Origin of the sequence: Streptomyces sp. NPDC053076, assembly GCF_044546845.1 — a bacterium.
GTDB lineage: Bacteria > Actinomycetota > Actinomycetes > Streptomycetales > Streptomycetaceae > Streptomyces.
In genome coordinates this window covers 1,074,720-1,403,565 of sequence record NZ_JBITZL010000002.1, presented here as the reverse complement: position 1 = coordinate 1,403,565, position 328,846 = coordinate 1,074,720, and the positions used below count along the sequence as shown (strand labels likewise).

At 71.8% G+C, this 328,846-nt stretch carries 294 protein-coding genes, 1 tRNA gene, 6 pseudogenes and 1 riboswitch; of the genes and pseudogenes, 133 read left to right on the top strand and 168 right to left on the bottom strand.

What is annotated here, in order from left to right; genetic code table 11:
* Positions 1-462: 462 nt before the first annotated feature.
* Positions 463-1,113: a DNA-3-methyladenine glycosylase gene (locus ACIGYR_RS13580; RefSeq protein WP_391839680.1), complete on the bottom strand. Its 651-nt coding sequence runs from the start codon at positions 1,111-1,113 to the stop codon at positions 463-465.
* 100 nt (positions 1,114-1,213) lie between these two features.
* Between ACIGYR_RS13580 and ACIGYR_RS13575 the strand changes: the two genes are divergently transcribed.
* The 3 genes from ACIGYR_RS13575 (at position 1,214) to ACIGYR_RS13565 (ending at position 3,256) form a co-directional block, all read left to right on the top strand.
* Positions 1,214-1,996, top strand: a complete 783-nt coding sequence (locus ACIGYR_RS13575; protein WP_391839678.1) for a sporulation protein — start codon at positions 1,214-1,216, stop codon at positions 1,994-1,996.
* Between the two features lie 45 nt (positions 1,997-2,041).
* Positions 2,042-2,581 carry a YbhB/YbcL family Raf kinase inhibitor-like protein gene (locus tag ACIGYR_RS13570; protein ID WP_391839677.1) on the top strand — a complete coding sequence of 180 codons (540 nt, stop codon included), beginning with the start codon at positions 2,042-2,044 and terminating at the stop codon, positions 2,579-2,581.
* Positions 2,582-2,749: 168 nt separating this feature from the next.
* On the top strand, positions 2,750-3,256 hold the full coding sequence (locus tag ACIGYR_RS13565) for an HNH endonuclease (protein WP_391839675.1): 507 nt from the start codon (positions 2,750-2,752) through the stop codon (positions 3,254-3,256).
* Positions 3,257-3,368: 112 nt separating this feature from the next.
* On the opposite strand, the gene ACIGYR_RS13560 is transcribed toward ACIGYR_RS13565, so the two are convergent.
* The 3 genes from ACIGYR_RS13560 to ACIGYR_RS13550 form a co-directional block, all read right to left on the bottom strand.
* Positions 3,369-4,334, bottom strand: a complete 966-nt coding sequence (locus tag ACIGYR_RS13560; RefSeq protein ID WP_399594999.1) for an SPFH domain-containing protein — start codon at positions 4,332-4,334, stop codon at positions 3,369-3,371.
* A 121-nt stretch (positions 4,335-4,455) separates the two neighbouring features.
* Complete coding sequence (locus ACIGYR_RS13555; RefSeq protein ID WP_391839672.1) at positions 4,456-4,887, bottom strand: NfeD family protein; 432 nt, start codon at positions 4,885-4,887, stop codon at positions 4,456-4,458.
* Positions 4,888-4,947: 60 nt separating this feature from the next.
* The gene (locus ACIGYR_RS13550; RefSeq protein WP_391839670.1) at positions 4,948-5,745 is read right to left on the bottom strand and encodes an ABC transporter ATP-binding protein; all 798 of its coding nucleotides are present in this window, start codon (positions 5,743-5,745) and stop codon (positions 4,948-4,950) included.
* A 151-nt stretch (positions 5,746-5,896) separates the two neighbouring features.
* On the opposite strand from ACIGYR_RS13550, the gene ACIGYR_RS13545 reads away from it, so the two are divergent.
* Positions 5,897-6,685, top strand: coding sequence for a hypothetical protein (locus ACIGYR_RS13545; RefSeq protein ID WP_391839668.1), 789 nt, complete (start codon positions 5,897-5,899; stop codon positions 6,683-6,685).
* A gap of 345 nt (positions 6,686-7,030) precedes the next feature.
* Here the strand turns inward: ACIGYR_RS13545 and ACIGYR_RS13540 are convergent, their stop codons facing one another.
* The 3 genes from ACIGYR_RS13540 to ACIGYR_RS13530 form a co-directional block, all read right to left on the bottom strand.
* Entirely contained in the window at positions 7,031-7,276 is a 246-nt protein-coding gene (locus ACIGYR_RS13540) for a chaplin (protein ID WP_399595003.1), read from the bottom strand.
* A 169-nt stretch (positions 7,277-7,445) separates the two neighbouring features.
* A complete protein-coding gene (locus ACIGYR_RS13535; RefSeq protein ID WP_391839664.1) occupies positions 7,446-8,087 on the bottom strand; it encodes a response regulator in 642 nt (213 codons plus the stop codon).
* Complete coding sequence (locus tag ACIGYR_RS13530) at positions 8,080-9,246, bottom strand: GAF domain-containing sensor histidine kinase (RefSeq protein ID WP_399595005.1); 1,167 nt, start codon at positions 9,244-9,246, stop codon at positions 8,080-8,082. Before ACIGYR_RS13530 ends, ACIGYR_RS13535 begins: the two co-directional genes overlap by 8 nt.
* Before the next feature lie 135 nt (positions 9,247-9,381).
* Here ACIGYR_RS13530 and ACIGYR_RS13525 point away from each other — a divergent pair.
* From ACIGYR_RS13525 to ACIGYR_RS13515, 3 genes and pseudogenes are all read left to right on the top strand, one after another.
* Positions 9,382-9,483, top strand: a pseudogene (locus tag ACIGYR_RS13525) (short-chain dehydrogenase); the annotation flags it as partial.
* A 45-nt stretch (positions 9,484-9,528) separates the two neighbouring features.
* Positions 9,529-9,843 (top strand): annotated as a pseudogene (locus tag ACIGYR_RS13520) (S-adenosylmethionine:tRNA ribosyltransferase-isomerase); the annotation flags it as partial.
* Between the two features lie 298 nt (positions 9,844-10,141).
* On the top strand, positions 10,142-10,876 hold the full coding sequence (locus ACIGYR_RS13515) for a transglycosylase SLT domain-containing protein (protein WP_399595008.1): 735 nt from the start codon (positions 10,142-10,144) through the stop codon (positions 10,874-10,876).
* 90 nt (positions 10,877-10,966) lie between these two features.
* On the opposite strand, the gene ACIGYR_RS13510 is transcribed toward ACIGYR_RS13515, so the two are convergent.
* Complete coding sequence (locus ACIGYR_RS13510; RefSeq protein ID WP_399595010.1) at positions 10,967-13,561, bottom strand: FHA domain-containing protein; 2,595 nt, start codon at positions 13,559-13,561, stop codon at positions 10,967-10,969.
* A gap of 253 nt (positions 13,562-13,814) precedes the next feature.
* On the opposite strand from ACIGYR_RS13510, the gene ACIGYR_RS13505 reads away from it, so the two are divergent.
* Positions 13,815-15,794 (top strand): streptophobe family protein, encoded by a 1,980-nt coding sequence (locus ACIGYR_RS13505; RefSeq protein WP_399595013.1) that lies wholly within the window; start codon positions 13,815-13,817, stop codon positions 15,792-15,794.
* Positions 15,795-16,270: 476 nt separating this feature from the next.
* Complete coding sequence (gene serB / locus ACIGYR_RS13500; protein ID WP_399595016.1) at positions 16,271-17,494, top strand: phosphoserine phosphatase SerB; 1,224 nt, start codon at positions 16,271-16,273, stop codon at positions 17,492-17,494.
* A 93-nt stretch (positions 17,495-17,587) separates the two neighbouring features.
* Here serB and ACIGYR_RS13495 read toward each other — a convergent pair whose 3' ends face one another.
* The 4 genes from ACIGYR_RS13495 to ACIGYR_RS13480 form a co-directional block, all read right to left on the bottom strand.
* The gene (locus ACIGYR_RS13495) at positions 17,588-18,106 is read right to left on the bottom strand and encodes a SixA phosphatase family protein (protein ID WP_399595020.1); all 519 of its coding nucleotides are present in this window, start codon (positions 18,104-18,106) and stop codon (positions 17,588-17,590) included.
* Positions 18,107-18,184: 78 nt separating this feature from the next.
* Positions 18,185-18,391, bottom strand: a complete 207-nt coding sequence (locus tag ACIGYR_RS13490) for a hypothetical protein (RefSeq protein WP_391839651.1) — start codon at positions 18,389-18,391, stop codon at positions 18,185-18,187.
* A gap of 170 nt (positions 18,392-18,561) precedes the next feature.
* Positions 18,562-18,681 (bottom strand): SGM_5486 family transporter-associated protein, encoded by a 120-nt coding sequence (locus ACIGYR_RS13485; protein ID WP_272921377.1) that lies wholly within the window; start codon positions 18,679-18,681, stop codon positions 18,562-18,564.
* Between the two features lie 56 nt (positions 18,682-18,737).
* Positions 18,738-20,042, bottom strand: a complete 1,305-nt coding sequence (locus ACIGYR_RS13480) for a CynX/NimT family MFS transporter (protein ID WP_399596487.1) — start codon at positions 20,040-20,042, stop codon at positions 18,738-18,740.
* 124 nt (positions 20,043-20,166) lie between these two features.
* Between ACIGYR_RS13480 and ACIGYR_RS13475 the strand changes: the two genes are divergently transcribed.
* Entirely contained in the window at positions 20,167-20,859 is a 693-nt protein-coding gene (locus tag ACIGYR_RS13475; RefSeq protein ID WP_391839649.1) for a FadR/GntR family transcriptional regulator, read from the top strand.
* On the opposite strand, the gene ACIGYR_RS13470 is transcribed toward ACIGYR_RS13475, so the two are convergent.
* The 3 genes from ACIGYR_RS13470 to fabG all read right to left on the bottom strand — a co-directional run bounded on the left by ACIGYR_RS13470 (position 20,837) and on the right by fabG (position 22,918).
* Complete coding sequence (locus ACIGYR_RS13470; protein WP_391839647.1) at positions 20,837-21,190, bottom strand: hypothetical protein; 354 nt, start codon at positions 21,188-21,190, stop codon at positions 20,837-20,839. The two genes, ACIGYR_RS13475 and ACIGYR_RS13470, sit on opposite strands and share 23 nt — an antisense overlap.
* Before the next feature lie 250 nt (positions 21,191-21,440).
* The gene (gene fabI, locus ACIGYR_RS13465) at positions 21,441-22,208 is read right to left on the bottom strand and encodes an enoyl-ACP reductase FabI (protein WP_391839645.1); all 768 of its coding nucleotides are present in this window, start codon (positions 22,206-22,208) and stop codon (positions 21,441-21,443) included.
* A gap of 5 nt (positions 22,209-22,213) precedes the next feature.
* Positions 22,214-22,918, bottom strand: coding sequence for a 3-oxoacyl-[acyl-carrier-protein] reductase (fabG, locus tag ACIGYR_RS13460; protein ID WP_391839644.1), 705 nt, complete (start codon positions 22,916-22,918; stop codon positions 22,214-22,216).
* A gap of 248 nt (positions 22,919-23,166) precedes the next feature.
* On the opposite strand from fabG, the gene ACIGYR_RS13455 reads away from it, so the two are divergent.
* Genes ACIGYR_RS13455 through tyrS form a run of 3 tightly spaced genes read left to right on the top strand, consistent with a single transcriptional unit; the run spans position 23,167 to position 27,405 of the window.
* A complete protein-coding gene (locus ACIGYR_RS13455) occupies positions 23,167-24,690 on the top strand; it encodes a TldD/PmbA family protein (RefSeq protein WP_399595026.1) in 1,524 nt (507 codons plus the stop codon).
* Positions 24,687-26,081, top strand: coding sequence for a metallopeptidase TldD-related protein (locus ACIGYR_RS13450; RefSeq protein ID WP_391839640.1), 1,395 nt, complete (start codon positions 24,687-24,689; stop codon positions 26,079-26,081). The genes ACIGYR_RS13455 and ACIGYR_RS13450 overlap by 4 nt, the downstream gene beginning before the upstream one ends.
* A 55-nt stretch (positions 26,082-26,136) precedes the next feature.
* Complete coding sequence (tyrS, locus tag ACIGYR_RS13445) at positions 26,137-27,405, top strand: tyrosine--tRNA ligase (protein ID WP_399595030.1); 1,269 nt, start codon at positions 26,137-26,139, stop codon at positions 27,403-27,405.
* A gap of 263 nt (positions 27,406-27,668) precedes the next feature.
* Here the strand turns inward: tyrS and ACIGYR_RS13440 are convergent, their stop codons facing one another.
* A complete protein-coding gene (locus tag ACIGYR_RS13440) occupies positions 27,669-27,950 on the bottom strand; it encodes a GlsB/YeaQ/YmgE family stress response membrane protein (protein WP_391839636.1) in 282 nt (93 codons plus the stop codon).
* A 244-nt stretch (positions 27,951-28,194) separates the two neighbouring features.
* Here ACIGYR_RS13440 and ACIGYR_RS13435 point away from each other — a divergent pair, with 244 nt between their 5' ends.
* On the top strand, positions 28,195-28,608 hold the full coding sequence (locus ACIGYR_RS13435; RefSeq protein WP_399595033.1) for a DUF3099 domain-containing protein: 414 nt from the start codon (positions 28,195-28,197) through the stop codon (positions 28,606-28,608).
* Between the two features lie 225 nt (positions 28,609-28,833).
* Positions 28,834-29,052 (top strand): hypothetical protein, encoded by a 219-nt coding sequence (locus ACIGYR_RS13430; protein WP_399595036.1) that lies wholly within the window; start codon positions 28,834-28,836, stop codon positions 29,050-29,052.
* A 12-nt stretch (positions 29,053-29,064) separates the two neighbouring features.
* Here the strand turns inward: ACIGYR_RS13430 and moaA are convergent, their stop codons facing one another.
* The 3 genes from moaA to ACIGYR_RS13415 form a co-directional block, all read right to left on the bottom strand.
* Positions 29,065-30,054, bottom strand: a complete 990-nt coding sequence (moaA, locus tag ACIGYR_RS13425; RefSeq protein ID WP_399595038.1) for a GTP 3',8-cyclase MoaA — start codon at positions 30,052-30,054, stop codon at positions 29,065-29,067.
* Positions 30,055-30,225: 171 nt separating this feature from the next.
* Positions 30,226-31,851, bottom strand: a complete 1,626-nt coding sequence (locus ACIGYR_RS13420; RefSeq protein ID WP_399595041.1) for a cation acetate symporter — start codon at positions 31,849-31,851, stop codon at positions 30,226-30,228.
* Complete coding sequence (locus ACIGYR_RS13415) at positions 31,848-32,204, bottom strand: DUF485 domain-containing protein (protein ID WP_391839627.1); 357 nt, start codon at positions 32,202-32,204, stop codon at positions 31,848-31,850. The genes ACIGYR_RS13420 and ACIGYR_RS13415 overlap by 4 nt, the downstream gene beginning before the upstream one ends.
* Before the next feature lie 285 nt (positions 32,205-32,489).
* On the opposite strand from ACIGYR_RS13415, the gene ACIGYR_RS13410 reads away from it, so the two are divergent.
* Together ACIGYR_RS13410 and ACIGYR_RS13405 are read left to right on the top strand one after the other, a co-directional pair.
* The gene (locus ACIGYR_RS13410; protein ID WP_399595045.1) at positions 32,490-34,025 is read left to right on the top strand and encodes a S8 family peptidase; all 1,536 of its coding nucleotides are present in this window, start codon (positions 32,490-32,492) and stop codon (positions 34,023-34,025) included.
* A 62-nt stretch (positions 34,026-34,087) separates the two neighbouring features.
* On the top strand, positions 34,088-35,467 hold the full coding sequence (locus ACIGYR_RS13405) for a CoA transferase (RefSeq protein ID WP_399595047.1): 1,380 nt from the start codon (positions 34,088-34,090) through the stop codon (positions 35,465-35,467).
* An 8-nt stretch (positions 35,468-35,475) separates the two neighbouring features.
* On the opposite strand, the gene ACIGYR_RS13400 is transcribed toward ACIGYR_RS13405, so the two are convergent.
* The 6 genes from ACIGYR_RS13400 to ACIGYR_RS13375 all read right to left on the bottom strand — a co-directional run bounded on the left by ACIGYR_RS13400 (position 35,476) and on the right by ACIGYR_RS13375 (position 41,682).
* Positions 35,476-36,531 carry a zinc-dependent alcohol dehydrogenase family protein gene (locus ACIGYR_RS13400; RefSeq protein WP_391839622.1) on the bottom strand — a complete coding sequence of 352 codons (1,056 nt, stop codon included), beginning with the start codon at positions 36,529-36,531 and terminating at the stop codon, positions 35,476-35,478.
* 120 nt (positions 36,532-36,651) lie between these two features.
* Positions 36,652-37,362 (bottom strand): VIT family protein, encoded by a 711-nt coding sequence (locus tag ACIGYR_RS13395; RefSeq protein ID WP_391839620.1) that lies wholly within the window; start codon positions 37,360-37,362, stop codon positions 36,652-36,654.
* Positions 37,363-37,441: 79 nt separating this feature from the next.
* Entirely contained in the window at positions 37,442-38,668 is a 1,227-nt protein-coding gene (locus tag ACIGYR_RS13390) for an amidohydrolase family protein (RefSeq protein WP_399595050.1), read from the bottom strand.
* A complete protein-coding gene (locus ACIGYR_RS13385; RefSeq protein WP_399596489.1) occupies positions 38,665-39,975 on the bottom strand; it encodes an amidohydrolase family protein in 1,311 nt (436 codons plus the stop codon). The genes ACIGYR_RS13390 and ACIGYR_RS13385 overlap by 4 nt, the downstream gene beginning before the upstream one ends.
* Positions 39,976-40,000: 25 nt before the next feature.
* A complete protein-coding gene (locus ACIGYR_RS13380; RefSeq protein WP_399595052.1) occupies positions 40,001-40,885 on the bottom strand; it encodes an SDR family NAD(P)-dependent oxidoreductase in 885 nt (294 codons plus the stop codon).
* Positions 40,885-41,682: an acetoacetate decarboxylase family protein gene (locus tag ACIGYR_RS13375; protein WP_399595055.1), complete on the bottom strand. Its 798-nt coding sequence runs from the start codon at positions 41,680-41,682 to the stop codon at positions 40,885-40,887. The genes ACIGYR_RS13380 and ACIGYR_RS13375 overlap by 1 nt, the downstream gene beginning before the upstream one ends.
* Positions 41,683-41,784: 102 nt before the next feature.
* Between ACIGYR_RS13375 and ACIGYR_RS13370 the strand changes: the two genes are divergently transcribed.
* The 6 genes from ACIGYR_RS13370 to ACIGYR_RS13345 all read left to right on the top strand — a co-directional run bounded on the left by ACIGYR_RS13370 (position 41,785) and on the right by ACIGYR_RS13345 (position 47,324).
* Positions 41,785-42,510, top strand: coding sequence for a TetR/AcrR family transcriptional regulator (locus ACIGYR_RS13370; RefSeq protein ID WP_399595058.1), 726 nt, complete (start codon positions 41,785-41,787; stop codon positions 42,508-42,510).
* Positions 42,511-42,550: 40 nt separating this feature from the next.
* Complete coding sequence (locus ACIGYR_RS13365) at positions 42,551-43,534, top strand: DEDDh family exonuclease (protein WP_391839611.1); 984 nt, start codon at positions 42,551-42,553, stop codon at positions 43,532-43,534.
* Positions 43,535-43,613: 79 nt separating this feature from the next.
* On the top strand, positions 43,614-43,847 hold the full coding sequence (locus tag ACIGYR_RS13360; RefSeq protein WP_391839609.1) for a hypothetical protein: 234 nt from the start codon (positions 43,614-43,616) through the stop codon (positions 43,845-43,847).
* Positions 43,848-43,863: 16 nt separating this feature from the next.
* On the top strand, positions 43,864-44,694 hold the full coding sequence (locus ACIGYR_RS13355; RefSeq protein WP_399595062.1) for an SURF1 family protein: 831 nt from the start codon (positions 43,864-43,866) through the stop codon (positions 44,692-44,694).
* Positions 44,695-44,778: 84 nt separating this feature from the next.
* Positions 44,779-46,563, top strand: a complete 1,785-nt coding sequence (locus ACIGYR_RS13350) for a glycoside hydrolase family 15 protein (protein ID WP_399595066.1) — start codon at positions 44,779-44,781, stop codon at positions 46,561-46,563.
* A gap of 5 nt (positions 46,564-46,568) precedes the next feature.
* Positions 46,569-47,324 carry an SDR family oxidoreductase gene (locus ACIGYR_RS13345; RefSeq protein ID WP_399595069.1) on the top strand — a complete coding sequence of 252 codons (756 nt, stop codon included), beginning with the start codon at positions 46,569-46,571 and terminating at the stop codon, positions 47,322-47,324.
* 395 nt (positions 47,325-47,719) lie between these two features.
* On the opposite strand, the gene ACIGYR_RS13340 is transcribed toward ACIGYR_RS13345, so the two are convergent.
* From ACIGYR_RS13340 to ACIGYR_RS13325, 4 genes are all read right to left on the bottom strand, one after another.
* Positions 47,720-48,523 carry an enoyl-CoA hydratase/isomerase family protein gene (locus ACIGYR_RS13340; RefSeq protein ID WP_399595072.1) on the bottom strand — a complete coding sequence of 268 codons (804 nt, stop codon included), beginning with the start codon at positions 48,521-48,523 and terminating at the stop codon, positions 47,720-47,722.
* A gap of 127 nt (positions 48,524-48,650) precedes the next feature.
* A complete protein-coding gene (locus ACIGYR_RS13335) occupies positions 48,651-48,872 on the bottom strand; it encodes a helix-turn-helix domain-containing protein (RefSeq protein WP_004002281.1) in 222 nt (73 codons plus the stop codon).
* Between the two features lie 336 nt (positions 48,873-49,208).
* On the bottom strand, positions 49,209-50,807 hold the full coding sequence (locus ACIGYR_RS13330; protein WP_399595076.1) for an ABC-F family ATP-binding cassette domain-containing protein: 1,599 nt from the start codon (positions 50,805-50,807) through the stop codon (positions 49,209-49,211).
* A 92-nt stretch (positions 50,808-50,899) separates the two neighbouring features.
* Positions 50,900-51,964, bottom strand: coding sequence for a hypothetical protein (locus ACIGYR_RS13325; RefSeq protein ID WP_399595079.1), 1,065 nt, complete (start codon positions 51,962-51,964; stop codon positions 50,900-50,902).
* Positions 51,965-52,165: 201 nt separating this feature from the next.
* On the opposite strand from ACIGYR_RS13325, the gene ACIGYR_RS13320 reads away from it, so the two are divergent.
* Both ACIGYR_RS13320 and ACIGYR_RS13315 read left to right on the top strand, forming a co-directional pair.
* Positions 52,166-53,056: a neutral zinc metallopeptidase gene (locus ACIGYR_RS13320; protein WP_399595082.1), complete on the top strand. Its 891-nt coding sequence runs from the start codon at positions 52,166-52,168 to the stop codon at positions 53,054-53,056.
* Positions 53,057-53,124: 68 nt separating this feature from the next.
* Positions 53,125-53,538 (top strand): VOC family protein, encoded by a 414-nt coding sequence (locus ACIGYR_RS13315; protein WP_391839593.1) that lies wholly within the window; start codon positions 53,125-53,127, stop codon positions 53,536-53,538.
* A gap of 16 nt (positions 53,539-53,554) precedes the next feature.
* Here ACIGYR_RS13315 and ACIGYR_RS13310 read toward each other — a convergent pair whose 3' ends face one another.
* From ACIGYR_RS13310 to ACIGYR_RS13300, 3 genes are all read right to left on the bottom strand, one after another.
* A complete protein-coding gene (locus tag ACIGYR_RS13310; protein WP_399595086.1) occupies positions 53,555-54,973 on the bottom strand; it encodes a hypothetical protein in 1,419 nt (472 codons plus the stop codon).
* 173 nt (positions 54,974-55,146) lie between these two features.
* Entirely contained in the window at positions 55,147-56,274 is a 1,128-nt protein-coding gene (locus ACIGYR_RS13305; RefSeq protein WP_399595088.1) for an alpha/beta hydrolase, read from the bottom strand.
* A 475-nt stretch (positions 56,275-56,749) separates the two neighbouring features.
* Positions 56,750-57,499 carry a class II aldolase/adducin family protein gene (locus ACIGYR_RS13300; protein ID WP_399595089.1) on the bottom strand — a complete coding sequence of 250 codons (750 nt, stop codon included), beginning with the start codon at positions 57,497-57,499 and terminating at the stop codon, positions 56,750-56,752.
* 217 nt (positions 57,500-57,716) lie between these two features.
* Between ACIGYR_RS13300 and ACIGYR_RS13295 the strand changes: the two genes are divergently transcribed.
* From ACIGYR_RS13295 to cobI, 10 genes are all read left to right on the top strand, one after another.
* Positions 57,717-58,610: a GH25 family lysozyme gene (locus tag ACIGYR_RS13295; RefSeq protein WP_399595093.1), complete on the top strand. Its 894-nt coding sequence runs from the start codon at positions 57,717-57,719 to the stop codon at positions 58,608-58,610.
* A gap of 143 nt (positions 58,611-58,753) precedes the next feature.
* Positions 58,754-59,998 carry an anion permease gene (locus tag ACIGYR_RS13290; protein WP_399595095.1) on the top strand — a complete coding sequence of 415 codons (1,245 nt, stop codon included), beginning with the start codon at positions 58,754-58,756 and terminating at the stop codon, positions 59,996-59,998.
* Between the two features lie 34 nt (positions 59,999-60,032).
* Positions 60,033-60,260: a hypothetical protein gene (locus ACIGYR_RS13285; protein WP_391839583.1), complete on the top strand. Its 228-nt coding sequence runs from the start codon at positions 60,033-60,035 to the stop codon at positions 60,258-60,260.
* A 259-nt stretch (positions 60,261-60,519) separates the two neighbouring features.
* Positions 60,520-60,662: riboswitch (cobalamin riboswitch) on the top strand.
* Between the two features lie 99 nt (positions 60,663-60,761).
* Positions 60,762-61,706 carry a cobalamin biosynthesis protein gene (locus ACIGYR_RS13280; RefSeq protein ID WP_391839581.1) on the top strand — a complete coding sequence of 315 codons (945 nt, stop codon included), beginning with the start codon at positions 60,762-60,764 and terminating at the stop codon, positions 61,704-61,706.
* On the top strand, positions 61,703-63,211 hold the full coding sequence (locus ACIGYR_RS13275) for a cobyric acid synthase (protein WP_399595098.1): 1,509 nt from the start codon (positions 61,703-61,705) through the stop codon (positions 63,209-63,211). Before ACIGYR_RS13280 ends, ACIGYR_RS13275 begins: the two co-directional genes overlap by 4 nt.
* The gene (cobN, locus tag ACIGYR_RS13270; RefSeq protein WP_399595101.1) at positions 63,208-66,858 is read left to right on the top strand and encodes a cobaltochelatase subunit CobN; all 3,651 of its coding nucleotides are present in this window, start codon (positions 63,208-63,210) and stop codon (positions 66,856-66,858) included. Before ACIGYR_RS13275 ends, cobN begins: the two co-directional genes overlap by 4 nt.
* Positions 66,855-68,849, top strand: a complete 1,995-nt coding sequence (locus ACIGYR_RS13265) for a putative cobaltochelatase (protein WP_399595103.1) — start codon at positions 66,855-66,857, stop codon at positions 68,847-68,849. Before cobN ends, ACIGYR_RS13265 begins: the two co-directional genes overlap by 4 nt.
* Positions 68,849-69,448 carry a cob(I)yrinic acid a,c-diamide adenosyltransferase gene (gene cobO, locus ACIGYR_RS13260; RefSeq protein ID WP_391839574.1) on the top strand — a complete coding sequence of 200 codons (600 nt, stop codon included), beginning with the start codon at positions 68,849-68,851 and terminating at the stop codon, positions 69,446-69,448. The genes ACIGYR_RS13265 and cobO overlap by 1 nt, the downstream gene beginning before the upstream one ends.
* 2 nt (positions 69,449-69,450) lie before the next feature.
* Positions 69,451-70,914 (top strand): cobyrinate a,c-diamide synthase, encoded by a 1,464-nt coding sequence (locus ACIGYR_RS13255; RefSeq protein ID WP_399595105.1) that lies wholly within the window; start codon positions 69,451-69,453, stop codon positions 70,912-70,914.
* Entirely contained in the window at positions 70,911-71,642 is a 732-nt protein-coding gene (gene cobI, locus ACIGYR_RS13250; RefSeq protein ID WP_399595108.1) for a precorrin-2 C(20)-methyltransferase, read from the top strand. The genes ACIGYR_RS13255 and cobI overlap by 4 nt, the downstream gene beginning before the upstream one ends.
* A gap of 14 nt (positions 71,643-71,656) precedes the next feature.
* Here cobI and ACIGYR_RS13245 read toward each other — a convergent pair whose 3' ends face one another.
* Positions 71,657-72,388, bottom strand: a complete 732-nt coding sequence (locus ACIGYR_RS13245) for a ZIP family metal transporter (protein WP_391839568.1) — start codon at positions 72,386-72,388, stop codon at positions 71,657-71,659.
* A gap of 89 nt (positions 72,389-72,477) precedes the next feature.
* On the opposite strand from ACIGYR_RS13245, the gene cobM reads away from it, so the two are divergent.
* The 6 genes from cobM to cobC are packed head-to-tail and all read left to right on the top strand — an operon-like array spanning position 72,478 to position 78,849.
* Positions 72,478-73,296 carry a precorrin-4 C(11)-methyltransferase gene (gene cobM / locus ACIGYR_RS13240; protein WP_399595111.1) on the top strand — a complete coding sequence of 273 codons (819 nt, stop codon included), beginning with the start codon at positions 72,478-72,480 and terminating at the stop codon, positions 73,294-73,296.
* Entirely contained in the window at positions 73,293-74,528 is a 1,236-nt protein-coding gene (gene cbiE, locus ACIGYR_RS13235; RefSeq protein ID WP_399595114.1) for a precorrin-6y C5,15-methyltransferase (decarboxylating) subunit CbiE, read from the top strand. Before cobM ends, cbiE begins: the two co-directional genes overlap by 4 nt.
* Complete coding sequence (gene cobJ, locus ACIGYR_RS13230; RefSeq protein WP_399595117.1) at positions 74,525-76,252, top strand: precorrin-3B C(17)-methyltransferase; 1,728 nt, start codon at positions 74,525-74,527, stop codon at positions 76,250-76,252. Before cbiE ends, cobJ begins: the two co-directional genes overlap by 4 nt.
* A complete protein-coding gene (locus ACIGYR_RS13225) occupies positions 76,249-76,836 on the top strand; it encodes a precorrin-8X methylmutase (protein WP_391839561.1) in 588 nt (195 codons plus the stop codon). The genes cobJ and ACIGYR_RS13225 overlap by 4 nt, the downstream gene beginning before the upstream one ends.
* Positions 76,833-77,765 carry a sirohydrochlorin chelatase gene (locus ACIGYR_RS13220; RefSeq protein ID WP_391839559.1) on the top strand — a complete coding sequence of 311 codons (933 nt, stop codon included), beginning with the start codon at positions 76,833-76,835 and terminating at the stop codon, positions 77,763-77,765. The genes ACIGYR_RS13225 and ACIGYR_RS13220 overlap by 4 nt, the downstream gene beginning before the upstream one ends.
* Complete coding sequence (gene cobC / locus ACIGYR_RS13215) at positions 77,755-78,849, top strand: Rv2231c family pyridoxal phosphate-dependent protein CobC (protein ID WP_399595120.1); 1,095 nt, start codon at positions 77,755-77,757, stop codon at positions 78,847-78,849. The genes ACIGYR_RS13220 and cobC overlap by 11 nt, the downstream gene beginning before the upstream one ends.
* Positions 78,850-78,970: 121 nt before the next feature.
* Here the strand turns inward: cobC and ACIGYR_RS13210 are convergent, their stop codons facing one another.
* The 5 genes from ACIGYR_RS13210 to ACIGYR_RS13190 form a co-directional block, all read right to left on the bottom strand.
* Positions 78,971-79,879 (bottom strand): SCO1860 family LAETG-anchored protein, encoded by a 909-nt coding sequence (locus ACIGYR_RS13210; protein WP_399595122.1) that lies wholly within the window; start codon positions 79,877-79,879, stop codon positions 78,971-78,973.
* A 134-nt stretch (positions 79,880-80,013) separates the two neighbouring features.
* Positions 80,014-81,105, bottom strand: a complete 1,092-nt coding sequence (locus tag ACIGYR_RS13205; protein ID WP_399595123.1) for an amidohydrolase family protein — start codon at positions 81,103-81,105, stop codon at positions 80,014-80,016.
* Positions 81,106-81,123: 18 nt separating this feature from the next.
* Positions 81,124-81,918, bottom strand: coding sequence for an amino acid ABC transporter ATP-binding protein (locus ACIGYR_RS13200; RefSeq protein ID WP_399595125.1), 795 nt, complete (start codon positions 81,916-81,918; stop codon positions 81,124-81,126).
* Positions 81,915-82,748, bottom strand: coding sequence for an amino acid ABC transporter permease (locus ACIGYR_RS13195; protein WP_399595128.1), 834 nt, complete (start codon positions 82,746-82,748; stop codon positions 81,915-81,917). Before ACIGYR_RS13195 ends, ACIGYR_RS13200 begins: the two co-directional genes overlap by 4 nt.
* Positions 82,745-83,593, bottom strand: coding sequence for a transporter substrate-binding domain-containing protein (locus tag ACIGYR_RS13190; protein WP_399595131.1), 849 nt, complete (start codon positions 83,591-83,593; stop codon positions 82,745-82,747). Before ACIGYR_RS13190 ends, ACIGYR_RS13195 begins: the two co-directional genes overlap by 4 nt.
* Before the next feature lie 147 nt (positions 83,594-83,740).
* Here ACIGYR_RS13190 and ACIGYR_RS13185 point away from each other — a divergent pair, with 147 nt between their 5' ends.
* The 5 genes from ACIGYR_RS13185 (at position 83,741) to thpD (ending at position 88,311) form a co-directional block, all read left to right on the top strand.
* Positions 83,741-84,841, top strand: coding sequence for a pyridoxal-phosphate-dependent aminotransferase family protein (locus ACIGYR_RS13185; RefSeq protein WP_399595133.1), 1,101 nt, complete (start codon positions 83,741-83,743; stop codon positions 84,839-84,841).
* Between the two features lie 324 nt (positions 84,842-85,165).
* Positions 85,166-85,684: a diaminobutyrate acetyltransferase gene (gene ectA / locus ACIGYR_RS13180; protein WP_391839543.1), complete on the top strand. Its 519-nt coding sequence runs from the start codon at positions 85,166-85,168 to the stop codon at positions 85,682-85,684.
* Positions 85,685-85,697: 13 nt separating this feature from the next.
* Positions 85,698-86,969: a diaminobutyrate--2-oxoglutarate transaminase gene (gene ectB, locus ACIGYR_RS13175; RefSeq protein WP_399595135.1), complete on the top strand. Its 1,272-nt coding sequence runs from the start codon at positions 85,698-85,700 to the stop codon at positions 86,967-86,969.
* Between the two features lie 34 nt (positions 86,970-87,003).
* Positions 87,004-87,408, top strand: coding sequence for an ectoine synthase (locus tag ACIGYR_RS13170; protein ID WP_399595138.1), 405 nt, complete (start codon positions 87,004-87,006; stop codon positions 87,406-87,408).
* Positions 87,409-87,423: 15 nt separating this feature from the next.
* Positions 87,424-88,311 carry an ectoine hydroxylase gene (gene thpD, locus ACIGYR_RS13165; protein ID WP_399595140.1) on the top strand — a complete coding sequence of 296 codons (888 nt, stop codon included), beginning with the start codon at positions 87,424-87,426 and terminating at the stop codon, positions 88,309-88,311.
* 98 nt (positions 88,312-88,409) lie between these two features.
* Here the strand turns inward: thpD and ACIGYR_RS13160 are convergent, their stop codons facing one another.
* The 5 genes from ACIGYR_RS13160 to ACIGYR_RS13140 form a co-directional block, all read right to left on the bottom strand.
* Positions 88,410-89,468, bottom strand: a complete 1,059-nt coding sequence (locus ACIGYR_RS13160; protein WP_399595143.1) for an aminotransferase class V-fold PLP-dependent enzyme — start codon at positions 89,466-89,468, stop codon at positions 88,410-88,412.
* Positions 89,469-89,563: 95 nt separating this feature from the next.
* The gene (locus ACIGYR_RS13155; protein ID WP_399595145.1) at positions 89,564-90,283 is read right to left on the bottom strand and encodes a DsbA family oxidoreductase; all 720 of its coding nucleotides are present in this window, start codon (positions 90,281-90,283) and stop codon (positions 89,564-89,566) included.
* A 75-nt stretch (positions 90,284-90,358) separates the two neighbouring features.
* Positions 90,359-90,865, bottom strand: a complete 507-nt coding sequence (locus tag ACIGYR_RS13150) for a GNAT family N-acetyltransferase (protein ID WP_399595147.1) — start codon at positions 90,863-90,865, stop codon at positions 90,359-90,361.
* Between the two features lie 121 nt (positions 90,866-90,986).
* Positions 90,987-91,595, bottom strand: coding sequence for a DUF1349 domain-containing protein (locus tag ACIGYR_RS13145; RefSeq protein ID WP_399595149.1), 609 nt, complete (start codon positions 91,593-91,595; stop codon positions 90,987-90,989).
* A 35-nt stretch (positions 91,596-91,630) separates the two neighbouring features.
* Complete coding sequence (locus tag ACIGYR_RS13140) at positions 91,631-93,160, bottom strand: aldehyde dehydrogenase (NADP(+)) (protein WP_399595150.1); 1,530 nt, start codon at positions 93,158-93,160, stop codon at positions 91,631-91,633.
* Positions 93,161-93,312: 152 nt separating this feature from the next.
* On the opposite strand from ACIGYR_RS13140, the gene ACIGYR_RS13135 reads away from it, so the two are divergent.
* The 3 genes from ACIGYR_RS13135 (at position 93,313) to ACIGYR_RS13125 (ending at position 96,286) form a co-directional block, all read left to right on the top strand.
* Positions 93,313-94,086, top strand: a complete 774-nt coding sequence (locus ACIGYR_RS13135; protein ID WP_391839526.1) for an IclR family transcriptional regulator — start codon at positions 93,313-93,315, stop codon at positions 94,084-94,086.
* Positions 94,087-94,111: 25 nt separating this feature from the next.
* Positions 94,112-94,597 (top strand): GNAT family N-acetyltransferase, encoded by a 486-nt coding sequence (locus ACIGYR_RS13130; RefSeq protein WP_399595153.1) that lies wholly within the window; start codon positions 94,112-94,114, stop codon positions 94,595-94,597.
* Between the two features lie 234 nt (positions 94,598-94,831).
* Positions 94,832-96,286, top strand: a complete 1,455-nt coding sequence (locus ACIGYR_RS13125) for a peptidoglycan D,D-transpeptidase FtsI family protein (RefSeq protein ID WP_399595157.1) — start codon at positions 94,832-94,834, stop codon at positions 96,284-96,286.
* A gap of 118 nt (positions 96,287-96,404) precedes the next feature.
* On the opposite strand, the gene ACIGYR_RS13120 is transcribed toward ACIGYR_RS13125, so the two are convergent.
* From ACIGYR_RS13120 to ACIGYR_RS13085, 8 genes are all read right to left on the bottom strand, one after another.
* Positions 96,405-97,202: an HAD family acid phosphatase gene (locus ACIGYR_RS13120; protein WP_399595160.1), complete on the bottom strand. Its 798-nt coding sequence runs from the start codon at positions 97,200-97,202 to the stop codon at positions 96,405-96,407.
* 137 nt (positions 97,203-97,339) lie between these two features.
* Positions 97,340-99,070 carry an L-arabinonate dehydratase gene (araD, locus tag ACIGYR_RS13115; RefSeq protein WP_399595162.1) on the bottom strand — a complete coding sequence of 577 codons (1,731 nt, stop codon included), beginning with the start codon at positions 99,068-99,070 and terminating at the stop codon, positions 97,340-97,342.
* Positions 99,058-99,969, bottom strand: coding sequence for a dihydrodipicolinate synthase family protein (locus ACIGYR_RS13110; protein ID WP_399595164.1), 912 nt, complete (start codon positions 99,967-99,969; stop codon positions 99,058-99,060). The genes araD and ACIGYR_RS13110 overlap by 13 nt, the downstream gene beginning before the upstream one ends.
* Positions 99,966-100,622 (bottom strand): GntR family transcriptional regulator, encoded by a 657-nt coding sequence (locus tag ACIGYR_RS13105; RefSeq protein ID WP_399595166.1) that lies wholly within the window; start codon positions 100,620-100,622, stop codon positions 99,966-99,968. Before ACIGYR_RS13105 ends, ACIGYR_RS13110 begins: the two co-directional genes overlap by 4 nt.
* Positions 100,623-100,770: 148 nt before the next feature.
* A complete protein-coding gene (locus ACIGYR_RS13100; protein ID WP_399595168.1) occupies positions 100,771-101,532 on the bottom strand; it encodes an MBL fold metallo-hydrolase in 762 nt (253 codons plus the stop codon).
* 75 nt (positions 101,533-101,607) lie between these two features.
* Positions 101,608-101,862, bottom strand: coding sequence for a hypothetical protein (locus tag ACIGYR_RS13095; RefSeq protein WP_391839510.1), 255 nt, complete (start codon positions 101,860-101,862; stop codon positions 101,608-101,610).
* A gap of 15 nt (positions 101,863-101,877) precedes the next feature.
* On the bottom strand, positions 101,878-102,183 hold the full coding sequence (locus tag ACIGYR_RS13090) for a hypothetical protein (RefSeq protein WP_391839509.1): 306 nt from the start codon (positions 102,181-102,183) through the stop codon (positions 101,878-101,880).
* Between the two features lie 316 nt (positions 102,184-102,499).
* Positions 102,500-103,081 (bottom strand): TIGR03086 family metal-binding protein, encoded by a 582-nt coding sequence (locus ACIGYR_RS13085; protein WP_391839507.1) that lies wholly within the window; start codon positions 103,079-103,081, stop codon positions 102,500-102,502.
* A gap of 621 nt (positions 103,082-103,702) precedes the next feature.
* Between ACIGYR_RS13085 and ACIGYR_RS13080 the strand changes: the two genes are divergently transcribed.
* Entirely contained in the window at positions 103,703-104,935 is a 1,233-nt protein-coding gene (locus ACIGYR_RS13080) for an MFS transporter (RefSeq protein ID WP_399595172.1), read from the top strand.
* Here the strand turns inward: ACIGYR_RS13080 and ACIGYR_RS13075 are convergent.
* Together ACIGYR_RS13075 and ACIGYR_RS13070 are read right to left on the bottom strand one after the other, a co-directional pair.
* The gene (locus ACIGYR_RS13075) at positions 104,872-106,035 is read right to left on the bottom strand and encodes a hypothetical protein (protein WP_399595173.1); all 1,164 of its coding nucleotides are present in this window, start codon (positions 106,033-106,035) and stop codon (positions 104,872-104,874) included. The two genes, ACIGYR_RS13080 and ACIGYR_RS13075, sit on opposite strands and share 64 nt — an antisense overlap.
* 183 nt (positions 106,036-106,218) lie before the next feature.
* Positions 106,219-107,160: a 5-dehydro-4-deoxyglucarate dehydratase gene (locus ACIGYR_RS13070; protein WP_399595176.1), complete on the bottom strand. Its 942-nt coding sequence runs from the start codon at positions 107,158-107,160 to the stop codon at positions 106,219-106,221.
* A gap of 232 nt (positions 107,161-107,392) precedes the next feature.
* Between ACIGYR_RS13070 and ACIGYR_RS13065 the strand changes: the two genes are divergently transcribed.
* The 7 genes from ACIGYR_RS13065 to ACIGYR_RS13035 all read left to right on the top strand — a co-directional run bounded on the left by ACIGYR_RS13065 (position 107,393) and on the right by ACIGYR_RS13035 (position 114,928).
* Positions 107,393-108,202 carry an NAD-dependent epimerase/dehydratase family protein gene (locus tag ACIGYR_RS13065; RefSeq protein ID WP_399595179.1) on the top strand — a complete coding sequence of 270 codons (810 nt, stop codon included), beginning with the start codon at positions 107,393-107,395 and terminating at the stop codon, positions 108,200-108,202.
* Between the two features lie 231 nt (positions 108,203-108,433).
* Positions 108,434-109,246 (top strand): DeoR/GlpR family DNA-binding transcription regulator, encoded by an 813-nt coding sequence (locus tag ACIGYR_RS13060; protein ID WP_399595182.1) that lies wholly within the window; start codon positions 108,434-108,436, stop codon positions 109,244-109,246.
* Between the two features lie 112 nt (positions 109,247-109,358).
* Complete coding sequence (locus ACIGYR_RS13055) at positions 109,359-110,729, top strand: ABC transporter substrate-binding protein (protein ID WP_399595185.1); 1,371 nt, start codon at positions 109,359-109,361, stop codon at positions 110,727-110,729.
* Positions 110,726-111,661 (top strand): carbohydrate ABC transporter permease, encoded by a 936-nt coding sequence (locus ACIGYR_RS13050; protein WP_399595188.1) that lies wholly within the window; start codon positions 110,726-110,728, stop codon positions 111,659-111,661. Before ACIGYR_RS13055 ends, ACIGYR_RS13050 begins: the two co-directional genes overlap by 4 nt.
* Complete coding sequence (locus tag ACIGYR_RS13045) at positions 111,658-112,503, top strand: carbohydrate ABC transporter permease (protein ID WP_399595192.1); 846 nt, start codon at positions 111,658-111,660, stop codon at positions 112,501-112,503. The genes ACIGYR_RS13050 and ACIGYR_RS13045 overlap by 4 nt, the downstream gene beginning before the upstream one ends.
* Complete coding sequence (locus ACIGYR_RS13040) at positions 112,500-113,489, top strand: zinc-dependent alcohol dehydrogenase family protein (protein WP_391839492.1); 990 nt, start codon at positions 112,500-112,502, stop codon at positions 113,487-113,489. The genes ACIGYR_RS13045 and ACIGYR_RS13040 overlap by 4 nt, the downstream gene beginning before the upstream one ends.
* A 236-nt stretch (positions 113,490-113,725) precedes the next feature.
* A complete protein-coding gene (locus tag ACIGYR_RS13035) occupies positions 113,726-114,928 on the top strand; it encodes a TerD family protein (RefSeq protein WP_399595194.1) in 1,203 nt (400 codons plus the stop codon).
* Positions 114,929-115,364: 436 nt separating this feature from the next.
* Here the strand turns inward: ACIGYR_RS13035 and ACIGYR_RS13030 are convergent, their stop codons facing one another.
* The 3 genes from ACIGYR_RS13030 to ACIGYR_RS13020 all read right to left on the bottom strand — a co-directional run bounded on the left by ACIGYR_RS13030 (position 115,365) and on the right by ACIGYR_RS13020 (position 119,490).
* Complete coding sequence (locus ACIGYR_RS13030; RefSeq protein WP_399595197.1) at positions 115,365-115,934, bottom strand: TetR/AcrR family transcriptional regulator; 570 nt, start codon at positions 115,932-115,934, stop codon at positions 115,365-115,367.
* Positions 115,935-116,420: 486 nt separating this feature from the next.
* Entirely contained in the window at positions 116,421-117,878 is a 1,458-nt protein-coding gene (locus tag ACIGYR_RS13025; RefSeq protein WP_391839487.1) for an alkaline phosphatase PhoX, read from the bottom strand.
* A 184-nt stretch (positions 117,879-118,062) separates the two neighbouring features.
* A complete protein-coding gene (locus tag ACIGYR_RS13020; RefSeq protein ID WP_399595202.1) occupies positions 118,063-119,490 on the bottom strand; it encodes a hypothetical protein in 1,428 nt (475 codons plus the stop codon).
* Between the two features lie 267 nt (positions 119,491-119,757).
* On the opposite strand from ACIGYR_RS13020, the gene ACIGYR_RS13015 reads away from it, so the two are divergent.
* A complete protein-coding gene (locus ACIGYR_RS13015) occupies positions 119,758-121,584 on the top strand; it encodes an endonuclease/exonuclease/phosphatase family protein (protein WP_399595204.1) in 1,827 nt (608 codons plus the stop codon).
* A 54-nt stretch (positions 121,585-121,638) separates the two neighbouring features.
* On the opposite strand, the gene ACIGYR_RS13010 is transcribed toward ACIGYR_RS13015, so the two are convergent.
* Genes ACIGYR_RS13010 through ACIGYR_RS12995 form a run of 4 tightly spaced genes read right to left on the bottom strand, consistent with a single transcriptional unit; the run spans position 121,639 to position 123,540 of the window.
* Complete coding sequence (locus ACIGYR_RS13010) at positions 121,639-122,238, bottom strand: DUF3618 domain-containing protein (protein WP_391839481.1); 600 nt, start codon at positions 122,236-122,238, stop codon at positions 121,639-121,641.
* Positions 122,235-122,654 carry a phage holin family protein gene (locus ACIGYR_RS13005; protein WP_391839479.1) on the bottom strand — a complete coding sequence of 140 codons (420 nt, stop codon included), beginning with the start codon at positions 122,652-122,654 and terminating at the stop codon, positions 122,235-122,237. Before ACIGYR_RS13005 ends, ACIGYR_RS13010 begins: the two co-directional genes overlap by 4 nt.
* Before the next feature lie 53 nt (positions 122,655-122,707).
* Positions 122,708-123,403, bottom strand: a complete 696-nt coding sequence (locus ACIGYR_RS13000; protein ID WP_399595208.1) for a hypothetical protein — start codon at positions 123,401-123,403, stop codon at positions 122,708-122,710.
* A complete protein-coding gene (locus ACIGYR_RS12995) occupies positions 123,400-123,540 on the bottom strand; it encodes a hypothetical protein (protein ID WP_399595211.1) in 141 nt (46 codons plus the stop codon). Before ACIGYR_RS12995 ends, ACIGYR_RS13000 begins: the two co-directional genes overlap by 4 nt.
* A gap of 167 nt (positions 123,541-123,707) precedes the next feature.
* Between ACIGYR_RS12995 and dapA the strand changes: the two genes are divergently transcribed.
* Positions 123,708-124,670 carry a 4-hydroxy-tetrahydrodipicolinate synthase gene (gene dapA / locus ACIGYR_RS12990; protein WP_399595214.1) on the top strand — a complete coding sequence of 321 codons (963 nt, stop codon included), beginning with the start codon at positions 123,708-123,710 and terminating at the stop codon, positions 124,668-124,670.
* Between the two features lie 123 nt (positions 124,671-124,793).
* Here the strand turns inward: dapA and dapD are convergent, their stop codons facing one another.
* The 11 genes from dapD to ACIGYR_RS12935 all read right to left on the bottom strand — a co-directional run bounded on the left by dapD (position 124,794) and on the right by ACIGYR_RS12935 (position 133,361).
* On the bottom strand, positions 124,794-125,780 hold the full coding sequence (dapD, locus tag ACIGYR_RS12985) for a 2,3,4,5-tetrahydropyridine-2,6-dicarboxylate N-succinyltransferase (RefSeq protein ID WP_391839471.1): 987 nt from the start codon (positions 125,778-125,780) through the stop codon (positions 124,794-124,796).
* A gap of 63 nt (positions 125,781-125,843) precedes the next feature.
* On the bottom strand, positions 125,844-126,377 hold the full coding sequence (locus tag ACIGYR_RS12980) for a TetR/AcrR family transcriptional regulator (RefSeq protein ID WP_399595218.1): 534 nt from the start codon (positions 126,375-126,377) through the stop codon (positions 125,844-125,846).
* On the bottom strand, positions 126,377-126,700 hold the full coding sequence (locus ACIGYR_RS12975) for a DMT family transporter (RefSeq protein ID WP_399595220.1): 324 nt from the start codon (positions 126,698-126,700) through the stop codon (positions 126,377-126,379). The genes ACIGYR_RS12980 and ACIGYR_RS12975 overlap by 1 nt, the downstream gene beginning before the upstream one ends.
* A gap of 114 nt (positions 126,701-126,814) precedes the next feature.
* Positions 126,815-127,147 carry a metal-sulfur cluster assembly factor gene (locus tag ACIGYR_RS12970; RefSeq protein ID WP_350957500.1) on the bottom strand — a complete coding sequence of 111 codons (333 nt, stop codon included), beginning with the start codon at positions 127,145-127,147 and terminating at the stop codon, positions 126,815-126,817.
* Entirely contained in the window at positions 127,144-127,611 is a 468-nt protein-coding gene (gene sufU / locus ACIGYR_RS12965; protein WP_391839465.1) for a Fe-S cluster assembly sulfur transfer protein SufU, read from the bottom strand. The genes ACIGYR_RS12970 and sufU overlap by 4 nt, the downstream gene beginning before the upstream one ends.
* A 16-nt stretch (positions 127,612-127,627) precedes the next feature.
* Positions 127,628-128,884 (bottom strand): cysteine desulfurase, encoded by a 1,257-nt coding sequence (locus ACIGYR_RS12960; protein ID WP_391839463.1) that lies wholly within the window; start codon positions 128,882-128,884, stop codon positions 127,628-127,630.
* Complete coding sequence (gene sufC / locus ACIGYR_RS12955) at positions 128,881-129,645, bottom strand: Fe-S cluster assembly ATPase SufC (protein ID WP_391839461.1); 765 nt, start codon at positions 129,643-129,645, stop codon at positions 128,881-128,883. Before sufC ends, ACIGYR_RS12960 begins: the two co-directional genes overlap by 4 nt.
* Positions 129,646-129,652: 7 nt before the next feature.
* The gene (locus tag ACIGYR_RS12950; RefSeq protein ID WP_399595226.1) at positions 129,653-129,973 is read right to left on the bottom strand and encodes a bifunctional 3-phenylpropionate/cinnamic acid dioxygenase ferredoxin subunit; all 321 of its coding nucleotides are present in this window, start codon (positions 129,971-129,973) and stop codon (positions 129,653-129,655) included.
* On the bottom strand, positions 129,970-131,154 hold the full coding sequence (gene sufD, locus ACIGYR_RS12945) for a Fe-S cluster assembly protein SufD (protein ID WP_391839457.1): 1,185 nt from the start codon (positions 131,152-131,154) through the stop codon (positions 129,970-129,972). The genes ACIGYR_RS12950 and sufD overlap by 4 nt, the downstream gene beginning before the upstream one ends.
* A 54-nt stretch (positions 131,155-131,208) precedes the next feature.
* Positions 131,209-132,630 carry a Fe-S cluster assembly protein SufB gene (gene sufB / locus ACIGYR_RS12940; protein ID WP_225828092.1) on the bottom strand — a complete coding sequence of 474 codons (1,422 nt, stop codon included), beginning with the start codon at positions 132,628-132,630 and terminating at the stop codon, positions 131,209-131,211.
* On the bottom strand, positions 132,627-133,361 hold the full coding sequence (locus ACIGYR_RS12935) for a helix-turn-helix transcriptional regulator (RefSeq protein ID WP_399595230.1): 735 nt from the start codon (positions 133,359-133,361) through the stop codon (positions 132,627-132,629). The genes sufB and ACIGYR_RS12935 overlap by 4 nt, the downstream gene beginning before the upstream one ends.
* A gap of 183 nt (positions 133,362-133,544) precedes the next feature.
* Between ACIGYR_RS12935 and ACIGYR_RS12930 the strand changes: the two genes are divergently transcribed.
* From ACIGYR_RS12930 to ACIGYR_RS12915, 4 genes are all read left to right on the top strand, one after another.
* On the top strand, positions 133,545-134,381 hold the full coding sequence (locus ACIGYR_RS12930) for an aminoglycoside N(3)-acetyltransferase (protein WP_399595232.1): 837 nt from the start codon (positions 133,545-133,547) through the stop codon (positions 134,379-134,381).
* Between the two features lie 11 nt (positions 134,382-134,392).
* Positions 134,393-135,370: an ABC transporter ATP-binding protein gene (locus ACIGYR_RS12925; protein ID WP_391839452.1), complete on the top strand. Its 978-nt coding sequence runs from the start codon at positions 134,393-134,395 to the stop codon at positions 135,368-135,370.
* 88 nt (positions 135,371-135,458) lie between these two features.
* The gene (locus tag ACIGYR_RS12920) at positions 135,459-136,229 is read left to right on the top strand and encodes an ABC transporter permease (RefSeq protein WP_391839450.1); all 771 of its coding nucleotides are present in this window, start codon (positions 135,459-135,461) and stop codon (positions 136,227-136,229) included.
* Between the two features lie 278 nt (positions 136,230-136,507).
* The gene (locus ACIGYR_RS12915) at positions 136,508-137,518 is read left to right on the top strand and encodes a heme A synthase (protein ID WP_399595236.1); all 1,011 of its coding nucleotides are present in this window, start codon (positions 136,508-136,510) and stop codon (positions 137,516-137,518) included.
* A 2-nt stretch (positions 137,519-137,520) separates the two neighbouring features.
* Here the strand turns inward: ACIGYR_RS12915 and ACIGYR_RS12910 are convergent, their stop codons facing one another.
* The 4 genes from ACIGYR_RS12910 to ACIGYR_RS12895 form a co-directional block, all read right to left on the bottom strand.
* Positions 137,521-138,258: a nucleotidyltransferase gene (locus ACIGYR_RS12910; protein ID WP_399595238.1), complete on the bottom strand. Its 738-nt coding sequence runs from the start codon at positions 138,256-138,258 to the stop codon at positions 137,521-137,523.
* A gap of 18 nt (positions 138,259-138,276) precedes the next feature.
* Positions 138,277-139,383 carry an amidohydrolase family protein gene (locus ACIGYR_RS12905; RefSeq protein WP_399595240.1) on the bottom strand — a complete coding sequence of 369 codons (1,107 nt, stop codon included), beginning with the start codon at positions 139,381-139,383 and terminating at the stop codon, positions 138,277-138,279.
* Positions 139,384-139,604: 221 nt separating this feature from the next.
* Positions 139,605-139,925, bottom strand: a complete 321-nt coding sequence (locus ACIGYR_RS12900; protein WP_391839442.1) for a hypothetical protein — start codon at positions 139,923-139,925, stop codon at positions 139,605-139,607.
* Positions 139,926-139,994: 69 nt separating this feature from the next.
* The gene (locus tag ACIGYR_RS12895; protein ID WP_391839736.1) at positions 139,995-140,981 is read right to left on the bottom strand and encodes a heme o synthase; all 987 of its coding nucleotides are present in this window, start codon (positions 140,979-140,981) and stop codon (positions 139,995-139,997) included.
* A gap of 414 nt (positions 140,982-141,395) precedes the next feature.
* Here ACIGYR_RS12895 and tkt point away from each other — a divergent pair, with 414 nt between their 5' ends.
* From tkt to pgl, 5 genes are read left to right on the top strand one after another with little or no spacing between them, the layout of a single operon-like run.
* Positions 141,396-143,483, top strand: a complete 2,088-nt coding sequence (gene tkt / locus ACIGYR_RS12890) for a transketolase (RefSeq protein WP_399595243.1) — start codon at positions 141,396-141,398, stop codon at positions 143,481-143,483.
* Positions 143,484-143,516: 33 nt separating this feature from the next.
* Positions 143,517-144,635 carry a transaldolase gene (tal, locus tag ACIGYR_RS12885; protein ID WP_391839438.1) on the top strand — a complete coding sequence of 373 codons (1,119 nt, stop codon included), beginning with the start codon at positions 143,517-143,519 and terminating at the stop codon, positions 144,633-144,635.
* A gap of 1 nt (position 144,636) precedes the next feature.
* Positions 144,637-146,175 (top strand): glucose-6-phosphate dehydrogenase, encoded by a 1,539-nt coding sequence (gene zwf / locus ACIGYR_RS12880; protein ID WP_391839436.1) that lies wholly within the window; start codon positions 144,637-144,639, stop codon positions 146,173-146,175.
* Entirely contained in the window at positions 146,172-147,296 is a 1,125-nt protein-coding gene (opcA, locus tag ACIGYR_RS12875; RefSeq protein ID WP_399595246.1) for a glucose-6-phosphate dehydrogenase assembly protein OpcA, read from the top strand. The genes zwf and opcA overlap by 4 nt, the downstream gene beginning before the upstream one ends.
* Positions 147,293-148,075, top strand: coding sequence for a 6-phosphogluconolactonase (pgl, locus tag ACIGYR_RS12870; protein WP_399595248.1), 783 nt, complete (start codon positions 147,293-147,295; stop codon positions 148,073-148,075). The genes opcA and pgl overlap by 4 nt, the downstream gene beginning before the upstream one ends.
* Before the next feature lie 50 nt (positions 148,076-148,125).
* Here the strand turns inward: pgl and ACIGYR_RS12865 are convergent, their stop codons facing one another.
* From ACIGYR_RS12865 to ACIGYR_RS12845, 5 genes are all read right to left on the bottom strand, one after another.
* The gene (locus tag ACIGYR_RS12865; RefSeq protein WP_399595250.1) at positions 148,126-148,965 is read right to left on the bottom strand and encodes a carbohydrate ABC transporter permease; all 840 of its coding nucleotides are present in this window, start codon (positions 148,963-148,965) and stop codon (positions 148,126-148,128) included.
* Entirely contained in the window at positions 148,962-150,314 is a 1,353-nt protein-coding gene (locus ACIGYR_RS12860; protein ID WP_399595252.1) for an ABC transporter permease subunit, read from the bottom strand. Before ACIGYR_RS12860 ends, ACIGYR_RS12865 begins: the two co-directional genes overlap by 4 nt.
* Before the next feature lie 11 nt (positions 150,315-150,325).
* Positions 150,326-151,651, bottom strand: a complete 1,326-nt coding sequence (locus ACIGYR_RS12855; protein ID WP_399595254.1) for an ABC transporter substrate-binding protein — start codon at positions 151,649-151,651, stop codon at positions 150,326-150,328.
* Positions 151,652-151,682: 31 nt separating this feature from the next.
* The gene (locus tag ACIGYR_RS12850) at positions 151,683-153,332 is read right to left on the bottom strand and encodes a glycoside hydrolase family 13 protein (RefSeq protein ID WP_391839425.1); all 1,650 of its coding nucleotides are present in this window, start codon (positions 153,330-153,332) and stop codon (positions 151,683-151,685) included.
* 127 nt (positions 153,333-153,459) lie between these two features.
* Positions 153,460-154,731, bottom strand: coding sequence for an ABC transporter substrate-binding protein (locus ACIGYR_RS12845; RefSeq protein WP_399595256.1), 1,272 nt, complete (start codon positions 154,729-154,731; stop codon positions 153,460-153,462).
* Between the two features lie 123 nt (positions 154,732-154,854).
* On the opposite strand from ACIGYR_RS12845, the gene ACIGYR_RS12840 reads away from it, so the two are divergent.
* The 3 genes from ACIGYR_RS12840 to ACIGYR_RS12830 are packed head-to-tail and all read left to right on the top strand — an operon-like array spanning position 154,855 to position 158,509.
* The gene (locus tag ACIGYR_RS12840) at positions 154,855-155,361 is read left to right on the top strand and encodes a PadR family transcriptional regulator (protein WP_391839422.1); all 507 of its coding nucleotides are present in this window, start codon (positions 154,855-154,857) and stop codon (positions 155,359-155,361) included.
* A complete protein-coding gene (locus ACIGYR_RS12835; RefSeq protein WP_399595258.1) occupies positions 155,358-156,203 on the top strand; it encodes an ABC transporter ATP-binding protein in 846 nt (281 codons plus the stop codon). The genes ACIGYR_RS12840 and ACIGYR_RS12835 overlap by 4 nt, the downstream gene beginning before the upstream one ends.
* Before the next feature lie 20 nt (positions 156,204-156,223).
* Positions 156,224-158,509: an FtsX-like permease family protein gene (locus ACIGYR_RS12830; protein ID WP_399596490.1), complete on the top strand. Its 2,286-nt coding sequence runs from the start codon at positions 156,224-156,226 to the stop codon at positions 158,507-158,509.
* 7 nt (positions 158,510-158,516) lie between these two features.
* Here ACIGYR_RS12830 and ACIGYR_RS12825 read toward each other — a convergent pair whose 3' ends face one another.
* From ACIGYR_RS12825 to uvrC, 12 genes and pseudogenes are all read right to left on the bottom strand, one after another.
* Positions 158,517-158,660 carry a hypothetical protein gene (locus ACIGYR_RS12825; protein WP_399595260.1) on the bottom strand — a complete coding sequence of 48 codons (144 nt, stop codon included), beginning with the start codon at positions 158,658-158,660 and terminating at the stop codon, positions 158,517-158,519.
* A 102-nt stretch (positions 158,661-158,762) separates the two neighbouring features.
* Positions 158,763-159,446 (bottom strand): annotated as a pseudogene (locus ACIGYR_RS12820) (glucose-6-phosphate isomerase); the annotation flags it as partial.
* 230 nt (positions 159,447-159,676) lie between these two features.
* A complete protein-coding gene (locus tag ACIGYR_RS12815; RefSeq protein ID WP_003976875.1) occupies positions 159,677-160,012 on the bottom strand; it encodes an RNA polymerase-binding protein RbpA in 336 nt (111 codons plus the stop codon).
* Between the two features lie 235 nt (positions 160,013-160,247).
* Positions 160,248-160,484 (bottom strand): preprotein translocase subunit SecG, encoded by a 237-nt coding sequence (gene secG / locus ACIGYR_RS12810; RefSeq protein ID WP_391839416.1) that lies wholly within the window; start codon positions 160,482-160,484, stop codon positions 160,248-160,250.
* Positions 160,485-160,592: 108 nt separating this feature from the next.
* Positions 160,593-161,348 carry a triose-phosphate isomerase gene (gene tpiA / locus ACIGYR_RS12805; RefSeq protein WP_399596491.1) on the bottom strand — a complete coding sequence of 252 codons (756 nt, stop codon included), beginning with the start codon at positions 161,346-161,348 and terminating at the stop codon, positions 160,593-160,595.
* A 39-nt stretch (positions 161,349-161,387) separates the two neighbouring features.
* On the bottom strand, positions 161,388-162,599 hold the full coding sequence (locus tag ACIGYR_RS12800) for a phosphoglycerate kinase (RefSeq protein WP_399595263.1): 1,212 nt from the start codon (positions 162,597-162,599) through the stop codon (positions 161,388-161,390).
* 137 nt (positions 162,600-162,736) lie between these two features.
* The gene (gene gap / locus ACIGYR_RS12795; protein WP_391839412.1) at positions 162,737-163,747 is read right to left on the bottom strand and encodes a type I glyceraldehyde-3-phosphate dehydrogenase; all 1,011 of its coding nucleotides are present in this window, start codon (positions 163,745-163,747) and stop codon (positions 162,737-162,739) included.
* 298 nt (positions 163,748-164,045) lie between these two features.
* A complete protein-coding gene (locus ACIGYR_RS12790; protein WP_399595265.1) occupies positions 164,046-167,000 on the bottom strand; it encodes a M14 family zinc carboxypeptidase in 2,955 nt (984 codons plus the stop codon).
* Positions 167,001-167,152: 152 nt separating this feature from the next.
* Positions 167,153-168,142 (bottom strand): DNA-binding protein WhiA, encoded by a 990-nt coding sequence (gene whiA, locus ACIGYR_RS12785; protein ID WP_356692047.1) that lies wholly within the window; start codon positions 168,140-168,142, stop codon positions 167,153-167,155.
* Positions 168,133-169,200, bottom strand: a complete 1,068-nt coding sequence (gene yvcK, locus ACIGYR_RS12780; protein ID WP_399595268.1) for a uridine diphosphate-N-acetylglucosamine-binding protein YvcK — start codon at positions 169,198-169,200, stop codon at positions 168,133-168,135. The genes whiA and yvcK overlap by 10 nt, the downstream gene beginning before the upstream one ends.
* A complete protein-coding gene (gene rapZ / locus ACIGYR_RS12775; protein ID WP_391839406.1) occupies positions 169,197-170,219 on the bottom strand; it encodes an RNase adapter RapZ in 1,023 nt (340 codons plus the stop codon). The genes yvcK and rapZ overlap by 4 nt, the downstream gene beginning before the upstream one ends.
* A complete protein-coding gene (uvrC, locus tag ACIGYR_RS12770) occupies positions 170,216-172,363 on the bottom strand; it encodes an excinuclease ABC subunit UvrC (protein ID WP_399595270.1) in 2,148 nt (715 codons plus the stop codon). Before uvrC ends, rapZ begins: the two co-directional genes overlap by 4 nt.
* Positions 172,364-172,871: 508 nt before the next feature.
* On the opposite strand from uvrC, the gene ACIGYR_RS12765 reads away from it, so the two are divergent.
* The gene (locus ACIGYR_RS12765; protein ID WP_399595272.1) at positions 172,872-173,819 is read left to right on the top strand and encodes a hypothetical protein; all 948 of its coding nucleotides are present in this window, start codon (positions 172,872-172,874) and stop codon (positions 173,817-173,819) included.
* Positions 173,820-173,877: 58 nt separating this feature from the next.
* Here ACIGYR_RS12765 and ACIGYR_RS12760 read toward each other — a convergent pair whose 3' ends face one another.
* Positions 173,878-174,303 carry a Rieske (2Fe-2S) protein gene (locus ACIGYR_RS12760; protein ID WP_399595273.1) on the bottom strand — a complete coding sequence of 142 codons (426 nt, stop codon included), beginning with the start codon at positions 174,301-174,303 and terminating at the stop codon, positions 173,878-173,880.
* 541 nt (positions 174,304-174,844) lie between these two features.
* Between ACIGYR_RS12760 and ACIGYR_RS12755 the strand changes: the two genes are divergently transcribed.
* Both ACIGYR_RS12755 and ACIGYR_RS12750 read left to right on the top strand, forming a co-directional pair.
* On the top strand, positions 174,845-175,972 hold the full coding sequence (locus ACIGYR_RS12755; RefSeq protein WP_399595275.1) for a LacI family DNA-binding transcriptional regulator: 1,128 nt from the start codon (positions 174,845-174,847) through the stop codon (positions 175,970-175,972).
* Positions 175,969-176,889, top strand: a complete 921-nt coding sequence (locus ACIGYR_RS12750; RefSeq protein ID WP_399595276.1) for a carbohydrate kinase — start codon at positions 175,969-175,971, stop codon at positions 176,887-176,889. Before ACIGYR_RS12755 ends, ACIGYR_RS12750 begins: the two co-directional genes overlap by 4 nt.
* Before the next feature lie 276 nt (positions 176,890-177,165).
* Here ACIGYR_RS12750 and uvrA read toward each other — a convergent pair whose 3' ends face one another.
* The gene (gene uvrA / locus ACIGYR_RS12745) at positions 177,166-180,195 is read right to left on the bottom strand and encodes an excinuclease ABC subunit UvrA (RefSeq protein ID WP_391839395.1); all 3,030 of its coding nucleotides are present in this window, start codon (positions 180,193-180,195) and stop codon (positions 177,166-177,168) included.
* 223 nt (positions 180,196-180,418) lie between these two features.
* On the opposite strand from uvrA, the gene ACIGYR_RS12740 reads away from it, so the two are divergent.
* From ACIGYR_RS12740 to ACIGYR_RS12720, 5 genes are all read left to right on the top strand, one after another.
* On the top strand, positions 180,419-181,105 hold the full coding sequence (locus ACIGYR_RS12740) for a maleylpyruvate isomerase family mycothiol-dependent enzyme (protein WP_391839393.1): 687 nt from the start codon (positions 180,419-180,421) through the stop codon (positions 181,103-181,105).
* Positions 181,106-181,173: 68 nt separating this feature from the next.
* The gene (locus ACIGYR_RS12735; protein ID WP_391839392.1) at positions 181,174-181,830 is read left to right on the top strand and encodes an MBL fold metallo-hydrolase; all 657 of its coding nucleotides are present in this window, start codon (positions 181,174-181,176) and stop codon (positions 181,828-181,830) included.
* Between the two features lie 476 nt (positions 181,831-182,306).
* Entirely contained in the window at positions 182,307-183,191 is an 885-nt protein-coding gene (locus ACIGYR_RS12730) for an ABC transporter substrate-binding protein (RefSeq protein WP_399595279.1), read from the top strand.
* Complete coding sequence (locus tag ACIGYR_RS12725) at positions 183,188-184,108, top strand: amino acid ABC transporter permease (protein WP_399595281.1); 921 nt, start codon at positions 183,188-183,190, stop codon at positions 184,106-184,108. Before ACIGYR_RS12730 ends, ACIGYR_RS12725 begins: the two co-directional genes overlap by 4 nt.
* Before the next feature lie 19 nt (positions 184,109-184,127).
* Entirely contained in the window at positions 184,128-184,904 is a 777-nt protein-coding gene (locus ACIGYR_RS12720) for an amino acid ABC transporter ATP-binding protein (protein WP_399595283.1), read from the top strand.
* A 13-nt stretch (positions 184,905-184,917) separates the two neighbouring features.
* Here ACIGYR_RS12720 and aroQ read toward each other — a convergent pair whose 3' ends face one another.
* A complete protein-coding gene (gene aroQ, locus ACIGYR_RS12715) occupies positions 184,918-185,391 on the bottom strand; it encodes a type II 3-dehydroquinate dehydratase (protein ID WP_399595285.1) in 474 nt (157 codons plus the stop codon).
* A 210-nt stretch (positions 185,392-185,601) separates the two neighbouring features.
* Between aroQ and ACIGYR_RS12710 the strand changes: the two genes are divergently transcribed.
* The gene (locus ACIGYR_RS12710; RefSeq protein ID WP_399595288.1) at positions 185,602-186,873 is read left to right on the top strand and encodes an MFS transporter; all 1,272 of its coding nucleotides are present in this window, start codon (positions 185,602-185,604) and stop codon (positions 186,871-186,873) included.
* A gap of 27 nt (positions 186,874-186,900) precedes the next feature.
* Here ACIGYR_RS12710 and ACIGYR_RS12705 read toward each other — a convergent pair whose 3' ends face one another.
* The 6 genes from ACIGYR_RS12705 to ACIGYR_RS12680 form a co-directional block, all read right to left on the bottom strand.
* The gene (locus ACIGYR_RS12705; protein ID WP_399595290.1) at positions 186,901-188,001 is read right to left on the bottom strand and encodes a calcium:proton antiporter; all 1,101 of its coding nucleotides are present in this window, start codon (positions 187,999-188,001) and stop codon (positions 186,901-186,903) included.
* A 162-nt stretch (positions 188,002-188,163) separates the two neighbouring features.
* Positions 188,164-189,159, bottom strand: coding sequence for a TerC/Alx family metal homeostasis membrane protein (locus ACIGYR_RS12700; protein ID WP_391839378.1), 996 nt, complete (start codon positions 189,157-189,159; stop codon positions 188,164-188,166).
* Positions 189,160-189,388: 229 nt separating this feature from the next.
* Positions 189,389-191,287, bottom strand: coding sequence for a TerD family protein (locus ACIGYR_RS12695; RefSeq protein WP_399595293.1), 1,899 nt, complete (start codon positions 191,285-191,287; stop codon positions 189,389-189,391).
* A gap of 63 nt (positions 191,288-191,350) precedes the next feature.
* A complete protein-coding gene (locus ACIGYR_RS12690) occupies positions 191,351-191,929 on the bottom strand; it encodes a TerD family protein (protein ID WP_399595295.1) in 579 nt (192 codons plus the stop codon).
* A 173-nt stretch (positions 191,930-192,102) separates the two neighbouring features.
* Positions 192,103-194,250 carry an excinuclease ABC subunit UvrB gene (uvrB, locus tag ACIGYR_RS12685; RefSeq protein WP_399595297.1) on the bottom strand — a complete coding sequence of 716 codons (2,148 nt, stop codon included), beginning with the start codon at positions 194,248-194,250 and terminating at the stop codon, positions 192,103-192,105.
* A gap of 40 nt (positions 194,251-194,290) precedes the next feature.
* A complete protein-coding gene (locus ACIGYR_RS12680; protein ID WP_391839371.1) occupies positions 194,291-195,175 on the bottom strand; it encodes an MHYT domain-containing protein in 885 nt (294 codons plus the stop codon).
* A gap of 288 nt (positions 195,176-195,463) precedes the next feature.
* Here ACIGYR_RS12680 and ACIGYR_RS12675 point away from each other — a divergent pair, with 288 nt between their 5' ends.
* On the top strand, positions 195,464-196,336 hold the full coding sequence (locus tag ACIGYR_RS12675) for a glycerophosphodiester phosphodiesterase (RefSeq protein WP_399595300.1): 873 nt from the start codon (positions 195,464-195,466) through the stop codon (positions 196,334-196,336).
* A gap of 41 nt (positions 196,337-196,377) precedes the next feature.
* A complete protein-coding gene (locus ACIGYR_RS12670) occupies positions 196,378-196,932 on the top strand; it encodes a methylated-DNA--[protein]-cysteine S-methyltransferase (protein ID WP_399595302.1) in 555 nt (184 codons plus the stop codon).
* Positions 196,933-197,007: 75 nt separating this feature from the next.
* Here ACIGYR_RS12670 and ACIGYR_RS12665 read toward each other — a convergent pair whose 3' ends face one another.
* Complete coding sequence (locus ACIGYR_RS12665) at positions 197,008-197,439, bottom strand: VOC family protein (protein ID WP_399595304.1); 432 nt, start codon at positions 197,437-197,439, stop codon at positions 197,008-197,010.
* Between the two features lie 99 nt (positions 197,440-197,538).
* Between ACIGYR_RS12665 and ACIGYR_RS12660 the strand changes: the two genes are divergently transcribed.
* Together ACIGYR_RS12660 and ACIGYR_RS12655 are read left to right on the top strand one after the other, a co-directional pair.
* On the top strand, positions 197,539-198,447 hold the full coding sequence (locus ACIGYR_RS12660) for a pseudouridine-5'-phosphate glycosidase (protein ID WP_399595306.1): 909 nt from the start codon (positions 197,539-197,541) through the stop codon (positions 198,445-198,447).
* Positions 198,432-199,367, top strand: coding sequence for a carbohydrate kinase family protein (locus ACIGYR_RS12655; RefSeq protein WP_391839364.1), 936 nt, complete (start codon positions 198,432-198,434; stop codon positions 199,365-199,367). The genes ACIGYR_RS12660 and ACIGYR_RS12655 overlap by 16 nt, the downstream gene beginning before the upstream one ends.
* Before the next feature lie 130 nt (positions 199,368-199,497).
* Here ACIGYR_RS12655 and ACIGYR_RS12650 read toward each other — a convergent pair.
* Positions 199,498-199,946: pseudogene (locus tag ACIGYR_RS12650) on the bottom strand (class I SAM-dependent methyltransferase); the annotation flags it as partial.
* Between the two features lie 176 nt (positions 199,947-200,122).
* Between ACIGYR_RS12650 and ACIGYR_RS12645 the strand changes: the two are divergent.
* Positions 200,123-201,250, top strand: coding sequence for a magnesium and cobalt transport protein CorA (locus ACIGYR_RS12645; RefSeq protein ID WP_391839363.1), 1,128 nt, complete (start codon positions 200,123-200,125; stop codon positions 201,248-201,250).
* Between the two features lie 181 nt (positions 201,251-201,431).
* Here the strand turns inward: ACIGYR_RS12645 and ACIGYR_RS12640 are convergent, their stop codons facing one another.
* A complete protein-coding gene (locus ACIGYR_RS12640) occupies positions 201,432-201,845 on the bottom strand; it encodes a PPOX class F420-dependent oxidoreductase (protein ID WP_399595309.1) in 414 nt (137 codons plus the stop codon).
* A gap of 83 nt (positions 201,846-201,928) precedes the next feature.
* The gene (locus ACIGYR_RS12635) at positions 201,929-202,561 is read right to left on the bottom strand and encodes a uridine kinase (RefSeq protein ID WP_399595311.1); all 633 of its coding nucleotides are present in this window, start codon (positions 202,559-202,561) and stop codon (positions 201,929-201,931) included.
* Between the two features lie 248 nt (positions 202,562-202,809).
* Here ACIGYR_RS12635 and ACIGYR_RS12630 point away from each other — a divergent pair, with 248 nt between their 5' ends.
* The 3 genes from ACIGYR_RS12630 to ACIGYR_RS12620 all read left to right on the top strand — a co-directional run bounded on the left by ACIGYR_RS12630 (position 202,810) and on the right by ACIGYR_RS12620 (position 206,137).
* A complete protein-coding gene (locus tag ACIGYR_RS12630) occupies positions 202,810-203,505 on the top strand; it encodes a DUF2293 domain-containing protein (protein WP_399595313.1) in 696 nt (231 codons plus the stop codon).
* A gap of 420 nt (positions 203,506-203,925) precedes the next feature.
* On the top strand, positions 203,926-204,405 hold the full coding sequence (locus tag ACIGYR_RS12625; protein WP_399596492.1) for a DUF1772 domain-containing protein: 480 nt from the start codon (positions 203,926-203,928) through the stop codon (positions 204,403-204,405).
* Positions 204,406-204,649: 244 nt separating this feature from the next.
* Positions 204,650-206,137 (top strand): glutamate synthase subunit beta, encoded by a 1,488-nt coding sequence (locus ACIGYR_RS12620; RefSeq protein WP_399595315.1) that lies wholly within the window; start codon positions 204,650-204,652, stop codon positions 206,135-206,137.
* A gap of 54 nt (positions 206,138-206,191) precedes the next feature.
* Here ACIGYR_RS12620 and ACIGYR_RS12615 read toward each other — a convergent pair whose 3' ends face one another.
* Entirely contained in the window at positions 206,192-206,713 is a 522-nt protein-coding gene (locus ACIGYR_RS12615; RefSeq protein WP_399595317.1) for a carboxymuconolactone decarboxylase family protein, read from the bottom strand.
* A gap of 47 nt (positions 206,714-206,760) precedes the next feature.
* On the opposite strand from ACIGYR_RS12615, the gene ACIGYR_RS12610 reads away from it, so the two are divergent.
* Complete coding sequence (locus ACIGYR_RS12610; protein ID WP_399595319.1) at positions 206,761-208,233, top strand: PLP-dependent aminotransferase family protein; 1,473 nt, start codon at positions 206,761-206,763, stop codon at positions 208,231-208,233.
* Between the two features lie 195 nt (positions 208,234-208,428).
* Here the strand turns inward: ACIGYR_RS12610 and ACIGYR_RS12605 are convergent, their stop codons facing one another.
* Positions 208,429-208,683: a DUF397 domain-containing protein gene (locus tag ACIGYR_RS12605; protein WP_222996518.1), complete on the bottom strand. Its 255-nt coding sequence runs from the start codon at positions 208,681-208,683 to the stop codon at positions 208,429-208,431.
* On the bottom strand, positions 208,684-209,544 hold the full coding sequence (locus ACIGYR_RS12600) for a helix-turn-helix transcriptional regulator (protein ID WP_399595322.1): 861 nt from the start codon (positions 209,542-209,544) through the stop codon (positions 208,684-208,686).
* A 189-nt stretch (positions 209,545-209,733) separates the two neighbouring features.
* Between ACIGYR_RS12600 and ACIGYR_RS12595 the strand changes: the two genes are divergently transcribed.
* From ACIGYR_RS12595 to ACIGYR_RS12585, 3 genes are all read left to right on the top strand, one after another.
* Positions 209,734-210,513: an ATP-binding protein gene (locus tag ACIGYR_RS12595; RefSeq protein ID WP_399595324.1), complete on the top strand. Its 780-nt coding sequence runs from the start codon at positions 209,734-209,736 to the stop codon at positions 210,511-210,513.
* A 224-nt stretch (positions 210,514-210,737) separates the two neighbouring features.
* On the top strand, positions 210,738-211,172 hold the full coding sequence (locus ACIGYR_RS12590; RefSeq protein ID WP_399596494.1) for a hypothetical protein: 435 nt from the start codon (positions 210,738-210,740) through the stop codon (positions 211,170-211,172).
* Positions 211,173-211,508: 336 nt separating this feature from the next.
* On the top strand, positions 211,509-213,455 hold the full coding sequence (locus tag ACIGYR_RS12585; protein WP_399596495.1) for an ABC transporter ATP-binding protein: 1,947 nt from the start codon (positions 211,509-211,511) through the stop codon (positions 213,453-213,455).
* Positions 213,456-213,566: 111 nt separating this feature from the next.
* Here the strand turns inward: ACIGYR_RS12585 and ACIGYR_RS12580 are convergent, their stop codons facing one another.
* The 5 genes from ACIGYR_RS12580 to ACIGYR_RS12560 all read right to left on the bottom strand — a co-directional run bounded on the left by ACIGYR_RS12580 (position 213,567) and on the right by ACIGYR_RS12560 (position 219,623).
* Positions 213,567-213,743: a hypothetical protein gene (locus ACIGYR_RS12580; RefSeq protein ID WP_391839350.1), complete on the bottom strand. Its 177-nt coding sequence runs from the start codon at positions 213,741-213,743 to the stop codon at positions 213,567-213,569.
* A 153-nt stretch (positions 213,744-213,896) separates the two neighbouring features.
* A complete protein-coding gene (locus ACIGYR_RS12575) occupies positions 213,897-214,541 on the bottom strand; it encodes a DUF899 domain-containing protein (RefSeq protein ID WP_399595326.1) in 645 nt (214 codons plus the stop codon).
* 331 nt (positions 214,542-214,872) lie between these two features.
* Complete coding sequence (locus tag ACIGYR_RS12570) at positions 214,873-216,252, bottom strand: amidohydrolase (protein WP_399595328.1); 1,380 nt, start codon at positions 216,250-216,252, stop codon at positions 214,873-214,875.
* Between the two features lie 282 nt (positions 216,253-216,534).
* The gene (locus tag ACIGYR_RS12565; RefSeq protein ID WP_399595330.1) at positions 216,535-218,424 is read right to left on the bottom strand and encodes an FUSC family protein; all 1,890 of its coding nucleotides are present in this window, start codon (positions 218,422-218,424) and stop codon (positions 216,535-216,537) included.
* A gap of 410 nt (positions 218,425-218,834) precedes the next feature.
* Complete coding sequence (locus ACIGYR_RS12560) at positions 218,835-219,623, bottom strand: nucleotidyltransferase domain-containing protein (RefSeq protein WP_391839344.1); 789 nt, start codon at positions 219,621-219,623, stop codon at positions 218,835-218,837.
* Positions 219,624-219,872: 249 nt separating this feature from the next.
* Between ACIGYR_RS12560 and ACIGYR_RS12555 the strand changes: the two genes are divergently transcribed.
* The 3 genes and pseudogenes from ACIGYR_RS12555 to ACIGYR_RS12545 form a co-directional block, all read left to right on the top strand.
* On the top strand, positions 219,873-220,292 hold the full coding sequence (locus ACIGYR_RS12555; RefSeq protein WP_391839342.1) for a RidA family protein: 420 nt from the start codon (positions 219,873-219,875) through the stop codon (positions 220,290-220,292).
* A complete protein-coding gene (locus ACIGYR_RS12550) occupies positions 220,289-220,831 on the top strand; it encodes a GNAT family N-acetyltransferase (protein WP_399595332.1) in 543 nt (180 codons plus the stop codon). Before ACIGYR_RS12555 ends, ACIGYR_RS12550 begins: the two co-directional genes overlap by 4 nt.
* A gap of 136 nt (positions 220,832-220,967) precedes the next feature.
* Positions 220,968-221,393: pseudogene (locus ACIGYR_RS12545) on the top strand (FCD domain-containing protein); the annotation flags it as partial.
* A gap of 12 nt (positions 221,394-221,405) precedes the next feature.
* Here the strand turns inward: ACIGYR_RS12545 and ACIGYR_RS12540 are convergent.
* Complete coding sequence (locus ACIGYR_RS12540; protein WP_399595334.1) at positions 221,406-222,101, bottom strand: uracil-DNA glycosylase; 696 nt, start codon at positions 222,099-222,101, stop codon at positions 221,406-221,408.
* Between the two features lie 424 nt (positions 222,102-222,525).
* On the opposite strand from ACIGYR_RS12540, the gene ACIGYR_RS12535 reads away from it, so the two are divergent.
* Complete coding sequence (locus tag ACIGYR_RS12535; protein WP_399595336.1) at positions 222,526-223,254, top strand: RNA-binding S4 domain-containing protein; 729 nt, start codon at positions 222,526-222,528, stop codon at positions 223,252-223,254.
* 418 nt (positions 223,255-223,672) lie between these two features.
* Here ACIGYR_RS12535 and ACIGYR_RS12530 read toward each other — a convergent pair whose 3' ends face one another.
* A complete protein-coding gene (locus tag ACIGYR_RS12530) occupies positions 223,673-225,637 on the bottom strand; it encodes a HelD family protein (protein WP_399595338.1) in 1,965 nt (654 codons plus the stop codon).
* A 781-nt stretch (positions 225,638-226,418) separates the two neighbouring features.
* Between ACIGYR_RS12530 and ACIGYR_RS12525 the strand changes: the two genes are divergently transcribed.
* A complete protein-coding gene (locus ACIGYR_RS12525; protein ID WP_391839334.1) occupies positions 226,419-226,760 on the top strand; it encodes a DUF6343 family protein in 342 nt (113 codons plus the stop codon).
* 88 nt (positions 226,761-226,848) lie between these two features.
* Here ACIGYR_RS12525 and ACIGYR_RS12520 read toward each other — a convergent pair whose 3' ends face one another.
* The 3 genes from ACIGYR_RS12520 to ACIGYR_RS12510 form a co-directional block, all read right to left on the bottom strand.
* Positions 226,849-227,229, bottom strand: a complete 381-nt coding sequence (locus tag ACIGYR_RS12520; RefSeq protein WP_391839332.1) for a tetratricopeptide repeat protein — start codon at positions 227,227-227,229, stop codon at positions 226,849-226,851.
* 49 nt (positions 227,230-227,278) lie between these two features.
* Positions 227,279-227,896, bottom strand: coding sequence for a dephospho-CoA kinase (gene coaE / locus ACIGYR_RS12515; protein WP_399595341.1), 618 nt, complete (start codon positions 227,894-227,896; stop codon positions 227,279-227,281).
* 238 nt (positions 227,897-228,134) lie between these two features.
* On the bottom strand, positions 228,135-229,073 hold the full coding sequence (locus ACIGYR_RS12510; RefSeq protein ID WP_399595343.1) for a PAC2 family protein: 939 nt from the start codon (positions 229,071-229,073) through the stop codon (positions 228,135-228,137).
* An 81-nt stretch (positions 229,074-229,154) separates the two neighbouring features.
* Here ACIGYR_RS12510 and ACIGYR_RS12505 point away from each other — a divergent pair.
* A pseudogene (locus tag ACIGYR_RS12505) lies at positions 229,155-229,331 on the top strand (sheath polysaccharide-degrading enzyme); the annotation flags it as partial.
* 247 nt (positions 229,332-229,578) lie between these two features.
* Here ACIGYR_RS12505 and rpsA read toward each other — a convergent pair.
* A complete protein-coding gene (rpsA, locus tag ACIGYR_RS12500) occupies positions 229,579-231,072 on the bottom strand; it encodes a 30S ribosomal protein S1 (RefSeq protein WP_399595345.1) in 1,494 nt (497 codons plus the stop codon).
* A 314-nt stretch (positions 231,073-231,386) separates the two neighbouring features.
* Here rpsA and ACIGYR_RS12495 point away from each other — a divergent pair, with 314 nt between their 5' ends.
* The gene (locus tag ACIGYR_RS12495; protein WP_399595347.1) at positions 231,387-232,283 is read left to right on the top strand and encodes a class I SAM-dependent methyltransferase; all 897 of its coding nucleotides are present in this window, start codon (positions 231,387-231,389) and stop codon (positions 232,281-232,283) included.
* 282 nt (positions 232,284-232,565) lie between these two features.
* Entirely contained in the window at positions 232,566-235,298 is a 2,733-nt protein-coding gene (locus tag ACIGYR_RS12490) for an ATP-dependent RNA helicase (protein WP_399595349.1), read from the top strand.
* On the opposite strand, the gene ACIGYR_RS12485 is transcribed toward ACIGYR_RS12490, so the two are convergent.
* From ACIGYR_RS12485 to ACIGYR_RS12475, 3 genes are all read right to left on the bottom strand, one after another.
* Positions 235,288-236,280 carry a DUF3068 domain-containing protein gene (locus ACIGYR_RS12485; protein ID WP_399595352.1) on the bottom strand — a complete coding sequence of 331 codons (993 nt, stop codon included), beginning with the start codon at positions 236,278-236,280 and terminating at the stop codon, positions 235,288-235,290. The genes ACIGYR_RS12490 and ACIGYR_RS12485 overlap by 11 nt on opposite strands.
* A gap of 28 nt (positions 236,281-236,308) precedes the next feature.
* Positions 236,309-236,443: an SPW_0924 family protein gene (locus ACIGYR_RS12480; RefSeq protein WP_399595354.1), complete on the bottom strand. Its 135-nt coding sequence runs from the start codon at positions 236,441-236,443 to the stop codon at positions 236,309-236,311.
* 293 nt (positions 236,444-236,736) lie between these two features.
* Positions 236,737-238,521, bottom strand: a complete 1,785-nt coding sequence (locus ACIGYR_RS12475; RefSeq protein ID WP_399595356.1) for a lytic transglycosylase domain-containing protein — start codon at positions 238,519-238,521, stop codon at positions 236,737-236,739.
* Positions 238,522-238,839: 318 nt separating this feature from the next.
* Between ACIGYR_RS12475 and ACIGYR_RS12470 the strand changes: the two genes are divergently transcribed.
* Positions 238,840-239,709: a DUF4184 family protein gene (locus ACIGYR_RS12470; protein WP_399595358.1), complete on the top strand. Its 870-nt coding sequence runs from the start codon at positions 238,840-238,842 to the stop codon at positions 239,707-239,709.
* Here the strand turns inward: ACIGYR_RS12470 and ACIGYR_RS12465 are convergent.
* Both ACIGYR_RS12465 and polA read right to left on the bottom strand, forming a co-directional pair.
* A complete protein-coding gene (locus tag ACIGYR_RS12465; protein WP_399595360.1) occupies positions 239,618-240,028 on the bottom strand; it encodes a hypothetical protein in 411 nt (136 codons plus the stop codon). The genes ACIGYR_RS12470 and ACIGYR_RS12465 overlap by 92 nt on opposite strands.
* A gap of 207 nt (positions 240,029-240,235) precedes the next feature.
* A complete protein-coding gene (gene polA / locus ACIGYR_RS12460) occupies positions 240,236-242,962 on the bottom strand; it encodes a DNA polymerase I (RefSeq protein WP_399595362.1) in 2,727 nt (908 codons plus the stop codon).
* Positions 242,963-243,170: 208 nt separating this feature from the next.
* On the opposite strand from polA, the gene ACIGYR_RS12455 reads away from it, so the two are divergent.
* The 9 genes from ACIGYR_RS12455 to ACIGYR_RS12415 all read left to right on the top strand — a co-directional run bounded on the left by ACIGYR_RS12455 (position 243,171) and on the right by ACIGYR_RS12415 (position 253,310).
* On the top strand, positions 243,171-245,474 hold the full coding sequence (locus ACIGYR_RS12455; protein ID WP_399595364.1) for an FdhF/YdeP family oxidoreductase: 2,304 nt from the start codon (positions 243,171-243,173) through the stop codon (positions 245,472-245,474).
* A 48-nt stretch (positions 245,475-245,522) separates the two neighbouring features.
* Positions 245,523-246,011 carry a PaaI family thioesterase gene (locus tag ACIGYR_RS12450; protein ID WP_391839310.1) on the top strand — a complete coding sequence of 163 codons (489 nt, stop codon included), beginning with the start codon at positions 245,523-245,525 and terminating at the stop codon, positions 246,009-246,011.
* Positions 246,012-246,156: 145 nt separating this feature from the next.
* Positions 246,157-246,654: a hypothetical protein gene (locus tag ACIGYR_RS12445; RefSeq protein ID WP_399595367.1), complete on the top strand. Its 498-nt coding sequence runs from the start codon at positions 246,157-246,159 to the stop codon at positions 246,652-246,654.
* Positions 246,651-247,286 carry a Tat pathway signal sequence domain protein gene (locus ACIGYR_RS12440; RefSeq protein WP_399595368.1) on the top strand — a complete coding sequence of 212 codons (636 nt, stop codon included), beginning with the start codon at positions 246,651-246,653 and terminating at the stop codon, positions 247,284-247,286. The genes ACIGYR_RS12445 and ACIGYR_RS12440 overlap by 4 nt, the downstream gene beginning before the upstream one ends.
* 288 nt (positions 247,287-247,574) lie before the next feature.
* Positions 247,575-248,807 (top strand): branched-chain amino acid ABC transporter substrate-binding protein, encoded by a 1,233-nt coding sequence (locus tag ACIGYR_RS12435; RefSeq protein WP_391839305.1) that lies wholly within the window; start codon positions 247,575-247,577, stop codon positions 248,805-248,807.
* Between the two features lie 111 nt (positions 248,808-248,918).
* Positions 248,919-249,848 carry a branched-chain amino acid ABC transporter permease gene (locus ACIGYR_RS12430; RefSeq protein WP_391839303.1) on the top strand — a complete coding sequence of 310 codons (930 nt, stop codon included), beginning with the start codon at positions 248,919-248,921 and terminating at the stop codon, positions 249,846-249,848.
* Positions 249,849-249,853: 5 nt separating this feature from the next.
* Positions 249,854-251,680, top strand: coding sequence for a branched-chain amino acid ABC transporter permease (locus ACIGYR_RS12425; protein WP_391839301.1), 1,827 nt, complete (start codon positions 249,854-249,856; stop codon positions 251,678-251,680).
* A 5-nt stretch (positions 251,681-251,685) separates the two neighbouring features.
* On the top strand, positions 251,686-252,597 hold the full coding sequence (locus ACIGYR_RS12420; protein WP_399595372.1) for an ABC transporter ATP-binding protein: 912 nt from the start codon (positions 251,686-251,688) through the stop codon (positions 252,595-252,597).
* The gene (locus ACIGYR_RS12415; protein WP_399595374.1) at positions 252,594-253,310 is read left to right on the top strand and encodes an ABC transporter ATP-binding protein; all 717 of its coding nucleotides are present in this window, start codon (positions 252,594-252,596) and stop codon (positions 253,308-253,310) included. The genes ACIGYR_RS12420 and ACIGYR_RS12415 overlap by 4 nt, the downstream gene beginning before the upstream one ends.
* 123 nt (positions 253,311-253,433) lie before the next feature.
* On the opposite strand, the gene ACIGYR_RS12410 is transcribed toward ACIGYR_RS12415, so the two are convergent.
* Positions 253,434-254,093, bottom strand: coding sequence for an ANTAR domain-containing response regulator (locus tag ACIGYR_RS12410; RefSeq protein WP_391839297.1), 660 nt, complete (start codon positions 254,091-254,093; stop codon positions 253,434-253,436).
* A 104-nt stretch (positions 254,094-254,197) separates the two neighbouring features.
* On the opposite strand from ACIGYR_RS12410, the gene ACIGYR_RS12405 reads away from it, so the two are divergent.
* Positions 254,198-254,271, top strand: a tRNA-Leu gene (locus ACIGYR_RS12405).
* 208 nt (positions 254,272-254,479) lie between these two features.
* Here the strand turns inward: ACIGYR_RS12405 and pyk are convergent.
* Positions 254,480-255,916 (bottom strand): pyruvate kinase, encoded by a 1,437-nt coding sequence (gene pyk, locus ACIGYR_RS12400; protein ID WP_399595377.1) that lies wholly within the window; start codon positions 255,914-255,916, stop codon positions 254,480-254,482.
* 217 nt (positions 255,917-256,133) lie between these two features.
* Here pyk and ACIGYR_RS12395 point away from each other — a divergent pair, with 217 nt between their 5' ends.
* Positions 256,134-257,939, top strand: coding sequence for a bifunctional metallophosphatase/5'-nucleotidase (locus ACIGYR_RS12395; protein WP_399595379.1), 1,806 nt, complete (start codon positions 256,134-256,136; stop codon positions 257,937-257,939).
* Positions 257,940-258,088: 149 nt separating this feature from the next.
* Here the strand turns inward: ACIGYR_RS12395 and ACIGYR_RS12390 are convergent, their stop codons facing one another.
* From ACIGYR_RS12390 to ACIGYR_RS12370, 5 genes are all read right to left on the bottom strand, one after another.
* Complete coding sequence (locus ACIGYR_RS12390) at positions 258,089-259,501, bottom strand: lysine N(6)-hydroxylase/L-ornithine N(5)-oxygenase family protein (RefSeq protein WP_399595381.1); 1,413 nt, start codon at positions 259,499-259,501, stop codon at positions 258,089-258,091.
* Positions 259,498-260,874 carry a pyridoxal phosphate-dependent decarboxylase family protein gene (locus ACIGYR_RS12385; RefSeq protein WP_399595383.1) on the bottom strand — a complete coding sequence of 459 codons (1,377 nt, stop codon included), beginning with the start codon at positions 260,872-260,874 and terminating at the stop codon, positions 259,498-259,500. The genes ACIGYR_RS12390 and ACIGYR_RS12385 overlap by 4 nt, the downstream gene beginning before the upstream one ends.
* Before the next feature lie 624 nt (positions 260,875-261,498).
* Complete coding sequence (gene pepN, locus ACIGYR_RS12380; RefSeq protein ID WP_399595385.1) at positions 261,499-263,988, bottom strand: aminopeptidase N; 2,490 nt, start codon at positions 263,986-263,988, stop codon at positions 261,499-261,501.
* Positions 263,989-264,240: 252 nt separating this feature from the next.
* Entirely contained in the window at positions 264,241-264,591 is a 351-nt protein-coding gene (locus ACIGYR_RS12375; RefSeq protein ID WP_391839287.1) for a chorismate mutase, read from the bottom strand.
* A 34-nt stretch (positions 264,592-264,625) separates the two neighbouring features.
* The gene (locus ACIGYR_RS12370) at positions 264,626-265,516 is read right to left on the bottom strand and encodes a helix-turn-helix domain-containing protein (RefSeq protein WP_399595388.1); all 891 of its coding nucleotides are present in this window, start codon (positions 265,514-265,516) and stop codon (positions 264,626-264,628) included.
* Positions 265,517-265,676: 160 nt separating this feature from the next.
* Here ACIGYR_RS12370 and ACIGYR_RS12365 point away from each other — a divergent pair, with 160 nt between their 5' ends.
* The gene (locus ACIGYR_RS12365) at positions 265,677-267,431 is read left to right on the top strand and encodes a beta-galactosidase family protein (protein WP_399595390.1); all 1,755 of its coding nucleotides are present in this window, start codon (positions 265,677-265,679) and stop codon (positions 267,429-267,431) included.
* Positions 267,432-267,509: 78 nt separating this feature from the next.
* Complete coding sequence (locus tag ACIGYR_RS12360; protein WP_399595392.1) at positions 267,510-268,391, top strand: hypothetical protein; 882 nt, start codon at positions 267,510-267,512, stop codon at positions 268,389-268,391.
* An 83-nt stretch (positions 268,392-268,474) separates the two neighbouring features.
* On the opposite strand, the gene ACIGYR_RS12355 is transcribed toward ACIGYR_RS12360, so the two are convergent.
* From ACIGYR_RS12355 to ACIGYR_RS12335, 5 genes are all read right to left on the bottom strand, one after another.
* Complete coding sequence (locus ACIGYR_RS12355; RefSeq protein WP_391839280.1) at positions 268,475-269,086, bottom strand: TetR/AcrR family transcriptional regulator; 612 nt, start codon at positions 269,084-269,086, stop codon at positions 268,475-268,477.
* Positions 269,059-269,826, bottom strand: coding sequence for a VWA domain-containing protein (locus ACIGYR_RS12350; protein WP_399595395.1), 768 nt, complete (start codon positions 269,824-269,826; stop codon positions 269,059-269,061). The genes ACIGYR_RS12355 and ACIGYR_RS12350 overlap by 28 nt, the downstream gene beginning before the upstream one ends.
* Positions 269,827-269,998: 172 nt before the next feature.
* Positions 269,999-271,462 (bottom strand): glutamate synthase subunit beta, encoded by a 1,464-nt coding sequence (locus tag ACIGYR_RS12345; RefSeq protein ID WP_391839277.1) that lies wholly within the window; start codon positions 271,460-271,462, stop codon positions 269,999-270,001.
* Positions 271,455-275,966: a glutamate synthase large subunit gene (gene gltB / locus ACIGYR_RS12340; RefSeq protein ID WP_399595398.1), complete on the bottom strand. Its 4,512-nt coding sequence runs from the start codon at positions 275,964-275,966 to the stop codon at positions 271,455-271,457. The genes ACIGYR_RS12345 and gltB overlap by 8 nt, the downstream gene beginning before the upstream one ends.
* 547 nt (positions 275,967-276,513) lie before the next feature.
* Positions 276,514-277,245 carry a VIT1/CCC1 transporter family protein gene (locus tag ACIGYR_RS12335; protein ID WP_391839275.1) on the bottom strand — a complete coding sequence of 244 codons (732 nt, stop codon included), beginning with the start codon at positions 277,243-277,245 and terminating at the stop codon, positions 276,514-276,516.
* A 263-nt stretch (positions 277,246-277,508) separates the two neighbouring features.
* Here ACIGYR_RS12335 and ACIGYR_RS12330 point away from each other — a divergent pair, with 263 nt between their 5' ends.
* Genes ACIGYR_RS12330 through ACIGYR_RS12300 form a run of 7 tightly spaced genes read left to right on the top strand, consistent with a single transcriptional unit; the run spans position 277,509 to position 285,962 of the window.
* On the top strand, positions 277,509-279,314 hold the full coding sequence (locus ACIGYR_RS12330; protein WP_399595401.1) for an ADP-ribosylglycohydrolase family protein: 1,806 nt from the start codon (positions 277,509-277,511) through the stop codon (positions 279,312-279,314).
* Complete coding sequence (locus ACIGYR_RS12325) at positions 279,311-280,429, top strand: ADP-ribosylglycohydrolase family protein (protein WP_391839272.1); 1,119 nt, start codon at positions 279,311-279,313, stop codon at positions 280,427-280,429. The genes ACIGYR_RS12330 and ACIGYR_RS12325 overlap by 4 nt, the downstream gene beginning before the upstream one ends.
* A gap of 8 nt (positions 280,430-280,437) precedes the next feature.
* Positions 280,438-281,622, top strand: coding sequence for an ADP-ribosylglycohydrolase family protein (locus tag ACIGYR_RS12320; protein ID WP_399595402.1), 1,185 nt, complete (start codon positions 280,438-280,440; stop codon positions 281,620-281,622).
* On the top strand, positions 281,610-283,061 hold the full coding sequence (locus ACIGYR_RS12315; protein WP_399595404.1) for an ADP-ribosylglycohydrolase family protein: 1,452 nt from the start codon (positions 281,610-281,612) through the stop codon (positions 283,059-283,061). The genes ACIGYR_RS12320 and ACIGYR_RS12315 overlap by 13 nt, the downstream gene beginning before the upstream one ends.
* The gene (gene rbsK, locus ACIGYR_RS12310; RefSeq protein WP_399595405.1) at positions 283,058-283,951 is read left to right on the top strand and encodes a ribokinase; all 894 of its coding nucleotides are present in this window, start codon (positions 283,058-283,060) and stop codon (positions 283,949-283,951) included. The genes ACIGYR_RS12315 and rbsK overlap by 4 nt, the downstream gene beginning before the upstream one ends.
* Positions 283,948-285,153, top strand: a complete 1,206-nt coding sequence (locus ACIGYR_RS12305; RefSeq protein ID WP_399595407.1) for a CaiB/BaiF CoA transferase family protein — start codon at positions 283,948-283,950, stop codon at positions 285,151-285,153. Before rbsK ends, ACIGYR_RS12305 begins: the two co-directional genes overlap by 4 nt.
* Positions 285,150-285,962, top strand: coding sequence for an HpcH/HpaI aldolase/citrate lyase family protein (locus ACIGYR_RS12300; RefSeq protein ID WP_391839263.1), 813 nt, complete (start codon positions 285,150-285,152; stop codon positions 285,960-285,962). Before ACIGYR_RS12305 ends, ACIGYR_RS12300 begins: the two co-directional genes overlap by 4 nt.
* Before the next feature lie 247 nt (positions 285,963-286,209).
* Here the strand turns inward: ACIGYR_RS12300 and lgt are convergent, their stop codons facing one another.
* The 11 genes from lgt to hisI form a co-directional block, all read right to left on the bottom strand.
* The gene (gene lgt, locus ACIGYR_RS12295; RefSeq protein WP_399595409.1) at positions 286,210-287,235 is read right to left on the bottom strand and encodes a prolipoprotein diacylglyceryl transferase; all 1,026 of its coding nucleotides are present in this window, start codon (positions 287,233-287,235) and stop codon (positions 286,210-286,212) included.
* 84 nt (positions 287,236-287,319) lie between these two features.
* The gene (locus ACIGYR_RS12290; RefSeq protein WP_399595411.1) at positions 287,320-288,096 is read right to left on the bottom strand and encodes a DsbA family protein; all 777 of its coding nucleotides are present in this window, start codon (positions 288,094-288,096) and stop codon (positions 287,320-287,322) included.
* Between the two features lie 97 nt (positions 288,097-288,193).
* The gene (trpA, locus tag ACIGYR_RS12285) at positions 288,194-289,012 is read right to left on the bottom strand and encodes a tryptophan synthase subunit alpha (protein WP_391839258.1); all 819 of its coding nucleotides are present in this window, start codon (positions 289,010-289,012) and stop codon (positions 288,194-288,196) included.
* A complete protein-coding gene (gene trpB, locus ACIGYR_RS12280) occupies positions 289,009-290,292 on the bottom strand; it encodes a tryptophan synthase subunit beta (RefSeq protein WP_391839256.1) in 1,284 nt (427 codons plus the stop codon). Before trpB ends, trpA begins: the two co-directional genes overlap by 4 nt.
* A gap of 69 nt (positions 290,293-290,361) precedes the next feature.
* Entirely contained in the window at positions 290,362-290,565 is a 204-nt protein-coding gene (gene trpM, locus ACIGYR_RS12275; RefSeq protein WP_391839254.1) for a tryptophan biosynthesis modulator TrpM, read from the bottom strand.
* A gap of 22 nt (positions 290,566-290,587) precedes the next feature.
* On the bottom strand, positions 290,588-291,397 hold the full coding sequence (gene trpC / locus ACIGYR_RS12270) for an indole-3-glycerol phosphate synthase TrpC (protein ID WP_399595414.1): 810 nt from the start codon (positions 291,395-291,397) through the stop codon (positions 290,588-290,590).
* 134 nt (positions 291,398-291,531) lie between these two features.
* Positions 291,532-291,999, bottom strand: coding sequence for a DUF2752 domain-containing protein (locus ACIGYR_RS12265; RefSeq protein ID WP_399595415.1), 468 nt, complete (start codon positions 291,997-291,999; stop codon positions 291,532-291,534).
* A gap of 154 nt (positions 292,000-292,153) precedes the next feature.
* Positions 292,154-292,411, bottom strand: a complete 258-nt coding sequence (locus ACIGYR_RS12260) for an HGxxPAAW family protein (RefSeq protein WP_399595416.1) — start codon at positions 292,409-292,411, stop codon at positions 292,154-292,156.
* 298 nt (positions 292,412-292,709) lie between these two features.
* Complete coding sequence (locus ACIGYR_RS12255; protein WP_391839248.1) at positions 292,710-293,348, bottom strand: TIGR02234 family membrane protein; 639 nt, start codon at positions 293,346-293,348, stop codon at positions 292,710-292,712.
* A gap of 61 nt (positions 293,349-293,409) precedes the next feature.
* Positions 293,410-294,888 carry an anthranilate synthase component I gene (locus tag ACIGYR_RS12250; RefSeq protein ID WP_399595417.1) on the bottom strand — a complete coding sequence of 493 codons (1,479 nt, stop codon included), beginning with the start codon at positions 294,886-294,888 and terminating at the stop codon, positions 293,410-293,412.
* Positions 294,889-294,899: 11 nt separating this feature from the next.
* Entirely contained in the window at positions 294,900-295,301 is a 402-nt protein-coding gene (gene hisI / locus ACIGYR_RS12245; RefSeq protein WP_391839245.1) for a phosphoribosyl-AMP cyclohydrolase, read from the bottom strand.
* 83 nt (positions 295,302-295,384) lie between these two features.
* Here hisI and ACIGYR_RS12240 point away from each other — a divergent pair, with 83 nt between their 5' ends.
* Positions 295,385-296,020 carry a TIGR03085 family metal-binding protein gene (locus tag ACIGYR_RS12240; protein WP_391839243.1) on the top strand — a complete coding sequence of 212 codons (636 nt, stop codon included), beginning with the start codon at positions 295,385-295,387 and terminating at the stop codon, positions 296,018-296,020.
* Between the two features lie 12 nt (positions 296,021-296,032).
* Complete coding sequence (locus ACIGYR_RS12235) at positions 296,033-296,431, top strand: VOC family protein (RefSeq protein WP_399595419.1); 399 nt, start codon at positions 296,033-296,035, stop codon at positions 296,429-296,431.
* Between the two features lie 7 nt (positions 296,432-296,438).
* Here ACIGYR_RS12235 and ACIGYR_RS12230 read toward each other — a convergent pair whose 3' ends face one another.
* The 10 genes from ACIGYR_RS12230 to hisD form a co-directional block, all read right to left on the bottom strand.
* Positions 296,439-297,665 carry an MFS transporter gene (locus tag ACIGYR_RS12230; protein ID WP_399595422.1) on the bottom strand — a complete coding sequence of 409 codons (1,227 nt, stop codon included), beginning with the start codon at positions 297,663-297,665 and terminating at the stop codon, positions 296,439-296,441.
* Positions 297,666-297,680: 15 nt separating this feature from the next.
* Entirely contained in the window at positions 297,681-298,268 is a 588-nt protein-coding gene (locus tag ACIGYR_RS12225) for an ArsR/SmtB family transcription factor (RefSeq protein ID WP_399595424.1), read from the bottom strand.
* 110 nt (positions 298,269-298,378) lie between these two features.
* Entirely contained in the window at positions 298,379-299,134 is a 756-nt protein-coding gene (gene hisF / locus ACIGYR_RS12220; protein ID WP_399595426.1) for an imidazole glycerol phosphate synthase subunit HisF, read from the bottom strand.
* The gene (locus tag ACIGYR_RS12215; protein WP_399595428.1) at positions 299,131-299,526 is read right to left on the bottom strand and encodes a RidA family protein; all 396 of its coding nucleotides are present in this window, start codon (positions 299,524-299,526) and stop codon (positions 299,131-299,133) included. Before ACIGYR_RS12215 ends, hisF begins: the two co-directional genes overlap by 4 nt.
* Entirely contained in the window at positions 299,523-300,248 is a 726-nt protein-coding gene (gene priA / locus ACIGYR_RS12210) for a bifunctional 1-(5-phosphoribosyl)-5-((5-phosphoribosylamino)methylideneamino)imidazole-4-carboxamide isomerase/phosphoribosylanthranilate isomerase PriA (protein WP_391839233.1), read from the bottom strand. Before priA ends, ACIGYR_RS12215 begins: the two co-directional genes overlap by 4 nt.
* 3 nt (positions 300,249-300,251) lie before the next feature.
* A complete protein-coding gene (hisH, locus tag ACIGYR_RS12205) occupies positions 300,252-300,893 on the bottom strand; it encodes an imidazole glycerol phosphate synthase subunit HisH (protein WP_391839231.1) in 642 nt (213 codons plus the stop codon).
* Entirely contained in the window at positions 300,893-301,057 is a 165-nt protein-coding gene (locus ACIGYR_RS12200; protein ID WP_391839230.1) for a hypothetical protein, read from the bottom strand. Before ACIGYR_RS12200 ends, hisH begins: the two co-directional genes overlap by 1 nt.
* Before the next feature lie 3 nt (positions 301,058-301,060).
* Positions 301,061-301,654: an imidazoleglycerol-phosphate dehydratase HisB gene (gene hisB, locus ACIGYR_RS12195; RefSeq protein ID WP_019328035.1), complete on the bottom strand. Its 594-nt coding sequence runs from the start codon at positions 301,652-301,654 to the stop codon at positions 301,061-301,063.
* Positions 301,651-302,757 (bottom strand): histidinol-phosphate transaminase, encoded by a 1,107-nt coding sequence (locus ACIGYR_RS12190; RefSeq protein WP_391839228.1) that lies wholly within the window; start codon positions 302,755-302,757, stop codon positions 301,651-301,653. The genes hisB and ACIGYR_RS12190 overlap by 4 nt, the downstream gene beginning before the upstream one ends.
* Positions 302,754-304,079: a histidinol dehydrogenase gene (hisD, locus tag ACIGYR_RS12185; RefSeq protein ID WP_399595431.1), complete on the bottom strand. Its 1,326-nt coding sequence runs from the start codon at positions 304,077-304,079 to the stop codon at positions 302,754-302,756. Before hisD ends, ACIGYR_RS12190 begins: the two co-directional genes overlap by 4 nt.
* A 211-nt stretch (positions 304,080-304,290) precedes the next feature.
* On the opposite strand from hisD, the gene ACIGYR_RS12180 reads away from it, so the two are divergent.
* The 4 genes from ACIGYR_RS12180 to ybaK all read left to right on the top strand — a co-directional run bounded on the left by ACIGYR_RS12180 (position 304,291) and on the right by ybaK (position 308,442).
* On the top strand, positions 304,291-305,868 hold the full coding sequence (locus ACIGYR_RS12180; protein ID WP_391839225.1) for an oxidoreductase: 1,578 nt from the start codon (positions 304,291-304,293) through the stop codon (positions 305,866-305,868).
* A 226-nt stretch (positions 305,869-306,094) separates the two neighbouring features.
* Positions 306,095-307,147: a hypothetical protein gene (locus ACIGYR_RS12175; protein ID WP_399595433.1), complete on the top strand. Its 1,053-nt coding sequence runs from the start codon at positions 306,095-306,097 to the stop codon at positions 307,145-307,147.
* Positions 307,148-307,158: 11 nt separating this feature from the next.
* Complete coding sequence (locus tag ACIGYR_RS12170; RefSeq protein WP_399595434.1) at positions 307,159-307,899, top strand: LON peptidase substrate-binding domain-containing protein; 741 nt, start codon at positions 307,159-307,161, stop codon at positions 307,897-307,899.
* Positions 307,900-307,938: 39 nt separating this feature from the next.
* A complete protein-coding gene (ybaK, locus tag ACIGYR_RS12165) occupies positions 307,939-308,442 on the top strand; it encodes a Cys-tRNA(Pro) deacylase (RefSeq protein ID WP_391839221.1) in 504 nt (167 codons plus the stop codon).
* A gap of 172 nt (positions 308,443-308,614) precedes the next feature.
* Here ybaK and ACIGYR_RS12160 read toward each other — a convergent pair whose 3' ends face one another.
* From ACIGYR_RS12160 to ACIGYR_RS12145, 4 genes are all read right to left on the bottom strand, one after another.
* Entirely contained in the window at positions 308,615-309,256 is a 642-nt protein-coding gene (locus tag ACIGYR_RS12160) for an AAA family ATPase (protein ID WP_399595437.1), read from the bottom strand.
* Between the two features lie 34 nt (positions 309,257-309,290).
* A complete protein-coding gene (locus tag ACIGYR_RS12155) occupies positions 309,291-310,112 on the bottom strand; it encodes an ABC transporter permease (protein ID WP_399595439.1) in 822 nt (273 codons plus the stop codon).
* A 64-nt stretch (positions 310,113-310,176) separates the two neighbouring features.
* A complete protein-coding gene (locus ACIGYR_RS12150) occupies positions 310,177-311,187 on the bottom strand; it encodes an ABC transporter ATP-binding protein (protein WP_391839215.1) in 1,011 nt (336 codons plus the stop codon).
* Between the two features lie 63 nt (positions 311,188-311,250).
* Positions 311,251-312,474, bottom strand: coding sequence for an NYN domain-containing protein (locus ACIGYR_RS12145; protein WP_399595441.1), 1,224 nt, complete (start codon positions 312,472-312,474; stop codon positions 311,251-311,253).
* Between the two features lie 225 nt (positions 312,475-312,699).
* On the opposite strand from ACIGYR_RS12145, the gene ACIGYR_RS12140 reads away from it, so the two are divergent.
* A complete protein-coding gene (locus tag ACIGYR_RS12140) occupies positions 312,700-312,870 on the top strand; it encodes a hypothetical protein (RefSeq protein ID WP_391839212.1) in 171 nt (56 codons plus the stop codon).
* 71 nt (positions 312,871-312,941) lie between these two features.
* Here ACIGYR_RS12140 and dnaE read toward each other — a convergent pair whose 3' ends face one another.
* Complete coding sequence (gene dnaE / locus ACIGYR_RS12135) at positions 312,942-316,481, bottom strand: DNA polymerase III subunit alpha (RefSeq protein WP_391839210.1); 3,540 nt, start codon at positions 316,479-316,481, stop codon at positions 312,942-312,944.
* Between the two features lie 226 nt (positions 316,482-316,707).
* Between dnaE and ACIGYR_RS12130 the strand changes: the two genes are divergently transcribed.
* From ACIGYR_RS12130 to ACIGYR_RS12115, 4 genes are all read left to right on the top strand, one after another.
* Positions 316,708-318,033 (top strand): DUF2252 domain-containing protein, encoded by a 1,326-nt coding sequence (locus tag ACIGYR_RS12130; RefSeq protein ID WP_391839208.1) that lies wholly within the window; start codon positions 316,708-316,710, stop codon positions 318,031-318,033.
* Between the two features lie 68 nt (positions 318,034-318,101).
* Complete coding sequence (locus tag ACIGYR_RS12125) at positions 318,102-318,788, top strand: hypothetical protein (RefSeq protein ID WP_399595444.1); 687 nt, start codon at positions 318,102-318,104, stop codon at positions 318,786-318,788.
* Positions 318,789-318,913: 125 nt separating this feature from the next.
* Complete coding sequence (locus tag ACIGYR_RS12120; protein WP_399595446.1) at positions 318,914-319,726, top strand: DsbA family protein; 813 nt, start codon at positions 318,914-318,916, stop codon at positions 319,724-319,726.
* A gap of 80 nt (positions 319,727-319,806) precedes the next feature.
* Positions 319,807-321,477: an alkaline phosphatase D family protein gene (locus ACIGYR_RS12115; RefSeq protein WP_391839203.1), complete on the top strand. Its 1,671-nt coding sequence runs from the start codon at positions 319,807-319,809 to the stop codon at positions 321,475-321,477.
* Positions 321,478-321,558: 81 nt separating this feature from the next.
* Here ACIGYR_RS12115 and ACIGYR_RS12110 read toward each other — a convergent pair whose 3' ends face one another.
* Positions 321,559-322,128 (bottom strand): dienelactone hydrolase family protein, encoded by a 570-nt coding sequence (locus ACIGYR_RS12110; protein ID WP_399595447.1) that lies wholly within the window; start codon positions 322,126-322,128, stop codon positions 321,559-321,561.
* Between the two features lie 107 nt (positions 322,129-322,235).
* Here ACIGYR_RS12110 and ACIGYR_RS12105 point away from each other — a divergent pair, with 107 nt between their 5' ends.
* Positions 322,236-323,342, top strand: coding sequence for a mechanosensitive ion channel family protein (locus tag ACIGYR_RS12105; protein ID WP_399595448.1), 1,107 nt, complete (start codon positions 322,236-322,238; stop codon positions 323,340-323,342).
* 109 nt (positions 323,343-323,451) lie between these two features.
* On the opposite strand, the gene ACIGYR_RS12100 is transcribed toward ACIGYR_RS12105, so the two are convergent.
* From ACIGYR_RS12100 to ACIGYR_RS12080, 5 genes are all read right to left on the bottom strand, one after another.
* Positions 323,452-325,038, bottom strand: coding sequence for a Na+/H+ antiporter (locus tag ACIGYR_RS12100; protein WP_399595450.1), 1,587 nt, complete (start codon positions 325,036-325,038; stop codon positions 323,452-323,454).
* A 131-nt stretch (positions 325,039-325,169) separates the two neighbouring features.
* Positions 325,170-325,637 (bottom strand): GNAT family N-acetyltransferase, encoded by a 468-nt coding sequence (locus tag ACIGYR_RS12095; protein ID WP_399595451.1) that lies wholly within the window; start codon positions 325,635-325,637, stop codon positions 325,170-325,172.
* Positions 325,634-326,578: an RluA family pseudouridine synthase gene (locus ACIGYR_RS12090; protein ID WP_391839194.1), complete on the bottom strand. Its 945-nt coding sequence runs from the start codon at positions 326,576-326,578 to the stop codon at positions 325,634-325,636. Before ACIGYR_RS12090 ends, ACIGYR_RS12095 begins: the two co-directional genes overlap by 4 nt.
* Before the next feature lie 62 nt (positions 326,579-326,640).
* A complete protein-coding gene (gene lspA / locus ACIGYR_RS12085) occupies positions 326,641-327,285 on the bottom strand; it encodes a signal peptidase II (RefSeq protein ID WP_399595453.1) in 645 nt (214 codons plus the stop codon).
* Between the two features lie 67 nt (positions 327,286-327,352).
* Positions 327,353-328,270, bottom strand: coding sequence for a TraR/DksA C4-type zinc finger protein (locus ACIGYR_RS12080; protein WP_399595455.1), 918 nt, complete (start codon positions 328,268-328,270; stop codon positions 327,353-327,355).
* Positions 328,271-328,846: the final 576 nt, after the last annotated feature.

The following is a 328,846-nucleotide window of genomic DNA, read 5'->3' as shown; positions in this document are numbered from 1 at the left end:
TCTGGCGTTGATTTTTGGCACGCTGTTGAGTTCTCAAGGAACGGTCGCTTCCTTTGTACTCACCCTCTCAGGCTTTCCTCCGGGCTTCCCTTCGGTGTTTCCGACTCTATCAGATCTTTTCTCGATCCGATTTCCTCGGCGCTTTCCAGGTTCCCGCTCTCGCGTTTCCCTTTCCGGCGGTCCCGACTTTATCAGATCCTTTCGGCGTCCGATTCCCTGTCGGCGGGATTGTCTCGGGGCTTTCGGCTTTCGCCGTCCGCCCTTTCGACGTCCACTACGTTAGCCGATTCCCTCTGCGACTCATAATCGAGTCCCGCGAGTTCGAATTCGGGCACGCGGACGCGCCAGAAACGACCCCGTCGAGGGGTTGGGGCTAGGTGGTGGGTTGGCCGCTCCGGCTGCAGGCGATCGCCGTACCCGGTTCAGCGGCTCCGGATACATTACGCACCTTGGCGGACCGAGTCAACTTTGGCGGCGCCTCGGCACATGAGCCCGATAGGGGCTGACCGTCGGGTCGTTGGCGACCCAGTACCGCCACGGGTGGAGGTCGCCGCTCCCGCCCTCGCCGGCGACACCGGTGCGAGGACCGCTGTGTACCTGGTCGGAGGGGACCGGCGTGCCCGCCAGCATCCTCAGTGGCGTCTCTTCGGACGTGCACGCGTCCGTGCCGTCCAACGCCCGGTCGACCTCCAGCGCCGTGGCCAGCCGGGCCGGCCCCTTGGCCAGTTCCTTGTCGTTCCGGGCCGAAACCCGTCGCTTGCGGGCCAGCTCGGCGCCCTCCACCACCTCCCCCGCGCGCAGGAGGACGGCGCTCGCCCGGCCCTCGGGTCCGCAGACCAGATTCATGCAGTGCCACATGCCGTAGGTGAAGTAGACGTACACGTGTCCGGGCGGACCGAACATCACCGCGTTGCGCGCGGTGCGGCCCCGGTAGGCGTGCGAACCCGGATCGTTGGGGCCGTCGTACGCCTCGACCTCCGTGAGGCGGAGGGCGATCGGGCCGTCCGGTGTCGACCGGACCAGGACGCGGCCGAGGAGGTCCGGCGCGACCTCCAGGACCGGGCGGTCGAAGAAGCTGCGGGGCAGTGGCGTACGGTCCGGGGGCGCGATCATGCCCTCCGAGGGTAGTCCAGACGAGGCGCCGCGCCGGCGGAACCGGTGGCGGGCGGATCGCGTTTGTACGGGTCGAGGGTTCATTCGTAAAGGGAGTGCCATGGCGTTCAAGAAGCTGCTCGCGAGCCTGGGTGCCGGCGGGGCATCGGTCGAGACGGTGCTGACCGAGGTCAACGTCGTCCCGGGCGGTGTCGTCCAGGGTGAGGTGCGGATCCAGGGCGGGTCCGTGAACCAGACCATCGAGGGCTTGTCCGTCGGTCTGCAGGCCAAGGTCGAGGTGGAGAGCGGCGACCAGGAGTACAAGCAGGACATCGAGTTCACCAAGGTCCGGCTCGGCGGTGCCTTCGAGCTCCAGGCGGGTGCCGTGCACGCGGTGCCGTTCGGGCTGGAGATCCCCTGGGAGACGCCGGTCACCATGATCGACGGTCAGGCGCTGCGGGGCATGAACATCGGTGTGACCACCGAGCTGGCGATCGCGCGGGCCGTGGACTCCGGCGACCTGGACCCGATCAACGTCCACCCGCTGCCTGCGCAGAAGGCGATCCTGGACGGCTTCATCCAGCTGGGCTTCCGCTTCAAGAACGCGGACATGGAGCGCGGCCACATCCGGGGTACGCGGCAGAAGCTGCCGTTCTACCAGGAGATCGAGTTCTTCCCGCCGTCGCAGTACAGGGGTCTGAACCAGGTCGAGCTGAGCTTCGTGGCCGACGAGCACGCGATGGACGTCGTGCTGGAGATGGACAAGAAGCCGGGTCTGTTCAGCGAGGGGTCGGACACCTACCGCTCCTTCCAGGTGGGTCTGAACGACTGGCAGGGGACCGACTGGGCGGCTTACCTCAACCAGTGGCTGTCCGAGGTCGGCAGCAAGCGCAACTGGTTCTAGGCTCGGGAACTGCTGGTTCCAGATCATCGATCAGGAGGTACCGAGGTGACCGAGCTCAAGCGGCGGCCGCTCCCCCACGATTTCCATCCGCCCGTGCCGTCGTTCACGGTGACGAGCGAGGACGTCGAGGAGGGTGCGACGCTCAGGAGCGCCCAGGTCCAGGCGGAGGGCAACACCTCGCCGCAGCTGCGCTGGGAGGGCTTCCCCGCGGAGACCAAGAGCTTCGCCGTGACCTGCTACGACCCTGACGCGCCGACCGGCAGCGGGTTCTGGCACTGGGTCCTGTTCGATATCCCGGCCTCCGTGACGGAGCTGCCGGCGGGTGCGGGCGGCGGCAAGTTCGAGGGGCTGCCCGCGGGCGCCGTGCACGTGCGCAACGACTACGGGTCGAAGGACTTCGGCGGTGCCGCGCCGCCGCCCGGGGACGGCCCGCACCGGTACGTCTTCACGGTGTACGCCGTGGACCAGGAGAAGCTTGGTCCGGACGCGGACGTCTCTCCGGCCGTCGTCGGTTTCAACCTGCGGTTCCACACCATCGCCCGCGCTCAGCTGATCGGTGAGTACGAGAACCCCGCGCAGGGCTGACCGCACCGCCCTGATTCAGCCGAGCGTTCATTGAACGTTTGCCCGCCTCCGGTCTTGGAAGTGATCGGAGGCGGGCATTTTTTATTGCGTTGTCCATCTCGGCGCGCCCGTCCAGAGTTGATCCGAGCCCGCCGGGGGGTGGGCAGGTGCACACGGGAGGTGGGCTGGATGCGTGACACGTTGGTCCTGAACGCGAGTTTCGAACCGCTGTCCACGGTGACTCTGAACCGAGCTGTGGTCCTGGTGCTGCAGGACAAGGCCGTGGTCGAGCAGGCCCATCCCGAGCTGCGTATGCGCGGTGCCGATGTGGACATACCCGCGCCCCGGGTGATCAGGCTGTGCCGGTATGTCCGGGTGCCGTTCCGAAGACAAGCCCCGTGGTCGCGGCGGGGGGTGCTGGTCCGGGACCGGCACCGGTGCGCGTACTGCGGGCGCAGGGCCACGACCGTGGACCATGTGGTGCCGCGGTCGCACGGCGGCCAGGACACGTGGCTGAACACGGTGGCCGCGTGTGCGGAGGACAACCACCGGAAGGCCGACCGGACACCGGAGGAGGCGGGGATGGCACTGCTGCGCGCGCCGTTCGAACCGTCGCCGGCCGACGCGATGTTGCTCGCCCTGGGCCAGGAGGACTTCGCGGCTCTGCCTGACTGGCTGGCCCGGGACGCTGCCTGACCGTCGCCGTAGGGCCTCTGTCAGTACGCCGGGCGCGGGTGGTGTGTGGTTGATCGCGCAGTTCCCCGCACCCCTTTCGGGGCGCGGCGGAACCCGGTGTCGGGAAGAACCCTCAGTCGATCGACGGCTTCTCCCGGCGTTCCGGGGCGGAGCCCCCGTCGCCCGACGAGCCGTTGTTGCCGTTGTTGCCCGAACCACCGCCCAGACCACCGAAGTTGCCCATCGCGCCGGACAGGCCCTTGAGGGCGTCGCCGATTTCGCTGGGGACGATCCAGAGCTTGTTGGCGTCGCCCTCGGCGATCTTGGGGAGCATCTGGAGGTACTGGTAGGAGAGCAGCTTCTGGTCCGGGTCGCCGGCGTGGATGGCCTCGAAGACCGTGCGCACGGCCTGGGCCTCGCCCTCGGCGCGCAGGGCGGCTGCCTTGGCCTCACCTTCGGCGCGCAGGATCTGGGACTGCTTCTCGCCCTCGGCGCGCAGGATCTCGGACTGCCGGACGCCTTCGGCCTGGAGGATCGCGGCGCGCTTGTCACGGTCGGCGCGCATCTGCTTCTCCATCGAGTCCTGGATGGAGGTGGGCGGCTCGATGGCCTTCAGTTCGACGCGGTTGACGCGGATGCCCCACTTGCCGGTGGCCTCGTCCAGGACCCCGCGCAGGGCCGCGTTGATCTCCTCGCGGGAGGTCAGCGTCCGTTCGAGGTCCATGCCGCCGATGATGTTGCGCAGGGTGGTGACCGTCAGCTGCTCGATCGCCTGGATGTAGCTGGCGACCTCGTAGGTGGCGGCCCGGGCGTCGGTGACCTGGTAGTAGATGACCGTGTCGATGTTCACGACCAGGTTGTCCTGGGTGATCACCGGCTGCGGCGGGAACGGGACGACCTGTTCGCGCAGGTCGATGCGGTTGCGGATGGTGTCGATGAACGGAACCACGATGTTCAGGCCCGCGTTCAGGGTCCGCGTGTAGCGGCCGAAGCGCTCGACGATGGCAGCGCTGGCCTGTGGGATGACTTGGATCGTCTTGATCAGGGCGATGAAGACCAACACCACCAGGATGATCAGGACGATGATGACCGGTTCCATCGTCGTTCCCCGTACCCTTCTCCGCCTCGGCGCCTTCGGCAGATCTCATGACTGTTGAAGATCTTGCTGGTCGAGTCTGACAGACCGTCGCAACTCGTGGGGCCTTCTCGGCGAGTTGTCCTCAGAGGACGATCGCGGTGGCCCCTTCGATGTCCACGACGTCCACCTCCTGGCCGACTTCGTAGGCGCGGCCGGTGTCGAGGGCGCGGGCCGACCAGACCTCTCCGGCGAGCTTGATGCGGCCCCCGGAGGCGTCGACCCGTTCCAGTACGACGGCCTGTCTGCCTTTCAACGCCTCGACTCCGGTGGCGAATCGGGGGCGTTGCCTGCCGTGTCGGGCGGCGATGGGCCGGACGACGGCGATGAGGGCGACGGAGACGACGACGAACGAGAGGACCTGGATCACCGCGTCGAAGCCGAGGGCGGACACGACCGCCGCCGCCACGGCGCCCACCGCGAGCATGCCGAACTCCGGCATCGCGGTGACCACGAGCGGGATTCCGAGCGCCGCCGCGCCGACGAGCCACCACACCCATGCGTCGATGTCGTTCACATGGTCATGGTAGGACCGCGGTCGGGCGGCGGACAGGGCGCGAAAGGGAGAGCGACGGGGTCAGGCGAGGGGCAGACCCTGGGCGGTCCAGCGGTCGCCGACCTGCTCCACGACGAGCGGGAGGCCGAAGCAGAGGGAGAGGTTGCGGGAGCTGAGTTCCAGCTCGATGGGGCCGGCGGCCAGGACCTTGCCCTGCCGGATCATGAGGACGTGGGTGAAGCCGGGGGCGATCTCCTCGACGTGGTGCGTCACCATGATCATCGACGGGGCGATGGGGTCGCGGGCGAGCCGGCCGAGGCGGCGGACCAGGTCCTCGCGGCCACCGAGGTCGAGGCCGGCGGCGGGCTCGTCCAGCAGGAGCAGCTCGGGGTCGGTCATCAGGGCGCGGGCGATCAGGGTGCGCTTGCGCTCGCCCTCGGAGAGGGTGCCGAACTTCCGGTCGAGGTAGTCGCTCATCCCGAGACGGTCGAGGAAGGCGCGGGCGCGCTGCTCGTCGACGTCCTCGTACTCCTCCTGCCAGCCGGCGGTCATGCCGTAGGCGGCGGTGAGGACCGTCTGCAGGACCGTCTGGCGCTTGGGGAGCTTCTCGGCCAGGGCGATACCGGCCATGCCGATGCGGGGGCGCAGCTCGAAGACGTCGGTACCGGGCTTGCCGAGGGTCTCGCCGAGGATGGTGGCGGTGCCCGTGCTGGGGTAGAGGTAGCTGGAAGCGACGTTGAGGAGGGTGGTCTTGCCGGCGCCGTTGGGGCCGAGGATGACCCAGCGCTCGCCCTCCTTCACCGACCAGGAGACCTGGTCCACCAGAGCCCGGCCCTCGCGGACCACGGATACGTCCTGAAGCTCCAGAACATCGCTCATGAGCGCGTTGTCTCCCCTTGCAGTGTGGCCGGTCTCGGCTGTCGCGTACGCCTGTGGCTCGGGTCCGCCGCGCCGGTGGGCGCAGCCCTTATGAAATCTACGCCACGAGCGCCCCGCTCCATTCCATCGGTCCGGTCCGTAGGGTGTGGGCATGCTCTCGGAACCGCGTTCAGGACGCCTCGCCGCTTGGGGAAATGCCCTTTTGGCCGGACTTGTCTCTCCGGATGACGCTGTGTTCGCCGTCGTGGGCGAGGACGCGGTGCACCGCGTGGAGGGGCTGCCCGGAGAGCCCGCGCCGGTCGGGCTGACGCTCGCGCTGGGGAGGCTGCGCACGCTGGGGGTGACCGGGCTGCGGGTGGCGCTGCCCGCCCCGGGGCATCCGCTGGGGCTGAGCGGTCCGCCGGAGTTCAACGCGCGGGCGCTGGAGGCCGAGGAGGCGGCGATCTGTCACGGCGCCGCGTTCGGGCTGGTGCCCCAGGTGTACGAGGCCGGGCCCGCGGGTGATGTGCATGTCGAGGTGGTCTGGCACGCACTGCCGGTGCGGGAGGCTTCGCCGGCCGACGTTCCCTCGCTGGGGGAGGCCGAGCGGGAACTGGCGGAGGCGCTGCGGGAGGCGACCGAGGTGCTGTCGAAGCTGGACGTCGCCGGCTCGGGGCCGGTGGCGGAGGCGGCGATCGGCGCGTACCGGGCGCGGGCCGAGCGGGGGCAGGAGCTGCTGGCACCGGGGTATCCGCCGCGCGCGGTGCGGGTGTTGGAGCTTGCGCAGCGGGTGGGGCTGCTGGTGTCGCTGGCGCACGACCACGGGCACGGGGGCGCGGTGAGCGCCTCGGAGATGGCGGCGCGGGGGGCCGCGCTGCGGCCGGTGGAGCGGACGGCGCGGCGGGCGCAGGTGGCGGCGTACAACGCGTTCGTGGAGGAGCGGGAGCGGGGGGCACGGTAGGCCCCTCGGGACCCGGCGTCGGTACGGACGGCCTGCCTTTGGATGCCGGGGATGCTCCCCCCGGGCCGCTGTCGCCCGGGCCCCTTGTACCGGCCGGACGCCAGCCGTCGTACCGGCCGGGCGTCAGTCGTTGACGCTGGTGTTGCCGAAGGCGGGGTGGTTCATGGGACGGGTTCCTCCTGCGTGTGCGGGTCCGACCCGGCCGTGGGTCGTGCGCTGATCAGTGCGGGAGGCCCTGGCGGGGGACGGACACCGTGGCCCCGGCGCCCGTCCGGGCCAGTCGGAGGACAAGCTGACAGGCCCCCCGGGTGCACTCGGGGGGCCTGAGGCCGTCGCGGCCGGACCTCAGTGGTTGAGGCCGAGGTTGCCGAAGGCCGGGTTCAGGACGCCGATGACGCTCACGCTGTTGCCGACGGCGTTCACCGGGACGTGCACCGGGGCCTGGACGAGATTGCCCGAGCCGACACCCGGGGAGCCGTGGGCCGCGCCGATGGCGTCGGCTCCGCCGTGGGCGGAGGCCATGCCCGCACCGGCTGCCACCAGTCCACCGGCCACCATCGTCACGGCCGCTGCCTTCTTCAGACTCTTCACTGTCAACCCCTCCTGGACGTTCAGCGCGGCGATCGCCGCAGCACGCCCTGGAGAACGGCGGAGATCACCGAAGGGTGCGCCATCCGGGTGACATTCCCCCTACGGTATGAATCTCGGCCTGGACCGTGACCCTCCGTGTTGTCGTGCGTGAAGCGTTGGTCAGGGCGTTTCAGCCGGTCACTCCGTGGCGTACGGCCCACAGCGCGGCCTGGGTGCGGTCGGCGAGGTCGAGTTTCATCAGGATGTTGGAGACGTGCGTCTTGACGGTCTTCTCGGACAGGACCAGGGCGCGGGCTATTTCCCGGTTGGAGCGGCCGTCCGCGATCAGACCGAGCACCTCGCGCTCCCGCTCGGTGAGCGAACTTCCCCTGCCCTGACCGCTGTTGGCCTCCTCCTGGGAGAGCAGGGCGTCGGCGACCTCCGGCTGGAGCAGGATGTGCCCGGCGTGCACGGAACGGATGGCGCCGGCGAGGGCGTCGGGGTCCACGTCCTTGTAGACGTACCCGGCGGCGCCGGCGCGCAGGGCCGGGACGACCGTGCGCTGCTCGGTGAAGCTCGTGACGATCAGCACGCGCGCGGGGTTGCCGAGTTCGCGCAGTCTGCGCAGCGCGCCGATGCCGTCCAGGCCCGGCATCTTGATGTCCATGAGGACGATGTCGGGCCGCAGTTCCTCGGCACGGTCGACTCCCTCGGCGCCGTCGGCGGCCTCGCCGACGACCTCTATGTCGTCCTGCACCTCCAGGAAGGTGCGCAGGCCCCGGCGGACGACCTGGTGGTCGTCGACCAGCAGCACCTTGATCGGTTCAGCCACCGGGAACCTCCATCTCGATCGTGGTGCCCTTGCCGGGCGCCGATTCCACGGTCAGGGAGCCGCCGACCCCGCCGGCCCGGTCCCGCATCGACACCAGGCCGAGGTGGCGTCCGGCGCGGCGGACCGTCGTGGGGTCGAAGCCGTTGCCGTCGTCGGTGACACGCAGGACGGCGCCGCTGCCGCGCCGCTCCACGCTGACGTCGACGCGGGCGGCCCCGGAGTGGCGCAGGGCGTTGTGCAGGGCCTCCTGGGCGACCCTGAGCAGGGCCTCCTCCTGGGACGCGGGCAGGGCGCGGAAGCCGTTGCTCCGGAAGGTCACACGGGCGGTGTGGGCGCGGTCGAGGACCTGCGTCTGCGTGCGCAGGGTGGCGAGCAGGCCGTCCTCGTCCAGCGCGGCGGGCCGCAACTCCACGACAGCGGCGCGCAGTTCGTCGACGGCCTCGGCGGCGAGGGAGGCCACCTGGTGCAGCTCGCCCTTGGCGCGGGCGGGGTCGCGGTCCACCAGCGCGGCTGCCGCCTGGGCGGTCAGGCGCAGGGAGAACAGCTTCTGGCTGACCGCGTCGTGCAGTTCGTGGGCGAGACGGGAGCGTTCCTCGGCGATGGTCAGCTCGCGGCTGCGCTCGTAGAGGCGGGCGTTGGTGAGGGCGATGGCGGCGTGCTGGGCGAGGATGGCGAGCAGTTCCTCGTCCTCCTCGGTGAAGCCGCAGTTGCCCTCCGGCTTCGGGCACGAGGGGCCTTGCCCCGGTCGCAGCTTGTTGGCGAGGAAGAGGGCGCCGATGACCTCGTCGCCGTCGCGGATGGGCAGGCCCAGGAAGTCGGCCAGGTCGGGGTGGGCGGACGGCCAGCCCTCGAAGCGGGGGTCCTTGCGCACGTCGGCGAGGCGCTCGGGCTTCGCCTCGTGCAGCATCGCGGCGAGGATGCCGTGCTGGCGCGGGAGCGGGCCGATGGCACGCCACTGCTCGTCGCTGACACCGTCCACGACGAACTGGGCGAAGCCGCCGTGGTCGTCGGGGACGCCGAGGGCGGCGTACTGCGCGTCGAGCAGCTCGCGGGCGGAGGCGACGATCGTCTTGAGGACGTCGCGCACCTCCAGATGCCTGCTCATGGCCAGCAGCGCGGAGCTCACCGCGGCGAGGCCGGACCGGGGGCCTTGACTCATGTCCTCACGGTACCGGCGGGGTGTGACAGGCGGATCGGCCTCATGACGGCGGGGCCCGGTCCGCTGGACGTAGGACCGGCGGCGTAGGCCCCCGGCCGGGACGTGCGGCGTACGCCGAAGGGCCCCGGCGCCCTGCGGCCGGCGCCCGACGCTGTCGTACCGGCGTTCCCGCGGCTGCTGGACGAGCGGCCGGCGAGTGGGCGGTACACGGCGCCGTCCCTGATGGAGGGGCGGTGAGGACCGTCATGAGGGTCCCCGCGGGGCTGGAGGGGTCTGCCGACTCGGGTGATCGCGGTCGGGACGACGGCCGTGCGGGCCGCGGGGCCGGACGGGGTGGTGCGCGCGGCGCAGGGGTGGACGGATCTGGTGGTCACTCCCGAAGGCGGGGTGCGGGTGGTGGACGGACTGCTGACGGGGCTGCACGAGCCGGAGGCGTCGCATCTGCTGATGCTGGAGGCGGTGGCCGGCCGGGCGGCGGTCGACCGTGCCTACGAGGAGGCGCTGCGCGAGCTCTACCTGTGGCACGAGTTCGGCGACGCCCATCTCCTCCTCCCGGAGGAGGCTCACACAAAGCATTGCGATGGCAACGCACGGTGAGATGGCATGGCGCCCCGTGTGAGCCCGCGCATAGGGCCCACATCACGTACGAAAGGGCATAGGAGATAGAGCCATCCACATGAACGGGACAGACGGTCCCGTCTGTCCTATTTTGCCCTTCCCTGATCCACTACCCGGGATCGTACGTCACACCTTTGCCTGGGCATTTTGCGCCCGCTAAGAATTGCTCCCGTCGCTCAGCGCCGCGGATTTCCGCCGCGGCGTTCGTGCGGGAGGAGCCGATTCCTCCGGCGGACGCGGGAGCGACCTCCGCGCTATTCGAAGAGGTCCATCAGGCATGCCCAAGAACTTCCTCAACCGTGCTCATAGTCGTCCGCTGACCAAGCACCACAAGATCGCCGTCGCCGGCGTCGCCGCACTCGGCACCGCCGCCCTGGCCTTCTCCGCCGCCCCCAGCAACGCCGACACCGTCACCACCGGTGCCCCGGCCACGACCACCGCCGTGACCACGCAGGTCGCCTCCAGCACGGTCCTGAAGAACGTCAAGGGCACGGTCACCGACCAGCTCGCCGGCAAGAACGTCAAGCTCGACACCTTCGCGGCGCAGAAGAAGGCCGCCGACGCCGCCGCCGCCAAGAAGGCCGCCGAGGCCGCCGCCGCCAAGAAGGCCGCGCAGCAGCGCGCCGCCCAGCAGGCCGCCACCCGCTCCACGCAGCGCCTGGAGATCCAGCCGGTCGCCGCGAAGACGTACGCCAACAACCTCGACGGCTGGATCCGGCAGGCCCTGGCCATCATGAAGTCCAAGGGCATCCCGGGCAGCTACAACGGCCTGCACAAGAACATCATGCGCGAGTCCTCCGGCAACCCCATGGCCATCAACAACTGGGACGTCAACGCCATCAACGGCATCCCGTCCAAGGGCCTGCTCCAGGTCATCCCGCCGACCTTCAGCGCGTACCACGTCCCCGGCACGTCCTGGAACATCTACGACCCGGTCGCCAACATCACCGCCGCCGCCAACTACGCGGCCGACAAGTACGGCTCGATCGACAACGTCAACAGCGCGTACTGAGGTCCGGCGCGGGACCTCGACGACGCGACGACGTGACGCCGAAGGGCGGCACCCCGGGACCGGGGTGCCGCCCTTCGGCGTCGGGCGCGGTCACTTGCGCATGACCTCCGGCTCGTGGCGGCGCAGGAAGCGCGCCACGAAGAAGCCGCAGATCACACCGAGCGCGATCAGCGCGACCATGTCCAGGCACCAGGCCGAGGCCGCGTGGTCCCACAGCGGGTCCGTGCTGGTCGGGTCGTCGGTGTTAGGGGCGATGTTGTTGAAGTCCAGCGTGGCGCCGGCCGCGGCCACCGCCCAGCGCGACGGCATCAGGTACGAGAACTCGTTGACGCCGAGCGTGCCGTGCAGGGTGAAGAGGCAGCCGGTGAAGACGACCTGGATGATCGCGAACATCACGAGCAGCGGCATGGTCTTCTCGGCGGTCTTCACCAGCGAGGAGATCACCAGGCCGAACATCATCGAGGTGAAGCCGAGCGCCATGATCGGCAGGCACAGCTCGAACAGCGTCGAGCCGCCGAGGACGAGCCCCTCCTTCGGGATCTCCCGGCTGGCGAAACCGATGACACCGACCATCAGGCCCTGGAGCACCGTGACGGCACCGAGTACGACCACCTTCGACATCAGGTACGCCGAGCGGGACAGGCCGGTCGCGCGCTCCCGCTCGTAGATCACCCGCTCCTTGATCAGCTCACGGACCGAGTTCGCCGCGCCCGCGAAGCACGCGCCGACGGCGAGGATCAGCAGCACGGTGGTGGCGGTGCCGTTCGGCACGTGCGTGTGGGTCTTCGGGTTGATCGTCTCGTTGACCAGCAGACCGTGGCTGTGGTCGATCAGCAGGCTGACCGCGCCGAGGACCGCGGGCAGGATCACCGTCAGCGCCAGGAAGCCCTTGTCGGAGACGATGACCGACACATAGCGCCGGACCAGGGTCATCAGCTGCGAGCCCCAGCCCTGCGGCTTGGGCGGCTTCACCGCCTGCGGCACCGGCACGGGTACGGACTGCGGGGCGATCGCGTCGATCTCGGCGGCGTACATCTGGTAGTGCTGCGAGCCCTTCCAGCGGCCCGCCCAGTCGTAGTCGCGGTAGTTCTCGAAGGCGGAGAAGACGTCGGCCCAACTGTCGTAGCCGAAGAAGTTCAGCGCCTCCTCCGGCGGGCCGAAGTAGGCGACCGCGCCGCCCGGCGCCATGACCAACAGCTTGTCGCACAGCGCCAGCTCGGCCACCGAGTGGGTGACGACGAGGACCGTGCGGCCGTCGTCGGCGAGCCCGCGCAGCAGCTGCATGACGTCACGGTCCATGCCCGGGTCGAGACCCGAGGTCGGCTCGTCCAGGAAGATCAGCGAGGGCTTGGTGAGCAGCTCCAGTGCCACCGACACACGCTTGCGCTGGCCACCCGAGAGTGAGGTGACCTTCTTGTCCTTGTGGATGTCGAGCTTCAGCTCGCGCAGCACCTCGTCGATGCGGGCGTCGCGCTCCTGGCCCGTGGTGTCGGCCGGGAAGCGCAGCTTGGCCGCGTACTTCAGGGCCTTCTTGACGGTCAGCTCCTTGTGCAGGATGTCGTCCTGCGGGACCAGACCGATGCGCTGGCGCAGCTCGGCGAACTGCTTGTACAGGTTCCGGTTGTCGTAGAGCACCTCGCCCTGGTTGGCGGGCCGGTAGCCGGTCAGCGCCTTGAGCAGGGTCGACTTGCCGGAACCGGACGGGCCGATCACGGCGATCAACGACTTCTCGGGGACGCCGAAGGAGACGTCCTTGAGGATCTGCTTGCCGCCGTCGACCGTGACGGTCAGGTGGCGGGCCGAGAACGACACCTCACCGGTGTCGACGAACTCCTCGAGACGGTCGCCGACGATGCGGAACGTGGAGTGACCGACGCCGACGATGTCGCTCGGGCCGAGCAGCGCCGAGCCGCCCTTCGCGATCGGCTGGCCGTTGACGTACGTGCCGTTGTGCGAGCCGAGGTCGCGGATCTCGAAGCGGCCGTCGGGCGTGGCGTGGAACTCGGCGTGGTTCCGGGAGACCTGGAGGTCGGAGACGACCAGGTCGTTCTCCAGGGCACGGCCGATGCGCATGACGCGGCCGAGCGCGAACTGGTGGAACGTGGTCGGGCTGCGGTCGCCGTGGACCGGCGGCGCCCCCGCGCCACCACCGGGCATCTTCTGCGCGTACTGGTCGGCGGGGCCGGCCTGCTGCTGCGGGAACGCGGGCGGCTGCTGCCAGCCCGCCTGGGCCGCCTGCTGATGCGCCGGCGCCTGGTGGGGCACGGCCTGCTGCGGGACCACCTGCTGCTGTGCGGGTGCTTGCTGGGCGCCCTGCTGGACCCAGCCGGGCGCACCGGCGCCCTGGGCCGCGTACGGCGCCGACTGCTGGTCCGGGCCGCCGACCGGTGCCGCGGCCCCCGACAGATTCAGCCGCGGTCCGTCGGTCGCGTTGCCGAGGTACAGCGCCGAGCCGGGGCCGATCTCCATATGCTGGACCCGCCGGCCCTGCACGAACGTGCCGTTGGTGCTGCCGTGGTCCTCGACGACCCAACTGCGGCCGTTGAAACTGACCGTGGCGTGTCGCCAGGAGACCCTGGCGTCGTCGAAGACGATGTCACCCTGCGGATCGCGTCCGAGGGTATATGGCCTGGACGGGTCGAGCGTCCAGGTCCGTCCGTTTGATTCCAGTACGAGTTCCGGCACTCCATGCCCCACTGAGTTGTCCCCCGAGTTGTCCCCATCGCAGGGAGTCTAGGGATGTCGAACATCGTGGGGAACTATTTCAGGCTCCGCCCCCTGACCGAAACCCGGGCCTTGCCAGACACTGCCGCGCGCGCTTCAACTCGCCCCGTTGACGGGGTTGAAACCGGGCCGGAAAGTGGTAATCACCGCGAGGGGGACAAGCGCGGCCATCGGCGCCGCGGCGTGGATCGGGGGCTCTGCGATGAGTGCTGTCATGGGCGTCGAGACCGCGCGGCACCGTGCGCGGCTGCCCTGGGGGAACATCCTGCTGTCCGCGATCGCCGCCGTGAGCTGGGCGTTGACCGGCATGGCGGGCACGGCCGCGCTCGGTCTGCATCTGCTCCAGGCGGATTCCGCCGGATCGCTCGGCCCCATGACGGCGGCCGTGGTGGCTCTCGGGGCGGGTGGTTCGGTCTCTCCGGCAGGCGATGTGTCCGCTTCCGGACTGAACGGCGCCGAGGCCCACACCGCCGTCGAGATCACGCCACTCGGAGTGAGCCTGGTCGGGGCCCTGCTCCTGTCATGGTTCTTCCTGCGGTCCCTGCGGGCGGCGGGAGTTGTGATGCCGCCGGCCGAACTCCTCGCGCGCGCGGGCTCGGTGGCCGTGCTCTTCGTGACGATGCTCGGCGGTCTCGCCTGGGCCGGCCACGACGTCATCACCATCGACGGCGGCTCGCTCGGCCTGGACAGCCTGCCGGGCGGGGACGGCGAGCGAGGCGGCGGGCTGAGCGTTCCGGGGCTCGGCGACGTGAGCGGACTGCTGCCGGACCGGATCGGCGACCTGATCGACGCCAAGGCGGCCGTGGGCTTCACCGTGGACACCTCGGCCACGCTCCTCGGCGGCCTCGGCTGGTGCGCCGGCGTCCTGCTGATCGCGCTGCTCGCCGCCCGCCGCGCTCCCCTGCCGCCCGGCTGGGGGGCCGTGCACCGGGTGGTCCGCCCGGCGGTCTCGGCGCTCGTCACCGTCCTGCTGGTGGCCGTGGCGGCGGGGCTCGCGGCGGCGGCGTACGCGGCACTCGGTGACGACCATCCGCGGCGGATCGCCGGCGCGGCGCTGCTCGGCGCGCCGAACGGGGTCTGGCTCGGCGTGCCCCTCGGGCTGTTCGTCCCCTGGGACGGCAGCGCCACCGGCGTCCTGGGTGCCCTGCTTCCGCACCCGCTGGACCAGCTCCTCGACGGGCGGTCCGATCAGCCCGTGACGGTGGACCGGCTGGCCGGGCTGGACGGGCGGGTGTGGCTGCTGGCGGTGGCCGCGGCGCTGATGATCTTGCTGGCCGGGGTGCTGACGGCGGCCCGCACCCCGGTGCTACGGCCCGCCGACAGCGCCCTCGGCTTCGCCGGCCGGTGCGCGCTGCGGCTGGGTGTCGCCACCGCGCTCGTCCTCCCGCTCCTCGCCCGGCTGACGGACGTGTCCGTGGACGCCGCCCTGTCCGTCCTCGGCTTCGACGCGTTCGGCGCGGGCCTCGACCTGCACGGCCGCCTCGGCCTGGCCCTGCTCCTCGGCGCCGCCTGGGGCACGGGCGCCGGCGCGGCGGGCGCCCTGCTGGCCTGGACGAGCGGGGCGGCGGGAACGAGAGCGGCACGCGCGGCGGTGGTGGGCGCGACGGCGGGTGCGGCGACGGGTGGCACGGCAGCGGGTGCCGCGGCAACCGGCACGGGGGCAGTGGGCACGGCGACGGGTGGCACCGCGACGGGTGGCGGGCAGCACGACGCCGGGTACGGCGGTACCGGGGACGGCGATGCAGGGTATGCCGGTGACGGGCACGGGCACTCCGGGCACTCCGGGAACGGAGTTACCGGGTACGGCGGTGACGGGGATGCCGGGCACTTCGGGGACGGCGATGCCGGGTATGGCGGTGGCGGGTACGGCGGTCACAGGTACGGCGGTGGCAGCGACGCCGGGCACTGCGGGTACGGCCCCGCGGCCGGGCCGTACGTGCCGGGCAGGCCGTACCGGGCCCCGAACCCCGGCACCAACCCGTACCTGCGGATGCCGGAGGAGCCGCGGGACTTCTGGCCGCCCGCCGCCGGACAGGACGTGTACGACGCCCCCACCATCGCCGGACCTCTGGGGCCTCCTCCCCCGCCACCGCGGAAGCGACTGCCGCCGCGGCCGGGTGAGCGCCCGCCGGGGACCGCGGACGACGGACCGCCTCCCCCGCCACCGCCCGGGGAGCCCAAGCGGCGCGACTGAGCGGCGCGACTGAGCGGCGCGGGACCGGGCGGGGCCGGGCGGACACCGGGACCGTGCGGGCCCCACGGTGGACGACCGTCTTCGGCGTCGCAACGAGAGCCACCGGGACGGGCGACCTGGCCGCCGCGGGAGGAGAACCCGCGTGGACAGGACCCCGCACGCGTCGGTGGCCTGCGGGGATCGCCGACGTCGGTGTGCGCGGATCGCCGACGTCGGCCTGCGGGGGTCGCCGACGTCGGTGTGCGCGGATCGCCGAGGTCGGCCTGCTTGGACCGCCCTTGTCGGCCCGCCATGGATCGCCGACGTCGGCCTGTCGTGGCACGCTCGTGGGGGAGCCGGGGCGTGTCCGCCGCACGCGCGCGGCGCCGCTTCCCGGTGGCAAGATCCCTGACACCGGCCCGCCACCCATTGTTCCGTGTCCGTCAGGCGGACCTCGGCGGCGAGCGGCACTGGGTGCCGGATACGGTGGTGACACCATGAGCGCTTCGCAGACCTCCGACGCACAGACCTCCGAGGCCCCCACCCTCCTCGTCAAGATCTTCGGCAAGGACCAGCCGGGCATCACGGCGGGCCTCTTCGACACCCTCGCCGCCTACCTCGTCGACGTGGTCGACATCGAGCAGGTCGTCACCCGGGGCCGCCTGGTGCTGTGCGTGCTGGTGACCCAGCCGCCGGCCGGCCTGGAGGGTGACCTGCGGGCCACCGTGCACAGCTGGGCCGAGTCGATGAGGATGCAGGCGGAGATCATCTCGGGGCACGGCGACAACCGTCCCCGCGGCCTCGGGCGCTCCCTGGTGACCGTCCTGGGTCATCCGCTCACCGCCGAGTCGACGGCCGCGATCGCCGCCCGGATCGCGAAGGCCGGCGGCAACATCGACCGTATCTTCCGGCTGGCCAAGTATCCGGTGACCGCGGTGGAGTTCGCGGTGTCCGGCGTGGAGACCGAGCCGCTGCGCACGGCCCTGGCCTCCGACGCCGCGGCACTGGGTGTCGACATCGCGGTGGTCTCGGCGGGTCTGCACCGGCGCGCCCAGCGGCTGGTGGTCATGGACGTGGACTCGACCCTGATCCAGGACGAGGTCATCGAGCTGTTCGCCGCGCACGCCGGCTGTGAGGACCAGGTCGCCGAGGTGACGGCGGCGGCGATGCGCGGGGAGCTGGACTTCGAGCAGTCCCTGCACGCGCGTGTGGCGCTGCTGAAGGGGCTGGACGCGTCGGTGGTGGACAAGGTGCGGGAGCAGGTCCGGCTGACGCCGGGCGCGCGCACCCTGATCCGCACCCTGAAGCGGCTCGGCTACCAGGTGGGCGTCGTCTCCGGTGGCTTCACGCAGGTCACCGACGATCTGCAGGAGCGGCTGGGCCTGGACTTCGCGCAGGCCAACACGCTGGAGACCGTCGACGGCAAGCTGACCGGCCGGGTCACCGGCGAGATCGTGGACCGGGCGGGCAAGGCGCGGCTGCTGCGCCGCTTCGCCGCGGAGGCCGGGGTGCCGCTGTCGCAGACGGTGGCGATCGGTGACGGCGCCAACGACCTGGACATGCTGAACGCGGCGGGTCTGGGCGTGGCCTTCAACGCCAAGCCGGTGGTGCGGGAGGCGGCGCACACAGCGGTGAACTTCCCCTTCCTCGACACCGTCCTGTACCTGCTCGGCGTCACCCGCGAAGAGGTCGAGGCCGCCGACACGCACGACGAGGGCTGAGCGGGGCCGGCCGGCGCCGGTCACCGGGAGGGCCCGGCACCCTGTGGTGTGTGCCGGGCCCTGCGCAGTCCGGCGTGCCGGGCCGGCATCGGGTCACTCGGAGGGGGCCCAGTAGTCCGTGAGCGTGGCCACGCCGGGCTCGACGCCCTTCCACGGGCCGTCGTAGGACAGCAGGACGAAACCGGCGGCGGGGAAGCCGCGGCGGTTCATCCGTTCCCGGGCGTCACCCTCGGCCGAGCCGGCGAGAATGTCCGCCAGGCCGTGCACGCCGGGGTTGTGGCCGATCATGATCACGCTTCGCACGTCGTCGGGAAGCTCGTTGAGCACGGCGATCAACTCACCGGGCGAGGCCTCGTAGACCCGCTCCTCGTAGACGGTTCTCGGCCGGTGCGCCAGCTCGTGGACGGCGAGCTTCCAGGTCTCGCGCGTGCGGGTCGCCGTGGAGCACAGGGCCAGGTCGAAGGCGATGCCGGTGTCGGCCAGCTTGCGTCCGGCGACTGCGGCGTCCGTGCGGCCCCGCTCGGCGAGCGGGCGCTCGTGGTCGGCGACCTGGGGCCAGTCGGCTTTCGCATGCCGGAAGAGGACGATCCTGCGGGGTTCTGCGACGCTCATGTGACCCAGCTTCGCATGAAACAGGCCACCCGGCGCAGGGAGTTGACATGCGGATTCACCGTGCGAGGAGGCTTGCCGTCAGCGCGTGAGGAGCTGCTGCGCGTGCTCCAGGAGACGAGCGATCGCCGGGTCGTCGCTCGCCGCGTGGGCGTCCGACGGGTTCAGTATGAGCGCGAGCAGCACGAGGAACCCGAGGGCGGGCAGGGCGAGCGCCCACCAGGGCAGCCGGATGTCGACGCCGCCCGTGGTCGCCGGGTGGGGGCGGGGGTGGGTGCGGGCCGGCATGATCGCCTCCGTGGGTCCTCGAGCGGGTCCGTGACCGCGTGGTGCGGTCACCTCTCGAAGCTACGGAATCCGGGGTCGCCAACCCATCCGGTGTTCCACCCAGTTGACCCTGACCCTGGCCCCCTAGGGGATGGGGGGCCAGCCCCACCGTCCGCCGGGAGAGGCCGCCGTCAGGGGGAGGCGATGGTCGCCACGACGGCGATGATCACGAAGATGGCGAGGAACGAGCCGAAGACGAGCAGCAGCTTCTTCTGGCCGTTCTTCGGGTTCGGGTCGAGCACAGGCTGCATGCGCCCAGTCTCGCACCCCGCCACCCGTCCGGGGGTGCCGGGGCAGCCGGGGCCGGTCAGCGTGTCGTCTCGCCCTCGATCGTGCGGTCACGGCTCGTCTCGTCCTCGATCGTGCGGTCACGGCCCGCCAGCACCCCCACCACCATCTGCGGCACCATCAGTGCCGCCATGAGAGCGATCGGCAGCCCCCAGCCGCCGCTCTGCTGGTAGAGCACGCCGACCAGCAACGGGCCGGGGATGGAGATCAGGTAGCCGGTGCTCTGGGCGAAAGCGGACAGCTGGGCCACGCCCGCACCGCTGCGGGCCCGCATACCGACCATCGTCAGGGCGAGCGGGAAGGCGCAGTTGGAGACGCCGAGCAGCAGGGCCCAGACCCAGGCGCCGCCGGCCGGGGCGAAGTACAGCCCGGCGTATCCGGTGAGGCCGCAGGCGCCCAGGACCAGCACGATCGGACCCTGGTGGGGCAGCCGCGTGGCGACCCGCGGGATCACGAAGGCGAGCGGCACGCCCATCACCATGGTGACGGCGAGCAGCACACCCGCGGTGCCCGCCGGGACGCCGGCGTCCCGGAAGATCTGCGGCATCCAGCCCATGGTGATGTAGGCGGCCGTGGCCTGGAGGCCGAAGAAGACGGCGAGCGCCCAGGCGGTGCGGCTGCGGGAGATGCGCAGCGGGACGTGCTGTTCCGTCGTCCCGCGCGCGGGCTCCTGCGACTGCGCGGCGGGCCTGTCGCGTTCCCGGACCAGCGGCAGCCAGGGCAGCACGGCGGCGGCGGCGACGGCCGCCCACACGGCGAGGCCGGACTGCCAGTCGCCGCCCATGGCGTCGGTCAGGGGGACGCTCACCGCGGCGGCGAGGGAGGTGCCGAGAGCGAGGGCCATCGAGTACAGGCCGGTCATGGAACCGACCCGGTCGGGGAACCAGCGCTTGACGATGACCGGCATCAGGACGTTGCTGACGGCGATGCCCATCAGGGCGAGCGCGCTGGCGGCCAGGAATCCGGCCGTGTTGCCGACGTAGGGCCGTATGAGCAGGCCGGCGGTGATGGCGGCCATGCCCGCGCACACCACTGCGGCCGGTCCGAAGCGGCGGGCCAGGCGGGGCGCGGTGACCCCGAAGACGGCGAAGCAGAGCGGGGGCACGGAGGTGAGCAGGCCGGCCACGCTGCCGCTCATGCCGAGCCCGTCGCGGACCTCCTCCAGGAGGGCGCCGAGGCTCGTGATGGCCGGACGGAGGTTCAGCGCGGACAGCACGATGCCGACGACGACCAGCCGGGTCGCCCACGCGCGCGTGCGGCCCGCTCCGGGGGTCGTCTCGAGTGTGCTCGTCTCGGTGGTCCTGCCGCGGTCGGTCGGTGACATCGCCGTACGGGTCTCCACTGTCCGGGTTTCCTCACTAGCCATGAGACACATCATAGAATCATGGGATGATTGCCTGTCCATCCTCGGTGCCTCCGCGCCCGGGTTTCTCGTGCGAAGGTGGGCCATGCCTTTGAGCCACCCGCGCCGTTCGGCGCTGTCCGAGCAGGTCATCGCCGCACTGCGCAACCAGATCACCTCCGGCGAGTGGCCGGTCGGCTCACGCATCCCGACCGAGCCGGAACTGGTCGAGCAGCTCGGTGTCGCCCGCAACACGATCCGCGAGGCCGTCCGCGCGCTCGCCCACAACGGTCTGCTGGACATCCGCCAGGGCTCGGGCACCTACGTCGTGGCCACGAGCGAGCTGGCGGGCGTGATGCACCGCCGCTTCGCCGGTGCCGACCCGCGGCACATCGCCGAGCTGCGCTCCACGCTGGAGTCGGCCGCGGCGAAGCTGGCGGCCGAGCGGCGCACCGAGAAGGACCTCAAGCAGCTGGACGCCCTGCTGGCCCGGCGCGAGGAGGCTTGGGAGACCGGCGAGGCGGAGCCCTTCGTGACGGCCGACGCCACCTTCCACCTGGCCGTGGTGGCCGCGTCCCACAACGACGTGATGACGGCGATGTACGCCGACCTGGGCGAGGTGCTGCGGGACTGGCTGCGCGCGGACGTCGGGGCGGAGCTGACACCGGAGACGCACATGGACCACACGCGCCTGGTGGACGCGATCCGCGCGGGGGACGCGGAGGCGGCGGCGATGGAGGCCGCGAGCTATCCGTTCCTGTGCGACCCGGGCCGGTTCAGCGCGCCTTCTGGTGGCTGACCCAGACCGAGCGGATCTCCTTCCAGCACCGGCCGGTGAGCCGTACGGTCATCGCGGGACCGGCGTCCACCGGAGCGCTGTCGGTGTCGACGTCCCACCAGCGGGCGCACTCGATGTGCAGACGCACCCGGTCGATGTCCACGTAGGGGTTGTGGCAATAGGCCACCACATGGGAGCCGTGCACGGTCGTACGGCACGAGGCGCCGAACCGGCTCGGCGCGGGCGGCTTGCCGTGCCCCACGCGCGCGTGGGGCAACGCGTCGTACGGCAGCGACAGGACGAGGGCCAGCGCCACGGTCACCGGGGCCAGGCTGCGGCGGGGCAGGCGCACAAGGGGACCTCCTCGGCCGGGCTGCGGAGGGACGTGCGAGGGAAGGCTTAATCCCTTAATCCAGGGTGCGCCGCCGGCGCGGCGACGGCCCGGCCGGTGAGCCGAACGGGTGACGTGACCGACGTGGTCCCATGGCGGCACCGGTGACCGGAAGGGTGCGTGGCCGGCCGGTGGAGGCCGGTGGCCCGACGGGTGACGCCCCGCTCCCCGCTCGTGGCGGGAAACGGGGCGTCGGTGAGCCTCGCGGGGGTCAGGCGCCGATGGCGTGCAGACCGCCGTCGACGTGGATGATCTCGCCCGTGGTCTTCGGGAACCAGTCGCTCAGCAGGGCGACGACACCGCGGCCGGCCGGCTCCGGGTCCTTCAGGTCCCACTCCAGCGGGGAGCGGGAGTCCCACACGGAGGCCAGGTCCGCGAAGCCCGGGATGGACTTGGCGGCCATGGAGCCGATCGGGCCCGCCGAGATGAGGTTGCAGCGGATGTTCTGCTTGCCCAGGTCGCGCGCCATGTAGCGGCTGGTGGCCTCCAGCGCGGCCTTGGCCGGGCCCATCCAGTCGTACTGCGGCCAGGCGTACTGGGCGTCGAACGTGAGGCCGACGACCGAGCCGCCGTTCTGCATCAGCGGCAGGCAGGCCATGGTCAGCGACTTCAGCGAGAACGCCGAGACGTGCATGGCGGTGGCCACCGACTCGAACGGCGTGTTCAGGAAGTTGCCGCCGAGCGCGTCCTGCGGGGCGAAGCCGATGGAGTGGACGATGCCGTCCAGGCCGCCCAGCTCCTCGCCGACGACGTCGGCCAGGCGCGCGAGGTGCTCGTCGTTGGTGACGTCCAGCTCGATGACCTTGGTCGGCTTCGGCAGCTTCTTGGCGATGCGCTCGGTCAGCGTGGGCCGCGGGAACGCGGTGAGGATGATCTCGGCGCCCTGCTCCTGGGCGAGCCTGGCGACGTGGAAGGCGATGGAGGACTCCATCAGCACACCGGTGACCAGGATGCGCTTGCCCTCGAGAATTCCGCTCATGGTGATCAGTGACCCATTCCCAGTCCGCCGTCAACAGGGATGACGGCTCCAGTGATGTACGAGGCGTCGTCCGAGGCGAGGAACCGCACCGTCGCGGCGATCTCCTCCGGCTGTGCATAACGGCCGAGCGGCACCTGAGACACGATCTTCTCGCGCTGCTCGTCGGTGAGCGCCTTGGTCATGTCGGTGTCGACGAAGCCGGGCGCGACGACGTTGAAGGTGAGGTTGCGCGACCCCAGCTCCCGGGCGAGGGAACGCGCGAAGCCGACCAGGGCGGCCTTGGAGGCGGCGTAGTTCGCCTGTCCGGCCGAGCCCAGCAGGCCGACCACGGACGAGATCAGGACGACGCGGCCCTTCTTCGCCCGCAGCATGCCGCGGTTGGCGCGCTTGACGACGCGGAAGGTGCCCGTGAGGTTGGTGTCGATGACCGAGGTGAAGTCCTCCTCGGACATGCGCATCAGGAGCTGGTCCTTGGTGACGCCGGCGTTGGCGATCAGAACCTCGACCGGGCCGTGCTGGTCCTCGATCTCCTTGTAGGCCTGCTCCACCTGCTCCGGGTCGGTGATGTCGCACTTGACCGCCAGGAAGCCGGCCGGCGGCTCACCCGAGCGGTACGTGATCGCGACCTTGTCGCCGGCGTCGGCGAAAGCGCGGGCGATGGCGAGGCCGATGCCCCGGTTGCCTCCGGTGACGAGAACCGAGCGGCTCAACGGATCACCCTTTCCATAGCGGTCTGATGCGGTCCTGCAACCCGCCCGAACACGTGGATGACAGGCGGCTTCACCGAAAACCTATCGGTAGCGCCATGCGCCCAGAGAAGCGGGCACCGACAGTGGCTCGGGGGTGTCACTGTCGGATCCCTACAGAATGAGCCCGTCCGGTACCCAAACCTGTGGTCCGCCGGCCTGCTCCCGCGACATGATCGGACCCGACAGGCCACGACAGCAGGGAGACCTCCGTGCCTCATTCCATCGACGAAGCCTTCACTGCGCTTCCGCTACGGGCCCTCGCCGACGCCGCGCTGGCACGCGCGCGTGCGCTGGGGGCCGAGCACGCGGACTTCCGGTTCGAACGGGTGCGCAGCGCGTCCTGGCGGCTGCGGGACGCCAAGCCCGCCGGATCCTCGGACACCACCGACCTCGGTTACGCGGTCCGCGTCGTGCACGGCGGTACGTGGGGCTTCGCCTCCGGGGTGGATCTGACCATGGACGCCGCCGCCCGGGTCGCCTCCCAGGCGGTGGCCATGGCCAAGCTGTCCGCCCAGGTGATCAGCGCGGCCGGCTCCGACGAACTGGTGGAGCTGGCGGACGAGCCGGTGCACACCGACAAGACGTGGATCTCCTCGTACGAGATCGACCCGTTCTCGGTGCCGGACGAGGAGAAGGCCGCCCTGCTCGCGGACTGGAGCGCGCGGCTGCTGGCCGCGAACGGCGTCAACCATGTCGACGCCTCGCTGCTCACCGTGCACGAGAACAAGTTCTACGCGGACACCGCCGGGACGGTGACGACCCAGCAGCGGGTCCGGCTGCATCCGCAGCTGACCGCCGTCTCGGTCGACGAGTCGAGCGGCGAGTTCGACTCCATGCGCACCATCGCTCCGCCGGCGGGGCGCGGCTGGGAGTACCTGACGGGTACCGGCTGGGACTGGGACGGCGAGCTGGAGCGGATCCCGGAGCTGCTCGCCGAGAAGATGCGGGCGCCGAGCGTGGAGCCGGGCCTGTACGACCTGGTGGTCGATCCGTCCAATCTGTGGCTGACCATCCACGAGTCCATCGGCCACGCCACCGAGCTGGACCGCGCCCTCGGCTACGAGGCCGCCTACGCCGGCACCTCCTTCGCCACCTTCGACCAGCTCGGCAAGCTGAGGTACGGCTCGGAGCTGATGAACGTCACCGGTGACCGTACCGCCGAGCACGGGCTCGCGACCATCGGCTACGACGACGAGGGCGTCGAGGCGCAATCCTGGGACCTGGTGAGGGACGGCACGCTGGTCGGCTACCAGCTGGACCGGCGCATCGCTCGGCTGACCGGCTTCGACCGGTCCAACGGGTGCGCGTACGCCGACTCCCCCGCCCATGTGCCGGTGCAGCGCATGGCCAACGTCTCGCTCCAGCCGGATCCGGCCGGGCTGTCCACCGAGGACCTGATCGGCGGGGTCGACCGGGGCATCTACGTCGTCGGCGACCGGTCCTGGTCGATCGACATGCAGCGCTACAACTTCCAGTTCACCGGCCAGCGCTTCTTCAAGATCGAGAACGGGCGGATCACGGGGCAGCTGAAGGACGTCGCCTACCAGGCCACGACCACGGACTTCTGGGGGTCGATGGCCGCCGTCGGCGGGCCGCAGACCTACGTCCTCGGCGGTGCCTTCAACTGCGGCAAGGCCCAGCCGGGCCAGGTGGCCGCCGTGTCCCACGGGTGCCCGTCCGCCCTCTTCAAGGGCGTCAACATCCTCAACACCACCCAGGAGGCCGGCCGATGAGCGCCCGCACCCACAAGCCGCACGAGGTCGTCGAGCAGGCCCTGGCGCTGTCCCGCACCGACGGCTGTGTCGTCATCGCCGACGAGCACTCCACGGCCAACCTGCGCTGGGCGGGCAACGCGCTCACCACCAACGGTGTGACGCGGGGCCGTACGCTCACCGTGATCGCGACCGTGGACGGTAAGCAGGGCACCGCCTCCGGTGTCGTGTCCCGGTCCGCGGTGACCTCGCAGGAGCTGGAGCCGCTGGTGCGGGCCGCGGAGGCCGCCGCGCGCGGTGCCGGGCCGGCCGAGGACGCGCAGCCGCTGGTCAGCGGGGTACCGCAGGCCCAGGACTTCACGGACGCGCCCGCCGAGACCTCCTCGGCCGTGTTCGCCGACTTCGCCCCGGCGCTCGGCGACGCCTTCGCGCGCGCGCGTGCGGGCGGCCGGGAGCTGTACGGCTTCGCCAACCACGAGCTGGTGTCGACGTACGTGGGGACGTCCACCGGGCTGCGCCTGCGGCACGACCAGCCCACCGGCACGCTGGAGCTGAACGCCAAGTCGCCGGACCGTACGCGCTCGGCGTGGGCCGGCCGGTCCACCCGGGACTTCAAGGACGTCGACCCGGGCGCGCTGGACGCCGAGCTGGCCGTACGGCTCGGCTGGGCGGAGCGGCGCGTCGAGCTGCCCGCGGGCCGGTACGAGACGCTGCTGCCGCCCACCGCCGTGGCGGATCTGCTGATCTACCAGCTGTGGTCGGCCTCGGGCCGGGACGCGGCCGAGGGGCGGACGGTGTTCTCCAAGCCCGGCGGCGGCACGCGGGTCGGCGAGAAGCTCTCCGAGCTGCCGCTGACCCTGCGCAGCGACCCGAACGAGCCGGGGCTGGAGTGCCCGCCCTTCGTGGTCGCCCACTCCTCCGGCGGCGACCAGTCGGTGTTCGACAACGGGCTGCCGACGCACGCCACCGAGTGGATGGGTGAGGGTGTGCTGAAGCACCTGACGACCACGCGGCACAGCGCGGGCCTCACCGGGCTGCCGGTCGCCCCGGTGCTCGGGAACCTCATCCTGGACGGTGGTGGTGACCGTTCCCTGGAGGAGATGGTCGCGGACACCGAGCGCGGGCTGCTGCTGACCTGCCTGTGGTACATCCGCGAGGTCGATCCGGCGACGCTGCTGCTCACCGGCCTGACCCGGGACGGCGTCTACCTCGTGGAGAACGGGGAGGTGACCGGGCAGGTGAACAACTTCCGGTTCAACGAGTCGCCGGTGGGCCTGCTGGGCCGGGCCACGGAGGCCGGGCGGACGGAGAAGACGCTGCCGCGGGAGTGGAGCGACTGGTTCACCCGGGCCGCGATGCCCGCGCTGCGGATCCCCGATTTCAATATGAGCTCTGTCAGTCAGGGCGTATAACCTCGTAGTCGGCTGTCACCCGACCGCCGAGGATCATCGAGGAGACACGAGAACCGTGACGGACATCGTCGACGAGCTGAAGTGGCGTGGGCTCATCGCCCTCTCCACGGACGAGGACGCACTGCGCAAGGCGTTCGCGGACGGCCCCGTCACGTTCTATTGCGGCTTCGACCCGACCGCGCCCAGTCTGCACCTCGGCAACCTCGTGCAGATCCTGACCATGCGCCGGATCCAGCAGGCGGGCAACCGCCCGCTGGGCCTGGTCGGCGGCGCCACGGGACTGATCGGCGACCCGAAGCCGACCGCGGAGCGCACGCTGAACTCCCCCGAGGTCGTCGCCGGCTGGGTCGAGCGGCTGCGCGCGCAGATCGAGCCGCTGCTCGACTTCGAGGGCCCGAACGCGGCGATCATGGTCAACAACCTGGACTGGACCCAGGGCATGTCGGCCATCGAGTTCCTCCGGGACATCGGCAAGTACTTCCGGGTCAACAAGATGATCGCCAAGGAGGCCGTCGCCCGGCGTCTCAACTCCGACGCGGGCATCAGCTACACCGAGTTCAGCTACCAGATCCTGCAGGGCATGGACTTCCTGGAGCTGTACCGGCGCTACGGCTGCACGCTGCAGACCGGTGGCAGCGACCAGTGGGGCAACCTCACGTCGGGCACGGACCTGATCCACCGGGCCGAGCCGGACGCCGTGGTGCACGCGCTGGGCACCCCGCTGATCACCAAGGCGGACGGGACCAAGTTCGGCAAGACCGAGTCCGGCACGGTGTGGCTGGACCCCGAGATGACCACGCCGTACGCGTTCTACCAGTTCTGGGTCAACGCGGACGACCGGGACGTCTCCAAGTTCCTGCGCATCTTCAGCTTCCGCTCCCGCGAGGAGATCGAGGAGCTGGAGCGGCAGACGGAGGAGCGTCCGCAGGCCCGGGCGGCGCAGCGGGCGCTCGCCGAGGAGCTGACGACCCTGGTGCACGGCGCCGACCAGACGGCCGCGGTGATCGCCGCGTCCAAGGCGCTGTTCGGCCAGGGCGAGCTTGCGGAGCTGGACGAGAGGACGCTGGCCGCGGCGCTGTCCGAGGTACCGCACATCCGGGTCGCCGAGCCGGCCCCGGTGGTCGACCTGCTCGCCGAGGCCGGCCTGGTGGCCAGCAAGTCCGCCGCCCGGCGGACGGTGAAGGAGGGCGGGGCGTACGTGAACAACGTGAAGGTCGCCGCGGAGGACGCGGTGCCCTCGCGGGAAGACCTGATTCACGGGCGCTGGCTGGTGCTGCGGCGTGGCAAGAGGAACCTGGCCTCCGTGGAGGTCACGGGCGCCTGACCGGCTCAGGGAGTCCGGCGTCCGAGCGCCGTGGGCGACGCACGACGCCGACGGCCGCGGTGCCGGGGGGGGCCGGCCGTCTGCGTCCGAGCGCCGCGGACGACGCTGACGGCCGCGGTGCCCGGGGGTCCGGCCCGGGCGGGGCGTGGGTGAGCTCGGCGGCTGCGGCTTCGTCGCGGCTGGTCGCACAGTTCCCCGCGCCCCCTTCAGGGCGCGGGCCGGGTCGGTTCCACGGCGTCCGGCTCCAGGGCGTCGGACAGCGCTCAGGCCCGCTGGTACTTCCTCTTGCCCAGCGTCGCCATGTACAGGGCGTCCACGGCCGCTACGATGATGATCGCGGCCACCAGCTGGAAGATGTGCCTGCTCCAGTCGATCCCCCGGGTCGCCTCCACGCCGACCGCACGGGCCACCGCGTTGCCCACGATGGCGCCCAGCATGCCGCAGATGGTGGTCAGCCACAGCGGGCTGTGCTGCTTGCCCGGAATGATCGCCTTGGCGATGAGGCCCAGCACGAATCCCACGATGATCGCCCACAACCAGCCCATGGCTGCCTCCTCGTACGGCTCGACGTGAGCATTACGGCCAGTGTGGTGGGGTCCGCCGTACGGCGCATGTCGGGTTCCCCCGTACGCGCGCCACGGCGGGAGGCGTCGCCGCAGGCCGAGCGCGACCCGGTCTCGAAGGCGGCGGGCGCGCGGCGTACCGTGGAGATGTCCTGGCCGGTTTTCCGCCGGGTGGGGACAAGGATGCGGGCCGGGGCGAGTCCGTGCGGGCGAATGGTGGGTTGTGATGCGGAAACAGCACGGCGGCAGCGGCCAGGTGTTCCGGATCACCGGTGCCCGGACCGGCCTCGCCGAGGACGTCCGGGGCCGGCAACGGCGGTATGTGATCTCGATGTCGGTCCGCACCGTGTCGGTGATCCTCGCGGCTTCGCTGTGGAACGTCGAGCGGCACGTCGCCATCGTCGCGCTCGTGTTCGGTGCGCTGCTCCCCTATGTCGCCGTCGTGATCGCCAATGCGGGCCGCGAGAGGCCGCCGTCGCTTCCCTCGACGTTCGTCGTCGCGCCGGCGCGTCCGATGATCGCGCCGCCGCGGACCGACGACGAACAGGCGGAACAAGCTGAACCGGCACGGGAATCCGTCCCGGAGGACGTGCCGACGAGCGAGGCCGGAGTGCGCGGTGAGCGCCCCGACCCGGTGTGAGCACGACGGACGGGTCGGAAGCGGAACGCGACCCCCCGTCAAGCTCAAGAAAAGCTCAGATCAATCCTGCTGTTCCGGTGCCGGGCGGTGGGGTACCCGTGACATACTGCGTACGCGCTCCGCATCCCCCGTCGGAGCGACGGACCGACGCCGGGCAGCTCCCCCCGTGGCTGCCCGGCGTCGCCTTGTCTGCGCCCATTCGTGAGACGACCTCGAGACGAAGCCGTGAGTGACGAGACCCCGATCTGCTCCGCCAAGGGCTGCCATGCCGACGCCGTCTGGGTGCTGGCGTGGAACAACCCCAAGATCCATACGCCGGAGCGGCGCAAGACGTGGCTCGCCTGCGACGAGCACCGCGAGCATCTGTCGCAGTTCCTCGGCGTCCGGGGGTTACTGAAGGACGTCGTGAAGTTCGGCGACTGGCGGGCGGCGGAAGAGGGGTAGCGGCCGGCCGGGCTAGCCGCCGATCGCCGACATCGGGCGATCCGGCTGGACGAACGAGGGGTCGTCCAGGCCCGCGCCCGCCTTCTTGCCCCACATCGCCAGCCGCCAGATGCGGGCGATCTCCTCGTCCGGCGCCCCGGACCGCAGGGCGGCGCGCAGGTCGGTCTCCTCGGTGGCGAACAGACAGCTGCGTACCTGACCGTCGGCGGTGAGACGGGTGCGGTCGCAGGCCGCGCAGAACGGGCGGGTGACCGAGGCGATCACACCGACCCGGTGCGGGCCGCCGTCGACCAGCCAGCGCTCCGCCGGTGCCGAGCCGCGCGCGTCGGCGCCCTCGGCGGTGAGTTGGAAGCGGGTGCGCAGGGAGGCGAGGATGTCCCCGGCGGTGACCATGCCCTCGCGCTTCCAGCCGTGCTGGGCGTCCAGGGGCATCTGCTCGATGAAGCGCAGCTCGTATTCGTGCTCCACCGCCCAGGCGAGCAGGTCTGGGGCCTCGTCCTCGTTCAGGCCCGGCATCAGGACCGAGTTGACCTTGACGGGGGTCAGTCCGGCTTCGCGGGCGGCTGTCAGGCCCTCCAGCACGTCCTTGTGGCGGTCGCGGCGGGTGAGTGTCTTGAAGACGTCCGGGCGGAGGGTGTCCAGGGAGACGTTGACCCGGTCCAGGCCCGCCGCCTTCAGGGCCGTCGCGGTGCGCTTGAGGCCGATCCCATTGGTGGTGAGGGACATCTGGGGGCGCGGGGCGAGGGCCGCGACGCGCTCGACGATGCCGACCAGGCCCGGGCGGAGCAGGGGCTCGCCGCCGGTGAAGCGGACCTCCTCGATACCGAGCGTCCGAACCGCGATGTCGATCAGGCGGACGATCTCGTCGTCCGTCAGCAGGTCCGGCTTGGCCAGCCATTGCAGGCCCTCCTCGGGCATGCAGTACGTGCAGCGCAGATTGCACCGGTCGGTGAGCGAGACCCTCAGGTCGGTGGCCACTCGGCCGTAGGTGTCGATGAGCACGTGGGCCCCCTTCCCTCTACCGGTCATCACGTTCGGTCAGATGTGCGTGCTGCTTCATCTGCGAGCCTACGTGACCGCGCCGACATAGACAGCGGCCTGATCCCACGAGGTACGACGCGGCCGCGTCGTAGGACCGTACAGTCCTGCCCGACGCGGCCGTCCGTACGAATCTCAGTGCGCTCCGGTGCCGGTCAGGGACCGCACCTCCAGTTCCGCGTACTTTCCGGCGTCCGGGACCTCCTTCGACAGCAGGGTGCCCACGACACCGAGCAGGAATCCCACGGGGATGGAGATGATCCCGGGGTTCTCCAGCGGGAACCAGTGGAAGTCGACGTCGGGGAACATCGAGGTCGGCTTGCCGGAGACCACCGGGGAGAACAGCACCAGGCCGACCGCGGTGATCAGGCCGCCGTAGATCGACCACAGGGCGCCCGCGGTGGTGAACCGCTTCCAGAACAGGCTGTAGAGGATGGTCGGCAGGTTGGCGGAGGCGGCGACCGCGAAGGCGAGGGCCACCAGACCGGCCACGTTCAGGTCGCGGGCCAGGGCGCCGAGCACGATCGAGACCGCACCGATGCCGACGGTCGCCCAGCGGGCCGCACCCAGCTCCTGCTTCTCGGTGGCCCGGCCCTTCCTGATGACGTTCGCGTAGATGTCGTGCGCGAACGAGGACGACGAGGCGAGGGTGAGACCGGCGACGACCGCGAGGATCGTGGCGAAGGCGACCGCGGAGATGGTGGCCAGCAGGACGGCTCCCCAGTTGGAGTCGACGCCGCCCAGATGCAGCGCGAGGAGCGGTGCCGCCGTGTTGCCCGCCTTGTTGGAGGCGATGATCTCGTCCGGTTTGATCAGTGCGGCGGCACCGAAGCCGAGGGCGAGGGTCATCAGGTAGAAGGCGCCGATCAGGCCGATCGCCCAGATCACGGACTTACGGGCGGCCTTGGCGGTGGGCACCGTGTAGAAGCGGATCAGGATGTGGGGCAGACCGGCGGTGCCCAGGACCAGGGCGATGCCGAGCGAGAGGAAGTCCAGCTTGCTGGTGCCCGAGGCCCCGTACTTCAGTCCGGGCTCCAGGAACGCGCTGCCCTTGCCGCTGTTGTCGGCGGCCTTGCCGAGCAGGTCCGAGATGTTGAAGTCGAACTTGAGCAGCACCAGGAAGGTCAGCAGCAGGGCGCCGATGATCAGCAGCACCGCCTTGACCATCTGCACCCAGGTGGTGCCCTTCATGCCGCCGATGGTGACGTACACGATCATCAGCACGCCGACCAGCGCGACGATGCCGATCTTGCCGCCGTCGCTGGTGATGCCGAGGAGCAGGGAGACGAGGACGCCTGCGCCGGCCATCTGGGCCAGCAGGTAGAAGATCGAGACCACGATGGTGGAGGTGCCGGCGGCCGTGCGAACGGGTCGCTGGCGCATCCGGTAGGCCAGCACGTCGCCCATCGTGTAGCGGCCGGAGTTGCGCAGCGGCTCGGCGACCAGGAGCAGGGCGACGAGCCAGGCGACGAGGAAGCCGATGGAGTACAGGAAGCCGTCGTAGCCGAAGAGGGCGATGGCACCGGCGATGCCGAGGAAGGACGCGGCGGACATGTAGTCGCCGGAGACGGCGAGGCCGTTCTGGAAGCCGGTGAACTGCCGTCCGCCGGCGTAGAAGTCGGCGGCGTCCTTGGTCTGCCGGCCCGCCCAGACGGTGATGACGAGGGTCGCGACGACGAACACCGCGAACAGGGTGATGATCAGCGTCCGGTGCTCGCTCGCCTCGCCGGCGGCCAGCAGGGTGTGCTGTGCGGGGCTCATGCTCCGCCCTCCATCCGGGACTTGATCGCCTCGGCCTTGGGGTCGAGCTCGGCGGCGGCGTGCCGCGCGTACCACCAGGCGATGAGGAACGTGGTGAGGAACTGGGCAAGGCCCAGGACGAGTGCGACGTTGACGTTGCCGACCACCTTGGTGCCCATGAAGCCGCCCGCGTAGTTGGACAGCAGGACGTAGAGCAGGTACCAGGCGATGAAGGCGATGGTCAGCGGGAAGGCGAAGGAGCGGTGGGCGCGGCGCAGTTCACCGAACTCCGCGCTCTGCTGCACCTCGGTGAACTCCTCGGTGGAGGGAAGGCGGGCTGGGGATTTCGCGGGCGGCGGTGTCTCGGTTGCCACGGAGTCTCCTCGCGTCACGGACATGCGCTTTCTGACCTCACAGGGACGGGGATCACATTACAGCGAGTCACCGATCGTCTCTCTGCTGTGATTCCGGCGGGGGCCACGTTCCTGAGAGGGCCCCCGTCCACGGTCACGGCGCCACGCGTGGAGCGGTTCAACTCCGCCTGACTCTTTCGGAGATCAGCCTCGGGAGATAGCTTCGCCCTGCACCACCCGTCATGTACCTGCCCGAGCACCACCTGTGCCTCGGGCGGTTCCGTATCCGGATGATGTGGAGATCCCATGGCTCATCTGCGCTCCAGACGCCGACTCGCGCTCGCCGTGCCGGTCGCGCTGTCGCTGACCGCCACACTCGGTTTCCTTCCGTCGGCGGCCTCGGCGGCGACCCCGGCGGCCACGGCGGACACGGCGGCGCGGGCGGCGGACGGCCCCGGCCTCGCGTACGTGGTCAACACCAGGACGGACCCGCGCACGATCGAGTCGGTGCAGCGGGCGATCGCGGACAACGGCGGTAGCGTCGTGGCGAGTTACGACCGGATCGGGGTGATCGTCGTCCACTCCGCGAACCCCGGCTTCGGCGCGCGGATGCGTGCGGTACGCGGCGTGCAGTCGGCGGGCGCCACGCGCACCGCTCCGCTGACGGCGGCGGGCACGACGGACGCGGGTGCGGTGCAGGTCCTGTCGAAGGCGGAGGCCGCGAAGGTCGCCCGGGGGGCGACGGCGGGCCAGGAGCCGCTGGAGGCCGACCAGTGGGATCTGCGGGCGATCGGTGCCGACAAGGCCGCGGCGATCGACCCGGGCAGCCGAAGCGTCACCGTCGGCGTCATCGACACGGGCGTGGACGACACCCACCCGGACATCGCCCCGAACTTCTCGGCGTCGCAGTCCGCGAGCTGCGTGAGCGGCAAGGCGGACACGACGTACGGCGCGTGGCGGCCGGCGGACGCCGACCACTACCACGGCACCCATGTGGCGGGCGAGATAGCCGCGGCCCGCAACGGCATAGGTGTGGCGGGTGTGGCGCCGGGCGTCAAGGTCGCGAGCATCACCGTGGCCCAGCCGGACTCGACCTCGCTGTTCTACCCGGAAAGCGTGGTCTGTGCCTTCGTGTTCGCCGCCGACCACGGCATCGAGATCACCAACAACAGCTACTACGTTGATCCGTGGCTGTACAACTGCATGGACGACCCCGATCAACGCGCCATCGTCGACGCGGTCAACAGGGCCCAGCTGTACGCCCAGCACAAGGGCACGCTCAACGTCGCCTCGGCGGGCAACTCCAACGACGACCTGGACGCCGACGCGCTCACGGACGACTCCAGCCCCGACGACTCGACGCCCGGGACCCGCACGGTCGACCCGCACGAGTGCTTCGACGTGCCGACCCAGCTGCCGGGCGTGGTCACCGTGAGCGCGGTGGGCGTGCAGGGCGCCAAGGCGTACTACTCCAGCTACGGCCGGGGCGTGGTCGACGTGGCGGGGCCGGGCGGCGACAGGTTCCAGATCCCGGACACGCCGTCGAAGAACGGCCGCATCCTGTCGACGCTGCCGAACGACCAGTACGGCTTCCTGCAGGGCACCTCGATGGCCTCTCCGCACGTCGCGGCGGTGGCCGCGCTGCTGAAGTCGGCCCACCGGCACGCCACTCCGGCCCAGCTCCAGGCGCTGCTGAAGGCGGAGGCGGACAACCCGGGCTGCCCGGCCGAGCCGTACGACGGTGACGGCGACGGGGTGGTGGACGCGACCTGCGTCGGCGGCAAGCGGGTCAACGGCTTCTACGGTTTCGGTGTCGTCAACGCCCTGCGCGCGGTCAAGTAGCGGGTCGACGCTTCACTATGCAGTATTGAACATTGATTGAATCAATACTGCATAGTGAAGTAATGACTTCGATCAATGATGCCTGGCGGGCCGTGGGCGGGGAGCCCGGTCTGCTGTCGCGTGTGTCGGCCGTCGTACGCCGGGACGCTCTCGACGCGCGGCTGCCGGTACGGGACCTGGCACGCGCGTGTGTGGGGGCGTGCGCGCTGGCAGCCGCCGAGCTGGGGGCACGGCGGGCCGGGCTCGCCGAAGCGCCGGCGGTCACCGTGGACGACGGCGCGGTGGCCGCGGCCTTCCGCAGCGAGCGGCTCCTCCAGGTCGACGGCCGGGCGCCGGACGTCTTCGCGCCGCTGTCACGGTTCTGGCGCACGGCCGACGGCTGGGTGCGCACCCATGCCAACTACCCGCACCACCGGGCCCGCCTGCTGGGAGCGGTGGGTCTGCCGCAGGACGCCTCGGTGGAGCAGGTCGCCGACCGGCTCGCCGAACACTCCGCCCTGGAGACCGAGGAGACCGTGTACAGCGCCGGCGGCCTCGCCGTGGCCCTGCGCACACCCGAGGAGTGGCAGGCGCACGAGCAGGCGGCCGAGGTGGCGGCGCGCCCGCTGGTCGAGCGGGAGCGGCTGGACGCGGCACCCGCGCGCGTGCTCCCTCCGCTCGATCCGGGTGCCGCGGTCCTGCTGCCCGCCGCCGGGCTGCGCGTGCTGGACCTGACCCGGGTCCTGGCGGGCCCCGTCGCCACCCGCACCCTCGCCCTGCTGGGCGCGGACGTGCTGCGGGTGGACGCGCCGGGGCTGCCGGAACTGCCGGACCAGCACGCCGACACGGGCTTCGGCAAGCGGTCCGCCACGCTCGACCTGGGCGCCGACCCGGATGCCTTCGAGGAGCTGCTGAGCACGGCCGACGTCGTGGTGAACGGGTACCGGCCGGGCGCCCTCGACCGGTTCGGGCTCTCCCCCAAGGCGCTGGCCGCACGGCGCCCCGGCCTGGTCGTGGCGCAGGTGTCGGCGTGGGGCGCGTACGGGCCGTGGGGCGGGCGGCGCGGCTTCGACAGCCTGGTGCAGGCCGCCACCGGCATCGCGGTGACCGAGGGCGCGGCCGGGGAGCCGGGCGCGCTGCCCGCGCAGGCCCTGGACCACGGCACCGGCTATCTGCTGGCGGCGGCCGTGCTGCGGGCGCTGACCGAGCAGTCGTCCGAGGGCGGGAGCCGGCTGGTCCGGCTGGCGCTGGCCCGGACCGCCCGCTGGCTGACGGCCGGTATCGTCCCCTCGGCCGCGGCCGAGGGGGCGCCGTACCCGGGTCCGGACGTCTGGCTGGCCGAGACGGACGGTCCCCTCGGCCGCCTGCGGCACGCCCGCCCGGCCGTGTCCTTCGGCGGCGGCCCCACCGGCTGGGAGCGGCCTCCGGTGCCGTGGGGCTCGGACCCGGCGACATGGCGGTGACGGCCGGTTCAGCCGTTGCCGCCGTTGGTCACCAGCACCTTGAGCGCCGTGCGCTCGTCCATGGCCCGGTAGCCGGCCGGGACGCCCTCGATGTCGACGGTCATGTCGAACACCGAAGAGGGGTCGATCGTGCCGTCGAGGACGTCGGGCAGCAGCTCGGGGATGTAGGCGCGAACCGGCGCGACGCCGCCGCGCAGGGCGATGTTGCGGTCGAACATGACGCCGAGGTCCAGGCCGGTGCCGCTGCCGTGGGGGACGCCCACGAAGCCGATGGCGCCGCCGTCGCGGGTGATGTTGACGGCCGTCCGCATGGACTGCTCGGTGCCGACCGCCTCCACGACGGCGTGCGCACCCTGCCCGCGGGTCAGTTCGCGGACGGCCTCGACGGCCGCCTCCCCGCGCTCTGCGACGACGTCGGTGGCACCGAACCGGCGCGCGATGTCGGTACGCACCTCGTGCCGGCCCAGCGCGATGATCCGCTCGGCGCCGAGCCGCTTGGCGGCCAGGACCGCGCACAGGCCGACCGCGCCGTCACCGACGACCGCGACCGTGGCGCCGGGCCGGGCACCCGCGCCGAGGGCGGCGTGATGGCCGGTGCCGAGGACGTCGGACAGGGTCAGCAGGGCGGACAGCAGGCGGTCGTCGGAGGCCGCGTCCTTGGGCAGCCGCACCAGGGTGCCGTCGGCGAACGGCACGCGGACGGCCTCACCCTGGCCGCCGTCGTAGCCGACGGAGCCCCAGAAGCCGCCGTGCTCGCAGGACGTGTTCAGGCCCTCGCGGCAGTAGTCGCAGACACCGTCGGACCACATGAAGGGCGCGACCACCAGGTCGCCGCGCCGGACGCTGCTCACCTCGGAGCCGGTCTCCTCCACGACGCCGAGGAATTCGTGCCCGATGCGCTGCCCCGGCTGCCGGGCCGCCTCACCACGGTAGGCCCACAGGTCGCTGCCGCAGATGCAGGCCCGCAGGACCCGCACGACGGCATCGGTGGGCAACTGCACCACGGGCTCGGGTACGTCCTCCACGCGCATGTCGTACGGGGCGTGGATGGTGGTGGCGCGCATGGCGGGAGTCCTTCTCGTGCGGGGTTGTGCGAGGTCGTGCGGTGCGCTCAGGGGTGTCGAGCGCACTTCACGGTACGCCGCGGCCGTCGCGGTCCCCGCGGCCAGGGGGCCACGTGGCGGTCACACCCCGGCCGCCCCCAGCAGGCTTCCCGCCCCGTAGGTGACCGCCATCGCCAGCGCCCCGCCCGCCACATTGCGCAGTACGGCCCGCTTCGGGTCCGCCGCGCCGAGGCGGGCGCTGGTCCAGCCGGTGACGACGAGGGCGGCGAGGACCGAGACGACGGTGACGGGCACGCGCAGGCCGGCCGGCGGGAGGACGACGGCCAGCAGGGGAAGCAGCGCGCCCGCGGTGAAGGCCAGGAAGCTCGCCCAGGCCGCGTGCCAGGGGTTGGTCAACTCGTCCGGGTCGATGCCCAGCTCCACGCGCGCGTGGGCCCTCAGCGCGTCCCGCGCGGTGAGCTGTTCGGCGGCCTCGCGGGCCACCTCGGGAGACAGGCCGCGCGCCGCCAGCAGTTCGGCCAGCTCCCGTAGTTCGGCCTCCGGCTGCTCGCGCAGTTCCCGTCTCTCCACGGCCAGCGCCGCCCGCTCGGAGTCGCGCTGGGTGGAGACGGAGACGTATTCGCCGGCCGCCATGGACATCGATCCGGCGAGCAGTCCGGCCAGGCCCGCGGTGAGCAGGGCGGCCCGGCTCCCGGTCGCGCCGGCCACGCCGACGACCAGTCCCGCGGTGGAGACGATGCCGTCGTTCGCGCCCAGCACGGCCGCCCGGAGCCAGTTGAGCCGGGAGCCGAGCGCGCCGCCGTGGGGCTCGTCGTGGGTGGGTTCCGTCACAGCAGGGAGGATCCCACCCCGGCGGCCGCCCCCGCCGCATGGACACCGGGGCCGGGTGTCACCACATCCGGACCGGCTGTCACCACACCCGGACCGACGCTCCCCGCGCGAACACCGGGCTGGTCGCGTCGGCGGGTGGTTCCGTCAAGGGCTCGGCGATCTCCGCCACCGTGGGCCCGACCTTCGCCGCGACGGTGTCCAGGAGGGCGAGGTCGAAGCCGTAGACCCGGGCGGCGTTGCCCCCGACCATGGCGGCGACCTCCTCGCGCGGGACGCCCGCGTAGGCGAACCTGAGGGCCTCGCGGGTGTAGGGGTGGGTGCCCTCGTCGTGCGGGTAGTCGCTCCCCCACATGATCTTGTCGACGCCGATGCGGTCCCGCAGCGGCACCTCGTGGGGGCGCATGAAGCTGGCGCCGACGTAGCAGTTGTCCCGCCAGACGCGGGAGGGTGCCTCGCCCATGCCCTCGGCCAGGCCGGCGCCGAACTTCGCTTCCGCGGTGTCGCCCCGCGCGGCCGTGGCGACCAGACGGCCGTGGTAGTAGTCCAGCATGTCCAGGACCCCGGGGATCCAGCCGGAGCCCTGCTCGGTCAGGACCAGCCTCAGGTCCGGATGGCGGCGGAAGGCACCGCCGAAGACCAGGTGCCACAGGGCCCGGTGGGAGAACCAGGTCGTCTCCACCATGAACACCGCGCGGGCGGCGGGTTCCTCGCCGAGCGGCGGGGACGCCGAGCCGGCGTGGTGGTTGACGGGGAGGCCGAGTTCCGCGCAGGCGGCCCAGATCGGGTCGTACGTCCGCGAGTACAGCTCCGGCAGGCCGGAGCCGGGCGGGGTGCCGGGCAGCATCAGGCCGCCCCGCAGGCCGGCCGCGGCGGCCCACCGGATCTCCTTGACGGCCTCCTCGACGTCCCCGAGGAGGATCTGGAAGACGCCGGCCCGGCGGCCCGGAGCGGCCGCGCAGAAGTCCGCGAGCCAGCGGTTGTGGGCGCGCAGGCCCGCCCAGCGCCGCTCGAAGTCCTCGGCGTTCGGCGGCGGGGCCATGAGCGAGCCGGACGGGAAGAACGGCGGGATGGTGTTCGGGAAGATCACCTCACCGACGATTCCGTCCGCCTCCGTCTCCGCCAGGCGCCGCTCGGAGTTCCAGTTCCGGTCGGCGGCGTCGGCGAGGAGGTCCTCGTAGGGGTTGACGTAGGTGGCGGCCCAGACGTCGAAGTCGTCGTGGTGGCGCTCGGCCAGGTACGGCTTGTAGTCGAGCAGGTCGGCACCGGCGTGGCAGTCGGCCGAGATCACCGTGTAGCGGTCCGTCATCGGGTCACCTCCGGGAGGGTGACGTCCCGGTCGGGTCCCACGAGCGGGAAGTCGCCGCCCGTCAGCCAGTGCCGGCCGCTCTCGCGCGAGCGTGCCCAGGACGCCTCCACGGCCGCCTGGTCGGCGCTCTGGCCGAGGTCGGCGGGGGTGGGGCCGATGCGGCGGGCCAGGGGGCTCAGCTTCTCGGCGTCGAAGCCGAAGACGTCGGCCGCGGCGAGGCCCAGCATGCGGCGGGTCTCGGCGACCGGGATGTCGTGGAAGGTACGGCGCAGCCAGGCGCGCGTGTCGGGCCAGGTGCCCTCGGGGTGCGGGAAGTCGCTGCCCCACAGGATGTTGTCGACGCCGATCTCGTAGCGCTGGGCCAGTTCCCGTCGCTTGGTGTTGGTGGCGCAGACGAAGATCTGCCGGTCCAGGTACTCGTGCGGCGGGCGCTTGAGCTCCTCGAACGGGGAGAGCTTCTTGCCGCCGTGGGCGCCGAGGTAGAGGCGGTCCATGAACCACAGCAGGTTCGGCAGCCACCAGCAGCCCGACTCGGCGATGCCGAAACGCAGGCCCGGGTGACGTTCGAAGACGCCGGACCAGAGCAGGAACCACAGCGGGCGGGCCGGCCACCAGGTGACCTCGGAGACGTAGATGCCGAGGTGGTCGCCGTACTCGTGGCGCGGGGCGGCGCCGGAGTGGGTGAGCACCGGCATGCCGCACTCGGCCGCCGCCGCCCACACCGGGTCGTAGCGGCGGTCGTGGTACGGCTCCTGCCCGGCCCACATCGCCGGGATCATCAGGGCGCCGAGGCCGGACTCCTTCGCCCGGCGGATCTCGGCGACGACCCGGCCGACGGGGGCCGTCACGGGCAGCAGGGCGACTCCGCAGTGCCGTTCGGGACGCTCGGACACGAACTCCGCCAGCCAGCGGTTGTGCGCCTGCGCGCCCGCCATCCCCAGTTCGGGGTCCTGGTCGCCGGACAGGCCGAGGCCCACGCCGAAGGGGGCGGCGGTCCGGCTGTCCACGGCGTCGGCGTCCGGGAAGACGACCTCGGCGGCCACCCCGTCGCCGTCCAGCTCCTTCAGGCGCCGCGCGGTGTCCCAGCCGCCGCGCAGGCCCTCCTCGTTCTCGCGGAACCACCGGTCGGCGAACGCCTCGTTGCGGATGCCGAGCCGGGTCATCTCCTCGCGGCGCCGGTCGCGGCCCGCGAGGAATTCGTCGAAGTCCCGGTGGAAACGGGACTCCAGGTAGGGCCGGTACCGCTCGGTGGGCAGGCCGGCATGGCAGTCGGAGGAGATGATCAGGTACGGGTCCTGGCCGGACACGACGTCGGTCACGGCAGCCTCCCGGTCAGTCGAGTACGAAGCGTTCGAGGTACGACGGGTTGGCGCGCTCCAGCATCGACCTGGACCGCGCGCGGATCTGCGCGTCACTGTGCTCGCTCGCCGGCAGCAGCCAGAAGCGGTCCTCCCGGATGCCGTCCACGACGAGGTCGGCGACGTCCTCGACGGGTGTGAAGCGGACTTCCTGGCCGGCCGCGCGCATCGCGGCCTCCCACTGGTCGAGGCTGCGGTAGGGGGTCCTGCGCGGGCGTTGCTTGGCGTAGCGGGCGGGGCGGTTGCGGTGCGACTCCCACAGGCCGGTGCGCAGCATGTGCGGGCCCGGGAAGAGGACGGAGGCGCCCACGCGCGCGTGTTCCGCCTTGAGGTGGGCGTAGAGGGACTCGGTCAGGGTGACGACGGCCGCCTTGGTGACCGCGTACACGGAGGCGGTCGGGAGCGGTGCGACACCGCCGTCGGTGGAGGATGTATTGACCACGTGACCGGGTTGACCCGACTGGATCATCCTGGGCACGAACGCCTGGACGCCGTGGAAGACGCCCCACACGTTGACGGCGAGGGCCCACTTCCAGTCGTTCGGGTCGTGTTCCCACATACGGCCCTCGGCGCCGGAGCCGACGCCCGCGTTGTTGCACAGGACGTGCACGGCGCCGTAGGTGTCGTACGCCGCCTCGGCCAGTGCCATGACCTGGTCGCGCTCGCCGACGTCGACCACGCGCGCGTGGACGTCGGCGCCCTCGGCGCGCAGGCCGGACGCGGCCTTGTCCAGAGCGGTCTCCTCGACGTCCGCGAGGACGACCTTCAGGCCGTCGGCCGCGAACCGCCGGGCCATGGCCAGCCCGATCCCGCTCGCCGCTCCGGTGACGACGGCGACCTGTCCGGCCCGCAGTTCCATCACGCACTCCCCTCGGGCGGCCCGTCATGGACCTGGAGCGGGTCGTCGTAGCGCTGGTGGACGTAGGGCAGCAGTGCCTGCGCGTCGACCCGTTCGGCCACCCGGCCGCTCTGGTCGCTGGTCTTCTCGCCCATGGTGATCTCCAGGAGGCGCAGCACCGGGAGGTCGGCGACGGGGTCGTACAGGGACTCGCGGAGCACCACGTCCCCGGTGACCCGTTCCAGCCGGCGCACCTTCTCGTTCCGCACGCAGTGCACGAGCACGGGATCGCCGTCGAAGCCGGAACCGTCCACCGCGGGCAGGAACTTGAAGTAGAAGTCGGTCCTGCGCGCGGGCGCGGGCGCGGGCAGCGGACCGCTCACCGCTCCGCGGACCTCCACGAAGGCGATGCCGTGCCGCGCCATCGACGCCCGTACGACGAGGCCGTCGCGCTCTACGGTGACCTCCCCGAGCTTCTTGGGCTCCCCGAAGACCTCACGGCCGCCGGTGAGGGCGCGCTCGTGGGTCATCGGCATCACGAGCGGGTACCAGCCGTCGACCTCGCCGTGGGCTGCGGCGACCGCGAGGGAGCCCGCGCCGAGTGGATATCCGGACAGGTCGACCCTGCTGACGGTGGCCCGCACCAGGGGCCGTCCGGTGGGCTTCAGCGGGGGCGGCAGCACCGCCGCGACCGCGTCCGGGTCGGTCTCCCAGACGGCCACCACACCGGTGGACCAGATGGCGGGGAGCCGTGCGCTCGCGGTGCGCGTGGCGGTGATCTCCCGCTCGGTCCGTGCGCCGTACCGTACGCGTGCCATGGCCGCACCACCCCTTCTCCTGACGGTCCGTCACCTGTAACACAGTTACAGCAGACCGGTCGCCGGGTAAATACGCGTGCACGGAACGGAGTCGGGAGGATCATGGCGAGCGGGGCGAGGAGCGCGCTGACCCGGGAGGCGGTGCTGGAGGCCGCGGCGGCGCTGGTGCGGCGGCGCGGCCCGGACGCGCTGACGATGCGCGGCCTCGCCGCCGAGCTGGACACGGCGGTGACGTCGATCTACTGGCACGTCGGAGGCCGCGAGGCGCTGCTCGACGCGCTCGTGGAACGGACCGTGGCCGGCCTCGGCGAGATCCGCCCGGCCGGTCGCACCCCGGAGCAGCGCGTGCTGTCGGTCGCGCGCGCCCTGCGGCGCGAGCTGCGCGACCATCCGCATCTGGTGGCCCTGGTGCACGAGCGCGGTCTGACCGAGCGGATGTTCCTGCCCGCCCAGCGGGTCCTGGTGCGCGAGGCGCACGCGGCGGGGCTGCGCGGGGCCCGGGCCGCCGAGTTCGTCCGGGCCGTGCAGTTCCAGGTCGTCGGGCATGTGCTGGTCGAGCGCAACCGCGAACGGGCCCCGGCGCAGCGCCCCGGCGAGCAGGAACTGTGGCGCGCCGGGAGCGCCGGGGACGATCGCGCCCTGGCCCGGGCGCTGTCCCGCCCGGTCGACACGGAACGGCTGTTCGTGACGGCCGTACGAGCGCTGGTGCGGTCCCTGCTGGCGTCGCACGCAGAAGGACAGGCGCGCCCACCCCGTCTTGTGCGCGTACGCGCAGTTGCGCGGTGCCCGAGCAGAGGGACGAGCCCGCGTCGCCCGGACGGGACCTGAGAGACCGCGCTGTCAGTCGTGGCCCGTATCCTCAGTGACCATGCTCGAAGACCGTGCGACCGCAGTGTCCTCCCCCACCCAGTGGCCGGCCGTGTATCCGAAGGGATACGCGGTCGTTGACGTGGAGACCACCGGCCTGGCCCGGGACGACCGGATCATCTCCGCGGCCGTCTACCGGCTGGACGCGCGCGGCGAGGTCGAGGACCACTGGTACACGCTGGTCAACCCGGAGCGCGATCCGGGTCCGGTGTGGATACACGGTCTGACGAGCGAGGTACTCGACGGCGCACCGTTGTTCGGGGACGTGGCCGAGGAGTTCGCGGCCCGCCTGGACGGCCGGGTGCTCGTCGCGCACAACGCCGTCTTCGACTGGCAGATGATCGCGCGGGAGTACGCGCGCGTGCGGCGCGAGGCGCCGGTGCGGCAGCGGCTGTGCACCATCGCCCTGTCGAAGGAGCTGGGGCTGCCGCTGCCCAACTTCAAGCTGGAGTCCCTGGCGGCGCACTTCGGGGTCGTACAGCAGCGGGCCCACCACGCGCTGGACGACGCGCGCGTGCTGGCGGAGGCGTTCCGGCCCAGTCTGCGGGCCGCGGCGGCGGGCGGCGTCCGACTGCCCCTGCTGGAGTGCCGCCCGCTGACGGAGTGGTCGGACCGGCCGGTGCCCCGGCAGTCGACGGGCGGCTACGACGGCTACCGGTCAGGCGGTTGGCGCCCCTCCCGCAAAAGACCCGCATGCCCCCATCCCAACCCTGGTCGCTACGAATACGGCAAACGACTCAAACAGGGCATGCGGGTGGCCTTCTCGGGTGACACGTCGACCGAGCGCGATCTGCTGGAGGACCGCGCCGTTCAGGCCGGGCTGCACGTCGCCACCAGCATCTCCCGGCTGACCAGCCTGCTGGTGACCAACGACCCCGAGTCGGGCACGTCGAAGACGGTCAAGGCCCGGCAGTTCGGCACGCCGATCGTGGACGAGGCCGCGTTCGGGCAGCTGCTCGGGGATGTCGAGCCCGCCGACGAGTGAGCGTACGAATGAGTGATTGACCCACGACTCACCCGGCGCCCGCTCGCCGTGGCCTCTCCGACGACCCACCCTGTGGCGCATGGCGAAATGTGAAGTCTGCGGCAACGACTACGGGATGTCCTTCGAGGTCCACGCGCAGGGCGCGGTCCATGTGTTCGACTGCTTCTCCTGTGCGATCCACCGTATGGCCCCCATCTGCGAGCACTGCCGAGTGCAGATCATCGGCCAGGGGGTGGAGGCCGACGGCAAGTGGTACTGCGGGGCCCACTGCGCCCGCGCCGAAGGCAAGACGGGCATCATCGACCGGGTGTGACCCGGTACCCGCCTGAATGCACCCCACGGCTCGGAGGTACCGTCGTGGGGTGCACCGCTACCGCTTCCTGTTGTCCCGCCAGTGGGTGATCCTCACACTCGTCGCGATCGCGCTGATCCCGACGATGATCAGGCTGGGCTTCTGGCAGCAGCACCGGTACGAGGAGCGCACCGCCCGCAACGACCTGGTCTCCGCCGCGCTGCACGCCGAGCCGGTCCCGGTCGAGCGGCTGACCTCCCCCGGTCACACCGTGACCCGCACCGAGAAGTACCGCGCGGTCACCGCGACCGGCACCTTCGACACCGCGAAGGAGGTCGTGGTCCGCCGCCGCACCAGCTCCGACGGCGAGGTCGGTTTCCACGTCCTGACCCCCTTCGTCCTCACGGACGGCAAGGTGCTGCTGGTCAACCGCGGCTGGATCCCCGCGAACGGCGCGCAGACCGCCTTCCCCGAGATCCCCGCGCCGCCGGCCGGCCGGACCACCGTCACCGGGCGGCTGATGGCCGACGAGACGACCGCGGCGAGCGGCATCAAGAACGTCAAGGGCCTCCCCGACCGGCAGATCATGCTGATCAACAGCGCGGAGGAGGCGCGGCGGCTGGGCGCGCGGGTGCTCGGCGGTTACATCCAGCAGACCGCGCCCACACCCAAGGGCGGCTCCCCGGAGCAGATCTCCGACCCGGGCAGCGAGGACGCCCCGCTGAACTACGCGTACATGATCCAGTGGTGGCTGTTCGCGGCGGCCGTTCCGGTCGGCTGGTGGTCCCTGGTCCGCCGGGAGATCCGGGACCGGGAGGAGGCCGCGGCGGCGCCGCAGCCGGAGGAGAGCGAGCCGGCCGCGGTCTGAGCGCGCTGCCCTCCCCCCGCGCACGGATCACTCCCCCGGCGGCCCACCTGATTGGCCCCCTGGTCCGGCGGGAAACCGCATTCCGTGAACGCGCGCATCGACGACTACGCCCTCATCGGGGACCAACAGACCGCGGGCCTGGTCGGCAAGGACGGCTCGATCGACTGGCTGTGCCTGCCGCGTTTCGACTCCGGTGCCTGCTTCGCGCGACTGCTGGGCGACGAGGACCACGGCCACTGGCGGATCGCGCCGAAAGGCGCCGACACCTGCACACGCCGCGCCTACCGGTCCGACACCCTCGTCCTCGACACCGAGTGGGAGACCGCCGACGGCGCGGTGCGGGTCACCGACCTGATGCCGCAGCGCGACCGTGCTCCCGACGTGGTGCGGATCGTGGAAGGCGTCAGCGGCCGGGTCACCGTCCGCAGCACCCTGCGCCTCCGCTTCGACTACGGCTCGGTCACCCCGTGGGTGCGCCGTTCGGACGGCCACCGGGTGGCCGTCGCGGGGCCGGACTCCGCCTGGCTGCGCGCCGAGCCGGTCGTGCACACCTGGGGCGAGGACTACGGCACCCACTCGGAGTTCACCGTCACCGAGGGCGACCGGGTCGCGTTCGTACTCACCTGGCATCCCTCGCACGAGAAGCGCCCGCCGCTCACGGACCCGTACGAGGCACTGGAGAGCAGCGTGAACGACTGGCGCCGCTGGGCCCGCCGGTGCCGGTACGACGGCCCGTACCGGGACGAGGTCGTCCGCTCCCTCATCACCCTCAAGGCCCTCACCTACGCCCCGACCGGCGGGATCGTCGCCGCGGCGACCACCTCGCTGCCCGAGAAGCCGGGCGGTGTGCGCAACTGGGACTACCGGTACTGCTGGCTGCGCGACTCCACCCTCACCCTCGGCGCGCTGCTCACCGCGGGCTACCACAAGGAGGCCGAGTCCTGGCGGAACTGGCTGCTGCGCGCGGTCGCCGGCAACCCGGCCGACCTCCAGATCATGTACGGCGTCGCGGGCGAGCGGCGGCTGCCGGAGGCGGAACTGCCGTGGCTGCCCGGCTTCGTCGGTTCCACCCCCGTACGCATCGGCAACAGCGCCGTCGACCAGCTCCAGCTGGACGTGTACGGCGAGGTGATGGACTCGCTGTCGCTGGCCCGCACGTCGGGCGTGCCGACCCGGCCGCACATGTGGGCGATGCAGCGCTCGCTGATGACGTTCCTGGAATCGGCGTGGCGGCAGCCGGACGAGGGCCTGTGGGAGGTGCGCGGCGGCCGGCGCCAGTTCGTGCACTCCAAGGTGATGGTGTGGGTGGCCGCCGACCGGGCCGTACGGACGCTGGAGCGGCACAAGGAGCTGGACGGCGATCTGGAGGGCTGGCGCCGACTGCGCGACGAGGTCCACCGGGAGGTCTGCGAGAAGGGGTACGACGCCGAGCGCAACACCTTCACCCAGTACTACGGCTCCCGCGAACTCGACGCGGCGCTGCTGCTGATCCCGCGCGTCGGGTTCCTGCCGCCGGACGACCCGCGGGTGATCGGCACGGTCGACGCGATCCGCGACGACCTGGGGCACGACGGTTACCTGCGCCGCTACGACACCGAGGACTCGTTGGTCGACGGGTTGCCGTGCGGTGAGGGCGCCTTCCTGGCGTGCTCCTTCTGGCTGGCCGACGCCCTGTATCTGACCGGTCGGACGAAGGAGGCCCGCGAGCTGTTCGACCGGCTGGTGGGCCTGTGCAACGACGTGGGCCTGCTGGCTGAGGAGTACGACCCCCTGGACGGTTGTCAGCTCGGCAACTTCCCGCAGGCGTTCAGTCATGTCGGCCTGGTGAACACCGCCCTGACGCTGTACGGGGACCACGAGGCAGGATAGGGGCCATGGATCTTGGACTGAAGGACCGGGTGTACGTCGTCACCGGGGCGACCCGGGGACTGGGCAACGCCACCGCGCGGGAACTCGTCGCCGACGGGGCGAAGGTGGTCATCACCGGCCGGGACGAGAAGCGGGTCGCCGACGCCGCCGCCGAACTGGGCCCGAACGCGGTGGGCATGGCCGTGGACAACGCCGACGCCGGGGCCGCCGAGCGGGTGATCGCGGCTGCCCGTGAGCACTTCGGCGGCTTCCACGGGGTGCTGGTGAGCGTGGGCGGGCCGCCGCCCGGGTTCGTCGCGGACAACACCGACGAGCAGTGGCGGGCCGCGTTCGAGTCCGTCTTCCTCGGCGCGGTGCGGTTCGCCCGGGCGGCGGCGGCCGAACTGGAGGAGGGCGGTGTCATCGGCTTCGTGCTGTCCGGGTCGGTGTACGAGCCGATTCCGGGGCTGACCGTGTCCAACGGACTGCGGCCGGGGCTGGCGGGGTTCGCCAAGTCGATCGCCGACGAGCTGGGGCCGCGCGGGATCCGGGTGGTGGGGCTGCTGCCGGGACGGATCGCCACCGACCGCATGCGCGAGCTGGACGCGCTGTCCGCCGACCCCGAGGCCACCCGGGCCGCCAACGAGTCACGGATTCCGCTGCGGAGGTATGGGAAGCCGGAGGAGTTCGGGCGGGTCGCGGCGTTCGTGCTGTCGCCGGCGGCGTCGTACATGACGGGAGTCATGGTGCCGGTGGACGGGGGGACACGGCACGGGTTCTGACGGCCGGTTTTCGGGTGCGGGGGTCCGTCGGCCGGTCGCGCAGTTCCCCGCGCCCCTGAGGGGGCGGGGTCCTGACGGCCGGCTTTCAGGTGCGGCGGTACCGGGGGGCTTCGCGCAGTTCCCCGCGCCCCTGACGGGGCGAGGGCCTGACGGCCGGCTTTCAGGTGCGGCGGTACCGGGGGCTACGCGCAGTTCCCCGCGCCCCTGACGGGGCGAGGTCCTGACGGCCGGCCTTCGGGTGCGGCGGTACCGGGGGCTACGCGCAGTTCCCCGCGCCCCTGACGGGGCGAGGTCCTGACGGCCGGCCTTCGGGTGCGGCGGTACCGGGCTTCGCGCAGTTCCCCGCGCCCCTGACGGGGCGGGGGGCCGTTGGTCGTCCGGGTGTGGGGCGGGGGTTACTCGCCGAGGCCGGCCAGGTCCCGCAGTCGCCGGGCCTGGGCAGCCCGCTCCGCGGCACGCTGCTCCTCGTAGGAACGGTCGGCCGCACCCCGCAGCAACCCCTTGGTCTCCACCACGGCGTCCCGCGGCGCGGCCAGCATCGCGGCAGCCAAGTCACGCGCCGCCGCGTCGAGTTCCGACGCGGGCACCGCGAGGTTGGCCAGCCCGCTCGACACCGCCTCCGCGGCCCCGACGAACCGCCCGGTCACGCAGATCTCCAGCGCGCGGGCGTACCCGACGAGCCCGACCAGCGGGTGAGTGCCGGTCAGGTCGGGGACGAGACCCAGGCTGGTCTCGCGCATGGCGAACTGCACGTCGTCGGCGACGACCCGCAGATCACAGCCGAGCGCGAGCTGGAAGCCGGCCCCGATGGCATGCCCCTGTACCGCGGCGATGGACACGATGTCGGTCCGCCGCCACCAGGTGAACGCCTCCTGGTATTCGGCGATGGTCGCGTCGAGCCCGGCGTCGTCACGGCGCGCGAGTTCGATGAAGGTCGGCTCGCCCGGGACCCCCTCCGGGGTGAACATCTGACGGTCCAGCCCGGCGGAGAAGGACTTGCCCTCGCCGCGCAGCACTACGACGCGAACGGAGCCCGGCAGCAGCCGCCCGGCCTCGCCGAGCGCCCGCCACAGAGCGGGGCTCTGCGCGTTGCGCTTGACCGGGTTGGTCAGCGTCACCGTGGCGAGCGCGTCGTCGACGGTGAGCCGTACGCCGTCCTTGTCGAGTACAGGAGCGAGGTCCTGGTCGGGCGAAGCCATGGGGCGCCTCCGATGGGTGCGGTCATCACGCAGTGCCGTACGGCATGCTAAGTGACTGCACAGTAACCACCCGGCCGATCAGACTGCCGACCGGGTGGCCACCATCGAAGCCGATGGCCGCCCGGAGTCAGGACGAAGCGGCCTTCTTGCCCCGGGTCGCTCCGCCACGCCCACGTAGCGTGACGCCCGACTCGCTGAGCATCCGGTGCACGAAGCCATACGAGCGGCCGGTCTCCTCGGCCAGCGCCCGGATGCTCGCACCGGAGTCGTACTTCTTCTTCAGGTCTGCCGCGAGCTTGTCGCGCGCGGCGCCGGTCACCCGGCTGCCCTTCTTCAGAGTCTCGGCCACCCGTGCCTCCTCATGGGAAGTGCGCTCTGGTCTCCTCATGATCACCCCTCCCGGGCGGGATGGCCACCCATTCGGCAAGGTCGGTGGGACATCGTTGTGACGACAGGAGTCGGTCCCCACAAGCGGAATGGGAGATTCCAGCGGATGAGATCCATGGGTCCGTACGGGTGGTTTCGCTAAAGTCCCAGGTCAGAGACGCAAAGCGGCCGATCCCTTGGCTGCGAAGGGATCGGCCGGAAAATCCGTGTAGGACACACCTCGATACGAGGAGATCTCACACAGATGATGGATCACGGATCGGCCGAATGATCCATACTCAGTGGATCAGGCATTCGATCACGCCAGGGCGACGAGATCCGCGTAGTCGGAGCCCCACAGGTCCTCGACGCCGTCCGGGAGCAGGATGATCCGCTCCGGCTGGAGCGCCTCGACGGCGCCCTCGTCGTGGGTGACCAGGACGACCGCGCCCTTGTAGGTGCGCAGGGCGCCGAGGATCTCCTCACGGCTGGCCGGGTCGAGGTTGTTCGTCGGCTCGTCCAGCAGCAGCACGTTCGCCGAGGAGACGACCAGCGTGGCCAGGGCGAGACGGGTCTTCTCGCCGCCGGAGAGGACACCGGCGGGCTTGTCGACGTCGTCACCGGAGAACAGGAACGAGCCGAGCACCTTGCGGACCTCGACCAAATCCATGTCGGGGGCGGCCGAGCGCATGTTCTCCAGGACCGTGCGGCCGGGGTCCAGGGTCTCGTGCTCCTGGGCGTAGTAGCCGAGCTTGAGGCCGTGGCCGGGGACGACCTCGCCGGTGTCGGGCTGCTCCACCCCGCCGAGCAGTCGCAGCAGGGTGGTCTTGCCGGCGCCGTTGAGACCGAGGATGACGACCCTCGAACCCTTGTCGATGGCCAGGTCGACGTCCGTGAAGATCTCCAGCGAGCCGTACGACTTCGACAGGCCCTCGGCCATCAGCGGAGTCTTGCCGCAGGGCGCGGGGTCCGGGAAGCGGAGCTTGGCGACCTTGTCGGACTGGCGGACCGCCTCCAGGCCGGAGAGCAGCTTGTCGGCGCGGCGGGCCATGTTCTGCGCGGCGACCGTCTTGGTGGCCTTGGCGCGCATCTTGTCCGCCTGCGAGTGCAGGGCGGCGGCCTTCTTCTCGGCGTTGGCGCGCTCGCGCTTGCGGCGCTTCTCGTCGGCCTCGCGCTGCTGCTGGTAGAGCTTCCAGCCCATGTTGTAGACATCGATCTGGGAGCGGTTGGCGTCCAGGTAGAACACCTTGTTGACGACCGTCTCGACCAGGTCGACGTCGTGGGAGATCACGATGAAGCCGCCGCGGTAGGTCTTCAGGTAGTCCCGCAGCCAGACGATCGAGTCCGCGTCCAGGTGGTTGGTGGGCTCGTCGAGCAGCAGGGTGTCGGCGTCCGAGAACAGGATCCGGGCCAGCTCGATACGGCGGCGCTGACCGCCGGAGAGCGTGTGCAGCGGCTGGCCGAGCACCCGGTCGGGCAGGTTCAGGGCGGCGGCGATGGTGGCGGCCTCGGCCTCGGCGGCGTACCCGCCCTTGGTGAGGAACTCGGTCTCCTGGCGCTCGTACTGCCTGAGGGCCTTCTCACGGGTGGCGCCCGAGCCGTTGGCGATGCGCTGCTCGTTCTCGCGCATCTTGCGCATCAGCACGTCCAGGCCGCGCGCGGACAGGACGCGGTCGCGGGCCAGCACGTCGAGGTCGCCGGTGCGGGGGTCCTGCGGGAGGTAGCCGACCTCGCCGGAGCGGGTGATCGTGCCGCCGGCGGGCATGCCCTCACCGGCCAGGCACTTGGTGAGGGTGGTCTTGCCGGCGCCGTTGCGGCCGACGAGACCGATGCGGTCGCCCTTGGCGACACGGAAGGTGGCGTTCTCGATGAGGACGCGCGCACCGGCGCGCAGCTCGATACCGGAGGCGGAGATCACGGACAGACTCCAGGGCAGACAGGGATTGGCGGGTGGGCGGCTGAGGACGTTCCCGCCGTCTAATGCGCGAGGAGAATGGCCATGGGGCAATTCTAACGGGGCCGGGCAAGCGGTTTTTCTGCGTCCAGGTGCCCCGGGCGTGGAGCGGGGACATCGTTGCCCAGCGGGGTGCGGTCGGGCGCGATCCGGCCCAGGTCGTCCAGGGCCACGAGCTGGCCGGTCCAGGCGGCGTCCGCGCACGGCTGGGCGAGGAGCAGCGCGGCGCCCCGCCGTACGGCGCCCTCGGGCCGGAAGGCGCAGCCCGCGCGGGCGGGCAGAACCCAGCGCAGGTCGCCGTCGGCGGTGCGGTACGCGGTGACACGGCGCGGGGTGACGACCGCGAGGATGCCCCGGCCGAGGGGGCGCAGGACGCCGGTGCCGCCCTGGGCACGGAGCCACTCGGCCGCGTCGGGCAGGGCCCGGTGCCAGCGCACGGAACGGCCGTCGGTGTCGGTGAGCAGCCCGTCGTCCCAGAGCGTGATGGCCGCCCCGCGCGCGGGCAGCACGGCGACGGGCCGCTGCCCCACGCGCGCGTACCGCCACCGCGGCGCACCGGTACGGCGGTCGTAACCGACCACGGCGGCCCCCCGCGCCCGCGCCGCCCACTCCCCGTGCCCAGTGGGCAGGAGCCGGTCCCCGTAGGGAGCGGGCCGCAGCTGACGCGCCGCACCGAGCAGCCCGGCGGTCACGGCGACGAGCAGGAGCCCGACGACGACACGGCGGGTGGCGACGACGAGGACACCGGTGGCCGGCGCGCACGGGCCCGGCGCGGGCTCCGGGGCGGGGATGGCGGGCGCCGGGCCGGTCGGAGCGGGCGTCGGGGCGAGGGCGGCGGGAGCGGGAGCGGCCGGGGCGGGCGTCGCGGCGCGGGCGGCGGGCGCCGGGCCGGCCGGAACGGGCTCCGCGGCTCGGGCGGCGGGAGCGGGAGCGGCCGGGGCGGGCGTCGCGGCGCGGGTGGCGGGCGCCGGGCCGGCCGGAACGGGCTCCGCGGCTCGGGCGGCGGGAGCGGGAGCGGCCGGGGCGGGCGTCGCGGCGCGGGCGGCGGGCGCCGGGCCGGCCGGAGTGGGCGTCGGGGACGGGGCGGGGTGGGGGGTGGGGCCGTGGGGTGGAAGTGCCACCTTGCCCCCTTCGGTCTCCACCGTCCCGGAATAGGGGCCGAGCGTAGTCACCGGTCGCGGGGTCGGCCGGGTGGCTGGGCGGGTGGGGGTGGGATGTCCCCCGTTCGGCGGTTTGACCGGCGGTGGAGCGCGGTGGAGCGGGTAAGGGTGAGGGCAGGGTTGGACGGTGCGCGCGGCAGCGCGGTCGGAAGGCGGTGGCGCGTGCAGTTCGACGACGACGCGAATCTGGACACTTCCGAGGTGCAGGATGTGCGCGGCAGCCGCGTCCCCGGCGGCAGGGCGACCATCGGGGGCGGCATCGTCGGCCTCATCGCCCTGCTGCTGGGGCTCTTCTTCGGCGTCGGGCCGGATCAGCTGGGGCTGTCCTCCGGCGGTGACCCGGCCGCGCCCACCTCCTCCTCGCTCGCCCAGGTCCAGCAGACCTGCCGCACCGGCCGGGACGCGAACACCAGATACGACTGCCGGGCGGTGGCCGTGGTGAACAGCGTGCAGGACTACTGGACCCAGGAGTTCCAGCGGCGGGGGCGGACGTACAGCCCCTCCTCGACGGTGCTCTTCAGCGACCGGATCGGTACGGCGTGCGGCACGGCGACCTCGGCGGTCGGGCCCTTCTACTGTCCCGGGGACCGCAAGGTCTATCTGGACCTGGGCTTCTTCGACGAGCTGCGGACGAAGTTCGGCGCCGGCGGCGGCCCCTTCGCCCAGGCGTACGTGATCGCGCACGAGTACGGGCACCACGTGCAGGACCTGCTCGGCGTACTGGGCCGGTCCCAGGACGGGATGACCGGCGCGAACAGCGGCTCCGTGCGCACCGAGTTGCAGGCGGACTGCTACGCGGGTGTGTGGGCGCGCCATGCGACGACCACGCCCGACGAGTCGACCGGGCGCCCGCTGATCACCAGCCTGACGGCCGCCGACATCAGAGACGGCCTGGACGCCGCCGCGGCCGTGGGCGACGACCGGATCCAGGAGCGGTTCCAGGGCCGGGTGACACCGGAGACCTGGACGCACGGGTCGGCGCTACAGCGGCAGCAGTGGTTCCAGCAGGGGTACCGCACCGGTGACATGGCGCGGTGCGACACGTTCCGCTGACGCGTTGTCAGTGGCGCCTGCGAGACTCCAGGAGCATGGGGGAACCGACGCACGAAGGAGTGATCGGCATGGCAGGCACGGGCGGCGCGCGGCCGAGCGTCTATCCCACGCTGCTGTACGCGGACGCGAAGGCGGCGATCAGGCAGCTCACCGAGGCCCTCGGCTTCACCGAGCTGTCGGTGTACGAGACGGAGGACGGCATGGTGATGCACGCCGAGCTGGTCCAGGGCGGCGGTGCGGTGATGATCGGCTCCAAGGGTCGCGGCGGCCGCTTCGACGCGCTGATGAAGGACGCGGGACCCGCCGGGGTGTACGTCGTGGTGGACGACGTGGACGCCCACCACCAGCGGGCCCTGGAGCACGGCGTGGAGATCCTGATGCCCCCGACGGACCAGGACTACGGCTCGCGGGACTACCTGGCCCGGGACTCCGAGGGCAACATCTGGAGCTTCGGGACGTACGCCCCGGAGATCGGGGCCTGAGCCGCCCCGTCTCCGCTCATCCGCCGGTGTGCACCTGGAACGCGGCCCGGCGCACGGCCTTGGCCAGGGCCGGGTCGGGATGGGCGGCGGCGAGCGCGACCAGGACCTGCACGGTGCGCGGGTGGCCGACGGCGCGGACCTCGTCGAGCAGCTGGGGCACCGTGGGCTGCACCGCGGACTCCAGGTGCCGGACCAGCATCGGCGCCTCACCGTGGTCGGCGACGGCGGCGGCGGTGTCCACCCACAGCCAGGTGGCCTCCTCCCGGGTGAGCACCTCGTGGGCGTCCTCCGGGTCGACGCCGTCGTGCTCCGCGAGCCACAGCAGGGCGTACGGCCGGAGAGCCGGCTCGTCCACCACGGCCCGTACGTCGGGCTCGGCGGGGGCGCCGACGACCCGCAGCGCCTCGAAGGCGAGGCCGCGCAGCAGGGCGTCGTCGCCGCGGGCGGCGTCGACCAGCTGGGTGACGGCGCTGCCGACGGGACGGGCGGCGAGCCAGGCGCGGTACTCGGCGCGGGCCGCGTTGGGGCGGAGCTGGGCACAGCCCCGGAGCATGTCCTCGGCGGACTGCTCGATGTTGCCGGCGGGGCTCTGCGCGGCCACGCAGATCTGCTCCAGCTTGACCCAGACCGCCCAGCTGCCGAGCGGGGTCAGCGTGGCCTGGCCGCCTCCGTAGGTGAGGGCGCCGACGGAGGCGAGGGCTCGCAGCGCCCAGTCGAGCAGGGGGGCCAGGAGGGCGTCGGTGGCGGGCGCGGGGTCCGCCGGTGCCGGGGATCCGGCCGGCTGGCCGGTGCCGGGCTCGTAGGCGACCTCGCAGCGTTCGGTGCGCAGCTCGGTGACCCGCTGCTGGAGCAGGTCGAGCAGCTGCTCGACCGGGACGGGGCCGGCGGACAGCTGGAGGAAGGAGAGCAGCTGCGGCATGGCCGAGACGACCTCGGCGACCGCGGCCGGCTCGTGGCCGTCCGGTTCGGGGCAGGCGAGCGACCAGGCGTCGAAGAGGGCGACCCAGCCGCGCAGTACGGCGCTGTCGTCCCGGTTCCAGGCGCGCAGGCGCCAGCCGGGGCGCGCGCTGTCGCCGTGCACCTCGACGAGTCCGGCGAGGCGGGCGGTGTCCCAGTCGGCGCGGATCTGAGCGGCACTCAGGCCGAGGTCGGCGGCGGCGCGTTCGGTGGTGGCGTCGGAGAGGGTCGCCTTGCCGTCGGCGGTGGCACCGTCGCGGCCGGGACCGAGGGCCGCGTCGGCCCAGCGGGCGACGCGGGCCGCGCCGGCCAGACCGGTGCGGGCCATTCCGGCCAGTTCGGCGGGGGCGGGCGTGCCCTCCGGCGGCCGGGGTGCGGGGCGGCCTGGGCGCCGCTGGTTCACAGCTCTGGGGGCGGCGGCCAGGGGTCGCGGTCGGACGAGTCGGAGCCTGGAGTCGCGCGGGATACGGGACGTCACGGGTGCAGTCTTCCGGTTGACGGTCCGAAAACCCAAACGGAATGTCACGGCGGGCGACGGGGCTGGCCAACGCACGGGGTGCCGGAAGGGCGGCGTAGACGTGATCAGGCCAGCCGTACGGCCTTAAACGGAATGTCAGGCACCGGCGCCGGCCGGGTCTCGGCGCCAGGGCGTCACATCAGTGGCGTCAGGAACCGGCGCAGCCGTTCCTCGCACTCCTCCGGGTCCGCGTTCCACATCGCCGCGTGCGGGGCGTGCGGGACGGTGTGCAGGGCGACGAGGTCGGCGCGGCGCCGGGCCAGCCGGCGGGAGAACTCCCAGGGTGCGACCTGGTCGTCCGGGCCGTGGACGATCAGGGTGGGAACCCGGAGCAGGGCGGGGTCGGCGCTCTCGGCGACCCGGTCGGCGTGCAGTCCGGCCCGGCCCTGCGCGGCCCGCACGGCGAGCGGCAACAGCGGCTGCGGGGTGTGGCGGGCCCGGGCGAGGGCGCGCAGCGTGGCCTCCCAGCTGAGCACCGGTGAGTCGAGGACGAGCCCGGCGATGCGGTCGCGGACCGCGGAGTGCTCGGCGGCGCGCAGGGCCATGGTGGCGCCGGTGGACCAGCCGAGGAGGACGACCCGGCGGGCGCCGTAGCGGAGCGCGTAGCGGATCGCCGCCTCGACGTCGCGCCACTCGGTCTCGCCGAGGTGGTTCAGTCCGTCCGGCGGGCGGGGGGCGCCGAGGTCGCCGCGGTAGGCGAGGGCGAGGACGGGCAGCCGGCGGCCGTGCAGGAAGCCCATGACGTTCAGGGCCTGTTCCCGGGTGGTGCCCAGGCCGTGCACGGCGATCACCCAGGTGTCCCGGTGGCCGGGCACGAACCAGGCGGGCAGGGCGCCGAGTTCCCCGGGCACGTCGACGTCGGCGTGGTCCAGGCCGAGGGCGGTGGCGGGATTGCCGACGTACAGGTTGGGGGTGAGCCACACCGCGTCGCCGGCCTCGAGGGTGCCGTGGGTGACGCGCTCCAGGCGCCGTACGACGGCGTCGGCGGTGTGCGCGGCCGCTTCCAGGACGGGGCCGACGACCGCGTGGGAGCCGTCGCCGGCGAGGCCGTAGGTGCCGGGGCGCAGGGCGGCCAGGTGACGGGTGAGCGTGATCTGCCCGGCGGCCGTGCCGTGCACGGTGAGGCGGGGCTCGGTGGGCAGGGGACGGCCCGCGGGCGCCTTCAGCGCGGCGTCGCTGGCGAGCCGGCCGAGGGCCACGGAAGCCGTGCCGGCGGCCAGGACCGCGGTGAGTGCGGTGGCGGTCGCTTTCACGGTACGCACGGCTCCAGTGTCATGGGCGTTGACGCCACCGGCCAGCGGAAGGGCGGGGCGGGGTGAGGGGCGTCGGGATGCGGGCGGGCCCGGCACCGCCGGGAAGGCGCGTGATGACTGAGCGCCGCCGCGGCGGACCCCCGTGACCGAACCCGCGAGACGGGGGCCGAGCCCGGAGAGCGAAGCAGCAAGCCGCCGGCGGAGCGCTGCGACCGGCGCCGGAACACGGCGGCCGGAACCAGCGAGCGGAACCGGAACACGGCGGCCGGAACCGGCCGGCGGAACCCGGAGACGACGGCCGGAACCGGCGAGGGGAACCTGCAGACGGCGGCCGGAACCGGCCAGCGGAACCTGCAGACGGCGGGCGAGACCTGCGAGGGGGGTCCGCAGACGGCGGGTCAAGGCGTGCGGGGACGCGGTGGAGCGCAGCGAGCGGCGGGAGCGGAGCAAGGGTTCGGGGGGCGGGGCATTGCTCGGCAAGGGGTCACCTCCGTTGGCCGTACCCCTTCAAGCGTTCCCCGACCTCCGCCAGTTGTGCCTCGGTCAGCAGGGTCGGTGTCAGACCCGGCACCGAGGACGCCGTCAGCCACAGGCGGCACATCCACTCCAGCTGGGCGGTGCGGTCGTACGCCTGGTCGAGGGTGGCGCCGTAGGTGACCGTGCCGTGGTTCTGCAACAGGCAGCCGGTGCGGCCGGCGAGGGCACCGAGCATGTTCGCGGCCAGTTCGTCGGTGCCGTAGGTGGCGTAGGGGGCGACCCGGACGGGGCCGCCCAGAGCGGCGGCCATGTAATGGACGAGCGGCAGCTCGGGCACGAGCGTGGAGACCGCCGTCGCGTGCACGGCGTGGGTGTGGACGACGGCGCGGGCGTCGGTGCTGCGGTAGACCGCGAGGTGCATGGGCAGCTCGCTGGTCGGCACGAGCGTGCCGAGCACCTGGCGTCCGCCGAGGTCGACGCCGGTGAGGTCGGCGGGGGTGAGCCGGTCGTAGGGCACGCCCGAGGGAGTGACCAGCACGAGGTCGCCGATGCGGGCGGAGACGTTGCCGGAGGTGCCGACCACCAGCCCTTCGGTGACGGTCCGGCGCGCCGTGTCGATCAGGTGCGTCCAGAGCCGTGCCACGTCCTGCCGCCCGTCCTGCTGCGCGTCCCGTGGCCCGTCCTGCTGCGCGTCCCGCGGCCCGTCCTGCCGCGCGTCCTGTCGCCCGTCTGCCGTATTCCGCCGCGGTTCAGCCATGCGGTGATCCTGCCAGCCGGACGTGCGAGGCGCGGGTGAGAGGGCCGGTTCGGTCCGGAAACCGTACGACCGAACGGGCGGATTTCACAGTGAAACGCCTGAATTCATCACATATTGCGTGATCGACGGGCCTTCAATGAGCCCTCTTGCCCACTGGACGACCGCCGCCGCCCGCCGGCGCGGGAGCGCCTGTCGTTTGCCACCCCCGGGGGAGCCCATGGCTCGTCAACACACCTCTGTCCGTCACCGCGCCGGTGTCCTCGCGACAGCCACGGCGGTGGCGCTCGCCCTCACGGGCACCGCGACCGCGTCGGCCGGACCGCCGGTGGCGGGCGGACCGCCGGTGTCCGCGGGGTCGCTGCGGCCGGCCGGCTTCCTGCTGCCGGCCGGCCCGGTGAGGCCGGCCGACCCGGTGGGGCCGATCGGATCACTGATGGCGGCCGGGTCGCCGGCGTTCGCCTCGGGCCGGGCCAACGCGCCCAAGGGGCATGACGTGTCGTCCCACCAGAAGCGCGTCGACTGGCCGGCCGCCCGGGCGAAGGGCGCACGGTTCGTCTACATCAAGGCGACCGAGTCCACGAACTACCGCAACCCGTATTTCTCCGGGCAGTACACCGGCGCCCGCAAGGCCGGCCTGCTCCGGGGCGCGTACCACTTCGCCCTGCCGGACCGGTCCTCCGGCGCCAAGCAGGCCGCGTACTTCGTGCGGCACGGCGGCGACTGGCGGGCGGACGGCTGGACGCTGCCGCCCACGCTCGACATCGAGTACAACCCGTACAGCACGAAGCACAAGTGCTACCGGCTGAGCAAGGCGCGCATGGTGAGCTGGATCCGGTCGTTCAGCGACGAGATCAAGCGGGAGACCGGCCGCCCTCCGGTGATCTACACGACGACCCAGTGGTGGAAGCTGTGCACCGGCAACAGCCGTGCGTTCTCGAAGAGTCACGCTCTGTGGATCGCCCGGCACGGCACCTCGCGGCCGGGGACACTGCCGGGCGGCTGGCGGTACTGGACGTTCTGGCAGTACGGCACCAGGGGCGCGCTGCCGGGTGACCAGAATCTCTTCAACGGGTCCATGAGCCGGCTGCGGATCTTCGCGCGGGGCCGGTAGCCAAGGGACGCCTGGGGCGCCGAAGCGAAGCGGAACCCACAACCCGCGCGAGAGACACCATGACGCCCGCCCCAGTTCATCTTCCGTTCACCCAGGTTGCCTACGTTCATCCAGCCAACGACCTCGAACGATTGCCTGGGTAAATGGAAAGCTTCTCGCTGATCCTCGCGATTGTGGTCATAACCGCTCTCGCGTTCGATTTCACGAACGGTTTCCACGACACCGCGAATGCGATGGCCACCACCATCTCCACAGGCGCCCTGAAGCCCAAGATCGCGGTGGCCTTGTCGGCCGCCCTCAATCTTGTGGGCGCCTTCCTCTCCGTGGAGGTCGCGAACACGATCTCCAAGGGTCTCGTCGACGAGACCGGCATCCGTCCCGAGGTCATCTTCGCCGCCCTGGTCGGCGCGATCCTCTGGAACCTGCTGACCTGGCTGGTGGGCCTTCCCTCCAGCTCCTCGCACGCCCTGATGGGCGGCCTGGTCGGCGCCACCGTCGCCTCCGCCGGCTTCGGCGCCGTCCACGGTGACGTCCTGGTCACCAAGGTGCTGCTCCCGGCGGTCGCCGCGCCGATCGTGGCGGGCGTCGCCTCGATGCTGGCCACCCGCTTCTCCTACGGCATCGGCGGCAAGGCCGAGGGCGAGGCCACCCGCAAGGGCTACCGCGCCGGCCAGATCGCCTCCGCCGGCCTGGTCTCCCTCGCCCACGGCACCAACGACGCCCAGAAGACGATGGGCATCATCACCCTCGCCCTGATCGCGGGCGGCTCCATCGCCCCCGGTTCCAACCCTCCCACCTGGGTGATCCTCTCGGCCGGTCTGGCCATCGCGCTCGGCACCTACATCGGCGGCTGGCGCATCATCCGCACCATGGGCAAGGGCCTGACCGACCTGGAGCCGCGTCAGGGCTTCGCCGCCCAGACCAGCGCCGCGACCGCCATCCTGGCCTCCTCCCACCTCGGCTTCTCCCTCTCCACCACCCATGTCGTCTCCGGCTCGGTGATGGGCGCGGGCCTCGGCCGCAAGGGCGGTGTGGTCCGCTGGTCCACCGCGACCCGCATGATCGCCGCCTGGGTGCTCACCCTCCCGGCCGCCGCGCTGGTCGGCGCGGGCGCCGAGTCCGTCACCGACCTCGGTGACTGGGGGACCGCCGCCGTCGCCGCCTTCCTGGTCGCCTCGAGCTTCGCCATCTGGAAGTTCTCCCGCCGCGAGGTCGTCGACCACACCGACGTCGTCGCCGAGAGCGCGGAGCCGGCCGGTGTGGTCACCACCGCCATCGCCGCCGTGACCCCGCCGCCCGCGGGCCTGGTCACCGAGGGCCTGACGGCCACGATCCCCGCCCCGGCCGCCGAGCCGGCCCCCGCCACCCCGCCGGCCGCCACGGTCTGACCCCGGGCACCCGGTTACTGAAGGAAGCAACCCCATGAAGATCGACTGGGCGGCCATCGGCTCCGTCTTCGGCGTCAGCCTCGTTTTCACGGTGGGCCTGGTGGCCCTGTTCACCCTCGGCATCAACGGCCTGGCCCGGCGCGAGAAGGCCACGGCCCAGGGCGGCTCCGCCGGTCTCGCCGTCACCGGCGCCTACGTCTGCTTCGCGGCCTGCGCGGCGGCGGTGGCGTACGGCATCTACCTGATCGTGGCCAAAGCCTGAGCCACACCGTGCGGCCCGAGCCGCGCCGCGTGGCCTGACCCGCACGCGTGGCCCGAGTCGCACCGCATGGCCCGAGCCGCACCGCGTGGCCTGACCCGCACCGTGTGGCTCGGGCCGGCCCACGCCATGGCGGCGTTCCGGCCAAGCACCTCAGAGGCTCCCCTCCGGCCGCTCCGGAGGGGAGCCTCTGGCGTGCCCTCACGTCCCGTGATGTGGGGATCGGCACACTCTCCCCGCGCAGGTCAACGGCAAGTTGACGGCCGTTCCGGGCGCGTGGTGGACTGCCCAGGCCATGTACGGCGGCAAGAGAGGAAGCCGGTGCGAATCCGGCGCGGTCCCGCCACTGTCACCGGGGAAGAACCCCCCGGGAGCCAGGAACTCTCACCGCCGATTCACGTCGAACCAGGGCGCGGACACCCTGAGTGAGGACACAGATCGCCATGCTCGGCTGCCGAAGGACCAGTACCAGGACCGCTCCTGTGCCCACGGCCGGCTGAGCCGATGGGTGCCGATCGCACATACGCGTACGGCGCCGCCGCCGGCGTCCTCGGTGACCTGCTCCTCGGCGATCCGCGCCGCGGGCATCCGGTCGCCGCTTTCGGCCGGGCGGCCGGAGCCGTGGAAGGCGCCTTGTGGCGCGACCACCGCGGATGGGGCGCCCTGCACACCACCGTGTGCGCCGGTGGCGCCGTCGCTCTGGGCTCGCTCGCCGCACGCGCCGCACGCCCTTCCCGTACCGCCGCCGTCGCGCTGACCGCCGCCGCCACCTGGGCCGTCGTCGGCGGCACCTCGCTGGCCCGGGAGGCCCGCGCCGTCGGGCGTGCCCTGGAGGCCGGCGACATCGAGGCGGCCCGGGCCCGGCTGCCCCACCTGTGCGGCCGGGACCCGCAGGCGCTGGACGCCGACGGGATCGCCCGGGCGGTGGTCGAGTCGGTCGCCGAGAACACCTCCGACGCCGTGGTCGGCGCCCTCGTCTGGGGTGCCGTGGCCGGCGTGCCGGGACTCCTGGGATTCCGGGCGGTCAACACCCTGGACGCCATGGTGGGTCACAAGTCACCCCGCCACCGGCGCTACGGCTGGGCCTCCGCCCGTCTCGACGACGTCGCCGGCTGGCCGGGGGCCCGGCTGACCGCCGTACTCGCCGCCGCGGCCGGACCCGATCCCCGCGGCGCCCTGCGTGCCTGGAAGGCCGACGCGCACCGGCACCCGAGCCCCAACGCCGGGCCGGTGGAGGCGTCGTTCGCCGGTGCCCTCGGCGTCCGGCTGGGCGGGACGCTCTCCTACGCCGGCCGGGTCGAACACCGCCCCGTGCTCAACGGCGCCACCGGACGGCCGGTCCGGGTCACCGACATCGGCCGGGCCGTCCGGCTCTCCCGCCGTGTCGGACTGCTCGCGCTCGGCGTCACGGTCGCCGCGCGCACACTCCTGAAGGGACACGGGAAGTGAACGGTGGTCTCCTCGTCGCCGGCACCACCTCCGACGCAGGCAAGAGCGTCGTGACGGCCGGCATCTGCCGCTGGCTGGTACGCCAGGGCGTCAAGGTCGCGCCGTTCAAGGCGCAGAACATGTCCCTCAACTCGTTCGTCACCCGGGAGGGCGCGGAGATCGGCCGGGCCCAGGCCATGCAGGCCCAGGCGTGCCGGGTCGAGCCGACCGCGCTGATGAACCCGGTACTGCTCAAACCCGGTGGCGAGCAGAGCAGCCAAGTGGTGCTGATGGGCAGGCCGGTGGGCGAGATGAGCGCACGCGGCTACCACGGGGGCCGTCAACAGCGGCTGCTCGGCACGGTGCTGGACTGCCTGGCCGAGTTGCGGGGCACGTATGACGCGGTGATCTGTGAGGGGGCGGGAAGTCCCGCCGAGATCAACCTGCGGCGGACCGACATCGTCAACATGGGCATCGCCCGCAATGCGCGGCTGCCCGTGCTCGTCGTCGGCGACATCGACCGCGGGGGCGTCTTCGCCTCCTTCTTCGGGACGCTCGCCCTGCTCTCGCCCGAGGACCAGGACCTGGTCGCCGGGTTCCTGGTGAACAAGTTCCGCGGGGACGTCTCCCTGCTGGAGCCCGGTCTGGACATGCTGCACGGGCTCACCGGGCGGCAGACGTACGGCGTCCTGCCGTTCCGGCACGGCCTCGGCATCGACGAGGAGGACGGACTGCGGGTGTCGTTGCGGGGCACCGTACGCGAGTCAACCGTCGCTCCCCCGGTCGGCGAGGACGTGCTGCGGGTCGCCGTGTGCGCGATCCCGCTCATGTCCAACTTCACGGACGTGGACGCGCTGGCCGCCGAACCGGGGGTCGTGGTGCGGTTCGTGGACCGCCCGGAGGAACTGGCCGACGCCGACCTCGTGGTGGTCCCCGGCACGCGCGGGACCGTACGGGCGCTTCAGTGGCTGCGGGAGCGGGGGCTCGCGGACGCACTCGTGCGCCGGGCCGCCGAGGGACGCCCCCTCCTCGGCGTCTGCGGCGGCTTCCAGATCCTCGGCGAGCGCATCGAGGACGAGGTCGAGTCCCGCGCCGGGGAGGTCGCCGGGCTCGGGCTGCTCCCCGTGCGGGTACGGTTCGCCCGCGAGAAGACGTTGACCAGGCCGGCCGGGGAAGCCCTGGGCGAACCGGTCGAGGGGTACGAGATCCACCACGGCGTCGCCGAGGTCACCGGTGGGGAAGCCTTCCTGGACGGCTGCCGGGTCGGCCAGACCTGGGGCACCCACTGGCACGGTTCGCTGGAGTCGGACGGCTTCCGGCGGGCCTTCCTGCGCGAGGTGGCCACCGCCACCGGCCGCCGCTTCGTCCCCGCGCCGGACACCTGCTTCGCCGCGCTGCGCGAGGAACAGCTCGACCGGCTGGGCGACCTGATCGAACAGCACGCGGACACGGACGCGCTCTGGCGGCTCATCGAGTCGGGCGCGCCACAAGGACTGCCTTTCATTCCACCGGGAGCGCCCGCATGAGCACAGTGTTGTTGTTGTCGACCGCCGACACGGACCTGCTGGCGGCCCGGGCCGCCGGCGCCGGTTACCGCATCGGCAACCCCACCCGGGTCGACGTCGGCGAGGAGCTGCCGGGCCTGATCGAGGGCGCGGACCTCGCCGTCGTACGGCTGCTGGGCGGCAAGCGGGCATGGGAGGACGGGCTGGCCGCGCTGCGGGCGTCCGGCATCCCGACCGTGCTGCTGGGCGGCGAGGCCGTACCGGACGCGGAGCTGATGGCCGAGTCGTCGGTGCCCGCCGGTGTGGTCGCCGAGGCACTGAAGTACCTGGTGGAGGGCGGCCCCGCGAACCTGCTGGAGCTGTCCCGGTTCCTGTCGGACACCGTGCTGCTGACCGGTGAGGGCTTCGAGGAACCGCGCCGGATGCCGGAGTTCGGCGTGCACGGCGGGTACGAGGTCCGGGAGGGCCGGCCGACCGTGGGCGTGCTCTTCTACCGGGCGCACGAGCTGAGCGGCAACACCGCCTTCGTGGACACCTTGTGCGAGGCGATCGAGGCGCGCGGGGCCAACGCCCTGCCCGTCTACTGCGGTTCGCTGCGCGGCGCGGACGCCGGGCTGTACGAACTGCTGGGCCGGGCCGACGCACTGGTGGCCACCGTGCTCGCGGCCGGCGGCACGCACGCTTCCCATGCCTCGGCGGGCGGCGACGAGGAGTCCTGGGACATCGGTGCGCTGGCCGACCTGAACGTCCCCGTGCTCCAGGGCCTCTGCCTCACCTCCTCCCGTCAGGCGTGGGCGGAGTCGGACGCGGCCCTCTCCCCCATGGACGCGGCGATGCAGGTCGCGATCCCGGAGTTCGACGGCCGGCTCATCACCGTCCCGTTCTCCTTCAAGGAGCAGGGCCCCGACGACGTACCGGTGTACGTCGCCGACCCCGAGCGGGCCGCTCGCGTCGCCGGGATCGCCCTCCGGCACGCCCGGCTGAAGCACAAGGCGAACGCCGAGAAGAAGGTCGCGCTCGTCTTCACCGCGTACCCGACCAAGCACTCCCGCGTCGGCAACGCGGTCGGCCTGGACACGCCCGCGTCGGCGGTACGGGTGCTGGACGCGCTCCGGGACGCCGGGTACGGGGTCACCGGACACCCCTCCGAGGGCGACGAGTTGATCCACCGGCTCATCGAGGCCGGCGGACACGACGTGGAGTGGCTGACCGAGGAGCAGCTGGCCGCGGCTCCCGCGCGGGTGCCGCTGGCCGACTACCGGGCCTGGTTCGACAGGCTCGACCCGGAGCTGCGGGACGCGATGACCGAGGCGTGGGGCGAGCCGCCGGGCGGCCTCTACGTGGACGGCGACGACATCGTGCTGGCCTGCCTGCGGTTCGGGAACGTCGTCGTGATGATCCAGCCGCCGCGCGGCTTCGGCGAGAACCCGATCGCGATCTACCACGACCCCGACATGCCGCCGTCGCATCACTACATGGCGGCCTACCGCTGGCTGGAGAACAGCTTCGGCGCCGACGCGATCGTGCACATGGGCAAGCACGGCACGATGGAGTGGCTGCCGGGGAAGGGCCTGGGTCTGGGCGCCGGCTGCGCTCCGGACGCCGTCCTCGGTGAGCTGCCCCTCGTCTACCCGTTCATCGTCAACGACCCCGGCGAGGGCACCCAGGCCAAGCGGCGCGGGCACGCCACGGTCGTCGACCACCTGGTGCCGCCGATGGCCCGCGCGGACACCTATGGCGACCTGGCGAAGCTGGAGCAGCTGCTGGACGAGTACGCGCTCGTCTCCGACCTGGACCCGACGAAGGCCCCGGCCGTCCGCGCCCAGATCTGGACGCTGGTCAAGGCGGCCGAGCTGCACCACGACCTGCACGTGGACGAGCAGCCGGACGACGGTGAGTTCGACGAGTTCGTCATGCACATCGACGGCTATCTGTGCGAGATCAAGGACGTGCAGATCCGGGACGGCCTGCACATCCTCGGCGGCGGTCCGGTCGGTGAGCCGCGCGTGAACCTCGTGCTGGCCGTGCTGCGCGCCTCACAGGTGTGGGGCGGCCAGGCGAACGCGCTGCCCGGCCTGCGGGCCTCGCTGGCCGCCCACTTCGGGCTGAGCGAGAAGGAGCTGCTGTCCGAGCCCGGCGCCCCGGTGAAGGTGCCGGTCGAGCTGACAGACCTGGTCGAGGGCCCGTCCCGGACCGCCGCCGACACGATCGACCTGCTGGAGCAGCTGTGCCGGCGGATCGCGGAGGGCATGGAGGCGCGGGCGTGGGACCGCGCGGTCGTCCGCCCGGTCCTGCGGGGCGTGCTCGGCCTCGAACTGCCCGAGGCGGTGGCCGTGGTGGAGTTCGCGTGCGACGAGGTCGTCCCCCGTCTGGCGCGGACCACCGACGAGATCGGGCACATCCTGCGGGCGCTGAGCGGCGGGTACGTCCCGGCCGGTCCCTCGGGCTCGCCGACCCGCGGTCTGGTGAACGTGCTGCCGACGGGCCGTAACTTCTACTCGGTCGACCCCAAGGCGATTCCGTCCCGCCTGAGCTGGGAGGTCGGCCAGTCGCTCGCGGACTCCCTGGTCGCGCGCTATCTCCAGGACACCGGCGCGTACCCGAAGTCGGTGGGCCTCACGGTGTGGGGCACGTCCGCGATGCGTACCCAGGGAGACGACATCGCCGAGATCCTGGCGCTGCTGGGCTGCCGCCCGGTGTGGGACGACGCCTCGCGCCGGGTGACCGGCTTCGAGGTGATCCCGCCGGCGGAGCTGGGGCGCCCGCGCATCGACGTCACCGTCCGTATCTCCGGCTTCTTCCGGGACGCGTTCCCGCATGTGGTCGGGCTGATCGACGACGCGGTGCGGACGGTGGCGGAGCTGGACGAGCCGGCCGAGTCCAACTACGTGCGGGCGCACGTGGACGAGGACACCGCCGAACACGGCGACCGGCGCCGGGCGACGGCCCGTGTCTTCGGCTCGAAACCGGGCGCGTACGGCGCCGGTCTGCTGCCCCTGATCGACGCCCGCAACTGGCGCTCGGACGCCGACCTCGCCGAGGTGTACGCCGTCTGGGGCGGCTACGCGTACGGGCGCGGGCTCGACGGGCGGGCGGCGCGCGGCGACATGGAGACCGCGTTCAAGCGGATCGCCGTCGCGGCGAAGAACGTCGACACCCGCGAGCACGACCTGGTCGACGCCGACGACTACTTCCAGTACCACGGCGGCATGGTCGCCATGGTGCGGCATCTGACGGGCGCCAACCCCGAGGCGTACGTGGGCGACAGCGCCGTACCGGACCAGGTGAAGACCCGCACGCTGGGCGAGGAGACGCACCGGGTGTTCCGGGCGCGGGTGGTCAACCCGCGCTGGATGGCGGCGATGCGCAGGCACGGCTACAAGGGCGCCTTCGAGATGGCGGCGACCGTGGACTACCTGTTCGGGTACGACGCGACGGCCGGCGTGGTCGACGACTGGATGTACGAGAAGCTCAGCTCCGAGTACGTCTTCGACCCGGAGAACCGGGACTTCATGAAGAAGTCCAACCCGTGGGCGCTCCGCGGGGTCACCGAGCGGCTGCTGGAGGCGGCGGACCGCGGGCTGTGGGCGGAGCCGGACGCGGACACGCTGGAGCGGCTGCGCGCCACGTACCTGGAGCTGGAAGGCGACTTGGAGGGCGACCAGTGACCACCCCGTTCCCCTTCACGGCCGTCGTCGGCCAGGACGATCTGCGGCTCGCGCTGCTGCTGAACGCCGTGTCGCCGGCGGTCGGCGGTGTGCTGGTGCGCGGCGAGAAGGGCACCGCGAAGTCCACGGCGGTGCGGGCGCTGTCGGCGCTGCTGCCGCAGGTGGCCGTCGTGCCCGGGTGCCGGTTCTCGTGCGATCCGGCGGCCCCCGATCCCGCGTGCCCGGACGGGCCGCACGAGGCCGGCGAGGGCAGCGAGCGGCCCGCGCGGATGGTCGAGCTGCCCGTCGGCGCCTCCGAGGACCGGCTCGTCGGCGCCCTGGACATCGAGCGGGCGCTCGCCGAGGGCGTGAAGGCGTTCGAGCCGGGCCTGCTGGCCGACGCGCACCGCGGCATCCTGTACGTCGACGAGGTCAACCTCCTCCACGACCACCTGGTGGACCTGCTGCTGGACGCCGCGGCGATGGGTGCCTCGTACGTCGAGCGCGAGGGCGTGTCCGTGCGGCACGCGGCACGCTTCCTGCTCGTGGGCACCATGAACCCCGAAGAGGGCGAGCTGCGCCCGCAGCTGCTGGACCGGTTCGGACTGACCGTGGAGGTGGCCGCCTCCCGCGAGCCCGACCAGCGCGTGGAGGTCGTCAAGCGGCGCCTGGCCTACGACGCCGACCCGGCCGGCTTCGCGGCGCGCTGGGCCGAGGAGGAGACCGCCGTGCGGCAACGCGTCATCGCGGCGCGGGATCTGCTGCCGCAGGTGCGGCTGGGTGACGGTGCGCTGCGGCAGATCGCGGCGACCTGTGCGGCCTTCGAGGTGGACGGCATGCGCGCCGACATCGTGATGGCGCGGACCGCCACCGCGCTGGCCGCGTGGGCCGGGCGGACCGATGTGCTCGCGGAGGACGTGCGGCAGGCGGCCCTGCTGGCGCTGCCGCACCGGCGCCGCCGCAACCCGTTCGACGCGCCGGGGCTGGACGAGGACAAGCTGGACGAGACGCTGGAGGAGTACTCCGGCGAAGGCGACGACGACCCCGATCCCGACGGCCCCGGTGGCGGCGGTGGGCAGCCGGCGCCGGACAGCGGTCCGCAGGATGACGGGGCCGGCGCCGCGCGGCCCGAGGCCGGTGAGGGCGGGCAGCCGCAGGCGTCCGGCGCGCAGGAGCAGTCGGCCGTACGGGCCGCCGAGCCGTTCCGGGCCAAGATGCTGAGTGTGCCCGGGATCGGCGAGGGTGCCACCGGACGGCGCTCGCGGGCGCGGACCGAGCACGGGCGGACGACCGGGGCGCGGCGGCCCCGGGGCGCGCTGACCAAGCTGCACCTGGCCGCCACGGTGCAGGCCGCGGCCCCGCACCAGCGGGCGCGCGGGCGGTCCGGGCCGGGGCTGGTGATCCGCCGGGACGATCTGCGGCAGGCGACCAGGGAGGGGCGCGAGGGCAACCTCGTGCTGTTCGTGGTGGACGCCTCGGGGTCGATGGCGGCGCGGCAGCGGATGAGCGCCGTCAAGGGGGCCGTGCTGTCGCTGCTGCTCGACGCCTACCAGCGGCGGGACAAGGTCGGTCTGGTGACCTTCCGGGGTTCCGGGGCGGACGTGGCGCTGCCGCCGACGTCCTCCGTCGACGCCGCCGCCGCGCGGCTGGAGTCGCTGCCGACCGGCGGCCGTACGCCGCTCGCCGCCGGGCTGCTGAAGGCGCACGAGGTGCTGCGGGTGGAGCGGCTGCGGGATCCGGCGCGGCGGGCGCTGGTCGTGGTGGTGACCGACGGGCGGGCCACGGGCGGCCCGGAGCCGGTCGCCCTCGCGGGGCGCGCGGCGCGGCTTTTCGCCGCCGAGCAGGTCGCCTCGGTGGTCGTGGACTGCGAGTCGGGGCCGGTGCGGCTGGGGCTCGCCGGGCAGCTCGCGGGTGAGCTGGGCGGTACGGCGGTGACGCTGGACGAGCTGCGGGCCGACTCGATCGCCGGGCTGGTCAGGGATGTACAGGGGACGCAGAGGAGGGCCGCGTAATGCCGCAGGGACAGCCGAGTGTCGTACCGCAGGACGGTCTGACGACTCGTCAGCGCAGGAACCGTCCGCTGACCGTCGTGCACACGGGCGTCGGCAAGGGCAAGTCGACCGCCGCGTTCGGGCTCGCGCTGCGGGCCTGGAACCAGGGGTGGCCCATCGGGGTGTTCCAGTTCGTCAAGTCGGCGAAGTGGAAGGTCGGCGAGGAGAACGCGCTGCGCGTACTCGGCGCCTCCGGTGAGGGCGGGACCGTCGACTGGCACAAGATGGGCGAGGGCTGGTCGTGGGTCCAGCGGGACGCCCAGATGGACAACGAGGAGAAAGCCCGCGAGGGCTGGGAGCAGGTCAAGCGGGACCTGGCCGCCGAGACGTACCGGCTGTACGTGCTCGACGAGTTCGCGTACCCGATGCACTGGGGCTGGGTCGACACCGACGAGGTGATCGAGGTGCTGCGCGACCGTCCCGGCACCCAGCATGTGGTGATCACCGGCCGGAACGCGCCGGAGAAGCTGGTGGACTTCGCGGACCTGGTCACCGACATGTCCAAGGTCAAGCACCCCATGGACGTGGGACAGAAGGGTCAGAAGGGCATCGAGTGGTGACGATGTCGGTGCCTCGGCTGGTCATCGCCGCGCCCTCCTCGGGCAGCGGCAAGACCACCGTGGCCACGGGGCTGATGGCCGCGTTCGCCGCGCGGGGGCTCGCCGTGTCCGCGCACAAGGTCGGGCCGGACTACATCGACCCCGGGTACCACGCGCTCGCGACCGGGCGGGTGGGGCGCAATCTCGACGCGTACTTGTGCGGGCCGGAGCTGGTCGCTCCGCTGTTCCTGCACGGGGCGCGGGGCTGTGACCTGGCTGTGGTCGAGGGCGTGATGGGGCTGTACGACGGGGCCGCGGGCGAGGGGGAACTCGCGTCCACGGCCCAGGTGGCCAAGTTGCTGCGGGCGCCGGTGGTGCTCGTGGTGGACGCGTCGTCGCAGTCGCGGTCGGTGGCGGCGCTCGTGCACGGGTTCGCCTCCTGGGATCCGGAGGTGCGGGTCGGGGGCGTGATCCTGAACAAGGTCGCGTCGGACCGGCACGAGGCGCTCCTGCGGGAGGCGCTGGACGCGGCGGGGGTGCCGGTACTCGGTGTGCTGCGGCGGGCGGCGCCGGTGGAGACGCCGTCGCGGCATCTGGGGCTGGTGCCGGTCGCCGAGCGGCGGTCCGCTGCGGTGGCCGCCGTTGCGGCGATGGCCGCGATGGTGTCGGCCGGTTGTGACCTGACGGCGTTGGAAGCAGTCGCCCGTGCTGCGGGTGCCCTCCCAGGGGGCTCCGCCCCCTGGACCCCCGCCTCGCCCACCCACCACCCGACTCGGCCGGCTGAAAAGCGGGACCAGCAGTCGGCTCGGTCCGTCGAAAAGCGGGCGCAGGAGTCGGCTGGGGCCGCCGCGACGCGGGGCCTGGAGGTGGCCCGTTCCGCCGGAAGGCCCGTTGTCGCGGTTGCCGGGGGGGCCGCCTTCAGCTTCTCCTATGCCGAGCACACCGAGCTGCTCGCCGCCGCCGGTGCCGAGGTGGTCACCTTCGACCCCCTCCGGGACGAGCGGCTGCCCGAGGGGACGGCCGGACTGGTCCTCGGCGGTGGATTCCCCGAGGTGTACGCCGGTGAGCTGTCCGCCAACGAGCCGCTCCGCAGGGCCGTCGCCGCACTGGCGTCGAGCGGCGCCCCCGTAGCCGCCGAATGCGCCGGACTGCTCTACCTCTGCCGCGAGTTGGACGGTCGCCCCATGTGCGGCGTACTGGACGCCACCGCGCGGATGAGCGAACGGCTGACCCTCGGCTACCGGGACGCCGTGGCCGTCGGTGACAGCGTGCTGGCCGTGGCCGGGACGCGGATGCGCGGGCACGAGTTCCATCGCACCGTCGTCGAGCCGGGCGCCGGCGCCGCTCCCGCCTGGGGCGTGCGGACCCCGGTGCGGCGGGTCGAAGGTTTTGTACAGCAGGGCGTGCACGCGAGTTATCTGCACACGCACTGGGCGTCCCAGCCCGGTGTGGCCCATCGGTTCGTGGAGAGGTGCCGGACGTCATGAGCAGCAGGCTGATCGGAGTCGGGGTCGGTCCCGGCGATCCGGAGCTGGTGACCGTCAAGGGGGTCAACGCGCTGCGTTCGGCCGACGTCGTCGTCGTACCGGTGATGGACACCGGAGAGCGGGGCCGGGCCGAGGCGACCGTGTCGCACTACGTGCCCGCGGAGAAGATCGTCCGGGTGGTGTTCGCGCTGAACGAGCGGACCGACCGGGCGCGGCGCGAGGCGGCCTGGGACGCGGCGGGCGAGCGGGTCGCCGGGCTGCTGCGCGCGCACGGGTCGGTCGCCTTCGCCACCATCGGGGATCCGAACGTGTACTCGACGTTCACCTACCTCGCGCAGACCATCGTGGAGCTGGTGCCCGGTGTCGCCGTGGAGACCGTGCCCGGGATCACCGCCATGCAGGATCTCGCGGCGCGGTCCGGGGCCGTGCTGACCGAGGGCACCGAGCCGCTCACCCTCGTACCGGTCACCGCCGGGTCCGCCGTGCTGAAGGAGGCGCTGGCCGGCCCGGGGACGGTCGTGGCGTACAAGTTCGGCCGGCAGGCCGCCGAGGTCGCCGAGGCGCTCGCGGAGACCGGGCGGCTCGCGGACGCCGTGTGGGGCTCGGCGCTGGGCCTGCCGGAGGAGTCGGTGCGGCCTGCCGCCGAGCTGGACGGGTCGCCGCTGCCGTATCTGTCGACGCTGATCGCGCCGCCGCGACGGGACGGCGGCCGGGGCGGCAAGCTGTGACACCGTCCGCGCGGTCAGCCGGAGACGCCGACCACCAGCCAGATGAACGCGGCTCCGGCCACCGTGCACAACAGGGTGGAGCGGGCCGGGTGCTCGTGGTGGGCCTCGGGCAGGATCTCGGCGGCGGCGAGGTAGAGCAGCACACCGCCGAAGAGGCCGAGATAGCCGCCGAGCACCGGCGCGGGGATGTGGAAGAAGGCCGTGGACAGCGCGCCCAGTACGGGTGCGCAGGCGTCGGCGACCAGCATCCCGATGGCCCGGCGGCGCGCGTTGCCGTACAGGCTGGTGATGGTGAAGGTGTTGAAACCGTCGGCGAAGTCGTGGGCGATCACGGCGAGCGCGACGGCGGTGCCCATGCCGCCGCCCACCTGGAAGGCCGCGCCGATCGCCACGCCGTCCATGGCGCTGTGGCCCACCATCGCGCCGGCCGCCGCGAGGCCCACCTCGGGCGCCCGGTGGCGGTGTCCCTCGGCGCCGCCGTGCGCCGCCTGGCGCACGGCCAGGGTGCGCTCCACGAGGTGGGCCAGCAGGAAGCCGGCCACGAAGAGCAGCAGGGCGGCGGGTACGCCGAAGATCTCGCGGTCGGCCGTGTGCAGTGCCTCCGGCAGCAGGTCCAGGCCCACCACGCCCAGCATCAGCCCGCCGGCCAGGCCCAGCACCAGATGGCGGCGGTCGGTCACGCGCTGTGCCGTCCAGCCGCCGGCCAGCGTCATCAGGAACGCGCCGAGCGCGACGAAGACCGCCATAGGCCCTTGGTATCCGATGGACCGGCGTTCGCGCATGTCCGACAGCCGTTCACGTACTGACTCGCACTTGTAGGAGAGGACCGATTCCCATGGCCGATGCCCCCACCGGCAAGGTGACCTTCGTCGGTGCCGGCCCCGGCGCCGCCGATCTGCTGACGTTCCGTGCCGCTCGGGCCATCGCCGAGGCCGACGTCGTGATCTGGGCCGCGAGCCTGGTCCAGGCCGAGGTCCTCGACCACGCCCGCGAGGGTGCCGAGATCCTGGACTCGGCGGCCATGTCGCTGGAGGACGTCGTGGCCGTGTACCGGCGTGCGTTCCAGGAGGGGCTGAAGGTCGCCCGGATCCACTCCGGTGACCCGGCCCTGTGGGGCGGCACGCAGGAGCAGCTGGACCGCTGCCAGGAGATCGGCATCGCGACCGAGGTCGTCCCGGGCGTGTCCTCCTTCTCCGCCGTGGCCGCGATCGCCCGGCGCGAGCTGACGATCCCCGAGGTCGCCCAGTCCGTGGTGCTGACCCGGCTGGGCGGCGGCAAGACGCCGATGCCGCCCGGTGAGGAGGTGCGGGAGTTCGCCCGCCACGGCACCACCATGGCGGTCTTCCTGTCGGCGGCGCGCAGCGGGCAGCTGGTGCGGGAACTGCTGGAGGGCGGCTACCCCACGTCCACCCCCGTGGTGGTGGCGTACCAGGCGACCTGGCCGGAGGAGCTGGTCGTGCGGTGCACGATCGAGACCCTGGAGGAGACGGTCAAGGAGCACAAGCTCTGGAAGCACACGCTGTTCCTGATCGGCCCGGCGCTGGACGCCAAGGGAACGCGCTCGCATCTGTACCACCCGGGGCACTTCCACGGGTACCGGAAGGCCGACCCCGAGGCGCGGCGGGCTCTGCGTGAGCAGAGGGCGAAGAGTTGATCACGGTCGTCGGTACCGGAACGGGCTCACCGGTTCCCGAGGACGTCCTCGCCGGGGCCGCGCTGGTCGTCGGCGGGCGGCGGCACCTGGACGCAGTGGCGCTGCCCGAGGGTGCCTGCCGGATCGTGCTCGGGCCGCTGGCGCCCGCCCTGGACACCGTCGGGGAGTACGTCCGCAAGGAACTGCCGGTCGTCGTGCTGGCCTCCGGCGACCCGGGGTTCTTCGGGATCGTGCGGGCGCTGGCCGAGCGGTTCGGTGCCGGGCTGCTGGACGTACGGCCGGGAGTGTCGTCCGTGGCCACCGCCTTCGCCCGGATCGGGCTGCCCTGGGACGACGCGGTCGTGGTCAGCGCGCACGGCCGGGAGCTGCGCACGGCGGTGAACGTGTGCCGGGCGCGGCCGAAGGTGGCCGTGCTGACCGGGCCGGGGGCCGGGCCCGCCGAGCTGGGTGCCGCGCTGCCCGCCGGCCGCGTCCTGGTCGTGGCGAGTGCCCTCGGCGACCCCGGCCGGGAGCGCGTGGAGCGGGTGACGGCCGCCGAGGCGGCTTCCCGGGACTGGGGCACGGCGGTGAGCGTGGTGCTGTGCCTGGACGAGGCACGGGCGCTCGGCGCGGTGCGTACGGTCGCCGGGGTGCCCCCGGCGCCGGTCCGGTGGGCCCTGGACGAGGACGAGTTCACGCACCGGGACTCGATGATCACCAAGTTCGAGGTGCGGGCGCTGGCCCTGGCCCGGCTGGGGCCGCGGCTGGGTGACCTGGTGTGGGACGTGGGCGCCGGGTCGGGCTCGGTCGCGGTGGAGTGCGCGCGGCTCGGCGCGGCCGTCGTCGCCGTGGAGAAGGCCCCGGACGGGGTCGAGCGGATCCGGGCCAACGCGGACGCCCACGGCGTGGACGTGGACGTGGTGCACGGCTCGGCACCGCGGGCGCTGGCCGGCCTGGCCGACGATCCCGACGCGGTGTTCGTCGGCGGCGGGGGCCGGGAGCTGCCCGCCGTCGTCACCGCGTGTGCGCGGCGGGCGCGGCGCACGGTCGTCGTCGCCGTGGCCGCGCTGGACCGGGTGCCGGCGGCGCGCGAGGCGCTGACGGCCGCCGGGTTCGGCTGCGACGGGGTGCTGCTCCAGTCCTCGCGCCTGGCGCCGCTGCCGGGGGACGTGACCCGGCTGGCGGCCACCAATCCTGTGTTTCTGCTGTGGGGCGTGAGAACCCCGGTGTCGAGTGAAGGAGTTGTCCAGTGATCGGCCTCATTTCCGCCACCGCGGCGGGGGCGGCGGCGCGGGACCGGCTGGCCGCGGCCTGGCCGGACCGCACGCGTGTGTACGACGGTCCCGCCGGGGAGGCCGTACGGGCCGCGTTCGCGGAGTGCGACCAGCTGGTGTGCTTCCTGGCGACGGGAGCGGTGGTACGGCTGCTCGCGCCGCTGCTCGGCCACAAGGCCGCCGACCCGGGCGTGGTGTGCGTGGACGAGGGCGGCCGGTTCGCGGTGTCGCTGGTCGGCGGGCACGGCGGCGGCGCCAACGAACTCGCCCGCGAGGTCGGGGAGTCGCTGGGCGCGGAGCCGGTGGTGACGACGGCGACGGACTCGGTCGGGCTGCCCGGCCTGGACACGCTCGGGCTGCCGTACGAGGGTGCGCTCGCCGCGGTCTCCCGGGCGCTGCTGGACGGCGAACCGGTCGCGCTGGAGGCCGAGGTGGCGTGGCCGCTGCCGCCGCTGCCGGTCGCGGCCGAGGGGCGGTACACCGTCCGGCTCACCGACCGGGCCGTCGCACCCGGCGAACGCGAGGTGCTGCTCAGGCCGCCGTCGCTGGTGGTCGGGGTCGGCGCGTCGAAGGGCGCGCCGGTGACCGAGGTGCTCGGGCTGATCGAGGCGGCGCTGGCGGAGGCGGGGCTCTCGCCGAAGTCGGTGGCCGAACTCGCCACCGTGGACGCCAAGGCGGAGGAGCCGGGCATCGTCGCCGCCGCCGAACGGCTCGGGGTGCCCGTGGTGACGTACCCCGCCGAGGAGTTGGCGGATGTCGAGGTGCCCAACCCGTCCAGCGCGCCGCTCGCGGCCGTCGGCACGCCGTCGGTGGCGGAGGCCGCCGCGCTGGTGCGCGGCGGTGAACTCGTCGTCCCCAAGCGGAAGTCGGAGCGCGCCGACGGGCAGCCGGCGATGGCGACCTGCGCCGTGGTACGGCGTCCGGGGCGCGGGCGGCTCGCGGTGGTCGGGCTCGGGCCGGGCGCCCGGGACCTGCTCACCCCGCGCGCGGCGGCCGAGCTGCGGCGGGCCTCCGTGCTGGTCGGGCTGGACCAGTACGTGGACCAGATCCGCGATCTGCTGCGGCCCGGGACCCGGGTGCTGGAGTCGGGGCTCGGCGCGGAGGAGGAGCGGGCCCGTACGGCGGTCGCGGAGGCCCGCAAGGGGCACGCGGTGGCCCTGATCGGCAGCGGGGACGCGGGCGTCTACGCCATGGCCTCCCCTGCGCTCGCGGAGGCGTCGGACGACATCGACGTGGTCGGGGTGCCCGGGGTGACGGCGGCGCTGGCCGCTGCGGCGATCCTGGGCGCGCCGCTGGGCCACGACCACGTGTCCATCAGCCTGTCCGACCTGCACACACCGTGGGAGGTCATCGAGCGCCGGGTGCGGGCGGCGGCCGAGGCGGACATCGTCGTCACCTTCTACAACCCGCGCTCCCGGGGCCGCGACTGGCAGCTGCCCAAGGCGCTGTCGATCCTCGCCGGGCACCGCGAACCGGCGACACCCGTCGGAGTCGTGCGCAACGCGTCCCGCCCCGACGAGGCCGGCCGGGTCACCACGCTCGCCGGTCTGGACCCGGCGACGGTCGACATGATGACGGTCGTGACCGTGGGCAACACCGCGACCCGGAACATCGCGGGGCGCATGGTGACCCCGCGCGGCTACCGCTGGCAGGAGTCCGCGTCGACGAGCGGCTCCGCCGCGGGGCAGGAGGGCACCCGGTGAACCGCGTGGTCCATCCCATCGAGCAGGAGTCCTTCCGGCGGCTGCGCGCCCGCCTGGACACCTCGCACTTCCCGCCGCTGACCCGGGCGGTGGTGGAGCGGGTCATCCACTCCGCCGCCGACCTGGAGTACGCGACCGATCTCGTCACGGCCGAGGAGGACCTGGTGAAGGCGCACGCCGCGCTGCACGCCGGGGCGCCGGTCGTCGTGGACGTGGAGATGGTCGCGGCCGGCATCACCCGGCGCGAGACCGTCTGCCGGCTGAAGGACGCCGAGTCCGGGCCGGGGCTGACCCGTTCGGCCCACGCGATCCGGCTCGCGTACGAGGAGGTCGGGCCGGGCGCCCTGTGGGTGATCGGCTGTGCGCCGACCGCCCTGGAGGAGCTGCTGACCCTGGACGCCTCCCCCGCGCTCGTCATCGGTCTGCCCGTCGGTTTCGTCGGCGCCGCCGAGTCCAAGGAGGCGTTGCGGGCGAGCGGGCTGCCCGCCGTGAGCAACGTGTCCGAGAAGGGCGGTTCGGCGGTCGCCGCCGCCGCGCTCAACGCCCTGCTGTACCACCCCGTTTCTGCTGAGGAGACCTCGTGACCACCCCGCCCGCCCTGCTGATCGCCGGACACGGCACCCGTGACGACGCCGGAGCCGAGGCGTTCCGTGACTTCGTCCGGGAGCTGGGCCGCCGCCACCCCGAGCTGCCCGTCGCGGGCGGCTTCATCGAGCTGTCCCCGCCGCCGCTGGGCGAGGCCGTCGCCGAACTGGTCGAGCAGGGGGTACGCCGGTTCGCCGCGGTGCCGCTGATGCTGGTGTCCGCCGGGCACGCCAAGGGCGACATCCCGGCCGCGCTGTCCCGGGAGAAGGAGCGGCACCCGGGCATCTCCTACACCTACGGCCGCCCGCTGGGCCCGCACCCTGCGCTGCTGAGCGTGCTGGAGCGGAGGCTCGACGAGGCGCTCGGGGGCCCGGCGGGCACCCCCGAGGAGCGGGCGGACGTCACCGTGCTGCTCGTCGGGCGCGGGTCGACCGACCCCGACGCCAACGCCGAGGTGTTCAAGGCGGCGCGGCTGCTGTGGGAGGGCCGTGGGTACGCAGGGGTGGAGACGGCGTTCGTGTCGCTCGCGGCGCCGGACGTGCCGAGCGGCCTCGACCGGTGTGTCGCGCTGGGGGCGCGGAAGATCGTCGTGCTCCCCTACTTCCTGTTCACCGGCATCCTGCCGGACCGGGTGCGGCAGCAGACCGAGGGGTGGGCCGCCGCGCACCCGGAGGTCGAGGTGCGGTCGGCCGACGTCATCGGGCCCGAGCCGGAGCTGCTGGACCTGGTGATGGAGCGGTACGAGGAGGCGGTCAAGGGCGATCTGCGGATGAACTGCGACACCTGCGTGTACCGGATCGCGCTGCCGGGCTTCGAGGACAAGGTCGGGCTGCCGCAGCAGCCGCACTTCCACCCGGACGACGACGGCCACCACCACGGGCACGGGCACCACCATCACGGGGGGCACTCGCACAGCCATGCGCACTGAGGACACCGGCGGGTCCGGGCACGATCTACGGCACCACGGCGACGCCGAAGTGCGTGACGACGGGGCCGCGTTGGTCGACCTCGCCGTCAACGTCCGTGCGGACACGCCCCCGCCGTGGCTGCGGGAGGAGATCGCCGGTTCCCTGTCGTCCCTCGCGGGCTACCCGGACGGGCGGGCCGCGCGGGCGGCGGTGGCGGCGCGGCACGGGCTGCCGGTGGAGCGGGTGCTGCTGACGGCGGGTGCCGCGGAGGCGTTCGTGCTGCTCGCCCGGGCACTGAAGGTCCGTCACCCGGTCGTGGTGCACCCGCAGTTCACGGAGCCGGAGGCCGCGCTGCGGGACGCCGGGCACACCGTGGAACGGGTGCTGCTGCGGGAGGAGGACGCCTTCCGGCTGGACCCGGCGGCCGTGCCGGAGGCAGCCGACCTGGTGGTGGTCGGCAACCCCACCAATCCGACGTCGGTGCTGCATCCGGCGGAGGCGATCGTCCGGCTGGCCCGTCCGGGGCGGACGTTGGTGGTGGACGAGGCGTTCATGGACGCCGTGCCCGGTGAGCGGGAGGCGCTGGCCGGGCGGACCGATGTGCCGGGTCTGGTCGTGCTGCGCAGCCTCACCAAGACCTGGGGGCTGGCCGGGCTGCGCATCGGGTACGCGCTGGCGGCGCCCGAGGTGATCGCCGAGCTGGAGCGGGCGCAGCCGCTGTGGCCGGTGTCGACGCCGGCCCTGGTCGCGGCTCGGGCGTGCGTGGCGCCACGGGCGCTGGCCGAGGCGGGGCACGCGGCGCACCGCGTCGCCGGGGACCGGGCGCACCTGGTGTCGGGCCTGGCGGCTTTCGCTTCGCGTGGCGTCCGGGTGGTGGAGCCCGCGGAGGGACCGTTCGTGCTGGTCCGGACGGAGGATGCGAGCGGTGTACGGCGACGGTTGCGGGACCTCGGCTACGCGGTGCGGCGAGGGGACACGTTTCCGGGGCTCGGCGCGGAGTGGATACGGATCGCTGTACGGGACCGGCGGACGGTGAACGGTTTCCTGAAGGCACTGTCGATCGCCCTGCCTTCCCCCACCCACCCACCCGAACCGAGAGGCTGAGACCCGGGAATCCGCAGGCCGAGAGGCCCCGTCGGCTCCGCCATCGCGGGATGACCCCCCGGCGGGACAGCGGCCGGGGTGTCCGGCGGGTGACGGGCGGACAGCGCCGGGAGGCGGGCCGTCAGTTCTTCCGGCGGCGGGCCACCGTCACCGCTCCCCCGCCGAGCAGCAGCAGCGCCAGCGCGCCGCCCGCGATGTACGGGGTCGCCGAGCTGCCGCCGGTCTCCGCGAGGCCGGCCTGGGCCGGAGCGCCCTGCGGGCGGACGTCGGCGGCCGGGTCGTGGCTCGGCACCGGCTTGCCGGTGGGCGGGGCCGTCGGGGATTCGCAGGTGGCCCCGGCCAGCGTGACCGTGCCCTCGACGTCGGCGACGTTCCGCTTCAAGGGGTTGACGGAGACCTTGAGTTCGAGGGCGGTCGCGGCGGCCGTACGGGTCGTGGTGGTCCGCCGGGAGAGGTCGAGGCGGACCTCGCCGACGCCGGGCACCTTCACCTCGGTCGTGCCGCCGGCGGTCAGCGTGACGCGCTTGCCGAGGACGGTGACCGTGCCGAGGACGCTCGCCGAGGCGGCCGGTGCCTTGCCGGCCTCGCAGGTGGCCCTGGCGGTGACCGTGTCGGCCTCGATCAGGGACAGCAGGGGCAGGCCGGGGACGTGCAGCCTGGCGCCCACGACCCGCACCGAGCCCTCGGCGCGCTTCGTCGTCACCGTGGCCCTGGCCGCGGCGACGTCCGCGCCGAGCACGGTGAACGGCCGGCCGCCGTTCACGCCGTCGAGCCGGGCGGAGAGCGCGGTCCTGTCGGCGCTCCGCGGGGCCTGGACCTCGTTGAGGGAGACCGCGAGCGGGACGTTCACGGTCTTGTCGAGCAGGGACACATCGAGCCCGGTGCGCAGGACGACGGCGGAGGCGCGACCGTGGCCGGTGGTCGCGTGCGCCGCGCCCGCGCCCAGGGCCGCGGGCGCCGCGGTGAGGGCGGTGACCGTGGCGAGCGCGGCGAGACGGCGTGCGGGCATGCGGAAATCGTTGCTGTTCAAGGCGGTGGGACCCCCAGACGGGACATGCTTGGGACACGTCAACCCTGTACGCACTGTGGGTGAACGGTCAGCGATCCTGGGTTACTTCACTCGAACGTGGATATCCCGCACGACGATTCGAATCACGGGTACATCTACTCGACGACGTGCCCGCTCAGCACCACCCGTCGCGGCGCCGCCAGCACCCGTACGTCCGCCCGGGGATCGGCCTCGTAGACCACCAGGTCGGCCGGGGCGCCCTCCTCCAGGCCGGGCCGGCCGAGCCAGGCGCGGGCGCCCCAGCTCGTCGCCGAGAGGGCCTCGACGGGCGGGATGCCGGCGGTGACCAGCTCGGCGACCTCCTCCGCGACCAGACCGTGGGCGAGTGAGCCGCCGGCGTCCGTGCCGACGTAGACGGGGATGCCGGCGTCGTAGGCACCGCGCACGGTGTCGTAGCGCCGCTCGTGCAGCCGGCGCATGTGCGCGGACCAGCGCGGGAACCTCTTGTCGCCGCCCGCCGCGAGCCTGGGGAAGGTGGCGATGTTGACCAGGGTGGGGACGATCGCGACGCCCCGCTCGGCGAACAGCGGGATCAGGTCCTCGGTGAGGCCCGTCGCGTGCTCGATGCAGTCGATGCCCGCCTCGACCAGGTCGCGCAGCGAGCTCTCGGCGAAGCAGTGGGCGGTGACCCGGGCTCCGAGCCGGTGGGCCTCGGCGATGGCGGCGTCCACCGCCTCGCGGGGCCAGCAGGGCGCCAGGTCACCGAGGTCGCGGTCGATCCAGTCGCCGACCAGCTTGACCCAGCCGTCGCCGCGCCGGGCCTCCTGGGCGACGTACGCCACCAGGTCGTCCGGCTCGATCTCCCAGGCGTAGTTGCGGATGTAGCGGCGGGTGCGGGCGATGTGCCGGCCCGCCCGGACGATCTTGGGCAGGTCGTCCCGGTCGTCGATCCAGCGGGTGTCGGAGGGCGAGCCCGCGTCGCGGATCAGCAGGGTGCCCGCCTCCCGGTCGGTGAGCGCCTGCTTCTCCGCGGTCGCCGCGTCGACCGGGCCGTGCGCGTCGAGACCCACATGGCAGTGCGCGTCGACCAGACCGGGCAGCGCCCAGCCCGCGACGGTCCGGACGTCCCGGGCGCCGGCGGGGCGGTCGTAGGAGATCCGGCCGCCGACCACCCACAGCTCGTCGCGGACGTCCTCGGGCCCCGCCAGGACCCGGCCCTTCACGTGCAGTACCGCCTGATCGCTCATGTACCGCACCTTAGTGAGCTACCGCCCGGACCTCCCCACCTGGTCCGAGGTCTCCTCCTCCACCTCGGCCATCGCCGGGTCGAGCAGGCGGGACAGGAAGTGCCGGGTGCGCTCGTGCTGCGGATCGCCGATGACCCGCTCGGGGCTGCCGTCCTCGACGATCACACCGCCGTCCATGAAGACGACCCGGTCGGCGACCTCGCGGGCGAAGGTCATCTCGTGGGTGACGACCATCATCGTCATGCCCTCCCGGGCGAGCATGCGCATGACGGCGAGGACGTCGCCGACCAGCTCCGGGTCGAGGGCGGAGGTGGGCTCGTCGAACAGCATCACCTCGGGGCCCATGGCGAGCGCGCGGGCGATGGCGACGCGCTGCTGCTGACCGCCGGAGAGGGAGGACGGGTAGGCGTCCGCCTTCTCGGACAGGCCGACCCGGGCCAGGTTCTCGGCGGCGATCCGCGCGGCCGTCGCCTTGCCCCGCCCGAGGACCCGGCGCTGGGGCAGCGCGAGGTTCTCGGTGACGTTCAGGTGCGGGAAGAGGTTGAACTGCTGGAAGACCATGCCGATCCGGCGGCGTACGGCGTCGATGTCGACGTCGGGGTCGGTCACCTCGGTGCCGCCGACGAAGACCTGGCCCTTGGTGGGCTCCTCCAGCAGGTTCACGCAGCGCAGCAGCGTGGACTTGCCGGAGCCGGAGGGGCCGATGACGCAGACGACCTCGCCCTGGCCGATCTCCAGGTCGATGCCGCGCAGCACCTCGTTGTCGCCGAAGGACTTGTGCAGTGCGCGTACCTCGATCTCCGGGCGGCTCATCGGATCGCCTCCTGGGCCTTGGTCTCCATGCGGCGGACGACGAAGCTGAGCGGGATGGTGACCAGCAGGTAGCACAGGCCCGCGACCAGGATCGGCGTGGAGTTGGCGGTCGTACTGGCGAGGTCCCGGCCGAACTTGGACAGTTCCCGCTCCTCCAGGGTGACGCCGAGGAACAGCACCAGCGAGGAGTCCTTGAAGAGCAGGACCAGTTCGTTGGTGAGCGGCGGCAGGATGATCCGGAACGCCTGCGGGATGATGATCGAGATCATGGCCCTCGCCGGCGAGAAGCCGAGCGAGCGGGCCGCCTCCAGCTGCCCCTTGGGCACGGCCTGGATGCCGGCGCGGATGGTCTCCGCCATGTAGGCGGCCGAGACCAGGCCGAGCGCGATGGCGACCTTGCCGTAGGTGCCGCCCGGGATCTCCGTGCCCGGGAACGCGAGCGGGACGGCCACGCCGACGAAGATGAAGATCAGCAGCGCGGGCAGGCCGCGGAAGATCTCGATGTAGACGCTCGCGAGCCAGCGGTACGGACCCACGGAGGACAGCCGCATCAGCGCGATGACCATGCCGAGGACGAGTCCGACGACGAAGCCGGACAGCGTGTAGAGCACGGTGTTCTTCAGCGCCAGCGTGATGACGTCCGGGAACATCTGCTGGGCGATGTCGGCCTGCGCGAACTGGTTCTGCAGCCGCCCCCAGTCCGCCGTGACCGCGAAGGCGATCACGGCGGCGGCGAAGACGGCGTACTGCACGCCTCGCGACAGACGGCGCTTCTGTCGCCGGGTCAGTCCCTTTTTCTTCGGCTGGAGTGTGACGTCCGTATCGGTCATGAGGCGGCGGGAGAGGCGACGGAGGCCTCGTACGGGCCGATCCACTTCTCGTAGATCTTCTTGTAGGTGCCGTCGGCCTTGGCGTCCTTGAGTGCCTTGTTGATGGCGTCGAGCAGGGCCTTGTTGCCCTTCTTCACGGTGAAGCCGTACTGCTCACCGGTCTTGAGGTTGTCGACGACCTTGAGCTTGTCCGCGTTGGCCTTGTCCTTGAGCCAGCCCTGCACGACCGGGTAGTCGATGACGACGGCCTGGACCTGGCCGGTGCGCAGGCCGTTGATCACCGCGTCGGAGGACTCGAAGGAGACCGGGTCGTAGCCCTTGCCCTTGACGTAGTCCTCGCCGGTGGTCTGCGCCTGGGCGCCGAGCTTCTTGCCCTTGGCCTTGACGTCGGCGAGCGAGTTGATGCCGCTCTTCTTGTCGACGAGGACGGCCTGGGTGGCCTCGAAGTACGGGTCGGAGAAGTCGACGTTCTTCTTGCGCTCCGGCGTGATGGTCATGCCGGCGGCGGCCAGGTCGCACTCACCGGAGTTCAGGAAGGCGCCGGTCTTGAAGTTCTCGAAGGGCGTGTCGAGGATCTGCTGCTTGACGCCGAGGTTCTTGGCGACGAGGTCGATCAGGGAGACGTCGAAGCCCTGCACCTTGCCGTCGACCTCCGACTGGAACGGCGGGTACGGCAGGTGGGTGCAGGTGGTCAGCTGCCCGGCCTTGGCGAGGTGGACGCCCTTGACGGTGGTCTTGCCGCTCCCCGAGTCGCTGGAGGAGCAGCCGGCCACGACGAGCGCGAGTGCGGCGGTCGCGGTGGTGGCGGCCAGAAGGCGGGTCCGGCGCCCTACGAGCGTATTCATGGGGAGATCTCCTGTGGGGGAACTGTGGCTTCCGATTATAAGGAAGGGTTTGAGTCTCTCAAATCAAACCCATGGTTACGAAGCCTCTCGACCTAAGATCGGTGGAATCGACCCCCCAGAGCCCCCGAGAGCGAAGAGAGCGCCGCCGTGACCCACCCCTTCCTCGACCTGCCCCCGCTGAGTGCCGAGCGCTTCGCCGCCATCGAGGACGGGGTGGCCCGGTTGCTGGACACCCGGCAGGACGTCCTGATCACACAGGGCGAGGCACTGCTGCCACTGGAGGGCGCGATCCGCGCCGCGGCCGGCCCGGGCACGGTGGCCCTGAACGTGATCACGGGGCCGTACGGCCAGACCTTCGGCGACTGGCTGCGCGACGCCGGTGCCACCGTGCACGACGTCTCCGTCCCCTTCCACACGGCGGTGACGGCCGAGCAGATCCGGGAGGCGTTCGCCGAGCACCCGGAGATCGACTTCGTGTCGCTGGTGCACGCCGAGGCGGCGACGGGCAACACCAACCCGGTCGCGGAGATCGGCGAGGCGGTCCGGGAGCAGGGCGCCCTCTTCTACCTGGACGCGGTGGCCTCCGTGGGCGCGGAGCCGGTACTGCCGGACGCGTGGGGCGTGGACCTGTGCGTGATCGGGGCGCAGAAGGCGATGGGTGGCCCGGCGGGCGTGTCGGCGATCTCGGTCAGTGAGCGGGCGTGGGCCAGGATGGCCGCCAATCCCCATGCCCCGCGCCGCTCCTATCTCTCCCTCCTGGACTGGAAGGAGCGCTGGATCGACGCCGGCCGCAAGGCGCTGCCGCACGCTCCGGCCCAGCTGGAGATGCTGGCGCTCCAGGCGTGCCTGGAGCGGATCGAGTCGGCCGGCCTGGAGAGGGTGATGGCCCGGCACCGGAACGCCGCGCTGGCTTCGCGGGCCGGAGCGGTGGCACTGGGCGGCGGCCTGGCGCCGTATGTGCACGAGGAGAGGGACGCGGCGCCGGTCGCCACGACGCTGCGGGTGCCGTCCGGTGTGGTGGCTTCGGAGCTGGTGGCGCGGGCGCTGCGGGACGACCCGGCGCTGCCGCTCGCGGCCGGTGGCGGCGCCCTGGCCAAGGAGATGATCCGGGTCAACCATTACGGGCCCGACGCGACGCCGGGCGCGGTGCGGGCTTCCCTCGCGGCACTGGGCGCGGCGCTCGCGGAACAGGGACTGTCGGTGGATCCGGTCGCCGCCCGCCAGGCCGTGGAGAACGCGTGGCATTAGGCGTCGGCGGCGATTCCTGGGGGCCCCGCCCCCAGGCCCGCACTTGCGCCCGGAATTTCCGAACCCCGAATTCAATTCCTTTTCACAATCCCCGCAAATTACCCGGACGATAGCTTCCCGTCTTCTTCTGCCCGCTTTTTGCAGAGCTAAACAGGGGAGTTTGCCGATGACTTTCCGACGCTTTTCGGGCTGTGACACAATCCACAGCAGAGGCGATTTGCCCCGATTTACCGTAGGGCAACACGGACATTCCGCGCAGGCATCGGAGGGCCCTCACCGCAGCTGCCGTGCATTTTCGAATTCGCCTCGCTAAATTCGTGCCGCATGACCGCCGCATCCCCAGACCTGCTCATCGAACATCCGGCGACGACTGACGGAGCCGCACTCTGGCGTCTCGCCAAGGACTCGAAAACCCTCGATCTGAACTCCTCCTACAGCTATCTGCTGTGGTGTCGGGACTTCTCCGGCACCTCGGTGGTGGCGCGCGGTGCGGACGGGGAGCCGGTCGGTTTCGTCACCGGATACCTGCGGCCGGAGCGCCCCCACACCCTGCTCGTCTGGCAGGTGGCCGTCGACGCCGGGCACCGCGGCCTCGGCATCGCCGCGTCGCTGCTGGACAGCCTGGCCGCACGGCTCATCGCCGAACGCGGCATCACCGAGCTGGAGACCACCATCACCCCCGGCAACACCGCCTCCGAGCGTCTGTTCACCTCGTTCGCCGAGCGGCACGGCGCACGGGTCAGCCGCGAGGTGCTGTTCCCGGCCGAGTTGTTCCCTGGCGGTCCGCACGACCCCGAAGTCCTTTACCGCATAGGCCCGTTGACCGAGACCACCGCCCTCTGAGGAGCGATTCACAGTGACCATCACCCAGCCCGACCTGAGCGTGTTCGAGACCCTCGAGTCCGAGGTGCGCAGCTACTGCCGCGCCTGGCCCACGGTGTTCGACCGGGCGCAGGGCAGCCGGATGTACGACGAGGACGGCCATGCGTACCTGGACTTCTTCGCCGGTGCCGGTTCACTCAACTACGGGCACAACAACCCGGTACTGAAACGGGCGCTGATCGACTATCTGGAGCGGGACGGTGTCACGCACGGTCTGGACATGTCGACCACGGCGAAGCGGGCCTTCCTGAGGACGTTCCAGGACCTGGTGCTGCGTCCGCGGGATCTGCCGTACAAGGTCATGTTCCCGGGGCCGACGGGTACCAACGCGGTGGAGTCCGCGCTGAAGCTGGCGCGGAAGGTGAAGGGGCGCGAGGCGATCGTGTCGTTCACCAACGCCTTCCACGGGATGTCGCTCGGTTCGCTCGCGGTGACCGGCAACGCCTTCAAGCGGGCGGGTGCCGGTGTTCCGCTGGTACACGGAACGCCGATGCCGTTCGACAACTACTTCGACGGCCAGGTGCCGGACTTCCTGTGGTTCGAGCGGCTGCTGGAGGACCAGGGCTCCGGTCTGAACCGGCCCGCCGCGGTGATCGTGGAGACCGTGCAGGGTGAGGGCGGCATCAACGTCGCCCGGCCCGAATGGCTGCGTGCGCTGAAGGAGCTGTGCGAGCGGCAGGACATGCTGCTGATCGTCGACGACATCCAGATGGGCTGCGGCCGTACCGGTGCCTTCTTCTCCTTCGAGGAGGCGGGCATCACCCCGGACATCGTGACGGTGTCGAAGTCGATCAGCGGGTACGGCCTGCCGATGTCGCTGTGCCTGTTCAGGCCCGAGCTGGATGTGTGGGAGCCGGGCGAGCACAACGGCACCTTCCGCGGCAACAACCCCGCCTTCGTCACCGCCACCGCCGCCCTGGAGACCTACTGGACCGACGGCTCGGCCATGGAGAAGCAGACCCGCACCCGCGGCGAGCAGATCGAGCAGGCACTGATCTCCCTCACCGAGGAGAACCTCGCCGACGTGAAGGAATACCGCGGACGCGGGCTCGTGTGGGGCCTGGAGTTCCACGACAAGGAGCGGGCCTCGCGGGTCGCCCGGCGCGCCTTCGAACTCGGCCTTCTCATCGAGACGTCCGGCCCGGAGAGCGAGGTCGTCAAGCTGCTGCCCGCCCTCACCATCACCCCCGAGGAACTGGACGAGGGTCTCAGCATCCTCTCCCGCGCCGTCCGCGAAACCGTCTGAACCGCTCCGTACAGCAAGGAGGAGACACAGCACCGTGATCGTCCGATCGTTCAAGGACATCGAAGGCACCGACCGGCACGTCAAGGCGAAGTCCGGCACCTGGGAGAGCAAGCGCATAGTCCTCGCCAAGGAGCGGGTCGGCTTCTCCCTGCACGAGACCATCCTGTACGCCGGGACCGAGACGTCGATGTGGTACGCCAACCACGTCGAGGCCGTCGTCTGCACCAGGGGTGAGGCCGAACTCACCGACCAGGAGACCGGGAAGACGTACACCGTCACCCCCGGCACCATGTACCTCCTCGACGGGCACGAGCGCCACACGCTGCGCGTCAAGGAGGACTTCCACTGCATCTGCGTGTTCAACCCGCCGGTCACCGGACGGGAGGACCACGACGAGAACGGCGTCTACCCGCTGCTCACCGAGCCCGAGGAGGTGTGACATCCAGTGACCACCATGACCACTGTCACCGACCTGTACCCCACCCGCGGCGCCGCCGAGGTGACCGTCCCCCGCCAGGACCCGGTCGTCTGGGGCTCCCCGGACACACCGGGCCCGGTCCCGACGGCCGACCTCCAGGCGTACGAGCGGGACGGCTTCCTCGCCATCGACCAGCTGATCACCCCGGACGAGGTCGAGGTGTACCGGCGTGAGCTGGACCGGCTGGTCACCGACCCCGCGATCCGCGCCGACGAGCGCTCCATCGTGGAGCCGAAGTCGCAGGAGATCCGCTCGGTCTTCGAAGTGCACAGGATCAGCGAGGTGTTCGCGAACCTGGTGCGCGACGAGCGCGTGGTCGGCCGCGCCCGGCAGATCCTCGGCTCGGACGTGTACGTCCACCAGTCCCGGATCAACGTCAAGCCGGGCTTCGGCGCCAGCGGCTTCTACTGGCACTCGGACTTCGAGACCTGGCACGCCGAGGACGGCCTGCCGAACATGCGCACGGTGTCCGTCTCGATCGCGCTGACCGAGAACCTCGACACCAACGGCGGGCTCATGATCATGCCCGGCTCGCACAAGACGTTCCTCGGCTGCGCCGGGGAGACGCCGAAGGACAACTACAAGAAGTCCTTGCAGATGCAGGACGCGGGCACGCCGTCGGACAAGGCGCTGACGCAGTTCGCCGGCGAGCACGGCATCCGGCTGTTCACCGGCAAGGCCGGCTCGGCGACCTGGTTCGACTGCAACTGCATGCACGGCTCCGGCGACAACATCACGCCGTTCCCGCGCAGCAACGTCTTCATCGTGTTCAACAGCGTGGAGAACACCGCTGTGGAGCCGTTCGCGGCGCCGGTGCGCCGGCCGGACTTCATCGGGGCGAGGGATTTCACTCCCGTGCGATGAGCCGATTGACGTCAGGGACTTCACGCCGGTGAAGTGCCCCTGTGAGCCACCGGGCCGGGGCCTCCTCGTGTGGGACGGGAGGCCCCGGCCCGGTCATGTCAGGACAGGGCCGCCAGCAGACGGTCCACGTCCGCGGTGGTGTTGTAGAGGTGGAAGGCCGCGCGCAGATTGCCCGCGCGGTCGGAGACCTCGATGCCCGCCTCGCTCAGCTCGGGCTGCCGGGAGCCGAGTCCGGAGGCCGAGACGATCGCCGAGCCGGGGGCGGCCACCGGCTCGTGGCCGAGATCCGCGAGTCCCGCGCGGAACCGGTCGGCGAGCGCGAGGTCGTGGGCGTGGATCGCCGGTACGCCGAGTTCCTCGACGAGTTCGAGGGACCGGCGCAGGCCGGCGAAGGTGAACAGGGCGTGGGTGAGGTCGAACCGCCTGGCGGAGTGGGCGAGTTCGGCCACCGGGCCGTAGCAGCTGTCCCACGGCCGCTCCGCCGCGACCCAGCCCGCGAGCACCGGGGACAGTCCGCCGAAGTCCTCGGGAACGGTGAGGAAGGCCGCGCCGTGCGGCCCCAGCAGCCACTTGAAGGAGACGCTGGCGGTGAAGTCGTGGGCGTCGGCGTCCATGGGGAGCCAGCCGGCGGCCTGGGAGAAGTCCACGTAGGTGCGGGCACCGTGGGCACGGGCCGCCTCGCTCAGGGCGGCCAGGTCGGCGACCCGGCCGTCGGCGGACTGCGCGGCGCTGACCGCGACGAGCGCGGTGCCCGGCCGGACGGACTCGGCGATCCGCTCCAGCGGGACCGTGCGGACCTTGAGGTCGCCGCGGACGTGGAAGGGGTTGAGCACGGAGGTGAAGTCGTCCTCCGCGGTGAGCACTTCGGCGCCCGCGGGCAGCGAGGCCGCGATCACGCCGGTGTGGGCGGCGACCGAGGCGCCCGCGGCGACCCGCGTGGCCGGGACGCCGGCGAGCCGGGCGAACGCGGCCCGGCTCGCCTCCACGTCCTCGTACAGCGAGGTCAGCGGCCGGCCCTCGGCCCGCAGCAGGGCCGCCTCCTGGAGGGCGGCGACGGTGCGGGCCGGCAGCAGACCGTTGCTCGCGGTGTTGAGGTAGATGCTCTTCGGACGGAACTCGGCGCGGACGAGGCTGTCGAACGTCTCCGTGGTCTCCATGGGACCACTCTGCGTCCCGGGGAAGTACCCGTCCATTGCGATTTTTTACCCGGTTCTTCTTAGTGACGCTTATACAACCCCGCCGACCTGCGGTTTCAGCCGTGCTGCGGGACCGCGCACCCGTCCGGTCCGCAGGCGTCGGCGTCACCCTGGCCGACCAGCCGCAGCGGGGAGCGCTCGCCCCATGCCTGGGTCAGTGCCCGGGTGAAGACCTCGGCGGGCTGGGCGCCGGAGACGCCGAAGGCGCGGTCGAGGACGAAGAACGGGACACCGTTCGCGCCGAGCTGGGCGGCCTCCCGCTCGTCCGCGCGCACGGCCTCGGCGTAGGCGTCCGGGTCGGCGAGCACGGTGCGGACGGCCCCGGCGTCCAGTCCGGCCTCGACGGCCAGTTCCACCAGGCGTTCGTCGCCCTCGGTGAAGACGGACCGCTCCTCGGCGAAGTTGGCCCGGTAGAAGTTCTGGATCAGCTGGTCCTGCTTGCCGTGCTCCTTGGCGAGGTGCAGCAGGCGGTGCATGTCGAAGGTGTTGCCGTGGTCGCGGTCCCGGGTGCGGTAGTCCAGGCCCTCGGCGGCGGCCTGGGCGCCCAGGTTGTCCTCACCGGCCTGGGCCTGCGCCTCGCTCATGCCGTACTTCCTGGTCAGCATGGTGATCACCGGCTGGGCGTCGCCCTTGGCGCGGTCCGGGTCCAGCTCGAAGGAGCGGTGCACCACCTCGACCTCGTCGCGGTGCGGGAAGGCAGCGAGCGCCTTCTCGAAGCGGGCCTTGCCCACGTAGCACCAGGGGCAGGCGATGTCGCTCCAGATCTCGACGCGCATGTCTTCGGCTCTCTCCAGGTCGTACGGGCGCGGGGGCTCTCCCCGGCCGGTACGTGAACGTTCAAGCAGGCTGTCTCATTCCCGTGGCGGCACGGCGAAGGCCAGGAAGAGGTGATGGTCGCCCTCGGCGGGCGGGTTCTCAGGATCCGGGATCCAGCCCTGACGGGCGTAGAAGGACTGGGCACGCCGGTTGTCCACGTGCACGTCGAGGACGGCCGTGCGCCTGCCGTCCGCCCGCCACTGCGCCACGCAGGCCGAGTGCAGGGCCGTACCGATGCCGGCGCGCCAGTGACCGGGGTCGACGTGGAACTGGAACAGCTTGACCTGGTCGGCGGGTGCGCCGTCGGGGGTGCGGAAGGAGGCGATGCCGACGATCCGGCCGCGTTCGACGGCGCACAGCACCCGACCGTCGGTGCGTTCGATGGATCCGCGCCAGGCGTCCGTCCAGTCGACGTCGGCCTGCGGGACGCCGTCCGGGTAGTACGTCGAGCGGGCCCGGAAGTGCAGATCGGCGATGGTCCCGGCTTCGGCGGCCAGGGCGGTGCGGATCACGAGGGCGCCGTTCACACGATCACTGGTCATGCGAGGGAGGACGTGACGGCCGCGGCACCGGTTCCGTGCCTGCCGAACTGGCGCGGCAGGCGCTCGGCGCCGGGCCGGTGCCTGGTCGTCGGCGCGGCCCTGCTGACGGGGACGTCCGTCCTCAGCTGCCGTCTCGCAGGTCGCTCGGCCAGGCAGCCCTGAACTCGATGTGGTCGTACGTGACCACACACCCCTCCCCCAGCGGCGACTGGGTCATGAAGCCGACCAGCGCGGCACCCGTCTCCTTCTCCTCCCCCAGGGTGAAGAGCCGGACGAAGGTCCAGCGCTCGCCGTCCCGGGACGTGTGGAAGGCGAAGGCCCGTCCGGTCCGGCTGACCCGCAGCCACACCGAACTTCCCTCGACCGAGAACGAGTTGGCGTCGTCGGAGTGCCCCCGGGTGACCACCGTGCAGACGGTGGGCACGTCCGGGGAGTACTCCAGGCAGAGTTTGGCCCAGGCCCGCTCGCCGACGTGGACGTACAGCACACCGGCGTCGAACGCGGCCCGGAACCCCACGGTGACCCGCGCGATCAACTGGAAGTCGCCCTCGGGCGCCCCGAGCAGCCGGGGCGCGTCGGAAGCGGGTTCCAGCGCCTCCCCGGTGGGCGGCACGAACCGGTCCTGCCGGGGACCGGCCCATCCGGTGAGCACGCCGTCCTCGTGGGCCCAGTGGCCGTCGGGGCCGTACGTCCGCAGGGAGAAGGGCAGTTCGGGAAGGTCCACGTCCATCCTCCGATTGTCGCAGGGCACCCGGAGCCGCGACGCTACCGCTCCAGCACCCCGTTGAACCGCCGGGGAAGGCCCAGCGGGTTGTCGTCGCGGAGTTCCTGCGGCAGCAGTGCCTCCGGCGCGTTCTGGTACACCACCGGCCGCAGCCACCGCTCGATGGCCGTACCGCCCACAGAGGTGGACGTGGAGGTGGTCGCCGGGTACGGCCCCCCGTGGTGCTGGGCCGGTGCCACGGCGACCCCTGTCGGCCAGCCGTTCACCAGCACGCGGCCGGCCAGCGGGGTCAGTTCGGCGAGGAGTTCCGGGCCCCGGCCGTCGCCGGCGGCCTCTTCCGAGGAGAGCTGGACCGTCGCCGTGAGGTTGCCCGGCAGCCGGGACAGGACGGCCTTGGCCTCGTCCTCGTCGGCGTAGCGGGCCACCACGGTCACCGGCCCGAAGCACTCCTCCAGGAGCAGGTCGTAGGCGCCCTGCGCGGCCAGCTTCCGCGCCGGGACCGTCAGGAAGCCCGCGCTGACCGAGTGCTCGCCGCCCGCGCCCGGGGTGACCGGCGAGTCCACGTCCGGGAGCTGCGCGCGCTCGGCCACACCGGCGACGAAGTTGTCCCGCATCCGGTGGTCGAGCAGCACCCCGGCCTCGCTGTCGCTGACGGCGTCGGTCAGGGACTTCACCAGCCGGTCGCCGCCCGCGCCGGACGGCACCAGCACCAGGCCGGGCTTGACGCAGAACTGGCCGACACCGAGGGTCATCGACCCGGCGAGCCCGCCGCCGATCTCCTCGGCACGCTCGGCCGCGGCGGCCTCGGTCACCAGGACCGGGTTGAGCGAGCCCAGCTCCCCGTGGAACGGGATCGGCACCGGGCGCGCGGCGGCGGCGTCGAAGAGCGCCCGCCCGCCCCGTACCGAACCGGTGAAGCCGGCTGCGGCGACGAGCGGGTGCTCGATCAGCTCGACGCCCGCCTCGAAGCCGTGCACGAGGCCGACCACGCCCTCGGGGATGCCGTGCGCGGCGGCGGCCCGGCGCAGCACCTTGGCGACCAGCTCGGACAGGGCCGGGTGGTCGGGGTGGGCCTTGACGACGACCGGGCAGCCCGCGGCCAGCGCGCTCGCGGTGTCACCGCCGGCGACGGAGAAGGCGAAGGGAAAGTTGGAGGCGGAGTAGACGGCGACGACGCCGAGCGGCACCTTGTAGCGGCGCAGGTCCGGGACCGGCGGGGTCGCGGTGTCGTCGGGGTGGTCGACGACGACGTCGAGGAAGGCACCCTCGTCGACGATGCCGGCGAAGGCCCGCAACTGATACGTGGTGCGGGCGAGTTCGCCGGTCAGCCGGGCCGGGCCGAGCGCGGTCTCGGCGTCGGCCGTGTCGACCAGGACGTCCCGGGCCGCGTCCAGGCCCGCGGCGGCCGAGCGCAGGAAGGCCGCGCGGACCGTGCGGTCGGCCAGGGCGCCGCGCGTGGCGTGGGCCGCCCGGACGACGGCGTCCACCTCCTGGGCCGTGGCTTCCACCGCAACCTGTTCACGCTGCTTCCCGGTGCGCGGGTCGACACTCCAGACTGGTGCTGCTGCCACCGCGGGTCCCTCCCAGTTAAGGCCGCACTCTCTCGGACTATCCAGGTCACCCATCAGCCGCGTTCGATATACTGAACACTGTCTCTGATGATGAATACGCTGCTCGGAGACTATATAACTCAGATCCTCGTCGAACGAAGGGGTCAAGGGCGATGACGGCAGGCGACGCAGGGGGCGGGGCGCAGGTCAAGTCCGCGGTACGGACCGTTGAACTGCTCGAATACTTCGCCGGCCGGCCCGGCATGCACTCCCTCGCGGCCGTGCAGGAGGCGGTGGGCTATCCCAAGTCCAGCCTGTACATGCTGCTGCGCACGCTGGTGGAGCTGGGCTGGGTGGAGACGGACGCCACCGGCACGCGGTACGGCATCGGGGTGCGGGCGCTCCTCGTGGGAACGTCGTACATCGACGGCGACGAGGTGGTGGCCGCCGCCCGCCCGACCCTGGACCGGCTCTCCGACGACACCACGGAGACCATCCACCTGGCCCGGCTGGACGGCATCAATGTGGTCTACCTCGCCACCCGCCAGTCCCAGCACTATCTGCGCCCCTTCACCCGGGTCGGCCGCCGCCTGCCGGCCCACTCCACCTCCCTGGGCAAGGCCATACTGGCCAGCTACCCGGACGAGCAGGTGCGCAAGCTGCTGCCGGAGACGCTGCCCGCGCTCACCGAGCACACCATCACCGACCGGGAGAAGCTCATCGAGGAGCTGCACCAGGTCCGGGAGCAGGGCTTCGCCGTGGACCGCGAGGAGAACACGCTGGGCCTGCGCTGCTTCGGGGTGGCCATCCCGTACCGCACGCCCGCCCGGGACGCCATCAGCTGCTCGGTCCCGGTGGCCCGGCTGACCCCCGCCCACGAGCAGATGATCAAGGACGCGCTGTTCGACGCGCGCGACCGGCTGGCACTGGCGACGCGCAGGCTCTGAGCCCGCCGGTCGTAGGCTCGGCCCCATGGAGATCGTGCTGCGGGCCGTCCGGGACAGTGACCTGCCGGTGTTCCACCGCCAGATGACCGACCCGGAGGCCGTCCGGATGGCCGCGTTCGGCCCCGGGGGCCTGTGCGGCCCGGAGACGTTCGCGGCCTACTGGCAGCGCCTGCGCGACACCTCCGACGTGCTGCGCACGGTCCTGGCCGACGGGACCGTGGCCGGGAACGCCGCGGTCTACGGAGCGGCCGGCGAGCGCGAGGTGACGTACTGGATCGACCGCGCGTACTGGGGCCGGGGCGTGGCGACGGCCGCGCTGCGGGCGCTGCTCGCCGAGGTACCCGAACGGCCGCTGTACGCACGGGCGGCGGCCGACAACACGGCCTCGCTGCGCGTGCTGGAGAAGTGCGGGTTCCGGGAGACCGCCCGGGCCCGGGGGTTCGCGAACGGGCGGGGGCGGGAGATCGACGAGGTCGTCCTGATCCTGGAGAGCCGAGCCGGACAGCGGTAGGACCGAGGAGCGGTAGGACCGAGGAGCGGTGGGACCGAGGAGCGGTGGGCCGGACAACGAGACCCGCGCCGAACCTCGTGACCGCGTTCCTCCTTGTCCCTCCCCGCCCCCGGCGACCCGTGCGCCGCCCCGGTCCGACCGGAGGAAGCGGTATCAGGCCGGTTTCCTGAACGCCGGATGAGAAAGCCGGTCGCAGAGGAACGATCACCCCCTCTCGATCGTCTTCCGAGCGGGATGAACAAGACGATCAGGCGGGCGTCCGTCTTCGCGCTGCTGCTCGTGCTCACCCTGCTGGTCAGGGCGACGTGGGTGCAGTTCTACGGCGGCAAGGCCCTCGCAGAAGACAACCACAACCGGCGGAACGCGATCGAGACGTACTCGGAGCCGCTCGGGAACATCATCGTGGGCGGGAACGCCATCACCGGTTCCGCTCGGACGAAGGGCGGCGACCTCGCGTACAAGCGGACGTACAAGGACGGCAAGCTGTACGCGGCGGTGACCGGCTACGCCTCGCAGGCCTACGCGCCCACGCAACTCGAGGGCATTTACACGGACCTGCTCAACGGCACGGACACCCGTCTGAAGACGGTGATGGACACCGTCACGGACCGGCGCGCCGATCCGGGCAACGTGCTCACGACGATCGACCCGGGCGTGCAGAAGGCGGGGTACCGGGCGCTCGGCGGCACGAAGGGCGCGGCCGTGGCGATCGACCCCAGGACCGGCAAGATCCTCGCGGTGGTGTCGACCCCGGCTTATGACCCCTCGTCGCTCACCGACGCTTACTCGGCCGGGTCGGCGTGGAAGGCGCTCAACGCGGACAAGGAGAAGCCGCTGACCAACCGCGCGCTGCGGCAGCCGCTGCCGCCGGGCTCGACGTTCAAGCTGGTCGTGGCGGCGGCCGCGCTGGAGGACGGGCTCTACGAGAACGTGGACCAGCCCACCGACAGCCCGGATCCCTACATCATGCCGGGCACGGTGCGCGAGCTGCCGAACGAGAGCAAGTCGGCGCCCTGCAAGAACGCCTCGATCCGGGTCGCCCTGCGGTACTCCTGCAACAACGTCTTCGGTCATATGGCCGTCGAGCTCGGGCAGGACAAGGTGAGGGCGATGGCCGAGAAGTTCGGCTTCAACGACCGGACGCAGGACGTGCCGGTGCGGGCGTACCCGAGCGTCTACCCCTCCGACATGGACAAGGCGCAGACCGCGCTGTCCGGCATCGGCCAGTTCGACGTCACCGCGACCCCGCTCCAGATGGCCATGGTGTCCGCGGCCATAGCCAACGGCGGCAAGCTGGTCTCGCCGCACATGGTGTCGCAGATCACCGACAGTGGTGGTGAGGTGTTGGAGGACCTGGACGACAGCGCCGGCACCGAGGAGATCATCAGCTCCGCCACCGCCGAGCAGCTCCAGTCGGCGATGGAGACGGTGGTGAAGGACGGCACCGGTACGAACGCGCTGATCGACGGGGTGACCGTCGGCGGGAAGACCGGTACCGCGCAGCACGGCGAGAACAACAGCAAGACGCCGTACGCGTGGTTCACCTCCTACGGCAAGTCCGACGGCAACGGCAAGGAAGTGGCTGTCGCCGTGATGGTGGAGCAGTCGGACGCGGCTCGGTCGGAGGTCAGCGGCAACGGTCTGGCGGCGCCGGTGGCCAAGGCGATGATGGAAGCGGCTCTGAAGTGACCCCCGCTGCACACCGGGCGCCCGCTTGGCCGGGTGATCGACCGCGCGGTCGCCGGCGGCCCTGACGGTGTGCAGGCGACCGCGTACGAGCGGCCGCCTGCCGCCTGCCCGGGTGGGCTCAGCTGACGAAGTACGTCGGGTTCGGCAGCTTGTACGTACGGTCGGCGTGGCCGCCGTCCAGGTCCGAGTACTGGTCGCCGAAGTCGGCGATGATCTCGTAGCCGAGGTCGCGCTCGATGTGCTTGCGCGTCCCGGACTTGTACTGCACCGTCGTGCAGTTCCAGGTGCCCGGGGTGGCGCAGTCCTTCAGGTAGGCCGGCGGGTCGGCCTTGTCCTTGAGGAACATGTGGCCGGCGTCGAGGTTCACATCGGCGCCGACCTTCTTCAGGTTCTCGACCGCGCCGGCGCGCTGGGCCTCGCTCAGACCGGAGTTGTAGAAGACCTCGACACCCTTGGACTCGGCGTACCGCACGAGTTCCGGGCTGCCGAAGACGGCCGGCCGGTCCGCCTTGTTCACGTAGTCGTTCCACGTGGTGGCGTTGTACGTGTAGTTGTAGCGCTTCTCGTAGTCGAGGCTGAGCAGCAGCGTGTCGTCGATGTCGAAGACGACGGCCGGCTTCTCGCCCCGGTGGTGCGCCTTGCGGGCGGCCTTGTCGATGTAGCGCCTGGCGTCGGCGTCGAGGCGCGCCAGGTCCTTGGCGTACGGGCTGTCCGGGGACGCCTGGTAGACGCCGTCGCTGTCGGCGGTGGTGCCGTAGTAGGTGTCGATGTCCTTCACCAGGAGCCCGATGTTGTACGGCTCGTGGGTGGAGTTCGCCGTCGACTGACCGGCGGTGGCCGCGCCCGCGCCGTACAGCGCCGCACCGGCGACGGCACAGGCGGCACCGGCCGCGACCGCCTTGAGGGACTTCCGCATGGATTCTCCGGATCTGATGGATGAGAGTCGATGGAGCAGGTCAGAGTTTGTCTACGCGCATCACACCAGGATCGCGAGGGCTGTTATCCGATCGATACACCCAACGCGCCTGCCCAGCAGGGAGCGTGAGGTGCGGTTCACCCCGTGTAGGGGTCCGGCACCGTGCCCGGCCGCGCGAGGAACTCGAAGTCGCAGCCGGTGTCCGCCTGGGTCACCTGCTCGCTGTAGAGCGCGCCGAACCCCCGCTCGTACCGTGCCGGCGGCGGTGTCCACTCCGCCCTGCGGCGCGCCAGCTCCTCGTCGTCCACGTCGAGCCGGAGGGTGCGCGCCCGGACGTCGAGCGTGATGAGGTCTCCGTCGCGGACGAGGGCCAGCGGACCGCCGACGTAGGACTCGGGTGCCACGTGCAGCACGCACGCGCCGTAACTCGTGCCGCTCATCCGGGCGTCGGAGATGCGCACCATGTCCCGCACGCCCTGCTTCAGCAGGTGGTCCGGGATCGGCAGCATGCCGTACTCGGGCATGCCCGGGCCGCCCTTGGGACCCGCGCCCCGCAGCACCAGCACGCTGTCGGCGGTGATGCCGAGCGCCGGGTCGTCGATGGTGCGCTGCATGGTCCGGTAGTCGTCGAAGACGACGGCGGGGCCGGTGTGCGTCAGCAGATGGGGCTCGGCGGCGATGTGCTTGATGACCGCACCGTCCGGGCAGAGGTTGCCGCGCAGCACCGCGACCCCGCCCTCGCTCGCGACCGGGTTGTCCCGGGGCCGGATGACGTCGTCGTCGTGGACCCGGGCGCCTTCCAGCTGCTCGCGCAGGGTGTCGTACGAGACCGTCGGCCGGTCCAGGTGGAGCAGGTCGGGGATCCGGGAGAGGAAGCCCGGCAGGCCGCCCGCGAAGTGGAAGTCCTCCATCAGGTACCGCTGTCCGCCGGGGCGGACGTCGGCCAGGACCGGGACCGTGCGGGCGATGCGGTCGAAGTCGTCCAGGGTGAGCCGTACGCCCGCCCGGCCGGCCATGGCGATCAGGTGGATCACGGCGTTGGTGGAGCCGCCGAGGCCGAGCACGGTGGTGACGGCGTCCTCGAAGGACTCCCGGGTGAGGACGTCGGACAGCTTCCGGTCCCGGTGGACCAGTTCGACGACGGTCAGGCCCGCTCGCGCGGCCATCCGGTCGTGCCCGGAGTCCACCGCCGGGATGCTGGACGCGCCCGGCACGGTCACCCCGAGGGCCTCGGCCGCGGCGGTGAGCGTGGACGCCGTGCCCATCGTCATGCAGTGGCCGGGCGAACGGGCCAGCCCGCTCTCCAGCTCGGCCATCTCGCAGTCACCGATGAGGCCGGCCCGCTTGTCGTCCCAGTACTTCCACATGTCGGTGCCGGAGCCGAGGACTTCGCCGCGCCAGTGCCCGGGCAGCATGGGGCCCGCGGGCACGAAGACGGCGGGCAGGTCGACGGAGGCGGCGCCCATCAACAGCGCGGGCGTGGACTTGTCGCAGCCGCCCATGAGCACCGCCCCGTCCACCGGGTACGAGCGCAGCAGTTCCTCGGTCTCCATCGCGAGCAGGTTGCGGTACAGCATGGGGGTCGGCTTCTGGAACGTCTCGCTGAGGGTGGAGACCGGGAATTCGAGCGGGAAGCCGCCCGCCTGCCACACCCCCCGCTTGACGGCCTGGGCGCGGTCGCGCAGATGGACATGGCAGGGGTTGATGTCGGACCAGGTGTTGAGGATGGCGATGACCGGCTTGCCGAGGTGCTCCTCGGGCAGGTAGCCGAGCTGGCGGGTACGCGCGCGGTGACTGAAGGAACGCAGGCCGTCGGTGCCGTACCACTGGTGGCTTCTGAGCTGCTCCGGCCGCTTCATGCGGGCCATCCCGCGGCGATGGCGGCGACCTCGGCGCGCTCGTCCTCGGGCAGCGGCCTGCTCGGCGGGCGGACGTCCCGGCGGCACAGCCCGAGGGAGGCGAGGGCCTCCTTGACGACGGTGACGTTGTCGGCGCTGCCGCGCGCGGCACGCAGTTCCTCGAAGCGGCGGATCCGCTCCCAGACCTTCATGGCGGCCGGGTAGTCACCGGATCGGAGCGCCTCCCTCATGTCGAGCGAGACGGCCGGGGCGACGTTCACCAGCCCGGAGGTGAAACCGGTGGCGCCCGCGGAGAAGTAGGAGGGCGCGTAGGGTTCGGCGAGGCCGGCCACCCACACGAAGCGGTCCAGGCCGGCGTCCCGGGCGAAGGCCGCGAACCGGGTGGCGTCCGGCACGGCGTACTTCACGCCGATGACGTTCGGGCAGTGGCCGGCGAGTTCGGCGAGACGGGCGCCGGGCAGCCGGTCGTCGCGGAGGTACGGCACCACACCCAGTCCGGGGACGGCTTCGGCGATCGCACGGTGGTAGTCGACCCAGCCGGCCGCCGAGACATAGGGGTGCACCGGCTGGTGGATCATGATCATCCCGGCGCCGAGGTCGCGGGCGTGCCGGGCGGAGGCGATCGCGGTGGGCAGGTCGTGGCCCACGCCGGCCAGGATCGTGGCGCGGTCGCCGGCCTCGTCCACGGTCGTCTCGGCGACCAGGCGGCGCTCCTCGGGGGTGAGGGCGTAGAACTCGCCGGTGTTGCCGTTCGGGGTGAGGGTGCTGATGCCGCCGTCGAGCAGGCGCCGCAGCAGGGTCCGGTGGGCGCCGGTGTCGACGGAGCCGTCCGCGGCGAAGGGGGTCACCGGAATGGCCACCACGTCGGCCAGGGCGGCCCGTTGGGTCTCGAACGGCACGCTGCTCATCGCTCGTCTTCCACGGGGAGGGACTCGGGGAACGCACGGCGTACGAAGGACGCGATGTGGGCGTGCAGGGCACCGGCGGCGCCGTCCGCGTCACCGTCCGCCGCCAGGCGCAGGATCTCCCGGTGCTCGGCCGCCTCCCGCTCCCAGGAGGGGTCGGCGGCCCAGGCGACGGTGGAGACGAGGGCGGCCTGGTCACGGACCTCGTCCAGCATCCGGCCGAGCAGCGGGTTGCCGCACGGCAGGTACAGGGCGCGGTGGAACTCCCGGTTGGCGAGGGAGCGTTCGGCGGTGTCGGTGACGTCGTCGGCTCGGGTCAGCGCGTCGCGGGCGGCGTCGAGGCAGGCCCCGCGCCGGACGGCTCTGCGCAGGGCCTCGGGTTCGAGCAGCAGCCGCACGTCGTAGACCTCCCGCGCCATGTCCGCGTCCACCATGCGCACCGTGACGCCCTTGTACTGGCTCATCACGACCAGTCCGGTCCCGGCGAGGGTCTTCAGCGCCTCCCGCACCGGGGTCTTGGAGACCCCGAACTGCGCGGCCAGCTCGGTCTCGACCAGGGCCTGACCGGGCGTCAGCCGACCGGTGAGGATGCGGTGTCTGATCGCGTCCAGCACGTACTGCGTGCGGGACGGGATCGGTGTGGGCACAGAGGTCATGCGGCCCTCTCGGATCTCACATATCGCGTCTCATATATGACGTATGAAGTACGACGCGTTGAAGGTAGGAGGGGGCGCGTCTTTCGTCAATGCTTCTGACAGTCGATGCTTCTGGCAGAGGAAGCCGGGGCCGCCGGGGGCGGGCGGCTCAGACGGTGCGGGTTTCGCCCTCGACGGCGGCGTACGTGGGCCGGCCGGCGGCCACCGCCGCGCGGCCGGTGGCCGCCGCACGGGTGAGCGTGGGGCCGACATGGGTGATGAGCAGCTCGCGCACCCGCGCGTCACGGGCGATACGGCCGGCGTCCTCGGGCGTCAGATGGACCTGCCGGGCTTGTTCGCCATCGCGATGCTCGTCGATGTCCGCCTCGCACAGGAACAGGTCCGCGCCGGCGGCGAGTTCGGTGAGCGCGGCGCAGGGCCCGCTGTCTCCCGAGTACGCCAGCACGCTGCCCTGGCACTCGGCGCGCAACCCGTACGCCTCGGTGCCGTGGGCGACGGCGCGGGCGGTCAGGCGGAGGTTCCAGTGCCGGACCTCGTGCCCGTCGTACAGGGCCCGGAAGTCGAAGACGCCCTTCAGGAAGCCGACGTCCGGGCGGCCGAAGAAGCCGGCCAGCCGGCGTGCGCAGTCCTGGGGCGCGTACACCGGGATCGGCGCGGGCGGGGTCATGCCGCCGAAGGCGAACGCGTAGGCGGCGGCGAGCAGGTCGGCGCTGTGGTCGGCGTGCAGATGCGAGATCCAGATCGCGGTGAGCCGGGCGGGATCCGTGTGCCGCTGCAACGCGGCGAACGTGCCGGGCCCCGCGTCCACCCACACCTCGGCGCCGCCACCGGACACCAGGTGTCCCGAGCAGGGGCGGTCGGGGCCCGGGTGCGGCGAGGCGGTGCCGAGGACGGTGAGGGTGAGCGGCATAGCAGGGAGCGTACGGCGCCTCGCACCGCGCTCCGGCTCGTTTCACCAAGTGCGGTCCTCGCCGCCGGGTTCCGGTCAGATCTCCATCACGGCGTCGCAGTCGGGGCAGACCACGGACGCGTACTCCACGGGGTACCACGGTGTACCGGGGACCCCGGGGGGCGTCGAGCGGGCCCTCGCCATGGCGAAGGTGTCCCTGCCGCACAGTGTCCGTGGTCCCACCACGTCGGGCCTGTCGGGGGCGGCGGGTGCCGCGTGCACCCGGTGGGGGCGCCGTTGGGCGTCGGCCACCGGCTGGTCCAGTTCATACACGATGACGATCTCGCTCATGCCGACACCCCGCGGTCATCCACGCCCGGCGTCCGGAACGGTGAGTTCACGGCCGCGGTAGAAGCCTTCGCGTTCCTCCACGACGTACGGGGCCATGGCCGCGCGCCGCTGTGCCTCCGGGTCGGAGGTCCGCCAGGAGTCGCAGGCGTCCCGGGAGTCCCAGAACGACACCCCGGTGACCTCCTGTCCGTCCTCGGACCAGTACGCGTAGGCGCGGCGCAGGCCCTGCGGGGCGGGGGCAGGGCGCCATGCCCTTTCGAACTCCTCCAGCGTGCCCGGCTGAAGACGGCGCGTCGTCACCCACACGTAGTGCTCGTCCATTGCGGCTTCCTCCGTAGCTCTGGGCCGACCGATGCGTGCGCGGGCCACGGGTGCGAGGCGGGTCGCGGCCCTGCTCCGGAATGACGAGCATCCGGTCATCCGATCATGCCTGCCCACCCGCGACGGCGCTCGTTCAAGCACTCCGGTACGGGCACGTCCCTCCGGGGCGGGTCCCCTCGGGGACGGGCGCATCCCCTCCGGGGCGGGTCCCCTCCAGGGCGGTCCCCTCCAGGGCGGGCGCATCCCCTCCGGGGCGGGCGCATCCCCTCCGGGGCGGTCCCCTCGGAGGTGGGCGCATCCCCTCCAGGGCGGGCCCCTACGGCCGCCACCCCGGATCCCGTCCGCTCAGTGCCACCGCCCGGTCGAGCAGCGACGCGCCCGCCGGGACCGGTACCACCGGGCCGAACAGGCCGTCGGCGCGTTCCGGTGCGTCGGCCGCGGCCAGCAGGAAGCCGTGGGCCGACGCCAGGGCCGCCGGGTCGGGGGCGTAGTCCTGGCCGGTGGCGCGGGCCAGGTCCCAGCCGTGGATCACCAGCTCGTCGGCGACGACCGCACCGGCGACCGCACCCGGCAGATCCACCCCGCCGGCGCGGGTGTCGCCGGTCCAGGCGGCCGGGTCACGCCAGGCGGCGGCCAGCTCGTCCAGCGCCTCGGGAAGCCGCTCGCGCCAGCCGGGGTCGAGGTCCCAGGGCGCGGAGTTCGGGCTGGTGTCGGTCGTCGCGCCCAGCTCCTTGCGGGCGGCGTCCCGGAAGGCCACGGACAGCGACAGCACGTGGCCCAGCAGGTTGCGCACCGCGCAGCCCGGGCAGGGTGTGGCGGCCGTCAGCTGCTCCTCGGTGACGGCTTCGGCGAGCCGGGCCACGATGTCGGTCTGCGGGCCGAGATCGGCGATGGTCATGGCGCACTCCTCCAGTGACGCGTACGTGCCGTACGAAGGACTGACCGGCCGACCCCCGCGAACTCATCGGCGCCACACCACCGCACCGCCACACCACCGCACCACCGCACCACCGCACCGCCGCACCGCCGCACCGCCGCACCGCCGCACCGCCGCACCGCCGCACCGCCGCACCGCCGGCAACCTTAAGGGCCCCCACCGCCGCCGCCCCGACGCCCCGGCGGCCTGCGGCCCACCACCACCGCGAACGGCCACTCCCCCACCACCACGCCCCCACCACTCCTGATCCCCGCCACCGCCCCTGATCCCCGCCACCGCACCGGCCCGGCAGCAATCGGTCGCCGCGGCCGGACTCACGACGCCCGACCCGCCGCCACCGCGCACGGCCACTCCCACGATCGCAACGGCACTCAGGACGCCTGGCCCCCGCCACCGAACGGCCACTCTCACCACCGCACCGCACCCCCACCACCCCTGATCCCCGCCACCGCACCGGCCCGGCAGCAATCGGTCGCCGCGGCCGGACTCACGACGCCCGACCGGCCGCCACCGCGCACGGCCCGGGAACCGGGGCATCTTCCCGATCCCGGCACGCCCGCCTTAGACGCACGATGAGCGGGCATGACGACCTCTTCGACCGTGCTGCGCGTGTTGCGGGACCGCAACGCGGGGCTGTATCTGGCGGCGGTGGTGGTGTCCGGCTTCGGCACCTCCTCGCTGTGGCTGGCGTCGGGCGTGTGGGTGAAGGACATGACCGGCTCCGACGGTCTGGCCGCCCTGTGCGTACTCGCGATGTGGGTGCCCACCCTGGCCGGACCGGCGCTCGGCACGCTCGCCGACCGGGTTCGCCGGGTGCCCCTGCTCATCACGCTGAACCTGGGGCTCGCGGCGCTGCTCCTCACCCTCTTCGCCGTCGACTCCCCCGGCCGCCTGTGGCTGCTGTACGCCGTCCTGCTGGTGTACGGGGCCGCCGGTACGGTCCATGACGCCGCCGAGTCGGCGCTGGTCACCACCGCCGTCGGTGCCGACCTCCTGGGCGACTTCAACGGGCTGCGGATGACGGTCACCGAGGGCATGAAGCTCGTCGCCCCGCTGACCGGCGCGGGGCTCTACGCGGCCTGTGGAGGCCCGGCCGTGGCCTGTCTGGACGCGGTGAGCTTCGTGCTCGCGGCCGGGGTCTGCGGCCTGATCCGGGTGCGCGAGGAGCGGCCCGTCAGGTCCGGCGCCGACTGGTGGCGGGAGACCGCCGAGGGCGCCCGCCGGCTGTGGGGGCACCCGGGGCTGCGCCCGCTGGTCCGGGCGGGCGGTGCCACCATGCTGCTCGCCTCGCTGAGCAGCCCGACGGGCTACGCCGTGGTCGACCGGCTGGGCCACTCCCCCGCCTATCTGGGCGTGCTGTACGCCGCACAAGGCGTCGGTTCGGTGGCCGCCGGGCTGCTCGCCGGGCCGGCGCTGCGGCGGCTGGGCGGGCGGCGGTTCGCGGCGGCCGGGATCGCGCTGACGGGGGCCGCGGTGGTGGCGCGGGTCGTGCCGTGGGACCCGGTGGCGCTCGCGTCCGGCGTGGCGAGCGGTCTGGGGCTGCCCTGTGTGCTGATCGCCGCGCTCACCGCGGTCCAGCACGAGACCCCCGGGCCGCTGCTCGGCCGGGCGACGGCGACCGCCAACACGCTGATGTTCACCCCCAACGTGCTCGGGCTGGCCGTCGGCGCCGGCCTGGTGGAACTGGCCGGTCCCGGGCTGCTGCTGCCGTGCTACGGCCTGGCACTGCTGGGGACGGCCGCCCTGCTGCGTCAGCGGGCGGACAGTGCCGCGCGCACCGCGGCGAGGTCCCCGTCCGACGCCAACCCGGCGTGATACAGCCTCAGTTCCGTCGCGCCGTCGGCACGCGCGCGTGCCGCGTCCGCCGCGAGCGTGCCGGGGCTGCCGCCCATGCCCGTGACGACGGTGAGGTTGGCGGCCAGCACCGTCCCCTCCGGCGCGTGCCCGGCGAAGGGCGCCAGCAGGGCCGTACCGCCCGTGCAGGGCACCACCACTCCGTCGGCCACGGACAGGATGTGGGCGGGGTCGACGCCCACGTTGGCGCCGCAGTGGTAGGAGACCGGGTCGGCGTGCAGCAGGACGCGGAAGCCCTCGGGTGCGGCGGCGCGGACGGCGGCGACGGCCTCCTCCTGGAGGGTGCGGGCGGTGGTGTCGCGCCACGCGCGCGTGGCGGTCGCCGTGTCCTCGCCGAGCAGCTTCCCGACGGTGGGCCAGCCGTCGTCGCCGGCCGTGCCGCGCCACAGCGGTTCCAGCGCCTCGCGTACGGCCGCCGCCAGCGCGTCGGCGTCCAGGCCCCGTTCGCCGTAGCCGTTGCGGCAGGACGGGCAGAAGCACAGCGACATCAGGTACTGCCCGGCGTCCCCGAGGCCGACGCCCGAGATCTTGTCGTGGGCGTGCAGGTGCTGCAACCCGTACCAGCCGAGGGACTCCAGTTCGGTGCCCTGCGCGCCGGGGCGTACGGCGGCCTCGGCGGCCAGGTCGGTCAGGTACGCGCGCGTGGCGGGCTGGGCGATGCAGGGCGCCCACGGGTAGCGGTCGCCGTACGCGTTCACGACCGAGGTGTCGGGGTGTTCGGCGCCCAGCCGGGAGTTGTGGGCGAGCACGACCCAGGTGTGCACTTCCAGGCCGGCCGCGGCGAGAGCCTCGGCGGCCTGGCCGTAGGCGTTACCGGGGGCCCAGCGGCCGGCGGGGTAGGGCCGCAGGCCGCGGCCCGCCCATCGGCCGCCCGGCGGGTACAGGACGGCCGCGTACTCGGCGGTGACGATGCGGTGGCGCGGGTGGCGCGGGGTCAGCGCCCGGGTGGAGTGGTAGGCGGCGGCGAGCGTGACCTGCCCGACGCCGAGCCCGGCGATGCGCGCGGGCGCCTCGGGGTCGCCGTTGACGTCCCAGGGGTAGACGAACGCCGATGCCTTCACGCGCCCTCCCTCTCCCGGACCGAACCATGCCCGCTCACGCGTCCACCTCCGGTTGGGCCGAGCCGTGCCAGCTCACGCGCCCCCCTTTCCCCGACCGAACCATGCCCGCTCACGCGCCCTCCTCCAACTGGGCCGAGCCTGCCCGCTCACGTGCCTCCTCCAACTGAGCCGACCCCTGCCCGCTCACTCGCCCTCCTCCAGGAGGGCGAGTCCCCGCTCGATCAGCTGGGCGAGCTGTTTGACGTGCTCCTCGGCCGGCTCGTACAGCGGGGGCCGGACCTCGCCGACGTCCAGGCCGCGCAGCCGTACGCCCGCCTTGACGAGGGAGACGGCGTAGCCGTGGCCCTGGGCGCGCAGTTCCACGAACGGGCGGTAGAAGCCGTCCAGGAGACGCCGCAGGGTCGCCGCGTCGCCCGTGGTCAGGGCCCGGTGGTAGGCGAGGGCGATCTCGGGGGCGAAGCAGAAGACGGCCGAGGAGTACAGGGTGACGCCGAGGGCGTGGTACGCGAGCTGGGTCTGCTCCGCGGTGGGCAGACCGTTGAAGTACAGGAAGTCGCCCGGGACCTCCGTGCGGACGGCGCTGACGATCTGCTGCATCAGGCCGAGGTCGCCCAGGCCGTCCTTGAGGCCGGTGATCCCCTCGGTGCGGGCGAGTTCCACCACCGTCCGCGGGGTGAAGACGGCGTTGTCGCGCTGGTAGACGATCACCGGCAGGGCGGTGGCCGCGGCGACCTCACGGTAGTGCCGCAGCAGGCCTTCCTGACCCGCGTGCACGAGATACGGCGGCATGGCGAGGAGGCCGTCGGCGCCCGCGTCGGCGGCGAGCCGGGCATAGCGGACGGCGAGGGCGGTGCCGTAGCCGGCGCCCGCCACGACCGGGACGCGGCCTCCGGTCGCCTCGACGGCCACCCGGACGCACGCCTCGAACTCCTCGGGCAGCAGCGCGTGGAACTCCCCGGTACCGCAGCAGGCGAAGACGGCGGCGGCACCGGCAGCGACACCCTGGCGCACATGGGTGCGGTAGACGTCCAGGTCGAGTGGGCCGCCGGGGCCGTAGGCCGTGACGGGGAAGAAGAGCGGCCCGCTCGGCTCGCGGAGCCGGGCGGCGAGAGGGGCTGGCGTCACAGGCGCTCCCTGTCGGTGCATGCTTCTGATCGTCGTCTATATTTCTGAACGGCTTCACGCTACGGGCCGGTATCGGAGCGGGTCAAGCGGGCGAACCGGCAACACGGCACCGGATTTCCCCCCTGTCGGGGCCCACTTGACGGGGCACATCGGCCCTCCCTAGCGTGTCCATGAATGTGAACCCTGTCTACGCATGAGGCCGTTGGCTCAAGGACATCAAGGAGACCGAAGGATGCCCGCTCCCCGCACCGTCCTGCTCACCGGCGCCGCCGGCGGGCTCGGCACCCTGATGCGGTCCCTGCTGCCGGAGTACGGCTACACACTGCGCCTGTTCGACGTCCGTCCGATCGAGAGCGAGCCGGACGCGATCACCGCGGACCTCGGCGACCGGGAGGCGCTGCGCGAGGCGGTGCGGGGCGTGGACGCGATCCTGCACCTCGCGGGCATCTCCCTGGAAGCGCCCTTCGAGAAGATCCTGAAGTCGAACATCGAGGGCACCTACAACCTGTACGAGGCCGCACGTCAGGAGGGGGTGCCGCGGATCGTCTTCGCCTCCTCCAACCACGCCGTCGGCTTTACGCCGGCCCCGCGCGCGGGCGAGCCGCTGATCCCGGTCGACACCCCGCGCCGGCCGGACACCTACTACGGCCTGTCGAAGTCCTTCGGCGAGGACCTGGCCCAGCTCTACTGGGACAAGCACGGCCTGGAGACCGTCTCCGTGCGCATCGGCTCCTGCTTCCCGGAGCCCACCAGCGTCCGCATGCTCTCGGTGTGGATGAGCCCGGCCGACGGCGCCCGCCTCTTCCACGCGGCGCTGACCGCCGAGGAGGTCGGCCACACGGTCGTCCACGGCTCCTCCGCCAACACCCGCCTGTGGTGGGACCTGACCAGCGCGCGGGCGCTGGGCTACGAGCCGCGGGACGACTCCGAGCCGTACGCCGGGAAGCTCATCGCCGAGCACGGCGAACTGGACCCGGAGAACCCGGCCCACAGCCGCCTGGGCGGGCACTTCGTGAACGACCCGCCGATCTGGCCGTACTGAGCCGTTCGGCTGCCTCCGGCAGCCGGCAGGGAAGCCTCACGCGCGCGGGCGGGCACCGAACGGGCCCGCCCGCCGCCATGTCCGGGCATCCACCGTGCCCGATCCCACTCCGCTCCGGACAGCCGCGCAGGTCCGCGGCGGGCACGGTACCCGCGGAACGGGCACAAGCGGGCAGGATCGGGCACCCAACAGACCTGGTCAGCGTCGCGCACCGGCGGTAGAACTTGCCCCATGGGCCCGAACGGGCAGTTCCGCGGGGAAGTGGGTGACGACATCAGCATGTGGACCACCGAGGAGCGCCGCCGCGAGATCGTACGGGCCGCGCGCGCCACCGGCTCGGTGGACGTCACCGCGCTCGCCACCGAACTGCGCGTGGCCAAGGAGACCATCCGGCGCGACCTGCGCGCTCTGGAGGACCATGGCCTGGTCCGCCGCACCCATGGCGGCGCCTATCCGGTGGAGAGCGCCGGCTTCGAGACGACGCTCGCCTTCCGTGCGACCAGCCATGTGCCCGAGAAGCGCCGGATCGCCGCCGCGGCGGCCGGCCTGCTGGGCGACGCCGAGACGGTCTTCGTCGACGAGGGCTTCACCCCCCAGCTCATCGCCGAGACCCTGCCGAGGGACCGGCCGCTGACCGTGGTCACCGCGTCCCTGCCGATCGCGGGCGCCCTCGCGGAGGCGGACCAGATCTCCGTGCTGCTGCTCGGCGGCCGGGTCCGCCCGGGCACGCTGGCCACCGTCGACCACTGGACGACGAAGATGCTGGCCGGTTTCGTGATCGACCTCGCCTACATCGGGGCCAACGGCATCTCCCGCGAGTACGGCCTGACCACCCCCGACCCCGCGGTGAGCGAGGTGAAGGCGCAGGCCGTCCGGGCCGCCCGCCGCACGGTCTTCGCGGGCGTGCACACCAAGTTCGGCGCGGTCAGCTTCTGCCGCTTCGCGGAGATCGGCGCACTGGAGACGATCGTGACCAGTACCCTCCTGCCGGCCGCGGAGGCCCATCGTTATTCCCTGCTGGGCCCCCAGGTCATCCGGGTCTGATCATCCGGGCCTGACCTGCCGACCCCCACCCCTCGGGGGCGCCCCCTACCCATGAGCGCCCATTATCTCCATATATCTCCCGTTCATGCCCTCATACCTCCAGGAGCGATCCATGCGCACCCCGAGCCGACGGAGGCCGCGAGCCACGCTCGTCGCGGCCGCCGTTGGGACGCTGCTCGCCCCGCTGCTCTCCGGCTGCTGGGCCGGCGCGGGCGGGACCGGTTCCGGCGGCGACGCCATCAACGTCCTGATGGTCAACAACCCGCAGATGACCGAGTTGCAGAAGCTGACCGCCGCCCACTTCACCAAGGAGACCGGCATCAAGGTCAACTTCACGGTCCTGCCCGAGAACGACGTCCGCGACAAGATCAGCCAGGACTTCGCCAACCAGGCCGGCCAGTACGACGTCGCCACGCTGTCCAACTACGAGATACCGATCTACGCCCGCAACGGCTGGCTGCGCGAGATGAACTCATACGTCGCGAAGGACACGTCGTACGACGAGCCGGACGTCCTCGAGCCGATGCGCGAGTCCCTGACCGGCGACGACGGCAAGCTCTACGGCCAGCCCTTCTACGGCGAGTCGTCCTTCCTCATGTACCGCAAGGACGTCTTCGCGGCGAAGGGCCTGACGATGCCCGCCCACCCCACCTGGCAGCAGGTGGCCGACCTCGCGGCCGAGACGGACGGCGCCCGCTCCGGCATGCGGGGCATCTGCCTGCGGGGACTGCCCGGCTGGGGCGAGCTGATGGCACCGCTGACCACCGTCGTGAACACCTTCGGAGGCACCTGGTTCGACAAGGACTGGAGGGCCCGGCTCGACTCCCCCGCCTTCAAGAAGGCGACGAAGTTCTACGTCGACCTCGTCCGCGAGCACGGCGAGTCCGGCGCCGCCCAGTCGGGCTTCGCCGAGTGCCTCAACAACATGACCCAGGGCAAGGTCGCCATGTGGTACGACGCGACCTCCGCGGCCGGCCTGCTGGAGGCGAAGGGCTCACCGGTCAAGGGCAGGCTCGGCTACGCCCCCGCGCCCGTGGAGAGGACGAAGTCCTCCGGCTGGCTCTACACCTGGGCCTGGGGCATCCAGAAGGCGTCCCGCAACCCGGACAAGGCATGGAAGTTCGTCTCCTGGGCGTCCAGCAAGGGCTACGAGCAGTTGGTGGGCCGGACCAGCGGCTGGTCGAACGTCCCGGCGGGCAAGCGGGCGTCGACGTACACCAACGCCGCTTACCGCACATCCGCCGCCGCCTTCCAGGAGATGACCAGGGAGGCCATCGAGAACAGCCGCCCCAACGACCCCGGCGTACAGCAGCGCCCCGCGCCCGGCATCCAGTTCGTCGGCATCCCCGAGTTCACCGATCTGGGCACCAAGGTCTCCCAGGAGATCAGTTCGGCCATCGCCGGACGGCAGTCCACGGACTCGGCCCTGAAGAAGTCCCAGCGACTCGCCGAGCGGATCTCCAAGGAGTACGAGGGACGATGACCGCGACGACAGCCCCCCGCGCGGCGACACCGGCAGGCGCCACCCGGCAGCCCTCCGCCCGCCTGCGCGCCTGGTCCACCCGGGCGCCTCTCCTGCCCGCCCTCGTCTTCATGATCGTGGTGACCCAGCTGCCGTTCGTGGCCACGCTGGTGATCTCCTTCTTCGACTGGAACGCCCTCTACCCAAAGGCCCGTCACTTCACCGGTCTCGACAACTACCGCCAGGTGCTGACCGACACGGACCTGCGCCATTCGGTGTGGACGACCGTGCTGCTGACGGTCACGGTGGTCCTCGTCAGCCTGCTCCTCGGCCTGGCGCTGGCACTGCTGCTGGACCGCAGGTTCCGCGGCCGGGGCATCGTCCGCACTCTGCTGATCGCCCCCTTCCTGGTGGTCCCGGTGGCCGCCGCCCTGCTCTGGAAGCACGTTCTCTACAACCCCGAATACGGCCTGCTCAACGGTCTGCTGCACTACGTCGGCGGCCCCCAGCCCGACTGGATCTCGCACACCCCGCTGCTGGCGGTCGAGGCATCCCTGGTCTGGCAGTGGACGCCCTTCATGATGCTGATCCTGCTCGCCGGGCTACAGAGCCGTGACCCCCAGCAGATCGAGGCCGCGCGCGTGGACGGCGCGAGCGACTGGCAGGTCTTCCGCCATCTGACGCTCCCGCACCTGCGCCGCTACCTCGAACTCGGCGCCCTGCTGGGCTCGATCTACATCGTCCAGAACTTCGACGCGGTCTTCACGATCACGTCCGGCGGCCTGGGCACCGCCAACCTTCCCTACACCGTCTACCAGAGCTTCTACCAGGCCCACGAGAACGGCCTCGCCTCGGCCGCCGGCGTCCTGGTGGTCATCGGCTCGATCATCATCGCGACCTTCGCCCTGCGCGTGGTGTCGTCCCTGTTCCGCGAGGAGGTGTCCCGCGCATGAGCGGCATCGCCGTGACGATCAGAAAACACCGGGGCCTGGGCATGGGCCTGGTGGCCTGGCTGGCCGGGATCGTCTTCTTCCTGCCCATCGCCTGGATGGCGCTGACGTCCTTCCACTCCGAGGCGGACGCGGCGACCAACCCGCCCTCCTTCGGTGCCGCCCTCACCCTGGACGGCTACCGCGAGTTCTTCGGCAGCGGCGGCGGGGCGAGCCCCTGGCCGGCGCTGGTCAACTCGACGGTCGCGTCGCTGGTCTCGACGCTCTGTGTGCTGCTCCTCGCCCTGCCGGCGGCGTACGCGCTGTCGATCCGGCGGGTGCGCAAGTGGACGGACGTCCTGTTCTTCTTCCTGTCCACGAAGATGCTGCCGGTCGTGGCCGGCCTGCTGCCGATCTACCTGTTCGCGAAGAACACCGGGATGCTGGACAACATCTGGTTCCTGGTCATCCTCTACACCTCCATGAACCTGCCGATCGCGGTGTGGATGATGCAGTCGTTCCTCGCCGAGGTCCCGGTGGCGGTGATCGAGGCGGCGCAGATCGACGGCGCCCGGCTGCCGACGATCCTCGCGCGCGTGGTGGCCCCGATCGCCCTGCCCGGCATCGCCGCCACCGCCCTGATCTGCTTCATCTTCAGCTGGAACGAGCTGTTGTTCGCCCGGGTCCTCACGGGCGTGGTCGCCGAGACCGCCCCCGTCTTCCTGACCGGCTTCATCACCAGCCAGGGCCTGTTCCTGGCCAAGGTGTGCGCCGCGTCGCTCGTCATCTCCCTGCCGGTGCTCGCCGCGGGGTTCGCCGCCCAGGACAAGCTGGTCCAGGGCCTGTCATTGGGAGCCGTGAAATGAAGGCCGCCGTCATCGAGTCCGTGGGCCGTGCCGTCGTCACCGAGGTCCCCGACCCGACGCCAGGGCCGCGCGAGGTCGTCGTCGAGGTCGCCGCCTGCGGCCTGTGCGGCACGGATCTGCACATCCTCCAGGGCGAGTTCGCGCCCAAGCTGCCGATCGTCCCCGGGCACGAGTTCGCCGGCGAGGTCGTCGGGGTCGGCACCCAGGTCACCGAGGTGGCGCTCGGCGACCGGGTGGCCGTGGACCCCTCGCTCTACTGCTACGAGTGCCGGTACTGCCGTACCGGCCACAACAACCTGTGCGAGCGGTGGGCGGCGATCGGCGTGACGACGGCGGGCGGGGCCGCGCGGTACGCACTCGCCCCCGTGGCCAACTGCGTGAAGCTGCCCGAGCACGTGCGCACCGAGGACGCGGCCCTGGTGGAGCCCCTGTCCTGTGCGGTACGCGGGTACGACGTGCTCCGGTCCCGTCTGGGCGCCCACGTGCTGATCTACGGCTCCGGGACCATGGGCCTGATGATGCTGGAGCTGGCCAAGCGGACCGGTGCCGCGAGCGTGGACGTGGTCGACATCAACCCGGCCCGGTTGGAGACGGCCCGCCGGCTCGGCGTCTCGGGGGCGGCCGGCAGCGCGGACGAGCTGGACCGGCCGCGCGGCTGGGACGTGGTGGTCGACGCGACCGGCAACGCGGCGGCGATCCAGGACGGCCTGGACCGGGTGGCGAAGGCGGGCACCTTCCTGCAGTTCGGGGTGGCCGACTACGCGACCCGGGTGACGATCGACCCGTACCGGATCTACAACCAGGAGATCACGATCACCGGTTCCATGGCCGTGCTGCACAGCTTCGAGCGGGCGGCGGAGCTGTTCGCGAACGGCGTCCTGGACCCCGAGGTGTTCATCAGCGACCGGATCCCGCTGGAGCGGTACCCGCAGGCGCTGGAGCAGTTCGCGTCCGGGGTCGGGCGGAAGATCGTCGTGGTGCCGTAAGCGGACCGGCCGACGAAAGCGACGCGGGGGCGTCAGCCGTCCGGCCGACGGGGCGACGTTCGCAGGCGTCAGCCGTCCGGCCGACGGAGCGACGTTCGCGGGCGTCAGCCGTCCGGCCGACGGAGCGACGCGGGGGCGTCAGCCGTCCGGCCGGCGGAAGCGACGCGGGGGCGTCAGCCGTTCGGCCGGTAAGGGAACGGTAAAGCGGTGTCATTCGTTCACCCGGCATGACAGCTATGACCCCTGGCTCGAACATCCCTCTCTCGGCCGCGCGCGTGACGGTGGACGTCTCCGCTCCGGTGCGGCTCGACGTGTCGGGCCTGCTGCTCACCGCCGACGGCAAGGTGCGTTCCGACGAGGACTTCATCTTCTACAACCAGCCCACGGGCCCGGGCGTGACGTACCGCTCCGGCGGCGGCACGGCTCCGGACGCGGTCACCGTCGACACCGCCGCGGTGCCGCCGGAGATCGAGAAGATCGTCGTCACGGCCAGCCCGGACGCCGCCGGCCAGACCTTCCAGGGCATCGAGCCGACGGCCACGATCCGGGAGGCGGACGGCGGCGCCGTGCTGGCGACGTTCACCCCGCCGCAGCTCGGCACCGAGACCGCGCTGGTGGTCGTGGAGGTCTACCGCAGGGGCGGCCAGTGGAAGGCCCGGGCCGTCGGCCAGGGGTACGCCGACGGGCTCGCGGGGATCGCCACCGACTTCGGCGTGACGGTGGAGGAACCGGCCGCTGCTCCGGCCGCCCCCGCCGCCACGGCTCCGGCCGCCCCCGCCGCCACGGCTCCGCAGCAGCCGGCCGCCGCTGCCGCCCCGCCGCAGCCGGTGGCCCCGGCGCCCGCCCCGGCACCGGGCGCCGGGAAGATCAACCTGGACAAGGGCCGGGTCAGCCTGCAGAAGAACCAGACGGTGTCCCTTGTCAAGGGCGGCCGGCCCCTGCTGTCCCGGGTGCAGATGGGCCTCGGCTGGGAGCCCGCGTTCCGCGGCAAGGACATCGACCTGGACGCCTCGGTCATGGCCTACGGGCCGCAGCGCAACCACATCGACAGCTGCTACTTCGGCAAGCTGACGATCCTGAACGGCGCGGTCAAGCACTCCGGTGACAACCTCACCGGTGAGGGCGGTGGCGACGACGAGGTCATCGTGGTGGATCTCGGCCGCCTCCCCCAGGAGGTCACCGGCCTGGTCTTCACCGTCAACTCGTTCTCCGGGCAGAAGTTCACGGAGGTCGCCAAGGCGTACTGCCGGCTGGTCGACTCGGCGACGGGCGAGGAGCTGGTCCGCTTCGACCTCACCGGCGCGGAGCCCCGGACGGGCGTCTTGATGGCCAAGCTCGTCCGCCAGTTCTCCGGCGAGTGGGACATGACGGCGATGGGCGAGTTCGTGAAGGCGCGGACCGTTCGCAACATGGTCGAGCCGGGGGCGCGGGCGCTGTAGCGGTGGGCCGAAGCGGCGGCGCCGTAACGCGGACATGCCCCGGAGCCGCGCCGGGGACCCGCCGCCGTCATCGCGGCCGCCCCCCGATTCCGCCCCGCCATGGCCGGCCGCGCAGTTCCCCGCGGCGGAATCGCGCCGGGGCCCGCCGTCATCGTCACAGCCCGCCCCCGCTTCCGCCCCGCCATGGCCGGCCGCGCAGTTCCCCGCGGCGGAATCGCGCCGGGGCCCGCCGTCATCGTCACGGCCCGCCCCCCGCTTCCGCCCCGCCATGGCCGGCCGCGCAGTTCCCCGCGCGCCCCTGGGGAGCTGTCCCGTTCCCGGCCTTCGAGGCGCCGGCGCCGCTGCGGGCAGTCGTGCCGCTGGGGCGGCACGGGTGGGCGCGGCGGCACCCTGTCCGCGCCGGTGAGCCCTCCGTCCCGTCGGCGCGGATATCAGGTCAGCTGGGTCGGATGCCTTCGGTCAGCAGGGTCAGATAGCGGCGGACCTCCCGTTCCCCCGCCCCCGCCAGCTCCGCGGCCGAAGCCACGCCGTGCGCCAGCCGCAGCACCTCGATCGGCTCCACGTCCGCGCGCAGCACGCCCGCCTCCTGCGCCGCCTCCACCAGCCGGGCCACCGCGCCCTTCACCGTGGTCGCGCACGCCGTCAGCGCCGCCGCGCCGCCGTCCGTCACCGCCGAGCCGAGCAGGGCCTTCATCCCCCGCACCTGAAGCGTGCCGACGGCCAGCTCGTGCAGCCACTCATCGAGTGCCTCGCCCGGCGGCAGCTCCTTCGCCAGTTCGTCGGCCCGCGCCCCCAGCGCTTCGATCCGTTCCACGTACGCCGCCTCCAGCAGCGCCTGCCGGGTCGGGAAGTGCCGGTAGAGCGTGCCCGAGCCGACGCCCGCCCGTTTGGCGATGTCGTCGAGTGACGCGTTCTCCCCATGCTCGGCGAATGCCTCCGCCGCCACCTTCAGCAACCGCTCGTAGTTCCGCCGAGCGTCCGCGCGCATGGGCCTGCCCTGCGTCATCCACCCACTCCTCGCAAACCGGGGACCCTCTCCGTACCTTATCCAGCCCTAAACGGAGATAGTCCCCGATCGCGGCCTGGTGGTCCGCGTGCAGCTCAACGCCTCACGCCTGGCGGCCGTGCGCCTGGCGGTCAGCACCGTCGCGCGGATCGCGCTCCTGGCCCCGGCCGCCTCGTAGGTCCGCAGGATGCGGCCGGTGGACGTCACGGCCGACTTCGGCCGCGCTCTGGCCGTACGCGTGTTGCATCGCGCCCAAAGAAGTAGCCGCAGCCCGCGCACCGGGAGGTGCGGGGAGTTTTCGGTGTCCAGAGATCGAGGTCGGCGGAACCGACGTGGTGCTCTGCCTCTGAGCTGCACCGGCCTGTCGGAGCCGGTGGCGGGATTCGAACCCGCGGCCTCCCCATGAAGAGTGGAAGTAGGTCCTGCCTGCGCACCTGGACGTACATCACCTCAGGAGGACGGCCGCGGGGCGGGCCATCGAATCAACTACCGCTTGTGCCGCTTCCAGGGACCGGTGATGGCGAGCATGATGCCGGGGGTCTGGATGTTGGCGAACAGGGTCCTGCCGTCGGGCGAGAAGGTGACGCCGGTGAACTCGCTGTACTCCGGTTCCTCCGCGGTGCCGATGTTCAGCTCGTTGCGGGCGATCGGATAGGTCCGGCCGCTCTCGGTGGCGCCGAACAGGTGCTGGACGCCCTCGCCGTCCTCGGCGATGACGAGGCCGCCGTAGGGGGAGACGGTGATGTTGTCGGGGCCGTCGAAGTCGCCGTCCTTGGACGGGTCGGGGTTCACCCCGAGCAGCACCTTCAGCGTGAGCGTGCGGCGCTTGGGGTCGTAGAACCAGACCTGGCCGTCGTGCTGGACCGGGCTCTCCTGGCGGGCGAAGGAGGAGACGACGTAGACGCCGCCGTCGCCCCACCACATGCCCTCCAGCTTGCGCGCGCGGGTGACCTGGCCGTCGGTGAACTGCTTGCGCACCGAGACGGTCCTGGCGTCACGGTCGGGGACGTCCACCCAGTCGACGCCGTAGACGGTCCCGGTCTTCGTGGCGCGGGACAGGTCGTCCACGAACTGGCCGCCGGAGTCGAAGCACTTGAACGCCTGGAGCACGCCCGCGTCGTCGGCGAGGGTGCGCAGCCTGCCGCGGCCGTGGTGGAAGCCGTGCGGCGGGGTCCAGCGGTAGAAGAGGCCGTTGGGGCCGGAGGCGTCCTCGGTCAGGAAGAGGTGGCCGCGCTTGGGGTCGACGACGACGGCCTCGTGGGCGTAGCGGCCGAGGGCCTTGATCGGCTTGGGGTCGCGGTTGGCCCGGCGGTCCTCCGGGTCGACCTCGAAGACGTAGCCGTGGTCCTTGGTGAAGCCGTTCTTGCCGGCCTTGTCCTCGGTCTCCTCGCAGGTCAGCCAGGTGCCCCACGGGGTGCTGCCGCCCGCGCAGTTGGTGGCGGTACCGGCGATGCCCACCCACTCGGCGACGTGGCCGCCGCGGCGGACCTCCACGACGGTGCAGCCGCCGGCCGCCGCCGGGTCGTAGACGAGGCCCTCGGTCAGCGGCACCGGGTGCGGCCAGTTGGCGCGGGCGCCGGCCAGCTCGTGGTTGTTGACGAGCAGGGTGGCGCCGCGGGGGCCGTCGAAGGTGGCGGTGCCGTCGTGGTTGGACGGGGTGAACTCACCGGACTCCAGCTTGGTCTTGCCGCTGTACGTGATGATCTCGTACGTGAAGCCGGCGGGCAGCGCGAGGATGCCGTCCGGGTCGGGCACCAGCGGGCCGTAACCGGCACCGTGGTGGTGGCCCCCGTGCCCGTTCGCGGACTCGGCCTCGGCGCTCTCGGTGTCCGTGGCGGCGAGGGCGTTCGGCGCGGTGGCGAGGGCGCCGACGCTGCCCGCCAGGGCGACCCCGGCACCGGTGATCGCGGATTTTGTGGCGAAGTCCCTGCGGGTGAGCGACATGGTGTCTCCTGTGACGACGGTGTGCGTGCCGTGGAGTGTGGGGGGCCTCGGTTCGGCGCACACGCTCCCGCCCACTCGTGAACGGGAGTTGAACACCGGGCCACCACGCGGGCACCTGTTCCATGAATCCGTACACGGCGGACCATGGCCGGCCCACACACCGGTCACCTCACTCGCCCGGCACTCAACCGCCCTGCTGGGAGCGCGCCTTGAACGCCGCCTTCCGTGCCTCCTTGGCCACCTTCTTGTCCGGGTGCAGCCGGCCCATCGCGTCCAGCACCTCGGCGACGGCGGGATGCTCCACCCGCCAGGCCGCCGCGAAGAACCCGCTGTGCTGCGCGGCCAGCCCCTCCACCAGTGTCTGCAACTCCTCGGAGTTGCCCTCGGCCTGGAGCTGTGCGGCCACCGTGTCGACGGTCAGCCAGAACACCATCTCCTGCGACGGCGCCGGCACGTCCGCGGCGCCCCGCTCGCTCAGCCACACCCGGGCGAGACCGCCCAGCTCGGGGTCGTCCAGCACCTCCCGCAGCGCGGGTTCGCCCTCGGCGCCCACCAGCGACAGCGCCTGCTGGCAGCGCAGCCTGCGCAGCGGGGCGCCCGGGTCCGCACCGCGGGCCGCCGCCAGCAACTCCCGTGCAGCCGTGAGCGGTTCGCGGTGGCCGAGCCACTGCTCGGTCTCGGCCCGGGCGGCGGACCGGCCGAACCGGGCGGTGCCGTCGAGCAGCGCGTCCGCGCCCTTGTCGGCCAGCTCGCCGACGGCGGGCGCCTCGAACCCGGCCTCCAGCAGCCGGGCCCGCAGCCCGTACACGCCGAGCGGGGTCAGCCGGACCATGCCGTAGCGGGAGACGTCGGTGTCGTCCACGGGCGCCGCGGGCTCCTCGTCGGCGTCGGTCATCAGGGCCTCGTCCACCGGCTGGTACTCCACGAGTCCGACGGGCTCCAACACCCGGAACTGGTCGTCCAGTCGCATCATCGCGTCGGAGACCTGCTCCAGGACGTCGTTGGTGGGCTCGCCCATGTCGTCGGGCACGAGCATGGAGGCCGCGAGGGCGGGCAGCGGGACGGGGGCCTCACCGGAGCCGCCCTCACCGACGGTCAGCAGGTAGAGGTTGCCGAGGACGCCGTCGAGGAAGTCCGCCTCGGCCTCCGGGTCCCAGCCGAGTGACGAGAAATCGACCTCGCCGCCCTCGTCCAGCGCGTCCACCAGGTCGTCCAGGTCGGGGACGGCCGCGTCGGCGACGACGGCCTCCAGCGCGGCGAGCCAGACGGTGAGCACGTCCTGCGGGGAGCCGCCGGTGAGCAGCGCCAGCTCCTCGCCGGCCCGGACGGTGCCGGCCTCCTCGTCCACGATCTCGACCAGCCCCGCGTCGACGGCGACCCGCCATGCCTCGCTCGCGTACGCGGCGGCGTCGTCCCCGGTGAGTCCGAGCAGGTCGGCGGCGGCCGACAGCTGCTCCTCAGCCAGCCCGCCGCCCGCGTCGACGCGGGTCTCGGGACCGGCCCAGCGGGCGAGCCGGGCCGCGCGGGAGAGCAACGGCGTGGACAGCGCGGCGCGCGCCAGCTCCGCTTCGGGGTGCAGCCGCGCGGGCGGCAGGGGGGAGCTGTCTGACATCGGCTGGTTCTCCTCGGACCGTGAATCGGGCTCAGCCGCTCAGCCTAGACGGATTTCCACCCATGCCGCCCGGTTCATCTCTCCGTAAGCCGTCGTACATGGCCGAAACCTTGACAACTCCCCACCCCAGGCAGGAGATTGACGCGCGTAGAAGTTGGGGGGACAACTGTTCACTCGGCTCTACGCGTGTCACAGAGGGCTACGAGCCCGGCACGCACCCGTTCCACCCTCGTCCCGGCGCTCACGTACGTCCCCGGAGGGAATCCCTTGCCGAGCAGGTCTTCCGCGCGCCTCGCCGCGCTCACCGTCGCCGCCGTCTGCAGTGCGGCGTCCGCCGTCGTCCTCACCTCTCCCGCGCACGCCGACTCGGTGCGCATCCACGATGTCCAGGGCACGACCCGGATATCCCCGTTCGCCGGGCAGAAGGTGACGGACGTGCCCGGCATCGTGACGGCCACGCGCACGTACGGGTCTTCCAAGGGCTTCTGGCTCCAGGACCCGACTCCCGACGACGACCCCGCCACCAGCGAGGGCGTGTTCGTCTTCACCGGCTCCACCCCGAAGGTCGCCGTCGGCGACTCGGTGACGGTGACCGGCACGGTCTCCGAGTACGTCCCGGGCGGCACCTCGTCCGGCAACCAGTCGCTGACGGAGATCACCAAGCCGGTGATCACCACCGTCTCCACCGGCAACGCGGTCCCCGCGCCGGTCGTGATCGGCAAGCGCTCGGTGCCGGACCTCTACACCCCGGCGGGCGACACGGCCGCGGCCGGCTCCGTCAACGGCCTGTCGCTGGACCCGGCGAAGTACGCCCTGGACTACTACGAGTCCCTGGAGGGCATGAACGTCCAGGTCACCGACGTCCGCGTGGTCACCGCCACCGACCCGTACAGCGAGCTGTGGGTGACGGTGAAGCCGCGCGAGCACCGCACGCACCGCGGCGGCACGCTCTACGGCTCCTACGACTCCCAGAACACCGGCCGGCTCCAGATCCAGTCGCTGGGCGCCACCGCCGACTTCCCGAAGGCCGACGTCGGCGACACCCTTCAGGGCACCACCACCGGCCCGCTGGACTTCAACCAGTTCGGCGGCTACACCCTCGTCGCGGGCAAGCTCGGCACGCTGGAGAGCGGCGGCCTGGAGCGTGAGACGACGCGGAAGCAGGCGAGCCGTGAGCTGGCGGTGGCGACGTACAACGTCGAGAACCTCGACCCGTCGGACGCGACCTTCGAGCAGCACGCCTCCGCGATCGTGAACAACCTGAAGTCGCCGGACATCGTGTCCCTGGAGGAGATCCAGGACAACAACGGTGCCAAGGACGACGGCACGGTCGACGCGAACGAGACCGTGACCAAGCTGATCGACGCGGTCGTCGCGGCCGGCGGCCCGAAGTACGACTGGCGCTCGATCAACCCGGTCAACGACCATGACGGCGGCGAGCCCGGCGGCAACATCCGCCAGGTGTTCCTGTTCAACCCGCAGCGGGTGTCCTTCGTGGACCGCGCGGGCGGCGACCCGACCACCGCGGTCGGCGTCATCAAGGTGCACGGCAAGGCACAGCTGACGGCCTCGCCCGGCCGCGTCGACCCGGCGAACGCGGCCTGGACCAACAGCCGCAAGCCGCTGGCCGGCGAGTTCGTCTTCCGCGGCGGCACCGTCTTCGTGATCGCCAACCACCTCAACTCCAAGGGCGGCGACCAGGCGCTGACCGCGCAGTACCAGCCGCCGGTGCGCAGCTCTGAGGTCCAGCGGCACGCCCAGGCGACCGCGGTGAACGCGTTCGTCAAGGACATCCTGGCCGTGCAGAAGAACGCGGACGTCATCGCGCTCGGCGACATGAACGACTTCGAGTTCTCCGGGACCACGCAGATCCTGGAGGGTGACGGCGCGCTCTGGTCGGCGATCAAGTCGCTGCCCGGGAGCGAGCGGTACACCTACGACTACCAGGGCAACCAGCAGGTCCTGGACCAGATCCTGATCAGCCCGGCGATCCGGTGCGGCGGTGACTTCGACTACGACAGCGTGCACATCAACTCGGAGTTCCACGACCAGATCAGCGACCACGACCCGCAGGTGCTGCGGTTCCGTCCGTGACACGGCGGCGGGACCGGCCGGACACTCCGCCCGGCCGGTCCCGCCGTCCTGTGCTCACTGGTGGCGGTCGATCCTGCGCCAGATCACGGCCACGCCGACGAGGGCGGCGCCGGCCGCGCCCACGATCAACGCCGGCCGGGGATGCCGCCGCGCGGCGCCGACGGCCCTGCGCACCGGTCCGGGCAGCCTCAGGTCGTACTCCACGCTGTGCCCGGCCTGGGCCGCCCGGTCCTGCAAGGCGTGCCCGGCCTGAGCGGCCCGGTCCTGCAAGGCGTGCCCGGCCTGGACGGCCCGGTCCTGCAGAGCGTGCCCGCCGTGGCCGGAGCGCTCCTGCACGACGTGTCCGGCCTTCGTCATCTGTTCCTGCGCGCTGTGGCCGGCCCGTAGGGCGCGGTCCTGCACCAGGTGCCCCGCCCTGGCCGCCCGGTCCTGCACGCCGTGTCCGGCCTGGGCGGCGCCGGAACGCAGCTGGACGGTCATGGCGCCGGCCTTGTCCCTCAGGTCGGCGGCCCGCGCCCTGGCCCGGCCCTTCACATCGGCCCGGCCGACCAGCTGGGCGACGGTGTCGCCCAGCTGGCTCCGGGTGTGTTCGATCTGCCGCCGCAACTCGTCGGGGCCCTTGGCGCCCGAGCCGTGCGGATTGCTGTGCTTCATCGGTGTGCCCTTTCCCTGATCACGTCGACGTCCGCCCTGACGCTGCCGAGCGTCTCCTCGGGTGCGGGCGGGGCGGCACGGCGCAGCTGAGCGCGGCCGGTCGCGGCCAGCACGGCGGCCACGGCGAAGAACACCGCGGCCACGATCAGCGCCGCCGCCCACACGGGCAGCGCCAGACAGAGGGCGGCGGTGGCCGCTCCGGCCAGGGCGATCAGCCCGACATAGCCGACGGCGCCCGCGGCGCCCAGCAGTCCGCCGCCGCGTCCGGCCCGGCGTCCCTTCTCGGTCAGCTCCTCCTTGGCGAGGGCGACCTCCTGCCGCAGGAGCCGGGAAAGCTGTTCGGTGGCCCGGCCGACGAGTTCGCCCGTGGAGGGGTGCCCGTCTGCCGCGGGCCGTGTCTGCGGGGTCACGGTCACGGTGTTCCGCCTCCTCTCTGTGCGGGACCTCCGGGTACCCGGACCGAAGGTCCTTAGCCCTGCTCGCCGCCTCCGGCTCCGGCTTCGCCGAGGCGCGCGAGTTGGGACTGGAACCAGTCCAGGCGTGCCTGCAAAAGGGCTGCCTCGGCCACGAGTTCGGGCACTCCCAGCCCGTCGGCGGGCGGCAACTCGGCATGTGCGGGTCTCGTTCCGCCGTCCCCGGCGACCATCCGGAGCCCGTGCCCGGCCAGCCTCGCGAACTGCGCGAGCGAGACGGCGGTACGCCCGCGCACACAGCCCGCGCAGGCGGCGGCCAGGGCACGCCAGCCCGGCCGGCCCCACTCGGCGTCGGCCAGCGCGACGGCTGCGGCGCCGCAGCCGCAGGGTCCGGCCGTGACGGTGCGCACCCGCTGCCGGGCGTAGCGGAAGCCGCGCTCGAAACGAATGTAGGCGCCGAGGACGGAGACCTCCAACAGGACGGCCGCCCGGTGTTCGGCGGTGCACAGCAGGGCCTCGGCCGCCGCCCGGTCGTGGACGCAGTGAAAGCCGCAGTCGCAGCGGCGGGCGGGCGGGCGGTGGCGCAGGCCGTAGACGCAGGAGGCGTCGTCGAGAACGGCGTACGGCAGTGCGCCGCCGAGCGACACACCGGTGAACCCGGCCCGGGTGCCGTCCTGGGACAGCACCGGGTGGGCGATCTTGTATCCGGTCGGCGGCTCCGTCGGGCGTTCCGCCGGGAGCCGCAGCCTCATCGGGCGGCCGGGACCTCTTCGCGGGCCGGCTCGGCCGGTTCGGTGCGGACGGTCTCCTCGGGGACCGGGGGTTTCTCTTCGCGGACGGACGGTCGCTCCTCGGCGACCCCGGCGGCCAGTGCCTTGCCGAGCTTCATGGCGCCTCCATGACCTGACGTCGGTGACCCTCCGGCCATAGTGACCCATGAGGTGCCGAGTTGGACACAGGAGCTCCGGCCACACCCCTTACACGTTAGCAATGCTTAGAAGTGCCTCGTAGAAAAATTAAGTAGAGCTTCATCGAGGTGCTGCCGAGACTACTCCCATGACGAGTTCACGCAAGCCCCCGCCCTTCGGCCGCACCCTCTGCGCGATGATCACACCGTTCACCGAGTCGGGCGCGCTCGACCTGGACGGTGCCCAGCGGCTGGCCGCGTGGCTGGTGGCGGAGGGCTGCGACGGGCTGGTCCTCAACGGCACCACGGGCGAATCGCCCACCACCTCCGACGAGGAGAAGACGCGGCTGATCACGGCCGTTCGGGAGGCGGTCGGCGACCGGGCCGCGCTGGTCGCGGGCGTGGGCACGGCCGACACCCGGCACACGGTGGAGCTGACGCTCGCGGCCGGCAAGGCGGGCGCCGACGGCGTCCTGGTGGTGACGCCGTACTACAGCCGGCCCCCGCAGGAGGCCGTGGCCGGCCATTTCCGCCAGATCGCCGACGCGAGCGAACTGCCGGTGATGCTCTACGACATCCCGGGCCGCACCGGCACCCGGATCGAGCCGGAGACGATGATCCGCCTCGCCGGGCACCCGCGGATCGTGGCCGTCAAGGACTGCTCCTACGACTTCCTCGGCACCCAGAAGGTGCTGGCGCAGACCGAGTTGGCGTACTACTCGGGCTGCGACGAGCATGTGCTGGCGCTGTACGCGGTCGGCGCCGCGGGCTGTGTGAGCACGGTCGCGAACGCCGTACCGGCCCACTTCGCCGCGATACTGGCCGCGTTCGACGCCGGCGACACCGCCCGGGCGACCGAACTCCAGCTGGCGGCGACGCCGTTGACCGAGGCGATGATGGGCTCGGACCTGCCCGGCACGGTCACCGCCAAGGCCCTGCTGGCCCGCCTCGGCCTGCCCGCGGGCCCGGTCCGCGCACCGCTGCTGCCGGCCGACCGGAAGACGACCGACACCCTGCTGGCACGGTACGAGACCCTGACCCACGCGAGAGCCCGGCGGACACGCTGTACGTCAAGGACCGCCACCCCGGCCGCGCCCTGCTCCACCACGTGAACCCGCGGATCGGCCTGCGCGAGCCCGCCTTCGCGACGCTGCGCGGGTTCACACGGACGCCACCCGCATGACGGAGCGCCCTGCCACCACGCGGCGACAGGGCGCTCCACCAGGGGCGGTGCGTCAGTTGTGGCTGTGCAGGATGTCGTTCAGGCCGCCCCAGACCGCGTTGTTCGGGCGGGCCTCGACCGTGCCGGTGACCGAGTTGCGGCGGAACAGGATGTTGGAGGCACCGTTCAGGTCGCGGGCCTTGACGATCTGGCCGTCGGGCATGGTGACGCGGGTGCCCGCGGTGATGTACAGGCCGGCTTCGACCACGCACTCGTCGCCGAGCGCGATGCCGACGCCCGCCTCGGCGCCGACCAGGCAGCGCTCGCCGATGGAGATGATCACGTTGCCGCCGCCGGACAGCGTGCCCATGGTGGAGGCGCCGCCGCCGATGTCCGAGCCGTCGCCGATTACGACACCCGCGGAGATCCGGCCCTCGACCATGGAGGTGCCGAGCGTGCCGGCGTTGAAGTTGACGAAGCCCTCGTGCATGACCGTGGTGCCCGCCGCGAGGTGCGCGCCCAGGCGGACCCGGTCGGCGTCGGCGATGCGCACGCCCTTCGGGGCGACGTAGTCCGTCATGCGCGGGAACTTGTCGACCGAGGTCACCTGGAGGTGCAGGCCCTCGGCGCGGGCGTTCAGCCGCACCTTCTCCAGGTCGTCCACGGCGACCGGGCCGAGCGAGGTCCAGGCGACGTTGGCGAGGTGGCCGAAGATACCGTCCAGGTTCTGGCCGTGCGGCTTGACCAGCCGGTGCGACAGCAGGTGCAGGCGCAGGTAGACGTCGTGCGCGTCCAGCGGCTTCTCGTCCAGCGAGGCGATGACCGTACGGACCGCGACCACCTCGACGCCCCGGCGGGCGTCCGGGCCGGTCGCCGCGGTCGCGCCGCCGCCCAGCAGCTCCGCCGCCTGCTCGGCGGTCAGCCGCTCGGTGCCGGCCGGGCCCGGCTCCGCCACCAGCTCGGGGGCCGGGAACCAGGTGTCGAGGACGGTGCCGTCGGAGGCGATCGTGGCGAGGCCGGCGGCGACGGCGCCGGTGGTACGGGTTGCAGACTCGGTCATGGAGCAAAACCTAACGTGGGCGGGGTGGTGAGGGCGAACCGCGTCTCACGTGCCGGGCGTGGTTCAGGGGATCAGCCGAGCCAGCAGGGTGCGCGCGTACCCCTCGTCGTACGAACCGCCCGTCAGCAGCACCTGGAGGCAGATGCCGTCCATCAGGGCGAGCAGGGCCCGCGCCGTGACCGGGTCCGTGCGCCGGGCCAGCAGCGCCGCGGCCTGATCGGTCCACTCGGCGGCGACGGGACGCAGCGCCGGGCGCCGCAGCGCCGCCAGGTACAGCTCGTACTCCAGCTCCACGCCGGTGCGGTCGCCGCCCAGCCACTCCCCCAGGGCCCGGGCGAGGTCCGCGGCGAGGTCGCCCCGGCCGTCGTCCGGCAGCAGCTCGGCCAGCACCCTGCCGAAGCCCTCGTTGGCCTGCCGCAGCGCGGCCACCAGCAGCTCTTCCAGGGTGGCGAAGTGGTAGGTGGTGGAGCCGAGCGGTACGTCGGCCTCGGCTGCGACCGTACGGTGGCTCAGCCCGGCGATGCCGTCCCGGCCGACCACACGGATCGCGGCTTCGGTGATCCGCTGCCGGCGCTCGGGGTCGTGACGGCGGCCCATCAGTGGCTCGCCCCGCCCAGGTTCAGCACGACCACTCCTCCGATGATCAGCAGGATCCCGGCGACCTTGGGCACGCTCAGCCCCTCCCCGAACAGCAGCAGCCCGAGCACGGCGATGGCCGCGGTGCCCACGCCGGACCATATGGCGTACGCGGTGCCGATCTGGACGGTCTTCAGCGTCTGGGCGAGCAGCGCGAACGAGACGACGTACCCCAGAGCGGTCGCGAGCGAGGGCCAGAACCGGGTGAAGCCCTCGGTGTACTTCATCGCCGTGGTGGCGGCGACCTCGGCGGCGATGGCGCCGGCGAGTGTCAGGTATCCCATGTGTACGAGCGTACACAGCACTGTGTACGTGCGTACACAGCGAGTCGGCCCGGCCCGAGCACGGCGAAGCGGCGGCACCCGGGCAGGTGCCGCCGCTTCCCGCACGTGGTGTGGTCAGACGTTGAACCCGAGCGCCCTCAGCTGCTCGCGGCCGTCGTCGGTGATCTTGTCGGGGCCCCACGGCGGCATCCAGACCCAGTTGATGCGCAGCTCGTTGACGAGGCCGTCCGTGGCGGACTTGGCCTGGTCCTCGATGACGTCCGTCAGCGGGCAGGCCGCCGAGGTCAGGGTCATGTCGACGGTGGCGATGTTGGCCTCGTCGACGTGGATGCCGTAGATGAGGCCGAGGTTGACGACGTCGATACCCAGCTCAGGGTCGACGACGTCCATCAGGGCCTCGCGGAGTTCCTCCTCCGAGGCGGGCTTCATCTCCACGGTGTCGCTCATGTGGTCTTCCTTTCGGCGTCGGCGCCATCCAGCGCCTGGGCCGTCGCGTCCTTCCACGCCATCCAGCTCAGGAGGGCGCACTTCACCCGCGCGGGGTACTTGGAGACGCCGGCGAACGCGACGGCGTCCTCCAGCACGTCCTCCATCGCGTCGTCCGGTTCGGTCCGGCCCTTGGACTGCATCAGCTCCAGGAAGGTCTCCTGGATCTTCTGCGCGTCCGCCAGCTCCTTGCCGACGAGGAGTTCGTTCAGCACGGATGCGGATGCCTGGCTGATGGAACAGCCCTGGCCCTCGTACGAGACGTCCGCGATCCTCGTGCCGTCGTACTTCACGCGAAGGGTGATCTCGTCGCCGCACGTCGGGTTCACATGGTGCACCTCGGCGTCGCCATCCCTCAGACCACGCCCGTGCGGGTTCTTGTAGTGGTCCAGGATGACTTCCTGGTACATCGAATCCAGCTTCACGGTGTCGACACGCCTCTCAGCCGAAGAAGTTCCGGACGTGCTCCAGCCCCTCGACCAGTGTGTCGATCTCGGTCGGCGTGGAGTACAGATAGAACGACGCTCGCGTGGTCGCTGGAATTCCGTAGCGGAGGCAGACCGGTCGTGCGCAGTGGTGGCCGACGCGGACCGCGATGCCCTCCTCGTCGAGAACCTGGCCGACGTCGTGCGGGTGGATGTCGCCCAGGGTGAAGGAGATCGCCGCGCCTCGGTCCTCGGCCGTGGTCGGGCCGATGATCCGCAGGTCCGGGACCTCGGCGAGACGCTTGACCGCGTACTCCGTCAGCGCGTGCTCATGGGCGAGGATCTTGTCCATGCCGATCGACTGGAGGTAGTCGATCGCCGCGCCGAGGCCGACCGCCTGCGCGATCGGGGGCGTGCCCGCCTCGAACTTGTGCGGCGCCGGGGCGTACGTGGACGAGTGCATCGAGACCGTCTCGATCATCTCGCCGCCGCCGAGGAACGGGGGCAGGTCCTCCAGCAGCTCCTGGCGGCCCCACAGCACGCCGATGCCGGTCGGACCGCACATCTTGTGGCCGGTGAAGGCGACGAAGTCGGCCTGCAGGGCCTGCACGTCCAACGGCATGTGCGGCGCGGCCTGCGAGGCGTCGATGCAGACGAGGGCGCCGACCTCCTGGGCGCGACGGATTATCGTCTCGACCGGGTTGACCGTGCCCAGGATGTTCGACACCAGCACGAAGGAGACGATCTTCGTCTTCTCCGTGATGACCTCGTCGATGTTCGACAGGTCCAGGCGACCGTCGTCCGTCAGGCCGAACCACTTCAGCTTCGCGCCGGTGCGCTGCGCCAGCAGCTGCCACGGCACGATGTTGGAGTGGTGCTCCATCTCCGTGATGACGATCTCGGTCTCATGGTCCACCCGGTAGGGCTCGTCGGCCCAGCCCAGCATGTTCGCCACGAGGTTCAGCGACTCGGAGGCGTTCTTGGTGAAGATCACCTCGTCGCGGCTCGGCGCGTTGATGAACGCGGCGACCTTGTCGCGCGCGCCCTCGTACAGCGCCGTGGCCTCCTCGGCGAGCACATGCACACCGCGGTGGACGTTGGCGTTGTAGCGCTCGTAGTACTCGCTCAAAGCGTCCAGCACCTGGCGCGGCTTCTGCGAGGTCGCCGCGTTGTCCAGGTACACGAGCTTCCGGTCGTCGTGGACCAGCCGGTCCAGGATGGGGAAGTCCTTGCGGATCGCCTCGGTGTCGAGGAGGCCCGGCAGCTGCGTCACGCGGATACGCCACCCTTCGTGTATGCCTCGTAGCCCTCGTCCTCCAGCTTGTCGGCGAGCTCGGCGCCGCCGGACTCCACGATCCGGCCGGCGGAGAAGACGTGGACGAAGTCGGGCTTGATGTAGCGCAGGATGCGCGTGTAGTGCGTGATCAGCAGGGTGCCGACCTCGCCGGTCTCACGGACGCGGTTCACGCCCTCGGAGACGATGCGAAGCGCGTCGACGTCCAGGCCGGAGTCGGTCTCGTCCAGGATCGCCATCTTCGGCCTGAGCAGCTCGAGCTGGAGGATCTCGTGGCGCTTCTTCTCACCGCCGGAGAAGCCCTCGTTGACGTTGCGCTCGGCGAAGGCGGGGTCCATGTTGAGGCGCTCCATGGCCTCCTTGACCTCCTTCACCCAGGTGCGCAGCTTCGGGGCCTCGCCACGGATCGCGGTGGCGGAGGTGCGCAGGAAGTTGGAGACCGAGACGCCGGGGACCTCGACCGGGTACTGCATCGCCAGGAACAGGCCGGCGCGGGCGCGCTCGTCGACGGACATCTCCAGGACGTCCTCGCCGTCGAGGGTGACGGTGCCGCTGGTGATCGTGTACTTCGGGTGACCCGCGAGCGAGTAGGCGAGGGTCGACTTGCCGGAGCCGTTGGGGCCCATGATGGCGTGCGTCTCGCCCTGCTTCACGGTGAGGTCGACGCCCTTGAGGATCTCCTTCGTGGCGTTGTCGGCCTCGACGGTGACGTGCAGGTCTCGGATTTCAAGCGTTGCCATGGGTGCCTCAGGACTCCTGGGTGAGGGAGACGAGAACGTCGTCCCCTTCGATCTTTACGGGGTATACGGGGACGGGGCGCGTCGCGGGGAGGCCGGACGGCTTGCCGGTGCGCAGGTCGAAGGCGGAGCCGTGCAGCCAGCACTCGATCTGGCAGTCCTCCACCTCGCCCTCGGAGAGCGAGACGTTCGCGTGCGAGCAGATGTCGTTGATCGCGAACACCTCCCCCCCGGTCTTCACGACGGAGACCGGCGTGCCGTCGAGTTCCACCCGCTTCGGGGTGTCCTCCGCCAGCTCGCTCAGCCCACAGGCGCGTACGAAGGACGTCATGCGACCGACGCCTCCAGCTCCTCCTCGATCTTGGCGATGAGCCGCTCCTCGATGTCCGCGACACCGATCTGCTGGACCAGCTCGGCGAAGAAGCCGCGGACCACCAGGCGGCGGGCATCGTGTTCCGGGATGCCGCGGGCCATCAGATAGAAGAGCTGCTCGTCGTCGAAGCGGCCGGTGGCGGAGGCGTGGCCGGCGCCGACGATCTCGCCGGTCTCGATCTCCAGGTTCGGCACCGAGTCGACGCGCGCGCCGTCCGTGAGGACGAGGTTGCGGTTCATCTCGTAGGTGTCCGTGCCCTCGGCCTTGGCCTCGATGAGCACGTCACCGATCCAGACCGCGTGGGCGCTCTCACCCTGCAGCGCGCCCTTGTACATGACGTTGGACTTGCAGTGCGGGGTGTTGTGGTCGACGAGGAGGCGGTGCTCCTGGTGCTGGCCGGAGTCGGTGAAGTACAGACCGAACAGCTCGGCCTCGCCGCCGGTGCCGGCGTAGGCGACGCGCGGGTGCAGGCGGACGAGGTCGCCGCCGAAGGTGACCACGAAGGACTTGAAGGTGGCGTCCCGGCCGATCAGCGCGTTGTGCTGGCCGACGTGGACGGCCTTGTCGTCCCAGTCCTGGACGGAGACGACGGTCAGCTTGGCGCCGTCGCCCAGGACGTAGTCGACATTGGCGGCCAGCACGGCGTCACCGGTGTGGTCGATGACGACGACGGCCTCGGCGAAGGCGCCCAGCTCGATCACCTGGTGGCCGTAGGCGACCCCGCCCTCACCGTGCACGGCGATGCGGATCGGCTCGCTGAGGACCGTCTCCTTGGGGACGGTGACCACGCCGGCCTTGTCGAAGGCCGAGTACGCCTGGGCGGCGACGCGGTCCACGGGGGTGCCGGCCCTGCCGATGCGGGCGTCGTCGCGGCCCACCGTCTCGACGGTCACGCCCTCGGGGGCCTGGACGTCCACCTTCACGCCGTCGCCGGTCGCGACCGCGGTGCCGTCGTGCAGCCCGCGAAGCCGCTCCAGCGGGGTGAACCGCCACTCCTCCTCGCGGCCGTGGGGGACGGGGAAGTCCGCCACGTCGAAGGACGGGGGCGCGCTCATGCGCGTGGCGACGGTCGACTCGGCGGCCACCGCGATCTGGCCGGCGGTGGTGGAGCCCACCGGGATGTTCTGAGCCTCAGCCATGGCTGTCGTAGTGCTCTCTCTCTGAGTAAGACGTGTGCTGACCGACGGGGCGGGTTAGCCGACCGCGCCTTCCATCTGCAGTTCGATCAGCCGGTTGAGCTCAAGGGCGTACTCCATGGGCAGCTCCTTGGCGATGGGCTCGACGAAGCCGCGCACGATCATCGCCATCGCCTCGAACTCGCTCAGCCCACGGCTCATCAGGTAGAAGAGCTGGTCCTCGGAGACCTTGGAGACCGTCGCCTCGTGGCCCATGGACACGTCGTCCTCGCGGACGTCCACGTAGGGGTACGTGTCCGAGCGGGAGATCGTGTCCACGAGCAGCGCGTCGCACAGCACGTTCGACTTGGATCCGGCGGCGCCCTCACCGATCTCGACGAGACCGCGGTAGGAGGTACGGCCACCACCGCGCGCCACGGACTTCGACACGATGTTGGAGGAGGTGTTCGGCGCCATGTGGACCATCTTGGAGCCGGCGTCCTGGTGCTGGCCCTCGCCCGCGAAGGCGATGGACAGGGTCTCGCCCTTGGCGTGCTCACCCATCAGGTACACGGCCGGGTACTTCATCGTCACCTTGGAGCCGATGTTGCCGTCGATCCACTCCATGGTCGCGCCCTCGTAGGCCACGGCGCGCTTGGTGACCAGGTTGTAGACGTTGTTCGACCAGTTCTGGATGGTCGTGTAACGGCAGCGGGCGTTCTTCTTGACGATGATCTCGACGACCGCGGAGTGCAGCGAGTCCGACTTGTAGATCGGGGCGGTGCAGCCCTCGACGTAGTGCACGTAGGCACCCTCGTCGACGATGATCAGGGTCCGCTCGAACTGGCCCATGTTCTCCGTGTTGATACGGAAGTAGGCCTGGAGCGGGATCTCGACGTGCACGCCCTTCGGCACGTAGATGAAGGAGCCGCCGGACCACACGGCGGTGTTCAGCGCGGCGAACTTGTTGTCACCGGCCGGGATGACCGTGCCGAAGTACTCCTTGAAGAGCTCCGGGTGCTCCTTCAGCGCGGTGTCGGTGTCCAGGAAGATGACGCCCTGCTCCTCCAGGTCCTCGCGGATCTGGTGGTAGACGACCTCGGACTCGTACTGGGCGGCGACACCGGCGACGAGGCGCTGCTTCTCCGCCTCGGGGATGCCGAGCTTGTCGTACGTGTTCTTGATGTCCTCGGGCAGGTCCTCCCAGGACTCCGCCTGCTTCTCCGTGGAGCGCACGAAGTACTTGATGTTGTCGAAGTCGATGCCCGAGAGGTCGGAGCCCCAGTTCGGCATCGGCTTCTTCTCGAAGAGCTTCAGGCCCTTCAGGCGCAGCTTCGTCATCCACTCCGGCTCGGACTTCTTGCCCGAGATGTCGCGGACGACGTCCTCGTTCAGGCCACGGCGCGCGGACGCACCGGCCACGTCGGAGTCGGCCCAGCCGTATTCGTACTTGCCCAGGCCCTCGAGTTCGGGGTGAGCAGTCTCCGTGGGGAGAGTCATGCGGGGTTCCTCCCGGCCGTACTTGCAGGTGCGTCAGTGGATGTCTTGGGGATGAACGTCGTGCAGACGCCGTCGCCGTGCGCGATGGTCGCCAGTCGCTGGACGTGGGTACCGAGCAGCTCGGCGAAGATCTCTGTCTCCGCCTCGCACAGCTGCGGGAACTGCTCCGCGACGTGCGCGACCGGGCAGTGGTGCTGGCAGAGCTGCTCGCCGACCGGTGCGCTGCGCGCCGTAGCAGCGTACCCGTCGACGCTCAAGGCCCTGGCCAGCGCTTCGGCGCGTTTGTCGGGCGTCACGGCCTCGATCGCCTTGCGGTACGCGCTCGCCTGGGCGGCGATCCGGGCGCGGGCGAAAGCGGCGACCGCCTCGGGCCCGCCCTCCCGGTCGGCGATCCAGCGGAGCGCGTCCGCGGCGAGCTTGTCGTACGACTGGTCGAAGGCGTCCCGGCCGCAGTCGGTGAGCGCGAAGACCTTGGCGGGCCGGCCACGCGTGCGCGTGCCGTAGACCCGCTGCTCGCGCGCCGCCACGACGTCGTCGGCGACCAGCGCGTCCAGGTGACGCCGTACGGCCGCCTGGGTCAGTCCCAGCCGGCCGGCGAGTTCGGCGACGGTCGACGGGCCGTGGTCCAGGATGGACCGCGCGACCCGGTTGCGCGTCGAGCGCTCACCGGTCGCTAGCTCCTCCTGGGGGGTCCCCATGGGGGTCTCCCGAGCCTCGCCGACGTTTTTCACAACGCCATTGTTGCGTAATTCCGCGGAGCCTGACAAGCGAGGTCCGGATCATCGAGCGGTGCCCTGCGTCACTTAGGTCTACCTAATCCGACCTGCGAAAACGATCTCCTGATCGATCGTCCCCGGGCCCTTCCGCGGTAATTCGCTGGCGCCCCGGGGCCCCTTCCGGGAGACTCCCGAACCATGCCCGCACCCCCTCCGACCGGCCCTCTTGTCACTCGTGACGCCATCGCGGCAGAGGTGCGCCTGCTGGGTGTCGAGACCGGCGAGACCCTCCTCGTGCACTCCTCGCTCAGCTCGCTGGGCTGGGTGAACGGCGGCGCCGTCGCCGTCGTCCAGGCGCTTCTCGACGCGCTGGGCCCGTCCGGCACGCTCGTGGTCCCCACCCAGACCGGCGACCAGTCCGATCCGGCCGTGTGGGGAGCCCCGCCGGTGCCCGAGGAGTGGTGGGACCGGATCCGCGCCACCATGCCCCCGTACGACCCGCTGATCACCCCTTCGCGCGGGGTCGGCGTGATACCGGAGGCCGTGCGGACCTGGCCGGGCGCCCTGCGCAGCGCGCACCCGCAGACGTCGTTCGCCGCGCTCGGCCCCCGCGCGCGGGAGATCACCCAGGACCACGCCCCGGACTGCCGGCTCGGCGAGCGCAGCCCGCTGGCCCGGCTGGAGCGCCTGGGCGCCCGGGTACTGCTGCTCGGCGCGGGCTACGACGCCTGCACCGCCTTCCATCTCGCCGAGTACCGCACGGCCGCGCCCCGCGTGGAGGTCGGCCGGCCCGCTCCCGGCGGCGGCTGGGAGACGGTGGTCGAGGTCTCGATCACCTCCGACCGGTTCGACGAACTGGGGCACGACTACGAACGGGACCGGCCCGTCCTGCGCGGGCGGGTGGGCGCCGCGGAGGTCAGGCTGTTCCCGCTGGCGGACGCCGTGGCCTACGCCGAACGGTGGCTGCCGCTGCACCGGCCCCGTGCGGAGGACTTCCCCCCACCCGGCCGCCTGAACGGCAAGCGGTCTCCCTAGACTCTGGACCCATGCGAAGTGAGCCCGCCGACCCGTCTCCCGACCACCACCCCTCGGGGAGACGCTTCGCGCCACACCCGCTCATCGAGGTCCAGGCCCTGGTGAAGCGGTACGGCACGAAGACCGCGGTGGACGGCCTGGACCTGGTGGCCCAGCCGGGCGTGACCGCCGTACTCGGCCCCAACGGGGCGGGGAAGACCACCACGGTCGAGACCTGCGAGGGCTACCGGAAACCGGATTCCGGCACGGTGCGCGTCCTGGGCCTCGACCCGGTACGGCAGGCCGCCGAGCTGCGGCCCCGCATCGGTGTGATGCTCCAGTCCGGAGGCGTGTACTCGGGCGCCCGCGCCGACGAGATGCTCCGGCACGTGTCGAAGCTGCACGCGCACCCGCTGGACGTCGACGCCCTGATCGAACGCCTCGGCCTCGGCTCCTGCGGGCGGACCGGTTACCGCCGGCTGTCCGGTGGCCAGCAACAGCGCCTCGCGCTCGCCATGGCCGTCGTGGGCCGCCCGGAGCTGGTCTTCCTCGACGAGCCGACGGCCGGCCTCGACCCGCAGGCCCGCCGGGCCACCTGGGATTTGGTGCGGGACCTGCGCGCCGACGGCGTCTCGGTGATCCTGACCACGCACCACATGGACGAGGCCGAGCAGCTCGCCGACGACGTGGCGATCATCGACGGCGGCCGGGTCATCGCCCAGGGCTCCCCGGAGGAGCTGTGCAAGGGCGGCGCCGAGAACACCCTGCGCTTCACCGGCCGCCCCGGCCTCGACGTCGGCTCCCTGCTCAAGGCCCTCCCGGCCGACTGCACGGCCGCCGAGCTGACCCCCGGCTCCTACCGGGTCATCGGCAACGTCGACCCCCAGCTGCTGGCCACGGTCACGTCCTGGTGCGCCCAGAACGGGGTGATGCCGGACCGGATCTCGGTGGAGCGGCACACCCTGGAGGACGTCTTCCTGGAGCTGACCGGCAGGGAGCTGCGCTCATGACCACGGCCCGCACGAAGCCCGGCGGGGGATCCGGGGCCGCCCCCGGGGGAAAGCACAGCCTGGAGCCGACCGGCAAGGAGCCGCGCTCATGACCACCGCGGGTATGTACACCCCGAAGCCCGGAGCCGCCCCGCTCCCCCGCATGATCGCGGCGCAGGCGGCGCTGGAGACGAAGATGCTGCTGCGCAACGGCGAGCAGCTGCTGCTGACGGTCGTCATCCCGACCCTGCTGCTGGTGCTCTTCAGCTCGGTCGACATCGTGGACACCGGCAAGGGCGAGGCCGTCGACTTCCTCGCCCCGGGCGTCCTGGCCCTGGCCGTGATGTCCACGGCGTTCACCGGCCAGGCCATCGCCACGGGCTTCGAGCGCCGCTACGGCGTCCTCAAGCGGCTCGCCTCCTCGCCGCTGCCCCGCTGGGGCCTGATGACCGCCAAGACGGCGTCCGTGCTGGTCACCGAGATCCTCCAGGTCGTCCTGCTGACCGTCATCGCCTTCGCACTGGGCTGGTCACCGCACGGCAACCCGGCCGCCGTCCTGCTGCTGCTCGTCGTCGGCACCGCCGCGTTCTCCGGGCTGGGTCTGCTGATGGCGGGCACGCTGAAGGCGGAGGCGACGCTGGCCGCCGCCAACCTGGTGTTCCTGCTGCTGCTCGTGGGCGGCGGGGTGATCGTGCCGCTGGAGAAGTTCGGCTCGACGGGGCAGCACGTGCTCGGCCTGCTGCCGATCTCCGCGCTGTCGGACGGCCTGCGGGACGTGCTCCAGCACGGCGCCGGCATGCCCTGGGGCGACCTGGGGATCCTCGCCGTGTGGGCGGTGGCCGGGCTGGCAGCGGCGGGAAGGTTCTTCCGCTGGGAGTGACCCCGTGCGGGTGACCCTGTGCGGGTGCCCCTGTGCGGAGGGCGGCCCCGTGCGGAAGGTGATTTCGTGCGGGGGTGTGACCCCGTGCGGAGGCACCCCGGACGGGGAGTGACCCCATGCGGAAGGTGACCCGCGTGCGGAAGGTGACCCGCGTGCGGAAGGTGACCCGCGTGCGGAGGCACCCCGGACGGGGAGTGACCCCGCCGCGCCCCGTGCGGGGCGTGAATTCGCGCGTGGGAGTGACCCTCGTGAACGCGTGCACAAGCGGCGGGCCTACGATGGTGCGCGTGCCAAAGCTGAACCCGGCCGACGCTCAGGCGGCCCTGCGCAATCCGCTCGCCTTCATCGCCGACCGCTGGACCCCGGATCCCCGGACCGTCAGGCGGGCGGCCCTCGCCGCGCTCGTCATGTCGGTGGTCATCGTCGTCACCGGCGGAGCCGTCCGCCTGACCGGCTCGGGCCTCGGCTGCCCGACCTGGCCCACCTGCACGGACGACTCGCTGACCACCACCCGGGCCATGGGCTTCCACGGGATCGTCGAGTTCGGCAACCGCATGCTGACGTACGTGCTGTGCGCCGCCGTCGGCTGGGCGATCATCGCGGCCCGCTCCCAGAAGCCCTGGCGGCGCGGCCTGACCCGGCTGGGCTGGGCCCAGTTCTGGGTGGTCATGGGCAACGCCGTGCTCGGCGGCATCGTGGTCCTGGTGGGCCTCAATCCCTACACCGTCGCCGCGCACTTCCTGCTCTCCACGGCCCTGATCACCATCGCCACGGTGACGTGGCAGCGCACACGGGAGGGCGACACGGCACCGCGCCCGCTGGTCGGCAAGGCCGTGCAGCAACTGGTGTGGTTCCTGGTGATCGCGTCCGTGCTGCTCATCGCGGTCGGCACGGTGGTGACCGGGGCCGGGCCGCACGCCGGCGACTCCAGCGAGGTCGAGCGCATCCCGATCGACTGGGAGACGGTCGCCAAGTCGCACGCGGTCCTCGCCTGGATCGTGGTCACGCTGACGTTCGCGCTGTGGTTCGTGCTGAAGGCGGTCGACGCGCCGAAGGGCCCGCTGGCCCGGACGCGTGAGCTGTTCCTGATCCTGCTCGCCCAGGGCGTGATCGGTTACGTGCAGTACTTCACGCACCTGCCCGAGGTCCTGGTCGGCCTCCACATGCTCGGCTCGTGCCTGATCTGGATCGCCGTCGTGCGCGTCCTGCTCTCGCTGCGTGAGCGCCCGGAGGCCGCCGTGGACCTGCCGGGCCCCTCGGCCGAGGTGACGGTCGGCTCGCGCGCCTGAATTCACCCGTACGTGGTGACGAGGGCGTCGATCGCCGGCCCCAGATAGGCGCGCGTCAACTCCGCCCGGCGGGCGAGCCAGTCGGTGGTGGCCGGAACCTGGGCGTCGTACCGCCGACGGGCGATGTCCTCGACGACCCCGGCCGGGGCGCCGAGCGCCGACAGCTCGGTCAGCGCCTCCCGTTTGGAGATCAGCCGCCCCTCCCGCAGGGTCACGGTCGCCCGGGCGAAGGTCAGCAGGCCCAGGTCCACCCAGACGTCCTGCCGCCACAGCCGGGCCTTGTCGACGGCCGGGCGCCAGAAGGTGCGCTGGTCACGGACGACGAAGCCGCTCAGCTGCCCCTGCGGCACCGCCGGGAGCAGCCCGCCCGGTGGCGCACCGTGCAGCACCTTGCCGAAGTCGTGCAGCTCCCGCCGGGTGACGGGGGTGACCGGGCGGCGCATCACATGTCCGTGTGCCCAGGTGAGGTGCGGGCGGTCCGGGTCGTCCAGGGTGTCCGGGGCGAGGTAGCTGCAGTGGAGCTTCGCCGCGAGGGGCTCCCCGCGCAGTCCCCGGTGCAGCACCACCAGCCGTCGTACGGTCCCCGGTCTCAGGGGGCCGGGCAGGACGGCGATCAGGTCGAGGTCGCTGCGGCCCTCCTGGTAGTCGCCGCCGGCCAGCGAGCCGTGCGCCCAGACGGCGCGCGGCCGCAGCGGCAGCAGCGCGTCCAGGAATGCGTCGAGCAGAGATGCGGTCGGCATCCGGTCATTCTGGAGGGCTCAGCCGAGCCCGTACACCCGGCGGGCGTTGTCCGCTGCGATCAGCCGGGCCACCCGCTGGGCGTCCTCCAGGGACCACGCTCCCTCGGCCACCCAGGTGCCCAGGACGCGGCCCAGGGCCTCCCGGAAGAGGCGGGCGCCGACGACATGCAGCTCGGGCAGGCCCTGGGCACCGGTGGAGAAGAGGATCTTGCCGAAGGGGGCCAGCTCCAGGATCTCGGCGAGGACCGTGGCCGCCCGGGCGCCGGTGCGGACGAGCGCGGCGCCCGAGTCGGCGTAGACGTGCGGGAAGACACCGGCCAGATGGGCGGCGTGCCGGTGGTACGGGTAGCCGTGCAGCAGGATCAGATCGGTGCCGAGGCCGGCGGTGGCGCGGACGAAGTCCGTGAGCAGCACCGGGTCCGTGCGGTCGATGCGGGAGCCGGGTTCGCCGAGGCCCGCGTGCAGTTGCAGGGGCAGGCCCGACGCGACCGCGATCCACAGCAGGTGCCGCAGCAGCACGGCGTCGGTGAGGGCGCCGCCGACCCGCCGCCCGGTCAGCCAGCGGCCCGCCGCGCCCCGCACCTCTCCTGGCCCCGGCGGCTCCGGTGCGAGGGCCAGGCCGTGCCGGAGGCCCGCGACGGAGGTGAAGGCGACGGCCGTCGACGCCGCGCCGTGCACCGACTCGGCCAGGTTGGCGAGGAAGGACTCGACGGTGCCGGAGGTGTCGGCGACCTGCTCGGCGAGCAGCTCCAGACGGACGATCTCGCGGGCCTGGGCCGCCCCGGCGGAGGCCAGTTCGGTGGGACCGGTGAGGTCGCCCGGCAGCCCGGTGTCCACCAGGTAGGTCGTGATGCCGCTGCCGCGCAGCAGTCTGCGGCCCGCTTCCAGTACGCCGAGTTCGCGGCGCCGCGCGAGATAGCGGGCGGGCGCGCAGTGCGGTTCCAGGCCGAGTATCGGCGGGCACCAGCGCCGTACGGCGAAGCCGGTCTGGGTGTCGAACAGGGTGGTGCCCGGGGCGGGCGGTCCCTCGGTACGGGCCAGCTGGGCCTCGAAGGTGCCGAGGCCCAGTTCCGTGCGGAGCACCCCGTGGCAGTACTGGTCCACGAGGGACGGCATCTCGATCATTCCCGGGCTTCCCGTGGGATGTGGTCTTGCACGTCCTAACGGGTGAATCCGGGTTCAGGTGGCGGCAGCGCGCCAAAGGGGCGCGGGGAGTGTGCGTATGCGGGTCCGCGGCGGGGCGGCCACCACGGACCGGCGGTCGGCAGTGGGCGTGTGCGTATGCGGGTCCGCGGCGGGGCGGCCACCACGGACCGGCGGTCGGCGGGCCACCGGCCCCACCCGATCTAGCCGCCGATCTGCATGCCGGCCATCCGCTTCCACTCGTACGGCCCCGTCGTCACCTTCGCCGCGAACTCGCCGTCGAAGGACTCGTGGGCCGTGATGCCGGACTTGGCCACCGCCTGCTCGGCGATGGCGTACGAGGGCGCCACCAGGTCGCCCCAGCCGCCGTCCTCGCCGACGAGGACGATGCGGGCGCCGCGTTCGCCGATGTAGGCCACCTGGCCCTCCGCGCCGCCGTGCGCCTTCGCGAAGGCGCTGATCTGGTGGGCGAGCCGGGACACCTTGCGCTCGGCCCTCGCGTCAACCTGCTGCGTGTCTGCCATGGCCAGGATGCTACTCACCGGTAGATCGACTGGCGAGGGCAGGGCGCTGTGACTTACGCCCGGCGGGCGTCAGCGCAGGAACGGGTCGACGGCGACGGCGACGAAGAGGATCGACACATAGGTGATCGACCAGTGGAAGAGGCGCATCTCCTTGAGCTTGGCGCCGGTCTCCTCGGCCTTCGCCCGGTTCTGCAGCCCGTGCGCCTCCCACAGCCAGAAGCCGCCGGCGGCGAGGGCCACCACCGAGTAGAACCAGCCGGTGTAGCCGAGGGGGGTGAGCAGCAGGGAGACCAGGACCATCACCCAGCTGTAGATGACGATCTGCCGGGCGACGACCTTGTTGGAGGCGATGACCGGGAGCATCGGCACGCCCACGCGCGCGTAGTCCTCCTTGACCTTCATGGACAGCGGCCAGTAGTGCGGAGGCGTCCAGAAGAACATGACGAGGAAGAGGATGACCGGCGCCCAGGACATCGAGTTCGTGACGGAGGACCAGCCGATCAGCACCGGGAGGCAGCCCGCGATTCCGCCCCACACGATGTTCTGCGACGTACGCCGCTTGAGGATCATCGTGTAGACGACGACGTAGAAAAGGAGCGCTCCGAGTGAGAGCCAGGCACTCAGCCAGTTGACGGTGAATCCGAACAGCAGCGTCGAGACGACCGCCAGGGTGATGCCGAAGACCAGGCACTCGAGCGGGCTGACCATGCCGGTCACCAGCGGGCGCTGCGAGGTGCGGTCCATCAGGGCGTCGATGTCCCGGTCGATGTACATGTTCAGCGCGTTGGCGCCACCCGCCGACAGGTAGCCGCCGACGCAGGTGAGCAGCACCAGCCCGAGGTCGGGCACACCCTGCTGCGCCAGGAACATCACCGGAACGGTGGTGATGAGAAGCAGCTCGATGATCCGCGGCTTCGTCAGCGCCACGAACGCCTTGACGCGGGCTCCGAACGGCCGGTGAACCGGGCTTTGGCTCGCACCGAGCGCGCCCTCCCCCAGAGCCTTGAGGGCCTGGGAGGTGCCCCCAGGACGGGATTCGACGGCCGTCACGCACACCCCTGACAGAGACATCCCAGCGAGCCTCCCCCTGTGAAGTCCCGGTAAAGGCTCGCGCGTACCACGCCACTTTAGACGTTGCCCATACCCCGGCCTTCGCGGGGGTGGGGTCGTGTTGGCGGGGCCGCCCGCGGGGCCGCGCGGACATGCGCACAAAGGCTCGATCCGACGTGCGTCCACAGGCTCGATTGAGCAGTCAGATGAGCGGGTCCGTATTCATGTGCCAAATGCCGTCCCGGCCGGTCGAGAGGCGGATCGCACCGACTCCCGGCAGTCTGGAAACACTCGAAAAAACGCACGTCCTCACGGGGGTAGGCTCGACAACGGCCGGTGGGCGACAAGCCCCTCGGCGGCCGGGTGGGCGCATGCCCCGAAGACCGGCGACCGACATGTGGAGAGGAGCCCTGACCCAGGGTGAGCACCAAGCCGACCACCACAGACCTTGAGTGGACCGACCTGGACCAGCGGGCCGTGGACACCGCCCGCGTCCTGGCCGCCGATGCCGTACAGAAGGTCGGCAACGGCCATCCCGGTACGGCGATGAGCCTGGCCCCGGCCGCCTACACCCTCTTCCAGAAGGTGATGCGGCACGACCCGGCCGACCCGGAGTGGGTCGGGCGCGACCGCTTCGTGCTGTCCGCCGGCCACTCGTCCCTGACCCTCTACACGCAGCTCTACCTGGCCGGGTTCGGCCTGGAGCTGGAGGACCTGGAGTCCTTCCGCACCTGGGGTTCGAAGACCCCGGGTCACCCGGAGTACGGGCACACCAAGGGCGTCGAGACCACGACGGGCCCGCTGGGCCAGGGCGTGGCCAACGCGGTGGGCATGGCGATGGCCGCCCGCTACGAGCGCGGCCTGTTCGACCCGGAGGCCCCGCAGGGCGAGTCGCCCTTCGACCACTTCATCTACTGCATCGCCGGTGACGGCTGCCTCCAGGAGGGCATCTCCGCCGAGGCGTCCTCGCTGGCCGGCCACCAGAAGCTCGGCAACCTGATCCTGCTGTGGGACGACAACCACATCTCGATCGAGGGCGACACCGAGACGGCCGTCTCCGAGGACACCGTCAAGCGGTACGAGGCATACGGCTGGCACGTCCAGCGCGTGGAGGCCCAGGAGAACGGCGACCTGGACCCGGCGGCGATCTTCGCCGCGATCCAGGAGGCCAAGGCCGTCACCGACCGCCCGTCCTTCATCGCGATGCGCTCGATCATCGCCTGGCCGGCCCCGAACGCGCAGAACACCGAGGCCGCGCACGGCTCGGCGCTGGGCGACGAGGAGGTCGCGGCCACCAAGCGCGTCCTGGGCTTCGACCCCGAGCAGAGCTTCCAGGTCGAGGACGAGGTCATCACGCACACCCGCAAGGCGCTGGAGCGGGGTGCCGAGGCGAAGGCCGAGTGGGAGAAGACCCTCCAGGTGTGGCGGGACGCCAACCCGGAGCGTGCCGCCGAGTTCGACCGGATCAGCAAGGGCGAGCTGCCCACCGGCTGGGAGGAGAAGCTCCCGGTCTTCGAGCCCGGCAAGGGTGTCGCGACGCGTGCCGCGTCCGGCAAGGTGCTCCAGGCGCTCGGCGCGGTCATCCCCGAGCTGTGGGGCGGCTCCGCCGACCTCGCCGGGTCGAACAACACGACCATCGACAAGAACAGCTCCTTCCTCCCCGAGGGCAACCCGCTGCCCGAGGCCAACCCGTACGGCCGGACGATCCACTTCGGTATCCGCGAGCACTCCATGGGCGCGGAGCTGAACGGCATCACGCTGCACGGCAACACCCGCGTGTACGGCGGTACCTTCCTCGTCTTCTCCGACTACATGCGCAACGCGGTGCGCCTGTCGGCCCTGATGCACCTGCCGGTGACGTTCGTGTGGACGCACGACTCCATCGGCCTCGGCGAGGACGGCCCGACCCACCAGCCGGTCGAGCACCTGGCCTCGCTGCGCGCCATCCCGGGTCTGAACATCATCCGCCCGGCGGACGCCAACGAGACCGCGATCGCCTGGCGCGAGGTCCTCAAGCGGTACACCAAGGAGTTCGGCAAGGGCCAGCCGCACGGCTTCGCCCTCACCCGCCAGGGCGTGCCGGCCTACGAGCCGAACGAGGACGCGGCCCGCGGCGGCTACGTGCTGTTCGAGGCCGAGGGCGGCGAGGCACAGGTCGTTTTGATCGCCACCGGTTCCGAGGTGCACGTGGCCGTGGAGGCCCGTGAGCAGCTCCAGGCCGACGGCGTGCCCACGCGAGTCGTCTCGATGCCGTGCGTGGAGTGGTTCGAGCAGCAGGACCAGGGGTACCGGGACTCCGTGCTGCCGCCGTCCCTGAAGGCCCGTGTCGCCGTGGAGGCGGGTATCGGGCTGACCTGGCACAAGTACGTCGGAGACGCCGGCCGCATCGTTTCCCTGGAGCACTTCGGTGCTTCCGCCGACGGCAAGGTGCTCTTCCGCGAGTTCGGCTTCACCGCCGAGAACGTGGCCGCCAAGGCCCGCGAATCCATCGCCGCCGCCCAGCGCTGACGCTCATATACGACACGTAGGAGATGTAATTCCATGACAGACGCACTCAAGCGCCTCTCCGAGGAAGGCGTCGCGATCTGGCTGGACGACCTGTCGCGCAAGCGGATCACGTCCGGCAACCTCGCCGAGCTGATCGACCAGCAGCACGTCGTGGGCGTCACCACCAACCCGACGATCTTCCAGAAGGCGATCTCCCAGGGCGACGGCTACGACCAGCAGCTGTCGGACCTCGCCGCCCGCAAGGTCACCGTCGAAGAGGCCATCCGCATGATCACCACGGCGGACGTCCGCGACGCCGCCGACATCCTGCGCCCGGTCTTCGACGCCACGGACGGCCAGGACGGCCGGGTCTCCATCGAGGTCGACCCGCGCCTGGCGCACAACGAGAAGGCGACGGTCGCCGAGGCCAGGCAGCTGGCCTGGCTGGTCGACCGCCCGAACACCCTCATCAAGATCCCGGCCACCATGGCGGGCGTCCCGGCCATCACCCAGGTCATCGGCCTCGGCATCAGCGTCAACGTCACGCTGATCTTCTCCCTGGAGCGGTACCGCGCCGTCATGGACGCCTACCTCTCCGGTCTGGAGAAGGCCAAGGAGCGCGGCCTGGACCTGTCCAAGATCCACTCGGTGGCGTCCTTCTTCGTGTCCCGCGTGGACACCGAGATCGACAAGCGTCTGGACGAGATCGGCACCGACGAGGCCAAGGGGCTGCGCGGCAAGGCCGCCGTCGCCAACGCGCGCCTCGCCTACCAGGCGTACGAGGAGGTCTTCTCGTCCGACCGCTGGAACGCGCTGGAGAAGGCGGGCGCCAACAAGCAGCGTCCGCTGTGGGCGTCGACCGGCGTGAAGGACCCCGCGTACCCGGACACCCTGTACGTCACCGAGCTGGTCGCGCCGAACACGGTCAACACCATGCCGGAGGCCACGCTGGAGGCCACCGAGGACCACGGCGAGATCCGCGGCAACACCATCGCCGGCACCTACGAGCAGGCGCGTGCCGACCTCGACGCGCTGGAGAAGCTCGGCGTCGCGTACGACGACGTCGTGCGGGTGCTGGAGGACGAGGGCGTCGAGAAGTTCGAGGCGTCCTGGAACGACCTGCTGAAGTCGACCCAGGCGGAGCTCGAGCGCCTTGCCCCCTCGGAGGGCTGACTTGTCACCCGTTTCCGGTTCCGGAGCGAACCCGCTTCGTGACCCGGCCGACCGACGGCTCCCGCGCATCGCGGGGCCGTCGGGCCTGGTCATCTTCGGCGTCACGGGCGACCTGTCGCGCAAGAAGCTGATGCCCGCGGTGTACGACCTCGCCAACCGGGGCCTGCTGCCGCCGGGCTTCTCGCTGGTGGGCTTCGCCCGCCGCGACTGGGAGCACGAGGACTTCGCCGAGGTCGTCCACGACGCGGTCAAGGAGCACGCGCGCACCCCCTTCCGCGAGGAGGTCTGGCAGCAGCTCATCCAGGGGATGCGCTTCGTCCAGGGCACCTTCGACGACGACGAGGCGTTCGAGCGGCTGCGCGGCACCATCGAGGACCTGGACAAGGCGCAGGGCACGGGCGGCAACTTCGCCTTCTACCTGTCGGTGCCGCCCAGCTCCTTCCCGGTGGTCATCCAGCAGCTGAAGAAGCACGGTCTGGCCGATCAGACCGGCGGCTCCTGGCGCCGCGCGGTCATCGAGAAGCCGTTCGGGCACAATCTTGCGTCGGCCGAGGAGCTGAACAAGGTCGTGCACGAGGTGTTCGAGCCGGACCAGGTGTTCCGCATCGACCACTACCTCGGCAAGGAGACCGTCCAGAACATCCTGGCGCTGCGCTTCGCCAACACGATGTTCGAGCCGATCTGGAACCGGTCCTTCGTGGACCACGTGCAGATCACCATGGCCGAGGACATCGGCATCGGCGGCCGGGCCGGCTACTACGACGGCATCGGCGCCGCCCGGGACGTCATCCAGAACCACCTGCTCCAGCTCATGGCCCTCACGGCGATGGAGGAGCCCTCCTCCTTCGGCGCGGACGCGCTGGCCGCGGAGAAGGAGAAGGTGCTCGGCGCGGTACGGCTGCCGAAGGACCTGGGCAGCAGCACGGTCCGCGGGCAGTACGCGGCGGGCTGGCAGGGTGGCCAGAAGGTCACCGGGTACCTCGAAGAGGACGGCATCGACCCCAAGTCGAAGACCGACACCTACGCCGCGATCAAGCTGGAGATCGACAACCGCCGCTGGGCGGGCGTCCCCTTCTATCTGCGCACCGGCAAGCGCCTCGGCCGGCGCGTGACGGAGATCGCGGTCGTCTTCCAGCGGGCCCCGCACTCCCCCTTCGACCAGACGGCGACGGAGGAGCTCGGGCAGAACGCGATCGTCATCCGCGTCCAGCCGGACGAGGGCATCACGGTCCGCTTCGGCTCCAAGGTGCCGGGCACCTCGATGGAGATCCGGGACGTCTCCATGGACTTCGCCTACGGCGAGTCCTTCACGGAGTCCAGCCCGGAGGCGTACGAGCGCCTGATCCTGGACGTACTGCTGGGCGACGCCAACCTCTTCCCGCGCACGGAGGAGGTCGAGCTGTCCTGGAAGATCCTCGACCCGATCGAGGAGTACTGGGACAAGCACGGCAGGCCCGCGCAGTACAAGTCGGGCACCTGGGGTCCCGCCGAGGCGGACGAGATGCTCGCACGAGACGGACGGAGCTGGCGCCGGCCATGAAGATAGACCTGACCGACACCACCGCCGGAGACATCAACAAGGCGCTCGTGCGGGGCCGCCGCGCCATCGGCACACCTGCCGTCGGCATGGTCCTCACCCTCGTCATCGTCACCGACGAGGAGAACGCCTACGACTCCCTGAAGGCCGCCAACGACGCCTCGCGCGAGCACCCCTCGCGCACGCTGGTGGTCATCAAGCGGGTCTCCCGCAACCCGCGCGACCGTACGTCCTCCCGGCTGGACGCCGAGGTGCGGGTGGGCGCGGACGCGGGTACCGGCGAGACGGTCGTCCTGCGTCTCTACGGCGAGGTCGTCGACCACGCCGACTCGGTGGTCCTGCCGCTGCTGCTGCCGGACGCCCCGGTGGTCGTGTGGTGGCCGGTGAATGCTCCGCTCGACCCGGCGAAGGACCCGCTGGGCGCGCTCGCCCAGCGCCGGGTCACCGACACCTACGCCGCCGAGCAGCCGGAGCGGGAGCTGTCCGCCCGTGCCGAGGCGTACACGCCCGGCGACACCGACCTGTCCTGGACCCGGATCACTCCGTGGCGCTCGATGCTCGCGGCGGCCCTGGACCAGGTCACCTGCGCGGTGAAGGCCGTCGAGGTGGAGGGCGAGGAGTTCAACCCGAGCTGTGAGCTGCTGGCGATGTGGCTCGCGGACCGGCTGGACGTGCCCGTGCGGCGCTCCCTGTCCGCGGGCCCGGGTCTCACGGCCGTCCGTATGGACACCAGTTGCGGCCCGATCGTGCTGAACCGCGCGGACGGCTCGCTGGCCACGCTGTCCATCGAGGGCCAGCCGGCCCGCGCGGTGGCGCTGAACCGGCGGGACACCGCCGAGCTGATCGCGGAGGAACTGCGCCGGCTGGACCCGGACGACACCTACGCGTCGGCGCTGCGCTACGGCGTGGAGCGGCTGAACAAGGTTCCCGGGCAGGCCACCGAGGAACCCGCGCAGCAGGCTTGGGCGAAGTCGGCCGAGCCGGTCGCGAAGGCCGGCCCTGATGCGGAGTCCGAGCCGGTTGCGGAGCCCGAGCCGGTCGAGGAGGCCGCGAAGGCACCCGCGAAGAAGGCGGCGGCCAAGACCGCGAAGAAGTCCCCGGCGAGGAAGGCGGCGGCGAAGTGAGCACTCCGCAGCTGGTCGTCCACCACGACAAGGAGCTGATGGCGCAGGCCGCCGCGGCTCGCCTGATCACGAAGATCGTGGACGCGCAGACGTCCCGGGGCGCCGCGTCCGTGGTCCTCACGGGCGGCCGCAACGGCAACGGGCTGCTGGCCGCGCTGGCGGCGGCGCCCGCCCGTGACGCCATCGACTGGGGCCGCCTCGACCTGTGGTGGGGCGACGAGCGCTACCTCCCCGAGGGCGACCCCGAGCGCAATGTCACGCAGGCCCGCGAGGTCCTGCTGGACGCCGTCCCGCTGGACCCGGAGCGCGTGCACGCCATGCCCGCGTCCGACGGCCCGTACGGCGCGGACGTCGAGGCGGCGGCCGAGGCGTACGCGGCGGAGCTGGCGAAGGCGGCCGGGCCCGAGAACCACGGCCCGGTCCCGACCTTCGACGTCCTGATGCTGGGCGTCGGACCGGACACCCATGTGGCCTCGCTCTTCCCGGAGCTGCCGGCCGTACGGGAGACCGAGCGCACGGTGGTCGGCGTGCACGGCGCGCCCAAGCCGCCGCCGACCCGGATCAGCCTGACCCTTCCGGCGATCCGGTCGGCCCGCGAGGTGTGGCTGCTCGCGGCCGGCGAGGACAAGGCGGAGGCCGTGGCCATCGCCCTGTCGGGGGGGGGCGAGATCCAGGCCCCGGCGGCGGGCGCGTACGGCCGCGCCCGGACCCTGTGGCTGCTGGACGCCGCCGCGGCCTCGCAGCTGCCACGGTCGCTGTATCCGCCCGCGTCGCCGTGACGCACGACCGGATGCAGGGGCTGCGGGAACTTCGGTTCCCGCAGCCCCTCTCATTTCACCGACCCGGCCATCACGCCCTGCACGAAGTGCCGCTGGAAGGCGAAGAACACCGCCACCGGCACGATCAGGGACAGGAACGCGCCCGGCGCCAGGACGTCGATGTTGCTCCCGAACTGGCGTATCTGGGACTGGAGTTGCACGGTCAGCGGCTGGGCGGAGCTGTCGGCGAAGAGCAGGGCGACCAGCATGTCGTTCCAGACCCACAGGAACTGGAAGATGGCGAGCGAGGCGATCGCCGGACGTCCCACCGGCAGCACCAGCCGGGTGAAGATGCGCCACTCGCTGCCGCCGTCCATCCGGGCCGCCTCCAGCATCTCCTTCGGCATCTCCGCGAAGTAGTTGCGCAGCAGGAAGACGGCGAAGGGCAGGCCGTAGGCGACGTGGAAGAGGACGACACCGGGGATCGTGCCGAACAGGCCCAGCGCGCCGAAGAGTTTGGCCACCGGCAGCAGGCCGATCTGGACCGGCACCACCAGCAGGGCGACCACCAGCAGGAAGAGGGGCTCGCGGCCGGGGAAGTCCAGCCAGGCGAAGGCGTAGGCGGCCAGGGCCGCGATGACCACGACCAGAGTGGTCGCCGGCACCGAGATCAGCACGGTGTTCCAGAACGCCTGGGTCATCCCCGAGTTCTTCAGCAGGGCGGAGTAGTTGTCGAAGGACAGCTGTGAGGGGCCGGCCAGTGCCGTCCACCAGCCGCCCTTGGCGTTGTCCTGGGCCGAGCGCAGGGACGACACGAACAGTCCGGCCAGCGGGGTGAGCCAGACCAGGCCGATGACCACGAGGACGGCCTGGACGAGACCGTTGCCCAGAGAGCGCCGGAGGGCGTTCATCGCTGACTCCTTCGGAAACGGCGGACGTTGAACACCATCGCGGGGACCACCAGGAGCAGGAGCAGCACGCCGAGGGCGCTGCCGAGACCCTGGTCGTTGCCGCCGCCGAAGGACACGAGCCACATCTGGGTGGCGAGGACGGTCGCGTCCTCCTGCACCGGGCCGGGCGCGATGATGTAGACGAGGTCGAAGACCTTCATCACGTTGATCACGAGGGTCACGAAGACCACGGTGAGCACGGGCGCGAGCAGCGGGACGGTGATCCGCCGGAAGATCTGCCACTCGTTGGCCCCGTCCATCCGGGCCGCCTCCAGCGCGTCCCGGGGCAGGGTGGACAGCCCCGCGCCGATCAGGACCATCGCGAACCCCGTCCAGATCCACAGGTACGCGCCGATGATCGCCGGGGTGACGAGGGCCGGCCCGAGCCAGGAGACCCCCTGGTAGGGCGGGGCGAAGTTCGACTGCGGCAGCTTCACCGTGTACGGGCCCGCCCGCAGCCCGGAGAGGCGGAAGGAGCCGTCGGCCGCGGTGCTCGCGGTCGCGACCGTCTTCCCGTCGCGCACGGCCTCGACCTTCATCCCGGGCAGGCCGCTCTCCTTGGGGTCGACCTTGCCCTGCTCTCCGCCCCCGCCGGGGGTGAAGTCCAGGTAGACGACGCCTCGCAGTTCGCCGGCCGCGGCCTTTCGCGCGGCCGCCGTACGGGCGGGTGCGGCGTCGCCGGGCAGGTCCCCCGGCAGGACGCCGACCATCGGGAGCGCGACCGACTCCCCCGCCGAGGCGGTCGTACGGTACGAGCCGTCCCGGTCCTGGGTGAGCAGCCCGGTGCGCCCGCGGGCGGTCGGGTACGTCGACGTGCCCTCGAAGGCGTCGTGGACGGAGACGACGGCCGCGTTCAGGACGCCCTTGTCCGGGTCCTCGTCGTAGGCGAGCCGGAAGATGATGCCGGCGGCGAGGAAGGACACCGCCATCGGCATGAAGAGGAGCAGTTTGAAGGCCGTGGCCCAGCGGACCTTCTCCACCAGGACGGCCAGGATCAGACCGAGACCGGTGAGCAGTGCGGGGGCGACGACCACCCAGATGGTGGTGTTGCGGATGGCCTTCAGCGTGGCCGGGTCGCGGAACATCTCGGCGTAGTTGTGGCCGCCGACGAACCGGGTGCCGGAGGCGTCGAAGAAGCTGCGGCCGACGGAGAACAGCACCGGGTAGACGACGAGCGCGCCCAGCAGGAGCAGTGCGGGGAAGACGAAGAGCAGGGCGATCAGCCGGGTGCGCCGCCGGCCGCGGCGCTCGGGCGCCGGGCCGGCGGCCCGCGGGCCCGCCTGCTGTTTCACGAGTGCGGTGGCGGTCATGATGCTGTCGCTCAGTTCCGGTCGGCCTTGGCAGCGGCCGACTCCAGCTTCGCCGCCGTGCCCTTCGGGTCCGAGGGGTCGCGCAGGAAGTCCTGGAGCAGCTTCCACTCGCCGGTGCCCTTGGTGCCGCCGAAGGCGGCCGGTGCCTGGTCGGACATGTCGAAGCGGACCGAGTCCCCGGCGCCGATCAAAGACTTGGCGGTGGCGCGGGTGACGTCGTCGCCGTACGAGGCGAGGTCGAGCTTCTTGTTCGGCGACAGGAAGCCGCCCGCCTTCGCCCACACGGCCGCGGCCTCGGGGGTGGCCAGGTACTCCAGGAGCTTCATGCCGGCCTTGGCGTTCTTGCCGTCCTTGAGGACGACGGCCGCGTCGCCGCCGCTGACGACCGGTGCGCTGCCGCCGTCGACCGCGGGGAAGGGGAAGAAGTTCGCGTCCTTGCCGATGGACCTGCCGTACTGGTCGTGGGCGACACCGGCGACGAAGTCCCCCTCGTAGACCATGCCGGCCTCGGGCTTGGGGCCGAACACCTTCTCCACCGAACCCGGGAAGTCGGTGTTGAGCGCCTCCTTCTGGCCGCCGGCGATGAGCTGCTTGTCCTTGAACAGCTTGCCGAGCGTGGTGAGCGCCTTGACCACCGTCGGGTCGGTCCACTTGAGCTTGTGGGTGGCGAGGGCGTCGTACTTCTCGGGGCCGGCCTGGGAGAGGTAGACGTTCTCGAACCAGTCGGTGAGGGTCCAGCCGTCCTGTCCGGCGACCGAGAAGGCGGCGAGGCCGGAGTCGGAGACGGTGTGCCCGGCCTTGAGCAGGGCGTCGTACGTCTTCGGCGGTTCGACCCCGGCCTGGGTGAGCGCCTCGGGGCTGTACCAGACCGTCGACTTGTGGGCGGCCTTGAAGTAGAGGCCGTAGAGGTCGCCGTCGACGCTGCCGTACGTCTTCCACACGGGCGCGTAGTCGGCGGTGATCGTCTGCTGCGCGGTCGGGGACAGCGGCTTGAGCCAGCCCTTCTGCGCGAACTGCTTGAGGACGCCGACCTGCGGGACCATCACGACGTCGGGCGCGTTGCCGCCCTCGATCTTGCTGCCGACGACCGTGGAGACGTTGTCGCCGGTGGACACGAACTGGGTCTTCGCGCCGGTCTTCTCGGTGAAGGCGTCCAGCACCTTCTGGAAGTTCTTCTGCTCGCTGCCGGACCAGACGCCGGCCACGGTGACCGTCTGGCCGCTGAGCTCCTTGTCACCCCCGCCCGCGGAGACGGGCCCGCCGCCGCAGGCGGTGGCGCCGAGGGCGAGCGCGAGGGCGGTGCAGCCGGTGAGCAGGGTCGTGCGTCGTCGCATCATCGTCGACGGACCTTTCCTTGGGAGCGGATGATCAGATCTCGTTCAGCCACCAGGCCGCCGTGGCGCCGGGCAGGACGCCGGGCGGGCAGGGGCCGCTGGCGAGCAGGGGGGTGCCGGGGACCGGCGCGGGGGCATTGGCCGTACCGAAATTGACGGCGCAGACCAGGCCGTCGCCGCGGGTGAAGGCGAGGACGCCCGGCGGGGCGTCCAGCCAGTCCAGCGTGCCCTCGCCCAACTGGGGCAGGGACGAGCGCAGTTGCAGGCCGTCGCGGTACAGGTGCCAGAAGGAGCGGGTGTCGGCGAGGGCGCGGTCGGTGGCGTACTCGGCGAAGTACTCCGGCTGCGGCAGCCAGGGTTTGGCGCCTTCCGCGCCGGAGGTGAAGCCGAACGGTGACGCCTGCCCGGACCAGGGCAGGGGCACCCGGCAGCCGTCGCGGATGCGGGCGCGGCTGCCGGTGCGGTGGAAGATCGGGTCGGTGAGCACGTCGTCGGGCAGGTCGACGACCTCGGGCAGGCCCAGTTCCTCGCCCTGGTAGATGTAGGCGGCACCGGGCAGCGCCAGCATCAGCAGCGCGGCGGCGCGGGCGCGGGCGGCGCCGAGGCCGCTGCCCTCGGTGGCGGGTTCGCCGTAGCGGGTGACGGTGCGGACCTGGTCGTGGTTGTTCAGGACCCAGGTGACCGTCGAGCCGGTGCCGGCGATGTCCTGCATGGCCTCGGAGATGACCTTGCGGAAGGCGTCGGCGTCCCAGGGGGCGCCGAGCAGGTCGAAGAAGAACGCCTGGTGGAGTTCGTCGTGGCGGACGTACAGGGCGTGTTCGCGGGCGGTGGGGACGGAGACCTCGCCGACGAGCAGGCGTTCGCGGCCGTCGCGGGCCTGGTACTCCTCGCATATGGAGCGCCAGCGGCGCCACACCTCGTGCACCTCCGGCTGGTTCCAGGCGAGCGGGTTGACCGAGTCGCGGGTGCGGGCGTCGGCCTCCGGGTCGTCGGAGTCGGGCAGTTCGGGGTGCTTGTACAGGCCGGCGGCGACGTCGATACGGAAGCCGTCCACGCCCCGGTCGAGCCAGAACCTGAGGACGCGGTCGAACTCGGCGGGGATCTCGGGGTCGCGCCAGTTCCAGTCGGGCTGCTCGGGCGTGAACATGTGCAGGTACCACTGGCCGTCGCCGACTCTGGTCCAGGCCGGGCCGCCGAACATGGCGTGCCAGTTGTTGGGCGGCTCGCTGCCGTCGGGGCCGCGGCCGTCGGCGAAGTGGAAGCGGGCGCGGGCCGGGCTGCCGGGCTCGGCGGCGAGTGCCGCACGGAACCACGGGTGCTCGCTGGAGCAGTGGTTGGGGACGATGTCGAGCAGCACCTTGATGCCGAGCCGGCGGGCCGCCCCCATGAGCAGGTCGAATTCGGCGAGGTCGCCGAAGACCGGGTCGACATCGCGGTAGTCGGCCACGTCGTAGCCGTGGTCGTGCTGCGGCGAGGGGTAGAAGGGGCTCAGCCAGATGCCGTCGACGCCGAGCTTCTTCAGGTACGGCAGTCCGGCGCGGACGCCGGCCAGGTCGCCGATGCCGTCGCCGGTGCTGTCCAGGAAGCTGCGGACGTAGACCTGGTAGATCACCGCGTCCCGCCACCAATGATGCCTGTTCAACCCTGTGGAACCTGTCTCTGAGGGGGGCTGTTGTGCATGCATGTTAGGTAGGCGAGGAGCGGAGGTGTCAACGAAGTGAACGCAAGCTACCGACCGGTTTAGCTCACATAAACGGGCAATTCACCGCGAGACGAGCACAGTCGTGATGGCGGCGTTACTTAACAAGTAACTAGCCGCGGGCGATGGCGTCGAGTTCGCGCGCCAGCCGGCGCACGGCCTGCCCGGGCGTCTGGCGCCCCGTGAGCGCGTCCTGCACGACCGCCTGCACGGCCAGGCTCACCTGGTCGTAGCGTGGGCTCTTGGGGCGCGGGCGGGCGGTGAGGACGGCGGTGCGCAGGGTCGGCAGATAGGGGAACCGCTTCACCAGCGCGGGATCTTCGTAGAGCGCGGCGCGCACGGGCGGCAGCGCGCCCCGCATGAGCACCTGGCGCTGGACGGGCGCGCTGGTGAGATAGGCGAGGAGACGCGCGGCGGAATCCGGATGCCGGGTGTGGGAGTTGACGGCCAGGTTGGAACCACCGAGGACGCTCGTCCCCGGCCCGTCGGGTCCGGGCAGCGGTACGGCGCCGATCCGCCCGGCGACCTTCGTGCCCCTCTCCGCGGCGACGGCATAGGCGTAGGGCCAGTTGCGCAGGAAGAGCAGCCCGCCGTCCAGGAACGCCTGTTTGGACTCCTCCTCCTTGTACGTCAGCGCCCGCTTCGGGATCCAGCCCTCGCGGATGCCGCGGGCGAGGAAGCCGAGGCCCTCGCGGGCGGCGGCCGAGTCGACGGTGACCCGCCTGCCCTCGCCGCCGAGGATCGTGCCGCCCGCCGAGTACACGGCCTCGGCCGCGTTCACGGTGAGGCCCTCGTAGGGCAGGAACTGGCCCGCGTAACCGTCGAGCCCGTACTTCGGCGCGATGGTCTTCGCGTCCCGCTCCAGCTCGGCCCAGGTGCGCGGCGGGGGCACGCCCTCCTTGTCGAGGACGTCCTTGCGGTACAGGAGAAGCCCGGCGTTCGTGACGTACGGCACCGCGTACAGCCGTCCGTGGTACGTCGCCGTGTCCACGACCGGTGGCAGGAAGCTCCCCAGCGGGAAGCGGTCGCGGGGCAGCGGGCGGATCCAGCCGGCCGCGGCGAACTCGGAGGTCCAGTCGACGTCGATGTTCAGGACGTCGAACCGGCCACGGTCACCGCCGCGCAGGTCGGTCGTCATCTGGGCGTGCGTCTCGTCGGCGGAGTCCGGCAGCTCGACGAGGGTGACCCGCTCGCCGGGGTGGGTGCGGTTCCAGCCCTTCAGCAGCGGGCCCAGATAGCCGGTGAGGTCGCCGGCGGTGGCCAGGGTGAGCGGTCCGCGACCGCCGCGCGCGCCCTCGTCGGGGTGGGCGCCGGAGGTGACGTACCCGGTCATGATCACGACGAGAACGAGAAGGCCCCTACCGGCGGCGTGCATCCACCGCATAGGTTCCTCCCTGTACACCGGCACCACGGGCACCCTCGCCCGGGGACAGAGGCCATGTATACCTGTTAGGTATGCGCGATACTAGGGCCTGGAGCACATGGAGCAGACAGGAGGACAGCACGCGTGCGCCTGCCTCTCCTGGCACTCCTCGCCCGCGGCCCGGCCCATGGCTACGAGCTGAAGCAGGACCTTGAGCAACTGCTGGGTGCCGCGTACCCTCAACCGAACGTCGGCCAGATCTACGTCACCCTCGGCCGCCTGGAGAAGACCGGGCTCATCGAGGGCGAGGACGTCGAGCAGTCCAGCCGGCCCAACAAGAAGGTCTACCGTCTCACCGAGGCCGGGCGCGAGGCGCTGAGCGTCTGGTTCGAGGAGACCGAGGACGAGCCCCGGGTGCGCGACGAGTTCTTCATGAAGCTCGCCCTCGCCCCGCAGACCGGCCTCACCGACCAGATAGCCCTCATCAACCGGCAGCGGCGCCAGTACCTCAACACCATGCGCAACCTGTCGAAACTGGCCGCGGCCGAGGACCGGGACAACCGAATCGCCCAGCTGCTGATCGAGGGCGCGATGCTGCATCTGCAGGCCGACCTCGACTGGCTGGAGCGGTGCCAGGAGGAACTGGAATGACCGAGGACACTCCGGTTCTGCGAGCCGACGGCACTCCGGTACCGGCGGCCGACGGCACCGCGGTGCTGCCGGCCGACGGCGCTCCGGTTCTGCCGGCCGACGGCACCGCGGTGCTGCGGGCCGAGGGCCTGGTGAAGACCCACTACGGCGAGGGCGCGCCCGCGCATGCCGTCCGTGGGGTCGATCTGAGCGTCGCGCGCGGCGAGTTCGTGGCGATCACCGGACCGTCCGGCGCCGGCAAGTCGACCCTGCTGCATCTGCTCGGCGGGCTGCAACGGCCGGACCGGGGCAGCGTCTGGCTCGCCGGCCGGTGCACGGACTCCTTCAGCGAGGCCCGCTGGGCCGTGGAACGGCGCAAGGCCATCGGGATCGTCTTCCAGTTCTTCAACCTGGTGTCGAACCTGTCGGTCGCCGACAACGTCGAGCTGCCCGCCCTGCTGGCCGGTGTGCCGCCGAAGAAGGCGCGCGCCGAGCGGGAGGCGCTCCTCGCCGAGCTGGGCCTGCGGGGCAAGGAGCGCAGCATGCCGGGCGAGCTGTCCGGCGGCGAACAGCAGCGGGTCGCCCTGGCCCGCGCCCTGGTCAACCATCCGCCGCTGCTCCTCGCCGACGAGCCCGCGGGCAGCCTGGACAGCAAGGGCACGCGTGAGGTCATGCGGCTGCTGTCCCGCTTCCACGGGCGCGGCCAGACCATCGTGCTGGTGACGCACGACGCCCGGCTGGCCAGCGCCGCCGACCGGGTGATCAGCTTCTTCGACGGCCGCATAGCCGACGACGCGGCCCTGGACGGCACACCGCCGTCCCGGCGCCGCGGTATCTCCGGCGTGCTGGAGCTGAGGGACTGACCGTGCCGGATCTCAGGAACATGCGGGCCACCCTGCGCTGGGCGCACTCCGACCTGCGCACCCACCGCGGCGAAGCGCTGTTCCTGGTGCTGGCGACCGCCGGCATCGTCGCCTCGCTGCTGCTCGCCACCGCCCTGTTCGGGTACGCCACGAACCCCTGGCAGCGGACCTTCGCCGAGGCGCGCGGGGCCCACGTCTGGCTGCACACCGCGCCGTCCGCCGACGCCCGCGCACTGGCCGGGCTGGACGGCGTCTCCTCCGTCGCCGGTCCCTACCGCACCGAGTCCGCCACCGTCGCCGCCCGCGGCACCCGCGCCTCCGCGGAGCTGCGCGCCACACCCCGCCTGCCTTCCGTCGGCCGGCCCCTGCTCTCCGCGGGACACTGGCTGGATTCGGCCGCACCGGACGGCGTGGTGCTGGAGAGCAGCCTGGCCCGGGCGCTGCTGGCCGAGCCCGGTGACACCCTGACCCTGCCCGGCACGGCCCGCACCCTCACCGTCGAGGGCGTCGCGGACAGCGCCGAACCCCCGTACCGTCCGGGCGAGCAGCCGGGGCTGGTGTGGGCGCTGCCGTCCGCGGTGCGCGCCCCGGCCGGCCAGGTCATCGGGCTGCGGCTCGGTGATCGGGCCGACACGGACTACGCGGTGCAGCGCGCCGTCACCGTGCTGGGCGCCGGCGCGGTCGGCGAGGTCTCCACCTGGCAGCAGGCGCGCGCCGAGGCCCAGGGCGACAACCGGCTGCTGGGCCAGGTGCTCGGGCTGTTCGGGCTGGCGGCTCTGGTCGCCGCCGGGTTCGCCGTGCACGGCGCCATCGCCACCCGGATCCGCGGGCATCTGCGGGACCTGTCGGTGCTGAAGGCGATCGGCTTCACGCCCGGCCAGGTCGTGCGGGTCTTCCTGCTCCAGCACCTGGCGTACGCCCTGCTCGGCGCGTGCGCCGCGGCCGCCCTCACCGAGGGGCTGGGCAGCCGGGTCCCGGGGCGGCTCGGGGACGCGGTGGCCGTGTGGCAGGGGCTGCCCGGGCACACCCTGGCCGTCTCCGCGGTACCGGCGGGCGCGGTGCTGTTCATCGGCCTGACCACGGGGCTCGCGGCCTGGCGGGCGGGGCGGGTGCCGCCGGTTCCGGTGCCGCGCCCCACGGCGGGGCCGGCGGGCGGCCGGCTGACCGGAGCGGCCCGGCAGGCGCTCGGGCTGGGGCTGCCGGCCGCCCTGGTCCTCGGCTGCCACAAGGCGTTCGCGGGGCGGGGCCGGTCACTGGCCACCGTGGCCCGGCTGACGCTGCCGCTGCTGCTGATCGTGGTGGCGCTCAGCGCGTGGACCACGATCGACCGCTTCCACAGCAGCCCCGAGCGAGTGGGGCTGCCGACGGCGCTCACGGTCCGCTCGGACGACGCCCTGGACGCGTCCGGCGTACGGTCCGTGCTGGGCCGCGACCCCCGGGTCGCCGCCGCCTATCCGGGTGTCGAGGTGGCCGCGCTGGTGCCCGGGCAGACCGGGACCATCGCCCTGCGCGGTGTCGGTACCCGCGCCGAGCCCTACCCCTACGCCCTCGCCGCGGGCCGTGCCGCGCGGGGGCCGGACGAGGCGGTGGCGGGCCAGGGACTGCTCGACCTGCTGCACGCGCGGGTCGGCGACTGGGTGCGGATGACGGTGGGCGACCGGCCGCAGATCCTGCACATCGTGGGCCGCGGCATCGAACCGCGCAACGCCGGCCGGGTCGTGACGACCTCCCTGGACACCCTCCGCGAGAACGACCCGGAGCTGTCCCCCGCCTTCTACGAGCTGCGGCTGCGCCCGGGCGCCGACCCGCGGCGGGTGGCCGCCGCGCTCACCTCGGCCGGCCACGGCCACCTGGAGGTCCACCCCGCGACGAATCCCGCCGACGGACTGTCCCCGCTGCGCGGGGTGGTCGCCGGGCTGATCGCCGTCCTGGCCCTTATCGGGCTGGTCGAGTTGCTCACCGCGATCGGCGGCAGCGTCCGCGAGGGCGAGCGGGACGTGCTGGCGCTCCGGGCGATCGGCATGTCCCCGCGGCAGATCACCGCGATCACCGTGACGGCGACGAGCTGTACGACCCTGGCGGCGGTCCTCGCCGGTACGGCGCTGGGGCTGCCGCTGGCCCGGCGGCTGATCGACGCCCAGGGAGGCTCCAGCGGCATCGGCGCCGGGATCGCCCAGTACCCCTCCCCCGGCCTGCTGTTCCTGCTGGGCTCGGCCGCCGTCCTGGGGGCGGCGGCACTGGCCACGCTGCCCGCCGCCCGGGCGGCCCGCCGCCGCCTCGCGGACACGCTGAGCGCGGCGGCCTGAGACCGGTTCAGCCGGACGCGGCACGCCAGATCTCGGGGTCCTTCAAGATCTCCGACAGCAGCTTGTCGAATGCCTTACCGCTGAAGAGCAGGCTGTTGCACTCGTCCGGGATGCGCGCGTCGTCGATCTCCGCGGTGGGGGTTCCCGGCACGACGCGCGTGTTCGTACCCGTCCTCGGCGCTCTCCACGAACGAGCGGTACTTCATGGTCCGCACGGCCGAGTCGAAGGCGCCACCGGGCGCTGAGCGGCGGTTCAGCTCCGGCCGCGCAGTTCGCGGTACCGGGCGACCAGCGCCTTCGTCGACGTGTCCAGGCCGGGGACCTCGGCACCCTCGGTGAGCGCGGGCCCGACCCGCCTGGCGAGGACCTTGCCCAGCTCCACGCCCCACTGGTCGAAGGAGTCGATGTTCCACACCGCTCCCTGCACGAACACCTTGTGCTCGTAGAGGGCGACCAGCTGGCCGAGCACGGACGGGGTCAGCTCACGGGCGAGGATCGTCGTGGTCGGCCGGTTGCCCCGGAAAGTCTTGTGCGCCGCCAGTTCCTCGGGGACGCCCTCCGCGCGGACCTCCTCCGCCGTCCTGCCGAAGGCGAGTGCCTGGGTCTGGGCGAAGAAATTGGCCATCAGCAGGTCGTGCTGCGCCTTGAGTTCCCCGCTCAGCTCGGCCACCGGCTCGGCGAAGCCGATGAAGTCCGCCGGGATCAGCTTCGTGCCCTGGTGGATCAACTGGTAGTAGGCGTGCTGCCCGTTGGTGCCGGGAGGGCCCCACACGACCGGTCCGGTCTGCCACTCCACCGGCCTGCCGTCACGCTGCACCGACTTGCCGTTGGACTCCATGTCCAGCTGCTGGAGGTAGGCGGTGAACCGGGAGAGGTAGTGGCTGTACGGCAGCACGGCGTGCGACTGGGCATCGTGGAAGTTGTCGTACCAGATGCCCCCGGACGCGACCCAGCCGGGCGACGAGCCGGCCGTTCACGGCCGCTCCGTCCGAAGCGCCCGCGCCACGCCGGCGCACGGCTTTTCACCCGTTCCGACCGCCGCCACAAGGACCCCCTCGCGTTCGCGCCTTCACGAGAGCGGTAGGGGGCACCACTGACAATCGGTCGGCGCCGAGTGGTGCATACGGCTCCGGCCAGGCGCCCGCAGGCACCCGGCCGGTGAAACTCCTAGATCTCGCCCCGCAGTTTGGCGAGCGCCTCGGCGAGGATCGCCTCGCCGTCGGCGTCGCTGCGCCGCTCCCGTACGTACGCGAGGTGCGTCTTGTACGGCTCGGTGCGCGGCGGGTCCGGCGGGTTGTCCCGGTCCTGGCCGGCCGGGAAGCCGCAGCGCGGGCAGTCCCAGGTTTCGGGAACCTGCGCGTCGCTGGCGAAGCTGGGCTGCGTCTCATGCCCGTTGGAGCACCAGAAGGAGATGCGCAGACGCGGCGCGGACTCGCCGCGCTCGGCCTCGCCCATCGGCCCCGCCCCGACCCGGCTTCCTCGGATCGCGTTGCCACTTGCCACGGTCGTAACTCCCTGCGTGATGGTGCCGCGAAGCGAGTCGGCGTTTCGCTTCGCCGCGAGCGCCTCAGTCTACGTAAGGCCCAACGCGCGTCCAGTGATTGGAGTTACCGGCCCCCACATCCAGACGCAAGCCCCATGATAGGCCGCGCTCAGGAGCGCGTACCGAACACGGGGCTTTACGTGTGGAATATACGGAATGTGCGGGACGTGCGCCCGGTTTACGCTGTTTCGCGCGTCAGTTGTTCGTCTTCATCAGGAGGCCGAGGACGATGATGGACGCGAACCACAGCAGACCGATCACGATCGTGATCCGGTCGAGGTTGCGCTCGGCGACCGAGGAGCCGCCGACGGAGGACTGCATGCCGCCACCGAACATGTCGGAGAGGCCGCCGCCCTTCCCCTTGTGCATCAGCACCAGCAGCATCAGCAGCAGGCTGAAGACGATCAGGGCGATCGAGAACCCCAAAACCACGGCTGGACCAACTTCCTCGGATTCGGATGAACGACGGGGGCACAGCACCTGGGCCGTGCCCCCGCAAGAGTACGACGTATCGCCGCTACCGCCTACTCACAGCTCGTCCTACTGATCGCGGAAACGCACGATCTTGACGAACTCGTCGGCGTCCAGCGAGGCACCGCCGACCAGGGCGCCGTCGATGTCGGCCTGCGCCATGATCTCGGCGACGTTGCCCGACTTCACGGAGCCGCCGTACTGGATGCGGACCTTGTCGGCCAGCTCCTGCGAGTACAGCTCGGCGACCTTGGCGCGGATGGCGGCGCAGACCTCCTGGGCGTCCTCGGCGCCGCACACCTTGCCGGTGCCGATGGCCCACACGGGCTCGTAGGCGATCACGACGGTCTCGGCCTGCTCGGCCGGGAGGTCCCTCAGACCGCCCTCGACCTGGGCGAGGGTGTGCGTGACGTGGTTGCCCGCCTCACGCACGTCCAGCTCCTCGCCGACGCACAGGATCGGGGTGAGGCCGTGCTTATAGGCGGCCTTGACCTTGGCGTTGACGATCTCGTCGGTCTCGTCGTGGTACTGCCGGCGCTCGGAGTGGCCGATCACCACGTAGGTGCACTTCAGCTTGGCCAGCATCGGGCCGGAGATCTCGCCGGTGTAGGCACCGGAGTCGTGCTGCGAGATGTCCTGGGCACCGTACTTGATCTTGAGCTTGTCGCCGTCGACCAGGGTCTGCACGGAGCGCAGGTCGGTGAAGGGCGGCAGGACGGCGACCTCTACGGCCTCGTAGTCCTTGTCGGCCAGGGCGAAGGCGAGCTTCTGGACGTGCGCGATGGCCTCGAGGTGGTTGAGGTTCATCTTCCAGTTGCCCGCCATCAGCGGCGTGCGCCCGGAAAAATCAGATGCTGCCAAGGGTCAGTCCTCCAGTGCGGCGAGGCCGGGGAGCGTCTTGCCCTCGAGGTATTCGAGGGAGGCGCCGCCACCGGTCGAGATGTGGCCGAATGCATTCTCGTCGAAGCCGAGCGTACGCACGGCCGCGGCGGAGTCACCGCCGCCCACGACGGTGAAGCCGTCCGAGTCGACGAGGGCCTGGGCGACCGCCTTGGTGCCCTGGGCGTAGTCGGGGTGCTCGAAGACGCCCATGGGACCGTTCCAGAAGACGGTCTCGGCGTCGACGAGCTTCGACGCGTACAGCTCGCGGGTCTTGGGGCCGATGTCCAGGCCCTCCTGGTCGGCGGGGATCTTGTCCGCGTCGACCACGGTGTGCTCGGTCGGCGCCTTGGTCTTCAGGTCCGGGAACTCCCCGGAGACCACGACGTCGACCGGGAGCAGCAGCTCGACGCCCTGCTTCTCGGCGCGCTGCATGTACTCGGTGACGGTCGGGATCTGGTCCTCCTGGAGGAGGGAGATGCCGACCTCGTAGCCCTTGGCCTTGAGGAAGGTGTAGGCCATGCCGCCGCCGATGAGCAGCCGGTCGGCCTTGCCGAGCAGCTGGTCGATGACGGCGAGCTTGTCGGAGACCTTGGCGCCGCCGAGCGCGACGACGTAGGGGCGCTTGACGTCGTCGGTGAGCTTCTTCAGGACGGCGACCTCGGTGGCGATGAGGTAGCCGGCGTAGTGCGGGAGCCGGGCCGGGAGGTCGTACACGGAGGCGTGCTTGCGGTGCACGGCGCCGAAGCCGTCACCGACGTAGAGGTCGGCGAGGGCGGCCAGCTGGTCGGCGAAGGCACCGCGCTCGGCGTCGTCCTTGGCCGTCTCGCCCGGGTTGAAGCGCAGGTTCTCCAGGACGGCGACCTGGCCGTCGATGAGGCCCGCGACCGTGTCCTGGGCGGACTGCCCGACGGTGTCGGTCGCGAAGGCCACGGCGGAGCCGAGGAGTTCACCCAGGCGGGAGGCGGCCGGAGCGAGGGAGAACGCGGGGTCCGGGGCGCCCTTGGGGCGGCCCAGGTGCGAGGCGACGACCACCTTGGCACCCGCGTCAGCGAGGGCCTTGACGGTGGGCAGGACCGCGCGGATGCGGCCGTCGTCGGTGATCGTCCCGCTGGCCAACGGCACGTTGAGGTCGGCGCGGACGAAGACCCGCTTGCCGCTCACGCCGGCGGCGAGAAGTTCGTCGATCGTCTTCATTGAGTGGACTCCTACAGGAGGGCTCGTGGTGCACCTGATCGTAAAAGGACGTGGTCAGTACGTGAGAGCAGGGCCCGGACAGCGCGACGGTGCGCTGCCCGAGCCCTGCTCTCACTTCGTGGTCCCGCTGTTTGCGATCAGAGCTGGCCGCCGACGAAGACCGTGAGGTCCACGAGGCGGTTGGAGTAGCCCCACTCGTTGTCGTACCAGCCGAGGATCTTCACCGAGTTGCCCTCCTGGACCATGGTCAGGGAGGAGTCGAAGGTGCAGGAGGCCGGGTCGCCGACGATGTCCGAGGAGACGATCTCGTCCTCGGTGTAGGCCAGGTAGCCCTTGAGGTCGCCGTCCTCGGACGCCTTCTTGAACGCGGCGTTGACCTCGTCCTTGGTGACCTCGCGCTGGAGCTGCACGACGAGGTCGGTGGCGGAGCCGGTGGGAACCGGCACGCGCATGGCGATGCCGTCCAGCTTGCCCTTCAGCTGCGGCAGGACCAGGGCGGTGGCCTTCGCGGCACCGGTCGTGGTCGGGATGATGTTCTCGGCGGCGGCACGGGCGCGGCGCAGGTCCTTGTGCGGGAAGTCCAGGATGCGCTGGTCGTTCGTGTACGCGTGCACCGTCGTCATCAGGCCCTTGACGATGCCGAAGTTCTCGTCGAGGACCTTGGCCATCGGCGCCACACAGTTGGTGGTGCAGGAGGCGTTGGAGATGACGTGGTGCTTCGCCGGGTCGTACTTGTCCTGGTTGACGCCCATGACGATGGTGATGTCCTCGTCCTTGGCCGGAGCCGAGATGAGGACCTTCTTGGCGCCGCCGGCGATGTGCTTCGCGGCGTCGTCCTTCTTGGTGAAGATGCCGGTCGACTCGATGACGATGTCGACACCCAGCTCGCCCCACGGGATGTCGGCCGGGTTGCGCTCGGACAGCACCTTGATGGTGTGACCGTCGACCGTGATGGTGTCGGCGGTGTGGGTGACCTCCTGCTTGAGGCGGCCCAGGATCGTGTCGTACTTCAGCAGGTGGGCGGTGGTCGCGGTGTCACCCAGGTCGTTGACTGCCACGACCTCGATGTCTGCACCCTGCTCCAGCAGCGCGCGGAAGTAGTTGCGCCCGATGCGGCCGAAGCCGTTGATGCCTACGCGGATCGTCACGAACCGATCTCCTCGTTGGTACGCCGGCCATGCGGTGCCGGCGAGCTCTGTTTGGGATGTCCCCGACCACCACCGACCCTACCTCTCTGCGAGCCCCGGAGTGACATCGAGATGGCCCATACACGGGCAGGCAGTCCGTACCCGCCAGTAGGGGTACGGACCACCTCGGATCGGCAGTGGATTCAACCGCATTTGCTACGGAATGCCGGGCACTCGTCACTCCTTTTTCACTCGTTCGTGAGCGGGTCGGCTCACATGAGGAATACCCCGTCCGCGCACCGTTGAGAGGGGGTTGCGCTCACCTGTCGAGCGCGCGGAACGCCTTCTTCAGCAGGGCCGCCCGATCGGCCGCCGACGGCACCTGTTCGAGACCGAAACCGAGCAGCACGGTGTCGTCCGTGGCGACCGCTCCGTAGGTGCGGAACAGGGTCCCGGTGCGCGTCCAGTCCTTCAGGACCGCCGGGCTGCCCTCGGGCGGTCCGGCCGCCTTCCACGCGCCCAGGGACGACTCGAATCCCTCGGTCTCCCGCGCCGTGCCCCCGACGACCAGCGAGGCGTCGTCGGCGAGGACGCCGTGGCCGCCGCTGCCGGGGTCGGTGACGTAGCTGATCGAGACCTCGACGGACTTCCCGGCGTACGCGCTCAGGTCGAAGCCCACCTGCTGCCAGCCGCCGGAGCTGCCGGTGAGGCTGTTCCAGGAACCGGTGGTACCGGTCGCCGTGCAGGCGTTGCCGGCGAGCGTCAGGTAGTGCTTCAGCCACGGGTGCTCACCGATCAGGAAGCCCGCCCCGCACTCGGCCGGCACGGCCGTCTTCGTGGCCCCTCCCGCCTCCGGCAGGGTGGTCCAGTCGTCGGCGCCGACCGTGTGCGCCTCGACCACCGCGTGGTCGTAACCGGGCTCGGTGTCCCACAGCAGCCGGGTGCTCAGCGCCGGCCTGTCGGCGGCGGTGACACCAGTGAGGTCGACGGTGCGGGTGAGACGCTTGTAGGCGTCGTCGGTGTGCACGGCGGCGGCCATGGAGGCGCCCGCGTACGGCCCGTACGGATTGACGGTCCCGGCGAACGCGCCCGCGCCCCCGCTCTGGAACTGCGGATACGTGGCGACCGGCAGCTCGTCGGAGGTGACGCCGTAGGTGCCGGCCTTGTCGAGCGGGTTGCCCGGCGCGTCACCGAGGGCGCCGGTGAAGCCGTCGAGCGCGCCGGAGCCGGTGAAGCCGGTGGCCCCCTTGGTCGACGTACGGCTGTAGGCGCCCAGGTAGTACTGGCTGAAGTCGTCCGACAGGGTGCCGCCGCCGAGGTCGACGCTGCCGCCGGCCAGCTCACCGGCCTCGATCAGCCGACCGCCCTCGTTGAGGTAGGCGCGCAGCTGCAGCTGGGTGGGGTTGGCCGGGCCCTTCGCCCCCGAGTAGTGCACGACCGTCGGGAAGTGCCCCAGCACACCGAGCGCGTCGGGGACGCCCTGGGTGGCCACGTCCCACACGATCGCCCGGTGGCCGGCCGCCTTCAGCGCGTCCGTGTACGTCCGTGCCTGCGTGGCGGCCGTGCCCTCCTCGGCGACCACGAGGGTGTCCGCCTTCGGCCGCTTCGCGATGGTGTACGTGAAGTGGGAGCTGGAGACCTTCTTGCCGGCCCTGGTCTCGCCGGTGAACCACACCTCGACCCTGTCGCCCGGCTCGCCGTCCTGCACCTTGGCGCGGTACTCGTCGAAGTAGAGGTCGTCCTCGCCGCCGTAGGTCTGTCCGCCCTTCCAGTGCTTCAGCGCCTGGTCGAGGGTTCGGCCGCCGTTGACGCGGTATTTCAGTTCCTTGTCCCGGACCGCCTTGCGGACGACGACGGAGACCTCCTGGTCGGCGCCGCGGGAGTACGACGTGGAGAACGCGGCCGGGGTGAAGTCGGCGGCGCTCAGACCGACCGAGGAGGCCGGTTCGCCGGGGTGCCCGGCGGTCTCGGCGACGGAGAGCGCGAACGGGACGTTCTTCGCGAACTCCTGCTGGATCAGCTTCTCGTCGTCGGGGAAGTTGAATTCCGACTGGCAGTCCTCGGGCTTCCAGGCGTCGTTCGGATCGACGCTCGACGCGGTCTGGCAGGTCGACATCTCGGGGGTGAACATCGCCAGGCCGTTGACGTTCGACGCGTGTCCGTCCGCCTCGCCGTTGGTGGTGTACAGCTCCGAGGAGAGCTGCGAACGGTAGCCGGGGATCGCCGGGTTGTCCGGCGTACCGGCGAGCGCCTTGTAGAGGACGTCGTCCGGGGTGGGGGTGGCCACCTGCCAGCCGACGCCGTAGAGGAGGAGCTCGGCGGCGGAGTGGTAGTTGATCGCGTACCTGAACCCGACGCGCTTCTCGAAGTCGTCCAGGGCCCGGGTCTCGGGCTCGGACTCGGGGCTCGCGCCACGGTAGGTCTGGCTGGTGGGGTTGGGGGACGACCCCTCGTCGTCGTAGCCCCACTTGTAGGGGAAGTTGCGGTTGAGGTCGACGCCGTCGCCCGTGCTGATGACGCCGTCGCCGTTGACGTCCCGCAGGTTCTTGCGCCACAGGCGGTTGCCGGAGCCCTGGAAGGTGTAGTCGTAGCCGTCGGGGTTGGCCGAGAGGACGAACCACAGCTCGGTCGAGTCGACGACCTTCTTGACGCGCCTGTCGGTCCTGTAGTGGTCCAGGTAGTAGTGCATCAGACGCCGGGTCATCTCCGGCGTGATCCACTCCCGCGCGTGCTGGTTGGACATGTAGAGCACGGACGGCTTGGAGCCGTCCTTCGCCTTCTTCGCGTTGCTGGTCAGTTTGAGCGCGAGGATGTTCTGGCCCCGGACGGTCCTGCCGATGGACTCGACCTTGGTGAGGCCGGGATTGGCCTGGGCGGTGCGGAGGATCTCCTCCTCGAGCCCGCCGCTTCCGCCGTACGGGCGGAACACACCCTGCGCGGCGCCCTCGACCCGGGCCCGCGCCTTGGCCGAGAGGGTGTGCTCGGTGAGGTCGACACCCTGTTTGCGCAGCTTGGCCGCCTGCTGGTCGGTGAGGTAGACCTCCACCGCGGCCTTGCCGCGTCCTGCCACCCGTTCACCGAGCTCATGGCCGTCCTGACCGGCCTCGAGCAGCAGGGGAATCTGCTTCTGGGTGACATCGGCACGGAAGACCTTGACCTCGTCCGGGTCGGACTTCGCCGGACTTCCGCTCTGTGCGTTGGCTGTGGGTGCGAGGCTCGCTCCGCCGATCAGAAGCGCGCCGACAGCGAGGATCGATCTCGCTCTGTGTCTCATGAACCCCCCTGGAGGTGGTCCGCCACAGCGGCGAACAGGCTGCCAGGCTCATGTCACACGATGATCGAGTCAAGAGCGCCGCACGGACACGCACATGCCGGTGCCGACCACCCGATCGGGGGTCGGCACCAGTGAGTTGACGGGGCGTCGGGTCAGCCGGCGAGGTTGTCCGCCAGCTCCTCGCTGAGGTTCGCCTCCGTGCCCGGGACGCCCAGGTCGGAGGCGCGCTTGTCGGCCATCGCCAGCAGGCGGCGGATCCGGCCCGCGACCGCGTCCTTCGTCAGCGGCGGGTCGGCGAGCGCACCCAGCTCCTCCAGCGACGCCTGCTTGTGCTCCATGCGCAGCCGGCCGGCGGCGGCGAGGTGCTCGGGAACCTCCTCGCCCAGGATCTCCAGGGCGCGCTGGACGCGGGCGCCGGCGGCCACGGCGGCGCGGGCCGAGCGGCGCAGGTTGGCGTCGTCGAAGTTGGCGAGCCGGTTGGCCGTGGCCCGCACCTCTCGCCGCATCCGGCGCTCCTCCCAGGCCAGCACGGACTCGTGCGCACCGAGCCGGGTGAGCAGGGCGCCGATCGCGTCACCGTCACGGACGACGACCCGGTCCACGCCGCGCACCTCGCGGGCCTTCGCGGCGATCGACAGTCTGCGGGCGGCGCCGACCAGCGCGAGCGCCGCCTCCGGGCCCGGGCAGGTCACCTCCAGGGAGGAGGAGCGGCCGGGCTCGGTGAGCGAGCCGTGCGCCAGGAAGGCCCCGCGCCAGGCCGCCTCAGCGTCGCAGGTGGCCCCCGAGACCACCTGCGGGGGCAGACCGCGGATCGGGCGGCCCCGGCCGTCCACGAGACCGGTCTGCCGGGCCAGCTGGTCACCGCCGGCGACGACCCGTACGACATACCGGGAACCGCGGCGCAGTCCGCCGGGTGCCATCACGATCAGCTCGGAGCTGTGTCCGAAGATCTCAAGGATGTCCCGCTTGAGCCGCCGCGCCGCCATCGCGGTGTCCAGCTCCGCCTCGATCACGATGCGCCCGCTCACCAGGTGGAGGCCGCCGGCGAACCGCAGAATGGCGGAAACCTCCGCCTTCCTGCAGCAGGTCCGGGTGACGGGGAGCCGGGAGATCTCGTCCTTCACCGCTGCCGTCATCGCCATGGGCCGATCCTTCCATGCATCCGAAAAATACGGTCGTACGCGGCGGCCAACAGCTCCGGATCGTGCCGGGGTGATCCATCGGTCCGGGCCACCGGCGCCAGCTCGACCGCGGCTCCCAGCCGCTTGGCGGCCTCGGTGAGCGAGTCACGGTCGGGCACGGCGGCCACGTCGGCCAGCACCACGTCCAGGGCGAGTTTAGGGGCGTGTCGCCCCAAAACCTCCAAATGACGCTGCGGGGAGAAGCCCTCGGTTTCTCCGGGTTGCGGAGCCAGGTTCAAGGAGAGCACACGGCGCGCCTTGGTCTCGGTGAGAGCGTCCAGCAGCTCGGGGACGAGCAGGTGCGGGATGACCGAGGAGAACCAGGAGCCGGGGCCGAGCACCACCCAGTCCGCGTCCAGGACCGCCGCGACGGCCTCGGGGACGGCGGGCGGGTCGTTGGGCACGAGGTGCACCGACTGCACCTCGCCGGGTGTCAGGGCGACGGTCGCCTGCCCGCGCACCGTGTCCACGTCGTCCGGACGCTCCGGGTCGTGCCCCTTGACCAGGGCCTGCAGTTCCAGCGGCACGGCGGACATGGGCAGCACGCGGCCGTGCGCGCCGAGCAGCTTGCCGACCAGGTCCAGGGCCTGCACATGGTCGCCGAGCTGCTCCCACAGGGCGACGATCAGCACGTTGCCGACCGCGTGGTCGTGCAGATCGCCCTGGGACTGGAAGCGGTGCTGGATGACCCGGGCCCAGGTCTGACCCCAGTCGTCGTCGCCGCACAGCGCGGCCAGCGCCTTGCGCAGGTCGCCGGGCGGCAGCACGCCCAGCTCGTCCCGGAGCCGGCCGCTGGAGCCGCCGTCGTCGGCCACGGTGACGACGGCGGTGAGGTCGCCGGTGATCCGGCGCAGCGCGGCGAGCGACGCGGACAGGCCCATGCCGCCGCCGAGCGCGACCACCTTGGGCTGGGCGCCACGCCGACGGGGCCTGGCCCCGCGGGCCTCGACCGGGCGGCCGGCGCGCGCGTCGGGGCCCATCCGGCGCAGCCTGCTCAGCCGCGGTGTACGTCCCGTCATTCCCGTCCCATGTCCCGGTGCACGACCACCGTCTCCACGCCCTCGGCCGCGAGGCGCGCGGCGAGCTTCTCCGACATCGCCACCGAGCGGTGCTTGCCGCCGGTACAGCCGATGGCGATGGTCACATACCGCTTGCCCTCGCGCCGGTAGCCGGCCGCGATGAGCCGGAGCAGTTCGGCGTACCGGTCGAGGAACTCCTTCGCACCGGGCTGGTTGAAGACATAGGCGGCGACCTCCTCGTTGAGACCGGTGTAGGGCCGCAGCTCCGGGACCCAGTGCGGGTTGGGCAGGAACCGCATGTCCGCGACCAGGTCGGCGTCGACCGGGAGGCCGTACTTGAAGCCGAAGGACATCACGGTGGCCCGCAGCTCGGGCTCCTCCTCGCCGGCGAACTGGGCGTCCATCTTGGCGCGCAGTTCGTGCACGTTGAGGCTGGAGGTGTCGATCACCAGATCGGCGTCGCCGCGCAGCTCGCGCAGCAGCTCGCGCTCGGCCGCGATGCCGTCGACGATGCGGCCGTCCCCCTGGAGCGGGTGCGGGCGGCGCACCGACTCGAAGCGGCGCACCAGGGCCTCGTCGGAGGACTCCAGGAAGACGATCCGCCGGGTGACGCCCCGGGTGTCCAGGTCGGCGAGGGATTCGCGCAGGTTGTCGAAGAAGCGCCGGCCGCGCACGTCCACGACGACCGCGATCCGCGCCACGTTGCCCTGTGAGCGGGCACCCAGCTCCACCATGGTGGGGATGAGGGCGGGCGGCAGGTTGTCCACGACGAACCAGCCGAGGTCCTCCAGACACTTCGCGGCCGTGGACCGTCCGGCTCCTGACATGCCGGAGATGATCACCAGCTCGGGGATGGCCGCCTCGGGGACCCCGGCTGTCTCGTTGCCCGTACTCACCTGTGCTCCGTTGTCCTGGCCGGTGTCCCGGCCGGCGTCGGTGTCGTTCCGTACGACATCGTCGCCCGTGTCGCTGTGCGCCTGATCTCGCTGTGCTGTGGGGTGCTCGTCGTGTTCGGTCATGTCTCCTGCCCCCGTCGTTCGTCCGGGGCGCCCGCGGTCACGGGCTCCCCTGAGGAACCGGCCGTCGTGTCGGGTTCCTCGTCCTCAATGATCTCTCCGGTCGCCGTGTTCACGGCCGGTGCGGCCGGGGCCGCCTGGGCGAGGGCCACGGCGATGGTCTCGGCCGTCTTCCGGCCTATCCCGGGCACTTCCTGGATCTGCTCGATTGTGGCGGACCGCAGCTTCTTCACCGAACCGAAATGCTTGACGAGCGCCTGTTTGCGGGTCTCGCCGAGGCCGGGGACGTCGTCCAGCGGGCCCGCGCGGAAGCGTTTGGCGCGCTTCGCGCGCTGGTAGGTGATCGCGAAGCGGTGGGCCTCGTCGCGAACCCGCTGGAGCAGGTAGAGGCCCTCGCTGGTGCGGGGCAGGACCACCGGGTCGTCCTCGCCGGGTACCCAGACTTCCTCAAGGCGCTTGGCGAGACCGCAGACGGCGATGTCGTCGATGCCCAGCTCGTCCAGGGCGCGCCGGGCCGCCGCGACCTGCGGCCGGCCGCCGTCGACCACCACGAGCTGGGGCGGGTACGCGAACTTCCTGGGGCGGCCGTCGTCGTCCTTGAGGGAGTCGGTGATCACATCCGTGCCCGTGAGCGCGCCGTCGGCGCCGGGACCGGCCACGGCACCTTCGCCGGCGGAGCCGTCGGAGCCGGTCACGGCACCTTCGACGGCGGAGCCGTCGGCGCCGTCCGTCCACTCCCCCGTCCGCTCCTTCTCGGCGAGGTAGCGCTTGAAGCGGCGGGTGATCACCTCGTGCATGGAGCGGACATCGTCCTGACCTGCGAAACCCTTGATCTGGAAGCGGCGGTACTCGCTCTTGCGTTGCAGGCCGTCCTCGAAGACGACCATGGAGGCCACCACGTCGTCGCCCTGGAGGTGCGAGATGTCGTAGCACTCGATCCGCAGCGGGGCGCTGTCGAGATCGAGGGCCTCGGCGATCTCCTCCAGCGCACGCGAGCGCGTGGTCAGGTCGGAGGCGCGCTTGGTCTTGTGCAGCACCAGGGCCTGCTGGGCGTTGCGCTGCACGGTCTCCATGAGCGCCTTCTTGTCGCCCCGCTGCGGGATGCGCAGCGAGACGTTCGCCCCGCGGCGGCCGGTCAGCCAGTCCTGGACCGGTTCGACCGGCTCGGGCAGGGCCGGGACCAGCACCTCCTTGGGGACCGCGTCCCCGGTCTCCTCGCCGTACAGCTGCTGGAGGGCGTGCTCGACCAGGGCGCCGGTGCTGACCTCCTCGACCTTGTCGGTCACCCAGCCGCGCTGGCCGCGCACCCGGCCGCCGCGCACGTGGAAGATCTGGACGGCCGCCTCCAGCTCGTCCTCGGCGACGGCGATGAGATCGGCGTCGGTCGCGTCCGCGAGGACGACCGCGTTCTTCTCCATGGCCTTCTTCAGGGCCTCGATGTCGTCGCGCAGGCGGCCGGCCCGCTCGTACTCCATCTCCTCGGCCGCCGCCATCATCTGCTTCTCCAGGCGGCGGAGGTAGGTGCCGGTGCGGCCGGCCATGAAGTCGCAGAACTCCTCGGCCAGGTCCCGGTGCTCCTCGGGGGTGATCCGGCCGACGCAGGGCGCGGAGCACTTGCCGATGTAGCCGAGCAGGCAGGGGCGGCCGGTGCGGGCGGCGTTCTTGAAGACGCCGGTGGAGCAGGTGCGCACCGGGAACACGCGGAGCAGCAGGTCGACGGTGTCCCGGATGGCCCACGCGTGCGCGTACGGCCCGAAATAACGCACGCCCTTCTTCTTGTGACCGCGCATCACCTGCACGCGCGGGAACTGCTCGTTCATCGTGACCGCGAGGTAGGGGTAGCTCTTGTCGTCGCGGTATTTGACGTTGAACCGGGGGTCGTACTCCTTGATCCAGGAGTACTCCAGCTGGAGCGCCTCGACCTCCGTGGACACCACCGTCCACTCCACGGACGCGGCGGTGGTCACCATCGTCCGGGTACGCGGGTGCAGGTTCGCCAGGTCCTGGAAGTAGTTCGCCAGGCGCTGGCGCAGGCTCTTCGCCTTTCCGACGTAGATCACCCGGCGGTGCTCGTCACGGAACCTGTACACCCCCGGAGTGTCCGGGATCTCACCCGGCCTGGGGCGGTAGCTGGAGGGGTCGGCCATGACTCACACCCTACTGGCGAGCACCGACACCGCGTCGGGCCTGTGGACAACGCCCGCACCCGGGCGGCCGCCCACCCGGGGCCGACGGCGCGCTTCCGCCCGCGTGGCCGGACGTCCCCTCGCCTTCTCGTGGGCCGCCATGCCCCGGCACCGCCCGCCGGGGCACCTCAGCACGCCCCGCGATCGGGTTCCGGCCATGCCGGGGACGCACCGCTTGCCGCCGTTTCGCGGCGCTGCCGAGGACAGGGCCCACGGCGGCGGACGCCGGCCCCGTCCGCCGTCCGCCGAACGGCGAGGTCCGGCCAGTCGTCCGGAACGGGCGAGCCCGAGGTGTTGTCGGGTTCTGGTCAACACGCTTCAATGCGGGGGAACTCGGGGCCGTGCACGCATGTGTACGGGCGCGGCGTGCCCGGCCACGGGCGTTCGCGGCGCCCACGGGGGTGGCCCCGCACATCCGCACAGGCGGTCTGACCAGCCGTAGCGACACCTCACAGAAAGGCCCCTCGGCATGCGGCATGCCACAGAGCACGCGGACGTCCCCACCGCGGAACTGGACACGGCCCTGCGGGGCGGCCCCTTCCATGTGGCGCTGCGCGCCGCGATCGCCGCACGCGGACTGCCGCTCCAGCGCGTGCAGCACCATCTGTCACGTCATGGGGTCAAGGTGGGCGTCACCAGCCTGAGTTACTGGCAACAGGGTGCCCGCCGTCCGCAGCGCCCGGAGTCCCTGCGCGCCGTACGGGCGCTGGAGGAGATCCTCCAGCTGCCGGACGAGTCGCTGATCCGGCTGCTCGCCGAGGCCGACGAGCGGACGACGGCCTGCCGCCCGGCGGGCCGCTCCTACCGCTCCCTGATCGATGCCTCGGACGTGCTGGACCGGCTCACGGCCGACCTCGGCTGGTCGCTGGACGGCGGACTGCAGACCCTGGGGCACCACGAATGTGTCCGGATCGGCGCCCGGCGCGAGCTGGCGAGCCGCGAGGCCCACCACATCGTGCGGGCCCACCACGACGGCGTCGACCGCTTCGTCGCCGTCCACCACGGCGACCCGGGCTGCGATCCGCGCCGCATCACCGTGCACGCCCTGGAGAACTGCCGTACCGGCCGCCTCCGCTGGGACCAGGACACCGGCCTCCTGGTGGCCGAGCTGCTCTTCGGCACCCGGCTGCGCTCCGGTGACACCTTCCTCTTCCGGTACGGCATCGAGGACGGCACCGCCGGGACATGCCGCGAGTATCTCCGCCGGTTCGGCTTCCCCGGCGGCCAGTACGCGCTCCAGGTGCGCTTCGACTCAGCCGCACTGCCGCTGCGCTGTCAGCGTTTCGCCCAGCACTCGGCGGCGGCCCCGCGCAGCGGCCGGCAGGAACTGCCCGTGACCGGACCCCACCACTGCGTCCATCTGGTCGAGCCGCGGATTCGGCCGGGCATCGTGGGGATCGCCTGGGACTGGGAGTGAGCGGCACCGCGCTGACGGACCGCTGAGCCGCGGCCTCCGGGCCCTGCGTCTCTCCGGGTCAGTCCGCCGGACCGGCGACGATCCTGCCGTTGGCGGTCTTCACGGCCAGCGCGGCCAGGGGCTCGGTGGCCGGCGCCTGGACCACCTTGCCCGTCACGGCGTCGAACTCGCTGCCGTGGCAGGGGCAGATCAGGGTCGTCCCCTGCAACTTGTTGATCGGGCAGCCCGCGTGCGTGCAGATCGTGCTGTACGCCTTCAGCGTGCCGTCCTCGTCCCGGCTGACCACCACGTTGTGATCCCGGTAGAGCTCCGCCCCGCCCTTCGCGACCTCGCTCTCCTTGCCGAGGTCGACGGGCACGGTCGGAGTGGCCGCTGCCGGACTCCCGTCCGGGGCCGCGCACGCGGCCAGGCCGAGCCCGGCGACCGGGGCCGCGGCGGCCCCTCGGAGGACGGTACGGCGGCTCGCCGAGGAACGGCTGGGCATCTGGGACTCCACTGGTCAAGGGGTGTGCGGAGCGACGATACCGGGACAGAGGAACCGGACCCTGGGCGGGGCCGGGCGGAGGCCCCGAGCCGAGCCGAGCGGGAACCCGGAGCCGAGTACCGGGTGGGAAGGCGCCCCGGGAGCCCAGAGCCGAGTACCGGGCGGGAGCCTCAGTCCGAGCACCGGGCGGGAGCCTCAGTCCTAGCACCGGGTCGGGGCCGGGCCCTCGGCCCCGAGTGCCGCGCGGGTGCGGCGCGGGCAGCAACCGGGTGGCGTCCGAGTGCAGTCCGGTGGCGGTGTGGACGTGAACCGGGAGCCCGACAGGAGTCGGAGGTGTGGCACGGGCCGACGTAGCCACCTTCAGGAGACGTAAACGCTTACGCAAGCGTTTACGCGGTGCCGGCTCATGGGATAGCGTCCCGCCGGAAAGCAGCCGATGCGTGGGCCTCTCGCCGGGAGGGAGCGTGTGGCCGGGCCGGCCGGACGTCCGCTTCGGCCGGGTTGTGCACACGCCGCCCCGCCGGCTCAGGAAGGGAGCACCATGGCCACCATGGCGGATGTCGCCCGGAGCGCCGGCGTCTCCGTGGCGACCGTCTCCCACGTCCTCAACGGCACCCGCCCGGTCCTCCCCCACACCCGCCAGGCCGTGCTCGACGCCGTCGACACCCTCGGCTACACCCCCAACACGCTGGCCCGCTCCCTGGTCACCTCGCGCACCCGCTCCATCGGCCTCGCGGTGTCGGCCCTCAGCAACCCGTACTTCACCGAGATCCTGCAGGGGGTCGAGGCCGCCGCCCTGGACGCCGGGTACAGCCTGCTCATCGCCGATCCGCACGACGACCCCGGGCACGAGCGCAAGGTGGTGCAGCTCCTCCACGAGCGACGGGTGGACGGCATGATCGTCGCCCCCTCCGCGGACCCGCGCCGGCTCGTCGGCTATCTGCGCCGCCACGCGGTGCCGACGGTCTTCCTGGACCGGCTCATCGAAGCCGGCATGACGGATGACGTTCCGCCGGGCGCCGCGGGGGCCGCCGCCTCCCCGGGGGCGCCGCGCTTCGACCAGGTCTGTGCCGAGAGTGCCGCGCCGACGGCCCTGCTGGTCACCCACCTCGCCGGGCGGGGACACCGTCGGATCGGTCTGATCGCCGGCCTGCCCGGACTCAGCACCACCGGTGAACGCATCACCGGCTACCGGGAGGGCCTCGCCGCCGCCGGGCTGGAGTACGACACCGGCCTCGTCGTTTCCGGCGACTCGGAGTCGGAGGGTGCCGAGCAGGCCACGGCCGCCCTGCTCGACCTGCCCGATCCCCCCACGGCCCTCGTCACCGCCAACAACGCGATGACCATCGGCGCCCTGCGCGCCCTGCGCCGGCTCGGCCGGTCCGTGCCGGACGACATCGCTCTCTGCTGCTTCGACGACTTCGCCTGGGCCGACCTGTTCTCGCCCCGGCTGACCGCCATCGCCCAGCCCAGCCGGGAGCTGGGCGCCCAGGCCGTCCGGGTGCTCCTGGACCGGCTGGCCGAGCCGGACCGGCCGGCCCGGACGGTCCGGCTGCCGTGCGCGTTCGTCCACCGCACCTCCTGCGGCTGCCCCGAGGAGCCGGACCGCGCGGGAGCGGCCGGAGTCATCGCATCATCCACGCTGTCCGAGAAGGGAACCACCTCGTGATCGTCGTCGCCGGTGAGGCACTGATCGACCTGGTACCGCAGGGCCCCGGTGCCCTGGCGGCCCTGAGGCCGGCGCTCGGCGGCGGCCCGTACAACACCGCCGTGGCCCTCGGCAGGCTGGGCTCCCCCACCGCCTTCTGCTCCCGGACGTCGGACGACGCCTTCGGTGCGGCCCTGCTCGACGGGCTGCGGCGGGCCGGGGTCGACGTGTCCGGTGTACAGCGGGGGCCGGAGCCGACGACTCTCGCCGTGGCCACGATCGACGCCGCCGGCTCGGCCGCCTATTCCTTCTATGTCGACGGCACCGCCGACCGTCTGTTCACCGCACCCGCCGCGCTCCCGGCAGGGACGCGGGCGGTGTCCTTCGGTACCTGTTCGCTCGTCCTGGAACCGGGGGCGAGCGCCTATGAGGAGCTGATGCGTACCGCTGCGGGACAGGGGGTGTTCACCGCCCTCGACCCCAATATCCGGGCGGGGTTGATCCCGGACGCGGACGCCTATCGGGAGCGCTTCGAGAGCTGGCTGCCCTCGGTGACGCTGCTGAAGCTGTCCGCGGAGGACGCGGCGTGGCTCGGCGGCACCCCGCGTGAGTGGCTGGCCGCGGGACCGGCGGCCGTGGTGGTCACGCGGGGCGGTGAGGGTCTGACCGTGTTCACCCGGGACGGCGAAGAGCACTCCGTGCCGGGTGAGAAGGTCGATGTCGTGGACACCATCGGCGCCGGTGACACGGTGAACGCGGCCTTGCTGCACGGGCTGGCCGTGCGGGACGCGCTGTCGCCGGAGGCGCTCGCCGCCCTCGGGACGGAGGGTTGGACGCGGCTGCTGCGCTTCGCGGCACGGGCGGCGGCGATCACCTGCTCTCGGGCGGGGGCCGAGCCGCCGTTCGCGGCGGAGTTGGGTGAGCCCACCGGGCTGTGAGCGGTCGGTCTTTCCCTGTGCTGTTGACAAGGTACGGCCGGTCCTGCGGTGTGCGGGGACTTGTGGGACCGCGGGATCGGGCCGGCTGATGGTGGAACGAGCGGCGCCCCGCGGGGAGTTCCCGCGGGGCGCCCCATTTTGATGCGGTGTCAGGCGGGAGCCGAGAGGGCCCTCCATGCCTCCTGGCCGACCGTTCCGAGCCGTGGGTGCGACCGGCTGCCGTGGGTCGGCCGTCTCGGGCCAAGGGCCAACCGCCAGGGCGACGGACCGACCCGCTCAGGCCGTGCGGGTCCGCGTGGTCTTCTTCGCGGGCGTCGCCTTCTTGGTGGCCGTGGCGGCCTTCTTGGTCGCGGTGTTGTTGGTCTTGGCCGTCACCGTCTTCTTCGCCGGGGACTTGGCCGCCGCGGCCGTCTTCCGGGTCGTGCCGCCGCGGCGTGCCTTCACCGGCTCGGCGTCGCTGATGCGGTCGGCGCCGAGGATCTCCCTGAGGAACTTGCCGGTGTGGCTCGCTGGCACTCCGGCGACCTCCTCCGGCGTGCCCTCGGCGACCACCAGACCACCGCCGGCGCCGCCCTCCGGGCCCATGTCCACGAGCCAGTCGGCGGTCTTGACCACGTCGAGGTTGTGCTCGATGACGATGACCGTGTTGCCCTTGTCGACCAGTCCGCCGAGAACCTTGAGCAGCTTGCTGATGTCCTCGAAGTGCAGACCGGTGGTCGGCTCGTCCAGGACGTAGACCGTGCGTCCGGTGGACCGCTTCTGCAGTTCGCTGGCGAGCTTGACGCGCTGCGCCTCACCACCGGAGAGGGTGGTGGCGGACTGACCGAGGCGGACATAGCCGAGACCGACGTCGTGCAGCGTCTTCAGGTGACGGGAGATCGCCGGGACCGCCTCGAAGAAGTGCATGGCCTCCTCGATCGGCATGTTCAGCACCTCGGCGATGGACTTGCCCTTGTAGTGGACCTCCAGGGTCTCCCGGTTGTACCGGGCGCCGTGGCAGACCTCGCACGGGACGTAGACGTCCGGGAGGAAGTTCATCTCGATCTTGATCGTGCCGTCGCCCGCGCAGTTCTCGCAGCGACCGCCCTTGACGTTGAAGGAGAAACGCCCGGGCAGGTAGCCCCGGACCTTCGCCTCGGTGGTCTCGGCGAACAGCTTGCGGACGTGGTCGAAGACACCGGTGTACGTCGCCGGGTTGGAGCGCGGGGTGCGGCCGATCGGCGACTGGTCGACGTGCACGACCTTGTCGACCAGGTCGTCGCCGTCCACGCGCGTGTGCCGGCCGGGGACGTTCCGGGCGCCGTTCAGCTCGCGGGCCAGGTGCGTGTACAGGATGTCGTTGACCAGGGTCGACTTGCCCGAACCGGAGACGCCGGTGACGGCCGTGAACACGCCCAGCGGGAAGGACACGTCGATGTCCTGCAAGTTGTTCTCGCGGGCACCGTGCACGGTGAGCTGCCGGGACGGGTCCCGCGGGCGCCGTACGTCCGGGAGCGGGATCGCCTTGCGCCCCGAGAGGTAGGCGCCGGTCTGCGACTCGGCGTTCTCGAGCAGCCCCTTCACGGAGCCGCTGTGCACGACCTTGCCGCCGTGCTCGCCGGCGCCGGGGCCGATGTCCACGATCCAGTCGGCGACCTTGATCGTGTCCTCGTCATGCTCCACGACGATGAGCGTGTTGCCCATGTCGCGCAGGCGGACCAGGGTCTCGATCAGACGGTGGTTGTCCCGCTGGTGCAGCCCGATGGACGGTTCGTCCAGGACGTACAGGACGCCGACGAGACCGGAGCCGATCTGGGTGGCCAGGCGGATGCGCTGGGCCTCGCCACCGGAGAGGGTGCCTGCCGCGCGGTTGAGCGAGAGGTAGTCCAGGCCGACGTCGACCAGGAAGCGCAGCCGCTCGTTGACCTCCTTCAGGACCCGCTCGGCGATCTTCTTGTCACGGGCGTTCAGCTTGAGCTTGCCCAGGAACTCCGCGCAGTCGCTGATCGACATCGCGGAGACCTCGGCGATCGACTTCTCCATGACCGTGACCGCGAGGACGATCGGCTTCAGACGCGTGCCCTCGCAGGAGGGACAGGGCACCTCGCGCATGTAGCCCTCGAAGCGCTCGCGGCTGGCGTCGCTCTCGGCCTCGCTGTGCCGGCGCTTGACGAAGGGCACCGCGCCTTCGAAGGGCGTGGTGTACACACGTTCGCGGCCGTACCGGTTGCGGTAGCGGACCTCGATCTGCGTCTTGTGACCGTTGAGCAGCGCCTTCTTGGCGCGCTGCGGCAGGCCCGCGAAGGGGATGTCGGTGCGGAAGCCGAGCGCGTCCGCGAGGGCGCCGATCAGGCGGCCGAAGTAGTCCTTGGTGTGCCCGTGCGACCAGGGGTGGATGGCGCCCTCGTCCAGGGACTTGTCAGGGTCGGGGACGATCAGCTCCGGGTCGACCTCCATGCGCGTGCCGATGCCGGTGCACTCGGGGCAGGCGCCGAAGGGCGAGTTGAAGGAGAAGGACCGGGGCTCCAGCTCCTCGAAGGACAGGTCGTCGTACGGGCAGTACAGGTGCTCCGAGAACATGCGCTCGCGCTCGGGATCGTCCTCGGGGAGGTCCACGAAGTCGAGCACGACCATGCCGCCGGACAGACCGAGAGCCGTCTCCACGGAGTCGGTGAGGCGGCGCTTGGCGGAGTCCTTCACCGTGAGGCGGTCCACGACCACCTCGATGGTGTGCTTCTCCTGCTTCTTCAGGGTCGGCGGCTCGGACAGCTGGACGGTCTGGCCGTCCACACGCGCGCGGGAGTAGCCCTTGGTCTGCAGGTCGGCGAAGAGGTCGACGAACTCCCCCTTGCGCTCGCGCACCAGCGGGGACAGTACCTGGAAACGGCTCCCCTCCGGCAGCTCCAGCACCCGGTCCACGATGGCCTGCGGCGACTGGCGCGAGATGGGGCGGCCGCACTCGGGGCAGTGCGGCTTGCCGATGCGCGCGAAGAGCAGACGCAGGTAGTCGTAGACCTCGGTGATCGTGCCGACCGTCGAGCGGGGATTCCGCGAGGTCGACTTCTGGTCGATGGAGACCGCCGGGGAGAGGCCCTCGATGAAGTCGACATCGGGCTTGTCCATCTGGCCGAGGAACTGCCGGGCGTACGAGGAGAGCGACTCCACGTAGCGGCGCTGGCCCTCCGCGAAGATCGTGTCGAAGGCCAGGGAGGACTTGCCCGACCCGGACAGGCCCGTGAAGACGATGAGCGAGTCACGAGGCAGGTCGAGCGAGACATTCTTCAGGTTGTGCTCGCGCGCGCCACGGACGATGAGACGGTCGGCCACGCCGGTCCGCACCTTTCTTGAGAGAAGTGACAGGGGCGGGCCCCTGTGCTTCTTCAGACTAGGGGGAGCCACTGACAACGCCGGTCGGATTGCCCGGTTGCATAACAACCCCCGGCCTTCCAGCATGCCCGACGCCACCTTCGACGATATAGCACGCGCATTCGATTCGAGGGCGAGGTTCGCCACCTTCACCCGAAGGTGTGGCCGGGCTAGGGTCGGCGCCATGATGGATCACGCTCATGACCTGGCCTGTGTACGTGACGCGACCGACCGGCTCCTCACCGCGGTCGCCGAAATGGACAACGCCTCGCTCGCCGAGCCGTCACGGCTTCCGGGCTGGAGCCGCGGGCACGTCCTCGCCCACCTCGCCCGGAACGCGGACGCGCTCGTGAACGTCCTCCAGGGCCGTCCCATGTACACGAGCGCAAAGGCGCGGGACGCCGACATCGAGCGTGACGCCGGGCGTCCCCTGGAGGCCCAGGCCGCCGACGTCCGGGAGAGCGCGGACCGCTTCCAGGCCACCGGGGACGCGCCCGCGGACTGGGCCCGCACGGTGGAGCTGCGCAACGGGGTCACCGACTCCGCGTCCCGGGTGCCCTTCCGCCGGTGGGTGGAGGTGGAGCTGCACCACGTCGACCTCGGGATCGGATACGAGCTGGAGGATCTTCCGGCGGAGTTCCTGGAACGGGAGGCCGCCTTCCTCGCACAGCGGTTCTCCGGGCACCCCGACGTCCCGGCGACCCGCGTCACGGACGGCACGCACGCGTGGACCACCGGGCGTGAGGCCGACGCACCCGAGATCACGGTCACGGGCCGGCCGGCGGACGTGGTGGGCTGGCTGGCCGGGCGCCGCGACGGGACGGCGCTGAAGGTGCACGGCGGGGAGCTGCCGAAGCTGCCCCCGCTGTAGGGCGACGACCGCCTGCGGGCTCACCCGGGCGGCCGTCCACCGGGGCCCGACCGCTATAGGCTGCCGCCATGACGTACTCCGGAGAGGTCAAGGTCGGCGGACCGGCGGATGTGCACGAGCTGAAAGACCTGATGATCACCAAGATCGCGGTCGGCCCGATGGACAACAACGCCTATCTGCTGCGCTGCCGGGCCACCGACGAGCAGCTCCTGATCGACGCCGCCAACGACGCGCACTCGCTCCTCGCCATGATCGGTGACGACGGCATCGCATCCGTCGTCACCACGCATCAGCACGGCGATCACTGGCAGGCGCTCGCCGAGGTCGTCGCGGCCACGGGCGCGCGTACGTACGCGGGCCGCGACGACGCCGACGGCATCCCGGTGCCCACCGACGTGCTCGTCGACGACGGCGACGTCATCAGGGTCGGCCGGGTGGAACTCACCGCACGCCACCTGGTCGGGCACACGCCCGGTTCGATCGCGCTGGTCTACGACGACCCCCACGGCCACCCGCACGTCTTCACCGGCGACTGCCTCTTCCCGGGCGGCGTCGGCAACACGCGCAAGGACCCGAAGGCGTTCGCCAGCCTGATCCATGACGTGGAGACGAAGATCTTCGACATGCTGCCGGACGAGACGTGGGTCTATCCGGGGCACGGCAACGACACCACGCTGGGCACGGAACGGCCCCGTCTTCCGGAGTGGCACGCGCGCGGGTGGTGAGCGGGCGCCGGCGGCTCGGAAGGCGCGTCCGTGCACGCTCACCCGGGCGTCGCCGGCGGTCACGCGGTTGCGCACAACCCCCTTGCGTGCGCCAGGCGCTGAAGGAGGGTTCGCGCTCCGGCGCACAGGCCGTACGCGCGCCTCGCGCACCCAGTTGGGTCCACGCTGAGTGCGCGTCTCGCACGCGTGCCCTGCGCGCACTCCCTTCGTGCACCCCGTGTGAATCCTTCGCACGCATCGGATCCTCGTACGCGCTCCCGGAGAACACCCGCCCGCGGTCAACTGGTAGCAGCCCCGCACAGGATGACGGCTCCTGAGCGGTAGGGGCCGCCGGTCTCCAACCCCGCCCTCGGCCGGCGGCCCAGGCGCGGGCACGCGCGCCGTCGCGTTCACACCACCGCAACACCCGTTCCCAGTATGCGGACAACTACCGCCGTGACCTGGACAGACGGGGCGTTCGCTGCCACTCTCCCGCCATGCATCCTGCCCCTCGCGCACTGCGCCGCGCGGTCGCCGCCGCCACCGTAGCCCTGCTCGCCACCGCTGTCGGCTGTGCGCCGCAGCCCGAGGAGACGGCGTCGGCCGCCCCGTCCGGGCCGGCCGCGAAGAGCTGCGCCAAGGGCAAGCTCGCCACGAAGACGTCCGGGAAGCTGACGATCGCGACGGACGAACCGGCGTACGAGCCCTGGTTCAAGGACGACAAGCCGGCCAACGGCAAGGGCTTCGAGTCGGCGGTCGCCTATGCCGTGGCGAAGCAGCTCGGGTACGACAAAAACGCGGTCGTATGGCAGAGCGTGCCGTTCAACAAGGCGTTCGCGCCGGGGGTGAAGACCTTCGACTTCGACATCAACCAGGTGTCGATCAGCGCCGAGCGCAAGAAGGCCGTGGACTTCTCCTCCGGTTACTACGACGTGCGCCAGGCGGTCATCGCGCTCAAGGACGGCAAGGCCGCCCGCGCGACGGGCATCGCGGACCTGAAGAAGCTCAAACTGGGCGCTCAGGTGGGCACCACGAGCCTCGACTACATCACCGACGTCGTGAAGCCGGCGCAGGAGACCGCCGTGTACGCCAAGAACGACCAGGTCAAGTCCGCATTGCAGAACGGTCAGGTGGACGCCGTCGTCACCGACCTGCCGACGGCCTTCTACATCACCGCGGCCGAGGTCACGAACGCCAGGATCGTCGGCCAGTTCGAGAACCAGGCGGGCACGCCCGAGCAGTTCGGGCTCGTGCTGGACAAGGGCAGCGCGCTGACCGCGTGCGTGACCGGCGCCGTCGACGCCCTGCGCAAGGACGGCACGCTGGCCGCCATCGAGCAGCGGTGGCTCTCGGACGATGTCGACGCCCCGGTGCTCAAGTGACGGTCACCAAGGACGAGTCGGCCCGGGAAGGGGCGGACGACGAGGGTGACATGTCCGGTGGTGCCGATGACGGCTACGTGCCCTCCGAGCGGCGTCTGGCACGCGAGCGCCACAGACGCGCGCGTGCGCGCCGTGCCACGGCCGTCGCGGCCCTTTCGACCCTCGTCACGGCCGCCGTGCTCTATCTGGTCGTCGTCAACGCCCCGGGCTGGCCGCGCACCAAGGAGACCTTCTTCAGCGCGCACTACGCGCGCGAGGCGTTCCCGAAGGTCCTCGAAGGGCTGTGGCTGAACCTCCGCCTGCTGCTGGTCTGCGGTGCCGCCGTCCTGGTCCTCGGCATGCTGATCGCGGTCGCGCGGACCCTGCGCGGACCGGTCTTCTTCCCGCTGCGGGTACTGGCGGCGGCCTACACCGACTTCTTCCGCGGCCTGCCGCTGATCATCAACCTGATGATCGTGGTTCTGGGCGTGCCGGCGCTGCGGCTGCAGGGCGTCACGGTCGATCCGGTACTGCTCGGCGGTACGGCGCTGACGCTGACGTACTCGGCGTACGTGGCGGAGGTGTTCCGCGCCGGCATCGAGTCCGTCCACCCCTCGCAGCGCGCGGCGGCACGCTCGCTGGGGCTCACCAACCGGCAGGCGCTGCGCTACGTCGTGCTGCCGCAGGCGGTGCGCCGTCAGGTGCCGCCGCTGCTCAACGACCTGGTGTCGTTGCAGAAGGACACCGGGCTGGTGTCCATCGGGGGTGCGGTGGACGCCGTACGGGCGGCCGACATCATCGTGGGCCGCAGTCTGAACTACACGCCGTACATCGTCGCGGGGCTGGTGTTCGTGGCGCTGACCATCCCCATGACCCGGCTCACCGACTGGGTGACGGCACGGATGGACCGGCAGCGGGCCCAGGGAGGGTCCCTGTGAGCACCCGGGGAGGATCCGTATGAGCATGCCCGGCAGCACGCCGTCCGGCGACGCGCCCGTCCTGCGGATGGAGTCCGTCCGCAAGACCTTCGGCGGCTCGGTCGTCCTGCGGAACGTCGATCTGGAGGTCCCCCCGCACACGGTGACCGCGCTGATCGGCGCCTCCGGCTCCGGCAAGTCGACGCTGCTGCGCTGCGCCAACCTGCTGGAGGAGATCGACGACGGTGCGATCTGGCTGGACGGCGAGGAGATCACCGATCCGCGGGTGGATCAGGACGCGGTACGGCGCCGGATCGGGGCCGTCTTCCAGGCGTACAACCTCTTCCCCCACATGACCGTGCTGGAGAACATCACCCTCGCCCCGCGCCGGGTGCACGGTGTCTCCCGCGGGGAGGCCGAGGAGCGCGCCAGGGAGCTGCTGGGGCGCCTCGGACTGGGCGGCAAGGCGGACGCCTACCCGGACCGGCTGAGCGGCGGTCAGCAGCAGCGCGTGGCGATCGTGCGTGCCCTCGCCGTGCGGCCCCGGCTGTTGTTGCTGGACGAGATCACGGCCGCGCTGGACCCGGAACTGGTGGGTGAGGTGCTGGAGATGGTCCGTGGCCTGAAGGACGAAGGCATGACCATGGTGCTGGCGACGCACGAGATGGGCTTCGCGCGGGACGTGGCCGACCAGGTCTGTTTTCTGGACGGTGGTGTGGTTCTGGAACGGGGCACCGCCGAGCAGGTTTTCGGGGACCCGCGGCAGGAGCGCACGCGGCGCTTCCTGCGGCGGGTCGTGGAGGCGGGCCGGCTGTAGTCCCGCGCGCGGGTTACGCGTCCGCCCGCGTCGACCCGGCCAGCGCCGCGACCCGCTCCACGCCGAACACGTAGCCCTGCACCCCGCAGCCGGCGATCACGCCGTCGGCGCGCAGGGAGACGTACGAGTGGTGCCGGAACGATTCGCGCTGGTGGATGTTGGAGATGTGCACCTCCAGCACGGGCATGCCGTCGCAGGTGTTGAGCGCGTCCAGAATGGCGACCGACGTGTGCGAGTAGGCGCCGGGGTTGATGACGATCCCGCAGTGGCCGAGCCGCGCCTCATGGATCCAGTCGACCAGTTCGCCCTCGTGGTTGGACTGCCGGCAGTCCACCGTGCCACCGTGCGCGGCTGCCGCCTCGGCGCACAGCTCCTCCACGTCGGCCAGCGTTTCCCTGCCGTAGATCTCGGGCTGGCGCTGGCCGAGCAGATTCAGGTTGGGCCCGTTGAGGATCATGATCGGGGCGTTGGCCAGGGTGCGGGGCACGGTTCCTCCGGTCCGTTGGGGGCGGTGCGTCTGCGACCGCTGTTCGCACCCGGTCTATCACGCCCACCAGGGCGGGCAGCGGGCCGTGCGCGCCGGTCGCCGCGGCGTGCGCTCCGGTCCTGTGATCACCCCCTTGCGCCCCCGTAACTCCTGATCACTGCGGGTAGTTGACGCGGCATGCGCGATGTACACGCTGTAAGTACCCCGTCCATGCCGCGACTCGCCGCCGCCTCGCTCGCCGGGACAGCCATCGAGTTCTACGACTTCTTCGTCTACGGGACCGCGGCGGCGCTGGTCCTGGGGCCGCTGTTCTTCCCGACGTTCTCACCGCTGGCGGGGACGCTGGCGGCGTTCGGGACGTTCGGGGTGGGATTCGTGGCCAGGCCGCTGGGCTCGGTGCTGTTCGGGCACCTCGGGGACCGGCGCGGACGGCGGCCGGTGCTCGTCATCTCGCTGCTGCTCACCGGTGCCTCCACGGTCGCCGTCGGCTGTGTGCCGTCCTACGGGGCCATCGGCGTCGCCGCGCCCGTGCTGCTGCTCGTCCTGCGCTTCCTGCAGGGGCTGGGGCTCGGCGGGGAGTGGGGCGGGGCGGTACTGCTGACCGCCGAGCACGCTCCCGCGGGGCGGCGCGCCCTGTGGTCGAGCTTTCCCCAGATGGGTCCGGCACTCGGCTTCCTCCTGGCCAACGGGGTGATGCTGGCGCTGTCGGCGTCGCTGTCCGACGCGCAGTTCACACGCTGGGGCTGGCGAGTGCCGTTCTGGGCGGCCGGCGCGCTCGCCCTGGCCGGTCTGTGGCTGCGCTCGTCACTCACGGAGAGCCCCCGGTTCCTGGAGATCGACGACCACGCGCGCGTGCCGCTCGTCGAGGTCGTACGGCACCATGGGCGGCTGGTGCTGCTGACGGCGGGGGCGCTGGCGGTGGGCTACGCGGTGTTCTACGCGGTGACGACCTGGTCGCTGGCCTACGCGACGGAACGGCTCGGCGTGAGCCGTACGGTCATGCTGATGTGCATCATGGGCGCGGTGCTCGTGAAGGGCGCGCTCACACCTCTCATGGCGTTGGGCGGCGACCGGTACGGGCGCCGCACGATGTGTCTGACGGGGTGCGCGGCCTGCGTGCTGTGGATGCTGCCGATGGTCGCGCTGCTGGCGACCGGTGAGCCGCTGCTGATGTTCCTCGCCATCCTGGGCGCCCTGGTCGCCTTCATCACCATGTTCGCGGTGATCGCCGCCTACCTGCCGGAACTGTACGAGGCGCGGGTGCGCTGCACGGGTGCCGCCGTGGGCTACAACCTCGGCGGGGTCCTCGGCGGCGCCCTCACCCCGATCATCGCCACCACGCTCGCGGAGCGCGGCGGCCGGGTGCCGTGGGGTGTGGGGGTGTATCTGACGGGCATCGCGCTGATCAGCCTGGTGTGTTTCGCGCTGCTGCCGGAGACACGGCCGGTGCCCGTGCCGGCGGCGGAGCCGGTCACGGGCTGACCGGACGCGCTGCGAGCCGACCGTCGGCTACGGATTGATCGCCAGTTCGAGGTACGCCGCGAACAGCACCAGGTGGACGCCGCCCTGCAGGGGTGTGGCCCGGCCTGGCACCACGGTCAGGGAACTGACCACCACGGTCAGCGCGAGCAGCAGCATGTGGGTCGAGCCGAGACCGAGGACGAGCGGCCCGGACAGCCAGACGGAGGCCAGGGCCACGGCCGGGATGGTCAGGCCGATGCTCGCCATCGCGGAGCCGAGCGCGAGGTTGAGACTGGTCTGCACCCGGTCACGGCGGGCGGAGCGCAGCGCGGCGATCGTCTCGGGCAGCAGGACGAGCAGGGCGATGATCACACCGACCACCGCGGGCGGCAGGCCCGCCGCGGCCACGCCCGACTCGATCGTCGGCGACACGCTCTTGGCCAGACCGACCACGCCGACCAGGGCCAGGCCGAGCAGACCGAGACTGATCCAGGCGGTGCGCGACGACGGGGGTGCGGCGTGGTCGTCGGTGGCGATGACCACGCCCTGCCGGGTGACGGGCAGGAAGTAGTCGCGGTGGCGCACGGTCTGGGTGGTCACGAACAGCCCGTACAGAATCAGTGAGGACAGGGCGGCGAAGGTCAGCTGCACGGAGGAGAACTCGGGTCCGGGCTTGCTGGTGGTGAAGGTCGGCAGCACGAGACTGAGCGTGGCCAGCGTCGCCACGGTCGCCAGTGCGGCGCCGGTGCCTTCCGGGTTGAAGACCGCCGTACCGTGCCGCAGGGAGGCAACCAGCAGGCAAAGCCCGACGATGCCGTTGCAGGTGATCATCACGGCGGCGAAGACGGTGTCACGCGCCAGGGTGGAACTCTTGTCGCCGCCGTCGGCCATGAGGGTGACGATCAGGGCCACCTCGATGATCGTGACGGCGATGGCGAGGACGAGGGAGCCAAAGGGCTCGCCGACCCGGTGGGCGACCACCTCGGCGTGGTGCACGGCGGCCAGGACGGCGCCCGCGAGTACGAGGGTCACCAGGCCGACGACGGCGCCTGGCAGGTCCCGGCCCCAGGTGAAGACCAGCAGGACGACCGCGAGCACCGGCACGAGGATCGTCCATCGACGGGTGAGCGACCGGAGCCGAGTGATCATGCGGCGATGGTCGCAGAGGCGTACAGGATTCGCATTCCGCTCTTTTCGGATACCTCTCATCCTTTCCGTGCGGGGCCCGGCGCCGGTGGGACCGGACCCCGCGTCGCATCGGGAGCCCGCTGCGGGGCTGCGCGCGATCGCTGACTGCCCGCGACGGCGCGGTCAGACGTCGGCGCTGTCCTTCCTGCGACCGTCGGCGTGTGCCGCTTCGACGGCCGCCTGCTTCCTGGAGGCGAGCAGGCTGGTGACCGTGGTGACGGCGAGGACCACGCAGATCACGCCGAGGGAGACCGGGATGCTGATCTCGGGGACGTGGACGCCGGACTCGTGCAGGGCGTGCAGCACCAGCTTGACGCCGATGAAGCCCAGGATGATCGACAGTCCGTACGAGAGGTGGACCAGCTTCTTGAGCAGGCCGCCGATGAGGAAGTACAGCTGGCGCAGCCCCATCAGGGCGAAGGCGTTGGCGGTGAAGACGATGTACGGGTCCTGGGTCAGGCCGAAGATCGCGGGGATGGAGTCCAGGGCGAACAGCACGTCCGTGGTGCCGATGGCGAGCATCACGACCAGCATCGGGGTCATGACGCGCTTGCCGTTCTGCTGGATCCACAGCTTGGTGCCGTGGTATCGATCGGCGACGCCGAACTTGCGTTCCACCGCCTTCAGCAGCCTGTTCTCCTCGTACTCCTCGTCCTCCGCGTCCGCACGGGCCTCCTGGACGAGCTTCCAGGCGGTCCAGATCAGGAAGGCCCCGAAGATGAAGAACACCCAGGAGAAGCTGGCGATGATCGCGGCCCCGGCGGCGATGAAGACGGCCCGCAGGACCAGGGCTATGAGGACGCCGACGAGCAGGACGCGCTGCTGATACTGGGCGGGTACCGCGAACTTCGCCATGATCAGGACGAAGACGAAGAGGTTGTCGACGCTCAGCGATTTCTCGGTGATGAAGCCCGCGAAGAACTCGCCGGCCGGCTGCCCGCCGCCGAAGACGAGCAGGCCGAGACCGAAGAGGCCGGCCAGGGCGATCCAGACGACCGTCCAGATACCCGCTTCTTTGATCGACACCTCATGCGGCTTACGGCCGATGACGAAATCGACCGCGATCAGGGCGGCGAGGCCCATGACGGTGAGGACCCACAGGGTCACGGTGACTTCCACTGCACCTCCGGCATTACGTGACGGCAAACACATCAGCGTTGTCGCTGCCGGAGGTCTCTTCCACCCGGTACGGGCCGGCGCCCCGGGACCGGAACCGGTCCGTATTGACGGGTGCGCCGCAGTCAGGGAGTACTCCCCTCCGCACGTAAGACAGTACCTCAATCACCAAGGAAAGGTAAAGCGACGAGCAAAATCAAAGGCAAATACGCAGGCCAGAGAGCCTTTACCATCACTTGGTGCGAGCCTTGGCCACCTGCGCGAGCACCTGCTGAACGACCCGGCTGCCGACCGGAGCGAGCGAGGGTTCGTACGTCCAGGCGTGGCCGACCCACGGATCGGCCACGTGGTCGTCGGGCAGTGGGGTGAGTCGCAGCAGCGAACGCCACAGCGGATCGAGCAAGGGGCCGTAGGCCGCGGCGTCCTCCCGGTCGGCGACCAGCAGGAGGTGCACGCCGACAGCAGGGCCCTCGTCGGCGAGATAGCGGAGCCGGGTCACCGACCGCTCGTCGAAACCGTGCGGGAAGTCGTTGACGATCAGGAGCTGCTGTGCGGTGTCGACGTCGGCCGGCAGCGACTCGGCCGCGCCGCCGCGCACCGCCATCTGCATCAGGTCGACCCGACGAGTGAGCCTCTCCAGCATCTGCGAGATCCCCGCCGCCGCGGTCGCCGGCGGTGCCGTGAGGACTCCGGCCTCCGTCAGCGGCAGCAGCGCCCGGGCCCCCGCCCCGGCCGGGTCGACGACCTGCACGGAGAACGCCGCGGGCGGGTGCACGGCGAGGAGGCGCGCCGCGAGGGCGACCGCCGCCTCCATGGCCAGGTGGCAGAGCTCGACGGAGTCCGGGACGTGGTCGTCGTCGGCCGCCACGGGGCCGCTGTCGATCCACAGACCGCGTTCCAGCGGCAGCCTGACCAGCAGCGGGATGCTCAGTGGAGCGCTTTCGGGGAGATGGAGCTCGCCGAGCCGCAGGGCCATCGGCGGCTCGGCAGGCGCGCGGTAGGCATGCCAGACGGGGCTGTCCCAGCGGGCGTAGGCGGGTGGGAGCGCGGGCTCGACCACCTCCGCCTCGGCGGTGAGCTGGGCCAGGTCCCGGTCGAGGACCGCACGTGCCTGGTCGGCCAGCTGGATCCGGCGGGTGTGGGCCGCCTCGCGGGCGGCGTCGGCCGCCCCGCCGAGCCGCGCGCGCGGGTCGGCGATGGCCTGATCCAGCTCCTTCTCCAGACGGGAGTCGGCGTATTCGACGGCGCTGCGATAGGCGGCAGTGGTGCGGGCCACATCCTCGAACATCCCCCAGACCTGGTTGTACAGCCGCTCCTCCATCGACCAGCCCACGGCGTCTCCGGCGACGGGCCGAGCGGGCTCCCCGTCCGCGGCAGAGGGGGTCGAGGGCGGGGGTGGCGGCGGGGTGCCCTGGGTGCGCCGGGGGTGCGTGTAGTCGACCGGGCTGCCGGGGTTCCCGGGAGCGGTCTGGGAAATCTGCGCAGTGGACGGCGTCCCACGGCCCGGAGGGGGCTGGGCCGTGGAAGCCGAGGCTGTCCCCGGTGCCCGGCCGGCCGGCGGTGCGGGTGTCGCGTGGGTCAGGCTGTGCGCCGCCGCCTCATGGACGGCGGTCGCGAGGTCGTCGGCATCGCGCAGCCCCTGGTCGGCGAGGAGTGCGGGAAGACCGTCCGCGTAGCCCTGGCCCAGCGCCCGTACCTTCCAGGCGCCCTTCCTGCGGTACAGCTCCAGGGCGATCACCGCCGACTCGGCGTCCAGGCCGGTGAGGGTGTAACAGGCGAGTTCGGTGCCGTCGAGGCCGTTCACCGTGGTGTGCGGGGCCGGAACGGCACCGAAGCGGAGCGGGCCGGTGGTGCCGGTGGGCAGGGCGAGGAACACGCCGACGCGGTGCACGGCTGCGGGCAGGGCGGCCAGGTCGACGGCCAGGCGATGCTCGGCGGCGGCCTGCCGGGGCGCCTCGACGCCGGGCTGGGCGGGGGCGCCGGGGTGGATCACCCACTGCCGGCCGTGCACCGTGCCCTGCTCGTCGCCGAGTGTGGCACCGACCAGGACCGGCACTCCGGCAGAGATCCGGATCTCCAGCCGGACCCGGGACAGCGGGACATTCTGCCCCCGCACCAGCTCAGCCGCCACCACCGTCGCCCCCCTGCGTCCGTCTGTCGTACGTACCGCACCCGGCGAGCGGGCCGCCCGGTCCTAGAGGTGCGGCACGATCGCCGGCATCAGGTCCTGGAAGGTGCGGCCGTTGGCCGGGGCTCCGATGGCGGTCATCGTCCAGCCGGAGCCTGCCCTGTGCACCTTGGCCATGATCTGGGCGGTGTACCCGCCACCGCCGGCCAGGGTGTAGCGGGCGAGTTCCTGGCCGTTGGACTCGTCCACGAGCCGGCAGAAGGCGTTCTCCACCTCCTGGAAGGTCTGGCCGGTGAAGGAGTTCACGGTGAAGACGATCTGGTCGATGTGGACCGGGACGCGCTGCAGGTCCACCAGGATCGCCTCGTCGTCCCCGCCCTGGCCGACGCCGCCGACCAGGTTGTCGCCGGTGTGGCGCACGGAACCGTCGTCGCTCACCAGGTGGCGGAAGAAGACGACGTCTTTGGGCTCGCCGCCGGCGAAGAGGACCGCCGAGGCGTCCAGGTCGATCTCGCGAGTGCGGGAGCCGAACAGGCCACGCCGTTTCGCCGCCTGCCAGCCCAGTCCCATACGGACCGCGCTGAGGGTGGCCCCGTCCTTCTTCTCCAGGCTGATGGCCTGACCCTTGGACAAGTTGACGGACACGGCTGAATCCCCTCTCGACAGTCCCCTGTTGCCGCGCCGAGCCGTTGCTGCGCACTGCGCGGTTGACCAGAACCCTACGCAGGGCCGCCGACTGTGCCGACCCCGGCCCGCGCTTTTGTGTCGGTGTTGCAACACTTGGCGCATATGCCGAGGTCGGCCCCACGGACGGGGGCTCAGGCGAGGCCGGCCTCCCGCATCTGGCGCAGCTCCTTCTTCATCTCGGAGACCTCGTCGCGCAGCCGGGCGGCGATCTCGAACTGCAGCTCCGCCGCGGCGGCGCGCATGCGTTCGGTCATCTCCTCGATCTGCTCGGCGAGTTCGGCCGCCGGGCGGTCCGTGGGCACCGCCTTGCCCTTGGCGGTCTTGGCCGCCTTGCCGGCCTTGGCGTTCTTCGCCGCCTTGTCGCCGAGCGCCGGAACGGGTGCCTTCGCGCCCTTGCCGTCCTTCGTCTGGCGGTAACCGGACCCGAGGAGCTGTTCGGTGTCGACCTCCTCGCGAGCGATCTGCGCGACGATGTCGTTGATCTTTTTGCGCAGCGGCTGCGGGTCGATGCCGTTGGCCTTGTTGTAGGCGACCTGCTTCTCCCGGCGGCGGTTGGTCTCGTCGATGGCCTTCTCCATCGCGGGCGTGATCTTGTCGGCGTACATGTGGACCTGACCGGAGACGTTGCGCGCCGCGCGGCCGATCGTCTGGATCAGCGAGGTGCCCGACCGCAGGAAGCCTTCCTTGTCGGCGTCCAGGATCGCCACCAGAGACACCTCGGGCAGGTCGAGTCCCTCACGCAGGAGGTTGATGCCGACCAGGACGTCGTACTCGCCGGCGCGCAGCTCACGCAGCAGTTCGACGCGGCGCAGGGTGTCGACGTCGCTGTGCAGATAGCGCACCTGGATGCCGAGCTCCAGGAAGTAGTCGGTGAGGTCCTCGGCCATCTTCTTGGTCAGCGTGGTGACCAGGACGCGCTCGTCCTTCTCGGTGCGCTTGCGGATCTCGTGCACCAGGTCGTCGATCTGGCCCTCGGTGGGCTTGACCACGACCTCCGGGTCGACCAGGCCGGTCGGGCGGATGATCTGCTCGACGAAACCGTCGGAACGGGACAGCTCGTAGGCGCCCGGGGTGGCCGAGAGGTAGACGGTCTGCCCGATGCGCTTCTGGAACTCCTCCCACTTCAGCGGACGGTTGTCCAGGGCGGACGGCAGGCGGAAGCCGTGGTCGACGAGGGTGCGCTTGCGGGAGGCGTCGCCCTCGTACATGGCGCCGATCTGCGGGACGGTGACGTGCGACTCGTCGATGACGAGGAGGAAGTCGTCCGGGAAGTAGTCCAGCAGGGTGTTGGGCGGGGAGCCGGGCAGGCGGCCGTCGAAGTGCATCGAGTAGTTCTCCACGCCGGAGCAGCTGCCGATCTGGCGGAGCATCTCGATGTCGTACGTGGTGCGCATCCGCAGGCGCTGTGCCTCCAGGAGCTTGCCCTGCTTCTCCAGCTCGGCCAGACGCTCCAACAGCTCCTTCTCGATGTCGTTGACGGCCCGCTCCATGCGCTCGGGACCGGCGACGTAGTGCGAGGCGGGGAACACGTACAGGTGCTCGTCGTCGCTGATGATCTCGCCGGTGAGCGGGTGCAGCGTGGAGAGCGACTCGATCTCGTCGCCGAACATCTGGATGCGGACGGCCAGCTCCTCGTAGACCGGGAAGATCTCGATGGTGTCGCCGCGGACCCGGAAGGTGCCCCTGCTGAACGCCATGTCGTTGCGCGTGTACTGGATGTCCACGAAGCGGCGCAGCAGCTCGTCCCGGTCGATCTCGTCGCCGACCCGGAGGGGGACCATGCGGTCCACGTACTCCTGCGGGGTGCCGAGGCCGTAGATGCAGGACACCGAGGCGACCACCACGACGTCCCGGCGGGTGAGCAGCGAGTTCGTCGCCGAGTGGCGAAGGCGCTCGACCTCCTCGTTGATGGAGGAGTCCTTCTCGATGTAGGTGTCCGACTGCGGGACGTACGCCTCGGGCTGGTAGTAGTCGTAGTACGAGACGAAGTACTCGACGGCGTTGTTCGGCAGGAGCTCGCGGAACTCGTTGGCCAGCTGGGCGGCCAGCGTCTTGTTCGGCGCCATCACGAGCGTGGGACGCTGGAGCTTCTCGATCATCCACGCGGTGGTGGCGGATTTGCCGGTGCCGGTCGCGCCCAGCAGGACGACGTCCTTCTCGCCGGCCTCGATGCGTTTGGCCAGGTCGGCGATGGCTGTCGGCTGGTCGCCGCTGGGCTGGTAGGAGCTGACGACCTCGAAAGGCGCCACCGTGCGTTCGATGTGGGAAACGGGCCGCATGTCATCCACCGTACGACCCCGCACTGACAATCGGTCCTGATCAGCGGTTCTGCGGGGTCCGGGAGCCCTGGTGCGCGGGCCGTCGAGCCGGCCTGTGCCCCTCGTGGAGGGCGGCGGGGTGGCGGTCCGCGTGCGGTGCGACGGCGGCGGCCGGGACGCCCGGTTTGTGCTCGACGGGCCTCCAGTCGGGCCGGCCCGTGACCATCAGCGGGTCGAAGATCACGACGACGCCCGCGAGCAGCAGGAAAGCGAGCGGGCCGATCAGCATCGGCGCGAGCACGGACGCCGCGGGTGCGTCTCCGGCGGTGTGGGCGGAGGCTCCGTCGAGGTGGACGCCGAGGGCGGCCATTCCCGTGTAGTGCATGCCGCTGACCGCGAGCCCCATGACGGCGCTCGCGCCCACGCTCCAGGCGAAGCCCCGCACCTGTCCGGCGGCCCACAGGGCGGCGGTGGCGGCCACGACCGCTATGACGACGGAGGCGGCGACGGTGAGCGTGTTGTAGGTGAACCGCCCGTGGAAGCGGACGCCCGCCATGCCGAGGTAGTGCATCGAGGCGACGCCCAAACCGGTGATCGTGCCGCCGGTGAAGAGCGGGGTGCCGGTGGCGCCCCGGTAGCCGACGATGAAGATCCCTACGCCGACCATGACGATGGCGAGCCCGAGACTCGCGTAGGTCATCGCCTTGTCGTAGTGGATCGGCGTCCCCTCGATGCTGAAGCCCATCATGGCGACGAAGTGCATGGTCCATATGCCGGAACCGATCGCAGCCGCGCCGAGGGCCAGCCAGGCGGGGCGCCGCGAGTGCGTGACCAGCAGAGACCGTGTGGTGCAGCGCAGGCCGAGGGCGCCGCCGAGGCAGGCCATCACATAGGCCGCCAACGGGGTGACGGCCCCGTAACTGAATCCGTCGACCGTGCCTTGCATCCGCGGCTGCCCTTCCGCCTTCTCGCGTCTTCTCGCGTCCCGGAATACCTGAATATGCCCCTGTCCCAGGACCGCGCGTGCGGTCAGGGTTGTCGCAGAGAGTATGACCCCCACCGGATTGGTCGAACGACTCTCCGGCAAAGAAACACGTCCTTGCCGCAGATGTGCGGCACCGGTGAGCGGTCCTGGACGTCTCCATTCAGTGTGTGTCCATCGGGCGCCCGGGTGACGTCGACCCCGGGCTGTCACCCTGGTGCTGTCTGTATTCGCTCGATGCGAGGAGTACGCATGTACGTGCGCGTAGTCGCCGCCACTGTCGCCGCGGCCCTGGGAACGGCGTCGGCTCTGCTGAGCCCCGGCTCCGACGCCCGGGCGGGCGAGGCCGGCGTGCCCACGGTGGTCGCCCACCGGGGCGCCTCCGCCTACGCGCCCGAAAACACGCTGGCCTCCATCGACAGGGCCGCTGAGCTGGGCTTCTCCTGGGTCGAGAACGATGTTCAGCGCACCAAGGACGGCGAGCTGGTGGTCCTCCACGACGACAGCCTGCAGCGCACCACCAATGTCGAGGACGTCTTCCCCGGCCGGGCCCCGTGGAAGGTGCGGGACTTCACCGCCGCCGAGATCGCCCGGCTGGACGCCGGCAGCTGGTACTCCCCCGCGTACGCGGGCACGCGTGTGCCGACGCTGGAGCAGTACATGCGGCGGGTCGAGCACAACCACGAGAAACTGCTCCTGGAGATCAAGAACCCGGAGCTGTACCCGGGCATCGAGCAGCAGACACTGAAGCTCCTCGGCAACGACGGCTGGCTGAACTCCGGGCACCTGCGCCGGCTGATCGTGCAGAGCTTCAGCGCGGACAGCGTGCGGGCCGTCCACGAGCTGAAGCCGGCGGTCACCACCGCCTATCTCGGTAAGCCCTCCGTGGCACAGCTGCGCGGGTACGCCCGGTTCGCGGACATGGTCAATCCTTCGTTCGGGTCGCTCACCCAGGGGTACGTCTCGGCGGTGCACGCCGTTAACGGGCCCCACGGCCGGCCGCTCGGAGTGTTCGCCTGGACGGTGGACGACGCGGCCACCGCCCGTAAGGCCGCCGGTTTCGGCGTCGACGGGGTCATCACGAACAAGCCCGACGTGGTGCGGGCGGCGCTGAGCGCGGACTGAACCGGGCGGGCGTTGTCAGTGGCGGGTCGTACCGTGGGCGCATGGACAGCCATGGGCAGGATGAACAGCGGGTCGTGTGGGCCGTGGTCGGCACGGACATCGGACCGCTGATGCTGGCGGCGACCCGCGACGGCCTGGTCAACGTCGTCTTCCATGCCTCGGACGCGGTGCGCGACCGGGCACTGGAGGGGCTGGCCGCCCGGCTGGGCGGCCAGCCCGTGGAGGATCCGGACTCGCCGCTGCTGGCGGAGGCGATACGCCAGCTGCGGGCGTACTTCTCGGGCGAGCGGCACGACTTGGATCTGCCGCTCGACTGGTCGTTGATCTCCGGGTTCAACCGGCAGGTGCTGCGCGAGCTGGCGTCCGGTGTGCCGTACGGCACCGTGGTGGGGTACGGCGATCTGGCGGGGCGGGTCGGGCAGCCCGGCGGGGCGCAGGCGGTCGGGGCGGCGATGGGGTCCAATCCGCTGCCGCTGGTCGTGCCGTGTCACCGGGTGGTGGAGCGTGACGGCGGCATCGGCGGTTTCGGGGGCGGACTGGAGACCAAGCGGAAGCTGCTCGCCCTGGAGGGTGTGCTGCCCGAGCCGCTGTTCTGACCGGCCCGGGACAGCGGAACTGCTCGCTCTGGAGGATGCTGCCCGAGCCGCTGTTACGACCGGTCCGGGACGCCGCTAGGCGTCGTAGTGCCGGGCCTCGAAGACGTTGCCGTCGGGGTCGCGGAAGTAGAAGCTGCGTGTGGCGTTGCCTCGGGCGCCGGACAAGCCGGGGTCGATGCCCGACACAGGGACTCCGTGTTCCTCAAGACGGGCGCGCAGGGTGTCGAAGGCGTCGGCCGGCAGGGAGAGGCAGACGTGTTTGACCGGGTGGCCGGCGCTGTCGGCCGAGCCGGGCAGCATCTTCATCCGTGCGGCGAAGCTGTGCGGGGCGAGGTCGAGGATCGTCTCCTCGTTGACGCGTACGGAGGGGAAGGCCACCTCGCCCTCGGTGAACTCGGCGACCCTGATCGGCTCCAGGCCGACGGCCGTTTCGTAGAAGGCGGCCGCGGCGACCGGGTCGGCCACCCACAGGACGACATGGTCCAGACGCGTGGTGTTCTTCGTCATGCATCCCAGGCTGGTGGCCTCCGCCACGGGCCACAAGCGTTTATCCGCGGTCGCTGGCCGCCAGAGATGAGGAAGGACCGACGGACGGGAGGCGGACACGTGGTGCTGGTGGTGTCGGAAGAAGTCCGGGAGGCGATCGACGCGCGGCGGCCGGTGGTGGCTCTGGAGTCCACGATCATCGCGCACGGCCTGCCCCGCCCGCGCAACCTGCAGGTGGCGCTTGAGCTCGAGGACGCGGTACGGCGGGAGGGTGCCGTACCGGCGACCGTCGCGGTGCTCGACGGGCGGCCCCGGGTCGGCCTGGACAAGGAGCAGGTGGAGCGGGTCGCGAACGAGGACGGCATCCGCAAGCTGGGCCACCGTGATCTGCCGCTCGCCGTGGCGGCGGGGGCGAGCGGGGCGACCACGGTGTCGGCGACGGCGCAGCTGGCCGCACTGGCGGGCGTCCGCGTGTTCGCCACCGGCGGGCTGGGCGGTGTGCACCGGGAATGGACGGTGGCCCAGGACGAGTCGGCCGATCTGGGGCTGCTGGCGCGCACCCGGATCACCGTGGTGTGCGCGGGCGTGAAGTCGATCCTGGACGTGCCGTCGACGCTGCAACGACTGGAGACGCTGGGGGTGGCCCTCGCCGGGTACGGCACTGACCGGTTCCCCGGCTTCTATCTGACGGACTCGGGACATCCTGTCGACTGGACGCTGGACACCCCGGAGCAGGTCGCGGCCGTCATGCGTGCCCAGGACGCGCTGGAGGCGCCGGATTCCGCGCTGATCGTCGCCCATCCCGTCCCGGAGGCGGAACAACTCGACCCCGAGCTGCACGCGCGCGTGCTCGCCGACGCGCTGCGCGCCTGCGCGGAGCAGGGCGTGACCGGGCAGGCGGTGACGCCGTTCCTGCTGGACTACCTGGTCCGGCACACCGACGGTGCCTCGCTGAGCGCCAATCTGGCGGCGGTGCGCGGCAATGTCTGGCTGGCGGCGCGGATCGCCATGGCGTGGACCAGGGGGTGAGCGCGGGCCGGAACGGAGCGCTGCTGGTCGTCGGGGACGTGGTGACGGATGTGGTCGCCCGGCACCGGGGGCCGCTCGCGGCCGGCACCGACACGGCCGCCATGATCCGGACGCTGCCGGGCGGCGCGGGGGCGAACGTGGCCTGCTGGGCGGCCCACGCGGGCTGCGCGGACGTACGGCTGCTGGGGCGGGTGGGGACGGACGCCGCTGACTGGCACGAGCGGGAGTTGGTCGCGGGCGGGGTGCGGCCCCGGCTGGTGGTGGACCCGGAGGCGGCGACCGGGACGGTGATCTGTCTTGTCGACGCGGGTGCGGCGGCTGAGCGCACGTTCCTGACGGACAGCGGGGCGTCCCTGCGGCTCGGTCCCGCCGACTGGTCGGACGCCTTGCTCGACGGGGTGGCCCGGCTGCATCTGTCGGGCTATCTGCTGTTCACGGAGTCGAGCCGGGCGCTCGCCGGGACGGCGCTCGCGGCGGCACGCGCGCGTGGTGTGCCGGTCAGCCTGGACCCGGCGTCCGCCGGCTTCCTGGCGGAGCTGGGGGTGGACCGTTTTCTGGCGTTCGCTGAGGGGCTGGACCTGCTGTTGCCCAGCCGGGACGAGGCGTGTCTGCTGACCGGGCTGCCGGATCCGGTGGACGCGGCGGCCAAACTGAGCCGCCTCGTGCCGCTCGTGGTGGCCAAGGCGGGGGCGGACGGTGCGCTGGTGGCGCGGGCCGGCGCCGTACTGGCCCGGGTTCCGGCCCTGCCTGCGGCACCGCGGGACACCACGGGTGCGGGGGACGCGTTCACCGGCGCTCTCCTCGCCGCGTTGCTCGCGGGCGCGGACCCGGAGGAGGCGGCGGCACGGGGCTGCCGGGCGGGCGCGGAAGCGGTACGGAGGGTGGGCGGCAGACCTCCACGTCGGGGCAAGGGAAGCTGAGGAACGATGATCGCCGGGTGGCTGGTCGCCGCCCTTTCCACGGGACCCGGGCTGCCGGCCGGCCGGCAGCTGTAGCGGTGGGCACTGCCGACTGCCCCGGCGCGGGCGTCATTCCTTACTCGTCCGGTCAGACCAGGGGCTGGAGGGCGGGATCGGCGTCCTTGATCAGCAGTCGCCCGCCGGGCCGCAGAGACTTGATCATGGACCTCAAGGCCCTTTCCCGGTCGGGCAGATGGACGAGGACCAGCCGGGCGTGGACCAGGTCGAAGCCCTCCCCGGCGGCTCGTCGGCACCCACGTCGTGGACGCGGACCTCCACCGGCGGGCGGGCGGCGGGGGTGAGCCGCGAGGTGTCGATGTCGGTGGCGACGACCTGTCCGGCCGGTCCCACCTGCTCGGCGAGCCAGGACACGACGGAGGTGCCGGCCACCCCGGCTTCCCAGCAGCGCCGGCCCGGTCCGGCACCGAGACCTTCGAGGTGCCGGAAGGTCGTGGGGTCGAAGAGGGTGGCGAACGCGTCGAAGCGCCGACCCGCCTCGTTCTGCTGGTTGTCCAGGAGGTACCCGTCGGCTGGTGTCATGCCCCGATCATCCCAGTCGCCCGAGTTGTCTCCCCCGGCCGACCCCCGTCCACAGGCGGGAACCAAGCGGAACTCGCTGTTCCCACAGGCTTGCGTGCGCTTTGCCCGGGACTGGCAGACTTGCGGGTCAAGGCACGGAAGCGTTGCAGCGCGGAGATCCACGCGAGGAGATCCAGATGTCGATGGCAGGGAATCTACGGAAGGTCACGGGGCTGGGCAGGGTCGGCGGCCTGCGCAAGGTGGCGCGGCTGGCCCGGCGTCGGCCGCGCGTGGACCTGAGTCATCCCGCCAGGTCGCCCCTGGGCTCGTCCGTGGTGAACTGCGTGACGTATCAGGACGGCGTGCGTGTGCCCGGGCGCGCCGACCTCGTGGATGCCGTACGGCTGGTCCGCAAGACCGGCGAGGGCTTCGTCTGGCTCGGGCTGCACGAACCGACAGGCCGTGAGTTCGCGGATATCGCCGAGCTGTTCGACCTGCATCCGCTGGCGGTGGAGGACGCGGTCGAGGCACATCAGCGGCCCAAGCTGGAGCACTACGGGGACACGCTCTTCGCGGTGTTCAAGAGCGTCTGCTACGTGGAGCACGAGCAACTCACGGCGACCAGCGAAGTGGTGGACACCGGCGAGATCATGGTGTTCGTCGGCGAGGACTTCGTGATCACGGTGCGGCACGGGCGGCACGGCTCACTCGGACCGCTGCGCGAGGAGTTGGAGGCGGACCCGCACCAGCTCGCCAAGGGGCCCGCCGCGGTCCTGCACGCTATCGCCGACCATGTGGTCGACGACTATCTGAGCGTCACGGACGCGGTGCAGGCCGACATCGACCAGGTCGAGACGGAGGTGTTCTCGGAGAACGGCGCACGTCTCGATCCGGGCCGCATCTACCAGATGAAGCGTGAGCTGCTGGAGCTGAAGCGGGCGGTGGTGCCGCTGGGCCGCCCGGTGGAGGACCTGGCCACCCGGCCCATACGGGTCGTCGCCCCGGAGATACAGACCTACTTCCGGGACGTGTTCGACCACCTGATCCGGGCGAAGGAGCAGATCGCCGCGTTCGACGAGTTGCTCAACTCCATTCTGCAGGCGCACCTGGCGCAGGTGACCGTCGCGCAGAACGAGGACATGCGGAAGATCACGGCCTGGGCCGCGGTGGTCGCCGTACCGACGATGGTGTGCGGGGTGTACGGCATGAACTTCGACCACATGCCGGAGCTGCACTGGCAGTTCGGCTATCCGTTGATCATGACCGTGACCGCGGCGGCGTGTCTGGCGCTGTACCGGGGCTTCCGGCGCAACGGCTGGCTCTGAGAGGGGGCCGGGCCCGGGCCGTCGTGCGGGACCCGCCCGCGAGGTGCCGGGGCCGTACGGCCACGCGACACCGGGGCCCGACGGCCACTCGGCACGGGACCCAACGGCCACGCGGCACCGGTTCGCAACGGGCACGCGGCACCAGGGCCCAACGCCACGCGGCACCGGCCGGTGCGCCCGGTCAGGCCGTGAAGGACACCACCTTCTGCGGGACGATCCTGACGATCACGCGGATCTCGTCGTCCTTCTCGGCCGGCGGGTCGATGCCGAGGTACTTGTGCGACAGCTCGTGCGGGAGCCGCTTTCCCTCGTCCGGCAGGATCTCGGCGACGCCCCGGATCTCAGCCGAGCGGTAGGGGTTCGCCAGGTCGAAGACGGAGAGGCTGACACGTGGGTCGCGGCGCAGGTTGCGTACCTTCTGGCGGCGGTCGACGGACGAGACGAGCACGCTGTCGCCGTCGCGTTTGATCCAGACCACGGAGTTCTGGGGCGCACCGTCAGGCCCGAGCGTGGCGACGCTGGCGAAGTTCTTGCCGTCCAGCAGAGCACGGAGGGAGTCGTCGAAGGTGACCGGACCGGCCGATGTCGTCGTCATGACGTCACCCTAATTACATGCACGCGCATTAAAAAGGGAGTCGGCCGAATTTCCGGCGCCGGATCGCGGACGGCGTATCCCGATCAGCCGCTCCAGGCGGGGTGGCGTGGATCGTCGGCGCGGACCAGGACGTCCGCCGTGCCGGCGGGGTCCGTCTCGGTCTCGTAGCGCTCGAAGGCGGGGAGGGTCCAGTGGTCGGCCTCGGGCGTGCGGCGGCGCAGGGCGCCCGCGGACAGGAGGAGGTGCACGGTCAGATCGAAGGGGAACCAGTGGCGCAACAGGAGGGGGCCGTGGAGCAACAGGACACCACCGGGCGGGAGTTGGAGGTAAGGGCTGCGAGTGGCCCGGTCCGTGGCCGGGTCCCACAGGTCGGGCAGGATCCGCCCGCTGCCGCCGGGATCGAGCGGGCCGAAGACCTCGCGCCACAGGGCGCCCGTGTCGAACCATCCGCTGTAGTACGACTCCGCGTCCCGTCGGCCGTGTTCCAGGCGCAGCGAGGCGGGACGCAGAAATCCCTGGGTACCGATCACCAGCGAGGGCCGGCCGCGCACCCGCAGGGCCTCCCCCACCCGCAGGGCGAGGTCCTCCGGCTGAGCGGCCGGGGCGCCGTCGAAGCCGACGCGCGGCCAGACCCCTCCGTCGGTCGGCGCCGCATCGGCCAGCCGTTCGGCGAGCTGCCCGGCAAGCCGGTCCCAGGTGATCGCTTCGAGTCGCACAGGGCCCATGATGCCGGGTGGTCCGCGAGAGCGGCGAGGTCGGCCAGGCCAGGTGTCCGGCCGCGCGGCGGGCCGCGAGCGGGGCAGGAGGGCGGCGCTCGCTCCGGGCGCGGCCGCCTGGAGCAAGGGGACCAGAGTGCGGCCGAGCGGGGGTGAGTCCAGACGGACACGCGGGGACGGACCGGACGACGAGGAGAAGGCGTGGGCGGCTGAGGGAGGGGTGGGTGGTGACGGGGAAAGTACCGCGTATGGCGCTTCCCGCTGCTCCTCACTCCCACGCTCGCCTTGTCGTCGTCCAGCCGCTGAAGCGCAAGCGGTGTGCCGGCTGCCGGCGCGGTCCACTGTCGCTGCTGATGCTGGAGGACGGGGCGCCGCGGTGCCTGGACTGTGCCGACCTCGGGCACTTGGTGTTCCTGCCGCGTGGCGACACCGCCCTGACCCGCAGGGCACGGGAGGAGAGCACGCTGTCGGCGGTGGTCGTGCGGTTCAACCGGCGCAAGAGCCGTTACGAACGCCAGGGCGTGCTCGTGGAGGAGGCCGCGCTGGACCGGGCCGAGACACGCTGTCTGGCGGACGCGGAGGCACGGCGTCGGCGGCGGGCGCGGGACGCGCGGCGCAGGGCGGCGGAGGACGAGCGGTTCGCGGCGGCGTTCGCCGGCGGGATTCTCCGGCTGTTCCCCGGGTGCCCGGCCGAGCGGGCCCGGGCGATCGCGGCTCACGCGTCGGTGCGGGGCAGCGGGCGGGTCGGACGGAGCGCGGGTGGGCGGGCGCTGACCGAGGGTGCGGTGATCGCGGCCGTCGTGGCGGGCGTCCGGCACGTGGACACGCCGTACGACCAGCTGCTGATGAGCGGGGTACCGCGGTACGAGGCACGGCGTCGGATCGCGCCGACTGTGGAGAGCGTGCTGCGGGGGTGGCAGGAGGCCGGGGAGGACGCGGGCTGAGGAGGAAGTAGGGGACGGGAGGGTAAAGGCGGGGACGCGGGAGCGGAAAAGCCGGAGAGGCGGGTGGGGCACGGCCGGGGGGCGTGCGACGGCGGGCGTCCGACGTGGCCGGTTGCCTCCGTGGCCGGTTCTCGCCGCGTGGCCTTCACTGCGAGTGAGGCGACACCAGTCCCGGGCACCGATCCGGCGAAACGGACCGTCCACGGGCACCGGCCCGGGCGGAACGGACCGACGATGCACGCCGACCCGGGCGGAACGGACCGACAATGAACACGGGCCCGGGCGGAACAGGCCGACAATGAACACGGGCTCACGCGGAACAAGCCGAAAATGAACACCGGCCCGCGCGGAACAGGCCGACAATGGGCACCGGCCCATGCCGGGCAGTGGCCCGGGGGAACGGAATTGGGGGGCGTGGGGATGATCGACGGGCCGTTCTTCGTGCTGGTCGTGGTGGGGGTCCTGGGCACCGGGCTGGTGGCCGGCGTCTTCTACGGGTTCTCGACCTTCGTGATGCGGGGGCTCGCGGCGCTGCCGCCCGCGCAGGGCATCGCGGCGATGAACGCGATCAACGTCGCGGCCGTGCGTCCGGCCTTCATGGCCGTGTTCGCCGGATCGGCGGCGCTGAGCGCGCTGATCGCGGTGGTGACGTTCGTCGTATGGCCGGACGAGGGGAAGGTGGAGTTGCTGATGGGCAGCGCGCTGTACCTGATCGGCTCGTTCGGGCTGACGATCGCGGCGAACGTGCCCCGAAACGACCGGCTCGCCCGGCTCACACCGGGTGGGCCGGAGGCCGATGGGTACTGGCCGGCGTATGTGCGCGAGTGGACGGTCTGGAACCACGTCCGCACCGTCGCCTCGGCCGCGGCCTCCCTCGTCTACATAGTGGCGCTCACCTGATCGACGGGCGTCCCCGGCCCCGACGGGCGTCCCCGGCCCCGACGGGGCACGTGAGACCGCCGGGCCTGTCCTGAGCGGGAGCGGGGGCCGCCGGCTCCGCTGTGGAGAACCCCGGCTGAAAGCGCTCTCCGTCACTGTGCGCGGCCGTCGGCGGGGACGTATCGTGGCCGGAAGAGTGCCGCCCGAAGACGCACGGCCCTTCGTACACCCGGTGCCTCCGGTGCCCGTACGCGAGGAAGACGCCATGGCCGATCCCAAGGGGTTCATGACCACGCCGCGCCAGGAGTGGCCGCGGCGGCCCGTCGAGCAGCGGGTGCGGGACTGGGACGAGGTGTACGTCCCGGGAGCGCTGCTGCCCATCATCAGCAAGCAGGCCGACCGCTGCATGGACTGCGGCGTCCCGTTCTGCCACCAAGCCTGCCCGCTCGGCAATCTCATCCCCGAGTGGAACGACCTGGTCTCCCGGGAGGACTGGCGGGCCGCGAGCGACCGGCTGCACGCCACCAACAACTTCCCGGAGTTCACCGGCCGGTTGTGCCCGGCGCCGTGCGAGGCGGGGTGTGTGCTGGCGATCAACCAGCCGGCCGTCACCATCAAGAACGTCGAGTGCGCGATCGCGGACAAGGCGTGGGAGGAGGGGTTCACGCCGGCCCGGCCGCCCGAGCGGCTGTCCGGCAAGACGGTCGCCGTCATCGGCTCCGGGCCCACCGGGCTGGCCGCGGCGCAGCAGCTGACCCGGGCCGGACACACGGTCGCGGTGTACGAGAAGGACGACCGGATCGGCGGGCTGATGCGGTACGGCATCCCCGAGTTCAAGATGGAGAAGCGGCATCTGGAGCGGCGGATCGAGCAGATGCGGGCCGAGGGGACGAGGTTCCGTGTCTCGACGGCGGTCGGCCGGGATGTCGCGGCGGACGAACTGCGGACCCGGTACGACGCGGTGGTGATCGCGACGGGCGCGACGGCGTGGCGGGAACTTCCGGTCCCGGGCCGGGCGTTGAGGGGGATACACCAGGCGATGGAGTATCTGCCCCTGTCGAATCGGGTGTGTGCGGGGGATCTGGAGATTTCGCCGCTGTCGGCCGCCGGCAAGCATGTGGTGATCATCGGCGGCGGGGACACCGGGGCGGACTGTCTGGGCACCGCGGTGCGCGAGGGCGCCGCGTCCGTGACCCAGTTGGACATCTACGCACAGCCGGGTGCGGAGCGCGACGAGGACATCGAGCCGTGGCCGACGTACCCGAAGATCTACCGGCTGTCGGGGGCGCACGAGGAGGCACGGGAGCTGCGCACGGCGCCGGCGGCGGACGCGGACGCGCGGCTGTTCGCAGCGTCCACGCTGCGCTTCACGGGGGACAAGAGGGGGTGGGTGCGGTCGTTGCATGTGGTGGAGGTCGACGAACGGCGGGATCCGGTGCCGGACACCGGGCGGGCGCTCCCCGCCGACCTGGTGCTGCTCGCCCTCGGGTTCTCCGGGCCCGACCGGAAAGACGGGCTGATCGACCAGTTGGGGCTGGAGCTTCAGCCGCGCGGCACCATCGCCCGGGACGACGGCTTCGCGACCAACGTCCCCGGGGTGTTCGCCGCGGGAGACGCGGCGCGCGGGCAGTCGCTCATCGTGTGGGCGATAGCGGAGGGGCGGGCGGTCGCGGCCGCCGTCGACCGCTATCTGACAGGACGTTCCCGGCTCCCGGCCCCGATCGCGCCCACGGACCGGCCGATGGTGGTCTGAGGCGCCGGCCGACAGGACCCTGACGAGCCGGGGCCGGTGGCGTCGGCGGGGTTGTCAGGCGGTGCGCTCGTCCGTCCCCGCCACCTTCCCCGTGGCCAGTGCCACGCGGTTCCACGTGTTGATCGTGAGGATCAGGGAGAGGACCTGGGCCAGTTCCTGGTCGTCGAAGTGGGCGGCTGCCTCGGCGTAGACGGTCTCGGGAACACCGCCGTCGGCGACCAGGGTCACCGCCTCCGTCAGGGCGAGGGCGGCCTGCTCCTTCGGAGTGAAGAAGTGCCGGGCCTCACGCCAGACGGCTACCATGTGGAGCCGGTCCTCGCTCTCGCCCGCCTTGCGGGCGTCGTTGGTGTGCATGTGCAGGCAGTAGGCGCAGTGGTTGAGATGGGAGGCGCGGATCTGGATCAGTTCGACCAGGGCCGGGGCGAGGCCCGCGCGGGCGGCGGCGTCGAGCCCGATGATCGCGCGGAAGACCTTCGGCGCGGACTTCGCGAGGTCCAGCCGGGTGCGGGCGGCCTCGGCGGCGAAGATCCCGGTGGTGGGGTCGAGGGCGCTGGTGGCGGTCGTGTTCGTCGTCATGTGATCCACCGTAGGGCGCGGAAAGACCGGCTGTAGGGTGCGTTTCCATGGCGGAGTCGTGGGTCAATTCGGCGGAGCGGATCGGTGTCGACCTGCATCTGGAGCTGTCGGGGCCGGGGGGCCGGCGGGCAGCGCTGACCAGGGCACTGCGGGAGGCCGTGCGCAGTGGCCGGCTGGCGCCGGGGACCCGGCTGCCGCCGTACCGGTCACTCGCCGCCGATCTGGGCGTGGCTCGTAACACGGTGGCCGACGCGTACGCGGAGCTGGTGGCGGAGGGCTGGCTGACCGCCCGGCAGGGTTCGGGGACGCGCGTCGCCGTGGGGCTGCCTCCCACTCCTCTCGGGCAGTGGGCGGGGACCGGGCCGCGGCACCGGACTGCGCGAACGCCCGTGACGGTACCTCTGCGTACGCGCGGCCCGCGGCACGACCTGCGGCAGGGCACACCGGACGCGTCGTCCTTCCCGCGCGCGGCCTGGACGGCCTCGTACCGCCGGGCGTTGCAGGCGGCGCCGAGTGAGGCGTTCGGGCCGGGCGATCCCGCCGGGCGCCCGGAGCTGCGGGAGGCGCTGACGGAGTACCTGGCACGCGCGCGTGGGGTGCGTACCGAGCCGGACCGGATCGTGATCTGCTCGGGCTTCGCGCACGCACTGCGGCTTCTCTTCGACCGGGGCACCCAGGGCGGCCCGGCCGGGGACCGGGGGCTGCGCGGTCCGCTCGGCGTGGAGGCGTACGGGCTGGGCTTCCACCGGGAACTGCTCGCGGCGGCCGGGGTGCGCACCGTACCGCTGCCGCTGGACGAGCACGGCGCGCGGGTGGACGCGCTCGGGCGGGAGGCGGCCGTGCTGCTGACGCCCGCGCACCAGTTCCCGACCGGGGGCCCGCTGCACCCGGAGCGGCGGGCAGCGGTGATCGACTGGGCACGCGCGCGCGGAGCGGTGGTGCTGGAGGACGACTACGACGGTGAGTTCCGGTACGACCGCCGGCCCGTCGGCGCGTTGCAGGGGCTCGATCCGGAGCGGGTGATCCACATCGGGTCGGTCAGCAAGAGCCTGTCACCGGCGCTGCGGCTGGGCTGGATGGTCCTGCCGCAGCGGTATGTGCAGCCCGTGCGGGCGGCGAAGGGCGAGCGGGAGGGGTGGGCGAGCGTGCCGGACCAGCTCGCTCTCGCGGACTTCGTCGCCTGTGGGTCGTACGACCGTCATGTGCGGCGGATGCGGCAGCAGTACCGGCGGCGGCGCGACCGGCTCGTCGCCGCGCTCGCCGCGCAGGCACCGCACATCCAGGTGACAGGCATCGCGTCGGGGCTGCACGCGGTCCTGCGACTGCCGCCCGGTACGGAACGGTCGACCCTGAAGGCCGCCGCGTGGCAGGGCGTCGCCCTCGACGGTCTCGCCGCGTTCCGGCATCCGCAGAGCCCGACGGCGGCCGGTGACGGACTGGCGGTCGGGTACGCGACCCCGTCCGAACACGCCTACGGAGCGGCCCTGGAGGCGCTGTGCGAGGTGCTGCCGCCGGGGTGAGCTCCGGGGAACCGGCCGGACCGGTTGGGGGGTGGACCGTTCGCCCGGAGTGGACTGGCCAGCCGGAGTGGACCGGCCAGGCGTCCATGGACGCGTTGAATGATCAGATCAATGACACAATTCGTGGAAATAATAAGAAAGTTGGGCAAGACATAAAAAATCGTCCAGGGCCGTGGTGCCGGGCCTCCGGTGCGTTCAGGAAAGCAGGAAGTCGGCCTCCCCTGCCTTGGCGCCCTCGATGAAGGCGGTCATCTCGTCCATGGTGTAGATCAGCGCCGGCCCGTCCGGGTCGGTCGACTGGCGCACGGCGATCCGGCCGTCGGCCAGCTTCATCGCCTCCAGGCAGTTGCCGCCGTTGCCGCCGCTCCAGGGCTTGTGCCACCCCTCGCTGCCCAACTCCCGGGCGGGCATGCCGTTGTAGACGCGTCCGCGCGGCCTGATGCGATCCATTCACAGCTCCTCGCGGAGATCCCGGAGGATCTCCTTCGTGCGTTGTGCCGTAGCGGCCTGCGCCGCCATGCGGTCCATGACCTCCAGGTGGGTCGCCACCTCGGTGCGCGCGTCCAGGTAGACCGCGCCGGTCAGGTACTCGCTGTAGACCATGTCCGGCAGTTCTGACATGGCAAATCGGAACAGCACGAAGGGCCCGTACGTACCGGGGTGCGGCCCGTTGACGAACGGGGCGACCTGGAGCGTCACATGGGCCAGCTCCGTAGCCTCGAGCAACTTGTCGATCTGTGCGCGCATCACCTCCGGGCCGCCGACCGAGCGACGTAGGGCGGTCTCGTCCATCACCGCCCAGAAGCGCGGGGCGTCGGGACGGGTCAGGAGTGCCTGGCGTTGCATGCGCAGCGCGACGTGCCGCTCGATGTCGTCCGGGCTCGTCTGCCCGACGGCACCGGACTTCAGCACCGCGCGCGCGTAGTCCTCGGTCTGCAGCAGGCCGGGAACGAAGTGCGGCTCGTAGGAGCGGATGAGGCCGGCCGCGCCCTCCAGGCTGACGTACATCGAGAACCAGTTCGGCAGGATGTCGTGGAACCGCTGCCACCAGCCCGGCCTGTTCGCATCTTCGGCCAGCTGGACGAAGACCTCGGCCTCGTCGTCCGGGACGCCGTACGCCTTCAGCAGCAGCTGCAGGTACGGGATTTTGAGGGAGACCTCGGCCATCTCCATGCGGCGGACGGTGGCGGGAGCCACCCGGAGGACGCGGGCGGCCTCCTCGCGCTTCAGTCCGGCGCGTTCCCGCAGGTCCAGCAGGCGCCGCCCAAGGACCACCTGGCCCACCGTCGGCGCGGACCGCGGTTCACTCACGCTCCCACCTCCACCGTAAGCCTGCACCGAAAGATTCCTGACAGCCCTACGGCGCCATTCGAAGGTTCATTCGAAGACCGGGGCGGATCTCCGACGACTCCAATTGGCGCCGCGCGTGGTGCTGTTGCGAGCAGTGTGCCACGGCCTCTGACGGAGTCACACAGCACTCTGCAACTTTCAGAGTGACTCTTGCCAAGTGTCCGCGGCAGGGAGATAGTGGCAGGCGTGATTCCGTCCGCGCCTTTAGGAACAGACGCCGCCGCAGACCGGTTCGGTCGCGGCGCCGATCGGGGTCCCATCGCGCGAGCCGGTTCGAGCGTGGGGAACGGAGCATCCCCCCATGGGGGCGCTGCCGAGCGCAGGTTCCGCTTCGAGCTGGCCGCACATCCGGGTTCCGTCGCCCGGGCGAGACACCTGACGCATGCCCGGCTGTCCGGCTGGGCGGTCTGCGCGGACACCTGCGACAACGCGACGTTGGTCATGTCCGAGCTGGTCACCAACGCGATTGTGCACACCGCGAGCGACCGGGTCGTGTGCGAGCTGCACGACCACGACGACATGGTGCGCATAGCCGTACGAGACGAGGGCTGTGCTCCTGGCGAACCCCACCCGTCGCCGCAGCGACCCGACGAGGAGCACGGGAGGGGGTTGCTTCTCGTCGACGCGCTGTGCCGGGCCTGGGGTGCCCAGGAGCACGGCCCCGGCCTGCTGGTCTGGGCCGAACTCCCCCGCCGGACCGACACCGTCCACGAGACCGCCGAGCCGCGGGGTGACCTCGGCTGGGGTGCCCGCCCGAAGCCGGGTCGCCCGGACGACTCCGACGAGGACCAGTCGGCCGAGGCGAGCCGGCGGGCGCCCGAGCAGCGCCGGCGGGGCGAGCCGGGGCAGCGGCGGGGGGACGGGGCGGCCGTGGAACGGCACCGGCACCGCACCCGTTCGGAGCAACGCCTGCGCGGGGAACGGCCGTGACGGGCTTCGCCGACGGCCACGGCGACGGCGACGGCGACGACGGACAGCCCGGTGGCACCGGTGCCGGCCGGGAGTACGCCATCGGCCCCGGCGTCCGTAGCGGCCGGGAGTACGCCATCGGCCCCGGCCCCCGTAACGCCCGGGAATACGCCATCGGCCCCGACACCCTCAGCGGCCAAGGCCACGCCATCGGCCCCCGCACTCGTCACGGTCAGGAGTACCCCATCGGTCTTAACGCCCGTACCAGCCAGGAACACACCATCGGTCTGAACACCCTCGTGCGCCTTCAGCGCAGGCGCCCAGCACCTGATCCGCACCGCCGGCTGCCGCTTCCTGACGGCATGACGGCTCCGCTCGGCTGTGACGCCGTGGGTGTGCCCGACCGCCTCGGTCCGCTCGTCGTACCCCGGCTGCCGCGGGTGGGGTGTGTGTACGCCGACGGCTCGCACTGGTGGTGGATCGTTCCGTCGGACTCCGACTATGCGCTGCCCTGGCCGGCCCCGGCCCAGTACGCCGCTGGTGCCCTGATCACCGGTAGCGCCCGGCTGATCCACCGCCCGGAGGGCACGGCCCCCTACACCCCGCCGATCCCGCTGTATCTGGCGCTGTGCCGGGTGACGGACACGGCTCCGGACTGGTCGCGGGCCGCGTCGGCGTAACAACCGCCCTCACCGCTCCGCCGCCCCGCCGCGGCCGGCCTGCCCGGCCACACCAGCCGCCCCGCCGACATCCGGCCTCCCGGCGGGACGCGCCACCGGTCCCGCCCTCGCGCGGACCTGGCTCACCGCGCTCCACCCGCCCGTCACCACGCCGACCGCGCTCCCTCCGCGCCCCCTCGTACGTGCCCTCGCGCCCTGCCGGGCCGCTGCCCCGGCCGCGATAGTGGCCGTTCCGTCGGGGTCCTGGAGGTCACGGTGAGAAAGAGGCAGGAGGCGGCCGAGCCCGTGGTGTCGGCGTCGGAGCGGCTGCTGTTCGGCGGGCCGCTGCGGTACGACATGGGCTGGAACCAGCATGCGGACGCCTTCCTGGCGCTGAGCTTCCGGGCGATGCTGCTCCGGCTGCCGGGCATGCTGACGTCCAGTCTGCGGCTGGCCCGGCAGGCCGACGCGCGGGCCGCGCGGGTGGTGCTGGCCGCCGAGATGGGCCGGGGCGCCGCCCAGGCGGTGAGCCTGCTGGCCGTCAACAACGCGCTCGGCAAGCTGCTCAGCGGTCCGGGCATCGAGCAGCGACTGCGCTCGGCCGGCCCCGCCCTCGTCGTGATGGCCGCCGTGATGCTCGTCGCCGCGCTGCTGCGGGCCGCCTCGACCTACGCCACCGGACGGCTGGAGCCCAAGGTGGAGCGGGTGGCGACGGAGCTGTACCTGGAGCGCGCGGCGAACGTCGAGCTGGCCGCGATCGAGGACCACGCCTTCCACAAACTGCTCGACACGGCCCAGTACGGCGCCCGGTCCGCCCGGCACATGATCGGCTACAGCACCCGGGTGATCAACGCGATGATCTCGCTGATCGCCGCGGCGGGCGTGCTGACCGTGCTGCATCCGGCGCTGCTGCCGCTGCTGGTCACCATGACCCTGCCCAGTGCCTGGAGCGCGCTGACCAACGCCCGGCGCCGCTACGAGTCCTTCCACACCTGGGTCCAGCACGCCCGGGCCGGCCAGCTGATCAGCAGCCTCCTCACCGAACCTGCCGCCGCGCCCGAGATCCGCGTGCACGCGGTGGGCCCGTTCCTCCTGCGCCACTTCCGGTCCATGTCGGAGACCGCGGAGGCCGAGCAGGCCCGACTGTCCCGGCTTGCCGCCCGGACCGGTCTGATCGCCGCGACCTGGACGGGCCTGGCCACCCTCGCGACGTACGCGACGCTGGGCGCGCTGCTGCTGGGCGGCGCGATGGCCCTGTCGGTGGCCGGTACGGCGGTGATCGCGATCCGTACGGGTGGGGCGAGCCTGGACACGCTGGTGCTGGAGATCAACCAGCTGCACGAGGAGGCCCTGTTCGTGGGGGATCTGCAGCGGCTGTACGCAGAGGCGGCCGAGCGGGCCATCCCGGCGGGCGGCGAGCCGCTTCCGGAGGACCCGAAGGAGATCCGCTTCGAGAACGTCACGTTCAGCTATCCGCATGATCCGCACCCGGAGCCGCGGGACGCCCACCCGGGCGACACCCGTCCGCAGAGCCCCCGCCCCGCCCTCGACGACGTCACCCTCACTTTCCCCGTCGGCCGTATCATCGCGCTCGTCGGCGAGAACGGCTCGGGCAAGACCACGCTGGTCAAGCTGCTCGCGGGGCTGTACACCCCGGACCGGGGCCGGATCCTGTGGGACGGCGTCGACGCCGCGCGTGCCGACCGGCGACTGCTCGCCGAGCGCATCGCGATGGTGGCCCAGGACTTCAAGCGCTGGCCGTTCACCGCCCGGGTGAACGTGGCCGTCGGCCGGTCCACCGCGCCGATGACCGACGAGCGCCTGGCCACGTCCATCGCCGAGGCGGGTGCCGAGGACGTGGTCGCGGATCTGCCGCGCGGCCTGGACACCCTGCTGGCCCGCAACTTCAGCGGCGGACACGAGTTGTCCGGCGGCCAGTGGCAGCGGCTGGGCATCGCCCGGGCCGCCTACCGACGCGGCAGCATCCTGATCGTGGACGAGCCGACGGCGGCGCTGGACGCGCGGGCCGAGCTGGAGGTCTTCGAGAAGATCCGGGCGCTGGCGGGCGGCGGGCAGACGGTCGTCCTGATCACCCACCGGCTGGCCTCGGTCCGCCATGCCGACCTGGTGCACGTACTGGAGCAAGGGCGCCTGGTGGAGTCCGGCACCCCGGACGAACTGCTCGCCGGCGGCGGTGTCTACGCGGAGCTGTACACGCTTCAGGCGCAGCAGTTCACGGCGCGGACACCGGCAGCCGCAGCGGCACCGGTGACCCCCAGGGTGCCCGCGCCGAAGCCGGCATGAGCCGCCCGGCCACGCCCGCCAAGCCTTAGCCGCCTCACCCGAGCCCCCGCCGGCCCGAGCCCCGCCCCACCGAGCCGCACCCGAACCGAGCCGCACCGGCGTCGGAGCGGCTCAGTCGGCGGTCTCGCCCCCGCGGACGATCACCAGGAACGCGTCCGTCGCGAGGTCCATGACGACCTCGACGGCCAGCCCTTCCAGACGCCGCGCGTGCGCGAACTCCTCCGCGGGCCAGGAGCCCCGCGGGCCACCGGCGGGAAAGCGTTCGAGCACCATTCGCCCGTTCACCATCTCGCACCTCCAGAAAGCGTCGTACGTGTAGGAGTTAACGCTCTGGAGAGGGAAAGCGGCTCGCTCAGTGACGTGACTGAGACATTCTCGACACCAGGTCGGCGCGGACCGTGAGGATCCGTTCACCTTGTGACACGAATCGTACGCTCCGTGTCAGTAATCGTACTCGTCGTGAAGGCGGAGCCGGTCGCTGCCGACGGGGCTGCGGCCGAGCGCGGTCAGGTCGAGCAGGGCCGAGGTCGTCCCCAGTCCGTCCAGCCCGTCGTCGTACACCGAGTAGGTGTGGAAGACCCGGTCGTGATCGCGCAGGAAGCAGCTGACGCCCGGGCGCTCGAGCTGGTCGCCGCCCGACTCCACGGTGGCCTCGAAGTCCCGGTTGAAGTCGCTGTGCGACGAGGAGTACCAGGGCACCGCCCAGCCCATCCGCGCCTTGAACGGCAGGATCCGGGTGAACGGCGCCCGGGAGACGGCCGCGAAGGAGGTGTTGCGGGCGCGCAGGTGGGCGAGGTGGCCGACCTGGTCCAGGAAGGCCGCGCAGCACGCGCAGCCGGCCTCCCACTCCGGCGCGAACATGAAGTGGTGGACGACGAGCTGGGTCCGCCCCTCGAAGAGATCGAGGAGCGTCGCCTTGCCGTCGCCGCCCTCGAAGACGTACTCCGGGTCGGCCTCGACCATCGGCAGCCGTCGGCGCTCGGCGCCCAGGACCTCGCGCGCCCGTCTGACCGCCTCCTCCTTGCGCAGCAACTCCTCGCGCGCCGCGCGCCACTGCTCGCGCGAGACGATCTCCGGAAGCGACATGAGCCCTCCTGTCCGACGGTCGGTTCGCAGTGGTGACCGCCGACGGGAACGGAACTCATCGCCGTAGAGGGAGAAAATTTTCGGCCAACCCTCGGTCGGCTCACTTTCCGGCCGAGGCGTGGCCGGATCGAGGCACGCCGAGCCTCGGCCGGGTCGTCGCCTGCCGCGCCTCGGGCTGGTCGTCGCCTGCCGGGCGCCGGGCGGGTCGTCGCCTGCCGCGCCCCGGGCGAGTCGTCGGTTGTCGAGCGTGGCCGGCTGCCGCGGCCGGGTCGTTGCCTGTCGAGCGTGGCCGGCTCCGTGTCTGTCGGCTTCGGTCTGCCCGGCCACGGGCTCAGGTGCCGTACTCCTGGACGCGCCGCCCGTGGTCGCGCGCGGTCAGTGCGGGCAGCCGGTCCGTCAGCTCCCGCACGACCTCCCCCACGTCGAGGGTCAGGAGTTCCCGGTCCCGCATCAGGACGCGGCCGTCGACGACCGTCGTGCGGACGTCGGCGGCGCGGACGCTGTGCACGAGGGTGGCGGCCAGGTCGTGCACCGGCTGGGTGTGCGGGCCGGTGAGGTCGACCAGGACGAAGTCGGCGTGCCGGCCGGGCGCGAGGGTGCCCACCTGTTCCCCGAGCCCGACGGCTCGGGCGCTCTGGACCGTGGCGTGGTGCAGGGCCTGGCGGGACGTCAGCCAGCGCGGGTCGCCCTCGACGGACTTCTGCATGAGGGACGTCAGCGTCATCGCCTCCCACACGTCGAGGGAGTTGTTGGAGGCCGCGCCGTCCGTGGCGAGTCCGACGGGGACGCCGGCCGCGCGCAGGGCCCGAACCGGAGTGGTGGTGGGCCAGGCGAACTTGAGGTAACCGCGGGGTGCGGTGGCCACCGCCGTACGGCCGCCCGTGCGTTCCAGCAGCGGCAGGTCACGGTTCAGGATGCCGGTGCCGTGGGCGATGAGCAGGTCGGTGTCGAGGAGCCCCGTGCGGTCCAGGACCTCTATGGGGGTGAGGCCGTACCGGGCGAGGCTGGTGTCGGTCTGGTCGCGGTTCTCGGCAGCGTGGATGTGGACGGGCAGGCCGTGCCGGCGAGCGAGTTCGGCCGTGGTGCCGAGGTCGGCGTCGGTGACGGTGTAGGGGGCGTGCGGGGCGAGCGCGGTGGTGATGCGGCCGTCGGCGGCGCCGCGTTGCCGAAGCGCGAACTCCAGGGAGTCCTGCATCCCTTGAGGCCCTTGGCTGGAGAAGTAGGCCGCGCCGAGGTGGGCGCGCAGACCGCACTCGGCGACGACTGCGGCGACCGTGTCCATGTGGAAGGAGTGGTCGGCGAAGCAGGTGACCCCGCCCCGGATCATCTCGGCGCAGGCGAGGCGCGCGCCCAACTCCACGTCCCGCTCGGTGAGGTTGGTCTCGACGGGCCAGACGACGTCGTTGAACCACTCCTCGATCGGCAGATCCTCGGCGAGGCCGCGCAGGGCCACCATCGGTGCGTGCGTATGGCAGTTGATCAGCCCGGGCAGCGCGACCTGCCCGTGCGCCTCGATCCGGGTCACGGCCTGCACCTCTCGCGTGGCGGCGGCCGTGGTGACCGCGTCGATCACCCGGTCGCGGACGACGAGGGCGGCGTCCTGGCGGAATCCGATCCGTTCCGGGTCGTCGTACCCCTCGTGCACGAGGATCGTGCAGCCGGTGACGACCAGGTCGGCGGGAGAGGCGCTCGGGGGCCCGACGGCGGTCATGAGCCCAACGTACGGCCCTGTCGTACGGTCGGGTGGGCCGAACCGCACTCCGGGGACCGTTCCTTCGCCCACCCTCGCACCCGCGCCTCCACTCACACCGGCACCCGCACCACACCCCACTCACACCACAGCGGCACCCCAACTAACATCCCACCCGCATCCCCACTCACACCACGCCTGCACCTCACACTCACACCGGCACCCGCACCCGCACCCGCACCCGCACCCGCACCAACGCCCGCACCCCCTCCCGCGCACGCACGGCCAGGCGAGCGCGTACGCCTACGCGGCGGCCGGCAGCGGCACCCGTACCCCCTGCCGTTCCAGCTCCCCGAGCGCCTCACGCAGTCGGCCGAGGTGCCGGGGGGTGAGCCGTCCGGTGTCGTCGAGGTGCACGGCGCAGGCCGTGGTGGTGTCCACGAGCCGTTCCAGCGCCTCGGCGACGGCGTCCGTGCCCTCGGTGTGCCGGGCGACGGCGGGCAGTTCGGCGGCGGCGAGGGCGATGGCGGTACGGGCCTCGGCGAGGGTCCGGTATGCCTCCCGGCGCAGCGCCCACCGCTCGGCACGGTCCCCGGACTCGCCGAAGACGTGCAGGAGATAGACGTGCGCGGCTCCGCCGGCCGCCGCGAGCCGGGCCCGTACCCCGCCGCCCCGCTTCCCCGGCATCGGCAGATGCCCCACGACGAGCACGAGCGCGCAGGCCAGCAGGGTCTCGCCGATCCGGCTGACCGATGCCTGCGGCTCGCCGCCGGCCATGATCAGGGCGAGGACGAGGACGGTGACGACGGCGGTGAGCGCCGCGAAGTGCCGGGTGGCGACCGGTATGACGGCGCCACACACCGCCACCAGCGCGATCAGCCCGGCCGGGCGGGGCAGCAGCGCGGCGAACCCGGCGAACACGACCGCGCCGAGCACGGTGCCGGCGGCCCGGCACAGCACCCGTGAGGCGAGCGGACCGAGGTCGGGCTTGACGAGGAAGACGGCGGTGGCGGGAAGCCAGTACCAGTGCGCGTGCTGCCCGTACCAGCGGGTGTGGTGCAGAGCCTGGGCGATGGCGGCACTGGCGCCGAAGCAGAGGGCGACACGCAGGCCGTACTCGCGTCCGCCGGCACCGAGCGCGGCCCGCAGCGCGTCCCGGACGCCACGGCGCCGGCCGAGCAGCCCGCGGTGGACGCCCTCGCCCCGGTCGAACGCCTCGGCGGCACGCAGCAGGGCGTCGTCCAGGGCGCGCACGGCAGGGGCCATGGCGATTCCGCCGGGCGAGCGAAGCCGAGCGGGCGGGAGGTGCGGCGCGGGCAGCGGGCCGGTGCCGGTGTTGCCGCGGACGGCCGCGGCGAGCCGCCGGGGCCCCTCCGCCGCCCGCGCAGGGACGGGCTCCCCCGCCCAGTGGAGGGCGGTGGCGGCTTCGGCGAGGGGCAACGCCGCCGCGAACTTGGCGTGCAGCCGGCGCTCGGCGGCCGAGCCGGCGTACGGGCGCAGCCGGGGTCCGGCGAGGGCGTCCTGGGCGTGGTCGAGCGCGGCGGTCAGCGCGGCCCGGCGGGCGGTGGCCCGTTCCCCGCCCACGGCGTCGACGAGCGCGGCGATCGCGTCGTACACGTCGGCGACCGCTTCCCGCTCCCCGTCGAACCGGAAGTCCCCGGCGAGCGAACCGGGGGTGGGCAGGGCGAGCCGCAGCACCAGCAGCCAGCCGGCGCCGGCCAGGAAGGCCAGGCCCCGCTGCCAGCCGCTCTCGGCCGCCGGCATCCCGGCGCCGACGGCCGCGGCGACGAGCAGCTGTGTGCCGGCGGCGGAGGCGACGGGCCCGATGGCACTGATGCCGCCGGCGGCCAGCCCGAGCGCGGTGAGCGCCAGGGTCAGCGGTACCGCGGCCAGTCCCTGCCCTGCGTACGTCCCCACGAGCAGCCCGAGCGCCCCGGCCAGCGCGGGCACCCCGAGCCGCTGCACGGAGGCCCGCCGGCTGCCGGGCCGGTCGTTGATGCCGGCGAGCATCGCGCCGATGGCGGCGAGTACGCCGTCGGCCGCCTGCCCGAGGAGCACCCCGGCGAGCAGCAACGGCCCGGCGGCGAGTGCCCCCCGGCACACCGCGCTCCAGGGGACGGGTTCGCGCTGGGCACGGAAGGCATGGGCGAGCCAGGGCGGTACGGCGAGCCGGGACACGGGGCTCCTGTTCATTCGAGGGCGGGGGTGGGCCTTCGGACGACGGTGGCCGGTGGTGTGGCTCCACGGTAGATCGCGTTCCCTGAGCAAACGGGACGATGACGTTTCAGTCAGGTGAAAGGTGCGGGGGTGGCAGGTTTCTTTATGAACGCAACTGTGACGGAGAGCCATCGGGTCCGGACCTGACCCACGGCACGGGGACGTGCGCGTCGCCGGCTCCCTCGTCGACCTCGCGAAGACGTTCGTGGATTTCGCCTGAATCTAGTGCTGTGACCGGAAAGGTTCACCGGCTCGCGGCGCCCGGCACGGCACCTCGCCGCGTTGTCGCATCACCCGAGTACATCCAGTACGCGGGTGATGCTCCGCCTTGCGATGCACCGCACCGGACGCCGCGAGCCTTCCGGCAAACCTTTCCGGCCACAGCACTAGAGGTCTGCGGCCGGCTTCCGGATCGTCCTCTCGAAGAGAGTCCGGGCCTGGGTGATCGCCTGGGCCAGGCGGTCCGGGTCCGGTCCTGTGCACAGTGACGCGAGGACGTTGTCCACGGTTCGCAGGCCGGCCCGCTCCAGCAGTCGTTTCTCGTTCGTCACCCACTCGCCGCGGGCCGCGAGGACGGCGTGGGCGGACTGGACGGCGGCCGTGGCGAGCGCTCCGGCGGTCTCCGTGAGGCGGCCGTGCGGGGCGTGGTTGGCCTCGGCGTAGGAGAGGGTGGCGTCGGCGGTGCCGGACCACCGGTCCACGGCGGCGCGGCGCAGTCTCGGCGGATACCCGGCCGGGCGCGGGAGTTCGCCCCGCAGTACCTGGTTGAGCGCCAGTTCGGCGACGACCAGGTAGCTGGGGATTCCGGCCAGGTGGAAGAGCAGCGGCTCCACCCGGAAGCGGCCCTCCTCCGCCTCGGCCAGTTCGTGTTCCACGACGTCCAGGTCCCGATAGTGCACATCGACCCGGCGTCCGTCGATGGTGAGCCAGGCGCCACCGTTGAAGACACCGCCTCCCCAGCCGCCGGTCTCGGAGACCTCACCCGGCCAGCCGAGGGCGCGCAGGTCGTCCGGGTCGAAGGGTCCGCGGTAGTAGACGGCCAGGTCCCAGTCACTGTCCGGGCGGTGGGTGCCCTCGGCGCGGGAACCGCCGAGGGCCACGGCCCGGACGGTGGGGAGGGAGGCCAGACGGTCGGCGGTGGTGGCGAGGAAGTCGGCGTCGGAGGTCTCGGGCATGGTCCCCAGCCTGACCGGTGACGCCGAGGTCCGCTCCCGGTTTTCCGGCGAGCCGTTCGCCGGTCCGCGCCCGGTAATTCGGATGCGCGCAGGACCTGGAGGTCCGATCATCGGAAAGCTGTCGGCCGTCCCGTGCGGCAACGCTTTCCGATGCCGGTTGCAGCGACGCCGTCGGACGGTCCGCGCAGCAACACTGCCCGGCGTTCCCTGCCGAACGCCGTCCGCCCGCCCCTCACAGGAGCCGCTTCCATGATCCGACGCGTCACCGCCGCCGGACTTTTCCCTCCGCCCACCTACTCCCACGCCTCCGTCGTCGAGGCCGGCACGAAACTCGCCTTCCTCGCCGGGGCGGTACCGCTCACAGCCGACGGCGAGCTGGTGGGGCCGGGGGATCCCGTACGTCAGGCCGAGCAGGTGATCGCCAATCTGCGCGAGCAGCTGCTGGCCGTCGGCTCCGACTTGGAGCACGTGGTCGTGTCCGAGGTGTACGTGGTCAGCGACGAGCCCGCGACACTCTCGGAAGTGTGGAACGTGGTCGAGGCGTCGGGTCTGAGCCTGGGGCCGCACTCGTCCACGCTGCTCGGGGTCTCCTGCCTCGGGTACACCGGACAGTTGGTGGAGATCACGGTGACGGCTGTGGTGCCGGAACTGAGTCAGGTCGGTCGATGACGGACGGGGTCGTCCTGCGCCGGGCGCTGCCGGCGGACGCCCGCGCCGTCGCCGACGTCTGGCTGCGGTCCTTCGCCACCGCCCTGCCCACGGTCGGCCGGGCGCACTCTGACGACGAGGTGCGCGCGTACTTCCGGGAGGTGGTCGTGCCGTTGCACGAGACCTGGGTCGCCGAAGCGGCCGACGGCAACGAGGAAGGTGACGGGAACGAGCGGGTCGACGGGAACGAGGGGAGTGACGGAAACGCGCGGGCCGACGGGAACGAGGGGGGTGACGGGGTCGTCGGCATGATGGTGCTGCACGACGACGAACTGTCCCAGCTCTACCTCGCCCCCGCCTGGCGGGGCCGTGGCCTCGGCGACCGTTTCGTCGCCCTGGCCAAGGAGCGCAGCCCCCGGGGCCTCACTCTGTGGACCTTCCAGGTCAACGCCCCCGCCCACCGCTTCTACGAGCGGCACGGTTTCGTCGCCGCCGAGTACACGGACGGCAGCGACAACGAGGAGCGGGAGCCGGACGTCCGGTATGTGTGGCGGCCGTGATCGCTACGCCCGGGTGACCGGTGAGGGGTCCGGATGCCCGGGGCTCGGTGGGGCGTCCGGCGCCCTCCGAGCCGGACGCGGCCCGTCCGTCTGCCGGCCCCACCGCCGCCCCTTGGTCAGCGGCTTCTCGTAGCCTCCCGCCCGGCTCGTCGTCAGGCCGAGGTTTACCAGGGACTCCGCGAGCTTCACCGCCGCCCGCCGCACGGTCGTGCGCCGGCTCCCCCCGGCCGACGTCCGGGAACTCTTCGAGCTGCGTGAGGCGTTGGAGGTGTACGCGGCGGGGCTGGCGGCGGCCCGGGCGACACCCGAGGCGCCGGCGGAGCTGCGGGACCCAGTGGTCCCCACTCCTCGCCGAACACCGTGAACTGTACGAGGCCCTCGCCTCCGGCGACCCGGACCGAGCCCGCGCCCACGCACTGGGCCACGTCCGCGCCACCTACCGCTCGACGGTCGGCACCTGTTCGGCATCGACCCGGCCCACGCCACGGACCCGGCCGACCCCACCGACGCGGCCCACGCCGACGACCCGGCCGACCCCACCGACCCGGCCGGCGCCCCCTGAGGAAGCCGCGCGCTACGGCAGCCCGGCCGCGTCCGCCGCCGTGCGCAGGACCTCGCGCAGCATGCCGGTGGTGAGCCGGCCGGTGAAGGTGTTGCGCTGGCTGACATGGAAGCAGCCGAAGAGGTCCAGGCCGTCGAGCGCGACCCGGGTGCCGTGCGCGAAAGCCGGGCGGGGGCGGGGCACGGTCCAGCCCGCCTCCCGGAACGCGGGCAGGGCGGCCTGCCAGCCGAAGGCACCGAGGACGACGGCGGCCTTCAGCGTCGGCCGGAGCAGCGTCAACTCCTGGACCAGCCAGGGCCGGCAGGTGTCGCGCTCCCCCGGGGTCGGCTTGTTGGCGGGCGGGGCGCAGTGGACGGGCGCCGTGACGCGCACGCCGTACAGTTCCAGTCCGTCGTCGGCGCTGACGGAGGCGGGCTGCGAGGCGAGCCCCACGTCGTACATCGCCTGGTAGAGCACGTCTCCCGACCGGTCGCCGGTGAACATGCGGCCGGTGCGGTTGCCGCCGTGCGCGGCCGGGGCCAGCCCGATGATCACCAGCCGGGCGTCGGCCGGGCCGAACCCCGGCACCGGCCGCCCCCAGTACGTCCAGTCGACGAACGCGGCCCGCTTCGTACGGGCCACTTCCTCGCGCCAGTCGACCAGCCGCGGGCAGGCCCGGCAGTCGGCGACGCGCCGGTCGAGCCGGGCGAGAGCGCTGCTGTCGTCCATACGGCCACCGTATGCCCCAAGGCGCCCGGGCGAACCCGTCGCCCACCACCGCGAAGTCGCAGATCCGCAGGTACACAAGTCGCAGGTGGCAGGTGCAGGTGGCAGGGCGCAGTTCGCATGTGGCAGTGCGGGGCGCAGGGCGCGGGTCGCAGCTCGGCCGGCCAGAATCGTCGCCGACGGTGGCGGTGAGGCACGGTGGCGGTGAGGCACAGCGGCGGTGAGGCACGGATGGCAGTGGGATACGGCGGCAGTGGGTCTCCGAGGTGTTCCTGGTGACCGCGACCCGGCGGGCCGGTCCGACGACCAGCCCGACGACCAGCACGGCCGAACCGACGAGACGCGGTCCGCCGGTGCCTGGGACGGTCAGGGGCTGCACCGCGAAAACGCTTCCGGCTCAGTCGCCCCGTGGCGTTAAGGTCGGGACATGGCTTCCGACGATGCGGACGAGACCGTGGACCGTGCGACCGGCGAGGAGACCGGCGACGGGACCGGCGCGCCGGGCGGATCGGCGTCCGCACCTGCCGAGCAGCCGCTCGACCCCAAGACCGCCGCCGCGGTGGCCGCCGCCGAGGCCGCCGGAGCGGGCACCGGCGAAACCGTCCGCATCGACAGCTGGATCTGGGCCGTCCGTCTGGTCAAGACCCGCTCCCTCGGCGCCTCCGCATGCCGGGGCGGGCACGTGCACGTGAACGGCGAGCGGGTGAAGCCCGCCTACTCCGTACGCGTCGGCGACGAAGTACGGCTGCGGCACGAGGGCCGGGAACGGGTCGTGATCGTCAAGCGTCTGATCCGCAAGCGGGTCGGTGCGCCCGTGGCCACCCAGTGCTACATCGACAACTCCCCTCCGCCTCCGCCCCGCGAGGCCATCGCCCCCGCCGGTCTCCGCGACCGCGGCGCCGGCCGCCCCACCAAGCGGGACCGCCGCGAACTGGAACGCCTCCGCAGCCTCGGCAGCTCCGGCGCCCCCGGTGGCTTCGCCGGCCTCGGCGGCCCCGGCGCAACGGGCGGAGTCGGCGGGTCCGGCGGCCGCAGCGGGGCGAGCGGCCGTGGCGAACGCCGGGGCTCCGACGCCGCCGGCGGTCGCGGCGGCCCGGGCGGTACAGGGGGTGCGGGGCGCGCTGGGGGCTCGGGAGGAAGGCCGCGCGGGCGGTGAGCTGAGGAAAACCCGGCCATCACACGGAGAAGCCCAGCCAGGGAAGAGCCCGCTCGTGTTCGAGACCACTCGAGAACATCGACGCCGACGGCCCGGCCCAGGCGGCGCTTGAGGGGCGGCGGGGATGACCGCCGAGGCGGTCAGGGCCCTGGACGGGCTGGACGAGGCGGCAGGGTGGAGGAGCTCGCCCGCCGGCTGGGCGGGGACGTCTCCCCGGCCGTGCCCACCCTGGTGCAGGCCCGGCTGGAGTCGACTTCACCCTGCTGCGCGAAGGGGATCTGAACGTCGTCGGCTTGGACCAGGCCGCGTGATGCCGGGTGCGGCCACGAGCGGTGAGGCGGCGAGCAGCCCCGTGCGCGCGGGCCGGTGTCTGGACCGCGCCGGGTGCGCCCGCGGCGACGACGCGGGCGCCGAGTCGTCAGGCGGGCTGGACGGTGATGGTGCAGAGGCGCTTGGTGGCCCGGGTCAGGGCTACGTACAAGTCCCTTTCCCCACCGGGGCGGGCCGTGCTGATTTCCTCGGGGTTCATGACGACGACCCCGTCGAATTCCAGGCCGCGTGCTTCGGACGCCGGCACGATGCGTGCGTGGTGAGCGATGCCCTGGGCCGTCAGCTCGCTCACCCTGGTGTCCGCGCAGATCACTCCCAGAAGCTCGCCCGGGTGCGCGGTGCTCTGAGCACGGAGTTCCTGAACGACGGCGGTGACCCACCCGTCCGGAGGTGTGGTCACGGCGCGAGGGCTCTCACCGCTTCGCAGTGACCGTGTGGGCTTCTGGTCCGGAGCGATCCGCGTGAGCAGGTCCCGGACGCTCTCCAGGATCTCCTGGGTGGTGCGGTAGCTGACGGTCAGGTTGTGCAGTGTGAACCGCGGTCCGACGTGGGGGCTCAGTGCTTCCTTCCAGTCGCGTGCTGTCGCGACCGGGCCTGCCTGGGCGAAGTCACCCACCAGCGTCATCGCCCTTGCCGGGCAGCGGCGGACGATCATCCGCCACTGCATGGCGGTCAGTTCCTGCGCCTCGTCGACGACGACGTGCCCGTACGTCCGCTCGGGGGGGCCGTCGACCAGGCTCACCGCCTCGTCCAGCAACGGCACATCGGCATCGGTCCACGGGTCGTCCGGACCGCGCAGCAGAAGGGACCGCTCCTGCGCGGTCAGGCGGGGCAGGCGCTCGGCGAGAGCGTCGGCATTCGTCAGGAGCGCCTTCACGAGGTCACCGGGTACCAGCCGCGGCCACAACACCTCGACCGCTCGGTCGACCCCGGCGTCGTCGAGGAGATCGGCTCGGATGGCGTCCAGGTCCAGCTCGTGGACCGGACCCGAGTCGGCCGCACCTTCGGCACGGCGCTGGGCGGCTCCCGTGAACCGGTCGAGGTCGATGCCCGTCATCCTTTCGGCATCGGCGTCGATCCGCTCCAGGAGGTCGCCCATGTCTCGTTGCATCGCGTCGGTGACGGCGTCGACCAGGAGCTCTTTGAACACCTGGCGCGCGGGGTTGTGCCCCGGTACGGCTGCCACGGCGGCGTCGCGTGCCGTGGCTACTTCCTCGCCGGAGAGGCGAACCAGTTCCTGTCCGACCCGCACGGTGAAGCCACCGGCGGGCGCTTGGTGGACGCGCAGCAGGCCGGCCAGGGCGTCGGCGAGGTCGGAGCTGCCCTTGAGACGCGCCGTGTCGAACGGGCCCACCGTGTCCGTGGACACTCCGGCCAGTTCCCGGCAGGTCGCCAGAACGACGTCGTTCTCTCCGAGCGAGGGAAGAACCTGGGAGATGTAGTCGAGGAACCGAGCGTTCGGGCCCACCACCAGGACACCCTCCTCCGCGGCGCGCGGGAACGCGTACAGGACGTAGGCCGCCCGGTGCAGGGCGACCACCGTCTTGCCGGTGCCGGGCCCGCCCTGCACCACGGTCACCCCGCGGTGGGCGGAGCGGACGATCTCGTCCTGCTCGGCCTGCAGCGTCGCGACGGCCGCGTGCATCCTGCCCGTACGCCGGGCCGACAGAGCCTCGGTCAACGGGCCGTCCCCCACGACGTCCTCGTCCGTCGGGGCGGTCCCGTCCAGCAGTTCGTCGCTCACCGAGACGACCGTGCGCTCCTCGAGGCGCAGGTGCCGGCGCCGCCGCAGGTCCATCGGGTGGACCGGTGTCGCCTCGTAGAAGGGCCGCGCCGCGTTCGCGCGCCAGTCCACGAGCAGAGGCAGGTCATCCTCCTCCCTGTGCAGTCCGATCCGCCCGATGCGCAGGGCCGTGCCATCCGTCCGGTCGATGCGCCCGAAGACCAGCCCTTTTTCGGCGCCCTCCAGCCGGCCGATTTCCTTGGCCAGACGCTCGGCGGCGATTTCCCTCTCGTATGCCTCACCGGCGCTTTCCGCCGGAGCCTTCAGCACACTCGCTCGGTGTACTCGCGCCTCGGAAAGCCGCTCGGTGAGAAATTCATACAAGGAGGACACATAATCCCGCTCCGATTCAACCGCACGCACAGCGGGATCATTCATTTTCGACAACAGGGGGCTCCTTCGATTCGAGCCACACCATACGGTCACAGGCCCATAAAGATAAGTCTTGACTTACTTGGTCAAGCTATGGCCCTGCGACTGAATCCATGACGACTGACCTTCCGCCGTTCCGTATATCGCTGATTGCGCTCCCGATGCCCGCCTGCCTTATGGGCGAGCCCGCCCTTGGATACCGGCGATGTTCTGCCGTGCTCGGGAAGGGAGACGATACGGCGAGGCGACCGGCACCATTGAGTTCTTGAGCTCCCGACTCGTGCCGACGGCCCCATCACAGGACCACAGCGCCATGCCGCCGTCAGTCGCGCCCGACCCAGAGAACGGATCGCTGAAATCGGCGGGCGTCCAAATGAACCCGGGCTTTCCCGGGCCCGGCGGCGGCGCCGATCTTATCTGATCCGATAACGGCTGATGACACGGTTTGCTGACAGCCAGGACGGAATGCGACCACCACAACGGGGAGCGGCATGGCCAACCTGGTCCATAAGCGGATGTCGACCGACCAGCAGTCGACCACACGCCAGAACCTGTGCCGGAAGAGGCTGGGATCGAGGCCCCGGTTGTCTTCGCGGAGCAGACCGGGACCTCCGCGTCCCGACGAGCATTGATGCGGGTCGTCATCGAAGAGTACGTTGCGATGAGGAGTGGTGGTCCGATGCGTACGGGCAGTGAACCGGCGACCGCGCGCAGTGCTCTGCGGGCGCGGTTCTGGCTGAGCGCGTGGGGGCTGGTCTGGGCGATCTTCGGCACGGCCGCGTTCGCACTGGCGGGGCGCCCGGGCTGGGCGGCGGCGTGCGGCGCGCTCTGGCTGGTGGTCACCGTCGACATGGCCATGATCCTCCGGCACATCCGGCAGGGTCCTCACTACCAGCCGGGCCACGACATACCGCCGTACCCGCCGCCGGACGACGATGGACCACCGCATCCGGGGCCGCCGAGGCACCGCCGACCCAGCGGGCCGCCGCACCCGGGACCACCCAGGCACCGCCATCCGTGAGCGCCTGGCTTGGATCGAGCGCGCCAGCGCAACCGGCCGGGTACGCACCCCCGGAGGCTCCAGGGGCCGCCTCCCGCTCCGCCCGCCGTCAGTCGTCGAAACGGGCCGCTTTCAGATACTCCGGATTGGGGTCGAGCGCGGCGGCCAGGCGGAAATGCCGTTTGGCCTGGTCGGGGCGCCCCTGGCGCTCATAGGTGCGGGCCAGGGCGAAGTGCGCGAACGCGTTGTCCGGCTCACGCTCCAGCACGATGGTGAACTCCAGCTCGGCGGGCCGCAGTTGCGCCGCGGCGAAGAACGCACGCGCGCGTAGCAGGCGCGCGGCGGTGTTCTCGGGGTACGCGGCGATGACTCCGTCGAGCAGTTTCACCGCGCCCCGCGGGTCCCGTGCGTTGAGCAGTTGCTCGGCGGCACGGAAGTCGATGACATGCGTTTCCGGAGTACGTCCGGTGGGACCGCTGGTCTCGGGCACGGCTGAGTCCTTCCCTTGCTCCAGCGCTTCAACGCCCCGGGCCGGGCGGCTATTCCGTGGCCCCGGCCGCCTGCCGGGCCCGGCGTGCCAGGTCGTCCCAGACCTCGGCGACACGCGTCCGAAGCGCGTCCAGGGGTACGTCGTTGTCGATGAGGACGTCCGCGATCTCCCGGCGCTGTTCGCGCGTCGCCTGTGCGGCCATACGCGCGCGTGCGTCCTCCTCCGTCATCCCGCGCAGCCGCACCAGCCGGTCGAGCCGGGTCTCGTCGCTTGCGTCCACGACGATCACGACGTCGTAGAGCGCCGCGAGACCGTTCTCGGTGAGCAGGGGCACGTCGTGGACCACCACGGCGTCCTCTGCCGCGGCACTCTCCAGCTCGCGGGACCGGGCGCCCACCAGGGGATGCACGAGGGAGTTGAGGACAGCGAGTTTCTCGGGGTCGGCGAAGACGATCGAGCCGAGCCGGGGCCGGTCCAGGCTGCCGTCGGCGGCGAGGATGTCCGTCCCGAAGGCGTCGACCACGGCCGCGAGGCCGGGGGTCCCGGGCGCCACGACCTCGCGCGCGATGCGGTCCGCGTCGATCAGCACGGCCCCGTGCTCCACGAGCAGCCGCGAGACCTCGCTCTTGCCGGCGCCGATACCGCCGGTCAGGCCCACTGTCAGCATGAGCGGAAGCCTAGACGCTCCGCTCCTGGGCCGGTCCGACAGGTGCGGGCCGACAAATGCGGGCCGCCGGCACCGGCCCGGCAGGTGCGGGCCGGCAGCACCGGCCCGACAGGGGCCGGTGGCAACCCGGCAGGAGCCCGGTACAGATGCGGGCCGACACCGGCCCGACGGGAGCCGGTTGGGGCCGCCCTGTAAGGGCTGCTGCCGACGCGGCTCTCCGCGCCGTGCGGGCCGCGGGTCAGTTGTCGCCCTCGCGCTCCGCCAGGAAGCGCTCGAACTCCAGCCCGATCTCGTCCGCCGACGGGATCTCCACGGGCTCGGCCAGCATGTTGCCGCGGGTCTCGGCGCCCGCCGCGGCGTCATACTGATGCTCGAGGCCCTGAACGAGCGAGGTCAACTCCTCGTCCCCCTCCCGGATCTGCCGGTCGATCTCGTTCTGCGTGCGGTGGGCGTCCGTGCGCAGCGAGTGGGCCACGCCGGGCAGCACCAGACCGGTGGCGGCCGTGACGGCCTCCAGGACGGTCAGGGCGGCGTCCGGGTACGTGGAACGGGCGATGTAGTGCGGGACGTGCGCGGCCACGCCCAGGACGTCGTGACCGGCCTCCATGAGGCGGTACTCGATCAGCGACTCGGCGCTGCCGGGCACCTGTGCCTCGTCGAAGGGGCTGCGGTGACCGGGAACGAGGTCGGTGCGGTTGCCGTGCGGGGTCAGGCCCACCGGGCGGGTGTGCGGGACGCCCATGGGGATGCCATGGAAGTTCACCGACAGCCGGACGCCGAGCCGTTCCACCATCTGCCGTACCGCCGCCGCGAACCGCTCCCACTCCACGTCCGGTTCGGGACCGGACAGCAGCAGGAACGGAGCACCGGTGGTGTCCTGGACGAGGCGGACCTCGACGGCCGGGACCTCGTAGTCCGTCCAGCGGTCCCGCTTGAAGGTCAGCAGGGGGCGACGGGCCCGGTAGTCCACGAGCCGGTCGTGGTCGAATCGGGCCACGACCTGGTGGGGCAGTGAGTCGAGGAGCCGGTCGACGATCTGGTCGCCGGTCTCACCCGCGTCGATGTATCCGTCGAAGTGGTAGAGCATGACAAGGCCGGCCGACTCCTGGGCGAGCGCCATGTCGACAACGGCGAGGCCCTTCGGCTCCCATGCGTACAAACCCTGCGGATCAAGCACTGTGACCGCTCCTCCTCGTGTCCGTCCTCGACAACGCGCCCTGGCGCGGCGGAATTCCCGCGGCACGCCGCGATCTGCGACGGCTGGGGCTGCGGCACGGTCTTCAAGGGCAACAAGTCGGCTCTGGCCGGCGCGACCGGCGCGACGCAGCTGGCGATCGACGTCCCCGACTACGGCACGAGCTGCAGGACGACGGTCTACAGCAGCGACACGGTGACGGGCGGCAAGGGCCTGACGAACGTCCCGGTCACTTCCTGAAGAAGGACACGGTGATCCCTTGAGGGGCCCGGGGAACTGCGCGCCGAGCCACCACGGGCCCGGCACTCGAAGAACGACGGCCGGACCTCGGACAACTCCGAGGACACGAGGACACACTCCGAGAACGACTCCCAGGAACTTCCGGGAGGGAACTCCGAGGCAGGACGCCGAGGGAGAACAGCGATGAGGGGCCGCACCTCGAAAGGTGCGGCCCCTCAGTGCCTATCGGCTAAGCCTCAGGCTGCGTTCAGCTCTGGCCACCGGCCAGCTTCTCGCGCAGCGCGGCCAGCGCCTCGTCCGAGGCCAGGGCACCAGAGGTGTCCGCACCCTCGGAGGAGTAGGAGCCGCCACCGGTCGCGGCCGGAGCCGCAGCCTCGCCGCCCTCGGCCGCGGCAGCGGCGTCGGCCTCGCGGGACTTGATGACCTGCGCCTGGTGCTGCTCGAAGCGCTGCTGCGCCTCGGCGTACTGGTGCTCCCACGCCTCCCGCTGGGTCTCGTAGCCCTCGAGCCAGTCGTTGGTCTCGGGGTCGAAGCCCTCGGGGTAGATGTAGTTGCCCTGGTCGTCGTAGGACGCGGCCATGCCGTACAGGGTCGGGTCGAACTCCACCGAGGCCGGGTCGGCACCGAAGGACTCGTTGGCCTGCTTCAGCGAGAGGCTGATGCGACGACGCTCGAGGTCGATGTCGATGACCTTGACGAAGATCTCGTCGTTGACCTGGACGACCTGCTCCGGGATCTCCACGTGGCGCTCGGCCAGCTCGGAGATGTGCACCAGACCCTCGATGCCCTCGTCCACGCGGACGAACGCACCGAACGGAACCAGCTTCGTGACCTTACCGGGCACGACCTGGCCGATCTGGTGGGTGCGGGCGAACTGCTGCCACGGGTCTTCCTGCGTCGCCTTCAGCGACAGGGAGACACGCTCGCGGTCCATGTCGACGTCGAGGACCTCGACGGTGACCTCCTGGCCGACCTCGACAACCTCGGAGGGGTGGTCGATGTGCTTCCAGGACAGCTCGGAGACGTGGACCAGACCGTCGACGCCACCCAGGTCCACGAAGGCACCGAAGTTGACGATCGAGGAAACGACGCCGGAGCGGACCTGACCCTTCTGGAGGGTCGTGAGGAACGTCTGGCGGACCTCGGACTGGGTCTGCTCCAGCCAGGCACGGCGGGACAGGACCACGTTGTTGCGGTTCTTGTCCAGCTCGATGATCTTGGCCTCGAGCTCCTTGCCCACGTAGGGCTGGAGGTCGCGGACACGGCGCATCTCGACGAGAGAAGCCGGCAGGAAGCCACGGAGGCCGATGTCGAGGATGAGACCACCCTTGACGACCTCGATGACGGTACCGGTGACGATGCCGTCCTCTTCCTTGATCTTCTCGATGGTGCCCCAGGCACGCTCGTACTGGGCGCGCTTCTTCGAGAGGATCAGGCGGCCTTCCTTGTCCTCCTTCTGAAGAACAAGGGCTTCGATCTCGTCGCCGACCTTGACGACCTCGTTCGGGTCGACGTCGTGCTTGATCGAGAGCTCGCGGCTCGGGATGACACCTTCGGTCTTGTAACCGATGTCGAGCAGGACCTCGTCCCGGTCGACCTTCACGATGACGCCGTCGACGATGTCGCCGTCGTTGAAGTACTTGATCGTCTCGTCGATCGCGGCGAGGAAGGCTTCCTCGTTACCGATGTCGTTGACCGCAACCTGCGGGGTGGTGGCGGTGGTCTCGGTGCTGCTCGTCATGTGGGAAAGGGCTCCGGTACGGACATTGAAGTCGTAGGTACTGCTTACGCCGGGAGCCCGTTTCGCTCTGCAGAAGCCGGACAGCCAAGGAAGCGCCACCTTTTTATGGACACCAAGTGCCCGATGGCGCCTCGAGAACCGAGGGGACATACAACAGATGCGAGCGCAGCCTGCTACGTCTGAGGAGCGCAGGCCCGCAGCGCAACTTGTAGCATACGGGGGCAGCCGGACATGGTCAATGCGCGAAGGCGCACACCCGGGGCGGATCGCCGCATACCCGGCAGAAGAAACGCCCCGGCAGGCCACACAGGCCCATGGGACTCCGTCCGTACAAGCCCCGGCGGGTTGGACGGAAGAGTACGACGAGGGAGCCGATCATCCAAGAGCCGGAAGCGTACGACCCGCAGCGGTCGGAGGAGTCCGAGCCCGAGGCCACCCGCCGTGACGCCGATGTCACGGAGAGCGCCCGGGCCAACCGGGGCTGGTGGGACCGGAACGCGGACGAGTACCAGGTGGAGCACGGCACGTTCCTCGGGGACGACCGCTTCGTGTGGGGCCCGGAGGGCCTGGACGAGGTGGAGGCGGAGCTGCTCGGCCCGCCGGAGGAGCTGAAGGGCAAGGGGGTCCTGGAGATCGGCGCGGGCGCGGCACAGTGTGCCCGCTGGCTGGCCGCCCAGGGCGCGCGCCCGGTGGCCCTGGACCTCTCGCACCGCCAGCTCCAGCACGCGTTGCGGATCGGCGGATCGTTTCCGCTGGTCTGCGCGGACGCCGGCGCGCTGCCCTTCGCCGACGGCTCCTTCGACCTGGTGTGCTCGGCGTACGGCGCGTTGCCGTTCGTGGCCGACCCGCGGCTGGTCCTGCGGGAGGTGCGCCGGGTGCTGCGGCCGGGCGGCCGGTTCGTGTTCTCCGTGACGCATCCGGTCCGCTGGGCGTTCCCGGACGAGCCCGGTCCCGAGGGTCTGTCGGTGTCCTCGTCCTACTTCGACCGCACGCCCTACGTGGAGCAGGACGAGCAGGGCCGTGCGGTGTACGTGGAGCACCACAGGACGCTCGGCGACCGGGTGCGGGACATCGTGGCGTCGGGCTTCCGGCTGGTGGACCTGGTGGAGCCCGAGTGGCCGGCCTGGAACACCGCGGAGTGGGGCGGCTGGTCGCCGCTGCGCGGCACGCTCATCCCGGGGACGGCGATCTTCGTGTGCGAGCGGGACTGACGCGTTTACCTCGCCTGCGCGCGCGTGCATCGCCCACGCGCGCGTGAGGCCCCTTCTTCCTTGCTCTTCGCACGCGCGCGCGTGCGCATACGCCTGCGCGTGCGAAGGCCGTTCCCGTACGTGCACGCGCACCGTTTGAGGGCCGTCCTCGTGCGTGCACCGGCGCCGTTGAGGCACGTTCCCGTACCCGCACGCGTGGGTGAGGCCCGTTCGCCTACGCCTGTGACTCCTGGGCGTACGCGCGCGTGAGAGCCGTTCTCGTCGTCGTACGACACTAGGGGTGTGATCCGTTACGACGCCCTGGACGCGCTGCCCGTGCGCTCCGCCCTGCCCGCCCTGGCCGACGCCCTGGAGGAGGAGGGCACCGCCGTCCTCGTGGCGCCGCCCGGCACCGGCAAGACGACGCTGGTGCCGCTCGTGCTCGCCGGGCTGGCCGGGGGCGGTCCCGCGCGGCGGGTCGTGGTGGCCGAGCCCCGACGGATCGCGGCGCGGGCGGCGGCCCGCCGTATGGCGTGGCTGCTGGGCGAGCAGCCCGGCCGGAGCGTCGGCTTCACGGTGCGCGGCGAGCGGGCCGTCGGGCGGCACACGCGCGTGGAGGTCGTGACGACCGGTGTCCTGCTCCAGCGGCTCCAGCGCGACCAGGAGCTGGCCGGGGTGGACGCCGTCGTCCTCGACGAGTGCCATGAGCGGCATCTGGACGCCGACACGGTGGCCGCGTTCCTGTGGGACGTCCGGCAGACGCTGCGGCCGGAGCTGCGGCTGGTGGCCGCGTCGGCGACCACGGACGCCGAGGGGTGGGCGCGGTTGCTGGGCGGCGCGCCGGTGGTCGAGGCGGCCGGGGTGGCGTATCCGGTGGAGGTGGTGTGGGCTCCCCCGGCCCGTCCGGTACGGCCGCCGCACGGGATGCGGGTGGATCACGCGCTGCTGGCGCACGTGGCGTCGGTGGTACGGCGGGCGCTGGCCGAGCGGGGCGGGGACGTGCTGTGTTTCCTGCCCGGCGTGGGCGAGATCGCGCGCGTAACGGGCCTGCTGGGGGATCTCGGCGAGGTCGAGGTGCTCCAGGTGCACGGGCGGGCGCCGGCCGCGGTGCAGGACGCGGTGCTGACGGCCGGCCAGCGGCGCCGGGTGGTGCTGGCGACGTCCCTCGCGGAGTCTTCGCTGACCGTGCCCGGGGTGCGGGTGGTGGTCGACTCCGGGCTGGCGCGGGAGCCGCGGGTGGATCACGCGCGTGGGTTGAGCGGGCTGACCACCGTGCGGGCGTCGCGGGCGGCGGGGCGGCAGCGGGCGGGGCGGGCCGGGCGTGAGGCGCCGGGGGTGGTGTACCGGTGCTGGGCGGAGGCCGAGCACGGCCGTCTGCCGGCTTTTCCGGCGCCGGAGATCAAGGTGGCCGACCTCACCGCGTTCGCGCTCCAGACGGCGTGCTGGGGCGATCCGGACGCGTCTGGACTGGCGCTGCTGGACCCGCCGCCGGGCGGGGCGATGACGGCGGCGCGGGAGGTGCTGTCGGCCGTAGGAGCGGTGGACTCCACCGGGCGGGCCACGGAGGTCGGTGCGCGGCTGGCCCGCCTGGGTGTGCACCCTCGGCTGGGGCGGGCACTGCTGGACACCTCGGGTGCGGGGGCCCAGGTCGTCGCTCTGCTCTCCGAAGAGGTGCCGCGGGAGTACGGCGATGATCTCGCCGGTGCTTTGCGGCGTGCTCGGCGTGGGGGTGACGCCTACGCGGGGCGGTGGGCCGCGGAGGTGCGGCGGCTGCGGTCCGTGTCCGCCGAGTTTTCCCACCCGCCCACCCATGACCGTTCGTCACCAGTGAACGCCGAGGCCGAGGCAGACACGCCGGCCGAGGGGCGAGGCCACCCGGGACCGGACGAGGGGGGAAGCCGGACGGGGCCGGGTGAGGGACGAAGCCGCACCGAGTCGGGCGAGGGGTGGGGCCGGGCCTTGTCGGCCGGAGAGCGGGAGCGGGCGGCCGGGGGTCGGGAGCGGTCCGCTGTCCGGTCGGGTGGGGCGGGCGCGGTCGGTGCGGGTGGGCGGGGCGATGTCGGGGCGGATGGGGTGGTCGGAGCCGTCGCCGCCCTTGCCTTTCCCGAGCGGGTCGCCAGGCTCGACGGGGGGTCGTACCTCATGGCGTCCGGGACGCGGGCCGAGCCGGCCGACGGGTCCGCTCTGCGGGGCGCTCCCTGGATCGTCGTAGCCGTCGCCGATCGGCCCGTGGGCAAGGGCCACGCACGCGTGGTGCTCGGGGCCGCCGTCGACGAGGAGGTGGCGCGGGCCGCGGCCCGGCCTCTGCTCGGCGAGCGGGACGAGGTGCGCTGGGACGGCGGTGACGTCGTGGCCCGGCACGTCGAACGGCTGGGGGCGATCGAGCTGGCCGTACGCCCCCTGAAGGACGCCGACCCGGCGCTCGTGCGCGGCGCCCTCCTCGAAGGGCTGCGACAGGAGGGCTTCGGTCTGCTCCGCTGGTCGGCGGATGCCCAGGTGCTGCGACAGCGGCTCGCGTTCCTGCGAGCGCATCTCGGGGAGCCGTGGCCGGACGTGTCGGACGCCGCGCTCCACGCGCGCGTGGACGAGTGGCTTGAGCCGGAACTGAGCAGGGCCCGGCGACGGGCCGATCTCGCCCGGATCGACGCCGGGCAGGCGCTCGCGCGGCTGCTGCCCTGGGCGAGCGGGGAGGCCGCCCGGCTGGACGAGCTGGCGCCGGAGCGGATCACCGTACCGAGCGGGTCCGGAATCCGGATCGACTATCAGGATCCCGGGCGGCCGGTTCTCGCCGTCAAGCTGCAGGAGATGTTCGGGCTGCGGCAGACGCCGGCCGTGGCGGGCGTGCCGCTGCTCGTGCACCTGCTTTCCCCCGCCGGGCGGCCCGCAGCCGTCACGGCCGACCTCGCCTCCTTCTGGCGGGACGGTTACCGGGCCGTCCGGGCGGAACTGCGCGGCCGGTATCCCAAGCATCCGTGGCCGGAGGATCCGGCGACCGCCGAGCCCACGCGGCACACCAACGCCCGGCTCAGGCGGTGACCGGCTCGGGTCCCTGCGTCTGCGTGGGTGCGGGTCCGCGCGGACGGCGGGCGCGGGCCTCGAGGCAGAGGGAGAGGGCGAGGAGCAGCAGGCCGAGGCCGAGGAAGCCCCAGGGTGCGTAGGAGGTGAGGGCCAGGACGAGGGTGCGGTTCTGCTTGACCAGGGCGACCGTGTGATCGATGTAGTCGTCGCGCATCTTCACGTGCCCGGCGAAGGCGGTGACCTTGGCCCGGCCGCCCAGCAGGGTGCCGCCGCGCAGCTCCTCCTTGTGGATCTCCTCGCCGTAGACGGGCGCGCCGGTGACCGGTTCGACCCAGAACCTACGGACCGTGCTGTACCAGCGGGTGGTGCCCGTCCTGGCGACCGTCTCCGGGGTGATGCCCTGGACGGGCATGGTCTTCGGCATGGGGACCTTGGTCCAGGGGATGGTCTGTTCGAAGTAGTAGACCGGCAGGCCGCGGAAGGTGCGGGTGCCCTCGTAGTGGATGGGGCTGGTGGTGCGGGTCTGCGCGTCGAAGTACTCGTAGTCCCGTTTCTGCGTCAGGAAGGGCCACTTGAACTCGATGCCCTCGCGCTTCACCGGGTCGCCGTCGACCATCTCGCCGGCGGCGTGCACGGGGTCCTGGCTGTGGGCGTCGAAGATGTACCGCTCGGGCACCTTGGAGACCATCTTGCCGTCGGGGCCCTGGACGTAGGACAGGCTGTCCCAGACGACGACCGGCCGCCGAGCCGTCTTCCCGATCCTCTTCGCGGCCTCCGCGTCGCCCTTGAGGGTCTGCACGATGGTGACCTTGGAGACCTTCTTCGCGCGCATGGTGCCGTAGTCGAGGAGGGTGGCGCCCTTGGCCTCCAGGACCATGTCCTGGTACTGGTTCGCGGGGATGCGGGCCAGGCGCGGGAAGGCGTACCAGCGCAGCAGTGGGGACAGCGCCGCGCAGAACACGGCGCAGGCGAGCAGGAACAGGCTTGCCTTGCGGCGCATTTCCGGCCTCCCTCCCGGACGGGCGCGGCTACGGGTGCGAGGGCACCGTCGTCAGCAGCGGCTTGGGGGACGTCCGGCCCGACGGTGAGCCCAGGGCGCCGATCGTGAGGACCAGGGCGAGCGCGAGGGCGAGACCGGTCACGGCGGCGATCAGGGCACGCATGCGGCCTCCCGGCGGACGGTCCATGACCTGACTGGTTCTGATGGTTCGTCAGGTCCGGCACCGTAGCAACGGGCGGGCGAGATGAGAACAGCGGTGCACGCACGAACCAGGGCGCCCTCCCCCGCCGGAGGGGGGAGGGCGCCCTGTCGCGGCGCGTCACCCAGGGGGATGCGGCCTCGGGCGCGACGGCCTCGGCCGGCTACGGCCCTGGAAGGCAACGGCCCTGGAACGCCTCGGCCTCGCAACGCCAGGGCCCTGGAACGCTACGCCTCTGGACGCTTCGGCCTGGGACGCTACGGCCTCAGGGAGGAGGAGGCGGTCGGGTCCGGGGTCGGGCTCTCCGAGGGATCGGCAGCGGCTGCGACCTCCAGCTCCACCGTGAGCGTCGCACCGCCCGTGGTGGTGATGCGGAGCAGGAAGGTGCCGGTGGTGTCGTCGGCGTACAGCTTCGGCAGCGTGAGCAGGCCCTTGGCGTCGGTCCGGAGGCCGGAGAGCGTGCGTACGGCCTTGCCGTCGGCGTCCTTGAAGTAGGGACCCTTGTCGTTCTCCGTGGTGTCGGCCGCGGACTTGATCAGGGTGGCGGTGGCCGCGACCTTGTCGGCGACGGCGCCCTGGTACGTCGCCTTCACCTGGACCTGGTCGGTGAACTCGCCGCCCGGGGTGCAGGACAGCGGGGTGTCGCCGGTACGGGCCAGGGTGTCGGCGGCGCGCGCCGTGACGGTCGCCGTGTAGTCGACACCCTTGACCGAGCGGCCCACGACAGCGGCGGTCACCTTGAAGTCGCCGGTCTTCTCGCCGGCCTGGAGCGCGGGGGCGAGCGCGACACCCTTGGCGTCGGTGGCCACCGTGGCCACGGTCTCGCCGTCGGTGAAGGTGGCATCCGTGTCGCCGGTGATGGTGAACCGGACCCTGATCTTGGCGATGGACTTGCCGGCCTTGGTCTCGGCGCGGGTGCCGATCCGCTCGGTGAAGGCGTCGTCGGCCATCGCCGTGAGCTTCTTCGTGCCCGCGTCCTCCAGGTGGTCCACCAGGTCGGTCTGGGTCGGCGGGACGGGCGGCCGCGGCGGCTTGGGGTCGGGGGTCTCCGTGCCGCCGTCGCCGTTCCCGCCGTTGTCGTGGCCGCCGTCGTCGCTTCCGCCCTTGCCGTCGCCCTTGCCCTTGCCGTCCGAGGGCTTCTCGGGCTTGGGGTCCGGCTTGGTCCTCGGGGGCTGCGAGGGGCTCGGGGACGTGGTGGGGCCGGAGTTGTCGTCACTGCGGTGCCCGGGTACGCCGCCGGAGCCGTCGGGGACGGAGTGGGTGCCCTTGCGGTAGTACTCCATCCAGCTCAGGACCAGGTTGAGGTAGTCCTGCGAGTTGTTGTAGCTCAGGATCGCGCTGTGCAGGTCGGCCTCGCGGGACAGGTCCCAGCCGTTGCGGCACAGGTAGTGGCCCGCGGCGAGCGCCGCGTCGTAGACGTTGTTGGGGTCCTTCTTGCCGTCCCCGTTGCCGTCGCGGCCGGCCCAGGCCCAGGTGGACGGGATGAACTGCATGGGGCCGACGGCCTGGTCGTAGGTGCTGTTGCCGTCGAACGCGCCGTTGTCGGTGTCCGGGATGAGCGCGAAGCCGTTGCCGTCGAGCTGCGGGCCCAGGATCGGGTGCAGCGTGGTGCCGTCGGCGTCCACCTGCCCGCCGCGGGCCTGCCCCGACTCGACGTTGCCGATGGCGGCGAGCAGCTGCCAGGGCAGGTTGCAGCCGGCCTTGGAGGAGCGCAGTTCGGCGGCGGCCCTCCGGTACGCGTCGAGGACCGTCGCGGGAATGCCGCCCTCGGTCCTGCCCCCGGAGCCGGAGGTGCCGACGCTCGACGAGGGGCTGGGGGCGGGGCTGTTCAGCGGCGGCAGGTCCGTGTAGTACGGCGAGTTGCCGGTGGCGTTGCCGTCGCCCTCCGGTGCCGAGGTGGCGGTGCCGGCCGACGTCTGTCTGCCGTGGTCCTCGCTGATCACTCCCGGAGCCTGGGACGCGGAGAGAGCCGCGACCGCCGCCGCGGCCACGGCGGTGGTCGCCGCCCCCTTGCGCAGCCGCCTGCCGAAATGCGCCGCCATTGAGTGAACCCCTCCCGTGGACGCCCGCGCGCCCGTCTCCGTCGCTTTCCGCCTCGCTCTGGTGTGACGGTCGACCCGGCGTTCTGGTTGCCCCTGATCCGTCATTCGATCCGTGGGACGTGTGTGCGACCGTGCGCCCGGCACGGCGACGCAGGTGACCCTACGACAACTTGCTGTGAGCGGGCACCCATTGACGCCCGGATTTCACCGGTTGGCCAACTGTCGTCGGCCCGGACGCCCTCGGACGGCGTCACGCATACTGAGCGGGCCCGATCACCGGCACCGAAGCCCGGGCCGCCGAACGCTCTGGAGGCTCTGTTGCCGTTCACTCTCAGCCATGCGGCGGCCGTGCTGCCCGCGATCCGCCGGGACGGGAGTGGCCGGGGCAGGCTGGTGCCCGCGGTGCTCGTCGCGGGTTCCTTCGCGCCCGACTTGCCCTATTACACGGCGGGTGTCCTGCCGGGCGGGATGGAATTCGGCGCGGTCACGCACGCGTTCGCCGGGGTCGTCACGGTCGACGTGCTCATCGCCTGGGGCCTCGCGGGGCTGTGGCTGCTGGTCCGTGAGCCGTTGCTCGCGCTGCTGCCCCGGGGCCGGCAGGGCCGGCCGGCCGCCCTGCTGCGCTGTGGTGCGCCACGCGCGCGCGTAGGGGCCGCGTCGACGGGGTGGTGGTACTGCTCCGCCGTGACCGGCGCGCTCACCCATGTCGTGTGGGACGCGTTCACGCATCACGACCGGTGGGGCACGCGGCTGATTCCGGCCATCGGGCGGGCCCGCCCGGCGGGCGTGCCGCTGTTCACCTGGCTGCAGTACGGGTCGTCCGGGGCGGCTGCCGTGCTCATCGCGGTGTTCGTGGTGCGAGCGCTGCGGCGGTCGCCGGGCGGGACACCGGTGGGGGTGCCCGTGCTGTCCGTGCGGGACCGGTGGTGGGCGCTCGCGGTGATCGGCGGCGGTGCGCTGGCCGGGGCGGCGCAGCGGACGGCGCGGTGGCGGGCGGAGCGGGGCACTGCCGGGCGGCCGTGGGAGCTGGTGCCCACCCTGTGCTTCGGGGTGGGCACCGGGGTGGTCCTCGGGCTGCTGCTGTACGCCGTGGGGGTCAGGGTCTGGCGTCCGGTCGCCGGTCCTGAGGCGCCAGGGGATCGCGCCGAGGTGGTCGGTGCGGACCGGGGGCGGCCGGTCGCTCGGTGAGGGACGCGACGAAGACCGTGAGGGTGGGCCGGGGGCGTGATCTCGGGACCAGGGTGAGCGTGAGGGCGAGATAGCCACGGGCCAGATCGGCCCACCGGCGCCAGTCGGGCAGGCGGTCCGGGCGGCCGGCGAGCCCGCGCCGTAGGCCCTTGGTGACGTCGCGGACGGCCGTGGCCAGATCGGCCGGGATGCGGGCGGTGCTTGCGTCGGTCGCGAGGGCCGGGACCGGCGCGGCGGGCAGGGCCTGCGCCGAGGCGGTGACCGCCCGGACCCCGGTGACTGCCTCGGGCGTCCGGCGGTGAAGCATGCGTATACCCATGCCCGCAGTGTTGCGGCTTCGGGGGGCCGGGGGCGTTCTGGCGGGGGCCACGAGAGTGACGGGTTGCTCCGGGGGTTCGGCCTGTTTGGTACGGGTGGGGTAAGGGGCCGTTCCGTCCCGAGGGTGCGGAAGGGGGCGCCGGACCCGACGCGACGCATCGACCGCATCCGCCCGGCCGCGGCGCCCCCTCCATGCACGTGCCGTCGGCTAGTGCGCTGCCGATTCCCAGTCCGGGCCGACGCCCACCGAGACGTCCAGCGGGGCCCTCAGCCGCACGGCGCCGGCCATCTCGCGGCGGACGAGTTCCTCCGCCGCCGCCCGCTCGCCGGGGGCGATCTCCAGGACGATTTCGTCATGGACCTGGAGGAGCATGCGGGACTTGAGGCCCGCCTCCCGCAGTGCGCCGTCCACCTTGAGCATGGCGATCTTGACGATGTCCGCCGCGGTGCCCTGGATGGGCGCGTTGAGGGCCATGCGTTCGGCCGCCTCGCGGCGCTGGCGGTTGTCGCTGTTGAGGTCGGGGAGGTAGCGGCGGCGACCGAAGAGCGTCGCCGTGTAACCCGTGGCCCGCGCCTCGTCGACCGCTCGGCGCAGATAGTCCCGGACCCCGCCGAAGCGCTCGAAGTACGCGTCCATCAGGGCGCGGGCCTCGGCCGCCTCGATGTTCAGCTGCTGGGAAAGGCCGAACGCGGACAGGCCGTAGGCGAGGCCGTACGACATCGCCTTGATCTTGCGCCGCATCTCCGCGTCGACCGCGCCGGGCTCGACGGCGAACACCTGGGAGGCGGCGGTGGTGTGCAGGTCCTCGCCGGAGGTGAACGCCTGGATCAGGCCCGCGTCCTCGGAGAGGTGGGCCATCACACGCAGTTCGATCTGGCTGTAGTCCGCGGTCATCAGGGACTCGAAGCCCTCGCCGACCACGAAGCCCCGGCGGATCGCCCGCCCCTCGTCCGTGCGGACGGGGATGTTCTGGAGGTTGGGGTCCGTGGAGGAGAGGCGCCCGGTCGCGGCCACCGTCTGGTTGAAGGTGGTGTGGATACGGCCGTCGCCCGCGATGGTCTTGATCAGGCCCTCGACGGTGACGCGGAGCTTCGCCTGCTCCCGGTGCCGGAGCATGATCACCGGCAGTTCGTTGTCGGTCTGGCCGGCGAGCCAGGCCAGGGCGTCGGCGTCGGTGGTGTAGCCGGTCTTGGTCTTCTTCGTCTTCGGCAGCGCCAGCTCGCCGAAAAGGACCTCCTGGAGCTGCTTGGGCGAGCCCAGATTGAACTCGTGGCCGGCCGCCGCGTGCGCCTCCTTCACGGCCTGCTGCACCGCACCCGCGAACATCTGTTCCATCGTTTCGAGGTGCGTCCGGTCGGCCGCGATGCCGTGCCGCTCCATGCGGGCGAGCAGGGCGGAGGTGGGCAGCTCCATGTCACGCAGGAGGTCGGCGGCGCCGACTTCCTCCAGACGGGTCCGGAACGCCTCGCCGAGGTCGAGGACGGCGCGGGCCTGGATCATCAGGGCCTCGGCCTCGGCACCGTCGTCCGCACCGAAGGCCAGCTGGCCGTCGGCCGTGGCGGCGGGGGTCAGCTCGCGGTGCAGGTACTCCAGGGAGAGCGCGTCCAGGTCGAAGGAACGGCGGCCGGGCTTGACCAGGTAGGCGGCGAGCGCGGTGTCCATGGTCACGCCCTCGACGGACCAGCCGTGCTCGGCGCAGACGCGCATGGCGCCCTTGGCGTTGTGGAGCACCTTGGGCCGGCCCGGGTCGGCCAGCCAGCCCGCGAACGCGTTCTCGTCCGCCTCGTCCAGCTCGGAGGGGTCGAACCAGGCCGCCGCTCCCCCGGCCGCGGCGAGGGCGACCTCGGCGACGGAGCCGGTGCCCAGCGCCCAGGTGTCCACGGTGGCGACGCCCAGGGTCCCAGTGGCGTGCGCGGCGAGCCAGGGGGCCAGCTCGCCGGTGTGCAGGATCCTGCCGTCGATCTCGATGCCGTCCGCGGCGACCGGGGCGGCCTCGGCCTCCTCCGTGCCCGGGTCGACGGCGAAGAGCCGCTCACGCAGGGACGGGTTGCGGATCTCCAGGGTGTCGAGGATCATCGCGACGGCCTTGCGGTCGTACGGGGCCCGCTCCAGGTCGGCGACCGCCTTCGGCAGCTCCACCTGGCGCTCCAGCTCGGTCAGGACGCGGTTGAGCTTGACCGCCTCCAGGTGGTCGCGGAGGTTCTGGCCGGCCTTGCCCTTGACCTCGTCGGCGCGCTCGACCAGCTCGGCGAAGGAGCCGAACTGGTTGATCCACTTCGCGGCGGTCTTCTCACCGACACCGGGGATGCCGGGCAGGTTGTCGGACGGGTCGCCGCGCAGGGCCGCGAAGTCCGGGTACTGGGTGGGCGTCAATCCGTACTTCTCGAAAACCTTCTCCGGTGTGAACCGGGTCAGCTCCGAGACGCCCTTGGTCGGGTAGAGCACGGTGGTGTGCTCGCTGACCAGCTGGAAGGAGTCGCGGTCACCGGTGACGATCAGCACCTCGAAGCCCGCGGCCTCGGCCTGGGTGGCGAGCGTGGCGATCACGTCGTCCGCCTCGAAGCCCTCGACGGCGAAGCGCGGGGCCCGCATCGCGTCGAGCAGCTCGCCGATCAGCTCGACCTGGCCCTTGAACTCGTCCGGGGTCTTGGAGCGGTTCGCCTTGTACTCGGTGAACCGCTCGGAGCGCCAGGTCTTGCGGGAGACGTCGAAGGCGACCGCGAAGTGCGTGGGCGCCTCGTCACGCAGGGTGTTGGCCAGCATCGACGCGAAGCCGTAGATCGCGTTCGTCGGCTGGCCGGTCGCGGTCGTGAAGTTCTCCGCGGGCAGCGCGAAGAACGCGCGGTAGGCCAGCGAGTGCCCGTCCATGAGCATCAGCCGGGGACGGGTGCCGCCGGGGGTCTTGTCGGTCTGCTTCGGTGCTGTCTCTGCCACGCCCCCGATCCTGCCACGCCGCACCGACAGTCCGGGCCGGACGGTTCCCTCCCCCGGAACAGCGCGGTGCTGACCCGTCACTCACCGCGACGGGGACGCCTCGCGAGTGATGCGGCCGGCCCGTGCCAAGCCCGCCCGGTACAGGTGTCAGTGCCCCGTGGGAGGATCGTCGGCGTACTTCTCACACGCAGTCGAAGGGGACCGTGCGATGGCGACGAAGCCGCCCAAGGGTGATCCGGTTCAGGACGCGCCGCAGGTCACGGAGCCGAAGCACACGGCGGCGGGGCTGCCGGCCGTCGGGCACACCCTGCGCATCGCCCAGCGGCAGATGGGAGTCAGGCGCACCGCGCTGACGCTGCTGCGCGTGAACCAGAAGGACGGCTTCGACTGCCCGGGCTGCGCCTGGCCGGAGCCGGAGCACCGGCACGCGGCGGAGTTCTGCGAGAACGGCGCCAAGGCGGTCGCCGAGGAGGCCACGCTGCGCCGGGTCACGCCGGAGTTCTTCGCGGCGCACTCCGTCGCGGACCTCTCCGGCCGCAGCGGCTACTGGCTGGGCCAGCAGGGCCGGCTCACGCACCCGATGTATCTGCCCGAGGGGGGCACGCACTACGAGCCGGTCTCCTGGGAGCGGGCCTTCGGCATCGTCGCCGAGGAGATCGCCGCCCTCGGCTCCCCGGACGAGGCGGTCTTCTACACCTCGGGCCGCACCAGCAACGAGGCCGCGTTCCTGTACCAGCTGTTCGCGCGCGAGCTGGGCACGAACAACCTGCCGGACTGCTCGAACATGTGCCACGAGTCGTCCGGGTCGGCGCTCAGCGAGACCATCGGGATCGGCAAGGGCAGTGTCCTGCTGGAGGATCTGTACCAGGCCGACCTGATCATCGTGGCGGGCCAGAACCCGGGCACGAACCATCCGCGCATGCTCTCCGCGCTGGAGAAGGCCAAGGCCAACGGCGCCAAGGTCATCAGCGTCAACCCGCTGCCCGAGGCGGGCCTGGAGCGCTTCAAGAACCCGCAGACCCCGCAGGGCCTCCTCAAGGGCGCCGCCCTGACCGACCTGTTCCTGCAGATCCGCATCGGCGGTGACCAGGCCCTCTTCCGGCTCCTCAACAAGCTCGTCCTGGAGACGGACGGCGCGGTCGACGAGGAGTTCGTCCGCGAGCACACGCACGGCTTCGCGGAGTTCACGGAGACCGCGCGTGCCGCCGACTGGGCGGAGACGCTCGCGGCGACCGGCCTCACGCGCGCGGAGATCGAGAAGGCCCTCGGCATGGTTCTCGCCTCGAAGCGGACCATCGTCTGCTGGGCCATGGGCCTCACCCAGCACAAGCACGCCGTCCCGACCATCCGCGAGGTGGTCAACTTCCTGCTGCTGCGCGGCAACATCGGCCGGCCGGGGGCGGGCGTGTGCCCGGTGCGCGGGCACAGCAACGTCCAGGGCGACCGCACCATGGGCATCTTCGAGCGGCCCGCCCCGGCCTTCCTGGACGCCCTGGAGAAGGAGTTCGGGTTCGCGCCGCCGCGCGAGCACGGCTTCGATGTCGTACGGGCCATCCGCGCGCTGCGTGACGGCGAGGCGAAGGTCTTCTTCGCCATGGGCGGCAACTTCGTCTCCGCCTCGCCCGACACGGAGGTCACCGAGGCGGCGATGCGCCGCGCGCGGCTGACCGTCCATGTGTCGACCAAGCTGAACCGCTCGCACGTGGTCACGGGCGCGCGGGCGCTGATCCTGCCGACGCTGGGCCGGACCGAGCGCGATCTGCAGGGCGGCGGCGAGCAGTTCGTGACGGTGGAGGACTCCATGGGCATGGTGCACGCCTCGCGCGGGCGCCTGCGGCCCGCGAGCCCGCAGCTCAGGTCCGAGCCGGCCATCGTCTGCGGTCTGGCGCGCCGGGTGCTCGGCGAGCGCAGCGTCGTGCCCTGGGAGGAGTTCGAGAGGGACTACGCGACCGTCCGGGACCGTATCGCGCGCGTGATCCCGGGTTTCGAGGACTTCAACGCGCGCGTCGCCCGGCCCGGCGGCTTCGCGCTGCCGCACGCACCGCGCGACGAGCGCCGTTTCCCGACCGCCACGGGCAAGGCGAACTTCACCGCGGCGCCGGTGGAGTACCCGGCGCTGCCCGAGGGCCGGCTGCTGTTGCAGACCCTGCGCTCGCACGATCAGTACAACACCACGATCTACGGGCTCGACGACCGTTACCGGGGCATCACGGGCGGGCGCCGGGTGGTGCTGGTGCACCCCGAGGACGCGAGGTCGCTCGGGGTCGCCGAGGGGGCGTACGTCGACCTGGTGAGCGAGTGGCGGGACGGGGTGGAGCGGCGGGCGCCCGGCTTCCGGGTCGTGCTGTATCCGACGGCCCGGGGCTGTGCGGCGGCGTACTACCCCGAGACGAACGTGCTGGTGCCGCTCGACGCCACCGCCGACACCAGCAACACACCGGCCAGCAAGTCCGTCGTCGTACGCCTCGAGGGTCATTCCGAAGGCCGTCTGGAACAATCGGCGACCGACTGAGCGTTTGCTCAGTGAGCAGGCAGGTGGATGACGAACGGAGCCGGGCCCATGGGTGAGCAGCAGCAAGTGAAGTTCCCGCAGGAGATCATCGACGAGTACGCGGCGCTCGGTGTGGACCTGCCCGCCCTGTTCTCGGCCGGTCATCTGGGCACGCGCATGGGGGTGCAGATCCTGGAGGCGTCGCCGGACAAGGTCGTCGGCACCATGCCGGTGGAGGGCAACACCCAGCCGTACGGCCTGCTGCACGGCGGCGCCTCGGCGGTGCTTGCGGAGACCCTGGGCTCGGTCGGCTCCATGCTGCACGGCGGCACCTCGAAGATCGCCGTCGGTGTCGACCTGAACTGCACGCACCACCGCGGGGTCCGCTCGGGCCTGGTGACGGGCGTGGCCACGCCGGTGCACCGGGGCCGGTCCACGGCGACGTACGAGATCGTGATCAGTGACGAGGAGGGCCGCCGGGTCTGCTCCGCCCGCCTGACCTGTCTGCTGCGGGACGTGCGCCCGGGCGACGGCCCGACGGAGTCCACCGGAAGCTGATCCCCCGCTTCCGCGGAGGACCGGGCTGGCTTCCTCGGAGGACCGAGCCCGCATCCACGGAGGACCGGGCCCGCTTCCACGGGAAAGTCGAGCCCGCTTCCGCCGAAGCGTTGCCCCTCGCCGCCCCTCCCCTTAGCTTCGGCACATGGGACGGCGAGGAGGCCCCCCGCCGGGGGTGAGGTTCCTGGTGCTCGGACTGGCGCTGCCGGCGATGCTGTGCGCGGCGGGCTGCGCCGACCCCGCCGGCTCCTCGACCGCCCCCGCCGGCTCCCCACGCCCCGTCGGCTCCCCCGCCGGCCCGGGCGGCCCGCCGCGCCCCACCGGCTCCCCCGTAGCCCCCTCCGCCGGTTCCTCCGTCGACCCCTCCGCCGATCCCGCCCCGACCTCCGACGCGGCCCTGTGCGCCCGGCTCATCGCCCACTGGGCGCGCGAGGCACTCGACGGTGACACCTATGGCGACTATCAGTCGATGGGCCTGTCCCACGGGCAGTACGAGATCCTGATGCGCGTCGTGGACGCCGGACGGGCCGTCAGACGCCGTCAAGGGGTATCCGCCGCCGAAGAGTTGATGGACCGCCGGGCACGTACGGCCTGCGCCGCGCGTTATCGACACGGGGCCCCGACCGGAAGTCCCTGGTCATGAGCGGCATCGGCCCGCTGGAGCCCGGCGAGGGCACGCGCGCGCGGGACGACCGGCCGCAGCAGGACCCGCGACCGGCGGGACGGGCGCGTACGGCCCCGACGGAGCGGTACGCCCGGTACCGGCGGATCACCTTCACCCTGCTCGCGGCGACCGTTCTGCTGGGAGGCGGCGGATACCTCTACGCCACCCGTCCGCAGCAGCCGCCACCGCGCCCCGAACGCCCGCGCCCACAGGCGCCCTACCCCGTCCAAGTGGCGGACGTCACCTACCTCGACGGCCGCCCCACCCCGGCCGGCGCCCCGGCGCGCAGTTTCAGCTTCGCCGTCCTACTGAGCGTGACATCGGGACCGCCCGTCACCGTGACGCGAGTGACCCAGCCCTACGAGGGACTGTCCCTGACGACGGAACCTCAACTTCCGTTCCAGACAAAGGCCGGTTCCGCCCGCAAGATCACGATAACGATGCACGTGACGAAATGCGGAAGAGTCCCCAGGAACGCCAGCCTCCCTTTCCTGGACGTAACTCTGCGTAATGTGCGTGCAATACAGGAGCAAAGCTTCATCCTGGGCCGCCGCTACGCGCAGCACCTCTCGCAGGCTCTGGAAGTCGCCTGCAGCAACGGACATATGTAATCAGCAAAACGGCCGAGACGCCTGGATGGATCATGTCGAGTCCTGCGGATTCTCAGAATGCGGACGTCGCGAATCCACCTGAATTCCGCCTTCCCGCCCACGGAGTACCGCTGTGCAATACGCCGTGTCATAACAAGAGCGTCACAGCCTCGGTCAGACACTCCTCCACGTTCCCCACACACGCCTAGAGTCACGGCCAGTCACCGCGCCTTCGATTGTCAATTCAGCGCGGCGGGCGACTCGGCCGCTTCCACGGGGAGGCGGTTGTGCCTGGGGAAAGGACTGATCGTGCGTCAACGTTCGCTTATCGCCATCACCGCCGCGCTGGCGGCGGGAGCGCTCACCCTCACCGCCTGCGGCTCGCGCGACAGCGGCGACAAGAAGGGCTCCGACGCCGGCGACGGCACCACCGTCGTCATCGGCGTCGACTCCCCCCTGACCGGCGACCTGTCCGCCATGGGCCTCGGCATCAAGAACTCGGCGGACCTCGCCGCCAAGAACGCCAACAAGCAGAAACTCGTCAAGGGCGTCACCTTCAAGATCGAAGCCCTCGACGACCAGGCCCAGCCGTCCGCCGGCCAGCAGAACGCCTCCAAGTTCGTCGGCGAGCAGGAGGTCCTCGGTGTCGTCGGCCCGCTGAACTCCTCGGTCGCCGAGTCGATGCAGAAGGTCTTCGACGACGCCAAGCTGGTCCAGGTCTCACCGGCCAACACCGGCCCCGCCCTCACACAGGGCGCAGACTGGCAGAACAAGAAGGTCCGCGGGTACAAGTCGTACTTCCGCACCGCCACCACGGACGCCATCCAGGGCCCGTTCGCCGCCCAGTACGTCTACAACGAGGCCAAGAAGAAGAAGGTCTTCGTCATCGACGACAAGAAGACCTACGGCTCCGGCCTCGCCGCCACCTTCACCAAGGAGTACAAGAAGCTCGGCGGCAAGGTCGTCGGCACCGAGCACATCAACCCCGACGCCAAGGACTTCTCCGCGGTCGCCACCAAGGTGAAGAACTCCGGTGCCGACATCGTCTACTACGGCGGCGAGTACCCGCAGGCCGGCCCGCTCAGCAAGCAGATCAAGGCCGCCGGCGCCAAGATCCCGCTCGTCGGCGGCGACGGCATCAAGGACGACACCTTCATGAAGCTGGCGGGCGCCGAGGCCACCGGCGACCTCGCCACCTCGGTCGGCGCCCCGGTCGAGGACCTGCCCTCCGCCAAGCAGTTCGTCGCCGACTACAAGGACGGCGGCTACAAGGAGGAGTACTCGGCCTACGGCGGCTACGCCTACGACTCCGCCTGGGCGATCATCGAGGCCGTGAAGAAGGTCGTCGACGCAAACGACGGCAAGGTCCCCTCCGACGCCCGCGCGAAGATCACCGAGGCGATGCAGGGGGTGTCCTTCGACGGCGTGACCGGCAAGGTCTCCTTCGACGAGTACGGCGACGCCACCAACAAGCAGCTCACCGTCTACGCCGTGAAGAACGGTGCCTGGGTTCCCGTCAAGTCCGGTACCTACACCGGCTGATCCACGCCTGACCCACTCAAGAGCCGCGCGGGGCGCTGTTCCACTGGCGCCCCGCGCGGACTCGCATCCGGCCACATCCCTCGCACTTTCCGAACGCTCGGAGGACATGCGGTGAACGAACTGCCGCAGCAGCTGGTCAACGGCCTGCTACTAGGATCCATGTACGGGCTGGTCGCCATCGGCTACACAATGGTCTACGGCATTGTCCAGCTCATCAACTTCGCCCACGGCGAGATATTCATGACGGGAGCGTTCGGCGCTCTCACCGTCTGGCTCTGGCTCCCCGGCGGCACCAGCATGTGGCTCGCGCTGCCGCTGATGATCGTCGGCGCCGTCATCGTCGCGGTCGCCATCGCCGTCGGGGCGGAACGGTTCGCCTACCGGCCCCTCCGCACCGCCCCACGCCTGGCGCCCCTGATCACGGCCATCGGCCTCTCCCTCGCGCTCCAGCAGGCGGTGTGGGCCTGGTACCCGGAGGCGAAGTCCGCGCGCACCTTCCCGCAGATCGAGGGCGGCCCCTTCGAGATCGGCAGCGTCACGATCCAGACCGGTGACATCTTCCTCGTCGCCGCCGCCCCGATCAGCATGGCGATCCTCGCCTACTTCGTGATGAAGACCCGCACCGGCCGCGGAATGCAGGCCACCGCCCAGGACCCCGACACCGCGAAGCTGATGGGCGTCAACACCGACCGCATCATCGTGATCGCCTTCGCGCTCGGCGCCGCGTTCGCCGCGGTCGGAGCCGTCGCCTACGGCCTGAAATACGGCGAGATCAACTTCCGTATGGGCTTCATCCTTGGTCTGAAGGCGTTCACCGCGGCCGTCCTCGGCGGCATCGGCAACATCTACGGCGCCATGATCGGCGGCGTGGTCCTCGGCGTGGCCGAGACCCTGGCCACCGCCTACATCGCCGACATCCCGGGCATGGACAAGTTCGGCAGCCAGTCATGGGCCGACGTCTGGGCCTTCGTACTCCTCATCCTCGTACTGCTGTTCAGGCCACAGGGCCTGCTCGGCGAGCGCGTCGCGGACAGGGCGTGAGACCGATGACCACACAGACCACCGCACCCGACACCCCCGGCGCCCGCAAGGCCGACGCCCCGTCCGGTCTGCTCCCCCTCCCCGAGAAGGCCGCCCGCGCCCTCGCCCTCGGCGGCAGCGCGCTGACGATCGTCTCCACCTTCCTCGCCTGGACCTGGACCGCCGACTTCCCCGGCGACCTCACCGTCTACGGCTACCCGGGCGGCCTCCAGGTCCTCGTCCTCATCGGCGCGCTCGTCGCCACGGTGTTCGCACTGGCCTCCTACGGCATCCGCGGCCTCGGCTGGCTGACACCCGCCGGCCCCGACGCGGCCCTGAAGTTCGCCACCCTGGCCACCTTCGCCACCAGCTGGTACACCGTCATCGCCATCAGCACCGAACTCGGCGGCGTCGTCAACCTCGAACCGGGTGGCTTCCTGGTCGCCGTCGGCAGCCTCGCCGCCCTGGCCGGTGCGCTCTCCCTGCCCTTCCGGCGGCCCGAGCCCGACCCGATCGACCCCGACGACACCGGCTGGGAGAAGTTCAAGCACGCGGCCGCGTACAAGTGGGAGACCACCAAGGCGGTCTTCGCCGCCGGTTCGCCCCGGCCGGTGCGCGCCCTGCCGTCGTACGCGGAGATCCTGATCATCGTCGCGATCCTCGCACTCGGCCTGGTCGTCTTCACCTACGGCATCGGCACCGAGTACGACGAGCTGTTCGTCGGCTTCCTGATCACCGCCGGCTTCGGCTTCGCCGCCCTGAACAAGGCGGGCCTGATCGCGCACGCCTCGCAGATCACCTCCCGGCACCAGAACATCACCATCTGCGGTGCCTTCGTCGCGGCGGCGCTCTTCCCCTTCACGCAGACCAACGACCAGTACGCGACCCTCGGCGTCTACATCCTCATCTTCGCCACCGTCGCCCTCGGCCTGAACATCGTCGTCGGCCTCGCCGGCCTGCTCGACCTCGGTTACGTCGCCTTCCTCGGCGTCGGCGCCTACGCCGCGTCCCTGGTCTCCGGCTCCCCCAGCTCGCCGTTCCACGTGCACTTCCCGTTCTGGGCCGCGGTCCTGGTCGGCGCCGCCGCCTCCCTCGTCTTCGGCGTGCTGATCGGCGCCCCGACGCTGCGACTGCGCGGCGACTACCTCGCCATCGTCACCCTCGGCTTCGGTGAGATCTTCCGCATCACCGCGAACAACCTCGACGGCACCTCCGGTCCCGACATCACCAACGGCTCCAACGGTGTCTCCTCCATCCCGAACCTCGACGTGCTCGGCTTCGATTTCGGCGCCCAGCACGACATGGGCGGCTTCACCATCGGCCGGTTCGCCAACTACTTCCTCCTGATGCTGATCATCACCGCGGTCGTGGTGCTGGTCTTCCGCCGCAGCGGCAACTCCCGCATCGGACGCGCCTGGGTGGCCATCCGCGAGGACGAGACCGCCGCACTCGCCATGGGCATCAACGGCTTCCGGGTCAAGCTCATCGCCTTCGCCGTCGGCGCCTCGCTCGCCGGTCTCGCGGGCACCGTCCAGGCCCACGTCACCTACACCGTGACACCCGAGCAGTACCTCTTCGCCGGCCCCATCCCGCCCAACTCGGCCTTCCTGCTGGCCGCGGTCGTCCTCGGCGGCATGGGCACCATCAGCGGTCCGCTGATCGGCGCGGCCCTGCTCTTCCTGATCCCGAACAAGCTCCAGTTCCTGGGCAACTACCAGCTCTTCGCCTTCGGTCTCGCACTCATCCTGCTGATGCGGTTCCGCCCCGAGGGCCTCATCCCCAACCGGCGCCGTCAGCTCGAGTTCCACGAAGAGGCGGAAGCGCCCACCCTCCTGACGAAGGCGGGGGCCTGACCACCATGACCACCGACACCACCACGAAGGACACCGCCCCCGGCGCCACCGCGCCCGGCGAGACCGTCCTCGACGCCCGCGGCGTGACCATGCGCTTCGGCGGCCTGACCGCCGTACGCGGCGTCGACCTCACCGTCAACGCCGGCGAGATCGTCGGCCTGATCGGCCCCAACGGCGCCGGCAAGACGACCTTCTTCAACTGTCTGACCGGTCTCTACGTCCCCACCGAGGGCGAAGTCCGCTACAAGGGCACCGTGCTGCCCCCCAAGTCCTTCAAGGTCACCGCGGCCGGTATCGCGCGCACTTTCCAGAACATCCGGCTGTTCGCCAACATGACGGTGCTGGAGAACGTGCTCGTCGGCCGCCACACCCGCACCAAGGAGGGCTTCTGGTCGGCCGTACTGCGCGGACCCGGCTTCCACCGGGCCGAGAAGGCGTCCAAGGACCGGGCCATGGAACTGCTGCGGTTCGTCGGCCTGGACCACAAGTCCGAGCACCTCGCCCGCAACCTGCCCTACGGCGAGCAGCGCAAACTGGAGATCGCGCGGGCCCTGGCCAGCGAGCCCGGTCTGCTGCTGCTCGACGAGCCGACGGCCGGCATGAACCCGCAGGAGACCCGCACCACCGAGGAACTGGTCTTCGCCATCCGGGACATGGGCATCGCCGTCCTCGTCATCGAGCACGACATGCGGTTCATCTTCAACCTGTGCGACCGCGTGGCCGTACTCGTGCAGGGCGAGAAGCTGATCGAGGGCGACAGCGCGACCGTCCAGGGCGACGAGCGCGTGATCGCGGCCTACCTCGGCGAGCCCTTCGAGGACGCGCCCGGCGCCGAGGAGGTGGCCGAGGTGGAGGCCGCCGAAGCGCACGCCGAGACCAAGACGGACGCCGCGCCCGGCAAGGAGAACGACCGATGACCGCACTGCTCGAAGTCGAGGACCTGCGGGTCGCCTACGGCAAGATCGAGGCCGTCAAGGGCATCTCCTTCAAGGTCGATGCCGGCCAGGTGGTCACCCTCATCGGCACCAACGGCGCCGGCAAGACCACCACCCTGCGCACGCTCTCCGGACTGCTGAAGCCGGTCGGCGGCCAGATCAAGTTCAACGGCAGGTCCCTGAAGAAGGTCCCGCCCCACCAGGTCGTCTCGCTGGGCCTCGCCCACTCCCCCGAGGGCCGGCACATCTTCCCGCGCATGAGCATCGAGGACAACCTGCGCCTCGGCGCGTTCCTGCGCAACGACAAGCCGGGCATCGAGAAGGACATCCAGCGCGCCTACGACCTCTTCCCCATCCTCGGGGAGCGCCGCAAGCAGGCCGCGGGCACCCTCTCGGGCGGTGAGCAGCAAATGCTGGCGATGGGCAGGGCACTGATGTCCCAGCCGAAGCTGCTGATGCTCGACGAGCCGTCGATGGGCCTGTCGCCGATCATGATGCAGAAGATCATGGCGACGATCGCCGAACTGAAGTCCCAGGGCACCACGATCCTGCTGGTCGAGCAGAACGCCCAGGCGGCGCTCTCGCTGGCCGACCAGGGTCATGTGATGGAGGTCGGCAACATCGTCCTGTCCGGCACGGGCCAGGATCTGCTGCACGACGAGTCGGTCCGCAAGGCGTACCTCGGCGAGGACTGAGCGGAACCACGACGAGGCCCGCGCCCCCTTCTCCGGGGCGCGGGCCGTTCGTACGCGGGCGGCGCTCAGCGGGCCGTTCGTACGCGGGCGGCGCTCAGCGGGCCGTTCGTACGCGTGCGGCGCTCAGTCCTTCTTCGCGGCCTTCTTCTCGTCGCTGTCCGCGATGACCGCCTCGGCGACCTGCTGCATCGACATGCGGCGGTCCATGGAGGTCTTCTGGATCCAGCGGAAGGCGGCCGGCTCGGTCAGGCCGTACTCGGTCTGCAGGATGGACTTCGCACGGTCGACCAGCTTGCGCGTCTCCAGCCGCAGGGTGAGGTCGGCGACCTCCTTCTCCAGCTGCTTCAGCTCGGTGAACCGGGAGACGGCCATCTCGATCGCCGGGACGACGTCGCTCTTGCTGAACGGCTTGACCAGGTAGGCCATGGCACCGGCGTCCCGGGCGCGCTCGACGAGGTCGCGCTGGGAGAAGGCGGTCAGCATCAGGACCGGCGCGATGGACTCCTCGGCGATCTTCTCGGCTGCGGAGATGCCGTCCAGCTTGGGCATCTTCACGTCGAGGATGACCAGGTCCGGCTTGTGCTCGCGGGCCAGTTCGACAGCCTGCTCACCGTCCCCGGCCTCGCCGACGACGGTGTACCCCTCCTCCTCCAGCATCTCCTTGAGGTCGAGCCGGATCAGGGCCTCGTCCTCGGCGATGACGACACGGGTCGTCAGCGGAGGCACGTGCGACTTGTCGTCGTCGGGCGCGTCTACGGGCTGGGGCGACTCGGGGGCGGTCACTGAGGCTCCTTGGTCCTGGGCAGGCCGGTACTGCTGACAAGAGCCTACCTAGCTGCGGTATGGTGGACAGGCAGCGGGTCGGGCGAAATCTTCGATTCGCAGGGGCTCCGGTAGTCCAATCGGCAGAGACGATACCCTCAAAAGGTATTCAGTGTGGGTTCGAGTCCCACCCGGGGCACTTTTCCTTGGATTCCAAGGTCGCTCATGCAAGCGGAGGATCACGTTCATGTGGTTCTCCGCTTTTTGCTGCGCTCAACGGGAATCAGCGACTCGGACCGGTCGGCGCCTCCGCCGCCGGGAAGACCTCCGTGGCGCTCACGGCCGGCCACCTCGTTCCCGAGCACGGAGAAGGGCCCCCGGTCGGCGAATTCCAGGGGCCCTACCGGTCACTTCGGGCTGTCGTCCTCGCCGATGTGGTGGACCCGGACCATGTTGGTCGAGCCGGAGACGCCGGGCGGGGAGCCCGCCGTGATCACCACGACGTCACCCTTCCGGCAGCGGCCGTACTTCAGCAGCAGCTCGTCCACCTGGTCGACCATGGCGTCGGTGGAGTCCACGTGCGGCCCGAGGAAGGTCTCGGCGCCCCAGGTGAGGCTGAGCTGGGAGCGGGTGGCCGGCTCGGGGGTGAAGGCGAGCAGCGGGATGGGCGAGCGGTAGCGGGAGAGCCGGCGGGCGGTGTCTCCCGACTGGGTGAACGCCACCAGGAACTTCGCGCCGAGGAAGTCGCCCATCTCGGCGGCGGCCCGGGCGACCGCGCCGCCCTGGGTGCGCGGCTTGTTCAGCTCGGTCAGCGGCGGCAGGCCCTTGGCCAGCATGTCCTCCTCCGCGGCTGCGACGATCTTCGCCATGGTGCGGACGGTCTCGACCGGGTACTTGCCGACGCTGGTCTCACCGGAGAGCATCACGGCGTCGGTGCCGTCCAGGACGGCGTTGGCGACGTCGGACGCCTCGGCGCGGGTCGGCCGGGAGTTGTCGATCATCGAGTCCAGCATCTGGGTGGCGACGATCACCGGCTTGGCGTTGCGCTTGGCGAGCTTGACGGCCCGCTTCTGGACGATCGGCACCTGCTCCAGCGGCATCTCGACGCCCAGGTCACCGCGGGCGACCATCAGCCCGTCGAAGGCGGCCACGATGCCGTCGAGGTTCTCCACCGCCTGCGGTTTCTCGACCTTGGCGATCACCGGGAGGCGGCGGCCCTCCTCGGCCATGATCCGGTGCACGTTCACGGCGTCGTCCCCGCTGCGGACGAAGGAGAGGGCGACGACGTCGAATCCGGTGCGCAGAGCCCAGCGCAGGTCGTCCTCGTCCTTCTTGGACAGGGCGGGGACGGAGACCGCGACGCCGGGAAGGTTCAGTCCCTTGTGGTCGGAGATCACGCCGCCTTCGACGACCCGGGTGCGTACGCGGGGGCCGTCGACGGCGGTCACCTCCAGGGAGACCTTGCCGTCGTCCACGAGGATGCGCTCGCCGGGGGCGACGTCGGCGGCGAGGCCGGCGTAGGTGGTGCCGCACTGGTGGCGGTCACCCTCGGCGCCGTCCTCGACGGTGATGGTGAAGGTGTCGCCGCGTTCAAGGAGTACCGGTCCTTCGGCGAAACGGCCGAGCCGGATCTTCGGGCCCTGAAGGTCGGCGAGGATTCCCACGCTGCGGCCGGTCTCGTCGGCCGCCTTTCGTACGCGCTGATAACGCTCCTCGTGCTCGGCGTGGGTGCCGTGGCTGAGGTTGAACCGGGCGACGTCCATTCCGGCCTCGACGAGTGCCTTGATCTGGTCGTACGAGTCGGTGGCGGGCCCCAGAGTGCAGACGATCTTTGCTCGGCGCATGAATCCGAGCCTATGCCTTACCCGCGGGTAGAGAATTGGGCCCGCGTGACCACTCAACAGACATTGGGCAAAGGGTTATTGACAAGTGTTGAATTGTGCGGCGGTTCGCTCCTATGAGCGATGGTCATCAGATCGCAACCTCCCGGACCTGTTGCCGTAGGTCATGTGCAGGACAGAATCTACGCGCGTTGTCGACCCTGCGCCGAGGAGACCGAAGATGCCGTTCAACCGCCGGAAGTTCCTGAAGAAGTCCGCCGCCACCGGAGCGGGAGTGGCGATCGCCGGTGCGGCGGCGGCTCCGGCGGCCGAGGCGGCGGAGGCCGGGAAGCACGGACACCCCGTGAAGCGGTACTCCCTGACCGTCATGGGCACCACCGACCTGCACGGTCACGTCTTCAACTGGGACTACTTCAAGGACGCGGAGTACTCCGACACAGCGGGCAACGCGATGGGCCTGGCGCGCATCTCGACGCTGGTGAACCAGGTGCGCAAGGAGAAGGGCCGCCACAACACGCTGCTGCTGGACGCCGGTGACACCATCCAGGGCACCCCGCTGACCTACTACTACGCCAAGGTCGACCCGATCACGGCCAAGGGCGGCCCGGTGCACCCGATGGCGCAGGCGATGAACGCGATCGGGTACGACGCGGCGGCCCTCGGCAACCACGAGTTCAACTACGGCATCGAGACGCTGCGGAAGTTCGAGTCCCAGTTGTGCTTCCCGCTGCTCGGCGCCAACGCCGTGGACGCGAAGACGCTGCGGCCCGCCTTCCCCCCGTACTTCATGAAGACGTTCCACGTGCCGGGCGCCAAGCCGGTCAAGGTCGCCGTCCTCGGCCTGACCAACCCGGGCATCGCGATCTGGGACAAGGCGTATGTGCAGGGCAAGCTGGCGTTCCCGGGCCTGGAGGAGCAGGCCGCCAAGTGGGTGCCGAAGCTGAGGTCGATGGGCGCGGACGTGGTCGTCGTCTCGGCGCACTCGGGTGCCTCGGGCACGTCGTCGTACGGCGACCAGGTGCCGTACGTGGAGAACGCGGCGGCCAACGTCGCCAAGCAGGTCCCCGGCATCGACGCCATCCTGGTCGGCCACGCGCACGTGGAGATCCCGGAACTGAAGGTCGTCAACGAGAAGACCGGCAGGACGGTCGTACTGTCCGAGCCGCTGTGCTACGCCGAGCGGCTCACCCTCTTCGACGTCGAGCTGGTGTTCAGCAAGGGCCGCTGGGAGGTCGAGTCCGTCTCCGCGTCCCTGCGCAACTCCAACTCCGTCGCCGACGACCCGGAGATCACCCAGCTGCTGACCGACGAGCACAAGAAGGTCGTCGCGTACGTCAACCAGGTCGTGGGCCGGGCGACCGAGACCCTGACCACCGTCGACGCCCGTTACAAGGACGCCCCGATCATCGATCTGATCACCAAGGTCCAGGAGGACGTGGTCAAGGCGGCGCTCGTGGGCACCCAGTACGCCTCGCTGCCGGTGATCGCCCAGGCATCGCCGTTCTCCCGGACCTCCGAGATCCCGTCCGGTGACGTCACCATCCGGGGCCTGTCGAGCCTGTACGTCTACGACAACACGCTGGTCGCCAAGCTGCTGACGGGCGCCCAGGTGCGTGCCTACCTGGAGTACTCGGCGGAGTACTACGTGCAGACCGCCCCCGGAGCGGCCGTCGATCCCGACAAGCTGACCAACGCGAACAACCGTCCGGACTACAACTACGACTACGTCTCGGGCCTCGCGTACGACATCGACATCGCCCAGCCGGCCGGATCGCGGATCAAGAACCTCACCTTCGGCGGGGCCGCGCTGGACGACGCCCAGCAGTTCGTGCTCGCTGTGAACAACTACCGCGCCAACGGCGGCGGTGCCTTCCCGCACGTCGCCACCGCCAAGGAGCTGTGGTCGGAGTCGACGGAGATCCGAACACGGATCGCGGAGTGGGTGACCGCCAAGGGCGTCCTGGACCCGAAGGACTTCGCGTCGGTGGACTGGAAGCTGGTGCGGAACGGCACACCGGTCTTCTAGAGCCCAGCAGCGACTGACCGACGGCGTCGGCGACGGACGGCGCGCCGACGTCGGTCAGGTGCGGGCCGCCGCAGGTTGGGCGGCGATCGAGGTCGTGGTCATGGCACCCCGCTGCGGCGCCTTGCCGTGGGTCGTTCCGGGCCGGTACCTCACCGTCCCTCGACGAGCGGGACGAGCCGTGTCGACTGTCGGGCCTGCGGCATCCGGGGCGTCGTCTCCGCGAGGCCGAACGAGGTGAAGGCCGTTCGGGACGGCAGCGGGTACGGATCCTTCCCGGTGACCGTGTTGAGGATGGTGGCGCTGCGCCAGGCGGCGAGGCCCAGGTCGGGGGCGCCGACGCCGTGGGTGTGCAGCTCGGCGTTCTGGACGTAGACCGAGCCGGTGACGGAGGGGTCCAGGACGAGGCGGAAGGCCTCGTCGATGCGCGGGCGCTCGCTGCTGTCGCGGCGGACGTAGGGGTCGAGCCCCGCCAGGAGGCGGCCGAGGTGGCGTTCGCGGTAGCCGGTGGCGAGGACGACGGCGTCGGTGGTGAGCCGCGAGCGGCTGTCCTGCTGGAGGTGCTCCAGATGCAGCTCGATCTTGGTGGTGGCGACCCGGCCGGCGGTCCGGACACGGACCCCGGGGATGAGGACGGCGTCGGGCCAGCCGCCGTGCAGGGTGCGCCGGTAGAGCTCGTCGTGGATGGCGTCGAGGGTGCCGGCGTCGATGCCTTTGTGCAGCTGCCACTGGGCGGAGACCAGCCGGTCGCGGACGGGTTCGGCGAGGGCGTGGAAGTAGCGCGTGTAGTCCGGCGTGAAGTGCTCCAGGCCCAGCTTGGAGTACTCCATCGGCGCGAACGCCTCGGTCCGGCCGATCCAGTGCAGCTTCTCCCGGCCGGCCGGGCGGTGCTTGAGCAGGTCCAGGAAGACCTCGGCGCCGGACTGCCCGGAGCCGACGACGGTGACGTGCCCAGCGGCGAGGACGGAGTCGCGGTGGTCGAGGTAGTCGGCGGCGTGGACCACGGGCACGCCGGGCGCGTCCACCAGGGGCCGGAGGGGGTCGGGCACGTAGGGGGTGGTGCCGACACCGAGGACGATGTTGCGGGTGTACGTACGGCCCAGGGCCTCGGCCTGCCCCTCGACGTCGAGCTGGGTGTGGTCGACCTCGAACACGTCCCGGTCGGGGTTCCAGCGGACGGCGTCGACCTGGTGGCGGAAGTGCAGCCCGGGCAGTGCTTCGGCGACCCACCGGCAGTAGGCGTCGTATTCGGCGCGCTGGATGTGGAAGCGCTCGGCGAAGTAGAACGGGAAGAGCCGCTCGCGGGTCCTGAGGTAGCTGAGGAAGCTCCAGGGGCTGGTGGGGTCGACGAGGGTGACCAGGTCGGCGAGGAACGGCACTTGGATCGTGGCGCCCTCGATGAGCAGCCCGGGGTGCCAGTCGAAGCCGGGCCGCTGTTCGTAGAAGACGGCGTCGAGTTCGGCGAGCGGGTGGGCGAGGGCGGCGAGGGAGAGGTTGCAGGGGCCGATGCCGATGCCGACCAGGTCGCGTGGGGAGTCTGGCTCGTGGCGTGGTGGGTGGGTCATCCTGGGGTGCTTCCTTCGACGAGTTTGAGCAGGTGGGCCAAGTCGTCCGGCCTGGTGTGGGGGTTGAGGACGGTGGCCTTGAGCCAGAGCCGGCCGTCGAGCCGGGCGCGGCCGAGGACGGCCCGGCCCTCGTGCAGCAGTCGTCGGCGCACGGCGGCCACGACGGCGTCGTCCGCCGCGGCCGGCCGGAACAGCACGGTGCTGATGACGGGCCGGCCGTACAGCTCGAAGCCGGGGTGCTCGCGGATCAGCGCGGCGAACTCGCGGGCCCGGGCGCAGACCTGGTCGACCAGGGCGCCGAGTCCGCTGCGGCCCAGTGTCTTCAGGGTGACGGCGATCTTCAGGATGTCGGGACGGCGGGTGGTGCGCAGGGAGCGGCCGAGCAGATCGGGGAGCCCGGCCTCGGTGTCGTCGTCGGCGTTCAGGTAGTCCGCGCGCTGGTGGAGTGCGGCGAGTTCGCCGGGGCGGGCGACGGCGAGGAGGCCGGCGGCTGCCGGCTGCCAGCCGAGCTTGTGCAGGTCGAGGGTGACGGTGTGGGCGGCTTCGAGCCCGGCGAGTCTGTCACGGTGCCGGTCGCTGAAGAGGAGGCCGCCGCCGTAGGCCGCGTCGATGTGCAGCCGGGCGCCGTGGGCGGTGCACAGGCCGGCGATCTCGGGGAGCGGGTCGATGAGGCCGGCGTCGGTGGTGCCGGCGGTGGCGGCGACCAGTACCGGGCCGGTGAGCGCGGTGAGGGCCTCGTCGAGGGTGGCCGGGTGCAGGGTGCCGGCCGGTGCGGGGAGCACGACGGGGTCGGGCAGGCCCAGCAGCCAGGCGGCGCGTGGCAGCGAGTGGTGGGCGTTCACCCCGCACACGAGGCGCACGCTGCCGCCGTGCGCCTCGCGGGCCAGCAGCAGGGCTAGTTGGTTGGACTCGGTGCCGCCGGTGGTGACGAGGGCGTCGGCGAGGCCGGCCGTACGCGCGAGGGTGCGGGCGACGGCGGCCTCCAGGGCGGAGGCGGCCGGGGCCTGGTCCCAGGAGTCCATAGAGGGGTTGAGGGCGCTCGCGGCGAGGTCGGCGGCGGTGGCCACGGCGAGCGGCGGGCAGTGCAGGTGGGCCGCGCAGAGCGGGTCGGCGGGGTCGGCAGCCCCTGCGGCGAGGGCCTGGACGAGGCCGCGCAGGGCGTCCGGGTCGCCGGTGTCCGGCAGGACGTTCCCGAGGGCGTCGGCGACGTGCGCGGCGACGGCCCGCGGTCCGCCGGCGGGCAGCGGGCCGCCGCGCCGGCGGCCGCCGGCCGCGAGTGCGTCGAGCACGGTGGCGAGGAGCGGTCGCAGGGCGTCGGGGCCGCCGGGGCCCGAGGCGAGCGGCGGCGTGCTCGGGGCGTCTCCTCCGCTCATGGGCTCTCCTGAGGGGCACGGGCCGGCCCGGCGTGCTGCGGGGCGCGAGGCTTCCGGCTTGCGGGTGGAGTCCCAGCTTGTACCGGAAGAGAGCCCTGTGTCCCGAAAGCCCGGCGAACGAAACCCGAAAGTGTGTACTGCCGCACCGGGAAAGCCCGGCGAACGGAACCCGGGAGTGTGTACTGCCGCACCGGAAAAGTACGGCGGGCGGAGCCCGGGGTGGGGAGTTACTGCCGCACCCGGGAAGCCCGGCGAACGGAAGGTGGGCTGCCGCACCCGAGAAGCCCGGCGGACGCAAGGTGTACTGCCGCACCGGAGAAGCCCGGCGAACGGAACCCGGAGGTGTCTACTGCCGCACCCGGGAAGTCCGGCGAACGGAATCCGGAGGTGTGTACTGCCCTCCGGGGAGGGCACGTTGCGGGGTGGCCGTGCCGCTTTCGGCTACGTCCGGAAGTCCGCGGCGTGGTCGCGGGCCCACCGGGTGGAGGCGCGGGCCGGGGAACCGGTGATCTTCTCCACCGTGCCGGTGATCTCCGGGGGCACACCGGCGGACTCCCCGAGGGTGCGGGGCGGCCGGCCCCCCGCCTCGTCGGCAGGGGCCGGCCGCGTCCTGTGTCGCCGGGCCTACGCCGTGCCCTCTTCGCCCCGCACCCGCAGCGCACGGGACAGGTCGTCCAGGCGGTCGGCGAGAGTGCGGCGCAGGGCCGGGGTGAGCTCGGTGTCGCGCAGGCAGTCCTGGCCGAGCCGCAGATTGTCGGCGTCGACGGCGTGCGCCGGAAAGCCCCAGCGGCCGGCGGCGACGGCGATGGCGGGGCCGCGGCGGGTGGCGAGGGCGACCGCCTCCGGGTAGAAGCGCGGCACGTACTCCCGGATCAGCTCGGCCTGTTCGGGCTGCCAGAAGCCCTGTGCGGTGGCCGTGAACAGGTAGTTGGACAGGTCGTCGCCGGTGAACATCGCCTCCCAGGCGGCGCGCTTGGCCTCCGGGTCGGGCAGGGCGGCGCGGCAGCGGGCGGCGCCCTCCTGGCCGGTGGCGCTCGGGTCACGGGCCAGCTCGGCGGCGATGGCGGCCTCGTCGACGGCACCGAGCACGGCGAGCCGGGCGAGGATGCGCCAGCGCAGCTCGGGATCGAGCTCCGGGCCACCGGGCACCGTGCCGTCGGCGAGCCAGGCGGCGATGGTCTCCGGGTGGGCGGCCACGCCGATCAGGTGCCGCACGGCGATCAGCCGCAGGCCGGGGTGGTCCCCGTCCTCGGTACGCCGCAGCAGGTCGCGGCAGAGGGAGGTGAGGGCGGCGAGGGCGGCCGGCCGGTCCTGCGGTGCCAGGTACTGCTCGGTGAGCTGGCCGGCGGCGAAGGCGAGGACGCCCTGCGCGACGGCCAGGTCGGTCTCGCGCGGGAGGTGGGCGCGGGCCGTCTCCAGGTAGGCGGCGGGCGGGAGTTCGCCGTCGCGGACGGCGTCCCGCAGGGCGTTCCAGACGACCGCGCGGGTGAGCGGGTCGGGCAGGCCGGACAGGCCGGTGCGGACCGTCTCGAAGGACGCGGGGTCGAAGCGGACCTTGGCGTAGGTGATGTCGCCGTCGTTGAGGAGGACCAGCGCGGGGCGCTTGCCGATGGGCTGCGGGGCGGCCTGCGGGACGTCGAGGTCGAGGCGCTCGCGCAGCACCAGCCGGCCCTCGTCGGCGACGTCGTGGTCGTACAGGCCGACGCTGAGGCGGTGCGGGCGGCTGCCCGCGCGCCCCGCGGTCAGCGTGCAGGTGCCGGCGGCGGCGATCACCGGGGTGAGCGTGTCGACGCCGGTGGTACGCAGCCAGCTGTCGGCCCAGGCGTGCACGTCGCGGTCGGTGGCCGAGGCGAGCGAGTCGATGAAGTCGGCGAGGGTGGCGTTGCCGAACTTGTGTCGCGTGAAGTGGGTGTTGATGCCGGCGAGGAAGTCCTTCTCGCCGAGCCAGGCGGCCAGCTGGCGCAGCGCGGAGGCGCCCTTGGCGTAGGAGATGCCGTCGAAGTTGAGCAGGGCGGAGGCCGTGTCCTCGACGTTCTCGGGGGCGACCGGGTGGGTGGTGGGCCGCTGGTCGGCGTCGTAGCCCCACGCCTTGCGGGTGACGGCGAATTCGGTCCAGGGGTCGGTGAAGCGGGTGGCCTCGGCAGTGGTCTGGTAGCCCATGTACTCGGCGAAGGACTCGTTCAGCCAGATGTCGTCCCACCACTTGAGGGTGACGAGGTCGCCGAACCACATGTGGGCCATTTCGTGCGCGATGACCATGGCTCGGGTCTGCCGCTCGGTGTCGGTGACGGCGGAGCGGTAGACGAAGTCGTCGCGGAAGGTGACCAGGCCCGGGTTCTCCATGGCGCCGGCGTTGAACTCGGGGACGAACGCCTGGTCGTAGGAGTCGAAGGGGTACGGCTCCTCGAACTTCTCGTGGTAGCGGTCGAAGCACGCGCGCGTGATGTCGAGGATCTCGTCGGCGTCGGTGTCGAGGTGGGGCGCGAGGGAGCGGCGGCAGTGGATGCCGAACGGCAGCCCGCGGTGCTCGGTACGCACCGAGTGCCAGGGGCCGGCGGCGACGGCGACCAGGTAGGTGGAGATCGGCGGGGTGGGCGCGGCCTGCCAGGCGCCGTCGGCGCGGCGTGCGGTGACGCCGTTGGCGAGGACGGTCCAGCCTTCGGGTGCCTTGGCCGAGACCTCGAAGACGGCCTTCAGGTCGGGCTGGTCGAAGGCGGCGAAGACCCGCTGGACGTCGTCCATGAACATCTGGGTGTAGACGTACGTCTCACCGTCGCTCGGGTCGGTGAAGCGGTGCATGCCCTCGCCGGTGCGGGAGTAGCGCATGGCCGCGTGGACGCGCAGCTCGTGCTCGCCGGCGGTGAGGTTCTTCAGCGGCAGCCGGTCCTCGCTCAGCGACTCCGGGTCGAGCGGCTGTCCGTCGAGCGTGACGCTGCGCAGCTCGGCGGGCTTCAGTTCGACGAACGTGTCCCCGTCGGTCCGGGCGGTGAACCGGATCGCGGTACGGGAGTCGAAGGTCTCGTCACCGGTCGTGAGGTCCAGTTCGACCGTGTACCGGTGGACGTCGAGGAACTGTGCTCGGAGCTGCGCTTCGTCGCGCGTGAGAACGGACATGCAGGCCATGCTGCCTGATGGGAGCGACAGCGCACAGGGGCGGATCGGTACGCGGCTTTTGTCCGCTGCGCGCCCCTGGGCGATTTCCTCGCCGACCGGGTCCCCGGACCTCCCTGTCGGCCCCTGACCGGTTCCCTGGTCGACTGCCGGTCGGCGCCCTGACCGGTCCCTGGCCGGCTCCCGGTCGGCGCCTGATCGACCTCCCTGGCCGGCGCCCTGTCGGCCCCTGACCGGTCCCGGGCCGGCTTCCGGTCAGCCCTCGTGCGCCGGCCGCCCGTTGTGGGTGTCCTCGGCGATCCGCTCGTGGTGCCGGATGACCTCGGCGATGATGAAATTCAGGAACTTCTCGGCGAACGCCGGATCGAGCTTGGCGTTCTCGGCGAGGCGGCGCAACCGGTCGATCTGCCGGGACTCGCGGTCCGGGTCGGCGGGCGGCAGCTGGTGCAGCGCCTTGAGCCGGCCGACCTGCTGGGTGCACTTGAAACGCTCCGCGAGCATGTGGACGACGGCCGCGTCGATGTTGTCGATGCTGTCGCGCAGCCGGTCCAGTTCCTGACGGACCTCGGGATCCACGGCACCGGTGCCGGTGTTGCTGGTGGTCATGGGGATCAACCCTATGCGCTGCACCGACCCGTCCCTACGGGGTGTCCGAGGACTGGATCACCGGCGGATCACCGGGGTCCGGCACGCGGTCGCTCCAGCCGCCGGGGACGGTGCGGCCCTGCTGGGCGCGGAACCGGACGGGGGCGACGCCCACGCGCCGGGTGAACAGCCGGGAGAAGTAGGCGGGGTCGTCGTAGCCGACGCGGCGGGCGACGGCCGCGACGGGCAGCTCGGTGGCGGCGAGGAGCTCCTTGGCCCGGCCGAGGCGGATGCCGAGCAGGTAGTCCTTCGGGCTGCATCCGGCCGCCCGGCGGACCGCGCCGCGCAGCTCGGCGGGGGTCATGCCGTGCCGGGCGGCATGGTCGGCGACGCTCATCGGCGTGCAGGCGTCCCGGGCCAGGGCCGCCAGCACCTGGTCTCCGTCGGGGGCGAGGTCGGCGCGGGCGCGGCGCAGGGCGACCAGGAGTTCATGGACGGCGGCGCCGGTCTCCACCTCCAGCAGGGGGTTGCCGCGGCGGGCGGCGCGGGCGATGCGGGTGATGACCGTACGGGGGGCGGAGGCGTCGGAGAGGGGGACGACGGGCCGGTCGGGTTCGATGTAGCCGAGTTCGCGGTAGGCCGCGGTGGCGGGCCCGGTGAAGTCGACGAAGCCCTCGTCCCAGCCGGTGTCCGGGTCGGGCGCGTAGTGGTGGGGCACGCCGGGGGTGAGCCACAGCAACGCGGGCGCGGTGACGGTCGTGGGACGGCCGTCGGCGCCCCGGTACCAGCCGGCGCCCGAGCTGATCACCACGGCCACGTGGTGGTCGAGGGTCCGTGGGCCGACCGTGGGCAGCGCGCCGTGCTGGAGGCCGACGCCCAGGCAGACCAGGCCGAGGCGCTGGTGGGCGGGGCCGGGGCTGAAGAACCGCATCCAGGTCCGGTACATCGGCGCTCCTCCCGGAGTCGGCGGACTCCCGCGGGCCGCGTGGGGCGCACTCTCGCGGACCGCGTGGGCGGCCTCACGGACGGTGCCCGCGGACTTTTGTCCAAGCAGCGCCGATCTTCGTCCATGGCGCTGATCACCGGAAGAGGTGACGCTGGGGCGCATGAGCGAGTTCACGGTGGGGGAATCCGGCTTCCTGCTGGACGGGCGCCCGGTACGGCTGCTGTCCGGGGCGTTGCACTACTTCCGGGTGCACGAGGCCCAGTGGGGGCACCGGCTGGCCGTGCTGCGGGCGATGGGCCTGAACTGTGTGGAGACGTACGTCCCGTGGAATCTGCACCAGCCGCGCCCAGGAGCCTGCCGGGACGTGCAGGCGGTCGGCCGGTTCCTGGACGCGGTCCGCGAGGCGGGTCTGTGGGCGATCGTGCGGCCGGGTCCCTACATCTGCGCCGAGTGGGAGAACGGCGGGCTGCCGGCGTGGCTGACGGGCGAGCCGGGCACGCGCGCGCGTACGCGTGACGAGCGCTATCTGTTGCACGTCCGGGACTGGTTCCGTCGTCTGCTGCCCGAGATCGTGCCCCGCCAGCTCGACCGCGGCGGCCCCGTGATCATGGTCCAGGTGGAGAACGAGTACGGCAGCTACGGCAGCGACACCGCATACCTGGAGGAGCTGGCCGGCCTGCTGCGCGCCGGCGGGGTCACCGCCACGCTGTTCACCTCGGACGGCCCCGAGGACCACATGCTGACCGGCGGCTCACTGCCCGGCGTGCTCGCCACGGTCAACTTCGGCTCCCACGCGCGCGAAGCCTTCGACACGCTGCGCCGTCACCGCCGTGAGGGCCCGCTGATGTGCATGGAGTTCTGGTGCGGCTGGTTCGACCACTGGGCCGCCGAGCATGTCGTACGGGATCCGGCGGAGGCCACCGAGGCGCTGCGCGAGATCCTGGAGTGCGGGGCGTCGGTGAACCTCTACATGGCCCACGGAGGCACCAGTTTCGGGGGCTGGGCGGGGGCGAACCGGGGCGGCGCGCTGCACGAGGGTCCACTGGAACCGGATGTGACCTCGTACGACTACGACGCCCCGGTGGACGAGTACGGCCGCCCCACGGAGAAGTTCTGGCGCTTCCGCGAGCTGCTGTCCGAGTACCGGTCCGGCCCGCTGCCCGGCCTGCCGCCGCGGCCGGCCGTGCTGGGCGCCCCCGCCGAGGCCGCGCTCACGGACTGGGCGCCCCTGCCCGCCGTCCTGGAGGCGCTGGGCGGCCCGGAGACGGTCACCCCGGTGCCGCCCACCTTCGAGGAGCTGGGGGTGACCCGGGGCCTGGTCCGTTACGAGGTCGGTGTGCCCGGCCCGCGCCGGCCGTACCCGCTGACCGTGCGCGGGCTGCGGGACCTGGCCGTGGTGTACGTCGACGGCGAGCGGGCCGGGGTGCTCACCGAGGCGGAGCCGCGGCTGAAGGAGCCCGTCGCGGGCCCCGCGCGCGTGGAGCTGTGGGTGGAGTCCCTGGGGCGGGTGAACTACGGGCCGCGCCTCGGCGAGGCCAAGGGCGTCACCGGCGGCATCCTGCACGAACGGCAGTATCTGCACGGGGTACGCGCGCGTGGGCTGGATCTGGACGCGTTCGCCGACGGCGTGGCCGCGGTGCCCTTCGGCGCGCTGCCCGGGGCGGGGGCACCGGGGCTGTACCGGGGCACGATCATGGTTCTCGGGGCCGGCGACGCCCGGCTCGAGCTGCCGGGCCGGACGCGCGGGTTCGCCTGGATCAACGGCTTCGGCCTGGGCCGTTACTGGTCGGCGGGCCCGCAGCGGTCGCTGTACGTGCCCGGCCCGGTGCTGCGGGAGGGCGCGAACGAGGTGTGGCTGCTGGAGCTGGACGGAGCGGACCCGGATGCGCCGTCGCCTCGTCTGCGGCCTGTGTGACGGGCCGCTTCGCCCCTCCCGCCCGGCTCTTGCCGCCTACAGTGGAGAGGAGCTCCGGCGTCTTCTGGGGGTGCCGACGTGGCGAACGGCGGACCGGTCGAGCACGGCTACCCGCACCTGGAGACGGTGCGGGCCGCCGTCACCGCGCTGTACCGGCGCCTGTCCCGGGACACCATCGAGACGTTCTCGGTCAGCGTGGCCCCCGCCGACGTGGCCTTCTGCGACATCGACGACCTGCATCTGGGCGCGCAGCGCGTGGCCCGGGAGATCGTGCGGCACTTCCGGCTGCCGGACGCGCGGCTCGTCGTCGGCTTCCGGGAGATGAGCCACGCGGCGAACGTCGAACTGGCCGCGGGACCGGAGTACTTCGTGGAACTCAACGACCGTTTCCGCAACCACCGCAGGGACATCGGCGCGGCGCTCGCCCACGAGGTGGCGCACGTCTATCTGCACCGCCTGGGCCTGGCGTTCCCCACCACCGCGGAGAACGAGATCCTGACGGACACCGCGACCGCCTACCTGGGTGCGGGCTGGCTGCTGCTGGACGCCTACCGGGAGGACGCGGTCTCGTCGCAGAAGCTCGGCTATCTCACCCCGGAGGAGTTCGGTTACGTCCTGGCCAAGCGGGCCCTGCTCTTCCACGAGGACCCCGCCGTGTGGTTCACCAGCCCGCAGGCCCACAGCGCATACGTCAAGGGGATGGCCCTGGCCCGCCGGGACGAGCAGCAGCCGCCGTTGACGGCGGCCGGCTGGGCGGGCCGCCGCCGCTACGCCCACGACCGCCGGCACGCCTCCGGCGCCCCGCCGACGGCGCCCTACGCCTTCACCCCCGACCCCGCCGGTCACCTCCGGGTCTCCTTCCCCTGCCCCACCTGCCAGCAGCGGATCAGGGTGCCCGTACGGGGGCGGGTGCGGGCGCGGTGCGGGTTGTGCCGGACCGTGTGGGAATGCGACACGTAGGCGGGTGCGCAGGGGGTGGGTGCGGGGACGCCCCGCGACCGTGACGGCACCGGCCGCCGGTTCCGACGCCCGGCCGTGCGGGACTATTCGGGTACGGCGATCCCGTCCAGCACCATCGACAGGTACTGCCGGGCGATCTCCTCGGGGCTGTGCCGGCCGCCGGGCCGGTACCAGGAGGCGGCGACCCACACGGTGTCGCGCACGAACCGGTAGGTGAGCCGGACGTCCAGGTCCGCGCGGAAGACCCGCTCGGCGACCCCGCGTTCCAGCGTGCCGAGCCACGCCTTCTCGAACCGGCGCTGGGACTCGGCGAGGAAGACGAACCGGTCCTGGGCGACGAGCTGTTTGCTCTCCTTCTGGTAGATCGCGACGGCGGCGCGGTGCCGGTCGATCTCCCGGAAGGACTCGGTGACCAGCGCCTCCAGCGTCTCGCGGGGCCCGAGTCCGGCGGCGAGGACGGTGTCGTAGCCGTCCCACAGTTCGTCGAGGAAGGTCCGCAGGATCTCCTCGAGCATCGACTCCTTGGAGTCGAAGTGGTAGTAGAGGCTGCCCGCGAGCATGCCGGCGTGGTCGGCGATCCTGCGGACGGTGGTGGCGTTGTAGCCGTGTTCGGCGAAGACCTCGGCAGCGGTGTTCAGGAGCTCACCGCGCCGGGCCGCTGCCGCGGTCACCTGGGGCTTCTTCTTGGTCGGCACGCACCCATTGTGGTCTGCTCCGGTCCTGCGACGCCCGCCGCGTGTGCGGCGGCCAGCCATCTCGGGAACTCGCCGACGAGCCGGTCGTACAGCTCGGCGTCGGAGAGCTGCCGGGGGTCCTGGCCGGCGTGGAAGAAGCCCGCGTTGTCCACGACCCGCTTGCCCGGCACCGCCAGCTCGTCCAGCTTGCGCAGGAACGCGAACTGCCGGCTGCCCGGGTCTCCGAAGCCGACGAACTGCCAGAACAGCGGGAGCTTCGCCGCCTTGCACAGATGGCGCTCGGCGGCGAACTTGCTGATCGGGCCGCCGTCGGTCTGGAAGACGACCAGGGCGGGGGCGGTGGCACCGCTGTCCAGGTAGTGGTCGATGACGGCGTCCATGGCCAGGTGGTAGCTGGTCCTGCCCATGTGGCCGAGTCCGGCCACGATCCGCTCGATCCGGCCCTGGTGGCCGGCGAGGGCGATGTCGGTGACCGCGTCGACGTCCGTGGAGAAGAACACCACGGGTACCCGTCCGTCGTCGTCCAGGTGCGCCGACAGTCCCAGCACCCGGTCGGCGAGCGCCTGCACGCTGCCGTCCTCGTAGTACGGCTTCATCGAGCCCGAGTAGTCGACGACGAGGTAGACGGCTGCCCGCAGCCCGTCCAGGCCGTGCTTGCTCAGGCACACCCCCGCCGACCGGTAGGCGCCGACGAGCGCGGGCGCGGTCTCCTCCATCTTGCGCAGACTGATCGCGGCCATGGTCCCCCCTCGGCTGTCCGGGGCCCGAGCCTACGTGACCACCGGTCCGCGTACGGACGTGCAACGACGCCTGCCCAGTCGTCCGGTCGGGGACAGGCGGGCAGGCGCCGTCAGTGTTCCGTACGCCTTTGTACGGGACGTCTTGGGGGACTTGAGGTCCCTTGTGTGCGCGTCAGACCGCCAGGGCGCGGTCCGTCGGGCGGATCGGGGCCGGCAGGTCGCTGGCACCGGTCAGGTAGCGGTCGACTCCGCGGGCGGCCGAGCGGCCCTCCGCGATCGCCCACACGATGAGGGACTGGCCGCGGCCGGCGTCGCCGGCGACGAACACACCCGGCACGTTGGTCTGGAAGTCGGCGTCGCGGGCGATGTTACCGCGTTCGTCGAGGTCCAGGCCGAACTGGTCGACCAGGCCGTTCTCCCGGTCGGTGCCGGTGAAGCCCATGGCGAGGGTGACCAGCTGGGCCGGGATCTTGCGCCCGGTGCCCGGCTTGGAGGTCAACTTGCCGTCCACGAACTCCACTTCGGCCAGATGCAGCCACTGGACGTTGCCGTCCTCGTCGCCCTCGAAGTGGGTGGTGGAGGCGGAGTAGATCCGCTCGCCGCCCTCCTCGTGGGCCGAGGTGACCTTGTAGAGGATCGGGAAGGTCGGCCAGGGCTGGTCGGTCGGGTGCCGCTCGTCGTTCGGGCGGGGCATGATCTCCAGCTGGGTGACGGAGGCCGCGCCCTGCCGGTGGGCGGTGCCCACGCAGTCGGCGCCGGTGTCACCGCCGCCGATGACGACGACGTGCTTGCCCTCGGCCGAGACCGGCGGGCTGACGTAGTCGCCCTCCTGGACCTTGTTGGCCAGGGGCAGGTACTCCATCGCCTGGTAGATGCCCGTCAGCTCGCGGCCGGGCACCGGCAGGTCGCGGGCCATGGTGGCGCCGGCGGCGATCACGACCGCGTCGTACCGCTTCTTCAGGTCCGTGGCCTTCAGGTCGCGGCCGATCTCGACGCCGGTGCGGAAGCGGGTGCCCTCCGAGCGCATCTGCTCGATACGGCGGTTGATGTGCCGCTTCTCCATCTTGAACTCGGGGATGCCGTACCGCAGGAGGCCGCCGATGCGGTCCGCGCGCTCGTAGACGGCGACCGTGTGGCCGGCCCGGGTCAGCTGCTGGGCGGCGGCGAGACCCGCCGGGCCCGAGCCGATGACCGCGACCGTCTTGCCGGACAGGCGCTCGGGGATCTGCGGGGCGACGTCCCCGGTCTCCCACGCCTTGTCGATGATCGAGACCTCGACGTTCTTGATGGTGACCGGCGCCTGGTTGATGCCGAGGACGCACGCCGACTCGCAGGGAGCGGGGCAGAGGCGGCCGGTGAACTCCGGGAAGTTGTTGGTCGCGTGCAGGCGCTCCTGGGCCGCGGCCCAGTCCTGGCGGTAGGCGTAGTCGTTCCACTCCGGGATCAGGTTCCCCAGCGGACAGCCGTTGTGGCAGAACGGGATGCCGCAGTCCATGCAGCGGCTGGCCTGCTTGCTGATGATCGGCAGCAGGGAGCCGGGGACGTAGACCTCGTTCCAGTCCTTGAGGCGCTCACCGACGGGACGGGTCTTGGCGACCTCACGGCCGTGGTTCAGGAAGCCCTTCGGGTCAGCCATTGATCGCCGCCTCCATCATCTTCTCGGTGATCTCGGTCTCGGTCAGACCGGCTCGCTCGGCGGCGTCCTTGGCGGCGAGCACTGCCTTGTACGTGCTGGGGATGATCTTGGTGAACCGCTCCGCGGCCGTGTCCCAGTCGGCGAGCAGCTTGTCGGCGACGGTCGAGCCGGTCTCCTCGGCGTGGCGGCGCACCACGTCGTGCAGCCACTGCTTGTCCGTCTCGTCCAGCGCCTCCACGGCCGCGGCGTTGCCGACGTTGACGTTGTCGGGGTCGAGGTCGATGACGTAGGCGATACCGCCGGACATGCCCGCCGCGAAGTTGCGGCCGGTCGGGCCGAGGACGACCGCGTGACCGCCGGTCATGTACTCGCAGCCGTGGTCGCCCACGCCCTCGGCGACGACGAGCGCGCCGGAGTTGCGGACGCAGAACCGCTCACCGGTACGGCCGCGCAGGAACATCTCGCCGCCGGTGGCGCCGTAGCCGATGGTGTTGCCGGCGATGGTCGAGTACTCGGCGAGGTGGTCGGCGGCCCGGTCCGGGCGGACGACGATCCGGCCGCCGGAGAGGCCCTTGCCGACGTAGTCGTTGGCGTCGCCCTCCAGACGCAGCGTGACGCCACGCGGCAGGAACGCGCCGAAGGACTGGCCCGCGGAGCCGGTGAAGGTGATGTCGATGGTGTCTTCGGGCAGGCCCGCGCCACCGAACTTCTTCGTCACCTCGTGGCCGAGCATGGTGCCGACCGTGCGGTTGATGTTGCGGATGGCGACCTGGGCGCGCACCGGCTGGGCCTCGGTCGCGTCGTTCGCGGCGAGGGCGTCGGCGGCGAGCTTGATCAGCTCGTTGTCCAGGGCCTTCTCCAGGCCGTGGTCCTGGGTGATCAGCTGGTGACGGACCGCGCCCTCGGGCAGGTCGGGCACGTGGAACAGCGGCTCCAGGTTCAGGCCCTGCGCCTTCCAGTGGTTCACCGCGCGCTCGACGTCCAGCGCCTCGGCGTGGCCGACGGCCTCCTCGATGGAGCGGAAGCCCAGCTCGGCGAGGATCTCGCGGACCTCCTCGGCGATGAACCGGAAGAAGTTCACCACGTACTCGGCCTTGCCCGCGAAGCGCTCGCGCAGGACCGGGTTCTGGGTGGCGATGCCGACCGGGCAGGTGTCCAGGTGGCAGACGCGCATCATGATGCAGCCGGAGACGACGAGCGGAGCGGTCGCGAAACCGAACTCCTCGGCGCCGAGCAGCGCGGCGATGACCACGTCACGGCCGGTCTTCAGCTGGCCGTCCGTCTGGACCACGATCCGGTCGCGCAGGCCGTTGAGCAGCAGGGTCTGCTGGGTCTCGGCGAGGCCCAGCTCCCAGGGGCCGCCCGCGTGCTTCAGGGAGGTCAGCGGGGAGGCGCCCGTACCGCCGTCGTGGCCGGAGATGAGCACCACGTCCGCGTGCGCCTTGGACACGCCCGCGGCGACCGTGCCGACGCCGACCTCGGAGACCAGCTTCACGTGGATCCGCGCCTGCGGGTTCGCGTTCTTCAGGTCGTGGATGAGCTGGGCCAGGTCCTCGATCGAGTAGATGTCGTGGTGCGGCGGCGGGGAGATCAGACCCACGCCCGGCGTCGAGTGACGCGTCTTGGCGACCCACGGGTAGACCTTGTGGCCGGGCAGCTGGCCGCCCTCGCCGGGCTTGGCGCCCTGGGCCATCTTGATCTGGATGTCGTCCGCGTTGACCAGGTACTCGGAGGTGACGCCGAAGCGGCCGGAGGCGACCTGCTTGATGGCGGACCGGCGGGCCGGGTCGTACAGGCGCTCCGGGTCCTCGCCGCCCTCACCGGTGTTGGACTTGCCGCCCAGCTGGTTCATGGCGATGGCGAGGGTCTCGTGCGCCTCCTTGGAGATGGAGCCGTACGACATCGCGCCCGTGGAGAAGCGCTTGACGATCTCGCTCGCCGGCTCGACCTCGTCGATGGGGATCGGCTGCCGGTCGGACTTGAAGCCGAACAGGCCGCGCAGCGTCATCAGGCGCTCGGACTGCTCGTTCACCCGGTCCGTGTACTTCTTGAAGATGTCGTAGCGGCCCGTGCGCGTGGAGTGCTGGAGGCGGAAGACCGTGTCCGGGTCGAACAGGTGCGGCTCGCCCTCGCGGCGCCACTGGTACTCGCCGCCGATGTCCAGCGCGCGGTGCGCCGGGGCGATGCCGGAGGCCGGGTACGCCTTGGCGTGGCGGGCGGCGACCTCGGCGGCGATGACGTCGATGCCGACGCCGCCGATCTTGGTCGCGGTGCCGTTGAAGTACGTCTCCACGAAGGTCTCGTCCAGGCCGACGGCCTCGAAGACCTGGGCGCCGCGGTAGGAGGCGACGGTGGAGATGCCCATCTTGGACATGACCTTCAGGACGCCCTTGCCGAGGGCGTAGATCAGGTTCTTGATGGCCTGCTCGGGCTCCAGGCCGTTCAGGAAGGTGCCCGCGCGCAGCAGGTCCTCGACCGACTCCATCGCCAGGTACGGGTTGACGGCGGCGGCGCCGAAGCCGATCAGCAGGGCGACGTGGTGGACCTCGCGGACGTCGCCGGCCTCGACGAGCAGGCCCACGTGGGTGCGCTGCTTGGTGCGGATGAGGTGGTGGTGGACGGCCGAGGTGAGCAGCAGGGACGGGATCGGCGCGTGCTCGGCGTCGGAGTGGCGGTCGGACAGGACGATCAGCCGGGCGCCGTTGTCGATGGCGGCGTCGGCCTCGGCGCAGATCTCCTCGATGCGCGCGGCGAGGGAGTCGCCGCCCCCGGAGACCCGGTACAGGCCGGAGAGCGTGGCCGCCTTGAAGCCGGGCATGTCGCCGTCGGCGTTGATGTGGATGAGCTTGGCCAGCTCGTCGTTGTCGATGACCGGGAAGGGCAGCAGGACGGACCGGCAGGATGCGGCGGTCGGGTCGAGGAGGTTGCCCTGCGGGCCCAGCGAGCTGCGCAGGGAGGTGACCAGTTCCTCGCGGATCGCGTCCAGCGGCGGGTTGGTGACCTGTGCGAACAGCTGGGTGAAGTAGTCGAAGAGCAGCCGCGGGCGCTCGGACAGGGCCGCGATCGGCGAGTCGGTGCCCATGGAGCCGATCGGCTCGGCGGCGGTGCGGGCCATCGGCGCGAGGAGGATGCGCAGCTCTTCCTCGGTGTAGCCGAAGGTCTGCTGGCGGCGGGTGACCGAGGCGTGGGTGTGGATGATGTGCTCGCGCTCGGGCAGGTCGCTCAGCTCGATCTCGCCGGCCTCCAGCCATTCGGCGTACGGCTTCTCGGCGGCGAGGGACGCCTTGATCTCGTCGTCCTCGATGATGCGGTGCTCGGCGGTGTCGACGAGGAACATCTTGCCGGGCTGGAGGCGGCCCTTGCGGACGACCTTGGCCGGGTCGATGTCGAGGACGCCGACCTCGGAGCCGAGGACGACGAGGCCGTCGTCGGTGACCCAGTAGCGGCCGGGGCGCAGACCGTTGCGGTCGAGCACGGCGCCGACCTGGGTGCCGTCGGTGAAGGTGACGCAGGCGGGGCCGTCCCAGGGCTCCATCATCGTGGAGTGGAACTGGTAGAAGGCGCGCCGGACCGGGTCCATGGAGTCGTGGTTCTCCCACGCCTCCGGGATCATCATCAGCACGGAGTGCGGCAGCGAACGGCCGCCCAGGTGCAGCAGCTCCAGCACCTCGTCGAAGGAGGCCGAGTCGGAGGCGTCCGGCGTACAGACCGGGAAGACGCGGTCCAGCGTCTCGCGCGGGCCGAACAGCTCGGAGTACAGCTGGGACTCGCGGGCGCGCATCCAGTTGCGGTTGCCCTTGACGGTGTTGATCTCACCGTTGTGCGCGACGAAGCGGTACGGGTGCGCGAGCGGCCAGGACGGGAAGGTGTTCGTGGAGAAGCGGGAGTGCACGAGCGCGACCGCGGAGGCGAAGCGGCGGTCGGACAGGTCCGGGAAGAAGGGCTCCAGCTGGCCGGTGGTCAGCATGCCCTTGTAGACGATCGTGCGCGCGGAGAGCGACGGGAAGTAGACACCGGCCTCACGTTCGGCGCGCTTGCGCAGCAGGAACGCCTTGCGGTCCAGGGCGATGCCCTCGCTGACGCTGTCGGCGACGAAGATCTGCCGGAAGACCGGCATGGTGGAGCGGGCGGTGGCGCCGAGCAGCTCCGGCGCGACGGGGACCTCTCGCCAGCCGAGGACGGTCAGCCCCTCCTCGTCGGCGATCGTCTCGATACGTGAGACGGCGTCCTCGGTTCCCTCGTCCGGCAGGAACGCGATGCCTACCGCGTACGCACCGGCCGCGGGAAGGTCGAACCCGGCCACTTCGCGGAGGAAGGCGTCCGGCACCTGGGAGAGGAGACCCGCACCGTCACCGGAGTCGGGCTCGGAGCCGGTGGCGCCGCGGTGCTCCAGGTTGCGCAGCACGGTGAGTGCCTGCTCGACCAGGGTGTGGGACGCCTCGCCGGTGAGAGTGGCGACGAAACCGACGCCGCACGCGTCGTGTTCGTTGCGGGGGTCGTACATACCCTGCGCAGCAGGGCGAGCATCCATGAACGACCAGTTCTGGCCATTCTCGGAATGCTGGGACGGCTGGCGCGGCGTACGCATCGGCTCTCCCGTCGTCGTCATGTGGCATGTGGCAGGTGCCGAGGGACGACGTTGGCCCTCTGCGTCAGATCAAAATTTCGTGCAGGTTACATGATGGGACGGTTCCCGGGAACCGGATAGGCCATTCCACCATGCGGACACCGCGGTAGCGGCGGAGGTGCCGTGCGGTGACGGCGGAGGTGCCGTCCCTGGCGACGGGCGCCGCTCGGTGACGGCGGGGGTGCCGCCCTCGGCGGCGGGTGCCGCGCGGTGACGGCCGACGTTTCTGGGGGACCGGCGCGGGACCCGATCGGTCGGATCGACGCCCGGCGGTCCGGGGGCCGGGGCGGGCGTCATCACCCACCCCGCAGGGTGCAGCGGGCGTCATTGCCCACAGTGCTTACGGGTCATGCCCCGTGGTCATGCACGTGAAACCAACGAGTAACGGGTACTTATGCGGCCCATCGCATAGGTACCGGTCGGCCTATCCTACGGCCGTTCCGAACAAGCTGCCCAGGGCGTACGTCACACCGGCCGCCGCACCACCGAGCGCGAGCTGCCGCAGACCGCTGAACCACCAGCTGCGCGCGGTCACCCTGGCCACGACGGCACCGCACCCGAAGAGCCCGGCGAGGGCGAGCAGCACGGCGGGCCAGAGCACGGTCGCACCGAGCAGGTACGGCAGCACGGGCAGCAGGGCGCCGAGGGCGAAGGCCCCGAAGGACGACACGGCCGCGACCAGCGGCGAGGGCAGGTCGCCGGGGTCGATGCCCAGCTCCTCCCGCGCGTGTATCTCCAGGGCCTGCTCGGGATCCGCGGACAGCTGCCGGGCGACCTGCCGGGCCAGGGCCGGCTCGACCCCGCGGGCCACGTACAGCGCGGCCAGCTCGTCCTCCTCGTCCTGCGGGTGCTTGCGCAGTTCACGGCGCTCGACATCGAGCTCGGCCTCGACGAGTTCCCGCTGCGAGGCGACGGAGGTGTACTCGCCGGCCGCCATGGAGAAGGCGCCGGCGGCGAGCCCCGCGAGACCGGTGATGACGATGGTGTGCTGGCCCACCGACCCACCGGCCACGCCCGTCATCAGGGCGAGGTTGGAGACCAGGCCGTCCATCGCACCGAAGACGGCCGGGCGCAGCCAGCCGCCGTTGACGTCACGGTGGGTGTGGTTGTCGCGGTGCGCCACGTGCAGCGCGGCCTCGGTTTCGATGATGGCCATGCGGGCCCCCCAGGGAAGCTTAGCCAAAGCTAACTTTGGACGAGTTCTACTTTTCGACAACACTGAACTTACGCTCATCCTTCCGCCTTCGCCAGCAAGGAAAGGCTGAGCTAACCTGCGCCTTTGCCCACCGCAGCTCATATGTGCGAACACTGGCTCAGATGCCGTGCGGGTGACAGGGGCGCCCGCCAGGCTCGCGTGGACGCCTCCCGTGGGACACATCCGCAAAGGGTCCCGTGCGACCCCGCCGAAGGAGGCCGTCCATGGCATCGATCGCCTGCACTCCCCCGGCCCCCGCGCCCGGGGACGCCTCCGGACTCCGCGAACGGGCCCGCGGTGCGCTGCTCGGTCTGGCCGTGGGCGATGCGCTGGGGGCACCCGCGGAGAACCTCAGGCCCTCCGAGATCCGCGCCCGCTGGGGCCGCATCACCGGCTACGTCGCCGAGCAGCCGTGCGGCACGGACGACACCGAGTACGCGATCTTCTCCGGTCTGCTGCTGGCCCGGTACGGCTCGGCGCTCACCCCGGCGCACGTGGAGGCGGCCTGGCACGAGTGGATCGCCGACCGGGCCGAGGGTCCCTTCCGCGGCGCGGGATTCAGCGAGCGCGGCACGCTGGAGAACCTGCGCCGGGGCCTGGCCGCCCCCATCTCCGCCCAGCACCGGCACGCCTGGAGCGACGGCCTGGCGATGCGAGCGGCTCCCTTCGGCGTGTTCGCCGCCGGGCGCCCCGCCGAAGCGGCCCGGCTGGTGGCCGTCGACGGTTCGGTCAGCCACGAGGGCGAGGGCATCTACGGCGGCCAGGCGGTGGCGGCCGGTGTGGCGGCGGCGATGAGCGGGGCCTCGGTTCCGGTGGTGATCGCCGCCGCCCTCGCCGTCGTCCCGGACGACTCCTGGACGGCTCGGTCCCTGCGGCGCGCGGTGGCGGTGGCCCACCGCGGCGAACGCGCGGTGCGCTCCGCGGTCGTCATCGGCGGCTACCCGTGGACCGACCTGGCGCCCGAAGCGGTCGCCCTCGCGTTCGGCGCGTACGCGGCGGCCGACGGCGACTTCCGGGAAGCGGTGCTGACGGCCGTCAACATGGGCCGCGACGCGGACACGACGGCGGCGGTGGCAGGCGCCCTGTCCGGCGCGACCCAGGGGCTCTCCGCGATCCCCCCGATGTGGGCGGCGGCCATCGGCCCGGCCCGGGGCCGCTGCCTGCCCTCCATGGCGGGCCACCACGTCCTGGAGGTGGCGGAACTGCTGGTCGACCGGAGAAACAGGGACGCCGGGACGGCGGGACCGACTGCCGAGGCGCGGAGGCCGGCGGAGGCAGGGGCGACCGGAGAGACGGGGAGGCTCGAGGCAGCACCGGCGAACAGGGAGGCCGGGGCAACCGGGAAGGCGGCGAGGCTCAGGGAGGCCGGGGCGACCGAGAAGGCGGCGAGGCTCAGGGAGGCCGGGGCGACCGAGAAGGCAGGGAGACTCGAGGAGGCCGGCGGGATCCAGGCGGACGTGGTGGTGCTGCCCGTGGTTCTGCCGGGCACGGGACGAACGGCAGCACGGCTCGCCCCTCACCCGCCGGCCACCGCCCGGCCGGCCGAACCGGCCAGCACCGAACCGGCCGAGCCGATCCCAGCCCTCCCGGCCACCACCGAACCGATCAAACAGATCCCAGCCCTCCCGGCCACCACCGAACCAACCGAGCCGATCCCCACCCTCCCGGCCACCCCCGAACCGACCGAGCCGATCAAACAGGTCCCGGTGCTCCCGGCCGCCGCCCTCCCCGCCGACCTCCTCCCGCCCTCACCGGCCACCACCCGCCCGACCGCCGTGGCCCCACCCCCACCGCCCCCCGGCCAGCCCACCAAGCCCACCGAGCCCACCGAGCCCACCGAGCCCACCGAGCCCGCCGAACGCACCGAGCCCACCGAACGCACCGAGCCCGCCGAGCTCCTCTCACCTCTCACCCCCGCCCAGCCGGTCGAGTCGGATGACGGGTGGACCGGGGACCGGGAGGTCAAGGGACACAGCCCCCTGGTGGGGGCCGGGAAGCCGGGGCAGCTCGACGGTGAGGGGCGGTCATGACGGCACGCCGTATCGAGGGTCTCCTCCTCGGCCTCGCCGCGGGAGACGCCGCCGGCTGGCCCGCCGCCCGGCACCGCGCCGCCCGGATGCCCGAGTGGACCCGCCGTCTCACCCGGGAACTGGACACCTTCGCCGAGCAGAACGCCACCACCACCCTCCCGGTGCCCATCGCCCTCAACCAACCCCCCGAACCCCTCCGCCTCGGCCCCTCCGACGACGCCGAGTGGGCGGCGTTCGCCGCGGAGGCGGTCCTGCGGGCCGGCGACGACGGCCTTCTCGGCGACCTCAGCCGGGAACGCCGTACCCGCGCCGCCATCGACCTCACCTGGTCCGCCGTGGCCGCGGAAGTCGCCGCCGCGGCGGACCGCGCGCCCGAGATCGAGTCCGCCGTACTGCCCCTGCGCGCCCGCATCTCCGTCCGTGCCGGCCTCGGCAACCTCGCCGCCGGCCTGCGCCCGCCCGCCAGCGGCCACGACAACCCGCACTACTTCGACGACGCGGCCTGCGTCCGCGCCTGCGTCCTCGCCGTGGCCCACCCCGGCGACCCGCGACAGGCCGCCGCGCTCGCCGAGTTCGACGCCCGCTACACCCAGGACGGCGACGGAGTGCACGGCGCCCGGGCCATGGCGGCGGCCCTCTCGCTCGCCCTCGCCGACGCGGACACGGACGCCTGCGTCACCGCCGCGCTGGCCGAGCTCCCGGCGGACACGGAGATCGGCCGCAACACCCGCCACGCACTCGCCCTGGCCGAGGACAGCGAGTCCGCCTTCGCCCTGATCCCGCTCCTCGAACACCAGATCGTCGACCACGTCTACAGCTACGGCATCGCCGCCGCCGAGACCGTCCCCGTCACACTCGCCCTGACCACCGCCGCCCGGGGCCGTATCGCCGAGGCCGTGCCGGCCGCCGCCTGCCTGTCCCGGGTCGCCGACTCCGCCCCCGCCCTCGTCGGCGCACTCACCGGCGCCCTCGGCGGTGGCGCGGCCGTCCCGCAGACCTGGCGGGACGCCTGCCGGATCCTGCCCGGCTGCACCCTGCCCCGCCTCACCGGCACCGACCTGGTGGAACTCGCCGGACTCCTGGAAGCCGCGCAACCGGCCCGCCCAGGAGGATGATTCGGGGCATGACGCCCAAAGAAGAAGAAAGCGGCGGCCCCGGTTCGCGCGGTCTCGCCGACCGCCTCACCGGCGCCCTGGTCGGAGCCGCCGTCGGCGACGCCCTCGGCGGTCCGGTCGAGGGCTACTTGCCCGACCAGATCGCCGAACGCCACGGCGGTCGCGTCCACGGGATCGTCGGTCCCTGGCACGGCGACGCCTGGCGCACCGCCCGCCCCATCGCGCCGTACCACAAGGGCGACGGCCACGTCACCGACGACACCCTCATGACGCACGCCCTGGTCCGGGTCTACGACCGCGTCCGCGACCACCTCGACGCGTACGCGGTCGCCGACCACCTGGTCCCGGACCTGATGACCACACCGCGCTGGATCCCGGAACTGGAGGCCGAGGCCCTGCCGCTGCACCGCCTCTTCCTCGCCGAGAAGTGGCTGGTGGCCCAGCTCGCCTACGGTCACGCCGACCCCCGGGAGGCGGGCACCGGCAACATCGTCAACTGCGGCGCCGCGATGTACATGGCCCCGGTGGGCCTGGTCAACGCGGCCAACCCGGCCGCCGCCTACGCCGAGGCGCTGGACGTCGCCGGCGCCCACCAGTCGTCGTACGGCCGGGAGGCGGCCGGTGTCTTCGCCGCGGCCGTGGCCGCCGCGACCGCACCCGGCGCGACGCCGGACTCGGTGGTGTCCGCCTGCCTGTCCCTGGCCAAGGACGGCACCCGTACCGCGATCGAGAAGGTCTGCGAAGTCGCCGCCCGCCACGGGGACTTCGAGTCGGCGCTCGGCCCGCTGCGCGCGGCGGTGGCCCCGTACGACACCGTCGGCCCGGACTACCGCGCCCCCTCGCTCGCCGCCCGCCGCCCCTCCCGGCTGCACTCCATCGAGGAACTCCCGGTCGCGCTGGGCATGGTGGTCGTGTCCGGCGGCGACTACCGGCATGCCGTGCTCGGCTCGGTCAACTACGGCCGGGACTGCGACTCGATCGCGACCATGGCCGGCGCCCTCGCGGGTGCGCTCGGCTCGCCCGTCCCCGAGGAGTGGGCGAAGACGGTCGCGGACGCCAGCCGCCTGGACCTGTGGGCCCCCGCCCGGACACTCACCGAGGTCACGCTGGAGATCTTCGACCGGGACGTGTGCCGTCGGCGCGCCCATGAGCAGGCGTTCGGAGCACTCGGAGGCCGGTCGTGCTCCGCCTGACCTGGGTCCAGCCGGAGGACCTGCTGGGCCACGAGCTGCGCCAGGCGCGCCTGGACGGGCGTGAGCCGGCGGCGATCGAGGCGCGCTGGCGGGCGGCGGGCGGCCCGGACGCGCCGGAGCGGGCGGGCGCGTCCGGGTCCCGGGCGTCGCGCTATCTGCGGCTGCTGGCCGAGGACCTGCTGGACGAACTCGCCGATCTGCCCAGCGCTTTGTCCGACGACGAGCCGACAGACCTGGCCCGCATCAAGTCCCTGTGCGCGGACTGGCCGCCGACGCCGATGAACCGCCAGGTACCGTCGTCGCGCGACGGCGGGCAGGAGGTGGCCGGCCGCGCCCACGCGGGCCGGCCGCATGATGTCTCGCCCCGTGTCCCTCCGGGGCGCTACTCGGCCGCCCTCGAAGCGGCCTGGCTCGGCCGGGCCGCCGGCTGCCTGCTGGGCAAGCCGGTGGAGAAGCTGCCCCTCGACGGGGTCCGTGCCCTGGCCAGAGCGACCGGGAACTGGCCTCTCACCACCTACTTCACGGCCAGGGGAGTCCCGCCGGACCTCCTCGCCGCGTACCCCTGGAACCGCCGCTCGGCCCCCACCTCCCTCGCCGAGAACATCGACGGGATGCCCGAGGACGACGACCTCAACTACCCGCTGCTCAACCTGCTTCTGCTGCAGCGGTACGGACGCTCGTTCAGCACCACGGACGTGGCACGGCTCTGGCTGGACGAGCTTCCGCCCGGCCGCACCTTCACCGCCGAGCGCATCGCCTGCCGCAACCTGCTCAGCGGCATCGAACCGCCGCGGACGGCCCGCCACCGCAACCCGTTCCGCGAGTGGATCGGCGCCCTCATCCGCGCGGACGTGCACGGCTGGACCAACCCGGGCGATCCGGCCGCCGCGGCCGAGCAGGCGTACCGCGACGCGGTCCTCAGTCACACCGCCAACGGGGTGTACGCGGCGATGTTCACCGCCGCCGCGATCGCCACCGCCGCCACCGGAACGCACGACGTGCACGCCTGTCTGGACGCCGGCCGCCGGGTGGTCCCGCGTCGCTCCCGCCTCGCGAGGGCGATCGACCACGCCCGAGAACTGGCCGTGCGGCACAGGGACTTCCCGGAGGTCGTGGACGCGCTCCACGCCGTCTACGCCCCCACCCACCACTGGGTCCACGTCATCCCCAACACCGCCCTGCTCACCGCCGCCCTCACCCACGCGGACGGCGATTTCACCGGGTCCATCTGCCGTGCGGTGTCGGGCGGCCTGGACACCGACTCCAACGGCGCCACCGCCGGCAGCATCGCCGGCCTCCTCGCCGGGTCCCCCACCGCGCTCCCCGACCACTGGCGGACCCCGCTGAAGAACCGGCTCGCCACCACCGTCGCCGACTTCGACGGCACCGGCTTCGACACCCTCGCCCAGCTCACCCACCTGGAGGCGACCCGCTCATGACCCACATCGCCGTCCTCGGCAGCACGAACATGGACCTCGTCACCTATGTCGCCAGGGCCCCGCAGCGCGGGGAGACCGTGACGGGGCGGGAGTTCCTTACGATCCCCGGCGGCAAGGGCGCCAACCAGGCGATCGCCGCGGCCCGCGCCGGCGCCACCGTCTCGATGATCGGCGCGGTCGGCAACGACGCCTTCGGCGCGCGGCTGCGCGACACCCTCGAACACTCCGGGGTGGACACCGACTTCCTGCGCACGGTGGAGGAGCACTCCGGCACCGCGCACATCGTGGTGGACGACGAGGGCGGCAACGCGATCGTCGTCATCCCCGGCGCCAACGGCACCGTCGACCACCTCTCCCCCGGTGACGACGGGGTGATCGCCACCGCCGACGCCCTGCTGCTGCAACTGGAGATCCCGCTCGCAGCGGTCGTCGCGGGCGCGGAAGCGGCCCGCCGGCACGGTGTCCGCACGGTCCTCACCCCCTCCCCGGCCCAGCCGCTGCCGCCCGAACTCCTCGCGGTCACCGATCTGCTGGTGCCGAACGAGTACGAGGCGGTCACCCTCTCCGGCCGCACCGACCCGCGTGACGCGGCAGCCGCCCTGCTGGACCTGGTGCCGGAGGTCGTCGTCACCCTGGGCGCGACGGGCTGCCTGTACCTGGCCCGGGGCGCCGAACCACTCGTGGTGCCCGCGCCCCATGTGACCGCCGTGGACTCCACGGGCGCGGGCGACACCTTCGTCGGCACGCTCGCCGTGGCCCTGGCCGAGGAGAAACCGGTACGCGAGGCCCTGTCTTGGGCAGCCGCCGCGGCCTCGATCTCCGTCCAGCGGCCGGGGGCGTCGGCGTCGATGCCGTACCGCCCGGAGATCGAGGCCCAGTACAGCGCATGAGTACGACGACACGGACGCAACCGGCCCTGGACGGCCTGCGAGTACTGGACCTGGCGACGCTCTTCGCCGGACCGATGGCCGCGACTCTGCTCGGCGACTTCGGCGCGGAGGTGATCAAGGTCGAGCATCCCCGGCGGCCCGACCCCTCCCGCGGCCACGGCCCGGCCAAGCACGGCGCCGGCCTGTGGTGGAAGGTGCTCGGCCGCAACAAGCGGACCGTCACCCTCGACCTGTCCACGTCCGGCGGCCGGGCCACCCTGCTGCGGCTCGCCGCCACCGCCGACGTGGTGATCGAGAACTTCCGGCCCGGGACCCTGGAGAAGTGGGACCTCGGCTGGCCCGAGCTGTCGGCGGCCAACCCGCGGCTGATCCTCACCCGGGTCACCGCCTTCGGCCAGTTCGGCCCGTACGCCCACCGCCCCGGCTTCGGCACCCTCGCCGAGGCGATGAGCGGCTTCGCCGCGGTCACCGGCGAACCGGGCGCGCCTCCGACCCTGCCGCCCTTCGGTCTCGCCGACTCGGTCGCGGGCCTGGCCACCGCGTACGCCGTACTGACCGCGCTGGCCGGCCGCGAGCGCACCGGCGGAGGCCAGGTCGTCGACATGGCGATCATCGAACCGATCCTGTCCGTCCTCGGCCCGCACCCGACCTGGTACGACCAGCTCGGCTACGTCCAGGAACGCACCGGGAACCGGTCCGCCAACAACGCCCCGCGCAACACCTACCGCACCGCCGACGGCCGCTGGGTCGCCGTCTCCACCTCCGCCCAGTCGGTCGCCGAACGGGTGCTACGACTGGTGGGGCGCCCGGAGCTGACCGAGGAGCCGTGGTTCGCCACGGGCGCCGACCGGGCCGCCCACGCCGATGTGCTGGACGAGGCGGTCGGCTCCTGGATCGCCGCCCGCCCCTGCGCGGAAGTGCTCGCGGCGTTCGAGAAGGCGGAGGCCGCGGTGGCCCCCGTCCAGGACGTCCGGGACGTGCTGGCGGACCCCCAGTACCAGGCCCTGGACACGGTCACCACCGTCGCGGATCCGGAGCTGGGCCCGCTGCGCATGCAGAACGTCCTCTTCCGCCTCTCGGCCACGCCCGGCGCGATCCGCTGGGCCGGCCGCCCGCACGGCGCGGACACGGATGCCGTGCTCACCGAACTCGGTCTCACCCCGGCCGACATCGCGGCCCTGCGCGCGGAGGGCGCCCTGTGAACCGCTACCCGCTCACCTGGCTGTATGTCCCGGGTGACCGCCCGCACGTCGTGGCCAAGGCGCTGGCGGCCGGTGCCGACGTGGTGGTGATCGATCTGGAGGACGCGGTCGCCCCGGACCGCAAGGAGTGCGCCCGCGCGGCCACCGCGGAACTCCTCACGCAGCCGCAGCCGGTCCCGGTACACGTCCGGATCAACGCCCTGGACGGCCCCTGGGCCGGCGCCGACCTCGCCGCCCTCGCCGGGCTGCCGGGCCTGTCCGGGCTGCGGCTGCCGAAGGTGACGGCACCGGACCAGGTACGGCAGGTCGCGGTGGCCACTCCGGTCCCTCTCTACGCGCTCCTGGAGTCGGCCCTCGGCATCGAGCACGCCTACGCCATCGCCACCGCCCACCCCGCGCTGCGCGGCATCTCCCTGGGTGAGGCGGACCTCCGGGCGGACCTGGGGGTACGGGCCGACGCGGGTCTCGACTGGCCGCGCTCACGGGTGGTCGTCGCCGCCCGCGCGGCCGGCCTCGCCCCGCCGCCGCAGTCGGTCCACCCCGACATCCGCGACCTGGACGCTCTCGCCGCGTCCTGCGCCCGCGGCCGTGCCCTCGGCTTCCTGGGACGCGCCGCGATCCACCCCCGGCAGTTGCCGGTGATCGAGCGGGCGTACCTGCCGACCCCGGCGGAGATCGAACACGCGGAGACGATCACCAAGGCGGCGGCAGCCGACCAGGGCGCCCAGGCCCTCCCCGACGGCCGCTTCATCGACGCGGCGGTGGTGGCCATGGCCCGGCGAACACTGTCCCTGGCGTACAGAACCTGATGCGCGCTCCACCACAACGCCGGCCGACGAGGGCTGCGGAGACCGGCGAACACCGCCCTGGCCCCCACAACTCGAGCCACCGACACTCACCCGACCACTTCTCCGCGGCAACGGCGATCAACCCCGACGGCGGAGACCGGCGGTGCCGAGCGCACCGTGCCTCGTGGCGCACATGTACCGAGGGCGCCCGGCCGAAGTGCGGCTGCTGCCGCCTGGCCGGGCGCCCTCGGTGCCGTATCAGCGGCCGTCAGCCCTTCTTGGCCGAGTGGGCCTCGTCCTTCGGCGACTCCGTCGAGTCCTCCGCCGTCTCCTCGGAGTCCTCGGCCTTGTCCTCGGTCCTGCCCTCGCCCTGGGCACCGGCTGTCGCGCCCTCGGCCGAACCGTCGGAGACACCGTCGGCTTCCGCAGCATCGGCCGGACCGTCGGAGACACCGTCGGCCGAACCGCCGGAGGCGACCGCGGCCGGTTCGACCACCGCCTCCCGCCCCGGCCGCTTCTTCGCCGACACCACGAGGTACAGCACCGCCAGCAGGAAGACGCCCAGCGCGGTCCAGTCGTTGAGGCGGAGGCCCAGGATGTGGTGGGCGTCGTCCACCCGCATGTACTCGATCCAGCCGCGGCCCACGCAGTACGCGGCGACGTACAGCGCGAACGCCCGGCCATGGCCCAGCCGGAAGCGGCGGTCCGCCCAGATCACCAGGAGGCCCACGCCGACGCACCACAGGGACTCGTACAGGAAGGTCGGGTGGTAGTAGCCCGGTACCCGGCCGCCTTCGGAGGAGGTGATGTGCAGCGCCCAGGGGACGTGTGTCTCACGGCCGTACAGCTCCTGGTTGAACCAGTTGCCCCAGCGGCCGATGGCCTGGGCGAACGCGATGCCGGGGGCGACGGCGTCGGCGTACGCGGGCATCGGGATGCCCCTGCGCCGCGCGCCGATCCACGCGCCGAGCCCGCCGAGGGCGATGGCGCCCCAGATGCCCAGGCCGCCCTCCCACACCTTGAAGGCGTCCACCCAGTCACGGCCCTCGCTGAAGTACAGCTCGTAGTCCGTGATGACGTGGTAGAGCCGGCCGCCGACGAGGCCGAACGGCACAGCCCAGACGGCGATGTCGGCGACCGTGCCGGACTGCCCGCCACGGGCGATCCAGCGCTTGTTGCCGAACCAGACGGCAACGAAGACACCGATGATGATGCAGAAGGCGTAGCCGCGCAGCGGGATGGGGCCGAGATACAGCACCCCGTGCGACGGGCTGGGAATGTAGGCAAGTTCCATGGCAGGTCCGACGCTACCGTGCCGGGCCGTGGGGACGGCAAGCAGCCCGGCTACGGGTCCATAACGGGGGCGCGGGAAACGCCCTCACCGCTTGTCGGCGTCCTCCACCATCTGCTTGAGCTTGGCCGGGGTCATCGTCTGGTCCTGATAGATGTTCTTGCCGCCGAGCAGCACCGTGGGCGTGCCGTTGAAGCCGCCGGTCCCAAACGCCTGGTTGGACTTGTCCACCCAGCTGTCATGGGTGCCGTCCTTGACGCACTTCTGGAAGGCGGGCGTGTCCAGGCCCTTCACCTTGCCGGCCAGCGCGATCAGCTTGTCGTTGTCCGCGAAGGCGTCGTCGGTCTCCTTGGGCTGGTTCGCGTACAGCACGTCGTGGTAGTCGCGGAACTTTCCGGCGTCCTGGGCGCAGGCCGCGGCGTTGGCGGCGCGCAGCGAGCCGCTGCCGCCGAGGTTGCCGTCGATCAGCCGGACCAGGTGGTACTCGGTTCTGAGCTTGCCGGCGTCGGCCAGTTCGTGGAGCGTCGGCCGGTAGGCCACCTCGAACGCCTGGCAGGCGGGGCAGCGGAAGTCCTCCCAGACGGTGAGCGTCGACTTGGCGCCGTCCTTGCCCACCGGGATCGCGAGGCTGTCCTTGCCCTGCGCGCCCGAGGGCGCCACGGCCGGGCCCGCATTGTCGCTGCCCTTGTGCTTGCCCGCCTTCGCGGCGACCACGCCGATCACCGCCGCGAGGCCCAGGACGCAGACGACGCTCGCGCCCACGATCAGCGTGCGCCGTCGCTTGTCCGCGGCCTTCTGGTTCTCGCGCTCGACCGCCAGCCGCTCCCGGGCGGTGCGCTTTCCGTCACGGTTCTTCTCGCTCACACCCCCAGAACGAACCGGGGAGGCGCAGCGCGCCTCCCCGGCCGGAGGTCCACTCGTTCGAGTGACCGAATCATTCGCTGCGGGACAGCACGGCGGATCACGCCTGTCCGCGCACGCCCTTCGCCAGCTGACCGGCCAGCTCGCGGATCGCCGCGATGCCGGACGCGTGGTCCGGGGCGTCCAGCATCAGCTTCACGAACGCCGAGCCGACGATGACCCCGTCGGCGAAGCCGGCGACCTCGGCGGCCTGGGCCGCGTCGGAGACGCCGAGCCCGACACAGACGGGCAGGTCGGTGCCGGTGCCGCGGGTCCGCTGGACCAGGTCCTGGGCCTGCGTGCCGACGGACTCGCGGGTGCCGGTCACCCCCATGAGGGAGGCCGCGTAGACGAAGCCGCTGCCTGCCGCGGTGATCTCGGCGAGCCGCTCGTCCTTGCTGCTCGGCGCCACGACGAAGACGGTCGCGAGGCCGTGCTTCTCGGCGTGCTCCCGCCACAGCGCCGACTCCTGCACCGGCAGGTCGGGCAGGATGCAGCCGGCGCCGCCCGCCTCGGCCAGCTCGGCGGTGAAGCGCTCGACGCCGTAGCGGTCGATGGGGTTCCAGTACGTCATGACGAGCACCGGCTTCCGGGTGGCCTCGTACGCCTCCCGGACCGTCCGCATGACGTCGGCGATCTTCACGCCGCCCCGCAGGGCGATGTCGTCGGCGGTCTGGATGACCGGGCCGTCGAGCACCGGGTCGCTGTGCGGCAGGCCCACCTCGACGACGTCGGCGCCGCCGTCGAAGACGGCCTTGATCGACTCGATGCCGCCGTCCACGGTCGGGAAGCCCGCCGGGAGGTAGGCGATGAGCGCGGAGCGGCCCTCCGCCCTGGCACCGGCGAGGGTGTCGGCCAGCAGCCGGATGTTCCCACTCACTTGGCGTCCCCCTCGATCTCGGCGGTGTCGGCTTCGTCGGCGGCCACCTCGGCGTCGGTGTCGTAGAGGCCGAAGTAGCGGGCGGCGGTGTCCATGTCCTTGTCGCCGCGGCCGGAGAGGTTGACGACGATCAGGCCGTCCTTGCCCAGCTCCTTGCCGACCTCGAGGGCACCGGCGAGCGCGTGGGCGCTCTCGATGGCCGGGATGATGCCCTCGGTACGGGACAGCAGGCGCAGGGCCCGCATGGCCGCGTCGTCGGTGATCGCGCGGTACTCGCCCCGGCCGGAGTCCTTCAGGTAGGAGTGCTCGGGGCCGATGCCCGGGTAGTCCAGACCGGCCGAGATCGAGTACGGCTCGGTGATCTGGCCCTCGTCGTCCTGGAGGACGTAGGAGCGGGAGCCGTGCAGGATGCCGGGCTCGCCCGCGGTCAGGGTGGCCGCGTGCTCACCGGTCTCGATGCCGTGTCCTGCGGGCTCGCAGCCGATCAGGCGGACGCTCTCGTCGGGGATGAAGGCGTGGAAGAGGCCGATGGCGTTGGAGCCGCCGCCGACACAGGCGACGGCCGCGTCCGGGAGGCGGCCGGCGCGCTCCAGGAGCTGGCGGCGGGCCTCGACGCCGATGACCCGGTGGAAGTCGCGGACCATGGCCGGGAAGGGGTGCGGGCCGGCGACCGTACCGAACAGGTAGTGGGTGCGGTCGACGTTGGCGACCCAGTCGCGGAACGCCTCGTTGATCGCGTCCTTGAGGGTGCGGCTGCCGGACTTCACGGCGACGACCTCGGCGCCGAGCATGCGCATCCGGGCCACGTTGAGGGCCTGGCGCTCGGTGTCGATCTCGCCCATGTAGATGGTGCAGTCGAGCCCGAACAGCGCGCAGGCGGTGGCCGTCGCGACGCCGTGCTGCCCGGCGCCGGTCTCGGCGATGACCCGGGTCTTGCCCATGCGCTTGGTGAGCAGGGCCTGGCCGAGCACGTTGTTGATCTTGTGCGAGCCGGTGTGGTTGAGGTCCTCGCGCTTGAGGAACACACGGGCGCCGCCCGCTTCCGCGGCGAAACGGGGGACCTCGGTGAGGGAGCTGGGGCGGCCGGTGTAGTTGACCAGCAGGTCGTTGAGCTCGCGGGCGAACTCGGGGTCGTGCTTGGCCTTGTCGTACTCGACGGCGACCTCGTCCACGGCGGCGACGAGGGCCTCCGGGATGAACTTGCCGCCGAACGCGCCGAAGTAGCCTTCGGCGGTGGGGACTTGGCCTTCCGGATCGGGGAAGAAGAAGTCACTGGGCATGCGGATACCTCACGGTGAGTGCGGTGGAAAGACACTGTTCGCCGTGGGGGCGGGGCCAGCCGTACGGCCTCAGGCCGCGTGTGGTTGCTCGCGCAGTTCCCCGCGCCCCTCTGGGGCGCGCTGCCATCGACGTCCGTTCACCTGTCCCGGCTCGTCACCGATGACGTACCGCACCCGACGACCGTGCACGCGCCGGGCCGGCGCGCGGCAGCCCCGGGGGCGGCAGCCGCGCGCGAGGCGGGCGTACCGGTCGGTGGTCATGGTGGGAGTCATCGCACTCAAGCCTAGCGGGAGATCAGCCGCGCCCGTGCCGCAGGGCCGGGTGTTCGCCCGCCGCCACGAGGTCGGCCACGGCCGCCTTCGGGTCGCGTCCGGTGACCAGGGACTCGCCGACCAGCACCGCGTCGGCACCGGCGTTGGCGTAGGCGATCAGGTCGTGCGGGCCACGGACGCCGGATTCGGCGACCTTGACGAGGTGGTCGGGGATCTCCGGGGCGATCCGCTCGAACGTGCCGCGGTCGACCTCCAGCGTCCTCAGGTTGCGCGCGTTGACGCCGATGACCTTGGCGCCCGCGTCCACCGCCCGCTCGACCTCTTCCTCGTCGTGCACCTCGACGAGGGGGGTCAGGCCGATGGACACCGCCCGCTCGATCAGCGACTCCAGGGCCGACTGGTCCAGGGCGGCCACGATCAGCAGCGCGAGGTCGGCGCCGTACGCACGGGCTTCCCACAGCTGGTACGAGGTGACGATGAAGTCCTTGCGCAGCACCGGGATGTCCACGCGCGCGCGGACGGCCTCCAGGTCGGCGAGCGAGCCGCCGAAGCGGCGCTGTTCGGTGAGGACGGAGATGACGGCCGCGCCGCCCGCCTCGTAGTCCGCCGCGAGCCCGGCCGGGTCGGCGATCGCGGCCAGCGCGCCCTTGGAGGGGCTGGAGCGCTTGACCTCGCAGATCACCTTGACGCCGTCGCCCTTGAGCGCGGCCACCCCGTCCTTGGCGGCGGGGGCCTTGGCCGCGCGCTCCTTGAGCTCGTCGAGGCTGACGCGTGCCTGCCGCTCCGCGAGGTCGGCACGGACTCCGTCGATGATCTCGTCGAGCACACTCACGCGAGCGGCCCCCTTTCAGACGGTGGTTCCTTCAGGTGTGGAAAACCTGTGGTCAATGCGATGGTATCCGCAGGAACGCCGAGGCTTCGCATCCGGCGAATGCCGGTCCCACTACCTGGACGTATCTCGTTCGATCAAGGGTGCAGCCAGCCACCGAACGGCAGGTTCCGGACGACGGTGAAGACCAGCAGCAACGTGCCCACGGTCCACAGGTGCGCCGGTCCGAGGCCGAGCCGCAGCGGCCGGCCGCGCGCCGCGCGGATCATCCAGACGGTCCACAGGACGGCGAAGCCCAGGTAGGCCGCGACGCCCGGCGCGTTGTCGCGCAGGGCGGTCAGGAGGTCGCCGTGGACGAAGGCGTGCGCGCTGCGCAGCCCGCCGCAGCCGGGGCAGTACAGGCCGGTGAGCCGGTACAGGGGGCAGACCGGGTAGTGGCCGGGTTCGTTCGGGTCGACGGCGCCGACGTAGGCGAAGGCCCCGGCGACGGCCGCGCACAGCGCCACGGGTACGGCGACCCGGCGCCGGACGGGGCCGGGGGACGGGAGCGGGCCCGCCTCAGCCCGGGGCGCCTGTGGCGGGACGGTACGGCTGTCGGCGTTCACGCGGGCATTCTGCCCCGCCGGTCCGGCACCCGCGCGCGCAGCGGACAGGTCCGGCAGCCGCGCGCAGCGGATTTCGTCGGGCGGGCCCGCGGGACGACGAGGGGCGGCCCCGTACCGTCTCCGGTGCCGGGCCGCCCCTCGGGGGAAGCGCTGTTCAGCTCTCCGCGGCGGCCGGCTCGCGGGTCACGGTGGGGGTGGCGTGCGGGAGCGCAGGGGACTGCTTGGGCTGGCCGAGGCCCATGGCGCGCATGATGCCGCCGACCACGCCTCCGAGGACCACGATCACCATGCCGGCCCAGAAGCCGACGGGCTGGGCCATCACCATGAAGGCGCCCGAGACGCAGAAACCGATGAAGGCGATGGTGACACCGGTCCAGGCGGCCGGGGTGTGACCGTGGTTGCTGCCCGCCATGACTTAGCTCCTCGTTGCTGTGTACGTGTCGTCGTAGGCGTCGTACGTGTCCGTACGGCTCTGAGCCCGCCCGTCACTGTCCGAGCCCGATGCTCGTCGTTCATTCTCCCGTACGCGTGCGGGTGCCGGACGCGGGGGTGGCGTCTGATTCGCCACACCGGGTTCATCAGGTCCGGGAGGCACGGCCGGGAGGCGCGGGCGTGCACGCCTGCGGGTGCCGGACGCGGGGGTGGCGTCTGATTCGCCACACCGGGTTCATCAGGTCCAGGAGGCACGGCCGGGAGGCGCGGGCGGCGGTTCAGGCGCCCGTCGGGTCCTCGCCCCGGTCCAGGGCCTTCCAGATCTCCTCGGGCCGCTCCGGATCGGCCGGCCGGGCCGTGCGCCGGGGACGGGCGGTGCCGCGCTCGTAGCGGCCGGACATCGCGGGCCACAGGCCGCCGTAGCGCAGGGCGAGCAGCCCGGCGAGCAGGATCAGCAGTCCGCCGACGGCCGCGACGTAGGGCCAGCCGGTGTGGCTGAGCGCGTCGACGGTGGCGGAGGTGTCGCCGCTGGCCTTGGCGGCCTTCTCGTCCAGCGCGGAGCTGTCGGAGGCGGTCATGAAGGCGGCGGCGGCGATCCCGGCACCGGACAGCGCGAGCAGCGCGGAGACGAGGAGACGGCCGGCCCTGCGGACGGCGAAGACGGCGACGAGCGCGGCGAGGCCCACTATGGCGAGGGCCGCGGGGACGCCCGTGACGTCGCTGCCTCTGGCGGTCAGCGGGAACGCGCCGCCGGCCACCGTCGCGGTGCCCTCCGCCCAGCGCTGCCGCGTCGCGAGCAGCGTCACGGCCGCGCCGAGCGCGCCGAAGAGAAGGGCCACGGCGAGACTCCGCCGGCCGGACCGGGTGGGCGCGGCGGCTTCGGAGCGGGGGTGAGGTACGGCTGTCACGTACTCCACTATCGCCTGAACCCCGGGCGAACGGTCACCCGGGGTTCCCATGAGAAGGGTGAGAAGCGCCCTATTGCCCCAGCCGGTTCGCCGTGTGCACGGCCCGCAGCACCGCGGCGGCCTTGTTGCGGCACTCCTGGTCCTCCGCGACCGGGTCGGAGTCGGCGACGATGCCCGCTCCGGCCTGGACGTAGGCCGTGCCGTCGCGGAGCAGGGCCGTACGGATGGCGATCGCGGTGTCGGAGTCGCCGGCGAAGTCCAGGTAGCCGACGCAGCCGCCGTACAGGCCGCGCCGGGAGGGCTCGAGTTCGTCGATGATCTGCATGGCGCGGGGCTTGGGGGCGCCGGAGAGGGTGCCCGCCGGGAAGCACGCGGTGAGCACGTCGAAGGCCGTCCGGCCGGGGGCCACCTTGCCGGTGACGGTGGAGACGATGTGCATCACGTGCGAATAGCGCTCGATGGACATGAAGTCGACCACCTCGACCGAGCCGGGCTCGCAGACCCGGCCGAGGTCGTTGCGGCCGAGGTCGACCAGCATCAGGTGCTCGGCGCGCTCCTTGGGGTCGGCGAGCAGTTCCTCGCCGAGGGCCTGGTCCTCCTGCGGGGTGGCGCCGCGGTGCCGGGTGCCGGCGATGGGGTGGACCATCGCGCGCCCGTCCTCGACCTTCACCAGCGCCTCCGGGGAGGAGCCGACGACGTCGAACCCGTCGAAGCGGAACAGGTACATGTACGGCGAGGGGTTGGTGGCCCGCAGGACCCGGTAGACGTCCAGGGCGCTCGCGGTGCACGGCGTCTCGAAGCGCTGGGAGGGCACGACCTGGAACGCCTCGCCGGCGCGGATGCGCTCCTTGACGTCCTCGACGGCCCGCCGGAAGTCGGGGCCGCCCCACAGGGCGGTGTACTCGGGCAGTTCGGAGGGCGGCAGGACGGCCGGGGGCTGGGCGACCGCGCGCGTGAGGTCGGCCTCCATGGCGTCGAGCCGGGCCACGGCGTCCGCGTACGCCTCGTCGACGCCCGTGTCCAGGTCGTTGTGGTTGATCGCGTTGGCGATCAGCAGGACCGAGCCCTCCCAGTGGTCCATGACGGCGAGGTCGCTGGTCAGGAGCATGGTCAGCTCGGGCAGCTTCAGGTCGTCGCGCTCGCCGGGGCCGATCTTCTCCAGGCGGCGGACGATGTCGTAGCCCAGATAGCCGACCATGCCGCCGGTGAAGGGCGGCAGGCCCTCGTGGTGGGGGGTGTGCAGGGCCTGGAGGGTGGCGCGCAGGGCCAGGAGGGGGTCGCCGTCCGTGGGAACGCCGACGGGCGGGGTGCCGAGCCAGTGGGCCTGTCCGTCCCGCGCGGTGAGCGTGGCGGCGCTGCGGACCCCCACGAAGGAGTAGCGGGACCAGGACCGGCCGTTCTCCGCGGACTCCAGCAGGAAGGTCCCGGGGCGCTCGGCGGCGAGCTTGCGGTAGAGCGCGACCGGGGTGTCGCCGTCGGCGAGGAGCTTGCGCGTGACCGGGATGACGCGGCGGTCGGTGGCCAGCTTGCGGAAGGTCTCTAGGTCCATGGCGGCTGACCTTACTGACCGGACGCCGGAGCGGCGGAATCGGCGTCCTTGAGCAGTACGTCCTCGTCGAAGCAGGTGCGCGCCCCGGTGTGGCAGGCGGCGCCCACCTGGTCGACCTTGACCAGCAGTGTGTCGGCGTCGCAGTCCAGCGCGACCGACTTCACCCACTGGAAGTGGCCGGAGGTGTCTCCCTTGACCCAGTACTCCCGGCGGCTGCGCGACCAGTAGGTGCAACGGCCGGTGGTCAGCGTGCGGTGCAGCGCCTCGTCGTCCATCCAGCCGAGCATGAGCACCTCGCCGGTGTCGTACTGCTGGGCGATGGCGGGGACGAGCCCGTCGGCGCTGCGCTTCAGCCGCGCGGCGATCTCCGGGTCGAGGCTGCTGGGCCGGGGGGTGCCGGTCGTACTGGTCATGGACGCCATTGTGCCGCGCGGCACCGGCCAGACCGGCGCCGTGTCCACTGCGCGGACTCGGCGGCTGGTCGTAGGCTGACATCATGTCGACCTTCGCGAAGCGTGAACGGCTTCTGCTCGCCGACCTCTTGGAAACCGTCGGACCGGACGCCGAGACCCTCTGCGAGGGCTGGCGGACCCGGGACCTGGCGGCGCATGTGATCGTGCGCGAACGCCGCCCGGACGCGGCCGGGGGCACCCTGATCAAGCAGCTCGCGCCGCGCCTGGAGAAGGTGATGGCCGAGTACACCGCCAAGCCGTACGAGGAACTGATCCAGCTGATCCGTACCGGCCCGCCGCGCTTCTCGCCCTTCCAGCTCAAGCAGGTCGACGAGGCGGCCAACATCATCGAGTTCTACGTCCACACGGAGGACGTCCGCCGGGCGCAGCCGGACTGGGGCCGGCGCGAGCTGGACCCGGTGTTCCAGGACGCGCTGTGGTCCCGGCTGGAGCGGGCCGCGCGGCTGATGGGCCGGGGCGTGCCGACGGGGCTGGTGCTGCGCCGTCCGGACGGCCAGACCGTGGTGGCGCACCGGGGCACCCCGGTGGTCACGGTGACCGGTGAGCCGTCGGAGCTGCTGCTGTTCGCGTACGGCAGGCAGAGCGCGGCCAGGGTGGAGCTGGAGGGCGACGGCGACGCGATCACGAAGCTGCACGAGTCCAGGCAGCTGGGCATCTGAGAGGGTCGCCGCATGATCAAGGTCGCGATGACGAGCGTGTACGTGGACGACGTGGCGAAGGCGCACGCCTTCTACACGGAGGTCCTCGGGTTCGAGACCCGCACCCACATGGACCTCGGCGACGACACCCTCTTTGTGACGGTCGGGGCGCGCGAGGGGGCCCAGCCGGATCTCCAGCTGCTGCTGGAGCCCGGGCAGGGCCCGATCGCCGAGCCGTACCGCAGGGCGCTGCACGAGGCGGGGCTGCCGTGCATCGTCTTCTCCGTTGAGGACATCCAGGCGGAGTACGAGCGACTGGGCGGCCTCGGTGTCCGGTTCACGCATCCCCCGCAGGAGCAGGGCCCGGTGCTGGCGGCGGTGTTCGACGACACGGTGGGCAATCTGGTGCAACTGGTGCAGCCGAAGGGGTGAGGCGCCGTCAGCCGGGCAGTTCGGCGCGGCGCAGGGCCGGTACGACGAGGGCGACGGCCCCGCCGAGCCCGCACACGGCGGCACTGACGGCGTAGACCGGGCCGAGCCCGAAGGCACCGATCGCGGCGGCGGCGAAGGGCATGCTCAGCGGGGTGAGGCCGAGGCTGACGAGGCTGGAGACGGCCGTGACACGGCCCAGGTAGGCGGGTTCGGACTGGGTCTGCAGCAGGGCCCCGCACAGCGCGCCGCTGAGCCCGGTGAGCAGGCCGACGAGCAGGGCCGTGCCGACGGCCGCGGCCAGGGTCGGCGCCAGGGCGAGGCTCCCGACGGCCGCGGAGCCCGCGACGCACGCGCAGCCGGTGACGAGCCCGGCCCGTGGCAGCCGGCCCCGCACGGTCAGCAGCAGGGAGGCGGCGCCCGCGCCCACGCCGAACCCCGCGACCATCCAGCCCATGCCACAGGCGCCCCAGCCGCGCCGGTCGGCGAGCAGGGTCAGGCCGACGTTCAGCGGTCCGACGAAGCCCAGGTCGCCCAGGGCGATGGCCACCATCAGCGGGGCGAGCACGCGGTGCCGGCGGATGTGGCGCAGGCCGGCTTTGAGGTCGCTCCAGGCGGTGGTGTTGCCGGCCGCGGGCAGTTCACGCATCCGTACGGAGAGCAGCAGCGGTACCGAGACGGCGATGAGCAGCCCGGCGAGGGTGAAAGCCGCGGCCGCGCCGCCGAGGGCCACGCCGAGCCCGCCGAGGGGGGCGCCGACCACGCTGGAGAAGCGGATGGCGAGGCCGCGCATGCCCTGGACCCGGGCGAGCTGGCCCTTGTCGGTGAGCCGGGCCGGCAGGGCACCCACGGCGGGCATGAACACGGCGTCGACGGTGCCGAAGACCAGCGCCAGCAGGGCGAGCGGCCACAGTCCCGGGCTGGTGACGAAGAGCAGGGCGGCCACGGCGAGGACGGCGGCGCAGCGGACGGCGTCACTGCCGATGACGACCCGGCGCGGGCCGAAGCGGTCGGCGATCACGCCACCGCCGAGCATGAGCACGGCCCTGGGCAGCGCGCTGGCGGCCATCACGAGCCCGGCCTGGGCCGGGGTGCCGGCCTGCACGGCGGCCCAGGACAGGGCGAGGTAGTAGACGCTGTCGCCGAGCATCGAGGAGGTGTAGGCGGTGAGCCAGCGCAGGACGTTCGGGTCGCGGTGGGCCTGCGCGGTCGTCGGCGGCAGGAGCGTGGCGGTCACGAAAGGGGTGTCCTCTCAGACGCGGAACGGGAAGCCGTACACGTGCAGCGCGACGTGCTCACGCCCTGCGGTGTCGCCGGCGGTCTCACGGGCGCGGCCCTGCTCGTCGTAGCGCTTGAGCAGGTCGCGCAGGTCCTTCTTCAGGTCGGCCAGTTCACCGGCCGTGAGCCGCAGAAGGGACTCGGAGTCGTAGGCCGCCTGGCTCCACTCCGGCCCCCAGTGGGCGCGCTCGTCCAGGTAGGTCCGGTGCATCTCGGTGCGCTGGTCCAGGAACAGCCGTGAGGCCGCCAGGTGCGCGCTCACCTGCTCGGGGGCGTCCCGGAAGTCCTCGCCGTGGATGGACACGCCGTCCGAGGAGGGCTGCCACCAGCGCTCCCGCCCGTCCGCGCTGCGCGGCTCGGCCTCCTCCACCAGCCCGTGCTCGGCCAGCTTGCGCAGGTGGTAGCTGACCAGGGAGACGGCCTCGTCGACCTGTTCGGCCAGCTGCGAGGCGGTGGCGGCCTCCGCGACGAAGAGCAGGCGGTAGAGCCTCATGCGCAGGGGGTGGGCGAGGGCTTTCAGGGTGCCCAGGTCCGTGATCCGGCGGTCCTCGTCATGAGCCATACCCCGACCCTAGATACGAAAGAAATATTGCGCAATGGAAGTTGCGCAATATTTCTTTCGTATCTCCCCATGGGAAAGCCCCGGCCACCGGCCGGGGCTCTCCGCGACCTCTACCTGACGGGGTGCCCAGCCCCCCGCAGCGTCTGCTTCACCTCGCCGATCCGCAGGTCGCCGAAGTGGAACACCGACGCGGCCAGCACCGCGTCCGCGCCCGCCGCGACGGCCGGCGGGAAGTCGGTCAGCTTGCCGGCGCCGCCGGACGCGATCACCGGGACGGTCACGTGCTTGCGGACCGCCGCGATCATCTCCAGGTCGTAGCCGTCCTTCGTGCCGTCCGCGTCCATCGAGTTCAGCAGGATCTCGCCCGCGCCCAGCTCGGCGGCCCGGTGCGCCCACTCCACGGCGTCCATCCCGGTGCCGCGGCGACCGCCGTGCGTCGTGACCTCGAAGGATCCCGACTCGGTGCGCCGCGCGTCCACCGACAGGACCAGCACCTGACGCCCGAAGCGCTCGGCGATCTCCCGGATCAGTTCGGGGCGGGCGATCGCGGCGGTGTTCACGCCCACCTTGTCCGCGCCCGCCCGCAGCAGCCGGTCCACGTCCTCGGCCGTGCGGACGCCGCCGCCGACCGTCAGCGGGATGAACACCTGCTCGGCGGTGCGGCGCACCACGTCGTACGTCGTCTCCCGGTCGCCCGAGGACGCGGTGATGTCCAGGAACGTCAGCTCGTCGGCGCCCTCGGCGTCGTACACCTTCGCCATCTCGACGGGGTCGCCCGCGTCGCGCAGGTTCTGGAAGTTGACACCTTTGACGACCCGGCCGTTGTCCACGTCCAGGCAGGGGATCACTCGTACGGCCAGGGTCATGCGGGAACTCCTCGGAACGCCTCCACCTCGACCTCGACGACCAGGCTCGGGTCGACGAAACCGGAGACGATGATCATGGATGCGGCGGGCCGGACGGAGTCGAACAGCTCCTTGTGGGCACGGCCGACCTCCTCGACGTCCCGGGCGTGCGTGAGGTACATGCGCGTCCGCACGACGTCGTCACGGCCGAGACCCACCTGTTCCAGTGCCGCCAGGGCGACGCTGAAGGAGTTGACCGCCTGCTCGTAGGGGCCGCCCCCGGCGATCTGCCCGTCCACGATGGACGTGCAGCCCGAGACCAGCACCAGGCCGTTCGGCAGCTCCACCGCACGGGAGTAGCCGAACTGCTCCTCCCAGGGCGCGCCGGTCGACACGCGTCGCACGTCACTCACTTGGCTACCGCCTCCAGGGCCTCTTCCAGGGTGAACGCCTTCGCGTACAGGGCCTTCCCGACGATGGAGCCCTCGACACCGAGGGGTACCAGCTCGGCGATGGCGCGGAGGTCGTCCAGGGACGACACGCCGCCGGACGCCACGACCGGCCGGTCCGTCGCCGCGCAGACGTTCTTCAGCAGCTCCAGGTTCGGGCCCTGGAGCGTGCCGTCCTTGGCGATGTCGGTGACGACGTAACGGGCGCAGCCCTCCTTGTTCAGACGCTCCAGCGTCTCGTAGAGGTCGCCGCCGTCACGGGTCCAGCCACGGCCGCGCAGGGTGGTGCCGCGCACGTCCAGGCCGACCGCGATCTTGTCGCCGTGCTCGGCGATGACCCTGGCGACCCACTCGGGGGTCTCCAGGGCGGCGGTGCCGAGGTTCACCCGGGTGCAGCCGGTGGCGAGGGCGGCGGCGAGGGTGTCGTCGTCGCGGATGCCGCCGGACAGCTCCACCTTGATGTCCATCGCCCCCGCGACCTCGGCGATCAGCGCGCGGTTGTCACCGGTGCCGAACGCGGCGTCCAGGTCGACCAGGTGCAGCCACTCGGCGCCGGAGCGCTGCCAGGCGAGGGCGGCCTCCAGCGGCGAGCCGTAGGAGGTCTCGGTCCCGGACTCGCCGTGCACGAGACGGACGGCCTGGCCGTCGCGGACGTCGACGGCGGGGAGGAGTTCGAGCTTGGCCATGGTCTACAGGGTTCCGATCCAGTTGGTGAGGAGCTGGGCGCCGGCGTCGCCGGACTTCTCGGGGTGGAACTGCGTGGCCCACAGGGCGCCGTTCTCCACGGCGGCCACGAACGGCTTGCCGTGCGTCGACCAGGTCACCTTGGGGGCCGCTATCACCGGGTTGTGGGCCTCCAGCCGCCAGTCGTGCACGGCGTAGGAGTGCACGAAGTAGAAGCGGGTGTCGGCGTCCAGGCCGGCGAACAGCTGTGAGTCGGCCGGGGCGTCCACGGTGTTCCAGCCCATGTGCGGCACCACGTCGGCCTGGAGCGGCTCGACCGTGCCGGGCCACTCGTCCAGGCCCTCGGCCTCCACGCCGTGCTCGATGCCGCGCGCGAAGAGGATCTGCATGCCGACGCAGATGCCCATGACCGGGCGCCCGCCGGACAGGCGCCGGTCCACGACCCAGTCACCGCGGGCGCCGCGCAGGCCCCGCATGCAGGCGGCGAAGGCACCGACGCCCGGCACCAGCAGGCCGTCGGCGTTCATCGCCTTGTCGAAGTCGCGCGTGATCTCGACATCGGCTCCCACGCGCGCGAGGGCACGCTCGGCGGAACGGATGTTGCCGAAGCCGTAGTCGAAGACGACGACCTTCTTCGGTGCGCTCATCAGCTCCACACCTCCAGTCGCATGACACCCGCGACCAGGCACATGGCCGCGCCGATGGAGAGCAGCACGATGAGGCTCGTGGGCATCTTCTGCTTGACGAAGGAGATGATCCCGCCGACGAGGAAGAGGCCGACGACGATCAGGAGGGTGGACAGACCGGTCATGGGTTACAGCGCGCCCTTCGTCGACGGGAGGATGCCGGCCGCGCGCGGGTCGCGCTCGGAGGCGTACCGCAGTGCCCGGGCCAGCGCCTTGAACTGGCACTCCACGATGTGGTGGGCGTTGCGGCCGTACGGCACGTGCACGTGCAGCGCGATCTGCGCCTGGGCGACGAAGGACTCCAGGATGTGCCGGGTCATCGTCGTGTCGTACTCGCCGATCATCGGCGCCATCTTCTCGGGCTCGGTGTGCACGAGGTAGGGGCGGCCGGAGAGGTCGACGGTGACCTGGGCGAGGGACTCGTCCAGCGGGACCGTGCAGTTGCCGAAGCGGTAGATGCCCACCTTGTCGCCGAGGGCCTGCTTGAAGGCGGCGCCCAGCGCGAGGGCGGTGTCCTCGATGGTGTGGTGGGAATCGATGTGCAGGTCGCCGTCGGTCTTCACGGTCAGATCGAACAGGCCGTGCCGGCCGAGCTGGTCGAGCATGTGGTCGTAGAAGCCGACGCCGGTGGCGATGTCGGTCTTCCCGGTGCCGTCGAGGTCTATCTCGACGAGGACCGAGGTCTCCTTCGTGGTGCGCTCCACACGTCCTACGCGGCTCATACCTGGGGCTCCTTCTTGACTTCACGGACCGCGTCGAGGAACGCGTCGTTCTCTTCGGGGGTTCCGGCGGACACCCGCAGCCACCCGGGCACGCCGTTGTCCCGGACCAGGACACCCCGGTCGAGGATCTTCCGCCAGACCTCGTGGGCGTCGTCGAACCGCCCGAACTGCACGAAGTTGGCGTCCGACTCGGTGACCTCGTAGCCGATCGCCCGGAGCTCGGTGACCAGCCGGTCCCGTTCCGCCTTCAGCTGCTCGACGTACCCCAGCAGCGTGTCGGTGTGCTCCAGCGCGGCCAGCGCGGTCGCCTGGGTGATCGCCGACAGGTGGTACGGCAGCCGGACGAGCTGTACGGCGTCCACGACCGCCGGGTCGGCCGCGAGGTAGCCGAGTCGCAGGCCGGCCGCGCCGAACGCCTTCGACATGGTCCGGGAGACGACCAGGCGGGGGCGGCCCGCCAGCAGCGGCAGCAGCGACTCGCCGTGGCTGAACTCGACGTACGCCTCGTCCACGATCACCATGGACGGCCTGGCCGCCTGGGCCGCCTCGTACAGCGCGAGGACCGTCTCCGCCGGGACGGCGTTGCCGGTGGGGTTGTTGGGGGTGGTGATGAAGACGACGTCGGGCCTGTGCTCGGCGATGGCCCGCTCGGCGGCGGCGCGGTCGATCGTGAAGTCCTCGTTGCGCGGACCCGCGATCCAGCCGGTGCCCGTCCCGCGCGCGATGAGCGCGTGCATCGAGTACGACGGCTCGAAGCCGATCGCCGTACGGCCCGGTCCGCCGAAGGTCTGCAGCAGCTGCTGGATGACCTCGTTGGAGCCGTTGGCGGCCCACACGTTCTGCATGCCGAGCGGGTACTTGCCCGTCCTCGTCAGGTACTTGGCCAGCTCGGTGCGCAGCTGGACCGCGTCCCGGTCCGGGTAGCGGTTCAGATCGCGGGCGGCGTCACGCACCCGCTCCGCGATCCGCTCGACCAGCGGCTCGGGCAGCGGGTAGGGGTTCTCGTTGGTGTTCAGCCGGACGGGCACGTCCAACTGGGGCGCGCCGTAGGGGGACTTGCCGCGCAGCTCGTCCCGGACGGGGAGATCGTCGATGCCGGTCACTTGCTCTCGGGTACCTTCCAGCCGAACCTCGCCTTGATCGCCGCGCCGTGCGCCGGGAGGTCCTCCGCCTCCGCCAGCGTCACCACGTGGTGCGCGACCTCGGCCAGCGCGTCCTGCGTGTAGTCGACGATGTGGATACCGCGCAGGAACGACTGCACGGACAGGCCCGAGGAGTGGCAGGCGCAGCCACCGGTGGGCAGGACGTGGTTGGACCCGGCCGCGTAGTCGCCGAGCGAGACGGGGGCCCAGGGACCGATGAAGATCGCGCCGGCGTTCTTCACCCGGTCCGCGACCGCGGCGGCGTCGGCCGTCTGGATCTCCAGGTGCTCGGCGCCGTACGCGTCGACCACCTTCAGGCCCTCCTCGACGCCGTCCACGAGGACGATCGCGGACTGCCTGCCCTTGAGCGCGGGCACGATCCGGTCGTCGATGTGCTTGGTGGCCGCGACCTGCGGCTCCAGTTCCCTCTCCACCGCGTCCGCCAGTTCGACGGAGTCGGTGACCAGGACGGCCGCCGCGAGCGGGTCGTGCTCGGCCTGGCTGATCAGGTCCGAGGCGACGTGCACCGGGTCGGCGGTGGCGTCCGCGAGGACCGCGATCTCGGTGGGGCCGGCCTCGGCGTCGATGCCGATCTTGCCGGTGAAGTAGCGCTTGGCGGCGGCGACCCAGATGTTGCCGGGGCCGGTGACCATGTTGGCGGGCGGGCAGGACTCGGTGCCGTGGGCGAACATCGCGACGGCGGTGGCGCCGCCGGCCGCGTACACCTCGTCCACGCCGAGCAGGGCGCAGGCCGCGAGGATCGTCGGGTGCGGCAGGCCGCCGAAGTCGGCCTGGGCCGGTGAGGCGAGCGCGATGGACTCGACACCGGCCTCCTGCGCGGGCACCACGTTCATGATCACGGAGGACGGGTAGACCGAGCGGCCACCGGGCGCGTACAGCCCGACGCGCTCGACCGGCACCCACTTCTCGGTGACCGCGCCGCCGGGCACGACCTGGGTGGTGCGCGTCGCCCGGCGCTGCTCGCGGTGGACCAGCCGGGCGCGGCGGATGGACTCCTCCAGGGCGGCGCGCACCGCCGGGTCGAGGCCGGCGAGCGCGTCGGTGAGCGCCTGGGCCGGGACACGGACGGTTTCCAGCCGTACTCCGTCGAACTTCTCGGCGAAGTCGATCAGCGCCGCGTCGCCACGATGATGCACGGCCTCGCAGATCGGACGCACCTTCTCCAGGGCGGCCTGAACGTCGAAGTCGGCTCGGGGCAGCAGGTCGCGCAGGGCGGGGCCCTCGGGAAGGGCATCGCCGCGCAGATCGATTCGGGAAATCACAGTCCCAATTCTCTCAGACCGCCGTCGGGAGCCGTTCGCGCGTATCAATGGCTGATACAGAACGTGGGCCAATGACTGGTACAGAGGCTGGCCGGAACCCGGAAGATCGCATTCACTCTTTGTGTTCGAGACGTCACCCACCGGGCATGAACGCCAGTACGACACAAGTGACCCACTAGTAGCCCGCAGGGGCGAGGGAGAAGGAAGAGCGGTGACCGAGGGGACCGGCGTCCGCGCCGGGGACCTGCCGGACGACCTGACCGCGACCGAGGCGGGCATGTGGCAGGCCTTCCGCAACGGCAGCCTGTACGACCTGAGCAGCGGGGACTTCGCGGTGGACGATCCGCACGGCGGGCATCCCTGGGGTCCGGAGCGGACCGTGCGGGCCCGCATCGTCTGCTGGCTGCTGCTGGACGGCCCGCCGGCGCTCGCCGGCCGGGTGTCCTCGCTGAAGCTCGTCGGCGTGCGGATCACCGGCGTCCTGGATCTGGCGGGCGGCCTGGTCACGCCGTACGTGGAGCTGCGCGGCTGCCGCTTCGACCAGGAGGTCCGGCTGCCGGAGGCCCGGTTCACGACCGTACGCCTGGTGGACTGCTCGGTGCCGCGCCTGGAGGCGGCCCGGGTGCACACGGAGGGCGACCTCCATCTGCCCCGCTGCCGGTTCCGTAACGGGGTCCGGCTGACGGACGCGCACATCGGCACCGACCTGCTGCTCAACCAGGTGATCGCGTACCGCGACCGCAGCGGCCGGTCGATCGCGGCCGACGGCATGACCGTCGGCCAGGACCTCCAGGCGGAGATGCTGGAGTCGCACGGCGAGATGAGCCTGCGCGGCGCCCAGGTCGGCGTCTCGCTCAGCCTGCGCGGCGCGCAGCTCAGCAACCCCTACTCCCGCTTCGCCCTGAACGCCCCCCAGATGACGGTCGAGCGCACCCTGTATCTGACCCCGGCCGGCGTGGGCAGCCCGCTGCTGAGCGGCACGACCCCCGCGCGCGGGACCCGCATCCAGCGGTTCGAGTGCCGGGGCGGGGTGCGGCTGGACGACGGGCGGTTCGGGGACGCCGTCGACCTGGAGCGGGCCCGGTTCGTCCTCACCGCCGACCAGGTGCTGTCGCTGCGCCGCGTGCAGACGCCGGAGCTGCGCTTCCTCGGGGACAAGCCGCAGCTCGGCAAGGTCCTGCTGTCGGGCGCCCGGATCACGACCCTGGTGGACCGCGCGAGCAGCTGGCCGGACGCGGGCAACCTGCACATGGGCGGGTTCAGCTACGAGAACCTGGTGCCGCAGGGCCCGTTCCCGCTGACCCGGCGCCTGGACTGGGTGGCGGCGGCCACCGCCGAGTACGCCCCGGAGCCGTACGAGCGGCTGGCCGCCGTGCTGCGGGCCGCCGGGGAGGACGAGGACGCGCGCGAGGTGCTCCTCGCCAAGCAGCGCCGGCGGCGCGAGACGCTGCCGCCGGCCGCCAAGATCTGGGGGTTCGCACAGGACTGGACCGTGGCCTACGGCTACCGCCCGGGCCGGGCCGCGGTGTGGATGGCGGTGCTGTGGGCGGCGGGCACGCTCGCGTTCGCGCACGCGGACCATCCGCCCATGAACCCCGGCGGCCATCCGGCCTGGAACCCGGCGCTGTTCACACTGGACCTGCTGCTGCCGGTGATCGACCTGGGCCAGGCCGGCCAATGGCAGCTGCGCGGCGGCTGGCAGTGGGTCGGGGCCGCGATGGTCCTGCTCGGCTGGGTCCTGGCGACGACGGTGGCGGCGGGCGCGACCCGGATGCTGCGCAGGAGCTGACGGAACGGACGGCCGCGGGCCCGTGCACCCGCCGGTGACGGGCCGAGGCGCCCACGCCCCGCCCCTGAGCCGTCACCACCGCGGCACATCGCTCACTCACACCACTCACCCGCCGCACGCGCACACAATATGAACATTCACCCTTTACCGGTCCTTGACCGTACGCCGTACAACCTTCCATGACTTGCCACAACCCTCTGGCGCCGCCCCGACCTGCGGACCTTCAATGGTCGGCACCATGGCTCTGCTGCCTTCGTTCATCCGCACCACCCGGATGACCAAACGCCCCGCGCGCCCGGCCGGCCGACCACCGGCCGGGGACGAGGCCGTGCTCGACGCGCCCGACGACCGCCTCTCCCCCGCGCTCGTCGCGGCCGGCCGGGGCGAGTGGGCCACCGCGGCCGGCCTGCTCGCCGCCACCCGGGCCGCGGCCGAGTGGGAGCCCCGGGACCGGTACGTGCGGCGCCTGGCCGCCTTCGCCCGCTCGCGCCCCGAGTGGTACGAGGAGTGGCGTGCCACCACCCCGGACGACCCCGGGGCGCTGCTGGTCGGCACCCAGCTGGCGGTGGACCGCGCCTGGCCCTCGCCGGCCCGGGCCGAGCTGCTGCGCGAGGTGAGCCCGCTGATCACCGCCGCCGCCCGCGCCGACGACCGCGACCCGGTGCCCTGGCGGCTCGCACTGGACCACGCGCGCGGCTCCCGGGCCGGACACCGCTACTTCGAGGAACTGTGGGAGGCGGCCGTCCGGCGCTCCCCGCACCACTACGGCTGCCATGTGGCCGCCCTGCGCTACCTGGCCTCCTCCTGGCACGGCTCACACCGCGAATGCTTCGACTTCGCCGACCGGGCCGCGCAGGACGCCCCGGCCGACTCGCTGGTCCAGGCCCTGCCCGCCCGGGCGGCCTTCGGCTACCTGACCGACGGCTGCGGGCCCGCCGTGCCCCGTGCCCGGCTGGGCGCGGCGGCGGACCGTGCGATCGCGCTGTCCGGGCGTCTCCCGGCGGCCGACCCGGCTTCCGCCGAGGTGCGCAACAAGCTGCTGTACGTCCTGCTCAGGCTGGACCGCTGGGAGGACGCCCGGATCCAGCTGCGGCTGATCGGCCCGTACGCCACCTCGTTCCCCTGGGACCGGTTCTCCGACGACCCGCTCGGCCACTTCCTGCGCCTGCGCGAACACCTGGAGACGGCGGGCCGGGGACCCGTCCCGGCCGGGCTGCTGCCGGTGCCGCCGGAGCCCTTCGGCGGCCACGGCGGACACGCCCGCGCCGCAGACCATTAGGCTGGGGCGCCGTGACCACCGCCCGTCTCCCGCTCTTTCCGCTGAACTCGGTGCTGTTCCCGGGTCTCGTGCTGCCGCTGAACATCTTCGAGGAGCGTTATCGCGCCATGATGCGCGATCTGCTGAAGACCCCGGAGGACGAGCCGCGCCGGTTCGCCGTCACCGCCATCCGCGACGGCCACGAAATCGCGCCGAGCGCCCCGGGCATGCCGGATCCCACGGCACAGCCCGAGCGGGGCCCGGCCGCGGGTTTCGGCCCCGATCCGCTCAAGGCCCTGCACGAGGTGGGCTGTGTGGCGGACGCGGCGACCATCCGGGAGCGGTCCGACGGCACGTTCGAGGTGCTGGCGACCGGTACGACCCGGGTGCGGCTGCTGTCCGTGGACGCGTCGGGCCCGTTCCTCACCGCCGAGCTGGAGGAGCTGCCGGAGGAGCCGGGGGACGAGGCCGGCGCGCTGGCGGAGGGCGTCCTGCGCTCCTTCCGCCAGTACCAGAAGCGTCTGGCGGGCGCCCGGGAACGGTCGATGTCCACCGGTGCCGAACTGCCGGACGACCCGAGCGTGGTGTCGTACCTGGTGGCGGCGGCGATGGTGCACGACACACCGACCAAGCAGCGGCTGCTCCAGGCGCCGGACACCGCGTCCCGGCTGCGGGACGAGCTGAAACTCCTTCGCGCGGAGACGGCGATCATCCGTAACCTGCCGTCGTTGCCCGCGTTCGAGCTGACGCGGACGCCGACCAGCCTGAACTGAGAAACCGGAAGACCGGAAGGCCGAGGCCCAGACACTGCGATGGCGAAGAAGTCGAAGAAGCAGCAGCAGTCCGGTGGTACGCCCGCCACGGTCGCCCTGACGACGGCGGGCGTGGACTTCACCGTGCATGCCTACGACCACGACCCCTCCCACCCCTCTTACGGCGAGGAGGCGGCGGAGGCGATGGGCGTCTCCCCCGACCGCGTCTTCAAGACCCTGGTGGCCGACGTGGACGGCTCCCTGGTGGTCGGCGTGGTCCCGGTGGCCGGTTCCCTGGACCTGAAGGCCCTGGCGGCGGCGGTGGGCGGCAAACGGGCGGCCATGGCCGACCCGGCCCTGGCCGAGCGCACCACGGGCTACGTCCGCGGTGGCATCTCCCCGCTGGGCCAGCGCAAGAGGCTGCGCACGGTCCTCGACGACTCGGCCGGGGCCCACGCGACGATCTGTGTGTCGGCGGGCCGGCGAGGTCTCGAGGTGGAGCTGGCGCCGCAGGACCTGGCGAAGCTGACGGACGCGGTGCTGGCACCGATCGGCCGGGACTGAGACGGCACCCTCGCCGCCGCCCGGCACACCAGCCCCGGCCGGCTGTGCCGGGCGGCTGTGCCGGGCGGACGGGCGGAAACGTTCTTCGGCCGGCTGTGCCGTGCCCAGCGGACGGACCTGAACATTCTTCGGCCGACCGTGCCGGCCGTGCCGGGCCGACGGACGGAGAGCGCTACGGCTGCTGCGGATACGGCGGCTCGGGATCCCGGGGCCCGAACAGCGCGGTCAGACCGATGTGCGCCAGCAACCCGGCGAGCGGCCATGCCAGCAGCGCGCCCTTCGCCGAGAGCTTCAGCGGCGCCGGGAACGTCACTCCCCTGCCGACGGCCTGCGCATGCGCGAGCACGTCGGACTCGGGTCCCAGCCAGACCCCGAGCCGCCAGGCCAGCAGGGATCCCAGCAGCCCGCCGAGGCCCAGTGCCACGACGAGCGGCACACCCCCGCGCCGCCGCCACAGAAACGCCACGACCCCGATGACCAGCCCGAAGGCGAGGCCCAGCAGGGTGAACGTACCGTCCACCCCGACCGCCTGCTCTCCCTCGGTGTCCTTCAGGTAGACGGCCCAGCTCTTGTCGATCTCGTCGCCGACCAGCGGCACGTGTGGCGCCAGCCACCACCACAGCAGCCCCAGCAGCACTCCGCCGAGCGCCGACACCACCGCGAGCACGGCGGCCTCCCGCAGTTCCGTCCGCAGGCCGGGACCGTCCTGTTCGTACCCGCCCCCGGCGGGGGCCCCGGCGGTCGGCGGAGCCTGCCGGACCTGGTGCGGGGAGTCGTCGTGCGGCGGCGGTGGCGGAGTCAACGGTGCGGTCACCCTGCCATCGTGCCAGGTCGCCCTGTGCGCCGCGTCACCGGACGGCGGCCCTGCGGTAGGCCCGGGTCGCCACGGCCAGGGAGACCACTCCGACCCCCGCGCACACCCCCAGGTCAACGAGGACGACGGCCCAGTCCGGGTGCGGCCCGAAGGTCCGGGCGTACGCCTCCACGCCGTAGGTCGAGGGCAGCAGATCGCGGGCCAGCCGTACGGCCTCCGGCATCCGGTCGGCCGGCAGCACGCCCAGCAGCAGCGCCGCCGACATGCCCAGCTGCCCGAGCAGGGTGGCCAGCTCCGGGCGGGGCGCGAGCAGCCCGCAGGCCGCGCCGAGCCCGGCCAGCGCGGCCCCGGCGAGCGGGATGACCGCCACCAGGATCCACAGGTTGGCCAGCGGCAGTCCGAACAGCGCGCAGCCGAAGACGGCGGTCACCACGGTCCCCGGCACGGTGAAGGAGGCGTACGCCGCCGCCGCGCCCAGCACCACGGCGGCCGGCGGCACCGGCAGCGTGGCGTAGTGGTCGAGGCCGCCGCTGGCCCGCAGCTGCCCGAAGTACTGCGACAGCAGATTCAGCGCCACGTACGCCACGACCAGCACGGACGACCCGGCCACCACGGACTGGGCCTCGGGGCCGCTGTCCACGACTCCGCGCATCATCACGGTGATGCCGACGGACTGGAAGGTCGCCACGAACAGCAAGGGGATCCGCGCCACCCGGGCCCGGGACAGCTGCGCCCGGTAGACGGCCACCAGCGACGGCCACAGCCGCACGGGCGGGCCCAGCTCGGCCGCGCGGGGCGCCGTCTCCGGCACGGCCCGGGCGCCGCCCGGCAGAACCTCGGCGGGTACGACACTCACGACGAGCTGCTCCTCTTCCCTACGGCAGTCGCGCAGATCCCTACGCATTCCGCGGCCCGCTCGTTCACGCCCTCACCAGGCCCTGCCGCGCCTCGCCGCCCAGCGCCAGGTAGACGTCCTCCAGGCTGGGCGTGGCGAGCGTGAAGTCGTCCAGGGCGGCGAAGGCGGCGCCGCCGGTCACGGTGGCGACGACGGCGCGGGCCTCCTCGGGCGCGAGCCGCAGCGTCCAGCGCCGTCCGGACTCCACGGCCCGCTCCCGCAGGACGGCCACCTCGGGCACCTCCAGCGGCGCCCGCTCCCGCCACACCAGCTCCACCCGGACCTCGCCGGCCACCTGTGCCTTGAGCCCGGCGGGGGTGTCGCAGGCGATGACCCGGCCCTGGTCGAGCACGGCGACCCGGTCCAGGACCGTCTCGGCCTCGATGACGTTGTGCGTGACCAGCAGCACGGTCGTACCCTGTTCGGCCCGCCGCCGGTCCACGGCCGCCCAGACGGCGCGCCGGGCCACCGGGTCCATGCCGGTGGTCGGCTCGTCCAGCACGAGCAGTGGCCGCTCGCCGACGAGGGCGGTGGCGAAGCAGGCGAGCCGCCGCTGACCGCCGGACAGCTTCTTCAGCGCCCGTCCCGCGATCGGGGTGAGCCCCAGCTCCTCCAGCACCGCGTCCCGCTCGGTCCGCGCCCGCCGTGCGTCCAGGCCGCGCAGACGTGCGGTGGTCTCGGCGGCGAGGGAGACGGTCAGCTCGTCCAGGGCGGTGGACTCCTGGCCCAGGTAGGCGAGGAGGCGGGCGGCCCGCTCGGGGTGCCGCACGATGTCGTGGCCGAGGATCTCGACGCTGCCGGTGTCCGGGCGCAGCAGACCGGTGAGCTGCCGTACGAGGGTGGACTTGCCGGCGCCGTTCGGGCCGAGCAGTCCGAAGACCTCGCCGCGGCGCACGTCCAGCTCCACCCCGTCGGTGGCCCGCACCTCGGGGGTGCCGGACGCGCCCCGGCGGCCCCGTACGGCCGGATAGGTCTTGCTGAGCCCGCGCACGCGTACGACCTCGTCGTACCGAAGTGCCTGTGCCGCGCGCGTCATCACAAGGGACGAGCCTACGGGGTCGGGGGTCTTTACTCGCCTTCGGGGGCGGCTACGCGGGATTCAGTCAGCGGTGGGCGCGTGCGGTTCGGCAGCCGCCGGAACGTCGAACTCCCGCCAGAACCCCGCCCGGATGGCGTAACGGTCGTGCTCGTCGATCTGGTCGTCCTTGTGCGCGAGCAGCCCGAACCGCGCCGCGTACCGCAGCAGCTCCCCGTCGATCCGGTGCGGGATGCGCGGATACAGCTGCGAGAGCCGTTGCAGATGGGTCTGGTCGCCGAGCCGGGACATCCAGCGGCGGGCGAAGACCTGCCCCACCTCGTACGGGTCGCCGCCGACGGTGGTGATGTCCTCCTCCCGGTCGGCCCACCGCTGCTCGGCGGTGGTGAGCTGGGCCAGCGTCGGCATGGAGGCCACCTCGGGGGCCTCGGAGACCGGGCCCGGCCGCTCGACCCAGCCCTTGTCGGACGACCAGCGCAGGGTCGCGGTCGCCGGGTGCTGCACGGGCTGGCTGCCGGGTGCGCGCAGCACGGCCAGATCCTTGGGGGTGGGGACGCCCTTGGCCGCCGGGACCCGCTCCGCGGCGCCGTTCTCCGCGGCCTGGGTGGCCGGGGGGTGCGCGGGCTGCTCGCGGGGCCGCTCGGCCGCCGTGCCGGGCGCGGACTCGGGCAGCGGCGCGGAGAGGATCGCGGCGATCTCGGGGCGGGGCGCGGGTGGCGTGGCGCAGACGCCGGTCAGCTCCTTGGCGCGGACGGCCTGGGTGATCCAGGCCCGGTCCAGCACGCGCCGTTCGTCGGCCTCGGCGACCAGATCCTCGGACTGGTTGTAGTCACCGTCGGCGGCCTGTACGGCCCACAGGTGGACGGCGACGCCGTGCTCCTTGGCCGCCATCATCCCGGGCAGCAGATCGCCGTCGCCGGTGACGAGGACGACGTCGGAGCAGGCCCGGTTGCGGGCCAGCTCGGTCAGCTCGGCGTGCATGGCGGCGTCGACGCCCTTCTGCGCCCAGCGTCCGTCGCTGCGGGTGAGAGCGCCCAGCCGGACGGTGACCCGGGGCATCACGCGCAGCCGGCGGTGCTCCGGCTGGGGGACCCGGTCGGGGGCGCCGTCGAACCAGTAGATGCGCAGCAGCGGGCGCTCGGTGTCGGACTCCGCGCGTTCCCGCAGTGCCTGGATCAGCGCGGGGTGGTCGACGGTGATCCGGGATCGCGAGGGCTCACCGGCGAGGAGGCTGGCGGCGGCTCCCAGCAGATACCCGGCGTCCACCAGGACGATGCAGCGGTCCACGCGACTCACCCTCTTCCCGGGAGGCTTTGCTTCGGACTTCCTTCGAGTCTGCCCGACCGCGCGGGGGTTAACGGCCCGAACTCGATCTTCGGCGTGGCGTTTCCGGATCTCGTCCGCCCACCGACCCTGTCACACACGGTAATTATCCGACATGCGGCTGTTATCAGCCTATGTGAATCTGGATCCGGCCCTGGCCCCTAGATCCCCCACAGGAGGCAGATCACCATGGCCAAGAACAAGAACCGCAAGCAGGCCGGTCCGCAGAACCGCGCGCAGCACGGCGAACACGCGCAGCGTCCTTCCGCGGAGGAGCACGAGCCGCCGATGGCGGCCGTCCCGGGCAGCCCTTCGGATGCCGCGCGCAACAAGAAGCAGAAGAGCTTCGGCCACAACTAAAGGGCAGTTGAAGCCCGGCACACGTAAGGGGCGCACCCGTCTCGGGTGCGCCCCTTCATGCCGGGACGGCCTCAGCCGGCCAGGCAGGACGGGCCGAGCAGCACCTTCAGGTCGCCGAACAGCGCCGGGTCGGGCTTGACCCGGTGCCGGTCCAGGCGGAGCACGGTGGTCTTGCGCGGGCCCTGGAGCTTGATCCGGACCTCGCTGTCGCCCTTGTGGTGGCTGAGGATCTCGCCGAGGCGGCTGACCATGGGCGGAGTGACCCTGGTGGCCGGGATGGTGAGGATCACCGGCGCGTTGGTGCCCGCGTTGGACAGGTCCGGGACCATCAACTCCATGGCGACGAGCCGGGGCACGTCCTCGCGCTTGTCGAGCCGCCCCTTGACGAAGACCACGGCGTCCTCGACGAGTTGGGTCGACACCAGCTGGTAGGTGGCCGGGAAGAACATGCACTCGATGGAGCCCGCCAGGTCCTCCACGGTGGCGATGGCCCAGGCGTTGCCCTGCTTGGTCATCTTGCGCTGGAGGCCGGAGATGATGCCGCCGATGGTGACGACGGCCCCGTCGGAGTGCTCGCCGCCGGTCAGCTGGGAGATACCCGCGTCGGCCTTGTCGGCGAGGACGTGCTCCAGGCCGAAGAGCGGGTGGTCGGAGACGTACAGACCGAGCATCTCCCGCTCCTGGGCGAGCAGGTAGGTCTTGTCCCACTCGTCGGTGCCGAACTCCACGTCGAGTCCGAAGCCGGGCTCGGTGCTGGTCTCCTCGCCCATGCCGCCGAAGAGGTCGAACTGGCCCTCGGCCTCCTTGCGCTTGACCGCGACCACATTGTCGATCATCGGCTCGTACTGCGCGGTGAGCCCCTTGCGGGTGTGCCCCATCTCGTCGAAGGCACCGGCCTTGATGAGCGATTCCGTGGTGCGCTTGTTGCAGACCACCGCCTCGACCTTGTCGAGGTAGTCGGGGAAGGAGGCGTACTTCCCCTTGGCCTTGCGGCACTTGATGATCGACTCGACGACGTTGGTGCCGACGTTGCGGACGGCGGAGAGACCGAAGAGGATCACGTCGTCGCCCTGGGCGGCGAAGTTCGACTCGGACTCGTTGACGTTCGGCGGGAGCACCCGGATGCCCATGCGGCGGCACTCGTTGAGGTAGACCGCCGACTTGTCCTTGTCGTCCTTGACGGAGGTCAGCAGGGCGGCCATGTACTCGGCGGGGTAGTTCGCCTTGAGGTAGGCGGTCCAGTACGACACCAGGCCGTACGCCGCCGAGTGCGCCTTGTTGAACGCGTAGCCGGCGAAGGGGACCAGCACGTCCCACAGGGCCTGGATGGCCTCGTCGCTGTAGCCGTTCTTCTTCGCTCCGGCCTGGAAGATGGTGAAGTTCTTCGCCAGTTCGTCGGGCTTCTTCTTGCCCATCACACGGCGGAGGATGTCGGCCTCGCCGAGCGAGTAGCCCGCGATGATCTGGGCGGCCTTCTGTACCTGCTCCTGGTAGACGATCAGGCCGTAGGTGACGTCCAGGACCTCCCTGAGGGGCTCCTCGAGCTCCTTGTGGATCGGCGTGATCTCCTGGAGCTTGTTCTTGCGCAGCGCGTAGTTGGTGTGCGAGTCCATGCCCATCGGGCCCGGACGGTAGAGCGCCGACACGGCGGAGATGTCTTCGAAGTTGTCGGGCTTCATCAGGCGCAGCAGCGAACGCATGGGGCCGCCGTCGAACTGGAAGACGCCGAGGGTGTCGCCGCGCTGGAGCAGCTCGAAGGTCGTCGGATCGTCCAGCGGGAGGCTCAGCAGGTCGATGTCGACGCCCTTGTTGGCCTTCACCATCTTGACGGCGTCGTCCATGATCGTGAGGTTGCGCAGGCCGAGGAAGTCCATCTTCAGCAGGCCGAGCGACTCACAGCTCGGATAGTCCCACTGCGTGATGGTCACGTTGTCGGTGTGCCTCACCCAGACCGGGACGTGCTCGGTGATGGTCTCGCTGGACATGATCACGCCGGCCGCGTGCACGCCCATCTGCCGGACCAGGCCCTCGACGCCCTTGGCGGTGTCGATGACCTTCTTCACGTCCGGCTCGTTCTCGTACATCGAGCGGATCTCGCCCGCCTCGCTGTAGCGGGGGTGCGAAGGGTCCGTGATGCCGTTCAGGTCGATGCCCTTGCCGAGGACGTCGGCGGGCATCGCCTTCGTGAGGCGGTCACCCATGGCGTACGGGTAGCCCAGCACGCGCGCGGAGTCCTTGATCGCGTTCTTCGCCTTGATCTTGCCGTAGGTGCCGATCATGGCGACCTTGTCGGCGCCGTACTTCTCCGTCACGTACCGGATGACCTCGACGCGCCGGCGCTCGTCGAAGTCGATGTCGACATCGGGCATCGAGACGCGCTCGGGGTTGAGGAACCGCTCGAAGATCAGGCCGTGCGGGATCGGGTCGAGGTCGGTGATGCCCATGGCGTACGCGACGATCGAGCCGGCCGCGGAACCACGGCCGGGGCCCACCGCGATGCCGTTGTTCTTGGCCCACATGATGAAGTCGGCGACCACGAGGAAGTAACCCGGGAACCCCATCTGGATGATGACGTCCATCTCGTACTCGGCCTGCTTCTGGCGGTCCTCCGGGACACCGCCGGGGAAGCGGCGCTCCATGCCGCGGCGGACCTCCTCCTTGAACCAGGTGACCTCGGTGTAGCCCTCCGGGATGTCGAACTTCGGCATGAGGTTCTTCGCCTCGAACATGCCGGCGGTGTCGACCATCTCGGCGATGAGGAGCGTGTTGGCGCAGCCCTCCTGCCAGGCGTCCGAGGAGTCGATGGCGTACATCTCGTCCGTGGACTTCAGGTAGTAGCCGGTGCCGTCGAACTTGAAGCGGTCGGGGTCGGAGAGGTTCTTGCCGGTCTGGATGCACAGCAGGGCGTCGTGGGCGCCCGCCTCGTGCGCGTACGTGTAGTGCGAGTCGTTGGTGACCAGCGGGGGGATGCCGAGCTTCTTGCCGATCTCCAGCAGACCGTCACGGACCCGGTGCTCGATCTCGATGCCGTGGTCCATCAGCTCCAGGAAGTAGCGGTCCTTGCCGAAGATGTCCTGGTAGTCCGCCGCCGCCTTGAGGGCCTCCTCCTCCTGGCCCAGGCGGAGCCTGGTCTGCACCTCGCCGGAGGGGCAGCCGGTGGAGGCGACGATCCCCTCGGACCACTGGGCGATGGTCTCCTTGTCCATCCGGGGCCACTTCTGCAGCCAGCCCTCCGCGTACGCGTCCGAGGACAGCCGGAAGAGGTTGTGCAGGCCGGTCTTGTTCACCGCCCACATCGTCTTGTGGGTGTAGCCACCGGAACCGGAGACGTCGTCCCTCTTCTGGTGCGGCTGGCCCCATTGGATCTTGCGCTTGTTGCGCCGGGACTCGGGGGCGACATACGCCTCGATGCCGATGATCGGGGTGATTCCGGCCTTCTTCGCGGAGTGGAAGAAGTCGTACGCCCCATGGAGGTTGCCGTGGTCGGACATGGCGATGTGCGTCATGCCCATCTCGTTGCAGGCGTTGAACATGTCCTTCAGCCGCGCGGCACCGTCCAGCAGTGAGTACTGGGTGTGGACATGCAGGTGCGTGAAGGGCGGCTTTGACACGGTATGGCCTCCAACGGAAACACTGGGCGACGGATGGGCGGACACTCCGGGGGACAGCGTCGAAGTCTATGCCCCGGCACTGACACGCGAGGGCCGCGTCCGCGTACCTTCATGCGGGAACCGGGCACTCCCGCGTGGCGTCGCCCGTTGGAGACGGCGGAAGCGCTGTCGTACCCATTCATACACATTCACGCATCACCCGTCCCGCACCAGGAGGCACCCCGCGATGTCGGTCCCCCAGCTCAACGACGAGCAGCGCGGCGAGGAGATCCTCGCCGTCTTCGACACCGCCTTCGGCCGGCTCCTGGCCGCCGACCCGGCCGCGTTCCGGGTGAAATTCCGGAAGATGGCGGCCTCGGCGTTCGCGTTCTACCGAGGCACGGCGGGCCTCTTCTACCACGACCTCGACGCGGAGAAGCGCGGCGGCCCGTACCTGGACGACCGCACCTCGCGCGTGTGGATCCACGGCGATCTGCACGCGGAGAACTTCGGCACGTACATGGACTCCAACGGCCGCCTGGTCTTCAACGTCAACGACTTCGACGAGGCCTACGTCGGCCCGTTCACCTGGGACGTCAAGCGCTTCGCGGCGTCCGTCGCGCTCATCGGGTACGCGAAGGCGCTCAGCGACGCGCAGATCACCGAGCTGGTGACCGTCTACGCCACCGCGTACCGCGAGCGCATCCACGCCCTGGCCACGGGCGCCAAGCGGGACGAGGTGCCGCCGTTCACGCTGGACACCGCGCAGGGTCCGCTGCTGGACGCGCTGCGCGACGCCCGCTCGCTGACCCGCTTCGGGCTGCTGGAGTCGATGACCGAGATCCGCGACTTCGAGCGCCGCTTCGCCCCGGGCGGCGGCTCCATCGAGCTGGACGCGGCCACCCGCTACAAGGTCCTCGCGGCCTTCGACGGCTATCTGGAGACACTGCCGGACTCCTCCCTGGCCCGCCCGGACTCCTACCGGGTGAAGGACGTCGTGGGCCGCCGTGGCATCGGCATCGGTTCGGCGGGCCTGCCGTCGTACAACATCCTCCTGGAGGGCCACAGCGACGCCCTGGAGAACGACGTCGTGATCTACATCAAGCAGGCCCAGACCCCGGCCGTCTCCCGGCACATCACCGATCCGGCCATCGCGGGGTACTTCCAGCACGAGGGCCACCGCACGGTGATCTCCCAGCGTGCCCTGCAGGCGCACGCCGACCCGTGGCTCGGCTGGACCGAGCTGGACGGCGCGGGCCAGCTGGTCGCCGAGGTCTCGCCGTACGCCGTGGACCTGGACTGGGGCGACATCGACGACCCGGAGGAGATCGCCGCCGTCGTCGCCGACCTGGGCCGGGCCACCGCCACCATGCACGCGGCGGCGGACGACACCTCCGGTGAGTCCCTGGTGCCGTTCTCCACCGAGCGGGCCATCGACGCGGCACTCGCGGCCGACGAGGAGGGCTTCGCGCCCCTGCTGGTGGACTTCGCGCACAGCTACGGCGCTCGCGCGCGTGCGGACCACCAGATCTTCGTCGACCTGTTCCGCAACGGCCGCATCCCGGGGCTGTAGGTCCCGCCGGTTCACAGGCACCCTTTAGGGGTCTCTTACCCGCGTACGTGACAGACTCTGCTCTCGCTATGGACATATCCGGGACCCCGCTCAGAGCCGTGCGCGCGGTGCTGTTCACGGCCTTCGTCGTGACGCTCAGCACCGCGTCGCACGTGCTGCTGTCCCGGGCCCCCCTGCCGCCGGCGACCGTGGGCGCGGTCGCCGCCGGGGTGTTCGTCACCGCGTACGCGCTGGCGGGCCGCGAGCGGGGCTTCGGCCGGATCGCGGCCCTGCTGGTCCCGCTGGAGCTGGCCGCCGACACGGTGTTCACCACCGGCCAGCACGCCTGTTACGGCCGGGCGGGCGGCCCGGTCGCCGGCCCGCTGCGCGCGGTCGGCCTGGACGTGCTGTGCGACGGGCGGGTGGGCACCCCGCTGGCCCAGGTGACCAGCGATCCCGGCCACACCGGAACGCTGCTCGCCCACGCCAGCCCGGCCGCCGCCTGGCTGCTGCTCGCCGCGCACGTCGGCGTGGGCCTGCTGGCCGCCGCCTGGCTGCGCCGGGGCGAGCGGGCGCTGGCCCAGCTGCTGCGCGCGGTCGCCGGCTGCACCTTCCGGCCGCTGCTGCTGGCGGTGGCCGCGGTCGCCGTACGGCCACTGCCGGGGCGCCGGCTGCCCCGCCCGGCCCCGCGCGCCGCCCTCGCCCGCGACCGGCTCCTCGTGCACTCCCTGGGACGGCGTGGACCGCCGTGCTCCCCCGCCGCCGCCCTCGTCTGAGCGACGACGACCGCTCCCGCCGGAGCGCCAGCCGCTCTCCCGCGGCGGACGGCACCTGAGCACGATCAGTCCCCCACACGTATCCCGCGTACGACGTGTGCGCGTCCCACATGGAGATCACCACTATGAGCAAGCGGAACAGCCAGGCGGCGAAGACGGCGGCCCGGGAGCGGCTGCGCCAGGAGCGCGAGCGGCAGGCCAAGCGCGACAAGGTCAAGCGGCAACTGGTCGTCGCCGCCTCGGTCGTGGCCGTGCTGGCCGCGGCCGGCGGCATCGGTTACGCCGTCGTCCAGATGAACAAGCCCGCTTACTGGGAGGCCGCGAAGAACGCCAAGCTCGTCAAGCCGGCCAACACCTCCGGCAAGGACGGCACGACGGTCGTCCTCGGCAAGAGCAGCGCCAAGAAGACCCTGGTCATGTATGAGGACCCGCGCTGCCCGGTGTGCGCGACGTTCGAGCAGTCGGTCGGGTCGACGGTGAAGAAGGACCTCGACGCCGGCAAGTTCAAGATTCAGTACGTCGGCGCCACCTTCCTCGACAACAGCCTGCCCGGCGAGGGCTCCAAGAACGCGCTCAGCGCCCTCGGCGCCGCGCTGAACGTCAGCCCCGAGGCGTTCTTCGAGTACAAGTCCGCGATGTACTCCACGAAGTGGCACCCCAAGGAGACCGACGACAAGTTCAAGGACGACGCCTACCTGATCAAGATCGCCGACACGGTCCCCGCCCTGAAGGGCAACGCGGCCTTCCAGAAGGCCGTCAAGGACGGCACCTACGACAGGTGGGCGCTGGAGGAGTCGAAGATCTTCGACAAGGACGGCATCTCGGGCACGCCGACCCTGAAGATGAACGGCAAGGCCCTGACGGGCGCCGACGGCAAGACCGCCCCGATGTCCGCAGCGGAGTTCACCACCGCGCTGGACGCGGCCCTCAAGGGCTGACCCGACGACACGTCGAACGGCGGGCGAATTTTTACGGGTTCGCCCGCCCTGGCGCGTACCGATCAGTAACCTGATCGTCCGTGACCAGTCGATACAGATCAGCCGAGGCCCCGCGCGGCCTCGACTCGCTTGCGCCCCGCCGCCGTACGGTCGTCAAGGCCGCGGCGGCGACCGCTGTCCTGGCCGGCCCGCTGGCCGCCGCACTGCCGGCCCGCGCCGCCACGGACGCCCCCGCCTTCCTGCACGGTGTCGCCTCCGGCGACCCGCTGCCCGACGGTGTCCTGCTGTGGACCCGGGTGACCCCGACGCCGGAGGCGATACCGGGCTCCGGGGTCGGCCCGGACACCGAGGTCAGCTGGGTCGTCGCCCGGGACAAGGCGTTCACCGCCATCGTCGCCAAGGGCTCCACCACCGCGACGGCAGCCTCCGACCACACCGTGAAGGCCGACATCCGCGGCCTGGCCCCGGCCACGGACTACTGGTTCCGCTTCTCGGCGGGCGGCACCGACTCCCCGGTGGCGCGTACCCGCACCGCGCCGGCGGCGAACGCGGACGTGTCCTCCTTGCGCTTCGGCGTGGTCTCCTGCGCCAACTGGGAGGCGGGCTACTTCTCGGCCTACCGCCACCTCGCCGCCCGGAACGACCTCGACGCCTGGCTGCACCTCGGCGACTACATCTACGAGTACAAGTCCGGTGAGTACGGGACCCGGGGCCAGGTGGTCCGCCCGCACGCGCCGGCCAACGAGATCCTCACCCTCACCGACTACCGGATCCGGCACGCCAAGTACAAGACGGACCCCGACCTCCAGGCGCTGCACGTGAAGGCGCCGGTCATCGCGATCTGGGACGACCACGAGTTCGCCGACAACGCCTGGTCGGGCGGCGCGGTCAACCACACCGAGGGCGCCGAGGGCACCTGGGCGGCCCGTCAGGCCGCCGCCAAGCAGGCGTACTTCGAGTGGATGCCGGTCCGCACGGCCGTCGCCGGCACCACCTACCGACGGCTGCGCTTCGGCAAGCTCGCCGACCTCTCCCTGCTGGACCTGCGCTCCTTCCGGTCCCAGCAGGCGTCCACGGCGAGCGGCTCGGTGGACGACCCGGACCGCACGCTCACCGGGCGCGCCCAACTGGACTGGCTGAAGGCCGGCCTGAAAGCCTCCGACACCAAGTGGCGGCTGGTGGGCAACTCGGTGATGATCTCGCCGTTCTCGTTCGGCTCCCTCTCCGCCGACCTGTTCAAGCCGCTCGCCAAGCTGCTCGGGCTGCCGCAGGAGGGCATCGCCGCCAACACCGACCAGTGGGACGGCTACACCGACGACCGCCGTGAGCTGCTGGCCCATCTGCGCTCCAACGCCATCGGCAACACGGTCTTCCTGACCGGTGACATCCACATGGCGTGGGCCAACGACGTGCCGGTGGACGCGGGCACCTACCCCCTGTCGGCGTCGGCGGCCACCGAGTTCGTGGTGACCTCGGTGACCTCCGACAACCTGGACGACATCGTCAAGGTGCCGGAAGGAGTGGTCTCCGCGATCGCCTCCCCGGTCATCAAGGCCGCCAACCGGCACGTCCACTGGGTGGACACCGACCGGCACGGCTACGGCGTGCTGGACATCACCGCCGACCACGCGCAGATGGACTACTACGTCGTGTCCGACCGCACCACCCGCGACGCCACCTCCAGCTGGGCGCGCTCCTACCGCACCCGCAGCGGCACGCAGCAGATCGAGCGGACCTACGACCCGGTGTGACCACCGCTACAGCAGTGACCGCCGCTGAGGACTCCGGCCACCGCTACGGACCGTGACTTCCGTTACGGACCGTGACTACCGCTAGAGGCTGTCGAGGAAGCCGAGCGCCACCCGCCAGGTGGCCTCGGCGGCCTCCGCGTCGTAGTCCGGCAGGCCGGGGTCGGTGTACAGGTGCCCGGCCCCGGCGTACCGGTAGACCTCCACATCGGCCCCCGCCCGGCCCATCTGCAGATACCAGGCGCTCAGCCAGTCGTCCGTCTCGAACGGGTCCGGCTCGGCCACGTGCAGCTGCACCGGCAGCTCGTCCACGTGCGCGGTGTGCGCGATGTCCGACGTGCCGTGCAGGAGCAGCAGCCCGCGCGCCTTGGCGTCGCCGAGGGCGAGGGTCTGCGCGACGGAGGCGCCGAGCGAGAACCCGGCGTACACCAGCCCCCGGTCGGAGTACGGCGCCGCCGCCAGCACGGCCCGCTTCAGCAGTTCCTCCTTGCCGACGCGCTCCTTGAACTCCATGCCCTCCTCGACGGTGTCGAACGTGCGCCCCTCGAAGAGGTCCGGCGTCCACACCTCGTGGCCCGCCGCGCGCAGCCGGTCCGCGGCGTCCCGCACCGCGGGCCTGAGCCCGTAGGTCGAGTGAAAGAGCATGATGTTCATGAGGCCATGGTGCCAGCCGGGGACAACCCGGCCGCACCGCGGCCCTACCCAGCCTGGCCGGGAACACACATGTTCATCCCCCCACGAGCCGGGTTAGGCGCCCAGGCATGGAGAACGTACTCCGGCCCCTGATCGTGCTCGGCGGCTCGGTACTGCTCACCCTTGCCATCGGGTGGGCCACCGACCGGCTGCTGCGCACCGCCGACGAACGCAGTCCCGACTCCCCGCTGTGGGAGCTGCTACGGCGCGGCCGCATCCCCTACCAGCTCGTCCTGTGCAGCGCACTGCTCAGAGGCTCCTACGACCAGGCGAAGCTCGTGGAGCGGCATCAGGTCGGCCTCGGCCGGACGCTGACCCTGGTGCTCATCGGCTCCGCCGCCTGGCTGGCGATCCGGATCGCCGCGGCGATCGTGGAGACCTCCTACAGCCGTTACGCGCGCGCCCACCGCGACGCGGCCCGGGTACGCCGGGTGCGCACGCAGGTGGAACTGATCATGCGGGTGGTCTCGGCGATCGTCATCGTCGTGGCGATCGCCTCGATGCTGCTCACCTTCCCGGCGATGCGCGCCGCGGGCGCCTCCCTGCTGGCCTCGGCCGGCATCCTGGGCATCGTGGCCGGTGTGGCCGCCCAGTCGACGCTGTCGAACATTTTCGCGGGCCTGCAGATCGCCTTCGGCGACATGGTGCGCATCGGCGACACGGTCGTCGTGGACGGCGAGTGGGGCACGGTCGATGAGATCACCCTGACGTTCCTGACGGTCCGCACGTGGGACGAGCGCCGGATCACCATGCCGGTGTCGTACTTCACGTCCAAGCCGTTCGAGAACTGGTCCCGCGGCACCCCGCAGATGACCGGCACCGTCTTCTGGTACCTCGACCACAGCGCGCCCGTCGAGGCCATGCGCGAGAAGCTGCGGGACATCCTGCGCGAGTGCCCGGCCTGGGACGGCCGCGCCTGCAACCTGGTGGTGACCGACACCACGGCGAACACCATGGAGGTGCGGGCGCTGGTGACCGCGAAGGACGCCGACGACATATGGACGGTACGGATCACGGTGCGCGAGCGCATGATCACGTGGCTGTCGACGGAGCATCCGTACGCGCTGCCCCGGGTCAACACCTCGGAGGCGGTGCTCCCGCCGTACCGGATCCCCTCCCCCGACGGCTCCTCGCTCCGCAAGGCCTACGAGTTCCCGCGCACGGGCCGCGGCTGAGCCGGATCTCTCCGGCGCAGGGCCGCGGCCAACCCGGGTCTCCCCCGCGCAGGGCCACCCCGGGTCTCCCCCGCGCAGGGCCGCGGCCCACCGGGTCTCCCGGGGAGCCTCAGCGGAGGCTGCGCACGTCGAGATGGCGCAGCACCCGGTCCACGACCTCCGGATCCGCCCCGGGCTCGCTCCGCGCGGCCAGCACCTCGTGCCGCGCGGCGCTCAGCATCTCGCTCTGGATGCGCCGCACCCGCTTCAGCCGCTTGGCCCGCTGCCGCTGGGCCTCCCGCCGCTCCGCCTCCCCCATGTCGGGGCTGATCCGGATCCCGATGTCGAAGGCGCGCCGCAGCATCTGTTCGGACAGTTCCTCGGACAGGTCCTCCACCTGCTCGATCTCCCGCAGCCTGCGCTTGGCCGCCTTCGCGGCGCGCACCGCCAGCTCCTTCTCGAACTCCTTCTCCCGCTCGGAGTCGGCCCGGACCCCGAGCCGCTTCACCAGCCAGGGCAGCGTCAGCCCCTGGAGTACCAGCGTGACGACGATCACCCCGAAGGCGATGAAGATGATCTCGTCCCGGTCCGGGAACGGAGTGCCGTCCGCGGTCTTGAGCGGCACGGCCAGCGCCAGCGCCACCGAGGCCACCCCGCGCATTCCGGACCACCACATCACGACGGTCTCCCGCCAGCTCACCGGGATCTCCTCGTCGTAGTCCCGGCGCGCGTGCAGCCGCTTGGTCAGCCAGGTCGCCGGCAGCAGCCACATCAGCCGTACGACGACCACCACACCCACCACGGCGGCCGCCCAGCCGAGCATCTCGGCCCACCGCCCCTGGGCCGTGCGGATGGCGTTGTGCAGCTCCAGACCGATGAGCCCGAAGGCGACGCCCGTGACGAGGGTGTCGATGATGTCCCAGAACGTGTGCCCGGCGAGCCGGGTCATCACGTCGTCGGCGTCGGTGGCGTACTCGGCGAGGAAGAGCGCCGTGGTGAGCACGGCGAGCACTCCGGAGCCGTGCAGCTTCTCCGCGAGCACGTAGGAGGCGTACGGCACCAGCAGCGTCATGCCGATCTGGAGGGTGGGATCACCCAGCAGGTCCATCAGCTTGTTCGCGCCCCAGCCCAGCGCCAGGCCCACGACGACCGCGACGACCGCGGACAGCACGAGGTCCAGCCCCGCCCGCCAGGGCGAGAACGCGCCGCTCACGGCGGCGGCGATCGCCACGTGGTAGAGCACGATGGCCGTGATGTCGTTGAAGAGCCCCTCGCCCTCCAGGATCGACACCAGGCGGCGCGGCAGCCCCAGCTGTCCGGCGACGCTGGTCGCGGCGACCGGGTCGGGCGGCGCGATCAGGGCGCCGAGCGCGACGGCGGCGGCGATCGGCAGCCCCGGCACGATCGCGTTGGCGACGAACGCCACGCACACCGTCGTCACGAACACCAGGGCGACGGCCAGCAGGAAGATCGGGCGGACGTTGGCCGCGAACTGCCGCCAGGAGGTCCGGCGGACGGCGGCGTAGAGCAGCGGTGGCAGCAGCCCCGGCAGGATCAGGTCGGGCGGGATGTTCACGTCGGGCACGAAGTCGGCCACCGCCAGGGCCCCGCCGACCAAGGTCATCAGGACCGGCGCCGGCACCCCCAGCCGGTCGCCCACCGGGACGCTCACCAGAGCCCCGAGCAGCAGAACGAACAACAGAGCCAGCTGATCCACGGACGGCGCTCCGGGGGTCGACGATCACACGGGCCTCAAGTCTGCCACCGCGCAACCTGCGGGTTCCCCGCGACCGGCTGTGTCCGGGGCGTGGCCGGCAGCTCACCCGCGTGCCGCCCGCCGTACGGCTCCTACAGGGCCCGGCGCATCGCCCGGTGCGGGATGCCGGCGTCCGGGAACTCCGGACCGTACACCGCGTAGCCGAGGCGCTCGTAGAAGCCCAGGGCGTGGGTCTGCGCGTGCAGGTCCACCGACACGAGGCCGCGCGCGCGGGCCGCGTCCTCGATGGCGCGCACCAGGGCCGCGCCGACGCCGAGCCCGCGCGCCGCCCGGGACACGGCGAGCCGCCCCAGCGAGCCGACCGCCGGGTCCCCGCCGGTCTTCGTGGCCGCCGCCTCACCGAACAGCAGCCGCCCGGTGCCCAGCGGCACCCCGTCCTCGCGGACCGCCAGCACGTGCACGGCCACGGCGTCGTAGGCGTCGTACTCGATGTTCTCGTCGACGCCCTGTTCGACCACGAAGACCTCCTTGCGGACCGCGAAGCACGCCTCGCGGTCGGCGGGGTCCTCGGCGACCCGGACGGCGTAGGGCGTGGTCACGCCCACGTCTCCTCGCGGACCTGGTCGAGGGCCTGCTGGAGGTCCTCGGGGTAGCCGCTCTCGAACTCCACCCAGGCGCCGTCTCCGGGGTGCTCGAAACCGAGGCGTACGGCGTGCAGCCACTGGCGGGTCAGGCGCAGCCGCTTGGCGAGCGTCGGGTCGGCGCCGTAGGTGAGGTCGCCGACGCAGGGGTGGCGGTGGGCGGCCATGTGGACGCGGATCTGGTGGGTGCGGCCCGTCTCCAGCTTCACGTCCAGCAGGGAGGCGGCGCGGAACGCCTCGACGAGGTCGTAGTGGGTCACCGAGGGCTTGCCCTCGGCCGTCACCGCCCACTTGTAGTCGTGGTTCGGGTGGCGGCCGATGGGGGCGTCGATCGTGCCGCTCGTCGGGTCCGGGTGGCCCTGGACGAGGGTGTGGTAGCGCTTGTCGACCGTGCGCTCCTTGAACTGGCGCTTGAGCGAGGTGTAGGCGCGCTCCGACTTGGCGACCACCATCAGGCCCGAGGTGCCGACGTCGAGGCGGTGCACGATGCCCTGGCGCTCGGCGGCACCCGAGGTGGAGATCCGGTACCCGGCGGCGGCGAGACCGCCGATGACGGTGGGGCCGGACCAGCCCGGCGAGGGGTGCGCGGCCACGCCGACCGGCTTGACGATCACGACCACGTCATCGTCGTCGTGCACGATCTCCATGCCCTCGACCGGCTCGGCGACCACCTGCACCGGCGCGGGCGCCTGCGGCATCTCGACCTCCAGCCACGCGCCGCCGCGCACCCGCTCGGACTTGCCGACCACCGCTCCGTCGACCTGGACCTTGCCGGCCGCGGCCAGATCCGCCGCCTTCGTGCGGGAGAAGCCGAACATGCGGGAGATGGCGGCGTCGACGCGCTCGCCCTCCAGGCCGTCGGGCACGGGCAGGGTTCGGATCTCGGGAAGCGTGCTCACCCGTCGAGTATGCCGGACGGCTCCGCCGCACCCGAACGAGCCTGTGGACAAGTGCCCCGTACTCAGTCCTTGTGGACCGTGCCGTCGGGGTCCAGACCGCGGAAGGACAGCAGCACGATCAGGACGCCGCCGCACACGATCGCCGAGTCGGCGAGGTTGAACACCGCGAAGCCCTTGGGCGCGATGAAGTCCACCACCTCGCCCTCGAAGACGCCCGGCGCGCGGAAGATCCGGTCGGTGAGATTGCCGAGCGCGCCGCCGAGCAGCAGGCCGAGCGCGACCGCCCAGGGGAAGCTGTACAGCTTGCGGGCCAGCCGGATGATCACCACGATCACGGCCGCGGCGATCAGCGTGAAGATGATCGTGAAGGCGGCGCCGAAGCCGAAGGCCGCGCCCGGATTGCGGATGGCGTGCAGCTCCAGCAGGTCCCCGACGAGCCGGATCGGCGCGTGGCCCTCCAGCCGGGAGACGACGAGCAGCTTGCTGATCAGGTCGAGCGCGTACGCGAACACGGCCACCGCGAACAGCACGGCGATCCGGCGCCCGCGGCCGGTCTGCCGCTGCGCCGGTGCCCGCCACTCGCCGGCGCCGGCCTCCCCGGACGCATCGGCCGCGCCGGTGCCGGCGGGCGCTCCGGCCGCCGCCGTCTGCTCGCCGTCACCGTCCGGGGTGTCCGGCGTACCGATGATGCGCTCCGCCTCTGCCACGTGAGTCCCTCAACCTAGGTGCCTGACTGGGGACGAGACTACGGCACGGTCCGGCGGCGCCCCACGCTCAGGAGCGGCGTTCCTGCTTCTGCTTGCACTCCACGCACAGGGTGGCCCTCGGGAACGCCTGCATACGGGCCTTGCCGATGGGGTTGCCGCAGTTCTCGCACAGGCCGTAGGTGCCCGCGTCCAGCCGTTCCAGGGCACGCTCGGTCTGGGTGAGCATCTCGCGCGCGTTGGCGGCCAGCGCCAGCTCGTGCTCGCGCGTGATGTTCTTGGTGCCGGTGTCGGCCTGGTCGTCGCCCGCGCCGTCCCCGGAGTCGCGCATCAGGCCGACCAGGGACGCCTCGGACGAACTGATCTCCTCGCGCAGCCGCTCCATCTCGGACTCCAGCTCCGTGCGGGCCTCGGCGACCTCCTCATCGGTCCAGGGGTCCTCTCCGGGGCGCACCGCCAGCTCGCCGGGCTCCGCCGCGGCGACTCGCGCCTTGGGGACGGCGGTCTGGTCCGTCATGGCCGTGCCAGGAGTCTTCTTCGTAACCACCGTCGTGGCTCCCGTCTGCTTCGCGGCCTGCGCCGCGCCCGCTTTCTTGGCCGTGCTCTTCCCTGCCGCGTCCCTCGCCGCGGCCTTGTCACCGGTGCTTTTCTGGGTGACGGCCTTCTTGGCCACGGCCTTCTTGGCGACCGTCTCCTTGGCGACCGTTCTCTCGGCAACCGTCTCGCCGACGGCCGTCTTCCCCGCGGCCGTCCTCCTCGCGGCGGTCTTCTTCCCGGCCGCCTTCTTCCCGGCCGTCTTCCTGGCGGCCGCCGTCCCGGCGGCCGGCTCCCCGGCGACCGTCTTCTCAGCGGCCTTCTCCGTGGCGACCGCGGTCTCGGCAGCCGTCTGTGGGGCGGCCGTCCTGCCCGGGGCCGTCTTCTCGGTGGCAGACCTCGCGCCGGTTTTCCCGGTCGCCGGCTGCTGTACGGCGGTCTTCTTCGCCACCATGGCCGCGGCCCCTTCACATATTGTGATCTTGCTCGCGAATCGTGCTGGGACGATAAATCGACTTGAGTCCCACGGCAACGGGGCACACCGCCCGATTCGCCCGCCCGCACCCCCCAGCCCACGGGCCTGCATCCGTTGTGCCCCGCTCCCCGCCGGGTAATCCGCCGCGCCCGGCCGGCCCGGACCCGCACGCCGGCCCCCTCGCCATTCGGGTCACGCGACCCGGTCGCGCGACGTGCGCCCCCGCCCCGCGGAAAACCGGTCCGCCGCTGTCCGCGTCGCGCCGTACACTGGGCGGAGCGAGAAGCGTGGATGGGGACGAGTAGCGGCGTACGCAGCCCAGAGCGACCCGGGGACGGTGTGAGCCCGGGGGCGAGCGCGACGTGAAGATCACCCCGGAGCCGCCGGAAGAAAGCCGCAGCCCGAGCGCTGGGGCCGGTAGAACCGGTTTCGCGACCCCAATGAGGGGGCTCACCGGCGTGTACGGCGCGACGGAGGGCCAAGGAGGGTGGTACCGCGGGAGCGCGCCGCACACGGCGTAGACAGGAACGAAGGCTCTCGTCCCTCCGACGGAAG

Excerpts from the sequence above, each read along its gene's own strand:
- ACIGYR_RS13580 (WP_391839680.1), bottom strand. The coding sequence starts at position 1,113 with ATGATCGCGCCCCCGGACCGTACGCCACTGCCCCGCAGCTTCTTCGAC.
- ACIGYR_RS13575 (WP_391839678.1), top strand. The coding sequence starts at position 1,214 with ATGGCGTTCAAGAAGCTGCTCGCGAGCCTGGGTGCCGGCGGGGCATCG.
- ACIGYR_RS13565 (WP_391839675.1), top strand. The coding sequence starts at position 2,750 with ATGCGTGACACGTTGGTCCTGAACGCGAGTTTCGAACCGCTGTCCACG.
- ACIGYR_RS13560 (WP_399594999.1), bottom strand. The coding sequence starts at position 4,334 with ATGGAACCGGTCATCATCGTCCTGATCATCCTGGTGGTGTTGGTCTTC.
- ACIGYR_RS13550 (WP_391839670.1), bottom strand. The coding sequence starts at position 5,745 with ATGAGCGATGTTCTGGAGCTTCAGGACGTATCCGTGGTCCGCGAGGGC.
- ACIGYR_RS13545 (WP_391839668.1), top strand. The coding sequence starts at position 5,897 with ATGCTCTCGGAACCGCGTTCAGGACGCCTCGCCGCTTGGGGAAATGCC.
- ACIGYR_RS13530 (WP_399595005.1), bottom strand. The coding sequence starts at position 9,246 with ATGAGTCAAGGCCCCCGGTCCGGCCTCGCCGCGGTGAGCTCCGCGCTG.
- ACIGYR_RS13515 (WP_399595008.1), top strand. The coding sequence starts at position 10,142 with ATGCCCAAGAACTTCCTCAACCGTGCTCATAGTCGTCCGCTGACCAAG.
- ACIGYR_RS13505 (WP_399595013.1), top strand. The coding sequence starts at position 13,815 with ATGGGCGTCGAGACCGCGCGGCACCGTGCGCGGCTGCCCTGGGGGAAC.
- serB (WP_399595016.1), top strand. The coding sequence starts at position 16,271 with ATGAGCGCTTCGCAGACCTCCGACGCACAGACCTCCGAGGCCCCCACC.
- ACIGYR_RS13495 (WP_399595020.1), bottom strand. The coding sequence starts at position 18,106 with ATGAGCGTCGCAGAACCCCGCAGGATCGTCCTCTTCCGGCATGCGAAA.
- ACIGYR_RS13490 (WP_391839651.1), bottom strand. The coding sequence starts at position 18,391 with ATGCCGGCCCGCACCCACCCCCGCCCCCACCCGGCGACCACGGGCGGC.
- ACIGYR_RS13485 (WP_272921377.1), bottom strand. The coding sequence starts at position 18,681 with ATGCAGCCTGTGCTCGACCCGAACCCGAAGAACGGCCAGAAGAAGCTG.
- ACIGYR_RS13480 (WP_399596487.1), bottom strand. The coding sequence starts at position 20,042 with ATGTCACCGACCGACCGCGGCAGGACCACCGAGACGAGCACACTCGAG.
- ACIGYR_RS13475 (WP_391839649.1), top strand. The coding sequence starts at position 20,167 with ATGCCTTTGAGCCACCCGCGCCGTTCGGCGCTGTCCGAGCAGGTCATC.
- fabI (WP_391839645.1), bottom strand. The coding sequence starts at position 22,208 with ATGAGCGGAATTCTCGAGGGCAAGCGCATCCTGGTCACCGGTGTGCTG.
- ACIGYR_RS13450 (WP_391839640.1), top strand. The coding sequence starts at position 24,687 with ATGAGCGCCCGCACCCACAAGCCGCACGAGGTCGTCGAGCAGGCCCTG.
- ACIGYR_RS13440 (WP_391839636.1), bottom strand. The coding sequence starts at position 27,950 with ATGGGCTGGTTGTGGGCGATCATCGTGGGATTCGTGCTGGGCCTCATC.
- ACIGYR_RS13435 (WP_399595033.1), top strand. The coding sequence starts at position 28,195 with ATGCGGAAACAGCACGGCGGCAGCGGCCAGGTGTTCCGGATCACCGGT.
- ACIGYR_RS13420 (WP_399595041.1), bottom strand. The coding sequence starts at position 31,851 with ATGAGCCCCGCACAGCACACCCTGCTGGCCGCCGGCGAGGCGAGCGAG.
- ACIGYR_RS13410 (WP_399595045.1), top strand. The coding sequence starts at position 32,490 with ATGGCTCATCTGCGCTCCAGACGCCGACTCGCGCTCGCCGTGCCGGTC.
- ACIGYR_RS13405 (WP_399595047.1), top strand. The coding sequence starts at position 34,088 with ATGACTTCGATCAATGATGCCTGGCGGGCCGTGGGCGGGGAGCCCGGT.
- ACIGYR_RS13400 (WP_391839622.1), bottom strand. The coding sequence starts at position 36,531 with ATGCGCGCCACCACCATCCACGCCCCGTACGACATGCGCGTGGAGGAC.
- ACIGYR_RS13390 (WP_399595050.1), bottom strand. The coding sequence starts at position 38,668 with ATGACGGACCGCTACACGGTGATCTCGGCCGACTGCCACGCCGGTGCC.
- ACIGYR_RS13380 (WP_399595052.1), bottom strand. The coding sequence starts at position 40,885 with ATGGAACTGCGGGCCGGACAGGTCGCCGTCGTCACCGGAGCGGCGAGC.
- ACIGYR_RS13375 (WP_399595055.1), bottom strand. The coding sequence starts at position 41,682 with ATGGCACGCGTACGGTACGGCGCACGGACCGAGCGGGAGATCACCGCC.
- ACIGYR_RS13370 (WP_399595058.1), top strand. The coding sequence starts at position 41,785 with ATGGCGAGCGGGGCGAGGAGCGCGCTGACCCGGGAGGCGGTGCTGGAG.
- ACIGYR_RS13365 (WP_391839611.1), top strand. The coding sequence starts at position 42,551 with ATGCTCGAAGACCGTGCGACCGCAGTGTCCTCCCCCACCCAGTGGCCG.
- ACIGYR_RS13360 (WP_391839609.1), top strand. The coding sequence starts at position 43,614 with ATGGCGAAATGTGAAGTCTGCGGCAACGACTACGGGATGTCCTTCGAG.
- ACIGYR_RS13355 (WP_399595062.1), top strand. The coding sequence starts at position 43,864 with ATGCACCCCACGGCTCGGAGGTACCGTCGTGGGGTGCACCGCTACCGC.
- ACIGYR_RS13345 (WP_399595069.1), top strand. The coding sequence starts at position 46,569 with ATGGATCTTGGACTGAAGGACCGGGTGTACGTCGTCACCGGGGCGACC.
- ACIGYR_RS13340 (WP_399595072.1), bottom strand. The coding sequence starts at position 48,523 with ATGGCTTCGCCCGACCAGGACCTCGCTCCTGTACTCGACAAGGACGGC.
- ACIGYR_RS13315 (WP_391839593.1), top strand. The coding sequence starts at position 53,125 with ATGGCAGGCACGGGCGGCGCGCGGCCGAGCGTCTATCCCACGCTGCTG.
- ACIGYR_RS13300 (WP_399595089.1), bottom strand. The coding sequence starts at position 57,499 with ATGGCTGAACCGCGGCGGAATACGGCAGACGGGCGACAGGACGCGCGG.
- ACIGYR_RS13295 (WP_399595093.1), top strand. The coding sequence starts at position 57,717 with ATGGCTCGTCAACACACCTCTGTCCGTCACCGCGCCGGTGTCCTCGCG.
- ACIGYR_RS13290 (WP_399595095.1), top strand. The coding sequence starts at position 58,754 with ATGGAAAGCTTCTCGCTGATCCTCGCGATTGTGGTCATAACCGCTCTC.
- ACIGYR_RS13285 (WP_391839583.1), top strand. The coding sequence starts at position 60,033 with ATGAAGATCGACTGGGCGGCCATCGGCTCCGTCTTCGGCGTCAGCCTC.
- ACIGYR_RS13280 (WP_391839581.1), top strand. The coding sequence starts at position 60,762 with ATGGGTGCCGATCGCACATACGCGTACGGCGCCGCCGCCGGCGTCCTC.
- cobN (WP_399595101.1), top strand. The coding sequence starts at position 63,208 with ATGAGCACAGTGTTGTTGTTGTCGACCGCCGACACGGACCTGCTGGCG.
- cobO (WP_391839574.1), top strand. The coding sequence starts at position 68,849 with ATGCCGCAGGGACAGCCGAGTGTCGTACCGCAGGACGGTCTGACGACT.
- ACIGYR_RS13255 (WP_399595105.1), top strand. The coding sequence starts at position 69,451 with ATGTCGGTGCCTCGGCTGGTCATCGCCGCGCCCTCCTCGGGCAGCGGC.
- cobI (WP_399595108.1), top strand. The coding sequence starts at position 70,911 with ATGAGCAGCAGGCTGATCGGAGTCGGGGTCGGTCCCGGCGATCCGGAG.
- ACIGYR_RS13245 (WP_391839568.1), bottom strand. The coding sequence starts at position 72,388 with ATGGCGGTCTTCGTCGCGCTCGGCGCGTTCCTGATGACGCTGGCCGGC.
- cobM (WP_399595111.1), top strand. The coding sequence starts at position 72,478 with ATGGCCGATGCCCCCACCGGCAAGGTGACCTTCGTCGGTGCCGGCCCC.
- cobC (WP_399595120.1), top strand. The coding sequence starts at position 77,755 with ATGCGCACTGAGGACACCGGCGGGTCCGGGCACGATCTACGGCACCAC.
- ACIGYR_RS13205 (WP_399595123.1), bottom strand. The coding sequence starts at position 81,105 with ATGAGCGATCAGGCGGTACTGCACGTGAAGGGCCGGGTCCTGGCGGGG.
- ACIGYR_RS13200 (WP_399595125.1), bottom strand. The coding sequence starts at position 81,918 with ATGAGCCGCCCGGAGATCGAGGTACGCGCACTGCACAAGTCCTTCGGC.
- ACIGYR_RS13195 (WP_399595128.1), bottom strand. The coding sequence starts at position 82,748 with ATGACCGATACGGACGTCACACTCCAGCCGAAGAAAAAGGGACTGACC.
- ACIGYR_RS13190 (WP_399595131.1), bottom strand. The coding sequence starts at position 83,593 with ATGAATACGCTCGTAGGGCGCCGGACCCGCCTTCTGGCCGCCACCACC.
- ectA (WP_391839543.1), top strand. The coding sequence starts at position 85,166 with ATGACCGCCGCATCCCCAGACCTGCTCATCGAACATCCGGCGACGACT.
- thpD (WP_399595140.1), top strand. The coding sequence starts at position 87,424 with ATGACCACTGTCACCGACCTGTACCCCACCCGCGGCGCCGCCGAGGTG.
- ACIGYR_RS13160 (WP_399595143.1), bottom strand. The coding sequence starts at position 89,468 with ATGGAGACCACGGAGACGTTCGACAGCCTCGTCCGCGCCGAGTTCCGT.
- ACIGYR_RS13155 (WP_399595145.1), bottom strand. The coding sequence starts at position 90,283 with ATGCGCGTCGAGATCTGGAGCGACATCGCCTGCCCCTGGTGCTACGTG.
- ACIGYR_RS13150 (WP_399595147.1), bottom strand. The coding sequence starts at position 90,865 with ATGACCAGTGATCGTGTGAACGGCGCCCTCGTGATCCGCACCGCCCTG.
- ACIGYR_RS13145 (WP_399595149.1), bottom strand. The coding sequence starts at position 91,595 with ATGGACGTGGACCTTCCCGAACTGCCCTTCTCCCTGCGGACGTACGGC.
- ACIGYR_RS13135 (WP_391839526.1), top strand. The coding sequence starts at position 93,313 with ATGACGGCAGGCGACGCAGGGGGCGGGGCGCAGGTCAAGTCCGCGGTA.
- ACIGYR_RS13130 (WP_399595153.1), top strand. The coding sequence starts at position 94,112 with ATGGAGATCGTGCTGCGGGCCGTCCGGGACAGTGACCTGCCGGTGTTC.
- ACIGYR_RS13125 (WP_399595157.1), top strand. The coding sequence starts at position 94,832 with ATGAACAAGACGATCAGGCGGGCGTCCGTCTTCGCGCTGCTGCTCGTG.
- ACIGYR_RS13120 (WP_399595160.1), bottom strand. The coding sequence starts at position 97,202 with ATGCGGAAGTCCCTCAAGGCGGTCGCGGCCGGTGCCGCCTGTGCCGTC.
- araD (WP_399595162.1), bottom strand. The coding sequence starts at position 99,070 with ATGGCCCGCATGAAGCGGCCGGAGCAGCTCAGAAGCCACCAGTGGTAC.
- ACIGYR_RS13110 (WP_399595164.1), bottom strand. The coding sequence starts at position 99,969 with ATGAGCAGCGTGCCGTTCGAGACCCAACGGGCCGCCCTGGCCGACGTG.
- ACIGYR_RS13105 (WP_399595166.1), bottom strand. The coding sequence starts at position 100,622 with ATGACCTCTGTGCCCACACCGATCCCGTCCCGCACGCAGTACGTGCTG.
- ACIGYR_RS13100 (WP_399595168.1), bottom strand. The coding sequence starts at position 101,532 with ATGCCGCTCACCCTCACCGTCCTCGGCACCGCCTCGCCGCACCCGGGC.
- ACIGYR_RS13095 (WP_391839510.1), bottom strand. The coding sequence starts at position 101,862 with ATGAGCGAGATCGTCATCGTGTATGAACTGGACCAGCCGGTGGCCGAC.
- ACIGYR_RS13090 (WP_391839509.1), bottom strand. The coding sequence starts at position 102,183 with ATGGACGAGCACTACGTGTGGGTGACGACGCGCCGTCTTCAGCCGGGC.
- ACIGYR_RS13085 (WP_391839507.1), bottom strand. The coding sequence starts at position 103,081 with ATGACCATCGCCGATCTCGGCCCGCAGACCGACATCGTGGCCCGGCTC.
- ACIGYR_RS13080 (WP_399595172.1), top strand. The coding sequence starts at position 103,703 with ATGACGACCTCTTCGACCGTGCTGCGCGTGTTGCGGGACCGCAACGCG.
- ACIGYR_RS13065 (WP_399595179.1), top strand. The coding sequence starts at position 107,393 with ATGCCCGCTCCCCGCACCGTCCTGCTCACCGGCGCCGCCGGCGGGCTC.
- ACIGYR_RS13060 (WP_399595182.1), top strand. The coding sequence starts at position 108,434 with ATGGGCCCGAACGGGCAGTTCCGCGGGGAAGTGGGTGACGACATCAGC.
- ACIGYR_RS13055 (WP_399595185.1), top strand. The coding sequence starts at position 109,359 with ATGCGCACCCCGAGCCGACGGAGGCCGCGAGCCACGCTCGTCGCGGCC.
- ACIGYR_RS13050 (WP_399595188.1), top strand. The coding sequence starts at position 110,726 with ATGACCGCGACGACAGCCCCCCGCGCGGCGACACCGGCAGGCGCCACC.
- ACIGYR_RS13045 (WP_399595192.1), top strand. The coding sequence starts at position 111,658 with ATGAGCGGCATCGCCGTGACGATCAGAAAACACCGGGGCCTGGGCATG.
- ACIGYR_RS13040 (WP_391839492.1), top strand. The coding sequence starts at position 112,500 with ATGAAGGCCGCCGTCATCGAGTCCGTGGGCCGTGCCGTCGTCACCGAG.
- ACIGYR_RS13035 (WP_399595194.1), top strand. The coding sequence starts at position 113,726 with ATGACCCCTGGCTCGAACATCCCTCTCTCGGCCGCGCGCGTGACGGTG.
- ACIGYR_RS13030 (WP_399595197.1), bottom strand. The coding sequence starts at position 115,934 with ATGACGCAGGGCAGGCCCATGCGCGCGGACGCTCGGCGGAACTACGAG.
- ACIGYR_RS13025 (WP_391839487.1), bottom strand. The coding sequence starts at position 117,878 with ATGTCGCTCACCCGCAGGGACTTCGCCACAAAATCCGCGATCACCGGT.
- ACIGYR_RS13020 (WP_399595202.1), bottom strand. The coding sequence starts at position 119,490 with ATGTCAGACAGCTCCCCCCTGCCGCCCGCGCGGCTGCACCCCGAAGCG.
- ACIGYR_RS13010 (WP_391839481.1), bottom strand. The coding sequence starts at position 122,238 with ATGAAGCACAGCAATCCGCACGGCTCGGGCGCCAAGGGCCCCGACGAG.
- ACIGYR_RS13000 (WP_399595208.1), bottom strand. The coding sequence starts at position 123,403 with ATGAGGCTGCGGCTCCCGGCGGAACGCCCGACGGAGCCGCCGACCGGA.
- ACIGYR_RS12995 (WP_399595211.1), bottom strand. The coding sequence starts at position 123,540 with ATGAAGCTCGGCAAGGCACTGGCCGCCGGGGTCGCCGAGGAGCGACCG.
- dapA (WP_399595214.1), top strand. The coding sequence starts at position 123,708 with ATGACGAGTTCACGCAAGCCCCCGCCCTTCGGCCGCACCCTCTGCGCG.
- dapD (WP_391839471.1), bottom strand. The coding sequence starts at position 125,780 with ATGACCGAGTCTGCAACCCGTACCACCGGCGCCGTCGCCGCCGGCCTC.
- ACIGYR_RS12980 (WP_399595218.1), bottom strand. The coding sequence starts at position 126,377 with ATGGGCCGCCGTCACGACCCCGAGCGCCGGCAGCGGATCACCGAAGCC.
- ACIGYR_RS12975 (WP_399595220.1), bottom strand. The coding sequence starts at position 126,700 with ATGGGATACCTGACACTCGCCGGCGCCATCGCCGCCGAGGTCGCCGCC.
- ACIGYR_RS12970 (WP_350957500.1), bottom strand. The coding sequence starts at position 127,147 with ATGAGCGACACCGTGGAGATGAAGCCCGCCTCGGAGGAGGAACTCCGC.
- sufC (WP_391839461.1), bottom strand. The coding sequence starts at position 129,645 with ATGGCAACGCTTGAAATCCGAGACCTGCACGTCACCGTCGAGGCCGAC.
- ACIGYR_RS12950 (WP_399595226.1), bottom strand. The coding sequence starts at position 129,973 with ATGACGTCCTTCGTACGCGCCTGTGGGCTGAGCGAGCTGGCGGAGGAC.
- sufD (WP_391839457.1), bottom strand. The coding sequence starts at position 131,154 with ATGGCTGAGGCTCAGAACATCCCGGTGGGCTCCACCACCGCCGGCCAG.
- sufB (WP_225828092.1), bottom strand. The coding sequence starts at position 132,630 with ATGACTCTCCCCACGGAGACTGCTCACCCCGAACTCGAGGGCCTGGGC.
- ACIGYR_RS12930 (WP_399595232.1), top strand. The coding sequence starts at position 133,545 with ATGCCCGCACCCCCTCCGACCGGCCCTCTTGTCACTCGTGACGCCATC.
- ACIGYR_RS12925 (WP_391839452.1), top strand. The coding sequence starts at position 134,393 with ATGCGAAGTGAGCCCGCCGACCCGTCTCCCGACCACCACCCCTCGGGG.
- ACIGYR_RS12920 (WP_391839450.1), top strand. The coding sequence starts at position 135,459 with ATGACCACCGCGGGTATGTACACCCCGAAGCCCGGAGCCGCCCCGCTC.
- ACIGYR_RS12915 (WP_399595236.1), top strand. The coding sequence starts at position 136,508 with ATGGTGCGCGTGCCAAAGCTGAACCCGGCCGACGCTCAGGCGGCCCTG.
- ACIGYR_RS12910 (WP_399595238.1), bottom strand. The coding sequence starts at position 138,258 with ATGCCGACCGCATCTCTGCTCGACGCATTCCTGGACGCGCTGCTGCCG.
- ACIGYR_RS12905 (WP_399595240.1), bottom strand. The coding sequence starts at position 139,383 with ATGATCGAGATGCCGTCCCTCGTGGACCAGTACTGCCACGGGGTGCTC.
- ACIGYR_RS12900 (WP_391839442.1), bottom strand. The coding sequence starts at position 139,925 with ATGGCAGACACGCAGCAGGTTGACGCGAGGGCCGAGCGCAAGGTGTCC.
- tal (WP_391839438.1), top strand. The coding sequence starts at position 143,517 with ATGACAGACGCACTCAAGCGCCTCTCCGAGGAAGGCGTCGCGATCTGG.
- opcA (WP_399595246.1), top strand. The coding sequence starts at position 146,172 with ATGAAGATAGACCTGACCGACACCACCGCCGGAGACATCAACAAGGCG.
- ACIGYR_RS12865 (WP_399595250.1), bottom strand. The coding sequence starts at position 148,965 with ATGAACGCCCTCCGGCGCTCTCTGGGCAACGGTCTCGTCCAGGCCGTC.
- ACIGYR_RS12860 (WP_399595252.1), bottom strand. The coding sequence starts at position 150,314 with ATGACCGCCACCGCACTCGTGAAACAGCAGGCGGGCCCGCGGGCCGCC.
- ACIGYR_RS12855 (WP_399595254.1), bottom strand. The coding sequence starts at position 151,651 with ATGATGCGACGACGCACGACCCTGCTCACCGGCTGCACCGCCCTCGCG.
- ACIGYR_RS12850 (WP_391839425.1), bottom strand. The coding sequence starts at position 153,332 with ATGCATGCACAACAGCCCCCCTCAGAGACAGGTTCCACAGGGTTGAAC.
- ACIGYR_RS12845 (WP_399595256.1), bottom strand. The coding sequence starts at position 154,731 with ATGCGGTGGATGCACGCCGCCGGTAGGGGCCTTCTCGTTCTCGTCGTG.
- ACIGYR_RS12835 (WP_399595258.1), top strand. The coding sequence starts at position 155,358 with ATGACCGAGGACACTCCGGTTCTGCGAGCCGACGGCACTCCGGTACCG.
- ACIGYR_RS12830 (WP_399596490.1), top strand. The coding sequence starts at position 156,224 with ATGCGGGCCACCCTGCGCTGGGCGCACTCCGACCTGCGCACCCACCGC.
- tpiA (WP_399596491.1), bottom strand. The coding sequence starts at position 161,348 with ATGGCGGGCAACTGGAAGATGAACCTCAACCACCTCGAGGCCATCGCG.
- ACIGYR_RS12800 (WP_399595263.1), bottom strand. The coding sequence starts at position 162,599 with ATGAAGACGATCGACGAACTTCTCGCCGCCGGCGTGAGCGGCAAGCGG.
- ACIGYR_RS12790 (WP_399595265.1), bottom strand. The coding sequence starts at position 167,000 with ATGAGACACAGAGCGAGATCGATCCTCGCTGTCGGCGCGCTTCTGATC.
- whiA (WP_356692047.1), bottom strand. The coding sequence starts at position 168,142 with ATGGCGATGACGGCAGCGGTGAAGGACGAGATCTCCCGGCTCCCCGTC.
- yvcK (WP_399595268.1), bottom strand. The coding sequence starts at position 169,200 with ATGACGGGACGTACACCGCGGCTGAGCAGGCTGCGCCGGATGGGCCCC.
- rapZ (WP_391839406.1), bottom strand. The coding sequence starts at position 170,219 with ATGACCGAACACGACGAGCACCCCACAGCACAGCGAGATCAGGCGCAC.
- uvrC (WP_399595270.1), bottom strand. The coding sequence starts at position 172,363 with ATGGCCGACCCCTCCAGCTACCGCCCCAGGCCGGGTGAGATCCCGGAC.
- ACIGYR_RS12765 (WP_399595272.1), top strand. The coding sequence starts at position 172,872 with ATGCGGCATGCCACAGAGCACGCGGACGTCCCCACCGCGGAACTGGAC.
- ACIGYR_RS12760 (WP_399595273.1), bottom strand. The coding sequence starts at position 174,303 with ATGCCCAGCCGTTCCTCGGCGAGCCGCCGTACCGTCCTCCGAGGGGCC.
- ACIGYR_RS12755 (WP_399595275.1), top strand. The coding sequence starts at position 174,845 with ATGGCCACCATGGCGGATGTCGCCCGGAGCGCCGGCGTCTCCGTGGCG.
- ACIGYR_RS12740 (WP_391839393.1), top strand. The coding sequence starts at position 180,419 with ATGATGGATCACGCTCATGACCTGGCCTGTGTACGTGACGCGACCGAC.
- ACIGYR_RS12735 (WP_391839392.1), top strand. The coding sequence starts at position 181,174 with ATGACGTACTCCGGAGAGGTCAAGGTCGGCGGACCGGCGGATGTGCAC.
- ACIGYR_RS12730 (WP_399595279.1), top strand. The coding sequence starts at position 182,307 with ATGCATCCTGCCCCTCGCGCACTGCGCCGCGCGGTCGCCGCCGCCACC.
- ACIGYR_RS12720 (WP_399595283.1), top strand. The coding sequence starts at position 184,128 with ATGAGCATGCCCGGCAGCACGCCGTCCGGCGACGCGCCCGTCCTGCGG.
- ACIGYR_RS12710 (WP_399595288.1), top strand. The coding sequence starts at position 185,602 with ATGCCGCGACTCGCCGCCGCCTCGCTCGCCGGGACAGCCATCGAGTTC.
- ACIGYR_RS12705 (WP_399595290.1), bottom strand. The coding sequence starts at position 188,001 with ATGATCACTCGGCTCCGGTCGCTCACCCGTCGATGGACGATCCTCGTG.
- uvrB (WP_399595297.1), bottom strand. The coding sequence starts at position 194,250 with ATGCGGCCCGTTTCCCACATCGAACGCACGGTGGCGCCTTTCGAGGTC.
- ACIGYR_RS12680 (WP_391839371.1), bottom strand. The coding sequence starts at position 195,175 with ATGCAAGGCACGGTCGACGGATTCAGTTACGGGGCCGTCACCCCGTTG.
- ACIGYR_RS12675 (WP_399595300.1), top strand. The coding sequence starts at position 195,464 with ATGTACGTGCGCGTAGTCGCCGCCACTGTCGCCGCGGCCCTGGGAACG.
- ACIGYR_RS12670 (WP_399595302.1), top strand. The coding sequence starts at position 196,378 with ATGGACAGCCATGGGCAGGATGAACAGCGGGTCGTGTGGGCCGTGGTC.
- ACIGYR_RS12665 (WP_399595304.1), bottom strand. The coding sequence starts at position 197,439 with ATGACGAAGAACACCACGCGTCTGGACCATGTCGTCCTGTGGGTGGCC.
- ACIGYR_RS12645 (WP_391839363.1), top strand. The coding sequence starts at position 200,123 with ATGTCGATGGCAGGGAATCTACGGAAGGTCACGGGGCTGGGCAGGGTC.
- ACIGYR_RS12640 (WP_399595309.1), bottom strand. The coding sequence starts at position 201,845 with ATGACGACGACATCGGCCGGTCCGGTCACCTTCGACGACTCCCTCCGT.
- ACIGYR_RS12630 (WP_399595313.1), top strand. The coding sequence starts at position 202,810 with ATGGCGCTTCCCGCTGCTCCTCACTCCCACGCTCGCCTTGTCGTCGTC.
- ACIGYR_RS12625 (WP_399596492.1), top strand. The coding sequence starts at position 203,926 with ATGATCGACGGGCCGTTCTTCGTGCTGGTCGTGGTGGGGGTCCTGGGC.
- ACIGYR_RS12620 (WP_399595315.1), top strand. The coding sequence starts at position 204,650 with ATGGCCGATCCCAAGGGGTTCATGACCACGCCGCGCCAGGAGTGGCCG.
- ACIGYR_RS12615 (WP_399595317.1), bottom strand. The coding sequence starts at position 206,713 with ATGACGACGAACACGACCGCCACCAGCGCCCTCGACCCCACCACCGGG.
- ACIGYR_RS12610 (WP_399595319.1), top strand. The coding sequence starts at position 206,761 with ATGGCGGAGTCGTGGGTCAATTCGGCGGAGCGGATCGGTGTCGACCTG.
- ACIGYR_RS12605 (WP_222996518.1), bottom strand. The coding sequence starts at position 208,683 with ATGGATCGCATCAGGCCGCGCGGACGCGTCTACAACGGCATGCCCGCC.
- ACIGYR_RS12585 (WP_399596495.1), top strand. The coding sequence starts at position 211,509 with ATGGGCTGGAACCAGCATGCGGACGCCTTCCTGGCGCTGAGCTTCCGG.
- ACIGYR_RS12580 (WP_391839350.1), bottom strand. The coding sequence starts at position 213,743 with ATGGTGAACGGGCGAATGGTGCTCGAACGCTTTCCCGCCGGTGGCCCG.
- ACIGYR_RS12575 (WP_399595326.1), bottom strand. The coding sequence starts at position 214,541 with ATGTCGCTTCCGGAGATCGTCTCGCGCGAGCAGTGGCGCGCGGCGCGC.
- ACIGYR_RS12570 (WP_399595328.1), bottom strand. The coding sequence starts at position 216,252 with ATGACCGCCGTCGGGCCCCCGAGCGCCTCTCCCGCCGACCTGGTCGTC.
- ACIGYR_RS12565 (WP_399595330.1), bottom strand. The coding sequence starts at position 218,424 with ATGAACAGGAGCCCCGTGTCCCGGCTCGCCGTACCGCCCTGGCTCGCC.
- ACIGYR_RS12560 (WP_391839344.1), bottom strand. The coding sequence starts at position 219,623 with ATGCCCGAGACCTCCGACGCCGACTTCCTCGCCACCACCGCCGACCGT.
- ACIGYR_RS12555 (WP_391839342.1), top strand. The coding sequence starts at position 219,873 with ATGATCCGACGCGTCACCGCCGCCGGACTTTTCCCTCCGCCCACCTAC.
- ACIGYR_RS12550 (WP_399595332.1), top strand. The coding sequence starts at position 220,289 with ATGACGGACGGGGTCGTCCTGCGCCGGGCGCTGCCGGCGGACGCCCGC.
- ACIGYR_RS12540 (WP_399595334.1), bottom strand. The coding sequence starts at position 222,101 with ATGGACGACAGCAGCGCTCTCGCCCGGCTCGACCGGCGCGTCGCCGAC.
- ACIGYR_RS12535 (WP_399595336.1), top strand. The coding sequence starts at position 222,526 with ATGGCTTCCGACGATGCGGACGAGACCGTGGACCGTGCGACCGGCGAG.
- ACIGYR_RS12525 (WP_391839334.1), top strand. The coding sequence starts at position 226,419 with ATGCGTACGGGCAGTGAACCGGCGACCGCGCGCAGTGCTCTGCGGGCG.
- coaE (WP_399595341.1), bottom strand. The coding sequence starts at position 227,896 with ATGCTGACAGTGGGCCTGACCGGCGGTATCGGCGCCGGCAAGAGCGAG.
- rpsA (WP_399595345.1), bottom strand. The coding sequence starts at position 231,072 with ATGACGAGCAGCACCGAGACCACCGCCACCACCCCGCAGGTTGCGGTC.
- ACIGYR_RS12495 (WP_399595347.1), top strand. The coding sequence starts at position 231,387 with ATGGGACTCCGTCCGTACAAGCCCCGGCGGGTTGGACGGAAGAGTACG.
- ACIGYR_RS12485 (WP_399595352.1), bottom strand. The coding sequence starts at position 236,280 with ATGCGCCGCAAGGCAAGCCTGTTCCTGCTCGCCTGCGCCGTGTTCTGC.
- ACIGYR_RS12480 (WP_399595354.1), bottom strand. The coding sequence starts at position 236,443 with ATGCGTGCCCTGATCGCCGCCGTGACCGGTCTCGCCCTCGCGCTCGCC.
- ACIGYR_RS12475 (WP_399595356.1), bottom strand. The coding sequence starts at position 238,521 with ATGGCGGCGCATTTCGGCAGGCGGCTGCGCAAGGGGGCGGCGACCACC.
- ACIGYR_RS12465 (WP_399595360.1), bottom strand. The coding sequence starts at position 240,028 with ATGGGTATACGCATGCTTCACCGCCGGACGCCCGAGGCAGTCACCGGG.
- ACIGYR_RS12455 (WP_399595364.1), top strand. The coding sequence starts at position 243,171 with ATGGCGACGAAGCCGCCCAAGGGTGATCCGGTTCAGGACGCGCCGCAG.
- ACIGYR_RS12450 (WP_391839310.1), top strand. The coding sequence starts at position 245,523 with ATGGGTGAGCAGCAGCAAGTGAAGTTCCCGCAGGAGATCATCGACGAG.
- ACIGYR_RS12445 (WP_399595367.1), top strand. The coding sequence starts at position 246,157 with ATGGGACGGCGAGGAGGCCCCCCGCCGGGGGTGAGGTTCCTGGTGCTC.
- ACIGYR_RS12440 (WP_399595368.1), top strand. The coding sequence starts at position 246,651 with ATGAGCGGCATCGGCCCGCTGGAGCCCGGCGAGGGCACGCGCGCGCGG.
- ACIGYR_RS12425 (WP_391839301.1), top strand. The coding sequence starts at position 249,854 with ATGACCACACAGACCACCGCACCCGACACCCCCGGCGCCCGCAAGGCC.
- ACIGYR_RS12420 (WP_399595372.1), top strand. The coding sequence starts at position 251,686 with ATGACCACCGACACCACCACGAAGGACACCGCCCCCGGCGCCACCGCG.
- ACIGYR_RS12415 (WP_399595374.1), top strand. The coding sequence starts at position 252,594 with ATGACCGCACTGCTCGAAGTCGAGGACCTGCGGGTCGCCTACGGCAAG.
- pyk (WP_399595377.1), bottom strand. The coding sequence starts at position 255,916 with ATGCGCCGAGCAAAGATCGTCTGCACTCTGGGGCCCGCCACCGACTCG.
- ACIGYR_RS12395 (WP_399595379.1), top strand. The coding sequence starts at position 256,134 with ATGCCGTTCAACCGCCGGAAGTTCCTGAAGAAGTCCGCCGCCACCGGA.
- ACIGYR_RS12390 (WP_399595381.1), bottom strand. The coding sequence starts at position 259,501 with ATGACCCACCCACCACGCCACGAGCCAGACTCCCCACGCGACCTGGTC.
- ACIGYR_RS12385 (WP_399595383.1), bottom strand. The coding sequence starts at position 260,874 with ATGAGCGGAGGAGACGCCCCGAGCACGCCGCCGCTCGCCTCGGGCCCC.
- pepN (WP_399595385.1), bottom strand. The coding sequence starts at position 263,988 with ATGTCCGTTCTCACGCGCGACGAAGCGCAGCTCCGAGCACAGTTCCTC.
- ACIGYR_RS12375 (WP_391839287.1), bottom strand. The coding sequence starts at position 264,591 with ATGACCACCAGCAACACCGGCACCGGTGCCGTGGATCCCGAGGTCCGT.
- ACIGYR_RS12370 (WP_399595388.1), bottom strand. The coding sequence starts at position 265,516 with ATGTACCGGACCTGGATGCGGTTCTTCAGCCCCGGCCCCGCCCACCAG.
- ACIGYR_RS12365 (WP_399595390.1), top strand. The coding sequence starts at position 265,677 with ATGAGCGAGTTCACGGTGGGGGAATCCGGCTTCCTGCTGGACGGGCGC.
- ACIGYR_RS12350 (WP_399595395.1), bottom strand. The coding sequence starts at position 269,826 with ATGGCCGCGATCAGTCTGCGCAAGATGGAGGAGACCGCGCCCGCGCTC.
- ACIGYR_RS12345 (WP_391839277.1), bottom strand. The coding sequence starts at position 271,462 with ATGGCTGACCCGAAGGGCTTCCTGAACCACGGCCGTGAGGTCGCCAAG.
- gltB (WP_399595398.1), bottom strand. The coding sequence starts at position 275,966 with ATGTACGACCCCCGCAACGAACACGACGCGTGCGGCGTCGGTTTCGTC.
- ACIGYR_RS12335 (WP_391839275.1), bottom strand. The coding sequence starts at position 277,245 with ATGGCCATCATCGAAACCGAGGCCGCGCTGCACGTGGCGCACCGCGAC.
- ACIGYR_RS12330 (WP_399595401.1), top strand. The coding sequence starts at position 277,509 with ATGGCATCGATCGCCTGCACTCCCCCGGCCCCCGCGCCCGGGGACGCC.
- ACIGYR_RS12325 (WP_391839272.1), top strand. The coding sequence starts at position 279,311 with ATGACGGCACGCCGTATCGAGGGTCTCCTCCTCGGCCTCGCCGCGGGA.
- ACIGYR_RS12320 (WP_399595402.1), top strand. The coding sequence starts at position 280,438 with ATGACGCCCAAAGAAGAAGAAAGCGGCGGCCCCGGTTCGCGCGGTCTC.
- rbsK (WP_399595405.1), top strand. The coding sequence starts at position 283,058 with ATGACCCACATCGCCGTCCTCGGCAGCACGAACATGGACCTCGTCACC.
- ACIGYR_RS12305 (WP_399595407.1), top strand. The coding sequence starts at position 283,948 with ATGAGTACGACGACACGGACGCAACCGGCCCTGGACGGCCTGCGAGTA.
- lgt (WP_399595409.1), bottom strand. The coding sequence starts at position 287,235 with ATGGAACTTGCCTACATTCCCAGCCCGTCGCACGGGGTGCTGTATCTC.
- trpB (WP_391839256.1), bottom strand. The coding sequence starts at position 290,292 with ATGCCCAGTGACTTCTTCTTCCCCGATCCGGAAGGCCAAGTCCCCACC.
- trpM (WP_391839254.1), bottom strand. The coding sequence starts at position 290,565 with ATGACTCCCACCATGACCACCGACCGGTACGCCCGCCTCGCGCGCGGC.
- ACIGYR_RS12260 (WP_399595416.1), bottom strand. The coding sequence starts at position 292,411 with ATGGCGGGCAGCAACCACGGTCACACCCCGGCCGCCTGGACCGGTGTC.
- ACIGYR_RS12250 (WP_399595417.1), bottom strand. The coding sequence starts at position 294,888 with ATGGACCTAGAGACCTTCCGCAAGCTGGCCACCGACCGCCGCGTCATC.
- hisI (WP_391839245.1), bottom strand. The coding sequence starts at position 295,301 with ATGACCAGTACGACCGGCACCCCCCGGCCCAGCAGCCTCGACCCGGAG.
- ACIGYR_RS12240 (WP_391839243.1), top strand. The coding sequence starts at position 295,385 with ATGTCGACCTTCGCGAAGCGTGAACGGCTTCTGCTCGCCGACCTCTTG.
- ACIGYR_RS12235 (WP_399595419.1), top strand. The coding sequence starts at position 296,033 with ATGATCAAGGTCGCGATGACGAGCGTGTACGTGGACGACGTGGCGAAG.
- ACIGYR_RS12225 (WP_399595424.1), bottom strand. The coding sequence starts at position 298,268 with ATGGCTCATGACGAGGACCGCCGGATCACGGACCTGGGCACCCTGAAA.
- hisF (WP_399595426.1), bottom strand. The coding sequence starts at position 299,134 with ATGACCCTGGCCGTACGAGTGATCCCCTGCCTGGACGTGGACAACGGC.
- priA (WP_391839233.1), bottom strand. The coding sequence starts at position 300,248 with ATGGCCAAGCTCGAACTCCTCCCCGCCGTCGACGTCCGCGACGGCCAG.
- hisH (WP_391839231.1), bottom strand. The coding sequence starts at position 300,893 with ATGAGCGCACCGAAGAAGGTCGTCGTCTTCGACTACGGCTTCGGCAAC.
- ACIGYR_RS12200 (WP_391839230.1), bottom strand. The coding sequence starts at position 301,057 with ATGACCGGTCTGTCCACCCTCCTGATCGTCGTCGGCCTCTTCCTCGTC.
- hisB (WP_019328035.1), bottom strand. The coding sequence starts at position 301,654 with ATGAGCCGCGTAGGACGTGTGGAGCGCACCACGAAGGAGACCTCGGTC.
- ACIGYR_RS12175 (WP_399595433.1), top strand. The coding sequence starts at position 306,095 with ATGGTCGGCACCATGGCTCTGCTGCCTTCGTTCATCCGCACCACCCGG.
- ybaK (WP_391839221.1), top strand. The coding sequence starts at position 307,939 with ATGGCGAAGAAGTCGAAGAAGCAGCAGCAGTCCGGTGGTACGCCCGCC.
- ACIGYR_RS12150 (WP_391839215.1), bottom strand. The coding sequence starts at position 311,187 with ATGACGCGCGCGGCACAGGCACTTCGGTACGACGAGGTCGTACGCGTG.
- ACIGYR_RS12140 (WP_391839212.1), top strand. The coding sequence starts at position 312,700 with ATGGCCAAGAACAAGAACCGCAAGCAGGCCGGTCCGCAGAACCGCGCG.
- ACIGYR_RS12130 (WP_391839208.1), top strand. The coding sequence starts at position 316,708 with ATGTCGGTCCCCCAGCTCAACGACGAGCAGCGCGGCGAGGAGATCCTC.
- ACIGYR_RS12125 (WP_399595444.1), top strand. The coding sequence starts at position 318,102 with ATGGACATATCCGGGACCCCGCTCAGAGCCGTGCGCGCGGTGCTGTTC.
- ACIGYR_RS12120 (WP_399595446.1), top strand. The coding sequence starts at position 318,914 with ATGAGCAAGCGGAACAGCCAGGCGGCGAAGACGGCGGCCCGGGAGCGG.
- ACIGYR_RS12110 (WP_399595447.1), bottom strand. The coding sequence starts at position 322,128 with ATGAACATCATGCTCTTTCACTCGACCTACGGGCTCAGGCCCGCGGTG.
- ACIGYR_RS12105 (WP_399595448.1), top strand. The coding sequence starts at position 322,236 with ATGGAGAACGTACTCCGGCCCCTGATCGTGCTCGGCGGCTCGGTACTG.
- ACIGYR_RS12080 (WP_399595455.1), bottom strand. The coding sequence starts at position 328,270 with ATGGTGGCGAAGAAGACCGCCGTACAGCAGCCGGCGACCGGGAAAACC.